Annotated in this window: 456 protein-coding genes, 4 tRNA genes, 2 pseudogenes and 1 riboswitch (2 of these 463 cut by a window edge); of the genes and pseudogenes, 286 read left to right on the forward strand and 176 right to left on the reverse strand. The window is 68.9% G+C overall.

The window, feature by feature from the left end; translation table 11 throughout:
- Window positions 1-48, forward strand: partial view of a nucleotide sugar dehydrogenase gene (locus tag OH802_RS08240; RefSeq protein WP_406029253.1) — the 3' portion only. Its footprint begins 1,083 nt before the window's first position; the window shows 48 of its 1,131 coding nt (coding positions 1,084-1,131); the start codon falls outside the window, past its left edge; the stop codon is at window positions 46-48.
- Between the two features lie 141 nt (window positions 49-189).
- Window positions 190-561, forward strand: coding sequence for a phosphomannose isomerase type II C-terminal cupin domain (locus OH802_RS08245; RefSeq protein ID WP_406026869.1), 372 nt, complete (start codon window positions 190-192; stop codon window positions 559-561).
- 6 nt (window positions 562-567) lie between these two features.
- Here the strand turns inward: OH802_RS08245 and rfbA are convergent, their stop codons facing one another.
- A complete protein-coding gene (gene rfbA, locus OH802_RS08250; RefSeq protein ID WP_355021518.1) occupies window positions 568-1,440 on the reverse strand; it encodes a glucose-1-phosphate thymidylyltransferase RfbA in 873 nt (290 codons plus the stop codon).
- A gap of 94 nt (window positions 1,441-1,534) precedes the next feature.
- Between rfbA and rfbB the strand changes: the two genes are divergently transcribed.
- Entirely contained in the window at window positions 1,535-2,533 is a 999-nt protein-coding gene (rfbB, locus tag OH802_RS08255) for a dTDP-glucose 4,6-dehydratase (RefSeq protein WP_406026872.1), read from the forward strand.
- A 6-nt stretch (window positions 2,534-2,539) separates the two neighbouring features.
- Window positions 2,540-3,922, forward strand: coding sequence for a sugar nucleotide-binding protein (locus OH802_RS08260; RefSeq protein ID WP_406026874.1), 1,383 nt, complete (start codon window positions 2,540-2,542; stop codon window positions 3,920-3,922).
- A gap of 40 nt (window positions 3,923-3,962) precedes the next feature.
- Here the strand turns inward: OH802_RS08260 and OH802_RS08265 are convergent, their stop codons facing one another.
- Window positions 3,963-4,898: a sulfite exporter TauE/SafE family protein gene (locus OH802_RS08265; RefSeq protein WP_406026876.1), complete on the reverse strand. Its 936-nt coding sequence runs from the start codon at window positions 4,896-4,898 to the stop codon at window positions 3,963-3,965.
- Window positions 4,899-4,926: 28 nt separating this feature from the next.
- Here OH802_RS08265 and OH802_RS08270 point away from each other — a divergent pair, with 28 nt between their 5' ends.
- The 3 genes from OH802_RS08270 to OH802_RS08280 all read left to right on the forward strand — a co-directional run bounded on the left by OH802_RS08270 (window position 4,927) and on the right by OH802_RS08280 (window position 6,988).
- Window positions 4,927-5,883: an asparaginase gene (locus OH802_RS08270; protein WP_406026878.1), complete on the forward strand. Its 957-nt coding sequence runs from the start codon at window positions 4,927-4,929 to the stop codon at window positions 5,881-5,883.
- Between the two features lie 141 nt (window positions 5,884-6,024).
- Window positions 6,025-6,465, forward strand: coding sequence for a helix-turn-helix transcriptional regulator (locus tag OH802_RS08275; protein ID WP_160026788.1), 441 nt, complete (start codon window positions 6,025-6,027; stop codon window positions 6,463-6,465).
- Entirely contained in the window at window positions 6,443-6,988 is a 546-nt protein-coding gene (locus OH802_RS08280) for a hypothetical protein (protein WP_406026881.1), read from the forward strand. Before OH802_RS08275 ends, OH802_RS08280 begins: the two co-directional genes overlap by 23 nt.
- A 129-nt stretch (window positions 6,989-7,117) precedes the next feature.
- On the opposite strand, the gene galE is transcribed toward OH802_RS08280, so the two are convergent.
- The gene (gene galE / locus OH802_RS08285) at window positions 7,118-8,095 is read right to left on the reverse strand and encodes a UDP-glucose 4-epimerase GalE (protein ID WP_406026883.1); all 978 of its coding nucleotides are present in this window, start codon (window positions 8,093-8,095) and stop codon (window positions 7,118-7,120) included.
- A gap of 43 nt (window positions 8,096-8,138) precedes the next feature.
- Here galE and OH802_RS08290 point away from each other — a divergent pair, with 43 nt between their 5' ends.
- The 6 genes from OH802_RS08290 to OH802_RS08315 all read left to right on the forward strand — a co-directional run bounded on the left by OH802_RS08290 (window position 8,139) and on the right by OH802_RS08315 (window position 13,764).
- Window positions 8,139-8,807, forward strand: a complete 669-nt coding sequence (locus OH802_RS08290; protein ID WP_406026885.1) for a dihydrofolate reductase family protein — start codon at window positions 8,139-8,141, stop codon at window positions 8,805-8,807.
- Between the two features lie 133 nt (window positions 8,808-8,940).
- A complete protein-coding gene (locus tag OH802_RS08295; RefSeq protein ID WP_355224512.1) occupies window positions 8,941-9,855 on the forward strand; it encodes a sugar ABC transporter permease in 915 nt (304 codons plus the stop codon).
- Window positions 9,852-10,736, forward strand: a complete 885-nt coding sequence (locus tag OH802_RS08300; protein WP_406026888.1) for a carbohydrate ABC transporter permease — start codon at window positions 9,852-9,854, stop codon at window positions 10,734-10,736. Before OH802_RS08295 ends, OH802_RS08300 begins: the two co-directional genes overlap by 4 nt.
- A 42-nt stretch (window positions 10,737-10,778) precedes the next feature.
- Window positions 10,779-12,155 carry an ABC transporter substrate-binding protein gene (locus tag OH802_RS08305; RefSeq protein WP_406026890.1) on the forward strand — a complete coding sequence of 459 codons (1,377 nt, stop codon included), beginning with the start codon at window positions 10,779-10,781 and terminating at the stop codon, window positions 12,153-12,155.
- Window positions 12,156-12,202: 47 nt separating this feature from the next.
- Window positions 12,203-12,961, forward strand: a complete 759-nt coding sequence (locus OH802_RS08310; protein ID WP_406026892.1) for an enoyl-CoA hydratase-related protein — start codon at window positions 12,203-12,205, stop codon at window positions 12,959-12,961.
- A gap of 47 nt (window positions 12,962-13,008) precedes the next feature.
- The gene (locus OH802_RS08315) at window positions 13,009-13,764 is read left to right on the forward strand and encodes a DinB family protein (RefSeq protein ID WP_406026894.1); all 756 of its coding nucleotides are present in this window, start codon (window positions 13,009-13,011) and stop codon (window positions 13,762-13,764) included.
- Here the strand turns inward: OH802_RS08315 and OH802_RS08320 are convergent.
- The gene (locus OH802_RS08320; protein ID WP_406026896.1) at window positions 13,751-14,590 is read right to left on the reverse strand and encodes a helix-turn-helix domain-containing protein; all 840 of its coding nucleotides are present in this window, start codon (window positions 14,588-14,590) and stop codon (window positions 13,751-13,753) included. The genes OH802_RS08315 and OH802_RS08320 overlap by 14 nt on opposite strands.
- Before the next feature lie 138 nt (window positions 14,591-14,728).
- Between OH802_RS08320 and OH802_RS08325 the strand changes: the two genes are divergently transcribed.
- Window positions 14,729-15,592, forward strand: coding sequence for an oxidoreductase (locus OH802_RS08325; protein WP_406026898.1), 864 nt, complete (start codon window positions 14,729-14,731; stop codon window positions 15,590-15,592).
- A 92-nt stretch (window positions 15,593-15,684) separates the two neighbouring features.
- Window positions 15,685-16,056 carry a YrdB family protein gene (locus tag OH802_RS08330; protein ID WP_406026900.1) on the forward strand — a complete coding sequence of 124 codons (372 nt, stop codon included), beginning with the start codon at window positions 15,685-15,687 and terminating at the stop codon, window positions 16,054-16,056.
- Here the strand turns inward: OH802_RS08330 and OH802_RS08335 are convergent.
- The 15 genes from OH802_RS08335 to typA form a co-directional block, all read right to left on the reverse strand.
- Window positions 16,004-16,768: a helical backbone metal receptor gene (locus OH802_RS08335; RefSeq protein ID WP_406026902.1), complete on the reverse strand. Its 765-nt coding sequence runs from the start codon at window positions 16,766-16,768 to the stop codon at window positions 16,004-16,006. The two genes, OH802_RS08330 and OH802_RS08335, sit on opposite strands and share 53 nt — an antisense overlap.
- A gap of 77 nt (window positions 16,769-16,845) precedes the next feature.
- Window positions 16,846-19,962, reverse strand: a complete 3,117-nt coding sequence (gene icmF, locus OH802_RS08340; protein ID WP_406026904.1) for a fused isobutyryl-CoA mutase/GTPase IcmF — start codon at window positions 19,960-19,962, stop codon at window positions 16,846-16,848.
- Between the two features lie 89 nt (window positions 19,963-20,051).
- Window positions 20,052-20,534: a MarR family winged helix-turn-helix transcriptional regulator gene (locus OH802_RS08345; protein ID WP_406026906.1), complete on the reverse strand. Its 483-nt coding sequence runs from the start codon at window positions 20,532-20,534 to the stop codon at window positions 20,052-20,054.
- A 36-nt stretch (window positions 20,535-20,570) separates the two neighbouring features.
- Window positions 20,571-21,122, reverse strand: a complete 552-nt coding sequence (locus OH802_RS08350) for a hypothetical protein (RefSeq protein ID WP_406026908.1) — start codon at window positions 21,120-21,122, stop codon at window positions 20,571-20,573.
- Window positions 21,123-21,159: 37 nt separating this feature from the next.
- Window positions 21,160-21,507 carry a DUF4333 domain-containing protein gene (locus tag OH802_RS08355; protein WP_406026910.1) on the reverse strand — a complete coding sequence of 116 codons (348 nt, stop codon included), beginning with the start codon at window positions 21,505-21,507 and terminating at the stop codon, window positions 21,160-21,162.
- Window positions 21,508-21,621: 114 nt separating this feature from the next.
- Window positions 21,622-22,521 (reverse strand): ectoine hydroxylase, encoded by a 900-nt coding sequence (thpD, locus tag OH802_RS08360; RefSeq protein WP_406026912.1) that lies wholly within the window; start codon window positions 22,519-22,521, stop codon window positions 21,622-21,624.
- Complete coding sequence (locus OH802_RS08365; protein WP_183550294.1) at window positions 22,518-22,928, reverse strand: ectoine synthase; 411 nt, start codon at window positions 22,926-22,928, stop codon at window positions 22,518-22,520. The genes thpD and OH802_RS08365 overlap by 4 nt, the downstream gene beginning before the upstream one ends.
- Window positions 22,929-22,956: 28 nt before the next feature.
- Window positions 22,957-24,804 carry a diaminobutyrate--2-oxoglutarate transaminase gene (gene ectB, locus OH802_RS08370; RefSeq protein ID WP_406026915.1) on the reverse strand — a complete coding sequence of 616 codons (1,848 nt, stop codon included), beginning with the start codon at window positions 24,802-24,804 and terminating at the stop codon, window positions 22,957-22,959.
- 117 nt (window positions 24,805-24,921) lie between these two features.
- On the reverse strand, window positions 24,922-25,920 hold the full coding sequence (locus OH802_RS08375) for a LacI family DNA-binding transcriptional regulator (RefSeq protein ID WP_378840830.1): 999 nt from the start codon (window positions 25,918-25,920) through the stop codon (window positions 24,922-24,924).
- Window positions 25,921-25,922: 2 nt separating this feature from the next.
- The gene (locus tag OH802_RS08380; protein WP_406026917.1) at window positions 25,923-27,389 is read right to left on the reverse strand and encodes a glycoside hydrolase family 1 protein; all 1,467 of its coding nucleotides are present in this window, start codon (window positions 27,387-27,389) and stop codon (window positions 25,923-25,925) included.
- Window positions 27,386-28,216 (reverse strand): carbohydrate ABC transporter permease, encoded by an 831-nt coding sequence (locus tag OH802_RS08385; RefSeq protein WP_350660925.1) that lies wholly within the window; start codon window positions 28,214-28,216, stop codon window positions 27,386-27,388. Before OH802_RS08385 ends, OH802_RS08380 begins: the two co-directional genes overlap by 4 nt.
- On the reverse strand, window positions 28,213-29,205 hold the full coding sequence (locus OH802_RS08390) for a carbohydrate ABC transporter permease (RefSeq protein WP_406026919.1): 993 nt from the start codon (window positions 29,203-29,205) through the stop codon (window positions 28,213-28,215). Before OH802_RS08390 ends, OH802_RS08385 begins: the two co-directional genes overlap by 4 nt.
- A gap of 3 nt (window positions 29,206-29,208) precedes the next feature.
- Window positions 29,209-30,501, reverse strand: a complete 1,293-nt coding sequence (locus OH802_RS08395; protein WP_406026921.1) for an ABC transporter substrate-binding protein — start codon at window positions 30,499-30,501, stop codon at window positions 29,209-29,211.
- Between the two features lie 160 nt (window positions 30,502-30,661).
- Window positions 30,662-31,495: a ketose-bisphosphate aldolase gene (locus OH802_RS08400; RefSeq protein ID WP_406026923.1), complete on the reverse strand. Its 834-nt coding sequence runs from the start codon at window positions 31,493-31,495 to the stop codon at window positions 30,662-30,664.
- A gap of 76 nt (window positions 31,496-31,571) precedes the next feature.
- Window positions 31,572-33,464 (reverse strand): translational GTPase TypA, encoded by a 1,893-nt coding sequence (gene typA, locus OH802_RS08405; protein ID WP_406026926.1) that lies wholly within the window; start codon window positions 33,462-33,464, stop codon window positions 31,572-31,574.
- Window positions 33,465-33,563: 99 nt separating this feature from the next.
- On the opposite strand from typA, the gene OH802_RS08410 reads away from it, so the two are divergent.
- Window positions 33,564-34,859, forward strand: a complete 1,296-nt coding sequence (locus OH802_RS08410; RefSeq protein WP_406026928.1) for a M4 family metallopeptidase — start codon at window positions 33,564-33,566, stop codon at window positions 34,857-34,859.
- Window positions 34,860-34,862: 3 nt separating this feature from the next.
- On the opposite strand, the gene OH802_RS08415 is transcribed toward OH802_RS08410, so the two are convergent.
- Window positions 34,863-35,552 carry an amino acid racemase gene (locus tag OH802_RS08415; protein ID WP_355020906.1) on the reverse strand — a complete coding sequence of 230 codons (690 nt, stop codon included), beginning with the start codon at window positions 35,550-35,552 and terminating at the stop codon, window positions 34,863-34,865.
- 70 nt (window positions 35,553-35,622) lie between these two features.
- Entirely contained in the window at window positions 35,623-36,366 is a 744-nt protein-coding gene (locus OH802_RS08420) for an SDR family NAD(P)-dependent oxidoreductase (protein WP_406026930.1), read from the reverse strand.
- A gap of 146 nt (window positions 36,367-36,512) precedes the next feature.
- On the opposite strand from OH802_RS08420, the gene mshA reads away from it, so the two are divergent.
- Together mshA and OH802_RS08430 are read left to right on the forward strand one after the other, a co-directional pair.
- Window positions 36,513-37,769, forward strand: a complete 1,257-nt coding sequence (gene mshA / locus OH802_RS08425; RefSeq protein WP_406026933.1) for a D-inositol-3-phosphate glycosyltransferase — start codon at window positions 36,513-36,515, stop codon at window positions 37,767-37,769.
- Window positions 37,766-38,293: a YbjN domain-containing protein gene (locus OH802_RS08430; protein WP_406026935.1), complete on the forward strand. Its 528-nt coding sequence runs from the start codon at window positions 37,766-37,768 to the stop codon at window positions 38,291-38,293. Before mshA ends, OH802_RS08430 begins: the two co-directional genes overlap by 4 nt.
- Here OH802_RS08430 and OH802_RS08435 read toward each other — a convergent pair.
- Both OH802_RS08435 and OH802_RS08440 read right to left on the reverse strand, forming a co-directional pair.
- The gene (locus OH802_RS08435; protein WP_355224473.1) at window positions 38,290-39,192 is read right to left on the reverse strand and encodes a DMT family transporter; all 903 of its coding nucleotides are present in this window, start codon (window positions 39,190-39,192) and stop codon (window positions 38,290-38,292) included. The genes OH802_RS08430 and OH802_RS08435 overlap by 4 nt on opposite strands.
- Window positions 39,193-39,381: 189 nt before the next feature.
- The gene (locus tag OH802_RS08440; RefSeq protein ID WP_406026938.1) at window positions 39,382-40,365 is read right to left on the reverse strand and encodes a GlxA family transcriptional regulator; all 984 of its coding nucleotides are present in this window, start codon (window positions 40,363-40,365) and stop codon (window positions 39,382-39,384) included.
- A gap of 71 nt (window positions 40,366-40,436) precedes the next feature.
- Between OH802_RS08440 and OH802_RS08445 the strand changes: the two genes are divergently transcribed.
- On the forward strand, window positions 40,437-41,774 hold the full coding sequence (locus tag OH802_RS08445; protein ID WP_406026940.1) for an MFS transporter: 1,338 nt from the start codon (window positions 40,437-40,439) through the stop codon (window positions 41,772-41,774).
- Window positions 41,775-41,808: 34 nt separating this feature from the next.
- On the opposite strand, the gene OH802_RS08450 is transcribed toward OH802_RS08445, so the two are convergent.
- Both OH802_RS08450 and OH802_RS08455 read right to left on the reverse strand, forming a co-directional pair.
- Window positions 41,809-42,486, reverse strand: a complete 678-nt coding sequence (locus OH802_RS08450; protein ID WP_008360778.1) for a response regulator transcription factor — start codon at window positions 42,484-42,486, stop codon at window positions 41,809-41,811.
- Window positions 42,483-43,640, reverse strand: coding sequence for an ATP-binding protein (locus tag OH802_RS08455; RefSeq protein ID WP_355224467.1), 1,158 nt, complete (start codon window positions 43,638-43,640; stop codon window positions 42,483-42,485). The genes OH802_RS08450 and OH802_RS08455 overlap by 4 nt, the downstream gene beginning before the upstream one ends.
- A gap of 120 nt (window positions 43,641-43,760) precedes the next feature.
- Here OH802_RS08455 and phoU point away from each other — a divergent pair, with 120 nt between their 5' ends.
- Window positions 43,761-44,411, forward strand: coding sequence for a phosphate signaling complex protein PhoU (phoU, locus tag OH802_RS08460; protein WP_350660896.1), 651 nt, complete (start codon window positions 43,761-43,763; stop codon window positions 44,409-44,411).
- 81 nt (window positions 44,412-44,492) lie between these two features.
- Here the strand turns inward: phoU and OH802_RS08465 are convergent, their stop codons facing one another.
- Genes OH802_RS08465 through OH802_RS08475 form a run of 3 tightly spaced genes read right to left on the reverse strand, consistent with a single transcriptional unit; the run spans window position 44,493 to window position 46,886 of the window.
- Complete coding sequence (locus OH802_RS08465) at window positions 44,493-45,233, reverse strand: phosphoglyceromutase (RefSeq protein WP_406026944.1); 741 nt, start codon at window positions 45,231-45,233, stop codon at window positions 44,493-44,495.
- A complete protein-coding gene (locus tag OH802_RS08470; protein WP_406026946.1) occupies window positions 45,233-45,997 on the reverse strand; it encodes a hypothetical protein in 765 nt (254 codons plus the stop codon). The genes OH802_RS08465 and OH802_RS08470 overlap by 1 nt, the downstream gene beginning before the upstream one ends.
- 43 nt (window positions 45,998-46,040) lie before the next feature.
- A complete protein-coding gene (locus OH802_RS08475; RefSeq protein WP_406026948.1) occupies window positions 46,041-46,886 on the reverse strand; it encodes a UbiA family prenyltransferase in 846 nt (281 codons plus the stop codon).
- Between the two features lie 235 nt (window positions 46,887-47,121).
- On the opposite strand from OH802_RS08475, the gene OH802_RS08480 reads away from it, so the two are divergent.
- Both OH802_RS08480 and OH802_RS08485 read left to right on the forward strand, forming a co-directional pair.
- Complete coding sequence (locus tag OH802_RS08480; protein WP_008360791.1) at window positions 47,122-47,607, forward strand: CarD family transcriptional regulator; 486 nt, start codon at window positions 47,122-47,124, stop codon at window positions 47,605-47,607.
- 103 nt (window positions 47,608-47,710) lie between these two features.
- Window positions 47,711-48,319: a hypothetical protein gene (locus OH802_RS08485; protein WP_406026950.1), complete on the forward strand. Its 609-nt coding sequence runs from the start codon at window positions 47,711-47,713 to the stop codon at window positions 48,317-48,319.
- Here OH802_RS08485 and OH802_RS08490 read toward each other — a convergent pair.
- A complete protein-coding gene (locus OH802_RS08490) occupies window positions 48,312-49,013 on the reverse strand; it encodes a 2-C-methyl-D-erythritol 4-phosphate cytidylyltransferase (protein ID WP_406026952.1) in 702 nt (233 codons plus the stop codon). The two genes, OH802_RS08485 and OH802_RS08490, sit on opposite strands and share 8 nt — an antisense overlap.
- Before the next feature lie 169 nt (window positions 49,014-49,182).
- On the opposite strand from OH802_RS08490, the gene nirD reads away from it, so the two are divergent.
- The 7 genes from nirD (at window position 49,183) to OH802_RS08525 (ending at window position 54,629) form a co-directional block, all read left to right on the forward strand.
- Window positions 49,183-49,545 carry a nitrite reductase small subunit NirD gene (nirD, locus tag OH802_RS08495; RefSeq protein WP_406026954.1) on the forward strand — a complete coding sequence of 121 codons (363 nt, stop codon included), beginning with the start codon at window positions 49,183-49,185 and terminating at the stop codon, window positions 49,543-49,545.
- Window positions 49,546-49,629: 84 nt separating this feature from the next.
- Window positions 49,630-50,049 (forward strand): 2-C-methyl-D-erythritol 2,4-cyclodiphosphate synthase, encoded by a 420-nt coding sequence (gene ispF, locus OH802_RS08500; RefSeq protein WP_406029255.1) that lies wholly within the window; start codon window positions 49,630-49,632, stop codon window positions 50,047-50,049.
- A 64-nt stretch (window positions 50,050-50,113) separates the two neighbouring features.
- Window positions 50,114-51,523, forward strand: a complete 1,410-nt coding sequence (gene cysS / locus OH802_RS08505; protein ID WP_406026956.1) for a cysteine--tRNA ligase — start codon at window positions 50,114-50,116, stop codon at window positions 51,521-51,523.
- Window positions 51,523-52,476 carry a 23S rRNA (guanosine(2251)-2'-O)-methyltransferase RlmB gene (gene rlmB / locus OH802_RS08510; RefSeq protein WP_378818615.1) on the forward strand — a complete coding sequence of 318 codons (954 nt, stop codon included), beginning with the start codon at window positions 51,523-51,525 and terminating at the stop codon, window positions 52,474-52,476. Before cysS ends, rlmB begins: the two co-directional genes overlap by 1 nt.
- 50 nt (window positions 52,477-52,526) lie before the next feature.
- Window positions 52,527-54,044, forward strand: coding sequence for a metallophosphoesterase (locus OH802_RS08515; RefSeq protein WP_406026959.1), 1,518 nt, complete (start codon window positions 52,527-52,529; stop codon window positions 54,042-54,044).
- Window positions 54,045-54,113: 69 nt separating this feature from the next.
- A tRNA-Thr gene (locus OH802_RS08520) sits at window positions 54,114-54,189 on the forward strand.
- Between the two features lie 35 nt (window positions 54,190-54,224).
- The gene (locus OH802_RS08525) at window positions 54,225-54,629 is read left to right on the forward strand and encodes an HNH endonuclease (protein ID WP_355020925.1); all 405 of its coding nucleotides are present in this window, start codon (window positions 54,225-54,227) and stop codon (window positions 54,627-54,629) included.
- Here the strand turns inward: OH802_RS08525 and pdxY are convergent, their stop codons facing one another.
- The 4 genes from pdxY to OH802_RS08545 are packed head-to-tail and all read right to left on the reverse strand — an operon-like array spanning window position 54,630 to window position 57,414.
- On the reverse strand, window positions 54,630-55,478 hold the full coding sequence (gene pdxY / locus OH802_RS08530) for a pyridoxal kinase PdxY (RefSeq protein ID WP_355224452.1): 849 nt from the start codon (window positions 55,476-55,478) through the stop codon (window positions 54,630-54,632).
- A gap of 23 nt (window positions 55,479-55,501) precedes the next feature.
- On the reverse strand, window positions 55,502-56,107 hold the full coding sequence (locus tag OH802_RS08535; RefSeq protein WP_378818626.1) for a rhomboid family intramembrane serine protease: 606 nt from the start codon (window positions 56,105-56,107) through the stop codon (window positions 55,502-55,504).
- Between the two features lie 14 nt (window positions 56,108-56,121).
- A complete protein-coding gene (locus OH802_RS08540; protein ID WP_406026962.1) occupies window positions 56,122-56,682 on the reverse strand; it encodes a hypothetical protein in 561 nt (186 codons plus the stop codon).
- Between the two features lie 42 nt (window positions 56,683-56,724).
- Window positions 56,725-57,414, reverse strand: a complete 690-nt coding sequence (locus OH802_RS08545) for a uracil-DNA glycosylase (RefSeq protein ID WP_406026964.1) — start codon at window positions 57,412-57,414, stop codon at window positions 56,725-56,727.
- Window positions 57,415-57,570: 156 nt separating this feature from the next.
- On the opposite strand from OH802_RS08545, the gene OH802_RS08550 reads away from it, so the two are divergent.
- Both OH802_RS08550 and OH802_RS08555 read left to right on the forward strand, forming a co-directional pair.
- Window positions 57,571-58,569 carry an LLM class F420-dependent oxidoreductase gene (locus OH802_RS08550; RefSeq protein ID WP_406026966.1) on the forward strand — a complete coding sequence of 333 codons (999 nt, stop codon included), beginning with the start codon at window positions 57,571-57,573 and terminating at the stop codon, window positions 58,567-58,569.
- 64 nt (window positions 58,570-58,633) lie between these two features.
- Complete coding sequence (locus tag OH802_RS08555) at window positions 58,634-60,184, forward strand: FMN-binding glutamate synthase family protein (RefSeq protein WP_406026968.1); 1,551 nt, start codon at window positions 58,634-58,636, stop codon at window positions 60,182-60,184.
- Between the two features lie 111 nt (window positions 60,185-60,295).
- Here the strand turns inward: OH802_RS08555 and OH802_RS08560 are convergent, their stop codons facing one another.
- Together OH802_RS08560 and OH802_RS08565 are read right to left on the reverse strand one after the other, a co-directional pair.
- A complete protein-coding gene (locus tag OH802_RS08560) occupies window positions 60,296-61,318 on the reverse strand; it encodes a Gfo/Idh/MocA family protein (RefSeq protein ID WP_406026970.1) in 1,023 nt (340 codons plus the stop codon).
- Between the two features lie 27 nt (window positions 61,319-61,345).
- Window positions 61,346-62,788: a trehalose-6-phosphate synthase gene (locus tag OH802_RS08565; protein ID WP_406029257.1), complete on the reverse strand. Its 1,443-nt coding sequence runs from the start codon at window positions 62,786-62,788 to the stop codon at window positions 61,346-61,348.
- A 157-nt stretch (window positions 62,789-62,945) separates the two neighbouring features.
- Between OH802_RS08565 and OH802_RS08570 the strand changes: the two genes are divergently transcribed.
- The 8 genes from OH802_RS08570 (at window position 62,946) to OH802_RS08605 (ending at window position 71,189) form a co-directional block, all read left to right on the forward strand.
- The gene (locus OH802_RS08570) at window positions 62,946-63,242 is read left to right on the forward strand and encodes a DUF3263 domain-containing protein (RefSeq protein ID WP_091046051.1); all 297 of its coding nucleotides are present in this window, start codon (window positions 62,946-62,948) and stop codon (window positions 63,240-63,242) included.
- Window positions 63,243-63,761, forward strand: a complete 519-nt coding sequence (locus tag OH802_RS08575) for a LytR C-terminal domain-containing protein (protein ID WP_406026973.1) — start codon at window positions 63,243-63,245, stop codon at window positions 63,759-63,761. It abuts the gene before it with no gap.
- Between the two features lie 92 nt (window positions 63,762-63,853).
- Window positions 63,854-64,708, forward strand: a complete 855-nt coding sequence (gene otsB, locus OH802_RS08580) for a trehalose-phosphatase (RefSeq protein WP_406026975.1) — start codon at window positions 63,854-63,856, stop codon at window positions 64,706-64,708.
- 168 nt (window positions 64,709-64,876) lie between these two features.
- Entirely contained in the window at window positions 64,877-67,201 is a 2,325-nt protein-coding gene (lon, locus tag OH802_RS08585; protein ID WP_406026977.1) for an endopeptidase La, read from the forward strand.
- A gap of 68 nt (window positions 67,202-67,269) precedes the next feature.
- Window positions 67,270-67,821: an isochorismatase family protein gene (locus tag OH802_RS08590; protein WP_406026980.1), complete on the forward strand. Its 552-nt coding sequence runs from the start codon at window positions 67,270-67,272 to the stop codon at window positions 67,819-67,821.
- Window positions 67,818-68,729: a GlxA family transcriptional regulator gene (locus OH802_RS08595; RefSeq protein ID WP_406026982.1), complete on the forward strand. Its 912-nt coding sequence runs from the start codon at window positions 67,818-67,820 to the stop codon at window positions 68,727-68,729. The genes OH802_RS08590 and OH802_RS08595 overlap by 4 nt, the downstream gene beginning before the upstream one ends.
- 87 nt (window positions 68,730-68,816) lie before the next feature.
- Window positions 68,817-68,956, forward strand: a riboswitch (SAM riboswitch).
- 11 nt (window positions 68,957-68,967) lie between these two features.
- Window positions 68,968-70,239 (forward strand): threonine synthase, encoded by a 1,272-nt coding sequence (gene thrC, locus OH802_RS08600; protein ID WP_406026984.1) that lies wholly within the window; start codon window positions 68,968-68,970, stop codon window positions 70,237-70,239.
- A gap of 41 nt (window positions 70,240-70,280) precedes the next feature.
- Window positions 70,281-71,189: an SGNH/GDSL hydrolase family protein gene (locus OH802_RS08605; protein ID WP_406026986.1), complete on the forward strand. Its 909-nt coding sequence runs from the start codon at window positions 70,281-70,283 to the stop codon at window positions 71,187-71,189.
- On the opposite strand, the gene OH802_RS08610 is transcribed toward OH802_RS08605, so the two are convergent.
- From OH802_RS08610 to OH802_RS08640, 7 genes are all read right to left on the reverse strand, one after another.
- Window positions 71,139-72,377 (reverse strand): type II toxin-antitoxin system HipA family toxin, encoded by a 1,239-nt coding sequence (locus tag OH802_RS08610; protein WP_406026988.1) that lies wholly within the window; start codon window positions 72,375-72,377, stop codon window positions 71,139-71,141. The two genes, OH802_RS08605 and OH802_RS08610, sit on opposite strands and share 51 nt — an antisense overlap.
- Complete coding sequence (locus OH802_RS08615; RefSeq protein ID WP_406026990.1) at window positions 72,377-72,622, reverse strand: helix-turn-helix domain-containing protein; 246 nt, start codon at window positions 72,620-72,622, stop codon at window positions 72,377-72,379. Before OH802_RS08615 ends, OH802_RS08610 begins: the two co-directional genes overlap by 1 nt.
- Window positions 72,623-72,713: 91 nt before the next feature.
- Window positions 72,714-74,285 (reverse strand): AMP-binding protein, encoded by a 1,572-nt coding sequence (locus OH802_RS08620; RefSeq protein ID WP_406026992.1) that lies wholly within the window; start codon window positions 74,283-74,285, stop codon window positions 72,714-72,716.
- A 125-nt stretch (window positions 74,286-74,410) separates the two neighbouring features.
- The gene (locus OH802_RS08625) at window positions 74,411-75,979 is read right to left on the reverse strand and encodes an AMP-binding protein (RefSeq protein WP_406026994.1); all 1,569 of its coding nucleotides are present in this window, start codon (window positions 75,977-75,979) and stop codon (window positions 74,411-74,413) included.
- Between the two features lie 17 nt (window positions 75,980-75,996).
- Complete coding sequence (locus OH802_RS08630) at window positions 75,997-77,229, reverse strand: RNA polymerase sigma factor (RefSeq protein WP_406026996.1); 1,233 nt, start codon at window positions 77,227-77,229, stop codon at window positions 75,997-75,999.
- Between the two features lie 14 nt (window positions 77,230-77,243).
- A complete protein-coding gene (locus OH802_RS08635; protein WP_406026998.1) occupies window positions 77,244-77,579 on the reverse strand; it encodes a YciI family protein in 336 nt (111 codons plus the stop codon).
- Window positions 77,576-77,941, reverse strand: coding sequence for a YciI family protein (locus OH802_RS08640; RefSeq protein WP_378836718.1), 366 nt, complete (start codon window positions 77,939-77,941; stop codon window positions 77,576-77,578). Before OH802_RS08640 ends, OH802_RS08635 begins: the two co-directional genes overlap by 4 nt.
- Before the next feature lie 128 nt (window positions 77,942-78,069).
- Between OH802_RS08640 and OH802_RS08645 the strand changes: the two genes are divergently transcribed.
- From OH802_RS08645 to OH802_RS08690, 10 genes are all read left to right on the forward strand, one after another.
- Window positions 78,070-81,909 carry a Pls/PosA family non-ribosomal peptide synthetase gene (locus tag OH802_RS08645; protein WP_406027001.1) on the forward strand — a complete coding sequence of 1,280 codons (3,840 nt, stop codon included), beginning with the start codon at window positions 78,070-78,072 and terminating at the stop codon, window positions 81,907-81,909.
- A gap of 15 nt (window positions 81,910-81,924) precedes the next feature.
- Window positions 81,925-83,259: a M1 family metallopeptidase gene (locus OH802_RS08650; RefSeq protein ID WP_406027003.1), complete on the forward strand. Its 1,335-nt coding sequence runs from the start codon at window positions 81,925-81,927 to the stop codon at window positions 83,257-83,259.
- Between the two features lie 166 nt (window positions 83,260-83,425).
- On the forward strand, window positions 83,426-83,947 hold the full coding sequence (locus tag OH802_RS08655) for a GNAT family N-acetyltransferase (protein WP_406027005.1): 522 nt from the start codon (window positions 83,426-83,428) through the stop codon (window positions 83,945-83,947).
- Window positions 83,948-84,159: 212 nt separating this feature from the next.
- Window positions 84,160-85,794, forward strand: a complete 1,635-nt coding sequence (groL, locus tag OH802_RS08660; protein WP_406027007.1) for a chaperonin GroEL — start codon at window positions 84,160-84,162, stop codon at window positions 85,792-85,794.
- Between the two features lie 98 nt (window positions 85,795-85,892).
- Window positions 85,893-86,924, forward strand: coding sequence for an alpha/beta hydrolase family protein (locus tag OH802_RS08665; RefSeq protein WP_406027009.1), 1,032 nt, complete (start codon window positions 85,893-85,895; stop codon window positions 86,922-86,924).
- 287 nt (window positions 86,925-87,211) lie between these two features.
- The gene (locus OH802_RS08670; protein WP_406027011.1) at window positions 87,212-87,787 is read left to right on the forward strand and encodes a hypothetical protein; all 576 of its coding nucleotides are present in this window, start codon (window positions 87,212-87,214) and stop codon (window positions 87,785-87,787) included.
- Window positions 87,788-87,789: 2 nt separating this feature from the next.
- The gene (locus OH802_RS08675; RefSeq protein ID WP_406029259.1) at window positions 87,790-88,332 is read left to right on the forward strand and encodes an NTP transferase domain-containing protein; all 543 of its coding nucleotides are present in this window, start codon (window positions 87,790-87,792) and stop codon (window positions 88,330-88,332) included.
- Between the two features lie 73 nt (window positions 88,333-88,405).
- Window positions 88,406-89,284 (forward strand): AAA family ATPase, encoded by an 879-nt coding sequence (locus OH802_RS08680; RefSeq protein WP_406027013.1) that lies wholly within the window; start codon window positions 88,406-88,408, stop codon window positions 89,282-89,284.
- Between the two features lie 128 nt (window positions 89,285-89,412).
- A complete protein-coding gene (locus OH802_RS08685) occupies window positions 89,413-90,453 on the forward strand; it encodes a vWA domain-containing protein (protein ID WP_406027015.1) in 1,041 nt (346 codons plus the stop codon).
- A complete protein-coding gene (locus OH802_RS08690) occupies window positions 90,446-91,576 on the forward strand; it encodes an XdhC family protein (RefSeq protein ID WP_406027017.1) in 1,131 nt (376 codons plus the stop codon). The genes OH802_RS08685 and OH802_RS08690 overlap by 8 nt, the downstream gene beginning before the upstream one ends.
- 10 nt (window positions 91,577-91,586) lie before the next feature.
- Here OH802_RS08690 and OH802_RS08695 read toward each other — a convergent pair whose 3' ends face one another.
- A complete protein-coding gene (locus OH802_RS08695) occupies window positions 91,587-92,045 on the reverse strand; it encodes a GNAT family N-acetyltransferase (RefSeq protein WP_406027019.1) in 459 nt (152 codons plus the stop codon).
- Between the two features lie 119 nt (window positions 92,046-92,164).
- Here OH802_RS08695 and OH802_RS08700 point away from each other — a divergent pair, with 119 nt between their 5' ends.
- The 7 genes from OH802_RS08700 to OH802_RS08730 all read left to right on the forward strand — a co-directional run bounded on the left by OH802_RS08700 (window position 92,165) and on the right by OH802_RS08730 (window position 100,738).
- On the forward strand, window positions 92,165-93,391 hold the full coding sequence (locus tag OH802_RS08700; RefSeq protein ID WP_406027022.1) for a transcriptional regulator: 1,227 nt from the start codon (window positions 92,165-92,167) through the stop codon (window positions 93,389-93,391).
- Window positions 93,392-93,489: 98 nt separating this feature from the next.
- Window positions 93,490-94,005, forward strand: a complete 516-nt coding sequence (locus OH802_RS08705) for a (2Fe-2S)-binding protein (RefSeq protein WP_350660796.1) — start codon at window positions 93,490-93,492, stop codon at window positions 94,003-94,005.
- The gene (locus OH802_RS08710; protein WP_406027024.1) at window positions 94,002-96,479 is read left to right on the forward strand and encodes a xanthine dehydrogenase family protein molybdopterin-binding subunit; all 2,478 of its coding nucleotides are present in this window, start codon (window positions 94,002-94,004) and stop codon (window positions 96,477-96,479) included. The genes OH802_RS08705 and OH802_RS08710 overlap by 4 nt, the downstream gene beginning before the upstream one ends.
- Window positions 96,476-97,330 (forward strand): FAD binding domain-containing protein, encoded by an 855-nt coding sequence (locus OH802_RS08715; protein WP_406027026.1) that lies wholly within the window; start codon window positions 96,476-96,478, stop codon window positions 97,328-97,330. The genes OH802_RS08710 and OH802_RS08715 overlap by 4 nt, the downstream gene beginning before the upstream one ends.
- 3 nt (window positions 97,331-97,333) lie before the next feature.
- Window positions 97,334-98,020 (forward strand): SRPBCC family protein, encoded by a 687-nt coding sequence (locus tag OH802_RS08720; protein ID WP_406027028.1) that lies wholly within the window; start codon window positions 97,334-97,336, stop codon window positions 98,018-98,020.
- Window positions 98,021-98,127: 107 nt separating this feature from the next.
- Entirely contained in the window at window positions 98,128-99,609 is a 1,482-nt protein-coding gene (locus OH802_RS08725; protein WP_406027029.1) for a flavin-containing monooxygenase, read from the forward strand.
- A gap of 160 nt (window positions 99,610-99,769) precedes the next feature.
- Complete coding sequence (locus OH802_RS08730; protein WP_406027031.1) at window positions 99,770-100,738, forward strand: AraC family transcriptional regulator; 969 nt, start codon at window positions 99,770-99,772, stop codon at window positions 100,736-100,738.
- A gap of 16 nt (window positions 100,739-100,754) precedes the next feature.
- On the opposite strand, the gene OH802_RS08735 is transcribed toward OH802_RS08730, so the two are convergent.
- The 6 genes from OH802_RS08735 to OH802_RS08760 form a co-directional block, all read right to left on the reverse strand.
- Entirely contained in the window at window positions 100,755-101,486 is a 732-nt protein-coding gene (locus OH802_RS08735) for a hypothetical protein (protein WP_406027033.1), read from the reverse strand.
- 76 nt (window positions 101,487-101,562) lie between these two features.
- Window positions 101,563-102,465: a vWA domain-containing protein gene (locus OH802_RS08740; RefSeq protein ID WP_406027035.1), complete on the reverse strand. Its 903-nt coding sequence runs from the start codon at window positions 102,463-102,465 to the stop codon at window positions 101,563-101,565.
- Window positions 102,462-103,541, reverse strand: coding sequence for a VWA domain-containing protein (locus OH802_RS08745; RefSeq protein WP_406027037.1), 1,080 nt, complete (start codon window positions 103,539-103,541; stop codon window positions 102,462-102,464). The genes OH802_RS08740 and OH802_RS08745 overlap by 4 nt, the downstream gene beginning before the upstream one ends.
- On the reverse strand, window positions 103,532-104,035 hold the full coding sequence (locus OH802_RS08750; protein ID WP_406027039.1) for a hypothetical protein: 504 nt from the start codon (window positions 104,033-104,035) through the stop codon (window positions 103,532-103,534). The genes OH802_RS08745 and OH802_RS08750 overlap by 10 nt, the downstream gene beginning before the upstream one ends.
- Window positions 104,022-104,909: a DUF58 domain-containing protein gene (locus OH802_RS08755; protein ID WP_378817360.1), complete on the reverse strand. Its 888-nt coding sequence runs from the start codon at window positions 104,907-104,909 to the stop codon at window positions 104,022-104,024. The genes OH802_RS08750 and OH802_RS08755 overlap by 14 nt, the downstream gene beginning before the upstream one ends.
- An 11-nt stretch (window positions 104,910-104,920) precedes the next feature.
- Window positions 104,921-105,934, reverse strand: coding sequence for an AAA family ATPase (locus tag OH802_RS08760; protein ID WP_406027042.1), 1,014 nt, complete (start codon window positions 105,932-105,934; stop codon window positions 104,921-104,923).
- Window positions 105,935-106,121: 187 nt separating this feature from the next.
- On the opposite strand from OH802_RS08760, the gene OH802_RS08765 reads away from it, so the two are divergent.
- Window positions 106,122-106,559, forward strand: a complete 438-nt coding sequence (locus OH802_RS08765; protein WP_406027044.1) for a hypothetical protein — start codon at window positions 106,122-106,124, stop codon at window positions 106,557-106,559.
- A gap of 9 nt (window positions 106,560-106,568) precedes the next feature.
- Here the strand turns inward: OH802_RS08765 and OH802_RS08770 are convergent, their stop codons facing one another.
- Window positions 106,569-107,180 carry an alpha-ketoglutarate-dependent dioxygenase AlkB gene (locus OH802_RS08770; RefSeq protein WP_406027046.1) on the reverse strand — a complete coding sequence of 204 codons (612 nt, stop codon included), beginning with the start codon at window positions 107,178-107,180 and terminating at the stop codon, window positions 106,569-106,571.
- 125 nt (window positions 107,181-107,305) lie between these two features.
- Here OH802_RS08770 and OH802_RS08775 point away from each other — a divergent pair, with 125 nt between their 5' ends.
- Window positions 107,306-108,040 carry a GntR family transcriptional regulator gene (locus tag OH802_RS08775; protein WP_406027048.1) on the forward strand — a complete coding sequence of 245 codons (735 nt, stop codon included), beginning with the start codon at window positions 107,306-107,308 and terminating at the stop codon, window positions 108,038-108,040.
- Window positions 108,041-108,053: 13 nt separating this feature from the next.
- On the opposite strand, the gene OH802_RS08780 is transcribed toward OH802_RS08775, so the two are convergent.
- Window positions 108,054-108,404 carry a hypothetical protein gene (locus OH802_RS08780; protein WP_406027050.1) on the reverse strand — a complete coding sequence of 117 codons (351 nt, stop codon included), beginning with the start codon at window positions 108,402-108,404 and terminating at the stop codon, window positions 108,054-108,056.
- 77 nt (window positions 108,405-108,481) lie between these two features.
- Between OH802_RS08780 and OH802_RS08785 the strand changes: the two genes are divergently transcribed.
- Window positions 108,482-108,739 (forward strand): DUF4031 domain-containing protein, encoded by a 258-nt coding sequence (locus OH802_RS08785; RefSeq protein WP_355021232.1) that lies wholly within the window; start codon window positions 108,482-108,484, stop codon window positions 108,737-108,739.
- On the opposite strand, the gene OH802_RS08790 is transcribed toward OH802_RS08785, so the two are convergent.
- The 3 genes from OH802_RS08790 to serA are packed head-to-tail and all read right to left on the reverse strand — an operon-like array spanning window position 108,736 to window position 111,840.
- Window positions 108,736-109,968 (reverse strand): MFS transporter, encoded by a 1,233-nt coding sequence (locus OH802_RS08790; RefSeq protein WP_406027053.1) that lies wholly within the window; start codon window positions 109,966-109,968, stop codon window positions 108,736-108,738. The two genes, OH802_RS08785 and OH802_RS08790, sit on opposite strands and share 4 nt — an antisense overlap.
- 40 nt (window positions 109,969-110,008) lie before the next feature.
- A complete protein-coding gene (locus OH802_RS08795; protein ID WP_406027055.1) occupies window positions 110,009-110,626 on the reverse strand; it encodes a hypothetical protein in 618 nt (205 codons plus the stop codon).
- Window positions 110,627-110,643: 17 nt separating this feature from the next.
- Window positions 110,644-111,840 (reverse strand): phosphoglycerate dehydrogenase, encoded by a 1,197-nt coding sequence (gene serA / locus OH802_RS08800; protein WP_355224359.1) that lies wholly within the window; start codon window positions 111,838-111,840, stop codon window positions 110,644-110,646.
- A 204-nt stretch (window positions 111,841-112,044) separates the two neighbouring features.
- Between serA and OH802_RS08805 the strand changes: the two genes are divergently transcribed.
- Window positions 112,045-113,457: a nucleobase:cation symporter-2 family protein gene (locus OH802_RS08805; protein WP_406027057.1), complete on the forward strand. Its 1,413-nt coding sequence runs from the start codon at window positions 112,045-112,047 to the stop codon at window positions 113,455-113,457.
- On the opposite strand, the gene OH802_RS08810 is transcribed toward OH802_RS08805, so the two are convergent.
- The 5 genes from OH802_RS08810 to OH802_RS08830 all read right to left on the reverse strand — a co-directional run bounded on the left by OH802_RS08810 (window position 113,445) and on the right by OH802_RS08830 (window position 116,913).
- A complete protein-coding gene (locus OH802_RS08810) occupies window positions 113,445-114,308 on the reverse strand; it encodes a peptidoglycan-binding protein (RefSeq protein ID WP_406027059.1) in 864 nt (287 codons plus the stop codon). The genes OH802_RS08805 and OH802_RS08810 overlap by 13 nt on opposite strands.
- 132 nt (window positions 114,309-114,440) lie before the next feature.
- Window positions 114,441-115,097 (reverse strand): exonuclease domain-containing protein, encoded by a 657-nt coding sequence (locus OH802_RS08815; RefSeq protein ID WP_406027061.1) that lies wholly within the window; start codon window positions 115,095-115,097, stop codon window positions 114,441-114,443.
- A gap of 57 nt (window positions 115,098-115,154) precedes the next feature.
- Window positions 115,155-115,574 carry a hypothetical protein gene (locus tag OH802_RS08820; protein ID WP_406027063.1) on the reverse strand — a complete coding sequence of 140 codons (420 nt, stop codon included), beginning with the start codon at window positions 115,572-115,574 and terminating at the stop codon, window positions 115,155-115,157.
- Between the two features lie 38 nt (window positions 115,575-115,612).
- Window positions 115,613-115,909: a DUF2087 domain-containing protein gene (locus OH802_RS08825; RefSeq protein ID WP_406027065.1), complete on the reverse strand. Its 297-nt coding sequence runs from the start codon at window positions 115,907-115,909 to the stop codon at window positions 115,613-115,615.
- A gap of 17 nt (window positions 115,910-115,926) precedes the next feature.
- Window positions 115,927-116,913, reverse strand: coding sequence for a TIGR01777 family oxidoreductase (locus OH802_RS08830; RefSeq protein ID WP_406027067.1), 987 nt, complete (start codon window positions 116,911-116,913; stop codon window positions 115,927-115,929).
- 93 nt (window positions 116,914-117,006) lie between these two features.
- On the opposite strand from OH802_RS08830, the gene OH802_RS08835 reads away from it, so the two are divergent.
- Together OH802_RS08835 and OH802_RS08840 are read left to right on the forward strand one after the other, a co-directional pair.
- A complete protein-coding gene (locus OH802_RS08835; RefSeq protein WP_406027069.1) occupies window positions 117,007-117,618 on the forward strand; it encodes a hypothetical protein in 612 nt (203 codons plus the stop codon).
- Window positions 117,615-118,238 carry a TetR/AcrR family transcriptional regulator gene (locus OH802_RS08840; protein WP_406027071.1) on the forward strand — a complete coding sequence of 208 codons (624 nt, stop codon included), beginning with the start codon at window positions 117,615-117,617 and terminating at the stop codon, window positions 118,236-118,238. Before OH802_RS08835 ends, OH802_RS08840 begins: the two co-directional genes overlap by 4 nt.
- A gap of 7 nt (window positions 118,239-118,245) precedes the next feature.
- Here OH802_RS08840 and OH802_RS08845 read toward each other — a convergent pair whose 3' ends face one another.
- From OH802_RS08845 to OH802_RS08855, 3 genes are all read right to left on the reverse strand, one after another.
- Window positions 118,246-119,487, reverse strand: coding sequence for a DUF222 domain-containing protein (locus tag OH802_RS08845; RefSeq protein WP_406027073.1), 1,242 nt, complete (start codon window positions 119,485-119,487; stop codon window positions 118,246-118,248).
- A gap of 406 nt (window positions 119,488-119,893) precedes the next feature.
- Window positions 119,894-120,814 carry an aminoglycoside phosphotransferase family protein gene (locus tag OH802_RS08850; RefSeq protein ID WP_406027075.1) on the reverse strand — a complete coding sequence of 307 codons (921 nt, stop codon included), beginning with the start codon at window positions 120,812-120,814 and terminating at the stop codon, window positions 119,894-119,896.
- 36 nt (window positions 120,815-120,850) lie between these two features.
- Complete coding sequence (locus OH802_RS08855; protein WP_406027077.1) at window positions 120,851-121,147, reverse strand: DUF1905 domain-containing protein; 297 nt, start codon at window positions 121,145-121,147, stop codon at window positions 120,851-120,853.
- 72 nt (window positions 121,148-121,219) lie between these two features.
- Here OH802_RS08855 and OH802_RS08860 point away from each other — a divergent pair, with 72 nt between their 5' ends.
- The 3 genes from OH802_RS08860 to OH802_RS08870 are packed head-to-tail and all read left to right on the forward strand — an operon-like array spanning window position 121,220 to window position 122,627.
- Complete coding sequence (locus OH802_RS08860; protein ID WP_406027079.1) at window positions 121,220-121,684, forward strand: pyridoxamine 5'-phosphate oxidase family protein; 465 nt, start codon at window positions 121,220-121,222, stop codon at window positions 121,682-121,684.
- A complete protein-coding gene (locus tag OH802_RS08865; RefSeq protein WP_406027081.1) occupies window positions 121,674-122,327 on the forward strand; it encodes a hypothetical protein in 654 nt (217 codons plus the stop codon). The genes OH802_RS08860 and OH802_RS08865 overlap by 11 nt, the downstream gene beginning before the upstream one ends.
- A gap of 42 nt (window positions 122,328-122,369) precedes the next feature.
- Window positions 122,370-122,627 (forward strand): hypothetical protein, encoded by a 258-nt coding sequence (locus tag OH802_RS08870; protein ID WP_355224344.1) that lies wholly within the window; start codon window positions 122,370-122,372, stop codon window positions 122,625-122,627.
- A 3-nt stretch (window positions 122,628-122,630) separates the two neighbouring features.
- Here OH802_RS08870 and OH802_RS08875 read toward each other — a convergent pair whose 3' ends face one another.
- From OH802_RS08875 to OH802_RS08885, 3 genes are all read right to left on the reverse strand, one after another.
- The gene (locus tag OH802_RS08875) at window positions 122,631-127,280 is read right to left on the reverse strand and encodes a family 78 glycoside hydrolase catalytic domain (protein WP_406027084.1); all 4,650 of its coding nucleotides are present in this window, start codon (window positions 127,278-127,280) and stop codon (window positions 122,631-122,633) included.
- A gap of 108 nt (window positions 127,281-127,388) precedes the next feature.
- On the reverse strand, window positions 127,389-129,038 hold the full coding sequence (locus OH802_RS08880) for a DNA repair helicase XPB (RefSeq protein WP_406027086.1): 1,650 nt from the start codon (window positions 129,036-129,038) through the stop codon (window positions 127,389-127,391).
- Window positions 129,039-129,047: 9 nt separating this feature from the next.
- Window positions 129,048-131,042 carry a helicase-associated domain-containing protein gene (locus OH802_RS08885; RefSeq protein ID WP_406027088.1) on the reverse strand — a complete coding sequence of 665 codons (1,995 nt, stop codon included), beginning with the start codon at window positions 131,040-131,042 and terminating at the stop codon, window positions 129,048-129,050.
- A 282-nt stretch (window positions 131,043-131,324) separates the two neighbouring features.
- Here OH802_RS08885 and OH802_RS08890 point away from each other — a divergent pair, with 282 nt between their 5' ends.
- From OH802_RS08890 to OH802_RS08900, 3 genes are all read left to right on the forward strand, one after another.
- On the forward strand, window positions 131,325-132,152 hold the full coding sequence (locus OH802_RS08890) for a PP2C family protein-serine/threonine phosphatase (protein WP_406027090.1): 828 nt from the start codon (window positions 131,325-131,327) through the stop codon (window positions 132,150-132,152).
- Window positions 132,149-134,092 (forward strand): FHA domain-containing protein, encoded by a 1,944-nt coding sequence (locus OH802_RS08895; RefSeq protein ID WP_406027092.1) that lies wholly within the window; start codon window positions 132,149-132,151, stop codon window positions 134,090-134,092. The genes OH802_RS08890 and OH802_RS08895 overlap by 4 nt, the downstream gene beginning before the upstream one ends.
- Window positions 134,093-134,298: 206 nt before the next feature.
- Entirely contained in the window at window positions 134,299-135,447 is a 1,149-nt protein-coding gene (locus OH802_RS08900; RefSeq protein ID WP_406027094.1) for an RDD family protein, read from the forward strand.
- 122 nt (window positions 135,448-135,569) lie between these two features.
- Here OH802_RS08900 and lepB read toward each other — a convergent pair whose 3' ends face one another.
- Window positions 135,570-136,334 (reverse strand): signal peptidase I, encoded by a 765-nt coding sequence (gene lepB / locus OH802_RS08905; protein WP_406027096.1) that lies wholly within the window; start codon window positions 136,332-136,334, stop codon window positions 135,570-135,572.
- 124 nt (window positions 136,335-136,458) lie between these two features.
- Here lepB and OH802_RS08910 point away from each other — a divergent pair, with 124 nt between their 5' ends.
- From OH802_RS08910 to OH802_RS08920, 3 genes are all read left to right on the forward strand, one after another.
- Window positions 136,459-136,821, forward strand: coding sequence for a hypothetical protein (locus tag OH802_RS08910; protein ID WP_406027098.1), 363 nt, complete (start codon window positions 136,459-136,461; stop codon window positions 136,819-136,821).
- A 9-nt stretch (window positions 136,822-136,830) separates the two neighbouring features.
- Window positions 136,831-137,676, forward strand: coding sequence for an ATP-dependent sacrificial sulfur transferase LarE (gene larE, locus OH802_RS08915; protein WP_406027100.1), 846 nt, complete (start codon window positions 136,831-136,833; stop codon window positions 137,674-137,676).
- A gap of 79 nt (window positions 137,677-137,755) precedes the next feature.
- Entirely contained in the window at window positions 137,756-138,463 is a 708-nt protein-coding gene (locus tag OH802_RS08920; protein ID WP_406027102.1) for a M50 family metallopeptidase, read from the forward strand.
- Here the strand turns inward: OH802_RS08920 and OH802_RS08925 are convergent.
- Window positions 138,460-138,858: a cold shock domain-containing protein gene (locus OH802_RS08925; protein ID WP_160026974.1), complete on the reverse strand. Its 399-nt coding sequence runs from the start codon at window positions 138,856-138,858 to the stop codon at window positions 138,460-138,462. The two genes, OH802_RS08920 and OH802_RS08925, sit on opposite strands and share 4 nt — an antisense overlap.
- Before the next feature lie 461 nt (window positions 138,859-139,319).
- Here OH802_RS08925 and OH802_RS08930 point away from each other — a divergent pair, with 461 nt between their 5' ends.
- The 5 genes from OH802_RS08930 (at window position 139,320) to OH802_RS08950 (ending at window position 144,980) form a co-directional block, all read left to right on the forward strand.
- Window positions 139,320-142,631 (forward strand): nitrate- and nitrite sensing domain-containing protein, encoded by a 3,312-nt coding sequence (locus OH802_RS08930; protein WP_406027104.1) that lies wholly within the window; start codon window positions 139,320-139,322, stop codon window positions 142,629-142,631.
- On the forward strand, window positions 142,628-143,023 hold the full coding sequence (locus OH802_RS08935) for a roadblock/LC7 domain-containing protein (RefSeq protein ID WP_008360946.1): 396 nt from the start codon (window positions 142,628-142,630) through the stop codon (window positions 143,021-143,023). Before OH802_RS08930 ends, OH802_RS08935 begins: the two co-directional genes overlap by 4 nt.
- Window positions 143,024-143,051: 28 nt before the next feature.
- On the forward strand, window positions 143,052-143,402 hold the full coding sequence (locus tag OH802_RS08940) for a DUF742 domain-containing protein (protein WP_008360948.1): 351 nt from the start codon (window positions 143,052-143,054) through the stop codon (window positions 143,400-143,402).
- A 40-nt stretch (window positions 143,403-143,442) separates the two neighbouring features.
- Window positions 143,443-143,994: an ATP/GTP-binding protein gene (locus tag OH802_RS08945; protein WP_084101379.1), complete on the forward strand. Its 552-nt coding sequence runs from the start codon at window positions 143,443-143,445 to the stop codon at window positions 143,992-143,994.
- Between the two features lie 176 nt (window positions 143,995-144,170).
- Window positions 144,171-144,980, forward strand: a complete 810-nt coding sequence (locus OH802_RS08950) for a DUF3027 domain-containing protein (protein WP_406029261.1) — start codon at window positions 144,171-144,173, stop codon at window positions 144,978-144,980.
- 10 nt (window positions 144,981-144,990) lie between these two features.
- Here OH802_RS08950 and OH802_RS08955 read toward each other — a convergent pair whose 3' ends face one another.
- The gene (locus OH802_RS08955; protein ID WP_406027107.1) at window positions 144,991-145,380 is read right to left on the reverse strand and encodes a DUF2530 domain-containing protein; all 390 of its coding nucleotides are present in this window, start codon (window positions 145,378-145,380) and stop codon (window positions 144,991-144,993) included.
- Between the two features lie 70 nt (window positions 145,381-145,450).
- Here OH802_RS08955 and OH802_RS08960 point away from each other — a divergent pair, with 70 nt between their 5' ends.
- From OH802_RS08960 to OH802_RS09000, 9 genes are all read left to right on the forward strand, one after another.
- A complete protein-coding gene (locus tag OH802_RS08960) occupies window positions 145,451-145,600 on the forward strand; it encodes a DUF1059 domain-containing protein (protein WP_406027109.1) in 150 nt (49 codons plus the stop codon).
- Between the two features lie 77 nt (window positions 145,601-145,677).
- Window positions 145,678-146,139, forward strand: coding sequence for a MarR family transcriptional regulator (locus OH802_RS08965; RefSeq protein ID WP_355224319.1), 462 nt, complete (start codon window positions 145,678-145,680; stop codon window positions 146,137-146,139).
- A complete protein-coding gene (locus OH802_RS08970; RefSeq protein WP_400467337.1) occupies window positions 146,136-147,386 on the forward strand; it encodes an MFS transporter in 1,251 nt (416 codons plus the stop codon). Before OH802_RS08965 ends, OH802_RS08970 begins: the two co-directional genes overlap by 4 nt.
- A 265-nt stretch (window positions 147,387-147,651) precedes the next feature.
- Entirely contained in the window at window positions 147,652-148,023 is a 372-nt protein-coding gene (rpsL, locus tag OH802_RS08975) for a 30S ribosomal protein S12 (RefSeq protein WP_091052356.1), read from the forward strand.
- A 1-nt stretch (window position 148,024) separates the two neighbouring features.
- Window positions 148,025-148,495, forward strand: coding sequence for a 30S ribosomal protein S7 (gene rpsG, locus OH802_RS08980; protein ID WP_292648923.1), 471 nt, complete (start codon window positions 148,025-148,027; stop codon window positions 148,493-148,495).
- A gap of 134 nt (window positions 148,496-148,629) precedes the next feature.
- On the forward strand, window positions 148,630-150,693 hold the full coding sequence (fusA, locus tag OH802_RS08985) for an elongation factor G (protein WP_406029263.1): 2,064 nt from the start codon (window positions 148,630-148,632) through the stop codon (window positions 150,691-150,693).
- A gap of 84 nt (window positions 150,694-150,777) precedes the next feature.
- Window positions 150,778-151,971, forward strand: coding sequence for an elongation factor Tu (gene tuf / locus OH802_RS08990; RefSeq protein ID WP_141806232.1), 1,194 nt, complete (start codon window positions 150,778-150,780; stop codon window positions 151,969-151,971).
- A 176-nt stretch (window positions 151,972-152,147) separates the two neighbouring features.
- On the forward strand, window positions 152,148-152,876 hold the full coding sequence (gene trmB / locus OH802_RS08995) for a tRNA (guanosine(46)-N7)-methyltransferase TrmB (protein WP_406027113.1): 729 nt from the start codon (window positions 152,148-152,150) through the stop codon (window positions 152,874-152,876).
- A 57-nt stretch (window positions 152,877-152,933) separates the two neighbouring features.
- Window positions 152,934-153,551: a hypothetical protein gene (locus OH802_RS09000; protein ID WP_406027115.1), complete on the forward strand. Its 618-nt coding sequence runs from the start codon at window positions 152,934-152,936 to the stop codon at window positions 153,549-153,551.
- Here the strand turns inward: OH802_RS09000 and OH802_RS09005 are convergent.
- Window positions 153,548-154,402 (reverse strand): RDD family protein, encoded by an 855-nt coding sequence (locus tag OH802_RS09005; RefSeq protein WP_406027117.1) that lies wholly within the window; start codon window positions 154,400-154,402, stop codon window positions 153,548-153,550. The two genes, OH802_RS09000 and OH802_RS09005, sit on opposite strands and share 4 nt — an antisense overlap.
- A gap of 23 nt (window positions 154,403-154,425) precedes the next feature.
- Here OH802_RS09005 and OH802_RS09010 point away from each other — a divergent pair, with 23 nt between their 5' ends.
- From OH802_RS09010 to OH802_RS09020, 3 genes are read left to right on the forward strand one after another with little or no spacing between them, the layout of a single operon-like run.
- Window positions 154,426-155,421, forward strand: coding sequence for a stage II sporulation protein M (locus OH802_RS09010; protein ID WP_406027119.1), 996 nt, complete (start codon window positions 154,426-154,428; stop codon window positions 155,419-155,421).
- Between the two features lie 39 nt (window positions 155,422-155,460).
- A complete protein-coding gene (locus OH802_RS09015) occupies window positions 155,461-156,033 on the forward strand; it encodes a helix-turn-helix transcriptional regulator (RefSeq protein WP_406027121.1) in 573 nt (190 codons plus the stop codon).
- A gap of 5 nt (window positions 156,034-156,038) precedes the next feature.
- A complete protein-coding gene (locus OH802_RS09020; protein ID WP_406027123.1) occupies window positions 156,039-156,683 on the forward strand; it encodes a nucleotidyl transferase AbiEii/AbiGii toxin family protein in 645 nt (214 codons plus the stop codon).
- On the opposite strand, the gene OH802_RS09025 is transcribed toward OH802_RS09020, so the two are convergent.
- The 5 genes from OH802_RS09025 to OH802_RS09045 form a co-directional block, all read right to left on the reverse strand.
- A complete protein-coding gene (locus OH802_RS09025) occupies window positions 156,680-157,981 on the reverse strand; it encodes a DUF58 domain-containing protein (protein ID WP_406027125.1) in 1,302 nt (433 codons plus the stop codon). The genes OH802_RS09020 and OH802_RS09025 overlap by 4 nt on opposite strands.
- Before the next feature lie 148 nt (window positions 157,982-158,129).
- Complete coding sequence (locus tag OH802_RS09030; protein ID WP_406027127.1) at window positions 158,130-159,113, reverse strand: AAA family ATPase; 984 nt, start codon at window positions 159,111-159,113, stop codon at window positions 158,130-158,132.
- Window positions 159,110-160,255, reverse strand: a complete 1,146-nt coding sequence (locus OH802_RS09035) for a DUF4350 domain-containing protein (protein ID WP_406027129.1) — start codon at window positions 160,253-160,255, stop codon at window positions 159,110-159,112. Before OH802_RS09035 ends, OH802_RS09030 begins: the two co-directional genes overlap by 4 nt.
- Window positions 160,252-160,863: a DUF4129 domain-containing protein gene (locus OH802_RS09040; protein ID WP_406027131.1), complete on the reverse strand. Its 612-nt coding sequence runs from the start codon at window positions 160,861-160,863 to the stop codon at window positions 160,252-160,254. Before OH802_RS09040 ends, OH802_RS09035 begins: the two co-directional genes overlap by 4 nt.
- Entirely contained in the window at window positions 160,860-161,858 is a 999-nt protein-coding gene (locus OH802_RS09045; RefSeq protein WP_406027133.1) for a hypothetical protein, read from the reverse strand. Before OH802_RS09045 ends, OH802_RS09040 begins: the two co-directional genes overlap by 4 nt.
- A 530-nt stretch (window positions 161,859-162,388) precedes the next feature.
- Between OH802_RS09045 and rpsJ the strand changes: the two genes are divergently transcribed.
- The 39 genes from rpsJ to rplQ all read left to right on the forward strand — a co-directional run bounded on the left by rpsJ (window position 162,389) and on the right by rplQ (window position 186,526).
- Window positions 162,389-162,697, forward strand: coding sequence for a 30S ribosomal protein S10 (gene rpsJ / locus OH802_RS09050; protein WP_008360994.1), 309 nt, complete (start codon window positions 162,389-162,391; stop codon window positions 162,695-162,697).
- A gap of 10 nt (window positions 162,698-162,707) precedes the next feature.
- A complete protein-coding gene (rplC, locus tag OH802_RS09055; RefSeq protein ID WP_378817826.1) occupies window positions 162,708-163,364 on the forward strand; it encodes a 50S ribosomal protein L3 in 657 nt (218 codons plus the stop codon).
- 2 nt (window positions 163,365-163,366) lie between these two features.
- On the forward strand, window positions 163,367-164,266 hold the full coding sequence (rplD, locus tag OH802_RS09060) for a 50S ribosomal protein L4 (protein ID WP_406027138.1): 900 nt from the start codon (window positions 163,367-163,369) through the stop codon (window positions 164,264-164,266).
- A complete protein-coding gene (gene rplW / locus OH802_RS09065; RefSeq protein WP_008360999.1) occupies window positions 164,263-164,559 on the forward strand; it encodes a 50S ribosomal protein L23 in 297 nt (98 codons plus the stop codon). Before rplD ends, rplW begins: the two co-directional genes overlap by 4 nt.
- A gap of 16 nt (window positions 164,560-164,575) precedes the next feature.
- Window positions 164,576-165,412, forward strand: a complete 837-nt coding sequence (rplB, locus tag OH802_RS09070) for a 50S ribosomal protein L2 (protein ID WP_160027008.1) — start codon at window positions 164,576-164,578, stop codon at window positions 165,410-165,412.
- 3 nt (window positions 165,413-165,415) lie between these two features.
- Window positions 165,416-165,697, forward strand: a complete 282-nt coding sequence (rpsS, locus tag OH802_RS09075) for a 30S ribosomal protein S19 (protein WP_008361004.1) — start codon at window positions 165,416-165,418, stop codon at window positions 165,695-165,697.
- Window positions 165,694-166,113 carry a 50S ribosomal protein L22 gene (gene rplV, locus OH802_RS09080; RefSeq protein WP_091052384.1) on the forward strand — a complete coding sequence of 140 codons (420 nt, stop codon included), beginning with the start codon at window positions 165,694-165,696 and terminating at the stop codon, window positions 166,111-166,113. The genes rpsS and rplV overlap by 4 nt, the downstream gene beginning before the upstream one ends.
- Window positions 166,113-166,940, forward strand: a complete 828-nt coding sequence (gene rpsC, locus OH802_RS09085; protein ID WP_008361007.1) for a 30S ribosomal protein S3 — start codon at window positions 166,113-166,115, stop codon at window positions 166,938-166,940. Before rplV ends, rpsC begins: the two co-directional genes overlap by 1 nt.
- A gap of 3 nt (window positions 166,941-166,943) precedes the next feature.
- Window positions 166,944-167,363, forward strand: a complete 420-nt coding sequence (rplP, locus tag OH802_RS09090; RefSeq protein ID WP_141806215.1) for a 50S ribosomal protein L16 — start codon at window positions 166,944-166,946, stop codon at window positions 167,361-167,363.
- Window positions 167,363-167,605, forward strand: a complete 243-nt coding sequence (gene rpmC, locus OH802_RS09095; RefSeq protein ID WP_292648878.1) for a 50S ribosomal protein L29 — start codon at window positions 167,363-167,365, stop codon at window positions 167,603-167,605. The genes rplP and rpmC overlap by 1 nt, the downstream gene beginning before the upstream one ends.
- Window position 167,606: 1 nt before the next feature.
- Complete coding sequence (gene rpsQ / locus OH802_RS09100; RefSeq protein WP_336734596.1) at window positions 167,607-167,888, forward strand: 30S ribosomal protein S17; 282 nt, start codon at window positions 167,607-167,609, stop codon at window positions 167,886-167,888.
- A 172-nt stretch (window positions 167,889-168,060) separates the two neighbouring features.
- Complete coding sequence (gene rplN / locus OH802_RS09105) at window positions 168,061-168,429, forward strand: 50S ribosomal protein L14 (protein ID WP_008361015.1); 369 nt, start codon at window positions 168,061-168,063, stop codon at window positions 168,427-168,429.
- Entirely contained in the window at window positions 168,429-168,788 is a 360-nt protein-coding gene (rplX, locus tag OH802_RS09110; protein WP_091052390.1) for a 50S ribosomal protein L24, read from the forward strand. The genes rplN and rplX overlap by 1 nt, the downstream gene beginning before the upstream one ends.
- Window positions 168,789-168,790: 2 nt before the next feature.
- Complete coding sequence (rplE, locus tag OH802_RS09115; protein ID WP_091052391.1) at window positions 168,791-169,351, forward strand: 50S ribosomal protein L5; 561 nt, start codon at window positions 168,791-168,793, stop codon at window positions 169,349-169,351.
- Between the two features lies 1 nt (window position 169,352).
- Window positions 169,353-169,538, forward strand: a complete 186-nt coding sequence (locus OH802_RS09120; RefSeq protein ID WP_017932844.1) for a type Z 30S ribosomal protein S14 — start codon at window positions 169,353-169,355, stop codon at window positions 169,536-169,538.
- Window positions 169,539-169,624: 86 nt separating this feature from the next.
- Entirely contained in the window at window positions 169,625-170,032 is a 408-nt protein-coding gene (gene rpsH, locus OH802_RS09125; protein ID WP_040755997.1) for a 30S ribosomal protein S8, read from the forward strand.
- Between the two features lie 22 nt (window positions 170,033-170,054).
- Window positions 170,055-170,609, forward strand: a complete 555-nt coding sequence (gene rplF / locus OH802_RS09130) for a 50S ribosomal protein L6 (protein ID WP_406027146.1) — start codon at window positions 170,055-170,057, stop codon at window positions 170,607-170,609.
- Window positions 170,609-170,992, forward strand: coding sequence for a 50S ribosomal protein L18 (gene rplR / locus OH802_RS09135; protein ID WP_008361025.1), 384 nt, complete (start codon window positions 170,609-170,611; stop codon window positions 170,990-170,992). The genes rplF and rplR overlap by 1 nt, the downstream gene beginning before the upstream one ends.
- A gap of 34 nt (window positions 170,993-171,026) precedes the next feature.
- On the forward strand, window positions 171,027-171,638 hold the full coding sequence (gene rpsE, locus OH802_RS09140; protein WP_160027014.1) for a 30S ribosomal protein S5: 612 nt from the start codon (window positions 171,027-171,029) through the stop codon (window positions 171,636-171,638).
- Complete coding sequence (gene rpmD / locus OH802_RS09145; RefSeq protein WP_008361029.1) at window positions 171,638-171,820, forward strand: 50S ribosomal protein L30; 183 nt, start codon at window positions 171,638-171,640, stop codon at window positions 171,818-171,820. The genes rpsE and rpmD overlap by 1 nt, the downstream gene beginning before the upstream one ends.
- Window position 171,821: 1 nt before the next feature.
- On the forward strand, window positions 171,822-172,262 hold the full coding sequence (gene rplO / locus OH802_RS09150) for a 50S ribosomal protein L15 (protein ID WP_091052397.1): 441 nt from the start codon (window positions 171,822-171,824) through the stop codon (window positions 172,260-172,262).
- A gap of 183 nt (window positions 172,263-172,445) precedes the next feature.
- Window positions 172,446-173,756 (forward strand): preprotein translocase subunit SecY, encoded by a 1,311-nt coding sequence (gene secY / locus OH802_RS09155; RefSeq protein ID WP_406027149.1) that lies wholly within the window; start codon window positions 172,446-172,448, stop codon window positions 173,754-173,756.
- Window positions 173,753-174,328 carry an adenylate kinase gene (locus tag OH802_RS09160; RefSeq protein WP_406027151.1) on the forward strand — a complete coding sequence of 192 codons (576 nt, stop codon included), beginning with the start codon at window positions 173,753-173,755 and terminating at the stop codon, window positions 174,326-174,328. Before secY ends, OH802_RS09160 begins: the two co-directional genes overlap by 4 nt.
- An 81-nt stretch (window positions 174,329-174,409) precedes the next feature.
- Window positions 174,410-175,174 carry a type I methionyl aminopeptidase gene (map, locus tag OH802_RS09165; RefSeq protein ID WP_406029265.1) on the forward strand — a complete coding sequence of 255 codons (765 nt, stop codon included), beginning with the start codon at window positions 174,410-174,412 and terminating at the stop codon, window positions 175,172-175,174.
- A 7-nt stretch (window positions 175,175-175,181) separates the two neighbouring features.
- Complete coding sequence (locus OH802_RS09170; RefSeq protein ID WP_406027153.1) at window positions 175,182-175,793, forward strand: 4'-phosphopantetheinyl transferase family protein; 612 nt, start codon at window positions 175,182-175,184, stop codon at window positions 175,791-175,793.
- A 171-nt stretch (window positions 175,794-175,964) separates the two neighbouring features.
- A complete protein-coding gene (locus OH802_RS09175; RefSeq protein ID WP_406027155.1) occupies window positions 175,965-177,149 on the forward strand; it encodes an enterochelin esterase domain-containing protein in 1,185 nt (394 codons plus the stop codon).
- Window positions 177,150-177,179: 30 nt separating this feature from the next.
- Window positions 177,180-178,217 (forward strand): LLM class flavin-dependent oxidoreductase, encoded by a 1,038-nt coding sequence (locus tag OH802_RS09180; RefSeq protein ID WP_406027157.1) that lies wholly within the window; start codon window positions 177,180-177,182, stop codon window positions 178,215-178,217.
- Between the two features lie 326 nt (window positions 178,218-178,543).
- On the forward strand, window positions 178,544-179,818 hold the full coding sequence (locus tag OH802_RS09185) for an ATP-binding protein (RefSeq protein WP_406027159.1): 1,275 nt from the start codon (window positions 178,544-178,546) through the stop codon (window positions 179,816-179,818).
- Window positions 179,819-179,847: 29 nt separating this feature from the next.
- Complete coding sequence (locus tag OH802_RS09190; RefSeq protein WP_091052410.1) at window positions 179,848-180,297, forward strand: roadblock/LC7 domain-containing protein; 450 nt, start codon at window positions 179,848-179,850, stop codon at window positions 180,295-180,297.
- Window positions 180,294-180,638: a DUF742 domain-containing protein gene (locus OH802_RS09195; RefSeq protein WP_406027162.1), complete on the forward strand. Its 345-nt coding sequence runs from the start codon at window positions 180,294-180,296 to the stop codon at window positions 180,636-180,638. The genes OH802_RS09190 and OH802_RS09195 overlap by 4 nt, the downstream gene beginning before the upstream one ends.
- A 34-nt stretch (window positions 180,639-180,672) precedes the next feature.
- On the forward strand, window positions 180,673-181,206 hold the full coding sequence (locus OH802_RS09200) for a GTP-binding protein (protein ID WP_406029267.1): 534 nt from the start codon (window positions 180,673-180,675) through the stop codon (window positions 181,204-181,206).
- Window positions 181,207-181,239: 33 nt separating this feature from the next.
- Window positions 181,240-182,493, forward strand: coding sequence for a styrene monooxygenase/indole monooxygenase family protein (locus OH802_RS09205; protein WP_406027164.1), 1,254 nt, complete (start codon window positions 181,240-181,242; stop codon window positions 182,491-182,493).
- A 233-nt stretch (window positions 182,494-182,726) separates the two neighbouring features.
- Window positions 182,727-182,948: a translation initiation factor IF-1 gene (gene infA, locus OH802_RS09210; RefSeq protein WP_011757309.1), complete on the forward strand. Its 222-nt coding sequence runs from the start codon at window positions 182,727-182,729 to the stop codon at window positions 182,946-182,948.
- Between the two features lie 27 nt (window positions 182,949-182,975).
- Complete coding sequence (gene rpmJ / locus OH802_RS09215; protein WP_008361054.1) at window positions 182,976-183,089, forward strand: 50S ribosomal protein L36; 114 nt, start codon at window positions 182,976-182,978, stop codon at window positions 183,087-183,089.
- A 161-nt stretch (window positions 183,090-183,250) separates the two neighbouring features.
- Complete coding sequence (gene rpsM / locus OH802_RS09220) at window positions 183,251-183,628, forward strand: 30S ribosomal protein S13 (protein WP_008361056.1); 378 nt, start codon at window positions 183,251-183,253, stop codon at window positions 183,626-183,628.
- An 86-nt stretch (window positions 183,629-183,714) separates the two neighbouring features.
- Window positions 183,715-184,116: a 30S ribosomal protein S11 gene (gene rpsK, locus OH802_RS09225; RefSeq protein ID WP_091052417.1), complete on the forward strand. Its 402-nt coding sequence runs from the start codon at window positions 183,715-183,717 to the stop codon at window positions 184,114-184,116.
- A 34-nt stretch (window positions 184,117-184,150) separates the two neighbouring features.
- Window positions 184,151-184,759, forward strand: a complete 609-nt coding sequence (rpsD, locus tag OH802_RS09230) for a 30S ribosomal protein S4 (protein WP_355224272.1) — start codon at window positions 184,151-184,153, stop codon at window positions 184,757-184,759.
- A 149-nt stretch (window positions 184,760-184,908) separates the two neighbouring features.
- A complete protein-coding gene (locus OH802_RS09235; protein WP_008361061.1) occupies window positions 184,909-185,925 on the forward strand; it encodes a DNA-directed RNA polymerase subunit alpha in 1,017 nt (338 codons plus the stop codon).
- Between the two features lie 73 nt (window positions 185,926-185,998).
- Window positions 185,999-186,526, forward strand: a complete 528-nt coding sequence (gene rplQ / locus OH802_RS09240; protein WP_357354735.1) for a 50S ribosomal protein L17 — start codon at window positions 185,999-186,001, stop codon at window positions 186,524-186,526.
- Window positions 186,527-186,574: 48 nt separating this feature from the next.
- On the opposite strand, the gene OH802_RS09245 is transcribed toward rplQ, so the two are convergent.
- A complete protein-coding gene (locus tag OH802_RS09245) occupies window positions 186,575-187,159 on the reverse strand; it encodes a hypothetical protein (RefSeq protein WP_406027170.1) in 585 nt (194 codons plus the stop codon).
- Here OH802_RS09245 and OH802_RS09250 point away from each other — a divergent pair.
- Window positions 187,158-187,280, forward strand: a complete 123-nt coding sequence (locus OH802_RS09250) for a hypothetical protein (protein WP_406027172.1) — start codon at window positions 187,158-187,160, stop codon at window positions 187,278-187,280. The two genes, OH802_RS09245 and OH802_RS09250, sit on opposite strands and share 2 nt — an antisense overlap.
- A gap of 37 nt (window positions 187,281-187,317) precedes the next feature.
- Here the strand turns inward: OH802_RS09250 and OH802_RS09255 are convergent, their stop codons facing one another.
- Window positions 187,318-188,265, reverse strand: a complete 948-nt coding sequence (locus tag OH802_RS09255) for a ketopantoate reductase family protein (RefSeq protein WP_406027174.1) — start codon at window positions 188,263-188,265, stop codon at window positions 187,318-187,320.
- A gap of 44 nt (window positions 188,266-188,309) precedes the next feature.
- On the opposite strand from OH802_RS09255, the gene truA reads away from it, so the two are divergent.
- From truA to OH802_RS09275, 4 genes are all read left to right on the forward strand, one after another.
- A complete protein-coding gene (gene truA, locus OH802_RS09260; RefSeq protein WP_406027176.1) occupies window positions 188,310-189,176 on the forward strand; it encodes a tRNA pseudouridine(38-40) synthase TruA in 867 nt (288 codons plus the stop codon).
- Complete coding sequence (locus OH802_RS09265; protein ID WP_406027178.1) at window positions 189,160-189,777, forward strand: class I SAM-dependent methyltransferase; 618 nt, start codon at window positions 189,160-189,162, stop codon at window positions 189,775-189,777. Before truA ends, OH802_RS09265 begins: the two co-directional genes overlap by 17 nt.
- A gap of 76 nt (window positions 189,778-189,853) precedes the next feature.
- Window positions 189,854-190,225 carry a hypothetical protein gene (locus tag OH802_RS09270; protein ID WP_406027180.1) on the forward strand — a complete coding sequence of 124 codons (372 nt, stop codon included), beginning with the start codon at window positions 189,854-189,856 and terminating at the stop codon, window positions 190,223-190,225.
- Between the two features lie 67 nt (window positions 190,226-190,292).
- Window positions 190,293-190,727: a hypothetical protein gene (locus OH802_RS09275; RefSeq protein WP_406027182.1), complete on the forward strand. Its 435-nt coding sequence runs from the start codon at window positions 190,293-190,295 to the stop codon at window positions 190,725-190,727.
- A gap of 15 nt (window positions 190,728-190,742) precedes the next feature.
- Here OH802_RS09275 and OH802_RS09280 read toward each other — a convergent pair whose 3' ends face one another.
- A complete protein-coding gene (locus OH802_RS09280; protein ID WP_406027184.1) occupies window positions 190,743-190,916 on the reverse strand; it encodes a hypothetical protein in 174 nt (57 codons plus the stop codon).
- Between the two features lie 188 nt (window positions 190,917-191,104).
- Between OH802_RS09280 and OH802_RS09285 the strand changes: the two genes are divergently transcribed.
- Window positions 191,105-191,479, forward strand: coding sequence for a hypothetical protein (locus OH802_RS09285; protein ID WP_350660611.1), 375 nt, complete (start codon window positions 191,105-191,107; stop codon window positions 191,477-191,479).
- A gap of 19 nt (window positions 191,480-191,498) precedes the next feature.
- Here the strand turns inward: OH802_RS09285 and OH802_RS09290 are convergent, their stop codons facing one another.
- Both OH802_RS09290 and OH802_RS09295 read right to left on the reverse strand, forming a co-directional pair.
- Window positions 191,499-192,839: a cytochrome P450 gene (locus OH802_RS09290; RefSeq protein WP_406027186.1), complete on the reverse strand. Its 1,341-nt coding sequence runs from the start codon at window positions 192,837-192,839 to the stop codon at window positions 191,499-191,501.
- Between the two features lie 93 nt (window positions 192,840-192,932).
- Window positions 192,933-193,847: an alpha/beta hydrolase gene (locus tag OH802_RS09295; RefSeq protein ID WP_406027188.1), complete on the reverse strand. Its 915-nt coding sequence runs from the start codon at window positions 193,845-193,847 to the stop codon at window positions 192,933-192,935.
- A 118-nt stretch (window positions 193,848-193,965) separates the two neighbouring features.
- On the opposite strand from OH802_RS09295, the gene OH802_RS09300 reads away from it, so the two are divergent.
- Window positions 193,966-195,663 (forward strand): ABC-F family ATP-binding cassette domain-containing protein, encoded by a 1,698-nt coding sequence (locus OH802_RS09300; protein WP_406027190.1) that lies wholly within the window; start codon window positions 193,966-193,968, stop codon window positions 195,661-195,663.
- Window positions 195,660-196,682, forward strand: a complete 1,023-nt coding sequence (locus OH802_RS09305; protein ID WP_406027192.1) for a GNAT family N-acetyltransferase — start codon at window positions 195,660-195,662, stop codon at window positions 196,680-196,682. The genes OH802_RS09300 and OH802_RS09305 overlap by 4 nt, the downstream gene beginning before the upstream one ends.
- A 103-nt stretch (window positions 196,683-196,785) precedes the next feature.
- On the opposite strand, the gene OH802_RS09310 is transcribed toward OH802_RS09305, so the two are convergent.
- The 3 genes from OH802_RS09310 to OH802_RS09320 form a co-directional block, all read right to left on the reverse strand.
- The gene (locus tag OH802_RS09310) at window positions 196,786-198,072 is read right to left on the reverse strand and encodes a S1C family serine protease (protein WP_406027194.1); all 1,287 of its coding nucleotides are present in this window, start codon (window positions 198,070-198,072) and stop codon (window positions 196,786-196,788) included.
- Between the two features lie 68 nt (window positions 198,073-198,140).
- Window positions 198,141-199,046 (reverse strand): TIGR03621 family F420-dependent LLM class oxidoreductase, encoded by a 906-nt coding sequence (locus tag OH802_RS09315; RefSeq protein WP_406027196.1) that lies wholly within the window; start codon window positions 199,044-199,046, stop codon window positions 198,141-198,143.
- A 76-nt stretch (window positions 199,047-199,122) separates the two neighbouring features.
- The gene (locus OH802_RS09320) at window positions 199,123-199,662 is read right to left on the reverse strand and encodes a MarR family winged helix-turn-helix transcriptional regulator (RefSeq protein WP_406027198.1); all 540 of its coding nucleotides are present in this window, start codon (window positions 199,660-199,662) and stop codon (window positions 199,123-199,125) included.
- A 70-nt stretch (window positions 199,663-199,732) separates the two neighbouring features.
- On the opposite strand from OH802_RS09320, the gene OH802_RS09325 reads away from it, so the two are divergent.
- Window positions 199,733-200,980: an MFS transporter gene (locus tag OH802_RS09325; RefSeq protein WP_406027200.1), complete on the forward strand. Its 1,248-nt coding sequence runs from the start codon at window positions 199,733-199,735 to the stop codon at window positions 200,978-200,980.
- On the opposite strand, the gene OH802_RS09330 is transcribed toward OH802_RS09325, so the two are convergent.
- The 5 genes from OH802_RS09330 to OH802_RS09350 all read right to left on the reverse strand — a co-directional run bounded on the left by OH802_RS09330 (window position 200,977) and on the right by OH802_RS09350 (window position 205,297).
- Window positions 200,977-201,615 (reverse strand): HAD-IA family hydrolase, encoded by a 639-nt coding sequence (locus OH802_RS09330; RefSeq protein WP_406027202.1) that lies wholly within the window; start codon window positions 201,613-201,615, stop codon window positions 200,977-200,979. The two genes, OH802_RS09325 and OH802_RS09330, sit on opposite strands and share 4 nt — an antisense overlap.
- Complete coding sequence (locus OH802_RS09335; protein ID WP_355224241.1) at window positions 201,612-202,916, reverse strand: citrate synthase; 1,305 nt, start codon at window positions 202,914-202,916, stop codon at window positions 201,612-201,614. Before OH802_RS09335 ends, OH802_RS09330 begins: the two co-directional genes overlap by 4 nt.
- Window positions 202,917-202,985: 69 nt before the next feature.
- Window positions 202,986-203,177: a hypothetical protein gene (locus OH802_RS09340; protein ID WP_091052443.1), complete on the reverse strand. Its 192-nt coding sequence runs from the start codon at window positions 203,175-203,177 to the stop codon at window positions 202,986-202,988.
- Between the two features lie 35 nt (window positions 203,178-203,212).
- Window positions 203,213-204,241: a helix-turn-helix domain-containing protein gene (locus OH802_RS09345; RefSeq protein ID WP_406027205.1), complete on the reverse strand. Its 1,029-nt coding sequence runs from the start codon at window positions 204,239-204,241 to the stop codon at window positions 203,213-203,215.
- A 51-nt stretch (window positions 204,242-204,292) separates the two neighbouring features.
- The gene (locus tag OH802_RS09350) at window positions 204,293-205,297 is read right to left on the reverse strand and encodes an alpha/beta hydrolase (protein ID WP_406027207.1); all 1,005 of its coding nucleotides are present in this window, start codon (window positions 205,295-205,297) and stop codon (window positions 204,293-204,295) included.
- Window positions 205,298-205,459: 162 nt separating this feature from the next.
- On the opposite strand from OH802_RS09350, the gene hrpA reads away from it, so the two are divergent.
- The 4 genes from hrpA (at window position 205,460) to OH802_RS09370 (ending at window position 212,178) form a co-directional block, all read left to right on the forward strand.
- Window positions 205,460-209,362 carry an ATP-dependent RNA helicase HrpA gene (gene hrpA / locus OH802_RS09355; protein ID WP_406027209.1) on the forward strand — a complete coding sequence of 1,301 codons (3,903 nt, stop codon included), beginning with the start codon at window positions 205,460-205,462 and terminating at the stop codon, window positions 209,360-209,362.
- Window positions 209,363-209,409: 47 nt separating this feature from the next.
- Entirely contained in the window at window positions 209,410-210,006 is a 597-nt protein-coding gene (locus OH802_RS09360) for a hypothetical protein (protein WP_378834414.1), read from the forward strand.
- 276 nt (window positions 210,007-210,282) lie between these two features.
- Window positions 210,283-210,693: a type II toxin-antitoxin system PemK/MazF family toxin gene (locus OH802_RS09365; protein ID WP_406027212.1), complete on the forward strand. Its 411-nt coding sequence runs from the start codon at window positions 210,283-210,285 to the stop codon at window positions 210,691-210,693.
- Between the two features lie 153 nt (window positions 210,694-210,846).
- Window positions 210,847-212,178, forward strand: a complete 1,332-nt coding sequence (locus OH802_RS09370; RefSeq protein ID WP_406027214.1) for an ABC transporter substrate-binding protein — start codon at window positions 210,847-210,849, stop codon at window positions 212,176-212,178.
- 247 nt (window positions 212,179-212,425) lie between these two features.
- Here OH802_RS09370 and OH802_RS09375 read toward each other — a convergent pair whose 3' ends face one another.
- Together OH802_RS09375 and OH802_RS09380 are read right to left on the reverse strand one after the other, a co-directional pair.
- Complete coding sequence (locus OH802_RS09375) at window positions 212,426-213,691, reverse strand: HRDC domain-containing protein (RefSeq protein WP_406027216.1); 1,266 nt, start codon at window positions 213,689-213,691, stop codon at window positions 212,426-212,428.
- Window positions 213,688-214,326 carry a DUF3000 domain-containing protein gene (locus OH802_RS09380; RefSeq protein WP_350660578.1) on the reverse strand — a complete coding sequence of 213 codons (639 nt, stop codon included), beginning with the start codon at window positions 214,324-214,326 and terminating at the stop codon, window positions 213,688-213,690. The genes OH802_RS09375 and OH802_RS09380 overlap by 4 nt, the downstream gene beginning before the upstream one ends.
- A gap of 70 nt (window positions 214,327-214,396) precedes the next feature.
- Between OH802_RS09380 and hemE the strand changes: the two genes are divergently transcribed.
- Window positions 214,397-215,479, forward strand: a complete 1,083-nt coding sequence (gene hemE / locus OH802_RS09385; RefSeq protein ID WP_406027219.1) for a uroporphyrinogen decarboxylase — start codon at window positions 214,397-214,399, stop codon at window positions 215,477-215,479.
- On the opposite strand, the gene OH802_RS09390 is transcribed toward hemE, so the two are convergent.
- Window positions 215,458-216,387 carry a LysR family transcriptional regulator gene (locus tag OH802_RS09390; protein WP_406027221.1) on the reverse strand — a complete coding sequence of 310 codons (930 nt, stop codon included), beginning with the start codon at window positions 216,385-216,387 and terminating at the stop codon, window positions 215,458-215,460. The genes hemE and OH802_RS09390 overlap by 22 nt on opposite strands.
- A gap of 145 nt (window positions 216,388-216,532) precedes the next feature.
- Between OH802_RS09390 and OH802_RS09395 the strand changes: the two genes are divergently transcribed.
- From OH802_RS09395 to hemG, 8 genes are all read left to right on the forward strand, one after another.
- The gene (locus OH802_RS09395) at window positions 216,533-217,774 is read left to right on the forward strand and encodes an acyl-CoA dehydrogenase family protein (protein WP_406027223.1); all 1,242 of its coding nucleotides are present in this window, start codon (window positions 216,533-216,535) and stop codon (window positions 217,772-217,774) included.
- A gap of 161 nt (window positions 217,775-217,935) precedes the next feature.
- Entirely contained in the window at window positions 217,936-219,042 is a 1,107-nt protein-coding gene (gene sfnG / locus OH802_RS09400) for a dimethylsulfone monooxygenase SfnG (protein WP_406027225.1), read from the forward strand.
- Complete coding sequence (locus OH802_RS09405) at window positions 219,039-220,247, forward strand: SfnB family sulfur acquisition oxidoreductase (protein ID WP_406027227.1); 1,209 nt, start codon at window positions 219,039-219,041, stop codon at window positions 220,245-220,247. The genes sfnG and OH802_RS09405 overlap by 4 nt, the downstream gene beginning before the upstream one ends.
- A gap of 32 nt (window positions 220,248-220,279) precedes the next feature.
- The gene (locus OH802_RS09410) at window positions 220,280-221,428 is read left to right on the forward strand and encodes an LLM class flavin-dependent oxidoreductase (protein WP_406027229.1); all 1,149 of its coding nucleotides are present in this window, start codon (window positions 220,280-220,282) and stop codon (window positions 221,426-221,428) included.
- Window positions 221,429-221,436: 8 nt separating this feature from the next.
- A complete protein-coding gene (locus OH802_RS09415; RefSeq protein WP_406027231.1) occupies window positions 221,437-222,780 on the forward strand; it encodes an MFS transporter in 1,344 nt (447 codons plus the stop codon).
- Window positions 222,780-223,277, forward strand: a complete 498-nt coding sequence (locus OH802_RS09420) for a flavin reductase family protein (RefSeq protein ID WP_406027233.1) — start codon at window positions 222,780-222,782, stop codon at window positions 223,275-223,277. The genes OH802_RS09415 and OH802_RS09420 overlap by 1 nt, the downstream gene beginning before the upstream one ends.
- Window positions 223,278-223,314: 37 nt before the next feature.
- Entirely contained in the window at window positions 223,315-223,605 is a 291-nt protein-coding gene (locus OH802_RS09425) for a ribosomal protein L7/L12 (RefSeq protein WP_406027235.1), read from the forward strand.
- 33 nt (window positions 223,606-223,638) lie between these two features.
- Window positions 223,639-224,943 carry a protoporphyrinogen oxidase gene (gene hemG / locus OH802_RS09430; RefSeq protein WP_406027237.1) on the forward strand — a complete coding sequence of 435 codons (1,305 nt, stop codon included), beginning with the start codon at window positions 223,639-223,641 and terminating at the stop codon, window positions 224,941-224,943.
- A 3-nt stretch (window positions 224,944-224,946) separates the two neighbouring features.
- Here hemG and OH802_RS09435 read toward each other — a convergent pair whose 3' ends face one another.
- The 5 genes from OH802_RS09435 to OH802_RS09455 form a co-directional block, all read right to left on the reverse strand.
- The gene (locus OH802_RS09435) at window positions 224,947-225,582 is read right to left on the reverse strand and encodes a protein TPRXL (protein WP_406027239.1); all 636 of its coding nucleotides are present in this window, start codon (window positions 225,580-225,582) and stop codon (window positions 224,947-224,949) included.
- On the reverse strand, window positions 225,575-226,216 hold the full coding sequence (locus OH802_RS09440; RefSeq protein WP_406027241.1) for a hypothetical protein: 642 nt from the start codon (window positions 226,214-226,216) through the stop codon (window positions 225,575-225,577). Before OH802_RS09440 ends, OH802_RS09435 begins: the two co-directional genes overlap by 8 nt.
- A complete protein-coding gene (locus OH802_RS09445; RefSeq protein WP_406027243.1) occupies window positions 226,216-227,424 on the reverse strand; it encodes a hypothetical protein in 1,209 nt (402 codons plus the stop codon). The genes OH802_RS09440 and OH802_RS09445 overlap by 1 nt, the downstream gene beginning before the upstream one ends.
- 16 nt (window positions 227,425-227,440) lie before the next feature.
- Complete coding sequence (locus OH802_RS09450) at window positions 227,441-227,737, reverse strand: flagellar protein FlgN (RefSeq protein ID WP_406027245.1); 297 nt, start codon at window positions 227,735-227,737, stop codon at window positions 227,441-227,443.
- 197 nt (window positions 227,738-227,934) lie between these two features.
- Window positions 227,935-228,855, reverse strand: a complete 921-nt coding sequence (locus OH802_RS09455) for an alpha/beta hydrolase (RefSeq protein WP_406027247.1) — start codon at window positions 228,853-228,855, stop codon at window positions 227,935-227,937.
- Window positions 228,856-228,927: 72 nt separating this feature from the next.
- On the opposite strand from OH802_RS09455, the gene hemQ reads away from it, so the two are divergent.
- From hemQ to OH802_RS09470, 3 genes are all read left to right on the forward strand, one after another.
- Complete coding sequence (gene hemQ, locus OH802_RS09460) at window positions 228,928-229,647, forward strand: hydrogen peroxide-dependent heme synthase (protein WP_350660553.1); 720 nt, start codon at window positions 228,928-228,930, stop codon at window positions 229,645-229,647.
- A gap of 160 nt (window positions 229,648-229,807) precedes the next feature.
- Window positions 229,808-230,515: a hypothetical protein gene (locus OH802_RS09465; RefSeq protein WP_406027250.1), complete on the forward strand. Its 708-nt coding sequence runs from the start codon at window positions 229,808-229,810 to the stop codon at window positions 230,513-230,515.
- A gap of 9 nt (window positions 230,516-230,524) precedes the next feature.
- Window positions 230,525-230,953, forward strand: coding sequence for a hypothetical protein (locus OH802_RS09470; RefSeq protein ID WP_406027252.1), 429 nt, complete (start codon window positions 230,525-230,527; stop codon window positions 230,951-230,953).
- Window positions 230,954-230,956: 3 nt separating this feature from the next.
- On the opposite strand, the gene OH802_RS09475 is transcribed toward OH802_RS09470, so the two are convergent.
- Window positions 230,957-231,133: a hypothetical protein gene (locus OH802_RS09475; RefSeq protein WP_406027254.1), complete on the reverse strand. Its 177-nt coding sequence runs from the start codon at window positions 231,131-231,133 to the stop codon at window positions 230,957-230,959.
- A gap of 69 nt (window positions 231,134-231,202) precedes the next feature.
- On the opposite strand from OH802_RS09475, the gene OH802_RS09480 reads away from it, so the two are divergent.
- Window positions 231,203-231,898, forward strand: coding sequence for an Imm52 family immunity protein (locus OH802_RS09480; protein WP_406027256.1), 696 nt, complete (start codon window positions 231,203-231,205; stop codon window positions 231,896-231,898).
- 17 nt (window positions 231,899-231,915) lie between these two features.
- On the opposite strand, the gene OH802_RS09485 is transcribed toward OH802_RS09480, so the two are convergent.
- Complete coding sequence (locus OH802_RS09485) at window positions 231,916-233,202, reverse strand: uracil-xanthine permease family protein (RefSeq protein WP_406027258.1); 1,287 nt, start codon at window positions 233,200-233,202, stop codon at window positions 231,916-231,918.
- 103 nt (window positions 233,203-233,305) lie between these two features.
- Between OH802_RS09485 and OH802_RS09490 the strand changes: the two genes are divergently transcribed.
- A complete protein-coding gene (locus OH802_RS09490; RefSeq protein ID WP_406027260.1) occupies window positions 233,306-234,070 on the forward strand; it encodes an LLM class F420-dependent oxidoreductase in 765 nt (254 codons plus the stop codon).
- A gap of 90 nt (window positions 234,071-234,160) precedes the next feature.
- Here OH802_RS09490 and OH802_RS09495 read toward each other — a convergent pair whose 3' ends face one another.
- Both OH802_RS09495 and OH802_RS09500 read right to left on the reverse strand, forming a co-directional pair.
- Entirely contained in the window at window positions 234,161-235,054 is an 894-nt protein-coding gene (locus OH802_RS09495; protein WP_355224192.1) for an aminotransferase class IV, read from the reverse strand.
- Window positions 235,054-235,728 carry an HAD family hydrolase gene (locus tag OH802_RS09500; protein ID WP_406027263.1) on the reverse strand — a complete coding sequence of 225 codons (675 nt, stop codon included), beginning with the start codon at window positions 235,726-235,728 and terminating at the stop codon, window positions 235,054-235,056. The genes OH802_RS09495 and OH802_RS09500 overlap by 1 nt, the downstream gene beginning before the upstream one ends.
- A 119-nt stretch (window positions 235,729-235,847) precedes the next feature.
- Between OH802_RS09500 and OH802_RS09505 the strand changes: the two genes are divergently transcribed.
- The gene (locus OH802_RS09505; protein WP_406027265.1) at window positions 235,848-236,474 is read left to right on the forward strand and encodes a nitroreductase family protein; all 627 of its coding nucleotides are present in this window, start codon (window positions 235,848-235,850) and stop codon (window positions 236,472-236,474) included.
- Between the two features lie 9 nt (window positions 236,475-236,483).
- Here the strand turns inward: OH802_RS09505 and msrB are convergent, their stop codons facing one another.
- Window positions 236,484-236,888 (reverse strand): peptide-methionine (R)-S-oxide reductase MsrB, encoded by a 405-nt coding sequence (gene msrB, locus OH802_RS09510; protein ID WP_406027267.1) that lies wholly within the window; start codon window positions 236,886-236,888, stop codon window positions 236,484-236,486.
- A gap of 97 nt (window positions 236,889-236,985) precedes the next feature.
- On the opposite strand from msrB, the gene OH802_RS09515 reads away from it, so the two are divergent.
- A complete protein-coding gene (locus tag OH802_RS09515; protein WP_406027270.1) occupies window positions 236,986-237,426 on the forward strand; it encodes a cysteine dioxygenase in 441 nt (146 codons plus the stop codon).
- 3 nt (window positions 237,427-237,429) lie between these two features.
- Here the strand turns inward: OH802_RS09515 and OH802_RS09520 are convergent, their stop codons facing one another.
- The 3 genes from OH802_RS09520 to OH802_RS09530 all read right to left on the reverse strand — a co-directional run bounded on the left by OH802_RS09520 (window position 237,430) and on the right by OH802_RS09530 (window position 241,040).
- On the reverse strand, window positions 237,430-238,725 hold the full coding sequence (locus OH802_RS09520; protein WP_406027272.1) for a GNAT family N-acetyltransferase: 1,296 nt from the start codon (window positions 238,723-238,725) through the stop codon (window positions 237,430-237,432).
- Window positions 238,726-238,765: 40 nt separating this feature from the next.
- Window positions 238,766-239,650: a DUF4349 domain-containing protein gene (locus tag OH802_RS09525; RefSeq protein WP_406027274.1), complete on the reverse strand. Its 885-nt coding sequence runs from the start codon at window positions 239,648-239,650 to the stop codon at window positions 238,766-238,768.
- A gap of 124 nt (window positions 239,651-239,774) precedes the next feature.
- Window positions 239,775-241,040 (reverse strand): hypothetical protein, encoded by a 1,266-nt coding sequence (locus OH802_RS09530; RefSeq protein WP_406027276.1) that lies wholly within the window; start codon window positions 241,038-241,040, stop codon window positions 239,775-239,777.
- A 140-nt stretch (window positions 241,041-241,180) separates the two neighbouring features.
- Here OH802_RS09530 and OH802_RS09535 point away from each other — a divergent pair, with 140 nt between their 5' ends.
- The 4 genes from OH802_RS09535 to OH802_RS09550 all read left to right on the forward strand — a co-directional run bounded on the left by OH802_RS09535 (window position 241,181) and on the right by OH802_RS09550 (window position 245,572).
- Window positions 241,181-242,260, forward strand: a complete 1,080-nt coding sequence (locus tag OH802_RS09535; protein ID WP_406027278.1) for a DNA polymerase domain-containing protein — start codon at window positions 241,181-241,183, stop codon at window positions 242,258-242,260.
- Window positions 242,261-242,376: 116 nt separating this feature from the next.
- Complete coding sequence (locus OH802_RS09540; RefSeq protein ID WP_406027280.1) at window positions 242,377-243,258, forward strand: polyphosphate polymerase domain-containing protein; 882 nt, start codon at window positions 242,377-242,379, stop codon at window positions 243,256-243,258.
- Between the two features lie 32 nt (window positions 243,259-243,290).
- Entirely contained in the window at window positions 243,291-243,968 is a 678-nt protein-coding gene (locus OH802_RS09545) for a DUF4956 domain-containing protein (RefSeq protein WP_406027282.1), read from the forward strand.
- Window positions 243,968-245,572 (forward strand): CotH kinase family protein, encoded by a 1,605-nt coding sequence (locus OH802_RS09550; protein ID WP_406027284.1) that lies wholly within the window; start codon window positions 243,968-243,970, stop codon window positions 245,570-245,572. The genes OH802_RS09545 and OH802_RS09550 overlap by 1 nt, the downstream gene beginning before the upstream one ends.
- A 208-nt stretch (window positions 245,573-245,780) precedes the next feature.
- Here OH802_RS09550 and OH802_RS09555 read toward each other — a convergent pair whose 3' ends face one another.
- The 5 genes from OH802_RS09555 to OH802_RS09575 all read right to left on the reverse strand — a co-directional run bounded on the left by OH802_RS09555 (window position 245,781) and on the right by OH802_RS09575 (window position 250,776).
- Window positions 245,781-246,305, reverse strand: a complete 525-nt coding sequence (locus OH802_RS09555) for a hypothetical protein (protein WP_406027286.1) — start codon at window positions 246,303-246,305, stop codon at window positions 245,781-245,783.
- A 10-nt stretch (window positions 246,306-246,315) separates the two neighbouring features.
- Window positions 246,316-247,422 carry an ATP-dependent DNA ligase gene (locus tag OH802_RS09560; protein WP_406027288.1) on the reverse strand — a complete coding sequence of 369 codons (1,107 nt, stop codon included), beginning with the start codon at window positions 247,420-247,422 and terminating at the stop codon, window positions 246,316-246,318.
- Between the two features lie 79 nt (window positions 247,423-247,501).
- Window positions 247,502-248,848, reverse strand: coding sequence for a dipeptidase (locus OH802_RS09565; RefSeq protein ID WP_406027290.1), 1,347 nt, complete (start codon window positions 248,846-248,848; stop codon window positions 247,502-247,504).
- A 3-nt stretch (window positions 248,849-248,851) separates the two neighbouring features.
- Window positions 248,852-249,298 (reverse strand): hypothetical protein, encoded by a 447-nt coding sequence (locus OH802_RS09570; RefSeq protein WP_406027292.1) that lies wholly within the window; start codon window positions 249,296-249,298, stop codon window positions 248,852-248,854.
- Window positions 249,295-250,776, reverse strand: a complete 1,482-nt coding sequence (locus OH802_RS09575) for an APC family permease (protein WP_406027294.1) — start codon at window positions 250,774-250,776, stop codon at window positions 249,295-249,297. The genes OH802_RS09570 and OH802_RS09575 overlap by 4 nt, the downstream gene beginning before the upstream one ends.
- A 144-nt stretch (window positions 250,777-250,920) precedes the next feature.
- On the opposite strand from OH802_RS09575, the gene OH802_RS09580 reads away from it, so the two are divergent.
- On the forward strand, window positions 250,921-252,051 hold the full coding sequence (locus OH802_RS09580; protein ID WP_406027297.1) for an aminopeptidase P family protein: 1,131 nt from the start codon (window positions 250,921-250,923) through the stop codon (window positions 252,049-252,051).
- A 26-nt stretch (window positions 252,052-252,077) separates the two neighbouring features.
- Here OH802_RS09580 and OH802_RS09585 read toward each other — a convergent pair whose 3' ends face one another.
- Window positions 252,078-252,599: a helix-turn-helix domain-containing protein gene (locus tag OH802_RS09585; protein ID WP_406027299.1), complete on the reverse strand. Its 522-nt coding sequence runs from the start codon at window positions 252,597-252,599 to the stop codon at window positions 252,078-252,080.
- Between the two features lie 61 nt (window positions 252,600-252,660).
- Between OH802_RS09585 and OH802_RS09590 the strand changes: the two genes are divergently transcribed.
- The 3 genes from OH802_RS09590 to OH802_RS09600 are packed head-to-tail and all read left to right on the forward strand — an operon-like array spanning window position 252,661 to window position 254,590.
- Complete coding sequence (locus OH802_RS09590; RefSeq protein WP_406027301.1) at window positions 252,661-253,026, forward strand: hypothetical protein; 366 nt, start codon at window positions 252,661-252,663, stop codon at window positions 253,024-253,026.
- Entirely contained in the window at window positions 253,023-253,796 is a 774-nt protein-coding gene (locus OH802_RS09595) for an ABC transporter ATP-binding protein (RefSeq protein ID WP_406027303.1), read from the forward strand. The genes OH802_RS09590 and OH802_RS09595 overlap by 4 nt, the downstream gene beginning before the upstream one ends.
- Complete coding sequence (locus OH802_RS09600) at window positions 253,784-254,590, forward strand: ABC transporter permease (protein ID WP_406027305.1); 807 nt, start codon at window positions 253,784-253,786, stop codon at window positions 254,588-254,590. Before OH802_RS09595 ends, OH802_RS09600 begins: the two co-directional genes overlap by 13 nt.
- A 35-nt stretch (window positions 254,591-254,625) precedes the next feature.
- Here the strand turns inward: OH802_RS09600 and OH802_RS09605 are convergent, their stop codons facing one another.
- Window positions 254,626-255,189 carry a DUF1269 domain-containing protein gene (locus tag OH802_RS09605; RefSeq protein ID WP_406027308.1) on the reverse strand — a complete coding sequence of 188 codons (564 nt, stop codon included), beginning with the start codon at window positions 255,187-255,189 and terminating at the stop codon, window positions 254,626-254,628.
- Between the two features lie 104 nt (window positions 255,190-255,293).
- On the reverse strand, window positions 255,294-255,557 hold the full coding sequence (locus OH802_RS09610; protein ID WP_406027310.1) for a GlsB/YeaQ/YmgE family stress response membrane protein: 264 nt from the start codon (window positions 255,555-255,557) through the stop codon (window positions 255,294-255,296).
- A gap of 478 nt (window positions 255,558-256,035) precedes the next feature.
- Between OH802_RS09610 and OH802_RS09615 the strand changes: the two genes are divergently transcribed.
- Window positions 256,036-257,331 carry a DUF222 domain-containing protein gene (locus OH802_RS09615; RefSeq protein ID WP_406027312.1) on the forward strand — a complete coding sequence of 432 codons (1,296 nt, stop codon included), beginning with the start codon at window positions 256,036-256,038 and terminating at the stop codon, window positions 257,329-257,331.
- Window positions 257,332-257,560: 229 nt separating this feature from the next.
- Window positions 257,561-257,640 (forward strand) — tRNA-Gln (locus OH802_RS09620).
- A gap of 33 nt (window positions 257,641-257,673) precedes the next feature.
- Here the strand turns inward: OH802_RS09620 and OH802_RS09625 are convergent.
- The 22 genes and pseudogenes from OH802_RS09625 to OH802_RS09730 form a co-directional block, all read right to left on the reverse strand.
- A complete protein-coding gene (locus OH802_RS09625) occupies window positions 257,674-259,578 on the reverse strand; it encodes an AAA family ATPase (protein WP_406027314.1) in 1,905 nt (634 codons plus the stop codon).
- 317 nt (window positions 259,579-259,895) lie between these two features.
- Entirely contained in the window at window positions 259,896-261,026 is a 1,131-nt protein-coding gene (xerC, locus tag OH802_RS09630) for a tyrosine recombinase XerC (protein ID WP_406027316.1), read from the reverse strand.
- Between the two features lie 264 nt (window positions 261,027-261,290).
- Window positions 261,291-261,605, reverse strand: a complete 315-nt coding sequence (locus tag OH802_RS09635) for a hypothetical protein (protein ID WP_406027318.1) — start codon at window positions 261,603-261,605, stop codon at window positions 261,291-261,293.
- Between the two features lie 205 nt (window positions 261,606-261,810).
- Window positions 261,811-263,580: a hypothetical protein gene (locus tag OH802_RS09640; protein WP_406027320.1), complete on the reverse strand. Its 1,770-nt coding sequence runs from the start codon at window positions 263,578-263,580 to the stop codon at window positions 261,811-261,813.
- Window positions 263,581-263,610: 30 nt separating this feature from the next.
- Window positions 263,611-265,308: a DNA cytosine methyltransferase gene (locus OH802_RS09645; RefSeq protein ID WP_406027322.1), complete on the reverse strand. Its 1,698-nt coding sequence runs from the start codon at window positions 265,306-265,308 to the stop codon at window positions 263,611-263,613.
- Window positions 265,308-266,333 (reverse strand): bifunctional DNA primase/polymerase, encoded by a 1,026-nt coding sequence (locus tag OH802_RS09650; RefSeq protein WP_406027323.1) that lies wholly within the window; start codon window positions 266,331-266,333, stop codon window positions 265,308-265,310. Before OH802_RS09650 ends, OH802_RS09645 begins: the two co-directional genes overlap by 1 nt.
- Window positions 266,330-266,545 carry a hypothetical protein gene (locus OH802_RS09655; RefSeq protein ID WP_406027325.1) on the reverse strand — a complete coding sequence of 72 codons (216 nt, stop codon included), beginning with the start codon at window positions 266,543-266,545 and terminating at the stop codon, window positions 266,330-266,332. The genes OH802_RS09650 and OH802_RS09655 overlap by 4 nt, the downstream gene beginning before the upstream one ends.
- 155 nt (window positions 266,546-266,700) lie before the next feature.
- Window positions 266,701-266,940: pseudogene (locus tag OH802_RS09660) on the reverse strand (WhiB family transcriptional regulator); the annotation flags it as partial.
- Window positions 266,927-267,958, reverse strand: a complete 1,032-nt coding sequence (locus OH802_RS09665; RefSeq protein WP_406027327.1) for a helix-turn-helix domain-containing protein — start codon at window positions 267,956-267,958, stop codon at window positions 266,927-266,929. The gene OH802_RS09665 and the pseudogene OH802_RS09660, both read right to left, overlap by 14 nt.
- 289 nt (window positions 267,959-268,247) lie before the next feature.
- The gene (locus OH802_RS09670) at window positions 268,248-268,412 is read right to left on the reverse strand and encodes a hypothetical protein (RefSeq protein ID WP_406027329.1); all 165 of its coding nucleotides are present in this window, start codon (window positions 268,410-268,412) and stop codon (window positions 268,248-268,250) included.
- A 46-nt stretch (window positions 268,413-268,458) separates the two neighbouring features.
- The gene (locus OH802_RS09675; RefSeq protein WP_406027331.1) at window positions 268,459-268,854 is read right to left on the reverse strand and encodes a DUF3307 domain-containing protein; all 396 of its coding nucleotides are present in this window, start codon (window positions 268,852-268,854) and stop codon (window positions 268,459-268,461) included.
- A 24-nt stretch (window positions 268,855-268,878) separates the two neighbouring features.
- A complete protein-coding gene (locus OH802_RS09680) occupies window positions 268,879-271,137 on the reverse strand; it encodes a cell division protein FtsK (RefSeq protein WP_406027333.1) in 2,259 nt (752 codons plus the stop codon).
- Complete coding sequence (locus OH802_RS09685; protein WP_406027335.1) at window positions 271,134-271,937, reverse strand: NUDIX domain-containing protein; 804 nt, start codon at window positions 271,935-271,937, stop codon at window positions 271,134-271,136. Before OH802_RS09685 ends, OH802_RS09680 begins: the two co-directional genes overlap by 4 nt.
- 9 nt (window positions 271,938-271,946) lie before the next feature.
- Window positions 271,947-272,204 (reverse strand): hypothetical protein, encoded by a 258-nt coding sequence (locus OH802_RS09690; protein WP_406027337.1) that lies wholly within the window; start codon window positions 272,202-272,204, stop codon window positions 271,947-271,949.
- Window positions 272,205-272,297: 93 nt separating this feature from the next.
- A complete protein-coding gene (locus OH802_RS09695) occupies window positions 272,298-272,480 on the reverse strand; it encodes a hypothetical protein (protein WP_406027339.1) in 183 nt (60 codons plus the stop codon).
- The gene (locus OH802_RS09700) at window positions 272,480-272,695 is read right to left on the reverse strand and encodes a hypothetical protein (protein ID WP_406027341.1); all 216 of its coding nucleotides are present in this window, start codon (window positions 272,693-272,695) and stop codon (window positions 272,480-272,482) included. Before OH802_RS09700 ends, OH802_RS09695 begins: the two co-directional genes overlap by 1 nt.
- 3 nt (window positions 272,696-272,698) lie before the next feature.
- Entirely contained in the window at window positions 272,699-272,881 is a 183-nt protein-coding gene (locus OH802_RS09705) for a hypothetical protein (protein WP_406027343.1), read from the reverse strand.
- Window positions 272,882-273,000: 119 nt separating this feature from the next.
- Complete coding sequence (locus OH802_RS09710; protein ID WP_406027345.1) at window positions 273,001-273,177, reverse strand: hypothetical protein; 177 nt, start codon at window positions 273,175-273,177, stop codon at window positions 273,001-273,003.
- Entirely contained in the window at window positions 273,170-273,571 is a 402-nt protein-coding gene (locus tag OH802_RS09715; protein WP_406027347.1) for a hypothetical protein, read from the reverse strand. The genes OH802_RS09710 and OH802_RS09715 overlap by 8 nt, the downstream gene beginning before the upstream one ends.
- A gap of 8 nt (window positions 273,572-273,579) precedes the next feature.
- Window positions 273,580-273,942, reverse strand: a complete 363-nt coding sequence (locus OH802_RS09720; protein ID WP_406027349.1) for a hypothetical protein — start codon at window positions 273,940-273,942, stop codon at window positions 273,580-273,582.
- Window positions 273,939-274,151, reverse strand: coding sequence for a hypothetical protein (locus tag OH802_RS09725; RefSeq protein WP_406027351.1), 213 nt, complete (start codon window positions 274,149-274,151; stop codon window positions 273,939-273,941). Before OH802_RS09725 ends, OH802_RS09720 begins: the two co-directional genes overlap by 4 nt.
- A gap of 20 nt (window positions 274,152-274,171) precedes the next feature.
- A complete protein-coding gene (locus tag OH802_RS09730) occupies window positions 274,172-274,435 on the reverse strand; it encodes a DUF6284 family protein (RefSeq protein ID WP_406027353.1) in 264 nt (87 codons plus the stop codon).
- A gap of 120 nt (window positions 274,436-274,555) precedes the next feature.
- On the opposite strand from OH802_RS09730, the gene OH802_RS09735 reads away from it, so the two are divergent.
- The 4 genes from OH802_RS09735 to OH802_RS09750 all read left to right on the forward strand — a co-directional run bounded on the left by OH802_RS09735 (window position 274,556) and on the right by OH802_RS09750 (window position 278,507).
- Window positions 274,556-274,903 carry a GntR family transcriptional regulator gene (locus tag OH802_RS09735; RefSeq protein WP_406027355.1) on the forward strand — a complete coding sequence of 116 codons (348 nt, stop codon included), beginning with the start codon at window positions 274,556-274,558 and terminating at the stop codon, window positions 274,901-274,903.
- Window positions 274,904-275,005: 102 nt separating this feature from the next.
- Window positions 275,006-276,547, forward strand: coding sequence for a helix-turn-helix domain-containing protein (locus tag OH802_RS09740; RefSeq protein WP_406027357.1), 1,542 nt, complete (start codon window positions 275,006-275,008; stop codon window positions 276,545-276,547).
- Window positions 276,544-276,894 carry a signal peptidase I gene (locus tag OH802_RS09745; protein WP_406027359.1) on the forward strand — a complete coding sequence of 117 codons (351 nt, stop codon included), beginning with the start codon at window positions 276,544-276,546 and terminating at the stop codon, window positions 276,892-276,894. The genes OH802_RS09740 and OH802_RS09745 overlap by 4 nt, the downstream gene beginning before the upstream one ends.
- 83 nt (window positions 276,895-276,977) lie before the next feature.
- Window positions 276,978-278,507: a hypothetical protein gene (locus OH802_RS09750; RefSeq protein WP_406027361.1), complete on the forward strand. Its 1,530-nt coding sequence runs from the start codon at window positions 276,978-276,980 to the stop codon at window positions 278,505-278,507.
- Between the two features lie 259 nt (window positions 278,508-278,766).
- Here OH802_RS09750 and OH802_RS09755 read toward each other — a convergent pair whose 3' ends face one another.
- Both OH802_RS09755 and OH802_RS09760 read right to left on the reverse strand, forming a co-directional pair.
- Window positions 278,767-279,009, reverse strand: coding sequence for a hypothetical protein (locus OH802_RS09755; RefSeq protein ID WP_406027363.1), 243 nt, complete (start codon window positions 279,007-279,009; stop codon window positions 278,767-278,769).
- Window positions 279,010-279,355: 346 nt separating this feature from the next.
- Window positions 279,356-280,285, reverse strand: coding sequence for a DUF1254 domain-containing protein (locus OH802_RS09760; RefSeq protein WP_406027366.1), 930 nt, complete (start codon window positions 280,283-280,285; stop codon window positions 279,356-279,358).
- Window positions 280,286-280,516: 231 nt separating this feature from the next.
- On the opposite strand from OH802_RS09760, the gene OH802_RS09765 reads away from it, so the two are divergent.
- Window positions 280,517-281,464: an alpha/beta fold hydrolase gene (locus OH802_RS09765; protein ID WP_406027368.1), complete on the forward strand. Its 948-nt coding sequence runs from the start codon at window positions 280,517-280,519 to the stop codon at window positions 281,462-281,464.
- A gap of 7 nt (window positions 281,465-281,471) precedes the next feature.
- Here the strand turns inward: OH802_RS09765 and OH802_RS09770 are convergent, their stop codons facing one another.
- The gene (locus OH802_RS09770) at window positions 281,472-282,254 is read right to left on the reverse strand and encodes an alpha/beta fold hydrolase (protein WP_406027370.1); all 783 of its coding nucleotides are present in this window, start codon (window positions 282,252-282,254) and stop codon (window positions 281,472-281,474) included.
- A gap of 80 nt (window positions 282,255-282,334) precedes the next feature.
- Between OH802_RS09770 and OH802_RS09775 the strand changes: the two genes are divergently transcribed.
- From OH802_RS09775 to OH802_RS09790, 4 genes are all read left to right on the forward strand, one after another.
- Complete coding sequence (locus OH802_RS09775) at window positions 282,335-282,934, forward strand: hypothetical protein (protein ID WP_406027372.1); 600 nt, start codon at window positions 282,335-282,337, stop codon at window positions 282,932-282,934.
- A gap of 199 nt (window positions 282,935-283,133) precedes the next feature.
- Complete coding sequence (locus tag OH802_RS09780) at window positions 283,134-283,565, forward strand: adenylyltransferase/cytidyltransferase family protein (protein ID WP_141806140.1); 432 nt, start codon at window positions 283,134-283,136, stop codon at window positions 283,563-283,565.
- Window positions 283,562-285,160, forward strand: coding sequence for a class I SAM-dependent methyltransferase (locus OH802_RS09785; RefSeq protein WP_406027375.1), 1,599 nt, complete (start codon window positions 283,562-283,564; stop codon window positions 285,158-285,160). Before OH802_RS09780 ends, OH802_RS09785 begins: the two co-directional genes overlap by 4 nt.
- Window position 285,161: 1 nt before the next feature.
- Window positions 285,162-285,398: a DUF6752 domain-containing protein gene (locus OH802_RS09790; RefSeq protein ID WP_406027377.1), complete on the forward strand. Its 237-nt coding sequence runs from the start codon at window positions 285,162-285,164 to the stop codon at window positions 285,396-285,398.
- A 15-nt stretch (window positions 285,399-285,413) separates the two neighbouring features.
- Here the strand turns inward: OH802_RS09790 and OH802_RS09795 are convergent, their stop codons facing one another.
- Window positions 285,414-286,049 carry a two-component system response regulator gene (locus OH802_RS09795; protein WP_406027379.1) on the reverse strand — a complete coding sequence of 212 codons (636 nt, stop codon included), beginning with the start codon at window positions 286,047-286,049 and terminating at the stop codon, window positions 285,414-285,416.
- The gene (locus tag OH802_RS09800; protein ID WP_406027382.1) at window positions 286,046-291,364 is read right to left on the reverse strand and encodes a HAMP domain-containing protein; all 5,319 of its coding nucleotides are present in this window, start codon (window positions 291,362-291,364) and stop codon (window positions 286,046-286,048) included. The genes OH802_RS09795 and OH802_RS09800 overlap by 4 nt, the downstream gene beginning before the upstream one ends.
- A gap of 176 nt (window positions 291,365-291,540) precedes the next feature.
- Between OH802_RS09800 and OH802_RS09805 the strand changes: the two genes are divergently transcribed.
- Entirely contained in the window at window positions 291,541-293,664 is a 2,124-nt protein-coding gene (locus OH802_RS09805) for a SpoIIE family protein phosphatase (protein WP_406027384.1), read from the forward strand.
- Here OH802_RS09805 and OH802_RS09810 read toward each other — a convergent pair.
- Window positions 293,661-294,503: a helix-turn-helix transcriptional regulator gene (locus tag OH802_RS09810; RefSeq protein WP_406027386.1), complete on the reverse strand. Its 843-nt coding sequence runs from the start codon at window positions 294,501-294,503 to the stop codon at window positions 293,661-293,663. The two genes, OH802_RS09805 and OH802_RS09810, sit on opposite strands and share 4 nt — an antisense overlap.
- Window positions 294,504-294,605: 102 nt before the next feature.
- Here OH802_RS09810 and OH802_RS09815 point away from each other — a divergent pair, with 102 nt between their 5' ends.
- The 4 genes from OH802_RS09815 to OH802_RS09830 all read left to right on the forward strand — a co-directional run bounded on the left by OH802_RS09815 (window position 294,606) and on the right by OH802_RS09830 (window position 298,443).
- The gene (locus OH802_RS09815; RefSeq protein ID WP_406027388.1) at window positions 294,606-295,364 is read left to right on the forward strand and encodes an SDR family oxidoreductase; all 759 of its coding nucleotides are present in this window, start codon (window positions 294,606-294,608) and stop codon (window positions 295,362-295,364) included.
- A 43-nt stretch (window positions 295,365-295,407) separates the two neighbouring features.
- A complete protein-coding gene (gene glmU, locus OH802_RS09820; protein WP_406027390.1) occupies window positions 295,408-296,862 on the forward strand; it encodes a bifunctional UDP-N-acetylglucosamine diphosphorylase/glucosamine-1-phosphate N-acetyltransferase GlmU in 1,455 nt (484 codons plus the stop codon).
- Between the two features lie 74 nt (window positions 296,863-296,936).
- Complete coding sequence (locus tag OH802_RS09825) at window positions 296,937-297,911, forward strand: ribose-phosphate diphosphokinase (protein WP_091052555.1); 975 nt, start codon at window positions 296,937-296,939, stop codon at window positions 297,909-297,911.
- 10 nt (window positions 297,912-297,921) lie between these two features.
- Window positions 297,922-298,443 (forward strand): putative immunity protein, encoded by a 522-nt coding sequence (locus OH802_RS09830; protein ID WP_406027392.1) that lies wholly within the window; start codon window positions 297,922-297,924, stop codon window positions 298,441-298,443.
- A 10-nt stretch (window positions 298,444-298,453) separates the two neighbouring features.
- Here the strand turns inward: OH802_RS09830 and OH802_RS09835 are convergent, their stop codons facing one another.
- Window positions 298,454-298,924, reverse strand: a complete 471-nt coding sequence (locus OH802_RS09835) for an NUDIX hydrolase (protein ID WP_406027394.1) — start codon at window positions 298,922-298,924, stop codon at window positions 298,454-298,456.
- Between the two features lie 389 nt (window positions 298,925-299,313).
- Between OH802_RS09835 and OH802_RS09840 the strand changes: the two genes are divergently transcribed.
- A complete protein-coding gene (locus OH802_RS09840) occupies window positions 299,314-300,576 on the forward strand; it encodes a DUF222 domain-containing protein (protein WP_406027396.1) in 1,263 nt (420 codons plus the stop codon).
- A gap of 272 nt (window positions 300,577-300,848) precedes the next feature.
- On the opposite strand, the gene OH802_RS09845 is transcribed toward OH802_RS09840, so the two are convergent.
- Window positions 300,849-301,862, reverse strand: coding sequence for an LCP family protein (locus tag OH802_RS09845; RefSeq protein WP_406027398.1), 1,014 nt, complete (start codon window positions 301,860-301,862; stop codon window positions 300,849-300,851).
- Between the two features lie 48 nt (window positions 301,863-301,910).
- Window positions 301,911-304,367: an aminopeptidase N gene (pepN, locus tag OH802_RS09850; RefSeq protein ID WP_406027400.1), complete on the reverse strand. Its 2,457-nt coding sequence runs from the start codon at window positions 304,365-304,367 to the stop codon at window positions 301,911-301,913.
- Between the two features lie 222 nt (window positions 304,368-304,589).
- Here pepN and OH802_RS09855 point away from each other — a divergent pair, with 222 nt between their 5' ends.
- Window positions 304,590-305,213: a 50S ribosomal protein L25/general stress protein Ctc gene (locus OH802_RS09855; RefSeq protein WP_406027402.1), complete on the forward strand. Its 624-nt coding sequence runs from the start codon at window positions 304,590-304,592 to the stop codon at window positions 305,211-305,213.
- A 7-nt stretch (window positions 305,214-305,220) separates the two neighbouring features.
- A complete protein-coding gene (gene pth / locus OH802_RS09860) occupies window positions 305,221-305,829 on the forward strand; it encodes an aminoacyl-tRNA hydrolase (RefSeq protein WP_406027404.1) in 609 nt (202 codons plus the stop codon).
- Between the two features lie 3 nt (window positions 305,830-305,832).
- Here the strand turns inward: pth and OH802_RS09865 are convergent, their stop codons facing one another.
- On the reverse strand, window positions 305,833-306,495 hold the full coding sequence (locus tag OH802_RS09865; RefSeq protein WP_406027406.1) for a LuxR C-terminal-related transcriptional regulator: 663 nt from the start codon (window positions 306,493-306,495) through the stop codon (window positions 305,833-305,835).
- A 365-nt stretch (window positions 306,496-306,860) separates the two neighbouring features.
- On the opposite strand from OH802_RS09865, the gene OH802_RS09870 reads away from it, so the two are divergent.
- From OH802_RS09870 to OH802_RS09890, 5 genes are all read left to right on the forward strand, one after another.
- Window positions 306,861-307,853: a sensor histidine kinase gene (locus OH802_RS09870; RefSeq protein ID WP_406027411.1), complete on the forward strand. Its 993-nt coding sequence runs from the start codon at window positions 306,861-306,863 to the stop codon at window positions 307,851-307,853.
- Entirely contained in the window at window positions 307,834-308,526 is a 693-nt protein-coding gene (locus tag OH802_RS09875) for a response regulator transcription factor (protein ID WP_091052720.1), read from the forward strand. The genes OH802_RS09870 and OH802_RS09875 overlap by 20 nt, the downstream gene beginning before the upstream one ends.
- A 140-nt stretch (window positions 308,527-308,666) precedes the next feature.
- Window positions 308,667-310,013 carry an exopolysaccharide biosynthesis polyprenyl glycosylphosphotransferase gene (locus OH802_RS09880; protein ID WP_406027414.1) on the forward strand — a complete coding sequence of 449 codons (1,347 nt, stop codon included), beginning with the start codon at window positions 308,667-308,669 and terminating at the stop codon, window positions 310,011-310,013.
- A gap of 82 nt (window positions 310,014-310,095) precedes the next feature.
- The gene (locus OH802_RS09885) at window positions 310,096-312,168 is read left to right on the forward strand and encodes a protein kinase domain-containing protein (RefSeq protein ID WP_406027416.1); all 2,073 of its coding nucleotides are present in this window, start codon (window positions 310,096-310,098) and stop codon (window positions 312,166-312,168) included.
- A gap of 58 nt (window positions 312,169-312,226) precedes the next feature.
- A complete protein-coding gene (locus tag OH802_RS09890) occupies window positions 312,227-313,015 on the forward strand; it encodes a 3'(2'),5'-bisphosphate nucleotidase CysQ (protein WP_406027418.1) in 789 nt (262 codons plus the stop codon).
- A gap of 479 nt (window positions 313,016-313,494) precedes the next feature.
- Here the strand turns inward: OH802_RS09890 and OH802_RS09895 are convergent, their stop codons facing one another.
- Complete coding sequence (locus OH802_RS09895) at window positions 313,495-313,980, reverse strand: SRPBCC family protein (RefSeq protein ID WP_406027420.1); 486 nt, start codon at window positions 313,978-313,980, stop codon at window positions 313,495-313,497.
- Window positions 313,981-314,023: 43 nt separating this feature from the next.
- Between OH802_RS09895 and OH802_RS09900 the strand changes: the two genes are divergently transcribed.
- A complete protein-coding gene (locus OH802_RS09900) occupies window positions 314,024-314,764 on the forward strand; it encodes a dienelactone hydrolase family protein (protein WP_406027422.1) in 741 nt (246 codons plus the stop codon).
- Window positions 314,764-315,261 carry a gluconokinase gene (locus tag OH802_RS09905; RefSeq protein ID WP_406027424.1) on the forward strand — a complete coding sequence of 166 codons (498 nt, stop codon included), beginning with the start codon at window positions 314,764-314,766 and terminating at the stop codon, window positions 315,259-315,261. The genes OH802_RS09900 and OH802_RS09905 overlap by 1 nt, the downstream gene beginning before the upstream one ends.
- Before the next feature lie 156 nt (window positions 315,262-315,417).
- On the opposite strand, the gene OH802_RS09910 is transcribed toward OH802_RS09905, so the two are convergent.
- On the reverse strand, window positions 315,418-316,317 hold the full coding sequence (locus OH802_RS09910) for a crotonase/enoyl-CoA hydratase family protein (RefSeq protein ID WP_406027426.1): 900 nt from the start codon (window positions 316,315-316,317) through the stop codon (window positions 315,418-315,420).
- A gap of 137 nt (window positions 316,318-316,454) precedes the next feature.
- Between OH802_RS09910 and OH802_RS09915 the strand changes: the two genes are divergently transcribed.
- Both OH802_RS09915 and OH802_RS09920 read left to right on the forward strand, forming a co-directional pair.
- Window positions 316,455-317,597 carry a sensor histidine kinase gene (locus OH802_RS09915; protein ID WP_406027428.1) on the forward strand — a complete coding sequence of 381 codons (1,143 nt, stop codon included), beginning with the start codon at window positions 316,455-316,457 and terminating at the stop codon, window positions 317,595-317,597.
- Window positions 317,594-318,262 carry a response regulator gene (locus OH802_RS09920; RefSeq protein WP_406027430.1) on the forward strand — a complete coding sequence of 223 codons (669 nt, stop codon included), beginning with the start codon at window positions 317,594-317,596 and terminating at the stop codon, window positions 318,260-318,262. Before OH802_RS09915 ends, OH802_RS09920 begins: the two co-directional genes overlap by 4 nt.
- Before the next feature lie 12 nt (window positions 318,263-318,274).
- On the opposite strand, the gene OH802_RS09925 is transcribed toward OH802_RS09920, so the two are convergent.
- From OH802_RS09925 to OH802_RS09935, 3 genes and pseudogenes are all read right to left on the reverse strand, one after another.
- Window positions 318,275-319,051, reverse strand: coding sequence for an ABC transporter permease subunit (locus OH802_RS09925; protein WP_406027432.1), 777 nt, complete (start codon window positions 319,049-319,051; stop codon window positions 318,275-318,277).
- Between the two features lie 74 nt (window positions 319,052-319,125).
- Window positions 319,126-319,776, reverse strand: a pseudogene (locus OH802_RS09930) (ABC transporter ATP-binding protein); the annotation flags it as partial.
- A gap of 98 nt (window positions 319,777-319,874) precedes the next feature.
- Window positions 319,875-321,218 carry an LCP family protein gene (locus OH802_RS09935; protein WP_406027434.1) on the reverse strand — a complete coding sequence of 448 codons (1,344 nt, stop codon included), beginning with the start codon at window positions 321,216-321,218 and terminating at the stop codon, window positions 319,875-319,877.
- Window positions 321,219-321,331: 113 nt separating this feature from the next.
- Here OH802_RS09935 and OH802_RS09940 point away from each other — a divergent pair, with 113 nt between their 5' ends.
- The 8 genes from OH802_RS09940 to OH802_RS09975 all read left to right on the forward strand — a co-directional run bounded on the left by OH802_RS09940 (window position 321,332) and on the right by OH802_RS09975 (window position 331,943).
- Window positions 321,332-322,846: an LCP family protein gene (locus OH802_RS09940; protein WP_406027436.1), complete on the forward strand. Its 1,515-nt coding sequence runs from the start codon at window positions 321,332-321,334 to the stop codon at window positions 322,844-322,846.
- 74 nt (window positions 322,847-322,920) lie between these two features.
- Entirely contained in the window at window positions 322,921-323,856 is a 936-nt protein-coding gene (locus tag OH802_RS09945; protein WP_406027438.1) for a glycosyltransferase family 2 protein, read from the forward strand.
- The gene (locus tag OH802_RS09950; RefSeq protein ID WP_406027440.1) at window positions 323,853-324,752 is read left to right on the forward strand and encodes a glycosyltransferase; all 900 of its coding nucleotides are present in this window, start codon (window positions 323,853-323,855) and stop codon (window positions 324,750-324,752) included. The genes OH802_RS09945 and OH802_RS09950 overlap by 4 nt, the downstream gene beginning before the upstream one ends.
- Window positions 324,753-324,816: 64 nt before the next feature.
- Window positions 324,817-326,010 carry a UDP-galactopyranose mutase gene (gene glf / locus OH802_RS09955; protein ID WP_406027442.1) on the forward strand — a complete coding sequence of 398 codons (1,194 nt, stop codon included), beginning with the start codon at window positions 324,817-324,819 and terminating at the stop codon, window positions 326,008-326,010.
- On the forward strand, window positions 326,007-328,022 hold the full coding sequence (locus OH802_RS09960; RefSeq protein WP_406027444.1) for a glycosyltransferase: 2,016 nt from the start codon (window positions 326,007-326,009) through the stop codon (window positions 328,020-328,022). The genes glf and OH802_RS09960 overlap by 4 nt, the downstream gene beginning before the upstream one ends.
- A complete protein-coding gene (locus tag OH802_RS09965; RefSeq protein ID WP_355017873.1) occupies window positions 328,006-328,905 on the forward strand; it encodes an ABC transporter permease in 900 nt (299 codons plus the stop codon). The genes OH802_RS09960 and OH802_RS09965 overlap by 17 nt, the downstream gene beginning before the upstream one ends.
- Entirely contained in the window at window positions 328,902-329,699 is a 798-nt protein-coding gene (locus OH802_RS09970) for an ABC transporter ATP-binding protein (protein WP_406027447.1), read from the forward strand. The genes OH802_RS09965 and OH802_RS09970 overlap by 4 nt, the downstream gene beginning before the upstream one ends.
- A 123-nt stretch (window positions 329,700-329,822) precedes the next feature.
- The gene (locus OH802_RS09975; protein WP_406027449.1) at window positions 329,823-331,943 is read left to right on the forward strand and encodes an N-acetylmuramoyl-L-alanine amidase; all 2,121 of its coding nucleotides are present in this window, start codon (window positions 329,823-329,825) and stop codon (window positions 331,941-331,943) included.
- Here the strand turns inward: OH802_RS09975 and OH802_RS09980 are convergent.
- Window positions 331,925-332,641 (reverse strand): TIGR03089 family protein, encoded by a 717-nt coding sequence (locus OH802_RS09980; RefSeq protein WP_406027451.1) that lies wholly within the window; start codon window positions 332,639-332,641, stop codon window positions 331,925-331,927. The genes OH802_RS09975 and OH802_RS09980 overlap by 19 nt on opposite strands.
- 23 nt (window positions 332,642-332,664) lie before the next feature.
- Here OH802_RS09980 and OH802_RS09985 point away from each other — a divergent pair, with 23 nt between their 5' ends.
- Window positions 332,665-333,741: a mannose-1-phosphate guanylyltransferase gene (locus OH802_RS09985; RefSeq protein WP_406027453.1), complete on the forward strand. Its 1,077-nt coding sequence runs from the start codon at window positions 332,665-332,667 to the stop codon at window positions 333,739-333,741.
- A 75-nt stretch (window positions 333,742-333,816) separates the two neighbouring features.
- Here OH802_RS09985 and OH802_RS09990 read toward each other — a convergent pair whose 3' ends face one another.
- From OH802_RS09990 to cofD, 3 genes are read right to left on the reverse strand one after another with little or no spacing between them, the layout of a single operon-like run.
- Window positions 333,817-334,599, reverse strand: coding sequence for a DUF3105 domain-containing protein (locus tag OH802_RS09990; protein WP_406027455.1), 783 nt, complete (start codon window positions 334,597-334,599; stop codon window positions 333,817-333,819).
- Between the two features lie 41 nt (window positions 334,600-334,640).
- Window positions 334,641-335,606: a coenzyme F420-0:L-glutamate ligase gene (locus OH802_RS09995; protein ID WP_406027457.1), complete on the reverse strand. Its 966-nt coding sequence runs from the start codon at window positions 335,604-335,606 to the stop codon at window positions 334,641-334,643.
- Between the two features lie 20 nt (window positions 335,607-335,626).
- Window positions 335,627-336,640 carry a 2-phospho-L-lactate transferase gene (cofD, locus tag OH802_RS10000; RefSeq protein ID WP_406027459.1) on the reverse strand — a complete coding sequence of 338 codons (1,014 nt, stop codon included), beginning with the start codon at window positions 336,638-336,640 and terminating at the stop codon, window positions 335,627-335,629.
- Between the two features lie 353 nt (window positions 336,641-336,993).
- On the opposite strand from cofD, the gene OH802_RS10005 reads away from it, so the two are divergent.
- The 3 genes from OH802_RS10005 (at window position 336,994) to OH802_RS10015 (ending at window position 342,232) form a co-directional block, all read left to right on the forward strand.
- The gene (locus OH802_RS10005; protein ID WP_008361238.1) at window positions 336,994-337,248 is read left to right on the forward strand and encodes a WhiB family transcriptional regulator; all 255 of its coding nucleotides are present in this window, start codon (window positions 336,994-336,996) and stop codon (window positions 337,246-337,248) included.
- A 248-nt stretch (window positions 337,249-337,496) separates the two neighbouring features.
- The gene (locus tag OH802_RS10010; protein ID WP_406027462.1) at window positions 337,497-340,403 is read left to right on the forward strand and encodes a glycosyltransferase; all 2,907 of its coding nucleotides are present in this window, start codon (window positions 337,497-337,499) and stop codon (window positions 340,401-340,403) included.
- Complete coding sequence (locus OH802_RS10015) at window positions 340,400-342,232, forward strand: DUF5719 family protein (protein ID WP_406027464.1); 1,833 nt, start codon at window positions 340,400-340,402, stop codon at window positions 342,230-342,232. Before OH802_RS10010 ends, OH802_RS10015 begins: the two co-directional genes overlap by 4 nt.
- A 418-nt stretch (window positions 342,233-342,650) precedes the next feature.
- On the opposite strand, the gene OH802_RS10020 is transcribed toward OH802_RS10015, so the two are convergent.
- Complete coding sequence (locus tag OH802_RS10020) at window positions 342,651-343,022, reverse strand: metallopeptidase family protein (protein ID WP_406027466.1); 372 nt, start codon at window positions 343,020-343,022, stop codon at window positions 342,651-342,653.
- A gap of 43 nt (window positions 343,023-343,065) precedes the next feature.
- Here OH802_RS10020 and OH802_RS10025 point away from each other — a divergent pair, with 43 nt between their 5' ends.
- From OH802_RS10025 to OH802_RS10060, 8 genes are all read left to right on the forward strand, one after another.
- Window positions 343,066-343,518, forward strand: a complete 453-nt coding sequence (locus OH802_RS10025) for a DUF3499 domain-containing protein (RefSeq protein WP_091052677.1) — start codon at window positions 343,066-343,068, stop codon at window positions 343,516-343,518.
- Between the two features lie 19 nt (window positions 343,519-343,537).
- Window positions 343,538-344,926 carry a phosphomannomutase/phosphoglucomutase gene (locus tag OH802_RS10030; RefSeq protein WP_406027468.1) on the forward strand — a complete coding sequence of 463 codons (1,389 nt, stop codon included), beginning with the start codon at window positions 343,538-343,540 and terminating at the stop codon, window positions 344,924-344,926.
- Window positions 344,927-344,943: 17 nt separating this feature from the next.
- The gene (locus OH802_RS10035) at window positions 344,944-345,135 is read left to right on the forward strand and encodes a Trm112 family protein (RefSeq protein ID WP_406029270.1); all 192 of its coding nucleotides are present in this window, start codon (window positions 344,944-344,946) and stop codon (window positions 345,133-345,135) included.
- 7 nt (window positions 345,136-345,142) lie between these two features.
- Window positions 345,143-346,174, forward strand: a complete 1,032-nt coding sequence (locus OH802_RS10040) for an SIS domain-containing protein (RefSeq protein ID WP_355017886.1) — start codon at window positions 345,143-345,145, stop codon at window positions 346,172-346,174.
- A 176-nt stretch (window positions 346,175-346,350) separates the two neighbouring features.
- Entirely contained in the window at window positions 346,351-347,163 is an 813-nt protein-coding gene (locus OH802_RS10045; protein WP_406027470.1) for a substrate-binding periplasmic protein, read from the forward strand.
- A 264-nt stretch (window positions 347,164-347,427) separates the two neighbouring features.
- Window positions 347,428-348,240 (forward strand): substrate-binding periplasmic protein, encoded by an 813-nt coding sequence (locus OH802_RS10050; protein ID WP_406027472.1) that lies wholly within the window; start codon window positions 347,428-347,430, stop codon window positions 348,238-348,240.
- Between the two features lie 120 nt (window positions 348,241-348,360).
- Window positions 348,361-349,179 (forward strand): substrate-binding periplasmic protein, encoded by an 819-nt coding sequence (locus OH802_RS10055; RefSeq protein WP_406027474.1) that lies wholly within the window; start codon window positions 348,361-348,363, stop codon window positions 349,177-349,179.
- Window positions 349,180-349,206: 27 nt separating this feature from the next.
- Window positions 349,207-350,166 (forward strand): DUF808 domain-containing protein, encoded by a 960-nt coding sequence (locus OH802_RS10060; RefSeq protein WP_378820482.1) that lies wholly within the window; start codon window positions 349,207-349,209, stop codon window positions 350,164-350,166.
- A gap of 11 nt (window positions 350,167-350,177) precedes the next feature.
- Here the strand turns inward: OH802_RS10060 and OH802_RS10065 are convergent, their stop codons facing one another.
- Complete coding sequence (locus tag OH802_RS10065) at window positions 350,178-351,503, reverse strand: flavin-containing monooxygenase (protein ID WP_406027476.1); 1,326 nt, start codon at window positions 351,501-351,503, stop codon at window positions 350,178-350,180.
- Entirely contained in the window at window positions 351,500-352,669 is a 1,170-nt protein-coding gene (locus OH802_RS10070) for a serine hydrolase domain-containing protein (protein WP_406027478.1), read from the reverse strand. Before OH802_RS10070 ends, OH802_RS10065 begins: the two co-directional genes overlap by 4 nt.
- Window positions 352,670-352,839: 170 nt before the next feature.
- On the opposite strand from OH802_RS10070, the gene ahcY reads away from it, so the two are divergent.
- The 10 genes from ahcY (at window position 352,840) to secA (ending at window position 366,006) form a co-directional block, all read left to right on the forward strand.
- Window positions 352,840-354,285 (forward strand): adenosylhomocysteinase, encoded by a 1,446-nt coding sequence (gene ahcY, locus OH802_RS10075; protein WP_406027480.1) that lies wholly within the window; start codon window positions 352,840-352,842, stop codon window positions 354,283-354,285.
- Window positions 354,286-354,503: 218 nt separating this feature from the next.
- Entirely contained in the window at window positions 354,504-355,211 is a 708-nt protein-coding gene (gene mtrA, locus OH802_RS10080) for an MtrAB system response regulator MtrA (RefSeq protein WP_160027305.1), read from the forward strand.
- Complete coding sequence (gene mtrB, locus OH802_RS10085; protein ID WP_406027483.1) at window positions 355,208-356,824, forward strand: MtrAB system histidine kinase MtrB; 1,617 nt, start codon at window positions 355,208-355,210, stop codon at window positions 356,822-356,824. Before mtrA ends, mtrB begins: the two co-directional genes overlap by 4 nt.
- Entirely contained in the window at window positions 356,821-358,539 is a 1,719-nt protein-coding gene (locus OH802_RS10090; protein ID WP_406027485.1) for an LpqB family beta-propeller domain-containing protein, read from the forward strand. Before mtrB ends, OH802_RS10090 begins: the two co-directional genes overlap by 4 nt.
- 72 nt (window positions 358,540-358,611) lie before the next feature.
- On the forward strand, window positions 358,612-359,316 hold the full coding sequence (locus OH802_RS10095) for a ComF family protein (RefSeq protein ID WP_406027487.1): 705 nt from the start codon (window positions 358,612-358,614) through the stop codon (window positions 359,314-359,316).
- 391 nt (window positions 359,317-359,707) lie between these two features.
- Entirely contained in the window at window positions 359,708-360,349 is a 642-nt protein-coding gene (gene hpf / locus OH802_RS10100) for a ribosome hibernation-promoting factor, HPF/YfiA family (protein WP_355230548.1), read from the forward strand.
- A 114-nt stretch (window positions 360,350-360,463) separates the two neighbouring features.
- Complete coding sequence (locus OH802_RS10105; RefSeq protein WP_045547972.1) at window positions 360,464-361,144, forward strand: response regulator transcription factor; 681 nt, start codon at window positions 360,464-360,466, stop codon at window positions 361,142-361,144.
- Between the two features lie 99 nt (window positions 361,145-361,243).
- Complete coding sequence (locus OH802_RS10110; RefSeq protein ID WP_406027490.1) at window positions 361,244-361,714, forward strand: hemerythrin domain-containing protein; 471 nt, start codon at window positions 361,244-361,246, stop codon at window positions 361,712-361,714.
- A 95-nt stretch (window positions 361,715-361,809) separates the two neighbouring features.
- Complete coding sequence (locus tag OH802_RS10115) at window positions 361,810-363,021, forward strand: winged helix-turn-helix domain-containing protein (protein WP_406027492.1); 1,212 nt, start codon at window positions 361,810-361,812, stop codon at window positions 363,019-363,021.
- A gap of 66 nt (window positions 363,022-363,087) precedes the next feature.
- Complete coding sequence (secA, locus tag OH802_RS10120) at window positions 363,088-366,006, forward strand: preprotein translocase subunit SecA (RefSeq protein WP_406027494.1); 2,919 nt, start codon at window positions 363,088-363,090, stop codon at window positions 366,004-366,006.
- Between the two features lie 63 nt (window positions 366,007-366,069).
- Here secA and OH802_RS10125 read toward each other — a convergent pair whose 3' ends face one another.
- The 5 genes from OH802_RS10125 to OH802_RS10145 form a co-directional block, all read right to left on the reverse strand.
- A complete protein-coding gene (locus OH802_RS10125; protein WP_406027496.1) occupies window positions 366,070-366,612 on the reverse strand; it encodes an Rv3235 family protein in 543 nt (180 codons plus the stop codon).
- 110 nt (window positions 366,613-366,722) lie between these two features.
- Window positions 366,723-367,052, reverse strand: a complete 330-nt coding sequence (locus OH802_RS10130) for a sec-independent translocase (RefSeq protein WP_355021999.1) — start codon at window positions 367,050-367,052, stop codon at window positions 366,723-366,725.
- 18 nt (window positions 367,053-367,070) lie between these two features.
- Window positions 367,071-368,216 (reverse strand): P-loop NTPase, encoded by a 1,146-nt coding sequence (locus OH802_RS10135; protein ID WP_355022000.1) that lies wholly within the window; start codon window positions 368,214-368,216, stop codon window positions 367,071-367,073.
- An 11-nt stretch (window positions 368,217-368,227) separates the two neighbouring features.
- Entirely contained in the window at window positions 368,228-368,776 is a 549-nt protein-coding gene (locus OH802_RS10140) for a DUF1003 domain-containing protein (protein ID WP_406027498.1), read from the reverse strand.
- Window positions 368,769-370,097: a magnesium transporter MgtE N-terminal domain-containing protein gene (locus OH802_RS10145; RefSeq protein WP_160027339.1), complete on the reverse strand. Its 1,329-nt coding sequence runs from the start codon at window positions 370,095-370,097 to the stop codon at window positions 368,769-368,771. Before OH802_RS10145 ends, OH802_RS10140 begins: the two co-directional genes overlap by 8 nt.
- Before the next feature lie 189 nt (window positions 370,098-370,286).
- Between OH802_RS10145 and OH802_RS10150 the strand changes: the two genes are divergently transcribed.
- Together OH802_RS10150 and OH802_RS10155 are read left to right on the forward strand one after the other, a co-directional pair.
- A complete protein-coding gene (locus tag OH802_RS10150) occupies window positions 370,287-371,684 on the forward strand; it encodes an endonuclease/exonuclease/phosphatase family protein (protein ID WP_406027501.1) in 1,398 nt (465 codons plus the stop codon).
- Between the two features lie 135 nt (window positions 371,685-371,819).
- Window positions 371,820-373,013, forward strand: coding sequence for an acyl-CoA dehydrogenase family protein (locus OH802_RS10155; protein ID WP_406027503.1), 1,194 nt, complete (start codon window positions 371,820-371,822; stop codon window positions 373,011-373,013).
- A gap of 88 nt (window positions 373,014-373,101) precedes the next feature.
- Here the strand turns inward: OH802_RS10155 and OH802_RS10160 are convergent, their stop codons facing one another.
- The gene (locus OH802_RS10160) at window positions 373,102-373,479 is read right to left on the reverse strand and encodes a MerR family transcriptional regulator (protein ID WP_406027505.1); all 378 of its coding nucleotides are present in this window, start codon (window positions 373,477-373,479) and stop codon (window positions 373,102-373,104) included.
- Between the two features lie 103 nt (window positions 373,480-373,582).
- Here OH802_RS10160 and OH802_RS10165 point away from each other — a divergent pair, with 103 nt between their 5' ends.
- The 10 genes from OH802_RS10165 to OH802_RS10210 all read left to right on the forward strand — a co-directional run bounded on the left by OH802_RS10165 (window position 373,583) and on the right by OH802_RS10210 (window position 381,903).
- Complete coding sequence (locus OH802_RS10165; protein ID WP_406027507.1) at window positions 373,583-374,677, forward strand: alkene reductase; 1,095 nt, start codon at window positions 373,583-373,585, stop codon at window positions 374,675-374,677.
- Between the two features lie 179 nt (window positions 374,678-374,856).
- The gene (locus tag OH802_RS10170; protein WP_160027349.1) at window positions 374,857-375,027 is read left to right on the forward strand and encodes a DUF5302 domain-containing protein; all 171 of its coding nucleotides are present in this window, start codon (window positions 374,857-374,859) and stop codon (window positions 375,025-375,027) included.
- Between the two features lie 55 nt (window positions 375,028-375,082).
- Window positions 375,083-376,234 (forward strand): hypothetical protein, encoded by a 1,152-nt coding sequence (locus OH802_RS10175; RefSeq protein WP_406027509.1) that lies wholly within the window; start codon window positions 375,083-375,085, stop codon window positions 376,232-376,234.
- A gap of 32 nt (window positions 376,235-376,266) precedes the next feature.
- A complete protein-coding gene (locus OH802_RS10180; RefSeq protein WP_406027511.1) occupies window positions 376,267-377,196 on the forward strand; it encodes a glycosyltransferase family 2 protein in 930 nt (309 codons plus the stop codon).
- A 57-nt stretch (window positions 377,197-377,253) separates the two neighbouring features.
- On the forward strand, window positions 377,254-378,288 hold the full coding sequence (locus OH802_RS10185) for a MaoC family dehydratase (RefSeq protein WP_406027513.1): 1,035 nt from the start codon (window positions 377,254-377,256) through the stop codon (window positions 378,286-378,288).
- A gap of 10 nt (window positions 378,289-378,298) precedes the next feature.
- Window positions 378,299-379,123: an SDR family oxidoreductase gene (locus OH802_RS10190; RefSeq protein WP_406027515.1), complete on the forward strand. Its 825-nt coding sequence runs from the start codon at window positions 378,299-378,301 to the stop codon at window positions 379,121-379,123.
- A 36-nt stretch (window positions 379,124-379,159) separates the two neighbouring features.
- Window positions 379,160-379,714, forward strand: a complete 555-nt coding sequence (locus OH802_RS10195; protein ID WP_406027517.1) for a histidine phosphatase family protein — start codon at window positions 379,160-379,162, stop codon at window positions 379,712-379,714.
- Between the two features lie 87 nt (window positions 379,715-379,801).
- The gene (locus tag OH802_RS10200; protein WP_406027519.1) at window positions 379,802-380,422 is read left to right on the forward strand and encodes a DUF6758 family protein; all 621 of its coding nucleotides are present in this window, start codon (window positions 379,802-379,804) and stop codon (window positions 380,420-380,422) included.
- A gap of 9 nt (window positions 380,423-380,431) precedes the next feature.
- Window positions 380,432-381,307 carry a PHP domain-containing protein gene (locus tag OH802_RS10205; protein WP_406027521.1) on the forward strand — a complete coding sequence of 292 codons (876 nt, stop codon included), beginning with the start codon at window positions 380,432-380,434 and terminating at the stop codon, window positions 381,305-381,307.
- On the forward strand, window positions 381,304-381,903 hold the full coding sequence (locus OH802_RS10210; protein WP_406027523.1) for a MarC family protein: 600 nt from the start codon (window positions 381,304-381,306) through the stop codon (window positions 381,901-381,903). The genes OH802_RS10205 and OH802_RS10210 overlap by 4 nt, the downstream gene beginning before the upstream one ends.
- 11 nt (window positions 381,904-381,914) lie before the next feature.
- On the opposite strand, the gene OH802_RS10215 is transcribed toward OH802_RS10210, so the two are convergent.
- A complete protein-coding gene (locus OH802_RS10215; RefSeq protein WP_406027525.1) occupies window positions 381,915-382,679 on the reverse strand; it encodes an SDR family NAD(P)-dependent oxidoreductase in 765 nt (254 codons plus the stop codon).
- Between the two features lie 190 nt (window positions 382,680-382,869).
- On the opposite strand from OH802_RS10215, the gene OH802_RS10220 reads away from it, so the two are divergent.
- Window positions 382,870-383,520 carry a L,D-transpeptidase gene (locus OH802_RS10220; protein ID WP_406027527.1) on the forward strand — a complete coding sequence of 217 codons (651 nt, stop codon included), beginning with the start codon at window positions 382,870-382,872 and terminating at the stop codon, window positions 383,518-383,520.
- Between the two features lie 6 nt (window positions 383,521-383,526).
- Here the strand turns inward: OH802_RS10220 and OH802_RS10225 are convergent, their stop codons facing one another.
- On the reverse strand, window positions 383,527-384,993 hold the full coding sequence (locus tag OH802_RS10225; protein ID WP_406027529.1) for a DEAD/DEAH box helicase: 1,467 nt from the start codon (window positions 384,991-384,993) through the stop codon (window positions 383,527-383,529).
- Window positions 384,994-385,162: 169 nt separating this feature from the next.
- On the opposite strand from OH802_RS10225, the gene OH802_RS10230 reads away from it, so the two are divergent.
- Window positions 385,163-385,864: a ferritin-like fold-containing protein gene (locus OH802_RS10230; RefSeq protein ID WP_406027531.1), complete on the forward strand. Its 702-nt coding sequence runs from the start codon at window positions 385,163-385,165 to the stop codon at window positions 385,862-385,864.
- A complete protein-coding gene (locus OH802_RS10235; RefSeq protein ID WP_406027533.1) occupies window positions 385,854-386,915 on the forward strand; it encodes a C39 family peptidase in 1,062 nt (353 codons plus the stop codon). The genes OH802_RS10230 and OH802_RS10235 overlap by 11 nt, the downstream gene beginning before the upstream one ends.
- A 71-nt stretch (window positions 386,916-386,986) precedes the next feature.
- Here OH802_RS10235 and OH802_RS10240 read toward each other — a convergent pair whose 3' ends face one another.
- The 3 genes from OH802_RS10240 to OH802_RS10250 form a co-directional block, all read right to left on the reverse strand.
- Window positions 386,987-387,298, reverse strand: a complete 312-nt coding sequence (locus OH802_RS10240) for a hypothetical protein (RefSeq protein WP_406027535.1) — start codon at window positions 387,296-387,298, stop codon at window positions 386,987-386,989.
- Window positions 387,299-387,452: 154 nt separating this feature from the next.
- Window positions 387,453-387,674 carry a DUF3107 domain-containing protein gene (locus tag OH802_RS10245; RefSeq protein WP_091052608.1) on the reverse strand — a complete coding sequence of 74 codons (222 nt, stop codon included), beginning with the start codon at window positions 387,672-387,674 and terminating at the stop codon, window positions 387,453-387,455.
- A gap of 98 nt (window positions 387,675-387,772) precedes the next feature.
- A complete protein-coding gene (locus OH802_RS10250; RefSeq protein ID WP_328529078.1) occupies window positions 387,773-388,405 on the reverse strand; it encodes a TetR/AcrR family transcriptional regulator in 633 nt (210 codons plus the stop codon).
- A 127-nt stretch (window positions 388,406-388,532) separates the two neighbouring features.
- On the opposite strand from OH802_RS10250, the gene moeZ reads away from it, so the two are divergent.
- The 11 genes from moeZ to OH802_RS10305 all read left to right on the forward strand — a co-directional run bounded on the left by moeZ (window position 388,533) and on the right by OH802_RS10305 (window position 400,865).
- The gene (gene moeZ / locus OH802_RS10255; protein ID WP_406027538.1) at window positions 388,533-389,747 is read left to right on the forward strand and encodes an adenylyltransferase/sulfurtransferase MoeZ; all 1,215 of its coding nucleotides are present in this window, start codon (window positions 388,533-388,535) and stop codon (window positions 389,745-389,747) included.
- Window positions 389,748-389,902: 155 nt separating this feature from the next.
- Complete coding sequence (locus tag OH802_RS10260) at window positions 389,903-390,193, forward strand: hypothetical protein (RefSeq protein WP_378838835.1); 291 nt, start codon at window positions 389,903-389,905, stop codon at window positions 390,191-390,193.
- A 77-nt stretch (window positions 390,194-390,270) separates the two neighbouring features.
- Entirely contained in the window at window positions 390,271-390,849 is a 579-nt protein-coding gene (locus tag OH802_RS10265; protein WP_406027540.1) for a class F sortase, read from the forward strand.
- 60 nt (window positions 390,850-390,909) lie between these two features.
- Window positions 390,910-391,779, forward strand: a complete 870-nt coding sequence (locus OH802_RS10270; RefSeq protein ID WP_406027542.1) for a hypothetical protein — start codon at window positions 390,910-390,912, stop codon at window positions 391,777-391,779.
- A 21-nt stretch (window positions 391,780-391,800) separates the two neighbouring features.
- Complete coding sequence (locus tag OH802_RS10275) at window positions 391,801-392,121, forward strand: MGMT family protein (RefSeq protein ID WP_160027391.1); 321 nt, start codon at window positions 391,801-391,803, stop codon at window positions 392,119-392,121.
- A complete protein-coding gene (locus OH802_RS10280; RefSeq protein ID WP_406029272.1) occupies window positions 392,121-392,786 on the forward strand; it encodes a lysophospholipid acyltransferase family protein in 666 nt (221 codons plus the stop codon). The genes OH802_RS10275 and OH802_RS10280 overlap by 1 nt, the downstream gene beginning before the upstream one ends.
- Before the next feature lie 78 nt (window positions 392,787-392,864).
- On the forward strand, window positions 392,865-393,563 hold the full coding sequence (locus tag OH802_RS10285) for a hypothetical protein (protein WP_406027545.1): 699 nt from the start codon (window positions 392,865-392,867) through the stop codon (window positions 393,561-393,563).
- Window positions 393,544-393,987, forward strand: a complete 444-nt coding sequence (locus OH802_RS10290) for a cupin domain-containing protein (protein WP_406027547.1) — start codon at window positions 393,544-393,546, stop codon at window positions 393,985-393,987. The genes OH802_RS10285 and OH802_RS10290 overlap by 20 nt, the downstream gene beginning before the upstream one ends.
- 3 nt (window positions 393,988-393,990) lie before the next feature.
- Window positions 393,991-394,281: a DUF1905 domain-containing protein gene (locus OH802_RS10295; RefSeq protein ID WP_406027549.1), complete on the forward strand. Its 291-nt coding sequence runs from the start codon at window positions 393,991-393,993 to the stop codon at window positions 394,279-394,281.
- Window positions 394,282-394,311: 30 nt separating this feature from the next.
- The gene (locus OH802_RS10300; protein ID WP_406027551.1) at window positions 394,312-397,644 is read left to right on the forward strand and encodes an ATP-dependent helicase; all 3,333 of its coding nucleotides are present in this window, start codon (window positions 394,312-394,314) and stop codon (window positions 397,642-397,644) included.
- A complete protein-coding gene (locus tag OH802_RS10305) occupies window positions 397,590-400,865 on the forward strand; it encodes a UvrD-helicase domain-containing protein (protein WP_406027552.1) in 3,276 nt (1,091 codons plus the stop codon). Before OH802_RS10300 ends, OH802_RS10305 begins: the two co-directional genes overlap by 55 nt.
- A 653-nt stretch (window positions 400,866-401,518) precedes the next feature.
- Here OH802_RS10305 and OH802_RS10310 read toward each other — a convergent pair.
- Window positions 401,519-403,312 carry a hypothetical protein gene (locus tag OH802_RS10310; RefSeq protein WP_406027554.1) on the reverse strand — a complete coding sequence of 598 codons (1,794 nt, stop codon included), beginning with the start codon at window positions 403,310-403,312 and terminating at the stop codon, window positions 401,519-401,521.
- Window positions 403,313-403,349: 37 nt separating this feature from the next.
- Here OH802_RS10310 and nudC point away from each other — a divergent pair, with 37 nt between their 5' ends.
- The gene (gene nudC, locus OH802_RS10315) at window positions 403,350-404,261 is read left to right on the forward strand and encodes an NAD(+) diphosphatase (RefSeq protein ID WP_406027556.1); all 912 of its coding nucleotides are present in this window, start codon (window positions 403,350-403,352) and stop codon (window positions 404,259-404,261) included.
- Between the two features lie 6 nt (window positions 404,262-404,267).
- On the opposite strand, the gene OH802_RS10320 is transcribed toward nudC, so the two are convergent.
- Window positions 404,268-404,513, reverse strand: a complete 246-nt coding sequence (locus OH802_RS10320; protein ID WP_406027558.1) for a mycoredoxin — start codon at window positions 404,511-404,513, stop codon at window positions 404,268-404,270.
- A gap of 91 nt (window positions 404,514-404,604) precedes the next feature.
- Between OH802_RS10320 and OH802_RS10325 the strand changes: the two genes are divergently transcribed.
- The 4 genes from OH802_RS10325 (at window position 404,605) to OH802_RS10340 (ending at window position 407,725) form a co-directional block, all read left to right on the forward strand.
- Window positions 404,605-406,656, forward strand: coding sequence for an ATP-dependent DNA helicase UvrD2 (locus OH802_RS10325; RefSeq protein WP_406027560.1), 2,052 nt, complete (start codon window positions 404,605-404,607; stop codon window positions 406,654-406,656).
- Window positions 406,657-406,794: 138 nt separating this feature from the next.
- On the forward strand, window positions 406,795-407,010 hold the full coding sequence (locus tag OH802_RS10330) for a hypothetical protein (protein WP_406027562.1): 216 nt from the start codon (window positions 406,795-406,797) through the stop codon (window positions 407,008-407,010).
- 104 nt (window positions 407,011-407,114) lie between these two features.
- Window positions 407,115-407,414: a WhiB family transcriptional regulator gene (locus tag OH802_RS10335; protein WP_141802912.1), complete on the forward strand. Its 300-nt coding sequence runs from the start codon at window positions 407,115-407,117 to the stop codon at window positions 407,412-407,414.
- 146 nt (window positions 407,415-407,560) lie between these two features.
- Entirely contained in the window at window positions 407,561-407,725 is a 165-nt protein-coding gene (locus OH802_RS10340; protein ID WP_229788002.1) for a hypothetical protein, read from the forward strand.
- A 108-nt stretch (window positions 407,726-407,833) separates the two neighbouring features.
- On the opposite strand, the gene OH802_RS10345 is transcribed toward OH802_RS10340, so the two are convergent.
- The gene (locus OH802_RS10345; RefSeq protein WP_406027565.1) at window positions 407,834-409,480 is read right to left on the reverse strand and encodes a GMC oxidoreductase; all 1,647 of its coding nucleotides are present in this window, start codon (window positions 409,478-409,480) and stop codon (window positions 407,834-407,836) included.
- A gap of 127 nt (window positions 409,481-409,607) precedes the next feature.
- On the opposite strand from OH802_RS10345, the gene OH802_RS10350 reads away from it, so the two are divergent.
- Window positions 409,608-410,708 (forward strand): dihydrodipicolinate reductase, encoded by a 1,101-nt coding sequence (locus OH802_RS10350; RefSeq protein ID WP_406027567.1) that lies wholly within the window; start codon window positions 409,608-409,610, stop codon window positions 410,706-410,708.
- Complete coding sequence (locus OH802_RS10355) at window positions 410,705-411,187, forward strand: carboxymuconolactone decarboxylase family protein (protein WP_406027569.1); 483 nt, start codon at window positions 410,705-410,707, stop codon at window positions 411,185-411,187. The genes OH802_RS10350 and OH802_RS10355 overlap by 4 nt, the downstream gene beginning before the upstream one ends.
- Window positions 411,188-411,440: 253 nt before the next feature.
- On the opposite strand, the gene argS is transcribed toward OH802_RS10355, so the two are convergent.
- From argS to OH802_RS10370, 3 genes are all read right to left on the reverse strand, one after another.
- Entirely contained in the window at window positions 411,441-413,138 is a 1,698-nt protein-coding gene (argS, locus tag OH802_RS10360) for an arginine--tRNA ligase (protein ID WP_406029274.1), read from the reverse strand.
- 158 nt (window positions 413,139-413,296) lie between these two features.
- Entirely contained in the window at window positions 413,297-414,070 is a 774-nt protein-coding gene (locus tag OH802_RS10365) for a hypothetical protein (RefSeq protein WP_406027571.1), read from the reverse strand.
- A gap of 205 nt (window positions 414,071-414,275) precedes the next feature.
- Window positions 414,276-414,434, reverse strand: coding sequence for a DUF5679 domain-containing protein (locus tag OH802_RS10370; RefSeq protein ID WP_091051197.1), 159 nt, complete (start codon window positions 414,432-414,434; stop codon window positions 414,276-414,278).
- Window positions 414,435-414,988: 554 nt separating this feature from the next.
- Between OH802_RS10370 and OH802_RS10375 the strand changes: the two genes are divergently transcribed.
- Both OH802_RS10375 and OH802_RS10380 read left to right on the forward strand, forming a co-directional pair.
- Window positions 414,989-416,014 (forward strand): PHP domain-containing protein, encoded by a 1,026-nt coding sequence (locus tag OH802_RS10375; RefSeq protein WP_406027574.1) that lies wholly within the window; start codon window positions 414,989-414,991, stop codon window positions 416,012-416,014.
- Between the two features lie 11 nt (window positions 416,015-416,025).
- On the forward strand, window positions 416,026-416,580 hold the full coding sequence (locus tag OH802_RS10380; protein ID WP_406027576.1) for a M48 family metallopeptidase: 555 nt from the start codon (window positions 416,026-416,028) through the stop codon (window positions 416,578-416,580).
- Here the strand turns inward: OH802_RS10380 and OH802_RS10385 are convergent.
- Entirely contained in the window at window positions 416,490-417,140 is a 651-nt protein-coding gene (locus OH802_RS10385; RefSeq protein ID WP_406027578.1) for a dihydrofolate reductase family protein, read from the reverse strand. The two genes, OH802_RS10380 and OH802_RS10385, sit on opposite strands and share 91 nt — an antisense overlap.
- A gap of 83 nt (window positions 417,141-417,223) precedes the next feature.
- Between OH802_RS10385 and OH802_RS10390 the strand changes: the two genes are divergently transcribed.
- Window positions 417,224-418,087 carry a helix-turn-helix domain-containing protein gene (locus tag OH802_RS10390; RefSeq protein WP_406027580.1) on the forward strand — a complete coding sequence of 288 codons (864 nt, stop codon included), beginning with the start codon at window positions 417,224-417,226 and terminating at the stop codon, window positions 418,085-418,087.
- Here the strand turns inward: OH802_RS10390 and OH802_RS10395 are convergent.
- Together OH802_RS10395 and OH802_RS10400 are read right to left on the reverse strand one after the other, a co-directional pair.
- Window positions 418,084-418,623 carry an NUDIX hydrolase gene (locus OH802_RS10395; RefSeq protein ID WP_406027582.1) on the reverse strand — a complete coding sequence of 180 codons (540 nt, stop codon included), beginning with the start codon at window positions 418,621-418,623 and terminating at the stop codon, window positions 418,084-418,086. The two genes, OH802_RS10390 and OH802_RS10395, sit on opposite strands and share 4 nt — an antisense overlap.
- A gap of 79 nt (window positions 418,624-418,702) precedes the next feature.
- Window positions 418,703-420,037: a zinc-dependent metalloprotease gene (locus tag OH802_RS10400; protein ID WP_406027584.1), complete on the reverse strand. Its 1,335-nt coding sequence runs from the start codon at window positions 420,035-420,037 to the stop codon at window positions 418,703-418,705.
- Between the two features lie 56 nt (window positions 420,038-420,093).
- On the opposite strand from OH802_RS10400, the gene OH802_RS10405 reads away from it, so the two are divergent.
- The 20 genes from OH802_RS10405 to OH802_RS10500 all read left to right on the forward strand — a co-directional run bounded on the left by OH802_RS10405 (window position 420,094) and on the right by OH802_RS10500 (window position 440,050).
- Window positions 420,094-420,531 carry a molybdenum cofactor biosynthesis protein MoaE gene (locus OH802_RS10405; protein WP_406027586.1) on the forward strand — a complete coding sequence of 146 codons (438 nt, stop codon included), beginning with the start codon at window positions 420,094-420,096 and terminating at the stop codon, window positions 420,529-420,531.
- A gap of 35 nt (window positions 420,532-420,566) precedes the next feature.
- The gene (locus OH802_RS10410) at window positions 420,567-420,803 is read left to right on the forward strand and encodes a hypothetical protein (RefSeq protein ID WP_160027430.1); all 237 of its coding nucleotides are present in this window, start codon (window positions 420,567-420,569) and stop codon (window positions 420,801-420,803) included.
- Window positions 420,804-420,836: 33 nt separating this feature from the next.
- A complete protein-coding gene (locus OH802_RS10415) occupies window positions 420,837-421,883 on the forward strand; it encodes a PDZ domain-containing protein (RefSeq protein ID WP_406027588.1) in 1,047 nt (348 codons plus the stop codon).
- Window positions 421,880-422,476 carry a PPA1309 family protein gene (locus OH802_RS10420; RefSeq protein ID WP_406027590.1) on the forward strand — a complete coding sequence of 199 codons (597 nt, stop codon included), beginning with the start codon at window positions 421,880-421,882 and terminating at the stop codon, window positions 422,474-422,476. The genes OH802_RS10415 and OH802_RS10420 overlap by 4 nt, the downstream gene beginning before the upstream one ends.
- Window positions 422,473-425,373: a UPF0182 family protein gene (locus OH802_RS10425; protein ID WP_406027592.1), complete on the forward strand. Its 2,901-nt coding sequence runs from the start codon at window positions 422,473-422,475 to the stop codon at window positions 425,371-425,373. The genes OH802_RS10420 and OH802_RS10425 overlap by 4 nt, the downstream gene beginning before the upstream one ends.
- Window positions 425,374-425,428: 55 nt before the next feature.
- A tRNA-Met gene (locus OH802_RS10430) sits at window positions 425,429-425,502 on the forward strand.
- A gap of 155 nt (window positions 425,503-425,657) precedes the next feature.
- A tRNA-Met gene (locus OH802_RS10435) sits at window positions 425,658-425,731 on the forward strand.
- Between the two features lie 255 nt (window positions 425,732-425,986).
- Complete coding sequence (locus OH802_RS10440; RefSeq protein ID WP_406027594.1) at window positions 425,987-426,640, forward strand: hypothetical protein; 654 nt, start codon at window positions 425,987-425,989, stop codon at window positions 426,638-426,640.
- Window positions 426,637-428,490: a YhgE/Pip family protein gene (locus OH802_RS10445; RefSeq protein WP_406027596.1), complete on the forward strand. Its 1,854-nt coding sequence runs from the start codon at window positions 426,637-426,639 to the stop codon at window positions 428,488-428,490. Before OH802_RS10440 ends, OH802_RS10445 begins: the two co-directional genes overlap by 4 nt.
- 139 nt (window positions 428,491-428,629) lie before the next feature.
- A complete protein-coding gene (locus OH802_RS10450; protein ID WP_406027598.1) occupies window positions 428,630-429,808 on the forward strand; it encodes a mandelate racemase/muconate lactonizing enzyme family protein in 1,179 nt (392 codons plus the stop codon).
- Between the two features lie 27 nt (window positions 429,809-429,835).
- Complete coding sequence (locus OH802_RS10455) at window positions 429,836-430,594, forward strand: SDR family NAD(P)-dependent oxidoreductase (protein ID WP_406027600.1); 759 nt, start codon at window positions 429,836-429,838, stop codon at window positions 430,592-430,594.
- A complete protein-coding gene (locus tag OH802_RS10460) occupies window positions 430,591-431,727 on the forward strand; it encodes an aldose 1-epimerase family protein (protein WP_406027602.1) in 1,137 nt (378 codons plus the stop codon). The genes OH802_RS10455 and OH802_RS10460 overlap by 4 nt, the downstream gene beginning before the upstream one ends.
- 36 nt (window positions 431,728-431,763) lie before the next feature.
- Window positions 431,764-432,984: a CaiB/BaiF CoA transferase family protein gene (locus OH802_RS10465; RefSeq protein ID WP_406027604.1), complete on the forward strand. Its 1,221-nt coding sequence runs from the start codon at window positions 431,764-431,766 to the stop codon at window positions 432,982-432,984.
- Window positions 432,981-434,120 (forward strand): hypothetical protein, encoded by a 1,140-nt coding sequence (locus OH802_RS10470; protein ID WP_406027606.1) that lies wholly within the window; start codon window positions 432,981-432,983, stop codon window positions 434,118-434,120. Before OH802_RS10465 ends, OH802_RS10470 begins: the two co-directional genes overlap by 4 nt.
- Window positions 434,117-434,905: an enoyl-CoA hydratase/isomerase family protein gene (locus OH802_RS10475; RefSeq protein WP_406027608.1), complete on the forward strand. Its 789-nt coding sequence runs from the start codon at window positions 434,117-434,119 to the stop codon at window positions 434,903-434,905. The genes OH802_RS10470 and OH802_RS10475 overlap by 4 nt, the downstream gene beginning before the upstream one ends.
- Before the next feature lie 14 nt (window positions 434,906-434,919).
- Window positions 434,920-436,107, forward strand: coding sequence for a fumarylacetoacetate hydrolase family protein (locus OH802_RS10480; RefSeq protein WP_406027610.1), 1,188 nt, complete (start codon window positions 434,920-434,922; stop codon window positions 436,105-436,107).
- On the forward strand, window positions 436,104-437,282 hold the full coding sequence (locus OH802_RS10485; protein WP_406027612.1) for an aldehyde dehydrogenase family protein: 1,179 nt from the start codon (window positions 436,104-436,106) through the stop codon (window positions 437,280-437,282). The genes OH802_RS10480 and OH802_RS10485 overlap by 4 nt, the downstream gene beginning before the upstream one ends.
- The gene (locus OH802_RS10490) at window positions 437,283-437,606 is read left to right on the forward strand and encodes a hypothetical protein (protein ID WP_406027614.1); all 324 of its coding nucleotides are present in this window, start codon (window positions 437,283-437,285) and stop codon (window positions 437,604-437,606) included.
- Window positions 437,607-437,775: 169 nt separating this feature from the next.
- On the forward strand, window positions 437,776-438,954 hold the full coding sequence (locus tag OH802_RS10495; protein WP_406027616.1) for a CaiB/BaiF CoA transferase family protein: 1,179 nt from the start codon (window positions 437,776-437,778) through the stop codon (window positions 438,952-438,954).
- A 76-nt stretch (window positions 438,955-439,030) separates the two neighbouring features.
- Window positions 439,031-440,050, forward strand: a complete 1,020-nt coding sequence (locus OH802_RS10500) for a LacI family DNA-binding transcriptional regulator (RefSeq protein WP_406027618.1) — start codon at window positions 439,031-439,033, stop codon at window positions 440,048-440,050.
- A 41-nt stretch (window positions 440,051-440,091) separates the two neighbouring features.
- Here OH802_RS10500 and OH802_RS10505 read toward each other — a convergent pair whose 3' ends face one another.
- Window positions 440,092-442,857, reverse strand: coding sequence for a glycosyl hydrolase family 95 catalytic domain-containing protein (locus tag OH802_RS10505; RefSeq protein WP_406027620.1), 2,766 nt, complete (start codon window positions 442,855-442,857; stop codon window positions 440,092-440,094).
- Between the two features lie 246 nt (window positions 442,858-443,103).
- Between OH802_RS10505 and OH802_RS10510 the strand changes: the two genes are divergently transcribed.
- The 8 genes from OH802_RS10510 to OH802_RS10545 all read left to right on the forward strand — a co-directional run.
- A complete protein-coding gene (locus tag OH802_RS10510) occupies window positions 443,104-444,438 on the forward strand; it encodes an ABC transporter substrate-binding protein (protein WP_406027622.1) in 1,335 nt (444 codons plus the stop codon).
- A gap of 108 nt (window positions 444,439-444,546) precedes the next feature.
- Window positions 444,547-445,518: a carbohydrate ABC transporter permease gene (locus OH802_RS10515; RefSeq protein ID WP_406027624.1), complete on the forward strand. Its 972-nt coding sequence runs from the start codon at window positions 444,547-444,549 to the stop codon at window positions 445,516-445,518.
- On the forward strand, window positions 445,515-446,465 hold the full coding sequence (locus tag OH802_RS10520; RefSeq protein ID WP_406027626.1) for a carbohydrate ABC transporter permease: 951 nt from the start codon (window positions 445,515-445,517) through the stop codon (window positions 446,463-446,465). The genes OH802_RS10515 and OH802_RS10520 overlap by 4 nt, the downstream gene beginning before the upstream one ends.
- Complete coding sequence (locus tag OH802_RS10525; RefSeq protein WP_406027628.1) at window positions 446,465-447,565, forward strand: Gfo/Idh/MocA family protein; 1,101 nt, start codon at window positions 446,465-446,467, stop codon at window positions 447,563-447,565. The genes OH802_RS10520 and OH802_RS10525 overlap by 1 nt, the downstream gene beginning before the upstream one ends.
- 58 nt (window positions 447,566-447,623) lie before the next feature.
- The gene (locus OH802_RS10530) at window positions 447,624-448,778 is read left to right on the forward strand and encodes a CaiB/BaiF CoA transferase family protein (protein ID WP_406027630.1); all 1,155 of its coding nucleotides are present in this window, start codon (window positions 447,624-447,626) and stop codon (window positions 448,776-448,778) included.
- On the forward strand, window positions 448,775-449,944 hold the full coding sequence (locus tag OH802_RS10535) for an extracellular solute-binding protein (RefSeq protein WP_406027632.1): 1,170 nt from the start codon (window positions 448,775-448,777) through the stop codon (window positions 449,942-449,944). The genes OH802_RS10530 and OH802_RS10535 overlap by 4 nt, the downstream gene beginning before the upstream one ends.
- The gene (locus tag OH802_RS10540; protein ID WP_406027634.1) at window positions 449,941-450,414 is read left to right on the forward strand and encodes a MaoC family dehydratase; all 474 of its coding nucleotides are present in this window, start codon (window positions 449,941-449,943) and stop codon (window positions 450,412-450,414) included. Before OH802_RS10535 ends, OH802_RS10540 begins: the two co-directional genes overlap by 4 nt.
- Window positions 450,411-450,659, forward strand: partial view of an L-fuconate dehydratase gene (locus tag OH802_RS10545; RefSeq protein ID WP_406027636.1) — the 5' portion only. The gene runs 1,050 nt beyond the window's last position; only the first 249 of its 1,299 coding nucleotides appear in the window; the start codon lies at window positions 450,411-450,413; its stop codon lies off the right edge, out of view. Before OH802_RS10540 ends, OH802_RS10545 begins: the two co-directional genes overlap by 4 nt.

Raw genomic sequence — 450,659 nt, forward strand, 5'->3', positions numbered from 1 at the left:
GATGTCGCCGACAAGGTCTACACGCGCGACATCTACGGCCGCGACTGACGCCCTCCGGCAGAAGAGTTCTGCTCCCGTGGGCGACCTGCGGGTAACGGACCGGTGAACATCGGTTCGCAATGAACCGTGCGCGGATGCGTACAGTTATGGTCGCGTCTTCTGTTCAGTGTCTAGGAATGAGGCAACATCATGGCTGGTGACTCCGAGACCCGCCCCTGGGGTTCGTGGCACGTCATCGACATCGGTCCTGGCTACAAGGTCAAGCGGATCGAGGTGTTGCCCAACAGCCGCCTCTCCTACCAGACCCACACCCACCGCTCCGAGCACTGGGTGGTCATCTACGGCAAGGCCACCTGCATCATCGACGGCGTGACCACCATCGCCGGCCCGGGTGAGTCCGTCGACGTCGCCGTCGGCCAGGCCCACCGGATCTGCAACGAGACCGACGAGCCGCTCTCGATCATCGAGGTCCAGCGCGGTGGCTACACCGGCGAGGACGACATCGTCCGCCTGGAAGACGACTTCGGTCGCGCCGAGCAGAAGATCGCGGCCGAGGCCTGATCCGGCCTAGGCCAGCAGCCCGAGCAGGTACTTCCCGTAGCCGCTCTTCAGCAGCGGCTGGGCGAGCTCGGAGAGCTCCTCGTCGGAGAGCCAGCCCTGGCGCCAGGCGACCTCTTCGGGGGCGCCGATCTTGGTGCCCTGGCGGTGCTCGATGGCGCGGATGAAGTTGGCGGCCTCGTTGAGGTCCTCGAGGGTGCCGGTGTCGAGCCAGGCGGTGCCGCGCGGCAGCACCTCGACCGAGAGGGTGCCGGCCTCGAGGTAGATCCGGTTGAGGTCGGTGATCTCGAGCTCGCCGCGCGCGGACGGCTGGAGGTTGCGGGCGTGCCCGATGACCGAGCTGTCGTAGAAGTAGAGGCCGGGGACGGCGTACGGGCTCTTGGGCTTCTCGGGCTTCTCCTCCAAGGAGATGGCCTTGCGGTTCTCGTCGAACTCGACGACGCCGTAGGCGCGCGGGTCGGCGACGCGGTAGCCGAAGACGGCGCCGCCGGTGATCGTCTTGAAGCGGGCCAGCTGGGTGCCGAGGCCGGGGCCGTAGAAGATGTTGTCGCCCAGGACGAGGCCGACACCGTCCTCGGACTCATCGAGGAAGCCGACGTCGGCGCCGATCGTGAACGCCTGGGCGAGGCCGTCGGGGGAGGGTTGCTCGGCGTAGCTGATGTTGACGCCGAGATGGCTGCCGTCTCCGAGGAGCCGGTGGAAGCCGGAGGCCTCGTGGGGCGTCGTGATCACCAGGATGTCCCGGATCCCGGCCAGCATCAGCGTGGTCAGCGGGTAGTAGATCATCGGCTTGTCGTAGATCGGCATCAGCTGCTTGCTGATCGCGAGAGTGATCGGGTGCAGACGTGAGCCGGTGCCTCCGGCAAGGATGATCCCCTTCATGGTCTGTTGATCCTACGGATGTTCACCCCACGTTCTAGGGAACCCACCGAGGCGAGGCGACCACTGGGTGGTTAATTCTGCCTACGATGAACCGGTGAGACGGATTCTTGTGACAGGCGGGGCCGGGTTCATCGGCTCCAACTTCGTGCACCACCTCGTGGCCAACACCGATGCGTACGTGACGGTGCTCGACAAGCTGACCTATGCCTCCTCGGAGGCATCGCTGGCGGGGCTCCCCGAGGATCGGGTGAAGCTCGTGGTCGGTGACATCGCGGACGCCGCGGTGGTCGAGCCGCTGGTGGCGGAGTCGGATGCCGTGGTGCACTACGCGGCCGAGTCGCACAACGACAACTCGCTCTCCGACCCGGCTCCGTTCGTCCAGACCAACATCGTCGGCACCTTCGTGCTCCTCGAGGCGGTCCGGCGTCATGACGTACGTTTCCACCACGTCTCCACCGACGAGGTCTACGGCGACCTCGACCTCGATGACCCGAAGCGGTTCACCGAGGACACCCCCTACCAGCCGTCCTCGCCCTACTCGGCCTCCAAGGCCGGCTCCGACCACCTCGTCCGCGCCTGGGTGCGCTCCTTCGGCGTACGCGCGACGATCTCCAACTGCTCCAACAACTACGGCCCCTGGCAGCACGTCGAGAAGTTCATCCCGCGTCAGATCACCGAGGTGATCGAGGGGCGCCGGCCGCGCGTCTACGGCGACGGGCTCAACGTGCGCGACTGGATCCACACCGATGACCACTCCTCGGCGGTCTGGACGATCCTGGAGAAGGGCCGGATCGGGGAGACGTACCTGATCGGTGCCGACGGCGAGAAGTCCAACGTCGACGTCGTCCGCGCGATCCTGCGTCACTTCGGGCGTCCCGAGGACGACATCGAGTGGGTCACCGACCGCGCCGGCCACGACCGTCGCTACGCCATCGAGTCCGGCAAGCTGCGCAACGAGCTCGGCTGGGAGCCGAAGTACCAGGACTTCGACAAGGGCCTGGCCGCGACGATCGCCTGGTATCAGGAGAACGAGGCCTGGTGGTCGCCGCTGAAGCACGAGACCGAAGCCAAGTACGCCGCGAAGGGGCAGTGATTCTCGGTGGCTGAGCTTCGCGTCGATGAGACGCCCATTCCGGGTCTGCTGGTAGCCCACCTGCCCGTGCACGGCGACGCCCGCGGCTGGTTCAAGGAGAACTGGCAGCGCGCGAAGATGGTGGAGCTGGGGCTCCCCGACTTCGGGCCGGTGCAGAACAACATGTCCTTCAACGCCGCCCGTGGCGCGACCCGAGGCATCCACACCGAGCCGTGGGACAAGTTCGTCTCCGTGGCGTGCGGGCGGGTGTTCGCGGCGTGGGCCGACATGCGTGAGGGGTCGTCCTTCGGGACGACCTTCTCGATCGAGATCGGCCCGGAGATCGCGGTCTTCGTGCCGCGCGGGGTCGGCAACTCCTACCAGGCGCTGGAGGACCGCACCGTCTACTCCTACCTGGTCAACGACCACTGGCGTCCCGGGTTCGCCTACCCGGCGCTCAATCTCGCCGACGAGACCGCCGCGATCGCCTGGCCGATCCCGCTGGACTCCGCCGAGATCTCCGAGAAGGACAGGGCCAACCCACGCCTGGCCGAGATCACCCCGATGAAGCCGAAGAAGACGCTGATCATCGGCGCCAACGGCCAGCTCGGCCGGGCCCTCGTGTCGGTCTTCCCGGACGCGGACGCGGTCGACCTCGACGAGCTCGACATCTCCGACGAGAAGGCGGTCGCGGCCTGGCCGTGGCCCGACTACCAGCTCATCCTCAACGCCGCCGCTTACACCGCCGTCGACGTCGCCGAGACCGCCGACGGCCGGCGCACCGCCTGGGCCGCCAACGCGACGGCTCCGGCGCTGCTCGCCAGGGTCGCGACCGAGCACCGGCTGACTCTGGTGCACTACTCGACCGAGTACGTCTTCGACGGCACCGCCACCGAGCACACCGAGGACGAGCCGGTCTCGCCCCTCGGCGTCTACGCGCAGTCCAAGGCCGCCGGCGACATCGCGGTCGCGGGCACCTCGCGTCACTACATCCTGCGCACCTCCTGGGTCGTCGGAGACGGCAAGAACTTCGTACGCACCATGGCGGCCCTCGCCGAGAAGGGCGTCTCGCCCACCGTGGTCGACGACCAGATCGGCCGGCTCACCTTCACTGACACTCTCGCCGCGGCCACCGCTCACCTGCTGCGGTCCGGGGCTGCGTACGGGGTCTACAACTGCACCAACGCCGGCAACCCGTGCTCGTGGCGGGACATCGCCGCCGAGGTGTTCTCGCTGTCGGGGCGTGACCGGGCCGATGTGGGCGCCACCTCGACCGAGGCCTACTTCGCCGGCAAGGAGGGCGTCGCGCCGCGACCGCTCAACTCGGTGATGGCCCTCGACAAGCTCACCGCCACCGGCTTCGAGCCCGAGGACCACCTCGACGGGCTGCGCCGCTACCTGAAGGTCTGACTGCCGAGTCGGCTCGTCATGACGAGCCGACTCGGCGGGGCTACTTGTCCGAACGCTCCGGCAGCCGCCAGGCGGCTGCGTTGTTGTCGAAGGCCTCCAGGCCGCGCGACTGGCGGATGAAGCCCCACAGGAGCGGGCCGAGGAGCAGCATCGCGCCGCCGAGGAGCAGCAGGAAGGTGGCGTCGGCGCCGAGCATCTTGGCGCCCGAGAGGGTCAGCATGATGACGATGCCGCGCCGGATGACCGACTGGGAAACCCAGCGCGCCATCCGGGAGCCGAGGAACGTGCCGGGGGTGCCGCCGAGGATGAGCGGGATCAGCACCGCCCACTCGACGCCGTGGTTGAGCACCTGGCCGATCGCGGCGGCCAGGACGAGCGGCACCGCCTGGAGCAGGTCCGTACCGACCAGCTTCACCGCGGAGAGGGTCGGGTAGACCAGCAGCAGCGCGATCATGATGACCGAGCCGGAGCCGACCGAGGTGATACCGACCAGCAGACCGCCGAGCGCGCCGATGACGACGGTGAGCAACGGCTTCAGGCGGGGATCTTCCTCGGGAGCCTCGTTGCCGGCGGTGACCAGACGCAGCTGCAGGTACATCCGGAACATGTAGGACGCCGCCGCGAACAGCAGGGCCCCGCCGAGGACGAGCTTGAGGAAGTGGTCGGTGTTGCCCGGCGCCAGCTTGTGGACGAAGGTGCCCAGGAACGCGCACGGCACCGAGCCGATGATCAGGTACGTCGCCAGCTTGATGTTGGGCGAGCCGTGGCGCCAGTGCACCGCGGCCCCGACCGACTTGTTGACCGAGGCGGCGACGAGGTCGTTGGCGACCGCGGTCGTCGGCGGCACCCCGAGGAAGATCAGCGCCGGCGTCATCAGGGCGCCACCGCCCATGCCGGTCAGCCCGACGACGATGCCGATGCCGAAGCTGACCACGAGCACGCTGAACGCGTCTTGGGTGAGGAGGTCGGCGAACACGGGGCAACTCTCACATAGTCTCGCCCCCATGCCAGCACCAGTGCCTTTCGCCGAGATCATCCGCTCCGACTTCGTCGAGGGACACCATTACGGATCCGCCGTCTCCCTGGCGGCCGACGGAACCGTGAGCTGGTCGCTCGGTGACGTCGACTCGCCGATCCTGCCGCGCTCCTCGAACAAGCCGGTCCAGGCGCTCGCGATGGTGATCCTCGGCCTCGACCTGCCGCCCGACCTGCTCGCTCTCGCCTGCGCCTCCCACTCGGGAGAGGCGTTCCACCAGGAAGGCGTACGCCGCATCCTCGCCACCGTCGGCCTGGACGAGTCCGCGCTCGGCAACATCGAGGACTACCCGTTCGGTGTCGAGGCGCGAGAGGAGGCGCTCCGTCGCGGCGAGCCGAAGACCCGGCTCGCGATGAACTGCTCCGGCAAGCACGCCGCGATGCTCGCCACCTGCGTCGCCGCAGGCTGGCCGCTGGAGGACTATCTGGACCCGAAGCACCCGCTCCAGGAGGGGATCCAGGAGGTGCTCGAGGCGTGCACCGGCGAGGCCGCGTACGCCACCGTCGACGGCTGCGGGGCGCCGGCCCTCTCCGCGTCGCTGACCGGGCTGGCGCGGGCGTTCTCGACGATCGGCTCGGCGGTCGACGGTCCTGCCGCGCGGGTCGCCGCGGCGATCCGGTCCCACCCCGAGTACGTCTCGGGCACGACCCGCGACGAGGTGGCGCTGCACCGGGCCGTACCCGGGCTGATCGGCAAGCTGGGTGCCGAGGCGGTCTACGCCGTCGCGCTTCCCGACGGCCGCGCGTGGGCGCTGAAGGCCGACGACGGCGGTGACCGGGCGCGGGCGGCGGTGATGGCCGCCGCGCTGCTGCGGGACGGGGTCGGCGACCTGGTCGGGGTCGACGCCGACGCACTGCGGGCGACCGGGGACGCGCCGATCCTCGGCGGTGGGCGTCGGGTGGGGGAGATCCGTGCGCTTCTGTGAGGTGCTAGCGGCTGGCTAGCGAGTCGCGGCTGCCTCTTCTTCGCGCGTTTTCGCCGGTTGATGAGGCAACTAGTGGGTGATGTGTGTCACTTCGGTTGCTCAGGCCTTGTGTTTGCTAGCAATTGTTAGCACACTGGAGCCATGGTCAAGAGCAAGGTCACGAGTGCGGTTGGCACGCTCGGCGAGTATCTGAAGGAACAGAGGATCTCGGCTGAGATGTCTCTGCGTCAGCTCGCCGACCAAGCAGGTGTGTCCAACCCCTACCTCAGCCAGATCGAACGCGGTCTGCGCAAGCCATCGGCTGAGGTCCTCCAGCAGATCGCCAAGGCGCTGCGTATCTCGGCGGAGCAGGTCTATGTCCGTGCCGGGATCCTCAGCCCCGACTCCAACGTCGGGGGGTCCGTGGAGCTCGCCGTGCTCGCCGACCCGAGCCTGACCGAGCGGCAGAAGCACTCGCTGCTCGACGTCTATCACTCGTTCCTTGCTCTCAACAGTCGTGTCACCGACGATGCGCCGGCCGCCGATGAAACCGCTGAACCCCATCACGAGGAGAACCCAGATGCCCACCCTGCCCAAGATTGAGACCACCAAGCCCCTCAACGCCGTCGCCGGCGTCGCCGACCTCGCCTACGAGACCGTCAAGAGCTACGCCACCGACCTGCAGAAGAAGGTCGACGACTACCGCTCCGAGGCGACCACCAAGCTGACCGACGCTCGCTCCAAGGCGACCGAGAAGGCCACCGCCTACCGCACCCAGGCGACCGAGAAGGCGACTGCTGCCAAGTCCACCGTGACCGGCTTCGACCCGAAGTCGCTCCCGGCCCTGGCCAAGGAGCAGTACACCGTTCTCCCCGAGAAGCTGAAGACCACCGTCAAGGCCAAGCTCGACGAGACCACCGACTCCGCCACCGGCACCTACGACAAGCTCGCCACCCGCGGTGAGACCTTCGTCGCGAAGTTCAAGAAGGCCGAGACCGAGGCCCCCGCCGAGACCCCGGCTGAGGCTCCCAAGGCTGAGGCACCCAAGGCCGAGGCCGCTCCGGCCGAGAAGCCGGCCCCCGCCAAGAAGGCCCCGGCCAAGAAGACCGCTGCCAAGAAGGCCTGATCTGCGTCATTCCTTCGTCAAGTTATGCCGACGAAGGCACACATCCCTCGCGGAGTTCCGCGAGGGATGTGTTCGTTTTGCCGCATACCTTGACCAACGAACAGCCCGCGCTCGCGCGGGACGGAGGGGTCAGCTGGGGTAGTCGGCGCCTGCGGCCTGGCGGGCCTCCCAGGCGGTGGCGACCATGGAGCGCAGGTCGTGGCGCATCTCCCAGTCGAGGTCGCGCCGGGCGAGCTCGCCGGTGGCGACGATGCGGGCGGGGTCGCCGGGACGACGCGGCTTGATGACCGGCTCGAAGTCGATGCCGGTGACCTCGCGGATGGCGTCCATGATCTGCCGCACGGAGGAGCCGTCGCCCGAGCCGAGGTTGTAGACCGGCTCGAGGTCCTTGCCCTCGGCGAGCCGCTTGGCGGCGACGACGTGGGAGTGGGCGAGGTCGGCGACGTGCACGTAGTCGCGTACGCAGGTGCCGTCGGGGGTCGGGTAGTCGTCACCGTTGATCTGCGGCGTCTTGCCCTTGGCCAGCGCGTCGAAGACGAGGGGGAAGAGGTTGTGGGGGCTGGTGTCGTAGAGGTCCTTGCTGCCGGACCCGACGACGTTGAAGTAGCGCAGGCTGGTGTGCGAGAGCCCCTCGGAGCGCGCCACGTCGGCGATCAGCCACTCGCCGATCAGCTTCGACTCGCCGTAGGGGCTCTCCGGGTTGGTCGGCGTGGTCTCGGTGACCAGGTCGACGTCGGGGGTGCCGAAGGTGGCGGCGGAGGAGGAGAAGACCAGCGCGTCGACACCGGTGGCCGTCATCGCCTCGAGGAGGTTGGCGGTGCCGGTGACGTTCTGTGCGTACGTGTGCAGCGGCCGCTGCACCGACACGCCCGCGTACTTGAAGCCGGCGAGGTGGATGACTCCCTCGACGCCGTGGTTGGAGATCGCCTGCTCGATCGCGGACTTGTCCAGCAGCGTCGCCTCGACGAACGTGACGTTGTCGGGCACGAACTTCGCGAATCCCGAGGACAGGTCGTCGATGACGACCGGCTCCATGCCCGCGTCGAGCAGTGCCTGCACGACGTGCGATCCGATGTAGCCCGCGCCTCCGGTAACCAACCAACTCATGCGATGAAGATAGCGGGGTGTCCTGAGCGGTTAGGTTTGCGGGGTGAGGCTCCTGCACGGTGACGGCGACCCGACGACCCCCGAAGGCCTGCGTGCCATCTACGCCCCGCCTCGCCTGCCGTGGTTGCGGGCCAACATGGTCAGCTCCCTGGACGGTGCGGCGACCGGCTCCGACGGCCGCTCCGGCACGGTCAACAACGCCGTCGACGTCGACGTCTTCCACGTCCTGCGCGACCTCGCCGACGCCGTCCTGGTCGGCGCCGGGACCGCCATCGCAGAGACGTACAAAGCCAAGGGGGCGCCGATCGTCGTCGTCTCCCGCCGCGGCCGGATCCCCGACGATCTCCGCGGCTGCCAGCCGGGCGCGGTCCGGCTCGCCACGGTGGCCGAAGCGCCCGGCCTGGACGCCGCGCGCGACGAGATCGGCGAGGAGAACGTCTACGTCGCCGGCACCTCCGAGGTCGACCTGTCGGCACTCCTCGACCGGCTGCACGAGGAGGGCATGCAGCACGTGCTCTGCGAGGGCGGCCCGACCCTTCTCGGCTCGCTGCTCGAGGCCGGCGTGGTCGACGAGCTCTGCCACACGATCACGCCCAAGCTCCTCGCGGGCGAAGGCCGGCGGATCGTGACCGGGCCGCCCAGGGACGTACCGGTGTCGTTGGGGTCCCTCATCGAGCACGACGGCACGCTGCTCGGACGTTGGCTCCTTTGATTGCTTCGGGCTCCGCTTCAGCTGGTAAACAGATGACGTTCACGGTCAGTTTCCGGTAACGAAATCTTGAGACCGAGAGTTTTACTCTTGACGGGGTCCGGCCCAGCCGCTTGACTCACCGATCGTGCCAGGTATGACGGCCGTCACGACCAAGCGACCACGTCAGGCACTCTCGGGAAGACGCTTACGGGAGTGGCTGATCTTTGTCGCGTTCGTCGCGCCCAATGTCGCTCTGATCGCGGTCTTCACCTACCGACCGCTCTTCCAGAACATCTACTACTCCACGCTCAACTGGACGCTGGGCTCGAAGTTCGCGACCCCGGTCGGGCTGGGCAACTACCGCGACTTCTTCACCTCCGGCGAGGCGAGCAAGGTGCTCACCACGACGGCGATCTTCACCGTCGCGACCGTCGGTCTCACCCTCGCCCTGGGCCTGGGTGTCGCGCTGGCGCTGAACCGCAAGCTGCCGGGCGCCGGCTTCGCGCAGGCGACGGTCTTCGCGCCGTACATCCTCTCCGGCTACGGCGTCGGGCTCGCCTGGCTCTACATCTTCGACCCCAACATCGGCGCGCTCTCCGCGATCCTGCGCGACATCGGCCTGAACAGCCCGGAGTGGATCAACTCGCCTCCGTGGACGCTGACGATGGTGATCATCGTCTACGTCTGGAAGAACCTCGGCTATGCCGCGGTCATCTACCTCGCCGGCCTGCAGGCGGTGCCGGGCGACGTGCTGGAGGCGGCCGATCTCGACGGCGCCGGCCCGGTGAGACGGTTCTTCACGGTGACCCTGCCGCTGCTGTCGCCGACCACGTTCTTCCTGTTGGTCACCACGATCCTCAACAGCCTGCAGGCCTTCGACCTGCTGATCGCGATGGACAAGCTCGGCCGGGGCGCCCGCACCCTGATCTTCGACGCCTACCTGACCGGCTTCAAGGAGCAGAGCCAGGCGGGCTACTCCGCGATGCTGTCCACGGTGCTCTTCGCGATCCTCGTGGTGATCACGCTCGTCCAGCTGATCGTCGTGGAGAGGCGGGTCCACTACAGATGAGCACGAGTGCTCCCTCGCGCCGGGTGCGGCTGAAGCGAAGCCCGAAGCAATTCAGATCGCTGTCGCCGCTGACCGTGCGCGACTACCTCGTGCTCCTGCTCGCCGTGCTCGTCGTCGTGCTGCCGCTCGGCTACATGTTCCTGGCCTCCTTCAAGGGCCCCGGCGACCTAGCGACCACCGACCTGGTCGTCTTCCCCGAGGTCTGGCAGCCGGAGAACTACGCCGAGGCCGCGCAGAAGGTCCCCTTCGGGCGGCTCTTCCTCAACTCCACCATCGTCACGGTCGTCGGCTCCGGGCTGAAGGTGCTGCTGGCGATCCTGACGGCGTACGGCCTGGTCTTCTGCGAGTTCCCCGGCAGGAAGTACATCTTCTGGGGCGTGCTCGCCACGATGATGGTGCCGCCGCAGGTCACCGCGCTGCCCAACTACGTCTTCATCAGCAGCCTCGGCGGCGAGAACACCTACTGGGGCCTCATCCTGCCTGGCCTCGGCACCGGCTTCGGTACGTTCCTGCTGCGCCAGGCCTTCATGCAGCTGCCCTACGAGGTGATCGAGGCGGCTCACCTCGACGGCGCCGGCCACTGGCGGAGGCTGTGGCACTGCGTGGTGCCGATGTCGTTGCCGTCGATCGCGACCGTGGCCCTGGTCAACGTGGTCTACGAGTGGAACGACTACCTGTGGCCGCTGATCATCATCACCGATCCCGAGATGATGACGCTGCCACGCGGTCTGACGCTGCTGCAGAACAGCGAGTCCGCGGCCAGCTCGTTCGGGGTCCTGATGGCCGGCACCGTGATGGTGCTGCTGCCGATCCTCGTCGTCTTCGCGTTCCTACAGCGCCACATCGTCAACGGCTTCACCCAAGGCGGCGTCAAAGGCTGACGTTCTCAGCCCACAGTTGGCACAACAGGGAAAGGATGCTTCATGAACACCTCGTCCAACCTGCATCGCTCGGGTCTGATCCTGGACCGACGACGTTTCCTCGGCCTCAGCGCCCTGGGCATCTCCGCGGCGGCGCTCTCCGCCTGCGGCGGTGGCCCTTCGACCAGCGGTGGTGGCGGTGGCGCCAGCGCCGTCGAGCAGATCGACTTCAGTGGTGTGAAGCCGGCCAAGGAGATCACCTTCTGGACCTCCAACCCGGGTGACTCGATCAAGGTCAGCACCGAGATCGTCAACGCCTTCAACGCCTCCCAGTCCGACATCACCGTCAAGCTGGTCACGGCCGGGGCCGACTACGAGGAGATCGCGCAGAAGTTCCAGACCGCGCAGACCGGCGGCGACCTGCCCGACATCATCAACCTGTCGGACGTGTGGTGGTTCCGCTACAAGATGAACGACCAGATCATCCCGCTCGACTCGCTCTTCGAGGCGCTCGAGTTCGACACCGACGACTACGTCGACTCGCTGCTGGGCGACTACCTCTACGACGACGCCCACTGGGCGGTCCCGTGGGCACGCTCGACGCCGCTCTTCTACTACAACAAGGACCACTGGAAGAAGGCCGGGCTCTCCGATCAGGGCCCGCAGACCTGGGAGGAGTTCGGCGAGTGGAAGACCGAGCTCGCCGCGACCAGCGGCGCGAAGTTCGCCTTCCAGTTCCCCGCCCTGGCGGGCTACGCCGGCTGGACCCTGCAGAACAACCTGTGGGGCTGGGGCGGAGGCTGGTCGAAGGAGGAGTCCTTCGACATCACCTGCAACTCGGCCATGTCGGTCGAGGCGCTCTCCTTCCTCAAGGACTGGGTCTACAAGGACAAGGTCGCCGGGGTTGCCGGCGTCGACCAGATCCAGGACTTCGCCGCGGGCGTCGCCAGCGCCACCGTGGGCTCGACCGGTGACCTGATCAACGCGATCACCTCGGCGAAGTTCGACGTCGGCGTCGCGCCGCTGCCGGCCGGGCCGGAGGAGGCCGAGCGGATCTGCCCGACCGGCGGCTCGGGCGTCGGCATCCCGAAGGACATCAGCCCCGAGCGGCAGCTCGCGGCCGGCACCTTCATCAAGTTCCTCACCGAGCCCGAGCAGGCGATCAAGTTCTCGGAGGCGACCGGCTACGTGCCGATCCGCAAGTCTGCCGACCCCGCCGCGATCCTGAAGAAGACCCCGCAGGCCCAGGTCGCCATCGACCAGCTCGCCAACACCCGCTCGCAGGACTACGCCCGTGTCTTCCTGCCCGGTGGCGACCTGGAGATGGCCAACCACATGGCCTCGATCCTCACCGAGAACAAGGACGTCCAGACCGAGATGGACAGCCTGAAGGCGGCGCTGGAGAAGATCTACACCGACCAGGTGAAGCCGCACATCTGATGAGCACCGCGTAGGGCACCCCGCGGGGTGCCCTACGCTCGGTTCTCGTGAGCGAGGACTTGGTAGTGGAGCGGCGCCCGGGCGTCGTACAGGTGACCTTCAACCGGCCGCAGAAGCACAACGCCTTCACCGCGGAGATGTACGGCGCGCTGCACGAGCTGTGCGACGAGCTGGCCACCGACGAGTCGGTGAAGGTGCTGGTGCTGACCGGCACCGGCGGCCGGGCGTTCGCCGCCGGCAACGAGATCTCCGACTTCCTCTCCCGCGACGCGGTGGACTACGAGGACTGGATCCGCGCGCTGCTCGAGAAGCTGTTCGCGCTCCCGCAGGTCACCATCGCCGCGGTCGACGGCGTCTGTGTCGGCGGCGGGCTCGCGGTCGCGACCCACTGCGACCTGCGGGTCGCGACGCCGCACTCGCGTTTCGGCTACCCGATCGCGAAGACGCTCGGCAACGCGCTCGCGGCCTCCATCGTCTACCGCGCGGCCGCCGTCTTCGGTGAGCCGGTCGTGCGGGAGATGCTGCTCGCGGCGCGGCTGGTCGGCGCGGACCGCGCCTATGCCACCGGCGCGCTGACCGCCGTCACCGACTCGCTGGCCGACGAGGTCGACGCGCTGGTCGAGGGCATCCTGCCGCTCTCCGGCGTCACGGTCCGGGCCACCAAGAGCCAGCTCGCCGCGTACGCCGCCCGGGCGGAGGCCTCGCCGGAGGGCGATGAGGACCTGCTGCGCGAGGTCTACACGGGCGCCGACTTCAAGGAGGGCGTACGCGCGTTCCTGGCCAAGGAGAAGCCCGCCTTCCGCTAGACCCGTAAGTCCGTTGACGGGTGCGCCGGGTGGGCTGACCATGTTGTATGCCCACCGAGCAGAAGACGTACGTCAACAGCGACCTCTTCCGGGGCGCGCTGATCCGGCAGAGCGACGTCAGCGACCTGGAGATCCGGGACTGCTGGTTCGAGGAGCGGCTGAAGATCGTCGACTGCTACGGCCGCGACGTCTATGTCGCCGGCGCCTTCGGGCGGATCGTGGTCAACGACGTCGACGTGACGGCGTACGTCGAGGCCGAGCTCGACCGGGCCGAGCCCAACCGGGTGCTGGCCCGTGAGGCGAAGACAGCCGACGAGATCCGCGCGGCCTGGGCGGCGATCGAGGAGACCTGGGCAGCCACGTTCGAGCGCGCCCGGGCGCTGCCGGAGGAGCTGCTCCATCAACGGGTGGACGACGAGTGGTCGTTCATCGAGACCCAGCGCCATCTGCTCTATGCCAGCGACAAGTGGCTCGGCAACCCGGTCCTCGAGGAGGACGAGCCCTACCACCCGCTCGGCTATGGGCCCGCGGGGGCGGATGAGACCGGCACAGGACTCACCGTCGACGCCGACCCGTCGCTGGAGCAGATCCTGGAGCCCCGCCTCGCCCGGATGGGCACGATGCGCGCGTTCGTCTCGGGGGTCACCGATGCAGACCTCGACCGGCTCTGCGCCCGCAAGCCGATCGGCAACGACCCCGACGCCGACTACTACGTACGCCGATGCCTCAAGGTCGTGCTCGCCGAAGAGGCCGAGCACCACCGCTATGCCGTACGCGATCTCGCTGTCCTCAGCGCTGGTTGAGGCGCGCCGCCTCGTCGGACCCGAGCGACCCGAGGAGCGCCAGCTTCTCGGCGCTCTCCGAGCCGGGTTCGGCGTGGTAGGTGCCCAGGATCAGACCGCTCCCGTCGCTGAGCGTGAACTTCTGGCGGTGCAACGTCAGCGGCCCGACCTGCGGGTGGTCGAGCAGCATGGTGCCACCGGCGAGGGCCTTGACGTCGTGCCGCGCCCAGAGCTGCCGGAACCGCTCGCTGGCCAAGGAGAGCTCGCCGACCAGCTCGACGAAGCGAGGGTCGTCGGTGTCGCTCCCGACCGAGGTGCGGAACGCGGCCACCAGGGAGCCGCAGATCGACTCCCACTCCGTATGCAGCGCCTGCACCGCCTGATCGAGGAAGACCGAACGGAGACGGTTCTCGCCAACGACGAGGGCGGGGTCGAGAAGCCGCGCAAGCGCGTTGCTGGCGAGGATGTCGAGATATCGGTCCTCGATGACCGCGGGAACGCCGACGACCTCCAGGAGCTGGGCGAGCGAAGGTGGCACCTGCGCCCGCCTGCGGCGACGTGTACGTCGTGCGCGAGGAGCGACCAGGCCCAGCAGATAGCTCGTGCCGGCCTCGTCGAGCTGCAGCACCCGGGCGATCGACTCCAGCACCTGCGGTGACGGGTTGCGGTCGCGGCCCTGTTCCAGTCGCAGGTAGTAGTCAGCGCTCACGCCGGCGAGCAGGGCGACCTCCTCGCGGCGCAGGCCAGGGACCCGGCGTACGCCTGTGGTCGGCAGACCCACTGCGTCGGGGCGTACGAGCTCTCGTCTGGCTCGGAGATAGACGCCCAGCCGGTTGTCGTCGCTCACGGTCTCCACGATAGTTGCGCGCCGGCCCGGGGATCGAGCTCCAGGCTGGTCCCCGCACTACCAGGATCAGCGGCCCTCTCCCTCGTCCGTGCCTGGCGAGGGACGCTGGAGGCGCCGAGAAGCACGAGAGGACCACCAATGACCTACACAGACACACACACGTACGGCACCTACGCGCTGGGCGACCTCACGGTTCGCCGGATGGGCTACGGCGCCATGCAGCTCGCGGGGCCGCATGCGTTCGGCCCACCGGCCGACCGGGACGCCGCGATCGCGGTGCTCCGTGAGGCGGTCGCCCTGGGCGTCGACCACATCGACACCAGCGACTTCTACGGGCCGTACGTCACCAACCAGATCATCAAGGAGGCGCTGCATCCCTACCCCGAGAGCCTGCGCATCGTCACGAAGGTCGGAGCGCGGCGTGACGCCGAGGGAGCCTGGCTCCCGGCAGACTCTGCCGACGAGCTGCGCGCTGCCGTCCACTCCAACCTGGAGCATCTCGGCCTCGAGGCGCTCGACGTCGTCAACCTGCGGGTGATGGGCGGTACGGACGTCGCCGGCACCGCCCGCGCCTACGCCGTCCTGGCCGAACTGCGGGAGCAGGGGCTGATCCGCCACCTCGGGATCAGCGAGGCCACCGCCGAGCAGGTCGCCGCGGCACAGGACATCGCGCCGGTCGTCAGCGTCCAGAACCTCTACAACCTGGCCAACCGCAATGACGACGACCTGATCGACTCGCTGGCCGAGCAGGGCATCGCGTACGTCCCGTACTTCCCGCTCGGCGGCTTCACGCCGCTGCAGTCCGATGCCCTCGACGTCGTCGCCGAGCGGCTGGGTGCAGGCCGGATGGCGGTCGCGCTCTCCTGGCTGCTGCAGCGCTCGCCCAACATCCTGCTCATCCCGGGCACCTCGTCGGTCGACCACCTGCGCGAGAACGTCGCCGGTGCCGCGCTCGAGCTCAGCGCGGACGACGTGGCGGAGCTGGACACGATCGGTCGCTAGGCGAATCCGTTGACCTGCGCCTCCACTGGGCGAGGACTCTGCCCACGGGATATTCACGGGACCGACGCGTTGGCTGACCCTACGATGTCGCCGTGGCGGTCTTCGGCTGGTTCGTGCTGACTCTGGTGTTCGTCGATGAGCTGTTGGCGATGGCTGCCTTCGGCGTCTGGGGCTGGCAGCACGAGCCGCGGTGGCTGCTGGTCTGGCTGCTGCCGGCGGCGGCCATGTTCGTCTGGTGGTTGTTCGCCTCGCCCAAGGCGACTCATGGCGGGCCGGTGGTCCGGCCGGTCGTGAAGGTGATCGTCTTCGGGCTCGCCTCGCTGGCCCTCCTGGACGCCGGTCACCCCGGATGGGCGCTCGCCCTGCTGGTCTTCTCGGTCGTCGTCAACGGCCTGGCTCAGCTGCCGGCGATCAGCCGGCTGCCCACCGATGCGCTTCGAGAAGACTCGGCCCGTACCACGTGATCAGCCGGCCGCTGACCAGCTCGGTCGGCGTCCGCGCGAACGCCTCCGGGCCGTCCTCGGCGGTGAAGACGTACGGCTCGTCGGGCAGCAGCACCACGTCGGCCCCGGCGTCGTCGATCTCGGCCAGCTCGACGTGCGGATAGCGGTCCGCGTGTTCGCCGAAGACGTTCTCCCAGCCCAGTCGCCGCAGCAGATCCCCGGTGAAGGTCCGTGAGCCGACCACCATCCACGGGTCGCGCCAGATCGGCACCGCGACCCGGCGAGTGACCCGGGGGAGCGGCCCGCACCAGAGCCGGCGGGCATCGACGAGCCAGTCCGGGCGGTCCCAGCCGATCCCGTCGAGAAGGTTCTCCATGGACGCGATCGCCTGGGGGACCGTCTCGATGTCCGTGACCCAGACCCGGATGCCCCGCTCCCGAAGCCGACGTACGTCCAGCTCCCGGTTCTCCTCCTTGTTGGCCACCACGAGGTTCGGCGCCAGTGCGGCGATCGCGGCCAGATCCGGGTTCTTGGTGCCGCGCACGCGGGGCACGTCGAGGTCCGCCGGATGTGTGCACCAGTCCGTCGCCCCGACGACCCGGTCCGCCGCGACCGAGACGAGCGCCTCGGTCAGCGACGGGACCAGCGAGACCACCCGCGTCGCCGGACGTGGGCCGTCGTACGTGGTGCCCAGGTCGTCGGTTGGCGCCGGATGCTCACCGAGGTAACTCACTCAACGCTCGCTTCCTTCGTGGAACTCCACGAGGACAGTGGCTGTTCACCGAGTTACCTCGGTGAACAGCCACCCCCTCACACGTTGCGCCGGTACTGGCCCCCGACCTCGAAGAACGCCTCGGTGACCTGGCCGAGCGAGCAGACGCGAGCCGCGTCCATGAGCGCGGCGAAGACGTTCTCGTCGGAGGTGGCGGCCTGCTTGAGGCGTACGATCGCGGCTTCCGCCTCGGCCGAGTGGGCGGCCTGGAAGGCGTGGACGCGGTCGAGCTGGGACTTCTTCTCGGTCTCGGTCGCACGGGCGAGCTCGACGGGGCCGGCGGGGGCTCCGTTGGTGTCGCGTACGAACGTGTTGACGCCGACGATCGGCAGCGTGCCGTCGTGCTTGCGGTGCTCGTAGAGCATCGACTCGTCCTGGATCTTGCCGCGCTGGTAGCCGGTCTCCATCGCGCCGAGCACGCCGCCGCGCTCGGAGATCCGGTCGAACTCCTTCAGTACGGCCTCCTCGACGAGGTCGGTGAGCTCGTCGATGATGAAGGAGCCCTGGAGCGGGTTCTCGTTGAACGCCAGGCCCCACTCGCGGTTGATGATCAGCTGGATCGCCAGCGCGCGCCGCACCGACTCCTCGGACGGAGTCGTCACGGCCTCGTCGAAGGCGTTGGTGTGCAGCGACTGGGCGTTGTCGTAGATCGCGATGAGCGCCTGCAGCGTGGTGCGGATGTCGTTGAAGTCCATCTCCTGCGCGTGCAGGGACCGGCCCGAGGTCTGGACGTGGTACTTCAGCTTCTGCGAGCGCTCCGAGGCGCCGTAGCGCTCCCGCATCGCGATCGCCCAGATCCGGCGGGCGACGCGGCCGATCACCGAGTACTCCGGGTCCATCCCGTTGGAGAAGAAGAAGGACAAGTTCGGTGCGAAGTCGTCGATCGACATCCCGCGGGCGAGGTAGGACTCCACGTAGGTGAAGCCGTTGGCGAGCGTGAAGGCGAGCTGGGAGATGGGGTTCGCGCCGGCCTCGGCGATGTGATAGCCGGAGATGCTCACCGAGTAGAAGTTGCGCACCCCGTTCTCGATGAACCACTCCTGGATGTCGGCCATGCAGCGCAGCGAGAACTCCGTGGAGAACAGGCAGGTGTTCTGCCCCTGGTCCTCCTTGAGGATGTCGGCCTGCACGGTCCCGCGGACCGTCTGCAGCGCCTTCGCCGGGTCGATCCCGCGCTCGCGCGCCTGGTCGATCACGGTGTTGAGGAAGAACGCCAGGATCGTCGGCGCCGGCCCGTTGATCGTCATCGACACCGAGGTCGTCGGGGCGAGCAGGTCGAAGCCGTCATAGAGCGCCTTCATGTCCTCCAGCGTCGCCACCGAGACGCCGGAGGTGCCGACCTTGCCGTAGATGTCGGGGCGTACGTCGGGGTCGCGGCCGTAGAGGGTGACCGAGTCGAACGCGGTCGAGAGCCGGGTCGCCGGCTGGCCCTCGGAGAGCAGCTTGAAGCGGCGGTTGGTGCGGAACGGGTCGCCCTCGCCGGCGAACATGCGCGCCGGGTCCTCGTTGGCCCGCTTGTAGGGGAAGACGCCCGCGGTGAACGGGAAGAACCCGGGCAGGTTCTCGTTGCGCAGGAACCGGGTCAGCTCGCCGCGGTCGGTGTAGCGAGGGGTCGCCACTCGGGGGATGTAGTTGCCGGCCAGCGACGTGCGGCCGCTGTCGTCGGCGGCGTACGTCTCCTTGGTCTCCTCCCAGGAGGAGAGCTGTTCGCGCAGGTCGTCGGGGATATCGCTGGCGGGAGCCTCGAGCTCGGGGTGGTCCGCGGCCACGATCTCGTAGGCCTGCTCCTTCCGCGCCGCGGCGACGAGCTCCACGGTGCGGTCGTGGTAGTCGCGTACGTCGCCCGCGATGTCGGCGAGGTAGCGGACCCGCCTCTCGGGGATGATCGGGTGAATGCCCGTCGAGTGGCGGGTCGAGACCCGGGGCAGGACGCCCTCGCTGACCGCGAGCCCCGCCTCGGCGATGAGCCCGCGCAGGTGCTGGTAGAGCGCGGTGACGCCGTCGTCGTCGAAGGCGGCGGCCGAGGTGCCGAAGACCGGCATGTCGTCGGGGGAGGAGGTGAACGCCTCCCGGTTGCGGACGAGCTGGCGGGACACGTCGCGCAGTGCGTCCTCGGCCCCGCGCCGCTCGAACTTGTTGATCGCCACGACGTCGGCGAAGTCGAGCATGTCGATCTTCTCCAGCTGCGAAGCGGCGCCGAACTCGGGCGTCATCACGTAGAGCGAGACGTCGACGAAGTCGCTGATCCCGGTGTCGCCCTGGCCGATGCCGGGGGTCTCGACGATGACGAGGTCGACGGCGGCCTTCATCACGGTGAGCACGTCAGCGAAGTGCTCGGGCACCTCGTGACCGCCGCGGGTGGCCAGCGAGCGGTAGTAGGTGGTCGAGCCGCCGTCGGTGATCGCGGCGAGGGAGTTCATCCGGATCCGGTCGCCCAGCAGCGCACCGCCGCCGCGCCGCCGGGTCGGGTCGATGGCGAGTACGCCGATGCGGATCTTGTCCTCCTGGTCGACCCGCAGCCGCCGGACCAGCTCGTCGGTGAGCGAGGACTTGCCGGAGCCGCCGGTGCCGGTGACGCCGAGCACGACGGCCTGGTCGGCCTCGCGCAGACGCGTCAGGAAGTCCTCGGGGAGCCGGCCCTGCTCGGCGCCGGTGATCGCGCGTCCGATGGAGAGCCCGTAGCCGGCGATCACGCCGTTGGGGGTGATGGGGAAGGTGGGCCACAGGTCACGGTCGATGTCGCGCACGACCGTGTTGATCATCCCCGGGAGCCCCAGTCGCTGGCCGTCCTCGGGGGAGAAGATCTTGACGCCGGAGTTGGCCAGTCGCTCGATCTCGTAGGGAACGATCACGCCGCCGCCACCGCCCACGACCTTGACGTGGCCGGCGCCGCGCTCCTTGAGGGCGCACACCAGATACTCGAAGAACTCCACGTGTCCGCCCTGGTAGGAGGAGACCGCGACGCAGTGGGCATCCTCCTGGACGGCGGCGTCGGCGATCTCGGTCACCGAGCGGTTGTGGCCGAGGTGGATCACCTCGCATCCCTGTGCCTGGAAGATCCGGCGCATGATGTTGATCGCCGCGTCGTGACCGTCGAACAGGCTGCTCGCGGTCACGATCCGTACGTGGTTCTGGGGGATGTGGAGGTCGGACATGGGCGGGCTCCCAGGGAAATAGTTGGACGTCCAAGTAATTCCAGCATAGGTCGTCCCTCGCGTACTTGCCAGTACGCGACGTCGCCGTCTCAGCCGACGGCATCCCCCGAGGCCGCGCGGAGCTGGGTGAGCAGGGCGGTCAGACCGGGTACGTCATCGATGTCGGGCTTCTCGAAGACCTCGCTGTTGAGCGAGATCGTGGCCGCCTCGACCGCCTCGCGCCCCGCGTCGGAGATGGCGGCGAGGACCACGCGCCCGTCGTCGGCGGAGCGGCTGCGGCGTACGAAGCCCTGCTTCTCCAGGCGAGCGACGGCGCTGGTCACCGAGGCGGGGTGGACCTGGAGGCGGGAGCCGAGCTTGGCCATGGGGAGCTGGCCGTCCTGGGTGAAGGAGAGGAGGCGAAGCACCTCGTAGCGGGCGAAGGAGAGGTCGTGGGGGCGCAGTGCGGCGTCGACGCGCTCCATCACGAGCTGGTGCACGCGCACGAGCGAGGTCACCAGCGCCATCCCGTCGGCGGCATCGGCCCAGCCGTGCGCGATCCACTGCCGTTTCGCCTCGCCGATCGGATCCATGCGGGCCAGCATCACACAGATGGCTTTACGAACTGATTACGACGGCGCGCCGAAGGTCCCGAGCAGGTTGAGAATCACCGCGACGCCGATGACGGTCGCGATCACCGAGAGCGTCACTACGAGGCCGACGGCGACGGAGAAGCCCGCCCCCTCGTGCCGCGCGCCGCGCTGCTGCAGCGCGTAGAGCCGGGCGACGCTGGTGATCAGCGTGCGCCCCTCCTCGGCGTCGAAACGGTACTGGTCCGTGTCGGGGACCGCCTCGGGGTCGTGCACGGTCCACACGCCCTGGTCGGTCTGCTCGTCATCGGCCTCGATGCGGCGTACGCCGGTCCTCTGCGTGTGGGGCACGTCGCCGAACCAGACGAGGCTGCGGGTGTCCTCGATGATCGCGTACGAGCTCCGGGTCGGCATCGAGACGTGGTAGGTGAAGACCCAGTGCAGCTTGGCTGCCAGCAGCGTGGAGTGCCAGCGTTCGTCGGCCAGGTCGAGCTCCACGTCGAAACCGCGCGCCGTCTCGGTCGCCTTGTAGGGAGTTCCGTCGCACACGCGCGCGACATGTTCGAAGAAGGGCCTCGCATGAGGGGACACGACTCAACAGGCTATCTGTTCCGGGGACTCTGTGGGCTCACTCCGTGGCGTTGGGCGGCACGTCGATCTTGAAGCGGACCCGGCCGCCGTCGACGTCGTCGACGGTGATGATCGCGTCGTACTTCTCGCCCTCAGAGGTGAGGACGCAGGTCATCTCCGTGCCGACCTTGCCCTCGAGATCGCCGGGGCAGTCGAGCCCCTCGGGGGTGACGCCGATGGCGTTGGTGAGCTGCTCGGTCGCGATCCGCTCGACCGTCTTCTCCTGCACGTAGTCCTTGCTCGAGCCGCCGCAGGCCGTCAGGGACAGGCTCAGGAACAGGCCCAGCGGCAGCACGAGCAGTGCCGCGCCGGTCGTGGCGCCCGAGAAGGCGCGGATGCGTGTCATGCGCTCAGCCTAGGGGTAGGCAAAGATCAGGCAGACGTACGCCGCACCAGCACGCGCCCAACGACGCCAAAGGCCGCCGACCCCGAAGGGGCCGGCGGCCGGGCGGCGGAGCGGTCAGCCCACCGGAGTGAAGTCGCGCGCCCCGATGAACGTGGGCCGTGGCTTCGGGGCCGAGAACGGCTCGACCGCGGCGTTCTCCACGCTGTTGAACACCAGGAACACGTTCGAGCGCGGGTACGGCGTGATGTTGCCGTTGGAGCCGTGCATGCAGTTGCAGTCGAACATGACCGCGCTGCCGGCGGCGCCGGCGAGCACGTCGATCCCGTAGGTGTCCGCCATCTTCGTGACCGTCTCCTGGTCCGGGGTGCCGGCGCCCTGCATCACCAGCGAGGACTTGTAGTTGTCCTCCGGAGTGGCGCCGCCGCACGAGACGTACGTCCGGTGCGTGCCGGGCATGATCATCAGCGGTCCGTTGTAGGAGTGGTTGTCGGTCAGCGAGATGGAGATGCTGGCGGTCCGCATCCGGGGCAGGCCGTCCTCGGCGTGCCAGGTCTCGAAGTCGGAGTGCCAGTAGAAGTCACCGCCGCCGAAGCCGGGTTTGAAGTTGATCCGGCTCTGGTGGATGTAGACGTCCGAGCCCAGGACCTGCCGGGCCCGGCCGACCACGCGCGGGTCGGCCGCGAGCCGGGCGATGAGGTCGCTGGTCCTGTGCACCTCGAAGATCGAGCGCACCTCCTGCGAGGCGGGTTCGATGATGGTGCGCTCGTCGGCGCGGGTCTCGGGGTCGTTGCTGAGCCGGTGCAGCTCGGCGCGCAGCTCCGCGACCTCCTCGGGCGTGACGAGATCGGGGACGGTCAGGTAGCCGCGCTCGTCGTAGGAGTCGAGCGTCTGCTGGTCCATCGGCCCGTCGGCCGCGGTGCCCCAGACGACCTTGTCCTGGCGGGGGAGCGTGCTGAAGCCCTCCTCGAGACGGGTGGGGTACACGTCCTCGACGTGTTCGATTGCAGCGGTCATGCAGTTACCTCCTCGGTCAGGAGCGGGTAGACGCCGTTGTCGTCGTGCACCTCACGGCCGGTGACCGGCGGGTTGAAGGTGCAGATCAGACGCAGGTCGGTCGTGGCGGTGACGGTGTGCTTGTCGTGCTTGTCGAGCAGATAGCACATCCCGTCGCGGATCTCGTACGTCTCTCCGGTCTCGCGGTCGAGGAGCTCGCCCTCACCGCCGACGCAGTAGACGCACTCGATGTGGTTGGCGTACCAGAACTCGTTCGTCGTCCCGGCGGGGATGTTGGTCTCGTGGAAGGAGAAGCCGACGCCCTCGCGGGCCAGCACGATCCGGCGGCTTCGCCAGGTGCCGTGCTCGGACTCGACGCGTACGTCTCGGTCGGTCTCGTCGAGGTCTTCCAGATAGGTGACGCGCATGTTCTCTCGTTTCAGCTGTCGGGGGAGGTCAGGCCGGGACACCGTCACCGAGGACGGACGCGGTGGCCTCCTCGAGGACGGCGAGACCGCGGGCGAGCTCCTCGGAGGTGATGGTCAGCGGGGGCATCGTCTTGAGCACCTCGTCCTCGGGGCCGGAGGTCTCGACCAGCAGGCCCCGCTCGTACGCCGCCGTCGCGATCTTCCCGGCCGCGCTGACGTCCGGGAAGGCGATGCCGGTCAGGAGGCCGCGACCGCGGACGGTCGCACCCTCGTACCGCTCGGCGATCTTCGTCAGCCCCTCACGCAGCTCGGCGGCCTTCGCCTGGACGTCCTTCTGGAAGGAGTCGTCGGCCCAGTACGTCTCCAACGCCGCCCGGCCGGTGACGAAGGCGAGGTTGTGACCGCGGAAGGTGCCGTTGTGCTCGCCGGGCTCGAACTGGTCCAGCTCCGGACGGATCAGGGTCAGCGCCATCGGCAGGCCGAAGCCGGAGATCGACTTCGACAGACAGACGATGTCGGGGGAGAACCCGGCCTCCTCGAAGCTGAAGAAGGTGCCGGTACGCCCGCAGCCGGCCTGCACGTCGTCGACGATCAGGATGATGTCGTACTCGCGGCACAGGTCCGAGAGCGCCTTGAGCCACTCCAGCCGGGCGGCGTTGAGACCGCCCTCGCCCTGGACGGACTCCACGATGATCGCGGCCGGCTTGTCGACGCCGGAGCCGCTGTCCTGGAGCACCCGCTTCAGCCACACGAAGTCGTCGACCGCACCGTTGAAGTAGTCGTCGTACGGGATCTTCGAGCTGTTGGTCAGCGGGATGCCTGCGCCCTTGCGCTTCATCGAGTTGCCGGTCACGGCCAGCGAGCCGAGCGTCATCCCGTGGAACGCGTTGGTGAACGACAGCACGTGCTGGCGTCCGGTCACCTTGCGGGCCAGCTTGAGAGCGGCCTCGACGGAGTTGGTCCCGGTCGGACCGGGGAACATCACCTTGTAGTCGAGGTTGCGCGGCTCGAGGATCAGGTCCGAGAAGGCCTGCAGGAAGTCCCGCTTCGCGCTGGTGTGCATGTCCAGCGAGTGCAGGATCCGACCCTCGCGCAGGTAGTCGAGCAGCGGGTCCAGCAGCGCGGGGTTGTTGTGCCCGTAGTTGAGCGCGCCGGCTCCGGCGAAGAAGTCCAGGTACTCGGTCCCGTCCTCGCTGGTGACGGTGGCGCCCTGGGAGTGGGTCATCACGGCGGGCCAGCTGCGGCAGTAGCTGCGGACCTGCGACTCCAGGGAGTCGAAGATCGCGGTGTCCCCATCGGTCCGGGGAGTCTCGGCAGTGGCGGGTTCGGTGGTCGTCGTCATGGGCATGACACCTCCGTGATCGGGTCGTGCGGGTGGGAACGGGCCGATGCGGAACAACAGTTCCGCGTCGTGCCCGTCGGGGAACATCGCGGCCTCGAAGAGCGGCGTGCGCTCGATCGCGGCTCCGCGTGCGTTCGCGAACGAGGTGAACAGGGCGATGGACGCGCTGTTGTCCGCGGTGATGGTCGTCTCCAGGTGGCGTACGCCCTGGTCGACGCTGACACGGTCGACGAGCTCGTCGAGCATGCGGCGGGCCAGGCCCTGGCCGCGGTGCGGCTCGTCGACGGCGACCTGCCAGATCATCAGGCTCTCCGGCTCGTCCGGACGGAGATAACCGGTGACGAATCCTCCTGGATCGTCATCGACGGTCGCGATGAGCGACGTCTCCGCGAAGTCGCGCGCCCACAGCAGGTAGGCATACGAGGCATTGACGTCGAGTACCCGAGATTTCGTTGCCATCCGCCACAGGTGCTGACCGTCCTCGAGGTCCGGTGAGCGGAAGTCGACTCGGGAAGCCGACTTCGGGCGGGGCACGCTGCCAGTCGAATTGCGATGTGGCATCGCCCCAGGACGCTAACAGCCTTGCGGCAGGCATGCCCGGATCGCGTCCGCACTCCGATATGCGGGCGGATGAGTGGCGCGTCGGTCAGATCACGCAGACGTACGCCGCACCAGCTCGGGCGCGAAGACCACGCGCCGCGGGATGGTGGTGGTGCCGTCGAGCTGGGCGAGGAGGAGCCGGGCGGCCTCCTCGGCCATGTCGCCTATCGGGTTCTTGACCGTGGTGAGCGGGGGAGTGGTGCGCTCGGCGATGCCGAGATCGTCGTAGCCGACGACCGCGATGTCGTCGGGGACGCGACGGCCGGCTCGGCCGAGGGTGCGGAGCGCACCCGCGGCCATCAGGTCGGAGGCGACCATGAGGCCGTCGATGTCCGGATGGCTGCCCAGCAGGATCTCGCAGGCGGCCTCGCCGCCGTCCTCGGTGAAGTCGCCCTCGACGACCGCGTCGGCGGCGAGCCCGGCAGCGTCCAGGGCGGCCCGCCAACCGGCCACGCGGTCGGCGCCCGCGCTCATGTCGGCGGGACCGGTGATGGTGCCGATGCGGCGGCAGCCGCGGTCGATGAGCACCTGGGTGACCTCGCGTGCGCCGGCGAAGTTGTCGGTGTCGGCGTAGGAGACCCGGTGGGCGCCGGTCCACGGGCGGCCGACGAAGGCCGCCGGCAGACCGAGGTCGGCGACGTGGTCGGCGAGCAGGTCGCTGCGGTGCGAGGAGACGACGATGGCGCCGTCGATGTGGCCACCGCGCAGGTAGCGCAGCATGCGGTCCTCCTCCTCGCCCGGACGCGCGATCAGCAGGACCACCTGCAGGTCGCGGGACGAGAGGGCCCGGGTGACGATGCGCAGCGTACGGGCGAAGAACGGGTCGGCGAAGACCCGCTCATCGGCCTCCGGGATGACCATGGCGACCGAGTCGGTACGCCGGGTCACCAGCGACCGCGCCGCCGGGTTGGGGGTGTAGCCGAGGGTGCGGACGGCCTCGGCGACGGCCTCGGCGGCCTTCGCGGAGACGCGCGAGCCGCCGTTGATCGCGCGCGACGCGGTCGCCCGGCTGACACCAGCCAGTCGGGCGACCTCGTCGAGGGTGGGCATGTTCACGCGCGCGCCGGCACCCGGTTGTTCGCCGCCACATCGGCGAACCAGAGGCCGCTGTCCTTCGGCGTACGCACCTGGGTCTCGAAGTCCACGTGCACGATCCCGAACCGGTGCGCGTAGCCGTAGCTCCACTCGAAGTTGTCGAGCATGGACCAGGCGAAGTAGCCGCGTACGTCCGCACCCTGCTCCATCGCGTCGAGGGTCGCGCGCAGGTGCGTGTCGATGTAGTCGAGTCGGGCGGTGTCGTGCACGGCGCCATCCTCCACCACATCATCGTAGTAGGCCCCGTTCTCGGTGATGTAGATGGGCGGGGCGCCGTACTCGCCGCTGAGCCGGGTCAGCAGCCGGGTCAGCCAGACCGGGTCGATCTCCCAGTCGCGGGCGGTCGTGGCGCGGCCCGTGCGCGGGGTGACGAACTCGGCGCCGGGGTAGGGGTTCCCCCGCGGCAGGTCGGAGTGCACGAGCCGGCTGCCCAGCACCTGGTCGGGGTCGATCTCGAACGGCTCCGCCGCGATGGCGTTGCCGAAGTAGAAGTTGACCCCGAGCACGTCGAGCGGCGCGGAGATGACCTCCAGGTCGCCCTCGAGCACCCAGTCCTGCCACGGACGGCCCTGGAAGGTCAGGCCCTCGGTGTCCGCGGCGAGGTCGTCGGCGTACTTGCCCCGGAACAGCGGGTCGAGGAAGACCCGGTTGTGCAGACCGTCGATCCGCCGGGTCATGTCGACGTCCTCGGGACGGTCGGCGTCGTAGGGGTCGACGACCGTCGGGTTGAGGGTGATGCCGAGGGACTTGCCGTTCTCCGGCGTCGCGCCGCGGCTGCGCAGCTCGTTGATCACGAGGCCGTGCCCGAGCATGAGGTGGTGAGCCGCGACGATGCCGGCCACACCCTCCTGGCGACCCGGCGCGTGCTGGCCACCGGAGTAGCCGAGGAACGCCGAGCACCACGGCTCGTTCAGCGTCGTCCAGTTGTCGACGCGGTCGGAGAGCGCGTCGTAGACGGTCGTGGAGTACTCCACGAACCGGTAGGCGGTGTCACGGCTGGTCCAGCCGCCCTGGTCCTCCAGCGCCTGCGGCAGGTCCCAGTGGTAGAGCGTGATCCACGGCGCGATCTCGGCCTCGAGCAGCTCGTCGACGAGACGGCTGTAGAAGTCGAGCCCCGCCTGGTTGACCTTCCCGCCATCGGGACGGATCCGCGGCCAGGCCGTCGAGAACCGGTACGAAGCCAGGTTGAGGCGCTTCATCAGCGCGACGTCCTCGGGCACCCGGTGGTAGTGGTCGCAGGCCACCTCGCCGGTGTCGCCGTTGAGGATCGCCCCCGGCACCTTGGTGAAGGTGTCCCAGTTGCTGGGCGTACGTCCGTCCTCGTCGATGGCTCCCTCGATCTGGTAGGAAGCCGTCGCCGCACCCCAGAGGAAGTCCTGGGGAAACGTACGCTCGGCGCGGGCTGGGTTTGTCGAGAGATTCATCCCTTGACGGCTCCTTGCATGATGCCGGACACCAGGTGGCGGCCGGTGGCGATGAACAACAGAAGTAGGGGCACGGTCGCGAGGATCGTTCCGGCCTGGACCAGCGCCATGTCGGCATGTCCCTGTCCGGGCGCGACCTTGAGTGCGTCCAGCGCGGTCTGCAGGGTCTGTACGTCGGACCCCTGCAGCACGATCAGCGGCCACATGAAGTCGGTCCACACCTGCATGAAGGTGAACAGGCCGAGGATCGCCATCGCGGGTCTCGCTGCCGGGATGGCGACGGTCCAGAACGTACGGATCATGGACGCGCCGTCGACGCGGGCCGCGTCGATGAGCTCGTCGGGGATCGCGTCGACGAGGTACTGCCTCATGAAGAAGACACCGAACGCGGTCACCACCCACGGCAGGATCACGGCGGCGTGGGTGCCGGTCAGACCGAGGTTGGAGAACTGCTTGAGCATCGGCACCAGCGCCAGCTGGGTCGGCACCGCCAGGGTGGCGACGACGAAGATCATCCCCGCGTTGGAACCGCGGAAGCGGAGCTTGGCGAAGGAGTAGCCGGCCAGGGTCGAGAAGAGCACGACCGAGGCTGCCGAGATCCCGGAGATGATGATCGAGTTGAGCAGCGCCGACCAGAAGTCGATCCGGTCGAAGACCCGGGCGGCGTTCTCGAAGAAGTGCCCTCCCGGGACCAACGGCGGAGGCGACTGGATCGCCCGGTGCCGGGTGACCGAGCCGATGACGAACGACCAGTACAGCGGGAACGCCGAGCCCAGCAGGAATGCCGTGAGCAGGCCGTAAACGAGGAATCCGGGACGTCTACTCATCTGAGGTTCCTCCGTTGTACGGCCCGGGTGACCAGGAAGTTGACCAGGGCGATCCCCACGATGATCAGGAACAGCACCCAGGCGGCGGCGGCCGCACGTGGATAGGGGTTGGTCGTGGTCTGGGCGGTGTTGAAGACGTACATCGTCAAGGTCGTGTACTGGAAGTCGGATCCACCCTGGAAGCGCAGGTTGGTGTCGAAGATCCGGGGCTCGGTGAAGATCTGCAGGCCACCGATGGTCGAGGTGACGATGACGAAGATCATCGTCGGCCGGATCGAGGGCAGGGTGACGTGGAAGAACTGCTTCACCTTGGAGGCGCCGTCGATCTCGGCCGCCTCGTAGAGATCCCGCGGGATCGCCTGCATGGCGGCGAGGATGATCAGCGCGTTGTAGCCCGTCCAGCGCCAGTTGACCATGGTCGCGATCGCGGTCCAGCTCGCGAACCGGTCGGCGTGCCACGGCACCTTGTCGAAGCCGAAGCCGTCGAGCGTCTGGTTGATCAGGCCCGTGCCGTCGGCGAAGATCGCGCCGAAGATCATCGCGGACGCCGCAGGAGCGACCACGAAGGGCAGCAGGATGCTCATCCGCCACAGGGTGCGGCCCCGGAGCCGGGTGTCGAGCAGAGCGGCGAGGATCGTCGCCACGATGATCTGTGGCACCGAGGAGAGCAGGAAGATCCCGATGGTGTTCCAGAAGGCCTTGCGGAAGACCGAGTCACCGAGGACGTGGGCGTAGTTGTCCCAGCCGACCCACGGGCCGACCTCGGAGCCGTAGGCGGGCCAGGAGAAGAAGGACAGGTAGCCGGTGTAGAGCATCGGGTAGAGCCCGATGAGCAGGAACACCAGGAAGAACGGCGCGACGTACAGGTAGGGCGAGAACTTGAAGTCCCACCGGGAGAGCCGGTTACGCCACGCCTGGCGGCGGGGTGCTGCCCCGGTCGAGGGCGCCGGGGTGGCGTTCTCGACCGGGGCAGAGGTGGTGGTCGGCATGGATCAGGACATTCCTTCGACGCCCTCGACGAAGGTCGCCCACGACTTCTCGGGGTCGGTGCCCTCGTCCACACGTCGGATCGCCTGCTGGAAGAGGCCCAGGATGTCGGAGTACTTGTCACCCTTGAACGGGACACCCGCCGGCACGGCCTCCGCGCGGCTGGCGAGGATCTGCGAGGTGGGGGCGTTGTTGAAGTACGGGTCGGTGGCGTTCTCGTCGGCCAGGACCGTCTGCGCCTCCAGGTTGGCCGGGAAGTTGCCGGCCACCTTCGCCGCGGCCACCTGGGACTCGGCGGTGGTCAGGTAGTTGGCGAACTCCTTGGCCTCGTCCTGGTGCTCCGACTGCGCCGGGACGGCGAGGTAGGAGCCACCCCAGTTGCCGCCGCCGCCCGGGAAGGCGTCGACGATGTCCCAGCCCTTCACCTCGGGCGCGGAGTCCTTGATGTTGGCGAACATCCAGCCCGGGCACGGGATGGTGGCGAACCCGTCGTTGGTGAAGTTGGCCGTCCAGTCCTCGCCCCACTGCTCGACCTTCGTCGACTGGGTGGGGGCGTACTGCGCGACCGTGTCGTAGACCTCCCGGAGCTCCGGGTTGTCGACGTCGACCTTCTGGTCCTTGGTCTGGAAGGGGTACTCGACCTGGTTGAGCATCGCCTGGGCGATCGCGCCGCTGGAGTCGTACCAAGCCGTCTTCGGCATCTTCTTCTTGAACTGCTCGCCGGTGGCGAAGTAGGTGTCCCAGTCCTTGAAAAGCTCCTTCACGGCCTCGCGGTCGCTCGGGAGGCCGGCCTTCTCGAAGAGGTCGGCGCGGTAGCAGAACGCCTCGGGACCGGCGTCGGTCGGATAGCCGATCTGCTTGCCGTCGGCGGTCTGGCCCTCGAGGTACTTCGACTCCATCCAGCGGCTGTCGAGCTCCTTGTCGGTGAGATCGACGAACTGCTCGGAGGCGCCCTCGGCGACGAGCGCGGGCATCATGTCGCCCTCGATGCCGACGATGTCGGTGAGACCCTCGCCCGACTGCAGGCCGGTGGTGAGGCTCTGCTTCCAGGTGTCCCACTCGGCAACGACGGTCTGCTTGACCTTGAAGGGGCGATCGGGGTCGGCGTTCCACTTGTCGATGAGGTCGCCGTAGCCGAACTCGCTGAACGTCGTGATGGTCAGGGTGTCGTCCTTGCCGAGCTTGGCCTGCTCGCCGGTGTCGTCGCTGCCGCCGCAGGCCCCGACGAGGCCAGCGACGAGAGTGGCGACCGCGCCAGCGGCTAGACCGCGGCGCCAGGACTTGGAGATCTTGGACACGGGGTGCTCCTGCACGTCTGTGTGGGGAGTGAGAGCGCTTCCACTCTCGGGACTACGGAGAGTGTGAGTGCGCTCACACGGCTGTGTCAAGAGGCGCGGTGGTAACGATTTCGTGTGGTGTGGGAGCGCTTCCACCAAACTGGGGAAACGGAAGCGCCGGTCAGGCCGAGATGACGGTGAGCAGCCGGGCGGTCTCGGCGGCCATCGCGTCGCGGCCGGCACCGAGGTAGCGGCGCTGGTCGACCAGGTTCGGGTCGGCTTCGAGGGTCTCGCGGACCGCGGCCGTGAAGGCCTTGTTGAGCTGGGTGGCGACGTTGATCTTCGTCATCCCGGCGGCGATGGCGGCCCGGAGGCCGTCGTCGCTCACGCCTGAGGAGCCGTGCAGGACCAGCGGGACGTCGACGGCGCGGCGGATCTCCGCGATCAGCGCCTCGTCCAGGGCCGCGTCGCGGGTGGTCATCTTGTGGCTCGAGCCGACCGCGACGGCGAGGGCGTCGACGCCGGTGCTGGCGACGAACGCGGCCGCCTCGGCCGGGTCCGTGCGTACGCCGGGAGCGTGGACGCCCTCCTTGCCGCCGACCTCGCCGAGCTCGGCCTCGACGTGGGCGCCGCGGTCGTGGCAGCGGCGGACGACGGCGGCGGTGCGGGTGAGGTTGTCCTCGTAGGGGAGCTGGGAGGCGTCGTACATCACCGACGAGAAGCCGAGGTCGACCGCGATCCCGGCCAGGCGCTCGTCGGTCGCGTGGTCCAGGTGGAGCGAGATCGGCATCGTCGAGCCGGACGCGACCGCGATCGCGGCATGGGCCAGCGGCGCCAGACCGCCGTGGTAGCGCACCGCGTTCTCGCTGATCTGCACGATGACCGGCCGGTTCGCGGTCTCGGCTCCGGTGGCTATCGCCTCGACGGTCTCCAGGTTGATCGCGTTGAAGGCGGCGACACCGCGGCCTTCCTCATAGGCCGAGCTGATCAGCGAGGCGGTGGTCGTGAGGGTCATGGTCGAAGTGTCGCAGGCAGCCGACGACGAGAACGGCCGCCGACCCAGGAGGGTCGGCGGCCGTCACGAGAGTCGGTCAGGACTTGTTGGCCTTGCGGGCGCGCGAGGCGATCTTGGCCCGGTCGTTCTGGTCGAGGACGACCTTGCGGATGCGGACCATGTCGGGGGTGACCTCGACGCACTCGTCCTCGCGGCAGAACTCCAGGCACTGCTCGAGCGAGAGCTTCTTCGGCGGGATGAGCTTCTCGAAGTTGTCGGAGGTGGCGGAGCGAACGTTGGTCTGCTGCTTCTCCTTGGTGATGTTGACGTCCATGTCGTCGGCGCGGGAGTTCTCGCCGACGATCATGCCCTCGTAGACCTCGGTCGCCGGCTCGACGAACATGACGCCGCGCTCCTGCAGCGAGGTCATCGCGTACGCAGTGGCCGCACCGGACCGGTCGGCGACGAGCGAGCCGTTGTTGCGCGAGCGGATCTCGCCGGCCCAGCGGTCGTAGCCCTCGGAGATGTGGTGGGCGATGCCGGTGCCGCGGGTCTCGGTGAGGAACTCGGTGCGGAAACCGATCAGGCCACGCGCCGGCACGATGAACTCCATGCGCACCCAGCCGGTGCCGTGGTTGGTCATGCCCTCCATGCGGCCCTTGCGGTTCGCGAGCAGCTCGGTGATGGAGCCGAGGTACTCCTCCGGGGCGTCGATGGTCAGGCGCTCGAACGGCTCGTGGATCTTGCCGTCGACCTCCTTGGTGACCACCTGCGGCTTGCCGACGGTCAGCTCGTAGCCCTCGCGGCGCATCTGCTCGACCAGGATCGCCAGCGCCAGCTCGCCACGGCCCTGGACCTCCCAGGCGTCGGGACGCTCGGTGTTGAGGATCTTCAGCGACACGTTGCCGATGAGCTCGGCGTCGAGGCGGTCCTTGACCAGACGCGCGGTCACCTTCGAGCCCTTGACCTTGCCGACCAGCGGCGAGGTGTTGGTGCCGATGGTCATCGAGATGGCCGGCTCGTCGACGTGGATGAGCGGCAGCGCGACCGGGTTCTCCGGGTCGGCGAGGGTCTCGCCGATGGTGATGTCCGGGATGCCGGCGATGGCGACGATGTCGCCGGGGCCGGCGATCTCGCCGGGCTTGCGCTCGAGGCCCTCGGTGATGAGCAGCTCGGTGATGCGTACGTTCTTGACCTCGCCGTCACGGCGCATCCAGGCGACGTTCTGGCCCTTCTTCAGGGTGCCCTGGTGGATGCGGACCAGCGCGAGGCGGCCGAGGAACGGGCTCGCGTCGAGGTTGGTGACGTGGGCCTGGAGGGGCGCGCCATCGACGTACGTCGGAGCCGGGATGGTGTCCATGATCGTCTGGAACAGCGGCTCGAGGTCCTTGGAGTCGGGCAGCTCGCCGTTGCCGGGCTGCTCGAGCGACGCGACGCCGGCCTTGCCCGAGGCGTAGATCACCGGGAAGTCGAGCGCGTCCTGGCTGTGGGAGTCGTCGAGCAGGTCCATGAAGAGCTCGTACGTCTCGTCGACGACCTCCTCGATGCGGGCGTCGGGGCGGTCGACCTTGTTGACCACCAGCACGACCGGCATGTCGGCGTTGAGCGCCTTGCGCAGCACGAACCGGGTCTGGGGGAGCGGGCCCTCGGATGCGTCCACCAGCAGCACGATCCCGTCGACCATCGACAGGCCGCGCTCGACCTCGCCACCGAAGTCGGCGTGGCCGGGGGTGTCGATGATGTTGATCGTCATCCCCTCGGGTGCGCTCGGCCCGGTGTAGTGGATGGCGGTGTTCTTCGCGAGGATGGTGATGCCCTTCTCGCGCTCGAGCTCACCGGAGTCCATGACCCGGTCGGCGACCGATTCGGCCTCGTGCTCGGTGAACGTGCCTGCCTGACGCAGCATGGCGTCGACCAGCGTGGTCTTGCCGTGGTCGACGTGCGCAACGATGGCGACGTTGCGTAGATTGGCCTTGAGGATCTCGGACATGTGCGAAGCGGCTCGATTTCTGGCGCGGGACGGGACGTCTGATCTTATCCGCCGTGACCTCCTTGACCCGCATCCGGAGATGACGGTTGGCTGGGGCCCATGACTTCTCGGAAACACGTCTGCCAGATCGTGCCCCCGTATCTCATGCAGCGGCTCAACGCCGGCCGCCTCGACCAGGACAACGCGTTTCGAGCCGCTCGGGCCGAGCACCTGACCAGGGTTCTCGCCCAGCGCCCCGCCCCAGAAGCCGGCGAGACCACCGCCGAGGCTGGGGACTGGACGGTCTACACCGCCGCCAACGGCACCGACCTGCCCGGGGAGAAGGTCCGCGCCGCGGGTGAGCCGGAGTCGGGCGACGAGAGCGTCGATGAGGCCGCGACCGGCATCACCGGCTCGCTGGCTCTCTTCGAGGAGGTCTACGGCCGCGACTCCTACGACGGCCAAGGCATCGAGGTCGTGATGACGGTCCACTACGACCGCGACTACGCCAACGCCTTCTGGGACGGCAACCAGCTGGTCTTCGGCGACGGCGACGGCGAGATCTTCCAGCGGTTCACCAAGGCCGTCGACGTGATCGGTCACGAGCTCTCCCACGCGGTCACCGAGCACACCGCCGGGCTCGTCTACCAGGGCCAGCCCGGCGCGCTCAACGAGTCGATGTCGGACGTGTTCGGCTCCTGCCTCAAGCAGCGTCTCCTCGGCCAGAGCGCCGACGAGGCCGACTGGATCATCGGCGCGGGCCTCTTCACCGAGTCGGTCCAGGGCGTCGGGCTGCGGCACATGCTCGAGCCCGGGACCGCCTACGACGACCCCACTCTGGGCAAGGATCCGCAGCCGGCCCATATGGACGACATCTACGACGGCACCGACGACAACGGCGGCGTCCACATCAACTCCGGCATCCCCAACCGCGCCTTCGCCCTCGCCGCCAAGGCGATCGGCGGCAACTCCTGGGACGGTGCCGGCAAGATCTGGTACGCCGCGCTGACCAGCGGCGCCGTCACCACCGACACCGACTTCGCCGGGTTCGCCGCGGCCACCATCGCCGAGGCCGGCGACCAGGCCGAGGCAGTCACCACCGCGTGGTCCGAGGTCGGTGTCACCCCGGCGTCCGGGACGCCCGCGCCCGACGGCGAGGGGCCGACCGTGGTGAAGGTACGCCGCAGCGGCGGTTTCCTGGGACGTACCAAGGAGGGGGTCGCGGAGCTCGCGCCGTCGGCCGCCCACGTGGCCGCTTTGCGCAACCTGGTCGCCGGTGGAGCCGCTCCTTCGAAGCCGAAGGGCGCCGACCGCTACATCTACGAGTTCGAGGTCGACGGCCGGACCGTCGTCGTGCACGAGGGCGACATGAGCCCCGAGCTGCGTGCCGTCGCCAACGAGCTTCTGGAGAGCTGAGCCTCAGGGAAGGGCGCGGTCGAGCGCGGCCTCGACGTGCACGGTGATGGCGTCGAGGATGGGTACGTCGACGTCGCTGGGCCGCACCAGGAGGCTGAGCTCGGAGGCGCCGAGGATGACGCCGTCCGCACCCGCGTCCCACAGCTCGTGGACGACCTCGAGGACCCGCTTGCGCGAGCCGGACACGACGTTCCGGTGGATGAGCTCCTCGTAGATGATCGAGTCGAGCATCTCCACGTGGAGGGTGTCGGGCAGGTTCACGTCGACGCCGTGGTCGGAGATCCGCTGGGCGAAGAAGTCGTTCTCCACGGTGTAGCGGGAGGCGAGGAACCCGGCCTTGGTGATGCCGAGCTCCTTGGCCTTCGTGGCGAGCTCGTCGGCCAGGTGCAGCACGGGTACGTCGACGGCGGCCGCGACCTCGTCGTAGACCTTGTGGAAGGTGGTGGTGCACAGCAGGATGAAGTCGGCGCCGCCGGCCACCACGCTGCGGGCAGCGGCGATCAGGATCTCGGCGACCTGGTCCCAGGACTCCTTCTCCTGCAGTGCCGTCAGCTCGGCCAGGTCGACGGAGGCCAGCACGATCTTGGCGGAGTGGAGACCGCCGAGCCGCTCCTGGACACCCTTGTTGAGTCCCTCGTAGTAAGCGGCGGTGCTTTCCCAGCTCATGCCGCCGATGAGTCCGATCGTCTGCACGTCATCGAGTGTGACACCGTCGGGGGCTGCGTATGGAATCCTCGGCGCCCCTGACCAGGGCAGATATCGGTCAGCCCTCGCGGTGCACCTTGTGCGGGGCGGCCTGGGCGCGCGGCTTGATGATCAGCTCGTCGATGTTGACGTGAGCCGGACGGGTCGCCATCCACACGATGGCGTCGGCGATGTCGTCGGCCACCAGCGGCTCGGCGACGCCCTGGTAGACCGCGTCGGCTGCTGCCTGGTCGCCCCCGAGACGTACGAGCGAGAACTCCTCGGTCTGGACCATGCCCGGGGCGATCTCCATGATCCGCACCGGCTTGTCGACGATCTCCAGGCGCAGCGCCTCGGTGACCGCGCGGGTGCCGAACTTGGCCGCGTTGTAGCCCGCGCCGCCCTCGTAGGCGCGCCGGCCGGCGATCGAGCCGACGTTGATGACCGCGCCCGCTCCCGAGGCGACCAGCGCAGGCAGCAGCGCTTTGGTCACGCGGGTCAGGCCGATCACGTTGACCTCGAACATCGCCTGCCACTTGGTCAGGTCGGCCTCGGCCACCTTGTCCACCCCGAAGGCGCCGCCGGCGTTGTTGACCAGCAGGTCGAGACGGTCGCCGACCGCCTCGACGAGGGCGGCGACGGAGTCGTCGGAGGTGACGTCGGTCGCGATCGCGGTGCCACCGATCTCCTCGGCCAGGGCCTCGATCCGGTCGGCCCGGCGAGCGGCGAGGAAGACGTGGTAGCCCTCCTTGGCGAGCTGGCGGGCGGTGGCCGCGCCGATCCCGCTCGAGGCGCCGGTGACGACAGCATTCTTGGACGACATGGAGCCATTCTCTCGTCGCTCGCTCGACTTTGCCCACCGGGTCCCACGATCGAAGACGATTCACGCTGGTTCACGCGGCCGGGAATGATGAACGAGATCCGCGTGTTGAGAGACGGGACCACAGGCGTATACACAAAGGGGCAGGAATGATCCACCGCGTAGCGATGGTCAGTCTGCACACCTCTCCGCTCGACCAGCCCGGCACCGGCGACGCCGGCGGCATGAACGTCTACGTGCTCGAGCTCTCCCGGCGGCTGGCCACCCAGGGCATCGCGGTCGACATCTTCACGCGCGCGACATCCTCGCGCCTGCCGCAGGTCGTGGAGGCGTACGACGGGGTCGCTGTCCACCACGTTCACGCCGGTCCGTTCGAGGGGCTGGCCAAGGGTGACCTTCCGGGGCAGCTGTGCACGTTCGCGCGTGAGGTGCTCCGCGCGGAGGCTTCCAACCCGCCGGGCTACTTCGACGCCGTGCACTCCCACTACTGGCTCTCGGGCCAGGTCGGGGCGCTCTCCCGCGACCGCTGGGGCGTGCCGCTGGTCCACTCGATGCACACGATGGCCAAGGTCAAGAACGAGGCGCTCGCCGAGGGCGACTGTCCCGAGCCCGAGGCCCGCGTGATCGGGGAGGAGCAGGTCGTCGGCGCCGCCGACATGCTGATCGCCAACACCGACCTCGAGGCCAAGCAGCTGATCAACATGTACGACGCGGAGCCGGGCCGTGTCGCCGTCGTCCATCCCGGGGTCGACCTGCGGGTCTTCCGTCCGCGCGGGCGGGCGGCGGCGCGTGCAGCGCTCGGGCTCCCGGCCCGGGCTCACGTGCTCCTCTTCGCCGGTCGCATCCAGCCGCTCAAGGCTCCCGACGTACTCCTGCGGGCGGCCGCGGTCATGCTCGCGCGTGACCCGTCGCTGCGCCGCAACCTCGTCGTACCGATCGTCGGCGGTCCCTCCGGCTCCGGCCTGGAGCACCCGACCGGGCTGGCCGATCTCGCCGCTGAGCTCGGGATATCCGACGTGGTCCGGTTCGTCCCGCCGGTGCGCCAGGACCAGCTCGCGCTCTGGTACTCGGCCGCCTCCGTCGTCGCCGTCCCCTCCTACAACGAGTCGTTCGGCCTGGTCGCCGTCGAGGCCCAGGCCTGCGGCACGCCCGTCGTCGCGGCCGCGGTCGGCGGCCTGACCACCGCCGTGCACCACGGTCGCAGCGGTCTCCTGGTCGACGGGCACGACCCGGCGCAGTGGGCCGACGCGCTCACCAACGCCATCGCCTCCTACTCGCGCTGGTCGGCTCTGGCCGACGGCGCCCGCGAACACGCCCAGGACTTCTCCTGGGATCTCACCGCACGCAATACGCTCGAGGTCTATGAAGAGGCCAAGATGCTGATGCGTGAGGAGCTGACAGCATGACTGCAGATTCGCGGACCGACCATGAAGAGGTCGTACGCGGCTGGCTGAAGTCCAACGACCTGACCTGGGACGAGACGTCCCAGCCGGGTGGCGAGGTGGTCTTCTCGTTCTCGCTCCCGGGCGAGCGGAAGCTGCAGACGCCGGTCCGGCTCGACCTGGGGCAGCACGCCCTCGGCGTACATGCCTTCGTCTGCCGCCGTCCCGACGAGAACCACGAGACCGTCTACCGCTGGCTGCTCGAGCGCAACCTGCGGCTCTACGGGGTCTCGTTCGGGCTCGACCGGCTCGGCGACATCTACCTCGACGGCCGGCTGCCGCTGGCGATGGTCGAACCGGGCGAGCTCGACCGGCTGCTCGGCTCGGTCCTGACGTACGCGGACGAGTCCTTCAACACCATCCTCGAGCTCGGCTTCGCCTCCTCGATCCGCAAGGAGTGGGAGTGGCGCAAGCTGCGCGGTGAGTCGACCGCCAACCTCGAAGCCTTCCGGGGCTGGCTCGAGAGGGACGAAGACCCGAAGGACTAACGCGGCTGGCGCCGGGTGATCAGCACACCTGCGATGCACATCGCGCCGCCGATGAAGGCGAGCGCCGGCGGCACCTCGTCGAGCACCAGCCACGCCATCAGCGCGGTGATGAACGGCACCAGGAACGTCGACTGCGCGAACTTGCCCGCATCGGAGTGGGAGAGGGCATAAGCCCAGGTCACAAAGGCCAGAGCGCTCGGGAAGAGGCCGAGGTAGACGATCCAGCCGATGTTGCCGACGCTGATGTCGGGGAGCGTGGTGGCCAGCTCGAACGACCAGGGCAGGCAGATGACGAGGCCGGCGATGGCGTACCAGAACGTCAGCAGCAGCGCGCTCATCGTCGGCAGCAGCTTCTTCTGGGTGAGGACACCGACCGCGAAGGTGAGCGCGGCGACGACCGAGAGGGCGACGCCGATCCAGTCGCCGGTGTCACCGTTGGCCGAGGCGCGGCCGATGACGACCACCCCTGCGAAGCCGACGCCGGTGCCGATCAGGATCCACCGGTGGATCGTCTCCTTGAGCACGAGGCCCGCCAGCAGCGCCACCACGATCGGGCCGACCTGCACGATCAGCGCCGCTGTCGCCGCGTCGATCCGGCGCTCGGACTCGTTGAGCGCCAGGTTGTAGACGCCCAGCCAGGACGCACCGCCCAGCGCGATCAGCGGCCATTCCTTCCGGGTCGGCAGCCGGAACCCGCCCTTCAGCGCGAGGTACGCGCCGAGCGCCGCCACCATCACCACCAGCCGGCCCAGCGACAGGCTCCCCGGCGGGACGGTGTCGCCCAGGTGACGGATCCCGACGAACGCCGATGCCCACAGAACCAGCGTGATCCCGCAAGCGATCAGTGGCTTCCAGATCGGCGTGGTCTCAGCAGGCGCGGGGCTAATCGTCGTCGTCACGATAAAAGGGTAAAGATCCGCGCCCCGGAGCGCGAGCGGATATCAGCCATCGATGTTCGACATCCCGCCATCTCGCCCCAGCCGAATCTGTAGTTCTGTCGCGCGAGTCTGTAGTTGTGGGCGACGAGTCCCTACTTTCGTCGCCCACAACTACGGACTCGGCCGCCAAAGGTGCGGATTCGGCTGGGGTCAGCCGCGGAAGGTGCGGCGGTACGCGGTGGGGGTGATGCCGAGGGCGGCGTGGAAGTGGAGGCGGAGGGACTGGGCGGTGTTGAGGCCGCAACGGGCGGCGACCTGCTCCATCGAGAGGTCGGTGGTCTCCAGCAGGGTGCGGGCGAGCTCGATGCGCTGGCGCTGCAGCCAGCGGCCGGGGGAGTCGCCGGTCTCGTCGCGGAACCGCCTGGTGAAGGTGCGTACGGACATCGAGACCCGGGCCGCCATCGCCTCCAGGCTGAGCGGCTGGTCGAGATGGGCGAGGGCCCACGCGGTCGCCGCGGAGATGCCGGTATCGCCGGGGGCGGGTGCGTGGTGCCGGATGAACTGCGCCTGCCCGCCGTCGCGGTGAGGAGGTACGACCGTCACGCGGGCGACGCGGTTGGCGACCGCGGCGCCGTGGTCGCTGCGTACGACATGCAGGCAGAGGTCCAGGCCGGAGGCCACGCCGGCGGACGTGAGGATGTCGCCGTCGTCGACGAAGAGTACGTCAGGGTCCAGCTTGACCTGCGGAAACAGGGCCCGGAAGTCGTCGGTGTGCGACCAGTGGGTGGTCGCCGGGCGGCCGTCGAGGAGCCCCGCGGCGGCGAGCGCGAAGGCGCCGGTGCAGATCGACATGATCCGGGTGCCGGGGCGGATGAGGTCGAGCGCCTCCTTCAGCGGCGCCGACAGGACCCCGTCCGAGACCGTCGGGTAGTCGAGGCCGAACTTCGGGATCACCACGGTGTCCGCGTCCGCGAGCGCCTCGGGGCCGTGCGGCGCGAGGACGACCACGTCCGAGTCCGACTCCACCGGTCCGGGGCCGCCGGTGGTGCAGGTGACGACCTCGTAGAGCAGTCGGTCCTCGCTGTCGCGGGCCCTGCCGAAGATCCGGTGCGGGATGCCGATCTCGAACGGGATGAACCCGTCCTGGATCAGCACCGCGACCCGATGCGGGGAAGCCACCCATACGTCGCTCATGGCTGGATCTTACCGATAGATGTCAATCAGGCCACTGTCCGGCGCGGTGCGAACCCGGAAGGATCATCCCCATGACCCAGACGACGACCCCGCCGCCTGCCGGCAGCGCCGCCGCGCGCCGCCCCCGCATCCACCCGGCCTGGTGGGTGGCCGCCATCGCCTTCGTGACCATCGTCGGCGCCGCAGCCTTCACCGCGGCACCGGGCCTCCTGGTCGGTCCGCTGCACGAGGAGTTCGGCTGGTCGCGCGGCACGATCGGCGTCGGGATCACGCTGCAGCTCGCGCTCTACGGCCTGACCGCGCCGTTCGCCGCCGCTCTGATGGACCGCTTCGGGATCCGTCCGGTGGTCGCCGTTGCGCTCACCATGATCACCCTCGGCTCGCTCGGCACCGTTTGGATGAGCCAGTCGTGGCAGTTCGTCCTGGGCTGGGGCGTCCTCGTCGGCGGTGGCAGCGGCTGCATGGCGCTCGCCTTCGGCGCGACGATCACCACCCGCTGGTTCGACAAGCGACAGGGCCTGGTCAGCGGCCTGCTGACCGCCGGCGGCGCCTCGGGACAGCTGATCTTCCTGCCGGTGCTGGCCGTGCTGATCGGGGAGCTCGGCTGGCGGGCCGCCTCGGTCACGATCGCCCTGGTCGCCGCAGCGGTGATCCCGTTCGTGTTGCTGCTGCTCCGTGACTACCCGGCGGATATCGGTCTGGCGCCCTACGGTGCCTCGAAGATCGTGCCGCGCCCCGCGCCCGCGACCGGCGCCGCGCTACGGACCGTGCGCGTGCTCGGGATGGCGATGCGTACCAAGGCCTTCTGGCTCCTCGCCGGTGCCTTCGCGATCTGCGGGATCACCACGAACGGCCTGATCAGGACCCACTTCGTGCCCGCCGCGCACGACCACGGGATGGCCACGGTCGCGGCCGCCTCGCTGCTCGCCGTGATCGGGATCTTCGACGTCGCCGGGACGATCTTCTCCGGCTGGCTCACCGACCGCTTCAACCCGGTCGTGCTGCTCGGCGTCTACTACTCGCTGCGGGGGATCTCGCTGATCTTCCTGCCGATGCTGCTCTCGTCCGAGGTCCACCTGCCGATGGTGTTCTTCATCGTCTTCTATGGCCTCGACTGGGTCGCCACCGTGCCCCCGACGCTCGCACTGTGCCGCGAGGTCTGGCCCGAGGACGCCCCGATCGTCTTCGGCTGGGTCCTCGCCTCCCACCAGGTCGGAGCCGGCCTGGTCGCCTGGGTCGGCGGCGCCGTACGCGATGTCACCGGGTCCTACGACCTGGTCTGGTACGCAGCCGGCGCCCTGTGCGCCGCCGCCGCGTTGATGTCGCTCGTCATGCCACGCGGTGCGGTCCTTCAGCAAGGCATGCAGGCCGAGGAACACATCCCCAGCGGAGCTCCGCTGGGGGAGTGAGTCTTCGGCTGCATACCTTGACGAAGGAACAGCCTCAGAGGTCGAGCTTGTAACCCAGCCCGCGAACCGTGACCAGGAACTTCGGCTCGGACGGGTCCGGCTCGAGCTTGGCGCGCAGGCGCTTGACGTGTACGTCGAGGGTCTTGGTGTCGCCGACGTAGTCGGAGCCCCAGACGCGGTCGATGAGCTGGCCGCGGGTGAGGACGCGGCCAGGGTTTCGCAGGAACATCTCCAGGAGCTCGAACTCCTTGAGCGGGAGGCGCTGCTCGTTGCCGTCCACGGTCACGACGTGGCGCTCCACGTCCATCCGCACAGGCCCGGCCTCGAGCGTCGCAGGGGCCGCGTCGGGCTCGGTGCCTCGGCGGAGGACGGCGCGGATCCGGGCGACGAGCTCGCGCGGGGAGTAGGGCTTGGTCACGTAGTCGTCGGCGCCGAGCTCGAGACCGACGACCTTGTCGACCTCGTCGTCCTTGGCGGTCACCATGATGACCGGGACCGACGAGGTGGCCCTGATCTGCCGGCACACCTCGGTGCCGGAGAGGCCGGGAAGCATCAGATCGAGCAGCACGATGTCTGCCCCGTTGCGGTCGAACTCCTTCAGAGCGTCGGTGCCGTCCTCGGCGACGGCGACCTCGAAGCCCTCCTTGCGGAGCATGTAGGACAGTGCCTCGCTGTAGCTGGCTTCATCTTCGACGACGAGTACCCGGGTCACGGGCGTTCCTCCTTGCTTGTGCCGGACTTCCCGGCAGTTGGTAGGTGCTGGGGCAGGGTGAGGGTGAAGGTGGAACCCTGACCCTCCTGCGACCAGACCTTGACCTCGCCACCATGCGTAGCGGCGACGTGCTTGACGATCGACAGGCCGAGCCCGGTGCCGCCGGTGGAGCGGTGGCGGGCCGGGTCGACGCGATAGAAGCGCTCGAAGATCCGGTCGATCTCCGTGGACGGGATCCCGATGCCCTGGTCGACCACGGAGATCTCGACGGAGCCGTCGGTCGCGCGGGTCGAGACGGTCACGGTCGAGCCGGGTTCGGAGTAGGCGACCGCGTTGGAGACCAGGTTGGTGACCGCGGTGGAGACCTGCTCGTCGTTGCCGAAGACGTGCAGCCCGGCGGTGCCGGCGCTGACCACGTTGATGCCCTTCGCGTCGGCATCGACCGTCGAGGCGTCGACGGCGGCCGCGATGACCTTGTCGACGTCGACCGCGATCGGAGCCTCCAGGGGCTCGTCGCCCTGGAGCCGGGAGAGCTCGATGATCTGCTGGACGAGCTCGGTCAGGCGCTCGGACTCGGTGATCATCCGGTTGGAGAAGCGGCGTACGGCCTCGGGGTCGTCGGAGGCCTCGGTGACCGCGTCGGCGAGCACTCTTATCGCGCCGACCGGCGTCTTGAGCTCGTGGCTGACGTTGGCGACGAAATCGCGGCGTACGGCCTCGACGCGGCGCTCGCGGGTGCGGTCCTCGACCAGAGCGAGCGCCAGGCGGGTGCCGAGCGGGGCGACCCGGGCGGTGACGTGCCGCGAGGCCCCGTTGGCGCGCGAGATCACCAGCTCGGTCTCCCGGATCTGGCCGTCACGGCGCACACCGTGGACGAGCTCGGAGAGCTCGGGAGAGACCAGCGAGGTGCCGCGCACCAGACCCAGGGCGTACGCCGGAGCGCTGGCCTTGAGCACCGTGTCGTGCTCGTCGACGACGACCGCGCTGCTGCGCAGGACCGAGAGGACCGCGGCCACCTCGGAGGGAACCTTCGGGGGCTCGACCTCGGGGATCCGGCGGCGGGAACGTTCGCTCATCGCCCACGCAAGCACCGCCGCTCCGGCGACGACAGCGCCGAGGAGCGCAGCAAGAAAGGCCTGCGTCGTCGAGTCCACACGATCAGGGTAAGCCCATCAAACACCCTTTCTTCACCTCTGGACGTCTCCGCGCCGAACGTTCACCGTCGGTTCACTCGGGATGAAGATCAGTACATGTCGAGTGTCTAGGATCGGCCCATGCGCGCTGCTTTCCATGAGGACCTCGATGCCATCTTCACCGATCTCACCAGTGTTTGTGAGCTGGTGTCGGTGGCCGTACGCGACGCCACCACCGCTCTCCTCGAGGCCCGCAACGACCTCGCCGAGCAGGTGATCGACAAGGATGTCGAGATCGACGACGCCCGCGAGCGCATCGAGGAGAACGCCCTCGAGCTGCTCGGCCTCCAGTCGCCGGTCGCCGGCGATCTCCGCGTCGTCGTCGCCGCGCTGCGGATGATCTCCGACCTCGAGCGGATGGGCGACCTCTCCGTCCACGTCGCCAAGATCGCCAGGCTGCGTACGCCGAACAAGGCCGTCCCCGAGCTGGCTCAGCCGACCATCGCCAAGATGGCCGAGATCGCCCAGCAGATGGTCGAGCGCACCTGCGAGATCCTCCGCACCCGCGATGTCTCCGCCGCTCAGGACCTGGTCGCCGACGACGACGAGATGGACCAGTTGCGACGCAAGTCCTTCGCCGAGCTGTTGGGCCAGGACTGGACCCACGGCGTCGAGCCCGCCGTCGACGTGGCTCTCCTGGGCCGCTACTACGAGCGCATCGCCGACCACGCGGTCACGGTGGCCAACCGGGTCGTCTTCGTCGTGACCGGCGAGACCCCCGCCGACTCCTGACCCGCCGAGTCGGCTCGTACTGACCGAAAATCCCGCCGAGTCGGCTCGTCAGGACGAGCCGACTCGGCGGGATTGTCCGTTTTACTGCTTGCCTTGGTTGGCGACTGCCTCAGCGGCTGCGGCCGCGGCCTCGGGGTCGAGGTAGGTGCCGCCGGCGGCGACCGGCTTCAGCGACTCGTCGAGCTCGTAGACCAGCGGCTGGGCCGTGGGGATGTTGAGCTTGGCGATCTCGGTGTCGGAGATGTTGTCGAGGTGCTTGACCAGCGCACGCAGGCTGTTGCCGTGGGCGGTGACCAGGACGGTCTTGCCCGCCTGGAGGTCGGGCACGATCTCGGACTCCCAGTAGGGGATCATCCGGGCGACGACGTCCTTGAGGCACTCGGTGGCGGGCACCTCGATGTCGGCGTAGCGCGGGTCACCGGCCTGGGAGTACTCCGAGTCGGCCTCGATCGGCGGAGGCGGTACGTCGTAGGAGCGACGCCACAGCTGGAACTGCTCCTCGCCGAACTTCTTCAGCGTCTCGGACTTGTTCTTGCCCTGGAGCGCGCCGTAGTGGCGCTCGTTGAGACGCCAGTCGCGGCGCACCGGGATCCAGTGGCGATCGGCGGTGTCGAGCGCGATGTTGGCGGTGTTGATCGCACGCCGCAGCAGGCTCGTGTGGACCAGGTCGGGAAGGATCCCGGCCTCGGCCAGCAGCTTGCCGCCGTTGACGGCCTCGGCCCGGCCCTTGTCGGTGAGGTCGACGTCGACCCAGCCGGTGGACAGGTTGAGCGCGTTCCACTCGCTCTCGCCGTGACGCAGAAGGACGAGCTTGTAGGTCATCAGTGAGCTTCCTCGGCGCCGGGCAGAGCGGCCGGGGGGAACTCGCAGGAGTAGGGGTCCTCGGAGATGGTGCCCGCGGACTCGTCGTGCGCCTCGCCCTCGGTCGCGTGCTCGCTCTCGGCAGGCTCGTCGGCCGGCAGGGTCGAAGCCTCCTCGGTGCCCTCGGCAGCTCCCTCGGCGGCAGCGTCCTCGGACGCCTGGGCCTCGGCGTTCTTGCCCTTCTTCGCGGGCTTCGTGGTCTCGTCGACGGCGGCGACGACCTCGGCGTACGGACCACACTGGGTGACCACCGGGACGGAGATGGTCTTCTCCTCACCCTCGGAGAAGGTGAAGGTCATCGGGATGCTGTCGCCCGGCTTGAAGTCGCCGGTGACCGCGATGCCACCGGTGGCCGGGTCGGCCAGGTTGATGATGCCGGACTTCGGCAGCTCGATCGGGGTGAACGACTCGGGCGTGACGGTCTCCTCGGCCTCGGTCGCCGTGGCGATCGAGGTGACCGACGGCAGCGCCTTGCCGGCGACCGCCGGGTTGATCGCCGGGTCGAGCGAGAAGGTGCCGACCAGGACGCCGGAGCCTTCCTGCGCGGTCACGATGCGAGCGGCGTTGATCCGGATGGCACCGTCGAGCGTCGACCCGCCGTGGCTGATCTCGTTGGGCCGGTCCGTCGCGTAGTCGAAGCTGCTGCAGGCGGTGAGCGCCGGAAGGGCGAGAGCCACGAGTGCGCCCGTCACTGCGAGCCGCTTCTGCATAACCTTGGTCGTCACGCGCGACACTCTATCCGCCCGATCCTGCGATATCGGAAAAGGGTCAGGCACGCAGTCCGACGGCGCTCGCGGCGTACAGCATCCCGGCGATCACCAGGGCGATGTAGACGAGCGTGACGAGGAGGAGCTTGCCGGCCCCGAGCTTCAGTCCGGCCTTGAGCGGCAGGTACGTCCACTTGTCCTCGTTGTCGGCGACCAGGCCCCACAGCGCGGTCAGGAAATGCACGCCGACACCGAGCGCAGCCGCGAGCGCGACCATGACCCAGTGGGGCGGTTCGCCCGCGGACTCACCGGCCAAGCCGGCGTACGAGAGGTATCCGGGGTAGCAGGCGAAGGCCGCCGCCCACAGCACCCAGGAGAAGAGGCCCTTGCGCAGCGGTACGTTGGCGAGCATCCCGAGCACCAGCGAGCCGAGGTAGAACAGTCCCGCGACGGTGCCCGAGGTGACCGAGAGCGGGATGACGAGCAGTACGCCGCAGCACAGCACGAACCAGACGCTGCCCGGTTCGAGACGGCCGTCCGAGATCGGCTTGCCCTCGCGCTCGTGGCGACGGTCGACGGCCTGGTCGACGAGGTCGTTGTGCCAGCCGAGAACGGCCTGGCCGACGAGCACGGTGACCGCGATCAGCGTCACCTCGCGCGTCGTCAGCCCGGCGAGGACGGCCGCCACCGACAGACCGATGGCGGTCAGCACCGCCTGACGGGGGTGGGCGGAGCGGATGAGGAGGAACGGGGCCCAGTTGCCCACCTTGTCCATGACGCTTGCTCTGCCCGCCGGGGCATTAGGAACGGCCGACGCGCTGGCCTGCGTCTCTTCCGGGTCCTGATCCTGGGCGTGCGACGACACGGTGAAGATGGTCTTGGGGGCGCTCTGCGATGCATTCGCCATGGCGGCAGTATCGGGCACGCGGCCGAGCCGCGCAGGACAACAGGCTGGCTACGACGAGATTTCGGAGCCGTTTCGAAATCAGCCATGCTGCCACGTTCGACGGGCCTGCGCGCGCGGAACCACACAAGTTGTCGATCTGTCAACCCCAGATTGAGCCCCTGACCTGCGCAAACACGGAATCCGAATTCTAAGATCCGTGGTAGACTTATAGCCCTAGGAAGGGGTACCTAAAAATATGACTTTCACCGTCGGCGAGACCGTCGTATACCCGAACCATGGCGCGGCCGTCATCGAAGACATCGAGATGCGCACCATCAAGGGCGAGGAGCGGCAGTATCTGGTCCTCCGCATCATCGCTCAGCAGGACCTCGTGGTGCGTGTTCCGGCCAACAACCTCGAGCTCGTCGGAGTTCGAGACGTCGTAGACAAGGACGGGCTTGATCGAGTCTTCGAGGTGCTTCGTGCGGAGCACGTCGAAGAGCCGACCAACTGGTCGCGTCGTTACAAGGCAAACCTGGAGAAGCTGCACAGCGGCGATGTCATGAAGGTCGCCGAGGTCGTGCGTGACCTGTGGCGTCGTGAGCGTGACCGTGGCCTCTCCGCCGGGGAGAAGCGCATGCTCGCCAAGGCACGCCAGATCCTCGTCTCGGAGCTCGCGCTGTGCGAGCACACCAACGAAGACAAGGCTGAAGTCCTCCTCGACGAGGTGCTGGCCAGCTGACGCTGGTTTCGGTCTGCGTTACAGGCTCCGGGGAAACCCGGGGCCTGTTTCGCGCTTTGGGGGGCTCAGCGGCGCACTCAGCGCGGCCGATACGGTGGCTCCCATGGAGGACCCCTACGCCGACTACGACGAGATCGATGAGTCCGCCGAGGTTCCACCGGCCCTCGGGTTCGTCGCCGAGGACGACCGAGGCTCGCTGCCGTTCACGTTGATCCACGGTGAGGCGCTGGTCGCCGCGGCGACCTGGTCCCTCGGGGAGTCCGGAGTGACCCCCGTCGACTTCACCACCTCGTGGGAGGGGATGGTCGCGGCCGAGGAGCCGCTCGTCCTGCACGACTCGCTGTGCCCGATGACCCCGCCGGCCTTCATCGCTCACTGTGTCTCGACTGCGCTCGCGCGCGAGGCGGTCGTGGTCGGCGTGCGCCCGGTCACGGACACGGTCAAGACCCTGGGCATCGAGGACGGGGTGCCGGTCCTCGGCGCGACCATCGACCGCACCTCGCTGGTCTCGGTCGCGTCGCCGATCGTGCTGCCCCCGGCCGTCGTCGCCGCCCTGGACGACTGGCCCGCCGGCGACTTCGCCGAGATCGCGGGCTCGCTGGCCCGCCGGTTCCCGGTCGTCTCGGTCGAGGCGCCGCCGGTCGGTCGCCGCGTCGCGTCGGAGGATGACGTACGCCTGCTCGAGGCGCTGTCGGCCAGCGCCGTCAGTTGAGCAGCGTCGTGACCGCGCCGAGGTCGTCGGCGAAGGTCACCTTGAGGTTCAGCGACGAGCTGGGCACCGCGACGATGCGTACGCCCGAGGCGTAGCGCTCCAGGGTGGCGCCAGTGTCGGTGCCGTCGAAGCCGTCGGCCGCTGCCTGGGCGTAGGCGGCCAGGAGGTCGGCGGCGCGGAACGCCTGCGGTGTCTGTACGCCGACGAGCGCACCTGCCACGGGCTGCAGGTCACGCGTCGAGAGGTGGCTGAGCGGGGCGGCGGGGATGGCGCCACCGTGCTTGCGGGCGACGCCGATGACCACGGAGAAGAGTTCGGGCGAGACCAGCGGCCGGGCGGTGTCGTGGATCGCGACCACGTCGATGCCGTCCTCCCCGGCGGCCTCGATGTCGGCCCGGAGCACGGCCAGTGCGGCCTGTTCCGAGGCGTGCCGGGTGTCGCCACCGGCGACCATCACGACCTCACGATCGCCGAGCAGGGGCTGGGCGACGGCCGCGACCGCCTCCTCGTCGCCGCTGCGTACGACCAGGACGAGGCGGCGCACGTCGGGCACCTCGAGAGCGGTCCGGAGCGAGAGGCCGAGGGCTGAGGAGGCCGGATCGTCGGACCCGTCGAGCGGGAGCAGCACCTTGTTGGTGGCGGCTCCGACGCGGGTGCCGGATCCGGCGGCCAGGAGGACGAGAGCGGCAGGCACCCCTGGAGGCTATCCGTTCGGCGGCGAAGACGGCCGGTGGGATGGGCGCTGGTGTTTACGTACGCGTAACAGAGCGAAACAGGAGGTGTCCCTCACGCGTCCTACGGTTCAAATCCACCGAAGGGAGGACCCGACGAATGTCGACGAAGCGGCTCGGGCCGGCGACGTCATGAGTGCGTATGCCCAGCGGGACGACCAGGGTGACTGGCAGTCCGTCTGCCCGGTCGACGCGCTCGAGGTGAAGCGCGGCGCCACGGCACTGGTCCACGGGCAGGCCATCGCCATCTTCCGGATGCCCGACGACATCGTCTACGCCCTGGGAAACCACGACCCGTTCGCCAAGGCGTCGGTGATCGCCAAGGGCATCGTCGGGGTACGCGACGGGGTGCCGTTCGTGGCCTCGCCGGCTCACCGGCACGGGTTCGACCTGCGTACCGGACAGTGCCTGGACGACCCGCACGTGACCATCCCCGCCTACGAGGTCCGGGTCGTCGACGGGCTCATCCACGTCGGCCACCGGAAGGTTGCCTGAGTCCTGTCTGGGAGACTGCGGAGCGTGCAGCTTCCTCTGATCGGCATCGGGACCGACGTACACAGCCTTGCCGACGGTGTCCCGATGCATGTGGCCGGCCTCGCCTTCCCCGACGAGCCGCAGGGCCTCGCCGGGCACTCCGACGGGGACGTGGCCGCCCACGCCTGCTGCGACGCGCTCTTCTCCGCGGCGGGGCTCGGCGACCTGGGGTCCAACTTCGGCACCTCCGAGCCCGAGTGGGCAGGGGCCGCCGGAGTCGTCCTGCTCGCGGAGGCCGCGCGCCGGGTCCGTGAGGCCGGTTTCGAGATCGGGAACGTCGCGGTGCAGGTGATCGGCAACCGGCCCAAGATCGGTCCGCGCCGCGACGAGGCCAACCAGGCGCTCACCGCGGCAGCCGGCGCGAGCGTCACCGTGACCGCCACGACCACCGACGGTCTCGGGCTCACCGGGCGAGGCGAGGGCGTCGCCGCGGTCGCAACCGCGCTCATCGTGCCACGCTCGTAGCGCAAGCGCGCTCACCGTGCGTCGCGATAGGTAGGGAACACGCGTACGTCCCTAGACTTGGGGTATGGCACTCAGGCTCTACGACTCGGCGACCCGTGAAGTACGTGACTTCACCCCCTTGCAGCCCGGCAAGGCGTCGCTCTATGTCTGTGGCCTGACCGTGCAGAGCGAGCCGCATGTGGGGCACGTGCGGAGCGGGGTGAACTTCGACGTGCTGCAGCGGTGGCTGCGGGCGTCGGGCTACGAGACCACGTTCATCCGCAACGTGACCGACATCGACGACAAGATCCTGGCGAAGTCGGCCGAGCAGGGACGTCCCTGGTACAACCTCGGCTACACCATGCACCGCGAGCTGGACGCCGCCTACGCCTCGCTCAACGTCGCCCGGCCGACATACGAGCCGCTGGCCACCGGTCACATCCCCGAGATCATCGCGCTGATCGAGGAGCTGATCGCGAAGGGGCACGCCTACGCTGCCGAGGACGGCTCCGCGGACGTCTACTTCGACGTGCGCTCCTGGCCCTCCTACGGCGAGCTGTCGGGGCAGAAGGTCGACGACATGGAGGCCGCCGCCGACGCCGACCCGCGCGGCAAGCGCGACCCACGTGACTTCGCGCTGTGGAAGGGCCGGAAGGTCTCCGAGCCGGAGACCGCCTCCTGGCCCTCGCCCTGGGGTCTGGGTCGGCCCGGGTGGCACATCGAGTGCTCGGCGATGGCCGGGAAGTACCTCGGTCCCGCCTTCGACTTCCACGGCGGCGGCCTCGACCTGCGCTTCCCGCACCACGAGAACGAGCAGGCCCAGTCGCGCGCTGCCGGCCGGCCCTTCGCCAGCTACTGGCTGCACAACGCCTGGATCACGACCTCCGGCGAGAAGATGTCGAAGTCGCTGGGCAACTCGCTGGTCATCCCCGAAGTCTTGAAGAAGGTACGCGGCATCGAGCTGCGCTACTACCTGGTCGCGGCGCACTACCGGTCCCACGTCGAGTTCTCCTTCGAGGCGCTCGAGGAGGCGGCCGCCGGCTTCCAGCGGATCGAAGGCTTCCTGGAGCGCGCGACGTCAGTGATCGGCGAGATCGCGGCCGACGGCGTGCCCTGCGCCGACTTCGTCAACGCGATGGACGACGACCTCGGCACCCCGGCCGCCGTGGCCGCCCTGCACGAGGTCGTACGCGAGGGCAACAAGCTGCTCGCCGACGGCGACAGCCCGGCGCTGCGCGGGGTTGCCGCGAGCGTCCGCGCGATGCTGGACGTGCTCGGTCTGGACCCCGCCGACCCGGCGTGGGGTCCGGCGAGCGGTGATGACGAGAAGCTGACCGGCGCGCTCGACGTACTTGTTCGCGGGGTCCTGGACGAGCGTGCCGAGGCGCGCGCCGCCAAGGACTGGGCCCGCGCCGATGCCATGCGAGACCGGCTCAAGGACGCCGGGATCGAGATCGAGGACACCCCTGAGGGTCCGAAATGGAGCGTTAACTGATGGCAGGCAACTCCCAGCGTCGCGGAGCGATCGCGAAGGGACGTAAGAAGGGTGCCCAGGTCGGCACCGGCGGCAACCGGCGCAAGGGTCTGGAGGGCAAGGGCCCGACGCCGAAGGCGAAGGACCGGCCCTACCACAAGGCCCACAAGGCGGCTCAGGCCGCGGAGCAGCGCAACAAGGGTCCGCGCAAGCGGGCCGCCGGCGACGCCGAGTGGATCATCGGACGCAACTCCGTGGTCGAGGCACTGCGCGAGGACGTACCGGTCAACGGGCTCTACGTCGCCGAGGGTGCCGAGCGCGACGGGCGGCTGCGCGAGGCGTTCATGCTCGCCTCCGAGAAGGGCATCTCGCTGCTCGAGGTGACCAAGGTCGAGCTCGACCGGCTGACCGGCTTCAACGGCCACCAGGGGCTCGCGGCGCGGATCCCCGCCTACGAGTACGCCCACGCCGACGACCTGCTCGACCGCGCTGCCGAGGTCAGGGAGAAGGCGCTGATCGTCGCGCTCGACCAGGTCACCGACCCGCGCAACCTGGGCGCCATCGTGCGCTCGGCCGCGGCCTTCGGCGCCCACGGCGTGGTGATCCCGGAGCGGCGTGCGGCCGGGATGACCGCCGCCGCGTGGAAGACGAGCGCCGGCGCCGCGGCGCGGATCCCGGTCGCGCAGACAGTCAACCTGACCCGGCAGCTGAAGGCCTACCAGGAGGCCGGCTGCATGGTCGTCGGGCTGGACATGGAGGGGGACATCACGCTGCCCGAGCTGGGTGCCCCCGAGGGCCTCGCCGACGGTCCGCTGGTGATCGTCGTCGGTGCCGAGGGCGGCGGGCTCTCCCGCTTGGTCCAGGAGACCTGCGACCAGATAGTGTCGATCCCGATGGTCAACTCCGTAGAGTCCCTCAATGCCGGCGTCGCCGCGTCGGTCGTGCTCTACGCGGTCGCGGAGGCGCGTCGCTGATCTCTCGCCGCACTCTGTTTCGGGGCCTCGCCGTCTGGGCGGGGCTCGGAGTGCTGTGGCTCGTGCTCGCCGTGGCGCTGAGCGCGTGGCTCTTCCTGTCCAGCGAACGCCAGGTGGTCCTGGCCGGCCACGACTCGGTCCTGCGCCCGACGCTCTCGGGGAAAGCGGTCATCCACACCGGACCGGTGCTGCCTGACGTACGCCTGGACGTCGGTGGCCCGATCGGTGTCGACGTGACCCTCGGGAAGACCGAGCTGCGGTCGATGGACGAGCTCTTCGAGCGCTACGCAGTCCTCGGGTCAGCCCCCGACGGCCAGCGCGCGGTCGTGGTGGAGCAGGTCGAGTCGATGCTCGTCGCCGCCGTACTCCGCGGCGCCGCGATCTCCTTGGCGATCGTCGCCGGGGGAATCCTGCTGTGGCGGCTGCCCGGCTCCCAACGCCGCGCCGACCTGCGCAGACGTATCAAGGAATCGGCCCGTACGCGGCACGGCCTCACCAGGGTGGGCATCGGCGTGGTCACGGTGGCCGTGCTCGCGGTCGCGGTCTGGCAGCCCTGGGGTGAGTCCGGAGCGCCCGGGGCGGACCAGGAGGCCGGACCGGTCGCCGGTGAATGGACTCCGCTGGCCGACTTCCTCGGCGCGGCAATCCCTGTGCCCGAGGAGCTGGCCGATGTGGAGGTCCGCGGCGACGCCTACGCCAACCAGACCCGCCGGCTCGTGGCCAGCGCCGTCGACACCTACAACTCCAGCCGGACCTTCTACGAGAAGGTCGTGGAAAAGGTGCCGGACCTGGCGCTGCGCGAGCCGGGCGAGGACGAGACCGTGTCGGTCCTCGTCTCCGACCGCCACGACAACGTCGGCATGGACGCCGTCGTGCGCGCGATCGCCGACGAGGGCGGCGCGACCGGCATCCTCGACGCCGGCGACGACACCTCGACCGGGTCCGACTGGGAGACCTTCTCCCTCGACTCGCTCACCGATGCCAGCGACGGCCTGGACAAGTGGGCGATCACCGGCAACCACGACCACGGCCCGACGGTCGGCAACTACCTGGCCAAGAAGGGCTGGACCGTGCTCGACGGCGAGGTCGTCGACGGCCCCGGCGGCTCGACGCTCCTGGGCGTACCCGACCCGCGCACCAGCGGCCTCGGCAACTGGATCGACGAGAAGGGCGTCACCCTCGAGGAGGCCGGCGAGAAGCTGGCCGACATCGCCTGTGCCTCGAAGGAGGAGGGCAAGCCCGTCGCGACCCTCCTCGTCCACGACCCGTCGCTGGGCCGCGAGACCCTGCGACGCGGCTGCGCGACCCTCGTCGTCGGCGGCCACCGCCACGTCCACCAGGGACCGAGCGAGGTGATCGGCGAGAACGGTGAGATCGGCTGGACCTACACCAACGGCACCACGGGCGGCGCCGCGTACGCCTTCGCGATGGGGAAGATCCGCCGCACCGCCGAGGTCACCCTGATCACCTACGCCGACGGGCTCCCCGTCGGCGTCCAGTCCGTCGAGCTGGAGACCAACGGCGCCCTCACCGCCCACGAGTACGTCCCGCTAGATCCCGCGCGCTAGCCGCGTCGGCTGCGTACATCGGCCCACGACTGGCTACGATTGTCCCGCCGTCACGGAGACGTACGGCACGCCGGTGTAGCTCAGTTGGTAGAGCGTTCGCCTTGTAAGCGAAATGTCGCGGGTTCGACTCCTGTCACCGGCTCCACAAAACTGTCGGAGGTCGGCCGTACAGTCATTGCCATGACCCGATGCTTGGGGTGCGGCCGGGAGCTGACCCAGCGACACCAGAAGATCTACTGCAGCAATGCCTGTCAGATGCAGGTGAAGCAGACGCGCATGGTCGAGGAGTGGCTTTCCACCGGGATCGGGAAGGCGCAGAGCAAGCGCCGCCACTACATTCGCGACTACGTCCTTCAGCAGCAGGGTGGCCTCTGTGCGGTCTGCGCGATCCCGTCTGAGTGGAACGGCCTCGAACTCGCCTTCGTGCTCGACCACATCGACGGCGACGCCACCAACAACAGACGCGAGAATCTGAGGCTGGTCTGTCCGAACTGCGACAGCCAGCTGCCGACGTACAAGGCCAAGAACCGGGGAAGCGGCAGGGCCTGGCGGCGGCAGCGTTACGCCGATGGCAAGTCCTACTGATCAGCGGAGCTGAGTGACCTCGTACGTCGTCGGCGGGTTGGCGATGTCGTCCTGGGAAGCGACGAGCTCGAGCTCGCGGCGGCCGGACTTCAGGGTGCGGTCGAGGATGGCGAAGAGGGTGTTCGCGGTGCGGCCGAGAGCGGCCGGCGTCGAGCCGGTCGAGAGCAGGTGGGAGAGGTAGACCGCCGCGGTGACGTCGCCGCCGCCGTTGGGGGAGATCGGGAGCAGGGGAGTGGTGACCGACCAGGCGCCCTCGTCGGAGACGGCGACCAGGTCGAGGTGAGTGGGGTCCTTGGTGATCACCGAGGTCACCAGCACGTTGGACGGGCCGGACTCACGCACGATGTCGACGGCGGCGAGCACCTCCTGCAGCGTGTCGGTCGACTCGAGGCCGGCGAGGAAGTTGAGCTCGAAGTGGTTGGGGGTGATCACGTCGGCGGCGGGGACGACCTCGTCGCGCATGAACTCCGGGATGCCCTCACGGACGAACATGCCGCGCCCTACGTCGCCCATCACCGGGTCGCAGCAGTAGAGGGCCCGCGGGTTGAGCGCCTTCACGCGGCGTACGGAATCCAGGATGATCGCGCCGACGGCCGGGTCGCCCTGGTAGCCGGACAGGACCGCGGAGACGGTGGAGAGACCGTCGCGTTCGGAGATGCCCTCGATGACCTCGGCGACCTGGTCGGCGGCCACGACCGGTCCACGCCACGCGCCGTAGCCGGTGTGGTTGGAGAAGTTGACCGTGAGCACGGGCCAGACCTCGTGACCGAGGCGCTGGATCGGGAAGACTGCCGCCGAGTTGCCGACGTAGCCGAAGGCCACGTGCGACTGGATGGAGAGGATCTGCATGGCAGTATTCTGCGACTGCAGCTTCAGACGGACTGCTTCTGGGCCTGTTTCTTGGGCGGGTCGTTGAGCAGCCAGGCCGCCAGCGCGCCACCGATCGCACCGAAGAGGTGGCCCTGCCAGGAAACACCGGTCTGCCCGGGGAGTACGCCGAGGAGGAGGCTGCCCCAGGCCAGGAAGATGAGCACGCCGATGACGATCTGGCCGACGCGGTGGCTGAACAGGCCGCGCAGGATCAGGTAGACGAGCCAGCCGAAGATCAGCATCGAGGTGCCGGCGGTGATGCTGCCCGGGGGTGACATCAGCCAGACGCCGACGCCTCCGACCACCCAGATGATGAGCGTCGCCACGATCCCGCGGCCGACGCCCGAGGCGAGCACCAGGAAGCCGAGGACCAGCGCGAACAGGGTGTTGCCGTAGAGGTGGGCCCAGCCGAAGTGGAGCACCGGAGCGAACACGATGCCGAGCAGGCCGGCGTCGGTGCGTGGCTGGATGCCGAGCGTGTCGAGCTGGTGCCCGCTGATGTAGTCGGTGGCCTCGAGCACCCAGAGCAGGGCGACGAAGCCGAGCGACCAAATGCCGGCCCGAAGCCAGTTGGCGCGTTGGGGCCGCGTGGGGGAGTCCTGGCTCACGCTTGAAATCTTACCTACCGCTCCACAGCGGCGAGTCTTTGCTCGAGACTCTCATAGAGGTAGGGGACGGCGGCCGGGTACGGACCGGTCTCGTAGAGCTCGGTGGCGAGGCCCCGGGGCGACTCCCCGGCGTGGTCGGCCGCCCAGGTCTGGCCGCCCCCGGTGATCCGTCCGCCGTCGAGGGGGAGCACCGCCTCGGCCGCCAGCGCCACCCAGCGTCCGCCGCCGCCCTCGAGCCAGGCCACCGGCACGGCGTACGCCTCGCCCTCGGTCATGTCGGCGTCGAGGTTGATCCCGCGGCCGATGGGATGGGCTCCCTGCCGGCTCCACAGGACGGTCGTGACCTCGAGCCGGTCTGTGTCGGCAGGGCCGGCGGTGCCGAGGACGAGGTGGTCGGAGAAGGTCGCCCAGTCGCGTACGTCGGTCGCGGGGAACTCCGGAGGACCGGCCCGTTCCAGGAGGGCCCGTCCTCCGAGCACCGCGGCCCAGACCGCCATCAGGACGACGACGATGGTCCCGCCGATCTTGAGCCGCCGTGACACCGACAGCGTCGGTCCGGTCGTGTTCTCGCCCACGTGACCCCCGTTCACCGCGCCGATGGGCCGATGGGGCCGATCCTAATCCGGAAGGGACCAGTCGACCGGGGAACCGCCCTGCTCGACCAGGAGGGCGTTGGCGCGGGAGAACGGCTGGGACCCGAAGAAGCCCCGGCGTGCGGAGAGCGGCGAGGGGTGCACGGACTTGATCGCGGGCACCCCGTTGAGCCGTGGCTCGAGATTCTGCGCGTGCCGGCCCCACAGGATCGCCACCAGCGGTCCGCCGCGACGGCCGAGGACGTCGATCGCCCGCCCGGTGACCTCCTCCCAGCCCTTCTTCGAGTGGGATGCGGGAGCACCCGGCCGCACCGTCAGCGACGTGTTGAGCAGCATCACGCCGCGGTCGGCCCAGGTCGACAGATCGCCGTGCTCGGGCATCTTCAGGTCGAGGTCGGTGGCCAGCTCGGCATAGATGTTCCGCAGCGACGCCGGCAGGGGACGTACGTCCTTCTCGACCGCGAAGCTGAGCCCGATCGGGTGCCCGATGGTCGGGTAGGGATCCTGGCCGACGATCAGGACGCGTACGTCTCGCAGTGGGCGCCGGAAGGCGTTGAAGATGCGGTCGCCGTCGGGAAGGTAGGGACGCCTGGCCGCCAGCTCGTCGCGCAGGAAGCGGCCCATCTGCTCGATCTGCGGCTCGGCCGGCGCCAGCGCCTCGGCCCAGTCGGCAGCCATCAGGCCTTTGTCCACGAGTCCGGCGAGTGCGCTCATGCCGCCACCTCCGTAGGGCAAGGCGAAGAGTACGGAAGTGGCGGCCTGAGGCCGATCGTCGCTCGCTGTCGCTCGCTCATAAATCATGAGGGTATCGGCTGGCACCGACGGCTAAGTTGTCCGTGGTAACTCAGGTGGACTCATCAAGGAGTAGACATGAAGTTCGGTTTCTTCGTCCCGCAGGGATGGCGCTTCGACCTCGTCGGGATCGACCCGGCGGACCAGTGGACGACGATGAAGGACCTGGCTCTGCACGCCGATGCCGGGAACTGGGAGTCGATCTGGGTCTACGACCACTTCCACACCACCCCGGAGCCCTCCGACCAGGCGACCCACGAGGCCTGGTCGCTGATGGCGGGCCTGGGCGCGGTGACGTCGCGGGTGCGCCTCGGGCAGATGTGCTCGTGCATGTCCTACCGCAACCCGGCCTACCTGGCGAAGGTCGCCGCGACCGCCGACCACATCAGTGGCGGCCGGGTCGAGATGGGCATCGGTGCGGGCTGGTACGAGCACGAGTGGCGGGCCTACGGCTACGGCTTCCCGGAGGCGCGCGACCGTCTCGGCATGCTCCGCGAGGGCGTCCAGATCTTCCAGCAGGCCTGGACCAAGGGCATCTCGTCGCTGGACGGGAAGTACTACCAGGTCGACGGCGCCATCTGTCAGCCGCTGCCTCTTCAGCAGGGCCGTTCCGGCATCCCGCTGTGGATCGCCGGCGGCGGCGAGAAGGTGACCCTCAAGATCGCGGCGCAGTACGCCGACTACACCAACTTCCTCGGTGACCCGGAGACCTTCAAGGCGAAGTCCGACATCCTGCGCGGCCACTGCGAGACCCTCGGGCGCGACTTCGCGGAGATCACCCGCTCGTCGAACTACAACGTGCTGCTCGGGGAGAACGAGGCCGAGGTCGCCGAGAAGGTCAAGGCCTGGGAGGCCCGGCTGGTGCCGCACCTGGGCGCAGCCAAGGCGGCTGAGGTCGTCAACGGCGCCGTCGACGGTCCGACCTCGCTGGTCGGCACCCCGGACCAGGCCGTGGAGAAGCTGAAGGCCGTCGAGGAGCTGGGGATGACGTACGCCATCGGCTACTTCGCCGACGCCGCCTACGACCGCGCCTCCATCGAGCTCTTCGAGTCGAAGGTCATTCCCGAGTTCGCCTGAGCGACGCCCGGCGACACCGACCCCGACGTTTACAACCAGGTGGCCGCCGGGTAGGAAGACGTACATGAAGATGACGACCCTCCTCGGGGGAGTGGCAGTTGCCGCCGGCGTGGTCGCCGCGCGCGACCTGACCCAGCGCAAGCACGCAATCCTGCGGAACTTCCCGGTGATCGGGCACGCGCGGTACCTGATGGAGAAGATCGGGCCGGAGCTGCGGCAGTACATCGTCGCCGACAACGACGAGGAGCGGCCCTTCAGCCGTGACCAGCGGCGCTGGGTCTACGCCTCGGCCAAGGAGCAGAACAACTACTTCGGCTTCGGCACCGACAACGACATCGAGCACGTCCAGGGCCACATCCACATCAAGCACCGTACGTTCGCCGACTCCCTGCCCGACGACCACGACCGGGCCGCCAAGCTCCCGTCGGCGAAGGTGCTCGGAGGTCCGCGCGGGCGCGCGAAGGCGTTCCGGCCGGAGTCGGTCGTCAACATCTCGGCGATGTCGTTCGGGTCGCTGTCCGGGCCGGCGATCAAGGCGCTCAACCTGGGCGCACGCCGGGCCGGGGCGATGCACAACACCGGTGAGGGCGGCATCTCGCCCTACCACCTCGAAGGTGGTGCGGATCTGGTGATGCAGATCGGCACCGCCTACTTCGGGTGCCGGAACGCCGACGGCACCTTCTCGATCGACCGGCTCAAGGAGCGGGTCGCCACTGCGCCGGTCAAGGCGATCGAGATCAAGCTCTCCCAGGGCGCCAAGCCGGGCCTCGGTGGACTGCTGCCGGCGGCCAAGGTGACCCCGGAGATCGCCGAGATCCGTGGCATCGAGCTCGGCAAGGACTGCGTGTCGCCGTCTCGCCACTCCGCCTTCCACGACGTCGACTCGATGCTCGACTTCGTCGAGATGATCGCCGCCGAGACCGGGCTGCCGGTCGGCATCAAGTCGGCGGTCGGTGAGATGGAGTTCTGGCAGGAGCTCGCCGGCAAGATGCGGTCGGGCGAGCGGGGCGTCGACTTCATCACCGTCGACGGCGGCGAGGGTGGCACCGGCGCCGCGCCGCTGATCTTCTCCGACGCGGTCGCGATGCCGTACCGGATCGGCTTCTCGCGGGTCTACGGCACCTTCGCCGAGCTCGGCCTGACCGATTCGGTCACCTTCATCGGTTCGGCCAAGGTCGGCCTGCCGGAGAACGCCGCCGTCGCCTTCGCGCTCGGTGCGGACATGGTCAACGTCGGCCGCGAGGCGATGATGTCGATCGGCTGCATCCAGGCTCAGAAGTGCCACGACGACACCTGTCCGACCGGTGTCGCGACGCAGAGCAAGTGGCTCTCCGGCGGCCTCGACCCGCAGGACAAGGGCGATCGCTGCGCCAGCTACCTCAGGACCCTGCGCCGGGAGCTGACGAAGGTCTCCGCCGCCGTCGGCGTCGCCCACCCCGGCCTGATCACACCCCACGACATCGAGGTCATGAACGGCGACTACGAGTCACGCACTCTCGCCGGTGTCTACGGCTACAAGGACCACTGGGGCGCCCTCGGCCCCGATCTCGCCCGCGAGCTCCTCGCCGTCGTGCAGCCGCACCATACGTTCAACGAGAAGCCGAACACCGCCTGAGAGCCGAGGCGTCAGGTACGTCGGCCGAGACGTCACTCGCGTCGGTCGAGTCGGCACCTGGATGCCAACTCGACCGACGCAGCTGACGTCTCGGCCGGCGGGGGTGACTCGTCAGGACTCGGTGGCGTAGCGGGCGCCGATGGACTCGCGGATCATGTCCATCTGACGCATCAGGCTGAGCGTCTGGCTGTGGGGCACCAGCGGGGACTCCAGGAGGCCTTCGCGCAGGCAGCGCTGCACCTCGGCGATCTCGTTGCCGTACGCGGCGCCGATGACGGGCTCGTCGCCGACGATCTCGACGGGCTCGTCGCCGTTGGCGGGCTTGAAGACCGCCGAGGACGGGTGGTGGAAGTCGGTCAGCTCGATGCGGCCCTGGTCGGTGGCGATGGCCGCCGAGCGCGAGGAGTAGGAGGTGACCGAGGAGACCATGGTGGAGAGCTCGTTGCCGGCGTACTTCCCGGTCATCACCAGGTCGAGGTCGAAAGTGCCGCCGTCCTCACCCTTCCCGAGGTTGGCCTGAGCGGTCAGCGCGCGTGCCTCGCCGAAGAGCAGGTGGGCGAAGGTGAGCGGGTAGATGCCCATGTCGAGCAGCGCGCTGGCGCCGAGCGCGGGGTCGAGGAGGCGCTGGTGCTGGTCGGGGTCGGCGACGAAGCCGAGCTCGGCGTGTACGTGACGGGGGACGCCGAAGCGGCCCGACTTCACGTCGGTGACGAGGCGCCGGATGATCGGGTTGGTCGCCATCCACATGGCTTCCATGAGGAAGAGCTTCTTGGAGGTGGCCAGGTCGACCATCTTCTGGGAGTCGGCGGCGTTGAGCGTCAGGGCCTTCTCGCACAGCACGTGCTTGCCGGCTTCGAGCATGAGGGTGGCGTGCTCGAGGTGGTGGGAGTGGGGGGAGGCGACATAGACGACGTCGACGTCCTCGTCGGCGGCCAGCTCCTCATAGGAGCCGTACGCGCGGACCGGGCCGTCGGCGGCGTACTCCTTCGCGAACGTCTCCGCGGACTCCTTGCTCCGGGAGCCGACGGCCGCGAGCCGGCCGTCGGGGACGAGCATCAGATCGGTGGCGAGGGAGTGGGCGATCCGGCCGGTGCCGAGAATTCCCCACCTGATCGGGTCAGAGTTGGTGGTCACGCGTCGACTCTAGCCACCTGGCCGGTCCTAGTGGGCGTTGGGCGGAAGCACGTTCTTGGTGTGGCTGCCCTGTACCGCCGCGAGCTCCTCGAGGAACGAGTCGGCCCAGTAACGTACGTCCTTGGAGGCGACCTGCTTGCGCATGGCCCGCATCCGGCGGGTGAGCTCCTTCGGCTCGGCCTTGTACGCCTCGAGCAGCGCGGCCTTCATCCCGTTGATGTCGTAGGGGTTCACGAGCCAGGCCTGGCGCAGCTCCTCGGCCGCGCCGGCGAACTCGGAGAGCACGAGGGCGCCGTCGTTGTCGTAGCGGCAGGCGACGTACTCCTTCGCGACCAGGTTCATGCCGTCGCGGTAGGGGGTGACGACCATGATGTCGGCGGCGCGGTAGAGCGCGGCCATCTCCGCGCGGGGGAGCGAGGTGTGGAGGTAGGAGATCGCGGGACGGCCGATGCGGCCGAGGTCGCCGTTGAGCCGGCCGACGAGGCGGTCGATGTCGTCGCGCAGCTTGCGGTACTGCTCGACGCGCTCCCGCGACGGCACCGCCACCTGGACGAAGATCGCGTCCTCGACGTCGAGCTCGGTGTCGCGGAGCATCTCGCCGTAGGCGCGCAGCCTGGCGTAGATGCCCTTGGTGTAGTCGAGCCGGTCGACGCCGAGCAGAATCTTCCTCGGGTCGCCGAGCTGCTGGCGGATCTCCTTGGCGCGCTGGTTGACGCCCTCGTCGTGGGCCATCTCGTCGAAGCCGATGAAGTCGATCGAGATCGGGAAGGCGGCCGCGTGCACGGTGCGCCCGTCGGGGAGATAGACCAGGTCACGGTGGGTCTTGTGGCCGACGCGCTGGCGCACCAGGCGGACGAAGTTCTGGGCCGCCTGGGGCAGCTGGAAGCCGACCAGGTCGGCGCCGAGGAGGCCCTCGAGGAGCTGGCGGCGCCAGGGGACCTGCTGGAAGAGCTCGGCCGGCGGGAACGGGATGTGCAGGTAGAAGCCGATGCGCAGGTCGGGGCGGAGCTCGCGCAGCATCTGCGGGACCAGCTGGAGCTGGTAGTCCTGCACCCAGACGGTCGCGCCCTTCGCGGCGACCTCCGCGCACTTCTCGGCGAACCTCCGGTTGACGCGCTGGTAGCCGTCCCACCACTCGCGGTGGAACTCCGGCTTGGCCACGACATCGTGGTAGAGCGGCCACAGGGTGCCGTTGGAGAAGCCCTCGTAGTGCTCCTCGATGTCCTCGGCGGTCATCGTCATCGGCAGCAGGTGGAGCCCGTCGTCCTCGAACGGCTCGAGGTCCTCGTCGATGCCCCCGGGCCAGCCGATCCAGACACCGTCGTTGGCCCGCAGGACCGGCTCGAGGGCGCTGACCAGGCCTCCTGGAGAGCGTCGCCACGCCTTCGTTCCGTCCGGCATCTCCACACGATCCACGGGGAGCCGATTGGCCACGATTACCAGGTCAGCCTGCACATCTCCGACTGTAATGGACCGGGGCCAGGTTCGGCGCCGAGTCGTTCCACCCGTGACTTCCGGTCCCCCGATCCGAATACCTGTCGAGTAACACGCCGGGAGGGTGAACCACAGCGGTGTAGTTCGGCGCGTTAGGGTGTGGTCAGATGCAGACGACACCGGGGGACGAGGAATGAGCGCTGTCAACGTGCAGGTCACAGGCCCAGGCGAGGACCCCGCGAGCCTCAGCGAGCGCGACAAGCAGATCCTCGACTTCGAGCGTCAGTGGTGGAAGTACGCCGGAGCCAAGGAAGCCGCTGTGCGCGAGGCGTTCAACATGTCCGCCACCCGTTACTACCAGGTGCTCAACGCTCTCATCGACAAGCCGGAGGCCCTCGAGGCCGACCCCCTGCTGGTACGCCGCCTGCGACGGCTCCGCGCGGCCCGGCAGCGTCAGCGCTCGGCGAGACGGCTCGGTTTCGAGGTCTGAATGACCGGCTGCGTACGTCCTTCGAAGGGTGAGCGTGGCGTCGCGCTCCCCACACCCGTCATCGCGCTGAGCGTGGTGGCCGTCGTCGCCGCGGTGATCATCTTCTGGATCACCGGTGGCGATGGAGACGAGGGCAAGGAGATCGCCCAGGCCGGCGGCAGCCCCTCGGCTTCGGCGTCGGCCTCACCGAAGGCGGCCAAGGCCGAGGAGAAGAAGCCGCCTAAGGCCGAGCCTTCGCCGGTCGACCGCGCCAAGGTCAGCGTCGAGGTCTACAACCAGTCGAATATCGTCGGCTTGGCCGGCGACGTCGCGGCGAAGGCGACCACGGTCGGCTGGAACGTCGTCGGCGAGGACAACTGGATGGGCTCCATCCCGGAGAACACCGTCTACTACCCGGGCGAGATGAAGCGCGAGGGTCAGCAGCTCGCGGATGACCTCGGCATCAAACGTACCCACGTGTCGGTCGAGGGCTCGATGAAGGGCGACCGGTTGACAGTGGTTCTGACCGGGGCACTCTGAACCTTTCCGGCCGTTGTCGAGGGTGTGTGATCTACCGCACGGCGGTGCCCTCGCGGTCGGCCCCGAGGTGGTTGCCGTGTCACAGTTGAGGCATGGCCGAACTCCAGCCTGATGGCACCACAGGAGAGCAGAAGTACGCCGCGATCGCGGCTGCTGCCGCCGAGACCCTCGTCGGTCTCGACTTCGACGGCACGCTCTCCCCGATCGTCGAGGACCCGGCTTCGGCTCGGATCCATCCGGACGCGGCCACGGTCCTGATCGCGCTCGCATCCCGGGTGAAGGCACTGGCCATCGTCACCGGCCGTCCGGCCGGACAGGTCGTCGAGCTCGGCGGGCTGGCCGCGATCGCCGACGCGCTCGCGGAGGAGGGCAAGGAGCTGTACGTCTTCGGGCAGTACGGCAACGAGCGCTGGAGCGGTGCCGACAGGGTCGTCGTCGGCCCGCCGCCGCCCGAGGGGCTGGCCGCCTTCGAGGCGGCGCTGCCGGAGGTGCTCGCCGCTCACGGGGCGCAGGACGCCTACATCGAAGAGAAGGGGCTCGCCGTCGGGGTGCACACCCGCCGATTCCCCGACCCTGACGGCCTCGCCGCGCGTCTGCTTCCGCCGCTGACCGAGCTGGCCGGCGAGCACGGGCTCGTGATCGAGCCCGGCAAGCAGGTCATCGAGGTGCGTGCTCCTGGCATGCACAAGGGTCATGCGATCGACACGCTGATCTCCGAGGTCTCGCCCGGCGCGATCCTCTTCGGCGGTGACGATCTGGGTGACATCGAGGCGTTCGAGGCGGTCAGGGCCTGGGGAAAGACCACTGGGTCGGCGACGCTGCTCGTCTACTCCCACGCCGGCCCCGACCGGGGCCCGCTCGCTGATCTCGCCGATCTCGAGGTGTCGGGGCCGGAGGGTGTGCTGGAGCTGCTGCGGCGGCTGACCGACGAGGCGCGCCAGGGGTAACACGGTGTTACAACGGGTAGCAGCGGGCTGCAGCACGCTGCTACCCGAGTGGACACCGTGTTACCCCGCCGCGGCGTCCGCTGACAGCGAACACGATAACCGGAGGGAACATCCGGTTGCCCTCGCAAGTTGAGCGAGTATCACTCAACTTTTCTAGGAGGGTCCGCAATGGACAAGCTTCCTGTGCTGTTCGTCTCGGATGCCGTGGTCCTGCCGGGGATGGTCGTACCCATCGAGCTCGACGAGGCCGCGCAGGCTGCGATCGACGCCGCCCGGGCCGGGTCGGAGAGCCGGCTGCTGGTCGCGCCGCGGCTGGGGGACCGGTATGCGACGTACGGCGCTGTCGCCACGATCGAGCGCGTCGGCCGGTTCCGGGGCGGTGAGCCCGCGGCGGTGCTGAGGGCCGTCGACCGCGCGAAGATCGGCTCCGGCGTGACCGGCCCCGGTGCTGCGCTGTGGGTCGAGGTCGAGACCGCCGCCGAGACCACGACGGAGCACGCGAAGGAGCTGGCCGAGGAGTACAAGCGGCTGGTCGTCGCCGTGCTCCAGCGTCGCGAGGCATGGCCGGTCATCGACCAGGTCAACCGGCTCACCGAGCCGTCGGAGATCGCTGACACCGCCGGCTACGCGCCCTATCTCGACGACGATGCCAAGCGCGAGCTGCTGGAGACGCCGGACGTCACCGAGCGTCTCGAGAAGGTGATCGCCTGGGCGAAGGACTACATCGCGGAGTCGGAGGTCAGCGACAAGATCGCCGAGGACGTACGCGAGGGCATGGAGAAGACGCAGCGGGAGTTCCTGCTGCGCCAGCAGCTCGCCGCGATCCGCAAGGAGCTCGGTGAGGGCGAGCCCGAGGGGTCCGACGACTACCGGGCCCGCGTCGAGGCCGCCGACCTTCCCGAGGCCGTACGCGAGGCCGCGCTGCGCGAGGTCGACAAGCTCGAGCGTGGTTCCGAGCAGAACCCCGAGACCGCCTGGATCCGCACCTGGCTGGACACGGTGCTTGAGCTGCCGTGGTCGGTCCGGACCGAGGACTCGACCGACGTGGTCGCGGCTCGTGAGGTGCTCGACGCCGACCACCACGGCCTCGAGGAGGTCAAGGACCGGATCGTGGAGTACCTGGCGGTGCGGACCCGACGTGCCGAGCGTGGCCTGCAGGTCATCGGTGGCCGCGGCTCCGGTGCCGTGGTGCTGCTCGCCGGCCCGCCAGGGGTCGGCAAGACCTCGCTGGGTGAGTCGGTCGCGCGTTCGCTCGGACGGAAGTTCGTCCGGGTCGCGCTGGGCGGCGTCCGCGACGAGGCCGAGATCCGGGGTCACCGGCGCACCTACGTCGGCGCGCTGCCGGGCCGGATCGTGCGGGCCATCAAGGAGGCCGGCTCGATGAACCCGGTCGTGCTCCTGGACGAGGTCGACAAGGTCGGCTCCGACTATCGGGGTGACCCTGCCGCCGCGCTGCTGGAGGTGCTCGACCCGGCGCAGAACCACACCTTCCGCGACCACTACCTCGAGCTCGACCTGGACCTCTCCGACGTCCTGTTCATCGCCACCGCCAACGTGGTCGAGCAGATCCCGTCGGCGCTGCTGGACCGGATGGAGCTGGTCACGATCGACGGCTACACCGAGGACGACAAGGTCGCCATCGCCCGTGACTTCCTGCTGCCCAGGCAGCTCGAGCGCGCCGCGGTGACCTCGGAGGAGGCCACGGTGACTGACGACGCCCTGCGTGAGCTGGCCGCGAACTACACCCGCGAGGCGGGCGTACGCCAGCTCGAGCGGCTCATCGCCAAGGCGCTGCGCAAGGTGGCGACGAAGCTGGCGACCGGTGCGGAGCACGTCGAGATCGGTCTGGACAACCTCAAGGAGCTGGTCGGACGGCCGCGGTTCACGCCGGAGTCGGCGGAGCGTACCTCTGTCCCGGGGGTCGCGACCGGACTGGCTGTCACCGGGCTCGGTGGGGACGTGCTCTTCATCGAGGCGTCCTCGGCAGACGGGCAGGCTGGACTGAACATCACCGGCCAGCTCGGCGAGGTGATGAAGGAGTCCGCGCAGATCGCGCTCTCCTTCGTCCGCTCGCACGCCGCCGAGCTGGGCGTCGACCCGGCCGTGCTCGACCGCTCGCTCCACGTCCACGTGCCCGCGGGTGCGGTCCCCAAGGACGGCCCGAGCGCCGGCATCACGATGGTCACGGCGCTCACCTCTCTCGCGACCGGTCGCCCGGTGCGCAGCGAGGTCGGCATGACCGGTGAGGTCTCGCTCTCCGGGCGGGTGCTGCCCATCGGCGGCCTCAAGCAGAAGCTGCTCGCCGCCCAGCGAGCCGGCCTGACCGAGGTCTTCGTGCCCCAGCGCAACGAGCCCGACCTGGACGAGGTCCCCGACGAGGTGAAGCAGGCCCTGAAGATCAACCTGGTGAGCGATGTCAGGGATGTCGTACGCGGCGCCCTCGCGCCTGCCGAGGGAGCGGCCACCACACAGAACACGGTTGCCGCTGCCTGACCGGATCGTTCCGGATGCTGCCCGCTTGATGCCTCGTGCGTCGAGCGGGCAGCTCGCACACTGGAGACATGAGCAACCGAGCCCTTCTCGTCATCGACATCCAGGAGTCCTTTCGGCAGCGGGAGGCCTGGCAGAAGACCCTCCACCCCGACATCGCCGACCGCGCCGACCGGCTGGTGAGCCTCGCGCGGGCCGCGGGCGACCTGGTGGTCTGGGTGCTCCACACCGAGCCCGGCAGCGGCGGCGTCTTCGACCCGGAGTCGGGTCACGTTCGCTACCTCGACGGGCTCAGCGGCCCCATGCCGGGCGATGTCGAGCTGCGGAAGACCGCCCACAACGCCTTCACCACGACCAACCTGCAGCAGGTGCTGACCGAGCGCGGGATCACCGAGCTCGTGGTGTGCGGGATCCGCGCCGAGCAGTGCGTCGAGACCACCGCGCGGGTCGGGTCCGACCTCGGCTACCGGGTCACCTACGTCGCCGACGCGGTCACCACCGAGCCGCTGGGCGGGCTGTCGGCCGAGGAGGTCGTGGAGCGTACGAAACTCGTGCTCAGCGGCCGGTTCGCCGAGATCGCGACGATCGACGATCTGGAGGCTGTGGCAGCATCTGCGGCATGAGCGCCGTCGTGTTCGTGCTGCTGCCCGGCGTACATCTGCTCGACCTCGCCGGGCCGGCACAGGCGTTCCACACCGCGGGCAGCCTGGGACACCCCTACGACCTCGCGTACGTCGCGGGCGCCGAGCCGGGGGAGGTGCTCTCCGCGCAGGGACTGCCGCTGGCCGTCACCGGGGAATGGCCCGATCTCGATCCCGGTGATCTGCTCGTCGTGCCGGGCTGGCGAGCGGCGTACGACCTCGTCGCCGGCCCTCGGCTCACCCGCGAGACCGCCGAGCGGCTGCGTGCCCATCATGCGGCCGGGGGCGAGGTGGCCAGCGTCTGCGCCGGCGCCGACGCCCTCGGGCAGGCGGGCCTCCTCGACGGGCGTCGCTGCACCACCCATCACGATCTCCAGGACGCGCTGTCCCGGCGCTACCCGAAAGCCCGGGTGGTGCGCGACGTGCTCTTCACCAGCGATGACCGGATCGTGACGTCAGCAGGCATCGCCAGCGGCATCGACCTGAGCCTGCACCTGCTCGCGGTGCGCCACGGACCGGCGCTGGCGGCTCGAGTGGCCCGCGACATGGTCGTCTACGCGCGGCGCAACGGCGACCAGCCGCAGGAGAGCGTCCTGCTGCGCCATCGGAACCATCTCGACGACACCGTCCACCACGTGCAGGACGTCATCGACGCCCGGTTCGCCGAGCCGCTTCCGCTCTCCGCGCTGGCGGACGGCGCGGGGGTGAGTGAACGCACCCTGACCCGCGCCTTCGTAGGTGCGACCGGCCTCACCCCGCTCCGCTACCAACAGGCTCTTCGCCGCGAGCGGGCCGACCATCTGCTGGCCGCGGGCACCACCATGGAGTCGGCCGCCCGTGCGGTGGGCTTCGACGACGCCCGGATGTTGCGCCGCCTCCGCGCTCGCTGAACCCCGATTGTCCAAATAGTGGACGACTGGTCCGCGGAATGGAACCCGGGTGTGTTTGGCAGCGGATACCTGCCGTACGATCGCTACTGCTCATCGAGAGGGACTGAGGGAACGGCCCAGTGAAGTCCCGGCAACCGACCACGAGCCTCCTCCCGGCCATCGGGTAGGGCGTGGAGCAGGTGCTAATTCCGGCCCGGCGCGAGAGACGTGATCGGGGAAGATGAGGAGGAGGTTTCTCATGAGCGCTGCGACCACGGAGACGAAGGGCCTGCGCGAGGGCGCGTTCGGCAACGCCTCGGCGCTGTCGTGCCGGGAGTGTGGGCACCAGATCGAGCTCGGACCGCATTACGCCTGTCCGGAGTGTTTCGGGCCACTCGAGGTGGCCTATGACTTCCCGGCCGTGACCCGCGAGGAGATCGAGGCCGGACCCCGCAACATCTGGCGCTACAAGGCGCTGCTGCCGGTGCCCGACGACATCGAGCAGAGCCCCAACACCGAGCCCGGCTTCACCCGGCTCCTGGAGGCGAAGAACCTCGCCAAGGAGCTCGGCATCGAGAAGATCTGGGTGAAGGACGACTCGACCAACCCGACCAACTCCTTCAAGGACCGCGTGGTCGCCTGTGCTCTGAGCGCCGCTCGCGAGCTCGACGCCAAGGTCTTCGCCTGCCCGAGCACCGGCAACCTGGCCAACGCGGTGGCGGCGGCTGGCGCACGCGCCGGGATCCCGACCGCGGTCTTCATCCCGAGCAACCTCGAGCAGCCCAAGCAGGTCAACTCCGCCGTCTTCACCGACAACCTGATCGCCGTCGACGGCAACTACGACGACGTCAACAAGCTCGCTCAGGAGATCGCCGCCGAGGAGGAGGGCTGGGCGTTCGTGAACGTCAACGTACGTCCCTTCTACGCCGAGGGCTCCAAGACGCTCGGCTTCGAGATCGCCGAGCAGCTCGGCTGGCGCCTGCCCGACCAGATCGTCATCCCGGTGGCCTCCGGATCCCAGCTGACCAAGGTCGACAAGGCGTTCAAGGAGCTGATCAAGCTCGGTCTGGTCGAGGAGAAGCCCTACCGGATCTTCGGTGCCCAGGCCACCGGCTGCAACCCGGTCGCGACCGCGTTCAAGGCCGGTGTCGACGCCATCCGTCCGGTCAAGCCCGACACGATCGCCAAGTCGCTGGCCATCGGCAACCCGGCCGACGGCATCTACGTCCTCGACGCCACCCGCTCCTCCGGTGGTGCTGTCGAGGAGGTCACCGACGACGAGATCCGCGCCGCGATCGTGCTCCTGGCCCGCACCGAGGGCATCTTCACCGAGACCGCCGGCGGCACCACGCTCGCGGTCACCAAGAAGCTCGTCGACAACGGTCTCCTCGACCCGAGCCTGGAGACGGTGATCATCAACACCGGCCACGGTCTCAAGACGCTCGACGCGGTCAGCGGCATCGTCGGCCCCCGCGCCACCATCGCCCCCAACTACGACGCCTTCGAGGAAGCCGGGCTCTCTCAGGCGTAGGTTAATTTCGCGTTCACATCCGTGGGGTACACCTAAGGAATGTGAACACCACGAAGACGAGTGAAGAGGCCAAGTGGCTCGGCATGGTCGCCGCCACCGCCGGGGTCGCCGGCGCAGTCGGTGTGGTGGGGGCGGCGGCCGGTGCCGGGTTCGTGACGTTGCTGAAGAGACAGGCGGCGCACGCGCGTGACGTGATCGGCAAGCCCCTCGGTGAAGAGGCGATCGACGCCGACAAGGTCTACAAGAAGACCTACGGAGGTACGCCGGTCGAGCTCCTCATCCTCGGCGACTCGATCGCCGCCGGGCTGGGCGCGGAGACCCGGAGCGGCACCCTCGGCGCACGGCTGGCCAAGGGCACGGCCAAGGCTCTGCTGAGGCCGGTGCGGTTGCGTACCGCTGCCGTGGTCGGGGCCGAGACGTCGATGCTCCCCGCGCAGCTCGAGTCGCTGCCGAAGGGCTACCGGCCCGATGTGGCCGTGGTCATCGTGGGCGGCAACGACGTCACCCACCGGGTGCCGCAGAAGGACTCCACCCGAGTGCTGGGGGAGGTCATCGACGCGCTGCGTGAGCGTGGTGCCGAGGTCGTGGTCGGGACCTGCCCGGACGTGGGTGCGGTCCGCCCCCTGCCGCAGCCGCTGCGCTCGCTCGGGCGCCGGATCGCCAAGCAGCTGGCCGACGGGCAGCGGGAGATCGCACTGGCCCGGGGCGCCCACGTCGTCTCGCTCTCCGACGTCGTCGGCCCGTTCTTCATCACCAACCCCGACGAGATGTTCGCCATCGACCACTTCCACCCCAGCGCGATGGGCTACAAGCGCACCGCCAAGGCGATGCTGCCCTCCTTCCTCGCCGCCCTCGGGCAGGTCCAGCAGGTCCCCTTCGGACACCACCTGCCCGAGTCCTTAGGAAGCAGCGGCGACTCGCTCGTCGACGATGGCCCAAGCCTCGGGTGAGACGCCGGGGTGGGCGCTGCGGTCGATGCCGCCAAGTGCCTTGGCGAGGTCGGCGACGGTCGTATCGACAACGCGCCGAGCGCGTCGTTCGGGCAGCCCCCAGGATCGACCCTCCGCGACCAGGTCATCGATGGTGACCTCGCTGACCAGGAACTTCCCGTTGACGTCCAGCGCGAACCGCCGGTTGTCCCTGCGGTGGTGGAGATGCATGGAGATGTCGTACGCCGGGCTCAGGGTCACGCTCCCGTCGGCCCGACGGATGAACGAGATGTTCTTCGCGTGCATGTCGGTGTTGCCGACGAGGTGGGAGAACGTGACCAGCCGCAGGAGGTCGTCCGGGTTGCCGCCGTCGAGGCGGAGTGTGTCGGCGGCGTGTCGCAGGGACGGCATCTTCGAACCCCACTGGAACTTCCGGTTGGGATCCAGGGTGTTCAGCCCGATCGCCTGAGCTAGATCCTCCTGATGGATCCGAGAATGCGGCCCATCGAGATCTCTGTCGTAGCGGGAGACCGCGATGGCACGTACGTCCTCGAACTCCAGGATCTTCGCGTCGACGCTGGTCAGGCCGACCATGCGGGCCAGCGTCAGAGAGGCGACCTCGGTGTCGACGACATCAGCGATGCCGGACTCCGCCGAGCCGCCTCGCTTGATGATCCAGGTCGACGGCGCTCCGTCCTTGCAGGCGAACCAGCCGCCGTCCTCGTGGTGAACGGCGATCTTCGGGACCATTCCCGGAAGGCTGATCGACTCCGCCGTCGTCCCGAAGGCGCTCGCCGGCGAGTGTTCGTCCGCGTGTCGAATTCGTTCGGCGAGCTGGTCCTGCGTCAGTGGCACGTATCGCCCTTTGGCGGTGGGGTCATCCGCCCCTTCGGTGACGAAGATGGCCGCGCCGGTCGTGTCGCGACCGTACGACCGGATCATCGCGAACGAGTCGTCCGGCGGGACGCCCGCGCTCATCGCATGGTTGGTCCTGGCGTTTCCCTCTGGGAGAAGTCCGTCGAGATAGTTCTTGACCAGTGCGGGAACCGGCACGTCACCGATCGTCAGCTTTGCCGACAGTAGGCGCGTCCCTTCGGGCCAACATTCCTGCGACTCATCGGTCCAGGACAGGGTGAGCCGGCCGTCGTACGCCTCGGACAGGGTGGCGATCCGTGTGCCATAGACCCAGATGTCGAGCGGATCGCGCATCAGTGCTGGCCCTCGTCGTCGACCCGGGCATGGATCTCGATGTGCGCACCGAGCTCTCGGAGCAGTTCGAAGATGCGCGTGGCGTACAGGTTCGGCTTCCCGGACTCGAGCTCATAGATGTATCGCCGGGAGATGCCGAGTGCCTCTGCGAGCTCGTCCTGGGTCACGCCGCGCTTCGTCCGAAGGCGTGCGAGGGCTTGGCCGAGTGCTTCGGGTGACCGTGCAGTGAGCAGATAGTCCGCCACGGTGCCTCCTATGGGCTGATATCGACTCGTTCGATGAATGTGAGGATATCAGCCCATAGGAGCTGCGGGCGGATATCAGCCCATGCGGCGCCTAATTGTCGGCGTCGGTGCCCGTCTCGTCCGGGTTCTTGCCACCGGTGCTGAGCATGTCGGCGGTGAGGCCGGTTGCGGCGCGGTAGTCGACGGTGCCCGCAGGCGTACGCGGCACCGACTCGACCAGCAGGACGAGCTTGGGCTCGTGCGACTCCCCGAGCCGGTCGCGGGCGTGCTTGCGCAGGTCGGCAGCGGTCGTCTCGGTCGACGGGGCCAGCTGCACCAGCGCCGCGACCTGCTGGCCCCAGCGCGGGTGAGGCATGCCGAAGACGGCGGCGTCGACGACGTCCTCGTGGGCGAGGAGCACGCCCTCGATGGTCTCGGGGTGGATCTCGAGGTCACCGGTGCGTACGAGCGTGGCGGCCCTGCCGAGCAGGGTGATCGAACCGTCCTGCTCGCGGCGGGCGAGGTCGCCGGGGAAGGTCCAGCGACGGTTGTCGATCAGCTTGATCGCGGTGGCCGAGCGGGCGTTGTCCTTGTAGTAGCCGAGAGCCGAGGGGCCGGAGCGGGCCAGCAGGCCCTCGACCCCGGGAGCCGCCGGGGTGAGGTCGGGGTTGAAGACCTCCACCTCGGGGCCCACCATGAACCGCGCCTCGCCGGGCACGAGCGGGGATCCGTCGTCGGCGCGGGAGCCGGTGACGCCGGTCTCGAGGGTGCCGTAGGAGTCGACGATGACCCGGCGCGCGAAGGCGTTGCGCAGGATTCCGAGGACGCCTTCGGAAAGCGGCGCCGCGGTGTTGGAGACCCCCGCGAGCGAGCGCAGCGGCCAGCGCTTCTTGCCGGTCAGCCGGGCGTTGGCCACCGGCCGCGCCTGGGCGTCGCCCAGCAGCGTGATCGCGGTCGCGCCGGCCTGCTCGGCGAGGTCGAGGAAGGCCTCGGCGGAGAACGTGGGAGAGGTGTCGAGCACCGCGGTGCCACCGGCGACCAGGGCCCGCAGGAGCAGCAGCTGGCTCTGCCCGTGCAGCAGCGGACCGCCGGCGAGCAGCACGACACCCGAGTCACGAGCGGCCGCCTCCGCGGCGAGACCCTCGACCGACGGGATCGGCGCGTTGCGGCGGACCGTGTTCAGCGCGGCCCAGATCAGGTCCTCCTGGCGCCAGACCGCGCCCTTCGGGGTGCCCGTGGTGCCGGTGGTGAAGATGATGTGCCAGTCGCCGGGCGTACGTCCGACCGTCGGCCGCTCCTTGGACGCCGCGGCGACCTTGGCGTCGTAGTCGGGGCCCAGGACGACCCGGTGGTCGAGCCTCAGGCCGAGCTCGTCGAGGTCATCGGTGAACTCGGGGGAGACGATGGCCGCGCCGCAGTCGGTGGCGGCGTACGTCCTCGCGAGCTCGTCGCGCCGGTAGGCGTGGTTGATGTTGACCGGGATGGTGCGGGCCTTGAGGCACCCGTAGAGGGCGTCGACCCACTCGATCCGGTTGGTCGCGTGGACGGCGACCTGGGCACCCGGCTCGAGGCCGACGCTCAGCAGGTGGTTGGCCAGGCGCGTGGCACGCTCGTCGATCTCGGCGTACGAGTAGGCGCGGTCGGAGGTGACGACGGCCGTGCGATCGGGGATCGCATCGGCCATCGCTTCCAAGATGTCGGGCAGTGTGAGGGGGATCACGGCGGACACAGAGACGTACGTGCCTTCCAATTCGTAGAGCCAGGGGTAGGGCCGTACGGCACCGAACCGTACGTCGGATCAGCCGGTCGTCACGTGCGCGCCTCGAGCAGCTCGGCGGCGACCGTAGCGCTCGCACGATAGTCCACCTTGCTCACGGGCGTGCGGGGGACTCGCTCCACGAGCAGGATGTCCTTGGGCACCTTGTAGGCGGAGATGAGGCTGCGGCAGTGCTCGCGGAGTGCATCGGTCGAGGTCGCGGCGCCCTCGCGGAGCTGCACGAGAGCGGTGACCTGCTGGCCCCAGCGCTCGTGCGGGGTGCCGACGACCGCGGTGTCGAAGACGTCGGCATGACGCAGCAGGACCGACTCGACCTCCTCGGGGAAGACCTTCTCGCCGCCGGTGTTGATGCAACCCGACCCGCGGCCGAGGACGGTGATCGAGCCGTCCTCCTCGCGCCGCGCGAAGTCGCCCGGGATCGACCAGCGCTGCCCGTCGACCTCCTTGAACGTCGCCGCGGACTTGACCGGGTCGTTGTAGTAGCCCAGCGGGATCGACCCGGTGCGCGCGAGCATGCCGGTCTCACCCGGCGCGCACGGCTTCATGTCGGTGTCGAAGACCTGTACGTCCATCCCGACCTGGAACTTCGGCGCGGCCTGCGTGCCCTCGTTGCCGTCGTCGACCTGCATGCCGGCCGCTCCGGACTCCGAGGCGCCGTAGGAGTCGAGGATGTAGCGGCCCGGCAGCGCCTCCCGGAGCTGGGTGCGGACCCCCGCGGAGAGCGGGGCGGCGCCGTTGGAGACGGCGAACAGGCTGCTCAGGTCCCAGCGCTCCGGCTCGCGCAGGATCGCCTCGGCGACCGGGCGGCCCATCGCGTCGCCCAGGAAGGTGAGCGAGTTGACCCCGGCGGCCTGGACCAGGTCGAGGATGGTCTCGGGCGACCAGGTCGGCTCGGTGTAGAGCGAGACCGTGCAGCCGGCGACATGGCCGTTGCCCATGATCCACTGGCTGCCGCCGTGCATCATCGGACCGCAGGCCAGCAGCACCATCGGCGACTCCTGTGCCGCCGCCTCCTGGGCGAGATGCTCGACGGTGTCGAAGGGAGCGCCGAACCGGCTCGCGTTCATCGCGGCGCGGATGATGTCCTCCTGGCGCCACATGACGCCCTTCGGCATCCCGGTGGTGCCGCCGGTGTAGATGACGTAGCGGTCGCCGGGGCTGCGCTCGATGTCGGGGCGCTCCTTGGACGCCGCGGCGACCGCGGCGTCGTACTCCTCGCCCAACACCAGCGTCGGGATGCCCAGGCCGAGCGCGGCGACCGCCTCGACGTGCTCCGGTCCGATGATCGCGGCGACCGCGTCGGAGTTGCGGTAGAGGTGGTCGAGCTCGTCGTGGAGGTACTTGTGGTTGATGTTGATCGGCACCGCCCGCGCCTTCATGCACCCGTAGAAGGCGTCGACCCACTCGATCCGGTTGCGGGAGTGGACGGCGACGTGGTCGCCCGGTTTGATGCCCTGCCCGAGGAGGTGGTTGGCCAGCCTGGTCGCGCGCTCGTCGACCTCGGCGAAGCTGTAGGCGTGTTCCATCGTGAACACGGCGGTGCGGTCGGGGATGGCGTCGGCCATCGCCTCGAGGATGTCGGGGAGAGTGATCGGGGTCACATCACCGAGTGTGGCAACTAGAACGTGTTCTCGTCTAGCGATTGGGGTGGAAAACCCTCCAGGGCCCTTTGCCGCCGGGTGAGGTCGGCCCGCTCCGGCTCGTGCGTGCAGAGCGCGATGGCCTCCGCGTACGCCTCGATCGCGTCGTCGTGACGCCCCGACCGCTCCAGCAGCTGGGCGCGTACGGCAGGCAGCCGGTGCCCCGGGAGAGCGACCGAGTCCAGCGCCTCGAGCCCGGCCTCGGCGCCGTTCGCCTCGGCCACCGCGACGGCCCGGTTGAGACGTACGACCGGGGTGTCCTGGAGCGCCAGCAGCTCGTCGTAGCGCTCGACGATGCGCTTCCAGGCGGTCGTCTCGGAGCTGGGCGCGAGGGCGTGCTCCGCGGCGATCAGCGCCTGGAGGAGATAAGGGGCCGGGGCTGCGTGGGCGAGCGGGGTGAGGAGCGCGAGGGCCTCGGCGATCTCGTCGGTCCGCCAGTGGGTGCGGTCCTGGTCCGGGAGCAGCACGAGAGCGCCGTCCGGCCCGATCCGGGCCGCTCGGCGCGAGTGCTGCAGGAGCATCAGCGCGAGGAGGGCGTCGATCTCCGGGTCCGGCTCGGGAAGCACCGACCGAAGGACGCGGACCAGCCGGATCGCCTCGCCCGCCAGGTCGCTGCGTACGACATCCGGACCGGTGCCGGGGGCGTAGCCCGCCGTGAACGCGAGATAGGCGACCTCGGCGACGATCCCGACCCGGCCGGCGAGATCCGCGGGTACCTCGAAGGAGGCGCCCGCCAGCCGCTTCCGGGCACGGGTCAGCCGCGCCGCCATCGTCGCCTTCGACTGCAGGAACAACCGCCCGATGTCCTCGGTGGAGACGCCGAGGACCAGACGCAGGGTGAGCGCCGCGGCGGCTTCGCGGGACAGGGTCGGGTGGGCGCAGAGCAGTACCAGGCGCAGCCGCTCGTCGGTGACCTCACCAGAATCGACCATCACCCGCTGTGCCTCCTGGGTCACCGCCGCATCCACGGCGAGCAGCGGCATCTTGCGAGCCAGCACCTCCTCAGAACGCATCCGGTCCACGATCCGCCGCCGCGCCGTGGTGAGCAGCCACGCCGGTCCGTTGTCGGGCTCGCCGTCGACGGGCCAGCGCCGGGCGGCCGCCTCGAACGCGTCGGCCAGACCGTCCTCGGCCAGGTCCAGACGCCGGAACTGCGCGACGAGCAGGGCCAGCAAACGGCCCCACTCGTCGCGCAGCAGCGTCTCCAGCATCGCCGTGGGTCGCCCTAGTCCGCCGCGCGGATCTCGATCGCCGACTCGACCGTGGCGAGCAGCTTGCAGCACTCGGCCAGGTCGTCGCGGTCCTCGGACTCCACGACGTAGAGCCCGGCGAGGTGCTCGGCCGCCTCGGTGTAGGGGCCGTCGGTGACGCCGGAGGTACGCACGGTCACCGCCGTCGACGGCAGGGCGAGCGCCGCGCCGTACCCCTTCAAGATCGTGTGGCCGCGCTCGGCGAGGAGAGCCGCGAACTTCTCGTGCACGGCGAACAACGCGTTCCGGTCCTCCTCCGACTTCGCCTGCCACTCGGCCTCGACGTTGGGGATGAGCAGGTAGTACCTCATGCGGACATCCCCTCGTGCTCGACGATCTCGCGGACCTCGAGCGCCGTCTCGAGCTCGGCGAGCACCTTGCAGCACTCGAGCATGTCGTCGGCGTCGTCGGTCTCGATCGTGTAGAAGCCGGTCACGTGCTCGACGGTCTCGGCGAACGGGCCGTCGGTGATCACCACCCCGTCACCGGTCTTGCGCAGCGTCTTGGCCTTGCTGGAGTGGTGGAGCTCGGCGCCGCCGGTGACCTTGTGGCCGCGTTCGGCCAGCAGCTTGGCGAACCTGCCGTGCACCTCGTATCCGGCTGCCTTCTCCTCCGGCGTCGACTCGGCCCAGAAGGCCTCGTTCGTCGGCAGCAGCACCATGTATCTGGTCATGGTGGTTTCCCTTCTCGTCTCGGAATGAGTCTGTCACCGGGGATGACGGGTGGGACAAGGCCAAATCGACAGCGAGAAAGAAGGAAGATGTATGTCATGCGTTCAACTGAGCCCGGAAGGCTCCGGGTGTGACCGACCCCCTGCTGCGAGGCGACCTCGCGCCCGAGCCCCGGACCCTCGTCGACATCTTCCGGGCCACCGCGGCCCAGGTGCCCGACGAGCCGGCCGTCGACGCGGGCAACGGACTGCTGACGTACGCCGAGCTCGAGGAGGCCGCCGATGGGCTGGCCGCCGAGCTCAACGCCGCCGGGATCGGGCCGGGGGACAAGGTCGGGCTGCGGATCGCGAGCGGCACCACCGACCTGTACGTCGCGATCCTCGGGATCCTCTGCGCGGGTGCTGCCTACGTGCCGGTCGACGCCGACGACCCCGAGGAGCGGGCGCGGCTGGTCTTCGGTGAGGCGCAGGTCGCCGCGGTCGTGACCAACGACCTGCGGGTCACCACGACGAGCGAGCCCGGCGAGGAACGCGAGCCGGAGGAGCCGTCGATCGACGACGACGCCTGGGTGATCTTCACCTCCGGGTCGACCGGCACCCCGAAGGGCGTCGCGGTCACCCACCGCAACGCCGCGGCGTTCGTCGACGCCGAGTCGCGACTCTTCCTCCAGGACGCCCCGATCGGGGTCGGCGACCGGGTGATGGCGGGACTCTCGGTGGCCTTCGACGCGAGCTGCGAGGAGATCTGGCTGGCGTGGCGCTACGGCGCCTGCCTGGTCCCGGCGCCGCGGGCGCTGGTGCGCTCCGGGGTCGACGTCGGTCCATGGCTGGTCGCCAACCAGATCACCATCGTCTCGACGGTGCCCACGCTGGTCGCGCTGTGGCCGCCGTCCTCGCTCGACCGGGTCCGGCTGCTGATCACCGGCGGCGAGGCGATCCCGCCCGAGCTCGCGGCCCGACTGGTCACGTCCGGCCGCGAGGTGTGGAACACCTACGGTCCGACCGAGGCGACGGTGGTGGCCTGCGGTGCCCAGCTGACCGCAGAAGGGCCGGTGAGGATCGGCCTCCCGCTCGATGGCTGGGACCTCGCCGTCGTCGACCCTGCCACGGGGGTTCCGGTCCCCGAGGGCGAGGCCGGCGAGCTGATCATCGGTGGCGTCGGCCTGGCGCGCTATCTGGACGCGGCCAAGGACGCCGAGAAGTACGCCCCCATGCCCACCCTCGGCTGGGAGCGCGCCTACCGCTCCGGCGATCTGGTCGTCAACGACCCCGCCGGGCTGCTCTTCGGCGGGCGCGCCGATGACCAGATCAAGCTGGGTGGCCGGCGCATCGAGCTTGGCGAGATCGACAGCGCGCTGCTGCAGCTGGACGGGGTCGTCGGGGCCGCGGCGGCCGTGCGGAGGAGCGCCGCGGGCAACAGCCTGCTGGTCGGCTACGTCACCGTCGACGACACCTTCGACCAGGCCACCTCCGTCGCCCGGCTCCGGGCCGACATGCCGGCCGCCCTGGTGCCACGGCTGGCCGTGGTCGACAGCCTCCCGACGCGTACGAGCGGGAAGGTCGATCGCGACGCACTGCCGTGGCCGCTCGCCTCGGCCGCGGGTTCGGGCGAGGGGCTCAGCGACACCGAGGCCTGGCTGGCCGGGCTGTGGAACGACGTCCTCGGCGCCGAGGTCACCGGGCCGGCGGCGGACTTCTTCGACCTCGGCGGCGGCAGCCTGACCGCGGCCCAGATGGTCAGCCTGATCCGCGAGCGCTTCCCCGAGGTCGCGCTCGGCGACATCTACGACCAGCCGAAGCTCGGCGCGCTGGCCACCTACATCGACGAGATGGGCAGCTCTGCCGCGCTCTCCGAGCACGAGGTGCCGGCCGTACGCCTCAAGACCCAGGTCGCGCAGGTGGTCGCGACGATCTTGCTGCGCTGTCTCGCGGCGCCGCGCTGGCTGACCTGGATCGGGCTCGGGACGACGCTCGCCCAGCCGTGGGCGCCCTGGCTGCCGTCGCTCAGCTGGTGGATCCTCGTGCCGGCCGTCCTCGCCTTCCTGACCCCACCGGGCCGGATGCTGCTCGCCGCGGGTGCGGCGCGACTCATCCTGCGCGGCGTACGTCCAGGGGAGCACCCCCGCGGCGGCAAGGTCCATCTCCGGCTCTGGCTGGCGACGCACGCCGTCGACGAGCTCGGCGCGCACGGCCTCGCCGGGGCACCGTGGATGCTCTGGTACGCCCGGCTGCTCGGCGTGCGGATGGGCAAGAACGTCGACCTGCACAGCCTCCCGCCGGTCACGGGCATGCTCACCCTCGGCAAGGGCTGCTCGATCGAGCAGGAGGTCGACCTCTCCGGTCACTGGATCGAGGGTGACGTGCTCCATCTCGGCGAGGTCGAGGTGGGCGAACGGGCCCGCGTCGGGGCACGGTCGACTCTGCTGCCCGGCGCCCGGGTCGGCGACGACGCCGAGGTCGGACCCGGTTCGGCGGTCTTCGGAGTGGTGCCGACGGGCGAGTTCTGGTCGGGTTCGCCGGCCGTACGCGCCGCCAGAGAGGCCCGCGGACCATGGCAGCCGCCCGAGGCGCGAGCTCAGGTCTGGATGCTCCTCTACGGCATCGCGGCCGCCGTTCTCGCGCTTCTTCCCGCGGTCGCCATCGGCGTCGGGGTGCTCGTCGCCGTCGCCCTCGCCGGCGTGCCCACCTCCTACACCGACATCGGGGCGCTGCTGGCCTGGAGCCCGGTCGCGGTGGCTGCCGGCTTCGCCACCCTCGCCGCGCTCATCTGGGCGGTGGTGCGGCTCGCCGGTCTGGCGATCACCCCCGGCGTACATCCCGTACGCAGCCTGGCCGGTGTCGCGGTCTGGTCGACGATGCAGGTGCTCGACGAGGCCCGCACCTGGCTCTTCCCGCTCTACTCCTCGACGCTGACGCCGCTGTGGCTGCGGGCGCTGGGCGCGAAGATCGGCAAGCACGTCGAGGCCTCGACGGTCCTGATGATCCCCGGGCTGACGCAGGTCAACGACCAGAGCTTCCTGGCCGACGACACCCTGATCGGCGGCTACGAGCTGGGCGGCGGCTGGATGCGGGTCGAGCGGGTGAAGATCGGCAAGCGCGCCTTCGTCGGCAACTCCGGCATGGCGGCGCCCGGCCGCAAGGTGCCGAAGGCGTCCCTGGTCGCCGTGCTCAGCGCGGCCCCGCGGCGCAAACGCGCGCAGAAGGGGGAGAGCTGGCTCGGCTCGCCGCCGGCACCGCTGCGCCGGGCGGCCGGCGAGACCGACTCGGGGCGCACCTACGATCCACCGACACGCCTCAAGATCGCTCGGGCGCTCGTCGAGCTGGCCCGGCTGGTGCCGCAGACGCTCGCGGTGCTGCTCTACACAGGGGTCGGCTACGTGCTCGTGCGGGTGTGGGAGGCGACCGACCTCCTCGTCGCGATCCTGGTCGCCGGTCCGATGCTCGCGGCCGCCGGTGCGGTCGCCGCCGGGATCACGGTGGCGGCGAAGTGGCTGCTCGTGGGCCGCATCCGGGCCGGGTCGCACCCGCTGTGGAGCTGGTTCGTGTGGGCCAACGAGCTGGCCGACACCTTCGTGGAGGTGCTCGCCGCGCCCTGGTTCACCGGTGCCGTGTCCGGGACCCCGGTGCTCAACCTCTGGTTCCGAGCGCTCGGCGCGAAGATCGGCCGCGGCGTGTGGATCGAGACCCGCTGGCTCCCCGAGACCGACCTCGTCGAGCTCGGCGACGGCGCCACGGTCAACGCCGGCACGGTCGTGCAGACCCACCTGTTCCACGACCGCGTCCTGGCCCTCGACGAGGTCGTCCTCCGGCGCGGTGCCACGCTCGGGCCCAACTCGGTGATCCTGCCCGCCGCGGCCATCGGCCGGCATGCGGTCGTCGGCCCGGTCTCGCTGGTCATGCGCGGGGAGAGCCTGCCGGACAAGACCCTCTGGATCGGCAACCCGATCGGTCCCTGGGACCAGGCCGGCTGAGCGGATGCCTCTAACATGACCGCCGTGCCGAAGCTCCCCACAGCAGACCCCTACCTCTCAGGTCACGGGGACCTGTCGTGGAGCGCGACCCACTACGACCTCGAGCTCACCTACGACCTGGTCGGCAACCGGCTCGCGGGCACGGCGACGATCCGTGCGGTCGCCGTCGAGGACCTCAGCCGCGTCGTCCTCGACCTCGCGCACCTGCGGGTGCAGAAGGTCGCGATCGACGGCCGCCCACCGGCCAAGTGGTCCCACCACGACCACCGCCTGGTGCTGAACCTCCGCTCGCGGATCGCGGCCGGCGAGGAGTTCGTGGTCACGGTCAGATACTCCGGCAAGCCCCGGCCGGTGGTGCTCTCGCACCACGGCGACGCCGGCTGGGAGGAGCTCGATGACGGCGTCATCGTCGCAGGTCAGCCGCATGGTGCGCCGACCTGGTTCCCGTGCAACGACCGCCCCTCCGACAAGGCTCGCTACGCGATCAGCGTGACCACCGCGCCGGGCTATGCGGTCGTCTCCAACGGCGAGCTGACCTCCCGCGTACGCCGCGGCAGCGGGGAGACCTGGCGCTACTGGCAGGCCGAGCCGATGGCGACCTACCTGGCCACCGTGCAGATCGGGCGCTACCGGGTCGTCGACATCGCGCCGGCCGAAGGGCCGGGCGGCCGGGTGCCGATCCGGGCCGCGTACCCGGTCGACGCCACCGCCGGGTTCGAGGCCTCCTTCGGGCGCCAGCGGGAGATGATGGCCTACTTCACCTCGGTCTTCGGGCCCTACCCCTTCGCCTCCTACTCCGTCGTGGTCACCGACGACGAGCTCGAGATCCCGCTCGAGTCGCAGTCACTGTCGACCTTCGGGCGCAACCACCTGACCGGCGAGTGGTCGGAGGTACGCCTCGTCGCCCATGAGCTCGCCCACCAGTGGTTCGGCAACGCGGTGACCCTGCGCGAGTGGCGCGACATCTGGTTGCACGAGGGTTTCGCCTGCTACAGCGAGTGGCTGTGGTCCGACGCCTCCGGTGGCCGCTCGTGCGGCGAGCACGCCCGTCACCATCACCGCCGGCTGAAGGCGCTGGCGCAGGACCTGGTCCTCGCCGACCCCGGTCCCGCGGACATGTTCGACGACCGCGTCTACAAGCGCGGAGCGCTCGCCCTGCACGCACTGCGGCGCACCGTCGGGGACGGGGCCTTCTTCAAGATCCTGCGCACGTGGGTCGCCCGGCACAGCGGGGGATCGGTCACCACCGCCGACTTCGAGGCCCTCGCGGCCGAGGTCTGCGGCCGCGACCTCACCGCGCTCTTCGATGCCTGGCTGCGCCGGCCGGCGCTGCCCGACCTGCCCGCCTGAATCGCGCCGCTGGTCGAGCCGGATTCGTGAGGAACGAGCGAATCCGTGTCGAGACCAACACAGTCCCCTCGGCGCACAGCAGGACCCGTGTTGGTCTCGACACGCTCGGCCGCAGGCGGCCTCGCGGCTCGACCAGCGGGTGCTGACTCCGGCTACCCTCGGCGACGTGCCTGAGCTGACCTTCCGTGACGCCAACTTCTCCGACGTCGAAGCCCTGGTCGGGCTGATCGAGTCGGCCTATCGCGGCGACGCCTCCCGTGCCGGGTGGACCACCGAGGCCGACCTGCTCGCCGGGCAGCGCACCGACCCCGAGGGCGTACGTGAGGTGATCACCGCTCCGGGATCCCGGCTCCTCGTCGCTGAGCGGCCGGGCGAGATCGTCGCCTGCTGCCAGTTGCAGAAGCGAGAGGCGTACGTCTATTTCGGCATGTTCTCCGTCTCGCCGCAGCTGCAGGGAGCCGGCGTCGGCAAGGCCGTCATGGCCGAGGCCGAGCGGATCGCGCGCGAGTGGGGCGCGGAGGAGATCCGGATGACCGTGATCCGCCAGCGCGAGGACCTGATCGCGTTCTACGAGCGGCGCGGATTCGGGCGTACGGGACGCTTCGAGCCGTTCCCCTACGGCGACGAGCGCTTCGGCCGCCCGCTGCGTGACGACCTCGAGTTCGCCGAGCTCGCGAAGCCTCTCTGACCGTCGCCATCCTGGGATTTTCTTGCACTCGCAGGGGTCGAGTGCTAAACATGAGGCTGGCACTCTTACCATGAGAGTGACAACAACCGGACCGGTGACGTTGAGGCGTCGCGAGCGGCAGGGAAGGGTTCTGCCGGGAGTGGCGTCGTCCGTCGCGGGCAACCCATCGGACCGGATCCAACGAACTTCCCAAGTGAAGGATCGCAGGAGCAATGCCGAAGCTCATCGCTTTCAACGAGGAGGCCCGTCGGGGTCTGGAGAAGGGTCTCAACACCCTCGCCGACGCCGTCAAGGTCACCCTCGGTCCCAAGGGCCGCAACGTCGTGCTCGAGAAGAAGTGGGGTGCCCCCACGATCACCAACGATGGTGTTTCCATCGCCAAGGAGATCGAGCTCGAGGACCCCTACGAGAAGATCGGTGCCGAGCTGGTCAAGGAGGTCGCGAAGAAGACCGACGACGTCGCCGGTGACGGCACGACGACCGCGACCGTTCTCGCCCAGGCGCTGGTCCGCGAGGGCCTGCGCAACGTCGCCGCGGGTGCCAACCCGGCCGGCCTGAAGCGCGGCATCGAGGCGGCCGTCGACGCCGTCACCGAGCAGCTGCTCGCCCAGGCCAAGGACATCGAGACCAAGGAGCAGATCGCTGCTACCGCCTCGATCTCCGCTGCTGACACCACCGTCGGCGAGATCATCGCCGAGGCGATGGACAAGGTCGGCAAGGAAGGCGTCATCACCGTCGAGGAGTCGAACACCTTCGGGCTCGACCTCGAGCTGACCGAGGGTATGCGCTTCGACAAGGGCTACATCTCGGCCTACTTCGTGACCGACCCGGAGCGTATGGAGACCGTCCTCGACGACCCGTACATCCTGATCGTCAACTCGAAGATCTCCAGCGTCAAGGACCTGATCCCGGTCCTGGAGAAGGTCATGCAGACCGGCAAGCCGCTGGTCATCCTGGCCGAGGACGTCGACGGCGAGGCTCTCTCGACGCTGGTCGTCAACAAGATCAAGGGCACCTTCAAGTCCGTCGCCGTCAAGGCTCCGGGCTTCGGTGACCGCCGCAAGGCCATGCTGCAGGACATCGCGATCCTCACCGGTGGCCAGGTCATCTCCGAGGAGGTCGGCCTCTCCCTGGACACCGCCGGCATCGAGCTGCTCGGCCAGGCCCGCAAGGTCGTCATCACCAAGGACGAGACCACCATCGTCGAGGGTTCGGGCGACCAGGGTCAGATCGAGGGCCGGGTCAACCAGATCCGCGCCGAGATCGAGAAGTCGGACTCCGACTACGACCGCGAGAAGCTCCAGGAGCGCCTCGCCAAGCTGGCCGGCGGCGTGGCCGTCATCAAGGTCGGCGCGGCCACCGAGGTCGAGCTCAAGGAGCGCAAGCACCGCATCGAGGACGCTGTCCGCAACGCCAAGGCTGCTGTCGAGGAGGGCATCCTCGCCGGTGGTGGTGTCGCGCTGATCCAGGCCGCCGCCGCTGCCTTCGAGAAGCTCGAGCTCGACGGCGACGAGGCCACCGGTGCCTCGATCGTCAAGGCCGCCATCTCGGCGCCGCTGAAGCAGATCGCCATCAACGCCGGCCTCGAGGGCGGCGTCGTGGCGGAGAAGGTCGCCGGCCTCCCGCAGGGCCACGGCCTCAACGCCGCCACGGGTGAGTACGTCGACCTGCTGGCCGCGGGCATCATCGACCCGGCCAAGGTGACCCGCTCGGCGCTGCAGAACGCCGCGTCGATCGCCGCGCTGTTCCTCACCACCGAGGCCGTCGTGGCCGACAAGCCGGAGAAGGCCGCCGCTGGTGGCGACCCGACCGGTGGCATGGGTGACATGGGCGGCATGGGCTTCTGAGTCCGTCTCGCTAGAGCACACGCAGGTGCCCCCGCCGGTCGGTGGGGGCACTTGTCGTTTTCCCTGGTGCCGCGGGTGCGAGGGCTACGCTCGACGGCATGGGCCCGAAGGCGATGTCGGCGCTGGCGATCTCGGCCGTGCTTCTCGCTGGATGCGGCGGTGAGCCGGCCGCTGCGCCGTCGTCTCGCGCAGCGTCACCGTCGACCTCGGTCACGCCCTCCTCACCCTCCCCGAGTCCGTCGGAGACGCTGCCACCGGTGACCGACAAGGTCTCGCTGCCGCAGCTGATGCGGGAGGACTTCCCGGGCGGCGAGGTGAAGGTGCTGCGGGAGTCGGGGAGCACGGATGCGTACCGCCGCTTCGAGGTCAGCTACCCGAGCGGTCCGCTGACGATCACCGGGGTGCTCTTCCGGCCGCGGGGCGCCGGGCCGTTCCCCGGGGTGGTCTTCGCGCACGGCCACATCGACACCGACATCTACGTCACCGGTCAAGGGCTGAAGCGGGAGCAGGACCGGCTGGCCCGGGAGGGCTACGTCGTCCTGCACACCGACTACCGCGGTCACGCCGGATCGTCTCCCATCCCGGAGGGCACGGAGGAGGACGAGAGCCGACTCGGCTACACCCGCGACACCATCAACGCCGTCCAGGCGATGAAGCGACTTCCGTACGTCGACCCCGACCGCACCGCGCTGCTCGGCCGCTCCATGGGTGGGGGAGTGGTGATGAACGCGCTCGTCGCCCAGCCGGGGCTGGTGCGGGCAGGGGTGACGTACGCGTCGGTCTCCTCCGACATCGTCGACAACATCAACCGGTGGGCGGTGCCGTCGCGGCCCGACGAGGTGGCCCGGCTCTATCGGCAGTACGGCGATCCCGAGACGGAGCCGGAGTTCTGGGAGGGGCTGTCGGCGCGGACGTACTTCGACCGCATCGAGGTCCCGCTCCAGATGCACCACGGGACCAACGACGAGTCCTGCCCGATCAGGTGGGCCTACACCACCCGGGACCTGATGGAGACCGCGGGCGTGCGCCAGCGGCTGTGGGTCTACCCCGGGGAGCAGCACGCCTTCGGGCCGCAGTGGGATCTCTCGATCCGGCGGGTCATCGGGTTCCTCGATCGTCATCTGGCATGACCTGACCGGGCGATGAGGAGGGGCCCAGCAGTCCCATCCTTTTGGGGACTTTCGACACTGTCTCGACAACAGCTCGGTAACGCAACATTGGTGCTCCACACAGTGGCCGACTGCGGGGAAGCGTCTGGATCTGGGGGGCTTTGAAGCCCAAGGGAATATCCGGGTGAAGTTCTGCAGCGGCGGGCGGGGTCAGGGTTCTTCGAAGCCAGGGCCCCGCCTGCGTGTGTCAACCTGCGGACCTCCAGCGGGTCCCCGGATGGCACCCAGTGATGAGGCATGATGTTGGCATGAGTGTCGACCTCGGACCGAAGACCGGGATGCAGCCGCCGCGGTCACCGTGGCGATGGGTCGCAGCCGTGATCGCCGCCGCGGTCGTGCTCGTCGCGATCGTCGCCTCCTTCGGCCTTCTCAGCTCCGACGACACTGCTGAGGACCCCGATGCCGCACCCCCGTCGCCGACCGCGACGGTCACCGAGACCGCGCCGGTCCCATCGTCGTCCGCTCCGGCCGGAGGCGGCGGCACGACCGAGCTGACCGTCGTCGCGGACGCCGCCCGATGCATCCCGCCGACCTCGAAGTGGCTCTCCCAGAACGCCGCGCTCGCCTTCGAGGGCACCGCGGAGAGTGTGACCGAGAGCGAGGCCGTGCTGCGGGTGAAGACGTGGATGTACGCCGACGGCGTCGGTGGCACCGACACCGTCCGGATCACGCTGCCCGCGCCGAGCACGATCCCGATGCCCGAGTTCGAGAAGGGCAAGAACTACCTGGTCGCGGCCAAGGGTGATACCAAGGTCATCGGCTGTGGCTACAGCGACGTCAAGAGCGCGAAGCTGCAGAAGCTCTACACCTCCGCGTTCAAGTGACGATGGTCGCCGGCCTGCTCCTGGCCGCCGGCGCGGGTCGGCGGATGGGCATGCCCAAGGCGCTGGTCGACGACTGGCTGGTGCGGTCGATCGAGGTGCTGCGCGAGGGTGGCTGTGACGACGTACTCGTCGTGCTCGGCGCCGCCGCCGACGAGGCGCGGGCGCTGCTCCCGGCCGATCAGCGGGTCGTCGTCGCCGAGGACTGGGACGAGGGGATGGGAGCCTCGCTGCGGGTCGGTCTGGCGGCTCTCGGCTCGGGTGCCGAGGCTGCCGTGGTTCATCTCGTAGACCTGCCGGACGTGGGGCCTGATGTGGTCGCTCGGGTGGTCTCGACAGGCTCCACCGCGGGCTCGACCACTGGGCTGGCCCGGGCGGCGTACGCCGGCGTTCCGGGCCATCCGGTGCTGATCGGGCGCGACCACTGGGCGGGGGTCATCGAGGCAGCCGTCGGTGACCAGGGCGCCCGGGGTTACCTGAAGACCCATGACGTACGTCTGGTGGAGTGCGGCGACCTGGCGTGCGGGAACGACGTCGACCGGCGCTGAACGAAAATTCGTTCGTCCCCTCGTTAGAGGTTGTCCAACCCTGAGCCAACGCTTCGCGTTCTAGGCTCAGACCATGGACCTGACGCCCCGGGAGATCGCTGACCGCCTGGCGGCGACCGGATACCGGGCCGACCCGGAGCTGGCGACGGTGACGTTCCTCGCGCTGCGGATGCAGCGGCCGCTGCTGCTCGAGGGTGAGCCCGGGACCGGGAAGACCGCACTCGCCGAGGCCGTCGCCGAGGCGCTCGACCTGCCGCTGGTGAGGCTGCAGTGCTACGAGGGGATCGACGCCACCCAGGCGCTCTACGACTGGGACTTCGCCCGCCAGATCCTCCACCTGCGTGCCCTCGAGGCGGCCGGTGGCGCGGGAGAGGTGGAGGAGGCCGAGAAGTCCCTCTACGACGAGCGGTTCCTGCTCGCCCGCCCGGTGCTGGCCGCGCTGCGTCAGGCACCGTCGGTGCTGCTCGTCGACGAGGTCGACCGGGCCGACGACGAGTTCGAGGCGTTCCTGCTCGAGGTGCTGTCCACCTACCAGGTGACGATCCCGGAGTTCGGGACCGTCGCCGCGACGGTCCCACCGGTCGTCGTGCTCACCTCCAACCGCACCCGGGAGCTCCACGACGCCCTGAAGCGCCGCTGCCTCTACCACTGGATCGACCACCCGGGCCTGGCCCGCGAGATCGAGATCGTACGCAGCCGGGCCCCTGAGGTCGCCGACGAGCTCGCTCGCCAGGTGGTCACCGTGGTCCAGCAGCTGCGTGGCGCCGAGGGCGCGAACGCCCTGCTCAAGCCCCCGGGCGTCGCCGAGACCCTCGACTGGGCCCGCGCCCTGCACCACCTCGGAGTGTCCGAGATGGACCTGGAGAGCGCCGCCGCGACGCTCGGCGCGCTCGTCAAGCACCGCGAGGACGCCGACCGCGTCCGTGCTGCACTGGATCGGCTCCTGACGTGACCGACTTCTCTGGCAAAACTGGCACTTCTCAGGCAATGCAACGCCAGAGAAGTGCAGGGATACCCGGTGAACCGGGTATTCCGACAGCGATCTTCCTCGGCTTCACCCGGGCCCTCAGAGCGGCCGGGGTGCAGGTGACCCAGGACCGCGCCCACGGCTTCCTGCAGGCGACCGCGATCGTCGGCGCAGGGGACCCGACCGCCACCTACACGGCCGGACGGGCGACGCTGTGCGCCGGCCCCGACGACCTGCGCCGATACGACCAGGTCTTCGAGGCCTGGTTCGGGTCGACCGCGTCGCTGCCGGGGCCGCAGGGGCCGCCGAGTATGGTCTCGGTCACCTCGACCCTGCCCGAGACCGAGCCGCAGGAAGGCGAGGGGGAGGGCGAGGAGACCGACGACCTGATCAGGGCTCGCGCCAGCGAGATCGAGACCCTGCGGCACCGCGACGTCGCCGAGCTCGACCCTGCCGAGCAGGAGCGCCTGGCGGCCCTGATCGCCCGGCTCCGCCCCCGGGCGCCACGACGGAGGACGCCGCGGCAGGACCCCTGGCGGCGAGGGCGCGTCGACGCCCATCGAACCCTGCGGGCCAGCCTGCGGCACCTCGGCGAGCCGGCCGGGATCCACTACCGCAGGCGTGGCGAGCGGCCGCGCCGCGTGGTGTGGCTGATCGACGTGTCCGGCTCGATGAGCTCCTATGCCGACGTGCTGCTGCGGGTCGCCCACCGGGTGAGCTCGACGACCGGGAGCGGCGCGGTGTTCACCATGGGCACCAGGCTCACCAACGTCACCCGCGCGATGCGCCACCGTGACCCCGACCGTGCGCTCGTCGCGGCCGGCGAGACGGTGCCCGACTGGTCGGGCGGGACCCGGCTCGGTGACAACCTGCAGGCGTTCCTGCGGCGACACCAGGGGCTGGCCAGAGGCGCGGTGGTGGTCATCGCGAGCGACGGTTGGGAGCGCGGCGACACCGCGCTCCTCGAGGAGCAGGCGGCGAGGCTGCACCGCCTCGCACACCGCGTGGTGTGGGCCAACCCACACCGTGGCAAGGTTGGATATGAACCACTGCAGCGAGGCATCATCGCGGTGCTGCCGCACGTGGACGACTTCGTCGCCGGACATTCACTGGCGACGTACGAGGATCTGGTGGAGGTGATCGCGCGTGCGTGACGTACTCGACGATCTGATGAAGTGGTGGGAATCCGGCGAGACCGTGGCGGTGGCCACCGTGGTGGCGACCTTCCAGTCAGCCCCCAGGCCGCCGGGCGCCTCGATGCTCGTCGGCCCCGACGAGAGCGCGGTCGGCTCGGTCTCCGGCGGCTGTGTCGAAGGCGCCGTCTACGAGGTCGCCCGCGAGGTCGCGGAGACCGGCGTGCCGGAGCTCAACCGCTACGGCGTCTCCGACGACGACGCCTTCGCCGTCGGGCTGACCTGCGGCGGCATCCTCGACGTCTTCGTCGAGAAGGTGTCCCAGGAGACCTTCCCGGAGCTCGGCGAGCTCGCCGAGGACGTACGCAGCGGCAGCCCGGTCGCCCTGGCGACCGTCATCGAGCACCCCGATCCCGAGATCCTCGGGCGCCGCGTCCTCATCCGACCCGAAGGGGTCAAGGGGTCGCTGGGCAGCGCCCGGATGGACGACGCCGTCCACGACGACGCGCTGGGGCTCTTGGCCCACGGCACCAACCAGACACTGTCCTATGGGATCGACGGCGAGCGCCGCGGCGAAGGCATGCGGGTCTTCGTCTGGTCCTTTGCCCCCAAGCCCAGGATGCTCGTCTTCGGCGCGATCGACTTCGCCGCCGCCGTCGCCCGCGTCGGTGCGTTCCTCGGCTATCACGTCACCGTCTGCGACGCCCGCCCGGTCTTCGCCACCAACTCGCGCTTCCCCGAGGCCGACGAGGTCGTGGTCGACTGGCCCCACCGCTTCCTGAACCAGGAGGTCGACGCCGGCCGCATCGACCAGCGCACCGTGATCGCCGTCCTGACCCACGACCCGAAGTTCGACGTACCTCTCCTCGAGGTCGCCCTCCGCCTCCCCGACATCGCCTACGTCGGCGCGATGGGCTCGCGCCGCACCCACGACGACCGCCTCGCCCGCCTGGTAGACGCCGGCCTCACCGACGAGGAGATCGCCCGGCTGAGCAGCCCCATCGGCCTCGACCTGGGCGCCCGTACGCCGGAGGAGACCGCCATCTCCATCGCCGCCGAGATCATCGCCGGCCGCTGGGGCGGCTCCGGCGAGCGTCTGGCCAGCACGAGCGGCCGGATCCACCAGGACGTGGAGTACCGCTGACGCGGGTGCGCTACAGCTCCTTCTCGTAGTAGAGCCCCCGGGGCCCGGAGCCGCGGCCCTCGTGGTTGTCGAAGCCGAACTTCTCGTACAGCGCGCGGGCCGAGGTGTCGTCCTCGCTCGTCCCCAGGTCCATGTACGTCGCGCCGCGGGCCTTCGCCTCGTCGATGATCGCCTGCAGCAGGATGGTGCCGAGGCCGTGCCCACGGCGGTCGGGCGCGATGTAGAGCTCGGCGAGGTAGGCCTCGAGCTCCTCGGCCGTGGTCTGCAGGCGGAAGCGGGTGATGCCGTGGCCGACCGCGGGGTCGCCGATCAGCATCACGGTCGTGTCCCCACCCTCGACGAGCCGGCTGAGGTGCCGGGCGAGCTCGTCGACGGGCGGGGCGGGGTAGGCGTACTCGGTGTTGAAGTCGACCTGCAGCTTGGCCGCGGTCTCGAAGTCGGCCCAGGTCGTGGCGGTGCGCGTCTCCATGCATCCACTGTGGCACCGGAACCGGATCCCGAACACCTCTGAGGGGATCGTGAGGCACGTCACAGGGTGCTACCTTGGCAGAACCGAGCCTCAATGGGCCGAGCTCCAAAGGGGGAGTGATGGTTCGTAGCGATCTGCAGGAGCGCCGCATCAGTGCGGCGCGGGCGTGGACCGCCTTCGTGGAGAGCGGCGATGCCGCTGAGGACTTCGTCAGGCCGGAGATCCTGACCAGCTGGACGCGGTCGGCGACGGCCGTCAGACCCGACGTGCGCGAGGCGCCGCTGGCGGACGAGGACGAGACGCGCGAGATGTGGCGTGGCTCGCCGCTCCAGGTGGCGGTCGAGCGGGTCGAGGAGGAGCTGCGGTGCACGGCCGACGACGGTGACCTGGTCATCGCGGTGACCGACCCCGACACCCGGGTGCTGTGGACGTACGGCGGGCGGGTGATGCGGCGGAAGGCAGAGTCGGTCAACTTCGTGCCGGGCGGCCGCTGGGACGACGAGAGCGCCGGCACCAACGCGCTCGACCTCGCCAACCGGACCAACTCCCCGACGATGGTCTTCGGGCCTGAGCACTATGCCGAGGTCGTGCACAACTGGGTCTGCTGGGCCGCGCCGCTCCACGACCCGGTCACCGGCAAGCACCTCGGCGTCCTCGACCTCTCCACGACCTGGGACCGCACCCACCCGATCGGGCTGGCCACCGCCCGCGTGATGGCGCGGCTCATCGAAAGCGCACTCCCGAAGCTGCCGACCCAGCGTGACAGCGAGGAGGCGATCGAGCAGCCCGGGCTGGTGCTGACGCTGCTCGGCACCGCCGAGACCTGGCTCGACGGTCAGCGGCTGCTGCTCAACCGTCGCCAGACCGAGATCCTCGCCCTGCTCGCGCTCCACCCCGAGGGCCTCTCGCTGGAGCGGCTGCACGCGATGGTCTACGGCGACCAGGCGGTCACCTTCTCGACCCTCAAGGCGGAGGTCTCCCACCTGCGCCATGCCCTCGGCGGCCAGGTCGCCTCCCGTCCTTACCGCCTGCTGATGCCGGTCGTGACCGACGTCGAGCAGGTCCTCGCCCTGGTCCGCCACGGCCGGGTGGCCGCTGCCGTCGAGGCGTACGGCGGTGATCTTCTGCCCGGCACCAACAGCCCGGCGCTGGCCGAGATGGCCGAGTACGTCGCGGTCGCGCTGCGCGAGGCGCTGATCGCCGACCCGCAGCCCGATGCGGTGCTGAGCTACAGCGAGCTGGCTCCGTACGACACCGAGGTCGTCGACGTCTGTCTGCGCCGCCTGGGCGGCAGCGCCCACCCCGCGTTGCCCCTGCTCAGGGCGCGGCTGGCTGCCAGCCGCTGACCAAGAAGGGGTACGCCGCCCGAGCAGCCAACCGGGGCCCAACCCTGCGCGTCCTACTGTGATCTGGCCCACACAGTGACGTCTGGCAGGGAGACAACATGGCCCGGATCAGCATGCGCGTCGACGGTATGAAAGTCACCGACGACGTCGAACCGCGAACGCTGCTCGTGCAGTACCTTCGCGAAGGACTCGGCAAGACCGGCACGGTGATCGGTTGCGACACCAGCAACTGCGGCGCCTGCACGGTCCATCTCGACGGCGACTCGGTGAAGTCGTGCAACGTGCTCGCGGTGCAGGCCGACGGGTGCGAGGTGACCACGATCGAGGGCCTCGCCGACACGGTCGAGAGCGACCTCCACCCGGTCCAGGAGGCGTTCCGGGAGTGTCATGGCCTGCAGTGCGGATTCTGTACGCCGGGCATGATCATGCAGTCCGTCGACCTGCTCAAGCGCAACCCTCAGCCCAGCGAGGAAGAGATCCGTGAGGGCATCGAGGGAAACCTGTGTCGCTGCACGGGCTACCACAACATCGTCCGCGCGGTGCAGTACGCCAGCGGCCACCTGGCCACGGCCGCCAGCCCCAAGGGCGCGACCGAGGAGGTGGACGCGCTGTGACCGCCGTAGAAGCTCGTCCGGAGCAGACCAACGAGATCGGCCGCGACCGCCGCCGCAAGGAGGACGCGCGCCTGATCACGGGACGGACCCGCTGGACCGACAACATCAACCTGCCCGGGATGCTGCACCTGGCGATGGTGCGCAGCCCGTTCGCCCACGCCCGGATCACCGGCATCGACACCAGCGCCGCGGAGGAGTCCGAGGGCGTGGTGACCGTGCTGGCCGCCAAGGACTTCGACGAGAGCCTCGGCGTCTGCATCAACGCCTGGCCGATCACGCCCGACCAGAAGACGCCGGCCCACCCGCCGGTGGCCTCCGACCGGGTCACCTTCGCCGGTGAGATCGTCGCGATCGTGGCCGCCCGGTCGGCGGCCGCCGCACGCGACGCCGCCGAGATGGTCGAGGTCGACTACGAGGAGCTCCCCGCCGTCGTCTCCCTCGAGGAGGCGGTCAAGGACGAGGTGCTCGCGCACCCCGACCTCGGCACCAACAAGTCCGCCCTGTGGGTCTTCGACAGCGCCCAGGCCGGCACCGGCGGCAACGTCGACGAGGCGATCTCCTCCGCGAAGAGCGACGGGATCGTCATCGAGCGCACCTACCGCCAGCAGCGCCTGATCCCGGCGTTCATGGAGCCGCGCAGCGTGGTGTGCGACCCGACCGGCGAGCAGATCACCGTGTGGAGCGCCACCCAGATCCCGCACATCCTGCGATTCGCGTTCGCCGCGACCACGGGCGTGCCCGAGTCGAAGATCCGGGTGATCGCGCCCGACGTCGGCGGCGGCTTCGGCGGCAAGCTCCAGCAGACGCCGGAGGAGATGATCGTCTTCGCGATCGCCCGCCGGCTCGGCAAGCCGGTGAAGTACACCGAGACCCGCTCCGAGTCGCTGCTCTCCGCTCACCACGGGAGGGACCAGATCCAGAAGCTGACCCTCTCGGCCACGAAGGACGGCCAGGTCACCGGCCTCAAGGTCGAGCTCGACGCCAACCTGGGGGCGTACGTCGCCATCGTCGGCGGCGGTGTCCCGGTGCTCGGCGCCTTCATGTTCAACGCGATCTACAAGTTCCCGGCCTACCAGTTCAACTGCCAGACGGTGTTCACCAACACCACCTGGACCGACGCCTACCGCGGCGCGGGGCGGCCGGAGGCGACGTACGCCATCGAGCGGCTGATGGACGAGCTGGCCGCCGAGGTCGGGGTCGACCCGCTCGAGATCCGGGAGAAGAACTGGATCAAGCACGAGGAGTTCCCGTTCACGACCATCGCCGGTCTGACCTATGACTCCGGGAACTATGAGGCGGCGACCGCCAGGGCGAAGGAGATGTTCGGCTATGACGCGCTCAGGGCGGAGCAGGCCGAGCGTCGCGCCAACAACGACCCGGTCCAGCTCGGCATCGGCATCTCCACCTTCACCGAGATGTGCGGCCTGGCACCGTCCAGGGTCCTCGGCAGCCTCGACTACGGCGCCGGCGGCTGGGAGCACGCCCAGGTGCGACTGACGCCGACCGGCAAGGTCGAGGTCATCACCGGGGCCAGCGCGCACGGTCAGGGGCACGAGACCGCGTTCAGCCAGATCGTGGCGGACCGTCTCGGCGTAGCCTTCGAGGACGTCGAGGTGCTCCACGGCGACACCCAGATCGCCGCCAAGGGCTACGACACCTACGGGTCCAGGTCGCTGGTCGTGGGTGGCGAGGCGCTGGTGCGGGCTGCCGACAAGGTGCTCGAGAAGGCCAAGCCGATCGCGGCCCACCTGCTCGAGGCGAGCGTCGACGACATGGAGTTCACCGGCGGCAGGTGGACGGTGCGCGGCACCGACCAGGGCATGTCCATCGGCGAGCTGTCCACGGCGGTCTTCGCCGCGCACAACCTGCCTGACGGCGTCGAGGCCAACCTCGACTCCGAGGCCACCTTCGACCCGGAGGCCTTCAACTTCCCGCACGGAACCCACCTGTGCGCGATGGAGGTCGACACCGAGACCGGGCAGGTGAAGATGCGGAAGTACGTCTGCTGCGACGACATCGGCAACATCATCAACCCGCTCATCGTCGCAGGTCAGGTGCACGGTGGCCTAGTGCAGGGCATCGCTCAGGCGCTGTGGGAGGACGCGGTCTACGACGACGCCGGGACCCTGGTGTCGGGCTCGTTCGTGGACTACCTGCTGCCGACCGCGGCCGACACGATCAGCTTCGACATCGACCACACCACCTCGCCTTCGACCACCAACACCCTCGGCACCAAGGGCGTCGGCGAGGCCGGCACGATCGCCTCCACGCCAGCGGTGGTCAACGCGGTCGTCGACGCGCTGCGCCCGCTGGGCGTACACGACGTCACCATGCCCTGCACGCCGGAACGGGTGTGGCGGGCGATCAACGAGGGCTCCTCCGGTGGCGAGACCACCGGTGCGGCCGCAGCACACTTCGATCCGTCGACGGGCATGTCCGGGAACGTCGACCGCACGGAAGGAGACGTCCAGTGATTCCCGCATCGTTCGACTACGTCGCCCCGACCACGGTCGAGGAGGCGCTGGCCGCCCTCGCCCAATACGGCGACGAGGCCAAGATCATCGCCGGCGGACAGAGCCTGCTGCCGGTGCTGAGGATGCGCCTCAACGCCCCGGAGTGGGTCATCGACCTCGGTCGCATCGACTCGCTCCGCGGCGTACGCGACGAGGGTGAGTCGATCTTCGTCGGCGCCATGACGCGCCACTGTGACGTCGCGGCCGATCCTCTGGTCGCCGAGCACGCGGCACTGGTCACGCGTGCCACGGCGACGGTCGCCGACGAGCAGGTACGCCACCGCGGCACGTTCGGTGGCGCGCTCGCCCACGCCGACCCGGCGGGCGACCTCGGAGCCCCGGCCCTTGCCCTGGACGCCGAGTTCGTCATCGCCGGGCCGGCCGGGGAGCGGGTCGTCCCGGGTGCGGAGTTCTTCCTGGGGCTCTTCGAGACGGCCGTCTCCGAGGACGAGCTGCTCATCGGCGTACGCATCCCGAAGCACACCGGATGGACGGCCCACTACGAGAAGTTCGTCCGGGTCGCACACCAGTGGCCGATCTGCGCGGTCGGCGCGACCCTCAAGGTCTCCGGCGGCGTGATCGAGGGCGCGGCGATCGGTCTCACCAACATGGGCTCGACCCCGTTGCGGGCCGCCGGCGTCGAGCAGGCGCTGGTCGGCCAGCAGGCCACCGAGGAGGTCGTACGCAACGCCGCGGCCCTGGCCGCGGACGGCGCCGAGCCGCCCTCCGACCTCAACGGCGACGCCGACTACCGGCGTCATCTGGTCACGGTGCTGACCCGCCGCGCCATCACGAAGGCCCTCGGGGGCTGAGGCGTGGACCTGACGCACGAGTTCACGGTTCCGACCTCGGTCGAGGAGACCTGGAACAGCTTCCTGGACATCGGCTCGATGGCCGAATGCTTCCCGGGAGCACAGGTCACCTCGGCCGAGGGCGACACCTTCACCGGCACGGTGAAGGTCAAGCTCGGCCCGATCGCCATGGTCTACGCCGGCTCCGGCACCTTCGTCGAGAAGGACGAGGCGGCCCGTCGCCTGGTCGTCGAGGCCAAGGGACGGGACAAGCGCGGCAACGGCACCGCCGGCGCCAACGCGACCCTGACGATGGCCCCGGAGGGCACCGGTACGAAGGTCGAGATCGTCACCGATCTCGCGGTCACCGGAAAGCCTGCCCAGTTCGGGCGCGGGGTCATGCAGGACGTCTCCGACAAGCTTCTCGGGCAGTTCGTCGCGTGCCTGGAGTCCAAGTCGGCCCCCGCCGAGGAGCCGCCCGCTGCTGAGGAGCCGTCGGGTGAAGCAAGCCCCGAACCTTCGGAGGCTGCCACCCCGGTGGGGTCACTCGCTCCGCGGGCCGCGGCGCCGAAGCACGCCCAGCAGCCCGAGGCGCTCGACCTCGGCGCCACGGTCGTACCGGTGCTGATCAAGAACTACGGGAAGAAGATCGCCGTCGGGGTAGCCGTCGTCGCGGCGGTGGTGATCGTCTACAAGCTCCTGCGAGGCTGAACCCGTCGCGCAAACCGGATACCACCCGCGCAACGTGGATAGCGAGGGCCGTTCGACCTCTCTAGCGTTTCCATGACGCAGACCCCGCTGCGAGAGGAAACAGAAAAGTGAAGATCGCGGTCATCGGTGCCGGGTTCGCAGGCGTTGCCTCGGCCAAGGTGCTCAGCGAGCTCGGTCACGACGTCACCGTCTACGAGAAGGCCCCGGATGTCGGCGGCGTCTGGAGCCGGACCCGTCGTTACCCGGGCCTGACGACGCAGAACAACAAGGACTCCTACACGCTCTCGGACCTGAGGATGCCCAAGGTGTTCCCGGAGTGGCTAAGCGGCGAGCAGGTGCAGAGCTACCTCGAGATGTACGTCGAGAAGTTCGAGCTCGCCCCGATGATCAGGCTCTCCACCGAGGTGCGGAGTGCCCAGCCGGCTGGAGGGGGCGGCTGGGACATCGCCGTGGCAGGTGAGGACGGCGAGACGACCGAGCACCACGATCATCTGATCGTGGCCAGCGGCGTCTTCTCGGAGCCGTTCGCCCCTGCGTACGACGGGGTCGACGAGCTGGAGGCCGCCGGCGGCCGGATCCTCGCAGCGAGCGAGCTGCATGACCTGGAGACGGTCAAGGGCAAGGACGTCGTGGTCGTCGGCTACGGGAAGTCGGCCTGCGACGTGGCGGTCGAGATCGCGAAGGAGGCGGCCTCGACCACCGTGGTCGCACGGCAGCTTTTGTGGAAGATGCCCCGCAAGATCAAGGGCGTCCTCAACTACAAGATGCTGCTGCTCACGCGCCTGGGTGAGGGACTTTTCCCCTACCAGAGCATCCGCGGGGCCGAGAAGGCCCTGCACGCGGGCGGCTCGAAGATGGCCGGCTCGATGGTCGGCAGCGTCGAGTCGGTCACCAGCAGCCAGCTCAAGCTGAAGAAGCTCGGGCTGCTGCCCAAGGGCCAGTTCACCGACATCGCCCGCTCGACGGTCTCGCTGGCCACCGAAGGCTTCTTCGAGGGCGTCGAGGCCGGTGACATCGCGGTCGAGCGAGACACCGAGATCGCCGCCTTCGTGACGAAGGAGGGCAAGCCGTACGCAGAGCTCGCCAACGGGCGCGCGGTGCCCGCCGACGTCGTGGTGACCGCGACCGGCTTCAAGCAGGAGCTCCCGTTCTTCTCCGAGGAGATCCAGGACCAGCTCACCGACGACAATGGCGACTACCAGCTCTACCGCCAGATCCTGCCGCTGAGCGTGAAGGACCTGACCTTCGCCGGCTACAACTCCTCGTTCTTCTCGCCGCTCTCGGCCGAGATGAGCGCCGTCTGGATCGGCTCGCACCTCGGTGGCGGCCACGAGGTCCCGCTGGTGGAGGAGATGGAGGCCCATGTCACCGCGCGGCTGGCCTGGATGCGGGAGCGCACCGACGGCCACCACGCCCGCGGCACCAACATCATCCCGTTCTCGATGCACAACATCGACGAGGTTCTCGGTGACGTCGGCATCGACGTCAGCAAGCGGGTCAAGGCAGTGCAGTGGCTGCTGCCGATCGACCCGAAGGCGTACGCCTCCATCACTCCCAGACTCGTGGAGAAGCTGGCAGCGAGGAGCTAGTACGGCGAGATGTCGGTGCTGGGTGGGGCCGGCATCTCGTTTCGGGACTGGATCAGGACCTGGGCTGGGACCTTAGACAGTGATTGCGTTGTGTTCGCGTTGACGCGGCGCTGGCTCCGCTACGCTCTTCGGTCAATCGAGCACGCTCCAGGAGCCTCCCTTGCCCCGTCCTCTGTTGGGTCGTCACACCGTTGTCGCCACCACTGACGTGGACCAGGCCAGAGAAGCCGTAGCCGAACGATTCTGTGCCCATTACCTGGCGCTGACCAAGGCCGGCTCCCACCTCGACATGGTGCACAACGCCGCGCCGCTGGGCGAGGACGTGATGCTCAATTACATGCGCTACGGCGACGAGGTGCGGATCACTCCCGGCACCTTCGACGACTTCTACCTGATCCAGCTCCCGCTGGCCGGCACCGCCAAGGTCAAGGTGGGGGACCACGTCGTCCTCGCCGACCGCACCCGCGCCTCGATCGGCTCGCCGACCGAACCGGTCGACATGCTCTGGTCCGACGGCTGCGAGAAGCTGCAGGTCTACATCCGGCGCAGCGCCGTCGAGGAGGCGGCCGCGGGCATCGGCGGCTCCGGGCCGGTGGTCTTCGATCCCAGCCTCGACCTCGGCCGGCCCGAGGTGCGCGACTGGCTGAAGATGGTGCGGCTGGCCTACGACAATGTCGAAGCCGGTGGCTCACTGCTGAGCTCTCCGCTGGTGGCCGCGCCCTACGAGCAGGCGCTCATCGGGGGACTGCTGACGATCCAGGCCAACACCTCCCTCGAGATCGTCTCCGAGACCGGATCTCCCACCATCTCCCGGGCCGTTCGCATGGCCGTGGACCTCCTCGAGGCCCACCCCGAGCGCCCCTGGAAGGTCGCCGAGCTGGCCCGATCAGTCGGCGTCTCCACCCGCACGCTGCAGGAGGCGTTCCAGCGCGACCTCGACACCACCCCGCTGGAGTACTGGCGGCGTACGCGGCTCGACCGGGCCTACACCGACCTGCTCGCCGCCGACGCCACCGCCACCTCGGTCACCGAGATCGCCGCCCAGTGGGGATTCTTCCACCTCGGCCGGTTCTCCCAGGCGTACCGGGCTCAGTTCCAGGAGCTCCCGTCTCAGACGCTCATGCGCTGAGTATTACCGCTGAAGCTCACCACTGGGGCTCGTCGCTGAACCCGCCGTAGTCGTCGAGGTCGGCGTCGTCGCGGCGGTAGTCCTCGCCGTCGCCGTTGCGCCGGTCGAGCTTGTCCTCCTTCTCGTCCTGGTTCTGCGGCTCCTCGGGCGGGTCTTCCTGCTCCTCGGGCTTGATCCGCACCTTCGGGGTCAGCTTCTCCTTCAGGCGCTCCTCGACGGACTCGCCCTGCTGGGACTGCTCGGGGCCCTGGCCGGCGTCGGTGGGGCAGTCGCCCTCCTTCAGCGTGGCCAGCGCCTCCTCGTACGCCGCCTTCGCGCCGGCCTGGTCGCCGGCGTCCCGGGCGCGGTCGCCGATCGCCTCCTGGGTCAGCGACATGTTGATGCGTACGGTGCACTCGTGGTCCTCGGGCACGCGCTCCAGCGCCTCGCCGTAGTAGGCGACCGCGCGGGCGTTCTCGCCGAGCAGGAAGGCGGCGTTGCCGGCGTCGAAGTGGGCGATCCAGGCCTGCAGGAAGTTGAGGTCGCGGTTGGCCGAGTAGTGCTCCATCGCGGTCGCGGCGTCGCGTACGTCCCAGGCGTCCCGGCCGCCGCGGTCGTGGTGATCCATCAGGATCACCTTCCCCAGGAAGGCCAGGCCGATCACCACCGGCACGATTCCGGCGAGCAGCAGCGCGCGCCGCACCTGCTCGCGAGGAGTGCGTAGCGGTTGCGGCTCGGTCGAGTCGACAGGCGTCTCGGTGAGGGTCATGCCACCGCCTCCGTAGCGCAAGCGCGAGAACACGGAGGCGCTGGCATGACATCTGTTGCCGCTCGCTGACGCTCGCTCATGACAGCACCTCCTCGGCCTCGTGTGCACGGCGGCGATGGCCCCACAGCTCCCACAGCAAGAGTGCCAGGAGCGGGAAGCCGAAGAGCCAGGCCCGGGACGTCTCGCCGCCGGCGGAGGTCTCCTCGGTGAGCATCTCGGAGTCCCAGGTCGAGGCCTCCGTGGTGATCTCCTTGGTCTCCTTCGTCGTGCGGTGAAGGGTCTGAAGACCCATCTGGCCTGCGATCTCGCGCAGGTTGGCGAGGTCGATCCGGGACCGGGCGTCCTGGCCGTCGCCGTCCTTGAGGTAGCCGTCCTGGGGACGTTCGTCGTCCCAGGGCATCCGGCCGCCCTCCTCGGTGCCGTAGCCCAGCACCATGCCGCCGGCCGAGAGGTCGTCGACCTCGGCGAACGACTGCTGGTCGACGCCATCGCGGGTGTTCTCGCCGTCGGATGCGAACACCACGATCCGGCGCCGCTCGGGGAAGCGCTCCTGGTCACGCTCCAGGGCCTCGATCATCTCGTCGCGCGGAGCGTCGACCATCGAGCCGGACCCGTCGAAGGCCCGCTCGGCGTAGAGCCCGTCGACCCAGGCGTTGAAGGCGGTGGTGTCGTAGGTGAACGGCATCTCGGTGCGGACGACCTCGCCGCCGAAGGTGATCGCGCCGAACCGCACCGAGGGCAGCGCTGCCGAGAGCGCCTTGAGGTCCTTCTTGAGCTGCGTCATCCGGGCCTCGCCGCCGGGTGCGTCCTCGGCGACCATCGACCGTGTCCGGTCGACCACGACGAGGACATCGAGATCGGCCGTACGCATCTCCGCCGGCGCCGCGCCCCAGCTCGGCCGCACCAGCACGACGACGGTGAGCAGGACGATCAGCACGCGGCGTACGAGCGTGAGGATCTGCCACCCACGGGCGCTCATCGGGCCACCTCGCTCGGTGGCCGGGTCTGCGGGGGCAACGAGCCTCCGGGCGGCGTCGGCGCGGGCGACGGGCCGGGGGACAGCCGACCGGAGCGGACCAGGGCATAGACCCACCCGGCGATCAGCATGAGGACCCCGAGGACGATCGTCGCGATCGGCCAGCCGGGAGCGTCGCGGATCTGGTACTTCGGCGGCTCGATGACCTCGTCGGCCGAGAGCCGGTCGATGCCGGCCAGGATCGAGTCGATCGAGCCGTCGTCACCGAGCAGCGAGAAGGTGCCGCCGGTGTCGGTCACCGCCTTGTCGAAGGTGGCGCGCTTGTCCTCCTGGAAGCTGAGGTCAGCGGAGCCGATGCCGTAGAGCCGGACGTCGCGCTCCTTGGCGAACTCGGTGGCCTCGGGCAGCGTGTAGACCGGAGGGCCGCCCTGCGGGTCGTTGTCGGAGGCGACGATGACCGCCCGGCCGCGCTCGGAGTTGGACAGGTCGAAGCGCTTGACGCAGGAGACGATCCCGTCGCTGATCAGGCTCGCCCGCTCCTTGCCGAGGTAGGTGCCGGCGACGTACTCCTGGTCGCCGAGGGCGAAGGCCCGGCCGGCCCGCGCCAGCTCGTCCTGCACCCAGCCGTAGTCGTCGGTGAGCGGGAAGACGGTGACCGCGGCGTCGCTCCACAGCACGAGGCTGACCCGCTCGCCGTTGAGGCCGGCGACGAGCTGGGAGTAGGCCTGGGTGACCTGGGTGTCCTCGTCGAACATCGAGGTCGAGGCGTCCAGGCAGAGCACGATGTCGCGGGTGGAGTAGCGGTTCTGGGTGATGTCGGTGGCCTGCGGCCGGGCGATCAGCCAGATGCAGCCGATCGCCGCGAGCGCGATCCCCGCGGTCTGCCACCAGGACAGCCACCGCTGCTGGGTCGCGAGCTCACGGAACCGGGGGAGACGCTTGAGCCGCGCGGTGTGGGCGACGAGCACCGCGTCGGCCGGGCGGCGATGCACCCGGGCGGCGAACACGACGATCGCGGCGATCGCGATGATGGTGAGGACCAGCACGATCGCGCCGAGAACGGGCCATCTCAGGTCCATGTCGTCACCACCTGACGAGCCCGGCTCAGCGCCTCGGGGAAGCGCTCGGCAGCCTTGCCCTCCTCCTCGGAGGCGAAGGCGGGCGGGTACATCACCTCGACGGCCATCGCCAGCGGGCGAGTGCGGGGGTCGCTGCGTACAGTCGCCTTCAGGTCGGCGAGGACCATCTTGTCGGCCGGGATCTGACTGACCTCGGCGACGTAGTCGCGCACGGTGCGGCTCAGGTGCTGGTGGCCGACCCGCGCCGGGACGTCGCCACGGTGCACCGCCCGCTCGATCCGGTCGATCTCGGCGAGGTGCTCGGCACGGAGGTCACGAGGCTCGGGCACCCAGGGGGTCTCGACCTCGACGACCGGCCGGCGCTTGCGGGTCAGCAGGATGACCGCGAGGTAGTAGAGCGCCACCGCGGCGAGCAGCGCGAGCGCGAGCACCAGCCACCAGCCCGAGTGGGCCAGTGGCTGCTGGAACTCCTCGGGGACGCTACCGGCGCGCATGGCGGTGCCTCTCCAGGAGATGGAAGACCGCGCCGATGGCGGTGGCGTCGTCCTGGACGCGCTGGTAGGCGATGCCCAGGCGGTCCAGGGTGCCGCGCAGGCCGTGCTCCTCGGCGGCGGCCAGCTCGGCGTACTGGGCCTGGAGGACCGCGTCGCCGGTGAGCCATCCGGGCAGGGCGGAGACGGTGTCGATGTCGACCGTCGGGGCGCCACCGGCCACGGCAGTGGTGGGGTCGAGGTCGTCGATGCCGGCGACCAGGACCTCGTGCTGAACGGTGAGGCGGCGCAGGACCGCGGCCATCTCGTCACTGACCGAGTGCTCGTCGGTGACGACGAGCAGGATCGCCCGGCGGCGTACGTTGGTGGCGATGTGGCGCAGGACCGCGACGATGTCGGCCTCGGCGGAATCGGGGGTGATCGCCTCGTGGGCCTGCCCGAGCGCCCGCTCGAGCGCGACCTCGGTGTCGGCGGGCTTGGTGAGCTTCTGGGTCTCCGAGTCGCCGTAGGCGACCGCGACCTTGTCGCCGTGGCGTACGCCCAGCCAGCCGACCAGGCCGGCGGTGAAGATCGCCAGCTCGCGCTTGGTCGTGGTGCCGGTGGCCTGGGCCGCCATGCTCCGGCCGGTGGAGATCGCCAGCAGCACCAGATGCTGGCGCTCGGCGGTGAACCGCTTGACCAGCAGGCTCCGGGACCGGGCCGTCGCCTTCCAGTCGATGTCCTTGACGTCGTCGCCGGGGACGTACTCCCTCAGATCGTGGAAATCCATGCTGCGCCCGGTCTGGACGCTGGCGTACTCCCCGTCGAGCAGGCCCAGGACCTTGCGGTGGGCATGGATCATCAACCGCGTGCGGATCCGGGGAAGGTACGTCGCCATGGCTACGCCACTCAGGGGCTCGGGACAGCGCGGACCAGCGCGTCGACCAGCATCTCGGGCTGGACCTTCTCGGCCAGCGCCTCGAAGCTGAGGTGGAGCCGGTGGCGCAGGATGCTGTGGCGCAGCTCGCGCACGTCCTCGGGAGTCACGTAGGAGCGGCCGAGCAGCAGCGCCGCCGCGCGCGACGCCTGCAGGAACGCGATCGAGGCACGCGGGGACGCGCCGATCTCGACGTAGGAACCCGTCTCCGGCCCGAGGAGCTGGCGGGCGTTGCGGGTGGCCTGGACGAGGGCGACGATGTAGCGCTTGATCGCCGGGTCGACGTAGACGCGCTTGGTCAGCTCCTGGAGCCAGATCACGTCGTCGGGGTCGGCGACCGGACGGGTCACCTCGTGGTCGGGCCCGAGCGTGCCGGCCTCGATGCGCTCCAGGACGACGAGTTCCTCGGCGTCGCTGGGATAGTTGACGATCTCCTTGAGCAGGAACCGGTCCATCTGTGCGTGCGGGAGGACGTAGGTGCCCTCCTCCTCGATCGGGTTCTGCGTGGCGAGCACCATGAACGGGCGCGGCAGCGGGTGGATGTGGCCCGCGATGCTCGTCTGGCGCTCCTGCATCGCCTCGAGCATGGCGCTCTGCGTCTTGGCGGAGCTTCGGTTGATCTCGTCCAGCAGCACGAAGTTGGCGTGCACCGGGCCGAGCTGGGTCTCGAACTCGTGGTTGCGCTGGTCGTAGACCTGGGTGCCGATGATGTCGCTCGGCAGCAGGTCGGGGGTGCACTGGATCCTGGAGAACTGCGCCTTGACCGTCTGCGACAGCGTCGAGGCGGCCAGCGTCTTGGCCAGCCCGGGCACGCTCTCGAGCAGCACGTGACCCTCGGAGAGGAGCGCGATCAGCAGCGCCGTCCTGAGCCGCTCCTGGCCGACCACACGGCTGCTGAAGGCGGTGCTGACCCGCCCGACGATCTCCTTCGCCCTGGCGATCTCCTCAGCGGACGGCGGGGCGAGGGGTGGTGCGGTGGTGGTCAAGGCGGCTCCAGGGGCGTCGGCTGTCAGTCCCATCCTTTCCTACCAGCGTACGGAACGCATCTGGGACCCACCTCGGGACGGTTGAGATCGGCGCTGGGCGGGCTTCTCGGTACGGGAACGGTACGGGTTCGAGGCGAGCGCGGGACCGACCACGATGGGCCGCAAGATCCGCTCAGAAAGGTTCACCGTGCCCCACCTCTCCACCCGGCTACGAGTCCTGCTCGTCGCCTTCGCCCTTGTTGCCGGCCTGGCGCCGATCGGCGTCGCCGTCGCAACGAAGCCGGTCCCTGCCGAAGCAGGCTCGATCCGGATCGACATCGCGGCGATCCAGTCGGCCACCGCCTCCTTGAGGAACCAGCGCAACTACCTCGCCGCCCATCGCACGTGGAGGGCGTGGTCGCCGCGGCTCTCGAGCGTGAGCAGCCAGTTCGACTCGATCGAGGGCCAGTTGATGGGTCAGGCGAGGACCGCCGTGGCGACGTACGAGGCGGCCTTCCTGACTCGCGCGAGAAATCGCAGCTACGTCAGTGCGGTCAGGGTCCTCGACACGTTCATCGGCAGGATGAATGCCGCGATCGACAGCTACTACCGCGGCGAAGGGCTCAGCATGCGTCCCTTCGGCTGATCCCGAACCTCAGAAGACGTTGCGGGGGCGGAACTGGACCGAGATCCGGGGGCCGGCGGAGGCGACCTTGGGGATGGCGTGCTCCCAGGTGCGCTGGCAGGAGCCGCCCATGACGACGAGGTCGCCGTGGCCCATCTGGATGCTCATCCCCTTGCCCCCGCCGTGGGGGCGGAGCGCGAGGCGGCGGGGGTCGCCGACGGAGATGATCGCGACCATCGTGTCGTCGGTGCGGCCCCGGCCGATCTTGTCGCCGTGCCAGGCGACCGAGTCGTGGCCGTTGCGGTAGTAGCAGCAGCCCGCGGTCACGAACGGCTCACCCAGCTCGGGCAGGTAGTGGGCGGTGAGGCGGCCGCGGGCCTCGGCGAGACGGGGATGGGGGAGCGGGTCGCCCTGCAGATAGGTGTGCAGGAGCCGAGGTACGTCGACGACGCGGTCGTACATCTGCCGGCGCTCCTCGTGCCAGGGGACGTCGCTGACCAGCGCGGCGAAGACGTCGTCGGGATCGGGCAGCCAGCCGCGGGCGATGTCCACCCAGGCTCCGCGGTCCAGCTGGATCCGCTCGTAGGTCGTCTCGGTGGTCTCGTCGTCTGTGGGGGCGAAGAGTGTTCCCTGGAAGTCCACCCCTTCACCATACCTCGTGATCGAACATGTGTTCTAGTGAAATCGGCCATCGTTGTTTCGTTGCAGCCGATCTGCCTCATCTCGTTGCAATGTCACAACTTGACCAAACTCGGGACGTACGCGAGGTGTACACCTACGCTCTGGTCATGGTCCGGTCGGTCGAGGGAGAGCGGTCGCTCAAGCACGTCCAGATCCGTGAGTACGTCAGGGAACTGGTCATCGGCGAAAGCCCTGGTGCCTCCGCGCCCTCCGAGCGGGAGCTGGTCCAGAAGTTCAGCGTCGCCCGAGCCACCGTGCGGCAGGCGCTCGACGCGCTCGTCGCCGACGGTCTGCTGGTCCGGATCCCGGGCCGGGGCACCTTCGTGGCGCGTCCGCCGCGGGCCGCGAGTCCGGTGCTCGGGTTCAGCGAGGAGATGGCGCGCCGGGGGATGCAGGCGTCCTCCGAGACGCTGTTGCTCGGCCGCGAGAAGGCCGGGCCCACCATCGCCCGCTCGCTGGGCATCAGGGAGGGTGCGGCCGTCATCCACTGGCGGCGACTACGCCGCGGTGACGGGGTGCCGATCTGCATCGAGGACGTCTACCTCGACGAGGCGATCGTGCCCGGGATGCTCGAGCGGACCGCGCCGACCAGCCTCTACGCCGAGCTGGCCACTCGCCAGATGCGGCCGTCGTGGGTCGACGACACGTTCCGTGCGGATGTGGCCAACATCGAGGAGGCCACCCTGCTCGGCCTCTCGGTCGGTGTCCCGGTGCTTCGCAGGCAGCGGAAGTCGGTTTCGGGTGACCGCTACGTCGAGGTGTGCCGCTCGGTCTACCGTGCCGACCGGTATGCGCTGCACCTGCAGCTCGGCCCGTCCTGACCTTCTGAGCTGGTCAGAGGTCGCCGAGCGGCGCGACCACGTCGCCGCTCTCCTCGCAGACCCAGATCGGGTCCGGACCTCCCAGGTCGGGGGTGATGTGGAGCGAGTGCACCGGCGACTCGGGCGGGCACGAGGTGCACACCGGCCAGCGCGCGGAGGCCTCGCCGTCGAAGAGCAGGTCCTGCACGTCCTGGGCGACCAGGCCGGCGACGTACGCCTTGCCCTCCGGCCACTGCTCCACCCACCAGCCGCGCTCGGTCATCGCGTCCTCGAGAGCGGAGACGGCTGCCGCACCGGCGAGTCCGCGGGCATCGAGGTCATGGAGCACCCTCGCCCGAGCCTCGAACAGCACTGTCGTGTTCATCAGGAACCATTCTTGCCGACCGGTCAAGGCTGTGGGCTCAGGGTGGCACCCAAGGATGGACGCTGTAACAATGGCCCGTGATCCTCATCGACCCGCCGAACGTACCCAGTCGCGGCCGGATGTGGTCGCACCTCGCCAGCGACACCTCCTACGAGGAGCTGCACGCCTTCGCGAGCCGGATGGGCATCCCGGCCCGAGGCTTCGACCGGGACCACTACGACGTACCCGCCGAGGTCTACGACGACATGGTCGCCGCGGGTGCCGTCGAGGTCACCTCTCGGGTTCTGGTCTCCGCTCTCCTCGCCGCCGGCCTGCGCCGCCGCAAACCCCGTTAAGCGGGTGACTTCTCGCCCGGCGGGAGTGACGCCTCAGCTGGGGTGGACATCCGTCGGGTGGTGAGCCAGATGGCCGCCGCGATGAGCAGGCCGAGGCCGCCGCCGAGGAGGAAGCCGCCCTGCCAGCCGATCAGGTCGATGGCGAAGCCGGCGGTAGGGGCGCCGACGGCGCTGCCGAGGGTGATGGCCGAGCCGTGCCAGCCCATGACCTCGCCGCGTACGGTCGAGGGGACGCTGCTGGTGATCGCCTCGAGCGCGGCGGTCAGGGTCGGCGCGCAGAAGAAGCCGCTGAGCAGGAGCAGGACGGCGAAGGAGATCGGGTCCCAGGCGAACGCGGTCAGCACCGTCGTCGCACCCAGCAGGACGAGCATCACCGCGGTGGAGGGGTGGCTGTTGAGGGCGCCGTAGATGAGTGCGCCGAGCAGCGAGCCGAGCGCCCAGATCGCCATGACGATCCCGAGCAGGGCGGTGCGGTCGAAGTCGCGCATCGCGGCGACGGTGCCGAGGTCCTCGGCGATCAGGATGAGCGAGGCGGTGAAGGTGCCGGCGAGCAGGAGCGTGACGCCCGGGTTCACCCACGAGGGGAGCCCGAATCGGCGCTTCGGGACGGCGTCACTCGGGACGGCGTCGCTCGGGACGGTCGGCTCGCCCTCGGTGATCATCGGGTTGAACAGCCACAGCACGACCGCCGCGGCGATCCCGAGCCACTGGATCAGCAGCATCGCCCAGGCGGTGCCGAAGTAGCTGGCGCCGAGCACGCCGATCACCGGTCCGACCATGAAGCCCAGCTCGGTCATCATCGCGTCGGCGCTCAGCGCCGCGGTGCGCTGCCCGGGACCGACCGAGCGGATCATCACCTGGCGCACGACCGAGAAGGACGGGACCGTGAAGAGCCCGGCGACGGCGACCAGCGCGAGCAGCGGGAGGTAGCCGACCCAGGGAGCGATCGACCAGGCGATCGGGAGGACGGCCAGCGGGAGCAGGAGCGTACGCCGCAGGCCGAGGCGGTCGAGGAGCCGACCGAGCCAGGGCGCGGAGATCGCCATCGCGATCGCGAGCATCGTCGAGACCAGGCCGGCCTCGGCGTAGGAGCGGTCCAGCGGGCCGACCACGTGAAGGGTCACGATGACAGAGGACGCCGGCATCGGGATCCGCAGGAACAGACCCAGCACGAGGATGCGGCGAACGTCGGGGATCCGCCACAGGTCGGCGTACGTCTGGAAGCTCACCGATAGATTCTGTCACCGGTGAGCGGTTCTTTACGAATCGTTATCGGTCGGGTGACAGGTATGTGTTCAGGGTCTCCATCTCGGCCGAGATGTTGGCCCGTGCGGCGGCCTCCCAGCTGATCCTCGCGAAGGGTGTCGAGAAGAGCGACTCCTTCTCCAGCAGCCGCTCCAGGACCTGGGCACGACCGACGCGGAACTCCTCGTCGGACAGGTGCTGGTACTCCTCTCGGACGGTCGCGGCGTACTCCGCATAGCGCTCCGTCGACGCCGCCAGGATCGCCAGGTCGGCATCGGAGAGCACCCGGCCGCTGTGATCGTCGGGAGCGGGGTCGTGGGTCTCGGTCAGCCGCACCAGCCGGGCGACCTCGGCCACGGCGTCGGCATCCAGGTAGGCGCCCAGCGCGTCCTCGGCCCAGGTGGCCGAACGCTCCTCGGCGTCCCGCTCCCCGTCGTAGACGGAGTCGTGGAAGAACGCCGCCAAGGTGACCGTGAGCGGGTCGAAGCGCTCTCCCTCCGCCCGCAGTTCCTCGATCCGGTCCAGCACCTCGGTGAGGTGCCGGCGGTCGTGATAGCGGCGGGTCGGTTCGTCGTACGCTGCCAGGACGTCATCGAGAAGGTCGGTCGCCTCTGGCAGCGGCCAATGTTGCGGGAGTTCCATGAGCCAGAACGCTAGCGTCAGGCGTGGTAGGCGCGCACCCACCTGGTGTGCGGGTTGGCTGTGATCTTCTCCAGCGTCGTCGCAGGTACGTCGGTCACGTCGGTGACCACGAAGCCGGTCTCACCGGCGGTGGCGAGGTATTGACCGGTCACGTTGACACCCTCGGCGGCGAGCAGCGCGTTGAGCTCGGCGAGCACGCCCGGGACGCTGTCGTGCAGCAGCGCGAGGCGCGCACCGGCGGCCAGCGGCGGCGGCTGGACGGCCGGCAGGTTGACGCTCAGCGCGGTCGAGCCGGAGCGGATGAAGTCGCGCAGCTTGCCGGAGACGAACCAGCCGATCTCCTCCTGGGCCTCCTGCGTCGAGCCGCCGACGTGCGGGGTCAGGATGACGTTGTCGAGACCCTGCAGCGGGCTCTCGAAGGCGTCGCCCTGGGCCTTGGGCTCGATCGGGAAGACGTCGAGCGCGGCGCCGGCGATGTGGCCGGACTCGATGTGCTTGCGCAGCGCGTCGTTGTCGACCAGGAAGCCGCGCGCGGCGTTGATGAACAGCGAACGCGGCTTCATCTTCGCGAACTGCTCCTCGCCGAACATGCCCAGGTTGCCCGGGCGTCCGTCGATGTGGATGGAGACCACGTCGGCCTCCTCCAGGAGCGCGTCGAGGGACTTCATCCGGCGCGCGTTGCCGTGGGCCAGCCGGTCGGCGATGTCGTAGAAGATGACGTACATCCCCAGCGCCTCGGCGATGTTGGAGAGCTGGGTGCCGATGTTGCCGTAGCCCACGATGCCCAACGTGCGGCCGCGGATCTCGTGGGAGCCCTTCGCGGACTTGTCCCAGACGCCGGCGTGCATCTTCTCGGTCTTCTCCGGCAGCCGTCGCGCCAGGGAGATGATGTAGCCGATGACCAGCTCGACGACCGAGCGGGTGTTGGAGTAGGGGGCGTTGAAGACGGCCACGCCGCGCTCGGCGGCTCCGGCCAGGTCGACCTGGTTGGTGCCGATGCAGAAGCAGCCGATCGCCTTGAGGTCGGTGGCCGCGTCCAGCACGCGCGGGGTGATGTGGGTGTTGGACCGGATGCCGAGCAGCGTCACGCCCGGAAGGTCGGCCACCAGCTCGTCCTCGGAGAGAGACTTGCTGCGCAGCTCGACCTCGAAGCCGGCCTTCTCGAGGTTCTCGACAGCGACGGGATGGATGTTCTCCAGGAGCAGCGCCTTCATGGTTCAAGCGTAGGCCCGTTGGAAGGGGTGCCCGGAATCGTCGCCACGGGTCGGACTGTGCGGCCAGGACAGGACGGCCTGAAACATCCGTTGCAGCCTTGAAACAGTCGTGCAATCCAGGTGACGGAGCCCCGAAACCGATGACAGCCATCCTGATGGTTCCCCCATGAGCCGGCGCCGGTGCCGGCAGCCCAAGGAGGCGACATGTCCCTCATCGATACGTTCCGGACCGGCCGGAAGGGCACGCATCCGGTCGACGACGTACCTCCGCTGGCGCAGCTGGTGCCCCTCGGCCTCCAGCACGTGCTGGCGATGTACGCCGGCGCGGTTGCGGTGCCTCTGATCGTCGGTGGTGCGATGGTCGGTGCTGGGCAGCTCGAGCGCGGCGACATCGTGCACCTGATCATGGCCGACCTCCTGGTCGCCGGCATCGCGACGATCCTGCAGGCCGTGGGTGTGGGCCCCTTCGGCGTACGCCTCCCGCTGATGCAGGGAGTCACCTTCGCCGCAGTGGGGCCGATGATCTCGATCGGGACCGCGCACGGGATCACCGCGATCTACGGCTCGGTGATCGCCTCCGGCGTCTTCATGATCCTGGCCGCGCCGTTCTTCGGGAGGCTGATCAGGTTCTTCCCGCCGCTGGTGACCGGCACGATCATCCTCATCATCGGTGTCTCCCTGATGCGGGTCGCGGCCGGCTGGTTCGGCGGCGGCACCGCGCTGGGTCCCGACTTCGGGGCGCCCAGGGCGATCGCGATGGCGTTCGGGACGCTGCTGATCGTGGTGCTGCTGGAGCGGTTCGCGCCGCCGTCGATCCGGCGGATCTCGGTGCTGTGCGCGCTGATCCTCGGCACCCTGATCGCCATCCCGCTCGGGATGACCGACTGGTCCGGCGTCGGCGAGGCCGACTGGGTCGGTGTCGTCACGCCGTTCCAGTTCGGGATGCCCACCTTCGAGATCTCCGCGGTGATCGCGATGATCATCGTCGCCATCGTGGTGATGACCGAGACCACCGGCGACATGATCGCGGTCGGCGAGATCGTGGACCGGCCGGTGACCCCGCGCGGCCTCGCGGACGGGCTCCGCGCCGACGGCGCCGGCACGCTCCTCGGCGGGATCATGAACACCTTCCCCTACACCGCGTTCGCGCAGAACGTGGGGCTCGTCGCCATGAGCGGGGTGCGCTCTCGACACGTCGCAACCTGTGCCGGGGTGATCCTCGTCGGACTGGGCCTGGTGCCGAAGCTCGCCGCGGTCGTCGAGGGCGTACCTCAGCCGGTGCTCGGTGGCGCCGGGATCGCGCTGTTCGGCATGGTCGCGGCCACCGGCATCCGCACCCTGTCGAAGGCGAGGCTCGACAACGGCAACATCCTGGTCGTCGCGATCTCCCTCGGTGTCGCGATGCTCACCGAGGCGAAGATCTCCTATTCAGCCGATGGGACCAACGTCGTCCTCGACCTCTACGCACGCTTCCCCGACTGGTTCCAGACGATCTTCCACTCGGGCATCTCCGCCGGGGCGATCACCGCGATCGCGCTGAACCTGCTCCTCAACGGCCGGCGAGAGCCTCGGGAGCAGGCTCAGGACGAGCCTCAGGACCAGCCTCAGGACCAGTAGATGACGACCCCGTCGCCGATGTCGACCTGGTCGTAGAGCGAGGTGATCGCGCCGTAGTCGCGCACGTTCACGCAGCCGTGGGAGGCGCCGTTGTAGCCGTTGGCGGCGAAGTCGGGGGAGTAGTGGACCGCCTGGCCGCCGGAGAAGAACATCGCGAACGGCATCGGGGTCTTGTAGATGGAGGAGACGTGGTCGCGGCTCTTGGCGAAGACCGAGAACTGGCCCTCGCGGGTGGGCAGCTCCTGCGAGCCGAACCGCACCTCGACGCTCAGCTGTACGGTCCCGCCGACGACCCAGCGCAGCACCGAGGTGGACTTGTCGATGCACATCACCCGGCCGGTCAGGCAGCGCGGGTCGAGCTTGCCGGAGGGCACTGGCGGCGGCGCGTTGGTCAGCTCGGCCTCGGTCGGCTCGCGGGTCATCGCGTGCAGCCGGTCGAGCGTGGTCTGGTCCACGAAGCCGGTGACCGCGATGCCGCGCTTGCCCTGGAAACCGGAGACGGCCTCGGTGGTGACGTTGCCGTAGAACCCGGTCACGCCTGCGTTGAACCAGCCGATCTGCTTCAGGCGCGCCTGCAGGTCACGTACGTCGTCACCGCTGTCGCCCTTGCCGAAGAGCCGCGGACCCGAGGTCGGGGACGGCTTCGGGTCGGGCTTCGGCTTCGCGCTGGGCGACGGTGTCGGCGTGGCGCTCGGCGATGCCGAGGGGCTGGCGGAGGAGGAGCCCGCGGCCGGTGAGGCAGTCGCCTCGGGCGCAGGCGCGGCGGCCGGCTCCACGGCGCAGGCCGCGAACGTCGTTGCCAACAGGGCGGCGAGCGCCCCGGCGATCAATCCCCGGATGACCATCTTCATCGCCTCACTTCGGACCAGGGCCCTCAAGGTGCTGTTACTTCAAGTAACGCGGGGCCGACGACATGGTGATGTCCGAACCGGGTTCTCCGGTTGCATTTCTGCGGGAAATGTCCCGGATGTTGGGACGATCGCTCAGTGAAGCGGTCGCCGGATGCGGCTGAACCAGCGGCGTAAGGTCCGTTTCAGTCGGTGTCGCGAGGTGTTGCACTCCACCAGCGGCAGGGTGAGACCGACCCGGTCGGCGTCGGCCAGCTCGCGCAGCAGGATCTCCGCGGCCACCCGGGTGTCGTCACCCGCGTCGTGGGCTTTCAGCTGCTCGACCGCGTAGTAGGCCGCGATGGTGGCCAGCGACTTGTCCGGCACCTCCAGGGCGAGCGCCTTCGCGAACCGCATCGTGCACAGCCACTCCAGGACCTCGAGACGTACGCCGGCACGGTCCGACTCCACGGCCACGAACGTCCAGTCGAACGCGGCGTTGTGGGCCACGAAGACCCGGCCGGCGAGGCGCTGGGCGATCGTGGCGGCGACGTCCCGGAAGAGCGGGGCGCCGGCGAGGTCGGCGCTGGTCAGGCCGTGGACCTCGACCGGTCCGGGGTCGACGCCGGCGCCGGGGTTGACCAGCGTCTCCCACTCCGACTCGGAGGTGCCGTCGGCGGCGATCTGGCGGATCGCCACCTGGATCACGCGGTCGCGGTAGGGGTCGAGCCCGGTCGTCTCGACGTCGAGGACCGCATAGCCCTGGCCATGGCGCCGGGCTTCGCTTCGGCCGCGTGATTCGGTGGTGGTCACAAGGCTGACGGTATCGGTGAGCACCGACAGTCCCGCCCCGTGTCCCTGCGGGCGGAGCTAGCCCGACACCACGCCCAGGGCGACGATGCCGACGATGAAGACCAGCAGGACGACCATCATGAGGACGAATCCGAGAACTCCGGGCTTGCGCTGCTTCTCGTGGCCGATCGCACCCTTGCTGAACCCGGTCAGCGGCGTGGCGTAGAAGACCGGAACGGTCTGGCCCTCGGCGACGTCGAAGCTGAGCGACGCCTTGCCGAACTTCCAGGTCCACTGGGCGTACATGTCGACGTTCCAGCGCCCCGGCGGAACCGGGAAGACGTTCCGGCCGTACTGCGTCGGCATCTGGTGGCCGTTGAGCAGCACCGTCGGCACGATCATGTTCGAGGTCATGTGGCTGCCCTGGATGGTCAGGTCGATCCACCCCACGGGCGGCTGTCCGGGCACTGGCTGGCCCGACTGGTCCGGCATCGTCATGGGGCGAATCATGCCCGATCCCGCTGCGCCGCCGTCGCTCAGATGTCGACGCTCCCGCCGTCGCGCCAGTAGTAGCCGTCCTCGCGCATCATGAACCCCTCTTCGAAGAGGTAGCGGCGCAGCGCGGCGACGTCCTCGTGGAACCGTCCCAGGATCTCGTTGACCTCCCGCTCGGGGTAGACCTTCCCCGGCTCGAAGGCCTGCGCGAGCTGGTTGAGCACCACCAGCTTCTTGACGTGCTTCGAGGGGATCGTCAGCAGCCGCCCGTCCTTGCCGAAGAACCGTCTCAGGGTCTCGGCGTCGTCGGGTCGGGGCTGCCAGGTCGCGCGAGTCACGATTTCATCGTGGCCGATCAGGCTGGGCGATGCGAGTGGTTTCTCTGCCGCGTCCGCCGCCGTGCCCGGCTGACGAGGTCGTGGGCGGCGGAGGCCCAGGCGGCGTACTCGAACTCGAAGCCCGCTTCTCGCAGTCTTCCCGGGACGACGCGACGGCTCTTGAGGAGCAGCTCGGTGTCCGTACGCAGCGCCCAGGCCCCGATCTCAGCCATCCAGCGAGTGGCGGGCAACCCGATCGGCATCGCCGCCTCCTTCCGCAGGACGCGCATCAGGTCGCGCTGAGGAAGCGGCTCCGGGGCTGCCAGGTTCACCGGTCCGGCGATGTCATCGCGCTCGATGAGCAGATCGCAGGCGCGTACGAAGTCGGTCTCATGGATCCAGGAGACGAACTGGTCGCCGCCCGCGACGGGCCCGCCGAGGCCGAGGCGCGCCATGGTGAGGAGTACGTCGAAGACGCCGCCCTTGTCGGGACTCATCACCATCGCCGAGCGGAGCGCCACCTTGCGGGTGTGCGGTGTTGCCGCCGCGGCCTGCTCGGCCTCCCAGCTCTTGGCGATCCTCGTGGAGAACTCCCAGTAGGCGGGCGCGTCGGGTTCGCTGCCGCCGATGATCCCGGTCGCCTCGTCGTTGGGTGCGTCGAAGCGGTGGGCGTAGATCGTCGCGGTGCTCATCTGCAGCCACGTGTGCGGCGGAGCCGATGCCTTCGCGATCGCCTCGCCGACGACCCTGGTCGACTCGACGCGCGAGTCCATCATCTGCTTCAGGTTGGCGTCGGTGTAGCGGCAGCTGACCGTCCGGCCCGCGAGGTTGACCACCACGTCCGCGCCGTCGATCTCCTCGGCCCACGGACCGATCGTCCGGCCGTCCCAGACCTGATGACGTACGCCTTCCTCCAGCTGTTCGGGGTGGCGGGAGAGCACCACGACCTCATGTCCTCGCGTGCTCCAGGCACGCCGCAGGATGCCTCCGACCTGGCCGGTTCCGCCGGGGATCACGATCTTCATGCATGCGACCATACGGCCTATTTGAGCGATCGCTCAAGAGGTGCGCTACCTTGAATTTGAGCAATCGCTCAAGTGGTTGTCAGGGAGGCGTACGTGGCTGAACGAATGTGGTCTGTGTTCTGGGCGTTCTGTCGATGGTGGTTCTTCGGTGCCGTGCTCGGTGTCGTCGTCGGAGGATGCGTGGGGAACGCGGTGATGCCGATCGGCGGGGCGCTCGCTGGGGCTTGGTATGGCGGCATCGTCGGTGCCGTCATCGGGCTGGTAGAGGCGCCACTGGTCGCCCCCGCGGCACTGTTCCCGTCGTCGGCGGTCGTCGACCGCATCTGGCCCGGCCTGGTGGGCTTTGGGATGACCACTGCGTTGGGCTACTCGAGGATCTTCGCGGGCCGGGCGTCCGAGGCCGGCTGGGAGGAGATTGGGTCGCTGCTGGGTATCGCGGCGGTGTCCGGAGCGGTGTCGTCCTGGTTCGGAGTGGCAGTGACGCGGCGCGTACGGATCCCGCTGCGGGTCGTGGTGCTCTCGACCCCTGCACTAGGCCTGATCTGCGCCGTCGTGGGCGTCCTGTCCTGCCTTTCTCACGACGGGGCGTCTGAGCCGGACATCATCGCGATGTCCGTGCTGGCGGGGCTCGCCAGTGGGGGCATACTCGGCGGAGTGCTGATCGTCTTCAACCAGCTCATTGCCGAGGAGCCCTCCGCGACATGAACCCCACCAAGGCCAAGCTGATGCTGGCGGTGACCGACCTGCTCAAGCAGGAGGGGATCGCCGGTCTCTCGGCGCGGGCGGTCGCCGACCGGGCTGGGGTCAACCAGGCACTGGTCTTCTACCACTTCGGAACCGTCATGGATCTCGTCGACCAAGCGTGCCGGGCGGCGACGGACGAGGCGGCGGCGTCCTACCGCGACGAGTTCGCGGAGGTGACCTCGCTGAGCGAGCTGCTGGAGCTCGGGCGGGGGCTCCATGAGCGGGAGCGAGCTGCCGGCAACATCACGGTGATGGCCCAGCTCCTGGCCGGTGCGCAGCGGGACAAGACGCTGGCCGAGACCGCGCGCTACGCGCTGGGCCGGTGGAACGAGGAGATCGAGGCCGCGGTCGCTCGTGCCTTGAAGGGAAGCCCCGTCGAGGGTGTGGTGGACGCGCCTGGGCTGTCGCGCGCGATCAGCTCGGCGTTCATCGGCCTGCTCATGTACGACGGCGTCGACCGCCCTGGCGCCGATTCGGCCTTCTCGTGCCTCGAGCAGCTCGGCACGCTCGTCGAGGTCATCGAGGATCTCGGACCGGCGGCCCGGCTCGTCCTTCGCTCCCGGCTCAAGGGCCGCGGCTAACGCCACTCTATGTACGTCTGGTGAAGCGGATATCGCCGCTGGGTAGGCGTTCGTGGAGGTACGCGGTGTCGTGGGCGCGGTGGTGGTGATGGGAGCAGAGCAGGGCGGCGTTGTCGAGATCGGTGGCACCGCCTTGGGCCCATTCGATCCAGTGGTGGGCTTCGGCCCAGGTGCCGGGGATGTCGCAGCCCTCGGCCTCGCAGGTCGCTGACCTGAGGAGCAGTGCGCGGCGTTGGGCGGCGGTGAAGAAGCGTTCCTTGCGCCCGAGATCGAGCACCTCGGAATCACCCCCGAGGACCGCGGGAATGATGTTCGCGGTGCAGGCCAGGCGTCGAGCTTCGGCGGCGGTGATCGGCGTTCCGCCAACGATGTCGCCGACGCCGGCCTCTTTGCGGAGCTGGTCGATGTCGATCGTGACGATCACCGTGGTGGCGTCCCCGCCATGGATCGGGAGCCGGGTCGGGTCGAGGGTTTCGAGCATTTGGCACAACGCCCGCCCCAGGCGCCGGGCGTAGGGCAGGTACTCGCCGGTCTCAGTGCGGGTGCCGTCATCGCGCCGCGGTGAGGCAAAGGCCTCCAGGTTGGTCGCCAGCCGGTCCGCAGCCGCATCCGGAATGACAGCGGAGATGCGGGTGGTGCCGTCCCCGAGGCGCCGCATGGCCAGCCGGGTCTTCGCCCTCGCGTGGGCCTCCTCCGCGGCGAGCCGTCGGGCTTCTTCGGCCTCGGCGACCTCGGGGGCGATGACATCGAGGATCCGGCGGCCCAGGCGGCGCAGCTGGGTGGGGTCGAACTGGGTCGCGTAGGCCACCAGCGCTTCTTCGGCCTTCGTCTTGATCTCCGGATCAAGGTCGGCGGGCAGGTCGTCGAGGGCGTTCACGATGACGTGGGCCTGGGCCGGGTTGCAGTCCCCGCGGCGCATAGCTTCGGCGACCTGGTGATAGGTCCGGTCCAAGGCCTCGGCCAGCCGGAGGTCGGCGCGCAGGGTCTCGGGGCGCTGGTGGGTGTGGTGATGCAGCCACGCCGCCACATCCCGCGCCGCGGACTCGGCCGCCACATCATCAGCAACGGCGAGCACCCGCAGCTCGAGCTCAGCCAACTGCGCCTTCGCCCGAGCGATCTCGACCAGGGTGGCGGCCTTCTGGTCGGTGGCCATGAACGAGGGGTTCGCCTCCGCGACCCCATCAAGGGCGTCGGTAACCGCGACCACCGCCCCCAGCACAGGGTGCTGTGGCTGTTGCAGTGTGGTCATCACGGTCACCTCCCGACGTACGAACTCAAGGGTTTCTGCCTGTGCAGAATCCCGGTTGGTTCGCTGGTCTCGGAGGCCCGGCAGTACGGGCTATTACTTACCCTCGCAGGTCAGCGTTCACGCCCCTGGTTCCCCTGGATTACCCCACACCCGTTGTGTCCCGGATGAATAGAGCACGCCTCTTTCGAGATGGTCGGCCTTCACGTTTACGCCTGCGCCGAGCCTACCACACAACGCAAAACAATCGAACCCAATCAGGGACAGGTATCCCCACCAAAACCCAGACCGCTGCTGGAAGCCCGCAAGACAGCCAAATGGCACCCAACCCAGACACCCTGTCTTGAAATCTCCCAACCCAATCCCGGTATTGGCCCCACCCACGCTGGAACTCAGGCACAAGCCGTGCTCAACCCGCCAACGCAGCCCGGGCCATGACGAGACGGTCGGCGCAGCGTACGGGCATGGTCTGCCAGTAGTAGGGAAAGGTCATGAGGGCGATGAAGAGGGCCCAGCCGCGGCTGCGGAGCCAGGTGGCGTCGTCGAGGTCGAGGATCCTGCGGAACTCGTCGCGGCCCGCGGCGTCGAGGAGCTCCCAGGCGCAGATCAGATCGACGGTGGGGTCGCCGACGGAGAGGGCGCCGAAGTCGAGCACGGCGGTGAGGCGGCCGTCGCGGGCGAGGAGGTTCTCGGCGAGCAGGTCGCCGTGGAGCCAGTGCGGCCCGGCCTCCGCCAGGGGTAGGGCCATCACCTGGTCCCAGACGGTCTCGACCGCGTCCAGGTCCAGCTCGAGATCGGCGAGCTCGCGACACTCCTTGAGGCGGAACCGGACGTCGGCGTCGAAGCCGGCGATCGGCTCGCCGCGATACCAGCGCAGCTCGGGGTCATCGAGGGCCTCCTGGGGCACCTCGGTCCGGCGGAGCCCGGTCACGACCGAGGCCAGGTCCGCGGCGGTGACGTCACCCGCGCCGGGGGCAGGCTTCCCGCCATCGAGCCAGCGCACCACGCTCCAGCGCTCGGGGTAGCCGAAGCCCGGCTCGCCGACCGTCACCACCTCGGGCGTCGCCACCGCGAGGCTGGTCGCGAAGCCGGGCAGCCAGCGCGCCTCCTGCGTGATCGTCGCGGATCCACGGGGCTGGCGGGGGAGGCGTACGAGATGCTCGTCGCCCAGCCGGAAGAGCCGGTTGGTCGACCCGGTGGAGTCCAGCGGGCGGAGGGGAAGCTCTGCGTACGCGGCGTGGTCCCGCCTCAGCAGGGACCGCACCAGGTCCGCGTCGATCATCAGCTCGTCGTCGTGCATCCGGGCGCTCATCGTGGTCGAGCCAACCATGCCGATGGCCGGCTCCGCGCGGGATTTTCGCGAAGTTCAGACGAGGGTGATCGAGACGAGCGCACGGTCGCCGACCTGGAGGTCCTCGCGGCGGCGTACGTCCTTCTTGATCGGCAGCGCATAGCCCTCCTGACCAGGGAAGACCGATGTTCTCCAGGTGGTCGTGCCGATCCGCACCTCGACCCTCACCGACCCGAAGCCCCGGGGCGGACCGGTCGCGATCGACGCCTCCCGGATGTCCTCGGTGACCTCGGGCGGAGCGGTCACGAAGATCCAGGCGTCGGTATCGCCCTTCCAGGGCCACAGCTCGGCCTCGAACTCCCAGGTCTCCACGCGTTCATCCTCCCAGGTCGGCGTCTGGAAAATCAGGGTTCGACCTGCATGGTCGGCGGTTAGGGTGCGGCCATGGTTGCTGCCCCTCGATCCCTCGCCCAGAGACTCTCCGACACCCGCGCCCGTCTGGAGAACGACATCGACCTGTGGATCGCCTCCGCGCACGACGACCAGCCTTGGCTGGTGCCGATCTCGTTCGTGTGGTGGGAGGGCGAGATCTGGATCGCGAGCATGGGCGGGGCGCGCACCCAGCGCAACCTCACCAATTCCCCGGTCGTACGCCTGGCGCTCGGCGAGCTGCGCGACGTCGTGATCATCGACGGTCGCGCCGAGGTCGAGCCGATGGAGCGTACGCCGAAGCAGGTCCTGGAGATCTACGCCGAGAAGCAGGGCGGCGACCCGAGCAGCTGGGCGGACAGCCTGATCCGCATCCGGCCGACGAAGATCCAGGCCTGGCGCGAGTCGAACGAGCTCGAAGGACGACACCTGATGCGGGACGGCCGTTGGCTGGATGAGGGTGGGTCCGATGGAAGCTGAGGTGCCGCTGACCGAGGACACCTTCCGGGCGCTCGCCCGATCCTCGCCGTGGCGCTTCTCCGCGCTGCACTTCACCTGGCGGACGCGGGACGAAGGCGACGTCGAATGCTGGTTGCGCAGACCCGGCTGGCTCCGCGTGCGCGATGCCGACGGGGACCGCGTCGAAAGGGGTGAGGCTCCGGTGTTCGATCCCGCGCCGGTCCTGCGCGCCGACGGTCTTGTGGAGAGCCGCTCGCGGGCCTACACCCACGACATCGACGACCCGATGTGGAACAACTACGTCTTCGTGTCGATGCTCGATCCCGAAGAGCTCTCCGCCGACGTCGTGCTGGGCGACCTGCGTTCGGAGGAGCGAGCGGGTCGGGAGACCTGGTGGGCGAGGGCGGTGCCCGGGGACGGGTACGAGCCGCGGTGCGGTTGCTGTCCGCTGCTGTGGTCCTGGGTCTCCGACCGCTACGAGTACGGCGACGGCGACGCGGGTTGGGAGCCGTCCGCGGGGACGGTCTACCCCGAGGCGTACGACGTCGCGCTGGACGTGGCGACCGGGGTCGTCGTGCAGCTGACCCCGGTCGGAGGCTCACGGCCCGGTCTCGGCTTCGAGACCACGATCCATGAGGCAGAACTGTCGGTGGTCTCTGCTTAGGTGGTGGTGAGGACGACATCCGATCCAGACGGAGGAGATGTCATGACCATCAGCACGACCATCGATGAGGAGATCGAGCGGCTCGAGGAGGAGCTCGGCGAGCGGCCTGCCTGTGAGTGCAGCTGTGGCAGCCCGGACAGCGACGCGGAGCCTTGTGGCGAGGTGGCGGCGTACGCGGTGACCGTGCTCTGTCCCGACGACCGGTGCACCCACACCTACCTGTTGTGCCGGGAGTGCAGGGACCAATGGGTGCAGAACTGTCCACCACCTCACCAGCTGCGCGTCGTTGCGCTCGGGTGAGGCTCATGCCACCGGCACCGCCCAGACGTCGGCGACCGACGGGTCGTAGTCGGCGCCGGTGTCCCGGAACCGGATCCGCACCGAGCCGTCCGCGGTCTGCGCCGAGGGCTCCACCAGGAACTGGTGGGTCATCGTGCCCTGCCCGCCGCTGGTGCGGGTCAGGTCGACGCTGTGCGCGACCTGACCGTCGAGCTCGACGTCGTAGGTCTTGCGTCGTGCGCCGTCGAACGTCTCCACGATGCGGACCACGAACGATCCATCCGTCGGCACCGTGGCGTCGAACTCGAACCAGCCGCCCGGGTAGGAGGAGTGCGTGTAGCGGCGGGTCAGCCCTGCCTCCTGATTGGTCCCCGACCGCTCGGAGGCGGTCAGCCCGTGCGCCGTCTCCGAGGTGGCCTCGCCGAGGTCGATGTGATCGGTCGACTCCGACGGTGGCGTCGCGAGTCCGACGGTCACGGTGGCCGCCGCCTGCTCCGCCGGCGTCGCTCCGGTCGCCACGGTCAGGGAGACCGGGCCGGCCACGACCGTCTGCGGCACGACCACCTCGACGTCTACATCGGCGTCCTGACCGGCCGGGATCTCGTAGCCCACCGGCTCCGCCGACCAGCCGGCGGCACCGGTCAGTGACAGCTCGCCTCGCTGGGTGACGTCGCTGCGGTTGTGCAGGGTGGCGGTGATGGTCGCGGTCTGTCCGCTGTCGACCGACGCCGGGGCGCTCGACGTCGCGGTGATCTGCACTCCGGGTCCGACCATCAGGGTCCCTCCCACCGGGAGCCTGGCGGTGCCACCCGAGCGGCTGTAGGACAGCTCACCGCTGAGCTCCACGGGACCCACGGCGGCATCCTCCGGCACCGTGACCTCATAGGCGTGCTCGACCTGTCCACCGGCGGGCACGGTGCCGGAGGGCGCACCGACCGGCTCGGCGGTCCATCCGTCCGGCACCTCGAGCGACGAGGTCACCTCCTGCAGCGACTGCTTGCCCGAGTTGTCGACCCGCACAGACACCTCGACCACATCGCCGGGGAGGGCCTCCTCGTCGGGCACCTGCAGGACGGCGACGGCTCCGACCAGCCGGGCCGAAGCGCGCGAGAGACTCTTCTCGATCGCCGTCAGCCGATCGCGCAGACCTGCCGCGGTCGCTTCGGTGAGCATGCCGTTCTCGGCGTACATCTGGACGGCGCGGTCGAGGTTCGCGGCCGCCGCGAGGGCACGATGGACCGCCTCGGCGACCCGCTCCTCCTCGGCTTCACCAGCGGCGAGGTCCCATGCCCCGTCGATCTGGCCGCGCAGCAGCGCGGTCCGCTTCGCGAGGTCGCGCTTGGCGGCACTGCCCGCCGGGCCGGCGAGGCTCAGGGAGGAGACCTGCGCAGCTGTCGCGGCAGCCTCCGCCCGAGCGGCGCCGAGGTCCCCGAGGGCGGGGGCGACCGCGAAGCTGTAGTCGCCGGATCCGACCTCGAGGACGACCACGTCCTCGTCCTCACGCACGAACTCGACGTGCTCCGAGTCCTCGATCGGCGAGCCGCCCTCGGTCACCGCCCACCGGTTGGCAGCGGGGATCCGCACCTCGGCGGTCGTGTTGGCCGGGACGGTCACGTCGAGGGTCATCGGCCCGCCGTCGGTCGCCCACGCGCTGCGTACGGTGCCGTACGGGGTCTGCAGGCTGTAGTCGACGTCGTCGACACCGTCTCCGGGCTCGGGCGCGATCGTGATCTTGCGGTAGCCGGGCTCGGCGGCCGAGACGCCGGCCATGGTGCGATACATCCACTCGCCGACGGCGCCGTAGGCGTAGTGGTTGAAGGAGTTCATGCCCACGTCGTTGAACGTGCCGTCCGGGTTGATCGAGTTCCAGCGCTCCCAGATCGTGGTGGCACCCTTGCCGATCTCATAACCCCACGACGGGTAGTCCTCGTGCTGCAGCAGCCGGTAGGCGATGTCGGTGCGTCCGGCCTTGGTCAGCGCGGGCAGCAGCCCATCGACGCCGAGGAATCCGGTCGAGAGGTGGTAGTCACGCCGCTCGAGCGTCTGCACGAACTGGTCGTAGACCGCATCGCGCCGGTCCTCGGGCTCGAGGTCGTTGGTCAGGGTGAGGATGTACGCCGTCTGGCTGTCGCCCTTGACGGACCCGTCGGCCGCGATGAACGCCTGCTGGTACGCCGCCCGGATGGCCTCGTAGCGCGCCTGGTAGGCAGCGGCGTCGGCGTCCCTGCCGATGGCCTTCGCCATCTGCGCGAACTCCCGGGTGCTCTTCGCGACGAAGGCGGTGTCCAGAACGTCCGCGGGTGTCGGGTCGTCGAGGTTGAGCCAGTCCAGGTAGCCGCCGGCGGAGCGGATGTGTCCGGTCGAGTCGGCGTCGAGGAAGTCGACGTAGCGCTTCATCATGTCGTAGTTCTCGGTGATGACGCCGGTGTCACCGTAGGCCTGCCACAGCGTCCAGGGCACGTGCACGCCCGCGTCCATCCAGCCGGCCGACTCGTAGCCGCCGTCGAAGCGGCCCGGGACGATTGGGGCTACGCCGGGCAGCGATCCGTTCGGCCGCTGGGTGTCGCGCAGGTCCTGCAGCCACTTGGTCAGGAACGACTCGGAGTCCATGTTGTAGACCGCGGTCCGGGCGAACACGTTGATGTCGCCGGTCCACCCCATCCGCTCGTCGCGAGCCGGGGTGTCGGTCGGGATGGAGAGGAAGTTGCCGCGCATGCCCCACACGATGTTGCTCTGCAGCTGGTCGACCAGGTCCGAGCTGGTGTCCAGCGTGCTGGCCAGGTCGCCGTCGGTGCCGACCACGACGCCCACGATGTCGGAGGCATCGGGCGCCTCGTCCAGCCCGGAGATCTCGACGTAGCGGAAGCCGTGGAAGGTGAAGGACGGCTCGTACGTCTCGGGCTCGTCCGACCCGAAGGTGTAGGTGTCGGTGGCCTTCGCGCTGCGGAGGTTGGCGGTGTAGAGGGTGCCGTCCGGGTTGAGCACCTCGCCGTGGCGGATCGTGACCGTCTGGCCCTTCTCGCCCTGCAGGGTGAGACGGATGTGGCCGACCATGTTCTGGCCGAGGTCGTAGAGGTAGACACCGTCGGTGGGCGAGTCGATCCGCTTTGCGGTCTCGAGCTCCTCGGTGACGCGTACGTCGACGGCCGTCTGCGGCTCGAGCACGTCGGTCGGCTCGTCCCTGACTGCGACGGCGGCCCAGTCCTGGTCGTCATATCCGGCCCGGTCCCAGCCTTCGACCTCTGCCGCGCGGCGGGCGTCGTACCACTCGCCGTCGAGGAGATCGGCCTCGCGGGTCGGCCCGCCGGTGGTGCGCCAGGTGTCGTCGGTGCGTACGACCTCGCTGGTGCCGTCGGAGTAGTCGACGACGAGCTCGGCGATCACGGAGTTGTCGGTGCCGTAGACGTCGGTGCCGAACATCGCGACCTTGCCGGAGTACCAGCCGGGCGCGACCTCGGCCCCGAAGACGTTCGATCCAGAGCGCACCAGCTCGGTCACGTCGTAGGTCTGGTAGTCGATGCGCTTGTCGTACGCCGTCCAGCCGGGTGCCAGCTCGGCGCCGCCCACCCGCTTGCCGTTGAGGCGCAGCTCGTAGACGCCGCGCGCCGAGGCGTAGACGCGGGCACGGGTGATGCTCTTCTCGCCCAGGTCGACCTCCTTGCGCAGCAGCGGCACCGCGTCGTCGCCGCGCAGCCATGCCTCGCCGCCGGCGTTGTCGACCCGGAGCCCGTCGGCGGTGACGGTGCCGGCGGTGAAGGTGCGGTCGCCGGTCGGGAAGTCGGTGTCCACGAGGGCGGTGCCGCCGGCGCTGGTGACGGTCACGTCGTGGACCAGCCCGTGCTCGGCTCCGTTGGTGCGGAAGCCCATGACCCCGGGCCCGGCGAAGGTGGCATCGGTGCGCTGGTCGAGCTGCTGGCCGTCGATCGTGGTCGTGATCGTGTCGCCCGCGACGGTGATCGCGTAGTCGTGCTCGGCGGCGAAGTCGAAGCCGCTCGGGACCGGCTTCGCGGGCAGCACGGAGTAGCCACCGTTGCGCTTCACGTGCGGACGAAGCGCGTCGTCGGACTCGCTGAACTGCCACATGTAGGCGTTCTCGGTGTTCTCGCCACGGAAGTAGACGCCGAGGGCTCCGCCGATGTCGGAGGCGGTGAACTCGATCGTGTAGTCGGTCCACTCCGCGCCCAGCTCGGGAGTCTCCGCGCCGATCCAGTCCGCGGTCCACGCCTCCTTGCCGAGACCGGTCGCGAAGGTCGCCGGCTCGCTCCACGCGGAGGCGACGCCGTCGTCGTCCCAGACCCGTACCGACCACACGTAGTCCGTGCGAGGCTTCAGCGCGGGCCCGGCGTAACGGACGTCGACGGACTGCCCCGACTTCACCTTCCGGCTGTCCCACACGTCGGGCGAGTTGAGCCGTCGCTCCGAGGACGCGACCCGGATCTGGTACGCCTTCTGGGTCACCCCGCGGCGGTCGGAGTCGAGCTGCCACCCCAGCGTGGGGGCGGTCGTCGGGATGCCGAGCGGGTCGACCAGCGCATTCGTACGCAGCTCGCTGACGACGGGGACGGAGCCCACGCTCTCGGTCGATGGGACGGCGCTGGCGGCGAGTGGGGGCAGTGCAGGGGAGAGGACGACGGCGAGGGTGGCCGTGACCAGCCCGGCGATGTGTCGGCGCACGCGGACTCCTGGGGTCGAGGAATTGAAACGCTTCACCGAGTATGGCGTGCGTCACATTCCACGTGCAGCGACTTGGCCGCATCCGGCCACGGCCAACGATTCGACCGGTCAGGACGTGAGGTCGTCCAAGGAGTCGGCGTCGACGATCCGGTACGCATAGCCCTGCTCGGCCAGGAAGCGCTGGCGGTTCTGGGCGAAGTCGGCGTCGACGGTGTCGCGGGAGACGATCGTGTAGAAGTGCGCGGTCTTGTTGCCGTCGCCGGGACGCAGCAGCCGGCCGAGCCGCTGGGCCTCCTCCTGGCGGGAGCCGTAGGCCCCGGAGACCTGGATCGCGACCTCGGCCGAGGGCAGGTCGATGGAGAAGTTGGCGACCTTGGAGACGACCAGCAGGTCGATCTCGCCGGAGCGGAAGGCGTTGAAGAGCCGCTGTCGCTCCTTGACCGACGTCTTGCCCTCGATCACCGGGGCGTCGAGCGAGGCGGCGATCTCGTCGAGCTGCTCGAGATACTGCCCGATCACGAGCGTCGGCTTGCCGGCGTGGGAGGCGACGATCTCCTTGACCACGTCGATCTTGTGGTGGGTGCACGAGGCGATCCGGTAGCGCTCGTCGGGCTCCGCGGTGGCGTAGACGAGCCGCTCGTCGGCAGGCAGCGTCACCCGCACCTCGACACAGTCGGCCGGGGCGATCCATCCCTGCGCCTCGATGTCCTTCCACGGAGCGTCGTAGCGCTTGGGGCCGATCAGGGAGAACACGTCGCCCTCGCGCCCGTCCTCGCGCACCAGCGTGGCGGTCAGGCCGAGCCGGCGACGGGCCTGCAGGTCGGCGGTCATCCGGAAGATCGGCGCGGGAAGGAGATGCACCTCGTCGTAGACGACCAGCCCCCAGTCGCGTGCGTCGAGCAGCTCCAGATGGGGATAGGCGCCCTTCCGGCGCATGGTCAGCACCTGATAGGTGGCGATCGTGACCGGCCGGATCTCCTTGACCGACCCCGAGTACTCGCCGATCTCGTCCGGGGTCAGTGAGGTGCGGCGTACGAGCTCGTCCTTCCACTGCCGCGCGGAGACGGTGTTGGTGACGAGGATCAGCGTGGTCGCCTGGGCGTGCGCCATGGCGGCGGCGCCGACCAGCGTCTTGCCGGCGCCGCAGGGGAGCACGACGACCCCGGAGCCGCCGTGCCAGAACGACTCGGCCGCCTCCGACTGGTAGGGGCGCAGCGTCCAGTCGGTGTTGTCCAGCGCGATCGAGTGCGCCTCGCCGTCGACGTAGCCCGCGTAGTCCTCGGCCGGCCACCCGAGCTTGAGCAGCGCCTGCTTGAGATTGCCGCGCTCGGAGGGGTGGACGACGACGGTGTCCTCGTCGAGCCGTCCGCCCAGCATGCCGGCGACCTTCTTAGCCCGGATGACCTCCTCCAGCACCGCCCGGTCGGAGGAGACCAGCACCAGCCCGTTGACCGGGTTCTTCTCCAGACGGAGCCGGCCGTAGCGGGCCATCGTCTCGGCGACATCGACCAGCAGCGAGTGCGGAACGGGATAGCGGGAGAACTCGAGCAGCGTGTCCACCACCTGCTCGGCGTCGTGCCCGGCCGCGCGCGCGTTCCACAGCCCCAACGGCGTCAGCCGGTAGGTGTGGATGTGCTCCGGCGAACGCTCCAGCTCGGCGAACGGCGCGATCGCCTTGCGGCACTCACCTGCCCGGGCATGGTCGACCTCGAGCAGCAGCGTCTTGTCCGACTGGACGATCAGGGGGCCGTCGTTCACCGCACCAGCCTACGGCGGCGCCGGGCGCACGCTCCTGATCCGGGACAGCGCGAAGGAACGTACGTCGTCCTCGACCCGGGCCGCGAGAGAGCCACCGTCGATCGCCAGCGGCTCGACGCGCGCCTCGCCGGCGACTCCGCGGCCGTCGACGTAGGAGATCACGACCTGTTCCCGGGCATCGATGGCCTCGTGGAGGATCACCATGGTGGAGGCCGGCTCGGCAGGGGCCGGGCGGGAGGCGGCGGTCTCGTCGCCCGCCTTGATCCTGGCGGCCACCGCGGTCGCACGCGCGGCGAGGTGGGCCTCCTGGGCGCCGGCCGGACGCGCGCCGTTGCGGGCCTTGGCGCGCTTGGCGTCGGGGCGCGCGACGTGGACGGATCCGTCGGGTGCCTCGACGACCGGGGCCAGACCCAGCTCCCGCAGCCGGGGGAGGAGCGAGTCGAGCGCGACGGTGCTGACGACCACCGTCGGCGCCAGCCGCCGCAGCCCCAGGGACTCGGCCGCCGGGTGGGCCAGCAGCTCGGCCAGCGCCGCCTCGTCGTCACTGCGCAGGTAGGCGGCGGCGAACCCGACCCGGACCGTCCCGAACGTACGCGCCGTGTCGTCGACCAGGTAGGTCAGCGCCTGCGGGACGGGGGTGCGGGAGGCGGCGACGAGGAACGCGTGGATCTCGGTGGCGGTCCAGCCGCGGTCCATGGCCCGGCGCACCGACTCCTTGGTGAACCGGTAGACCGTCGCCCCGCCGTGCGACTCCACCGTGGCCACCACGGCCAGCGTGCGGGCCAGCGCGGGCTCCAGCGGCCCCGGCGCGACCGCGGTCAGGTCGCCCTGGAGCAGCACGTGGTCGACCGGCTCCGGCAGCAGCCCGGTCAGGGTCGGGACCGGATCCTCGCCCGCCACCAGCAGCCGACCGTACGCAGCCAGCCCCCCGAACGCGGCGAGCCCGAGGGTCTCCGCCTCGGTGAGCGTCCAGTCCACCAGGGCCTCGCGGGACTCGGTGCGGGTGCGTGGCCGGCGCGGCCGCTCCCAGCCGAGGCGGGTGACGACCGCGGCCGGGCCGGTGCCGGCGGCGAGCACCTCGCCGTCCGGCAGGGCGGCGAGCAGGCCCAGGGTCTGCCGCCGCGTCGCCACGGCCGAGGCCCCGGCCAGATCGGGGGCCAGCGCGTTCCAGGTCTTCCCGGCGGGGTCGCGCTGGCCGACGAGCCCGGGTAGGCGCGGCGAGGCCAGCCAGGCGCCGGCGACGTGCGACCAGCGGGCCGCCAGGGGCTGCTGGAGCCACTGGTCGAAGAGCTCGGTCGGCATCCAGGACGGATCGCCCTCCTCGTCGGTGCCCAGTGCGAGCAGCCCCGAGGCCCAGGCGACCTCGATCAGCAACGCCGCGGCCGGTTCGGCGACATGGAGCCGCTCGGCGGTCGTCTTCAGGTCCCGCACCGTCAGCCCCGCCCCGCCGCGCAGCGACCGCGGTGGCGTGGCGCTCCAGGCGTCGAGGAGCAGCTCGAGGTTGCGTACGAGCTCGAAGGCGGCGCCCGCGGCCGCCCGGTCGACCAGCGTGGACGCCCGCGACGAGGTCGGCAGGGGCGGCGGGACGTCGACGGGGGCGAGCGTCGTCCGCCCGCCCCGCAGCGCGAGCCCGACCTCGCCGGGCAGGGTCAGCATGCCGTCGCCCGAGGACACCAGCAGCCCGTGGGCGATGAGCTCCTCGGCCGGTCCGGCCGCCTCGGCCACGGATATGCCCGGGCGCGCGCGTGAGGAGGAGGCCTGCCCGCCGCCGGCGTCGACGGCCTCCAGCATCGCGCGTGCCTCGGCGGACACAGCCGGCAGGCTGCGTACGACTTCTTCCTGGTCAGCGGCGAACGGCTGCAGCCCGGAGGTGCCGGGCGAGCCCCGCAGCAGGGCCGCGACACCGGTCACCGCGCGAAGGCCGTCGAGGGAGTGCCACACCAGGCAGGTGTCCTCCAGATGAGAAAGTGCCCGTGTCGCGGCGTCCACTTCAGCGTTCAGCATGGAAGATAAGTGGGCTTTGGTGGTTTGATTCGCGAGGACAACGGCATCAAGCACGATCAGCTCGAGATGGTTAAGGTCATCCATCGCGTAGTGCAAGGATGTGCGAGTGGCTGCTCGGGCGGCGAGTTGGCCGGAGTCATGAGGGGACGGCGTGGCGAGATCAGGACGAGCAAGAAGCAGGCGAGAGATGCGCTCTGTGGGCCAAGAGCGCAACTGGTCTGCGAGTGAGCGGAAGCCTGTGTCCATCGGCATCACGCTATCCCGGCGGGCCTAGGGGGCGAGATGTCCAGGAAAGTAGTGATCGCGCACGGGGCCGCGACAGATGTCGGCCAGGTGCGGAAGGTCAACGAGGACTCCCATGTGGCCGAGCCACCGGTCTTCGTCGTCGCGGACGGTATGGGCGGCCACGACGGTGGTGACATCGCCAGCGAGATGGTGATCCAGGAGTTCGCCAAGCTCGGCGGCACCCATTACGCGTCCGAGTCCGGCAGCCAGGCGATGGTCGAGGCCCTCCAGGCGGCGCAGGACCGGATCGTGGCCTTCGCGCTCGAGCAGCGCTCGCGCGGGGCCTCGGACTACCAGTCCGGCACCACCTGCGCCGCGGCTCTGATCGCCGACGGCGGAAGCAGCCCGTTGTGGATCCTGCTCAACGTCGGCGACTCGCGGATCTACCGATACTTCGACGGCACGCTGAGCCAGCTCAGCCGCGACCACAGCCTGGTCCAGGAGCTCGTCGACTCGGGGCAGATCACGCGCGAGCAGGCCGAGCACCACCCGGAGCGCAACGTGGTGACCAGGGCGCTGGGCGGGATGGCCCCGGCGGTCCCGGACATCTTCCAGGTGACTCTGCCTGTGGGCGCCCGGCTGATGCTGTGCTCCGACGGCGTGAGCGGGATGATCTCGGATGCTGAGATCGCCGACATCCTCGCGGCAGAGGACACCGACGCCCGCGACACGGCCGAGAAGCTCGTCGCCGCCGCGGTCGAGGCGGGTGGCCGGGACAACGCCACCGCGATCGTGGTCGATGTGATGGGATTGACCGAGGAGAACCCGTATGACTCGGAGCAACAAAGGGTGAGTATGGAGCAGAAGCTAGGAGTGCTGCCATGAGTGAGCCAGCAACCATCGCAAGCACGTCCTACATGCCGGGCACGTGGTTCGGCATCATCGGTGAGAGCGCCACGGTGCTGCTCCCGCCCTCGGAGAAGAGCCGCGCGGGCGCGCTGTGGGCGCTCGTCGACGACGGTGCCGGGTTCGACGAGGTGCTCGACGCGCTCGTCGCGACCGGGCTGAGCTCGTTGCCGGGCTTCGTCCTCATCTCCGGGGACGTGACGCCTGACGGCGGCAGCGTACGCACGGTCGTGCGCGGCCCCTCCGTGGTCTCGTTCGAGGCCGGCGAGGGCACCGTCGAGGTCGACGGCTCGTCGTCGAAGACATGGGTCGAGCGCACCCTCGAGGGTGTCACCAGGATGTCCGTCTCGCTCGGCGAGGAGGGCGCGACCGGTGAGCCGATGACGGCGCTCGGTGGCCTGCTGCGGGTCTCGGGTCTCGAGGTTCCGCCGCCGGTCCCGGAGTCCGCCCAGGACGACTCGCCGGAGAGCCGCGCCGGTTTCGTCGCTGCCCCGGTGGCCGTCGAGGAGGGACCCGACGAGAGCGTCGACGAGAGCGTCGACGAGAGCGTCGACGAGCCGGCCCCGGGTGACCCGCTCACCGATCCTCTTCCCGAGGACAGCTACGCCGACTCCGCCGACGACCTGGACTCCGCCGAGGAGCAGGGTCTCGACGAGGACGAGCCGGTAGCGGCTCCGCCCTCCCTCTCGGTCGTGCCGCCGATCCCGATCTCGGGTGACCTCCCCGGTCTCGGGGCGGACGCTGAGTCGGACTCCGACTCGGAGGCAGACCTCGGTCCGGACTCCGACTTCGACGCGGACTCCGAGGCGGACGAGCCGATCTCGGTCAACCGTGGCGACGAGTCCGGCGATGCGTCGGCGCCGCGTCACGACGACCTGACCGAGCCGACCGAGGCGTTCGAGATGCCGGCCGCCTCCCAGGACGCCGACGACGAGGACTTCCCGGAGCCCGCTACCGGCGGCTACGAGGACGACTACGCCAGCGACGAGCACGCCGCTGCCGTAGCGTCCTCCTTCGGTCCCTCCGCGGTCTCCCCGGAGCCCGTGTCCGACATGGACGTCGCCTCCGACGCCGAGACCGAGGTCCTTCCGGCCGTCGACGATCAGCCCTACGACGGGCCCGAGTCCTACGACGAGCCCGAGTCCGCCCCGGCGCCCGGCTTCGGCCCGCCGTCGATGCCGCCTCCGCCGCCGCTGACGACGCCTCCGCCGCCTCCGGTGGACGCGCCGCCTGCTCCCTTCGACGAGGCGCCGGCCGAGGGTCTGATCGACTCCGCGCCGAGCGAGGCACCGATCGAGGCCCCGGCGTTCGACGGCCCGTCTGTCGACGCTCCGGTGACCGACATCCCTCCGGCGCCCCCGGCCCCTCCGGCGTTCCCGGCCCCGCCCGCGCCGCCGGCTCCGCCCGTGGCGCCGATCCCCGAGACCCACGACGAGCCGGTCTGGGAGGAGCCCAACCCCGATGAGGACGACCACGACGGTCTGACCCGCATCGGCGTCGGCGAGGACCTCAACGCCGGTCTCGCCGGGATCCCCGGCCAGCCCGAGGCCCCGAAGGTGACCGCCTACCCGGTCGCACGCCTGGAGTTCTCCAGCGGCGACCGCGTCGAGGTCGACCGGGTCGTCCTGGTCGGCCGCGCCCCCGAGGCGAGCCGGTTCACGCCCACCGAGCAGCCGATGCTGGTGACCGTGCCGAGCCCGCACCAGGAGATCTCCTCGACCCACTGCGAGATCCGTCCCGGTGCCGGTGTCGACCACGGCGCAGCGGTGGTCACCGACCTCGGCTCGACCAACGGCACCGTGCTGGTCCAGCCCGGCCTCGGCCCGGAGGACCTGCGCCCCGGCGTACCCGTTCAGCTCATGCCTGGCGCTGTCATCGACCTCGGTGACAGTCTGACGATCCGGGTGACCAACCCATGATCGAGCGGCTCTCGCTCATGTCGCCGGCCTCTGTGGAGGCGGCGGCATGAGCGAGCGCCAGCGAGCGACGATCGGCCTCAGGCCGGCGCGTCCGTATTCTTTGCTCCTTCATACGGAGGCGGCGGCATGAGCGAGCGCCAGCGAGCGACGATCGGCCTCAGGCCGGCGCGTCCGTATTCTTTGCTCCTTCATACGGAGGCGGCGGCATGAGCGTGGCCGGCCTGCCGGCTCCAACCGTCGAAGCTGCGATCGCGGAGCCGGACCGTCGGTTCTACGCCTTCGCCATCGACCGGGTGATCGCCTGGGCGATCTTCGCCGCGGCCGGGTTCGCCGCCTGGCTGATCTTCTTCCGCAACGACAACCCGCTTCCCGGGGTCGGCCTGATCGTCAGTGTGGTTCTGGGGGTCTGGCTGGTCGGCACCGTACTCACCGGCTCCGGGGGCAAGACCCCCGGGAAGATGGCCCTCGGGCTCCGCGTGGTCAGCGATGACTCCGGAGCCGCGGGCCGTCCCATCGGCGTCGGCAAGGCGTTCGTACGCCAGGCCCTGCTCGGTCTTTGCACGATCCCGACGCTCGGCATCGGCACCGCCACGTTCGCCTGGGTCGCCGCGATGGACGACCGCGGCCGGCGCCAGGGGTGGCATGACCGCCGTGCGGGCTCGGTCGTGGTCGACGTACGTCCTCCGGCGGTCGTCGAGGCCGAGGAAGAGGCCCCGGCGCCGCGCCGCATCGTCAACCTGACCACCATGCGCCTGAAGCAGGCCGAGGCGACCCCGGAGCCGGCCGAGCGTCCGCAGACTCCTGCTGCCCCGACCCAGAGCGCCGCTCAGGCCGCGGCCGAGGCTCAGGCGGCCCCGACCCTGGTCCCGGCACCGATCGCCCGTCAGGCGCCGCCGGCCCCCGTGCCGCCGACGCCGACGCCGCCTGCTCCGCCCGCCCCGCCTGTCCCTTCGGCAGCGCAAGCGGCGGCTCAGCCCGCCCCTCCGCCGCCTCCCGTGCCTGCTCCGCAGCCCGCGGCGACGGCTCGCTGGCGGGTCACCTTCGACACCGGCCAGAGCTTCGTGGTCGAGGGTCTCGCCATCGTCGGCCGCGGCCCCGAGCCGCGTCCGGGCGAGGAGGTCGCCCACCGGGTAGCCCTCTCCTCGAGCGACATGTCTCTGTCCAAGACCCACGCTCAGTTCCAGATCGCGGCCGACGGCACCCTCGTGGTCATGGACCGCGGCTCCACCAACGGCACCACCCTGATCCGCCAGAGCGCCGCACGGGCCCTCGGCGCCCGCCGCCCTGCGGCTCTCGTCGACGGCGACAAGGTCAAGTTCGGCGACCGCACCATGGATGTGGTTCGCGAGGCCTGACCCCTCCCGCCGAATCTGTAGTTGTGGCGGGTCGAATCTGTAGTTGTGGGCGACGAAACTCTGGTTTCGTCGCCCACAACTGCATTCTCGGCCGCCACAACGACCGACTCGGCCGGACGTTCTCAGTCAACGGAGTCGAAGGTCTCCGGGCGGTGCTCGACGCCGAAGCGGTCGGTGGGCCAGAAGACGACGGCGACGCGGCCGACGACGTCGGAGACGGGTACGAAGGCGTTCGAGCAGGCCTCGTCTCCCGACTCCTGGCGTTCGGGGCTGCACAGATGGAATGACGAGTCGGCGGAGTTGGCGCGGTTGTCGCCCATCACGAAGATCCGGCCCTCGGGGACGACGGCCTTCCACCCGCGGCAGCCGCCCTTGACGTACGACCCGTTGTCCTGCGCCATCGGGCCGTCGCAGGTGTCGGTGGGAGCGATGAAGGAGGACGCGTCCAAGGGCGTGCCGTTGACGACGACGCGGCCCGACTCGCAGCATTCCACGGTGTCGCCCGCGACTCCGATGACTCGCTTCACCAGGTGGTCGCCGGTCGGGTAGAGCCCGATCTTGGCGAGCACGGCCCTGAAGCCGGTCGGGGAAGGTGCGATCTGGTTGGCGGAGAGCCAGCCGCCGGGATCGGTGAAGACGACGACGTCGCCGCGCTCGGGCGTGCCGCCCATCCAGTAGGACGGCTTCTCCACCAGTACGCGGTCGTTGACCTCCAGCCCGGGCTGCATCGACTCGGAGGGGATGTAGAACGCCTGGGCGAGGAACGTCTTGATGACGACGGCGAGCAGGATCGCCGTCACCGCGATGATCAGGATCTCGACGAGCGACCCCAGAACTCCCCTCTGCCGTCGGCCTGACCCCACCGACGCCTCCCGCTCTGCCCCCATGCTGAGACCCTATCCAGACGACGGGTCGGGCCCGGACGCTATCCAGAATTCACGGGCGCGCGGCGCCGCTCCGGTCCTAGGGTTCCTCACTCATCCGGAACTCATCCGGACCCGAGAGGGCGTCATGACCAACACACTGGAATCCCCGACCCATGAGCGCGCGGAGGGTGCCACCGGCGTGCCGGCCCACCAGGCCGTCAATGAGGTCATCGCCGGTGGCGGCACCACACTGACCCTGGGGTCGTACGTCGCGTCCAGCACCGACTTCATGCGCGGCCTACAGGAGGTGCTCACCGCCTCCGCCCAGGAGATCGTCGAGGAGGTGCGGGCCGGCCGCGACGATGCGACCCGCACCGCGCTCGTCGCGGTCGTCCTCACGTTCGCGGTCGTGAGCGTCCTCGTCGTCATCGTGATCGTGCTCGTGGTCCTGCTGGTGGTCCTGGTCTCCCGGCGCCGATCCACGAACACGCGTGGAGCACGTGGATAGGGTCGGAGCGTGTCCGACCTCGACCAACGGCTCAACGCTCTCGAAGCGGATCTCAAGACTCGGGGAAGCGTGCTGGTCGCCTTCTCCGGCGGCGCCGACAGCGCCTTCCTCCTGGCGGCCGCGGCCAGAGCTCTGGGCAGCGACAACGTCGCCGCCGCGACCGGCTATTCGCACAGTCTTCCGATCGCCGAGAGGGATCCGGCAGCCGAGTTCGCGAAGAGCCTCGGCGTACGCCTCGTCACCCCGCAGACCCACGAGATGGAGCGGGAGGGCTACCGGGCCAACGGCACCGACCGATGCTTCTTCTGCAAGGCGGAGCTGCTCGACACCCTCGTGCCGCTGGCCCGTGAGCTGGGCCTGGCCCACGTGGCCACCGGCACCAACGCCGACGACGCGATCGAGGGTCTCAACGGCCTCCGGCCCGGCATCCGAGCGGCCACCGAGCGTGGTGCGATCACGCCGCTCAAGGACGCCGGGCTGACCAAGGCGCAGATCCGCGAGGCCTCGCGCCGCTGGGAGCTGCCGACCTGGGACAAGCCGGCCGCGGCCTGCCTCTCCAGCCGGATCGCCTATGGCCTCGAGGTCACCCCGAGGCGCCTCGCGCGCGTAGAGAGAGCAGAGCAGGGCGTACGCAGCGTCCTGGCCGCCCGCGGCCACGACGCCGCCAGGGTGGACCTGCGCGTGCGTGACCATGGGGAGAAGGCCACCGTGGAGCTGTCCGCTACCCTCCTGCCTCTCGACCCCCACCATGCCGACGAGGTGCTCAAGACAGTGACCGACGCAGGATTCCCCGCCGCGGAGATCGACCCACGGGGCTTCCGCTCCGGATCGATGAACCAGAAGGCAGCCAAGTGAGCGAGCGTCAGCGAGTGAACCACGAGCACAACACGCCGTCGACTTCGTATTCTGGCGTTTGCGCTACGGAGGCGCCGGCGTGAGGGAGTTCTGGGACACGATCACCGCGACCCAGACCGTCCCCGAAGCGCCGTGGCTGATCGGCGCCGGACTCGTCGCGCTGGTGCTGGTCGTGTGGCATGGGAGCTGGCGCACCGTACGCCTCGGCGTCACCGTCGTCCACGAGGCCGGGCACGCAGTGGTCGCGGTGCTGGTGGGAAGGCGCCTGGCCGGGATCAAGCTCCACTCCGACACCTCCGGCGTGACCCTCTCGCGTGGCAAGCCGTCCGGGCCGGGGATGGTGGCGATGCTCGCTGCCGGCTATCTCGCCCCGGCGCTCCTCGGCCTGCTCAGCGCGACCATGCTCGCCGCGGGTCACGCCCTGGGGCTGCTGTGGCTCCTGGTGGCGGCGATGCTCGTGCTGCTGCTGTGGGTACGCAACGGCTACGGCCTCGTCGTCCTGCTGGCGCTGGGCGCAGCCCTGGGCGCGATCAGCTGGTACGCCGACGGCCGCATCCAGACCATCGCCGCCACGCTGGTCACCTGGCTGCTCCTGCTCGCCTCCCCGAGGCCGCTCCTGGAACTCCTCGGCCGCGGCGAGCGAGGCCGCCGCGGCTCCGATCCCGACCAGCTCGCCGGCCTGACCGGCATCCCGTCGGTGCTCTGGATCCTCGTCCTCCTGGCGGTGAACGTCGCCGGCCTCGTGGTCGGCGTGCAGACCCTGATCCCCGACCTGAGCTGGATCTAGAGCTCGAACTCGTCGGCGATCTGGCGCAGCGCGGGGGAGACCTTCTTGGCCAGCTCGCGCGTGGGCGGGCGGCCCTGGGCGTAGCCGTCGCGGATGTCGTCGAGGAGCTTGATCACGTTCTCGACGATCAGCTCCATCTCCTCGGGCTTGCGGCGCTTGGCGGCACGCTGGCGCCCGGCAACGGACGGGGAGCGCTCCAGAATGGTCACCGAGAGCGCCTGCTCACCGCGGCGTCCCTGGGCGATGCCGAACTCCACCCGGGTGCCGGCCTTCAAGGTCTTGGCAGCGCCCTCGGGGAGCGCGTCGGCGTGGACGTACACGTCCGGACCGTCGTCCTGCGACAGAAACCCGAAGCCCTTGGTGGCGTCGAACCACTTGACCTTGCCAGTAGGCACGGCAGCTTGCCCCTTCCTCGCGCATCAGCGCTACGAACGTACGTCGCCCGGCGACTGTGACGGCCGACGCGGGAGAGCCTAGTCCTCAGCGCCCAGGGACGCGTGAGGTATTCCCCTCTCCGGCGTCGACGGCATCCACGGATGGCTCGCCATGTCGTCCCTCGTGCGGGTGGGGCCTATACTCCGCCTACCCCTCCATAGATTTGCAAATGATTTCGTACACCATTGGTAATCGAGACCACTTATGACGTAAGTTTGCGTCGCCAAAGACTGCAGACAGGTACGCCCGGGTGCCAGCAGACTTCGCGGCGGGGGACTGGGGTATGCGCCACAGACGGTGCATGCCTCTCGGGAATGATGTGACATGGCCACGAGAGGGAGTAATGGCCGAGCCATACGCAAGCACAACCCACCGTCCGGAACGTAAGCCCTGGCAGGGAATTCGAGCGCGCCTCATCTTCGTGCTGCTCATCCCGACCATCGCGGCGATGGTGTTCGGCGGGTTGAGCATTTCGCGCGCCCTCTCAGCCCAGGCGGAAGCACGCCAGGCCGAGACTGTCGCCCAGGCACTGCCTGACACCTACCAACTCGCGATCAACATCCTGTTCGAGCGTGACGGTGCGCTCGCGGGTGTTCCCGAGGTCGTCATGCGGCCTCTGCAGCAGAAGACCGACGAGTCGATCGAGGCCTGGAGCGCCAAGGCGAAGGAGATCGACGCCGGCGACGACAAGGACCTCGAGAACAGCATCGTCGAGATCCAGCAGGCGCTGAACGGCATCGACGACCTGCGTGCGCAGATCCAGGAGAAGGACACCGCGGTCGAGGCCCAGCTGGCCTACACGACCGTGATGAACAACCTCTTCGGGATCTCGGCGCAGATGCCGACCCTGGAGAACGACGAGGTCTTCTCCAAGATCTCGGCGATCAGCAACGTACGTCCCGCCTCGGAGGCCATGGGCGTCGAGCGCATGATCATGATGAAGGCGCTGAGCAAGAAGGCGGTCGCCGAGGGCAAGGGTGAGGTGAACCCCGACGTCCTCACCGACGACGAGTTCGCAGAGCTCGCCCGCGCCGAGGCCAAGTGGCGCCTGTCGACGGCGGACTACTACGCGAAGACGTCCGACGAGATCCGCCAGCAGCTCGACGAGCTGACCAACGACACCACCGACCAGGGTTCTGTGGGAGCCCCGGCCCACCGGGTGGTCAACCAGGTGATCTCCAGCGGCAGCACGGACCGGGTCAAGATGACCCCGGACCAGTACACCCAGGCCAGCACGGAGTTCATCCGTGGTCTGCAGAAGATGATCGTCCAGACCGCGCAGGAGATCAGCGACGACGTCGAGCAGATCAAGAGCGACGCGACCCGCGACGCCATCGTCATCGGTCTCCTCGTTCTCGGTGTTCTGATCTTCGCCCTCGCCGTCGGTCTGGTCGCCGCCCGCTCGATCCTGTCGCCGCTGAGCCAGCTGCGTCGCCTGGCCTACAACCTGGCCAACCACGACCTGCCTGAGCGAGTCGCCTACATGAACCAGGCCGAAGGCCCGGTGGATACACATGTGGAGCCTCTGGACATCGCGCGTCGAGACGAGATCGGTGACGTCGCGGACGCGTTCGACGCGGTCCACGTCGAGGCGATCCGGCTGGCGGGCGAGCAGGCCGAGCTGCGTACGAACGTCGACAAGATGTTCATGAACCTCTCCCGCCGTTCGCAGAGCCTCGTCGAACGTCAGCTCCAGCTCATCGACCAGCTCGAGGCCAACGAGCAGGACCCCGACGACCTCGCGAACCTGTTCCGCCTGGACCACCTCGCCACCCGAATGCGCCGCAACGACGAGTCCCTCCTGGTCCTCGCCGGTGGCGAGATCGGCCACGCGGCTCGTGGTCCGGTCCCGGTCCTCGACGTGCTCCGTGCCGCCGCCTCCGAGATCGAGCAGTTCGCCCGGGTCGACATCGACTCCGACGAGAACGCCGAGTTCGAGGGTGCGATCGCGGGTGACCTCGTGCACCTGCTCGCGGAGCTGATCGAGAACGCCACCAACTTCTCCCCGCCCGACACCGCGGTCACGATCCGCACCTTCCGCGCCGGCCCTGCCGCGCCGCTGCTGGTCGAGATCGAGGACCTCGGTATCGGCATGACGCCGGAGGAGCTCGACGCGGCCAACATGAAGCTGCGCCGTGCGACCGGCCTCGACGCCGACGTCGCCCGGATGATGGGTCTGGTCGTGGTCGCGCGCCTGGCGGCGCGTCACGGTCTCTACATCGAGCTCGTTCCCAACCGCCCCCGCGGTGTGGTCGCGCGCGTCGAGATGCCGGTCACCACGATCGTCGGCGCTCACGCCGAGGCCCCGTCGGGCCAGCAGCAGGGCTTCGACGCGTACGCCTTCCAGCAGGGCGGCTACGGCCAGCAGGCCGGCGCCTACCCGGGCACCGGCGAGCTTCCCTACGAGATGCAGTACGGGATGCCCGCCTACGACGCCCAGCCGTACGCAGGTGGCAACCCCTACGACGTGCCTGTCGGTGCTCTTCCGGCGCCCGAGGCGCCCGCGGCCTCCGCCGCGGCGCCCCCGGCCCTGCCGAGCCGTACACCCGGTGCGTCCAACCACCCCAACCTCTCCAACGGCGGTGCGTCGGCCTTCCAGCAGCAGGGTGCCAACGGCCACTCGGGCCAGCACAACGGCTTCGGTCAGAGCGGACCGCAGACGGGCCAGCAGCCCGCATACGGTGGTGTCCCGCCGATGCCGGGCGACCCGGGCTTCGAGGGTCCGGGCGCGCGCACGGGCAGCTTCCCGGCGCAGCCGCAGCAGTTCAGCGGTGGTCAGCCGCAGTACGGGGGAGACCCGTTCGGCGGCGACCCGTTCGGCGCCAACCAGCCGCCGGCCCCGCAGCAGAGCCCCAGCGGCCAGCAGCAGAACTTCCTGTCCAACATGCTGCCGGTTCGCAAGGCCGAGGACCTGGCCGCGCGCTTCCCCGACGGTCGTTTCGACCCGAGCACCGAGACCGGCGAGCTGCCGCGTCGCGACCCGGGCGGCCAGGGTGGCAGCCCGTTCGGCACCGACACCGGCGCGTTCCGCACCTTCGAGCGCCCCAACGAGCGCACCACGCCGCGTACGCCGCCGCCGGGCTTCGGTCCCGACGACGACCCGTTCGGTCCGGCCGGTGACGCGATCGCCCCGGGCCCGATGGGCCCGATGGCTCCGGAGCCGACCAACTCGCCGAACCCGCTCGACTCGACCACCGAGGTTCCGATCCTCGATGACGAGGGCAGCTCGATCTTCGACGACCTGCAGTCCGAGTGGTTCACCCGTCGTCGCCCGCTCGGCGCGCGCCGAGCGATGGAGTCCAAGGGCGACCCGCTCAGCGACCCGATCGCCCCGGCCGCCAAGGCCGGTCCAGGACCCAAGCCCGACGTGGCCCGTCCGGCGGCCGCCCCCGCGGGCGAGCCGGTCGACGAGCCGGTCGCGCAGGACGACGAGCCGACCACGCCGATGAGCTGGTCCTCGCCGGGCGACGAGGGCTGGCGCCGGGCGCAGGAGCTGGAGCAACTGCAGGAGCAGGAGCCGGCGACGATCACCCAGGGTGGCCTCCCCGTACGTGTCCCGGGTCAGAACCTGATCCCAGGCGCGGCGCCAGCGGTCACACCACCGTCATCAGGTCCGCGTAACATGGACGCGCGCCGCACCCGTGGCATGTCCAGCTTCCAAAAGGGCGTCAGCCGCGCCCGCAACAACCCCGCTGATGCGGAAAGCAACCCCGAAGGTGAGGAGCAGCAGTGACAACGGCCCCCGCAGGACTGGACTGGCTTGTCGACAGCCTGACCCAGCGCACCCCTGACATCGCTCACGCGATCTTGGTGTCGGCTGATGGCATGCCGATGGCCAGCTCCGTCGACTTCCCCCCGGACCGGGCCGACCAGCTCTCGGCGATCGCCTCCGGTCTCACCAGTCTTACCCAAGGAGCAGCTCGGTGCTTCGCGGCGGGTAATGTCCAGCAGATGGTCATCGAGATGGACGGTGGCTATCTGGTCCTCATGGCGGTTGGTGAGGGCTCCAGCCTTGCTGCCCTCGCCGCCCCCGACTGCGATCTGGGACAGGTTGGCTACCAGATGCAGCTGTTGATCTCGCGTGTTGCCACCGCCCTCACCCCCGATACCAGAACCGGCGCCTGATCAGTGCCCCGACCCTAGGACCGAGATCGTGAGCAACCACGCATCCGAACCGCCGCCGCTGGTCAGGCCTTATGCCCTGACTCGTGGCCGCACGCAACCCAAGCGCGTCTTCCCGATGGAAGCACTGGTGATCACTGACCGTTACGTGATCGACGGCTACGTCCGGTCGCCCGAGGAGCGGACGATCGCAGAGCTCTGCCGCGAGAGCCGTTCCGTCGCTGAGGTCGCGGCGCTCATCCGGGTGCCCCTGGGTGTCGCCCGAGTCCTGATCGGTGACCTTGCGGAGCGCGGCGTGGTGCAGGTGCACGCCAGCAAGGTCCCGGACGCCCCGGACACCGCTCTCCTCGAGCGCGTGCTGTCCGGCCTGAGGAAGCTTTGACAGGAGTAATGCAGTGACCACCGACTCCAAGCAGGCGACGATGTCTGCGAAGATCGTCATCGCCGGCGGGTTCGGCGTTGGTAAGACGACCTTCGTGGGCTCCGTCTCGGAGATCGTCCCCCTGACGACCGAGGCCGTGATGACGCAGGCGACCGCCGGCGTCGACGACCTCTCCGCAGTGCCCAACAAGAAGACGACCACGGTCGCCATGGACTTCGGTCGAGTCTCCCTCGACTCCGACCTGATCCTCTACCTGTTCGGTACCCCCGGTCAGAACCGCTTCTGGTTCATGTGGGACGACCTGACCCAGGGCGCCATCGGCGCCGTGGTGCTCATCGACACTCGTCGCCTCGCCGACTCCTTCGGCGCGATCGACTACTTCGAGTCCCGCAACGTGCCGTTCGTCGTGGCCCACAACGTCTTCGGCGCCAACCAGGCCTACAAGCCGGAGCAGATCCGCGAGGCCCTGGCTCTGCGCCCGGACATCCCGATCGTCACCTGTGACGCTCGTGACCGTCAGTCGACCAAGGCGACGCTGATCTCGCTCGTCGAGTACGTCCTCTCCATGGTCTCCACGCGCGCTCTTCAGTAGCCGAGCGTCACCAACACCCGCCGTAGCCACGCTCCGGCGGGTGTTGGCCGTTTCAAGGGCTGTCGTGACTGTGCAGTAGAGGCGTACGTCTGGGAGGATCACGCGTTGTGCGGAAGTTCAGGTTGTGGTGGCGCAAGGTGACCCCGAAGTGGCACCTGAGGCGCATGTGGGTGAAGATGTGGTCCGTGATCACGACCCCGTACGCCGATGCGACGGCCGTCGCTGCCGTCGACGAGGCCCGCGCCGCGCTCCTGTCCGACGTGCCAGCCGGTGACGTCGGAGAACATCTCGGCCATGTGGTCGAGAAGGGTGCCGGCCCGGGCGTAGTGACCCACCTGTTCGCCTGCACCCGCAAGGGCTACGTCGGGTGGCACTGGTCGGTCACGCTCGTCACCGTGCCCTCGCTCGACGGCCCGGGATTCGGTGTCGATGCTCCGGTGACCATCAACGAGGTCGTCCTCGTCCCCGGTGACGCGGCGATCGTCGCGCCGGCCTGGGTGCCCTACCGCGAACGGATCAAGCCGGGCGACCTCTCGCCCGGTGATCTGCTCCCGGTCGAGGACGACGACGCGCGGCTGGTCCCGACGTACGCCTTCGGTGACGACCCCCTCGACGCCGACGAGAAGGCTCAGGTGCGCGAGGTCGCCAAGGACCTCGGCCTCGGCCGTGTCCGGACCCTGTCCGTCTCCGGCTTCGACGCCGCCGCCGAGCGGTGGTACGCCGGTGACGGCGGCCCCGAGGCGCCGCTCGCGCAGGCAGCCCCCGACCAGTGCCACAGCTGTGGCTTCCTGGTCCGGTTGACCGGCCACCTGGCCACGAGCTTCGGTGTCTGCGCCAACGGCGATGCCAACGACGACGGCAAGGTGGTCAGCCTCAATCACGGGTGCGGTGCGCACTCGGAGGTGCGGCTGGCGAAGAAGCACGAGCCGCAGCCGCTGCCGGACCCGGTCTTCGACACGATCAGCGACGACGCCGAGGCCTTCTAGCCGAGCGGTTCTAGGCGAGGCCCTCGGCGCGCAGCCGGCGGGCCTTGCGACGCCGGGTCAGCTCGATGCCGATCGCGCCGATGCCGAAGGCGGCCAGGCAGGTCCAGATCCACCAGGTCCAACCGCGGTCGTTGAGCAGGCCCCAGAAGGGGAGCAGGGCGACGAACCCGACCAGCCAACCGAGGGTGGCGAGCTCGAAGGCGCGGATGCCGTCCTGGTCGACGAGCTCGATCTTCGGCTCGGGTGCGGCCTGTGCAGGCTCCTCGACAGGCGGCTCGTCGTAGCCGTAGTCCTGGGGGTGGTAGCCGCCGTCCTCGGTGTAGTAGTCGCCGTCGTACCCCTCGTACTGCTGCTCCGGGTAGCTGCCGGAATAGTCGTCGTCGCGGTACTGGTCGCTCATGGAGTCCAATCTAGTAGGTCACCACGAGCCGGTAGGGTTGGGTGGAACGCTGACGACTTGGAGGTCCCTGATGGCTTCGCTCCGCTGCCCCTGTGGCACCAACTTCCGCACGGAGACCGACGACGAGCTGGTCGACAAGGTGCAGGAGCACCTCGCGGAGGCTCACCCCGGCCGCACCTACAGCCGCGACGACATCCTGATGCTCGCCGCGATGTCCTGACTCTGTGACGGCGCCCTCACCTGGGCGCTGTCTCTTCGCGGAATAGTTAGCGCCGGTAAGCAGTTATGCTTGCCGACATGCCTACCGCACAGCCAGCCTCCGCGCCCGACGCGGCCTCCGACATCCCCGAGGTCGCCTCGGTGCTGCGCACCTCCGTCATGCGGATGCGCCGCCGCCTGGCCAACGAGCGCCACCCCGACAACGACCTCTCCCTGGGGTCGATGGCGGTGCTCGGGGCGTTGTACGCCAACGACGAGATGACCCTCGGCGCTCTCGCCGGGCGCGAGCGCGTCCAGCCGCCGAGCATGACCAGGATGGTCAACTTCCTCGAGGAGGGCGGCTACGTCGTCCGCCGCCAGGGTGAGACCGACCGCCGCCAGGTGCTGGTCTCGATCACCGACAAGGGCCGCCGGACCGTACGCAAGGACCGGCTCAGCCGGGACGCCTGGCTCGCCCAGCAGCTCGTCGACCTCGATGCGGACGAGCTCGCCGCCCTCCGCACAGCCGCTTCGATCATGGAGAGAATAGCCACCAGTTGAGTCCCACGTTCCGTTCCCTGCGCAGCCACAACTACCGCCTCTACCTAGCCGGCAGTGTCGTCTCCAACGTCGGCACCTGGATGCAACGCATCGCCCAGGACTGGTTGGTCCTGAGCCTCGGCGGCGGGGGAGCGGCACTCGGTATCACCACCGGCCTGCAGTTCCTGCCCATCCTCCTGCTCAGCCCCTACGCCGGGGTCATCGCCGACCGCTTCCCGAAGCGCCGCCTGCTGCAGGCCGCCCAGGGCTGGATGGCCCTGATGTCGCTGCTCCTCGGTGTGCTGGCGGTGAGCGGCCACGCCGAGGTGTGGATGGTCTACGTGATCGCGTTCCTCTTCGGCACCGGCGCCGCCTTCGACGGCCCGGGCCGGCAGTCGTTCGTCTCGGAGATGGTCCACCCCGACGACCTCACCAACGCCGTCGGCCTCAACTCGGCCTCGTTCAACCTCGCCCGCCTGATCGGACCGGCGCTGGCCGGGCTCCTCATCGGCTCGCTGGGAAGCGGCCCCGAGGCGACCGGCTGGGTGATCCTCATCAACGCCGTCTCCTACCTCGCCGTGATCGGCCAGCTGCAGCGGATGAACACCGCCGAGCTGCACTCGCCCGACCCCGTCGCCCGGCGGAGCGGGATGCTGCGCGAGGGCATCGGCTACATCCGTACGCAGCCCAAGATGCTGATGGTCCTGGTGATCATCTTCTTCGTCGGCACCTTCGGGGCGAACTTCCCGATCACCTCGGCGCTGATGGCGACCGAGGAGTTCGGCAAGGGCGCCAGCGAGTACGGCCTGCTCGGCACCGTCCTGGCCATCGGCTCGCTCTCCGGCGCCCTGCTCGGCGCCCGCCGTACCCGGATCCCGCTCAAGCTGATCGTGCTGGCGGCGACCGGGTTCGGCCTCACCGTCATCGTGTCCGGGCTGATGCCGACGTACGCCCTCTTCGCCCTGATCTCGCCCGTGCTCGGCTTCTTCACGATCACGACCCTCAACGCCTGCAACGCCACGATGCAGACCGAGGCGGCCCCGGAGTTCCGCGGCCGGGTGATGGCGATCTATATGACCGTCCTGATGGGTGGCACCCCGCTGGGTGCCCCGCTCATCGGCTTCGTCGGCGAGCACTTCGGCGCCCGCACGACCCTGTACGCGAGTGGCGCTCTGGTGCTGTTGGGTACGCTTGCGGGGGTGCTGGTCCTCGCCGCACTCAGAGGTGGTATCCGGGCCGTTTTGACCCCCTCTCAAGCCGCCGGGTAGCCTCTGAAGCGTGTCTGGGACAACCAGGCCGTCGCGCGTGCCCGGAACAAGCTCGAGAGATAGGTCTCGGACCCGGGTTCGGCGCCCTCAGTACGGGGATTCGGTTCGAAAGATCCGCCAACGTGTGAGTTGAGGTAAGGGCGACACGCCCGACCTCGGGGGCGAGGCGGGACCAGTTGGTATCGCACCACCTGGACGCACAACATTGGATCCTTCGCGGCAGAGCGCCGCGTAGTGAGAGCAGAAAAGAAGGGGAACCACCGAGGTGCCCACAATCAACCAGCTGGTCCGCAAGGGCCGCGAGGACAAGGCGACGAAGTCGAAGACGCCTGCCCTCAAGGGATCGCCGCAGCGCCGTGGCGTCTGCACGCGCGTCTACACCACCACCCCGAAGAAGCCGAACTCCGCCCTCCGGAAGGTCGCCCGTGTGCGCCTCTCCTCCGGCGTCGAGGTCACCGCTTACATCCCGGGTGTGGGTCACAACCTTCAGGAGCACTCCATCGTGCTCGTCCGTGGCGGTCGTGTGAAGGACCTCCCCGGCGTGCGTTACAAGATCATCCGCGGCACGCTCGACACCCAGGGTGTCAAGAACCGCAAGCAGGCCCGTTCGCGCTACGGCGCGAAGAAGGAGAAGTGACATGCCTCGTAAGGGTCCCGCTCCCAAGCGCGCGCTCGTCGTCGACCCCGTCTACGGCTCGCAGCTCGTAACCCAGCTCGTCAGCAAGGTTCTCCAGGACGGCAAGAAGCAGGTCGCTCAGCGCATCGTCTACACCGCGCTCGAGGGCTGCCGCGAGAAGACCGGCACCGACCCCGTGGTCACGCTCAAGCGCGCCATGGACAACGTGAAGCCGGCCATCGAGGTCAAGTCCCGCCGTGTCGGTGGCGCGACCTACCAGGTTCCGATCGAGGTCAAGGGCACGCGTGGCACCACGCTCGCGCTGCGCTGGCTCGTCGGTTACGCCCAGGACCGTCGTGAGAAGACGATGGCCGAGCGCCTCATGAACGAGATCCTCGACGCGAGCAACGGCCTCGGTGCCGCTGTGAAGAAGCGTGAGGACACCCACAAGATGGCCGAGTCCAACAAGGCCTTCGCGCACTACCGCTGGTGACGTACGGCGGGGTGCCTGCCGCACAATGTGGGCACCCCGCCCATCCAGACCGAAGACAATCTCTTTAAGGAACGCTGAAGACAGTGGCCGTCGACATCACCACGGACCTCAATGTGGTCCGCAACATCGGCATCATGGCGCACATCGATGCCGGTAAGACCACCACCACCGAGCGCATCCTGTTCTACACCGGTATCTCCTACAAGATCGGTGAGGTCCACGACGGCGCAGCCACGATGGACTGGATGGAGCAGGAGCAGGAGCGCGGCATCACGATCACGTCCGCCGCGACGACCTGCTGGTGGAAGGACCACCAGATCAACATCATCGACACCCCCGGGCACGTCGACTTCACCGTTGAGGTCGAGCGCTCGCTGCGCGTCCTCGACGGCGCCGTCGCCGTCTTCGACGGTGTCGCCGGTGTCGAGCCGCAGTCGCAGACCGTGTGGCGTCAGGCGAACAAGTACGCCGTCCCGCGGATGTGCTTCGTCAACAAGCTCGACCGCACCGGTGCCGACTTCTACATGGTCGTCGACTCCATCGTCGACAAGCTGCACGCCACCCCGCTGGTGCTGCAGCTGCCGATCGGCGCCGAGTCCGACTTCATCGGCGTCGTCGACCTGGTCGAGATGCACGCCAAGGTCTGGCGCGGCGAGACCGCGATGGGCGAGGACTACGTGATCGAGGAGATCCCGGCCGACCTCGCCGACAAGGCTGCGGAGTACCGCGAGAAGCTGGTCGAGACCCTTGCCGAGGCCGACGACGACATCATGGAGGTCTACCTCGAGGAGGGCGACGTCTTCGACGTGCCCACCCTGAAGGCTGCCATCCGTCGCGCGACCCTGGCCGACAAGCTCAACCCGATCCTCACCGGCACCGCGTTCAAGAACAAGGGCGTCCAGCCCCTGCTCGACGCGGTCGTCGACTACCTGCCCTCCCCGCTCGACGTCGAGTCGATCATCGGCCACGACGTCAAGGACGAGGAGGTCGAGGTCTCCCGGAAGCCTTCCGACGACGAGCCGTTCTCCGGCCTGGTCTTCAAGATCGCCTCCGACCCGCACCTGGGCAAGCTCTTCTACCTGCGCGTCTACTCCGGCAAGGTCGAGGCGGGTGCGACCGTGGTCAACCCGATCAACGGCCGCAAGGAGCGCATCGGCAAGATCTACCAGATGCACGCGAACAAGCGTGAGGAGATCAACTCGGTGGGCGCCGGCCAGATCGTCGCGGTCATGGGTCTGAAGGAGTCGAAGACCGGTCACACGCTGTGCGACCCGACCCACCCGGTGGTGCTCGAGTCGATGAGCTTCCCGGCCCCGGTGATCGAGGTCGCCATCGAGCCGAAGACCAAGAGCGACCAGCAGAAGCTCGGCACCGCGATCCAGCGCCTCACCGAGGAGGACCCGACCTTCACGGTCAAGTCCGACGAGCAGACCGGCCAGACGATCATCGCCGGTATGGGCGAGCTCCACCTGGAGGTCTTCGTCGACCGGATGAAGCGCGAGTTCAAGGTCGAGGCCACCGTCGGCAAGCCGCAGGTCGCCTACCGCGAGACGCTTCGCAAGAAGGTCCAGAACCACAGCTACACCCACAAGAAGCAGACCGGTGGTTCGGGTCAGTTCGCGAAGGTCGTCATCTCCGTCGAGCCCAACATCGACGAGGAGACCGGCCTCGGTGCGGGCTACGAGTTCGTCAACAACGTCACCGGTGGTCGCGTGCCGAAGGAGTACATCCCTTCGGTCGACCAGGGTGCTCAGGACGCCATGGAGTTCGGCATCCTCGCCGGCTTCCCCATGGTCGATGTGAAGGTCTCGCTCGAGGACGGCGCCTACCACGACGTCGACTCCTCCGAGCTCGCCTTCAAGATCGCCGGCAACCAGGCCTTCAAGGAGGCCGCGCGGATGGCGAAGGCCGTCCTGCTGGAGCCGATGTTCGCGGTAGAGGTGACGACCCCCGACACCTACCTCGGCACCGTCATCGGCGACATCAACTCCCGCCGCGGCCAGGTGTCTTCGCAGGAGGAGCGCCACGGCGACATGGTCGTCCAGGCTCTCGTCCCGCTCTCAGAGATGTTCGGGTACGTCGGTGACCTGCGGTCCAAGACCAGCGGTCAGGCGTCGTACTCGATGGAGTTCGACTCGTACGCCGAGGTTCCCACGAACGTCGCCGACGAGATCATCAAGAAGGCCCGTGGCGAGTGACCTTCGGGTCGCCCGTCCAGGGACTTCGGCAGCAACACCACTCAGTACGAGTCAGTAAGAAAATCACACCAGGAGGAGCCCACAGTGGCTAAGGCGAAGTTCGAGCGGAACAAGCCGCACGTCAACATCGGCACCATCGGTCACATCGACCACGGTAAGACGACCCTTACCGCGGCGATCTCGAAGGTGCTGCACGCGAAGTACCCGGACCTGAACCCGGAGTTCGCGTTCGAGGACATCGACAAGGCCCCCGAGGAGCGCCAGCGCGGGATCACGATCTCGATCGCGCACATCGAGTACCAGACCGAGTCGCGTCACTACGCTCACGTCGACTGCCCGGGTCACGCGGACTACATCAAGAACATGATCACCGGTGCCGCGCAGATGGACGGCGCGATCCTCGTGGTCGCCGCCACCGACGGCCCGATGCCGCAGACCAAGGAGCACGTGCTCCTGGCCCGCCAGGTCGGCGTGCCGTCGATCGTCGTCGCGCTCAACAAGTGCGACATGGTCGACGACGAGGAGCTCATCGAGCTCGTCGAGATGGAGGTGCGCGAGCTCCTCAGCGAGTACGAGTTCCCGGGTGACGACCTCCCGGTCGTGCGCGTTGCCGCTTACCCCGCCCTGCAGGGCGAGCAGAAGTGGATGGACTCGGTTGCCGAGCTCATGCAGGCCGTCGACGACTACATCCCGACCCCGGCTCGTGAGACCGACAAGCCGTTCCTGATGCCCGTTGAGGACGTCTTCACGATCACCGGTCGTGGCACCGTCATCACCGGTCGTATCGAGCGCGGCATCGTCAAGGTCGGCGAAGAGGTCGAGATCGTCGGCATCCGCGAGACCTCGCAGAAGTCGACCGTCACCGGCGTCGAGATGTTCCGCAAGCTGCTCGACGAGGGCCAGGCCGGCGAGAACGTCGGGCTGCTGCTCCGCGGCACCAAGCGCGAGGACGTCGAGCGCGGCATGGTTGTCATCAAGCCGGGCACCACGACCCCCCACACCAACTTCGAGGGCTCTGTCTACATCCTCTCGAAGGAGGAGGGTGGCCGTCACACCCCGTTCTTCAACAACTACCGTCCGCAGTTCTACTTCCGGACCACGGACGTGACCGGCGTTGTGACCCTCCCCGAGGGCACCGAGATGGTCATGCCGGGTGACAACACCGAGATGTCGGTCGAGCTCATCCAGCCCATCGCGATGGACGAGGGTCTGAAGTTCGCTATCCGTGAGGGCGGTCGCACCGTCGGCGCGGGTCGGGTTACGAAGATCATCAAGTAAGTGATCGTCTGATCCAACGTGGAAGGTCCCCGGAGCCGCAAGGCGAAGGGGGCCTTTCGCGTTGGACCAGATGCTCCTTGTTGCTTAGTAAGCGCTGACTCGGCGCAAACGGACCGCAGCGAAGCGAGGACCGGATTGCGCCGCGTCGGCGCGCCACGAGACCAAGGCAAGAAAAGATGACAGACCCAAACCCCCAGATCCGCCCCGCAAGACCCCACCAGAAGCTGCTCGATGACGGCCGCACGGTAAGAGAGGTCCTCACCTACACCCGCCGCGGCAGCCGCCTGGACGCCAAGCAGCAGAAGGCGTGGGACGCGTACGCAGCCGAGTGGGTGATCCCCGACGAGGCGGTCGACGAGCCCGGTTTCTCCCTGGAGAGCTGGTTCGGTCGCAAGGGTCCGCTGATCGTCGACATCGGCGGTGGCGTGGGAGAGGCGACCGCGGTGCTGGCGGCCAACCGTCCCGAGGCCAACATCCTGGCGCTGGAGGTATGGCGCCCCGGCGTCGCGGAGAGCCTCGCCCGGGTGGGCGCCGCGGGCGCGACGAACGTACGTTTCTGCAGCGTCGACGCGCTCTGGACGCTCGAGAACCTGGTCGAGCCGGTTTCGGTCAGCGAGGTCTGGACGTTCTTTCCTGACCCGTGGCACAAGACCCGCCACCACAAGCGGCGCCTGGTGACGCCCACCAACGCGCGGATGATCGCGGAGCGGCTGGCGCCCGGCGGGATCTGGCGGCTGGCGACAGATTGGGTCGAGTACGCCGAGCAGATGGTGGAGGTTCTCGACGCCGAGCCGCTGCTGAGCGGTGGTGTCGTCGAGCGTTGGGACGAGCGCCCGGTGACCAAGTTCGAGCGCAAGGGACTGGCCAAGGACCGGGTCATCACCGACCTGCTCTACCGGCGTTGACCCGAACTACCCGTGTCGTGACTGATCTGTAGGCGCGGAACCGCGAAGATCAGCGGCATGAAGTTGTACGCCGACAGGCCCCCACGCCTCGCCGCCCAGTTGCTCGCCGACCTGCTGACGGTGGTGTGGATCGCCGGATGGGTCCTTCTCGGAAGATTCGTCCACGAGATGGTCTCGGCGCTCGCCGTGCCCGGCGAGAAGATGGACGACGCCGGCACCTCGCTCTCCGTGAAGATGCTCGAGGCGGCCGGGAAGGTCGATGACCTGCCGCTGGTCAAGGACGGCATCGCGGTCCCGTTCGAGGGTGCCGCGAAGGCCGCCGACCAGCTCCGCGCGGCGGGGGAGGCGCAGGTCGAGGCTGTCTCCAGCATCGCGACCGGGCTGGCGATCGCGGTCGTGCTCATCCCGGTGCTGATGTGGCTGATGGTCTACGTGCCGCTGCGGTGGCGGTTCATCCGCAACGCGACCTCGACCCAGCGGTTCCTGGAGGCCGGCACCGGCGCCGATCTGGTGGCGCTGCGCGCGATGGCGACCCAGCCGCTGCACAAGCTGGTCAAGATCAGCGACGATCCGGTCAGGGCCTGGCGGGACGGCGATGCCGACGTGGTGGCGAGGCTGGCCGAGCTGGAGCTGAAGGCGGTCGGGCTCAGCGCCAAGCGCCTAAAGACGTCCTAGCGCGCGGTGAGCCGCGACCGGAGCTCCTCGTCGCGGGCGAGCCGGGCCGCGTCCCGATCGCGGCGGGTGGCGAGCACGGCAGCCAGGTAGGCCTCGGGCGGGGTGCCCGGAGGTGGGCCCGGGGCGACGTACGTCTGCATGTGGGTCGCGAGGCGCTCGGCGAGGGCGTGGCGGCGGACCGGGTCGGTGTAGGTGCCGACCTCGCCGGAGAGGAACCGTCGCACCGCCAGGGACAGGCCGACCGGGATGGTGGCGACGTCCGCGCGGGAGGCCCAGGCGGCGAGCCCCGGGGGCATCTGGATCGGTGCCGGGGGACGCAGCGGCACCCGTACGCGAATCACGTACGTCCCGGCCGCGATGTCGCCCAGCCGCTTGCCGCGCGGGTGGATCATCGCGGAGAGGAAGGCGACGGCGCCGCTGGTGGCGTAGATCTCGACGACGCCGATCAGGGCACGCACGAACGCATGGTGGAAGCTGATCGCCCCGCCGTCGTCGCGCACCGTACGGAGACCGAGCGCGAGCTTGCCGAGCGAGCGACCGCGGGTGAGCGTCTCGATGGCTGTCGGGAAGACCACGAGAACCGAGGCAGTGGCCGTGATGTAGGCGGCCCAGGCCAGGGCCTCGTCGGTCGCGGGAGCGGCGGTCATGAAGACGAACAGCGTCACGATCAGCAGCGCCATCACCACGATCACGTCGATGAGGCCCGACAGCAGCCGCATCCCCAGCCCGGCGGCCGGCAGGTCGAGGGCGACTGCGTCTCCGGTGATCAGGTCGTCGTCGGTGAGCAGTTCCCGTTCTTGGGGGCGCTGGTCCTGGGGGCGTCGCTCGGGCGATTGCGGCGCGGAGGTCATGGCGGTCAGCGTACGCTGCGGGCGTGGATCTCGACGCGTATCTGGCCGCTACCGCCGCCGACCGGACCAGGCTCGAGCAGCTGCTGGCCGAGCGTCGGCTGAACGGCGCCCAGGCCGACGAGCTGGTCGAGCTCTATCAGCGGGTGAGCACCCAGCTCTCGGTCGTACGCAGCAACGCCCCCGACCCGACGGCCGTCCAGCATCTCTCGGTGCTGCTGGCCGCCGCCCGCAACCGCACCACCGGCACCCGGACGAGCACCTGGTCGGGTTTCCTGCGGTTCTTCACGCATCGGTTCCCGGCCGCGCTCTACCGGCTGCGCTGGTGGTGGCTGGGGATGATGGTGGCCAACGTCGTGGTCACCGCGGTGATGATCTGGTGGCTGCTGCGCCACCCGGAGGTCGAGCAGTCGTTGCTCGGCCCGGAGCAGGTCAAGCAGCTGGTCGAGCACGACATCGAGGGCTACTACAGCGAGCACGCGGCCTCGTCGTTCGCCACCCAGGTCTGGGTCAACAACGTCTGGGTCTCGTTCATCTGCATCGCCCTCGGTGTGCTCGGGCTGCCGGTGATCTACTCGATGTTCCAGAACATCTCCAACCTGGCCATCCTCGGCACCCTGATGCACCGACACGACCGCGGTGGCCTCTTCTGGGGCCTGATCCTTCCCCACGGTCTGCTGGAGCTGACCGCGGTCTTCGTCGCCGGCGCCGTCGGGCTGAGGATCTTCTGGTCCTGGATCGACCCAGGCTCGCTGACCCGCGGGCAGTCGATGGCCCGTGAGGGCCGCACCGCCGCCGGCATCGCCCTCGGCCTCATCGTCGTGCTCCTGATCTCAGGCATCATCGAAGCCTTCGTCACCCCCTCGCCGCTACCCACCTGGGCCCGCGTCGGCATCGGCGTCCTCGCCGAGCTCGCCTTCTTCGCGTACGTCTTCATCGTCGGCCGCGCCGCCGCCTCCCAGGGCGAGACGGGCGACATCGACGACCGCCTGCTCGAGGACCGCGTCGCCACCCAGTCCTGAATGTTCCCAGTCGGGAACATTTGAGCGTACGCTGGAGGCATGGCAACGATGTCCCCAGGCGAGATCGGCGAGCTCGTGCGCAGCGTGCGCAAGACGCTCGGCCTGACTCAGGCCGAGCTCGCCGAGCTCGCGGGCGTCGGTCGCCGGTTCGTCATCGAGCTCGAGGCCGGCCACGGCCGCGCCGAGCTCCGCAAGGTCGCCGACGTGATGCGGGCCGTTGGACTCGAGGTCTCCGACGAGCCGGATCCGATCGAGATGGTGCGTACGCCGAGCGGGCTCGTCTCTTTCCGGACCGTGATCCGACGCACGGGACGACCTTTGTCCGTTCCCGGCCGGCTGTGGGTTCTGGAGCCCGAGCGTGCAACGGCGTCAGTCGAGCTTCCTCGCAGCGTCTATTGGTCCGGACGAGATAAGGCCTTCGATCTCTCTGACGCGCAGACGCGTGAGTACGCCTACCAGATCCTGATGGAGGAGGCGCCGCCGGCAGTCATGGTCGAGTTCCTGGACGGTGAGCTGCTCAGCGAGATGTGGGAGCACATGTTCATGGCGCCGGATGTCCGGTCCGCGTGGGAGCCGGCGGTCGATGCGTACGTGCGCGGGAAGGCGGCGTAGGGCAGATGTCAGGAATTGATCTGATCACGCCATTCCAGCGGGAGGTCGCCAACGCATTCTTCGGGATGCCCGAGTCGAAGGGGTTCATCCTTGCTGGCGGCGCCGCGCTGATTGCCTCCGACACAGTCGAGCGGGTGACAGAAGATCTCGACTTCTTCGCTGCTAGAGGCGAGGCGCACGTGCCGACTACGAAAGCGGCATTCCTCGAAATGTGTGACGTCAGGAACTGGTCGACCGAGATCGTCTACGACAACGACGAGTTCGTGAGGTTGGAAGTCTTCGGGCCAGACGACTCCGTGCCAGTCGACTTCGGAATCGACGCCGCCTTGCAATTTCCGCCGATTGTGACGTTCCTTGGTCCGACGGTCGCCCCGGAGGAGAACGCGGGCAGAAAGACGCTCGCGCTGTTCGGTAGGTGGCGTCCGCGAGACTTTGTCGACGTCTACTTCCTGGCGCGGATGTTCGGTAAGCAGCGGCTCCTCGATCTCGCAGCTGAGCGCGATCTCGGCTTCGATCTGGGTTTCTTCACGCAGGCTCTTCGACGTGTGAACTTCCGCCACGACGAGGACTATCCAATCAGCAACGACCAGTTCGATGACATGGTCGCTTTCTTCAACGAGTGGGCTGAGGAGATTCTCGAGCAGCCTTAGAGCTGACCGGTGGCCTTGAGCTGCAGGTAGTGGTCGGCGAGAGCGGGCGGGAGGGACTCGGCGTCGGCGTCGACGATGTCGACGCCGAGGGTGCGGAGCATGGCGGCGGTGTGGTCGCGGCGGCGGAGGGTCTGTTCGGCGGCGGCCGCGGCGTACACGTTCTCGAGGGTGTCGCGGGATGCGGCGGTGGCCTCGAGTTCGGGGTCGCGGACGGAGGCGATGACGACGCGGTGGTGCTGGGTCAGGACCGGGAGGACGGGGAGGAGCGACTCTTCGATCGCGTGCGGGTCGAGGGGAGTCAGCAGCACCACGAGCGCGCGGTGGCGGCCGAGGCCGGCGACCGCGCCGGCGAGGTTGGACCAGTCGGCTTCGGCGATGACCGGCTCGAGGTCGGCCATCGTCTCCTGAAGCCGCTGGGTGACGTCGCGCTGGCCGGCGAGCCGGACCCGGGAACGTACGCGCAGGTCGCCGGCGATGAAGTCGATCCGGTCGCCTGCCCGCGAGGCGATGGCGGCGAGCAGGAGCCCGGCATCCATCGCGGAGTCGAGCCGTGGCACTCCGCCACCGGCGCCCTCGATCCGGCCGGCCGAGGTGCGGGAGGTGTCGAGCACCAGCACCACGCGGCGGTCCCGCTCCGGCTGCCAGGTGCGGACCACGACGGTGCGGGAGCGGGCGGTGGTGCGCCAGTCGATGGAGCGTACGTCGTCGCCACGGACGTACTCCCGCAGCGAGTCGAACTCCGTCCCCTGCCCGCGCACCCGGACCGCGGCCCGGCCGTCGAGCTCGCGCAGACGCTGAAGCCGCGAGGGCAGGTGCTTGCGCGACTCGAAGGCGGGCAGCACCCGCACCGAGCCCTCCACCGGGATCGTGCGCTGCCGGGCGCCCAGACCCAAGGGCCCGTACGCCCTCACCGTCACGTCCAACGCCCGCAGATCTCCGCGGCGCCGCGGCTGCAGCGGCGTACGCAGCCTGGTGCTGTCGCCGCGACCGAGCCGGATCCGATGCCGGTTGTGACCGGCGCCGGCGGTGGGCTGCCAGGCATCGCGCACCAGCGCCCGGAAGCCGCGGGCGGGGGAGCGGACCATCAGCTCCGACGTCGTCGACTCGCCCAGCCTGATGCCGCCGAGCGGGACCCTGCTGATCTCCAGGGTCGCCGGTTTGGGCGCCAGGAACACGTCGAGGAGCGCCAGGACCACCACGAGCAGGATCCATACCGCCGCCGTGCTCGCGGCCGGGCGTAGGACGACGGGGACGATGCCGGCCAGCATGAGCAGTGGGACGCGCCAGGTGATCGCCATCAGCACGACCTCGAGCCGACGCCATCGCTGACGTCTCGATCTGCAGAACTGACGTCTCGGCGCTGCGCGCGGTCACTCCCTCGCTCGGTGCGAGCGGACGAGCAAGCTCGCCGCTCGACCTCGCTCCGGTCGTCTCGGCTGGGGGTGGTCATCGGGGGACGGGGACGGCGCCGATGGCGGAGGAGAGGACCTGGGAGACCTGGACGCCCTCGAGCTCGGCCTCGGGGCGCAGGGCCAGACGGTGGGCGAGGGTGGCCTGGGCGAGCGACTTCACGTCGTCGGGGGTCACGAAGTCGCGGCCCGCGAGCCAGGCCCAGGCGCGCGCGGAGCGGAGCAGCGCGGTGGCGCCTCGCGGGGACACCCCGGCCGACAGCGACGGGGACTCGCGCGTCGCCCGGGCGATGTCGACGATGTAGCCGGTGACCTCGGGGGACACCTGGACCGTCGAGACGTGCTGCCGGGCGGCCTCGATGTCGGCGCCCGATGCGACCGCGGTGACCCCGGCACCGGCGACGTCGCGCGGGTCGAAGCCGGAGGCGTGCCGGTTGAGGATCTGCACCTCGTCGGAGCGCGAGGGCACCGGGAGGACGACCTTCAGCAGGAACCGGTCCAGCTGCGCCTCGGGGAGCGGGTAGACGCCCTCGTACTCGATCGGGTTCTGGGTCGCGGCCACCAGGAACGGGCGCGGCAGCGGGCGGGTGACGCCGTCGACCGAGACCTGGCCCTCCTCCATCGCCTCGAGCAGCGCCGACTGGGTCTTCGGCGGGGTGCGGTTGATCTCGTCGGCGAGGAGCAGGTTGGTGAAGACCGGCCCCTCCCGGAAGGTGAGCTCGCCGTGGGACGACTCGACCACCATCGACCCGGTGATGTCACCGGGCATCAGGTCGGGAGTGAACTGCACCCGGCGGGTCTCCACCGAGAGCGCCGCCGACAGCGACCGGACCAGCAGGGTCTTGGCGGTGCCGGGTACGCCCTCCATGAGCACGTGCCCGCCGCACACCAGCGCGACCAGCAGCCCGGAGACCGCGGCGTCCTGCCCGACGACCGCTTTGGCGACCTCGGCCCGGACCGCGGTGAGCCGCTCCCGCGCGCCGTCGGGCGACACGTTGGCGATGGTCTCGGATTGGGTCATGGGTGTCGTACCTCTTCCTCAAGGGCCGCCAGCGCGTTGGCCAGCGTGATCAGGTCTTGGTCGTTCTGGATCGGGGCATCGTTGAGCAGCGCGGAGACCTCGAGATCGGCTCGTCCGGTGCGCTGGACGACGGCGCGTACGACGGCCTCCGGGGTGGCATCGCGCCCCAGCCGCAGTCGCTGGGCGAGGCCGGTGCGGGCGGCCTGCCGCAGCGTCGTCGCGGCGTGCGTGCGGTCGCCGGAGCGGCGGTAGAGCCGGCCCAGGCTGCGCGTCGTCTCCCCGGCCCGGACGTGGACCGGCAGCGGCTCGACCGCCAGCGGGCCCAGCCGCCGGCCGCGGGCGATGGCGAAGGCGACGGCCGCGAGCAGCAGGAGCCACAGGGCCGGATTGATCCAGCGCGGCAGCAACGAGCTGGGGGAGTGGGTCTCGTCGGGGGCGAGGTCGTCGAAGGAGGGGACGTACCAGACCAGGTGGTCGTTCTCGCCCAGCAGCCGCAGCGCCACCGCCGCGTTGTCCGCCCGCAGGATCTGGTCGTTGGTCAGCACCTGCGGCGCACCCCAGACGGTGAGCCCCTCCGCGGGCGCCAGCACCGCGCCGCCCTCGTGCGGGAAGCAGGAGCCGGCGTCGTACGCAGTGACCGCATCGGCCTGGATGCTGAGCCCTTCCCAGCGCGGGTCGTCGCAGCCCGCCTCGACCTTCTCGGGCGTCTGGGCGACTGCGTAGGGGATGCCGAGCATCGCCGACACATAGGGGGCGGGCTCGGCCAGGATCAGCCCGGCGGCGTCGTCGGTGCGGTCGCGCAGCCGGGAGGCGGTGTCCTCGCCGAGCGCGTCGGTGCCGGTCACGAAGACCGTCGTGTCCCGCCCGATCTCGGTGCTCTCCAGGCGCTTCGACGAGCGGACGATCTCGACCTCGACGCCATGGTCCTCGAGCACCTGGACCAGCGCCCGGGTGCCGTCGGGGTCGGGGCTCTCGGGGTCGTACGCGGCAAAGGACTCCCCGCCCTTCGGCGTCGCGATGTACGCCAGCACGACCGCGATCATGAAGGCCAGCGCGACGATCAGAAGCGGCCGGTTCCGTCGGAACCAGCCCAATCGTCCGACGGTCGAGTCCGCCGGGCTCGCCGGGGCCTGCGTGCTCATCGCGCCACCGCCAGCTCCTGCTCGAGAGCGAGTACGCCCTCGGCCTGCTCACGCGTGGCGGGGTGGTCGCCGTAGAGCACCTCGTTGAACAGCTCCGCTGCCTGCCCGGCGCGGCCCTCGAGCGACATCTCCCGCTCCAGGCTCGCCGCGACCTCGGCGGCGGTCAGCCCGGGATCCTCCGCGAGCCGGCCGCGTTCGACCTGTCGTCTGGCCAGGGCTCGGAACCCGTCGATCACCGCGGCGCCGTGATTCCCCGAGGCGTACGCAGCCTCGGCCCGCGCCCGGAGCGCGGCCGCGGAGAGCGACTCGTCGGTGAGGACGTCCCCGTTGCGGTCGCGGGCGACCCGGGGGCTGCGCCGGGCCCGCGAGACCAGCAGGCCGATCCCGACCAGGAGCACCGCGAAGACGACCATCGCGGCGACGGTCTGGGCCCAGGGCACGTCGCCGACCGACGGCAGGCCGTCGGACAGGGTGCGCTCGATCCAGCGCAGGATCCGCTCGATGAGGTCGAGGTCGTGGTACTCCGGCCCGGCCAGCTCGCGCCGAAGCCAGGAGCGACCCTCCTCGGGCGTCGGCGTCAGAGGAGGAGTCTGTTGGAGGAGGATCATCTGCTCAGCAGCCCGGCCTGCTCCATCAGCTCGACCTCGTAGGACTCCTTGCGGATGCGCTGGTCGAGATACTGCAGGTTGGTCACCGCGCCGCTGAACGGGGTCACGATCGCAGCGGAGACCACGGTGGAGACGGCGCTGCCGGCGATGGTCGCGAGGAAGTAGAGGTCCGGCTGGACGATGCCCACGACGCTGGCGACCAGGCTGATCGGGAAGGCGATGATCTGGGAGGCGAAGCCGACGATGATGGCGGCCAGCAGCCAGATCCCGAAGAGCCGCCAGAACTGTCTCGCCGACAGCTGCCAGGCCCGCCCGATGGCGCCGAAGACACCGGTGCGCTCGAGCATCAGTGCCGGCACCGCGAGCAGGTAGAGCCGCACCGTCATGAAGAGGGTGGCCACGATCAGGAGCAGGAACATCAGGATGCCGACCAGGATGGCCGGGACGGGGCTGTCGACGACGAGCGCGAGCACCACCACGGGAGTCGCCGCGACCGCCAGGACCAGGGTGAAGACCACCCCGCTCAGCAGCGCCAGCCCGATCAGCCGCCAGCGCTTGCCGCGGGTCGCCGCCCACGCCTGGCCGAGAGTGAGCTTGCGGCCGATCGCGGCGGCATGGGCGACGTGGGAGATCATCCCGGCCACCAGGATCGCGCCGATCGCCTGCAGGGCCGAGCCGAGGAAGAAGGAGCCGAAGGCCACCAGCATGCTGATGACCTCGGAGCCGCCGGGCGAGTAGTCGGGGTCCTCGATGCTGGTCCCGAACCACTCCAGGCTGTCGCCGGTGAAGGTCATCGCCGCGGTCACGCCCAGCGGGATGGCCATCGCGACCGCCGCCACGAGGACCGAGGCGCCGACCGTGGCGCCGGGGTTGAAGCGTACGAGCCGGAAGGCGCCGTCGAGCATGTCGCCGAGCCCCAGCGGGCGCAGCGGGATCGCTCCCGGCTTGTGGGCCGGTGGCAGCGGCTGGGTCCACGCAGGCTGCACAGACTGCACCGGCTGGGAGTGCACCGGCTGGCCCGGCGGGGGTGGGGTCGACGGGTTCGCCGCGCCCTGTTGAGGTTGCTCACCCGGTGGGGGTGGCCACACTCCTGACATCTGGATGCTCCTCGTCGCGACGACCGGCGAACTCGCTCGGTTGGGGGCATCCTCTCAGAGCGACCCAGACGACATCGTTGATTTGGAGCCACCTGCGTACGCGTGACAAGATTCTCTGGTTGCTCCAGTGAACTGTTCGCTGGGGTGCGCACACCTTGACTACTGAATCGCGTCACCTGAGCAGGCTGATCAGCCTGTCCGGATGTGGTCTGTGGTCGCCGTGTGCCCATCCCGAAGGCGTGGTTCCAGTGAAGCTGATGGTGAAAGTCCCGACGTGAAGTCGGCGTTGCCTGCGACGGTGTTGTTTTAACAACGTACGCGACACGCCCGACCGCGGGGGTCGGAGCCAGAGGTGAGCAACCGGGCCGACTCAGCCGGAGGAAGCCTGTAGCACGCGGCACGCTGACCAAGAAGGACGAGAGAGACAGATGGCGGGACAGAAGATCCGCATCAGGCTCAAGGCCTATGACCACGAGGTGATCGACACCTCGGCGCGAAAGATCGTGGACACGGTCACCCGTACGGGTGCCAAGGTCGCCGGCCCGGTGCCGCTGCCGACCGAGAAGAACGTGTACTGCGTCATCCGCTCGCCCCACAAGTACAAGGACTCGCGCGAGCACTTCGAGATGCGCACCCACAAGCGCCTCATCGACATCATCGACCCGACCCCGAAGACTGTTGACTCCCTCATGCGGCTCGACCTGCCTGCTGGTGTCGACATCGAGATCAAGCTCTGAGGTTGACGACATGACGATCGAACGCAACGTGAAGGGTCTCCTGGGCACCAAGCTCGGCATGACCCAGCTGTGGGACGAGAACAACGTCGTCGTCCCCGTGACCGTCATCGCGGCGAACACCAACGTCGTGACCCAGGTCCGCACCCCCGAGGCTGACGGCTACAACGCCGTGCAGATCGGCTACGGCGAGATCGACGGCCGCAAGGTGAACAAGCCGGGCGCCGGCCAGTTCGAGAAGGCCGGCACCACGCCGCGCCGCCACCTGGCCGAGATCCGCACCGCCGACGCCGCGTCGTACTCCGCCGGCCAGGAGCTCCCCGTCGACACCTTCGCCATCGGCGAGGAGATCGACGTGACGGGCACCTCGAAGGGCAAGGGTTTCGCTGGTGTCATGAAGCGTCACGGCTTCCACGGTGTCGGTGCCTCCCACGGTGCTCACCGCAACCACCGCAAGCCGGGATCGATCGGCGCTTGCGCCACCCCGGGTCGCGTCTTCAAGGGCGTCCGCATGGCCGGTCACATGGGTACTGACACCGTCACCACCCAGAACCTGACCGTGCACGCCGTCGACACCGAGAAGGGCCTCATCCTGGTCAAGGGCGCCATTCCTGGCCCCAAGGGTGGCCTCGTGGTCCTCCGCTCGGCTGCTAAGAAGCTGGAGGCCTGATCATGGCTATCAAGACTGTCAAGGTCGACTTCCCGGCTGAGATCTTCGATGTTGAGGTCAACATCCCGCTGATCCACCAGGTCGTCGTCGCGCAGCAGGCCGCTGCGCGCCAGGGCACGCACTCCACCAAGACCCGCGGCGAGGTCCGCGGCGGTGGACGCAAGCCCTACAAGCAGAAGGGCACCGGTCGCGCCCGTCAGGGTTCGACCCGCGCGCCGCAGTTCGCCGGTGGTGGCACCGTCCACGGCCCGCAGCCGCGTGACTACAGCCAGCGCACCCCCAAGAAGATGAAGGCTGCCGCCCTCCGCGGTGCCCTCTCCGACCGGGCTCGTGCAGGCCAGATCCACGTGGCCGAGTTCACCCTCGAGGCGCCCTCGACCAAGACCGCGCTGACCGCCCTCAAGGCGATCTCGGACGTCAAGCGTTACCTCGTCGTCCTGGACCGCTCCGAGTCCGTCGCCGCGCTGAGCCTGCGCAACGCCCCTGAGGTGCACCTGCTCTGGGCCGACCAGCTCAACACCTACGACGTCCTCGTCTCCGACGACGTTGTCTTCTCCAAGCCGGCCTTCGAGGTCTTCATCTCGGGCAAGCCGGTCGTCGCCGCCAAGGAGACCGTCACCATCGGTGAGGTCGAGAAGGACGCGATCAAGGAGGCTGCCGTCGAGCCCGCCAAGGAGATCGACCTCCCCGAGGGCGCTGTCGCGCCGCTCGAGGACGGCTCGGCCCCCGAGGGCTTCGACATCAAGGGCAACGTCAAGGGCAAGGACAAGAAGTTCCACGCCCCGGGCGGCCGTTGGTACGAGTCCACCAAGGCGGAGTTCTACTTCAAGTCCGCCGAGGACGCCATCGCCGCAGGCTTCGTCGAGGCCGGCAAGAAGAAGGCTGAGGAGGCTGACAAGTGAGCACGCTGCACTACGACCCCCGCGACATCCTGATCGCGCCGGTGGTCTCCGAGAAGAGCTACGGCCTCCTCGACCAGAACAAGTACACCTTCATCGTTCGCCCCGACGCGAACAAGACCGAGATCAAGATCGCGGTCGAGAAGGTGTTCGACGTCAAGGTGACCTCGGTCAACACGATCAACCGCAAGGGCAAGGCCCGTCGTACGCGTTACGGCCTGGGTAAGCGCCCCGACACCAAGCGCGCGATCGTCTCCCTGGCTGAGGGCGACCGCATCGACATCTTCGGCGCGTGAGAAGGACTGACTGAACATGGCTATTCGTAAGTACAAGCCGACCACCCCGGGCCGTCGTGGCTCGTCGGTGGCCGACTTCGCCGAGATCACTCGGACCACGCCGGAGAAGTCGCTGACGGTGCCCCTTCCCAAGAAGGGCGGCCGCAACAACCAGGGCCGTATCACCACCCGCCACAAGGGTGGTGGCCACAAGCGGGCCTACCGGATCATCGACTTCCGTCGCTACGACAAGGACGGCGTGCCGGCCAAGGTCGCTCACATCGAGTACGACCCGAACCGCACCGCCCGTATCGCCCTGCTGCACTACTTCGACGGCGAGAAGCGCTACATCCTCGCGCCCGTCGGCGTGAGCCAGGGCACCGTCGTGGAGTCCGGTCCCACCGCCGACATCAAGCCCGGCAACAACCTCCCGCTGCGCAACATCCCGGTTGGTACCACCATCCACGCTGTTGAGCTGCGTCCGGGTGGCGGCGCGAAGATCGCCCGCTCCGCCGGCATGAGCGCCCAGCTGGTCGCTCGTGAGGGCTCCAAGGCCACGCTGCGTATGCCTTCGGGTGAGATGCGCTTCGTCGACGTGCGCTGCCGCGCCACCGTCGGTGAGGTCGGCAACGCCGAGCAGTCCAACATCAACTGGGGTAAGGCCGGCCGTATGCGGTGGAAGGGCGTTCGCCCGACCGTCCGCGGTGTCGTCATGAACCCGGTCGACCACCCGCACGGTGGTGGTGAGGGTAAGACCTCTGGTGGCCGTCACCCGGTCAGCCCCTGGGGTAAGCCCGAGGGCCGTACGCGTAAGCGCAAGGCCTCTGACTCGCAGATCATCCGCCGCCGTAAGAGCGGGAAGGGTAGGAAGTAAGCAATGCCTCGCAGCCTGAAGAAGGGCCCCTTCATCGACGACCACCTTCAGAAGAAGGTGGACGCCGAGAACGAGAAGGGCACCCACAACGTGATCAAGACCTGGTCGCGCCGCTCGATGATCGTGCCCGAGATGATCGGTCACACCATCGCGGTGCACGACGGTCGCAAGCACGTCCCGGTCTTCGTGTCCGACTCGATGGTCGGTCACAAGCTGGGCGAGTTCGCCCCGACCCGCACGTTCAAGGGTCACATCAAGGACGACCGGAAGGGACGCCGTCGATGACCACCACCGAACGGCAGCGCATCAGCGCCCGCCGCGACTCCCTGCTCGGCGACCAGCCGGGTGCCTTCGCGAGTGCCCGCTTCGTGCGGATCACCCCGCTGAAGGCACGCCGCGTCGTCGACCTGGTCCGCGGCCTGCCCGTCGACGAGGCTCTGTCCCTGCTGCAGTTCGCGCCGCAGGCAGCCTCCGAGACTGTTTACAAGGTTCTCGAGAGCGCCATCGCCAACGCGGTGTCGACCGAGGGTCTGGACCGTGACGACCTCGTCGTCTCGGTCGCCATGGTCGACGAAGGTCCGACCATGAAGCGCTGGCGCCCCCGCGCCCAGGGTCGTGCGACCCGCATCAACAAGCGGACCTCGCACATCACCCTGGTCGTGCAGCCGGCCGACGTCGTCGAGAAGGGCGGTAAGAAGTAATGGGTCAGAAGATCAACCCGAACGGCTTCCGCCTGGGCATCTCGACCGACCACAAGTCGCGTTGGTACGCCGACAAGCAGTACAAGGAGTACGTCGGCGAGGACGTCAAGATCCGCAAGCTGCTCAGCAAGGGCATGGAGCGGGCCGGCATCGCCAAGGTCGAGATCGAGCGCACCCGTGACCGCGTCCGTGTGGATATCCACACCGCGCGTCCCGGCATCGTCATCGGTCGCCGCGGCGCCGAGGCCGACCGCCTCCGCACCGAGCTGGAGAAGCTCACCGGCAAGCAGGTTCAGCTGAACATCCTCGAGGTCAAGAACCCCGAGGTCGACGCTCAGCTGGTCGCCCAGGGTGTCGCCGAGCAGCTCAGCGGTCGCGTGCAGTTCCGTCGCGCGATGCGTAAGGCCATGCAGACCACCATGCGCTCCGGTGCCAAGGGCATCCGGATCCAGTGCTCGGGTCGTCTGAACGGCGCGGAGATGTCGCGTACCGAGTTCTACCGCGAGGGTCGCGTGCCGCTGCACACCCTTCGCGCGGACATCGACTACGGCTTCTACGAGGCCCGCACGACCTTCGGCCGCATCGGCGTGAAGGTCTGGATCTACAAGGGCGAGGTCTCCGGATCGCGCGCCGAGCGTCAGGCCGCCCAGGCCGCCCGTGCGGGCGTCCCGGGTCGCGGTGGCAACGACCGTCGCGGTGGCCGCGGCGACCGTCCGTCGCGTGGCTCCCGTGGTGACCGCCCGAACCGCGCTGACCGCGCGGCGAAGACTGAGGCGCCGGCTGCCGCTGAGGCTCCCGCCGCCGAGACCACGTCCCAGGAGGGCTGACCAATGCTGATGCCCCGTCGAGTCAAGCACCGCAAGCAGCACCACCCGAAGCGCACAGGCGTGGCCAAGGGTGGCACGAAGCTCGCGTTTGGTGAGTACGGCATCCAGGCGATCGAGGGTCACTACGTGACCAACCGCCAGATCGAGGCAGCGCGTATCGCGATGACTCGTCACATCAAGCGAGGCGGCAAGGTGTGGATCAACATCTACCCCGACGTCCCGCTGACCAAGAAGCCTGCCGAGACCCGCATGGGTTCCGGTAAGGGTTCGCCCGAGTGGTGGGTTGCCAACGTCAAGCCGGGCCGCGTCATGTTCGAGCTCTCCGGTGTCGACGAGACCACGGCCCGCGAGGCGATGCGCCGCGCGATCCACAAGCTGCCCATGAAGTGCCGTTTCATCACGCGAGAGGCTGGTGAGTTCTGATGGCTAACTCCCTGCAGGCGTTCGAGCTGGACGAGCTCACCGACGTCGACCTCGAGGCGAAGCTGCGCGAGGCGAAGGAGGAGCTGTTCAACCTCCGGTTCCAGGCGGCCACCGGCCAGCTGGAGAGCCACGGTCGGCTCCGCACCGTCAAGAAGGACATCGCCCGGATCTACACCGTGGTGCGTGAGCGCGAGCTCGGCATCCGCGTGGCCCCGGGTGCCGAGACCACTGAGGAGGCCTGAGATGGCTACCGAGTCCACCCAGGACACCACCGAGCGCAACACGCGCAAGGTGCGCGAGGGCCTCGTCGTCAGCGACAAGATGGACAAGACCATCGTCGTCGAGGTCGAGGACCGCGTGAAGCACCCGCTCTACGGCAAGGTCATGCGCCGTAGCAGCAAGCTCAAGGCTCACGACGAGCAGAACACCGCCGGCATCGGCGACCGCGTCCTGGTCATGGAGACCCGGCCGCTGTCCGCCACCAAGCGGTGGCGCCTCGTCGAGGTCGTCGAGCGCGCCAAGTGATCCTCGTCTCGTAAGAGACGGATCCGGCTGGCGACAAACGCCGCCAAATTGACCAAAGGGCGCAGGTCCAGCGACCATTGTTCGCTGGGCCTGTGCCCATCAAATCCCATTACGTTCGGCAAGGCTCGACCGCCCTGGATGCGGTTGAGAACCAGCTCGACAAGGAGAAGTAATGATCCAGCAGGAGTCGCGACTCAAGGTCGCCGACAACACTGGTGCGAAGGAGATCCTTTGCATTCGTGTGCTCGGTGGTTCCGGTCGTCGCTACGCCGGCATCGGCGACACCATCGTCGCCACCGTCAAGGACGCTATCCCCGGTGGCAACGTGAAGAAGGGTGACGTCGTCAAGGCCGTCATCGTGCGCACCGTCAAGGAGCGCCGCCGCGCTGACGGCTCGTACATCCGCTTCGACGAGAACGCCGCCGTCATTCTCAAGAACGACGGCGAGCCGCGAGGCACCCGCATCTTCGGCCCGGTCGGCCGCGAGCTGCGCGACAAGAAGTTCATGAAGATCATCTCGCTTGCGCCGGAGGTGCTGTGATGGGTCGCTCGCACATCAAGAAGGGCGACACCGTCAAGGTGATCGCTGGTAAGGACAAGGGCGGCTCCGGCAAGGTGATCGCTGTCCTCACCCAGGAGGACCGTGTGATCGTCGAGGGCATCAACCTCGTCAAGAAGCACACCAAGGTCCAGGACCAGGGCGGCCGCGCCGGCACCACCGGCGGCATCGTGAACACCGAGGCCCCGATCCACGTTTCCAACGTCCAGCTGCTCGAGGGTGGCGAGCCGGTTCGCGTCGGCTACCGCCGTGAGACGGTCCAGAAGCGTCGCCCCGACGGGTCGACGTACGCCGCCGAGCGCAGCGTTCGCATCTCGCGCAAGACCGGTAAGGACATCTGATCATGACCGACACCGCTGTGGCCCCGCGCCTCAAGACGAAGTACCGCGAGGAGATCGCCCCGGCCCTGCAGGCCGAGTTCGAGATCCCGAATGTCATGCAGATCCCCGGTCTGACCAAGATCGTCGTCAACATGGGTGTGGGCGAGGCTGCTCGCGACTCCAAGCTGATCGAGGGCGCTGTCAACGACCTGACCGCGATCACCGGCCAGAAGCCGCTGATCAACAAGGCGAAGAAGTCCATCGCGCAGTTCAAGCTGCGTGAGGGCATGCCGATCGGTGCGCACGTCACGCTGCGCGGCGACCGCATGTGGGAGTTCCTCGACCGCCTGCTCTCGCTCGCGCTGCCCCGCATCAGGGACTTCCGCGGTCTCAACGGCAAGCAGTTCGACGGCAACGGCAACTACACCTTCGGTCTCACCGAGCAGGTCATGTTCCACGAGATCAACCAGGACAAGATCGACCGCTCGCGGGGCATGGACATCACCCTCGTGACGACTGCCACCAACGACGACCAGGGTCGCGCGCTGCTCAAGGCGCTCGGCTTCCCGTTCAAGGAGAACTGAGATGGCGAAGACCGCTCTCAAGGTGAAGGCCGCCCGCAAGCCGAAGTTTGCGGTTCGCGGTTACACCCGCTGCCAGCGCTGCGGCCGCCCGAAGGCTGTGTTCCGCAAGTTCGGCCTGTGCCGTATCTGCCTGCGCGAGATGGCCCACCGGGGCGAGCTGCCCGGCGTCACCAAGTCCTCCTGGTGAGCGATCACCGTTCCAACCACTGACGTTGAAGGTCCTCATGACTTTGTGTCGTGAGGAAACCACTACGAGAAAGGGCCGTTCGGCCAATGACGATGACTGACCCGATCGCAGACATGCTCACTCGTCTGCGTAACGCCAACCAGGCGTACCACGATGCGGTTTCGATGCCGTACAGCAAGCTGAAGCAGGGCGTCGCTGAGATCCTCCAGCAGGAGGGCTACATCACCAAGTACGAGGTGCTGGAGCCCACCGAGGGCCAGGTCGGCAAGACCCTGTCGATCACCCTCAAGTACGGCCGCAACCGTGAGCGCTCGATTGCCGGCGTACGCCGCATCAGCAAGCCCGGTCTGCGTGTCTACGCGAAGCACACCGGTCTCCCGAAGGTGCTCGGCGGCCTCGGCGTCGCGATCATCTCGACGAGCCAGGGTCTGCTGACCGACCGCCAGGCGAACAAGAAGGGCGTAGGTGGGGAAGTCCTCGCCTACGTCTGGTAACCAGGGAAGGGAGAGAAGAGAAATGTCGCGTATTGGCAAGCTCCCCGTCCCGGTTCCGGCCGGCGTGGACGTCACCATCGACGGCCAGGTCGTGAGCGTCAAGGGCCCCAAGGGCTCCCTGGCGCACACCGTGGCCGAGCCGATCACCGTCGAGAAGGGCCAGGACGATGAGGGCCATGGCGTCCTCGACGTCAAGCGCCCCGACGACAGCCGGGACAACAAGGCCCTCCACGGCCTGTCCCGCACGCTGATCAACAACATGGTCCTGGGTGTCACCGAGGGCTACGAGAAGAAGCTCGAGATCGTCGGCGTGGGTTACCGCGTGCTGTCGAAGGGCCCGACCAAGCTGGAGTTCCAGCTGGGTTACTCCCACTCGATCGTCTTCGACGCGCCCGAGGGCATCACCTTCACCACCGACGGTCCGACCAAGCTCGGTGTCGTCGGCATCGACAAGCAGCTCGTCGGTGAGGTTGCGGCCAACATTCGCAAGCTGCGCAAGCCGGAGCCCTACAAGGGCAAGGGCGTTCGTTACGCCGGCGAGAACATCCGCCGCAAGGTCGGAAAGGCTGGTAAGTGATGGCCATCTCGCTGTCGAACAACAAGCACACCGCTTCCCGTGTCCGCTCGCGCCTGCGTCGTCAGGCCCGCGGTCGCAAGAAGATCGAGGGTACGCCGGAGCGCCCGCGCCTCGTCGTGACCCGGTCGGCCAAGCACATCACCGCCCAGGTCGTCGACGACCTGGCCGGCAAGACGCTTGCCTCGGCTTCGACCATCGAGGGCGACCTGCGGTCGGCCTCCGGTGACAAGACCGCCAAGGCCAAGCAGGTCGGCGAGCTGGTTGCGTCGCGTGCCAAGGCCGCTGGGGTGGAGACCGTCGTCTTCGACCGTGCCGGCAACAAGTACCACGGCCGTGTCGCCGCGCTCGCCGATGGCGCGCGCGAGGCCGGTCTGACCTTCTGATCGCAACGATCGAACGAGAGAAGAGGAAAGTCTGATGAGCGGAGCCCAGCGCGGACAGCGTGGTGGCGAGCGCCGAGGTCGCGACGACCGTCGCAACCAGAGCGCCGACAAGACCGCCTACATCGAGAAGGTCGTCGCGATCAACCGAGTTGCCAAGGTCGTGAAGGGTGGTCGTCGCTTCAGCTTCACCGCCCTTGTGATCGTCGGTGACGGTGAAGGTCTGGTCGGCGTCGGCTACGGTAAGGCGAAGGAAGTTCCCGCGGCGATCGCCAAGGGTGTCGAGGAAGCGAAGAAGCACTTCTTCCGCGTTCCCCGCATCCAGGGCACGATCCCGCACCCGGTGCAGGGTGAGAAGGCCGCTGGTGTGGTCCTTCTTCGTCCGGCCGCCCCTGGTACCGGTGTCATCGCCGGTGGTCCGGTGCGCGCCGTCCTGGAGTGCGCCGGCATCCACGACGTGCTGAGCAAGTCGCTCGGTTCGTCCAACCAGATCAACATCGTCCACGCGACGGTGGAGGCCCTCAGGATGCTCGAGACGCCTGAGGCTGTCGCCGCCCGCCGTGGTCTCCCCGTTGAGGACGTCGCCCCCGACGCGCTGCTCAAGGCGCAGGCCGAGGCTACGGCTCCCGCCGTGGAGGTGTCGGCCTGATGGCGCAGCTGAAGGTCCAGCAGAAGAAGGGCCTCGTTGGTCTCAAGCAGAACCAGCGAGACACCCTGCGTACGCTCGGTCTCAAGCGGATCGGCGACGTGGTCGTCAAGGAGGACCGCCCGGAGATCCGCGGCATGGTCCAGACCGTCCGTCACCTGGTGACGGTCGAGGAGGTCGACTGATATGGCACTCAAGGTGCACAACCTGGCGCCGGCTCCCGGTGCCAAGAAGGCCAAGACCCGTGTGGGTCGTGGTGAGGCGTCCAAGGGTAAGACGGCCGGCCGTGGTACCAAGGGCACGAAGGCCCGTTACCAGGTCCCCGCTTACTTCGAGGGTGGCCAGACCCCGATGCACATGCGACTCCCCAAGCTGAAGGGTTTCAAGAACCCCTTCAAGGTGGAGTTCCAGGTCGTCAACCTCGACAAGCTCAACGAGCTTTTCCCCGAGGGTGGCGTCGTCACCCCCGAGACCCTGATCGAGAAGGGTGCCGTCCGCAAGGGCCACCCGGTCAAGGTCCTGGGCCAGGGTGACCTGACCGTCAAGGTCGAGATCAGCGCCAACGCCTTCTCCGGCACTGCCAAGGAGAAGATCGAGGCCGCTGGCGGAACTGTCACGGTTCTCTGACAGTTCTACTAACGTAGAGCCTGTCACGTGGGAGCGCGGCCGGGTCGCCCCTTCGGGGTCCCGACCGCGCTCCCGCTGTTTCAGCCCTACGTGCAAGAACTGCCGTGGGGGCTGTTAGGCTGCCACGGGTTTTCGCATCGGCGCAGGCCCTGCGACCCCTGATTGTCGAAAGAGGAACCATTCGTGCTTGGCGCGTTCGCATCAGCGTTCCGTACTCCGGACCTGCGCAAGAAGCTGCTCTTCGTTCTCTTCATCGTCGTGATCTTCAGGGCTGGGTCCCAGATCCCGGCTCCTGGCGTTCACGTCGCGAACGTCCAGCAGTGTCTTGACGCGGCTCAGACCGGTGACAGCGCCGGCCTCTACAACCTGGTCAATCTCTTCTCCGGTGGCGCACTGCTGCAGTTGACGATCTTCGCGCTCGGCATCATGCCGTACATCACCGCGAGCATCATCCTGCAGCTTCTCGTCGTGGTGATCCCTCGCCTCGAGCGCCTCAAGAAGGAGGGCCAGGCGGGGCAGACGAAGATCACGCAGTACACCCGTTACCTGACCCTCGGTCTCGCGGTCCTGCAGGCCACCGGCATCGTCGCGCTGGCCCGTTCCGGCGACCTGCTCCAGGGCTGCACCCAGCCGCTGCTGCACGACGACGGCACCGCCACCTTCCTGGTCATGGTCATCACCATGACCGCCGGCACCGCGGTCATCATGTGGCTCGGTGAGCTCATCACCGAGCGCGGCATCGGCAACGGTATGTCGATCCTCATCTTCACCCAGGTCGTCGCCACCTTCCCGGCCACCATGTGGGCGGTCAAGAACGACAAGGGCTGGTGGACGTTCGCGATCGTGATCGTCATCGGTCTGGCGATCATGGCGGCGGTCATCTTCATCGAGCAGGCCCAGCGCCGGATCCCGGTCCAGTACGCGCGCCGCATGGTCGGTCGCAAGATGTTCGGCGGCTCCTCGACCTACATCCCGCTCAAGGTGAACCAGGCCGGTGTCATCCCGGTCATCTTCGCCTCGTCGCTGCTCTACCTGCCGGCGATGGCGGCGCAGTTCAACCAGAACGCGCAGAACCCGCCGGTGTGGGTCGACTGGATCAACAACTACTTCGTCCGGGGCGACCACCCGATCTACATGGCGACGTACTTCGCGCTGATCATCTTCTTCACCTACTTCTACGTGTCGATCACCTTCAACCCGCCGGAGGTCGCCGACAACATGAAGAAGTACGGCGGCTTCATTCCAGGAATTCGGGCCGGGAAGCCGACCGAGGACTACCTGTCCTACGTTCTGTCCCGTATCACACTGCCGGGCTCGCTCTACCTCGGTCTGGTTGCGCTCATCCCGCTGATCGCGTTGGCGCTCATCGGCGCCAACCAGAACTTCCCGTTCGGCGGCACCTCGATCCTCATCATGGTCGGCGTCGCCCTCGACACGGTGAAGCAGATCGAGAGCCAGCTCCAGCAGCGCAACTATGAGGGGTTCCTCCGATGAGACTGATCATCATGGGCCCGCCGGGAGCCGGCAAGGGCACTCAGGCGAAGTTCATTGCCGAGCACTTCGGGATCCCGGCGATCTCGACCGGCGACATCTTCCGCGCCAACATGAGCGAGGGCACGCCCCTCGGCATCGAGGCGAAGTCCTACGTAGACAAGGGAGAGTACGTCCCGGACTCGGTCACGAACCTGATGGTGCGCGACCGCATCGACCAGGACGACGCCGCCGACGGGTTCCTTCTCGACGGCTACCCGCGCACGCTCGCGCAGGTGGAGGAGCTCGACGGGATGATCAAGTACACCGGTCACGCGCTCGACGCGGTGGTCGTGCTGACGGTCGACAAGGACGAGATCGTGCAGCGTCTGCTGCAGCGTGCCGAGCTCGAGGGTCGCGCCGACGACACCGCTGAGGTGATCCGTCGTCGCCAGGAGGTCTACCTCGAGGAGACCGCGCCGCTGATCGAGGTCTACAAGGGTCGCGGCCTGGTCCACGAGATCGACGGCTTGGGTGAGGTCGCGGACGTCACCAAGCGGATCTTCGACGAGCTCGACATCGTCCCTGAGTCCTGAGACAAACATCTTGTACGCAACGGGGGAGCAGTGGGCTTCTTGAGCAAGGTCCAGATCAAGACCCCTGAGCAGATCGAGAAGATGCGTAAGGCCGGCCTCGTGGTCGGCGAGACGCTCGAGGTGCTCCGGGCCGCCGCGCGGCCCGGAGTCACCCTTCTCGAGCTCGACGCCATCGCCGAGGACTCCATCCGGTCCCGGGGTGGCGTCCCGTCGTTCAAGGGCTACCACGGCTTCCCGGGCTCGATCTGTGCCTCGGTCGACGAGGTCGTGGTCCACGGCATCCCCGGCTCACGGGTGCTCGCCGAGGGCGACATCATCTCCATCGACTGCGGCGCCATCGTCGATGGCTGGCACGGCGACGCCGCGATCACGGTGCCCATGGGCTCGGTGCCTGAGAAGGTCTCCGAGCTGATGCGCGTCACCGAGGAGTCCATGTGGCACGGCATCGCCGCTGCCCGCCTCGGCGGACGCGTCACCGACATCTCGCACGCCATCGAGACCTACGTCGACTCCCAGGGCGACTACGGCATCCTCGAGGACTTCAGCGGTCACGGCATCGGCACCGAGATGCACATGGAGCCGTCGGTGTTCAACTACGGCAAGCCCGGCAAGGGGCCGAAGCTGCAGCGCGGCATCGCGCTCGCCGTCGAGCCGATGCTCACCCTCGGTGGCCCCGAGGTCACCACCCTGGAGGACGACTGGACCGTCGTGACCGACGACGGCTCCTGGGCGGCCCACTTCGAGCACACCTTCGCGCTCACCTCCGACGGCGCCTGGGTGCTCACCGCGCTCGACGGCGGCGAGGAGATGCTCGGCAAGCTCGGAGTGCCCTGGGGCGGTCACTGAGCCTCGCATGACCGAGATCGTGCGCTTCGCGGCAGTGGCCGAGATCGACGTCGATCTCGGGCTGCTCTCCACCGCGGAGCGGGCGCGTCACGAGCGGCTGGTCGCCGATGCCGACAAGCAGGCGTACGCCGCCGCGCACGTCCTCGTCCGCGAGTGCGCCGCTGATCTGCTGGGCACCGCGCGCGAGGAGATCGTGATCGAGCAGCGCTGCGCTCGCTGCGACAGCACCGAGCACGGAGCCCCGTCGGTGGCCGGTGCGGCAGCGGTCCGGGTGAGCCTCAGCCACACCCGTGGCCAGGTCGCCGCGGTTGCGGCCGGCCGACGCTGCGGCATCGACGTGGAGAAGGTCTCGCGCGGGCCCGACCGGGCGCTCTCGCCGCGTGAGGCGGCCTGGGTGGCGGGGCAGGAGGACGCTGCGTACGCATTCACCCGGTTGTGGGTGCGCAAGGAGGCGTTGGTCAAGGCGGGCCACGGAAGCATGGCTGCGGCGCAGCGCCTCGACGTCCTCGCCGGCGACGTCCCGGCGGGCCAGGTCGGGGAGGTCCGGCTCACCCAGTGGGAGGGCTCCGGATTCCTCGGCGCGGTCGCGATCTGTGCCGACATGTGGACCGAAAACTGATAGGAAACTGAACGATTCCCGCTCACCGACGCGTTTGACTAGCGGATATGCGACATCACCTATCAGTTGACAGAGAAAGGGACCTCGGCATCTCGCGTGAGGCCCCGACTGTGAGTAACTTGGTCAGCCCGCGGGGACAGAGAGAGCCCCGTACTCGGGAGGAAGAACCGGATGAGTACGCAGTTGCGACCACCCACGGCGGCGCGACCCAATCCATCAGCACGGACGCGGAGCGCGATCATCGACCGCCTCAGTCCTGAGGACATCGACATGTTCTGGGACCAGATCGCCACCTCGCTCCCGCTTGTCGAGGAGACGGGCGCCGGCGCCGCGGACCATGAGGTGATCGTCACCTTCTGCTGGCGCGATGACGAGGCCGAGGAGGTGCTTCTCTTCGCCAATCGGCTGACCGACGAGCGTCATCTCGCCGAGACGATGCTCGAGCGGAAGGCAGGCACCGACCTGTGGCACGCCTCGTTCCTGATGAAGGGCGACTGGCGGGCCTCGTACTCCTTCCTGTGCAAGCACCCCGGCGAGCCGGCCCCGTGGGAGAGCGAGGGTCAGGTCGAGCTGCGTGCCGTGCTGCACCGCGGCTACCTCGACCCGCTCAACCCCGACTGGTGCCACAACCGGCAGGGCGTCAAGCAGTCGGTCGTCTCCCTGCCCGATGCTCCGCTGCAGCCGTGGCTGTTCCGCCGCGACGACGTCGTCGCCGGCACGGTGACGCTGGAAGTGGGCCCCGACGGCCGCGACGTGTGGCTCTACGACCCCGCCGGCGCCGGTCTCAACGTCGACCTGCCGCTCGTGGTCGCCCTCGACGGTGAGATCTGGACCGACCACCACTCGCTGCCGACCACGCTCGACAACCTGATCGCCGACGGCCACCTCCGCCACGTACGCTGCGTCCTGCCCGCCTCCGGCGGCCGCGACAAGCGGTGGGAGGAGCTCGCCGGCGGCGAGGGTGCCGACTACATCGTCAACCAGCTGCTGCCGTGGGTGCGCGAGCGTCGCGCGGTCTCCGAGGAGACGTACGTCGTGGGCCAGAGCCTCGGCGGCGTCACCGCGCTGCGCGCCGGCCTGACCTATCCCGAGCACATCCACGGGGTCGCCAGCCAGTCGGCCTCGCTGTGGCTCGACGACCTCGCGGACGCTGTCACGGCGGAGGCGAAGACGCGTGTGCACCTGGCGCACGGCACCCAGGAGTGGGTCCTCGACGAGCTCCACCACGACCTCGTCGACCGTCTCCGTGCTGCTGGGATCGACGTCACGTCCGCCGAGCACAACGGTGGCCACGACTACGCCTGGTGGCGCTCGGCCATCGCCGACGGCCTGCGTGCGCTGCTGCCGCCGGAATAAGGGACGCCCCGGGGCGGGTTGAGACTTCACGTGAAGCTGAGCGTTCTCGACCTCGTCCCGGTCCGCAAGGACCAGTCCTCCGCAGATGCCCTGGCCGCGACGCTGTCGTTGGCGAAGGTGGCCGACGAGCTCGGGTACGAGCGTTACTGGCTCGCCGAGCACCACAACATGCCCGCGGTCGGGTCGACCAACCCGCCGGTGCTGATCTCACTCGTGGCAGGTGCGACCGAGCGGATCCGGGTCGGGTCCGGGGGAGTGATGCTGCCCAACCACGCTCCGCTGGTGGTGGCCGAGCAGTTCTCGCTGCTCGAGGCGGCGTTCCCGGGGCGGATCGACCTCGGCATCGGCCGCGCGCCGGGGACCGACCCGGTGACCTCCTGGGCACTGCGTCACGGCGCCGGTGGGGTGAGCGACGACGCGGTCAACCGCTTCCCGGAGTACCTCGACAACATCGTCGCGATGATGGCGCCTGAGGGCGTCGGGCTGATGGCCGGCGGCCGCCAGCACGTCCTGCACGCGACCCCGTCGGCCGCGTCGGTCGCCGAGCTCTGGCTGCTCGGCTCCTCCGACTACTCCGCGCGTCTGGCCGCCGAGAAGGGCCTGCCCTACGTCTTCGCCCACCACTTCGCGGGCAACGGCACCGACACCAAGGCGATGATCGAGCTCTACCGCTCGACCTTCCAGCCCTCCGAGCTCCTCAGCGAGCCGAAGACGTTCCTGACCGTCAACGCGAGCGTGGCCGAGACCTCCGAGGAGGCCGACCGCCGGGCGCTGCCCCAGCTGCTGACCATGCTGAAGCTGCGCACCGGCCAGCCACTGACCGCGCAGCCCAGCATCGACGAGGCCGAGAAGACGGAGATCCCCGAAGCCCACCAGGGGCTGGTCGACACCATGCGTGGCCGTTGGATCATCGGCTCCGCTGCGTACGCGAAGGCGCGCCTGGCCGGGATGGCCGAGGAGTACGGCGTGGACGAGGTCATGGTGAACCCGGTCGGATCGGCGTACGAGGGGACGGACCCGCGCACCGCGCCGGCCCGTGAGGAGACCCTGCGCCTGCTGGCCAGCTGAGTTGGGCGGCCGCGTAGGATCGGGCCACCTCGTCGGGAGGCGACGGCGCGCCTGAGCCACTTGGGACGAGGGACCTAGGACACTGTCTGCTTCTGGGTGCGTAACTCTGCGCTCGCGCACCGGTTGTGCCAGTCTGATCACCGCTCTGTTTCCTTCTCCACATTTGAAAGTGCCGCCTCATGACACGCTGGAGCCTGCGCTGGTTGAAGCGCCGGGGGCCCCAGACTGCGACGCTCGCTGAGCAGTCAGATCCGGGTCTTGCTCGCTCATTCCCTCCGACCGGGGGTCAGGCCGTGCCCTTTCCTCCGGTGCCACAGAACCCCGCCATGCCACAGATCTCCTCCACGCCACCACCCCTACAGGTGGAAGAGGACGAGGCCTGGCCCGAGATCATGGAGCAGTTCGGGCTCCACCTGATCAGCCTGGCCGAGCAGATGCGGATCTCGCTCGACGGCCTCGAGGCCGACGAGGACGACCCCGACCGTCTGAAGCAGCTCTATGAGGTCGACCACGCCGTCACCCGCATGCGGCGCGCGAGCCGCGACATGCGTACGCTCGCCGGCCGTGCCGAGGACGAGATGGGCGGCATCGACACCTCGCTGCTGGACATCATCCGGATGGCGCTGTCGGGCATCGAGCGCTACAACCAGGTCACGATCGGCCGGGTGAGCGACCTCGCCGTCATCGGCTACGCCGCCGACGATGTCTCCTGCCTGATCGCCGCACTGCTGGACAACGCGACCAAGTACTCCCCGGGTGCGGTGACGGTCAACGTCCACCTGGCCGACGCCGGCGACGTGCTGTTCCGCATCGAGGACACCGGCATCGGCATCCCGGAGCGGTCGGTGGGCCGCCTGAACGCGCTGCTCGCGGGCCCGATCGTGGAGCTGGTCAGCAAGTCCGGGAGCCACACCGGCTTCCCGGTGGTGCACCGGATCGCCCGCAAGTACGACATCGACGTACGCCTCGCCACCCGCCCCGCGCCCGGCAACGGGATGATCGCGATGGTGACGGTGCCGGCCCAGCTCCTGTGCGAGGTGCCGGTCACCCCGCTCGAGCCGGCCGAGCTGCCGAGGGCCTCGAGCGCGAGCAGCGTCGCGGTGCTGCCTCCCGCCCCGCGGCGGCGAGGACCTCAGTCCGTGCCGCCGCCGGCCGCCCAGCCCATGCGGCGGGAGACGCGACCGTCCTCGCTCGAGCCGTTGCGCCGGCCGACGCCGCCGGCCGCGCAACAGGTTGCGCCACAGACCGGGCAACAGCCCGTGGTGCAACAGCCTGTGCAGCAGCCGGCGGCCCAGTTCGCGCCGCCGCCCATCGAGCAGCCGTCGCCGGATATCTCCGCCGACACCATGAAGACGCCGCTCCCGCTTCCCGCTGAGACGGATGGGACGGATGAGACGAACGAGGCCTCCGTGCCCGCTGAGCAGAGTGGCCCAGTAGAGTCAGGCGCGCTCCCGCGCCGGGAGCCGGTCAGCCTGCGCAGCAAGCAGACCGTGCCCGAAGCAGCCGTTGGACCGCAGACCGAAGAGTCCTCGCCCGAGGATCAGTCGGCGGCCCGGCACTCCTTCGCCGACGATCTCGACGCGTTCTCCCTTGGTAGCTAAGACCCAGCAGTGAAAGGAACCCTTTCGTAATGGAAAGCCCGGTCGTCCCCCGCGACCCCAAGGAATTCAGCTGGCTGATCGACAACTTCGCCAGCTCCACCCCCGGTGTGACCCATGCGCTCATCGTCTCCTCCGACGGACTCCCGCTGATCGGTGCCGGCGGCATGTCCGCCAATGTCGCCGACCCGCTCGCCGCGATGACGGCCGGAGTGATCAGTCTCGGCAACAACATCGCGCGCGAGGTCGGCGAGCCCGGCTGTGACCAGGTGATGCTGAAGTTCCACACCGGACACTTCCTCTTCATGGGCATCGGTGACCTCGCGGGCTTCGCCGTCCTCGTCGGCGCCGGTGCCAACCTGGGCGTCGTCGCCCACAAGATGGCCCAGATGGTCGACGCCGTCGGCCACGTACTCACCCCCCAGATGCGCGACGAGCTGCGCCAGATGACGGTCAGCTCGATGGCAGGAGAGCGGGCGTGAGTCAGAACCCGTGGGTACGTCCTTACGTACTGACGGGAGGCCGCACCAAGACCAACCACCAGTTGTACGTGCACACGCTGGTCTCGGCGGCGCACTTCGACGCGCGCGCGGCCGCCAAGCTGACGCCCGAGTCGCGCCGGCTCTACGACCGCGTACGCCTCGGGCCACAGTCGGTCGCGGAGCTGTCCGCACACTGCGGGATCTCGCTCGGGGTGACGCGCGTGCTGCTCGAGGACCTTGCCTCGACCGAGCACCTGCAGATCAATGAGGGGGCTTACGACTCCCCGTTCGACCACCGTCTGTTGAAGAGAGTTATCGATGGCCTTTCCGAGCTCGGCTGACCGCCCGGCACTGACCGTCACCTCTGCAAAGCTCGTGATCGCGGGCGGGTTCGGCGTCGGGAAGTCGACCCTGGTCGCCTCGGTCTCAGAGATCCCGCCGGTCAACACCGAGGCGTGGATGACGCAGGCCGGTGAGTCGGTGGACCCGCTCTCGGACTCGAGCGCCAAGACGACCACCACGGTCGCGATGGACTTCGGCCGGGTCACCCTCGCCCCCGACCTGCTGCTCTACCTGTTCGGCACCCCGGGCCAGCCCCGGTTCTGGCCGATGTGGGACGACCTGTGCCGCGGTGCCAGCGGTGCCGTCGTGCTCGTCGACACCCGCCAGCTCGACGCGTCCTTCCCGGCGGTCAACTACTTCGAGAACGACACCGACGTCCCGTTCATCGTGGCGGTCAACCTGTTCGACGGGAAGCTGACCCACTCCCTGGAGAAGGTGCGCGACGCGCTCTGCCTCGACGAGCGGACGCCACTGGTGACCGTGGACGCCCGCGACCGCAGGTCGACGTCCAAGACGTTGGTCGCCTGCCTGTCGCACACGATGAAAACCACCCCCACACGCGCCTGAGCCCGGAGGCGTCCCAACTCCGAAGGAGTTTCATTGCGCAAGATCCTGATCGTCGGCGCCGGACAGGCGGGCATGCAGCTCGCTCTCAGCCTCCAGGCCGAGGGCTACGAGGTGACGGTCATGTCCGCGCGTACGCCCGATGAGCTGCGCGACGGCTGGCCGATGTCGACGCAGGTCATGTTCGACCCTGCGCTGCAGTACGAGCGCGTCTACGACCTCAACCTGTGGGAGGACGAGGCGCCCCGCATCCCCGCGGTCGGCATCTCGGTCAGCCCGGAGCCCGGGGTCCGCGCGCTCAAGTTCGACGGCCCCTGGGAGCCGTACGCCATGTCCATCGACCAGCGCCTGAAGATGTCCTCCTGGCTGGAGCTGTTCGAGGACCGGGGCGGCCGGATCATCTACCACCCGGTGATGACCTCCGACCTGGCCGGTCTGGCCTCGATGTACGAGCTGACCCTGATCGCGGCAGGCAAGGGCGAGATCGTCGAGCTGTTCGACCGCGACCCGGTCCGCTCCAAGTACGACACCCCCGGCCGCGCCCTCTCGGCGATCTACCTCCACGGCATGGTCGAGCCCGACGACTTCCCGGCCGGGAGCATGCGGATCAACGTCGCGCCCGGGGTGGGGGAGCTGTTCGTGATCAGCGCCCTGACCCAGTTCGGGCCGAGCCGGGTCGCGTTCGTCGAGGCGATCCCCGACGGTCCGTTCGACTGCTTCTGGGACCGCCCCCGCCCCGACGAGCACCTGCGCCGGCTGCAGCACGTGATGCTGGAGCACATGCCGTGGGAGGGCGAGCTGATGCTGGACTGCGAGCCCACCGACGCCCGCGCCTCGCTCTCGGGCGCCTTCACCGGCACGATCCGCAAGCCGTACGCCGAGGTCGCGGACGGCACCTTCGTCTTCGGCATGGGCGATGTCGTCGTGGTCAACGACCCGATCGCGGGGCAGGGCTCCAACAACGCCGCCCACTGTGCTGGGATCTACACCCAGGCGATCCTGGATCGCGGTGACCGGCCCTTCGACCCCGAATGGATGCAGGCGACCTTCGAGACCTTCTGGGAGACCCGTGCCCAGCACTCGACCGGCCTGACCGACGCGCTGCTCAACCCGCTTCCCGACCACGTGCAGCAGGTGCTCGGCGCGGCCACGCAGCACCAGGCCGTGGCGGACCGGTTCACCCGGCTGTTCCCGCACCCCGAGGACCTCGGACCGTTCCTCGGCGACCCGGAGGCGGCGCTCGCGTACGTAGCTGAGGCCGCTCAGGCGGACGCGGCCACCCGGGCTTGACGATTAGGGCATTGCTGTTCTAGGGGGCTAGGCTTGGTAGTCGGTCCAACGTGGGTCTGTCTCGTCGTGCCTCGCGGCTGCCCGGTCAGCGCGCTTCTGTGCGCTCGCGGGTGAGACATGCAGATGGCTTCACGAGGTCCACTCCGAGTTTTCGGAGAGGTTCCCGGACCGCCCGCGGGTCATCCGATCCGTGGTTTGAACGGTAGATGACCGACCAACAGATTGCAGAGGGCATGCCGAAGAAAGAAGGCGTGATCGAGATCGAGGGCACCGTAGTGGAGGCCCTCCCCAACGCCATGTTCCGTGTGGAGCTGAGCAACGGACACAAGGTTCTCGCCCACATCAGCGGCAAGATGCGACAGCACTACATCCGGATCCTTCCTGAGGACCGCGTGGTGGTGGAGCTGTCTCCCTACGACCTGACGCGCGGTCGGATCGTCTACCGGTACAAGTAACCAGCCGACGATCAAGAAAGGGCTGACATGAAGGTCAACCCGAGCGTGAAGAAGATCTGTGACAAGTGCAAGGTGATCCGTCGCCACGGCCGCGTCATGGTGATCTGCGAGAACCCGCGCCACAAGCAGCGCCAGGGCTGAGCCCAGCTCGCAGCAACAACTGAATACTTCATCGAGTCGCTAGGACCCTGTGCCAGATCTTTCTGGGTCCGAACTCACCTCCGGAGCAGAGGCCGGAGCCCGAGGGTGCCACCCCGGGACGCGACCCGACCGACACCTCTGACGCAACCAGAAGGATCACAATGGCACGCCTCCAAGGTGTTGACCTTCCGCGCGACAAGCGCGTGGAGATCGCTCTCACCTACATCTACGGCATCGGCCGTACCACCTCGCAGAAGCTCCTCGAGGCCACCGGCGTCAACCCGAACACCCGGGTGCACGCTCTGGCTGAGGACGAGCTGGTCAAGCTCCGTGACGAGATCGAAGCCCAGGGCATCCAGACCGAGGGTGACCTCCGTCGTGAGGTCCAGGCTGACATCCGTCGCAAGATCGAGATCGGCAGCTACCAGGGTCGCCGCCACCGTCAGGGCCTTCCGGTCCGCGGTCAGCGCACCAAGACCAACGCGCGCACCCGCAAGGGCCCGAAGCGCACCGTCGCCGGCAAGAAGAAGGCCAAGTGATCCGACGCCTGTACCGGATTTTTCCGGGCAGCGTTGATCCGGCTTTCGCCTCGATCTCACAGACCAGCCAACACAGGAGTTAATGCATGCCTCCGAAGACCCGACAGGGTGCGACGAAGGTTCGTCGCAAGGAGAAGAAGAACGTCGCTCAGGGCGAGGCCCACATCAAGAGCACGTTCAACAACACGATCGTCACGATCACCGACCCGACCGGTGCGGTGATCTCGTGGGCCTCGGCCGGCACCGTCGGCTTCAAGGGCTCGCGTAAGTCCACCCCGTTCGCCGCTCAGATGGCCGCCGAGGCCGCTGGCCGTCGCGCGATGGACCACGGCATGAAGAAGATCGACGTCTTCGTGAAGGGCCCGGGCTCGGGCCGCGAGACCGCGATCCGTTCCCTGGGTGCGATCGGCCTCGAGGTCGGCACCATCCAGGACGTCACGCCGGCCCCGCACAACGGTTGCCGTCCGCCCAAGCGCCGCCGCGTTTGATCCCCACCGAGACATAGAAGGAGACTGAAGAGTAATGGCCCGTTACACCGGACCCATGACCCGCAAGTCGCGCCGTCTCGGTGTCGACCTTGTCGGCAACGACGCGGCGTTCGAGAAGCGCCCCTACCCTCCCGGCCAGCACGGCCGCGGCCGCATCAAGGAGAGCGAGTACCTCCTCCAGCTTCGTGAGAAGCAGAAGGCTCGCTTCACCTACGGCGTGATGGAGAAGCAGTTCGCTTCCTACTACGCCGAGGCCCACCGTCGCGGTGGCAAGACCGGTGACAACCTGCTCCAGCTGCTCGAGGGCCGCCTGGACAACGTCGTCTACCGTGCCGGCTTCGCCCGCACCCGCCGCCAGGCCCGCCAGCTGGTCGTTCACGGCCACTTCCTGGTCAACGGCAAGAAGGTCAACGTGCCTTCGTTCCAGGTCTCGGCTCACGACGTCATCGACGTTCGCGAGAAGTCGCTGGAGATGACCCCGTTCATCGTGGCTCGCGAGACCCACGGCGAGCGCGTCGTCCCGGCCTGGCTCGAGGCTGTCCCGAACCGGATGCGCATCCTGGTTCACCAGCTCCCCGTCCGGGCTCAGATCGACGTCCCGGTCCAGGAGCAGCTGATCGTCGAGTACTACTCGAAGCTCTGATCAGACCCACGCAGTAACCACGGTGAGTCCCCGGCGTTCAAACTTCACAGAAGACGTACGCCGGGGCCTTGCCGCCCCCACAGCCTTCCGTCATCACCCCTTGAAGTTCGGGTCCGTCAAATAGCGGTCGGCCCGGAAAGGACAAATCAGTGCTTATCGCACAGCGCCCCACCCTGTCGGAAGAGTCCGTCGAGGAGTTCCGCTCCCGCTTCGTGATCGAGCCCCTCGAGCCGGGCTTCGGTTACACGCTGGGCAACTCTCTTCGCCGCACCCTGCTCTCCTCGATCCCCGGTGCTTCGGTCACCTCGATCAAGATCGACGGCGTCCTCCACGAGTTCTCGACCATCGAGGGCGTCAAGGAAGATGTCACCGAGATCATCCTCAACCTCAAGGGTCTGGTCGTCTCCTCGGAGCACGACGAGCCCGTCACCATGTACCTGCGCAAGTCCGGTGCCGGTGACGTCACCGCCGCCGACATCGCGCCGCCGGCCGGTGTCGAGGTGCACAACCCCGACCTGAAGATCGCGACGCTGTCCGACAAGGGCAAGATCGAGCTCGAACTCGTCGTCGAGCGTGGCCGTGGCTACGTCTCCGCCGTCCAGAACAAGGGCGCCGAGAACGAGATCGGCCGCATCCCGGTCGACTCGATCTACTCGCCGGTCCTCAAGGTCAGCTACAAGGTCGAGGCCACCCGTGTCGAGCAGCGCACGGACTTCGACAAGCTCGTCATCGACGTCGAGACCAAGCCGTCGATCGCTCCCCGCGACGCGATCGCCTCGGCCGGTAAGACCCTGGTCGAGCTCTTCGGCCTGGCCCGCGAGCTGAACGTCGACGCCGAGGGCATCGACATCGGCCCGTCGCCGGTCGACGAGCAGCTCGCCGCCGACCTCGCCCTCCCGGTCGAGGACCTGCAGCTGACCGTTCGTTCCTACAACTGCCTCAAGCGTGAGGGCATCCACACCGTGGGTGAGCTCATCTCGCGCTCGGAGCAGGACCTGCTCGACATCCGCAACTTCGGCGCCAAGTCGATCGACGAGGTCAAGCTGAAGCTGCACGAGATGGGCCTGTCCCTCAAGGACAGCGCTCCGGGCTTCGACCCGTCCGCCGCCCTCGCCGCCTACGGCGACGATGACGACGACGCGTTCGTCGAGGACGAGCAGTACTGAGTTTCCACCAAACCGCCCCGTGAGGGGCGTCTACCCCGGTACCTGATACGGCCGGAGAGAAGGAGCAGGCACGATGCCTACCCCGAAGAAGGGTGCCCGTTTCGGCGGTTCGCCCGCGCACCAGAAGCTGATCCTCTCGAACCTCGCCACCGCGCTGTTCGAGAACGGCCGCATCACCACCACCGAGGCCAAGGCTCGGCACCTCCGCCCCGTCGCGGAGAAGCTGATCACCAAGGCCAAGAAGGGTGACCTGCACAACCGTCGCGAGGTCCTCAAGACCATCCGCGACAAGTCCGTCGTGCACACCCTCTTCACCGAGATCGCCGAGCAGTTCGCGGAGCGTCCGGGTGGCTACACCCGGATCACCAAGATCGGTCCCCGCAAGGGCGACAACGCTCCGATGGCTGTGATCGAGCTCGTCAACGAGGCCTACGAGCCGAAGACCAAGGCTGCTCCGGCTGCCGCGGCTCCGGTCGAGGCCCCCGTCGAGGAGGCCCCGGTCGAGGAGACCGCCGCCGACGAGACCGAGGTCGTCGAGACCGAGGCTGCTGCCGAGGAGGCTCCCGCCGAGGAGACCACCACGGACGAGGCCAAGGCCTGATCTGGTTCTGAACTGTGGCCCGTCACCCGCGAGGGTGACGGGCCACTGTCATTTCCCGGCGACCTGCTCGGATCGGGCCAGCAGCCAACAGATGACTCCGCCGACCACCATGACCACGGTCGTCGCGACGGTCGAGAGGGCCGAGAGCAGTTGCGCGGCGGCGATGTTGTCGAGCGACATGGCCGGCGCCAGCGCGAGCGACAGCGGCAGCTGCACCACGATGAGCAGCACGTAGGTGATGGGCAGTCCGAACAGCCAACGGTGACCGGCCCAGGCAGCACACCCCCAGCCGGCCAGCACCAGCATGAGGAAGAGCGGTGCGAGAAAGCCGATGACGGCTGGGTTGTAGAAGTCCAGCAGGCGGATGAGGCCGTACCAGAACACCGTGCTCAACAGCCAGGAGAGCATCGGCAGCACGATGCCGAGGAGCCGGCCTGTCGGGGTGCGGGCGATGTACGCTGCGCCACCTGCCACGACGGCGTACAGCAGCGCGTTGAGCACGATGGTCACGATGTTGGAGATGGACATGCTGGCGATCGTGCCGCCGAGGAAGTACGTCAGGGCGAACCCGATCAGGGCGATCGCGATCTGCAGGATCAGCACCGCGACGATCACAGCGATGGTGGCGCCCATGGTCGATCGAGGGGCGGACCCGGTGGTGTGGGTCGGTGGCAGCGGCGTCGGGGGCGGCGGGGGAGGAGGCGGCGCGGCGTGGCTCATGGCAGGCAGCCTGCCTGACTCGGTGCGCGCCTGACCACCCCATTCAGAGACGGGGTTTCACCGGTGGGCCGTCAGAGGCTGGCGAGGAAGGTGACGCCGTCGATGCTGCCGGGCTCGGCGCCGGTGCGGGCGATGTCGTGGACCGCGCGCTGGATGGCCTCGTTGACCGGGGTCGGGACGCCGTGGAGGCGACCGAGCAGCACGATCTCGCCGGAGAGGTAGTCGATCTCGACGCCGGTCCCGCGGGTGAGGCTCTGCCAGGTCGAGCTGTTGTTGGCACGGCCGCGTCCGGTGATGTGGCCGGCTCGCCGCGTACGGTCCTGGTCGGCGGTCACGACGCTGATGCCGGCGGCAGCGAGGGCGGCCTCCGCCTCGGCCAGGCAGCGGGCGTAGATCTCCTCGTCGCTGGGGCCGGGGGCGATCGCGGCGTTGATGCCGTTGCCGAGGTTGTTGAGGAGCTTGCGGTGCTTCCAGGCCATGATGTCGGCGCGCGGCTCGCTCAGGAACCCCGCCTTGATCAGGTCGTTCGCGATCGCGGTGGCGGTCTCGTCGACGCCGGTGGGGTAGCGGCCGATGTCGAGGATGCCGGGCTTGTCGCCGGAGTCCTGGACGACCGCGCCCGGGGTCAGGAAGGTGGCCGGGAGGATGACATGGATGGCGTACGTCCGGGCGAAGCGCCGCAGGATCCGCGGCTCGTTCGCGACGCCGTTCTGCATCGCTACGATCGGCGTGTCCGGCGGAGCGTATGCGGCCAGGTCCTCGAGCGCGGCCTCGGTCTGCTGGCCCTTGACGCTGAGGAGGACGACGGTGTCCTCGGTCCAGGCGACCTGGCTCGCGTCCTCGACGGCGGGTACGTCCAGGGTGAGCACGCCGTCGGGGCTGTCGAGGGTGAGGCCGTGCTCGCGGATCACCCGGAGGTGCTCGCCGCGGGCCACGAGAGTGACGTCGACACCTGCACGGTGCAGCAGCCCGCCGGTTACCCCACCGACAGCCCCGGCACCGAAGATCACATAGCGCATGCGCCGAGTCTGGCAAACGACGTGGTCGCTGCGAGAATGGGCCCGTGCGAATCAGGATCGACCTCGCCTACGACGGCACCATGTTCCACGGCTGGGCGACCCAGCCGGGGCTGCGTACGGTCCAGGGAGAGCTCCAGAACGCGCTGGCGACCGCGCTGCGGGTGCCTGCGACGGGGGAGCGGTCTCAGGTGTGGGTGACGGTCGCCGGGCGTACCGACTCGGGTGTGCACGCCCGCGGACAGGTCGCCCACTTCGACATCGACGCTGACGTGCTCGAGTCCTCGCGGGGACGGTCGGAACAGTCGCCGCTCGACTCGCTGGTGCGCCGTTTGAACGGGATCCTCCCCGCCGACCTGCGCGTTCGTGCCGCCGTCGAGGCGCCGGTGGGCTTCAACGCCCGGTTCTCGGCTTTGTGGCGACGCTACGTCTACCGGATCGTGGACGACCCGGCGTACGTCGACCCGCTGCAGCGCGGGCACGTGCTCTACCGGACACGGCCGCTCGACCTGTCGCTGATGAACGTCGCCTCCGCCGACCTCGTCGGGCTCAACGACTTCGCCTCCTTCTGCAAGCCGCGCGAGGGCGCGACCACGATCCGCGATCTGCGCCAGCTCAGCTGGGAGCGGCGCCCCGACGGGATCATCGAGGCGACCGTCCTCGCCGACGCCTTCTGCCACTCCATGGTGCGCTCGCTGGTCGGGTGCCTGATGGTGATCGGGGAAGGCCGCAAGGACGTCAGCTGGGCCAAGGAGTCGCTGGCCTCGCGCTCGCGGTCCTCGTCGATCCCGATCGCGCCGGCCAACGGTCTGACCCTCGAAGAGGTCGCCTACCCGCCCGACGAGCTGCTGGCGGCCCAGCACGAACGCACCATGAATCGCAGAGAGGCGAGCGAGCTTGACCGGGACCGATGACGAGCACTACTTCTCCGCCGACCCGTCGGTGCCCTTCGAGCGGATCCCCGTCTCGACGACCGTGTGGGACATGGACCTGTCGTTGGTCTCCGGGTCGGGCGTCTTCGCCAAGGGGCGGCTCGACATCGGCACCTCTGTGCTGTTCAAGGAGACCGAGCCGCCCTCGCTGAAGCCCGGCGCGCGGCTCCTGGACCTCGGCTGCGGCTACGGCATGATCGGGCTCGCGCTGGGTCTCGCGGTGCCGGAGGCGTACGTCACCGGGGTCGACGTCAACGAGCGTGCGGTCCTGCTGGCCAACGAGAACGCGGCGAAGCTGGGTCTGGGCGATCGTTATCGCGCCGCAGTGCCCGCCGAGATCGACCCGGAGACGACGTACGACGAGATCTGGAGCAATCCGCCGATCCGGATCGGCAAGCCGGCCCTCCACGAGCTGCTCCTCACCTGGCTCCCGCGCCTCGCTCCTGACGGCCGAGCGGTCATGGTCGTCGGCAAGAACCTCGGCGGCGACTCGCTGCAGCGCTGGATCACCGACCAGGGCTACCCCACCACCCGTATCGGCAGCGCCAAGGGCTTCCGCGTCCTCGAGACCCGCCGCGCCTGAACGGTCCAGATGCCGGTTTCCGCCGTCTCGCGCGTCTCGCGGCCGGTCGCGTCGGGTGCGCTGCCAGACTCCGTCCATGACCAGTCCCGCGATGACTACCCCTGCGCTGACGAACCTCCAGCGCCTGGCCCGCTCCTACAAGGCCTGGGGCGTCGCCGCGCTGTTGAGCCTGGTGACGGTGCTGCCTGTCTACCTTGCCGTCACGAGCTCCGGGATCGAGCTGTCGCGGCTGATGAGCGTGCCGGTGATGGTCGTCGTGGGGCTGATCGGGCCGGTGGTCGGGGCGTACCTGAGCATGCGCTCCGGGCTCGGTCGGTTCTGCACCGGGGCCGCGTTCGTGATCATCGCGACCCCGATGACGAGCCTGCCGCTGCTGGCGATCCCGGCGTACGTCCTGGCGCCCTGGATCGCCGTGGCGATCAGTGAGGAGCCCGCGCCTCAGCGCTGACTTCGGGTCAGCCCAATTGAGTATCCGTGCGGATGTACCTGCCGCATTGTTCGGCCAGGCTCGATAGGTGAGCAGACCGGACCCCACCTGGTATGGCAACGTCATCCGTTCGTACGTCGCGTGGCTGGTCGCCGGGGCGTTGGCCCTAGCGGCAGCGTGGCCTCTGTGGCACTACTCGCAGAACCACTCGGGATCATTCGCCTTCGGTGCCTTCGGATGGTCGATCCTCGTGCTCGTCGCCGTTGGCGTCGTGGCGGGTGTGTCGTTGACTCGTGCCGTCGCGCTGCCGTGCGCGAGCGGCCTGGTCACGTTGGGCGTCCTGGGGCTGGCGTACGTGGCTGTGCTGGTCGATGTGCATCTGGCGTGGGCCCTGCTCGTCCTTGCGCCCGTCGCCGGCGCAGCGGTGGCCGCGATCCCCGCGGCATCGCGCGCCACTTGTGAGTGGATCTGCGTGGGGATCTACGCGGGTGTGCTGATGTGGGTCATGGTCGGCCTCACCTGAGGCCAGGCCGCCTGATCAGGCGGGGACGGGGTCCTTGGCCAGGCGGACGGGGAGGCGGTCGAGGTTGTAGACGACCGAGAGGTCGCGCCAGCCGAGGTCGCCGGGGTCGTCGGTGGCCATGGCCAGGTCGGGGAAGCGGCGGGCTAGGCCGGCGAGGGCGGCGCGGAGCTCCCCCGCCGAGATCGCCATGGACCTGGAACCCCGGAGCCCCCGACGAACTTGCTCGGGCCAACTGTTGGGCGTGCCCTGGGTAGTCGGGATCAATCGGTCGGTTACTCGCAGGTAGACCGACCGTTTGGTCCCCGACTATCGGCTGCCGGGGGAACTGAGTACTTGTGCTCATGCGCGGATTCACGCCGGTCGGCCACGCTCTGCGCATGAGCAGATCAGACCCCACCTGGTATGGCGCCATCCTCCTTTCGTACGCAGCCTGGATTGTCGCGGTGGCTCTGGCCGTGGCTGCGTGGCCAATGTGGCGATGGGTGTTGAACCTCGAGGGCTGGGGCGACCCGTTCGACAGGTTTGGGTGGGTGATCGTCGCCTTTGTGACGGTCGTGGCTGGCGGCGGTCTCGTGCTGACGAGATTGTTCGGGCTGCCCGGGCTGAGCGGATTGGTGACGCTGGGATGCCTTGCTCTCTCGTACCCGGCTGCTGCCATCGACCCGACCCTCACCGTGATTCTTCTGGCCTTCGCACCAGGGGCCGGTGCCGCCGTCGCCGGGACGCCTGAGGGACAAGATCCGGACAGCTGATGGATCCGGGCGGTGGGCCTCAGGCGGGGACGGGGTCCTTGGCGAGCCGGACGGGGAGGCGGTCGAGGCTGTAGACGACGGAGAGGTCGCGCCAGCCGAGGTCGCCGGGGTCGTCGGTGGCCATGGCCAGGTCGGGGAAGCGGCGGGCCAGGCCGGTGAGGGCGGCGCGGAGCTCCATGCGGGCCAGCTCGGCGCCGACGCAGCGGTGCATGCCGTGGCCGAAGGCGAAGTGCATGGTGTCGGCGTTGCGGAGGTCGAACTGCTCGGGCTTCGGCACCACCGCGGGGTCGCGGTTGGCGCCGGTGAGGCTGACCAGGACGACGGCGCCCTTCTTGATCGGTACGCCGAAGAGGTCGTGGTCCTCGCGGGCGAACCGCGGGAACGCGAGCTGCACGGGGCACAGGTAGCGGAGCAGCTCCTCGACGACCTTGTCGACCTCGGCCCTGTCGCCGGAGCGGAGGATCTCGTACGCCTCGGGGTTCTGCATCAGGACGTAGGCGCCCATGGAGAGCATCGAGGCGGAGGTCTCGTAGCCGCCGAGGAAGACGCCGTCGGCGAGACCGCCGAGCTCGACGTCGTCGTACTCCGAGCCCTTGTTGCGGATGATCTCGCCGATCATGCCGTCACCGGGGTTGGCGCGCTGCTGGCGGACCTGCTCGATGAGGAACGTCCTGGTCTCGGTGGCGGCGCCGAATGCGCCCGCACCGCCCTCGGACAGGTCGAAGCGGGCCATGCCGAGCTTGTGGAACTCGTCGCGTACGTCCTCGGGCATGCCCAGCAGCTCACAGATCACCCGGAACGGGATCTCGAAGCCGAAGTGGTGGACCAGGTCGACCTCGGGGCCGTGGGCCTCCATGCCGTCGAGGGCGTCGGTGACGATCCGGTCGATCATCTCGTTGAGGCGGCCGAGGCGGCGCATGGTGAACTCGGGGGTCAGCAGCCCGCGGAGCTTGGTGTGGTCGGGCGGGTCGGTCATGCCGAGGCCACCGATGCCCTCGGCGTCGGTGCGCTTGCGGGTGCCGAGCAGGTGGCGCATGTCGTTGGAGTAGGCGTTCTTGTCGGCCAGGACGTGCTTGGACTCGGCGTGCCCGGTGACCAGCACGATGTCGAGGCCGAGCACCGAGCCCAGCTTGGTGACCGGCGCCTGCTCGCGGCTCTCGGCCAGCAGCGGCACCGGGTCGACGCCATCACGGCGCAGCGGGAAGGTCAGGTGCTCGGGGATCTTGCGCAGCGTGGTGATGTCGGGGATCGGCGACTCCTTGCCCCGCATCGCGAACTGCAGGGCAAGCTTGCGGACACGCTCGGTCAGCGGTCGCGTCATCGCCCGTAGAAAGGAGGGCACCTGGGCAGCAATCTGCATGCGGCCAGTCTGGACCATCGTCAAACCAGGGTCATCAGGAATACCCCTGGTTTGACGATGTGTCTTGGATCACCTCTCGGGATCGCCCCGGGATCATCCGTGGAGAACGGTCCTGAACAGCGCACACGTCTCCTCGATCGCCAGCTGTGCCGCCTGGGAGTGATGGCCCATCGCGAAGAAGCCGTGGATGAGGCCGTCGCAGTGGTGGTAGGTCATCGGGACCCCCGAGCTCTCCAGCGCCTTGGCGTACGCGATGCCCTCGTCGCGCAGCGGGTCGAACTCCGCGGTCACCACGACCGCCGGTGCCAGGCCCTCCAGGTTGCCCTTGATCGGGCTCAGCCGCGGGTCGGCGCGATCGGCGTCGCCCACGTAGTGGTCGGAGAACCACTTCATCGTCGGCAGCTCGAGGAAGTAGCCGTGGCCGTTCTCTGCGTAGGACGGGTAGCCGCTCGTCATGTCGGTCCCCGGGTAGATCAGCAGCTGGCCGGCGAGCTCGCGTCCCTCGTCGCGGAAGGCCTGGGCGACCACGGCCGACAGGTTGCCGCCGGCGCTGTCGCCGGCTACTGCGACCCGGCCGTCACCGCCGAGCGTCGCGGCGTTGTCGCTGACGCAGCGGGCGGCGGCCACCGCGTCGTGGTAGGCGGCGGGGAAAGGGTGCTCGGGAGCGAGCCGGTAGTCGACCGCGACGACCACGGCGTCGCAGATGGTGGCGAGGTTGCGGGCCTGGTCCTCGTGGGTGTCGAGGTCGCCGACCACCCAGCCGCCGCCGTGGAACATCACGATCGTGGGCAGCGGCCCCTGCGTCGTGGGCCGGTAGATGCGTACGTCCAGGTCGCCGGCCGGTCCTGGGATCACCGAGCTCTCCACCGATCCGACTGGTGGAAGTGGGATGCCCTCGCCCAACGCACGGTAGAGCGCTCGTGCCGTCGGCGGGTCGAAGGACTCCAGGGGCTGGCCCTTCGCGAAGAGGGTGAGCAGGTCAGCGATCTGGCTGTCGAGCGGAGGCATGGCGACAGTCATATCGCTAATAGCCAAAATGTGTCGAGCGTCACGTTCTACTGATGGGACCGCTTCGCGAATCCGAATGCGGAATAACCATTCGACACGGGTGCCAGACTGGACGGCTGTGGGACATGTGGACGTTGCTGGAGTGAGATTCCAGCTGCCTGACGGACGAGTGCTGCTCGACGACGTCTCCTTCCGGGTGGGTGAGGGCGCGAAGGTCGCTCTGGTCGGCGCAAACGGCGCCGGGAAGACGACGCTGCTGCGGATCGTCACCGGTGAGCTGACCCCGACGGCGGGATCCGTCGTGCGCTCGGGCGGCCTCGGGGTGATGCGGCAGATGGTCGGCAAGGGCTCCTCGACCGTCGGCGAGCTGCTGCTCTCGGTGGCGCCCGCGCGGGTGCGCGAGGCGACTGCCGCCGTGGATGCGTGCGAGCTGGAGCTGATGTCGTCGGAGGACGAGCGGCTGCAGATGCGCTACGCGACCGCGCTGGCCGAGTACGCCGACGCCGGCGGCTACGACATCGAGGTCGTCTGGGACGTGTGCACCATGGCCGGGCTCGGCGTGCCCTACGACCGCGCCCGCTACCGCTCCCTGGACACCCTGTCCGGCGGCGAGCAGAAGCGGCTGGTGCTCGAATATCTGCTGCGCGGCCCCGACGAGGTGCTGTTGCTCGACGAGCCGGACAACTTCCTCGACGTGCCAGGCAAGATCTGGCTGGAGCAGCGTATCCGGGAGTCCCCGAAGACGATCCTCTACGTCAGTCACGACCGTGAGCTGCTGGACAACACCGCGACCAGGGTGGTCACGGTCGAGCTCGGCGCATCCGGCGCCGGCAACAGCACGTGGACGCATCCTGGTGGGTTCGCCTCCTACCACGAGGCCCGCAAAGACCGGTTCCTACGGTTCGAAGAGCTGCGCCGTCGCTGGGACGAGGAGCACGCCAAGATCAAGGCGCTGGTCCTGCGGCTGAAGGTCAAGTCGGAGTACAACGACGGGATGTCCAGCCAGTACAAGGCGGCCCAGACCCGGCTCCGGAAGTTCGAGGAGGCCGGGCCGCCCGTCGAGCAGCCACGAGAGCAGGCGGTGCAGATGCGGCTGCGCGGCGGGCGCACCGGCAAGCGGGCGGTGGTCTGCGAGGCGCTCGAGCTCACCGGGCTGATGAGCCCGTTCGACCTGGAGGTCTGGTACGGCGAGCGGGTTGCTGTGCTCGGCTCCAACGGCTCAGGTAAGTCCCACTTTCTGCGGCTGCTCGCCCGCGGCGGCACCGACCCGGACGTGGAGCACCGCCCGGTCGAGGACACTCCCATCGAGCCGGTCCGCCACCGTGGGAAGGCCAAGCTCGGCGCCCGCGTGCGGCCGGGCTGGTTCGTGCAGACCCATGCCCATCCGGAGTTGGTGGGACGTACGTTGCTCGACATCCTGCACCGCGGTGAGGCCACGCCTGACGGGCGGGGGCGCGCGGGGATGGGGCGTGAGGCCGCCTCGCGGGTGCTCGACCGCTACGAGCTCGCGCACGCCGCGGAGCAGGCCTTCGACTCGCTCTCGGGCGGGCAGCAGGCGCGCTTCCAGATCCTTCTGCTCGAGCTGAGCGGCGCCACCCTGTTGCTGCTCGACGAGCCGACCGACAACCTCGACGTCCAGTCCGCCGAGGCCCTCGAAGCCGGGCTGGAGTCGTTCGAGGGCACCGTCGTCGCGGTCACGCACGACCGCTGGTTCGCCCGTGGCTTCGACCGCTTCCTGGTCTACGGCGCCAACGGTGATGTCTACGAGTCCCCGGAGCCGGTCTGGGACGAGACGAGAGTGGAGAGGTCCCGATGAGTGAGCTGGTGATCGAGCGCGTCGACCCGTTCGACGACGACGCCTTCGATGCGTGGTACGACGTGATGACCGCGTCGTGGCTCGACGTACGCGGCCCCGACGCGGATCTGTGGGCGCGTGAGGAGCAGCGCGTCGAGCTGCAGCAGCAGACCGGGAAGACCGACCGCAGGGCGTACGTCGGTCGTGTCGGTGGGGAGGCGGTCGCTGCTGCCTGGATGGCCATGCCGCTGCTCGACAACCTCCACCGGGCGACCTTGGTGGTGGCGGTGCTGCCGGACCACCGCAGGCAGGGCCACGGCACCGGTCTGCTCGACCATGTCGAGGCGGAGGCCCGCGCGCAGGGGCGTACGTCGTTCACGGGTGAGATCTGGTGGCCCTGGTCGCTCGGGTCCGGCGGTGAGGGATCCCCGGGGCGGGACTTCGGCATCGCGCGGGGCTATGCGCCCGCCCTGGTCGAGGTACGCCGCCTGCTGCGGCTCCCGGTGCCGGACCACGTCCTCGACCGGCTGGCGGCGGAGGCCGCCGAGAAGCACGGCGACTACACGCTGCGGTCCTGGGTCGGCCGGGTGCCCGACGACATCGTGGAGAGCTGGGCGGTGCTCGACGCCAGCCTGGAGACCGAGGCGCCGACCGGAGACCTGGACATCGAGGCGCTCGAGCCCGACGTGGCGAAGGTGCGCGAGACCGAGGAGCTGGTCGCGGCGCAGAAGCGGACCCTCTATCACTCGGTGGCGCTGGACGTCGATGGCCGGGTGGTGGCCTACACGGTGATCGGCTACTCGAGCCTGGACGGCAACAGCTATCAGTGGGGCACTCTGGTCGAGGGGGCTCACCGGGGCCACCGGCTCGGGCTGGCGGTCAAGGTCGCCAACCTGAGGCTGCTCCAGGCCGAGCGGCCGGAGGTGCCGACCCTGGCGACGTACAACGCCGAGGTCAACGCCCACATGATCCAGGTCAACGAGGCCATGGGCTTCGAGCCGGTCGAGTGGCTGTGCAGCATCCAGAAGCAGGTCTCCTGAACGCGAGAGCGCCTCATCCCCAGTCAGTGACGGGCATGAGGCGCTCGGATGTTGGCACCCCGCGACGCTGAGGCCCTGCGGGCCCCAGCGTCGTGCGGGGAGATCAGGAGGCGTCGGAGTCCAGGGTGACCTTCGCGGTCTGCTGCTCGCCGTTGCGTGAGTAGGTGACGTCGACCTTGTCGTCCGGGCGGTAGGAGCGGACGGTCGCCACCAGGGAGTCCGATCCGGTGATGACGTGGTCGTCGACCTTGGTGATGATGTCGCCCTTCTCGAGGCCCGCCTTCTGGGCGGTGCTGCCGTCGCTGACCTCCTGGACCTGGGCCCCGGTGACTGAGGTCTTGCCGTTCTGGGCCTGCGGGGCGTCCGAGACCGAGATGCCGAACTGGGCGTGGGTGGCCTTCTCGCCCTTCTCGAGCTGCTCGACGATCGGATTGATCTCGTCGATCGGGATGGCGAACCCGATGCCGATCGAGCCGGCGTCCTCGCCGTTCGCACCCGAGTTGGAGCGGATCGAGGCGTTGATGCCGACGAGGTTGCCGTTGAGGTCGACGAGCGCGCCGCCGGAGTTGCCCGGGTTGATCGCCGCGTCGGTCTGCACCGCGGGGTAGACGGTCGCGGCGCCGCTCTGGTCGACGCCGACGTTGACCGGGCGGTCGAGTGCGCTGACGATGCCGGTGGTCACCGTCGAGTCGAGGCCGAACGGGGAGCCGATCGCCACGACGCTCTGGCCGACGGTGAGGTTGGAGGACTTGCCGATCGTGATCGGTGTCAGGCCGGAGACGCCGCTCGCCTTGATCACGGCGGTGTCGGTGAGCGGGTCGGTCCCGAGGACCTCGGCGGAGGCCGACGTACCGTCGTTGAAGTCGACGGTCACCGTGCCACCGTTGGCCGCGAGCTCGACCACGTGGTTGTTGGTCAGGATCGTGCCGTCGGAGGAGATGACGACCCCGGAGCCCGAGCCGGAGCCCTGCTGGGAGGTGACCTCGATCTTCACGACGGAGGGGAGCACCTTGGCCGAGACCTTCTCGATGCTGCCTTCGGGGGCCTTCGCGTCGACGACCTGCGAGGTGGCCGGGGTGTTCGCCCCGCCGCCGATGCCGTCATCGTTGAGGGCGCCGTAGACCGCCGCGCCGCCGACGCCCGCGGCGCCACCGGCGACCAGGGCACCCGCGAGGACCGCGGCGACGAGCCCGGTGCGGCCGGCACGCTTCTTGTTGGGGGCACCGGGTGCGCCGGGCGCACCAAGCGCGCCGGGCACTGCGGGCATGACGGAGGTCTGCGCCGGCGGGGGCGCGAACGGGCCGGCGGGAGGCTGAGTGGAGCCGGACGGGGCCGGGGGAGTCCACTGCGGCGGAGTCCCACTCGGCTGTTGCGGAGGGAGTTCGGTCATGTCTTCGAGTGTGGCCAGCGTCCCTGTGAACCGGCTGAGACGGGGCTATGCGGTCTCGAAGAGATGCCTCAGGACCCGGCGAGGAGGCCGACGACCGGCGCGAACGCCTCCATGAGCTCGTCGCCGATCAGAAGGTAGGAGATGCCCAGCCGTTCCCGGCGCTCGCGGAGCTGGTCGGCCATCTCGGCGGGAGAACCGCTGACGACCCCGACGGCGCCCTTCGCGGCGAGCGCGGCGGGGTCGAGCCGTCCTGCCAAATAGCGCGGAACGGCGTCGCCTACGGCCATCAGGTTCATGTTGAGCTCGACCGGGCCGCCATCGGGGCGGTCGGCGGAGCGTACGTGATCGACGGCCGCGCGCACGGCCGACTCCTCGGCGTCGAAGGGGATCCCGAGAGCGGCGACGTCGGCATGCTCGCCCGCGACCCGCAGCATCCGCGGACCGCCGCCGGCGACCAGGATCGGCACCTGCTGGGGTTCGGTCCCGTAGGGGAGCACCGACGCCTCGACCGCCCGGTGTTGGGGTCCGTCGACGGTGACGGTCTCGCCGGCCAGGAGCCGCTTGATCACGCCGATCGACTCGACGAGCCGGTCGACGCGTACGCCTGGCCGGTCGAAGTCCAGCCCCAGCATCGCGTTCTCCCGGCCCGAGTCGGGGCGACCGGCGCCGAGGCCCAGCTCGAAGCGGCCGCCCGAGAGCACGGAGAGCGTCGCCGACTCCTTGGCGACCTGGACAGGGTGGCGGAAGTCGTTGGCCAGGACGTACGTCCCCACCCGGAGCCTCGTGGTCACCGCCGCGGCGGCCGCCAGAGCGGGGAAGACGGCATGGCCGAAGGACACGTTGTCCGGCATGACGAGCGTGTCGTAGCCCGCGCTCTCGACGCGGCGGGCGAGGTCGCTCCAGGCGGCGCCCGTGGGCGCCTGAGCCGCGACGACGCCGAAGCGGAAGGGTCTGGTCTCAGGTGTGGTGGTCATGCCTCCAGGCTGTTCCTGGAGCGGCGTGAGCGGATCCGCTCACCGGCGACCGTGGCGTACGCAGATCCGCGCAGCCCTATTCGGCCTCGATCCGCAGGGTCACCTGCTTGAGCAGCGCCGCCAGCTCCGTACGCCGCTCCGGGGTCAGCGTCTCCAGCAGCTTGGTCTCGGCCTCGCCGCGCAGGTCCATCGCCCGTCGCCAGATCTCGATCCCGGCCTTGGTCGCCTCGACGCTGATCTTGCGGCGGTCCTCGACCGATGCCGTACGCCGCAACCACCCGGCCTTCTCCATGCTGTCCAGCCGGCCGGTCATCCCGGCCGGACTGATGTCGAGATCCTTCGCGAGGGCCGTGGGCGAGGCGTGCCCGGGGGTGTCGCGGATCATCAGCATGTGGAGCGTCTTGTACTCGAAGTCGGCCAGACCGACCTCGCTGGCCGCCGCCGCGCGAGCATCGTTGAAGAACTTCGAGATGGACCCGATCCGTACCGTGATCGCCTCGATCTCGTCGTCGAAGTCGATGTCGAGCCAGTGGTCGCGCCACCGCGCGACGTGACGGTCGGCACCGTCCTCCGTGAGGTCGTCGCCGGACGTCTCAGAGGGTCGCAACTCGGGCATGATCCGATCCTACCTTTCGCCGGCTGATAATTCGCTGGCGAATAGTTCGCCAGCGAAGTAACTTGAGGATATGACCGTCACGACCGAGCCACCGACCGAACCGCCGACCGAGCGCCGTTCACCGTTGAGGCATCGCAACTTCCGCCGGCTCGTGACCGGGACGGCGGCATCGTCGCTGGGCAACGCGATCACCCCGGTCGCGCTGGCGTTCGCGGTGCTCGACCTGGGCGGCTCGGCGGTCCAGCTCGGCCTGGTAGAGGCGGTGTTCGCGGCCTGCCAGGTGGCGACCACGCTGGCCGGGGGAGTGCTCGGCGACCGGGTCTCGCGCAAGGTGATGATGGAGGGCACGGCGGCGATCAGCGCCGTCGTGGCCGGCGCGCTGGCCGCGACGGTGATCCTCGGGATCGCGACGATCCCGTCGATCGCGGTGATGGGCGGTCTCGCGGGCATCGTCGCGGCGCTCAACCAGCCCTCGGCGATGGCGATGACCAAGATGGTCGTGCCCGCCGAGGACCTGGGTGCCGCCGTCTCGCTCCGGTCGCTCCTCCAGACCACCGCGTCGACCATCGGCTACGCCCTCGGCGGCGTCCTCGTCGCGGCGGTCGGCTCCGGCTGGGCGATCACCGTCGACGCGCTCACCTTCGTCGTCGCCGCCGTCGCCTACGCCGGCATGAGGGTGCCCCACGAGCGCCCGCCCCACAAGGCGTCGATGCTCGGCGATCTCGCCGAGGGATTCCGCGAGGTGATGCGGCACTCGTGGCTGTGGTTCCTCATCCTGCAGGCGCTGCTCTACCACCTGTTCTGGTCGGGGGCGCACAGCGTGCTCGGCCCGATCGTGGTCGGCGAGGGCATCGGCCGCGCGTCCTGGGGCTTCGCGCTCGCTGCCCTGATGGCCGGCTTCTTCGTCGGCGGCCTGTTCTGCCTGAGGTTCCGCCCGCGCCGGCTGCTCTCCGTCGGCGTGCTCTTCCTCGCGATGACCGGCCTCTTCCCGATCTCGATGGCCCTCTCGGACACGTTGTGGCCGATCGTTCTCGGCGCGTTCCTGCACGGGTTCGGGTTGCAGGTCTTCGACATCTTCTGGCAGATCGCGATCCAGCAGGAGATCCCCGAGGAAAAGCTCTCCCGGGTCTACTCCTTCGACATCGTCGGCTCGTTCATCGCCCGCCCCGTCGGCCTCGCACTCGTCGGCCCGGTCGCCGTCGCGGTGGGCTTCGACACCTGGCTGTTCGTGGTCGCCGCGGTGATCTCCGGCACCGCCCTGATGTCGATCTCCTTCGCGGGCGTACGTCGTCTCGAGCGGGCGCCCGAGCAGGTCTAGAGCGGGAGGCCGAGCGCGACCAGGTCCTTGCGGAGCTGCTCGGCCCCGGTGAACTGGATCGCGTGCATGCCCAGCGCCGCGGCGGCGGCCACGTTGGCGACGCTGTCGTCGATGAACACCAGCCGGTCCAACGGCATCCCGGCGCGCTCGGCGACGAGCCGGTAGATCGCCGGATCGGGCTTGGCCAGCCGCACCTCACCGGAGACGACGACGTCGCCGAGCAGCTCGATCACGTCGTACGTCGCCGGAGCATGCGGATAGAGCTCGGCCGACCAGTTGGTCAGTCCGAGTTGGGGGAAGCCGGCCGCGGCGAGCTCGCGGACCATCTCATGGGTGCCGGGGACCGGGCCCAGCAGGGAGAGCGGGAAGTTGTCGACGTACGCCGCTCCGGCCGCGAGCCACTCGGGCGCCGCCTCCTCGAGCACCGTGAGCGCCTGGGCCCAGGTGCGGCCGGCGTCCTGGACGTGGTTCCACGACCCGAAGTCGAAGGACTCCATGAACCTGCGGGCGTCGGCGTCCCCGACTCCGGCCGCGATCGCCGGGAGCGGGTCCCAGCGGATGAGGACGTTCCCGAAATCCCAGACGACCCCATCCACCACGGGGGTGGACGGGGTCTGCGTGCCGGGGACCGTCACGCCCAGCGAACGTCGCGCGGGACGAAGGTGAGTCCGCGCTCGCCGGTGTAGATCTGCTTCGGACGGGCGATCTTCTGCTCCTTGTCCTGGACGAGCTCCAGCCACTGGGAGAGCCAGCCCGGCGTACGCCCGATGGCGAACAGCACGGTGAACATCTCCGGCGGGAACTCCAGGGCCTCGTAGATCAGGCCGGAGTAGAAGTCGACGTTCGGGTAGAGCTTGCGCTTGACGAAGTACTCGTCCTCGAGCGCGATCTTCTCCAGCTCCATCGCGATGTTGAGCAGCGGGTTGGTGCCCGTGACCTCGAAGACGTTGAGCGCCTGCTGCTTGATGATCGTCGCGCGCGGGTCGTAGTTCTTGTAGACCCGGTGGCCGAAGCCCATCAGCCGCTCGTTGCCGGCCTTGACGCCCTCGATGAAGGCGGGGATGTTCTCCACCTTGCCGATGCGGCGCAGCATCCGGAGCACGGCCTCGTTGGCGCCGCCGTGGAGCGGGCCGAAGAGGGCGCCGACGCCGGCGGCCACCGAGGAGTAGGGGTCGACCTGGGTCGAGCCCACGCTGCGGACGGCGTTGGCCGAGGCGTTCTGCTCGTGGTCGGCGTGCAGGATGAAGAGCGTGTCGAGCGCCTTCTCGATGCGATCGTCCGAGGCGTACTTGCTCTCGCTCATCTTGAAGAGCATCGAGAGGAAGTTGCCGGTGTAGGACAGGTCGTTGTCCGGGTAGACGTACGGCTTGCCCTGCGCGTGCCGGAACGCCCACGCGCCCAGGGTCGGCATCTTGGCGATCAGTCGGATGATCTGCAGGCGACGGTTGTCGGGGTCGGAGATGTTCGCGGCGTCCGGGTAGAACGTCGACATCGCACCGACCGACGCCATGAGCATGCCCATCGGGTGGGCGTCATAGCGGAAGCCCTGCATGAACTCCTTGATGTTCTCGTGCACGAACGTGTGGAAGGTGATCTCGTGCACCCACGCGTCGTACTCCTCCTTGGTCGGCAGCGCGCCGTGGACCAGGAGATAGGAGACCTCCAGGAAGCTCGACTTCTCGGCGAGCTGCTCGATGGGATAGCCCCGATACTCGAGCACGCCCTTGTCACCGTCGATATAGGTGACGGAAGATCGGCAGGAAGCGGTGTTGACGAAGCCGGGGTCATAGACGGCCAGGCCAGGACCTTCTTCGTGGGTGGCCGGGTCAGCGGCCTTGATCTTCCCCAGGTCGGCGGCGCGGATGGTGCCGTCGGTGATCGGGATGTCGTACTCCACCCCGGTGCGGTTGTCACGCACTGTTAGAGATTCGGTCACGATCAGCAACGGTAACCCTCTTGAAATCCCCTACGTAACTCGGCGTCCCACCCATTGGCCGATTTCGAGTCAGAGTCGGAACCTGTCACGCGCCGGTTTGGTGTCGCCGGACGGCTCGTCGTCGCCGAACCGGGTCAGCGCGTCGCGCAGCCGATGGAGGTCGAGAGCGGTCTGCACCGACCGCTCGTTGAGGGTGTCGTCCTCTCCTCGGAGCGCACGCAGCGCATCCTGGACCTCGGTCTCGCTCGGCTCCCCGGTCATGGGGACATAATCTAGGTGCCCGGACCAAGACCCGCCTAGTGCGGATCGCCCGCGACCTGCTGTTCGGTGCCGTGGGCCACACGCCACAGCAGCAGCGTGACCGCCGCGCGTTGCCGGCCACGCCCCTTGGTGGGCGCGTAGCCGAGCTGACCACTCAGCCAGGTCAGCCGCTCCTGCAGCGTCGAATGGTGCACATGGAGCATCGCGGCCGACTGCCTCAGACTCGGCTGGTCGAGCACCGCGTGGAGCGTGTCCACGACCCACGGGTGCCCGGCGAGCAGCTCATCCAGACGTCGTACGTCACCCACCCCCGCCGCCTCGTCGGCGCTGATCCGCTCGGCGATGACGGCAAGTGCCCCGAGGTCGTCGTAGCGGACCATCGCGGGCGCGAGGCCGCCGACGTCGGCGGCCAGCCGGAGGGCCGTACGTGCCTGCTCCAGCGCGGTCGGAAGCTGCAGCGGGTCGGGGGCGACGGCGGCGCCCGCGCGGACGCCCTCCGGGATGGTGGGCGTGCCGGGAAGCAGCGCGACCACCAGGGCGCCGACCGTGCTGATCAGCGTCGCTCGCAGGTGGGCCGAGGTGCTCAGCACGACCGTGACCGGGCCGCTCAGGCCGAGCCGGGCGACCGCGTCTCGCCGGTCGGCGTCGGTCGCATCGGGGTCGCACGCGATCCTGACCAGCCCGCTCGTCGAGGGATCGGACAAGCCCGTGCTGAGCGCCTGCAGGGCGCGGGCGGCGCGCTCGAGGATGAGCGCGTCGAGCGGGCCGTCGTTTCCGGTGCGCTCGAGCCAGAGCCAGGAGCCGGGCTGCCCGGGGATCGGCTCGTGGCGCCAGCCGCCCTCGGCCTCGCCGGTCAACGCGCGGCCGTCGGCCGCGAACCGCTTGACGAGGCCGCGCGCGGCGTCGTGGAGGCCCGCGGGGGAGCCGGCCAGCGCCGCCGCGGCGCGCACGACCGCGGCCGTCGACGTCCGCTCGTCCACGAGCCGGTCGAAGTGGTCGATGACGCGCAGCGCACTGGCCGTGTCGTCGTCGACCACCTCGAGCTTGCCGATCAGATCTCGCACCTGGAACCTCCCCCGCCACTATCGCCCACGGGACGCGAGCGGGCCAGGGGATCAGGCCTCGAGTGCCCTGCGGATGAACTCGTCACGGGTCGCGATCGAGGCACGGGAGACCGCGGCGTGCCCGGCCATCATGTCGAACCCGTGGAACCCGCCGCCCCACATGTGGAGGTCGACGCTGACGCCGGCCTCCGAGAGCCGGCGCGCATAGGCCAGCGTCTCGTCGCGGAACGTCTCCGCCGCGCCCGTGTCGATGTATGTGCGAGGGAGGTTGGTGAGATCCTCGGCGCGCGCGGGCGCTGCGTACGGGGAGACGTCGGGGCCACCCCGGCGTTCGCCGAGCAGTGCCGTCCAGCCGAACAGGTTGGCCTCGCGGTCCCAGACTCCCTCGTCGTCGAGCATCCGGCTGCTGTGGGTCTCGAAGCGGTCGTCGAGCATCGGGCAGATGAGGATCTGGTGGCTCAGCTTCGGGAAGGACCGGTCGCGGGCGAGCAGCGCCGTGCCCGCGGCGAGGCCGCCGCCGGCGCTGGCTCCCGCGATCATGAGGTGCTCGGGGTCGATGCCGAGCTCGGCGGCGTTCTTCGCGGTCCAGACCAGGCCGGCGTAGCAGTCCTCCACGGGCGCGGGGTCGGGATGCTCCGGGGCGAGGCGGTACTCCACCGACACGACCACGGCGGTGCCGTCTGCGACGTGCGGGAGGAAGGCCTCCACGCCGAACACCCGATTTCCGATCACCATGCCGCCGCCGTGGATGTGGTAGATCACCGGGCGCGGCGGCCCGTCGACGGTCGGGCTCAGGATCAGCAGCGTGATGTCGGGGGCGCCCTCCGGGCCGGGAACCTGCCGCTCGTCGACCCTGACCGCGCCGCCGACGGTCAGATCCGCCGGCTCCATGCCGGGGAACCCGTCGGCGCTCTGCTGCCGTATCAGCGGGAGGATCTCCGCCGAGAAGGGCGGGATGCCCTGGCGTACCGCCTCGAGGACCGGCACGAGCTCGGGATCGAACGGCGGTCGGACGGGGGTGTCGGGGAAGATCTGGTCGGCGGTCTGCTCGGTCATGGGGGGTGCTCCTTCGGTGAACGGGGGTGGATCCAGCCTCCTCCCGGCGCCGCCGGTCACGGTACCCGGCCTGTGGCGGGAATCACATCGGCTGCCCCCGCCATCCGGCGGGCCGGGCTCTGCGAGAAACCGATGTGCGGTCGAGGGGTACGCCGGGGGAGAATGGGTGACCTCATGTCCGAGTCCGACCAGCCCGCCGCCACCTCCGTCGCGATCACCTACCCTGCCGAGCTCCCGGTCACCCAACGCCGCGAGGACATCGCCGCGGCCATCCGTGACCACCAGGTCGTGATCGTCGCCGGTGAGACCGGGTCGGGAAAGACGACCCAGCTGCCGAAGATCTGCCTGGAGCTCGGGCGCGGGTCCGCCGGGCTGATCGGGCACACCCAGCCGCGCCGGATCGCGGCCCGGTCGGTGGCCGAGCGGATCGCCTCCGAGCTCGGCACCTCGCTCGGCGACCTGGTCGGCTACCAGGTGCGGTTCATGGACAAGTCCTCGGCCGCCTCCCGGATCAAGCTGATGACCGACGGCATCCTGCTCGCCGAGCTGCAGCGCGACCGCGACCTGCGCCGCTACGACACGATCATCATCGACGAGGCCCACGAGCGGTCGCTGAACATCGACTTCCTGCTGGGCTACCTGCGCCGGCTGCTGCCGCGGCGACCCGACCTGAAGCTGATCATCACCTCCGCGACGATCGACCCGGAGCGGTTCGCCGCTCACTTCGCCGACCCGCGAACCGGGGATCCGGCGCCGATCATCGAGGTCTCCGGCCGCACCTATCCGGTCGAGGTCCGCTACCGGCCGCTGATGGAGCTCTCCGAGGAGGACGAAGAGGGCGAGGTCGTCGTCCGCGACCAGACCGAGGCCATCGTCGACGCGGTCAAGGAGCTCTCGGCCGAAGGCCCGGGTGACGTCCTCGTCTTCCTGCCGGGGGAGCGGGAGATCCGGGATGCCGCCGACGCGTTGTCGGATGCGCTCGGGCTGAACAAAGGGCGCTCCGGGACTGGTCTCGTCGAGATCATCCCGCTGTTCTCGCGGTTGTCCGCCGCCGACCAGCATCGCGTCTTCTCGCCCCACACCGGCCGCCGGATCGTGCTCGCCACCAACGTCGCCGAGACCTCGCTGACGGTCCCCGGGATCAAGTACGTCGTCGACACCGGTGTCGCCCGGATCTCGCGCTACTCCGCCCGCACCAAGGTGCAGCGGCTCCCTATCGAGCCGATCTCGCAGGCCTCGGCCAACCAGCGGTCGGGACGTACGGGGCGGGTCGAGGCGGGCATCGCGATCCGGCTCTTCTCCGAGGAGGACTATCTCGGACGGCCGGAGTTCACCGACCCGGAGATCCTGCGCACCAACCTGGCCTCGGTCATCCTGCAGATGGCCTCCCTCGGGCTGGGGGACATCGCCCGGTTCCCGTTCGTGGAGGCGCCGGACCGGCGCAACATCACCGCCGGCGTACAGCTTCTCGAGGAGCTCGGCGCGATGCGGGGGCAGCGGCTGACCAAGCTGGGCCGCCGGCTGGCCAGGCTGCCCATCGACCCGCGGCTGGCCCGGATGGTGCTCGAGGCCGAGCGGCTCGGGTGCGTACGCGACGTCATCGTCGTCGCCGCCGCGCTCTCGCTCCAGGACCCGCGCGAGCGGCCGGGGCAGGACCATCCCAAGGAACAGGCGCAGGCCGACCAGCTGCACGCGCGGTTCAAGGACGAGACCTCCGACTTCCTCACCTGGCTCAACCTGTGGCGCTACCTCAAGCAGCAGCAGCACGAGCTCTCCTCCAGCGCGTTCCGGCGGCTGTGCAAGCGGGAGTTCCTGCACTACGTACGCGTCCGGGAGTGGCAGGACCTGGAGTCTCAGCTGCGTCAGGTGTGCCGGGAGATGAAGATCGACCTCGGCAAGGGACACCGCGACGTCATCGAAGCCGGCGAGGACGCGGGCGAGACTGGACTGAATACTGCGGGGGCGGCTTACGACGCCGACGGGATCCATCAGGCGCTGCTCTCCGGGCTGCTCTCGCACATCGGTGCGCTCGAGGTGCGGGACTCGAAGGCCGACGCGGCGCGAGCGCGGGAGAAGCGGCGGCCCGGTCCGCGGGAGTACGAGGGTGCCCGAGGCGCGAAGTTCGCGATCTTCCCCGGGTCGGCGCTGCACCGGAAGAACCCGCAGTTCGTGATGTCCGCCGAGCTCGTCGAGACCTCCCGGCTCTGGGCCCGGCAGAACGCCTCGATCAAGACCGAGTGGGCCGAGAGCCTCGGCCGCGACCTGGTCAAACGCACCTACTCCGAGCCCCACTGGTCGCAGAAGCGAGCCTCGGTGATGGCGCGGGAGAAGGTGACCCTCTACGGGGTGCCGTTGGTCGCCGACCGTCCCGTCGCCTTCGGCAAGATCGATCCCGAGCTCTCGCGCGAGCTCTTCATCAGGCATGCCCTGGTCTACGGCGAGTGGCGTACGAATCACCGCTTCCTCCGCGACAACGCGAAGCTCGTCGAGGAGGCCGAGGAGCTCGAGCACCGCGCCAGGCGCCGCGACATCGTGGTCGACGAGCACGCGCTCTTCGACTTCTACGACCGCCGGCTGCCGGCCTCGATCGTCTCCGGCGCCCACTTCGACCAGTGGTGGAAGCAGGCCCGGCGGGAGACGCCCGACTTGCTCACCTTCGAGCTGTCGATGCTCACCAACGACGCCGCGGGGGAGGTGACCGAGAGCGACTTCCCGGCCGAGTGGGACGCAGGGCCGCTCACGTTCTCGCTGAGCTACCACTTCGAGCCGGGCGCGTCCGATGACGGACTGACGATCGACGTACCCGTCGCCACGCTCAACCGCGTCGGCGCCGACGACTTCTCCTGGCTGGTGCCGGGGCTGCGCGAGGAGCTGGTGACCGCGCTGATCCGGTCGCTTCCCAAGCCGCTGCGGGTCAGCTTCGTGCCTGCTCCCGACAAGGCGCGCGCCTTCCTGAAGGAGACGCCGCCGGGGGAGGAGCCGCTGCTGACCGCGCTGGAGCGCTGGGCGCGCTCGACCGCGGGCGTACACATCCCTCGCGAGGCCTGGGACTGGACCAAGGTGCCCGAGCACCTGCGGCCGACCTACCGGGTCGTCGGCGAGGACGGCAAGGAGACCGCGAAGGGCAAGGACCTCGACGCGCTCAAGGCGCCGCTCGAGGGCGAGTTCAAGGCGGCCATCGCCGAGGTCGCGGCGTCGGCCGGTCACACTCGCACCGGCGAGACGAGCTGGGTCTTCGGTGACATCGCCACCACGGTTACCGAGAAGCGTGCCGGTCATGAGGTCACGGTCTTCCCGTGCCTCTCCGACGAGGGGACGACGGTCGGTCTCGTCGTCGCCGGATCCGCTGAGGAGGCCGAGGCGCGTCATCGTCTCGGCGTCGTACGCCTGCTGCTCCTGGCGCTGCCCGACGTCACCAAGCAGGTCGTCGACGGGCTCTCCACCATGGAGAAGCTCGCGCTGGCCGGGTCCCCCTACCCGAGCGCCGCCGAGCTCGTCGAGGACTGCCGCGCCGCCGTGGTTCGCCAGCTCGTCGATGCCCGTCCGCTGCCGCGGACGCAGGAGGCGTACGCCGCCGTCCTGGCCGCCGCCGGCACCCCGGCCGACCTGGTCGCGGCCGTCCGCGCGGTCCTGGCCGACGTGATGCGGGCGCTCGAGGCCTATCGCGAGACCGACAAGGCGCTCTCCGGGCGGGCCGACATGTTCCAGCTCCCCGCGCTGACCGACATGAAGGACCAGCTCGCGCGGCTGGTGCATCGTGGGTTCGTCGCGGAGGCGGGTGCCCAGCAGATCAGGCGGTATCCGACCTATCTGAAGGCCATCGTCGAACGCCGCCGCAAGCTCGACGCCGACTTGCGCGCCGACCGGACGACCCACGACCGGATCGCGTCGCTCCAGGACGCCTATCTGCACCAGGTCGAGGCGCTGGCCGAGGGCCGGCCGCCCGGTCCGCGGCTGCGGCAGGTGCGGTGGATGCTCGAGGAGTACCGCGTCCAGCTCTGGGCCCAGCATCTCGGCACCGCCGAGAAGGTCTCCGACGCGCGGATCCGCAAGCTGCTGGGGTAGAGCCGCAAGGCTGTTACATGCGGGCGGCGGCCGCTACGCTCGATCCGATGTCCAGAGAGTTTCATTCGCCGATGCGTCCCGGGGACGGCTTCTTCGACTCCCTCCTCGGGGGCGACGACCCTGCCCTGGTGCAGGAGGCGGCCGACGCGGCGGCGACGGCGCTCGTGCGTGGGGCGCGGGACAGCGACGACCCGGCGGTCGCCGAGCGGATCCTCCATCTGGCCGAGTCCGAGGGCATCGAGACGATCGCTGAGGTCTGGTCGAGCTCGCCGGCGGAGTCGCTGGCCGGCTGCCTGTGGCGGCTCTACCTCCTCCGCAGCTGGGTCTACGCCGACCCGGTCGGCGCCGCGCGCGAGTTCGACGCCGGCCGGGCGAAGGCCCAGGTCGCGCAGGTCGTGGCCGGTGTCGCGGAGCCTCCCGGCCCTGAGGAGCTCAAGGCGATGGTCGACGAGGTCCTGCGCGGCATCGCCGGCAGCGACTTCGCCGTGGTGCTCCTCCGGGCCGCGGCGTTCTCCCGCGTCATCGCCGCCGGGCGGGCGGCCCTGGACCCGGACGCGGCCGCGAAGGACGTACGCAACATGCTGCAGTTGTCCGAGCAGCTCGAGGCGGCGGGTCATGCGGAGCTCGAGCAGCGGTTGATCTGAGTTCCTGCTGAAGCGGAGCCCGAAGCGATGAGTGCTGCTGAAGCGGAGCCCGAAGCCAGGGGTGCTGTAGCCTCCTGTTCGCTTTGATGCGGAGGAGGTTGGGGGCACCGTTACACTGGTGCCGAACACGTCGGGCTGCGGCAGCCCCGGGTCCCAACTTCAGCCGCTTCGAGCGGCCTTGCGCCGTGAGGCGCTCCCGGTCCGGCGTGTTCATCATCTTTTTCGGTGCACCTCGGCTGGGCGGCCATGACGCCAGCCACCGACCGAGGAGCCGAAGTGACCGACACCCAGCCCGCACCGCGCGAGGGCGCCATCTCCTACGAGCCCGAGATCGGTGACGGCAACGCCGACCCGGGCGAGGTCGTGTGGGGCTGGGTTCCCTACGAGGACGACGAGACCCAGGGCAAGGACCGGCCGGTGCTCGTGATCGGCCAGAAGGCCGGCGTACTCCTGTGTCTGATGCTGACCAGCAAGGACCACGACCGCGACGAGGCGCAGGAGGCGCGCAACGGGCGCCACTGGATGGATGTCGGCACCGGCGGCTGGGACCGCCAGGGGCGGCCCTCCGAGGTGCGCCTGGACCGGCTGATCCGGATGGATCCCGCAGACGTACGCCGTGAGGGCGATGTGCTGGCCAAGGAAATCTTCGATGATGTGATCAGGGCCGCACGCGATCACCTCGCCTGAGGCGGTCCTGGAGCAGCCTTCTCAGGAAGTGTCCAGGTACGTATCGTAAAGTGAATCGCTGGTAAACCGGGTCTGTGGTTGCATCACAGACCCGGTCCTGGTGTTGAGATGGAGGAAATGGTGCGGCGCACGCGGCTGGCAACGGCGCTTCTGGTGACGGTTCTCTCGGCGTCCCTCGCCGCCTGCGGTGGTGGTGACCCGGCCTCGAAGCCCTCGCCGAGCACCACGACGAAGGCGCCGACCAAGGTGAAGCTCGTCTTCGGGGTCTCCGGCCACAAGACGCTGGTCGACACCTACAAGCAGCTGGCCGCCGAATACACCCAAGAGGTCCCCAACGTCACCGTCGAGGTGAAGTCCTGGCCGACCGCCGACCAGCTCACCGCGGCGGTCAACAGCGGCGAGAAGGTCGACGTGGTGCTCACCCCGCGCGCCGACGTCGCCATGTTCGCCGAAGACAAGCGGATCCAGCCCGTCGACACCCTGCTCGAGGCCCGCAACGTCGACTTCGGCGACAAGTACTCCCGCGAGGCGATGGAGGACTTCTCCGTCGAACGCCGCCTGGAGTGCATGCCCTACTCGGTCTCGCCGCAGGTCGTCTACGTCAACACCGGGCTGCTCGACTTCGACGCCATGAAGGAGGAGGGCCTGCCCACCCCCAGCGTCCGGGCCGACGGCTCCCTGCGTGGCTGGACCCTCGAGCAGTTCAGCTCGGCGATGACCTACGCCGCCGAGCACCACAAGGGTGTCCGGGGCACCTACGTCGAGCAGAACCTCACCGCGCTGATGCCCTGGCTCGCCGGTGCCGGCGCGACCCTCTTCGACGACCCGCTGGCTCCGACGTCCACCGCGCTGGAGGACTCGGCCGGGGCCTACGAGGACCTGGTCGAGGCGATGACCCAGCCCAACGTACTGGCCACCGCGAAGGACCTCAACGGCCGCACTCCGTTCCAGGCCTTCAAGCAGGGCCGCCTGGTGGCGCTGGTCGGTGACCGTTCGCTGGTCTCGGACCTTCGGGCGACCGACGCGATGGAGTGGGACGTGATGCCGATGCCAGGTGGCAACGGCACCACCGGCGACTACGCCGGCCTGTGCATGGGCTCGGAGGCCGCCGACCCCGACGCCACCGCCGACTTCCTCACCTACCTCATCTCGACCGAGTCGGTCGTGAAGATGGTCCGCACCGGCCACTTCGTGCCGGTCAACTCCGAGGTCGGCTACGCCCCGGTCTTCACCCAGCCCGAGCGCAACCCCAAGAACGCCCGCATCTTCACCGACACCGTGCGCGACATGCAGGTCCTCCCCGAGGCCACCCAGCTCGCGCAGCTCCAGAAGGTCGCCGCCGTCGCCGTACGAGGCTCCTTCGCGGTCACCGAGCCCGAGCAGGTCGAGGACTACGCGGTCCAGATCGACGAGCTCTCCAAGACCGTCTTCCCCCAGCCGACGCCGCCGGCCTCCCCGTCGCCCTCCATCTCGCCCAGCTCCTAGCTGCCGAGGCGTCACCCCCGTCGCCCGAGGCGGCACGTACGTCGGCCGAGAGGTCGGCTAGGTCAATCGAGCCGTCACGACGATGCCGACTCGGCCGTCCTACGTGACGCTTCGGCCAGCGCGCGTGACGCTTCGGCCGACGGGCCTGACCTCTCGGCAGGCTCGCTCAGAGCTCGATGTCCGCGCTTCGCGCGGTCACTCCCTCGCTCGGCGCGAGCGGACGAGCAAGCTCGCCGCTCGACCTCGCTCAGTTCGTCTCGGCGTGGAGGACGGCGTCGGTGAGCAGCGGGGCGGTGAGGGCGATCTGCCAGCCGCGGGCGCCGAAGCCGGAGAGGATCTCGATGATGCCGTCGAGCAGGGCACCGGGGTCGCGGGTCTTCGGGGGCGTCCACATGGCGCGGCGCAGGAAGTCGGGGGTGAGCAGGTTCTCGGCGGGGAGGTTGCGGGCCTCGGCGAGGGCGTTGACGGACTCCCGCGCCAGCGTGAGGCGGCGGGCGGCGACGGGGTCCTTGTCGGCCCACGCGCGCGGCGGGGGAGGACCGTCGGAGCGCGGCGAGCGCACCGGGAGTTCGTCCTCGTCCATCGTGACCGCGCGGTTGAGCGCCTTCACCCAGGAGGTCGAGTAGCGCTCGGCGCCACGACCGTGGAAGCCCTTCAGACCGAGCAGCGCGGCCTTGTCCTGCGGGAGATCCTGCGCGGCGGCGACGATCGCGGCGTCGGGAATGATCCGGCTCGGGGTGACGTCACGCTGCTGCGCGATCCGGTCGCGCTCGGTCCACAGCTCACGCACCGCGGCGAGGCCACGGCGGCCGCGGACGCGGTGCATGCCGGAGGTGCGCCGCCAGGCATCGGTACGCACCGGCGCCTCGAATCCGCGAAGCCAGTCGAACTCCTGGCGGGCCCAGGCCTCCTTGCCCTGCGCGACGAGCTCGTCAGCCAGCGCGTCGCGCAGCTCGACGAGCACCTCGACGTCGAGCGCGGCGTACTCCAGCCAGGCGTCCGGCAGCGGTCGGGTCGACCAGTCGGCCGCGGAGTGCTCCTTGAGCATGGTGAAGCCCAGCACCGTCTCGACCAGGGTGCCGAGCCCGACGCGCGGATAGCCCAGCAGCCGCCCCGCGAGCTCGGTGTCGAACAGGGCGGAGGGGTGCAGGCCGAGGTCGCTGAGACAGGGGAGGTCCTGGGTGGCGGCGTGCAGGATCCACTCGGTGCCCTCGAGCGCGTCGACCAGCGGCTGCATCGTGGACAGCTCGATCGGGTCGATCAGCCAGATCCCGGAGCCTTCGCGACGCAGCTGGATCAGGTAGGCGCGGTTGGAGTAGCGGTAGCCGGAGGCACGCTCGGCATCGATCCCGACCGGACCCGAGCCGGCGGCGATGGCCGCGGCGGCCTTCACCAGGCCTTCGTCGGTGTCGGTCACCGGAGGCAACCCGTCGCGCAGGGTCAGCAGCGGCGCCGGAGCAGCATCTTCTGGTGTGTCCGGCCCCGTCTCGGCCTCGGTGTTGTCTGAGATCACGCGCCTCGCTGCCCTCGCCGGCTCGGTATGACGGTGACGCCCTCCGGCACCGGAGGAAGTCCCGCGGCCGTGCAGAGCAGTTCGCCCCATGCCTCGGTGTGTGGTCGCAGGTCCAGGTCGCCCGAGGCCGTCCCCACCGGCGTCCAGGAGGCGCGGATCTCGATCTGCGCGGTGCCGTCCTCGTCGGCCATCCCGCCGTAGGACTCGGTGGCGACGCGGGTCACGGTGCCCGCGGCGGCGACGTGCTCAGCGCCGTGACCGGAGAGCGCGTCCAGGAGCCAGGACCAGCCGACCTCACCCAGCAGCGGGTCGCTGATGTGCTCGACGTCGATGTCGGCCCGTGCGTAGGCCACCAGCCGGAAGGTGCCGGGCAGTCCGTGCACCGTGCCCCAGGCGTCGTTGCCGTCGGGGTCGTGCAGCAGGATCAGGCGTCCGGTCGCCACGTCGACGTCGTCGACGGTCACCTCGGCGGACAGCGCCGCGGCGTACGGAGCGATCCGCTGGGGCGCCGGCATCTCCTCGGCCAGCACCTCGGGTCTGAAGGTCGCGGCGCGCATCCCTTCCGCGGCGGACCGGAACACGGCAGGACCGGTCTCCGGTCCCGCGGCGGGACGCGACTCTCCACGGACGACCATGTGAACAGGGTATGTCTTCTGCGCGATTCGCGATGTGCGTACACGCCGCACCGGATGGGACCATTGCCAGGTGGCCGCTGAACACACCTCTGGGAAGACCCCCGACCCGCTCGCATCTTCCCCGTTCCTGCAGGCACTCGCAGGGCAGAAGCCGAGCCGTACGCCGGTGTGGTTCATGCGCCAGGCCGGCCGGTCGCTGCCTGAATATCTCAAGGTCCGCGAGGGCATCGGCATGCTCGAGTCCTGCCAGGACGCCGACCTGATCACCGAGATCACCCTGCAGCCCGTACGCCGCTACGGGGTCGACGCGGCCATCTTCTTCTCCGACATCGTGCTGCCGCTGAAGGCGGTCGGGGTCGACCTCGACATCAAGCCCGGAGTGGGCCCGGTGATCGCGAACCCGGTGCGCACGCTGGCCGACGTCGAGGCGATCCCGGACCTGACCCCGGAGCACGTCACCTACATCACCGAGGCCGTCCAGAACCTGACCGGTGAGCTGGCCGGCATCAACGGCGGCACCCCGCTGATCGGCTTCGCCGGCGCCCCGTTCACCGTGGCCTCCTACCTGGTCGAGGGCGGCCCCTCGAAGGAGTACGCCAAGACCAAGGCGCTCATGTTCGGCGCCCCCGACGTGTGGGACGCCCTGATGCGCAAGATCGCCGGGATCTCCGGCGCGTTCCTGGAGGTCCAGGTCCGCGCGGGTGCCTCCGCGGTGCAGCTCTTCGACTCCTGGGCCGGCGCCTGCACGCCCGCCGACTACGAGCGCCACGTGCTGCCCTACTCCACCCAGGTGATGACCCGGATCGGCGAGCTCGGTGTCCCGCGGATCCACTTCGGCGTCAACTCCGCCATGCTCCTTCCGCTGATGGGCAGCGCCGGTGCCGAGGTCGTCGGTGTCGACTGGCGTACGCCGCTGGACTGGGCGATCACCCAGCTCGGCGACGACTTCGGTGTCCAGGGCAACCTCGACCCCGCCCTCGTCTTCGCGCCCACCGAGGTGATGCTCGAGCAGGCCGGGAAGATCATCGAGACCGGGCGGCGAGCCAAGGGTCACATCTTCAACCTCGGCCACGGCGTCATCCCGACCACCGACCCCGACCAGCTCGCCCGGCTCACCGAGTTCGTGCAGAGCTACGAGCCGGCCGAGGGCTGAGCCCGAGAGCGCTGAGATCGGGCAGCCGTCTCGGCAAGCAGGTCGAGGAGGCTGCGCGCCCCCGAGGTCGTACGTGCGTTGTGCCGTCGCGCCGCGACCATCGTCACCCGGGAGCGGTCCCCGGCGAGGGGACGTACGGTGATGTGCCCGCCCGTCTCGCGCGGGTCGCCGACGACGCTGTAGTCGGGCAGCAGGGTCAGTCCGAGGCCCTCGCCGACCATCATCTTGCCCATCTCGGCGCCGTCGGTGGCGTGCCAGTGGTGCGGGAGGTCGCGGCCGAAGACGCGGTGGGCGAAGCGATACATCAGGTAGCCCGAGCGCATGCCGACGAACGGCTCCTCGCGGAGCTCCTCGACGGTGATCTCGTCGCGGGAGGTGAGCGGGTGGCCCGCGGGCAGCACCACGATCGGCCGTCCGTGGAGAAGCACGGTGCCCTCGACCGTCGGCGGTAGGTCGTCGCCGTCGAGCAGGTTGACCAGGCCGATGTCGATGGTGCCCTCGGCGAGGGCGAGGTAGATGTCCTCCTGCACCATGGTGCGCACCTCGACGCTCGTCCGCGGATGCTCGTCGGCGAATCTCCGCAGCGTCGGTAGCAGCACGGTCGAGGTGCCGGCGTGGACCGTGCCGACCCGCACCGAGCTGACCCCGGCGCTCTGGTCGCCGGCGGCCAGGCGGAGGCGGTCGACGGCCTCCAGGACGTCGGACATGGAGTGCAGCAGCTCCTGGCCCTCGCGGCTGATCCGGGCCCCGGCGCGGCGCCGGTCGAGCAGGGTCACACCGAGCTCGCGCTCGAGCTTGGTGATCGCCTCGCTCAGGGCGGGCTGGGAGATGTGGAGCTGCTCGCTCGCGCGGCGCAGCGAGCCGTACTGGGTCACGGCTGCGATGTACTCCAGCTGCTCGATCCTCACGCTGTCCTCTCGTCGGTCGGTGATCGGTCATCCCGAGCGGGTGATCGGTGATCGCTGGCGTCCAGCCTGTCTCACGCTGTCCATTCTCAAGTAACTTGGTCGATTAAAGACAGAAACATCCACGACGCAAGACTGAGAGGGCGCGATGACAACCGAAGCTGTACGCAACGCCGCGGAGTTCGGCGCGGCACCCACGACTCCGGAGGGCTGGGTCGACCGCGCCCGCGAGGTGGCCACCAGGCTCTCCGTGGACGCGGTCGCCCGCGACCGGGCCAACCAGGTACCGACGTACGAGGTGAACCTGCTCAAGGAGAGCGGCCTGGTCACCCTGCTCGGCCCCGCCGAGCACGGCGGTGCCGGTCAGGACTGGACGACCGCGCTGCGCGTGGTCCGGGCGGTCGCCGCGGGCGACGGCTCGATCGGGCAGCTGCTCGGCTACCACTACCTGTGGGCCTGGGCGGCGCGGCTGGTCGGCACCCCGGAGCAGATCGCCGCCGTCGAGCAGCTCTACACCGAGAACAACTTCTTCTTCGGCGGCGCGGTCAACCCGCGCGACGACGACCTGGTGATCAGGGTCGAGGGCGACGAGCTCGTCTTCACCGGCCGCAAGTCGTTCTCGACCGGCGGGCGGATCTCCGACCTGACCGTTCTCGAGGGAGTCATCGAAGGCACCGAGAAGCATGTCTTCGCGATCGTCCCGACCCAGCAGGAGGCCATCGTCTTCGCCGGCGACTGGGACAACCTCGGCCAGAGGCTCACCGAGTCCGGCGCCGTCGAGATCAACGGCGTGCGCGTCCCCTGGGAGTCCGCGGCCGGCTATGTGAAGCAGGGGGACGGGACGTACGAGTTCCTCCCGCGGGTCTACAACACGCTCAACGTGCCGATCATCCAGCTCATCTTCACCAACTTCTACCTCGGGATCGCGGAGGGCGCACTGACGACCGCCGCGACGTACACCCGCGACACGACGCGTGCCTGGCCCTACGCCGGAGACGTCAAGGAGAAGGGGAGCGAGGAGTTCTACATCCAGGAGACGTACGGCGACCTGAGCTCGAAGCTGTGGGCGGCCCAGGCGCTGGCCGAGCGCGCGGCCGGCCTGATCGAGGCCATCAACTCGCACGCCGACGAGGTCACCGAGCAGGAGCGCGGCGAGGCGGCGGTCGTGATCGCCGCGGCCAAGCAGGTCGCGATCGACGCCGGCCTGGAGATCGGCACCAAGGTCTACGACCTCACCGGCGCCCGGGCGACCTCCAACAAGGTCGGCCTGGACATCTTCTGGCGCAACATCCGCACCCACTCGCTGCACGACCCGGTCGCGCACAAGCGGGCCGAGGTGGGCCGCTACGCGCTGCTCGGCGAGATCCCCGCGCCGACCTGGTACACGTGAGCCGCCTTCGGTGATCAGTAGGGCCTCTCGCCCCGTCGCCGCCTGATAGGCGGCACCTATCACGGGATCGGGTCTTCCGGTGGTCCACATCGGAAGATCCGGTCCCGTCGCCTGTTTAATCAGATAAGTTTAGTAGACATTCGCGATCCAAGGAGACCAGCATGACTTCACCGGCAACCGAGCCCCTGAAGTTCGCCTACTGGGTGCCCAACGTCAGTGGCGGCCTGGTGGTGAGCAAGATCGAGCAGCGCACCGACTGGAGCTACGACTACAACAAGAAGCTCGCGCAGCTGGCCGAGAACAACGGCTTCGAGTACGCCCTGTCCCAGGTGCGCTACATGGCCTCCTACGGTGCGGCCTACCAGCACGAGTCCACCTCGTTCTCCCTCGCGCTGCTGCTGGCCACCGAGCGGCTCAAGGTGATCGCCGCCGTCCACCCGGGGCTGTGGCAGCCCGGCGTACTCGCCAAGTTCCTGGCCACCGCCGACCACCTCTCCGGCGGCCGCGCGGCCGTCAACGTGGTCAGCGGCTGGTTCAAGGACGAGTTCACCCAGCTCGGCGAGCCGTGGCTCGAGCACGGCGAGCGCTACCGCCGCTCGGAGGAGTTCATCCGCTACCTCCGCGAGATCTGGACGAGTGAGGCCGCCGAGCTCAACGGCGACTTCTACCGGCTGCACGACTTCGATCTGAAGCCGAAGCCGCTGGCCAGCGAGGGCCGGCCGCACCCGGAGATCTTCCAGGGCGGCAACTCCTCCGACGCCAAGGCGATGGCCGGCCGCGTCTCGGACTGGTACTTCGCCAACGGCAACACCCCCGAGGGCCTCGCCGCGCAGATCGCCGACGTCAACGCGGTCGCCGGACCGCTGGGACGTCGGGTCCGCTTCGGGATCAACGGCTTCATCGTCGCCCGCGACACCGAGAAGGAGGCGCGCGACACCCTCCGGGAGATCATCGACAAGGCCGACCGTGAGGCCGTCGAGGGCTTCGGCTCCGCGGTCAAGCAGGCCGGGCAGTCGACGGGCGACAAGACCGGGATGTGGCAGGACTCCAGCTTCGAGGACCTGGTGCAGTACAACGACGGCTTCCGGACCGGACTGATCGGCACGCCCGAGCAGGTCGCCGAGCGGATCGTCGAGCTCAAGAGGGCCGGCGCCGACCTGATCCTCGGCGGCTTCCTGCACTACCTCGAGGACGTGGAGTACTTCGGTCAGCGCGTCCTTCCGATCGTGCGCGAGCTCGAGGCGCAGCAGCTGGAGCCCGTGGCTTGAGCACGACGGAGATCGCCCGACTCGACGCCGAGACCGCGCCGCTGATGGCGCGGCGGCTGGCCGACGAGCTCGCGCTCGGCGACGGCGGACGCGACCGGGTCAGGGCGCTGCCCTACGACCAGGTCAAGGCGTACGCCGCCGCCGGGCTCGGCGCGCTCACCGTCCCCCTCGAGTTCGGCGGTCCGGCGCTTCCGGCCACGACCGTGGCGGAGGTGTTCCGGCTGGTCTCGTGGGGTGATCCCAACGTCGGCCAGGTCCCGCACAGCCACTTCGTCTTCCTCAACCAGCTCCGGCTGAACGGCACCCGCGAGCAGCAGCAGCGGATCTACAGCGAGGTGCGGGCCGGGGCACTGGTCGCCAACGCGCAGTCGGAGTTCGGCACCAAGCACGTGCGCGACATCCGGACGACCCTCACGCCTGCCCGGGAGGAGGGGGAGTGGCTGCTGAACGGCGACAAGTTCTACTGCACCGGCTCGCTCTTCGCCGACTATCTCGCCGTGCTCGCGCGGCGCGACGTCGACGGGCCGCTGCAGGTGGCCTGGGTCCGCACGGAGACTCCCGGCGTCGAGATCATCGACGACTGGGACGCCGTCGGGCAGCGTACGACCGGATCCGGCACGGTGCGCCTGACCGACGTCACCGTGGCCGAGGAGTGGGTGACGCCGTTCGCGGTCACCTTCGACGTACCGACGACCTACGGCGCCTTCGCCCAGCTGCTGCACGCGGCCATCGACGCCGGGATCGCCCGGCGCGCGCTGGACGAGGCGTCCGAGTTCGTACGCACGAAGTCCCGCCCCTACGCCGACGCCGTCGCGCTCGCGGGGGTCGAGACGGCCGCACAGGACCCGCTGGTGGTCCAGGCCTTCGGCGAGATGGAGCTGGCCGTACGCAGCGCCGAGGCGCTCCTCGCCGAGTCGGCGCGACGCGTGGACGCGGCCGACGCGGACCTCACCGAGGCATCGGCCGCGGAGGCGAGCCTGGCCGTGGCGGCTGCCCGCGCGTCGACCGCGAAGGTGTCGGTCGACGTCACCAGCCGGCTGCTCGAGGTCTCTGGCGCCCGGGCGGCTCTGACATCGACCAACCTCGACCGCCACTGGCGCAACGCGCGCACCCACACCCTCCACGACCCGGCCGCCTGGAAGGTGCAGCACCTCGGGCGGTGGGCGGTCGACGGCACCCCGCCACCTCGCCACGGCCAGATCTGACATCCCTACATCCCACTCGAAAGGCAGCACCGATGAGCACCCTCAAGTTCCACTGGTTCCTCCCGACCAACGGCGGCGACGGCCGTCACGTGATCGGCGGCGGTCACGGCGTCAGCGCGCTGGCGTCGGGCCGTCCGGCGACGGTGCCCTACCTCGGCCAGATCGCCCGCAGCGCCGAGCAGCTCGGTTTCGAGGCGGCGCTGACGCCGACAGGCGCGTGGTGCGAGGACGCTTGGGTGACGACCGCGATGCTCAGCTCCCTCTCGGAACGGCTGAAGTTCCTGGTCGCCTTCCGGCCCGACTCGGTCTCGCCCTACCTGGCCGCGCAGATGGCGGGCACCTTCCAGAACCTTTCCGGGCAGCGGCTGCTCCTCAACGTCGTCACCGGAGGTGAGGACCACGAGCAGCGGATGTACGGCGACTTCCTGGCCAAGGACGAGCGGTACGAGCGGTGCGGGGAGTTCCTGCACATCGTCCGCCGGCTGTGGGCGGGGGAGACCGTGACCTTCTCCGGCAAGCACCTCTCCGTCGAGAACGCGCGCCTCGAGCAGCGGCCGACGCCGGTGCCCGACGTCTACTTCGGCGGCTCCTCGCCTGCCGCTCTGGACGTCGCCGCCGACTACGCCGACGTCTACCTGACCTGGGGCGAGCCGCCGGCCGCGGTCGCGGAGAAGATCGCGAAGGTGCAGAAGCTGGCCGCCGACCGCGGCCGCGAGCTCCGCTTCGGGATCCGGCTGCACTCGATCGCCCGCGAGACCTCGTCTGCCGCGTGGGCCGAGGCCGACCGGCTGCTGGAGAACATCTCGGACGAGGACATCGCGCGGGTCCAGGCGGGGCTCTCCCGCAGCGTCTCGGAGGGTCAGAGGCGGATGCTGGAGCTCAACCAGGGCTCGCGCGACGGGCTCGAGGTCTACCCCAACCTGTGGGCGGGCGTCGGGCTGGTCCGCGGTGGTGCCGGGACCGCGCTGGTCGGCTCCTACACCGAGATCGCCGACCTGATCGAGGCCTACCACTCCGTCGGGATCTCCGAGTTCGTGCTCTCCGGCTACCCGCACCTGGAGGAGTCCTACTGGTTCGGCGAGGGCGTCCTGCCCGAGCTCGCGCGTCGCGGCCTGTGGTCCCACCCCGCCCCTGTCGCCGGCCGAGGGGCAGCGGTGCCCTTCGGCGCCGCGGCCCAGTAGGAGGATCCGTGTCTGTCCCCCACAAGGCCACCGCCAATCCGAAGCGGGTCGCACTCGCGGCCTCGGTCGGCGCCACCATCGAGTGGTACGACTTCTTCCTCTACGGCACCGCCGCCGGCCTCGTCTTCGACAAGCTCTACTTCAACGGGCTCAGCGGCACCGCGGCGACCTTCGCCTCCTTCGGCACCTTCGCCGTGGGGTTCCTGGCCCGCCCCGTCGGAGGCCTGATCTTCGGCCACTTCGGCGACCGGATCGGTCGCAAGACCATGCTGATCTGGACGCTCGTGATCATGGGAGTGGGCACCTCGCTGGTCGGGCTGCTCCCGACGTACGACTCCATCGGGGTGCTCGCCCCGATCGCGCTCGTGGTGCTCCGGATCCTGCAGGGGATCGGTGTGGGAGGTGAGTACGGCGGCGCGGTGCTGCTGGCCACCGAGTACGCACCGGCCGGGCGCCGCGGGCTCTACGGCAGTTTCGCGCACATCGGTGTCCCGGGCGGGCTGGTGCTCGCCTCCGGGGCGTTCGCGGTGGCGTCGCAGCTGCCCGACGCGGCCTTCCTGGCGTGGGGATGGCGGGTCTGCTTCCTGATCTCGATCGTGCTGCTCGCCATCGGCGCCTGGATCCGGCTCTCGATCATGGAGACGCCTTCGTTTCAAGAGGTGCAGGCCGAGAAGAAGGTCTCCAAGCTGCCGGTCGGCGAGCTCTTCCGGCGTCAGCCGCGCACGCTGCTGCTCGGGATGGGGACCCGGTTCGTGGAGGGGTTCACCTACAACCTCTACTCGGTCTTCCTGCTCTCCTACGCGGTGGCGGACGCGGGCCTGAGCCGGTCGGTGGTGCTCAACGCGATCATGGCCGGCGCGCTGCTGGGTGTGGTCATGACCGTCGTATCCGGGGCGCTGAGCGACCGGTTCGGACGGCGGCCGGTCTACACGGTCGGGGCCGTGCTGGGGCTGGTGATCGCCTTCCCGGTCGCGGCCGCGGTGCAGTCCGGTGCGGTGGTGCCGTCGGTGGCGGCCTTCGTCGGTGGGCTGGGGCTGGTCTACGGCACCGTCTACGGGCCATTGGCGGCGTTCTGGAGCGAGCTGTTCGACACCCGCTACCGGTTCTCCGCGCTCAACGCGCTCTACCAGATCTCAGGAGTGGTGGCCTCCGGGCTGACGCCGCTGATCGCGGCCGGCCTGGTGGCGCTCTCCGATGACCGCTCGCTGTGGTGGGTGGCCGGCTACAACGTCGTGGTCGCCGTGATCAGTCTGACCTGCATGTGGCTGCTGCCGGAGACCCGTGGCGAGAGGCTGCGGGACACGGCGGTGGACGAGGCGCGGGCAGTGCCCGCGAGAGAGGTGGTGGCGTGATGACCGGTCCGCTGCGTACGAATCAGGATCTCGACCCGGCCGCGCTGCGGCAGGCATTCGGGGTCTTCCCCAGCGGGGTGGTGGCGGTCGCCGCGGTGGTCGACGGCCGTCCCGTCGGTCTGGCCGCGTCGTCGTTCACCTCGGTGTCCCTGGACCCGCCGCTGGTCTCCTTCTCCGTGGCCAGGACCTCGAAGACGTGGCCCGACCTGCGGCGCTCCTCGCACCTGGGCGTCACCGTGCTCGCCGAGCACCACGGCGAGGTCTGCCGCCAGCTCGCCGGCCCCGTCGACTCCCGCTTCGACGGCCTCGTGGTCAGCTCGTCCCTCGACGGAGCCCTCACTCTCGACGAGGGCCTCGCGCAGTTCGACTGCACCGTCTACCGCGAGGTCGAGGCCGGTGACCACGTCGTCGTGCTCCTGCAGCTCCACGCCGCCGACCACGGCGCCGGCCAGCCCCTCGTCTTCCACCGCTCCAACTTCGGAAAGCTGGCCAGCTGACCCCTCCCCGCCGAGGCCTCGGCACTAGGGTTCGGCTGTGGATACCTTCGGAGTCGTAGCCCTCGTCGGTCTGATCCTGCTCTACTTCGTGATCGAGTCGTCGGCGAGCAGAACTCGAGCGGAACTCACCCGCCGGCTGAACAGGCTCGAGGACAAGGTCGACCTGCTGCTGAAGCACGCTGGGGTGGAGGAGCCGCCGGTGCCGCGGCAGGACGAGGTCGTCGCGCTGGCTCGCGCGGGCAAGAAGATCGAGGCGATCAAGGTCTATCGGGAGGCGACCGGCGCCGGGCTGGCCGAGGCCAAGGTAGCGGTCGAGCGGCTCACCTGATCCAGGCGATCAGGGGGATGCGAGACTTCTCCCGTGCGTGTCATCGTCGTCGGAGCAGGGATCGCCGGACTGACCGCGGCCCGCGATCTGTCGCTGAAGGGCCACCGGGTCACGGTGCTTGAGGCCTCCGACCGGATCGGGGGAAAGATCCGCGGGGAGTCTGTCGCCGGGCAGACGGTCGACGTCGGCGCCGAGGCGATGCTCAACCGGCGGCCGGAGGGCGTATCCCTGGCACGTGATCTCGGCCTCGACGTGGTCCACCCGACCGACGCGAAGTCGTCGATCTGGTCCCGCGGCGCGCTGCGGCCGATCCCGCGGTCGATCATGGGCGTGCCCCTCGACCTGGCCGCGCTCGAGTCCTCGGGTCTGCTCTCGGAGGAGACCCTGGAGGTCGTACGCCGCGAACCCACGCTCCCACCTGCGAAGACGGACGAGGACATCTCGGTCGGTGACTTCATCGCGTCCCGTTTCGGGGACGAGACGGCCGACCGGCTGGCGGAGCCGTTGCTCGCGGGGGTCTACGCCGGTCACGCCCGTGCGATCTCGGTGAAGGCGGCTGCCCCGCAGCTGTTCATGCTGGCCGAGAAGGGGTCGCTGCTGGAGGCCGCGGCCGCGCTCCCGAGCTCGACGGTCCCGGTCTTCGCCGGGGTCGACGGTGGCATGTCCCGGTTGCCCGCGACCCTCGCCGGGGGCCTCGACATCCGGCTCAACACCCAGGTCGACACCGTCACCCGTACGCCGCAGGGCTTCCTGATCGAGATCGGCGGCGACGTCGAGGCAGCCGACGCCGTGGTGATCGCGACCCCCGCTCCGGTGGCCGCGAAGCTGCTCCGCTCGACCGCCCCGGCGGTCGCGCGCGAGCTCTCCGGGATCGAGACCGCGAGCGTCGCCGTCATCACCTTCGCCTTCCCCGAGCTCCCCGCGGAGCTGGCCGGAAGGTCCGGATTCCTCGTGCCGCCCGTCGAGGACTGCGGGATCAAGGCCTCCACCTTCTCCTTCGCCAAGTGGGCCTGGGTGGGGGAGCGAGGCAACTACCTGCGTACCTCCATCGGGCGCCACGGCGAGCCACCCTCGGACGACGACGACCGGCTCGTCGCCGACTCCCTGGCTGCCCTGGCCGAGATCGCCGGCATCACCGCGAAGCCGTCCGACGTGCACGTCCAGCGCTGGACCGACGCACTCCCGCAGTATCCCGTCGGCCACCTCGACCGCGTCGCCCGGATCCGGCAAGGACTCCGCGGTGTCCCCGGACTCGCCCTCGCCGGGGCCTCCTACGACGGCGTCGGGATCCCCGCGACGATCGCCTCTGCCCACCGAGCCGCTGCGGACATCAGCTGAACCTCAGGCCGGCATCCACCGCAGCGTCGAGACACAGACGTCCAGAGCCAGCTTCCACGCCAGGAACTTCTCGTCGGTCGCGGCCATGTCCAACGGTCGGGCGATCGTCGCGGTCAGCTGGAGCCCCCGACGTCGCTTCGAGCCGGGGACGGGGGTCATGTAGACGATGGTCGTCGCGACCACGGGCTCGTCGCCCTGGGCGGTCTTGGTCGACTCGCGCTCGTACCGGATGAACCGCTTGTCGCCGAACAACGGCTTGGCGCCGTGGTCACGGATGATCGCGGCGACGTGGGTGTCGAGGGTCCCGCCGCCGTCGGCGTGGAACGTCGTCGCGACGATCGCGCCGGGAATGATGGCGAGGCTGTCGGTCTCGGCGGTGGCGGCGAAGTAGGCCTTGACCTGCTGCTGCTTCATGAGCGCGTACGCCTGATCGAGCTGCGTGCGCATGGAGGCATGCAGCTCGGGCCGGTTGATGCTCATGAAGCGCTTCTTCAACGCCGCGTCCATCGCGGCCCGGTCTGCCTCGTCCGGGGAGTGTCTTTCCCAGCCGGGGAGGAGCCTCAGCTCGAACTCCGGCTCCTTGGTGCCACCGAGCAGCTCACGTAGCGAAGACTGCGGGGCGGGTGCTGCCTCAGACAAAGGACGAGTCCTCCCATACATCGAACGGGTCGCTCGGCATGCCGGGGATCGGCTCTGCCGAGAACGGGGTGCCATCGGGGCGTTCGACCTCGAGCTCGGCGAGGAAGAGCGGCATGTCCGCGATGGTGAGACCGAAGATCTCGGGTGCGCCTGCCTCGACCACGACCATCACGCTGATCTCCTGCGTCGAGAAGACGAAGATGCCGGTGAGGAACTCGACGGTCTCACCGTCGACCTCTCCGGTCCTGGACGCGAGACATCTCAGTCCGGGACCGAGAGCGGCCCCAGCGTACTCATCGACGTCGAAGCCCTGCTGCCGCCACTCCTCGGGCGAGGTCGGCTCGCCGCCCCCGAGCACGACCCGCACCCGGCTGACGACGGGCGCGGGCAGCGGCCAGTGGAGCATCGAGGCCAGCGTCCCGGGGTGGAGGTCGCCGGCGAGGTGGTGCGCGAGCAGGGCACGCGCGTCGGGGTCGACCTCGTCGGTCCACTCGCCGTTCCAGGTGTCGCGGAGCGTGGCGAGCACGTCCTCGACCCACCTCTCCGCATCCGCGGCGTCGAACTCGCCCGCGTTCGGGACCCAGATCCATCGCTCCGACGGTTGGGCGATCTCAGCTTGCCATGTCTCCGGCATCATCCCTCCGAGGGCTGTGCGCTCTGCTGGTCATGGGTGCGCCGCTCGTTCAGCGCCTGGCTCGTCGAGGTGGTGCCGTACCACTCGCCTGCCCACTTCCCCAGGCCGCTGAGCCCGTCGAAGCCAGCCCCGACCTTCTGGCCCCAGGTCCCCGTGCGTATCCCCCCGTAGATGGCCATCCCGGTAGCGATGTCGGAGCCGCTCATGATGCCCACGGGAATGTCCTTGGGGGGCTTGAACGGGTTGGCCATCCAAGCGGCCCTGGTCCGGGGGACCTCCCTGAAGCCGGTGGAGATGGAGAGTGCGGTCTTGAACTTGGCGCCGAACGTGACGTTCTCGGGAGGCGGGTTCAGCGGCGCCGCTCGTTTCAGAGCAAAGTTTCCGTAGCCTCGTCCGGCCGCGCCGGCGGTCTTCCCGCCGGAGGCGGCACCCTTCCCCATCGCTGTCCAAGCCTTCCCGATCTGGCCGAGCTTTCCGAAGGGGAGCACCGCGAGAACCGCTAAGAGCACGTCTGTCACCTCGCATTTGCCGGCTGACGCATGGACGATCTTGCCGATCAGCACCAAGGCGCCGAGGGCGAATCCGATGACGGCGACGATGCCACCGAGGAAGAGCCCGGCGATCATGAAGACCATCGCGATGGCCTCGAGGATGTTGATCAGGAAGCCGAAGATCTCCCAGAAGCCGTCCTTGATGCTGCCGGCCATCTCGTTGCCGATGCCGTTGACCGCGAGGTCGTAGGCGTCTTCCCAGGTGTCGTACTGGGCATCCCAGCTCTCGGCGTCGTCGTGCCACTCGTTGAAAGCGGTCTCCTTGGCCTGGCCTTCCTCGTCGTCGGCCTCGCGGTCTCCCGGTAGCGCCTCGTAGGCGGCCCACTTGTCCGTGCACGAGTCGACCAACGGTCCCATCTTGGCTTGGAGCTCCCCGAGACTCGTACCGTACGCAGCGATCAGGGGCCCGACGGGCGTGTAGAGCTCGCTGGCCTCCCGCAACGTCTCGTAGGAGGACCCGATCTTGTCCTGGAGCTCAGCGACGGCCTTCCCCTGCATCTGGCCGTCGGCCAGCTCGCCGGTGGCGATCTGCTCGAGGACGTCGGCCGCCTCGGACATCTGCACGCCGAGCTCTTCGATCTTGTTCCCACGATCGACGATCACCGCCGAGTCGCCGGTGAGGGGTTGGATCTCCCGACCCTTGGGTGACTGATCCATGACTCACTCCATCCGTCTATTTCTGCTGGAACAGGAGAGCCGTCTCGCTGTCCCAGTTCTGGAATCCCTCGACGACGCCTTTGATGTGGTCTCGCACGTCGGAGAGCTCGTCCTTGAGATCCTTGCGCTTCATGTCCCAGCGCTGTTCGAAGTCGTCGGCCTGGCTGCGCAGCTCGCCGCGGCGGAACGGGTTCCCGATGGCACCTTCGAGCGCGTCGGAGTTGCCGACGGCGTGGTCGAACTCGTCGATGATCGAATCCAGCTTCTTGACCGTCTGATCAAGGGTCTCGATCTTGACGGAGACGTCTGCCATGTCACTACGCCTTTCCGGTGTGCACAGGGCTCGCCGAGGAGACGCGAAAGCGCTCTCAGCCGCAGGCGAATTGGGGGATCGAGGTGGCGCACAACCCGAGACAACCTGGCGATGGACACCCACGTGGAACGTTACAACACGGCCGGTCGAGGAGGGTTAACAGACTCCCAATCGAATGTAGAGAACGGCTGATGATTTCAGCGCAGGAACGCGACGATCCCGTCGAGGGCCTCCCGAGCTGCCGGCGCGACGCCGGGAAGCGACATGAACCCGTGGAACGCGGTGTCGTAGTCCACGAGCGAGACCGGCGTTCCGGCGGCACGGAGGACCTCCGCATACCGAGTGCCGTGGTCGCGGATCGGGTCGTGCAGCGCCGTGATGATGTGGGCCGGCGGCAGGTCGGCGTGCGACACGGCACGCAGGGGAGAGGCCTGCCAGGACTCGTCCCCGTAGCGCTCGCCCATGTAGAGGTGGCCGAAGGTGCTCATCTGCGTCGAGGTGAGCACCGGCCCGTTGGCGTTGGCCGCCTCGGAGGGGAACTTCTCGTACATCTCCACCGCCGGATAGATCAGCACCTGCGCGCCGATGGTGGGACCGCCCGCGTCACGTGCCATCAGCGAGACCACGGCCGCCAGGTTGCCGCCGGCGCTGTCGCCCATCACCGCGATCCGTGACGGGTCTCCGCCCAGGTCAGCCGCATTCTTCGCGACCCACTCCAATGCGGACCAGGCGTCCTCGACGGCGGCTGGGAACGGATGCTCCGGCGCCAGCCGGTAGGACGGCGCGATCACGATCGACCCGGTCCCCGCGGCCACGTGCGAGGAGACCCACGCGCTCTGCTCCGGCGTCCCGAGACACCAGCCGCCGCCGTGGAAGTTGATGACGACCGGCGCGGCCTCACCGACGCCAGGAGGCGTGTAGATCGCGTAGCGGCGCCCGTCGACGTACGTCTCCTTGATCTCGACGTCCGCGGGACGGCCGAAGAGGAACGCGGTGACCGGCCCGGTGCGGAGCCCCTCGCGCTGGGCGCGCAGGGCGATCATCTCCTCGGCGTTCAGCGGCGTCTTGACCAGGCGCTCCTGGAGGAAGGCGAAGATGCGGGTACGCAGCGGCAGCATGCCCACACCATAGAGGCCGGAGGATTGAGCCCGGCGCGGATCGGCGACCGGCGGTAGCGCAAAATAGGGGGCATGACCGACCCGCAGGCCGACATCAAGTCCAACGCAGCCAAGATCAACGAGCTCAACGACACCATCCGCTACACGATGTGGTCGGTCTTCTCCCTCGAGGAGACCCTCGGCGACGCCGACCGCAAGGCCGAGGCGGTCGAGGTCGAGGAGCTCTTCGCCGCCTTCGCGGGCGAGGACATCGTGGTGCGTGGCACCTACGACGTGGCCGGCCTGCGCGCCGACGCCGACGTGATGTTCTGGCTGCACGCGGAGTCCTCCGACAAGCTCCAGTCGGCCTACCACCGCCTGCGCCGCACCGCCTTCGGCGGCCGGCTCGTGCCGGTCTGGTCGCAGATGGCGCTGCACCGCCCCGCCGAGTTCAACCGGAGCCATCTGCCTGCGTTCCTCGCCGACGAGCGCACCCACGACTACGTCGCGGTCTACCCGTTCATCCGCTCCTACGAGTGGTACCTCCTCGACGACAAGGAGCGCCGCCGCCTGCTCGCCGAGCACGGCCAGATGGCGCGTGACTACCCCGACGTGCGGGCCAACACCGTCCCGTCCTTCGCCCTCGGTGACTACGAGTGGATGCTGGCCTTCGAGGCCGACGACCTCTCCCGCATCGTCGACCTGATGCGCCACCTCCGCGGCTCCGAGACCCGCCGTCACGTACGCGAGGAGGTGCCGTTCTACACCGGTGCCCGCGTCGAGATCGGCGACCTCCTGGAGCGCCTTCCCTGACGCATGCCTGACCGGTCGGAACGGTCTCGGAAATTCGCTGTCCGGCCCCGTACGACTCCACTAGCCTTTCCCGTCGCGGTGGCCGTGCTCGGGTTCGTGTGCCGATCCCGTCACGTCTGCTGAGACATCCACGTGACCTTGGGAGGGCAGAGACGTGGGGATGACCATCCCTGGGGAGTTGGACTTCGTTCTCGACCTGCTCGGCTATGAATGGCCGAACGTCGACGAAGATGCGGTCCGCGACGCCGCGCAGCTGCTGCGCGGACTGGAGTCGGACCTGCGTAGCACGCTCGACGAGCTGGAGATCCGGGTCAACGAGCTCGGTGACGGCGCCATGGCACAGTCGGTGAATGCGCTGATCAGGGCATGGACAGAGAACCGTACGGCCAACATGGACGGGTTGCTCGACGCGCTGCCTGAGGTCGCGAACGGGATCGATCTGCTCGCCGATGCGATCGTCGGCCTGAAGGTCAAGGTGATCGCAGAGCTGACGATCACCGCGGCGCAGATCGCGGCGGCAGCGGCGACCGCGGTGGTCACTGGTGGCCTCAGCGTGCTCGGCAACGCAGCGATCATCGCCGCTCGGAAGAAGGCGCTCGACATCGCCACCGACATCGCGATGGACGAGGTGATCGGCCAGGTCGCGAGCATGGTGATCGAGCCGCTGACCGGAACGATCACCGAGCTCGCCATGTCGATCGCCGAGGCTCCGATCGTGACCGACGGAGAGGCGACCGCGTCGACCAAGCTCAGCTACGACCTGATGGAGCAGATCGCCACGGCGCTCAGTGACTGCGGCGCCGACCAGTACGACCTGTGCGCGACCTTCGCCGCCGACGTGTCCGCCCTTCCCCTCTTCGCCTCTTAGGAGACAGCTATGGCCAAGCAGATCGGCGACGTCGCCAAGGAGGCCTTCGAGAAGGCGGGCGAGGTCCTCACCGAGGTCGGGGACTCGCTCAAGAAGAACGCTGACGACGTCGCCGAGGACATCCGGAAGCAGGCGGAGGCTCGTCGTCAGCTGGACGGCAGGTTGGGCCCCGGCGAATGGAAGCCCGTCAATCGGAACCACAAGTTTCTCCAGCAGAAGCTCGGCGCCGAGTTCGAGCGCCAGGTGACCGGCAAGGACGACGGGCTGGAATTCTCTCTTCGTGGATCGATGGACAATGAGGTCAAGTTCGACGGAATTCTCGACGGCAAGTTGATCGAGACAAAGCACGGTTACGGAAAGATGATCGACTCGTGGGGATATCCCAACGGTGCCAAGGAGAAGGAATGGCTCGATCAAGCCCTGCGCCAGGTGATATGAGACTCATCCATTGCTCTTCGGCGCATTCCAGCCGTCCCAATCACTGGGCGGATTGACGAAGTCCTGGTGCCTGACCGAAATAGGCAGATCGAAGTCTTCAAAGAGGGTCCGCGCCGCTTCCATTGCCTCTTTGTTCGAGAAGACCCACTCAACCGGAGTGTCGCCCGCCGCATCCGTCACGATGGCGGAGTGGGCGGCCGTCGAGGGTGACGGCCGATACGAAGAGGGAGCGGTGATACGGTCATGACCGTGGATGAAGAACTGATCGCGCGCGGATTCTGGGGCCCGCGGCAGGAGACTGCTGAGCAGGTCACAGACGAACTGGTCGCATTCATCGCAGGCCTCGACGAGGTCCTGGGCGAGAAGATCTCGTGGTCCTCACCCGCGCTGCCCGGAAAGCCCCTTGAAGAGCGGGATAACGCGCTGAAAGCGATCTCCGACGCGTTTCGTGAGAATACGGACGCTCCGAATCTGGGAATCAGCCAGGCTTATCGGGGGCGCGGAAATGGAATCACGGTGGCTATCACCTTGATAGTCGGCGGATATACCGAGTCTGCAAAGGTGCGCAACAGCATCGTGGTGAAGTGGCGTGGTGCCGATGTCGCGAAATTCGCCGGCCCGGTCCTTCGGCAGCTCGCCTCTGCCTGGGACCCGGACTGGGCCGCGGTGACCTCGAGGTCGCTCAACGAGGCTCTCGCGCAGGTGCAGCCTGCCGGAAAGCCGGGGCCGAAGCTCGGATACCTGAACTACCTCTCCGAGGGGAGGGCGAAGGCCCTTCCTGGTGGCATGGACAAGCACCTCGACAAGCTCGACAACGGTGGCGTCGTCATCGGTTCGGGCGAGGGCGACGGCTTCCTGTCCGTGGAGAAGGTCACCGAGTTCGCCAAGGTGCTCCGGCTCAGCGCGGCCTTCTCTCCGACGCCGACCGATCGCAGCAAGCTCTGAGCAAACCCTGAGCCGGCTCAGCGGCGGCCCCGCAGGCGCGCCAGGGCGCTCATCCCGTGGTAGATCACGACCGCGGCGATGGTGCCCAGTGCGATGCCGGTGAAGGTCAGGTCGCCGAAGGTCAGGGTCAGGTTGCCGATCCCGATGACCAGGGCGACGGCGGCGGTGAACTGGTTGACCGGGTCGGCGAAGTCGACCCGGTTGTCCAGCCAGATCCGGATGCCGATCAGGCCGATCAGGCCGTAGAGCGCGACGGTGATCCCACCGAGCACACCGGCAGGGATGGTGTTCAGGAGCGCCCCGAACTTCGGAGACAGCGACAGCAGGATCGCCACCACGCCGGCGACCCAGTAGGCGGCGGTCGAGAAGACCCGGGTCGCGGTCATGACGCCGATGTTCTCGCCGTACGTCGTGGTCGCCGAGCCGCCGAAGCCACCGGCGATGGTGGTGGCGAGGCCGTCGGCGAAGAGGGCCCGGCCGGTCTCGCGGTTGATGGTGTCGTCGCCGGCGAGGTGGGCGACGCTGCGTACGTGGCCGACGTTCTCGGCGACGAGGACGAGCACGACCGGCAGGAACATGGGCACCACCGACCAGGACACGGTCGGGGTGGAGAAGTCGGGGAGCCCGAACCAGGCGGCCTCCTGGAACGCCGAGGTGTCGATCTGGCCCATGACCAGCGCGGCGAGGTAGCCGACGACGACGCCGACCAGGATGGAGAGCCTGGCGATCAGGCCGCGGAAGGCGACGGCGACGACGAGCACGGTGGCCAGCGTGATCGCGGCGACCAGAACGGCACCGTTGTCGGGGTTGGCCGGGTCGCCGCCGACGACGTTGTTGGTCGCGGCCGAGGCCAGGTTGAGACCGATCAGCGCGACGATCGCACCGGTTACCACCGGCGGCATCAGCGCCTCGATCCATCCGGTGCCGGTGACCATCACGATCACGCCGACCAGCGCGAGCAGAGCACCGGTGACCAGGATGCCGAAGAGCGCAGCCCCCATCCCGCCGCCGCCCATCGCGGCACCGATCGGCGCGATGAAGGCGAACGAGGAGCCGAGGTAGCTGGGCAGCCGGTTGCGCGTGATGAGCAGGAACAGCAGCGTGCCGATGCCGGAGAAGAACAGCGTCGTGGTCGGCGGGAAGCCGGTCAGCAACGGCACCAGGAACGTGGCGCCGAACATCGCGACCACGTGCTGGCCGCCGAAGCCGATCGTCCGGGGCCAGCTCAACCGCTCCCCGGGCTTGACGATCGCCCCTTCGCGTACGTTCTTGCCGTCATCGTGCAGATCCCAGCCGAGTCGCATCTCGCACCCTCTTCAGCTCTCGTACGGCGCGATTCGCCGCCTGCCGAACGATAGGGCCGATTCGCGCGGGGACGGAAGCCAGGCACTCCGTAGGGTTGGACACATGACGATCCGTATCGGAGTCCAGATCCAGCCCCAGCACGCCGACTACGCCCAGATCCGCGATGCCGCCCGCCGCGCGGAGGAGATCGGCGTCGACATCCTCTTCAACTGGGACCACTTCTATCCGCTCTACGGCGAGCCCGACGGCAAGCACTTCGAGGCCTGGACCATGCTCGCGGCCTGGGCCGAGCAGACCAGCCGCGCCGAGATCGGCTGCCTGGTGACCTGCAACTCCTACCGCAACCCCGAGCTGCTCGCCGACATGGCCCGCACCGTCGACCACATCTCCGATGGCCGGCTGGTCTTCGGGATCGGGTCCGGCTGGTTCGAGCGGGACTACACCGAGTACGGCTACGACTTCGGCACCGCCGGCTCGCGCCTCGACGCGCTCGGCGAGGCGCTCCCGCGCATCGAGAAGCGCTGGTCCGAGCTCAACCCCGCACCCGTCCGGAAGATCCCGGTCATGATCGGTGGCGGCGGGGAGAAGAAGACCCTGAAGTACGTCGCGAAGCACGCCGACATCTGGCACTCCTTCTCCGACGTGGAGACTCTGGAGCGCAAGCGCGGCGTGCTCGCCGGCCACTGCGAGGCGATCGGCCGCGACGTGAACGAGATCGAGATCTCGACCGCAGCAGACAGCGCGGAGGCCGCCAAGCCGCTCTACGACGCCGGTGCCCGGCTGTTCACCTACGGGGTCGGCGGTCCCGACTACGACCTCAAGCCGCTGGAGGACCTCGTCGCCTGGCGTGACTCGGTCGGCGCCTGACCGTTCAACGAGGTAACTCGGTCAGCTGCCGCTTCCCGCGTGGAACTCCACGAAGGAAGCGCGCGCTCACCGAGTTACCTCGGTCTGCATTCAGCCCGCGACGACCGTCCCCGTTGTCGCCTGCAGGTCCGCGTACGCCTTCGAGAGCTGCTGCGTCATCGGCCCGCGCTCGATCGGCCGGCCGTCGAGGGAGACCACCGGGGTGAGCCCGCCCATCGTGCCGGTGACGAAGGCCTCGTCGGCCGTGTGGGCGTCTGTGAGCGAGAAGTCGCCGACGTCCACCGGCAGGCCCAGGTCGGCGGCGAGGTCGAGGACGGTGGCGCGGGTGATCCCCTCGGGGCACGCACGGGTCGTCGAGGTGCGCAGCACCCCGTCACGTACGTGGAAGAAGTGGGTGGCGTTGGTCTCGGCGATGAAGCCGGCGTCGTCGAGCATCAGCGCGTCGTCGGCGCCCGCGTTGTTGGCCTCGACCTTGGCCAGGATCGAGGGGATCAGGTTGTTGTGATGGATCTTCGGGTCGAGCATGTCAGCGCGCGGGCGGCGCTGGGCCGCGGTGATCAGCGTGATCCCGGAGTCGTCGTAGACCGGTGACTTGAACTCGGCCAGCACGATCAGGGTCGGACCCGACTGGTTGAGCCGCGGGTCCATGCCGGAGGTGACCTTCACGCCGCGCGAGAGCGTGAGCCGGATGTGGACGTCGTCGCGCATCTCGTTGGCGGCCAGGCACTCCCGGATCGCCTCGGTCATGAACGCGTCGGAGGGGATGTCCGAGAAGGCGAGAGCCCGCGCCGAGCGCCGCAGCCGCTGCAGGTGCTCGTCGAGCTTGAAGATGCGTCCCTGGGTGAGCCGCAGCCCCTCCCAGACGCCGTCGCCGCCCTGGGCGAGCGAGTCGAACGGCGAGATCCGCGCCTCCAGGCGGTGGCTGAGCTCACCGTTGATCCAGACCTGGAGGTGGTCGTTGCGGGGGTCGTATGTCTGCAGCATCAGTCACCCTTCTTGATATTGGGGGCCATGACATAGGGGGCGAGGCGATCGTAGTAGGGCAGGCAGCGCTCCAGCAGCGGCGCCAGGCGCGCGGGTAGTGGGTCGGCGGCGCCGGGGGAGGAGGCGGCGAACCCGGTCGAGGCCCACACCCCGGAGTACCAGTGCGGGGCCCACACCCCGTCGGAGTCGCGCCGGCCGGCGGGCCACGACAGCATCGCCTCGTCGAAGCCGATCCCCAAGGCGTCGCACAGCCCGGCGAGAGCCGCCCGCGGCGAGGCCAGGATCGAGGCGGCATCGACCACCGGCCCGCCGAACTCCTCGAAGAGCGCCACCTGCTGCGGCAGCCCGAGGTCCTCCAGCGTCGGCTCGTCGCGGACCTTGGCGTACGAGGTCAGCACCCGCTCCGGGTCCCGGACCAGGAACGCGTGCGAGAGCCCGGCGAAGGCGCCGTGGTCCATCTCTGGAAGCAGGTGATGGGTCATGTGCTTCTGATACTGCACCGCCGAGCCGACCGGCCCGGACGTGATCTCCTTGGCCACGACCCGCCAGTCGTTCGGCTGGGAGGCGAGCACGTCGTCACGGCCCGGATGATCGAGGCCCGTGGCCGCGAGGTAGGCGGCGTACAGCGGCTCGTCGAGGACCGTGCAGTCTGGCCGGTTCTCGAACGAGCGCATCAACGCCGTGGATAGGTTCCTCGGGCCTGACCACATCGCGATCCGCACTGTCACGGCGCCACGCTATCCGGATTCGGCAAACCGAGGAATATCGCTCGAGTCACTGGTGTCAATCCATCATGACTGAACTCCTGCCGCTCGACCCCGACCAGCTGCTCACCACGACCCGAGCCGTACGCAAGCGCCTCGACCTCGATCGCGACGTGCCCCTCGACGTCGTCCGGGAGGCGATCGAGATCGCCGTCCAGGCGCCCTCGGGCAGCAACAACCAGCGTTGGCACTGGCTCGTCATCACCGACCCTGCGCTCAAGCAGCAGGTCGGCGACCTCTACGCACGCGCGCACACCGAGGCGTACGCCGGGCGGGAGGAGCCCACCGATCCGACCGCGGCGAGGGTGAACGCCAGCTCGCTCCACCTGCGTGAGGTGATGGCGACGGTGCCGGTGCAGGTCATCGCCGCGATCGAGACGGACGGACCCGAGCTGCCGGCGAGCAACCAGGCCGGCCTGTGGGGCTCGCTGCTCCCGGCCGCGTGGAGCCTGGCGCTGGCGCTGCGGGCCCGCGGGCTCGGCACGACATGGACGACGCTGCATCTGAAGTACGAGCGGGAGGCGGCGGCCGCCCTGGGCCTGCCCGAGAACGTGCACCAGGGCGTGCTGCTCCCGGTCGCCTACACCGTGGGGACCGACTTCAAGCCGGGGCCGCGGCGCGACCTCGACCGGATCATCCACGTCAACGGATGGTGATGCCCAGGATCAGGCCTGGTCGGCCGGCTCCAGCGCGATCGAGATCGAGTTGATGCAGAACCGGTCGCCGGTCGGGGTGCCGTAGCCGTCGGGGAAGACGTGGCCGAGGTGGGAGCCGCAGTTGGCGCAGCGGACCTCCACCCGGTCCATCCCGTGCGTCTTGTCCTCGATGTACTCGATCGTGTCGCTGATCGGCTGGTAGAACGACGGCCAGCCGCAGCCGGAGTGGAACTTGGTGTCGGACTCGAACAGCTTGGCCTTGCAGGCCTTGCACGAGTAGACGCCCTTGGTCTCGGTGTCGGTGTATTCACCCGTGAACGCCCGCTCGGTGCCTGCCTGGCGCAGCACCGCGTACTCCTCGGGCGACAGCTCTGCGCGCCACTCCTCGTCGGACTTCTCCACGTTGTAACCCATGGCTCAAATGGTACGTCTGGGGTGGGAGCACAACTCCATTGCCAAAGTCGAGTCATCTACTATACTTAAACCCACGACGCTTCTGGAGGAGGCCACCTTGACCGCACTTGCCATGCAGCCCCTGCTGGACGCCATCCGCACCTACGCCGACGACGACCTGCTCGCGCGGGTGCAGGTGCCCGAGACCGGGCGCGAGTTCCACCTGCTCCACCGCGACGACGAGGTCGAGGTCTGGCTGATCGCGTGGTCGCCGGGCGCCAGCACCGGCTTCCACGACCACGGCACCGCGACCACCGCCTTCACCGTGCTCACCGGCAGCCTGGTCGAGCACAACTGGCTCGGTGGCCTGCAGATCGCCGACGTCGGCCCCGGCGACGCCCGGGCGCATGACGCCGGCCATGTCCATGACGTACGCAACGTCGGCTCGCGCCCGGCGATCAGCCTGCACGCGTACGCACCGAGGTTGGACGCGATGCACCACTACCACTTTCGCGGCGACCGGATCAGCCTGATCGGCGCCGAGCCCGGACGCCCCTGACCCTCAGAAGCCGGTGATGCAGTAGGGCAGCGGGCCGCCGTCGGCCATCGCCGCCCAAGTCTCGATCGCCTCGGGTGAGCCGGTGATCCGGCCGGCGGCCGCCAGGGTGCGTACGTCGACGCCGCCGAGATAGAGGGCGCCAAGGGTGTCCGCGGCGAGCTCCACGGTCGGGGCTGCGTCGGTCGGGGTGACCTCCGCGACGCCGTCCCTCACCGCGACCCGCCAGGCACCGGCAGCGTGTCCGAGCGTGTCGTCGACGCCGAGGACGACCTCGCCGGTGGCGTACCAGGGTCGTGCCTGAAGGGCGGCCGGCACATCGAGCACACGCATCCACAGCATGTCGTCGAGCTCGGCGCTCTTGACCGCGAACGGCTCGGCGAGCGCCCAGTAGAGCGGGTCGTGCACCGGTGCCCGGTGCCAGCTGACCCGCTCGACGAGGTCGATGTCGGCGAGGAAACGCCACAGCCGCCGGTAGGCCGCCGGGGTCAGCGCGACCAGGTCGACGACCCGCGCCATCCGCAGACCAGCGTCGTTGCGCTCGTCGGCGGTCTTGTAGATCGCGTAGCCGTCGGGCGTGCCGGAAGCATCCAGGTGCAGCACGGCGCGCTGCTTCGACTCGCCCTTCGAGTCGCCACCGAAGTCGTAGGCGCTGGAGAGCCAGGGCTCGTAGAACTGGGGCCGGGTGACCGATCCGCGGGTGCGCTCCTGGAAGGTGCCGTAGATCTCGGCGACCGTCTTCCAAGCGTCGGCCGGCTCGACCAGGGTCACCGAACCGTCGTCCTCAGGGATCTCGGGGCGGTAGCGGAACTTCGCGGTCACATCGACCTCGACCTGGCGCAGATGCGTGGCCGTGCCGAACCCGAAGCGGCCGTAGATCGACCCCTCGGAGACGGTCAGCGCGGCCAGCGGCACGCCGGCGGCGACCGCGTCGGCCAGCGAGACCGTCATGAGCTTGCGCAGCAGGCCCTGGCGCCGGTGGGTCGGGGAGACGGTCACGTCGCTGATCAGCAGCGTCGGCAGGGTGACGCCGCCGCCCACGTTGACCGGCGAGGTCCAGGACGAGAACGTCGCGACCGGGATCGTGGCCGAGGAGAACTCCGAGTTCTCCGTCCACGCCCCCAACAGCGTCACCGAGTCGGAGCGGGTGTGGTCGCGCCAGACCTCGATGCCGTCGTCGTTGCCTCGGGACTGGTGGAAGCCACGACGCGTGCCTTCGTACCACCCCTTCAACAGGGCCTCGTCCCCGTCGAAGGGGTCGAGGCTGCGGAAGACGAGGCCGGGGTGCTCGAGCGCGCTCATGTTCAGAACGTACGCCGCCGAGCACCCCGATCTCGACTGGTTATTCCTCCGCCGGGCCGGTGGCCGGCACCGGCCCAGCGATTGGCGCAGCCACCTGCCTCCGGCGTCGGGACAGGAGCCAGACGGGCGCGAGGAGGAGCAGGATGACCGGCGTCCAGGGGATGATGGCGCCGAGAGCGACCGCGAGGACGCGGGCCGAATCCCCTAGGGCATCCCAGCCGGCGCTCAGCCCGGCCAGGAAGCCGGGGTCGTCCTCGGAGGAGCCGCCGGGGCCGGCACGGTCGATGTTGACCGTGATGGTCGACAGTGAGGTCTGGTCCTCGAGAGCCGCCTGCTGGGCGAGCAGCGAGTTGAGGTCGGCCTCGCGCCGGGCGAGCTCGGACTCGATCGCGATGACATCACCGATCGCCTCCGCGCGGGAGAGGAGCGTACGGATCCGCTCGATGCTCGTCCGGGCGTTCTTCACCCGCACCTCGGTGTCGACGACCTCGGTGGTGACGTCGGTGGTCGTGGTGTTGGAGTCGACCAGGGTGGCGGTGTCCTCGAGGTCGGCCATCGCATCGTCGAACGACTTCGACGGGATCCGGAGGACCATCCGGGCGTGGCTGGGTCCGTCGTCGTCGCTGTCGCTGGTCTCCTGCTCGGTGACCTGGCCGGCGTACCTGTCGGAGATCTGCTGCACCTGCGTACGGGTCTTTCCGACGTCCTTCGCGTCGAGCGAGACCGAGCCGGTGGAGATGATCGACGCCTTCGTTACGGCCTGCTTCGGGGCGGCCGCGTCTGCGTCCTCCGCGGCCATCTCCGGGCCTGCCGCCTTCCCGGCCGATTGGTCGGCGAGCGACTCGACCGAGCCGGAGTCGGCGGAGGATCCGCTCGATCCGTCCGACCCGCCGCACGCGCCGAGAGCGAAGATGCTGACAATCACAAGGGCCGCACCCGAGATAGGCCTGACCTTTGCTGTTTTCATGCCCCTAGTACGCCGGGGGGCATGAAAACGGTGCAGGAGACGGCTAGTTCCTTCGGGCCATATCCTTCGGGCCATCTCCGGATCAGCTCGTCGCCGCAGCCGCCACGAGATCGAGAGTCTGGGCCACGATGTCTGCCCGCATGTCGGCCAGCGGTTCGCCGCTGGCGTCCCCGTCGAGGACCGGTACGTGGATGTGACCCTGCTTGGTGTCGGCCTGGAGCGCGTCGCGGAGGGCGGTGGTGCGGTAGGCCGACTCGTTGGACAGGTAGTCACCGCCGCCACCGGCGACCGCCGTGGAGCCCGGCGTCGGGTCCTCCCGGGTGACCGGCGCGGTCGATCCGGCCGGGATCTCGGTGATGATCCGGTTGACGTTCACCGGGAAGGTGCCGGGCACGGCCGCCTTCATCGCCTCGACCGGCAGCGTGGTCCGGGTCCACCGCGGCTGCGGGTCGGCATGAGGTACGTCCTCGGGAATCGGGATCGTCTCGTTGACGCTGACGCGGTCGTTGTCGGGGAAGGTGCCGCGATGGGCGCCGTTCCAGACCTCCAGGTCGAAACGGCCCGCGCGGCCCTGGCTGATGGTGATGGCGGTGTCCACGTCGCGCTTGCCGGGGACCAGGTGTGGCAGGAACGCGCGCTCGACGATGCCCTGCGCGAACGGCGCCCACAGCACCGGGAACACCACGGTCTGGATCTCGACGGGACCCTTCGCCGTCTGGACGACGCGCCCGTCCATCGCCAGCGCCGTCGCTCCGGACGGGTTCGACTGGCGGATGTTGCGATCGAGGGTGAACGGGTCGAAGCCGGAGGCCAGCACCTGCCGTGACCGGCCGGACTCGCCGCGGGCGAAGGCGGTCGACTCGATCCCGCGCGAGCTCCGGTCGAAGGCCGCCAGCACCTTCGCCCGGGCGTCCTCGGACCAGGTCCGGTACGCAGGCGCGACCCGCGCGATCTCCAGCTCGCCCGCGAGCCGGGCCCAGTAGAGCGGCCGGTCGTCGCTGCGCGGCAGGTCGCCACCGGCGTCGCCGCGGCCCTGCACGCGGTCGACCGCGCGCCGCCACAGCGCCTGGCCGGCGAGCCGTGCCGCAGCGGTGGCGGCCCTGCTGCTGCCGGCGTCGCAGACGGCCGTCCTCACCGCGCCGGCGACGTCGTCGAACCCGGAGCGGGCCAGGATGTCGGTCACCGCCGGGTCGGTGAGCCGGGTGTGCTCCACCCGGGTGTCGGGCGAGGCGACGGTCCCGCAGGCCGGGTCGGCGCTCGCGGTCGAGGGAGCGCCGGTGAGGCCGAGGGTGATGGCGGCGGCCAGGGCCGCCGTGGCGGCGGTCAGTGCCGTGGTTCGAGTCGACATGTGGGGGTCCTCCGAGATCGTGGCGGTCGCCTACGTTGGAGCGGATCATGCCGGTCTCGAGACGTACTGGCCAGTGAGTTGCGGATGTCGTCCGGGCGATTTCGCTGGGGGAGGGGCTTGGCGCGGGCTAGGTTGGCGCCATGGCGAAGACACCGGCGGCACACGTGCAGGCAGGCGAGCGCGAGGTGCGGATCTCCAGCCCCGACCGGGTGATCTACGAGGCGACCGACCGCACCCCCGAGGTCACCAAGCTGATGGTCGCGGAGTTCTTCGCGACCGTCGGCGACCCGCTGATGCGGGCGCTGCGGGATCGCCCGACTGCTCTCGAGCGCTGGCCCGACGGCTGGCGCGAGGGCATGAAGCTGGCCACCGGCCCCACCGACAAAGAGGGTGACGGCTTCTACCAGAAGCGCACGCCCAAGGGTGCCCCCGACTACCTCGAGGAGGTCGAGATCACCTTCCCGAGCGGGCGTAAGGCGCGAGAGATCTGCCCCACCGAGCCGGCGATCCCGGTCTGGTGCGCCCAGATGGGCGCGCTCACCTTCCACCCCTGGCCCGTCCGCCGCGCTGATGTCGATCACCCCGACGAGCTGCGCATCGACCTCGACCCGCAGCCGGGCACCGACTTCGCCGACGTGTTGCGGGTCGCCGGCGTCGCCCGGGAGACCCTCGAGGAGCTCGGCCTGCGCGGTTTCGCGAAGACCAGCGGCAACCGCGGCGTACACATCTACGTACGCATCCGGCCTGAGTGGACCTTCGAGGAACTGCGTCACGCCGCGATCGGGTTCGGCCGCGAGCTGGAGCGTCGCGACGGGGGAGTGACCACCGCGTGGTGGAAGGAGGAGCGCGGGGAGCGCATCTTCGTCGACTTCAACCAGAACAACCGAGACCGAACCATCGCGAGCGCCTACTCGCTGCGTCCCAAGCCCGGCGCCCCGGTCTCCACGCCGCTCACCTGGGACGAGCTGGCCGACCTGAAGGACCCGCGCGAGCTCAACCTCTTCACCGTCCCCGACCTCCTCGCCGACGGCGACCGCTGGGCGCAGATCGACGACGAGGCGTACGACCTCACGCCCCTGCTCGAGCTGTGGGAGAAGCTGCCCGGAGGCGAGCTCAACTTCCCGCCCGACTACCCGAAGATGCCGGGGGAGCCGCCGCGGGTGCAGCCGAGCAAGAAGGTCGCGTCCCACTGGGACGAGGAAGGCAACCGCATCGAGTGATCGGCCTCCCGCCGGCTCGCTGACAGGCTCATCACAGGTTCGGCACAGCCCGAAGACATGAACGACCGGTGAACTCCCGGAGTCGCATGAGTGACTCTCCCGGGAGGAAGAACTGAATGGGTTGGTTGAGTCGACGCCGAGGCGTCAACCACGATGAGATGGAAGCCGAGGATGCTCCGACGCAGCCCACCGGCTATGCGGAGACCGCGAGCCGGTTGCACGCCTTCAACCGCTACGAGATCAAGTATCTGATCGACGAGCTGAAGGTCGCCCGGCTGCGCGAGGAGCTCGAGGCCCGGATGGAGGCCGACCCGTACTCGCCGCTGGGCGGCTATCCGGTGACGTCGGTCTACTACGACACCCCGGATCTGCGGTTCTACTGGGAGAAGATCGAGGGGCTCCGGTTCCGCCGCAAGCTCCGGATGCGGCTCTACGGCAAGCCGGCGAGCTGCGCCGAGGACACCCCGGTCCACGTCGAGATCAAGCAGCGCGTGAACCGGGTGACCCAGAAGCGCCGCCTCTCGCTTCCGTACCAGCAGGCGCGGCGCTGGCTCGATGAGCGCGAGGAGCTCGATCTCGACGTCAGCGGCACCTCGCGAGGCTTCGTCAACGAGGTGACCTCGCTGGTCGGCAATCTCGAACTGCGTCCCATCGTCACCACCGGCTACCAGCGTGAGGCGTTCATCGGGCGCGAGGCCGACCTCGGCCTGCGCGTCACCATCGACCACCGCGTGCACGGCCGCGACCGCGACTTCCACTTCGCCTCGAGCGCGGAGAACCGGTTCCTGATCCCGCCGAAGCTGGCGATCGTCGAGCTCAAGGCCAACGAGCGGGTGCCCTACTGGGCGACCGACCTGACCGCGCGGCTCGACATGTCGGTGGTCCGGATCTCGAAGTACTGCCAGTCCGTCGAGGCCTTCTCGCTCGCCCCGAGCTCACGCTACGGCGCGGCCGAGAACGTCCTCGCCCCGTCCACCGACCTCATCACCTCTCGCTGATCCTCTCAGCGATCACTGCACAGGAAGCTCTCATGAATCTCGATTTCCAAGATCTCAGCTCCACGTTCACCGTCTTCGACATCGTGGCGTCGCTGACGCTGTCGTTCGTGCTGTCGGCGATCATCGGCTACGTCTACCGGGCCACCCACAAGAACGTCTCCTACAGCCAGTCGTACGTCCAGACGCTGGTGCTCGCGGGCATGGTCGTCTCGCTCATCATGCTCGTCGTCGGCTCCAACATCGCCCGAGCGTTCGCGCTGGTGGGTGCGCTGTCGGTGATCCGGTTCCGCAACGCCGTGAAGGAGACCCGCGACGTCGGCTTCATCTTCTTGGTGATGGCGATCGGGATGACGACCGGCACCCGGTTCTACCTGCTCGCGATCGCGGCCACGGTGATGATCTGCCTCGTGCTCGTCCTGATGAACAAGTTCAACTGGTTCAAGCTCGACGTACAGCGTCAGGTGGTCAAGGTCCAGGTGCCGCCGGAGCCGGAGTACACCTCGGTCGTCGAGGACCTGATGATCCAGCACTGCTCCGACTTCGAGCTGGTCTCGACCGAGTCCATACGCTCCGGGGCACTGATCGAGCTCTACTACACCGCGCAGCTGAAGAAGGGCAGCAGCTCGCGTGAGCTGCTGCAGGCACTCTCCGCGGTCAACAGCGGCCAGCGCGTCACCGTGCTGACGGGCTACGACCAGACCGACCTGTGATGGCCGACCCCGACGACGTCGCGCCGCAGCCGGTGCCGCGCAAGCGCCTCCGGCACCGGCTGCCGCGGTCCTGGCGCCAGCACTGGAAGCTCGTAGCCCTCCTGGGCGTCTTCTCCCTCGCGCTGCTGGTCACGCTCAAAGACGTGGGCATCAAGCCCTACATCACCGGCGAGGTCGAGATCGCCGCCGCCGACATCACCGAGGACCTCGCCGGCACCGTCGACCTGTTCGACCCCTCGGTCGACCACGAGGTCTCCATCGACATCACCGACGTCGAGTACGACGACATGGTCGAGAGCTACCAGAAGGACGGCGAGAAGAAGTGGGTCACCGCCACGGTGACCATCGACGGGACCGTCATCAACGACGTCGCGGTGCGGCTCAAGGGAAACTCGACCTTGATGGGCCTGCGCGGCACCGGTGGCGAGGGTGGTCCCGGCCGGGGCGGCATGCAGCCCCCAGAGGGCATGGAGCTCCCCGAAGGGATGGAGATCCCCGAGGGCATGGAGCCTCCTGAGGGCATGGAGATGCCCGAAGGCGGGATGACGGGCGGACCGGGCGGTGGCGGGATGGGCGCGATGTCCCAGGCCTCCGCCGACGACCCGACCTCGCTCCCGCTGCTGCTCAGCTTCAACGAGAACGTCGAGGGCCGTGCCTACCAGGGCATGACCGAGATCTCCGTACGCCCCGGCAGCCCGGTCATCAATGAGGCGATGGCCCTCTCGCTGACCAAGGCGGCCGACCTGCCGACTCAGGACTACGGGTATGCCGTCTACTCGGTCAACGGCAGCGACACGACGACCCGTCTGCTGCTCGCCCACCCGGACGAGAACATGGCGAACAACCTGTTCGACTCGCCCGGCTACCTCTACAAGGCCGACGCCTCCTCTCAGCTGGCCTACGTCGACGAAGACCAGTCGTCCTACAGCGACCAGTTCAAGCAGATCAACGCCAGTGACGACGGCACGCTGCAGCCGATCATCGACTTCCTCGAGTGGATGGACGAGGCCGACGACGAGGAGTTCGCCGCCGACCTCGACGAGTGGGTCGACGTGGACTCGCTGGCGAGCTATCTGGCGATGCAGAACCTGATCGTCAACGGCGACGACATGAGCGGTCCGGGCCAGAACTACTACCTCTGGTACGACCTGGAGTCCGAGAAGCTCTCGGTGATCTCCTGGGACCTCAACCTCGCCATGCAGGGTGACGCCACGCTCGGTCCCGACGACGAGACCGGCATGGGCGCTGGCATGGGTGGCGGCATGTTCGGGGGCGGGAATCGTGCGGCCGAGGACCAGGGCGGTGCGCAGGTAGGCGTGGCCCCGGAACGTACGCAGCAGGCCGGTGGCATCCGCGGTGGGAACGCGCTCAAGGAACGGTTCCTGGCGTCCGAGGACCTGAAGGGCGTCTACACCGAGGCGTACTGGGAGCTGTTCGACAAGGTGTACGCCGACGGTACGGCCGCCGACACCCTCGACGGGCTCGCCGAGTCGGTGCCGACCAGCGACTTGCTGAGCGCCGAGGACCTGAAGACAGCGATCGACACGATGTCGGACTGGGTGAACCAGCGCACCAGCGCCTTGAAGAAGGCGCGGAAGGAGTGAGCGGATAGCAGAAGTGCCCGCTCAGCGCGGATCCCCCGATCGCACGAGCAGGCACTTCCTCGTCGCTGGATCCCCCCGGAACAGCGAACCCCAAGATACTAGGGGAATGCGAGCCACAACTGCCACGTGAGGCCGGTAACAGAGCGGTAACCTTTGATGTGTTGCCTGTCACGTCTGCGGCTTTCAGCGGTCATGGGGACGAAACACCTCACATTCCGCTGATTCCTTCGCCCTCGCCGGCCTGCTCGTCGAAGTTCTCGTGCTCGATCAGGTGCAGCACAGGCACGTGGAGATGGCGTCGGGCCTGGTGGGTCCAGTCGACGTGGAAGAACTCGGCGACCACGTGCGATCGGGTCATGATGATCGCCTCCCGGCCGTCGACGGCCGCGACCTTGGCGCGGAGCGCCTTGACCGGGTCCTGGACGAGCTCGCCGTGGGCGGAGGCGCCGGAGGTCTTCAGGACCTTCAGGGTCTGCTCGAGCGCCTTCTCGGCCTCGTCCTTGGCCTCCTCGCGCACCGCGTCGAGGTCGATCTCGTTCATCATCATCGCCGAGCCGAGGTATTCGGCCGCGCTGAGCGTGCCCATCGCCGACTCGATCCGTGCGGCGGCGTCCTCCAGGGGCAGCAGCACGTGGTAGACCGGGTCCTCGACTCCCTCGTGGAGGGAGTGGACCCGGGTCGCGTCGTCGAGGGTGATTGCCTGCTCGACAAGGAGAACGACGTCGTAGCTCATGGCTCCGACCCTAGCCGGATTTAGACGCACCTCCGAGCACTTCGGACAGCTCGTACGCCACGGGTTCCTCGAGCTGCTCGTAGCCGCACGACTCCGGGTCGCGGTCGGGGCGCCAGCGCTTGAACTGGGCGGTGTGCCGGAACCGGCGTCCCTCCATGTGGTCGTAGCCGACCTCGAGCACACGCTCCGGGCGCAGCGGGGTGAAGGACAGGTCCTTCCCCTGCGACCAGCGGCTCTGGGTGCCCGGGACACGGTCGGGATTGGCGGTCAGCCACTCGCTCCAGCGTCCCCACGGGTGGTCCTCGATCGGGACGACCAGCTCCTGCAACTCCTGCCACAGCTCGGCGCGTCGCGCGGCGGTGAAGGACGCCGAGACCCCGATGTGCTGCAGCTCCGGCCGACCGTCCTCCCCGGGGGCGTACAGGCCCAGCAGCAGGCTCCCGAGCAGCGGGTTCTCCGGCGTGGAGGTCTTGTGCTCGCGGTAGCCGGCCACGACCACGTCAGCCGTACGCGAGTGCTTGATCTTCAGCATGGTCCGCTTGTCGGGGACGTACGGGGCGTCCAGCGGCTTCGCCATCACCCCGTCCAGCCCGGCGCCCTCGAACCGGGTGAACCAGTCCTGGGCGACCTCGGGGTCGGTCGTCGTCGTGCACAGATGGACGTTGTCCGAGGCCACCGCCGCGAAGACGTCCTCCAGTGCCGCCCGTCGCTCCGTCAGCGGTTCGTCGAGGAACGACTTCTCGCCCAGCGCGAGCAGATCGAAGGCCGCGTACGCAGCAGGCGTCTCCTCCGCCAACAGGCTGATCCGCGACGCCGCCGGGTGGATCCGCTGCTGCAGCACCTCGAACTCCAGCCGGTCGCCGATCGCCACGAAGATCTCCCCGTCGAGCACGATCTTCTCCGGCAGCGCCTTCCGCAGCGCCTCGGCCACCTCGGGGAAGTAGCGCGTCAGTGGCTTGGTGTTCCGCGACGCCAGCTCCACCTCGTCCCCGTCCTTGAACACGATGCACCGGAACCCGTCCCACTTCGGCTCGAACGCATAGCCGCCGTCGGTCGGTACGCCCTTCGCGGGCTTCGCGAGCATCGGCAGGATCGGCGGCATCACAGGAAGGTCCACGTCGCTCAGCCTAAGGGCGCCGCGCGAGTTTCGGATGAGACACAAGATGTTGCCGACCCCGCCGACGGAAGCGGGTCGGTCAGGTCGTCACGGCGGCGTAGCGCTGCAGGAACAGCGCCTCGGTCAGTGCCATGGACGAGATCTCGCGAGGATCCACGCTCTCGTTCGGCGCATGGATCAACGCCTGCGGCTCCTCCACGCCCATCAGGATGATCTCGGCGTCGGGGTAGGTGTCGGTGAACACGTTGCACAACGGGATCGAGCCGCCCTGGCCGAGGCTCGCCATCGGCTTCTCGTAGGCCTCGAGCATCGCCTTGCCCATTGCCTGGTAGGCCGGTCCGTCGATGGTGGCCCGGAACGGCGAGCCGGTGGCTTCCACCTCCATGGTGACGTGGACACCCCAGGGCGCGGTCAGGCGGAGGTGCGCTTCGAGCGCCTTCTGTGCCACGTCCGGCGCGAGCCCGGGTGGGATGCGGAGGTTCAGCCGGGCTGCGGCCTTCGGCACGATCGCCGCCGCCGAGCCGACCACGGGTGGGCAGTCGATGCCGAGCACCGTGACCGCCGGTCGGGCCCACAACATGTCCGACACCGAGCCGTTACCGAGCAGCTGCACCCCGTCAAGCAGTCCGGCGTCGCTGCGGAACTGCTCGGGCGGGTACGGCTGGCCCTCCCAGCGTCGGGTGTTGTCGAGCCCCTCGACGGTGGTGTTGCCGGCTGCGTCCCGCAGGCTGGCCAGCATCGCGATCAGGGCGGCGAGGGCGTCCGGAGCCGCACCGCCGAACATGCCGGAGTGCACCTCCGAGGCCAGCGCCTCGACAGTTACGACCACGTTGACCATGCCGCGCAGGCTGACGGTTGCCGCCGGCTGGCCGACGGCCGCGTTTCCGGTGTCGCAGACCAGGATCGTGTCGGCGCGGAGCAGATCCGCGTTGTCGACCACGAACGCCTCCAGCCCCCCGGTGCCCTGCTCCTCGGACCCTTCCACCACCAGCTTGAGGTTCACCGGTACGTCCTGTCCCAAGGCCCGGAGCGCCAGGAGGTGCATGAGGATGTTGCCCTTGCAGTCCGCCGTCCCGCGGCCGTACCAGCGCCCGTCCTTCTCGACCAGCTCGAACGGCGGTGTCTGCCAGGCGGCGTCGTCGAGCGGTGGTTGCACGTCGTAATGGGCGTACAGCAGCACCGTGGGCGCATCGGGTCGTGTGCACTGTCGAGAGCCCACGACGGCGTTGCTGCCGTCCGCGGTCTCCGCCAGCCGGGCATCGTCGAATCCGAGAGCTGCGAAGTGGTCGAGCACCCACTGCGCGGCACGGTGGCACTCCTCGGGCGGGAACTGGCGCGGGTCGGCGACCGACTTGATGGCGACCAGCTCGGCCAGCTCCTCCCGCGCCTGGGGCATGAGCTCGGTGATGCGGCTCCTCAGATCCATGTCCTACTCACCCGCCACGTCATCGGTCTCGAGGCCGTCGACGAACTCGTTGAAGTCGTCCAGCTCGTCGGGGCAGTAGATCTCGATGATCAGCTTCTGGCCCTGGAAGACCCGGCTGTCGGCGACCACCGGACGCGCCCCGGGGCCGGTCGCCCCGTTCGAGAGCTGCGACAGCAGGATGGCGCGACTCAGCGCGTCGTTCGGGTTCTCGCAGGTCGCTCCGCCGTCCTCTCCCAGGACCCGCACGATCTGGTCCCTGTCCGGGGTACGAGCGCCTGCGTCCTCGAGGGCCGCGATCAGCTCGTCGGCCTTCTCCTCGGCGTTGCGGGTCTCCCGGGCCGAGTTGAAGGCGATCAGCCCGGCGACGACGAGGACGCCGAGGACGACCAAGGCGGTGATGTAGATCCAGCTGCGTTCGCGCTTGCTCTCTGTCTCCGTCGGGGTGCTCATGACGGGGTCACCTCCTGCGGGTCAGGCTGCTTCCACGACGGCTTGCGGAACCGGTAGAACAGGAACGGCACGAGGAGTCCGAGTCCGAGTGCGCCGCCGCCGACGATGGCGAAGTAGAGACCGGAGTTTCCGGCCGAGAACTGCGATGGCGGGATGAAGCCGACGAGCAGGGCGGCGAGGGAGGCCGCGAAGCCGATGCCGCACATCCCGACCAGCATCGGTGCGCGATACCCGCGCGGGTGGTCTGGGTGTTTGCGGCGTAGCTGGATCGCGGCCACGAACATCAGCAGGTACATGATCAGGTAGACCTGGGTGGTGATGACGGAGAAGACCCAGTACGCGCTGGACACGTCCGGGATCAGTGCGTAGGCCAGGCCGATCACGGTGGTGATCAGACCCTGGACGACCAGGATGTTCTGCTGGACGCCGTTCTTGTTGAGCTTCTGCAGGAAGGGCGGGAGGTAACCCTCCTGGCGGGAGATCAGCAGCAGGCCCTTCGAGGGCCCAGCCAGCCAGGTCAGCATGCCGCCGAGGGAGGCGGTGACCAGCATGATGCCCACGACCGGGGTCAGCCACTGCCAGCCGAAGTTCGCGAAGACCGCGTCGAAGGCCTGCATCACGCCGGCAGTGAGGGACAGCTCCTCAGCAGGCACGATCCAGCTGATCGCCAGGGCGGGGAGGATGAAGATCGCAAGGACCAGGCCCATGGCCAGGAACATCGACTTCGGGAACTCCTTGCCCGGGTTCTTCAGCGAGGACACGTGAACCGCGTTCATCTCCATGCCCGAGTAGGAGAGGAAGTTGTTGACGATGAGCACGAGGCTCGAGAGCCCGGCCCACACCGGGAAGATGTTCTCGGAAGTCATCGGTGCTGCGGACTCGTTGCCCTGCCCGAGGAAGACGATGCCGAGAAGGATCAGCACGACGCCGGGGATCAGAGTTCCGATGATCAGGCCGCCGCTGGCGAGACCCGCGACTCCCTTGGTGCCACGTGAGGAGATCCAGACACCGGACCAGTACACGACGATGATCACGCACGCGGTCCACACCCCACTGCTGGCCAGCTCCGGATTGAACACGTACGCGAGGGTGCTCGCCACGAACCCCAGCAGACTCGGGTAGTAGAAGATCGTCATGGCGAACTGGCACCACACCGCCAGGAAGCCCATCGGCTTGGAGATCCCCTCCGAGACCCACTTGTAGATGCCGCCTTCCCACCCCGATGCGAGCTCCGCGGAGACCAGTGAGGTCGGCAGCAGGAAGACGATGGCCGGGAGCAGGTACAAGAACACGCAGGCCAGGCCGTAGACCGCCATCGTCGGCGCCGCCCGCAGGCTGGCGACCGAGCTCGTGGTCATCATCGCCAGCGCCACCCACGAGATCCAGGCGGTAGGCGGAATCTTGGCTCGCGTCGCCAGGTCCGCTGCTGCGTCCCCTGCGCTCATGGTGACCACCGCAGCGGGGCGGGGATCCTGCATGATCTGGACATCCTCATCACTCCTTGCGAAAAGCGACGGCAGCTGATGGCTCAGATTAGGAACGACACTCGCGCGGCTGGATCATCCTCAACGGATGATTCGTGCCTGAGCCTCTGCGGTTATCGTCCGTACCAGGAGGACACGATGACCACGACGCAGTCACCAGTGCCGATCACGTACGAGGACTACGCGGCCCGGATGAGCCGTGCGGTGGCCGACGCGGCTGACGCGGGGCTGGACGGGCTCCTCGTGACGCCCGGTCCTGACCTGGTATGGCTCACCGGCTACCAGCCCACGGCCATCACCGAGAGGTTGACGGTGCTCGTCCTCGCACCCGGCCAGCAGCCGACGCTGCTGGTGCCGACCCTGGAGCGGCCGGACGCCGAGAGTGCCATGGGCGCACCGGGCCTCTCGATCGTCGACTGGGTGGACGGTGAGGATCCGTTCGCGCGCGCCAGCACCTTGATCCCCGCCCACGCGACGATGGGAATCGCCGACTCCGCCTGGGCGATGCACCTGCTCGGACTGCAGGACGCGCTGCCCGAGTCCTCCTACCGGTCGCTGACGCAGGCCCTCCCCATGCTGCGAGCGGTGAAGGATGCCAAAGAGCTCGCCCGGCTCGCAGCTGCCGGAGCCGCCGCGGACGCAACCTACGAGGAGATCCTCGGAGTCCGGTTCGCCGGCCGGAAGGAGACGGACGTGGCCGCCGACCTGGCCCGCCTGCTTCGGGAGTTCGGGCACGAGCAGGTCGACTTCACGGTGGTCGGCTCGGGCCCCAACGGCGCCAACCCTCACCACGAGGCCGGCGACCGCACCATCGAGGTCGGCGATGCGATCGTCCTCGACTTCGGCGGGCTGATGCACGGCTACGGCTCGGACACCAGCCGCACGGTCTGTGTGGGCGAACCGTCCGCTCTGGTCCGCGAGGTCCACGAGGTCGTCCGCGCGGCGCAGCAGGCAGGAGTCGAAGCGGTACGCCCAGGTGTTGCCTGCCAGGAGATCGACCGGGCCGCTCGCGAGGTGATCACGGACGCGGGGTACGGCGAGCGGTTCATCCACCGCACCGGGCACGGCATCGGCACCACGACGCACGAACCGCCGTACATGATCGAGGGCGAGGAGCAGCCGTTGGTGCCCGGGATGTGCTTCTCCGTCGAGCCCGGGATCTACCTCCCCGGGGAGTTCGGAGTCAGGATCGAGGACATCGTCACGGTCACCGAGGAGGGCGGCAGACGTCTGAACAACACCGAGCGCGACCTGAAGGTCGTCAGCTGAGGCCCGGTGTCACTGGGACACCAGCACTACTCGGTGGGCAGGAGCGCGGTGGACAGCATCACCCGCTGCTTGCCGGCCGCCTCGCCGGCGTACGGGGCGATGAGCTCGTTGAATCCTTGCTGGATCCGCGCGAGGTCCTCCTCGTCGACGTACAGCGCGCCCGTGCCGAACCCGAGGTGGCTGCGGGTCACCTCGCCGAGCGCGAGTGAACCCTCGAACGTACGAAGCAGCTCGCCGATGAAGGCAAGGAAGCCGGCTCGGATCTGCTCGTCTGAGAGTGTCGCCAGCTCGGCCTGCTCGACGTGAGCCATCCGCTCACCCAGCGTGTAGGTGCGCTCGACAGTGCCTCGTACCCGCCGCTCCGACGCTACGGCGAGGAAGCCGGCTTCGACGAGTGTGGCGATGTGTCGGTACAGCGTTGCCTGGGGGACATCTGTCAGCAGCTCCCGGAGCTGGGCGGTGGTCAGGTCGCGACCACCCACCGCCTGCAGGATCCGAAGTCGTACGGGGTGCGCTACGACCTCGGAGATATTGCCTTGCGACGGCATGTGACCTCCATTATTATCATTCTTAGAATGTTCCTGATCTGGTTATATTCTAGGAGATGAGATGACCATCCTCAATGTCCAGGACCGCGTGCTGACGCTCACCTTTCCTGGTTGGGAGCGGCTGGTGGCGGGCCGCGCGAGCTACTCCATCGCCATCAGCGCCATCGACTCGGTGGAGGTGCTGCCGGGCTGGAGCTCTGAGATCTTGGGCTGGCGTTCTGGCCTGGTGATATCCGGGTTTCGCAAGCTGGGCACCTTTCGGCATCCCGATGGCACCCGCAGGCTGGTCTCGATGACGCGTGGGCTGCCCCTGCTGCGGATCCGGTTGCGCGACCGGGAGGTCGGTGCTGGCTTCGACGAGCTGCTGGTCGGCGCTCCGGAGGCTGTCGAGCTGGCGGCGGAGCTCGACGCTCTGGTTCGGCCATGAGTGCTGCTGTGGCGGCGGGTGAGGCGGCGGAGGGGAGTGGGGTGCTCTCCGGCCCGACCTTGCGGGCCGAGGGGCTGGCCAAGTCCTTCGGGTCGGTGTCGGCGCTGACCCGGGTCGATCTGGTCGCCCGGCCTGGGCGGGTGACCGGCTTCATCGGGCCGAACGGCGCGGGCAAGAGCACGACCTTGCGCATCCTCACCGGACTTGCCCGTGCGGATCAGGGGACGGCGACGATCGATGAGGTGCCCTACACCGCGTTGAGCTGTCCGTCCCGAGTGCTGGGCGTCGTCGGCGACCTGGCCGGCGCCCATCCGGGGATGACCGCCCGCGGGCACCTGCAGACTCAGGCCGCCCTGATCGGTGTGCCCGGCGATCGGGTCGAGCAAGTGCTCGAGGAGACCGGCCTGCGCTCCGTGTCGCGTCGCCGAGTCCGCGGGTTCTCGACCGGGATGCGCCAGCGGCTGGCGTTGGCGACGGCCCTGTTGGGGCGGCCATCCGGGCTGATCCTCGACGAGCCGACCAACGGGCTGGACCCCTCGGGCATCGTCTGGCTGCGCCGTCTGCTGCGAGCCTTCGCCGATGCCGGCGGGACGGTGCTGGTGTCCAGTCATGTGCTGACCGAGCTGCAGCAGGTCATCGACGACCTGGTGCTCGTCGAGGGTGGTCGCACGCTCTGGTCCGGTTCCCTGAGCGACTTCACCGGTGAACACGCCTCACTCGAGGAGGCCTACCTGAGCATGATCGAGGAGGAGATGGCATGCGACAGCTGAAGGACGCGATCCGAGGTGAGGTCGTGCGGCTGACCAGGACCCGGCTGCCCCTGTGGACGCTGGTGGCCGCGGTGGCGTGCGGTGGCCTGCTCACCGGTCTCGTCGCATTGACCGGGCCGGAGAACGCCACTCCGCCGATGCCTGGGTTGGACACTGTCGCGGGCGTGTCCGGAGTCTTGAGCCTCCTCGGCGTCGCCCTCTTCGTGCCTGCCCTGATCGGCACTGTGGCGATCACCGGCGAATACCGGCATCGGACCGTAGCCACCACCTTCCTCGCGGTGCCGAAGCGCGGTCGGGTGCTGGTGGCCAAGCTGATCGCCTACGGGGGTCTTGGCCTGGCGTACGGGGTGGTCCTGACGCTCTCCGCGGTAGCCGGGATCTATGCAGGGACCTCCGCGCACGGGATCGAGCCGGGGCTCGGGCTCGAGGCCATTCTCGGTACCACGGCGAGGTACGGCGTGGCCGCAGCCATCTACATACTGCTGGGCGTCGGCATCGGAGCCGTCGCGCGGCACCAGCTGCTCGCGATCGGGATCACGCTGGGTTACTTCTACTTCATGGAGAACCTGATGATGATTCTCCCCGGAGCCAACATCGTCTATCCCTTCCTTCCGGGTGGAGCCACCGCGGCGCTCACCGGGTCGACCGCGCTGCTGGAGATGATCGCGGCCGAGGCGGGCGTGAGTGGCCCCGTCGTCCAGGCGCCGCTGGTAGGCGCGCTCGTGCTCCTCGGCTACGCCCTGGCCTCCTCGGCCCTGGCCGCTGCCGTATCCCTGCGCCGCGACGTCGTCTGAGCCTGATCGACGGAGGGACGCTCGCCGTCAGGGGCTCAGGCGTGGGCGCCCTGGACTTCCTTGGCGGCCGCCTTGATGTCCTCTGCCTCGACCTGCTCGAGGGTGGACTCGACGATGGTCTCCGCCCGTTCGAGGGCCTTGCGGATCTTGATCTCGCCGGGGTCGGAAACCAGGGCGAGCAGGCCGGAGTGTCCTGGTGTGATCGCATTCTCGAGCTTCTGCTCGAGCTCGTGGTTGTGGTGGCGCTGCCGCAGCTTTCCGACGAAGGCTCCGGCCCCGCCGGCCACTGCGGCGCTGCCGAGGATCGACGGCGGGAAGATCACGCCGAGCGCGATGCCGCCGACGACGCCCCACTTGAGTCCTGACTTCGTGCTGTGGTCGGTTGCCTTCTGGATCTCCAGCTTGCCCTCGGCCGAGCGCCTGACCACGATGACGCCCTCGATCTCGACGCTGCGGCCGTTCTCGGCCGACTTGAGCGCCTCGTACGCATCCCATGCCATGTCCGTGTCACTGAAGTCCGCGATGATGAGGGTGTAGGCGCCGTCGGACACGGAGGCCGCGCTCACCTCGACGTCTGGGGTGTTGGTCTCGTCTGTCATGACATCCGCTCCTTGGTGGTTGAGATTCCACTCTCGAACGGTCATGGCTCGGCGGCATCACCCGTAGCGGGTGGGGTGGGCGTGCCGCTCGGAGGATCCGATGATCACTGGCTCTGACGCGACCGGCGCCAGAACCCCCACGCCCACGTGAGAAGCAGGGCGCCCAGGATCGAACCGATCAACCCGGTCGGGTGGAGATCGAGGCCGTTGCCGGTCGCGAGGCTGAGCCCCAGGCCACCGACGAAGGAGCCCAGGACGCCCGTCACCGCCGCGGTGGTCCAATCGATCTCCTTCATCGAACGACCGAGAACGAGTTGTGCCACGCCGCCTGCCACGATGCCGAACAGGATGATCGCGATGATGAGCATATTGGCAACTTACCGCATCCAAACGCTCTCTATCCGGCGTTGAACGACACTGCTCGACGGGTCAGGCGCTGCTGACTGACAACTGCTGGTCGAGCCGCCTTGCTTCGCTGGTCGAGCCGCCTTGCTCGCTGGTCGAGCCGCCGGAGCCGCTAGGCGGAGGCGTGTCGAGACCAACACGGTCCTCTTCTCGGGGAAACCTCGCATATGGACTGTTTCTTCGTTTCAGGGTTCGCCGCCGACCCTTGCTTTGATTGTTTCTCGATCGCGCGCCGCGTCAAGGACGCCCTTCGGGCGCCGCTTCGCGGTGGCCTTCGGCCATCCTTGACTCGACACCCGATCGAGAAAGATCTCGCCTATAACGGGGCGGCGGCGAGAGAGTGGCGCAGCACTCACGTTTCCTGTTCGCTGACCGCTAAATATGGGTCTGACCTGCTTAAATGAGTCGCGACATGGTGCCCGATCGCATATAATAAGGCCTATGTACGAGACCATCGACCACCTCCTCGCTGGGCCGCCTCCGGGTGCGTCCGAGAGTGAGCTCGTCGACTGGATCGCTGGTCTCGAAGCGGTCAAGTGCACCGCCGAGGCGGTACAGGCGCAAGCGGCGGTACGCCTCGACGAAGCCGTCCGCGCCCGCCAGGCCGATGCTGGGGTCCCTGCCCGGAGGCTTGGCGAGGGCGTGGCTTCGCAGGTCGCGCTCGCGCGGCGGGTATCACCCGAAAAGGGTGCCAAGCTGCTCGGGCTGGCGAAGATCCTGATCGGGGAGATGCCGCACACCTTCGCGTTGATGAAGGCCGGCTTGTTCTCCCAATGGCAGGCCACCATCCTCGCGCGCGAAACCGCGTGCCTCACCCTCGATGACCGCAGGGTCATCGACCAGGAGCTCTGCGCCATCGGTCCGGGCGGCGATCCGGCTCGAGCGGTGTCGATGGGGCTACGCCAGCTCGAGAACGCAGCCAAGAAGCTCGCCATCACCCTCGACCAAGCATCCGTCGTCGCCCGCGCCGCCAACGCCGAGAAGGACCGCCGCGTCACCCTCCGGCCGGCACCCGACACGATGACCTGGCTCGGCGCACTGCTCCCGGTCAAGGACGGGGTCGCCGTCTTCGCCGCACTGGACCAAGCGGCCAAGACCGCTGCGGCTGCCGGCGACGCGCGGACCCGGGGCCAGGTCATGGCCGACACCCTGGTCGACCGGATCACCGGCCGCAGCACCACCGGCACGAAGCCTCGGATCGAGGTCAAGATCGTGATGACCGCAGACTCCCTTGCCAACACCAACGATCAGCCGGCCATGGTCGAGGGCTACGGCCCCGCCCCCGCCGCTTGGGCCCGCGAAGCACTCGCCGACGCGGAGATCTTCGTCCGGCGGCTGTTCACCGACCCCGCCGGGCAATTGGTCGCGATGGAATCCCGCTCCAGGAAGGCACCCGACGGGCTGGCCGAGTTCATCACCACCCGTGACGGCGGGATCTGCCGCACCAACGGCTGTGACGCCCCGGTCCGCAACATCGACCACGTCGAGCGCTACGCAGATGGGGGTGCGACCAGTGTGGAGAACCTGCAGGGTCTCTGTGAACGCTGCAATCAAGCCAAGGAAGCTCTCGGTTGGCGGGCCAGACCAGGACCCGACGGCAGCATCATCACGATCACACCCACGGGCCATATCTACACGAACCCACCACCCGACACCTGGGCACAACCCCCACCAACCTGGTCCCGAGCCGAGTTCATCCTGCGCAACGTACTTCTCGACCACGATCTCGCCGCATGACGCCTTGCCAGCCTCGACCGGCATGCAGTGTCAGTGCGCGCGGTGGGGGCGCTGCCGTCTACAGTTATCCCGTGCGTTTCGGCGTACGTTCCCCGGTTGGTCTGCCGGCAGGGCCCGCCTGACTTTGAATCACGCTCTCGTGTGCCAGATTCAGGCGTGAACTCCGTACCGGCCACCTGGGGATGGCACACAGCGGAACCGAAACGGTCCCGCGACAACTCCACATCGATCCCCGGTTGGTCTGCCGGCAGGGCCCGCTTGGCTTTGAACCAAGATTTAGCGACGCAGGTTCGACTCCTGCCCGGGGAGCAGGCAAGGGCCCGAGGTCATCCGACCTCGGGCCTACTTGCCCGACGGCGTCGCGTTGAGCGCCTTCAATATGTCGACGTGGAGCGCTGCGAGCGTCTCTTTGGCCCCGTCGGCGAGTTCAAGGGACCCTGGCTCAGTGATCAATTGTGTGGCGATGACGGTCTTGCCAGGAGGCTTGATCTTGTGCGTCTTGCACCATGCTTCGACTGCCTTGCTGATCGAGACGTCCTTGTCGAGTTCCTCGAAGCGGAGCTCGGCCTTCTTGTTGCCTGTGCTGAGGAAGAAGGCATTGACCACGGCGAGGTAGCGGTCGGGATGAACAAAATCCTCGATTGCCTTGGGCGCTGGAAGCTGCTTGATCCGGTCTTCAGGAATTTCCATCTCGCGCAGTCGTTGTAAATGCTTATTCCCGCCCTCGTCGCCATCGACGAGGTAGACGACGCGTGCGGCGACCTCTTCGAGTTCGAGCCCGGTTCCGTGGTAGTTCGCGATACCGGGAGCCACCTGATAGTCGAGGTCGTCCGAGTCTGTGGCACGCCGCATGAGGCTGGGAAGCAGAATCATGTCTCCAGCGCCTTCGGTCAGGACGGCTCTACGGAAGGCGGAGAAGGCTGCTGCGCCTGCACCCATAGCGAAGAGCAGGGGAGTGAAGCCGGGGCTATCGTCGATGGTCCAGAAGTCGTTGCGGAGACGACTCGCATCCGAGCGGTCCTCGATTGGCTGGACCAGTCGGATGCCGGTACCGAGATCTCGCGGCAGGCAGCCGGGAGAATGGGTGGTGTAGAAAACCTGTGTCGCCTCGACGCCGGAGGTTAGTACCTCAATCAGGTCGGCTTGAGCGTCGTAGTGCAGATGAGTCTCGATCTCATCAACTAGGAGCACCGGCGGCACGTCGAAGTTGTGACGGGCCAGAAACGCGACGAGGGCGATGAAGGTGCGGAGACCGTCGCTGCGCTCCTCAACTGGCGTAGTCGCGCCGTCGGAGGCGTGCTCGCTGACGTTGATCTCGAGCTCGGTACCGCTCACGTTGAACTCGACGTCGAGGCCCTTCTGTCGCCAGCGCTGTCCGAGGCGCTCCTCCAGCGCCTCGTTCGCTCGTCGTTCCGCCGTCCGCGCTTTCCGTTTCTGGTCTGTCTCCATGGCCTCCCATAGATCGGCGAGGTCGAGGTCGGCGACCCACGCGAGGTTCGCTAGGGCGTGGGGAGGGGCGTTGCGGAGAGTCTCGTCGGCGAGGTCGTAGGACGATCTGAGGCCGCGGTCCTCCTCCCCAAACAAGACGAACGCCGGGGCGCGGTTCCTTAGGATGCGGCGTGCTGTCTCGTTCGGATGTTCGGCAGAGAGCATCGTGCGTATCTGGTTCAGGGACACGATGGCGTCCATTGCGCCGATACCTTCGAGGCGATCGAGTGCGCCAGCCCAGTCTTCGTCCCATTCTTCGTCCCAGCCGCCGTCGGGGTTTGCCAAGACGTCGTGGACTGTAGCGGCGTAGTTTGCGAGGTGTGGCTCGGACTCGTCTTCGTCGAACGGACCTTCAGCGTCGAATGCGATCTGAAAGAGTTCGAGAGCCTCCTCGAAAGGGGCCGTGTTTCGACGCCCTGAAGGTACGAGACCGTTTTCGTACACTCCATCGACACGACGACCACGAGAAAAAAAGGTTGGAGGATCGGCCAGATTGAGGTCTTCGATGGCTTTCAGGTCCTCCGGGTCCAACCAGTAGGTGACGTTGACAACCGGGACCCCCTCGACCGGCGGGGTCTTGTTGTTACGCGCGGTGAAGGGTAGTGCACCCTCGCCGTTGCTGAACCAGTCCAGCGCCCGCAGCACGGTCGTCTTACCCGCCTCGTTGGGACCGAGGAACGCAATCATTTTGCCGCTGGTGTTGCAGGCCGTTTCTGCGAGCCGCTGGTAACCCTTGAAGTCGATCTTTGAGACACGCACCGCATCCTGCTTTCATCCCGATGACTGCGACTACGGCCGAGCATCCGACCCAGATCACTGACCGGATCATCACACTATGGGTGACCACCCTCAGGACCGGATCGTTCGGCCTAGCTGCTCGTCGACCTACCCCAATCTGGGTATGCGTGTTGAGATCCACGGAGACGGGTCGGCTGACCAACGAGATCGACAGACGGGAGCACGAACGGGCCCCCGATGCGATACGCGGATCTGTTGCGAGTGGAACGCTCGTCCGGGCCGGGCCGGGCCGGGCCGGGCCGGGCCGGACGATCCGTCCAACAGTCCCATCCGCGCCGCTAGACGGCGTCCTTGAACAGGTCACGCAGTCTGGCCTCGGCTCCTCTCACGTACTCGTCCCCCGTTGGCAGGTAGTGCTGCAAGTGCGTCGCCAGCGAGTGCCCAAGCAGGGACGCTCCTTCGATCGGCTTGAAGTTCGCTTCGTGCAACGCGCGGGCCAGGCTATGGCGGATGTGGTGGATCTCGGTCAGATGCGGGAGGCCGGCGGCGGCGACCAGTTTGTCGAAGCGTGCGCTGAACGCGTCCGGATGTACCAGGTCGCCCAACGCGTCACGGATGACCAGCGAGTCATCTGCGGAGCGACCTTGGAGCATCCAGAGCGCGCGGAGCGCGGCGACGGTCCCCGGCGCGATCACCTCGACGGGCACCCATCGCACTGAGTTGTTGGCCTTCGCCTTTCCGCGCTCGGTGAGCTTCTTCCGACCGGTCTTCACCCTCGATGCGTGGACGTGAACCTGACCGTTGTCGAGGTCGACCGCTTCCCAGGCCAGACCGAGCACCTCGGAGCGTCGCAGCCCCGAGAGGCTAAGCCGATAGCCGACGTTCAGCCATGGATCGACGGCCAGCACTTCGGCGGAGAGGTCCGCGAGGTATCGGCGGAACGTCACCAGCTGGTCACGGTCCCAGGTGGTGATTTGCTCGGGCTCGTCCTCGACGGGCTTCTTGGGCGTCTTCACCGCGTCGGCAGGGTTCTTCTGGATCAGCCCAGATTCGACGGCGTAGTCGAGCACCAGCCGTAGGCTCGTCAGGGCGTACACCACCGATCGATGCGAGAGCGGTCTGCGCTGTACGCCGCCATCGGTCGCCAACGTGACCAGTAGGTGACGGACATCGGTCGTTGTGAGCTTCTGAACTGGCACTGCGCCTATGTGCAGCGCGACGCCGGTCAGCGCGCTTCGATAGCCCTCGACAGAGACGGTGCGGAGGGTGCCGGCCTTGACGTCGCGTTCTCGCGTTTCGAGCCACTTCTCCGCGACGTCGGCGACGGTGTCTTTCGCTGGTTTGACGTAGGTCGACAGCGCCATCTCATCGCGGGTGTCAGACAACCATGTTCGTGCTTCGGTGAGCTTCGCGAATGACTTCTGCACCTGGTCGCGAGGCTGATCGATTGTCGCAGGGATGTTGAGCACCGCTCGGTAGGGCTTCTTGCCCCTCGGCTGTCCTGCCTTGGGGTGTGACCTCGGCCAGCGGATGAGCCGGATCGGCTCATCTGGGCGTGGCTCAGGAAACCGGGCCATGGTTGTTGTCTCCTGTCGGTGTTCGTCGTGTCGGAGTCTGTGGGTGTTCGATCGGCGCGCGGCCTGAGTCGACCTCAGGCGGATTCACGCTCAGTTCGGGCGTTCCTGTGTGCCGCCCAGCGGGGACGGCACACAGGAACGCCGCTTTCGGGAGCCTCACGCGGCGCGTACCGCATCGGCTTCGAGGGCCGTGAGGTAGTCGGCGATCTGCTCTCGTGAGAACGCGACGCGGCGGCCCAGGCGCGTAGGTCGGGCGAGTCCTCGGCGTACGTCGTTGCGGATCTTGGCGGGTGCCAGCGTGAGGCCGGTGGCGACCTCGGCCAGGGTGGCGAGCGCGCGGCCCTCGCCAACGATGTGGTTGGCCAGGCTTAGCGTGTGGTTGTTGGTCACCGCGGTGCCTCCGTGGCGCTTGTGTTGGGAGTCGACGACGGTCAGGGGAGCGGACTCGCTAGCGGATCGGTTCCGAGACATCGGGGATCAGTTCTCCTGCGGTTGATGGTTGGGCGAGTGTTGGACTGATTTGCTGGACCAATGGGGTGGGATGTGATGCCGCAAACCCCGCAAATACCGCAAATGGGGTCTGACCTGGGGAAACAGGTGCGGTATTTAGAATCGGCGGTTGGTTCTAAACCCCGCAAACTCCGCAGATTTGCGGGGTTTGCGGTATTTGCGGGTTCTAGCCCGGTTCTAAATGCCGCATGCTGTTTTCCCTGGTCAGGTGGTGGTTCTGCGGTGTTTGCGGTATTTGCGGGTTTGATTCGGGGTTCGGGAACAGACCGTCGTTGACTGGTGCCGTCGCTCCCTCTGGTCCAGCCGGTCTTGCGGTGCTCGGCTGGGTCTTCTCGGGGCGGCGCTCGACGTAGTAGGCGCGGGCCTTGGTGTGGCTGTCGGTCTCGGCACGGAGGACGACGGTTCCGCGCCAGCGGCCGATCTGGCCGGTGAGGATGCGACCGAGGCTCTTGGGTGAGAGCAGGCGGCCGTTGGTGGTGGTCGGGAAGGTGCCTTCCCAGCGGTCGGGCAAGCCACCCATGTCGGGTTCGGCGCTGGAGCGCAGCTCGGCGGCGGTGAGGCGACGGTCGCCGGTGAGGTGGTGCCAGCGCAGCAGGAAGGCGCGCCATTCGGCGTAGTCGTCGTCCAGGTCGCGGGACTCGGCGTGGTTGGCCAGGAACGCGGGCACCTGGTGGTGTTCGAGGAGGCCGCCGAGGTAGCGCGCCCAGCGGGAGAACTGCCGCATCTGCGGCACGTTCTTCGACACCGGTGCGCCGGCACGGGTCCAGTCCAGGATGAGGACCAGCAGGTGCCGCAGCACGATGGCTTGGTTGACGGGGTCGAGGATCCAGGTGTCGAGGTTCGGGATGGAGAACCCGGTCCGTTCCTCGGGGTGGGGGCAGTCGGGGTCGAGGCGAACCCACACGGCACGGGAGGCCATGTCGCCACCGGTGCGCAGATTGTTGCCGGTGGCCAACCAGAGCCGGTCGTTGGCGAACGAACTAGCGGCGTTGGTGCCGAGGCGACGGTCGGTCCAGACCCGTTCGGTGACCAGGCGGGCCAGGACGGCGGAGTCGATGACGCAGCCTTCGATGAGGTTGTCGAACACGATCACGCCGACCTGGTCGGCGAGCACGGTCGTGATCGACTTGCGCAGTTCCTCCTCGGAGTCGGTCCAGGTCAGGACCCGCTGTCCGACCAGCAGCCCGACGCAGCTGGTGAGGATGGTCTTGCCGGAGCCGGGCATGGTGGCGTCCACGACCCCGAACGGGTTTATCGCTCGCGTGAAGGGGTGCAGGATCGGGGTAGCGAGCAGCGCCAGGTAGTTGGCCTTGTCTGCTGGCGTACGCCAGGGGAAGTCACGCAGGAACGTCCCCAGCAGAAACTCCCGTGCCTCGGCGACCTGCTCTGGTGTGGGGTCCTCGGGGATGGGGTCGGTGGTGATCCGGCCGGCGAGGTAGTAGCCGGTGGCTTCGTCGTAGCCCGGGGTCTGGAGCAGGGTCCCGTCGGGTCGCAGGACGGGCGTGGTGATGACCTTGTGGAGCACCGGGAGTCCGGGCCAGGACGAACGGGACAGCACGGACTCGAGGACATGGCGGGGCGGGGTGATCTCCTCGTCGTAGGTCGCGCCGCCGTTGGCGCGCTGGCGGGCGCGGTAGACCTCGGCCTGCTCAGCCAGCAGCCGTGCCAGCAGTGCCGGGCGGAGCTCGGTGGAGCGCAGCGGCGGGGGCGCGTCCTCGTCGCCGGCCACCAGTTCGGCCGCGCCGGAGACCTCCTCCAGGACGACGGGGGCTCCGTCGCGGACGTAGGTGTCGGAGAGCAACCGTTGGTCCAGCGCCTCGGAGAGCGCCTTGATCGAGGCCGGGTCGGAGCCGACCTTGACGCGCGGGCGACCGTCCTCGGACAGCGACCGCAGGGCGGGCCGGTTGGCGCGGTGCTCGTGGGTGTTCTCAGTCATCTGGTTGACCTCTCGATCTCGTGGTCGTGTTCAGGCGGCTGTCTGGTGGGTGCGGCGGGTGGTGCCCCAGCCGAGGGCGTCACCGGCCCTGCGGCCCAGCCAGGCGGCGACGTTGACCGCGACGGCATTGCCGGCCTGCATCTGCTGCTCGCCCTGGTTGCCGGTGATGACGTAATCCCGGGCGAAACGCTGGGCGTTGGCCGCCTCGCGCGGTTTGAGCATCCGGAAGTAGCAGTCCTCGACCTCGATCGCGGCCTGGAGCAGGGCGTGCTGTTCGCGGGTGGCCAGCGTGGAGAGAGCGTCGGCGGTGGCCGGGTAGGGCTTGGCGCCCTTGCGGTACGGGATCACCAGCGACTTGTTGAGCTGGGCGGTCTGGGTGCGCAGCGGCTCGGTGACCGGCTTGTTCATCGACGGGTCGGCGGTGGCGTAACCGCCGTGGTGGGCCGAGATGAACGCTCCCGGCGGGATGGTCAGACCGTGGTGGAATCCACCGGCGCTGAACGTCGGGACGGGGCCGCCGGTGACGGGGTGGTTGCGGCCGTGGTTGCGCAGCATGGAGACGAACGGCTCGGTCATCACCAGTGCCTCGCCGCGCTTGTTGGTGTTGGTGGGCATCGGCCGGGTCTCGGGGTCGAACCAGCGGCCACCGGTCCCGTCGGCGGGGCCGCCGTGGTTGACGTTGAACACGAACTTGCGCATCTCCTCACTCATCGCGATCCCGTTCTGGATCGCCGTCACCTGCGCAGGCGTCGGGGACTCCAGCAGCGGCCACGCACGCAGATAGGAGTTCCTCGCCCCGGAAGCGGAGTCCCAGGTGTTGCCACCGGCGCCGATGAGGACGGGGTCGGCGATCGTGGTGAGGCCGAGCTTGATGCGGGCCATGGTCTTGGGGCCGAGGTCGCGCATCCCGTGTGCCTCGCGGTCGCCGATGCGGACGCCGAGGTCGGTCCAGTCGATCACCGAGGCGGCCGGAGCGACGTAGGGCTCGACGGTTCCGTGGTCGCCTTCGGGGCACACGTAGAGGTACTGCGGCCCGTACTTGCCCACCGGCATCCCGTTGATCCGCTTGGTCTTCGGCTTCCACCACTGCCGAGCCTCGACGTCGTGGCCGCACTTCTCACACCAGGCCAGTGGGCGGGGCTCCAGGTCGAGCAGGGGCACGTCCTTGCGGGTGATGCCGAAGTAGATCCGTCCACGCCACTGCGCGGCCGGGTCGTTGTCCTCGCCGCCGACGTGGGCGGCGTCGACGCAGACGCTCTGGACGTCGTATCCGAGACTGGCCCAGCCGTGCAGCCAGGTCGGCATCAGGTGCCAGTCGGCGGCCTCGACCACGTTCTCGACCAAGATCACCGCGGGGTTGTGGACCTCGGCGTAGCGCAGCACCTCCCAGAACGTCACGCGGGTGCGTTCGAACGCTTCGGCGGGGACGTGGCCGTGCTCCTCCCACAGGCCGGGCTGGTCGTGGTCGCGGGGCTTCTTGCGGCCGCCGGCCTGGGACAGCTCGGTGCAGATCGGCGAGGCCCACAGCAGGTCGGCCTTGGGCAGGTACCGGACGTCGACCTGTTGGATGTCGGCGCATAGGTGCTCGGTGCCGGGGTGGTTCGCGGAGTGGGTCTCGATCGCCCGGGTCCAGTGGTTGGCGGCGACCTTGACCTCGAACCCGGCCTCGACCAGTCCCGAGGAGGAGCCGCCCATGCCACAGAAGTAGTCGACAGCGGTGAGGGTCATCAGGCGGCCTTCCTCGAGTTGTTGCGGGAGTTGGTGCGGGAGTTGTCGCGCGGGTTGGGGGTGCGGGGGTTGCGGGATCCGGCGTGGAAGCCGGATCGGATGGTGCTGTCGATCTCGCGGGGGTTGCAGTCGCAGCCGGGGCCGATCAGGGAGTGGGCCGCGTCGCTGAGGGCGTCGTAGGCGGTGTGCTCGGCCAGCACGCCGCCGGCGATGAGCTGCCCGAGGGCCTTCGCGGCGACGTAGAGGCGCGCGTTGTGCTTCTTGGCCGGTGCGGTTGCGACGTTGTGGGCTTCCTGGTCGACCGCGCTCTTGACGTAGGCGGGCATGTGGTCGACCTCGGTCCGGATCGGCCTCGGCCCGGCGGCCGGCGCGGGCCGGTGCTGTCGACCGAGGAGGTCGATCAGGAACCACGGAAGCGGCGCGGGTGCGCGGTCGTCGGTCACCACGTAGGAGCTCGTCCCGATGGTGGTGGGGGCGGCGACGACGTAGCCGCCGTGGGCGCGGGTGTCGACCAGCCAGCCGATGGTCCCGGCGGTGTTGCCGTACCGGACACCCTCGGGGGCGGTGTAGTAGAGGTGGGTGCCGCCCGAGGGCGTACGCACGGTGAAGGTCGGGGTGATGGTGCCGCCGTGGGCGCCGGCGAGGTGGTCGAGGACGTCCTCCCCGGTCCGGATCCCGAACCGGTTCCACGGCTCGGGGATCTCGGTGCCGGGCTTGTGGGTGTCGAGGTCGACCACGACCAGGCCGGACGGGCCGCAGGCGATCCCGAGACCGTAGGCGGGGCTCTCGCCGGACCAGGCGCGTCGGATCCGGGTGGCGTCGGTGGTCGCGCGGGCATCCCACCCGGTGTGACCGTCGCGGCAACGGGGATCGGTGCCGGTGCAGTCGCGCTCGCGGTGGTTGGGGCGTGCGGGGCGCTTGGTGCCGGACAGCAGCGGGAAGACGTGCCAGCCACGGGCGGCAGCGGCGAGCGCTCCGGTGAGCATGTCGGGCGCATTCGTCGCGGTGATCATCGGCGTGGTCATCGGTCGTTCTCCTCGTCCTCGTCGTTGAACTGGATCCCGTGCTTGGTGGCGTAGGCGTTGAACTCCTCGCCCAGCTCGGCGGCGCGGTGCCACCAGTGCTCGGCCCTCTCAGGGGTGGTGGAGTCCTCGAGGCGCTCGGCGTTCATCTCGGCTGTGAGGCGCTCGTGCTCGATCTCGGCCAAGGTCTCCCAGAGCTCTGCGGACGGCCTCATGCGGCTTCCCCTTGTCGGCGGGCCTGTGAGGCGGCCTTGGTGGCGCGGCGGGCCTTGTGGCGGCACAGGTCGCCGCAGTAGATGGCGTGGGGCGTGGGCCGGGTGAACTCCTCACCGCAGCCCGGGCAGGTGCGGCGGGCCGGTGCCGGGGTCCGGGCAGCGCGCTTGAGGCTCGTGCGCTCGCGCTCGGTCATGCCTCCCCACACGCCCATGACGGGACCGAGGGAGAGCGCCAGGGCGAGGCAGTCGGACCTGACGTCGCAGGCGGCGCAGACCTTCTTGGCGGCCGCGGGGCTGCCACCGGGCTCGGGGAAGAAGACCTCCGGGTCGGTCTGCGGGCACAACGCGCCGGGCAGGTCACCGGGGTGCAGGGCAGGGGTGTCAGGCGACGTCATCGCGGTTCGCCTCCTTGGTCCAGCGGTAGACGGTTCGCTCGGTGACGCCGAGCAGCTCGGCGACCTCGGGCACGCTCATGACTCGGCGCAGCTCGAGGGCGGCACAGGCGGGGTGTACGTGGTTGCCGTCTTCCTCGCCCAGGTCGGTGGCGCAGATGGCGCACAGACCGTCGTCGGCGTCGTCGTCCTCGATGTCGTGCGTGTCAGGGATGACGATCAGCGCCGGCGCGGCACTGACATCCGGGGTGACGGCGTCGGCCGGGGCGATGATCGCGTGGGATTGGTTGTCAGGGTCGGTGTCACCCTCGGTGTCAGCCCCGTTGTCAGGGTTGGTGTCGGGGCCAGCGTTCGACTGGCGACCGAGCAGCTCGCGGTAGGCGATCGCGCCGGCGGCGTGCTTCTCGGCCGAGGTAGTAAGGCGCCTGGCGGCCTTGTTCTCGGCGCGCTCGACGGTCACCTTGATCTCGGCCAGGGCGTGGGTGCGGGCGGCGAGCCGGGCTGATTCCCGGTAGCCGGTGATGGTCTCCATGTGGGCTTCGTGTCGGGCCTCGATCGTCGCCAGGGCGCGCTGGTCGCGGATCTCGGCGGTGCGGGCCCGGATGATCGCGGCGGTCTCGGCCGAAACGGTCACCTGGTCGCGGATCCCATCGGCGACCAGGAGCAGCGCGGCAAGCGCTGGGATCGCGGACCAGGGGCCCATGTGCCCGACAGCGGCCAGTAGGACCGTGGAGACGGCCACAGCGACCGCCGTAGCGGCACCGAAGCCGTAGGCGGCGGCGCGTTGGCCGGACTTATAGGCCTGGATCGTGGTGTGGCCCAGGGCAGCCCACACGACGTCAGCGGCCAAGGCGACGGCCACCCCGACAGCAGGCGCGGCGCTGCCAGCGGCGGGGATCATCTGGGCGACCTGCGGGGCGATGGTCACGGCGACCTGGACGAACCCGACGGCGGTCATGCCGTAGCCGACGGCGGCGAGGCCGGAGGGGCGGCCGGAGCGGGGTGCGGATGCGGTTCTCATGGCGTTCTCTTTCCGTGTGGCGTGGTGTTCGGACGGGGTGTTTCGGGCATGGGTGAGGTAGGGACTTGGGCCAGCGAGCGCGTTCCGGAGGCTTTCTCCGCGGCCTCGGTGAGATCGGGTAGCGGTAGCGGGGTGCGGGAGGGGTCGGATCGGCCCGGATCCGGGTTCGAACAGGCGTGCGAGCAGGGGTTCTACGGTGCTACGCCGCAGGTCAGGTAGCAGTTTCGGTAGTAGCAGGGGTGCTACGGGTAGCAGCCGCTACGGCTACCGGATCCGGCCAATGCGCGGGTCACTTCTCTGCGGGGAGAGGCTCGTTGATGAGCCGGTCCATGCGCCGGACCAAGTCGGCGCGACCCTCTGAGCCGGGCTTGCTGGGTGACTTCTTGAGGAGGTCCTTGGCGACCCCGATACGGCGGTTCAGTTCGCGCTGCTGGGCTGGGGTGTGCTTGGCCATGGTGGTGGTTCTCCTTGTGGGTGAAGGTGTTGGGATCCGGGTCGACCTAGGCCGCGGTGAGCGTCAATGCGGCGAGGGTGAGGGCTAGGACGTGGGCGGTTTGGTCGACGTGCGCGGCCCCGCCGTGTTTGGCGAACTGGGTCTGTCCGGCGTGGGCCATCCAGGCGAGCACGCCGCGGCGGCGGTCGATGACGGAGTGGGAAACGCCGACCCACGCCAGCGCAGCTGCGAGGGCCGGGATGGTCACCTCAAGGTCGAGCACCAGGGAGCCGGCGCCGAGGGTGATCGCAGAGACGAGCACGTGCGTTGCGGCGTGGGAGAGGTTGGCGACCCAGCCGGTGGCCGACTTGTCGGCCTTGTGGGCGGCCTGGTGGTCGGTCTGGAGCGGGTAGTCGGCCAGCAGGTGGGCGACGTAGAGCAGGACGAATACAGTGGCGAACATGGCGGGCTCCTTCTTGCTGGTAGGTCAGGCGGGGTCGGTCGGGCCGGTATCGGTGTCGGTGTGGCCGAGGGTGTCGGTGATGTCGCGTCGGACCAGGCCGCGTTTGTTGGTCTGCTCGCCGTCGAGGTTCTTCTTGACCTGGACGGTGCGGATCCCGTGGGGTTTGACCGCTGCTGTGACCTGGGCGCCGGTCCATCCGGCGTAGAGCGATCCCTTGTGCTCGGCGAGCCGGTTGGCGAGTTCGTCGCACCAGACCTTCCCGTTGGGCCACTCGGGGTCGTGCTCGGGCCACACGGCGAGGAGGTGGTCGAGGATGGAGCCGGTCTCGTCGTCGGGCAGGACCTCGCCTGCGGCCATGCCGGTCAGGCGTCCGGCAGCGATGCGGGCGGCGCGGGCGCGGGCGCAGATGACTTCGGCGGTGGGTGAGTCGACGTAGCTCGAGCGGACGATGAGCGGGTCGTCGCCCTCGCCGACGAGGTAGGCGATGCCGAGGTCCTTGCGGCCGAAGGTGGTTGCGCGGATGCCGGACTTGTACATCGAGGTACCGAGGACCATGTCGTTCTCGACCTGGCCCATCACCTTCAGGCACAGCCGCAGGACGGCGTTGGCGGAGATGCCGGTGGGGATGGACTTGGCGTCGGGGCGCTGGGTGGCGCACCAGACCATGATCCCGACGGCGGGGCCGCGCTTGACCAGGTCGGTGACGATCTCGGCGATCTCGGCGCCGTAGGTGGGGTGCTCGAACATCACCTGGGTCTCGTCGAAGGCCCAGAAGATCGGGTGCAGCTTGAGGGACTTGTCCGAGGCGAGAGCGTCGGTGACCTTGGACTCCGGGCACACCTCACGGGGCAGGGTCTTGATGACCTTGTAGCGGCGCCGCATCTCGATCGCACCCGCCCGCAGGTCGCGGATGAGGTAGTCCATGTCTTCGGGGTCGTCCCCGGCCCGGTTGGCGTGGGCGACGGCGTCGAGCATGCCGAGGTCGGAGCCGCCCTTGAGGTTGTAGGTGTGCAGCTCGACGCGGGGATCCAGGCCAGCGGCCAGGCACAGCAGCCGCAGGGTGAAGGTCTTCCCCATCCGGGGCAGCGCACCGATCAGACCGGCCGCGAACATCAGCGTGACGGTGACGGGGCGGCCGCGCTGGTCGACACCGATCGGGATCGGCTCGAACACGTTGACCTTCCCGGCCTTGGCCAGCGGCCAGGGTGCGGGCTTGGACTGCGCCAGCGACTTGTCCGCGACGTAGAGGACCAGGCGGCCGACGTGGACCTCCGGGTCGGTCTCGGGCCACACCTTCCCCAGCGAGCGACGCAGACCCGAGGCGAGGCGGTCACGCTGCTCGATCACCTCCGAGGCCGTGACACCGGGAGGGAGGTCGAGTTCGGCCCGGAACCCGGCGCCGTCACGCATGATCGGCGAGACGAACGCGATCGCCTTAGAACCCTCCTTAGCCAGGGCCTGGTTCAGCCGGGCCAGACCCAGCGAACCGAGCGCGTTGAGGATCAGGTCCGAGGTCAGCCGAGGCTCCTTAGCGGTGTCCACGGCGCGCCCGGTGATCGGCTTGTCCGGGTTGCGGCCGAGAACCCCCAGCCCGAGCGCAGCAGCAGCGATGAGGGATGCCTGGATCACGAAGGACTCGATCCCGAAGGCGACATATGTGGCGATGAGGAACACGCCCACGAGCGCGATGACGCCCAGGAAGAGGCGGAGCCGGACCTGGCGGCGGTGCTCCTCCTTCAACCGAAGGTAGGCGAACGCGTCGGTGGTGTTCCCCCGGACCGCCAGCCGGTTGTCCTTGTCCTCGGCGTCAACGATCCAGCCCCAGAACGCAGCCAGGACACGACCCAGACCCAGCGGGGAGCGGGCGGCCAACTTGCCGTAGTACAGCGGCAGGCGCACACCGTGGTAGCCGGTGGTGTGGCCGTAGTGCTTCACCGCCCACGCAGCAGCAGACTTCGCCGACTCCCGGTCCTTGGCCCAGGCGGGCAGGATCTCCCGACGGGGAGCAGCCGTGACCGACTTGGAGCGCTCGTCGCGTACGGCGAGCACCTGCCCGTCAACGACTTGCGGAGCGGGGTCCGTGTCGTCGTCGGTGTCGTCGGCCTCAGCGTCGGCCGGGTTCGCCTCGTGAGCGTCCTGAGAGCGCTCAGAGACAGCCTGAGAGGCAACGCCGGCGGCGTCGGCCGTGGCGGTGCTCTCAGCGGCCTCAGGAGCCGTCTCGCGGGCGCGGCGGGCCGCGTCGAGGTCGTAGACCTCCTCGGCCTCGTTCAGGTTGGTGCTCATCGGTCGTTCTCCTCTGCGTCCAGGACCTCGCGGAGGAGGTCGACGTGTGCGGGGAAGATTCGGCCACCTCGCTCGTGAAGGGCGTCATCGAGACCGTCGAAGGACTCGGCCGGGATCCACGCCGCATTGGTGGCGTCGTCCTGCCCGGTCACGGTCGGGAACGGACCGGGCGGGAGGTAGATGACGCCGGGAAAGGTGACCATCCATGCGTGCTGACCGGCGCGGGGGTCGTCCACGACCCGGGGCGGGAGCATGTAGGAGACGTCCTCGAGATCGAGGTCTAGGCCGGTTTCCTCGGACAGTTCGCGGACGCAGCCTTCGTAGGAGACCTCGCCGGCGTCCAGGCCGCCGCCGGGCAGTGCCCAGCCGTGTCCGTCGCCACGCTCGATCAGGAGCAGGTGACGCACTCCGCCGGTGTCGGGGTGGGTGGCGAAGACGATCGCGTCGGAGCAGACCGCTTCGCCCCAGTGCTTCAGGTCGCCGCGGCCAGGCTTCAGGTTGGCGTGGGGACGCGGGTGGAACGGCAGGACGTCATAGACCGTGAACCAGACCACCGCGTGGGACTGGCGTCGGGCCCAGTCGATGGCGCGCGGGTCATCGCCGCGCAGCTCGGGATCGGACTTGACGTTGTAGCCCTCCATCCGGGGGGCCTGTTCGAACGTGACCTTGTCGTCGTTGCTGTTGATCACGACCGTTCCTTCCGTGATGTGCGGGGCCTGGATCCCGACCACGCCGTGGTTGATGTTGATCACGCGGCTGACGTTGGTCGGGTCCTGCTCGTCGCTGGTCGGCTTCGTCATCTCTGGGCCTCACTTGCCGTAGCGCTTGCCGTCAACGACGACGTGGCTGTAGCGCTTCTTGGTCTTGCCGTCCTTGATCCACTCGGCGATGACCTCGGGGTCGTCCTCGGTGAAGCGGGTGACCTTGCCGGAGGTGTAGTGGATCTCGATCTTGACCGGCTTGTGCACGGTGACCTTCCGGCCGTTGACCGTGACGGTGCCGCCGGTGATGTTCGTGGCCTGATAGCCGACGACGGAGCCCTTGGCGTTGAAGTTGAACGTGCCCATTGCTGTCTCCTTGGCTGGTGTTGCAGTTGGTGTGAGTCCTGATCGACTCCCGACCGGCCCCGACGCGGTGGCCGGGGCTGGCCGGTGTCCCGATCAGGTGCGCTTCTCGGCGATGCCGGCGGCCTTGGTCAGGTTCTTGGCCAGGGCCCGGGCTGCGGCGGGTGTGATGGCGTGGGCGCCGACCTGGACGTACGGGGTCCTGGCGGAGGGGTCTACGACGATGTCCGGGGTGTTGTGCCCCGACCTGATGACGGTGACCTTGGGGTGCTTGGCCATCAGAACCAGCCCTTCTGCACAGGGTTGGTGCGCTTGACCGGCTTCTTCTTCCGGTACGGATCGGAGGCCTTGCCGACCTTGGCCTTCTTCGCGGCGTACGGGTCCGCGCGGCCGGGGAGCTTCTTGGCGACCTTCGCTCCGTTGGTCTTGGCGACGTGCTTCGCGGTGTCCTTCAACGTGCCGTGGCCGAACAGGCCGGTGTACTGGACAGCCATGACTCAGGCACCCGCCTTCTCAGACGAGGCCCGGTCGAGGACGGTGTCGATGTCGGCCTCGGCGTACTTGCGGTAGAGCCGGGCTCCACGGCGCTGGCCGTAGACGGCGAGTGCGATCGTGGCGGCGGCCAGGGTCGGTACCCCGACCAGGCCGGCGGCGACGATGACGTCGTTAAGGTGCCCCATGACAGGTGCTCTCTTCCTTGGTTGGTTGGGTGCTTCTGTGTTGGAGGTCCGGTCGCACTTGCTTTGGACGGCTGGGTGCGACCGGACCGGCACTTGGGTGCTGCGCTTGCGGGGCGTCGTCACCTGCCCCAGCCCCGGTGCTTGCGCACGCTCTTGATGGACGCGGCAACGTCGTCGAACTCGCGCGCCCGCTGCTGGTCGCCTCGTGCACGGGCTGCCTTCGCGGCGCGCTGCATACGCGCGAGGTCCTTGTCGGACTGCTTGCGGGTGTAGTTCGGGGTATCGCCCTTAGCCATGACGTGACTCCTCGTTCGCGGCGACGCGGCAGGCGATGTGTGCGTACGCGGTGAGGACCAGGGCGAGGGTGTTGCGGTCGAGGTCGAGGAGCTTGTTGACCGGTACGCCCGGGAAGTGGATCGACGTCACCGACGCGGCGACCTGCAGGACGATCGCGTCACGCTCGGACAGCCCAGATCGCTCCCGGCCGTGGGTGTCGTAGTCCTCAGGGCCAGGACGGAACCGGTAGCGGCGAAACACCGGCGTGCGCACGATCCAGGGCCCATCGAGCAGACGCCCATCCTCGTAGCCGATCAGCAGCTCGACCGCGGCCTCGCCCTCGAGGCAGTCACGAACCGACCTCCGCAGGCCATCGGCGACCAGGCCAGACGGCGACCCAGACGGTGACGTCATCGTGCCCATCAGGCCACCGCCTCGGACCAGACCCGCTGGGTCGTGGTGATCTCGACCCACACATCAACCTCGGAGGAGGCGGCGACCTCCCAGCCGGCCCAGGTGTGGCGCACGAGCAGCCCGAGACCGTCCTCGGTGTCGGCGGTCATGTGCTCAGACAGGTGCAGAAACTCGGCGAGCTTGGCCGCGGCCTCGTAGCCGGCCGGGCGGATCGCCAGCCGCACCACCGGCCGCCGGCCAGAGGTGCCGACCACCTTGGCCACGGCCAGGCGCGGCTCGACGTCGACGGAGAACCCGTGGAGCTCGACGTTCGGGAGACCCTCGAGCAGGGTCGCGGCCCAGGTCAGGTCCCAGGACTGTGCGGCGCTCATCGGGCACCACCCGCGAGGTTGGTGGCGGCCGAGAGGGCCGCTGACATGCCGGACTCGATGCCGTCCAGGATCGGGCCACCGAACGCGGTCGAAGCCAGCGAGAGCCCGAGCACAACACCGAAGGCGATGATGCCGGGGTGGGTGCCGCCCCACTTGACCATGCCAAGCGCGACGAGCAGGAAGATGACGAACAAAGGTGCGGTAACCATGACGGGGTTCCTTCCGAGAATCAGGCAGCCTCGGCCGGGTCGGCCGAGCTCAGGTGGGTGAGGGTGTAGACAGGCGCGACCGCCAGGGCCGCGTCGTGGTTGGCCTGCTGAACCAGCAGGAGCAACAGGGCACTCATCGCCCTGCGGTGCGCCCGCTTCGCAAGCACATCGGCGGGGTTGGTCAGTACGCGGCACTCCGCGTCGACCAGGTCGACGCCAGCGGCGATCAGAGGCATCTCGGCCTCGATCTCGGCCAGGTCGGAGTGCGTTGGGTCGGTTTCCATCGTGTGGTGCCTTCCGTAGAGGGAAACAACATTGCCCTGATGTGCACTAGCGTGCACTAGGGCAATCAAGGATGTCAATGCCTCTACGCACACCAGGGCATTTGTGGTTACCTTGGAGGCATGATCAGCAGAGACAACGCGACCCCTCTTCACGAGCAGGTCGCCGAGGACATCCGGCAGCGAGTGCGGGACGGTGAGTACGAGGTCGGCGCGAAGCTGCCCCCGCTCCGTGAGCTTCGGGAGACGTACGGCGTCGCCGAGGTCACGGTTCACAACGCCATCCGCGAGTTGCAGCGCGAAGGCGTCCTCGTGTCGAGCACCGGACGTGGCACGTACGTCAACGCGCTCCCTGAGAGCCAAGAGAACGTCGAAGACGTCGACCGGCTCCGACGCGACGTCGCAAGCCTGTCGAGCCGCGTTGAGAGGCTGGAGAAGCTCGTTGGTGGCGCCGATTCGGCTGGTGCTTGACATGCCTCTAGTCAGCCCTGAGCAGGCGTTTCTCACCATGAAGCGGTTGTGCAATCGCAGTGCAATCCGCTGGCTTCTCACCGAGGATGGGACGGTGTTTCGATGACGAGCATCGTCGAGTGGAGTGCGCGAGAGGCCGATGCTCTGCGGGCTGCTCTGCGACTCACCAACGAGGAGTTCGCCGAGCAACTTGGCGTGTCCGTGCGCTCTGTCGCGCTGTGGCGAAAGGGCGACGCCGGAGCGATCTCCCTACAGATCCAGCGGATCTTTGACACGGTCCTAGAGGGTGCGACCGACTCACAGCGTGAGCGGTTCGCGCAGCTGATCGGTTTGGGCAGAGGGGCTGGCGCTGGAGTTGAGCTGCGGAGCCGCCTCGATGCAGCGGCGAACCTCCACAGTGCGCTCGGGTGGCTGCAGAGCGGCCGTGACGACGACGTGGCCGCGGGTGTGCTTGCGGCAGCGGCTCGGATGGACGCGGCCGCCGGGCCGCGGTGGCGTATGGCTGAGACCGACCGATCGGCTGTGGCCCATCGGCTGCACCAGTACTACGCAGACGGGTTCGGCGATCACCTGCCGGTATGCGTCGGGCTCGGCGATGCGAACATCGAGCTCACGATCCTTAGCGCAGCGGAGTGGGTCAGTAACCCCGTCGATCTACAGGCGGACGTGGCCGCGAAGCGATTCGCGTACGACCATGCTGCCTCTGTTGTTCCTAAGCCCGACTCGGACACCTGGCGCCGCGCGGCCGAAACCAGACTCGCTGAGTGTCTGGTCCAGGAGACCCGCTTCGTCGACGGCCAGCTCTACCGGATGACCGGGTGGGAAACGCAGTCAGACGGCGTACGTACGTCCTTCACTACCGGATCGTTTGCGCAGTACGCGCTCACGGTGGACCTCCTCGAAGCCGAGACGCTCGCGGCCGCGCAGGGTGGGGGAGAGGCGCTCCCGCTGCGCGATCTGATGATGCCGACAGTCGAGTCGGTGCTCACGCCTGGCTCGCGCAACTGTATGGGCGGAGCGCTCGCGCTGACCGCGTTCGCCCGGCCGGCGCAAGGTGCACGCCCAGCCGATTTCGCCTTGCTAATCCAGGAGCGCGGGGCGAAAGTCCTCAACGCCTCCGGGCGACTCGCGGTGATTCCGAAGTGCTTCCACGAGCCGACCTCAGAGCCGAGTTGGGAAGTCAGCGTCGGAACCTCGCTCGCGAGAGAACTCGAGGAGGAACTCTTCGGCAAGGCGGAGGTCGACACCACCCTCGACACACGCCGCACGATCGACCCGATGCACCCGGACCTCCTCACCGGTCCGATGCGCTACCTGACCGAAGCTGGCCCGGACGCCTGGTCAATGGAGTGCACCGGATTCGGCTTCAACCTCTTAACCGGAAACTATGAATTTCCATGTCTTGTCGCCGTGCACGACGAGGGTTTCTGGCAACGTTGCGGAGGTGACGTCGAGAGCAACTGGGAGTCCGAGCGGATCACCCTCGTCTCGTCCCAGGACGAGGCTGGCCTACGGGCTCTCGCGCACAACCCCGCTTGGTCAGACGAGGGTCTCTTCGCCTTCGTCCTCGGCCTGCGACGTCTCCACGAGCTGCACCCCGAGCGCGTAGCGCTGCCCCACTTCGAGATTGGATTCACCCAGTGACGACCGCCACCGGCAATGCGTACGACGACGGCGGAGAGCGCCGCGGCTGGCTCATCGGCCACTTCATCGACCCTGAGACGAGCCCGCTCCATTCGACTGACGTCGAGATCAAGTGGGGCACCCACACGGCTGGGGAAGAGCGCCACGGGTGGACCGTTGCCGAGGAGGAGGTCCGTACGACCATGGTCATGCTTCTCCGCGGCCACTTCGCCGTGCGGCTCCCTGACGGTGACCAAGAGATGAAGCGTGAAGGCGATTTCGTCGTGTTCGGCCCTGGAACCTCTCATTCCTGGCAGGCTTTCGATGACTCGATCGTCCTCACGGTCCGTTGGCCGTCGGTGGTGTAGTTCGTGCTTCGCCGATTCGCTGCGACCAAGGTCGCGGCGCGTGCCGCTGCCTTCGGTGATGCGCTAGAAAGTGGGTTGCGCGGATGAAATTCCGACGCAGAGTAAGAACGACTCGCGATCTTTTTGGCCTGAGTATTGCGACGCATGTTTTCTTATGGATCTTCGCGGGTCTGGCGGTAGTTGCGATTACGCTGCTCCTCTTTTGGATTTCGTTTGATAAGCCACATCTGCAGAGCCAGGCGGCGAAAGGAGTCGGTCCCGCAGCACTCTTCAACGCGGCAAAGTTGGCCTTGGCGGTCGTTGCTGGTATCGGCGGGGTGGTCGCCTTGGTCGTCGCGTTTCGACGCCAACGTTTGGGTGAGGCTGATCATGAGCGACAGGATCGAGCGACCGCTCGTGACGAGACTCGACTATTCACGGAGAGATTCTCACGGGCAACCGAGCAGTTGGGCTCGGACCAAGCGGCCGTGCGGATAGCGGGGGTTTACGCGCTCGCTGGTCTCGCCGACGACTGGCCTAGCGGCCGCCAGACTTGCGTCGATGTGCTTTGCGCCTACCTCCGAATGCCTTTTCAACTGCGTTCGCCGCTTCCCGACTATGAACCTGAAGGGCAGGAAGATAAGCAGAGGATCGCCGATCTACGGGCGAGCATGGAGAATCCGGTTGGTGGTCGAATGGCCTACCCGGCAAATGAGGAACATCAAGTTCGTTCTACGATCCTTAGGGCGATTTGGGACCGCATGAGCCAGCATTCAGAGGTTCAATGGTCTGGTCTGAACTTGGACTTCACAGGCGCGGTGTTTGATGAAGCAAAGTTCGACGAATTCATCTTCGTGAACTGTTCGGTCAAATTTGGCGATTGCCTCTTCGTGGGGGAAACGACCTTCGCGGAGGCGAGGATTGTCGACAATTCGTCGTTGTGGTTCACCGGCTCCGTTTTCCTAGATGATCTCAGTTTCGAATCCACTTATATTGACGACTCTCGGGTGACGCTCTTGGGCGCGTATGGTGGCGAAGTCACTTTCGAGAAGTGTTGGTTGCGAAGCGGCGAAATCGAACTGCTTGGTCCAAAAGACGAGCATGGAAGCATAAGTTTCGTCGAATCGACGCTTGAAGTCGGAGAGGTAACCATTCATCTCGCGAATATGACTGGCGAAAGCTCAATCGATTTCAGCAGGTCGACCATCACGGGAGCAGAGATCGCGATTCATGGTGGGACCTTTTACGGTGGAACAATCGTGTTCAACGGAGTCAAGGTCAACGGCGGTCTCATCTCATTCAAGCCGCATGAGTACTTCGATCGGGACAAGATGAGGTTCTCCGGCACCGAGATTTCCTTTGATGGATTCGCTCTCCGGCGTGGCAGCATTCGGTTCGACTCCATCGACGCTGAAGGAAGTTCGATTCACTTCGACGATTTGGAGATGACTGGTGGCGAAATCCGATTCGTTGATGTCGATCTGAAGTCGGATTCCTTCAGGATGGATCGGCCCGGCGTTACTGGCGGCTCGATCGATCTTGGCGAGATCGCACGAACAAAGTCGGGTCAGGTCATCGCTTCGGAGATCGGTGAGTTCGTTCGTCCAGTGGCCCCGTTGGAGGACGTCGGTTGAGTGTCGGCTGTTGTCTAGCCAGAGACTGCGGGACCCGTGGTTGGGGCTCGGCGAGTGTTCAGTTCGCACACGGGGCGACGAGCCAGGTGAACTCTGGATGGTAGCCAAAGCAGAGCAGGTGTATTAGATCGAGCTCGTAGATTTCAGCAGGCGTGATGTCCATGTGTCCCTCATACCCCGTGCTGACGGATTCAAATATCTTGATGTGCTTCCGCGGTCTCCCGCGGGTAGCGGCCCTAACGAACCGACCTCGCGAGCCCTACCTCATCGGTTCGATCGAGTCACCGTGCATCCAGCTCTGGCGCACGTCCCACGCCCCTGTGGCAGGGGTGTGGCTTGCGTAAATGACCAGCCCTTCCCACTTGGACACGCCGCCGCGATCCTGCTTCGGCCGCCACTCAAGCAGGATCGCGGGGCATCGGAAGTCGCCGAATCGGACAAAACAGTGCCTAGGCGGCCGGTGACGCCAGTTGTTGGCCGCCAATTCGGGGATGACGCTCACCCGTCCAGGATAGAACACGTGTTCGAGTGCCGGAGGGCGCCCTGGTCGGGTGCCGGTCACTGGTGCGAACCATTGACGGCACACAGGCGGCACACCAAACCAGGCGGTATCGGCTCCACTCAGTAGCACTCGTTCACGCTCAGGTGCCGGAGAGGGCGTGCCTTTGAATCAGGACTAGCGACGTAGGTTCGACTCCTACCCGGGGAGCAGAAACCCCGCCCTGACCTGCACTTTTGGCAGATCGTAGCGGGGTTCGTCCCGTCGGACGGCACACGAGGATGGCACACGGCGGTCGGAAACGGTCCCCGATCCCTGGTTGCTCGGCGTGGGTCGCCCGGTACGGCTACTAGCCCAGGCCGGGGAACGTCCAGGTGCCGTCGAGGACGGCGGCGTGCGGGCGGTAGAGGCGGACGATGTAGTTCCAGCCGTCCATGACGCCGAGGGTGTTCGGGCCTGCCGCGGTGCCGAACCGAACGGTGATCGAGCCGTCGTTGTCCCGCTGTGCGGTGACGCTGTTCAGACTGACCTCTGCGTCCCCGACCTGCTCGAAGTACCCGGCCGCGTTGTAGATCGAGATCGACCAGAACGCGTCGACCGGAACCTCACCTATGCGCAGTTCGTAGTTGCCGATGGGAAGGCCGGGCTCGACGTTGAGGTAGAACGCTTCCTGTTCGGGCAGGCCGCCCCAGCCTGCCGCGGTGCCGAGCAGGTGTCGGACGGGGTCGACATCCTCCTTGCGGCCGAATGCCCGGTCGTAGCGGGGCAGGCCGCGGGCAAGGTCCAGCAGCGCCGAGCGGGTCGAGTCGAGCGAGGCCTTGTCGAAGTCGGTTGCGACGAATGCTCGGTCGGAGGTGGCTTTGAGCTGTATCTCGTCCTGGAGGGCGTTGACCGCGGCGATGTCGGCGGGGTCGTTTGGGTCGACCAGCGTCCGCACGACGATCAGGACATAGTCCGTGTCGTAGTCAGCCACCGAGAGCTCGTGGGTGCCAGGCTCGTGAAGGATCCGGTTGATGTAGTGGTCCTCGTTGACGACCATCACCGACATGTAGCGCCCGCGGCTGTCGGGAAGCGTCAGGGCGGCACCCCTGGAGATGTCCACGATCGCGCTGGAGTAGAGCGTGTCTCGGTTTTGCCTGATTACGGGCTGCTCATCGAGTGACTCGGGGGCGCGGACATGCACCAGCTCGTTGGTCGCACCCCGGGTCTGCAGGGCAGCGAACATCCTGTGCGTCTCAGCGCGGGCAAAGTTGTCGACGTTCACTGTCTCGGAGCTCATGGTCCGAAATCTGCTCGCCCCTGGTGACTGCCGGTTCACCCGCCAAGGGTGAACCGGGAACGTGATCTGGCGCGGGTCCGACGTCGCGGCGCACCGTCCGCTCGGTGGGGTCGGCCGACATGTTCTCAATCTGCCGGGCATTGAGGACGGTTCCTGTCCGCGATGGCTTCTACGGTCACATCAACCGATCGTCACACCGCGCGCATCGGCATGTCGCTGGAAGGACAACGCATGTCAGAACCCATCGCCTTTCCCGAGCCGAGCATGATCGCCGTCAACGGCATCGAGCTCGAAGTCTTCGAGGCGGGACAGGAGAACGCCGGCAATCCCATCGTCCTCTGCCACGGCTGGCCGGAGCTGGCCTTCTCGTGGCGACACCAGATGGAGGCGCTCGCCGCCGCCGGCTACCACGTCATCGCCCCCAACCAGCGCGGCTACGGCAACTCGTCCCGCCCCGCCGAGGTCTCCGACTACGACATCGTGCATCTCTCCGGCGACCTCGTCGGTCTCCTGGACCACTTCGGGTACGAGGACGCCACGTTCGTGGGCCATGACTGGGGTGCGAACGTGGTGTGGAGCGCTGCCGTGCTGCATCCCACTCGGGTGAACAAGGTGATCGCGCTCAGCGTGCCGTACATGGAACGCGGTGAGGTGCCGCCCGTCGCGTTCATCGAGTCGATCGTCGGCAGCGACTCGTACTTCGTCCACTTCAACCGCCAGCCCGGGGTGGCCGATGCTGTGTTCGACGCGAACACCAGCCGGTTCCTGCGCAATCTGTACCGCAAGAACGAGCCCGCGGCCGAGCCGGAGCCGGGCATGCCGCTCCTCAACCTCGCCCACGCCGAGACTCCACGCGGAGAGCCCGTGATGAGCGCCGGGGAGCTGGCGGTGTTCATCGACGCATTCGAGGCATCGGGCTTCACCTCGAGCGTGAACTGGTACCGCAACGTGGATCGCAACTGGGAGCTGATGGAGGAAGTCGACCCGATCGTCCACCAGCAGGCACTGATGATCTACGGCTCACATGACACGGTCATGAGGGCGCCGCACCTCGAGAAGTTCGTACCGCGCGTCGAGGTCGTGGAGCTGAGCTGCGGCCACTGGATCCAGCAGGAGCTGCCGGAGGAGACCACCCGGCTGATTCTCGAATGGCTCCAGCGAAAAGCATCTCGAGTGTGAGTGCGGCTCACGCAGCGTGACGGCGGAGGAACTCGCGGAGGATGTCGTTGAACGCCTGCGGATCCTCGAGGTTGCTGACGTGGCCGCAGTCGGGGATGACGGCGAGGGTGGCGCCTTGGATCTGGCGCTCGAACTCGTGGGCAACCGACAGGGGTGAACGCGCGTCGAGGGCACCCCAGATGAGCTGGGTGGGCACCTGGATCGTGCCGAGTACGTCGGTCAGATCGGCGTGGGTCATCGCGGTCAGGGCGGTCAGCATGCTGTGGCGGCGTGCGTCGGCTGCCATCGCCTCCAGCAGGGGCACGAACTTCGCCGGCGGAGGGCCGGCGAAGAGGCCTGGGAGGGTCGGGTCGAAGCTGCCCTCCGGCTGGTTGCGCAGGCCTGCGAGGCGGGCGTCGGCCTCGTCGGGGCCGAGGGAGCCCCGCCAGCCGGCGTAGCCGTCGGCGAGCACCAGGCTTCGCGCCACTGAAGGGTGGCGGCGGTAGAGCTCGAGGATGACCGTCACTCCCCAGGAGAGCCCGACGAGGGTGCACGGAGAGATGGCCAGGGCGCGGATCAGCCCGGCAAGGTGGTCTGCGTAGTCGCTCAGCGCGAAACCTGCGGGCACGTCGCCGGAGCCGCCGGCGCCTGGTTCGTCCCACGCGATGACGGTGAACTCGTCCGAGAGGGCGTCGAGCTGTGGTGTCCAGGCGCGACCGTCCTCGGCGCCGCCGTGGACGAACACGACCGCCGGACCGTTCCCGGCTCGCCGGAAGGCGAGGCGCAACCCGTCGATCTCGACGACATCCATGAACCGAAGGTAGCGCGCTCCGGGTTCGGGCAGGGGATCCCCCGATGTCTCGCCGCGCCGAGGTCCGTAGCGTCGAGAGCATGACGACTCTCGCGAGCCAGAAGGGCCCGGTGGCGCCCACGGCGCGGGCCGCAAGCCCTGCCGTCATTGCAATCGCCGTGCTGATGGCGTTGGGCTGCCTGGCGTTCGCCGGGGCGAACGTCGCCTTCGAGGCCACCGACCGATTCGCCGAGGGCCGCTACGCCGAGTACGCCGCCGGGCTCTCGGTCATGAACTGGACCGTCACGGGCCTGAAGCTGCTGGGCGCCGCGGTGGCTCTGCTGTCGGTGGCCGCGCGCCCGGTCCGGTTCGTCACGCCATGGGTCATGTCGGTGCTTCTCTGGGGTGCCTTCGCGACCCTCGCGCTCGACGCGGTCGGCAGCATCGTGGAGGCCGGCGCGATCCTCGTGGGAGCGAGCGGCGACCCGGCCGACCTCGGCCTACGCTCGGTGGCGTACCTCCTCGGATCGGTCGTCTCGGCCGCGGGATTCGGGGTGCTCGCCGTGTCCTACCTGCGGCGGTACGCCGTCTCGAAGGTCACCGTTGTCCTGGGCGCGCTCGGTGGCCCGGTTCTCCTCGGAATACTGTTCCTCGGCCTTCCCGGACTGCTCGTCGTTCTCGGCGTCATGCCGCCCAGCTGACCCCGGCCTTCGTCATTGATGGCCACGCGCCGTTCATCTTCGTGTAAGGTCACCGGGCTTCCTGTGGACGTCCGCGTGTCGCGCTGGTGATTCCGGAGATGCACAGGGAGACATGGATACTGGCCTGTATCAAGGTCGTGGGGGAGCAGGGTGTAAAGTCGCCCAAACTAATCGACAAACACTTGGAGGAAGCGTGGGCATGGGACCGGTCATCGGTTACGTACCTGGCGTGTTCGATCTCTTCCACATCGGTCACCTCAACATGCTGCGCCAGGCGCGAGAGCGCTGCGACACGTTGATCGCGGGTGTGGTCTCCGACGAGGTCTGCGAGACGACCAAGGGGATCATCCCGACCGTCCCGCTCGTCGAGAGGCTGGAGATCGTCGAGGCGATCGGGATCGTGGACGCGGTCTACGCCGAGCGCACCACCGACAAGGTCGACTCCTGGCGCGAGGTCGGGTTCACCCACCTCTTCAAGGGCGATGACTGGAAGGGCACCGAGAAGGGCGACGCGCTCGAGAAGAAGATGGCGTCGGTCGGTGTCGAGGTTGTCTACTTCCCCTACACGCTCCAGACCAGCAGCACCGCTCTGCGGAAGGCCATCGCGCGAGAGGATGCCCAGGTCTCGTGACCGGCAGTGCCCCCACTCCTGGCGGACAGTTCGAGATCTCCGACGAGGGGGTCCTCGTCCGGGACTCCTCGACGCCGGTCCTGATTCTCTCCGTCGACGGCCAGTACGTCTGGTCCCTCACGCCCGAGCGCGACGGCCACCCGGTCGACGGGGGCACCATGGTGCCGTGGCCCACCGTGCTCACCCGGTTCCTGGACGGCGCCGCGACGATCACCATCGCCGACTACGAGGGCGAGGTGCTCTTCGAGGACAAGGTCGTGCTCGGCTCCGGTGAGGGCAACATCTCGATCGTCGACGGCGGCGGCAACCCGCTCAGCGTCGACAAGGTCGGCCACCTGACCCGCTCCTTCGAGGCCACCGACGAGAAGATCCGCGAGGAGATCCTCGACGGCACCCAGCGTGTCCTCGCCGACCTCCGCGACGTGGTCGGCGTCGAGGCCTACCTCAACTACGGCGCGCTCCTCGGCGCGATCCGCGAGGGCCGGATGCTCGGCCACGACTCCGACACCGACGTCTGCTACCTCTCCAAGCACACCGTCCCCGCCGAGATCATCTCCGAGTCGTACGCCATCGAGCGCACCATGCGCGAGCGAGGCTGGAGCGTCCTGCGGATGTCGGGCGGCGACATCAAGGTGCTGCACCAGGTCTCGGACGGCCGCAAGGTGCACATCGACATCTTCGTGGCGTTCTACGTGCCCGACAAGGACGGCGAGCCGGTCTTCTACCAGCTCGGCAACCGCTCCGGCCGGCTGCGCCGCGAGGCGATCGTGCCGGTCTCGACGATCAACCTGCACGGCTACGACTTCCCGGCTCCCGCCGAGCCCGAGGAGATGCTGGCCTTCATCTACGGCCCGAAGTGGCGCACCCCGGACCCGTCGTTCAAGTACGCGGACCCGCCGGCCGGCGTACGTCGTCTGGACGGCTGGCTGCGCGGATTCCGCACCGACATGGGGTTCTGGACCGAGTTCCACAACACCCACGGGAGCGAGCTCGAGAGCAAGCAGTCGGCCTTCGGTGCGTGGGTCCAGCGGCAGCTGCCCGAGGACGCGAAGGTGGTCGACATCGGCTCCGGCGCGATCGGGCGTGACGGTCGCTTCTTCGCCCGCAAGGGACACCAGGTGCACTCGGTGGACTTCTCCCGCGCCGCGGTGGCAGCCGTACGCCGTAGGGCCGAGCGCCACAAGCTCCCGCTGGTCTCCGAGCAGCTCATCCTCGGCGAGCTGCGTTCGACGCTGACTCTGGGTGCGCGGCTGGCTCGCGACCCCCACCATCTCTACGCCCGAGACCTGATCGGCTGCCTCGACAGTGCGGCGCGGAGCCAGCTCTGGACCCTGGCGAAGATGGCGCTGCGCCCCAGCGGCGGCAAGCTCTACCTCGAGTTCGCGGTCACCGGTGAGAACCTTCCCGAGCCGCAGCCCGAAGGCCTCGTACGCCGCGTCGACCCCGCCCTCGTCCAGGCCGAGATCGAGGCGGCCGGCGGTGTGGTCGAGCACCTCGGGATCAACGAAGGCCAGGACATGCTCGGCAACCCGTTGCCCGGCGTCGCGCGGCTGCGCGCCTCCTGGCCACCCCTCAACCGTGCAGAAGGAAACTGACATGTCCGACGAATCCGGCATCAAGAACATCGCTCGCGGTGCCCGCGACGCGGCCCGTACGCGTGCCTCGCTGGTGCGCCGCATCGAGGCGCTCGAGGCCGAGGTGCAGGAGCAGCGTCAGCTCAACCGGCGCGTCGCCGAGCTGACCGACGTGGTCGCCGAACTGCTCATCCCGCTGCAGGACGCCGACAAGGAGAAGGCGGAGCAGGTCCTCGCGGCCTACCGCGCACGGATCTGACCCCTTCTGGTCTGATCACCCCAGCGCGTCGAGCGCTTGCCTGAGATCCTCGAGCCGCTTTCCGAGGCGGCGGCGGGCATCGCCGCCGAGGCCGATGTCACCACCGGTGTCGAGCTCGGCCACGGCCTCCTCCACCCCCGCGAGCCGGGAGCGGAGGTCGGTGACGACGTCGACATCGACCCGGCCGGGCTGGGCGGCCCGCTGATCCAGGGACCGGCGCAGCAGGTCGGCCTGGGTGCTGAGCTTGCGGCTGGCGTGCCACAGGTCGACGAAGACCTGCACCTTCGCGCGCAGCAGCCACGGGTCGAACGGCTTGGCCAGGAAGTCGGCGGCGCCGGTCGCGTAGCCGCGATAGGCGAGGTGGGTGTCGAAGTCGTTGGCGGTCAGGAAGATGATCGGGACGTCCTTGGTGCGTTCGCGCGCCTTGATGCGCGTAGCCGTCTCGAAGCCGTCCATCCCCGGCATCTGAGCGTCGAGCAGGATCAGCGCGAAGTCGTCGTGGAGCAGGGCGCGTAGGGCGTCCTCGCCTGACCCCGCGCGGACGAGGGTCTCGTTGAGCGAGCCGAGGATCGCCTCGAGCGCGACCAGGTTGGCGGCACGGTCGTCGACGAGCAGGATCTTCGCCGTCCCCGGCTGATGGCGATCACTCATGAGAGCCACAACCGGAACAGCGAGAGCAGGTCGGCGACGTCGACCGGTTTGGTGATGTACTCCGAGGCGCCGGCGGCGAGGCTGTCCTCGCGGTCGCCGGTCATCGCCTTCGCGGTCAGCGCGATCATCGGCAGGCTCTTGAACTGCGGGATGTCGCGGATCAGGCGCATCGCGGTCAGACCGTCCATGCCCGGCATCATGATGTCCATCAGCACCAGGTCGACGCCCGGCTCCCGCTGGAGTGCCTCGATCCCGGCCTCCCCGGACTCCGCGTAGATGACGTCGATGCCGTGCTGCTCGAGCGCGCTGGTGAGCGCGAAGACGTTGCGTACGTCGTCGTCGACGATCAGGATCCTCCGACCGACGAACTGTCCGTTCGGATCGGCCGCCTCGGGGACGTACGTCCCGCGGGGCTGCACCCCGGGGCGGCCCAGCAGCACGCTCACGTCGTCGATCGTCTCCTCGGTGGTTGCCGGCGTCTTGAGGGTCATCGCCTGGGCGTACCTGTCCAGCCGGCTCTGCTGGGCCTTGGTCACCTCGCCGACCCTACTCAGCACGACGGGGATGTTCTTGGTGCGCTTGTGGGTGCGCATCCAGCGGAGCACGTCGAAGCCGCCGTCCGCCAGCGGAAGGTCCAGGACCACACAGTCGACGTCGCGGTCGGCCAGGACCGTCTGAGCCTCCTCCGGCGATGTGCCGAAGACAGTCTCGACCTCGTCGACCGAGCCGAACAGGGCCTCCACGACGGCGCTGGTGCCGGGGCCGGACTCGTCGCTGTCGCTGCTGAGGACCAGCAGGAGCTGGTCGGCTCCGGTGGCGGTCGCACCCTCGTCCGCGGCGGGCGTCGGAGGCTGGGCGTCGATCGTCCCGGAGCTGATCCTGGGGACGTACAGGGTGAAGGAGCTGCCGTGTCCGGGGTCGCTCTTGACCTGGATCTCGCCGCCGATGAGGTGGGCGACCTCGCGGCTGATCGACAGGCCGAGGCCGGTGCCGCCGAACTTGCGGCTGATCGTGCCGTCGGCCTGCTGGAACGCCTCGAAGATGACCTTCAGCTTCTCCGGCGGGATGCCGATGCCGGTGTCGACCACCGAGAACGCCAGCACCGCGTCGGCCTGCTGCAGGCTGGATGTCGAGAAGCGCTCGCCGGAGGCGTTGCGGATCAGCAGCCGGACGCCGCCGCCGTCGGTGAACTTCACCGCGTTGGAGAGCAGGTTGCGCAGCACCTGCTGCAGACGGTGCTGGTCCGAGCGGAGCACCCGGGGTACGTCGGGGTCGACGCTGACGATGAAGTCGAGGTCCTTCTCGGCGGTCAGCGGCCGGAAGGTCGCCTCGACGTACTCGACGACCGAGGTGACCGCGACGTCGGTGACGTGGACGTCCATCTTCCCCGCCTCGACCTTGGACAGGTCGAGGATGTCGTTGATCAGCTGGAGGAGATCGGTGCCGGCACCGTGGATGGTGCGGGAGTACTCGACCTGGCGGGAGTTGAGGTTGCCGTCGACGTTGTCGGAGAGCAGTCGGGCCAGGATGAGCAGCGAGTTGAGCGGTGTACGCAGCTCGTGCGACATGTTGGCCAGGAACTCGGACTTGTAGCGGGACGAGAGGGCGAGTTGCTCGGCGCGCTCCTCCAGGCCACGCCGGGCGTCCTCGATCTCGAGGTTCTTGATCTCGATCGCCTGGTTCTGGTCGGCGAGCTGGCGCGCCTTCTCCTCGAGGGCGGCGTTGGTCTGCTGCAGCTCGACCTGCTGACGCTCGCCCTCGTCCTGCTTGTCCTGCAGCTCGGCGGCGAGGCGCTGCGACTCGACCAGCAGCTCCTCGGTGCGGGAGCTGGCCATGATCGCGTTGAGCGAGACCCCGATCGACTCCGCGAGCTGCTCGAGGAACTGCATGTGGACGGCGCTGAACGGCCGGAAGGAGGCCAGCTCGACGACACCGATCACCTTCTCCTCGAACGCCACCGGGAGCACCACGATCGAGGTCGGCGCGGCCGACCCGTGTCCCGAGGAGATCCGCAGGAAGTCGGCCGGTACATCGCGCACGATGATCGGCTGACGGTCGTACGCCGCCTGCCCGACCAGCCCCTCGCCGAGGGCGAAGACGTCGGGCACGTCGGGGCCGGGCTGGTAGCCGTAGGAGGCGATCCGTCGCAGGACCTTGGGGCCGCCGTGCTCGGAGGTCTGGTCGGTGAGGAAGATCGAGCCCTGCTGGGCGCCGACAAGCGGGGTGAGCTCGGAGACGATCAGCCGGGCGACCTCGAGCAGGTCGCGACCGCCCTGCATGTGGCCGGTGAACCGGGCCAGGTTGGTCTTGAGCCAGTCCTGGTCCTCGTTGGCCCTGGTGGTCTCCCGCAGCGAGTCGATCATCTCGTTGAGGTTGTCCTTCAGGTCGGCCACCTCGCCGGCGGCCCCGACCGTGATCTGTCGACTCAGGTCGCCCTGGGTCACCGCAGCGGAGACCTCGGCGATCGCGCGGAGCTGCGTGGTCAGCGTCGACGCGAGCTGGTTGACGTTCTCGGTGAGCCCTCGCCAGGTGCCGGAGACGTCGGCGACCTCGGCCTGGCCGCCGAGCTTGCCCTCGGTGCCGACCTCGCGGGCGACGCGGGTGACCTCGTCGGCGAAGGAGGAGAGCTGGTCGACCATGGTGTTGACCGTGGACTTGAGCTCGAGGATCTCGCCTCGGGCGTCGACGGTGATCTTCTGGGTCAGGTCGCCACGGGCCACCGCGGTGGTGACCTGGGCGATGTTGCGGACCTGGGAGGTAAGGTTGGAGGCCATCGAGTTGACCGAGTCGGTGAGGTCCTTCCAGGTGCCGGCCACGCCGCGTACGTGGGCCTGACCGCCCAGCGATCCCTCGGTGCCGACCTCGCGGGCGACGCGGGTGACCTCGTCGGCGAAGGTACGCAGCGTGTCGACCATCGCGTTGAGGGTGCCGGCCAGGGCGGCGACCTCACCGCGGGCCTCGATGGAGATCTTCTGCGACAGGTCGCCCTGCGAGACCGCCTTGGAGACCTGGGCGATGCTGCGGACCTGGTTGGTCAGGTTGGAGGCCATCGAGTTGACCGAGACGGTCAGGTCGCGCCAGGTGCCGGCGACACCAGGCACCTGGGCCTGGCCGCCGAGCGCGCCCTCGGTGCCGACCTCGCGGGCGACGCGGGTGACCTCGTCGGCGAACGAGCCGAGCTGGTCGACCATGGTGTTGATGGTCGACTTGAGCTCGAGGATCTCGCCTCGGGCGTCGACGGTGATCTTCTGGGTCAGGTCGCCTCGGGCCACCGCGGTGGTGACCTGGGCGATGTTGCGGACCTGGGAGGTCAGGTTGGAGGCCATCGAGTTCACCGAGTCGGTGAGGTCCTTCCAGGTGCCCGAGACGTCGTGCACGTCGGCCTGGCCGCCGAGCTTGCCCTCGGTGCCGACCTCGCGGGCGACGCGGGTGACCTCGGCGGCGAAGGAGGAGAGCTGGTCGACCATGGTGTTGATGGTCGACTTGAGCTCGAGGATCTCGCCGCGGGCGTCGACGGTGATCTGCCGGCTCAGGTCGCCCCGCGCCACCGCTGTCGTCACCTGGGCGATGTTTCGCACCTGGGCGGTCAGCGTGCCGGCCATGAAGTTCACCGAGTCGGTCAGGTCGCGCCAGGTGCCGGAGACGCCGGGCACCGCGGCCTGGCCACCGAGCTGACCCTCGCCACCGACCTCGCGGGCGACACGGGTTACCTCGTCGGCGAAGGCGGAGAGCTGGTCGACCATGGTGTTGACGGTGGTCTTGAGCTCGGCGAGCTCGCCGCGTACGTCGACGGTGATCTTCTGCGACAGGTCGCCGCCGGCCACGGCGGTGGTGACCTGGGCGATGTTGCGGACCTGGTTGGTCAGGTTGGTCGCCATCGAGTTGACGGAGTCGGTGAGGTCCTTCCATCGGCCGCCGACGCCCGGCACCTCGGCCTGGCCGCCGAGCATGCCCTCGGTGCCGACCTCGCGGGCGACACGCGTCACCTCGTCGGCGAAGGCGGAGAGCTGGTCGACCATCGTGTTGACGGTGGTCTTGAGCTCGGCGAGCTCGCCGCGTACGTCGACGGTGATCTTCTGGGACAGGTCGCCGCCGGCCACCGCGGTGGTGACTTGGGCGATGTCACGGACCTGGTTGGTCAGGTTGCTCGCCATCGAGTTCACCGAGTCGGTGAGGTCCTTCCACCGGCCGGCGACGCCGGGCACCTCGGCCTGACCGCCGAGGATGCCCTCGGTGCCGACCTCACGGGCGACGCGGGTGACCTCGTCGGCGAAGGTCTGCAGGGTGGCGGTCATCGAGTTGAGCGTCTCGGCGAGCTCGGCGACCTCACCGCGCGCGGTGACCGTGATCTGCTGCGACAGGTCGCCGCGGGCGACGGCCTTGGCGACCGAGGAGATGCCTCGCACCTGGGAGGTCAGGTTGGAGGCCATCGTGTTGACCGAGTCGGTCAGGTCGCGCCAGGTCCCGGAGACGCCGCGCACGTCGGCCTGGCCGCCGAGGCGGCCCTCGGTGCCGACCTCACGGGCGACACGGGTGACCTCGGCGGCGAACGACGACAGCTGGCCGACCATCCGGTCGACGGTGTCCTTGAGCTGCGCCATCTCGCCGGAGACCTCGATGGTGACCGTGCGGGACAGGTCGCCGTTGGCGACGGCGGTGGTGACCTCGGCGATGTCGCGGACCTGGGCGGTCAGCCGCGAGGACATCGTGTTGACCGCGTCGACGAGGTCGCGCCAGGTGCCGGAGGCGTTCCGCACCCGCGCGCGACCACCGAGCTTGCCCTCGGTGCCGACCTCGCGGGTGACCCGGGCGATCTCCTCGGTGATCGTGGCGAGCTGGGCGACCAGGCCGTTCACGCTCTTCGCGACCAGCAGCGGGTCGCCCTTGAGGGCGCGGCTGCCGTGGCGTACGTCCATCGTCTGGGTGAGGTCGCCCGCGGAGACGGCGGCGACGACCCGGGCGACATCGGCGGTGGGGCGTGCCAGGTCGGCGACCAGCTTGTTGGCGTCCTCGACCGCGCCGGCCCAGGCACCGCCGCCGATGCTCGGCCGGAGCCGTTCGTCGTGGTGGCCGTCGCGGCCCGCCTCTTGGCGCACGCGCGCGATCTCGCCGGTCAGGTGGTTCAGCCGTTCGGCGATCTCGTTGTGGATGGACGCGAGGTCACCGAGCGGCCCGTCGACAGGCTCGAGCCGGCCGGTGAAGATGCCGTCGCGCATCGCGGTCATCGCGTCCTTGAGCTGGCGCAGCGTGACCTGGTCGACCGTCACCTGCTCGGGCAGCGTGGTCGACCTCGATGAGTCCGCCGATGAGGACATCCCTGCCTCCTCTCGCGCTGAGACACGCGTCTGCTGAAGTGTCGCACCCCGCAGCTCGCTGTGGCTCACAAATGCTCGTTCACCACCGATTCTGGTAATTCCTTGACCTACCTGCCGGTACCTTGCCGTGATCACTGCCATACCGGCGCCAAAGGGGTGCACAATCGGCGGTGGTCATGAGTATCGGAGCCAAGACACTCTCGCGCACCTTCGAGCCGGCACCGACGTCGGTCTCCGAAGCACGCCGTTTCGCGCGCGAGGTGCTTGCCGACTGGGGCCTCGACGACCTCCTCGACGACGTCGTCCTGCTGACCAGCGAGCTGGTGACCAACGCCGTGACCCACGCCGGCACGCCCATGACGGTTGCGGTCGTACGCGAGGAGGACCGGCTCCGCATCGACGTCTTCGACCAGCACCCGACCCGGGTGCTCCCGGTCGGCGTGAACGCCCGGCCCGGGGCCGGCGAGCACGGTCGCGGGCTGCTGATCACCTCGGCGCTGGCGACGGCCTGGGGGGTGGAGTACCGCCGGGACCACAAGCGGGTGTGGGCCGCGTTCGCGCTCGTGGAGACGACCCTCGACGCTGAGGCGCCCAACGGGGGAGTCCCCGAGGGCCAGGACGTACGCCGCCGGGAGAGCGTGGCTGCGACCGGGCCGGATCCGCTGGGGCTGAGCGGGCTCGCCCTCAACCAGCTAGCCCTCGGGGACATCCTCGACCTCGTGGTGGAGCAGACCCGGGAGCGTTTCGATGCTGACGCTGCGTACCTTCTGCTCGAGGACGAGATGGAGGACCGGTTCGTGGTGGCCGCGACCAGCGGAGCGGCGACGGCGATCAAGGGACGCAGCGTGCGCCGTGGTCAGGCCGGTGCGCCGAGCCTCAAGGCGTCGTTCCGGCCGCTGGCCATCAGCGACCTGCGGGCGACGCCCGTCGAGCTGCTCAGTGGGCTGGAGCTGCGCTCGCTGACGACGGCGCCGGTGGCCTTCGAGGGCCGGGTGATCGGCACCTTGGCGGTCGCGAAACACGAGCCGGGCAGCTTCGCGACCGAGGACGGCGCCGAGCTGCAACGGGTCGCGGACTGGGCCGCGCCGAGCGTCGACCGGGCGTCCACGCGGGCTGCCGACAGCGAGCGCCGCGCATGGCTGACGTTCCAGAGCGAGGCAAGCGTGATGCTGGCCTCGTCGCTGGACCTGGAGACGACGACTGCGATGACCGGGCAGATCGTGGTGCCGCGGCTGGCGACGTGGTGCGGCATCTACCTCAACGACGCCCGCGACCATCCTCGGCTCCAGTTCGCCTGGCACGCCGACGAGCACCAGCTCGACGCGGTGCAGGACGCGTTGGAGGAGGCGGAGCCGGAAGGCCCCGAGGCTCCAGCCCAGCCTGATGTCGAGGGTGAGGTCGCGATCCTCCCGCTGGAGGCACGCAACCGGATCATCGGCTGGCTCACCCTCGGGCGGCCGGCCGGTGAGCCGCTGCGTCGCGAGCGCCTGATGGTGGCGGAGGCGGTGGCCCGCCGGGCGGCCCTGGCCATCGACAACGCCCGCGCCCACACCGAGCTCCAGGAGATCGGCCGGTCCCTGCAGCGCAGCCTGCTGCCGGCGGTGCTGCCGGACATCCCGGGTGTCGACATCGGGGTGGGCTACGAGCCGACGGGGGAGTTCAACGACGCCGGCGGCGACTTCTACGACATCTTCGCGCTCGGCGCCGGGCGCTGGGGCTTCATGGTGGGCGACGTGTGCGGCGTCGGGCCGGAGGCGGCCGCGGTCGCCGGGATGTCGCGACACACGGTGCGGGCGCTGATGCGGGCCGGCATCCCGATCGCGCCGACCTTGGAGCGGCTCAACTCCGCTATCAGCGACGAGGGCCTGCGGGGCCGGTTCATCACGCTGGTGTGCGGCACACTCGAGGTCACCTCCGCGTCCCGGTTCCGGGTGCGGCTCGTCTGTGCGGGGCACCCGCCGCCGTTCCTGGTCACCCGTGCCCGGCCCGGCGTCTCCGCCCGACGGGTCGGCCGGTCGCAGGCGCTCCTCGGGGTGCTCGACGCGGTCGACTACATCGAGGAGGAGGTGACGGTGGAGCGGGGCGATCGGCTCGTCGTCGTCACCGACGGTGTCCTCGAGCGGCGTGCCGGGGACACGATGTTCGAGGAGGCGGGGGTCGAGGCCGTCCTCGCCACGGGCATCGACGTGGGAGCGCAGGTCGTCGCCGACCGGCTGCTGCGGGCGGTCACCGACTTCTCCCCGGTGCCGCCCTCCGACGACATGGCCGTCCTCGTCCTCGACCTGGGCAGAGGCTCCTAGGGAGCGCTGAACTCCTCGTGGCCGAGCACCGCGAGCAGCCGGATCTTCTCCTCCGCCTCGCTGCCGGGCACCGGCGTCAGCACCAGCAGGGCCTGGCCCTGGTCCTGGGTGGACAGCACCTGGCAGTCGACGTCGATGCGGCCGACCTGCGGATGCAGCAGCGTCTTGTGGTCCTCGTATCGATGTGTCACCTCGTGCCGCTCCCACAGCTCGCGGAACTCCTCGGACCTGGCGAGCAGGAGGCGTACGAGCTCGCCGGCGCGCCCGCGCTCGCCGAGTGCTCCGTAGGCCATCCGCAGGCTCGCCACCAGGCCACGGCCGTGCGTGACGTGGTAGTCCGGCGGGTAGACGCTCCGCGTCGAGGGATCGGTGAACCAGCGGTAGGCCTCGAAGCGGTCCCAGCCGGTCAGCGCCGGCCGGTCCCCGAAGATCGTGGTCGCCAGCCGGTTGGAGACCAGCGTCTCGCCGAGCGCGGACATGATCATCGCCGGAGTGTCCTCGAGTCGGTCCAGCACACGCAGCAGCGCCGGGGCGACGTGGCCGTCCTCGAACGTACGCCGCGGGGCGTTGTGTCCGGCCAGCCGGTAGAGGTGGTCGCGCTCGTCGACGGTCAGGCGCAGTGCCCGGGCGAGCGCGGAGAGCATCTGCTCGGAGGGCTGCGGGCCGCGCTGCTGCTCGAGGCGTACGTAGTAGTCGGTCGACATCCCGGTCAGTGCGGCGACCTCCTCGCGGCGCAGGCCGGGCGTACGCCGCCGCGGTCCGGTGACCAGGCCGACGTCCTGCGGGCGGAGCGCCTCACGGCGGCGTCGGAGGAAGTCGGCGAGGGAGGCGCGGTCCATGGCATCCATGATGCGGGTTGGGATCGTACGCAGCCAGGGACCGCCGATCCCACGATCGCCAGGTCTCTCCCGCAGACGGAGCCGCCGCCGCAAGGTGGAGGCATGAACATCACCGGAAACACCATCTTCATCCCCGGAGCGACCTCCGGGATCGGCCTCGCTCTCGCCCTGCGCCTGAAGGAACGCGGCAACACCGTCATCATCGGTGGTCGGCGTACGTCGCTGCTCTCCGAGCTGGCCCAGGTGCACGGCTTCGAGACCGTCCGCATCGACACCGCCGACGCCGCCTCGATCGCGGAGGCGACCGCCGACGTGGTCAGCCGCTTCCCGGACCTGAACGTGCTCGTCGCGATGGCCGGGATCATGCGCCCCGAGGACTGGACCACGCGGGGCTTCCTCGCCGATGCCGAGGAGACCGTGGTGACCAACCTGCTCGGTCCGATCCGGCTCATCGACGCGCTGGTGCCGCAGCTGCGTGAGCGTCCCGGCGCCACCATCGTCACCGTCTCCTCGGGGCTGGCCCACACGCCGCTGCGGTTCACGCCCACCTACAACGCGACCAAGGCGGCGATCCACCAGCTCTCCGAGTCGGTCCGGATGCAGCTGGAGCCGATCGGGATCCAGGTCACCGAGCTCGTCCCGCCGGCGGTCCGGACGGCCCTGATGCCGGGCCACGAGACCTCCCAGCACGCCATGCCGCTCGAGGCGTACGTCGACGAGGTGATGGCGCTGCTCGAGGCCGATCCGGACGCCCACGAGGTGCTCGTGGAGCAGGTCAAGCTGCTGCGCTACGCCGAGGTCCGCGGCGACTACGACCAGATCATCGGGGTCCTCAACGCGGCCGAGGAACGGGTCCGCTGACCCCGGATCGGCGGCCGGGCCCGGCGGCCTAGACTGAGCCAACATGAGCGAGCTCACCGTGATCGTGCTGGCCGCCGGTGGCGGCACCCGGATGAAGTCCAAGACTCCCAAGATGCTCCACCAGATCGCGGGCCGGAGTCTCGTGGGCCATGTCCTGGCCGCGGTCTCGGAGACCGGGGCGTCCCGTGTCGTCGCGGTCGTGGGACACCAGCGCGAGCTGGTCGAGCCCCACATCGCCGAGATCCTGCCCGAGGCCGTGATCGCGGTCCAGACCGAGCAGCTCGGCACGGCACACGCCGTGCGGGTGGCGGTCGAGGCCGGCGCGGTCGCCGCCGGGACGGTCCTGGTGACGTACGGCGACACGCCCCTGCTGCGCGGTGAGTCGCTGCGCGCGCTGGTGGCCGACCACGAGGCCGCCGGCCGGGCCGCGACGATCCTGAGCGGGATCGTCCCGGAGCCCTTCGGCTACGGCCGGATCCTGCGTGGAGGCGCCGGGGTCACCGGGATCGTCGAGGAGAAGGACGCGACCGACGAGGAGCGGGCGATCAACGAGATCAACTCGGGGATCATCGCCTTCGACGGCGGCTTCCTGGCCGGGGTGCTTCCGCGGATCGGCAACGACAACGCCAAGAAGGAGTTCTACCTCACCGACGCGATCGCGCTGGCGGTCTCGGACGGGCTGGGGGTGGATGCGTTCGTCCTCGACGACGTCAGTGAGGCCGAGGGCGCCAACGACCGGGCCCAGCTCGCCGCGCTCGGGAAGATCCTCAACGACCGGATCGTGACCCGGTGGATGAAGGACGGGGTCACCGTGATGGACCCGGCCACGACCTGGATCGACGCCGACGTCGAGCTCGCGCCCGACGTCACCATCCTGCCCGGCACCCAGCTCATCGGTGCCACCCGGATCGACGAGGACGCGGTGGTCGGTCCCGACTGCACGCTGAAGGACACCGAGGTCGGCCACGGCGCCCGGGTGGTGCGTACGCAGGCAGAGCTCGCCGTCGTCGGACCCGGTGCCAACGTCGGGCCGTTCTCATACCTGCGCCCGGGCACTGTGCTCGGCGAGGAGGGCAAGATCGGCGGCTTCGTCGAGGTCAAGAACTCGACCATCGGGCCCGGCGCCAAGGTGCCGCACCTGTCCTACGTCGGCGACGCGACGATCGGCGAGGGCTCCAACATCGGGGCCGGCACGATCTTCGCCAACTACGACGGGGTCAACAAGCACCGGACCCGGATCGGGCGGCACGTGAAGTCGGGGTCAGGTGTGACGTTTGTCGCCCCGGTGGTCGTCGGTGACGGCGCTGCGACCGGTGGCGAGTCCCTGATCCGGGAGGACGTCCCGCCCGGTGCGCTGGCCGTCTCCGCAGGTCAGCAGCGGATCATCGAGGGGTGGGCACTGACGAAGAGGGCAGGCACAGCGCAGGCGGCCGCGGCCGAGGAGGCACTCGAAGCGGGCGTACCCATCCTCGGTGAACCCCCGGCGACAGGCGAGTGACCCCCGGGGTTGGGTCCGGCAGCGAAGTTGATGGAGAATCCAAGTGCAGTGACCCCGGGGGTAGGAGCCAGCAGATGACCAAGCGCACCACCGAGAAGCAGATGATGCTCTTCAGCGGCCGGGCTCACCCGGTCCTCGCCGAGGAGGTCGCCGACCTTCTGGGAACGAAGCTGACGCCGACCTCGGCCTACGACTTCGCCAACTCCGAGATCTACGTACGCTACGAGGAGTCGGTGCGCGGTTCGGACGCGTTCGTCATCCAGTCGCACACGGCGCCGATCAACCAGTGGCTCATGGAGCACCTGATCATGGTCGACGCGCTGAAGCGCGCCTCGGCCAAGCGGATCACCGTCGTGATGCCGTTCTGGGGCTACTCCCGCCAGGACAAGAAGCACCGCGGTCGCGAGCCGATCTCGGCCCGTCTGGTCGCCGACATGTTCAAGACCGCGGGTGCCGACCGGATCATCTCCGTCGACCTCCACGCCGACCAGCTCCAGGGCTACTTCGACGGTCCCGTCGACCACCTGATGGCGCTGCCGCTGCTGACCGACTACATCAAGGACAAGTACGGCAACCAGCCCCTCGCCGTCGTCTCTCCCGACGCCGGCCGGATCAAGGTCGCCGAGCGCTGGGCCGCGCGGCTCGGTGGGGCGCCGCTGGCGTTCATCCACAAGACCCGCGACATCAACCGGCCCAACGAGACCGTCGCCAACCGCGTCGTGGGTGAGGTCAAGGACCGCATCTGCATCCTCACCGACGACATGATCGACACCGGTGGCACGATCGTGAAGGCCGCCGACGCGCTCATGGCCGACGGTGCCGCCGGCGTGATCATCTGCGCGACTCACGCGATCCTCTCCGACCCGGCCGTCGACCGGCTGAAGAACTCCACCGCCACCGAGGTCGTCATCACCAACACCCTCCCGGTGCCGGAGGAGAAGCAGTTCGACAAGCTCACGACGCTCTCCATCGCCCCCATGCTCGCCCGCGCGATCCGCGAGGTCTTCGAGGACGGCTCGGTGACCTCGATGTTCGACGGTCACGCCTGATACTTGCTTCGTGGCGGGTGACTTCGAGCTGACGACCGACGAGCTCCGGGTCGTCGCCCGGTACGTCGCGGAGTCTGCTGCCGAGGTGCTGCCCCTGTTCGAGACGGCCTGCCCCGACGATCCTCGACCGCGGCTGGCGCTGGATGCGGCGCGGGAGTTCGTCGGTGGTGGGCGACGTACGAAGCTCCAGCGGGTCACCTCCTTGGACGCCCATCGGGCGGCCAAGGAGGCTCCTTCTGAGGCGGCTCGGCTGGCCGCCCGAAGCGCCGGTGACGCAGCCTCGGCCGCCTATCTCCATCCGCTCGCCGATGCCGCTCAGGTCGGGCACATCCTGCGTGCCGCAGCCAGCGTCGCTCGGATCGCGGAGCTCTCCGAGCCTGGGGCTGCCGTGGCCTCCCTGGACCGTGCAGTCGAGCGTGCGAGCCCGGTGCTGCTGGACGTTCTCGCGCGCTATCCGGTCGTACCGGCCGGCAAGAACCGTGTCGCAGAGCTCATGAGTACCCTCGACAGCCGACTGAGAGCGTCTGGCTGACGACTGGTTGTCAGGGGCCGATGAATCGGGCGGCGACCTCGCCGGAGAGCGCGGCGTCGATCCGCGCCCGGAGCTCGGACGGCATCTCCGGGAGCTCGTCCACGCGGAACCAGCCGACATCCGCGGACTCGTCATCAGCGACGTACGCCTCGCCCGAGCGCCATGTGCAGCTGAACGTGAGGTCCATGTAGACCGCACGATCCCCGTTGGGGTAGACCATCGGACTCGTCGCGCCTACCGACGCCAGCCGGTCGACCGAGATGTCCACCCCGGTCTCCTCCTTCGCCTCGCGTACTGCTGCCGTCGCGGGCTGCTCGCCGGGGTCGACGATCCCGGTGATCGGTGTCCATCTCAGGTTGTCCGCGCGCTGGACCAGGAGGATCTCGTCTTCTCTGCGCACTACCGCTGTTACGCCCGGGAGCCAGAGCAGCTCGGTGCCTATCTTGTGGCGGAGGTCGACGATGAAGTCTGGGATCGGCATGGTGTTCACGGTAGCTGGGTGTTCTTCGGGGTTGGGGTGGGCCGCCGACCCGTTCTTTGAGGGTCTTCTCGACAGTCCCCGGAGTAAAGGACGGCCTTCGGCCGCCGGCTTCGCCGGCCGCTTCGCGGTCCTTGACACCGGGGCCCGTCGAGAAAGATTTGGCTGGCTATCGGGGCGGCGGCCCGGGTGTGGCGCGGAGAGATTCGTACGCGCTTGGGCTGGCGTTGAGGGGCGTGAGGGTGGCCCTTCGGGCCACTTACCATCCACAGATGCTAGGTCGTTCGCTCACCGCGAAAACGATGGTTGACCTGGGAAAATAGATGGCCAAGGACGGGCTGGAAGCGTAGAATCAGACTCATCACAGCACACCTCTGAAGGGGAAGATGGCGATGAGTCTCGGCCGCTCGATCGACCACTGGGGCACCAACCCCGGCGACGCGATCGACGCCGCCTTGGAGGCCATCGAGACCGCCCTCCAAGACCTCCTGGCCACCGATCCCACCTACTGGCGCACTGGGCAGAAGAAGGACCTGCTGGAACGGTTGGAGAAGCTCCAGGCCCAACAAGCCGCCCTGAAACTCCGAGTCCTCGCCGCTGCTGGTGACATCGCTGAGGAGACCGGCGCCAAGGACGCCTCCGGGTGGATGCGGACCGAACTGCTGGTCGACAAGGCAGTTGCCCGCTCCCAGATCAAGCTCGCCGCAGGTGTCGCGAAGTACGAGCAGGTCGCTGCCGGCCTCGCTGAGGGTGGCGTGTCCCAGGACAAGGCACGGGTGATCACCCAAGCCCTCGACCAGATCGAGAACGACCCCGCCGCCAGCTCTGAGGACCTGGTCCTGGCCGAGAAGCTCCTGGTCGACTACGCCACCAGCCTCACCGCGAACGAGTTGAAGATCGTCGGGCGACGAATCCTGACCGAGATCGACCCCGAACGATTCGAGCAGGCTGAGGCCAAAGCCCTCCAACGAGAAGAAGAGCACGCCCAACGGCGCACCTTCTTCTCCTCCCGCGACAACGGCGACGGCACCATCGACATCCACGCCCGCGTATCCCGGGCGGTCGGGATGAGGCTCCGCACCCAGTTGGATTCGCTGGCGCAGCCGAGGAAGCTGTCGGCCGAGGACAAGGGCCGCAAGGCCCCGTATGACCGGCTGCTGGGTCAGGCGTTCGCCCGGGTGGTCGAGACCTACGACGTCGACCAGCTCCCCAGGCACGGTGGCCACGGCACCACGGTGTTCATCACGATGAGCGTGGACGACCTCCGCAAGGACCTCGGCACCGCCGCCCTGGGTTTCGACGGGGAGCAGATCACCGCTGCCGAAGCCCGACGGATGGCCTGCAACGCGGATCTGGTTCCGGTGGTGTTGGGCACCGACTCCGAGATCCTCGACTTCGGCCGCACGGCCAGGTTGGCGTATCCGATCCAACACAAGGCGCTCCGGCTACGAGACAAGTGTTGCCAGGCCGAAGACTGCGACGCCCCCGCAGCCTGGACCGAGGCTCATCACCTGAAACCGTGGTCGGAAGGCGGACTCACGAATCTGGCGAACATGGTCTTGTTGTGTGCGAGCGATCATCGCCGGATCCACGATCCGAACTACGCGTATGAGCGACTTCCGGATGGTCGGATCCGGTTCACTCGTCGTACCTGAGCGAGCTGCTCCCAGCTGGCCGGCGCTGCCGCGCCCGTGTCATCAGAGCCCATCCGCGATGATCGCTGATCTGTGTCCGCGCTCCGTCGCGTCATGCCATCGCAGCAGTCGGCGTGCGCGCCGCCATTGGATGGCCTTGCTTGTGAACCCTTCACAAGGTGTCATCGTCTTGTAAAAGCACGAGGACGCCGTCGGCCCCCAGGAAACACCGGCCCGAGATCCCAAGCCCGTACGCAACCCATGGAATCCGGGCCCCAGCGTAAGAAGAAACCTCAGCTCACAGTCCCGCCGGTCACGAGCTCCGGGTTCTCAGCCAGCCACGCATCCATCTCGTCCTCACGCATAGCCGCCCACAGACGGCGGCCCTCGCGCTTGTCGAGACGGACGACGCTCTGCGCGCCTTCCTTGCCCAACCCCGCCACGGGGGCGGTGAAGAAGGTCAGGTCCGAAGAGGGCATTCGGGCGAGATCGAGGGCCAACCCACGAAGGTCGCGGCCGGAGAAGCCGGAGTCGACGGTGAGGTGGCGGGTGATGATGTCGAGAAGGTCGTAGGCCTTCTTGGGGTTCTTCGGGTCGACGCTCTGCCTCAGGCCGCGGAGGATGGAGCGCAGGACGTACTGCTGGCGCTTCACCCGGTCCAGGTCGCCGCCGGGGAGGCCGTAGCGCTGGCGTACGTAGAGAAGGGCCTCTTCACCGCTGAGCAGGTGGGTGCCCTTGGTCCAGGTGCGGTGGCGGGCGGAGTCGTGGACGGTCTCGGGGATGTAGACCTCGACGCCGCCGAGGAGGTCGCCGATCTCCTCGAAGCCGGCCCAGTCGACCCAGGCGACGTGGTCGATGCGTACGCCGGTGAGCTTCTCGACCGTCTGCACGCTGAGCCTCGGTCCACCCTGGGAGAAGGCGGCGTTGACCTTGGCCTTGCCGTGGCCGGGGATCCGTACCCAGGAGTCCCGGGGGATGGAGACGACCGAGGCCGAGCGGCGGTCGGCGCTGAGGTGGAGCAGCATCATCGTGTCGGCCCGCTGCTCGCCGGGGGTCCACGACGCCGTGGCCTCGCTGCCGGTGGTGGCTTTGCCGCCGGTGCGCCCGTCCGTGCCGAGGAGCAGGATGTTCAGGGCGCCCGCGGCTTCGCCGGCCGCCTCGGGACGCTCCTCGAGCCCGGCGAAGACATCGACGGTCCGGACCTGGCGGTCGAGGCGGTGGGCGAGGTACCAGCCGGTGCCGGTGATGGCGCCGACGAGTACGACGAACGCGATCCCGACGCCGAGCCAGATGCGCGTCTTCTTCATGGCCGTCCTCAGTGGTGGGGGTCGAGGGCGGATAGAGGCTAGTGGTCGCTACTCGCGGTCGTCGAAGTGGTCCTCCCAGGACCGCCGCAGGATCGTCGGTACGTCGCCGGCCAGGGCCGCGCGAAGCGCGTCGAGCTGACCCTCATCGAGAGCGATCCGCGGGAAGGCGCGGCCGACCTCGATGGCGAAGGCCTGGCCACGGGTGGCCAGGGCCGGCGCCTCGGCGAGATAGGCCGTGACGTAGGGACGCAGCAGATGCGCCTGCTCGGCGATCCACATCCCCGATGCCAGCGCCCCGAAGCGACGGTTGTCGACACCGGGGGCGAGCATCGCCTCCCAGGCGGCGTCCTTCGCGGTGGTCGAGGGGCGAGCGGCGAGGGCCCGAAGCGCGCCGAGGTCTCCCTCGGCGGTGCCGTCCCGGTCGCGCTCGGTCGCGATGAAGCGCGCGTCGGCCTCACCGAGCGAGGCGAGACGTACGATCGCCGCCCAGCGCGTGGTCGGCAGCAGCGGGATGCTGCCCCCGACCTTGTCGGCGTCCAGCCAGCCGCGCAGCAGGTCGGCGTCCGCGCTGGTCGCGGCCAGGGCGGCGGCCCAGGCCAGGGCCCGCTGCTCGTCGTCCGCGGAAGCCGCCAGGCCTGCGGCGGACGCGGCGGCGACCCGCGCGACCGCTCCGGCCGCGCGCGAGGCCGGCACCCGCTGCGGGATCACCACGGAGCGGGTCTCGGCGAGCACCCCCTCGATGATGTCGGCGCGGGTCTCGGCGGGCAGGTGGGTCTCGACCAGATCGAGGTAGTCGTCGGCCGACAGGTCACGCGATCGCACCCGGAGGGCGGTGGCGGACCAGAGCACGGCACGTACGAGCGGGTCCTCGAGTCGGGAGAGCCCGCCGGAGAGCGGCTCCCACGACCCCGGGTCGAGGCGGAGCGCGGCGAAGGTCTCGCCGCCGGCGTTGGGGACCACGACGAGCCCGGTGAACTCCGGCAGCGGCACTGGCTCGGCCCCCAGCTCGACCCGCTTGCGTTCCACGAGCCGGAGCGAGGAGTCGTAGCCGGCGACGGTGAACGCATGCGGCCGGCTTCCCTCGCGCTCCAGGACCGGGATGTCCCCGTCGCGCCGCACCGACACCGTGTCGAACCCCGGGCGCCGCAGCCAGGCGTCCACCCACCCGCGTACGTCCTTCGGCGAGCTCGCCGCGAGCGACTCGACGAAGTCGGCCAGGGTCGCGTTGGCGAACCGGAAACGGGTCAGGTGGCGGTTGACCCCGGCCATGAACTCCTCGTCACCGAGCCAGAAGGCGAGTTGCACCAGGCAGGCCCCGCCCTTGGCGTAGGAGATGCCGTCGAAGATGGTGGCGGCGGTGTCCACGTCGGGTACGTCCACCGCCAGCGGAGCGACCGGATGGGTCGAGCGGCGTGCGTCGGAGCGGTAGCCCCACGGCTTGCTCCCGATCTCCACCTCGACCCGCAGGTCCGAGAAGCCGGCGCCCGCCTCCGCGACCCGGTAGCCCATGTAGTCGGCGAACGACTCCTGCAGCCAGGTGTCCTCCCACCAGGTCATCGTCATCGAGTCGCCGAACCACATGTGCGACATCTCGTGGGCGATGATCACCGCGCGGATCGCCCGCTGGGTGTCGGTGATCGCGCCGCGCGGCAACAGCTCGTCGCGGTAGGTCACGCACCCCGGCATCTCCTGCGCACCCCAGTTGAGCCCGGGCACGAAGACCTGGTCGTAGGAGTCGAAGGGATAGGGCTCGTCGATGAGGTCGGCGTAGTGGGCGAAGCACGCCTCGGACGTACGCCGCAGCTCGTCCGCGTCCCGGTCCAGCTCGGCTGCCAGCGACCGCCGGGCATGCCAGCCGAAGTCGAGGCTCTCCCCGGAATCGAGCGCGTACGTCCACCGCACCGAGTGCCACGGCCCGGCGGCGACGACCAGCAGAGCCGGCGGGATCGGGGGAGTGGTGGCGAAGACCCAGCGGCCGCCGTCGTGCGAGACGACGGCGCCGTTGGCGAGGACGGTGTCGGCCGGATCTGCGGTGACCGCGACCGCGAACGACGCCTTGAGATCGTTCTGGTCGAAGCAGGCGTAGACCTTCGAGGCGTTGTCCATGCCCAGGTAGGCGGACACATAGCGCGACCCGTCGACGGGGTCGGTGAACGTGTGCATCCCGTCGCCGTCGGTCGTATAGGGCAGGGTCGCGGTCACCTCCACCTCGTTGACCGCCCCGTCGGTCAGCCCGGTCGACAGCCCGGTCGACAGCCCGGTCGAGAGGCCGGTCAGGCCCACCCGCACACCGTCGTACGCGGCCTCGACCGCCTCCCCGTTGACGACCAACGACACCGCGAGGGCGCCCTTCAGATCCAGGAACGTCTCGGCGACCGTGGAACGGAACCGGACCCGGGTGTGGCTCCGGAAGGTCTCGGGACCGGTGAGGTCGAGATCGAGCGAGTAGGAGACGGAGCTGAGCACGCCGGCCCGTGTGCGGGCCTCGTCGAGTGTGAGGGACACGACCTCCAACGTACGTCCTCGCAGGTCAGCACGCGCGCGCATTTCGCTGTGAGCGTGACCCGGGGATAGTCTGTGGCAGTTGCCTCGGCGAGGGAGCGTATCGCGCTCCGTGATCGACAAGGTGGACGTCTCTTCGGGAGACGCCGTGCCTTCGTCGCACGGCCTTCGTTGGACCAGCCGGGCGCCATTGACGTCAGCACCACTCATCGAGGAGTTCAACGCATGTCCAGCGAGAAGATCGTCGCCGAGAAGCGCACCGAGTTCGGCAAGGGTGCCGCTCGCCGCATCCGCCGTGAGAACAAGATTCCGGCGGTCGTCTACGGCCACGGCGCCGACCCGATCCACCTGAGCCTGCCGGGCCACGCCACCATGATGGCGCTCAAGAACCACGGTGCGAACGCTCTCCTCGAGCTCGACATCGAGGGCAAGATCCAGCTCGCCATGACCAAGCAGGTCCAGGTCGACGACGTCCGCCGCGTCATCGAGCACGTCGACTTCGTCGCCGTCCGGGCCGGCGAGAAGGTCACCGTCGACATCACCGTCCACGTCGTGGGCGACGCGATCTCCGGCACCATGGTCGTCACCGACGCCAACACCCTGACCGTCGAGACCGAGGCCACCCACGTGCCCGAGAGCATCGAGATCAGCGTCGAGGGCCTCGAGGCCGGCACCCAGATCCTCGCCGGTGCCGTCGAGCTGCCGAAGGGCACCACCCTGGTCACCGACCCGGAGGCCCTGGTCGTCAACATCACCGAGGCCAAGACCATCGAGGAGCCCGCCTCCGACGAGGCCGCCGAGGGCGAGACCGCTGAGTCCGCCGAGGCCGAGGCCACCAACGGCGAGTGACCGGCCGGTGACCGATTCGGTGACCGACGGCGTCTGGCTGGTCGTCGGCCTGGGCAACCCCGGGCCGACGTACGCCGGGCACCGTCACAACATCGGCTATCTCGTCACCGACGAGCTGGCCAACCGGCTGGACGGCAAGTGGCGTGCCCACAAGTCCGGCCGTGCTGACGTCGTGGAAGGGCGGCTCCCGGGGGCGACTCCGGGGCTGCCCGGCCCACGCGTCGTGCTCGCCCGTTCCCGGACCTACATGAACGAGTCCGGCGGGCCGGTCAAGGCGCTCGCGACCTTCTACAAGGTCCCGCCCGACCATGTCATCGCCATCCATGACGAGCTCGACATCGCCTTCGACACGATGCGGGTCAAGCTGGGCGGTGGCGACAACGGCCACAACGGCCTCAAGTCGATGCGGTCCTCCCTGGGCACCGGTGACTTCTACCGGGTGCGCGTCGGCATCGGCCGCCCGCCCGGTCGCCAGGAGGTGCACGACTTCGTGCTCTCCAACTTCTCCACCACCGAGCGCAAGGTGCTTCCGTTCGTGGTCGACACCGCCGCCGACGCGATCGAGACGCTGATCAACGAGGGCCTGGAGAAGACCCAGCAACGGTTCAACTCCTAGGGGTCAACTCCTAGGCGGCCGCAGATACCGGTCGTACGCTGCGACCGCGGCCAGCTGGGAGCCGACCTCGAACTTCCGCAGGATCGACTTCACCTGGGTCCGCACCGTCGTCTGGGCGACGCCGAAGCGCGCCGCGATCTCGGCGACGGTGGCCCCGTCGTAGAGCAGCTCGAGCACCTCGTGCTCGCGCACGGTCAGCGAACGGACCAGGCGGTGCATGCGCTCGCGACCGTCCCGCAGCAGGTGCCATTGCGCGATGAGCCCCTCGGCCTCGCTCGGAGTGTGCCCGCGCCGTCCGTCTGCCGCGTCGCGCAGCGTGTCCTCGATCGTGTCCGAGTCGGTGTCGGCGGAGAGCACCGCGACCGCACCGGCCTCGAGCAGGGCACCCCAGAGGCCGCCGCGCGGGGCGGGGGTCAGCACGACCCCGGGCAGGCGTACGCCGCGGACCAGGTCACACACCTCGCCGAGATGGGTCCAGCCGTCCAGGTCGGTGACCACCAGCCAGGCGGAGGGATCTCCGCCGAGCAGCTCGTCGGGTTCTGCGATGGTAGGCGCAGCCGCCGTGACCGTGATGCCGCGCTCGTCCAGCGCAACCGTCACGGCATCGAGGGTCATCGTCTCGTCGGCTGAGACAGCAACCCTGAGTCGTACGGTCGAGCCTGCCATGTCTGCCGCGCCGTTCGGTCGTCTCGGGCCCCGCCAGATCTCCCTGGGGGTATGGCTATTCTGGGGAGTCGCAGGCGGAGATCGGAAACCTGTTCTACAGTGCCCCAAGTTTGGGGATGACCTGGGACAACGTGTCCCGCAATGTAGTTTGTGGACGACTTCGAAATTCTATGACTCCTCAATTCTCGGTATTGGCCCGGAATGCGGTCACGTGGCGATACGGTGCTGATTACGTTGCCTTGTAAAGGTTTCGGTCACATCATTCAAATTGGGACGGCCCGACAAGCTCGGGCTGGGGGAGCAGGGCCTGGACACGGCCCTATTCGGGACTCATACCTCCTGGCCGACCCGACCTGGGGAGCAGTATGTCTACGTCCATTTTCCAGCGGATCAACTCGGGTTGGTTAACCACCGCCTACGCCACGACCACCGCCGTCTTCATCGGTATCCAGAGCTTTCTGATCGCCGTCCTTCAGGGACCTTGGGTCTCTTTCCGCGCCCACGGAGCAGTCCTCTGGCTGCTCCTCACGGCCATCGTCGTCACCACCTCGCTCGTCGCCGCCGCAGCGCTGCTGTTCGGTGGCGTGCGCATCTACCGGCGCGTGTGCGCGGCGGAGGCGAAGGCAGCCGACGAGATCTACCACGACCTGCTCAGTGCGCGTGAGACCCAGCGTCTCCACCGGGCCCGGATGCACGAGGTGACCTCTACTCTCGCCGGTGTCCGCTCGGCCAGTGAGCTGCTGTGCAACTCCGACACGCTCGACCCGGAGCGTCGCGTCGCGATGATGACCATGATGGGCAGCGAGCTCAGGCGCCTGGAGCGTCTCGTGCGTGCCCAGCGTGGCGGCGCGGACACGATGCCGATCGACGTCGGCGTGATCGATGTCGACGCCGTGATCCACAACCTCGCCCTGGCTCATGAGGCCAGCGGCACCACGGTCGTCCACGAACCCAGCAACGCGCTCGCCTCCGGCAGCTCGGACGCGGCGGCGGAGATCGTCAACATTCTTCTCGACAACGCGGCCAAGCACGGCTCCGGCGTTGTCGACGTCACGGTCCGGCACGAGCCTGGCGAGTCGAGTCAGATGGTCGTGATCGAGGTCTCCGACGACGGCCCCGGGGTCGCCCCCGAGGTGCGCGAGCGGATCTTCGAGTGGGGCGTCCGTGGGCCGGACTCGGCCGGCCAGGGCATCGGGCTCAACGAGGCCCACACCGTCGCCGAACGGATGGGCGGCTCGCTCCGCCTCGCCGCCGCGGACCGTACGACCTTCGTGGTCACCCTTCCCAGCGCCGTGATCCAGCGCCCCACCGCCGAAGCAGACAAGGAAGGCGCCTCCGATGACGTTGTCGCCGCGTAGCCAGTATCGAGTCGTCATCGTCGAGGACCATGTCCTCTTCGCCGAGTCGCTCGAACTCGCCGTCTCGATGGAGGGATACGACGTACGCCGCATCCCGATGCCCAGCGAGCCCGTCTCCACCGCCACGATGGTCTCCGTCGTGCTCCGCAACAAGCCGAAGGTCGTGCTCCTCGACCTCGACCTGGGGCGCTACGGCGACGGCGTACGCCTCATCGAGCCGTTGGCCAAGGCCGGCGTCGACGTGGTCGTGGTGACCGGTGCGATCGAGGAGGCGCGCTGGGGCCAGGCGCTGCGCAACGGCGCCCGCACGGTGCTGTCCAAGTCCCGCCCGCTCGGCGAGATCCTCGGCACCGTCAGGCGGCTCTACCAGGGCGCCTGCGTGCTCGCGGTGAGCGACCGCGAGCGGCTGATCCGGGTCTGGTTCGAGCGCCAGCACGAGGTCTCCGAGCTGAGCCGCCGCATCGAGCTGCTCACCAAGCGCGAGTCGCAGGTCCTCGGCCACCTGATGCTCGGTCGCACCGTTCACGAGATCGCCGTGATCGGCGTGGTCTCCGAGGCGACCGTGCGCACCCAGGTGAAGTCCATCCTCGCCAAGCTCCAGGTCACCTCCCAGATCGCCGCCGTCGGGCTGGCCCACCGCCTCGGCTGGCGGTCCCCGCAGTCGCTCGAGTGACCCCACTGGTCTGGACCAGCGGGTTCCGGTTCCCTCATTTGGTCTAACCGGACCCCCATCGGCCCCCAACGACCGCTTTCTTCCCGCATTGTTCTGGCATGAAGTAGCGTTCGGGCGCCCAGCAGCTATGGGGGAGATTGATGACGATAGAGCTGGCGTCGGTGGAGACAGTAGTCCCGCTCGACATCAACCGCCGGAGGGTGTCCGCCAAGGCACCCTCCCTTCGGTTGCAGGCCTCGATGGTCGACGGGCTCGCGCTGATGATCCTCGCGCCGCTGATCGTGGGACAGGAGATCGTCCACGCGCTCGCGTGGGGTCTGGTCTGGGGACTGGCCACCAGGATCACCGCGCCGAAGATCCTGCCCGGCGCCGAGCGCCTGCGGGCGACGGTCTCGGGGGTCTTCAAGGCGTTCATGGCGATGAGCATGGCGACCTGGTTGCTGGGTGCTGTGGTCGAGCTGCCGCAGGCGCAGCTGGTCGTGCAGACCATCCTCGGGCTGGTGACCGCGCTCGCGTTCCGGATCGTGGGCTACATCTTCAGCTCCCGGCCGCGCACCCCGCTGCGCGTCGTCGTGGTGGAGGCGGCTCATGACCACGGTGTGATCCCGGAGTGGACCCACCGGCTCAGCGGCGGCCTGATGGAGGCGGCGGCGGTCTGCCGAGCCGACGGGCTCTCCGGCGCGATCGCCTCGGTCGCTCCCGACGCCGTGCTGGTCGTCCCTGGGCCCGACCTGGCCGGCCGCGAGATCCAGCGGCTGGCCTGGACGAGCGAGTCCTTCGGCCTGCCGCTCCTGGTCAGCACCCGGATGCAGGACGTGACCCCGCAGCGTACGTCCTCGATGCGGCTGGGCTCGATGACCCTTCTCTACGTCGACGAGGCCCTGCGGGCGCGGCTGACCCGGGTGGCCAAGTACGTGTGGGAGTGGCTGGCCGCGGCGGCCGCCGTCGCCGTGCTCCTCCCGGTCTTCGCCGTGATGGCGGCCGTGATCAAGCTCGACTCCCCGGGTCCGGTCTTCTTCCGGCAGGTGCGCGTCGGCCGAGGCGGCAAGCAGTTCCGGATCTGGAAGTTCCGCACCATGGTCGTCGACGCCGAGTCGCTGCTGCGCACGCTCGACCACCGGCCGGGCCACGTCCTCTTCAAGCTCCGCGCCGACCCCCGGGTGACCCGGGTGGGACGGGTGCTGCGGAAGTACTCCATCGACGAGCTGCCGCAGCTGTTCAACATCGTGCTGGGCCAGATGTCGCTGGTCGGGCCCCGGCCGGGCCTGCCGAGCGAGGTGGCGATGTACGATCGGGACTCTCATCGCCGACTTGCGGTTGCACCCGGTCTGACCGGGCTGTGGCAGGTCTCGGGGCGTTCGGACCTCTCCTGGGAGGACACGGTCCGCCTGGACCTGGACTATGTGGACAACTGGACGCTGTTGCGGGACTTCGGAATCGTCGTTCGTACAGTCAAAGCTGTTGTGCGTGGCTCTGGCGCCTACTAGTGAGTGTCGCCTAAACTCCCAGGCCGTTGTGTGAGCAACCCAACACGTACGAACAACTGGATCCTCGACGGGAACGTCCCCCATGCAAACCTCCCCCCACCCCATGATTGCCGGCCGTTATGAGCTGCACCGCCTGATCGGGCGAGGCGGCATGGGCGAGGTATGGCAGGCCATGGACCTCACCCTGCAACGCTGGGTCGCGGTCAAGGTCGTGAGGACGTCGGCCGACCCGACGATGATCGAGCGGTTCCGGCGTGAGTCGCTCTCCACCGCGGCCGCCAGCCACCCCGGCACCGTGCAGGTCCACGACGCCGGGATCGAACGCACCGGCAACGGCCCGATGGCCTTCCTCGTGATGGAGCTCCTGACCGGCCCCGACCTCGGCGAACGCCTGCGCTCGCACGGCCCGCTGATCGCCCGGGAGGCCGGTGAGGTCATCGTCCAGGCCGCGCGTACGCTCGCCGCGGTCCACGCCCAGGGGATCGTCCACCGCGACATCAAGCCGTCCAACCTCGTCTACGACAGCGACCGCAGGATCAGGATCGTCGACTTCGGGATCGCCCAGCTCGCCCGGCTGGGCGACCAGCGGCTGACCTCCACCCACGACGTGGTCGGAAGCCTCGGCTACCTCTCGCCCGAGCGTGGCTCGGGTGGCGAGGTCGGTCCGCCGAGCGACATCTACTCCCTGGGCTGCGTCTTCTACGAGATGCTCACCGGCCACACCCCCTACTCCGGCGGCGCGCCGGCGACGATGGTCTACCAGCACGCCACCGCGCCCATCCCGAGGGTCAGCGGTGCGGTCCAGGTGCCGAAGATCATCGACGACCTGGTCGCGATGATGATGGCCAAGGACCCCGAGCAGCGGCCGAGAGCTCACGACGTCGTCGCGGTGCTCACCGGCTCGGGCCCGCTGCCGGTCTTCGACGCGCAGGTGCCCAGGCAGCGTCCGATGCACGCGTCGGGTCCGATCAGCACCTCCGGTGCCTACGAGGCTTTCGGCGGGAGCGGCTCGTTCCCCGCAGCCGGGACCGGGTCGACCGGTGCGACCGGCTCGTCGGGGGCGTTTGCGAAGATCGGGGCCAGCGGGTCGTTCCCGACCGGCGGGTCCCGGGTGGCGAAGCGCTCCGGCGCCAACCGGACGTTGAGCATCCTGCTGGCGGTGGCCCTGGTCGGTGTCGCTGTCGGCGGCCTGGCGACCTTCGCCTCCTTCCGGAGCGCATCGGAGACCGGCCGGGCGGCCGCGCTCAGCGAGGCGCTCCCGGAGACCATCGAGCTCGCAGTCGACGTGATCTTCGAACGGGACGCGCTGCAGCCCGTCGCGCAGGCACCGGTCAACGTACGCTCCACCTACCTGCACACGACCGACCTCGCGGTCGAGGAGTGGCGGACGGCGGCGGCCGAGATCGACGTCGACGGTGACGCCGAGCTGCGGAAGCTCGACCACGACATCACCGAGGTGCTCGACGACTTCGAGCTCTACCGGGTCGAGATGCAGGAAGGCGACCGGGCCAGCCAGGACGCCGCGCGCGAGGTCTACACCGCTCTGGCCAGCAACCTGCTGATGCTCGCGGGACAGGTGCCGGAGCTGGAGGACAACCAGACCGGCGACCAGGTCCGCAACCTCAGCAAGCTGACACAGGCGGCGGAGGCGTTCAGCATCGAGCGGGAGCTCATGGTCGTCGCGCTGTCCGAGAACGAGATCGGTACGAAGTCGGTCAAGGAGCTCACCGACGCGGAGGCCGCCTGGGTGAAGGCGTCCTCGGCGTTCTACTCGGGCGCCTCGCCCGAGCTGCAGGCGGAGCTCGACCGGGTCTCCGACGGCACCTTCGACAAGGGCTCGGGCGCGATGATGGTGCAGCGTACGGTCCGCGATGTCGCCGCCAAGGGCAGCATCGAAGGCGTCGCCACCGAGCTGAGAGCGGCGTCGAAGGGCGAGCCGATCGTCCGCACCTGGTCCGACGGCGCCGTCGAATACATCCAGAGCCTTCTCCAGGTGATCCTGAAGTCGGCCGAGACCATGGCCAACGACGTCACCGACGTGCATGAGCGCGCCAAGACCGGGCTGATCCTGCGCGCGGTGCTGACCGGGGTGGCGCTGGTCGCCGCGATCGGGCTCGGGCTGGGCCTTTATCGGACTCGGCGGTCGGCTGGATAGAGTTCCGCGGGTGACTTTCGAAGCGGAGCCAGAGAAGATTAAGCAGAGCGTGCCTGGTGTGCCTACGACCGAGATCCTCGCCTCCGACCACCTGCTGGCCGCCTGGCTGGCCGAGACCGCCGGCCGCCGGCTGCTCGAGGTGCGTGCCACCTCCGGCCTGGAGGGCAAGGAGCTCAAGGACGCCGGTGACCTGGCGGCCCACGAGCTGCTGATGGAGCTCGTCGCCGAGTACCGCCCGCAGGACGCCGTCCTCTCGGAGGAGGGCAAGGACTCCAAGGAGCGGCTCACCAAGGACCGGGTGTGGATCATCGATCCGCTCGACGGGACCCGCGAGTTCTCCGAGCCGCCGCGCGACGACTGGGCGGTGCACGTGGCGCTGTGGGCCTCGTCCAACGACGGCGAGCTGATCGCCGGTGCCGTCGCGCAGCCGGCGCTTGCCGACGCGTCCGTGCAGAGCACCTTCCACACCGGTGCCGCTCCGGTCGTGCCGCCCTCGACCTCGGCCCGTCCCCGGATCGCCGTCTCCCGCAGCCGCCCGCCGGCGTTCGTGGAGGCGCTGGCCGAGGAGCTCGGCGCCGAGCTGGTGCCGATGGGATCGGCCGGCGTGAAGATGATGTCGGTCGTGCGCGACATCTCAGACGCGTACGTCCACGCGGGCGGGCAGTACGAGTGGGACTCCGCCGCCCCCGTCGCGGTCGCCGCCGCTGCCGGGCTGTTCACCTCCCGCATCGACGGCTCGCCGCTGCGCTACAACCAGGACGACGTCTACCTGCCCGACGTGATCGTGTGCCGCCCCGAGCTCTCCGAGCAGATCCTCTCTTTCATCAAGCGTCACGGGGTGGAGTAGACCCTCTCGTTCGCGGCTGTCTTTTCGTGCGGCTGTGGGCCGCCGACCCTTTCTCTGAGGGTCTTCTCGACCTGCCCCGGAGTCAAGGACGGCCTGCGGCCGCCGGCTACGCCGGTCGCCTCCGGCGATCCTTGACACCGGACCATGTCGAGAAAAGATTTGGCTGGCTATCGGGGCGGCGGCCCGGGTGTGGCCACGGAACACTCACCCACGGTCGGTGACCGCTCCACACCTACATCAGCAATGGGGTCTCCGCGTGAAAGAAAAATTTCTTCCACCCCACCAACCCCCTCCCCAGCCGGGCCAGCATCTGGAGGCGAACGAAAATTCGTTCGCCTCCCACCCCTGCCCGGCTGACCGGGACGAAACCCCAACCAGAATCCCAAGCCCGTGCCCAACCCAAACCCCCGCGCCAAGCCCCTGCCGCCGACCCGATAGCCAGCCAAAAATTCTCGGCGGCCACCAGCCTTCAAGAAAGCTCAGCCGTCGACCAACAGCTCCTCGAGCGACTCCAGGCTCTGCCGGGCGTAGCCCTTCCACATCCAGCCGAAGACGGGCATCGCGAACGACGCCGCCCGGGACGTGGGTGTGACGTCCCAGGACCAGGTGACCCGGGTGCCGGTGCCGGCCGGGGCGAAGGACCAGCGTCCGGCCACGTGGCCGACCAGCAGCTTGAGCGGGCCGGAGAGCGGCGTGATCTCGTAGGAGAACGTCGAGGGGCTGTCGATGCCGGTCAGGGTCTCGCGCATCGTCGCACCGTCGGCGAGGACGATCGTGCGGGTCTCGCCGGCGGCATCCCAGCCGCCAGCTTGGTCACGGACCTCGGCGATCGGGCCGATCGCGGCGTACCGGCGACCGAAGATCTGCGGCAGCGGCGCCGGGAGGACGCGGGCGAGGGCGGTCTCATAAGCGACCGGGATCGCTCGGGAGGATTCGAGGTGCAGTGCCTCTGGGTGCTGGGTCATGGGGACGAGCATGGCACCAAGGTGCTGCCGGTAGCGTGAGGGCGTGGTCGAGCAGATCGAGATCGAGACACCTGACGGCACCGCCGAGGCCTATCTGGCCCGGCCCGAGAGCACGCCGAAGGGTGGTGTGCTCGTCTACATGGATGCCATCGGCCTCCGGCCGCGGCTGGCCGAGATGGTCGAGCGGGTCGCCTCCTGGGGCTACGTCGTGCTCGCACCCAACACGTTCTACCGCGACGGCAGCGTGGCTGAGCTGGCGCCGACCGGCGACCTCCGCGACCCCGCCGCCAGGGACGCATTCTTCGCCGGCGGCGCGATGAACCGGGTCCGTGGCCTCACCGTGGACCGGCTGGCGATCGACATCCCGGCGTACGTCGAAGCCCTCCAGACGTACGTCACCGGCCCGTTGGCCACCCACGGCTACTGCATGGGCGCGCGGCTGGCGGTGCGGACCGCGGGGCGGTTCCCCGACGAGTTCGTCGCGGTCGGCGGCTTCCACGGCGGCGGGCTGGTCACCGCGGACGCCGCCTCGCCGCACACCTGCATCGCCGGGACGAGGGCGGAGTACTACTTCGGGCATGCCGACCACGACCGCTCCATGACGCCGGAGAACGTCGACGACCTCGGCAGGGCGCTCGACGACGCCGGGGTGATCTACACCAACCTCATCTACCCCGACGCTCCGCACGGCTACACGATGGCGGACACCTCCTCCTACAAGGAGGCGGGGGCTCATCGGCACTTCACCGATCTCGAGGCGCTCTACGCCCGTACGATGGCGTGATGGCGAAACCGGTACTTGTCGTGATGGGAGTCTCGGGCTCGGGGAAGTCGACCATCGGGGCGGCGATCGCGGGGCGGCTGCGGGTGCCGTTCGAGGATGCCGACGACCTGCATCCGCAGGCGAACATCGAGAAGATGACCGCTGGGATCGCGCTCGACGACGATGACCGCTACCCCTGGCTCGAGGCGGTCGGGGAGTGGCTCGCCCGGCACGCCGAGCGCGGTGGCGTGATGGGCTGCTCGGCGCTGAAGCGGAAGTACCGAGACCAGCTCCGCCGGCACTGCCCGGAGGTGACCTTCGTCCATCTGGAGGGCACCCGCGAGGTGATCGCGAGGCGCCAGGCGAGCCGCCCCGGCCACTTCATGCCGGCCGCGCTCTTGGACAGCCAGTTCAAGACGCTCGAGCCGCTCGAGTCGGACGAGGCCGGAATGGCCATCGCCGTCGACCAGCCGGTCGACGCGATCGTCGAGGAGTACGCAGGCCTGATCGGCGCCTGATCGGCACCGAGATGCGGCCGACACGCGCCCATCTCGGGTTGGGCACTGCGTGCCGGCCGCGGCCACACCCGGGTGAGGGACCAGCGGGCGGGCCCACTTTCGACCGTAGCCCAGGATGCGGCCCCACAACAGGGGGTCAACGGCTATCGCTGCAGGTCAGCCCGTAAAAATCTGTCCGTGAAAGACGTCCGGGACCTCGGACGCCTTCGAAGTGAACTCGGGGGTCCGCTTCTCCAGGAACGCGGCGACTCCCTCCTTGCCGTCGCCGATCGAGGCGTAGAACATCGCCAGCGAGTCGGACAGGTGGGCCTCGAGCGGGTGGCGTGCGGAGGCGTTGCGGGTGATCAGCTGGCGGACGAGCGCGGTGCCGACCGGCGACCGGTTCTGGGTGAACCTCCGGGCCAGCTCGAAGGCTGCGGGCAGCAGCTCGTCGGGCAGGTGGATGCTGCGGACGAGACCGCCGTCGAGGGCCTGGTCGGGGTCGAGGATCTCGGCGGTGTAGAGCCACTCCAGGGCCCGGGGGACACCCACGACGCGCGGCAGGAAGTAGGACGAGCAGGCCTCGGGGACGATGCCGAGCTTGCCGAAGACGAAGCCGATCTTCGCCTTCGAGGAGGCAAGCCGCGCGTCCATCGCGCACAGCATCGTGGCGCCGATGCCGACCGCCGGGCCGTTGATCGCCGCGATCACCGGCTTGGGGAGTGCGTGGATCGCGAGGGTGACCTTGCCGCCCGTGTCGCGTACGCCCTCGGCGTACTCGGGGTGGTTGGCCGGGTCGGCGAGGTGCTCGGCGAGCCTCTCGGGCGTCGGGTGCAGGGACTCGTCGAGGCCGAACACGTTTCCGGAGGCGGAGAGGTCCATCCCGGCGCAGAACGCCCGTCCGGCGCCGGTCACGATGACCGCGCGCACCTCGTCGGCCATCGCGTCGGTGGTGAAGACCTCCTCCAGCTCGCGCGCCATCGTCACCGTGAACGAGTTGAGCGCGTCGGGGCGGTTGAGGGTCAGGAGCGCGATGCCATCGGCGTCCACGTCGAAGGTCAGGGTCTCGTAAGCCATGGGTCACAGTCTGCACCGGTGGTCGAGCTTGTCGAGACCCCTCTCGCGTAATGGGTCCGTTCAGTCGCGGATGGGCGGGTCCAAGTACTGTCGAAAGTCGGTACGTCCGGAGCGATGCCGCAACTACCGTGGTGGGCGTGAGTCTGCTGCGACGGCCCCGCCTGTCGGCTCGGTCATTTCCCGCCACGCCGATCCTGTCGGGCCTCCTGGTCGTGGCGGTCGCCGGCGAGCACCTCTACATGAGCGACGCCGGCCACCCGCAGTGGTCGGGCTGGTCGGCGCTGGTGGGAGTCCTCGGCGTCACGCTCGCGATGTGGGTCCGGCAGAGGCAGCCTGCCGTCGCGGTGGCGATCGTGTGCGCGCTGGTCGGCGGCACGGTGGTGGCCAACGACGGGTGGGTCCTGATCAGCTACATCGCCCTCGCGGCCCTGGTGAGCTTCCTCGTCGGCAGATGGGCCGACCAGGTGTGGCCGTCGGCGGTCGTGGCGGGCGTGGCCGTGGTGGCGCTGACCGTGCTGGACGCCGTCGTCAACGGTGGCGGAGTGCAGGTCGCGATGGCCGGCAACATGATCATCTTCATGGCGCTGCCGTGGCTCAGCGGCCGCTACCTGCGCCAGGTCGCCCGCAACCATTCGACCGAGATCGAGCAGGCCCAGCTCGCCGAACGCGCCCGGATCGCCCAGGAGATGCACGACTCGCTGGGCCACGAGCTCAGCCTGATCGCGCTGCGCGCCGGTGCGCTCGAGGTGGCACCGGGGCTCACGGACGCCCACCAGAAGGCGGCCGGCGCCATCCGCGCGGCCGCAGCCGGGGCCACCGAGCGGCTCGGCGAGATCGTCGGCGTGCTCCGCCCCGCCGCCGAGGAGGCGCCGCTGACCCCGGCCGCGACCGGGATCGACGGCCTGGTCGAGCGCGCGCGTGAGTCGGGGATGGACGTACGCCTGGCGGGCTCGCTCGACGACGGCGAAGGGGTGCGGGACGTCGCCGCCCATCGCATCGTGCAGGAGGCGCTGACCAACGCGGCCCGGCACGCTCCCGGGGCGTCGGTGACGGTCTCGGTCGAGACGGGAGCCGACGGCGTACGCCTCTCGGTGACGAACGGCCGCGCGACCCTCCCTCCGCGCGTCGGGCCCACCACCGGCCTCGGCCTGGCCGGGCTGGAGGAGGCGGCGCGCGCCGCCGGAGGCACGCTCCGCCACGGCCCCGCCGCCGGCGGCGGGTTCGAGGTGGTCGCCGATCTGCCGGCCCGCGAGGACCAGCGGCGCGGGGTGCGCCTGTGATCCGGGTGCTGCTGGCCGACGACGAGGCGATGGTGCGGGCCGGCGTACGCGCGATCCTGGAGACCGACGAGGCGATCGAGGTGGTGGCCGAGGCCGCCGACGGGCGCGAGGCGGTCGAGGCGGCACAGCGCCACCGGCCCGACGTCGCGCTGCTCGACGTCAGGATGCCGCGGATGGACGGCTTGGCGGCCGGGGCGGAGATCGCCCGGACCGCCCCGGAGACCGCGCGAGTCATGCTGACCACCTTCTCCGAGGACGCCTACATCGCCCGGGCCCTCGGCGACGGGGCGAGCGGGTTCCTGCTGAAGTCCGGCGATCCCCGCGAGCTGCTCGCGGGCGTGCACGCGGTCGCCGACGGCGCCGCCTTCCTCTCGCCACGGGTCGCCCAGCGCGTCATCGCCGAGCTCGGCGCCGGGGCCGGTGACCGGATGTCGCGGGCCGCCGACGCGCGGGCCAAGGTCGCCGCACTCACCGACCGCGAGCGCGACGTGATGGCGCTGGTCGGTGCCGGGCTCTCCAACGCCGAGATCGGTCGCCGTCTCCACCTCGTGGAGGGGACCGTGAAGGCCTATCTGAGCAGCGCGTTCGGTCGTCTCGGCGTACGCAACCGGGTGCAGGCAGCGGTCCTCGCCCACGAGGCAGGGCTCGTGAGCGAGGACCGCTAGCAGGCGGAAGCCTCAGGCGTCGCGCCGGCGGAACACCAGGTAGCCGGCCAGCAGGGTGGCCACGGACCAGGCGGCGAAGAGCCCGAGCCCGCCGTTGCGGCCGTAGGGGAGCCCGTCGGAGAGCCCGAAGAGGGTCGCGATCCCGATGCCGAGGTATTCCGTGCCCGCCGTCCCCGGCAGGTAGTAGGACACATCGGTCATCAGGTCCATCCCGCTCATCATCAGCACCATCGGCAGCAGGAAGAGCACCAGGAACGCCACGACCAGCGCCCCGGCGGTGCTGCGCAGACCGACGGCGAGCCCGATGGCCAGCGCGACGACAACGCCCATGTAGACGCTGATCTTCCCGGCCACCGTGGCCACCGAGGAGACGTCGAAGACCCCGTAGTCGCCCGCCGTCAGGTAGCCGAGGCCGGCACCCAGGACGGCGAGGAGCGCTCCGGCGACCAGCGCGACGGCCTCCACGACGACCAGCTTCGCGACCAGTACCCGGCCGCGCCGGGGCTCGCACTGCAGGGTCGTACGCATGCTGCCGGAGGCGTACTCCGAGGTCACCGTCAGCAGAGCCAGCGCGATCAGCGCGAACTGGGTGAACAGCAGCCCCGCGGTGGCGACCTCCTCGACATGCAGCAACTGGTCGGCGTGGGACAGGTCCGGGTTCGGCTCGGCGGCGTCGAAGCCCAGCGGGACCGAGTAGAGCGCCATCAGCGCGGCCGCGCCGATCAGGCACCACCAGGTCGAGCGGACCGACCAGAGCTTGGTCCATTCGGACGAGATCGCAGCAAGCATCAGGCCACCTCCGTCCCGGTGTACTCGACGCTCCCGCCGGTGAGCCGGAAGTAGGCTTCCTCCAAGGACCCGTACCCGGCGACGAAAGACTCCAGCGAGGAGTCCGCGAGCAGCCGCCCGCGGCCCAGCACGACCAGATGATCGGCGGTCTGCTGCATCTCGCTCATCAGATGGCTGGAGACGAGGACCGTACGCCCCTCCGCCGCGAGCGACCTCAGCAGCTTCCGGATCCACATCACCCCGTCGGGATCGAGCCCGTTGACCGGCTCGTCGAAGAGCATCACCCGCGGATCGCCGAGCAGCACCCCCGCGATCCCGAGCCGCTGGCTCATCCCGAGCGACAGGCTCCCGGCCCGCCGCCGGGCGACCCCGGCGAGACCGACGCGCTCGAGCACGTCATCGACCCGGGCCACCGGGATCGAGTTGCTCCGTGCCATCGCCACCAGATGCGTACGCACCCGGCGACCGGGATGCACCGCCTTGGCGTCCAGCAGCGCACCGACCTCGCGCAGCGGGCGCCGCAGCGAGGCGTACGGACGGCCGTCGATCGTCGCCGTCCCCGACGTCGGCCGGTCCAGGCCGAGGATCATCCGCATGGTCGTGGACTTCCCGGCGCCGTTGGGGCCGAGGAAGCCGGTGACCCGGCCGGGCTCTATCTGCAGGGTGAGATCGTCGACCGCGGTGGTCGCGCCGTATCTCTTGGTCAGGTGGTCCAGAGTGATCATGCCTCGAACCTAGGGACGTACGCGGCCGGGCACAGTGGACGAAAAGCAGCCGTCCCTACCGACGAAAGTCAGTAGGGACGGCTGTGATGAGGCGGGAGTTATCCGGTCACGCTCTTCGGCAGGCCGGTCGGCGTGCAGAGGTCGGCGGGGATGTCGTCGACCGTGTCCTCCTTGATGTGACCGAACATCGTCAGCGCACGTTCCCGATCCCACTGGGTGCTCATGCCCACGATCGGGACACCGCAGGTCATCGCGGAGCCGCCGGCGAGAGCCTTGAAGGCCCAGGCGAACTTCGCGCCGCCGATGACGCTCATACCCTTGCCGACCTTGAGGCCCTCGGCGCCCTTGCCCATCTCGGCGAGCTTGAACGGGTTGAGCACGGTGGCCGGGTTGGTCATCTTCTTCCCGATGCCGGAGATGACCTCGGTCTGGTTGACGCCTCGCGCCAGGTCTCCGGTGCTCTCCACGTGACGTGAACGCGCGTAGGCCAGTGCGGTCGCGCCGTCGGCCTCCTGGCAGCCCTTCTCGATGTCCAACCCGGCAAGCGGGTCCTTCATGTCCTGCTTCGGGCAGATCTCGACGCCGCCGACACCGTCGACCAGCCGGGCGAGGCCGCCCATGCCGATCTCGACGTAGCCGTCGATGCGTACGCCGGTGTTCTGCTCGATCGTCTGGGTCAGCAGCTCGGGACCGCCGTAGGCGAAGGCCGCGTTGATCTTGGTCGTGCCGTGACCGGGGACGTCCACCGGCGAGTCCCGCGGGATGGTGACCACGATCGTCTTGCCGGCACCGGTGTGCAGCAGCTTGATGGTGTCCGTGCGGCTGCCGGCCGCATCGCCGGTGTGCAGCTTCTTCTTCTCCTCGGCGGTCAGGCCCTCGCGCGAGTCGCTGGCGACGATGAGGTACGTCGTGCCGGGCTGGTCCGCGGGCCGCTCGCCCGCGGTCGGCTCATAGGGGACCTTGTCGACCTTGTTCCAGGCGCTGATGCCGATCCAGGCGACCGCGCCGACCAGGATCAGTACCGGGATCATCACGATGGCGACGAACCGGCGGAACGGGTGGCGCTTCTTGGGCTTGGGCTGGCGGCCCCCGCGACCACCGTAGCCATCGCCCGGACCCCCATAGCCACCGTTGCCACCGTTGCCGCCGTACTCGCTCGGCTGGCTCCAGTCCTGGTTGTAGCCCTGGTTGTAGCCCTGGTTGCCATACCCGCCCTGTTGCCCAGGGGTCGGCGCGATCTGCCCCGGCTGGGGCAGCGGCCGGTCATAGCCGCCACGCGGCGGCGCCGGAGGCGGCGCGCCGCCGGACGGGCGCCGGACGGTGGGCATGACGTTGGTGGGCTCGGGCCCCGAAGGCTGAGCATGCTGGCCATTGCCGTACGCCCAGCCGTACTGCTGCGACCGGGGATCGTTGGGGCTGCCAGGGTTGCGGGGGTTTGGCATGCGCTCAAACGTACCGTGCCAGGCCGCTAAAGTTAGTCGGCGCGTCGCACCACCGTGTTACTCGTGTGACTGGTGATACTGGCGGTGCAAACTCATCACTCGAGGGACCCCAGATGGCTGAGCAGAACTACCGGCCCCAGCGTACGGCCGCCGAGCGCGCCTCCCGCGTGCGGTTCCGTCGCGCCATGGCGCTGCTGCTGATCACGCTGCTGCTGCCGGGGTCCGCCCAGCTCGTCGCCGGCAACCGCCGCGTCGGCCGGATCGCGATCTGGACCGTCATCGGTCTCGCGGTCACCACCGGGCTCGTCTTCGCGATCTCCCTGCTGTGGCACGGCCTGATCTTCCGGCTCGGCACGACGCCGTGGCTGCTGGGCCTGTTCCGCCTCGCGCTCATCGCCGGCGCCATCGCCTGGGCAGCGCTCTTCATCGACGCCTGGCGCCTGGGCCGCCCGCTCGAGCTCGACCTCAAACAGCGCCGCATCGTGGTCGCGATCAACGGCGCACTGGCCTTCTCCGTGGCCGCGACACTGATCTTCGGCGCCCACCTGGTCGGCGTCCACAAGGGCATGGTCGAGGCGATCTTCGCCGGCGCCGAGGCTGCGGAGGCCCACAACGGCCGCTTCAACGTGCTGCTCGCCGGCGCCGACTCCGACGGTGGGAAGACCCGCTGGGGCCTGCGTCCCGACTCGCTCACGGTCGCCTCCATCGACGCCGTGACCGGACGTACGGTGCTCATCGGCCTGCCCCGCAACATGCAGAACTTCACCTTCGACGACGGTTCGCCGATGGACGAGGAGTTCCCGCGCGGCTTCGACTGCGACGGCTGCTACCTCAACGGCGTGAGCACCTGGGCCGGTGAGCACAAGGAGCTCTACAAGGGCGAGAAGGATCCCGGGATGGCCGCCACCGTGGACGCCGTCGAGGGCATCACCGACCTGCAGATCAGCTACTACGCGATCGTCGACCTCAACGGCTTCGAGGAGATCGTGGACGCCATCGGGGGAGTCACCCTGAAGGTTCGCCAGCCGATCCCGGTCGGCCTCCCCTCCGACAGCTTCTACACCCACATCCAGCCCGGCACGAAGAAGCTCGACGGCTGGGAGACCCTCTGGTACGCACGGGCCCGCCACGACTCCGACGACTACTCCCGGATGGCTCGCCAGAAGTGCGTCCTGAACGCGATCCTGCAGCAGACCAGCCCCGCCGACGTCGTACGCCACTACCAGGACGTCGCGAAGGCGACCGGCTCCACCATCACCACCTCGGTCCCGCCGAGCGAGATCGAGCGGTTCTCGGCGCTGGCGCTGAAGGCGAAGTCGCAGAAGATCTCGACGCTGTCGCTGGTGCCTCCGCTGGTCAACACCGCCGACCCGGACATGTCCGACATCCACGCCGAGGTGCGCAAGGCGGTGAAGAAGGCCACCCCGAAGAAGGAGGAGGTCTTCGAGTCGCCCGGCACCGGCGACGACGGGGAGACCAAGGCGCCCACGCAGAAGGCCGAGGGCAAGCCCAAGGCCGGCGCCTCCGAGGCCGACGACAAGGGCGGTCCCGTCACCGGCGGTTCCCTGGGCTCGCGCAACAAGGGTTACCAGGCCAACGAGACCGACGACCTCGCCTCAGCCTGTTGAACAACGGGTTAAGCGCAGGTCACAGCGACTCGCTGATTCCCGGGATACCCCGCGGTCGCGGCTAGTCTGGATCCGTGCCAGGGAGCAATCGTGTCGCCGCGGTCGTGGTGACCTTCAACCGTCTCGAGCTGCTGCAGCGACTGCTGGAGCGGCTCGACGTGGTCGACGGCCTCGACGAGGTGATCGTCATCGACAACGCTTCCACCGACGGTACGTCGCAGTGGCTCGCTGAGCTCAACGGTGCCGAGGAGCCGGGTCAGCGCCAGGTGCCGGTGATCGCCCGCACCCTTCAGCGCAACAGCGGCGGCGCCGGCGGTTTCCACGACGGCCTCGAGATGGCGATCGAACGTGGCGCCGACCTGGTCTGGCTGATGGACGACGACGGCCTGCCCGACGCCGACTGCCTGGCGCTGCTGCTCAAGCAGACCGACCTCGACTTCTGGGGGCCGCTCGTCGTCGACGAGGGCGACCCCGGCCGCCTGGTGTTCCCGATCCGGCTCCCGGGCCGCTCCAAGGTCGTGCACCAGCTCGCCGACGTCGAGGCAGCCGCCACCGACGGTCTGATCAAGGACATCGTGATCCCGTTCAACGGGGTCCTGGTCACCCGCGACCTGGTGGAGCGGATCGGTTACCCCCGAGCGGAGTACTTCATCTGGGGCGACGACCACGAATACCGTCTCCGGGCCGAGAAGGCCGGGGCGCGGATCGCGACCGTCGTCGGCGCTCAGGTGCGCCACCCCTCCGTCGGCGATCTCGGCACCCCGATGGCGTGGGGGAGGGCGACGTACAACCACACGCCGAGCGACCTGAAGCATTACTGCATGGCGCGCAACAACCTGCTCAACCTGCGCGACTACCGAGGATGGCCCTTCGCTTTGGCTTTCGTGGCGAAGACTCTATGGTTCTACCTGCTCACCAAGCCGCAGCCGAAGCGGATCCGGCTCTCTGCGCAGGCGTGGTGGGCTGCCATCCGGGGGGACTTCAGTGGACACGAGAGGTTCCTTCGTTGAGCACCACCCGTGAGACGGTCGCGATCGTCGTCGTCACCTACAACCGCGCCGACATGCTGCGCGGGCTGCTCGACGGGCTCACCAAGCTCGACCAGCCCGCCGACGCGGTGATCGTCGTCAACAACGCCTCCACCGACCACACCGCGCAGGTCCTCGCCGAGGCGATCACCCCCAACCTGCAGGTGATCGACAGCCCGGAGAACCTCGGCGGCGCCGGTGGCTTCCACCTCGGCACCAAGGCCGCGGTCGAGCAGGGGTGGGACCGTCTCTACCTGATCGACGACGACGTCGTCCCGGCCCACGACTGCCTCGAGGTTCTGCTCGCCCAGGACGAGGACTGCCTCTTCTCCGTGCGTGAGGACAAGAACGGCAACCTGATCGAGCTCGCTGCGCTGAAGTTCGACCTGCGCAACCCGCTCGCGATCAAGCCCAAGACCTCCTCGGTCATGGACACCTACCCGACCCGCGACGCGCTTCCGGAGCGGGTCGCCGTGGAGAACGTCGCCTTCGAGGGCTTCATGATCCGCCGCACCGTCCTGGAGGAGATCGGGCTTCCCGATCCCACCTACTTCATCTTCTACGACGACGTGGATCTCGCGATCCGCGCCCGCCGCGCCGGCCGCACGATCTGGGCCGTACGCGACGCGGTGCTCGTGCGACAGCTCGACTTCAGCCAGCAGCACGACCTGGCCGGCTGGAAGGGCTTCTACATGTACCGCAACCTCTTCGTCGTCCACTTCCGCTACGGCGAGAACGTCCTCGTACGTCTCAAGCCCTGGCTCATCACCGCGGCTGTGGTTCTCCTCAGCCCGCTGCGAGGCGGCAAGCACGAGGCCGTCAACGTGATCAAGGCCCTGCGCGCCGCGCGAGGCATGCGAACCCTGCCCACTTCTTGAACCGTCCCATCCGCCTGACCTCCCTGACCGACCCCTTACCCACAGAGACCTAGACTGAGCGATCGTGTCCTCCCCTGAAACCACTCCTGACCTCGTCGTCGTCGGCTCCGGCCTCTTCGGCCTCACCATCGCCGAGCGCGCCGCCACCGAGCTGGACAAGAAGGTGCTCATCATCGAGCGCCGTCCGCACATCGGTGGAAACGCCTACTCCGAGTTCGACGAGGAGACCGGCATCGAGGTGCACAAGTACGGCACCCACCTCTTCCACACCTCCAACGAGAAGGTGTGGGACTACGTGCGGAAGTTCACCGAGTTCACCGACTACAAGCACAAGGTGTTCGGGAAGTACAAGGGGCAGGTCTACTCCCTGCCGATGAACCTCGCGCTGATCAACTCCTTCTTCGGGAAGTCGCACACCCCCGACGAGGCGCGCGCGCTGATCGCGGAGCAGGCCTCCGAGTTCAACACCGAGGACGCCAAGAACCTCGAGGAGAAGGCGATCTCGCTGATCGGCCGCCCGCTCTACGAGGCCTTCATCAAGGGCTACACCGCCAAGCAGTGGGAGAAGGACCCGACGGAGCTGTCGCCCGACATCATCACGCGCCTCCCGGTCCGCTACACCTTCGACAACCGTTACTTCAACGACAAGTACGAGGGCCTCCCGGTCGACGGCTACACCGCGTGGCTGGAGCGGATGGCCGACCACCCGAACATCACGGTCATGCTCGACACCGACTTCTTCACCGTGGTCGACGACTTCAAGGGCAAGGTCCCGATCGTCTACACCGGTCCGGTCGACGAGTACTTCGACTTCTCCGCGGGCAAGCTCTCCTGGCGCACCGTGGACCTCGAGTCCGAGACCCTCGACGTGGACGACTACCAGGGCACCGGCGTGGTGAACGCCAACGACCCCGAGGTCCCGTTCACCCGTGAGCTGGAGTTCAAGCACCTCCACCCCGAGCGCGCCGACCGCTACAAGCCCGGCAAGACGATCGTGGTGAAGGAGTACAGCCGCTTCGCCCAGGAGGGCGACGAGCCGTACTACCCGATCAACACCGCCGACAACCGCGAGAAGATCCTGGTCTACCGCGACCTGGCCAAGAAGGAGCCGATGGTGCTCTTCGGTGGCCGCCTCGGCACCTACAAGTACCTCGACATGCACATGGCGATCGCGTCCGCGCTCACCATGTTCGAGAACAAGCTCCGTCCCCACTTCGAGGACGGCACCCCGCTCACCTCCGGAGGCGTTGACGAATGAGCGTGACCCGACTGCTCCAGCGGCAGATCCTGCCCCTGGACCGTGACTCCGACGTACTACCGCTCTACGTCGACAACCAGGCTGCCATCCTCGACGCCGACAAGTACGAGGTCGGCTCCGACAAGACGGCCCAGGCGCTGAACAACGCCCAGATCCGCCAGTCGATCAACGACGGGACCCAGATCCACCCCGACCAGATCGAGTCGCGTACGGCGCTGCGGATCCTGAAGAGTGAGCGGCTCTCGCTCGGCACCTACTTCAACGCGTTCCCGGCCAGCTACTGGCGCCGGCACACCGTGGTCGAGAGCGTGAAGCTGACCGTCGCGCTCCAGGGTCGCGGCGCGAGCGTCATCGTCTACAAGTCGATGGCCAACGGCCGCTCCCAGCGCGTCGACGCCGCCGACACCGGCACCAACCCCGAGGGCACCTTCACCTTCGACCTGCCGCTGAAGCCGTTCGTCGACGGTGGCTGGTACTGGTACGACGTTGTCGCCTCCGACGAGGACGCCGTCATCACCTCGGCCGAGTGGACCGCGGAGGTCCCCGACGACCGTGCCGAGCACGGCACCGTCGACATCTGTGTCACCACCATGAACAAGCCCGACTTCTGCGCCAAGCTGCTCGCGCAGATGGGCGAGGACGAAGCGCTGCGCCCCTACCTCGACACCGTCTTCGTGATGGAGCAGGGCACCAAGAAGGTCGCCGACGACGTCGAGTTCCCCGCGGCCGAGAAGGCCCTGGGCGACCTGCTGCACATCATCGAGCAGGGCAACCTGGGTGGCTCCGGCGGCTACGCGCGTGGTCAGCTCGAGTCGCTGCGCAAGGGCACCGCGACGTACGCCCTGATGATGGACGACGACGTCGTCTGCGAGCCCGAGGGCATCATCCGCGCGATCACCTTCGGTGACCTCGCCAAGCGGCCGACCATCGTCGGTGGCCACATGTTCTCGCTCTACGCCAAGTCCCGCCTGCACTCCTACGGCGAGATCGTCCAGCCGTGGCGCTTCTGGTGGCAGTCGGCTCCCGGCGTCTACGGCGACTGGGACTTCGGCGCCCGCAACCTGCGCTCGACGCGCTGGCTGCACAAGCGCGTCGACGTGGACTTCAACGGCTGGTTCATGTGCCTGATCCCGCGCAAGGTGATCGAGGAGATCGGGCTCTCGCTGCCGGTCTTCATCAAGTGGGACGACTCCGAGTACGGCCTGCGCGCCAAGGCGGCCGGCTTCCCGACCGTGTCGTTCCCGGGTGCGGCCGTGTGGCACGTCCCGTGGACCGACAAGAACGACGCCCTCGACTGGCAGTCCTACTTCCACCAGCGCAACCGCTTCGTGGCCGCGCTGCTGCACTCGATCTACGACGACGGCGGCCGCATGGTCACCGAGTCGTTCTCTCACCAGATCAAGCACCTGGTCTCGATGCAGTATTCGACGGTCATGCTGCGCCACCAGGCGCTGCTCGACGTGCTCGCCGGCCCTGAGAAGCTGCACGAGACCCTCGCGACCCAGCTTCCCGCCGTACGCGAGATGGTCAAGGACTACCCGGACGCGCAGCTCAAGGCCGACCGTGACGAGTTCCCGCCCGTGCGCCGCCACAAGCCGCCGCGCAAGGGCAAGGAGGACACCGAGGTCCCGACCAGCCGCGAGGTCAAGCTGGCCGCGCTCAAGGCGCCGATCCGGCAGATCATGAAGCCGCGCAAGCTCTCCACGGAGTTCCCCGAGGCCGAGCTCGCCGCGATGGACAACCAGTGGTACCGGATCACCAAGTACGACAGCGCCATCGTGTCGATGAACGACCAGCAGGGCGCTGCCTTCTACCGCCGCGACAAGAAGCGCTTCAACCAGATGCTGAAGGACACCATCAAGGTGCACCGCCGGCTCAAGCGCCAGTGGCCGAAGCTGGCCGAGGAGTACCGCTCCAAGCTGAGCGAGTTCACCTCGCCGGAGGCCTGGGAGAAGACGTTCGAGCCGTGGAAGGTCGCTGAGGAGAAGGGGTCCGATGGCAACCGGAGTTGATGAACGCCCCGTACGGATCGTCGACGCGCCGCTGGCACCCCCGGCGGAGAACCTCGGTCTGCTCTCCGTCTTCAAGAGCCGCTACCTCCTCAAGCTGCTTGTGCAGCGGGAGATCAGCGGTCGCTACTCCAACTCGATCCTCGGCGTCTTCTGGTCCTACATCAACCCGTTGACGCAGTTCCTCGTCTACTGGATCTTCATGGGCAAGATCATGGGCGCGGACAAGGGGATGGACAACTACCCGGTCCACCTGTTCGCCGGGCTGGTCATCGTCCACTTCTTCACCGAGACCTTCGGGGCAGGGACGCGGTCCCTGCTCGGCAACAAGGGGCTGCTGAAGAAGATGGCGATGCCGAAGGAGATGTTCCCGGTCGCCTCGATGCTGGTCTCGCTCTACCACCTCGTGCCGGCGACTCTGATCCTCATCGTCGTCTGTCTGTTCAGCGGATGGACGCCGACCTGGGAGACGGTTCCCTCCTTCCTGCTCGCGCTCGGCATCGTGATGGCGCTGGGCACCGCTCTGGCCCTGGTCTTCAGCTTGGCCAACGTCTTCTTCCGGGACTTCGGCAGCGCGGTCAACATCCTGACCAACTACATCCGTTTCGGCGTCCCGATGATGTACCCGTTCTCGATGATCGAGAGCGCCCTCGGGGACAAGGCCTGGATCTACCTGCTCAACCCGATCGCGGACGCCGTGCTGCTCTTCCAGCAGGCTTTCTGGGTCGGGGTGACCCCGAATCCCGAGGAGACCGCCGCCAAGCACCTGCCCGAGAATCTGTGGATGTGGGGTCTGGGTGCGTTCGGTGTCTCGCTGGTCCTGCTGGTGATCGCCCAGGTGGTCTTCAGCAAGTACGAGAACAAGATTCCGGAGCGTCTGACATGACCGCCGACTCGATCGTGGTGGACGGAGTCACCAAGAACTTCACGCTCCGCTACCACCGCAGCATCAAGGACATCACCGTCGCCAAGATGAAGGGACGGGCCGTCTCCAACACCTTCAAGGCGCTGGACGACGTCACCTTCACGATCAAGCAGGGCGAGTCGGTCGGCCTGATGGGCCTGAACGGCTCGGGCAAGTCGACCCTGCTGAAGCTGATCAGCGGAGTGATGCGCCCCGACCAGGGTGTCGTGAAGACGCGTGGCCAGATCGCGGGCCTGATCGCGACGGGTGCGGGCTTCCACCCGCAGCTGTCCGGCCGGGAGAACATCTTCCTCAACGCCGCGATCTACGGGCTCTCCGCCGAGGAGACCGCCGAGATCTACGACGACGTGGTGAACTTCGCCGAGCTCGGCGACCACCTCAACTCGCCGGTCGGCAACTACTCCTCGGGACAGTACTCACGCCTGGGGTTCTCGGTCGCCGTCCACATCGACTCCGACATCTTCCTCGCCGACGAGGTCCTCGCCGTCGGTGACAAGCCCTTCAAGAAGAAGTGCATGGAGAAGATGGAGGAGATCCGCGACAGCGGCCGCACCGTGGTCTACGTCAGCCACGCCGCCGGCTCGGTCAAGCGGATGTGCGACCGTGTCATCTGCCTGGAGAAGGGCCGTCTGGTCTTCGACGGCGACGTCGACGAGGGCATCGAGTACCTCCACTACGGTGAGGACGACGCCAAGGGCTCGGTGGCGCAGAAGAGGCTCGACGCTGCCGACAGCGCGCTCGGAGCGGAAGTCTGAGCTGAGCTCAGGGGCGAGAGCCTGCGGGGAATTACAGATCTGTAGTTCCCCGCAGGCTCTTCCCACGTCTGTGGCTGATGTGAAAGATGTTCCCTGGTGTTACGGAACCAGGGGGATCCATACGTGCATTCGCAGGCCGGAGAAGAGCAGTCGAGCGACGTCGAGCGCGCCCGGTCGCGCTATGTCGCCTCGACCCAGCAGCTGCTCGTGCTCGGGTTCGTCCTGGCCGCGCTGGTCCCGGCGAGCACCGTCGTCGACCTGAAGGTGGTCCGACCCGGCGAGGTTCCCGTCTCCGGGAACCAGGTGGCGGTGCCGTCAGCGGCACAGGTGCCCTCCGACCCGGTCGACGCCCACCTCGAGGAGATCTCGCTGACCGCCCCGTCCGGGCACGGCGTGGCCGGACGGATCACCGCTGAGGCCAAGAAGGCCACTTCTGAGGGCGACGCGGCGACCGTCATCAGCCTGCCGCAGCCGGTGGACGGCTTCGGGACCGTCGGGCTCACCTGGGCGCCCGGCGCGGTCGTCCCGGAGGAGGCGGTTGGGGCCGACGTACGCACGCTGGAGGACGGGACGTGGAGCGCCTGGCAGGCGTTGGACGTCCACGTCGACGACCATGCTCCTGACCCGGACTCCGCTGAGGCGGACGGGTCGAGGCCGGGCACCATGGAGGCGGTCGTCGGCGAGGTCGACCAGGTCCAGACCCGGCTGCGGCTGACCGGTGCCGAGGTGCCGGCCGACCTCAGACTGGCGGTGATCACGCCCGGCGAGGCGGCCGCGAGCCGCAGCGAGTCGCCCGAGATCGAGACCGGGGCCGATGATGCCCCGGAGCCGGCCGAGGCGACCGAGGGCACCCAGAGCGCCGAGGAGGGGGAGGCGGCGACGCTGTCGGCGGCCGCGTACACCTCCAAGCCCAGCATCTACAGCCGTCGCCAGTGGGGTGCCGACGAGAGCGTGCGCGAGGCCGGCCCGCCCGACTACCACGAGGTCCGCGGTGGGTTCGTGCACCACACCGTCAACACCAACTCCTACACCAGGGACCAGGTGCCGGGGATCATCCGGAGCATCTACGCCTACCACGTGCAGAGCCGGGGCTGGCGCGACATCGGCTACAACTTCCTGGTCGACAAGTTCGGCCGGATCTGGGAGGGCCGCTACGGCGGCGTCGACCGTCCCGTCGTGGGTGCTCACACCTCGGGTCACAACAGCTACGGCTTCGGCGCCTCCGCGATCGGCAACTTCGACAACGTCGCACCTCCGACCGCGCTGGTGAACGCCTTCGGGACGCTGTTCGCGTGGAAGCTGTCGCTGCACGGTGTCCGCGGCAACAAGGGCTCCACCCGGATGGGCGACCGCACCTTCTCGCACGCGATCATGGGCCATCGCGACGCTGGCTCCACCGCATGCCCGGGCCGCTACCTCTACGCCAAGCTGAGCACGATCCGCTCGCAGGCGGGCTCGAAGCAGGCGAGCTGGGCGGCGCGCGAGCTGCAGTCACAGATCAGCGGCCGTGGCTACCCGGACCTGGTCGCCCGGCGGTCCAGCGACCGGCGGATCGTCGTGATCCGCACCGACGGCAACGCCCGCCTCGGTACGCCCCGGGCAACCAACCTCGTTGGCGGCACCTCGGCCACCTTGATGAACGCCGGTGACTGGGACCGCGATGGCGACGGCGACATCCTGATCCGCCACACCGACGGCACGATCCGGGTCAACCGCGGCAACGGCACCGAGACGTTCGCCACCGGCGTCATCATCGGGCGCGGCTTCGGGTCCGTCTCGGTCATCGACGTGGTCAGCGACATCACCGGCGACGGCTGGCCCGACCTCGTGGGCAAGCACTCCTCCGGCGAGATCCGGGTCTGGCCCGGGCGCGGCACCAGCGCGCTGGGCGCCCCTTACAGGATGCGCAGCGCGGTCAGCGGCTCGACCCAGGTCATCGGGGCCGGCCGCTTCTACGCCGACGACGGCTCTCCCGAGGTGGTCGTCAGGGTCTCGAGCAAGCTGCTGATCTTCCGCACCAACGGCCCCGGTGGCCTGACCACCTACTCCGACCCCGGGATCGACACCAGCGTCTTCGACTTCATCCTCGCGACCAAGGACCTGCGCGGCGCCTCCACCGGCGGCGACCTGCTGCTGCGTCGCAAGTCCGACGGCATGTGGTTCGCCTACGAGCACAACCAGAGCGGCGGCTGGGACCGGAAGTCCCAGATGGGCGCCCTACGGGGTTACGACCAGTTCGGCTGAGCGCGTTCGGACTCGGCGAGAGCTGCCAGTCGATCCTCGGTCGCGTTGGTGACCAGCACCAGCGAGCCGCCGCCGGCGAGCAGCGAGGCCAGGAGCTCGGCACCGGCCGGCGAGGCCGAGGGGACGGTCGAGAGCAGCCGTACGGCCTTCCCGTCGCCTCCGAACAGGTCAGCGTGGCTGGTCTCGACGCCGGCCCACGAGGTGGCTGCGTCGTCCGCGGCGGGCGGGTCCCAGGGGGTGAAGGCGTCCGGCTGTCCCCAGACCTCGATGCCGACGTCGTGCACGCCCTGGGGGAGCGGATCGGCGAAACGTACGCCGAACGGAAGCAGCGAGCACGCCAGCGTCGGCCGCTTCCCGGCCTCATCCGCCCAGGCGGGCAGCGTCTCGGGGCCGCAGACGACGGCATCAGGGCCAGAGGAATCGGAACCGTCGGAGTCGGTCACGACGAGCCCGGTGTTCCAGGCGGCGCCGAGGAAGACGGTGGCCAGCCAGTGGGTGGGCAGGTCGATCCGGATGCTGTCCCCGCGCTCGAGGCCGTGCTCGTCGAGGAGGAGGCCGGAGGCCTTGGCCACCCAGTTGGCGTACGTCGTGGTCGACAGCTCCTGGCGCTCGCCGCTCGCTTCGTCGTAGAAGGTCACGAACGGACCGCCCGGGTCTGTCCGCAGTGCTTGGGCGAGGGTCTCGGGATAGGTCTGCACATCGAAACCCTAAGGTGTGCCGCATGACCTTCTGGGCAGTGATCCCCGCTGGTGGTGCCGGCACGCGGCTGTGGCCGCTCTCACGGTCCTCGGAGCCGAAGTTCCTGCGCGACCTCACCGGCCACGGACGTACCCTCCTGCAGGAGACCTACGACCGCCTCGAGCCCGTCTCCGACGGCATCATGGTGGTGACCGGCGCGGTCCACGAGCGGGCTGTGTGCGAGCAGCTGCCCGAGGTGCCGCACGACGCCATCCTGGCCGAGCCGAGCGGGCGCGACTCGATGGCCGCGATCGGCCTGGCCGCGGCCTTCCTGGAGCGGCGCGACCCGGAGGCCGTGATGGGCTCCTTCGCGGCTGACCACGTGATCCGCAACGTCGACAACTTCCACGAGACCGTACGCAGCGCCGCGGCGATCGCCGCGGACGGCTGGCTGGTGACGATCGGGATCTCGCCGACCTTCGCCTCGACCGCGTTCGGCTACATCGCCGAGGGCAAGCCGTTGGACGGCCACCCGGGGGCGTACCTGGTCGACGAGTTCGTCGAGAAGCCGTCGGCCGAGGTCGCGGCCGGCTATCTCGCGACCGGCCGCCACCGCTGGAACGCCGGGATGTTCGTCGTCCGTCCCACCGTCCTACTCGAACTGCTCGCGGAGTCGGACCCCGGCTTCACCGACCGGCTGCGGGCCATCGCCGCCGAGCCGTCGCGGCTCGAGGAGCTGTGGGAGACGCTGCCGAAGATCGCGGTCGACCACGCGGTCGCCGAGCCCGCTGCCGCCGCCGGCAAGGTCGCCACGGTGCCCGCCGACCTCGGCTGGGACGACATCGGCGACTTCGACTCGCTCGCGACGCTGCTCCAGGCCGCCGCCACCGCCTCGCCCGAGGGCCCCACGATCCTCGGCGACGCCTCGCTCGTCCACGCCCTCGACTCCACCGGCCTGGTCGTGCCCCACTCGGGCCGCATGGTCGCCCTCATCGGCCTCGAGGACATCGTCGTCGTCGACACCAACGACGCCGTCCTGGTCACCACTCGTACGCATGCCCAGCAGGTCAAGAAGATCGTCGCCGCCCTCAAGGACTCCGACCGCACCGACCTCACCTGAGCTGGTTCGCTCGAAACGAGAGACGGCCGCCTCCCCGAAGGGAGACGGCCGTTTCGTACGTCCTGAGGGCCAGAATCACATGGCCTGGGCCTCAGGGCTGTTGGTGTAGGGGTACTTCTCCATGAAGTCCTTGATCGCCTCGCCGGAGACACCCTCGCAGTACTGGAAGACGCCCTTCTGGGTGGACGCCTCGGTCGGGTTGGCGGCGTCGGCGTACCAGTGCGTCATCGCGATGTGGGTGCCCGAGGGGAACTCGGTCTTCTTGTCGCCGGCGACCGCCGTCTCCTTGGCGTCGGCAGCGGTCCACGGAGCCGCGATGAACTTGTAGCGGAAGTTCGAGGTGCCGGCGAACTTGTCACCGACCGCCCGGAGCACGTTCAGCTCGTCCTCGGAGACGGTCTCGTCGTACCACACGATCGTGTAACCGTGCTCGAGGTTGTGCACCAGCGCCTCGAGGTCAGGGCGGTCGTCCGCGGTGTAGAACTTGCGCGACATGTCGGCCGGCGCGACGTTGGCCTCGTTCCAGTGCGGACCGAAGGCCGGGGGAGCAGTCGTGTAGGTCTGCTCGGTGCCGGTGGCGATGTGGTTCTGGTTGCCGTCGGCCGCCATCTCCGTCACCTTCTGGCAGCCGGCGGCCTTGGTGCTCTTGCCGATGTCCTGGAGCGCGACGTCGTTGAACTCGCGGTCCTTGAAGTAGCCGGTGATCGGGCCCCACGCGGCGGCACCCACGATCACAAGGGCGATGGCGATGCAGACACCGACGATTGCCGCACCACGGACGCGCTCTGCGCGGCCCTGCTTCTTGCGGATGTCGTTGATGACCGCCTTGCGGTCTTTGCTGAGCGACTTGTTGGCCACGGTTCGGCGTACCTCGGGTCTTTTGTCGGGACGCGCAGATTCTAGGTGGTCAGTGGTAGCAGAAGGGAAGTTGCCCCGTGATTGTTCTCCTCGCGCTCGCATCGCCAGCCGTGGGCGAACGCCAGCGCGGCGATCACCGCTGGCTCGGCTCCGGCCACCCGAAGCCCGTACCCGTGCGGGACCGGGGCGGTCCCGGTCACCTCCGTGACGGCCGCGGAGAGCTCCTCGACGCTCGCCGGCGCACCGAACGGAGCCTGGTCCTCGGCGGCACCCTTCAGAGCGCGTACGACGGCCTCCCTGGCCCCGAAGCCGAAGAAGTCCGACCCCTCGGGGCGGATGAGCGCGCTCGCTCCCGGTCCGTCGTCACCGGGCTCGCGGACGAGGTCCGCCCGGCCGCGCAGGACCGCGAACGGACGCGCGCCCAGCTTGCCCTGAGAGATCTCGGCCGCCGAGGCGATCTCGTCGACGACGGCGGGGGCGGTGACGACGAGATCGTTGCCGTAGGCGTCGACCTGGCCGGCGAAGCTCTCCAGCACCTCGAGGCCGGCGGCGCCGATGGCGATGTCGGTCTGCCCGTCGCGCCAGGCGCGTCCGGCGGTGTCGGTGATGATCACCCCGACGTTCGCGCCGGTGCGGTCGCGGAATGTGGCGCGCAGGGCACGCGCGGAGGCGTCGGGGTCCAGGGGGAGCAGCACGATGTAACCGGCCTCGACGTTGGAGGCGTCGATCCCGGCGGCAGCCATCGTCAGCCCGAGGCGGCTGCGCACGATCTGGGTCGGCCCGCGTCGGGCCACCACCCGAGTCGTCTCCCCGGGGAGCGCGTCGTCCCGGTTGCCCTCCCGCACCTGACCCTCGGCCTTGGAGACGACCTTCGAGGTGACCACGACGATGTCGCCGTCGACCAGAGGGGACTCCAGGGCGTCGAGGAGCAGGGCGGCGAGGTCGTCGCCCTTACGCACCTCGGGTACGCCGTCGGGGGCGGTGACGGTGATGCCCAGTCCGCTCATCGGCCCGCTCGTGGACCGCGTCATCGGGTGACCAGCTCAACCGCGGCGGCGGCGATGTCGGCGGTCGCGTCCTCGGAGGACATCCACAGCGGTACGGCGGCAGCCTTCAGCCCCGACTCGGTGAGCGAGGGGACCGCGGCGGCGTCGGCGGTGTCGACGAGCCAGCCGTCGAGGACCCCGCCCGAGCCGCGCGTCCCATGATGCAGACCGACTCCGGCGGCGGTCGCGTCGACGCCGATGGCGGCGAGCATCTGCTCGGCCATGCCGCGTACGTGATGACCGCTGATGATCGGCGAGATCCCCACCACGGGGGCCGAGGTGGCGACCAGGCCCTCCCGGATCCCGGGTACGCCGAGGATGGTCCCGATCGAGACGACCGGGTTGGACGGGGGCACGATCACCAGGTCGGACTTCAGCAGCGCGTCCATCACCCCGGGTCCCGGCTTCGACTCGTCCTGCCCCACGAAGATCAGCTTCTCGACGGGAACGCCGGCCCGGAGGCGTACCCAGTATTCCTGGAAGTGAACGACCGAGAGTCCACTGGGTGAATTCTCGTCCTTGATCGCCACATGGGTCTCTACGCGGTCGTCGGTCATCGGCAGCAGCTGCACGCGGTCGCCCCATACAGGCTTCAGCCAGCGTTCGCACAACGCGGCGGTGACCTGCGACAACGGAAAGCCGGCCTCGAGCATCTGGGTGCGTACGAGATGCGTGGCGATATCGCGGTCGCCGAGCCCGAACCAGGTGCCGGGGACGTCGTAGGCCTCGAGCTCCTCCTTGATCGACCACGTCTCGGCCTTGCGGCCCCAGCCGCGCTCATGGTCGAATCCGTTGCCGAGGGTGTACATCACCGTGTCGAGGTCGGGGCAGACCTTGACGCCGTGCATCCACAGATCGTCGGCGGTATTGGCGATCACGGTGACCCGGGCATCTTCCTCAATGCCCGGGACACGGCCGGCAGAGATGCCGTGGAGGAGCCCGGAGATGAACTTCGAACCACCATGGCCGCCGGAGAGAACGGTGATGTCACGCATGGCCCTAGCCTCTCAGACGGGGGCCAGCAACCCTGCTCCAGCCGGTGCGGAAAGCCTGTGTTAAAGCGGCCCTAGCAGATTTGAGGGTTGACTTGTGGCACCGACAGGCATGTAATTTCATCAGTGTGATTCGAAATTGAAACGGGGACCGATAGCGGTGGCGACAGCGCTTGAAAATCTCGGGAAGATTTCGGCAGGGAACTGCATCAAAGTCATGGCCTAGGCCGTAACAAGAGGCAGTACCCGCAAAAAACGGGGGGATCGGTTACCTGCCGATGGCGTGAGGTGACTGGCCCAAGATGGGGTCACGGTCCCAAAAACAAGCTGAATAGGGTCGAAAGGTCGGAAAGACGATGAGAGAGCTGTTTCTCCTCGAGCCGGACACCGACGAAGGGGGCTGGCAGGAGCGCGCCCTGTGCGCGCAGACGGATCCGGAGGCGTTCTTCCCTGAAAAGGGTGGATCGACTCGGGAGGCCAAGAAGGTCTGCCAGACCTGCGAGGTGCGCCAGGACTGCCTTGAGTCTGCTCTGGGCAACGACGAGCGCTTCGGAATCTGGGGTGGACTCTCCGAGCGAGAGCGCCGCAAGCTGAAGAAGCGCGCAGTTTGAGCCTGTGACCTCGCGACGAAGGAGCGAGGTCACAACGCGAAAGGATCGAGCGAGCGCAACGCCTGAGCTTGCGAAGGCGTGAAGCGGGTCGAGATCTACGAAGGCCGCAACCAAGCACGAGCCAGCAAGGCCCGGACCTCACGGTCCGGGCCTGCTGATCTTTTCCGGACAAATACCTGCGGGGGCGTGGCCGATCGCTCGACAGGTCCATTCGGTCTATCACCAGATGGGCACTAGGGTTGCCGATCGTGCATGCGTCGGTCGCCCTCGTCCTCGTCTCTCATAACGGCGCCGGCTGGCTTCCGACCGTCATCGACGGGATCAGGAACCAGCAGGCTCCGGTGAGCTTTGCCGTCACGATCGACACCGGCTCGACCGACAGGTCGGTCGAGATCCTGGAGGAGACCTTCGCCCAGGTGGTCAAGCTCCCGGCGTCGACGACGTTCGCGGACGCGGCCAACGAGGCGCTCGCCATCCTCCACCAGGCGGCGCAGCCGCCGGAGTGGATCTGGTTCCTCCATGACGACTCCACCCCCGACCCGCACGCGCTCTCGACCCTGCTCAACGCCGCCGCCGAATACCCGGAGGCCGACATCCTCGGCCCCAAGATCCGGGAGTGGCCCTCGCTGCGCCGGATGCTCGAGCTCGGTGTCTCGATCTCGGTCACCGGAGCCCGGGAGACCGGCCTGGAGCGGGGCGAGTACGACCAGGGCCAGCACGACGAGGTACGCCGCGTCCTGGCCGTCAACACCGCCGGCATGCTGATCCGCCGCGAGGTCCTCGAATACCTGGGCGGCTTCGACAAGCACCTCCCGGTGCTCGGCACCGACATGGACCTCGGCTGGCGGGCCGCCAACGCCGGCTTCACGACCATCGCCGTCCCGGATGCGGTCGTCTTCCACGTTGAGGCGGCCCACCGCGGCGTACGCAAGACGCAGCTGACCGGTCGCCGGATCCATTACCAGGAGCGACGGGCCGCGCTCTACACCCTGCTGGTCAACAGTCGGCCGGGGACGCTGGCGCTGTGGATGGTCAGGTTCTTCTTCCAGACCCTGTGGCGGATGCTCGGCTTCATCCTGGTGCGCGATCCCGGGACCGCGCTCGACGACCTGGCCGCGCTGGGCTGGATCTACGGCCACACCGGCCAGATCATGCTCGCCAAGCGGCGTCGCCGGAAGCAGGCGCACGCCGACAAGGACGTGGTCAAGGCGCTGCTGCCCCCGCCGTGGCTGCCCTACCGCCACGGCCTCGACTTCGTCTCCGACGTCGCCACCGCGGTCACCCTGCAGGCCTCCGACATCGCCGAGCGGCGCCAGATGGCGCAGGCCGAGGCCGACCCGGCCTCCTTCGCCGCCAAGCGGCAGGCCGACCGGGCCCAGCTGGAGGAGGACGAGATCCCCGCCGAGACCGGATGGCTGGTGCGCCTGTTCACCAACCCGGTCGCGGTGCTCCTGGTCGTCGTCGGCATCCTCGGCGTCATCGGGGCACGTGCCGCGCTCGGCGGCGTGGCCGGCAGTGGCCTCGGGCCGACACCCCAGAACGTGGGCGACTGGTGGCAGCTGCAGTTCGAGTCGTGGCACGCGATCTCGCAGGGCACCGGCGTGCCCGCGCCGCCGCACGTCTTCCCGCTCGCAGTGCTCGCCACGTTCCTCGGCGGCAACCCGAGCCTGGCGGTCACCGCCGTCATGCTGCTCAGCTTCCCGATCGCGCTCGGCGGTGCGTGGCGGCTGCTGCGGGTCGCGGGCCGGCTGATCAGCCACCTCGGCGCCCCGCGCTGGCTGCTGCTGTGGGGCGCGACGGCGTACGCCCTGGTTCCCTATGTCAGCGGTGCCTTCGGTGACGGCCGGATCGGTGCGGTCGTGGTCGGCGCGCTGCTGCCGTGGCTCGCCCACGCCGCGCTCGGGTTCAGCGACCCCGTGGCCGACCGCCGCTGGCGTGCCGGGTGGCGGACCGGCCTGCTGCTGACTGTCATCACCGCCTTCGCGCCGATGGCCTTCCTGGTCGCGGCAGTCTTCGCGGCGGTCATCTTCATCGTCGCCCGCCGGCTGATGCCCGCCGTGCTCAGCGACCGCGACCAGTGGGGTCCGCCCACCGCGGCCATCGCGACGCCGGTCGGGCTGCTGCTTCCGTGGTGGCTGCCGGCGCTCTTCTCCGGCGGCTGGGCCGCCCTGCTGCTCGACCCGGGCCGGCTACCGGCCCCGGCCGCCGGCGGGTTCGACCTGCTCGTGGGCCGCCTGACCGGCCTCGACGGTGCCGATCTCGGCGCCCCGTGGTGGCTGGGCCTGGCGCTGCCGCTGCTCGCCGTGCTCGCGCTGATCCCGAGCCGCACCCGGATCCCGGTCATGGTCTGCTGGATCGGCGCGGTCGCGACGGCGGCCGTCACGATGCTGCTGTCCTGGATCCCGATCCCGCTCGACGCCGGCATCGCCCGGGTCGGCTGGGGCTTCCCGCTGGTCGCCATCCAGGGCTTCGCGGTGGTCGCGGCGGTGCTGGGTGCCCAGGGCGCCATCCTCGACGGCCTCAGCGGGCTGCGGAAGGTCATGGTCGGCGCGGCCGCTGCGGTCGCGGCGGTCGGCGTCGTCGGCAGCCTCGGCTGGTTCGTCTACGCCGGCACCGGCGACCTCACCGACAACACCCGGGCCCTCGGCCACACCGGGGTGCCCTCCTACATGCTCGACCCGACCTCGACCACCCTCGGCCCGGAGGACGGCGTCCTCGTGCTCCGCGGTTCGGTCGACGACGGCATCCGCTACGCCGTCCTGCGCAACGACGGGATCACCCTCGGTGAGGACGAGATCGCGCAGGTCGCCGGTGGCTCCGAGGAGCTCACCGGAGTCGTACGCCGCCTGGCCGCCGACCCCGACGACGCGGTGATCGGTGATCTGGCCGCCCAGGGCGTGGCCTACATCGTGATGCCCGGGCCGGCCGACTCCTCGGTCGCCGAGGGGATCGACGCCTCCGGGTCGGTGACCCAGGCGAGCACCGTCGAGCGCTCGACGCGTGCCTGGCTGCTCGACTCCGAGCCGAGCGACCCGGGCGTGACCAAGTCACAGTCCATCATCCGTACGATCCTGTTGGTCCTGGCCGGGATCGGGCTGTTCGTGGTCCTGGTCCTGTGCCTGCCGACGCTGATCCAGAGGAGGGAGTCGGCATGAGTCACTCACGAGACCCCTACGACCGCTCGCAGGAGCCGCAGACCGACGACGTCTACGGCCAGGAGCCGTGGATGCTGGACCCGTTCGCCGACCCATACACGGGGCAGACGGCCCAGACGCCGCCGGAGGGCTACACCCCGGAGCAGCTCTACGCCCAGGAGCCGTACGTGCCTGGCCCGGAGACGGGACAGATGCTCGCCCAGACTGGCTACCCGCCGCCGTACGAAGGCGATTATCAGACCGGCGACCATCGGACCGGCGAGTTCCAGGGTGGCTTCGAGCCGGAGTTCGAGGCCTGGCCGACCGCCGACGAGATGCGGGCGGAGGAGCCGGAGGCCGAGGAGGAGCGGGCCAAGGGCGGACGAATGGCCGCTGCCGCCGCGGCAGCGGCTGCTGCGCGACCCCGGCTGCGCCGCGTACGCAGGCAGCGCGGCCGCCGCCTCGACAACACCGTGCTGGTGGCGCTGGGTCTGGTCGGCGCGATGGCCGTCGCACTGCTGCTCAACCGGCCCCACCAGTGGGAGCAGCCGAAGCTGGCCGCCGACAGCAGCGCGCCGACGGCGGCCACCGTGGTCTGCCCAGGTAAGCCGAAGTCCGGCGCCGACCAGGTCGCCGTCACCAACGCTGCCGAGGGATCCGGCAAGGTCACGCTGAGCGGCCCGGGCGCGGGCGACGGCGCGGAGACCACCGTGGGGTCCGGCAAGGTCACCAGCGCGTCGGTCAAGCCCGGCTCGGTCGTGGTCAAGGCCGGCAAGGAGGTCGCGCCCGGGCTGGTCGCCGGACGTTCGACGACCAAGCCGCTCGCGGCGACGGGCTGCCTGCCTCCGCAGGCGGAGGCCTGGTTCCCGGGCGTCGGTGCGGGCGCCACCCACAACTCGATCCTCGAGCTCACCAACCCCAACAGCGGTGCGGCCACGGTCGACATCTCGCTCTACGACGAGAAGGGCGTGGTGGCGGTCCCCGAGGACCTCCGCGGCGTCGCGATCCCCGGCAACACCACCCGCACCTTCGACCTGCTGCACGTGATCCCGCGCAAGGGCGAGCTCTCCCTGAAGACCACGGTCGTACGCGGCCAGGCCGGGGTGATGGTCCGCGACCGTGCGATCGCGCTCGAGACGGAGAAGGGCACCGAGGACTACTTCCCGGGTCAGTCGACGCCGGCCGAGACCAACCTGCTGGTCGGCTATCCCAACAAGTCCGCGAGCCGCACGCTCACCGTCACCAACCCGGGCGATGCCCAGGTGAGCGCCGAGCTGCGCCTGCTCACCCCGAAGAACGTACTCACCCCGGAGGGCGCTCCGGAGATCAGCGTGCCGCCCAACGGGCAGGCGCAGGTCGACCTGACCAAGCTGCTCGGCAAGGACAGCGCCGGTGACGCGTACGGCGTCGAGATCGTCGCCACCGGCCCGGTCGCCACCGCGATGCGCTCGGTCGACGGCGGCGACGTCGCGATCACCACGGCCACCGAGACGATCTCGGAGCCGACCGCGGTGGTCGTCCCGGCCGGCGGTGGCGTCGGCAAGAAGCGGGTCCTGATCTCCGGCCCGGTCGCCAAGACCGGGACCAGCGGCACCGTCAAGGTGGTCCCGATGACCGCGAAGGGCAAGGCGCTCAAGGCCAAGTCCGTCGAGGTCGGCCCGGGGCTGGGTGCCGAGGTCGAGGTGCCCGCGGAGGCAGCGCTGATCCAGCTCGTGCCTGCGGGCGTGGAGATCAACGCGGCCGTGGTGATGAGTGGCGACGGCGACGCTGTCGTTCCGTTCCGCCCGCTGCGCTCGGAGGTACGCACCGCCGGGGTTGCTCCTGGGCTTCCCTTGCCGTTGGAACCCTGAGCATCGCGCTTCGGTTTCCGTGTTTTGTGGTTGGGGTTTGCCGCCGACCCGTTCTTGAAGGGTGTTCTCGGGTCGGCAGCAGGGGTTTGGTGCGGAGATTTGGGTTGGGCGGGGGATTGGGAGCTCGGGCGGTCGGGTCGACCAGTGGAAAGAATTTTCTTTCCGCCCGGGGACCAGCTCGGCAGACGGGTCGGGGAGGCGAACGAACTTTCGTTCGCCTCAGAGATGGCTAGACCGGGGTGGGGTTGGCGGATGGAAGAAATTTTTCTTCCACGCGGAGACCCCATGTCTGGCGTAGGCGTGGAACGGTCACCTTCCGTGGGTGAGTGTGCCGTGGCTACGAACGGGTCGGCGGCCCAAGACCAGCCCCAAAATCTCGGTACCCAAGAGCACCGACGAAAGACGACTCACCCAAGCCTCAGGGCTGATAGCGCGGATCGACATCCTCGGCGGCGATCCCGAGCAGATCAGCGATCTGCTCCACCACGACCATCAGAACCATCGCCTCGACCTCGGACCGGGTGTGGCAGCGGTGCTCGATCGGCCGCCGGTAGATCACCAGCCGAGCGGGTTTCGCGCCCGAGCCACGCTCGAGCGACCCGAGCGGGATGTGGTCCTCGACGGTCCACTCCTTGGGGATGTCCGGAGACTCCTCGACGGCGTACTCGATCAGGCCCAGCCGTGACTGCCAGCGACCGTCGATCTCGGTGACGATGGCGAGCGCGATGTCGTCGAAGCGCTCCCGGCGGGTGCGCAGGACCGGCACCTTCGGGTCGGTCGGGACGGCCATCGGGCCGCGCCTCCCACGGCCGTGCCGATCCCTGTGCCTGGTCATGTACGCGAGCCTAACTGCGCGGCTGGCCTCAGGGGAGTACGGTTCACCCGTGACTGCTCGTCGTTGTTCGCGTACCGCCTGCCAGCGTCAAGCCGTCTGCACGCTCACCTATGTGTACGCCGACCAGACGGCCGTTCTCGGCCCGCTGGCGACCTATGCCGAGCCGCATGCCTATGACCTGTGCGAGGAGCATGCCGAGCGGCTCTCCGCGCCCAGGGGCTGGGAGGTCGTCAGGCTGGCCCGTGAGCCCGTCGACCCGCAGCCCAAGGGCGATGACCTGCTGGCTCTGGCCGATGCCGTCCGTGAGGCCGCGAGGCCGCCGGCTCCGTCCCCGCGAGGACCCGTCGGGGCCCCCGGGCAGGACGACGCCGACGAGCCGGGGGCGAACGACGGCCAGCCCCGCCCCGGCGGCACCCGCCGCGGGCACCTCCGCGTGCTGACGTCGGAGTAGGACGACTAGAGTTCCGGACATGCCGGAGAGAGTCGACCCCGACATCGCCAACGCCGTCTTCAAGGCGTACGACGTCCGTGGCACCGTCCCTGACCAGATCGACGAGAACCTCGCCCGACTCGCCGGGCGGGCCTTCGTGCACGTCGTCGGCGCCCGAGGTGGCGAGATCGTCGTCGGCCACGACATGCGCCCCAGCTCCCCGGCACTCTCGGGAGCCTTCGCCGACGGTGCGACTGAGGCGGGCGCCGACGTGACGATGATCGGGCTGGCCTCGACCGACGAGCTCTACTTCGCCTCCGGTCACCTCGGCCTGCCCGGCGCGATGTTCACCGCAAGCCACAACCCGGCGCAGTACAACGGCATCAAGCTGTGCCGGGCCAACGCGGTCCCGGTCGGCGCCGAGACCGGGCTCGATGAGATCCGCGACCTGGTCATCTCCGGTGCGGCTCCGATCGCCGCGGTCTCCGGCGACATCAGCGAGAACGATGTGCTGGAGGCGTACGCCGCGCACCTGCTCGGTCTGGCCCCGGTCAAGGGTCGCCGGCTCACCATCGTCGCCGACGCCGGCAACGGCATGGCCGGCCACACCGCACCCGCGGTCTTCGGCCGCCTGGGCGCCGAGGCCGTCGAGCTGATCCCGATGTACTTCGAGCTCGACGGCACCTTCCCCAACCACGAGGCCAACCCGCTCGACTCGACGACGCTGGTCGATCTGCAGGCCAAGGTGCGCGAGACCGGCGCCGACGCCGGCCTGGCCTTCGACGGCGACGCCGACCGCTGCTTCCTGGTCGACGAGAAGGGCGAGGTGGTCAGCCCGAGCGCGATCACCGCGCTGATCGCCGAGCGTGCTCTGGCCCAGGAGCCGGGCGCGACGATCATCCACAACCTGATCACCTCCCGCGCGGTGCCGGAGATCGTGAGCGAGCTCGGCGGCACCCCGGTACGCACACGCGTCGGCCACTCCTACATCAAGGCCGTGATGGCCGAGTCCGAGGCGGCCTTCGGCGGGGAGCACAGCGGCCACTTCTACTTCCGCGACTTCTGGCGCGCCGACTCCGGCATGCTCGCCGCGCTGCACGTCCTCGGTGCCCTCGCCGAGACCGACAAGCCGCTGAGCGAGCTGCTGGCTGCCTACGCCCGCTACCCGATGAGCGGCGAGATCAACTCCACCGTCCCCGACCAGGCCGCCACCGTGGCCGAGATCGAGAAGGCGTACGCCGGGCGCGACGGTGTCACCGTCGACAAGCTCGACGGCCTGACCCTCTCCCACGCCGACTGGTCGTTCAACGTACGCGCCTCCAACACCGAGCCGCTGCTGCGGCTCAACGCGGAGGGCAAGGACACACTCACCATGGAGCGCGTGCGCGACGAGGCGCTCGCGATCATCCGAAAGGACAACGCAACATGACTGGCGCAACGACCCCCCTGGGCCTGAGCGAGAAGCTGCTCGAGATCATCGTCTGCCCGCAGTGCCACGGGGACCTCCTTCCCGTCGAGGCGGACAGCGAGCTGGTCTGCCAGGGGGAGTGCGGCCTGGCCTACCCCGTGCGCGACGGCATCCCGGTCCTGCTGATCGATGAGGCCCGGCCGACCAAGGCCCCGCAGAGCGAGCAGTGATCCGGCGATGACCTGGTTCGACGAGTCCAGGCTGGACGACGAGCGAGCGCTGGCCGGTATCGACCTGCTGCTGCGTTCGCTGGCCGAGTCCGGAGCCCGGGTCCGCCGGGAGGCTGCGGGTGCCGCAGAGCCCCTGCAGGAGGCCGTACGCCGCGCCGCAGAGACCGGCCGACCCCGCGCCGTCGTCGCGGCGGGTCCCGACTCGCGCCTGCTGCGCGCCGTCCTCGAGCCGTTCTGCCCGGTGCCGTTCGTCGCCTGGCCGGCCCCGGGCCTGCCGGGCTGGGCCGGAAGCCTCGACCTCGTGGTCGTGCTGGCCCCGACCGGCTCCGACCCGGGTGAGGCCTCGGCCGCCGCCGAGGCCGTCCGTCGTGGCGCCCAGCTGGTCGTGGCCGCTCCGGAGAAGTCGCTGGTCGCCCAGCACGCCGAGGGACGCGACAGCACCCTGCTCCCGGTCGAGGGCGGCGACACGCTCGCGATGGCGATCCTGATGCTCACCTACCTCAACTCGGTCGGTCTCGGCCCGGAGGCCGACGCGGACAAGGTGGCCGACGCGCTGGACGACGTCGCCACCGCCTGCTCGCCGCATCGCGACATCTCGGTCAACCCGGGCAAGATCCTGGCGATCTCGCTGGCCGACTCGCTCCCGGTCGTGTGGGGTGGCTCCGTCCTGGCCGCCCGCGCGGCCCGTCGTGTCGCCGAGAACCTGCGCCGGGCGAGCGGCCGCGGTGCCATCGCCGGTGACGCCGACGACCTGCTCCCGGTCCTCGAGGCGGCGCGGCCGCGCAACGTCTTCGACGACCCCTTCGCCGAGGAGGAGGCGTCCGTACGTCCGGTCCTGGTCATCCTCGATGACGGCGCGACCGATCCGATCATGGTCGAGCAGCGACGCCTGCTCACCGAGGCCGCGGACACGCGCGGCGTACGGGTGGAGGTCGTCGAGGCGAACGCGACCACAGAGGTCGCCCGCTACGCGTCCCTGCTGCTCCAGGGCACATACTCCGCGGAGTATCTTCGTTTGGGTCTGGTTAACGACGGTTAATTCCGAATGACGGACAGAACCGTGTGATCTGGCTCATATCGCACGGTCAGGGTCGTCGGCGCCATCTCGCTATGAGTTGAAGACCCTGGACGTCAGGGAGTGGCCGGCTGTTGGATTTGGCAACAATTCAGCCACATCGAAGGCTGGCCCCCTCCCTGGAACAGGATCCCCCTCCCATGAGCCAGACCAAGTTCGTCGTCGTCGGTGCCCTTGCCCTCCTGGGCGCGATCGTCTTCAGTGGACGACTCTCCGACCCCGCCCCGCCCGCGACCGACGAGGCGAGTGCCGCGGCCGGCGGCACCCTCCGGATCGGCGTCGACAGCGCGGAGCCGGCGTACTACAAGGTCGACGGCGTCACCAAGGGCTTCGACTACCAGATGGCGCGCAGCGTCGCCGAGGGCATGGGTGCGGAGCCGGAGTTCGTGGAGATGGAGTTCAACGAGCTCTTCCCGGCCCTCGAGGCGGGCAAGATCGACATGATCGGCGCCCAGGTCACCAAGACCGAGGCGGCGGAGCGGAAGTACGACTTCAGCGCTCCGTACTTCGTGACGTACGTGTCCTTCCTCGCCCCGAAGGGCTCGACCATCAAGAGCCGCGACGACATCGACGGCAAGAAGGTCGCCGTCGTCGAGGGTACCGTCCAGGAGCGCTACCTCGAAGAGCAGTACGAGGACGTCACCGTCATCAAGACTCCGAACGCGGACGCCGCGGTCAGGTCGATGGGGCGGGGTGAAGCGGACGCGTTCTTCTACGGCGCTCCCTACTCCCGGTCGGTCATCAAGGGCGCGCCGATCCCGCTGACCGAGCCGATCGTCTACCAGGCCGAGGACGCCCCGATCGGGTTCGTGGTTCGGGAGGGTGATCAGCGCAAGGAGCAGATCGACGAGGTCATCGAGGACATGGTCCTCGACGGCGAGTGGGTGAAGATCAAGACGGACTACTTCGAGGCGGTCCCGCTCTCCGAGGTCTTCAGGGAAAAGGGCGCCTGAGGCGCGGGTGTCTGTGTTTGGTTCAGTTCACCTGAGCCAGCGTCTCGAAGGTGAACGATGCGCGTGATCTGTGTCACGCGGTGCGGTGAAGGTTGGGTCACGGATCGTGACAGATCGTGACGACGATGGACGAAAACCTGGACGCGGGGGAGCAGACAGGTGTTTGATGCAACATCGTCCGGCCACTCTTGGCCAGCACGTCTCGGATTCTCGGCGCCGACGTGACGGGCATGCCCCACCATCCCGAAAACACAGGACTTCCGCATGAATCACATCAAGTTTGTCGTCGCCGGCGCCCTGGCCCTCCTAGGGGTCCTGGTCATCGGCGGCTACTTCGCCGATCCAGCCCCCAAAGCGACCGACGAGAAGAGTGCCGCCGCAGGAGGCACGCTGCGGATCGGTGTCGACGGCACCGAGCCGGCCTTCTACAAGGTCGACGGCGTGACCAAAGGATTCGACTACGAGATGGCGCTCGGCGTCGCCGAGGGTCTGGGCGCCAAGCCGGAGTTCGTGGTGATGGACTTCAGTGACCTCTTCACCGCGCTCGAGGCCGGCGAGATCGACATGATCGGCGCCCAGGTCACCGAGACCGCGGAGCGGAAGCAGGACTTCGACTTCACCGCGCCCTACTTCGTCACCTACCTGTCCTTCCTCACCCCGGAGAACTCGCCCATCAAGAAGCGCGAGGACATCAACGGCAAGAACATCGCGGTCGTCGAGGGCACCATCCACGAGCGCTACCTCGACGAGCAGTACGAGAACGTCAACGTCATCAAGGCCAAGGACGAGGACTCCGCGGTCAAGGCGATCGAGACCGGCGAGGCCGACGCGTTCTTCTACGACGCGCCCTACACCGCGCCGATCATCAGCCGGGCGCCGATCGCCCTGAAGGAGGCGATCGTCTACCCGGCGGACGATGCTCCGATCGGGTTCGTCATGCAGAAGGGTGACGAGCGCAAGGCGACGATCGACGGGGTCCTCGAGGAGATGATCCTCGATGGGAAGTGGTTGAAGATCAAGAAGGAGTACTTCAAGGAGTACCCGCTCTCGGAGGTCTTCAAGGACAAGGGCGCCTGAGCCTGACGCGGCTCGCCCCACTTTGGGGCGCCTGAAGTCCAGTAGCCTACGATGCCCGCTGGCCTGGCTCAGCCAGGTCACAGTGTCTCGGCGCACCCCTCCCCCCAACCAGGACGTCGTATGAAATCCCTGAAGTTCATCCTTGCGGGCGCGGTCACCCTTCTGGTGATCCTGATCGTGGTCTCCAACACGGTTGAGACGACCGGCCCCTCCTCCGCCAGGCGCAGCAGCGCCGCCGATGACGGCCAGCTCAAGATCGGCGTGCTCGACAGCGCGCCGGTCTACTACACCGAAGGTTCCACCGCGAAGGGATTCGACTACGAGGTTGCCCTCGGTGTCACCGAGTCGCTCGGCATCAAGCCGTCGTTCATCCCGATGGACTTCGCCGACCTGTTCACCGCGCTCGACGAAGGCGAGATCGACATGATCGCCTCGCAGGTGAGCGTGACCGAGGAGCGCGAGAAGGCCTACGACTTCTCACACCCCTACTTCGTCACCTACCTGTCCTTCACGACCCCGAAGAACTCCCCGATCAAGAAGCTCAAGGACGTCAACGGCACCAGGGTCGCCATCGTGGACGGCACCGCGCAGGAGAGCATCCTCAAGGCACGCTTCCCCAAGGCCGAGATCGTGAAGCGGAAGAACGAGGCGGCCGCGCTCGAGGCGGTCGCCGCGGGCAAGGCGGACTCGTTCTTCTACGACGCGCCCTTCACCGAGGGGCTGATCAAGAGCGCCCCGATCCCGATGGAGGAGCGGATCGTGTTTCCGTCCGACAAGGCCCCCATCGCCTTCGTCTTCCGCAAGGGCGACGGACTCAGGGACCAGGCAGACGACGCGATCGACGAGATGATCGTCAACGGGGACTGGCTGCGGATCAAGACCGACTACTTCAGGGAGTACCCGCTCTCGGAGCGGTTCCGGGAGCAGGGCGTCGAGTAGGAAGTTCTACCCGCTAAAGTTCCGGTCATGAGCGCCGGACTCTTCGCACTCCTCGACGACGTAGCCGCCATCGCCAAGCTGGCGGCTGCGTCCGTCGATGACGTCGGCGCTGCCGCTGGCAAGGCCTCGGCCAAGGCCGCCGGTGTCGTCATCGACGACACCGCGGTGACGCCGCAGTACGTCCACGGCATCGCCGCCGAGCGCGAGGTGCCGATCATCAAGAAGATCGCGCTCGGCTCGCTGCGCAACAAGCTGCTGATCATCCTGCCGGTGGCGCTGATCCTGGCGCAGTGGGCGCCCTGGGCGATCACCCCGATCCTGATGCTCGGTGGCGCCTTCCTCGCCTACGAGGGCGTCGAGAAGGTCCTGGAATGGGTCCGGCCGCACGAGGAGGCCCACGAGACGCCGGTCGCCCTGGAAGGGCCCGAGGCCGAGAAGACGATGATCGCGGGTGCCGTACGCACCGACCTGATCCTCTCCACCGAGATCATGGTGATCGCGCTCAACGAGGTCATCGACCAGGGTTTCTGGATGCGGCTCGGCGCCCTGGTGGCGGTCGCCTTCCTGATCACGATCGTGGTCTACGGCGTGGTCGCCCTGATCGTGAAGATGGACGACGCCGGCCTGTCGCTCTCCCAGCGCCCCGGCGCCTTCGCCCAGCGGCTCGGCCTGGGCATGGTCTCGGCGATGCCGAAGGTGCTCACCGTGATCTCGATCGTCGGCACCATCGCGATGCTCTGGGTCGGTGGCCACCTGATCCTGGTCGGTGTCCACGACGTCAACGGCCTTGCCGCCGGCCACCCCGGCTGGGCGTGGCCCTACGACACCGTGCACCACCTCGAGGAGGAGGTCCACCACGCCCTCGGTGCCGTCGGCGCGGCCGCCGCCTGGCTGGTCAACACCTTCTTCTCCGCCCTCGTCGGGCTCATCGTCGGCGCGATCGTGGTCGGCGTACTCCACCTGCTGCCGTTCAAGAAGAAGCACTGACGCACCTGCGCCTACCCGGCCCCGGCCGCTCGCGCCTCCCCGGCCTCGATCTCGGCCATCAGGTCGATGACGTAGCGGGCGAAGTCGATCTGGATGGTGTGGCGTGGGGCGGCGTAGTACTGCTCCAGGTGAGCCTCCTCGTCGGCCTTCAGGATGCGCTCCTGATCCTCGACAGATGGAAGCGCATAGCTCCCGGTGAGCAGGCGGGCCAGGAGCTTGGACTGCTGCTCGGCGAGGTTGACGATGGTGGGGGAGGACTGGGCGAGCCCCATGAAGTAGAGGTGGTCGGCGCCCGGCTTGATCATCCGCTTGAACAGTGGATAGCGGTGGTCGGCGTCGGGATGCAGCGAGACCTCGGCGGGGTCGAAGAACGGGAACGACATGTCGTAGCCGGTTGCCGCGATCACCACGTCCGCCTCGACCGACGAGCCGTCGACGAGATGCACCGTCGATCCCTCGAACCGAGCGATCTCGGGAAGCATGTGGATGTCGCCCGAGCCGGCTTTGGTCAGGAAGTCGGCGCTGACCGACGGATGCGCGGACAGCGGCTCGTGGTCGGGCTCCGGGAGCCCGTACGTCGACATCGACCCGACCAGCCCGCGGATCAGCTCGCGGGAGGCCGCCAACGCCTGTTCCTTGGGGATGTCGGGCGGCGCCATCACCTTGTCGGCAGGCTGCCCGTTGCGATACTTCGGCAGCACCCACACGCCCCGTCGCGCAGAGACGTACAGCTTCGACGCCATCCAGGGCGAGGACAGCTCCGAGGCGATGTCCATCGCCGAGTTGCCCATCCCGACCACGATCACCCGCTTGCCGCGGATCTCGACGGGCTCGAACGGGGAGACGTAGGAATGGCTGTGGACGATCTCGCCGGCGAACTCGCCCTCCCATGCAGGCAGCCGCGGTGACCAGTGGTGGCCGTTGGCGACCACCAGATCGGTGTAGGAGCGGGTCTCCCCGGTCGACAGGGTGACCTCCCAGGAGCCGTCCTCGCGCTGCGTGGCTCGTTCGACCCCGGTGTTGAACGTGATCTGCTCCCGCAGCCGGAAGTGGTCGGTGTAGTCGCGGAAGTACTGGTGGATCAGGGTGTGGTGCGGGAAGTGCGGGAACGACTCCGGCGCGGGGAAGTCCTCGAACTCCAGCCGGCTGGTCGAGGTGTCGATGTGCAACGACTCGTAGACCGAGGAGAGCCCGTTGGGGTTGCGGAAGTACCAGTTCCCGCCGACGTCGTCGGAGAGCTCGAACTGGTCGTAGGCGACCCCGAACTCCTTGAGCCGTTTGGCCGTCGTGATCCCCGAGCAACCGGCGCCGATGATGCAGACCTCGACCTCGCTCATCGGGCCACCTCCATGCCGGCCGCCTCCACGCACTCGAAGGCGGTGCGCACGTAGGCGTCGGTGCGCTCCGAGGAGGTCATGTGCTGGGTCATCCGGTTCATCGCGTACGCCACCGTGACCCGCCGTTCCAGGTCGTTGACCACGATCGCGCCGCCGTAGCCGGTCCACCAGCAGACCCGTCCCTCGGGCACCGCCGGCGCAGCGACCGGCTGCGGCAGGCCGTAGCCGATTCCCCATCGCATCGGCGTCAGCAGCACCTGGTCGACACCGTCGGCCTGCACCTCGAAGATCCGCTCGATGGTGGCCGGTGACAGCAGACGTACGCCGTCGACCTCCCCGCCGTGCGAGGCGGCCGACTGGATCCGGGCGATCGAGCGGGCGTTGCCGTGACCGTTGATCCCCGCCAACGAGACCGTTCGCATCGGAGCCGTGTTGAACTCGGCCGGATCCAGCTTCGGGTTGACCAGGGTCGGGATCATCAGGTTGCCCTCGGGCAGCGCGGCGACGTCGATCCCTCCGGGCGGGGGAGCCTCGAGGTCGGCGCAGCGGCCGAGCTCGCTCTCCGGGACACCCAGGTGGAAGTCGGCCCCTAGCGGTCCCGCGACCAGCTCGGCGAACACCTCCGAGAGCGGCTTCCCGGTGGCGCCACGGACCAGGCCATCGACCAGATGCCCGTAGGAGACCATGTGGTACCCCGACCCCGAGCCCGGCTCGAACCAGGGTTCCTGTCGGGCGAGCATCTCGTTGGCGAGCGGCAGGTCCAGGAGCGCCTCGGTGGAGAGCCGCTCGGTCCATCCGGACATGCCGGAGGTGTGAGAGAGCAGGTGGCGGACGAGAACCCGCTCGTCGGCGAACGAGGGCCAGTAGTCCGCGACCGGAGCGTCCAGGTCCAGGTGGCCACGGTCGGCGAGCACGAGCGCGGTCAGAGAAGCCATCGTCTTGGTCACCGACCAGACCCGGACGATGGTGTCCTCCTGCCACGCCTCGCCCGGCCGGGCCTCACCACCCCACAGATCAGCCACGAGCTCGCCGTCACGGATCACCGCGACGGAGGCACCGAGGTCGGCTCCGGAAGAGAGGTTGCGCGCGAGCCGGTCGCGCAGGGGCTCGTACGCAGGGGCGCAGTCGCCCTGGACCGTGTGCGGGTCGGGTGTGGGTGCCGTCATGCCCGCCAATAATAGGAACTCGTTCTAGTTTTCGACAGGGTTACAGGCGAACTGTTGGCTGCGGATTACCGCTCCCGTCAACCAGCGCTTGTAGTCTGAGAGCAACCTGCGTGGGAGATCCCGCTGATGCGCAGATGCGCGACGCAGGCCCGCATTAACTTCGGTAAGGAATGACCATGGACTACAAGGTTGCCGACCTGAGCCTGGCCGAGTTCGGCCGCAAGGAGCTCTCCCTCGCCGAGCACGAGATGCCGGGCCTGATGGCCATGCGCGAGCGCTATGGCAAGGACCAGCCGCTCAAGGGCGCCCGCATCGCCGGCTCGCTGCACATGACGATCCAGACCGGCGTCCTGATCGAGACGCTGACCGCGCTCGGCGCCGACGTGCGCTGGGCCACCTGCAACATCTTCTCCACCCAGGACCACGCCGCCGCTGCCGTCGTCGTCGGCGACGGCACCGCCGAGGACCCGCAGGGCACCCCGGTCTTCGCCTGGAAGGGCGAGACCCTGGCGGAGTACTGGGACGAGGCCGAGAAGGTCTTCGACTTCACCGACGCCGACGGCAACAAGGTCGGCCCCAACATGCTCCTCGACGACGGTGGCGACATCACGCTGCTCGTCCACAAGGGTGTCGAGTTCGAGAAGGCCGGCGCCGTGCCGGGCCAGGACTCCACCGACAACGAGGAGTTCAAGGAGGTCCTCCGGGTCCTCGACCGCTCGCTGAAGAACGACCCGCAGCGCTGGACCAACATCGCCAACGGCATCAAGGGCGTCACCGAGGAGACCACCACCGGTGTCCTGCGCCTCTACGACCGGTTCAAGGAGGGCTCGCTCCTCTTCCCGGCGATCAACGTCAACGACTCGGTCACCAAGTCCAAGTTCGACAACAAGTACGGCTGCCGCCACTCGCTCATCGACGGCATCAACCGCGCCACCGACGTGATGATCGGCGGCAAGGTCGCGGTCGTGTGCGGCTACGGCGACGTCGGCAAGGGCTCCGCGGAGTCGCTGCGCGGCCAGGGCGCTCGCGTCATCGTCACCGAGATCGACCCGATCTGCGCGCTGCAGGCGGCGATGGACGGCTACGAGGTCCGCCGCCTGGAGTCGGTCGTCGAGACCGCCGACATCTTCATCACCACGACCGGCAACTTCGACATCATCCGGGTCGAGCACTTCGAGAAGATGAAGAACCAGGCCATCGTCGGCAACATCGGCCACTTCGACAACGAGATCGACATGGCCGGCCTCGCGAAGATCCCGGGCGTCGTCAAGGACGAGATCAAGCCGCAGGTCCACCAGTGGATCTTCCCCGATGGCAAGAAGATCATCGTGCTCTCCGAGGGCCGCCTGCTCAACCTGGGCAACGCCACCGGTCACCCGAGCTTCGTGATGTCGAACTCGTTCACCAACCAGACGCTGGCCCAGATCGAGCTCTTCACCAAGACCGACGAGTACCCGATCGGCGTCTACGTCCTGCCCAAGGCGCTCGACGAGGAGGTCGCCCGCCTCCACCTCGGCGCCCTCGGCGTCGAGCTCACCGAGCTCAACAAGGCTCAGGCCGACTACCTCGGCGTCCCGGTCGAGGGTCCCTACAAGTCGGACCACTACCGCTACTGATTCAAGCGACTCGGGCTCCGCGACGAAGGAGCGGAGGCCGAACGGAGACGAGGTTGAGCAAGCGTCGTCGCTGAGCTTGCGAAGCGACGTTCGCGCGTCGAAACTCACCGCCTGAGTCGGCGCATCCGTCCCACGAGGTTGGGGCAGATGCGCCGACTCGCGCGTTGTGGGGTGGCTCATGTGACGCGTCGCACGCACTGGGTGACAGAATCGGACACATGGCCGATCGCAGCGCTCCCGACCAACCCGCCAAGGGAAAGGTCCTCGTCGTCGATGATGATGCCTCGCTGAGCGAGATGCTTGCGATCGTGCTGAGACAAGAGGGGTTCGACTCACAGCTCGTCGCTCGTGGTGACATGGCGCTGCCGGCGTTCCACGACTACAAGCCCGACGTGGTGCTGCTCGACCTGATGCTTCCCGGGATGGACGGCATCGAGGTGTGCAAGCAGATCCGCAAGGAGTCGGGTGTGCCGATCGTCATGCTCACCGCGAAGGGCGACACGGTGGACGTGGTGGTCGGGCTCGAGTCGGGGGCCGACGACTACGTCGTCAAGCCGTTCAAGCCCAAGGAGCTGATCGCGAGGATCCGGGCGCGGGTCCGCAGGCACGGCGACGCCGTGCCCGAGGTGCTGGAGATCGGCGACCTCACCATCGACGTGGCCGGCCACCAGGTGACCCGTGGCGAAGAGCAGATCCAGCTCACGCCGCTGGAGTTCGACCTGCTGGAGTGCCTGGCCCGCAAGCCTCACCAGGTCTTCTCCCGCGAGGTGCTGCTGGAGCAGGTGTGGGGCTACCGTCACGCCGCCGACACCAGGCTGGTCAACGTGCACGTCCAGCGGCTGCGCTCCAAGGTCGAGCACGACCCGGAGAACCCCGAGATCGTCGTCACCGTCCGCGGCGTCGGCTACAAGGCAGGGCCCGTGTGACACTCCAGCAGGTCGTCCGCACAGCATCCCGGACGCCCAAGAAGCTCCTGACCACCTGGCGCCGGTCGATCCAGACCCGCGTCGTGGTCTACACCGTGCTCCTCACCGCGGCCGCCGTCAGCCTGGTCGGGCTGATCCTGCTCGAGCAGATCGGCGACGAGCTGGTCCAGGACCGGGTCGCCGCGGCGAAGGCGGAGGCCTCCGAGGAGCTCTCCGCGGCCCGCTCGAGCATCGCGGAGACCTCGGGCGCCAACGGCGGCACTCCGCTGCAGCGCAACGACCTGGGTGACCCGATCATCCAGCGCAGCGTCTCGCGCGGCTACGGCGTCGTCATGGCCGGTCCGGTGACCTCGACCTCCGGCCGGATCAGCGACGACGGTGTGGAGTGGACGCCCGGTGTGGACGTACGCAGCGTCCCTCGCACCCTCGAGGACCGTTTCCAGACGATCCGCGCCGAGCCGGCCTGGACCTACACCCGGATCTCCTACGACGACGGCGAGCGGTCCTCGACCCCCGGCATCGTGATCGGGTCGCAGCTGGAGCTGCACGACGACACGTACAACATCTACTTCCTCTTCCCGATGGACCAGGAGCAGGAGACGCTCGGCGTCATCACCCGCGGGCTGCTGGCCGCCGGCGCGATCCTGATCCTGTTGATCGGCGTCGGCAGCTGGATCGTGACCCGCCACGTCGTCACACCCATCCGGATCGCCCGCCGGACCGCCGAGCGGCTCGCCGCTGGCCGCCTCGAGGAGCGGATGGTCGTCCACGGCGAGGACGACCTCACCGGCCTGGCTCTCTCGTTCAACCAGATGGCCAGCGGGCTCCAGAACCAGATCCGGCAGCTCGAGCACCTCTCCCGCGTCCAGCGACGGTTCAGCTCCGACGTCTCCCACGAGCTGCGTACGCCGCTCACCACCGTCCGCATGGCCAGCGACGTCCTCTACGAGGCCAGGGACACCTTCGACGCCTCGACGGCCCGGGCGGCCGAGCTGCTGCAGACCGAGCTGGACCGGTTCGAGACGCTCCTGAGCGACCTGCTCGAGATCAGTCGCTTCGACGCCGGCGCGGCCGTGCTCGACCTCTATGACACCGACCTGACCGCTTTGGCCCACGCCGTCGTCGAGGCCTACACGCCGCTCGCCGACAAGCGCGACATCGAGCTGAAGGTCGTCGCTCCGAGCCATCCGTGCATCGCCCAGGTCGACCACCGCCGGGTCGAGCGGATCGTACGCAACCTGGTGGCCAACGCGACCGACCATGCTCTGGTGGGGCAGACCGTCACCATCCGGATCGACAGCGACGAGCACGCTGCCGCGCTGACCGTGCGCGACCACGGTGTCGGGCTGGCCCCGGGGGAGACCGCCCTGGTCTTCAACCGGTTCTGGCGTGCCGACCCCGCCCGGGACCGTTCCAGCGGCGGCACCGGCCTGGGCCTGTCGATCTCTCTCGAGGACGCCCATCTCCACGGAGGCTGGCTGCAGGCCTGGGGCCGCCCGGACCAGGGTGCACAGTTCCGGCTCACGCTTCCGCGCTATGCCGGCGCGGCGCTCAGGCACAGCCCGCTCCCGCTCGTCCCGGCGGACGCCCGCGACACCCTGGAGGCATCGTGAGACCCGTCTTCGCCGTCTTCCTGGCCGCGCTCGCGCTCCTGGTCTCAGCGTGCTCGGGCGTACCCGACGCCGGCCCCGTCCAGAGCGTCGACCTGGCCGCGCCGGACGCGCAGGAGGAGGTCATCCCCTACAACCCCGGCGCTCCGCGCGCGGGGGCGTCCCCGGGCGAGATCGTCGACGGGTTCATCGACGCCATGAAGGCGACCCCGATGAGCACGGCCTACGCCCGCCGCTACCTCACCAAGGACGCTGCGATGAACTGGGCGCCGGCCGGCCGCACCCTGGTCTACGGCGAGCTCGGCAGCCACGTCAGCTCCTCACCGCGGGTGTCGGTGGAGCTCGAGGACGCCGGCTGGCTCGACGAGCGGGGCGTGTGGCGTGGAAAGCTGGCCGCCTCGCAGGCGATCCTCGACTTCGAGCTGACCCGCGCCGAGGGCGAGTGGCGGATCAGCTCGGCGCCCAACGCCCTGGTGGTCGAGGAGGACTGGTTCCTGACCCACTTCGCCCGCAGCAACCTCTACTACGTCGAACCGACCGGGCACACCCTGGTACCGGAGCCGATCTTCGCCCCGAAGGGGACCTCCTACGCCACCACTCTCGTCTCCAGCCTGCTGAGCGGGCCGGGGGAGGAGGCGCAGGGCGTGATCCGCAGCGCGCTCCCGCCCGAGGCGGACGAGCCCCGCTCGGTGGACGTACGCGACGGGGTGGCCGAGGTCGACCTGGCCGGTGACCTGGACGAGCACAGCTCCGAGGACCTCCAGCTCATGGGTGCCCAGCTGGCCTGGACCCTGCGGCAGGACGCCAGCGTGGAACGCATCCGGCTCACGATCGACGGCGAGCCGGTGGTGCTGCCGGGCTACAGCGAGACGTTCAGCGTCGACAGCGGGGGTGGCTACGACCCCAACGGCAACACCGCCAGGGTCGACCTCTACGCGCTCCGTGGCGGAGCGCTGGTGACCAGCACCGGCGATAACGGCGACCCGTGGGTGCCGGTGCTCGGCGCCTGGGCGAAGTCCCACGGCGTCACCGATGTCGCCGTCGACGCCGACGGCTCGACCGCGGCCGCGATCACCGCCGACCGCACCGGCGTCGTCGTCGGCCAGCTGACCAGCGACGGTGAGCTCACCAGGGCTCCGGTGAAGGGCACCCGGCTGCTGAGGCCCTCCTGGGACCTCGCCGGCCGGCTGTGGCTTGTCGACAAGGACTCGACCGGCGCCCGGGTGATGTACGTCGACGGCGACCGCCGCGTCCGCGTCGCGGTGCCCGGCGTGACGGGGGAGAACGTGACCCGGTTCCTGGTCTCTCGCGACGGCACCCGGTTCGTGGCGGTGATCGACGGCGAGTCCTCGGACCGGATCGTGGTCAGCCGCCTGCAGGCCAGCTCGAAGGGCGAGATCACGACCGCGACGTCGGCCGTCCTGCTGCCGCACCCGGACTCCGCGACGATGCGGGTCACCGACATCGCCTGGACCTCGCCGACCACCATCGTCGCGGTCCAGCAGATCAGCTCGACCGCGCTCTTCCAGTCGGTCTCGCTCGACGGTGCCCCCAGCGGCGAGCGCTACACCCTCAGCGACCGGGTCACCGGCGTCGTCGGATCCCCGGTGGCCTCGGCCCGTCTCTATGCCGTCTCCAGCTGGACCCTCCTGGACCCCCTCGACCGGTTCGACCTGGAGTTGCCGTCCGACCTCTCCGACATCACCTATCAGGGCTGACTCTCCACAGCCTTATCCACAGGTACGCAGCCCCTGGTTGCCCCGTGCCACGCACCCTGGTCCACTCGACCCATGGACCTTGCCGACGCCTGGCACGACCTTGTCGTCGGCGGCCGCTGCGTCGGCTGCCGCCGGCCCGGCAGGCTGCTGTGCCACGACTGCCGGGCCGACCTCCCGGACACGGCCCGGCCGAGCCCGCCGAGCCCGGCGCCGCCGGGCATCGCCCCGGTCTTCGCGGCAGGGCCCTACGACGGCACGCTGAAGCAGCTCGTCATCGGTCTCAAGGAACACCAGCTCCTCGGCCTCCGTAGGCCCCTGGCCGGCCTGCTCGCGCTCTCCGTCCTCGAGGCGATGGCGACGACCGGTGCCGGCCCGACCGTCCTCGTCCCGGTCCCGTCACGCCCCGCCTCCGTCCGTGAGCGCGGCCTCGACAGCACCGCGGCGATCACGCGCGGGGCAGCCGCGATGCTGAGACGGCACGGGCTCGGCGTACGCCATCACCAGCTGCTCCGCACCAGACCGGGCGTCGCGGACCAGGCCGGTCTCGACTCCAGGCAGCGACAGGCCAACCTCGACGGTTCGATCACCTGCCCCGCGTCCGGCATCCGGACACTTGCCCGGAAGATCCCGCGAGCAACGCTCATCGTCTGCGACGACGTGATCACCACCGGCGCGACCGCGCGGGAGGCTCAACGAGCGCTGGAATCGGTCGGTCTCGGCGTGAAAGCGATTGCGACCGTAGCGGCCACCCAGCGTCGGTCTCGCGTTCAAATGTAGGAAACCGTCATGTAATTCTGTTGAAGGGCTTTCGTGGGGCAGATCGGCGAACTACCGTCACTACATGGAGTCCGCCTGGGTCCGTGGTTGCGTCGCAGAGAGGTCCGCGTTGCGGGCATCCGAGCGGCAAGCCGATGCCAGTCGCAGGCGAAACGGTCCACGTAACCCTGGAGACAGGGGATCACGGTGCGGCTTAGAGATAAGTCCTGCCCTTGCCCTCCCGTCAGATACGGGAACCAGCAAGGAGAAGGTGGAGTGGCATCAAGCTGCTAAGCCTCAGCAGGCGATTGTGGGGTCGAAAACCAGGTCGGCCGGGCGGACTCCGTACCCCGGAGGTCACATGCGCTGACCGTCCGGGATCCCGCCAACCCCGAAACACCGGGAGGTACCGATGGAAGTTGTCGTCACGGCTCGCAACGCCGAGGTCTCAGACCGCTATCGCGCTCACGTAGCAGAGAAGCTCGCGAAGCTCGAGAAGCACGACCACCGCATCATCAGGATCAACGTGGAGGTCGACAACGAACCCAACCCGCGCCAGCACAAGGGCGCCGTGCACGTCGAGCTCACCGCATACTCGAAGGGTCCGGTCATCCGGGCCGAGGCGTGTGCCGAGGACAAGATGGGGGCGCTGGACCTGGCTGTCGACAAGATGGCTTCCCAGATGCGCCGGGCCGCCGACCGCCGCAGAGTCCACCGTGGCCGTCGGACGCCGGTATCCGTCGGACAGGCACTCGCGGGCATCGAGCCCGACGGCCTGGCCAGGACGTCCGAGTCGGAGCAGCTCGAGGAGGAGACCGTACGGGAGCACCAGGTCGGTCCGATCACGGTGACGGGGGAGGGGCCCTTGGTGGTCCGGGAGAAGACGCACACCGCGGAGCCGATGACGCTCGACCAGGCCCTCTACGAGATGGAGCTGGTCGGACACGACTTCTACCTCTACATCGACAAGGACTCGATGAGGCCGGCGGTCGTCTACCGCCGGAGGGGATACGACTACGGGGTGATCGCGCTCAACCGCGCAGACCTCGTGTGACGGCTGTGGCGAGCGACTGCTCGTAAGCACGTCGGCCGGGACTTTTCCATCCCTCAGATGGATCAGTCCCGGCCATTCTCTTTGCATTCATCAGTTACGTGCCATGATGCTTTCGTGTCATCTACATCTGGTGCCGATCGTGAGCCGGTCCGCGTCCTGGTTGTCGACGACCAGGAGCTCTTCCGAAGGGGCCTGGTCGCGCTGCTCGCGAGCGAACCCGGCATCGAGGTCATCGGAGAGGCGACCAACGGCATCGAAGGCACCGAGCGCGCCGCGGCTTCCGCTCCGGACGTCGTGCTGCTCGACGTACGCATGCCGAAGCAGACCGGTCTGGAGGCCTGCGTCGCCATCAAGGAGGCCGTTCCCTCGGCCAACATCATCATGCTGACCGTCTCCGACGAGGAGGCCGACCTCTACGACGCGGTCAAGGCCGGCGCGATGGGCTACCTCCTCAAGGACTCCTCGATCGACCAGGTCGCCCAGGCGATCCGGGTCGTCGCCGACGGCCAGTCCCTGATCAGCCCCTCCATGGCGGTCAAGCTGATGGAGGAGTTCAAGCAGATGTCCCGGCCGGACCGCTCCCCGGTCCCCGGTCCCAAGCTCACCGACCGCGAGCTCGAGGTCCTCGGCCTGGTCGCCAAGGGCCTCAACAACCGCGAGATCGCCAAGCGGCTGTTCATCTCGGAGAACACGGTCAAGAACCACGTACGCAACATCCTGGAGAAGCTCCAGGCCCACTCGCGCATGGAGGCGGTCATGTACGCCGTGCGCCAGAAGCTCCTCAACGTCGACTAGGCTGACGCCAGCGTCGCGTGCCGGTGGCAGACCGTGTCAGGCATGGAGGCGCCGGATTCGAAGGAGCACGACTGATGTTGTCGTCCCCTTCGCCCTCACGTGACTGAGGGCGAGAAGACCAGGCTGATCGCCTGGAGCAACGAGATGCGCGACGTGCACGAGCGTCTGCGCAAGGCCCTGCGGGTGACGCAGGAGGCCATCGCCGCGGGAGATCCCGCCGAGCCCGCGGCTCGCGACCTGCTGCTGTTCTGTCATGGGTTCTGCGCGGCCCTGACCGGCCATCACGAAGGCGAGGACCGGGAGCTCTTCCCGGCGATCGCCCGGTCACACCCGGAGCTGCGCGAGACGATCCGCTATCTCGAGCAGGACCACTCCATGATCGGCCACCTCCTCGGCGGTCTCCAGGCCGCCGTCGATCGTGCCGCAACCCCCGAAGACCTCGGCAAGCACCTCGAGGGCATCGCCGCGATCATGGAGTCCCACTTCCGCTTCGAGGAGCGCAAGCTGCTGAGTGTGCTCGACACCTTGAGGCTCGACGCGGACGTCGGCGAGGCCTTCGGCCCGCTGTGAAAGAAATTTTTCTTTCATCGGCCGAGCGCTGCAACGGTTCGGCGGGAGCCGGTTCCGGACGAGGCTTGTCCGGAACCGGCTCTAGAGTCGGACTCGTGCCCCGCTCTCAGACACTCAGCCGCTCCCAGGCCCGCCGGATCGCGCTGGCGGCGCAGGGGTTCGCCGACAAGCCCCACACGACCCCGACGATGCGTACGTTCCAGCGCACGCTCGAGCGCACCGGAGTCCTCCAGATCGACTCGGTCAACGTCCTGCAGCGCGCGCACTACATGCCGCTCTACAGCCGGATGGGGGCGTACGACACCGGGCTCCTGCACCGCGCCAGCAAGGGCCTCGAGGACCGCAGGATGGTCGAGTACTGGGCCCACGTGCAGGCGTTCATGCCGGTCGAGCTGTGGCCGCAGATGCAGTGGCGGATGGACCACTACCGCGCCCAGAAGGGCTCGAAGTGGTGGGGGAGCGTGCCGGACGGGATGAAGGAGAAGGTGCTGGCGCTGGTGGCCGAGCAGGGGGCGCTCACCGCGCGCGAGGCGGCCAAGGCGCTCGACGACGCCGGCCCGCAGACCAAGGACCACTGGGGCTGGAACTGGTCCGACTCGCGCAAGACCCTCGACATCCTCTACATGTTCGGCGAGCTGGCGATCTCGCACCGCAACGACCAGTTCGAGGTCGCCTACGACCTGCCCGAGCGTGTCATCCCGCGGATCCACCTCGACACGCCGACTCCGTCGCCGGAGGAGGCCCACCTCGAGCTCGTACGCCGCGCCACCCGGTCCCACGGGGTCGGCACCGCCAAGGACATCGCCGACTACTTCCGGATGCGCGTCGACGACACGACACGCGCACTCAACCAGCTCATCGACGCCGGCGAGGTGGAGCCGGTCGCGGTCGAGGGCATCCGCAAGCAGGCGTACCTCTTCTCGGGGTCCCGCCTCCCGCGGCGCGTCGAGGCCCGTGCGCTGCTGAGCCCGTTCGACCCGCTGGTCTGGGAGCGGGAGCGCACCGAGGCGCTCTTCGACTTCTTCTACCGGATCGAGATCTACACGCCGGCGCCCAAGCGGATCCACGGCTACTACGTGCTGCCGTTCCTCCTCGGCGAGCACATCGTCGGCCGCGTCGACCTGAAGGCCGACCGGAAGAGCGGAACGCTCCAGGTCAAGGGCGCTTATACGGAGGAGGGCGCGCCCGTGGAGACGGCCATCGAGCTGGCGGCCGAGCTCGAGCGGCTTGCCGGATGGCTCGGCCTGAGCTCCATCGAGGTCGATCCCAAGGGCGACCTGGCACCCCTGCTTGCGCCGTTGGTGTGAGTGGGCGACCGGGAGGTGGGTAGAGTGAGCGTGCTATCTGTCTGCCGCTAGTAGGAGCCCGCCACCGTGGCAATTCTCGACAAGATCCTTCGCCTCGGCGAAGGCAAGATCCTTCGCGAGCTCGAGGCCATCTCGAAGGCCGTCAACGCGATCGAGGACGAGTTCGTCGCGATGAGCGATGACGAGCTGCGCGGGATGACCGACGAGTTCAAGCAACGCCTGGAGAACGGCGAGGATCTCGACGACATCATGGCCGAGGCGTTCGCCACGGTCCGCGAGGTCACCAAGCGCGTCCTGGGCCAGCGTCACTACGACGTGCAGATCCAGGGCGGCGCGGCGCTCCACCTCGGCAACATCGCCGAGATGAAGACCGGTGAGGGCAAGACCCAGACCGCGGTGCTCCCGGCCTACCTCAACGCGCTGGCCGGCAAGGGCGTCCACGTCGTCACGGTCAACGACTACCTGGCCAAGTTCCAGGCCGAGATGATGGGTCGCATCTACGGCTTCCTCGGCCTCACCGTCGGCGTGATCCTGCCGCAGATGACCCCGGCGCAGCGCCGCGAGGCCTACAACTGCGACATCACCTACGGCACCAACAACGAGCTCGGCTTCGACTACCTGCGCGACAACATGGCCTCCTCCATGGCCGACCTGGTCCAGCGCAGCCACTTCTTCGCGATCGTCGACGAGGTCGACTCGATCCTCATCGACGAGGCCCGCACCCCGCTGATCATCTCGGGCCCGACCGAGGACGACGTGAAGTGGTACGACGAGTTCGCCACGATCGCCAAGACGCTGACCAAGGACGTCGACTACGAGGTCGACGAGAAGAAGCGCACCATCGCCGTTCTCGAGCGGGGCATCACCCGGGTCGAGGACCACCTCGGCATCGAGAACCTCTACGAGGCGGTCAACACCCCGCTGATCTCGTTCATGAACAACTCGATCAAGGCCAAGGAGCTCTTCCGCCGCGACAAGGAGTACGTCGTCGCCAACGACGAGGTGCTGATCGTCGACGAGCACACCGGCCGCATGCTCGCCGGCCGCCGCTACAACGACGGCCTGCACCAGGCGATCGAGGCCAAGGAGGGTGTGAAGGTCCGCGAGGAGTACCAGACCCTGGCGAGCATCACCCTGCAGAACTACTTCCGTCTCTACGAGAAGCTCTCCGGCATGACCGGTACGGCGATGACCGAGGAGTCGGAGTTCGACAAGATCTACAAGCTCGGCGTGGTCCCGATCCCGACCAACAAGCCGATGATCCGCAAGGACCAGCCCGACCTCGTCTACCGCACCGAAGAGGCGAAGTACGAGGCCGTCGCCGACGACCTGGTCGAGCGCCACAAGAAGGGCCAGCCGGTGCTGGTCGGCACCGTCTCGGTGGAGAAGTCCGAATACCTCGGCAACATCCTCAAGAAGCGCGGCGTCCCGCACACCGTCCTCAACGCGAAGTACCACGCCGACGAGGCCAAGATCGTCGCGCTGGCCGGCCACAAGGGCGCGGTCACGGTCGCCACCAACATGGCCGGTCGAGGCACCGACATCATGCTCGGTGGATCCGTCGACTTCCTGGCCGACCAGGAGCTTCGCAAGCAGGGCCTGGAGCCCACCGGCGAGACCGCCGACGCGTACGAGCAGGCCTGGGCGCCGACAGTCGAGCGGATCAAGGAGCAGGTCGCCGCCGAGCACGATGAGGTCACCAAGCTCGGTGGTCTCTACGTCCTCGGCACCGAGCGCCACGAGTCCCGCCGCATCGACAACCAGCTGCGTGGTCGTTCCGGCCGTCAGGGTGACCCGGGCGAGTCCCGCTTCTACCTGTCGCTGGAGGACGACCTGATGCGCCTGTTCAAGGGCGAGTGGGTCGACCGCATCCTGACCACGCTGAAGATCCCCGACGACGTGCCGATCGAGGCCAAGTCGGTGACCAAGTCGATCGCCAACGCGCAGACCCAGGTCGAGGGCCAGAACTTCGAGTCCCGCAAGAACGTCCTCAAGTACGACGACGTCATGGACCGCCAGCGCAAGGTGATCTATGCCGAGCGCCGCGAGGTGCTCGAGGGCGCCGACCTCGAGGACCAGATCCGCACCTTCATCGACGACGTCGTCACCGGCGTCGTCACCGGCGCGACCCAGGACTACGCCGAGGAGTGGGACCTCGACCAGCTGTGGACCGACCTCAAGCAGATGTGGCCGGTCTCGGTCGAGCCCGAGAAGCTGATCGCCGACGCCGGCGGCAGCAAGGACGACCTCGACCGCAACGAGCTGATCGAGATCCTCAAGAAGGACGCCCAGGAGGCGTACGACCGCCGCGAGGAGGAGATCGGCTCCGAGGGCATGCGCGAGGTCGAGCGCCAGGTCGTCCTCTCGGTGCTGGACCGCAAGTGGCGCGAGCACCTCTACGAGATGGACTACCTGCGCGAGGGCATCGGCCTGCGGGCCTACTCGCAGCGCGACCCGCTGGTGGAGTACCAGCGCGAGGGCTACGACATGTTCACCGCGATGATGGACGGGATCAAGGAGGCCGCGGTCGGCTACCTGTTCAACCTGGAGGTCCAGGTCGAGCAGGCTGCGCCCGATTCTGGGAGCGCAGAGTTCCACTACCACCCCGACGGCACCCGTCACGCCGGTCCGATGCACGAGGGCGCGCTCGCCGAGCCGCCGGTCGGTGTCGGTCAGGCCGGCGGTCTCCAGGACATCTCCGCCGCCCTGAAGGCACAGCCCGCCGCCCCCGCATCCAGCCCCGGCGCGCCGCAGATCCACGCCAAGGGCCTGCAGAAGCCTGCCGCCCCCAAGCACCTGGCCTTCTCCGGCCCGGACGAGCAGGGTCAGGCCGAGGCGCAGGGCAACACCGTCAGCAACGCCGACGACCCCTACGCCAAGATCGGCCGCAACGAGCAGTGCCCCTGCGGCTCGGGCAAGAAGTTCAAGCAGTGCCACGGCCGCCCCGGCGGCCCGACCGGCCTCACCACCCGCGTCAACGGCTGAGGACACTCAGCACACAACCCGTGGAGCGCTGTACGTACCAGGTACGTACAGCGCTCCACGGGTTCACGTGTACGGCCCGAAGTTGAGGACCGTGCAGATCCAGTTCTCGCCGCTCTGCTCGAAGCGGAGGGCCATCGCGCGGTAGCCGTGGCCGTACTTGATCGTGGCGGTGGCCTCGACGATGGTGTCGGTGACCACGTGAAGGTGCCATCGATAGACGCGCGGACGGACCGGCTGGTGGCGGCCCTGGCCGGGCTCGTACGCCCCGCTACGGGCGGTCAGAGCGGCGCGGTAGCGAAGGTCGGCGACGACCTCCTTGGTCGTCCAGCGGACCAGCTGGCTCGCCGGACGGTCCCCGCCGACGACCTCAGCGATCTTCTGGGCGAACTGTGGGATCCACGCGCTCAGATGGCCGCGGGCTGGGACGATCGGAATCGGCTCGGCCAGCAGTGCGTCATCCTGCCCGCTCCGGTCCGGCCGCGGCGGGTCCAGGCGTGGCTGTAGGTCGAAGGCGAGTGTGCCCTGGACATCGGCCAGGGGCACCTCGGCAGGGCGTTGCGGATCCGGCTCCGCAGGATCAGGGTCCCGAGATGGTAGAGCGCTCATGGGCGCAAACTCCTTTCTACGCAGGCAACCTTCTCTTACCCGTTATTCGTGGTTCTAAACCGGCGAGTAACAGAAGGTTCTGCTGTGACAAAGGAGACTGAAGGGACGGGCTACGTTGCCTGGTCGTCGTAGGGCGGCTTCTCGCCGGCCAGAAGAGGCCTGGGCGCCTTGGCGCGCGCCTCTTCCTCCTCGATGTCGGCGAGAGCTTCCTGGATCTGTCTGCTGACGATGCGACGCGGGTCGAGGTCGCGCAGCTCGAGGTCCTGGTAGGCGGGCCCGAGCTCTCCGCGCAAATCGTCTCGCGCGTTGTTGGCCAGGTTGCGCACCTGGTGGAGGAGGCGGGCGATCTGCCGTGCCATGTCGGGGATCTTGTCCGGCCCGAAGACCAGGATGGCGATCACGACGATGACGGCAAGCTCCGCGAAGCCGATGCCGAACACGGAGGTGAACCTACAGGCTCAGAGCTTGGAGGTGGGAGTGAGGCCCAGTTGCATGCCCGCGAGCCCACGGCCGCGGCCCGAGATCGTACGCGCCACCTCGGCCAGCACCTTGGCCGACTCGGCGGTCGGGTCGGACTCGACGATCGGCTTCCCGGCGTCGCCGGCCTCACGCAGGGTCTGCTCCAGCGGGATCTGAGCGAGCAGCGGCACCTTCGAGCCGAAGCGCTGGGAGAGGGTGTCGGCGACCCGCTGGCCACCGCCGGAGCCGAAGACCTCCATCTTGGAGCCGTCGGGAAGGACGAGCCAGGACATGTTCTCCACGACGCCGACGACGCGCTGATGCATCATCTCGGCCATCGTGCCGGCCCGCTCGGCCACCTCGGCGGCGGCCTCCTGCGGAGTGGTGACCACGACGATCTCGGCGTTGGGCAGGTGCTGGCCCAACGAGATCGCCACGTCGCCGGTGCCCGGGGGCAGGTCGAGCAGCAGTGCGTCGAGGTCGCCCCAGTAGACGTCGGAGAGCATCTGGACCAGGGCCCGGTCGAGCATCGGTCCGCGCCAGGCGACGACCTGGTCGCGGCGGGGCTTGAGCATCCCGATCGAGATCACCGAGACGCCCGAGGCGGTCGGGACCGGCATGATCAGGTCGTCGACCTGGGTCGGCCGGGAGTCGGCCACGCCCAGCATCGCGGGCACCGAGTGGCCGTAGATGTCGGCGTCGACGATGCCGACCTTGAGCCCCTGCTGGGCGAGCGCGACGGCCAGGTTGACCGTGACCGACGACTTGCCGACACCGCCCTTGCCCGACGCGATCGCGAAGACCTTGGTCAGCGAGCCCGGCTGGGCGAAGGGGATCTCCCGCTGCGCCTGGCCGCCGGTGAGCCCGTTGCGCATCTCGGTGCGCTGCTCGTTGGTCATCACACCCAGCTCGAGGTCGACGCCGGTGACGCCGTCGACCTTCTCGAGCGCCGCGGTGGTGTCGCGGTTGATGGTGTCCTTGAGCGGGCAGCCGGCGACGGTCAGCAGCACCTTGACGCTGACGAGACCTGCGTCGTCGATCGAGACGGAGTCGACCATCCCCAGCTCGGTGATGGGACGTTTGATCTCCGGGTCCTGAACGGTCGCCAGGGCTGCGTTGACACGGTCGAGAAGCGGGCTACTCACGGTATGCAAGCCTACGTCGTGCGTGGGGAGTCTCCAGCATCGCCCGAGGGCTGGTCTATCGGACCGCGGTGACGGTCGCGCTCGTCGAGCTCCTCGAGGAGCAGCCGGAGCTCGGAGCGGAGGTAGTCGCGGGTGGCGACCTCACCGAGAGCCATCCGCAGCGACGCGGTCTCGCGAGCGAGGAACTCCATGTCGGCCTTGGACTGCGAGGCGATGCGACGGTCCTGCTCGGCGATGGCGCGGTCGCGGTCCTCCTGGCGGTTCTGCGCGAGCAGGATCAGTGGCGCGGCGTACGACGCCTGCAGGCTCAGCGCCAGGGTCAGGAAGATGAACGGGAACTCGTCGAAGCGCCACTCCTTCGGAACGACGAGGTTCCAGGCGACCCAGATGACCACGACCATCGTCATCCAGGCGATGAACCGGGCGGTGCCCATGTAGCGGGCGAAGGCCTCGGCGAAGGAGCCGAAGGCGTCGGCGCGGAAGGTGGGCCGCCGGACCAGCGGGCGGCGCAGCTCGCGCGGGGTGTCGAGGCGGCCGCGGGCGGCGCGGGTGTCAGCCACGGCGCACCATCTCCGGCGTGATCACCTTGTTGGGACGGGTGTCGGGCCTGGTGTCCGGCCGCGGCTCGGTGGCCGACTCCTGGCGGGCGAGGTTCTCGCGCCAGTTCTCCGGGAGCAGGTGGTCGAGCAGGTCGTCGACGGTGACCGCGCCGGCCAGATGGCCGTTCTCGTCGACGACGGGAGCGGCAACCAGGTTGTACGTCGCCAGGTGGGCCGCCACCTGCTCGGTGCTGTCCTCGGGGCGCAGCGGCTCCAGGGACTCGTCGAGCGCGCCCGCGACCAGCGTGGACGGTGGCTCGCGCAGCAGCCGCTGGATATGGGCGATGCCGAGGAACTTGCCGGTCGGCGTCTCCAGCGGGGGACGACAGACGTAGACGAGGGCGGCCTGGGCCGGGGTGAGGTCGGGGTTGCGTACGAGAGCGAGCGCGTCGGCGATGGTCGCGTCGGGGCCGACGATGACCGGCTCGGGGGTCATCATCGAGCCGGCGGTGTCCTCCTCGTAGGACATCAGCCGGAGTACGTCCTTGGCGTCCTCGGGCTGCATCAGCTCGAGCAGCAGGGTGGCGGTCTCCTCGGGCAGCTCGGCGATGAGGTCGGCGGCGTCGTCGGGCGACATCTCCTCGAGCACGTCGGCGGCACGCTCGGAGTCCAGGGCCCGCACGATGGCGACCTGGTCGTCCTCGGGCAGCTCCTCGAGCACCTCGGCGAGGCGCTCGTCGTCGAGGGCGGCGACGACCTGTCGCTGGCGCTCGGGCGGGAGCTCGTGGATCATCGTCGCGGCATCGGCCGGGCGCATGTCGTGGATCGCCTGGACCAGGTGGGTCGCAGCCTGCGTGGGGGAGCGGCTGGCCAGCCCCTCGGCGTCGTTCCACTCGACCACGTGCGTCTGGCCGCGACGGCGCAGTCCCTTGGCGAGCTCCTGCACGGCGACCCGCGAGAGCAACCAGTCGCGGTTGCGGGCCTGCTCCATGCCGACGTCATAGACCGTCCCGACGACGCCGGTGGGGCGGATGGTGACCTGACGGTCGAACATCTGGCCGATCACCAGGGTCTCGGTCGAACGCTGCTGGAAGCGGCGCATGTTGAGCAGGCCGGTCGTGTAGATCTGGCCGGCGTCGATGCTGGTCACCCGGGTCATCGGCACGAAGATGCGCCGGCGCCCGAAGACCTCGACGACCAGGCCCAGCACGCGCGGCTGCCGGGCGTCGGATCTGACCGTGACCACGAGATCTCGCACCTTGCCGACCTGCTCACCGAGCGGGTCGAAGATCGGAAGGCCGACCAGGCGTGCCGCGTAGACGCGGTTGGGCGAGGTGCTCACGGCCCAACGTTATGACATAGGCCCCAGCAGGTCGCTTCGACGCTCACGCGGTGGCACGGAAGGCGAATTCGATGAGCTATCAGAACTGCACCGGAAAGGGAACCGCGATCCAGGTGAGGCTTGTGTTACAAAAGTTATCTATGTGACCAGCGTGATCGGTCGCCGTTGCTGTGAAAGGGGCCTGAACGGATGCGTACGCAATCTCCCGTCCCGTCGCGCGGGGGCCGGGTGGCCAAGGCCCTGCTCTCCGCGGGACTTGTCATCGGCCTCTTCGGCGGGGCTCTCGTCGCCGTGCACGACTCGTCCGCTCCGGTCGCGACAGACCTGGAGACGGTCGCGTACTCGCCACCGCGCTACCGGATGGTCCAGGCCAACATCAGGGCGAGCATGAGCACGGCGAGGTTCAAGAAGGACGTACGCGAGGTGGTCGGCACCTCGCCCGACTTCATCACCTACAACGAGGTGAACGGCCGCCGGAGCGCGAGTCTCGAGCCGGGGCGCTATCGCGTCTGGCGCGAGGGCGGCGACGCGTACAGGTCGGCGACGGCGGTGGCCTGGGACAACGACGAGTGGGCGGCGACCTCGAAGGGCATCCACCAGATCAGCAACAAGCGCGGCAAGTCGGCCGACCAACGGCTGCACTGGGGCATCAGGTTCGCCAACTGGGTCACCCTCGAGAACCGGGCGACCGGCCGGAACGTCTCGGTGGTCGCGGTGCACTTCGCGCCCAAGTCCAAGTACTACGGCGACCTGGTCCGTCCCTCGGCCCGCGCGCTCAACGTGCTCGTCAAGGCGCTGGCCAGACGCGGCCCGGTGATGGTCGGCGGCGACCTGAACGTGCAGTACGAGGGCTCTCGCTACCCGAGCGACATCTTCGCCGCGCAGCACCTGACCCCGAGCTACGACGTCACCCAGCAGGCACCGGTCACGCACGGCCGGGCCTCGACCATCGACTACGTGCTGGCCCGCGGGATCGCGCGGTTCGCCACCGGCAACCAGCGCGCCTTCGGGCTCGAGTCCGACCACCACGCGGTCCGCGTCGACTTCTCGCCGCTGCCGGTCACCTCCACCGAGGGTTCCTCGCGGGTCAGGTTCGGGCCGGGGGTCGTGGTCACCGACCCGGGACTGAGCACCGCCGAGGAGCAGAGCGTGCTGCGTACGGTCCTGAAGTCGATCAACAGCACCAAACGGGGTCAGGTCGTCCACCTGGCCACCCGTGCGTTGAGCAACGCCAAGGTGCTCCGGGCGCTGAAGCGGGCCAAGTCGCGTGGTGCGCGGGTCCAGGTCGTCACCGCGGAACGGACCACGACCGCCGAGATGCGCTCGCTGCAGCGGGTCCTCGGCAAGGACGTGAAGAAGGAGAGCTGGGCCGTGCGGCACCCGAGCGGCTACGAACGCGCCGGCCTGCGAGCGACCGTGCTGCTGATCAGCAGGACCGGTGCCACTCCGGCGTTCGCCTTCAGCTCCAGCACCCAGATGTCCACCTCGGCCGGCACCGGCAAGCGGTCGGGCTACGTGAGCGTCACCAAGGCGTCGTACGACAAGCTCTTCAAGCCGTTCTTCTCGGCAGTCGGACGGCGGGTTTGAGGGACGTAGGATCGCGGTGTGGCGGGTGTCACCTGTCATTGATGGTTACTGATTGGTAACCTGCCGCGGTGACATCAGCGTGGTCTCGACGGGTCGAAACGTTGTGGCCCCGACCACCGAGATTAGGAGTAGAGCATGGGTCGCCTTGCCGAGACCGAAGGTCTCACCGATATTCAGGAAGAGATCCTGAAGACCGTCCGTCAGTTCGTGGACGAGAAGGTCATTCCGGTGGCCCAGGAGCTGGAGCATGCCGATGAGTATCCGACCGAGATCGTGGAGGGTCTCAAGGAGCTGGGCATCTTCGGTCTGATGATCCCGGAGGAGTACGGCGGTCTGGGTGAGTCGCTGCTGACCTACGCGCTGTGCGTGGAGGAGATCGCCCGCGGCTGGATGAGTGTGAGCGGTGTTATCAATACTCACTTCATCGTGGCCTACATGCTGATGCAGCACGGTACCGAGGAGCAGAAGCAGAAGTACCTGCCGCGCATGGCGACCGGTGAGGTCCGTGGCGCGTTCTCGATGTCCGAGCCCGGTCTGGGCTCGGATGTGTCCGCGGTGTCGACCAAGGCGACCAAGCAGGCTGATGGCTCCTATGAGATCACCGGTCAGAAGATGTGGCTGACCAACGGTGGCTCCTCGACCCTGGTCGCGGTGCTGACCAAGACCGATGAGGGCGCCGAGAGCGTCTACAAGAACATGACCACCTTCCTGGTGGAGAAGACCCCCGGCTTCGGTCAGACCGCGCAGGGCATCACGGTGCCGGGCAAGATCGACAAGATGGGCTACAAGGGCATCGACACCACCGAGATGATCTTCGAGGGTCACAAGATCTCGGCCGACCAGATCCTCGGTGGTACCCCGGGCAAGGGCTTCTTCCAGATGATGGACGGTGTCGAGGTCGGCCGGGTCAACGTCGCCGCCCGCGCCTGCGGCCTGGCGATCCGTGGCTTCGAGCTCGGTATCGCCTACTCCCAGCAGCGTCAGACCTTCGGCAAGAAGATCGCCGAGCACCAGGCCATCTTGTTCCGTCTTGCCGAGATGGGCACCAAGGTCGAGGTCTCCCACAACATGATGGTCCGCGCCGCGCGTCTCAAGGACACCGGCAAGCGGATGGACGTGGAGGCCGGGATGGCCAAGATGGTCGCCTCGGAGTACGCCAACGAGGTCGTGGAGGACTCCTTCCGCATCCACGGCGGCTACGGCTACTCCAAGGAGTACGAGATCGAGCGGATCATGCGCGAGGTCAAGTTCATGCTGATCGGTGAGGGCACCAGCGACATCCAGAAGATGATCATCGGCCGCAGCCTCCTCAAGGACTACAAGTCCTGATCCGTCAGCCGTACCTTCCGCCGAATCTGTAGAAGTGGGCGACGAGACAGTGGTTTCGTCGCCCACTTCTGCTGTCTCGGGGGCATGCTCAGCCGCCGGAGCCGGACCGGAGGGTCGCGTTGTGGCGGCGATTCGTTGCGATCAGCTCGTCGAGCATGTCTCGGGTCTGGAGCAGGTCCTCGATGTGCGCGCTGAGCCGGTCGCGCTCGCTGACCATCATCTCGAAGGCCGACTCGGAGGTGTCGGCGCTCGGCCGGTCGACGCAGGGAAGGACCTCGCCGATCGTACGGCTCGAGAGTCCGCCCGCGTAGAGCCGCTGGAGGAGGATCACCCGGTCGACGGCCGCCTCGGGGTAGTGCCGCTGGCCGCTGCCGCTGCGTTCGGACACGAGCAGCCCCTGCTCCTCGTAGTAGCGCAGCGAGCGGACGCTCACGCCTGCCCGACGCGCGAGCTCGCCGATCCGCATCGAACTCCTCCTGGGGTGATCTCCGGCACAAGACTTGCCTCTGACGTCAGTGTCAGGTTCTAGCGTACGTGGCGAACCACTGCCACTCCCAAGGAGCTCACCTGTGACCAGCCTCTTCGACCGCCACCACCTGGGCCCGCTGACATTGCCGAACCGGATCGTGATGGCGCCGATGACCCGCGCCCGAGGCACCGCGGACGGCCTTGCAACGCCGTCGATGGCGACGTACTTCGCTCAGCGGGCGACCGCCGGCCTGCTCATCTCCGACGGGATCGCCCCCAACCATGTCGGCACCTCGAACCCCAACACCGCGGGACTGCGTACGGAGGAAGAGGCCGCCTCCTGGCGGCAGGTCACCGACGCGGTCCATATCAACGGTGGCCGGATCTTCGCCCAGTTGATGCACGGCGGCCGGATCTCGCACGAGTCGATCTCCGGGCGCCGACCGGTGGCCCCGTCAGCTGTCGCCGCGGCGGCCGACGTCTTCACCCCGACCGGGCCCCAGCCCGCGCCGGTGCCACGTGCCCTGGAGACCGCAGAGATCGCGGAGCAGGCCAAGTCCTACGCCGAAGCCGCCCGCCGTGCGGTCGGCGCCGGGTTCGACGGTGTCGAGCTGCACGGGGCCAACGGCTATCTGATCAGCCAGTTCCTCTCGACCAACGCCAACGTGCGCACCGACCGCTACGGCGGCACGGTGACCAACCGGATCCGGTTCGCCGTCGAGGCGGTTGCGGCGACGGTGGACGCCGTCGGCGGGGACCGCGTCGGCATCCGGCTCTCGCCCGGCGCCGGGCTCTGGGACGTCACCGAGCCCGATCATGCCGAGGTCTATGCGGCGCTGCTCACCGAGCTCAACCGGCTCGGGCTGGCGTACGTCCACATCGAGGCCACCACCGACGAGGCCACCATGCTGGACCTGCGCAAGCGCTGGGACGGGACCATGATCGTCAACCCGAGCTCGTGGCTGACCCGCGGCGCGGCGCCGTTCGGGGCCAGGCCGACAGACCTGGCCTCCGCGGACCGCTGGCTGGGCCTGGGTGCCGACCTGGTGAGCTTCGGCCGGGCGTACCTCGCCAATCCGGACCTCGTCGAGCGCCTTCGTCGTCGGCTTCCCCTGGCCGAGGCCGACCCGGCGACCTACTACACCGGTGGTGACGCCGGCTTCCTGGACGTCCCCGCCCATCACCAGGTCGCCTGACTCGCCTCGATCGAGTCCGCACGAACGGACGCCGATTCCGTAGTTGTGGGTGACGAAAGTAGACCTTCGTCGCCCACAACTACGGTCTCGTCCGGAAAACCTGAGGTTTCGTCGTTGTCGTTGTCGTAGGTTGGGGTTTACCCGACCAACGATCCAGCAACGCAGATTTAGGGAGAGCGATGACCAACGACGATCTCAAAGCCAAGATGCGCGAGGCGCTGGAGAAGAAGAACAACCACGACCACGCACGCGCCGAGAGCGCGGGGGCCAAGGAGAAGGCGCACGGGTCCGAGGTAGTCGGTGGCGCACCGAAGATGCATCGCCGGAAGGCGGGCGGCGGCGGGTCCTGACGCTACGATGCCCCCTCGGGGGTGTCGGGTCGGTCTGGTCGAGAGGTATTGAGAGTTGGCGCGCCGCGTAGTGCTCCATGTCGGGGCGATGAAGTCGGGGACGACATATCTGCAGGGTGCCCTGTACAAGAACAAGGCTCTCCTCGCGGAGCGTGGGTTCCTGGTCCCCGGCGCGCGCTGGCGCAACCAGATCGAGGCCGTTCTCGACGTGAAGGGCCGCCGGAAGCACCCACAGGGGAACTCGGTCGCCGGGGCCTGGGATCGCCTGGTCGCCGAGGTCGACGAGTGGGACGGCACTGCGCTGATCTCCGTCGAGCTGCTCGCGCCGGTCGGGCCGGAGACGGTCGAGCGGGTGGCGAGGAGCTTCAAGGGCGTGACCCCCGAGATCGTGCTCTCGCTGCGTGACATCAACCGGCAGATCCCGTCGATGTGGCAGGAGCTCGTCCAGAACGGCGTGGACTGGACCTGGGCGGACTTCCTCACCGCGGTCAACAAGAGCCGTCCGGGATCTCCCGAGCGCCGTCACTCCGGGCCCGGCAAACGGTTCTGGTCCGAGCAGGACATGGTCGCCATCGCCCGGCGGTGGGGTCAGGCCGGGCCTCTGCACCTGGTCACCGTGCCGCCTCCGGGCAGCCCGGCGACCCTGCTGCTGGAGCGTTTCGGTGTGGCGATGGGCTTCGATCCCGAGGGGATGAAGAGCCCGCCTCCGAAGAACACCTCCCTCGGCTCCGCGACCGTCGAGGTGCTGCGCGGCCTCAACGCCGAGCTGGACCGGCGTGGCCTGGCCTACCCGGCGGCGATGGGGCTGCGCAAGCACGTCCTCGGCAAGCGCCTGATGCCGGAGCTGACGGTCGACGACCCGCGTATCGGGCTCCAGGCACCGCGCTGGACCACATCGTTCACCCGCGACCAGGCAGCCGAGCTGAGCGGTCTGGACGCGACCATCCACGGGGATCTCGATGACCTGGCCCCTGTGGACGTACGCGGAATCGACCCGCGCAAGGTCACCGACAAGCAGGTTCGCGACGCCGCGGTGGCTTCCTATGCGGCGCTGCGTACGGACCTCAACAAGAAGCTCGCCGACCCGACCATCCCTGGTGAGGCCATCGACCCGGGGGAGGGCCGCAAGGCCCCGGCGCGCGCCGTCTCCGCCCTGGCCGACCTCGTGGAGTGGTCCGTTCGGCGAGAGGAGCTGGTCCGCACGTAGGGCCTCAACACACACATATTCGGGGGAACTCTTTGTCAAGCAGCTGGAGCCTGCGCCGTCGTCGCAGACTCGCCGAGGAGGCGGGCGGCACGTCGGCCGCGCCGCCACGGATCGCGGTGCTCACGATCGCCCGCGACGAGGGCGAGATGCTCGCCCGCTGGGTCGACCACTACGGACGAGCGGCGGGTCACGAGAACCTGATCGTCTTCGACGACGGTTCGACCGACGGTTCGACCGACGACCTGTCGTGCACGGTCCAGCGCCTGCCGGGCTTCCGGAAGGGTAACTTCGAGGCCGGCCGGATGGGCCTCGCCAGCGGGGTCGCCCACGGTCTCCTGGGGATCTACGACGTGGTCATCTTCACCGACGTGGACGAGTTCCTCGTCCCGGACCCGGCGAGGTACGCCAACCTGTCCGACTACCTGGCCCGACGGCCCGAGCGGGTGATCGCCCCCTTCGCCCTCAACGTCGTCCACCACACCGCGGTCGAGGGACCGCTGGTCAGCGGCAAGCCGATCGTCGGGCAGCGGGCGTACGCCCAGTTCGCGCCGTTGATGTGCAAGCCGTCGGTCAAGCGGGTGCCGGCCGCGTGGACGCTCGCCTCCCACGGGATCAAGGCGCCGTACGTGCCCGATCCCGGGCTGTTCATGCTCCACATGAAGTTCGCCGACCTGGATCTGCTGCGCCGACAGGCCGACCGCCGCAACGAGCTCGCCAAGGCGGTGGGTCGCGGCAAGGGCAGCTCGTGGGGACGCTCAGGTGACGATCTCGCCGGCCTGCTGACCACCGCGACCGCCTCGGTGACCGCCGACGTCGAGGAGTTCGACCCGGCCTCGGTCCTGCCGGCCAGGCTCGTCCGTGAGGAGGAAGGAGTGCACCGCGCCGTCGGCCCGGGCCACATCGACAACCTCCGCAACCAGCCGCTGTTACGCATCCCGGAACGCCTCCACGGGATCGTCTGAACTAGGTTACCGTCCGGTAATCCACGCACCGCCAGACTCACCGACGAGAGGCCGCAGATGAGCAAGACGAACCCCGGCAACTTCTTCGAGGACTTCCAGGTCGGCCAGGTCATCGAGCACGCCACGCCGCGCACGGTGACCGAGGGCGACCGGGCTGCGTACGGGTCGCTCTACCCGACCCGCTTCGCGGTGCCCTCGAGCGCTGCCTTCGCGGCCTCCGTCGGGCTCGAGCAGCACCCTGTCGAGGAGCTGATCGGCTTCCACATCGCCTTCGGCAAGACCGTCCCGGACGTGTCGCTGAACGCGGTCGCCAACCTCGGCTACGCCGAGTGCCGCTTCCACCAGCCGGTGGTGCCGGGCGACACGCTCTCGACGAAGTCCGAGGTCATCGGCCTCAAGCAGAACTCCAACGGCAAGTCCGGTGTCGTCTACGTACGCTCGACCGCCACCAACCAGCGTGGCGAGGTCGCCATCGACTGGGCGCGCTGGGTGATGGTGCACAAGCGGGACCAAGACGCCGCCGCTCCCGAGACCGTGATCCCGGAGCTGGCCGCGGCCGTCGACGCGAAGAACCTGATCGTGCCCAAGGGCCTGGACTTCTCCTCCTACGACTTCACCGCCGCCGGTGAGCCGCACCGGCTGGCCGACTACGAGGTCGGCGAGAAGATCGACCACGTCGACGGGGTCACCCTCACCGAGTCCGAGCACCAGCAGGCCACGCGCCTGTGGCAGAACACCGCGAAGGTGCACTTCAACGTCGAGGCGCGGCCCGACGGCCGCAACCTCGTCTACGGCGGCCACATCATCTCGCTGGCCCGTGCGCTGTCGTTCAACGGCCTCGCCAACGCCCAGCTCGTCGCCGCGATCAACGCCGGTGCCCACACCTCTCCGGCCTTCGCGGGCGACACCGTCTACGCCTGGTCCGAGGTGCTCGACCGGGTGGAGACCGACGCTCCCGGTGTCGGCGCCCTCCGCTTGCGCCTGGTCGCCACCAAGGGCCGCGACGAGTCGATGACCCTGCGCGGCGAGGGCGGCAAGTACGCCCCCGGGGTGCTGCTCGACCTCGACTACTGGGCGCTCATCCCTGCGTAAGGACCACGTCATGACTGCCAACACCGTCTCGGGCTCCGCTTCGACACGTAAGAAGGCTCTCTTCGTCTCCGGCTCGGCCCAGGGGATCGGCAAGGCGATCGTCGAGAAGTTCGCGGCACAGGGCTGGTTCGTCGGGATCTACGACATCGACGCCGACCTGGCCCGCGACGTCGCGGCTCTCCTCGGCTCCGACTCGGCCATCGGCGGCACGCTCGACGTCACCGATCCGGCGTCCTGGAACGCGGCGCTGGAGGAGTTCGCAACCGCCGCCGGCGGTCGCCTCGACCTGCTGGTCAACAACGCCGGCATCCTGCGTGCCGGTCGCCTGGCCGAGGTCGACCTGGCCCAGCACCACCAGACCATCGAGATCAACGTCAACGGCGTGATCAACGGCTGCCACACCGCCTACCCGTATCTCCGCGCCACCCCTGGCTCGGGCGTCATCAACGTCTGCAGCGCGAGCGCGATCTACGGGCAGCCGGAGATCGCCTCCTACAGCGCGTCGAAGTACGCCGTGCGCGGGCTCACCGAGGCGCTGGAGCTGGAGTGGCGCAAGGAGGGCATCCGGGTGCAGGCGGTCTGGCCGCTGTGGGTGAAGACCGCCCTGCTCGAAGGCAACGCCGCCTCCTCCCACGAGACCCTGGGCATCCGGCTGACCGTCGAGGACGTCGCCGACCAGGTCTGGGAGATGGCGCAGCCGCGCAAGGGGCTGCGCGGGCGAGTGCCGAAGGTGCATACGACCGTAGGGTTCCCGGCCAGAGCGCTCTCGACTGCTGCCGATCTGGCGCCCAACCTACTCGTTCGCGAGGTCAATCGGTTCATCACTCGGGCGTGAGACAGCGGCCGGGCCGACGGCTGGTTGGATGGGGGCATGGCCCTCTACCTCGTCAGGCACGGCACCACCGAGTGGTCCCTCAACGGCCGGCACACCTCCCACACCGACCTTCCCCTCCTGCCCGAGGGGGAGGAGGCCGCCAAGGTGCTCGCGTCACGCCTTCAGGACCAGAAGTACGCCGCGGTGCTGACCTCCCCGCGACAGCGGGCGCTGCGTACGGCTGAGCTCGCGGGCTTCCCCGACGCGGTCGTCACCGACGACCTGGTCGAGTGGGACTACGGCGACTACGAGGGCATCACCACCGACGAGATCCACCGCACCGACCCCGGCTGGAGCCTGTGGACCGGAAAGACGCCCGGCGGAGAGCCCGCGGCCGCCGTCCAGGAGAGGCTGGGCCGGGTCGTCTCGGCCGCCCGCGAGCGCGACGGCGACACCCTGGTCTTCTCCCACGGACACGCGCTGTGCGCCCTGGCCGCGGTGTGGCTGGGACTCCCGGTCACCGAGGGCCGTCTCTTCCGGCTCGACACCGCGACCGTCTCGATGCTCGACGCCCACCATGGGCAGCCGGTCGTCAAGCACTGGAACACATAGTCACGTCCGACGCTTGACCAGACGGATGGCACGGGTCACCGTTGTGGGGTGGCTCTTGCGGTTGGCTGTCCACGCTGCGCGACGCCGGTGGCGAGCATCGGTGCCGGCGGCAGCAAGTCGTGTCCCGAGCATGGTGTCGTGACCCCGGTGTGGCGTTCCGATGCGGCCTCCTACGAGGACCTGGTGCAGGTCCTCTCGCTGGCCGGTGAGGTGCCCACCTACGTTCCCTGGCCGGTCGAGTCGGGCTGGTCGGTCGCCGACCTCGCCGTGGTCGGCGACGAGAACAAGGGTGCGGCGACGCTGCTCACGCTGACGGGTGTGACCCCCGACGACGGACCGGTCGAGATGACCGTCGTCACCGAGGAGGCCGGCGTCGGGCTGGGGGCGCGGTGCGCGCGTACGGAAGGACCGGACCCGGGCATCGACGCCTGTGCCGGCCCGCCCACGACGAGGGTCCGGGTCGCCGGGCAGCGGCAGCTGGTGCCGCTGTGGCCGGTCACCCAGTGGACCAACGGCGCCGAGGAGTGGGAACGGTCCGTGGTCGTCGGCGAGGCCGCCGGCCGCTGGCTGTGGCTGGTCTTCCGCCCGGCCACGGCGATGCTGATGCTCCAGGACGGCTGGCACCTGCGCCAGGTCCGGGACCTGGGCGTACAGATGGTCGAGCTGCCCTTCGGTGGGCCCGGTGGATCTTGGTGGAACTCGCCCTAGGATGGGCGGGTGCGCATCGACCTCCATACTCACTCGCGGGTGAGCGACGGGACCGATTCGCCCACCGAGCTGGTCCGGGCGGCGAAGGCCGCGGAGCTCGATGTGGTCGCGATCACCGACCACGACACTGCCGCCAGCTGGGACGAGGCGGCAGCCGCTGCCACCGAGGCCGGGATCGAGCTGGTGCGGGGCATGGAGATCAGCACCGACTACGTCGGCCACAGCGTGCACCTGCTGGCTTACCTGCCCGACCGGACCCACCCGACGCTGGTTGCCGAGCTCGCCCGAATTCTGGCCGGCCGGGACGGACGGCTGCCGCTGATGCTGGCCCGGCTGGCGCGTCTCGGCATCGAGGTGTCGCTCGAGGACGTCGCCGCCGTCTCCGGTGATGCCGCCGCCTCCGGGCGCCCGCACCTGGCCGACGCGCTCGTCGCGAAGGGATACGTACGCAGTCGTGACGAGGCGTTCAACCGCTACCTCGGGGCCGGCAAACCGGCGAACGTCAGCCGTTACGCGGCCCCGCTCGAGCCGATGATCCGCACCGTCGCCGCTGCCGGGGGAGTCACCGTGATCGCCCATCCCTGGGGCCGGTCCGGACGCGAGCAGCCCGACGAGGCAGCCCTCTCCGCACTGGTCGACGCGGGCCTGTCCGGGCTCGAGGTCGACCACCAGGATCACAGCCCGGAAGTGCGCGAGAAGCTGCGGGTGATCGCCCGCAACCTCGACCTCGTGGTGACCGGATCCAGCGATTACCACGGCACCGGGAAGGTGGGTCACCATCTGGGAGTGAACACCACTGCACCCGCTGAGTACGAGCGGCTCCTGGAGCGCGCCGCCGCAGCCGCGGCCGCCTCTGGACGAGCCACGCCCGAGGTCGTACGTTGACCGAGATCTTCGTCTCCACGTTCGTGACGCTCTTCGTGATCATGGACCCGGTCGGAACGATCCCGGTCTTCCTCTCGCTGACCGCCGGTCAGTCACCGGGCAAGCAGCGTCGTGCGGCGGTCCTCGCGGTCGCCGTCTCCTTCCTGGTGATCACGATCTTCGCGCTGTTCGGACAGGCGATCCTGCACTACCTGCACATCTCCCTCGAGGCGCTGCAGTGCGCCGGAGGCCTGCTTCTGCTGCTGGTCGCCCTCGAGCTGCTCACCGACAACTTCGACGACCCGGTGGCCGCGGCCGGCGCCAACGTGGCGATGGTGCCGCTCGGCACCCCGCTTCTCGCCGGCCCGGGTGCGATCGTCGCCACGATGGTCTTCACCCAGGACGTCGACTCCGTCGCGGACGGCTTCGGCCTCGGCCTCGGCCTCGTCGTCGTGCACCTCACCCTGCTCCTCGGGATGATCTTCTCCGTCCCGATCCTCAAGGTCCTCAAGGAGTCCGGCGTCCTGCTCATCACCAGGATCGCCGGTCTGCTCCTCTCGGCGATCGCCGTTCAGATGGTCGCCGACGCGGTCACGACCTTCATCGCGAACGCCTGACCCGCGCCGGCCTACTTGCGGCCCAGCGACTGGAACTTCTGTAGTACGCCGGACGGGACCACCCGCGCCATGGTGGCCAGGACCTTGTAGCGCTTGCTCGGGATCGAGAAGGTCTTGTCGGCGTCGTAGTCGTCGAGAGCCTCGCGGACCAGGTCGTTGACGTCGAGCCACATCCAGGAGGGGGCCGAGTCGTAGCCGGAGCCGAGGCGCTCGTGGAACTCGGTCTTGGTGAACCCCGGCAGCAGGGCCATCACCTTGACGCCCTGGCCGGCGTACTCGTTGTGGGCCCACTCCGTGAAGGAGTTGATCCACGCCTTGGCGGCCGAGTAGGTGCCGCGGGGGAGGTAGGAGGCGACGGAGCCGACGTTGATGATGCCGCCGTGACCACGGGCCACCTGGGCGCCCAGCGCGGCGTGGGAGAGGCGCAGCGGGGCGATGACGAGCACCTCCGCCATCGCGGTCTCCTCGTCGGCGGTGTTGTCGAGGAAGCGGTGCTTGAGGCCGTGACCGGCGTTGTTGACCAGCAGGTCGACCGGGTGGTCGGCGTCGGCCAGGCGGGCCTCGACCTTGGCCAGATCGGCGCCGTCGGTCAGATCGGCGCGGAGCACCTCGACACCGATGCCGTGAGCGTCCGCCAGGTTCTTGGCGACGCCGTTGAGGCGCTCCTCGTCACGGGCGACGAGGACGAGGTCGTGTCCGCGGGCGGCGAGCTGCTGGGCGAAGGCGAGTCCGATGCCGGCGGTTGCGCCGGTGACCAGGGAGGTGGGGTTCGACATGGGGCAATCCTGCCACCACCGGTCGCGGGGGAGATCCAGGCGCCGGGCCGTCGGTTCACACGCGGAATCACGGTTTCTGTCTGTCGTGTGACAGTTGACTTGCGGTGATACGTGTTTGGATGATGTTCGACGTGGATTTCGTAGGGGGACTCGGGCGCGTGATGGAGAAGTGAGCCGCACTGCGCGCCACATGAGATCTCGGCCTCTCCGGCGCACCAAGATGCTCTTCGCCGCGTCCTTGCTGACGTCGGCCGGTCTGTATGTCGGGATGGAGGTCATCGCCGAGCCGGTGGCCAACGGCCGGCCCAGCATGGCCGACAGCGGGATGAAGCTGGGCGCAGACAGCGGCGGGGCCCGCACCCCGGTCTGGCCGCACGACAGCCAGCGTGAGGCCGCGATCGACCGTCACATCGACGCGCGGACCGCCGCCGCGGAGAAGGTGCTTCCGGACGACTCCGGCACCGGTCGCCGGGCGGTCTTCTCGATCAGCCGCCAGCGGGTCTGGATCGTCTCCGCGGCCGACCGGACGCGGCGTACCTATCCGGTCTCAGGCAGCATCTACGACAACCTCGAGCCCGGCAACTACAAGGTCTTCTCCCGCTCCGAGCACGCGAGGGGGATCGACGACTCGGGCCGGATGAAGTGGTTCGTACGCTTCACCAAGGGCCCCCGCGCCGCGATCGGCTTCCACAACATCCCGGTGGACAAGGGCAAGCGCGTGCAGACCCGCGCCCAGCTCGGCACCCCGCTGTCGCACGGGTGCATCCGCCAGGCCGAGCCGGACGCGAAGGCGATGTGGCGCTTCGCGCGGCTCGGCACCAAGGTGGTCGTGATCCCTTAGGCAGGCTCAGGCGTCGGCCTTGGGCGCGGAACCGCCCGACGAACGGCGGCGCCGGCGGCGACGGGGAGCGGAGCCCTCGGACTTGGCCTCGCCGTCGGCGGGCTTCGTCGACTCAGCGGACTCGGCGGCGGCCGGAGCGGCAGACTTGTCGACGACCTGGCCGCCGCGCGAACGGGTGCGCTGACGGTCGCGGTTGCGGGGAGCGCGCTCGCGCTTCTCGCCGTCCTTGTCGGAGTCCTTGTCCTTGGGCTTCGCGGGCGCGGCGGCCTTGATCCGGCCCTTGGTGCCCTTCGGGATGCCCATGTCGTGGAGGAAGTGCTCCGAGGAGGAGTAGGTCTCCTGCGGCTCGTCGAAGGGAAGGTCGAGAGCCTTGTTGATCATCTTCCACTTGTGGAGATCGGCCCAGTCGACGAACGTGACCGCGACACCGGAGGCGCCGGCGCGGCCGGTGCGGCCGATGCGGTGGACGTAGGTCTTCTCGTCGTCGGGGGTCGTGTAGTTGACCACGTGGGAGACGCCGGTGACGTCGATGCCGCGGGCGGCGACGTCGGTGGCCACCAGGACCTCGACCTTGCCGTCACGGAACTTCTGCATCACCCGCTCGCGGGCGGCCTGCTGCATGTCGCCGTGCAGGGGAGAAGCCGGGAAGCCGCGCTCGGCGAGGTCGTCGGCCACGCGCTGTGCCTGCCGCTTGGTGCGGGCGAAGACGACGACCTTGTCGTGGTCCTCGCACTGCAGCAGGCGGCCGATCATCTCGGGCTTGTCGAGGTCGTGGGCCTGGTAGACGAACTGCGCGGTGGCGGGCACGGTCTCGCGCTCGCTCGCGGACTCGGCGCGGATGTTCATCGGGTGGCGCATGTAGGAGCGCGCCAGCGCCACGATCGCACCCGGCATGGTGGCCGAGAAGAGCAGCGTCTGGCGGGTCTCCGGGGTGAGGGTGACGAGCTTCTCCACGTCGGGCAGGAACCCGAGGTCGAGCATCTCGTCGGCCTCGTCGAGGACGAGGGCGTGCACGTGGGAGAGGTCGAGGACCTTCCGGTTGGCCAGGTCGATCAGGCGGCCGGGGGTGCCGACCACGATGTCGACGCCCTTCTCCAGCGCGTCGAGCTGGGGGTCGTAGCCGGCGCCGCCGTAGACGGTCAGCACGCGGAGGCCGCGGTCCTCGGAGATCAGCGAGATCTCGGCCGAGACCTGCATGGCCAGCTCGCGGGTCGGAGCCACGATCAGAGCCTGCGGCTTGCCCTGCGGAAGGTCGATGTAGTCGCGGTCCTTGGGGGACACGCTGCGCTGCACCACCGGGATGCCGAAGGCCAGCGTCTTGCCGGAGCCGGTGCGGGCCTGGCCGATCAGGTCGGTGCCCTGCAGGGCGACCGAGAGGGTCATCTCCTGGATGGCGAAGGGGGTGGTGATGCCTTTGCGCTCGAGGGGAGCGCAGATCTCGGGATGAACCCCGAGCTCCTTGAACGTTGTCATGATTCGTCGCTACTCGCTTGTCTCATCGAATGCGGCGAGCGACTCACGGGTGTCTCGAGCTTGAGCGAGTGCCACGCCGCGCACATACGGGAACCAGACCACCGCGATATGAAGTGCATTACAGCGGCGCTGGGTCGGTCAAAAGGCATTCTATCGGTAGGGTTCTCCCGTGGTTGCATCGTCAGAGTTCACGGGCCCTCAGGATCCGTTCGGTGATCCTGTTTACAAGGCTGCCGTCATCGACCTTCTCGGGGCGGTCGCCTATGGCGAGGTCTCGGCTGTCGAGCGGCTGACCGACGACGCCAAGATGGCGCCCTCATTGGAAGACAAGACGGCTCTGCTCGCGATGGCGGCCGCTCAGCACGCCAAGATCCAGCCGGTCCTCGACCGGCTGGCGGAGCTCGGCACCGACCCGTACGCGGCCATGGAACCGCTGCGTGAGGGGTTCGACGAGTTCCACATCCACACCAAGCCCGCGGACTGGTGGGAGTCGCTGGTCAAGGCGTACGTCGGTGACGGGCTCGCCAACGACTTCTACCGCGAGGTCGCCGGCTTCCTCGACGAGGACACCCACAAGCTCGTGGTCACCACCCTCGAGGACGCCGGGCGGGCCGACTTCATCGTCGACCGGGTGCGGGCCGGCATCGAGGCCGATCACCTCATCGGCGGACGCCTGGCGCTGTGGGGCCGTCGCCTCATGGGCGAGGCGATCACCCAGGCGCAGCAGGTCGCGGCCACCCGTGAGGGGCTCAGCGAGCTGATCGCCGGTGGCCACCTCCCCGGTCTCGACCTCGGCACCATCGGCGAGATGCTCACCCGGCTCACCCAGCGTCACGTCGAGCGAATGGGCAAGCTCGGGCTTGAGCACTGACATCCGCTGGACCGGCTGGGCAGGGACGCAGATCGTCCCCGAAGCCGGTGTGTGGACGTCTCCCGAGGTCAGTCCCGGGTTCTGCTTCGACGAGCTGGTCGCCTCCTGGAACGTGGTGACCCCGCCCGGGACTTGGGTGGAGGTCGCGGCTCAGGTGGTCGCCGAGACGGGGGAGCGGAGCGGCTGGCTGACGCTGGCTCGCTGGTCCTCGGACCCAGCCTTCACATCCACGTCCGTCGCCGGTCAGGACGACCCGGTCGCGGTCGCGTCCGACGACACCATCCTGGGGCGGGGCGGGCGCAGGTTCACGGAGTTCTCGTTGCGGCTGAGCCTGCACGGCCCCGCCGGGAGCCTGCCGCAGGCGAGCCTGCTCGGGGCGATGGTCTCGGCCGATGCCCGGGGCTCAGCGCCGGCCCCGGGGGCCGTGCCTCGCGGGGCGGTGGTGGGTGGCGTACCCGCCTATTCGCAGCAGCTCCACCGCGACCGCTATCCGCACTGGGACGGTGGCGGGCAGTCCTGGTGCAGTGCTGCCTCGACCGCGATGATCGCCGACTTCTGGGGCGCCGGGCCGACGCCTGCCGAGACGGCCTGGGTGGACTACGAGACTCCCGACCCGCAGGTGCCCTTCACCGTCCGGGAGGTCTACGACGAGTCCTTCGGTGGCGCAGGCAACTGGGCCTTCAACACCGCCTATGCGGGCGCCCGGGGGCTGGTCGCGTACGTCACCAGGCTCCGCTCCTTCGCCGAGGCCGCCCGGTTCCTCGAGGCCGGGATCCCGCTCGTGCTGGCCGTCTCGCACCAGGCCGGCGAGCTGACCGGCGCCGGGTACGTCACCAACGGTCATCTGCTCGTGCTGACCGGCTTCGACGAGGCTGGCGACCCAGTCGTCCACGACCCCGCCTCCCACAGGATCGTCAGCGACGCGGAGGTGCGGGCGACGTACGACATCGGCGAGCTCGACCGTGCCTGGGCACGCTCCGGGCGGATCGTCTACGTCATCCGGCCCTCGGACGTGGTCCCGCCGGAGCCGCCGGCGCAGCCCAACTGGTGAAGCCGGCTGCAACAACAGAAGCGGTCCCACCCCACAGGGGCGGGACCGCTTCGAAGTGACCTGGACGAGACTCAGGCCTTGGACTTTCCGGTGACACCGGAGGCGATGACCACCAGAACGGCAGCGATCACGACCTGCCAGATGTGACGCCACCAGTCAATGCCGTTGGTTGCGTTGTCCCACGTAGCCGCATGGCCGTCGAACGGCCCGTTGTTCTGGCCGAAGACGAACCAGTAGACGAAACTGCCGATCAGCATGCCGCCGATACCGCAGACAATCGTCAGCCAGAACGGAATGTTGTCCTTATCGCCCGGCGCGAAGAACTTGCCGAGGGCACCAATGATGACGCCGCCGATGAGGGTGACGAGGATCGTAGAGATCATGCCTTTTCCCTTCAGGTTGTGAGTGGCGCCATGAATGCGCCCATCGTTTGATATTGCACCTGTTGGGACTGGAATGCACGGACAACATGGCTCAAACTCGGAAGTTCGTCACCGGAATCAGGGCCATCCCTGAGTAGTGCAGCCCGGAGTGGGTTCAGCCGGCGAATCCGACCTTGCCGACCTTGGCCGGGCCGATCTCGATATAGGCGAGCTTCTCGGTCGGGACGATGACCTTGCGGCCCTTGCTGTCGGTCAAAGCGAGCACAGCGCCGCCGCCGAGGGCGTCGGCGATGAGCTTCTCCACCGATTCGCTGGACTCCTCGGTCTCTACGACGAGCTCACGGGCGGCCTGCTGGACGCCGATCTTGACCTCCACGGGTCCTCCTTGCGATGGGTCGATCAATGCTCCGGAATCCTCTCACACGGACCGTGAGGAACCCCGCTGTTGCGCTACGAGCGGAACTTCGAGTGGATTCAGTCGGTCTTGGGATAGCCGCCGATGCCGCGCCAGGCGAGCCCGGCGACGAGACGCGCCGCGTCGGCCTGGGAGAGCTCGCCGTTGTTGTGGAGCCAGTAGCGAGCGCTGACCTGGATCTGTCCGACCAGACCCACGGCGAGCAGGTGGGAGGCGGTGGGAGCGAAGCCGGTGTCCTCGGCGATCACCTCGGCGATGACCTCGGCGCACTCGTTGGTGACCCGGTCGACCTGCTCGCGTACGGCGGGGTCGTTGGTCAGGTCGGACTCGAAGACGAGCCGGAAGGCGCCGGACTCGGAGGCCACGTAGTCGTAGAAGACCTCGACGGTGCGGGCCACGCGTTCCTTGTTCTCGTCGGTCGACGCCAGGGCCTCCCGGCAGCGGTCGATGATCTCGTTCGCGGACTTCTCCAGCAAGGCGAGATAGAGATCGAGCTTGCCTGGGAAGTGCTGGTAGAGAACGGGCTTCGAGACCCCTGCCCTCTCGGCGATGTCGTCCATCGCGGCGGCGTGGAAGCCGTAGGCGACGAAGACCTCGAGAGCGGAGTCGAGAAGCTGGGCTCGTCGTTCCGTCCGGGGCAGTCGGGCCCCTCGCGGTCGAGTGGGGTCGAGCTCGGATTGGTGCGTGGTCACCCCAGCAGCCTACCCGCTGGTACTCGGATCGCGGGACGCGTCGTTGTCTCGTCCACGGATGAGGGAACATGGAGATGTGCCTGCGGTGTTCAAGTAGGCATACGTACGCCCGAACTGAGGAGCAGTTGTGTCCCTAGCCCCGCTCGTGGAGCCCGCTGACGAGCTGACGATCGACGAGGTGCGCCGTTACAGCCGCCACCTCATCATCCCCGACGTCGGCATGGCCGGGCAGAAGCGCCTGAAGAACGCCAAGGTGCTGGTCATCGGCGCCGGCGGTCTCGGCTCGCCCGCCCTGCTCTACCTGGCCGCGGCCGGCGTCGGCACCCTCGGCATCGTCGAGTTCGACGAGGTCGACGAGTCCAACCTGCAGCGCCAGATCATCCACAAGCAGTCGACGGTGGGCCAGCCGAAGGCCGAATCCGCCGCCGCGGCGATCAAGGAGGTCAACCCGTACGTCAACATCGTGCTGCACGACGTGCGGCTCGACAACGACAACGTGCGCGAGATCTTCACCGGCTACGACCTGATCGTCGACGGCACCGACAACTTCGCGACCCGCTACATGGTCAACGACGCGGCGTACTTCCTGGGCATCCCGTACGTCTGGGGCTCGATCTACCGCTTCGACGGACAGGCTTCGGTGTTCGCGCCGACCCTGACCGACGACGCCCCGTGCTACCGCTGCCTCTACCCGGAGCCCCCGCCCCCGGGCATGGTCCCCTCCTGCGCCGAGGGCGGCGTGCTGGGCGTCCTCTGCGCCTCGATCGGCTCGATCCAGGTCAACGAGGCCATCAAGATGCTGACCGGCATCGGTGAGCCGCTGGTCGGCAAGCTGATGATCTATGACGCACTCGAGATGGAGTACCGCAAGCTGAAGGTCCGCAAGGACCCCAACTGCGCGCTGTGCGGCGAGAACCCGACGGTCACCGACCTCATCGACTACGACGCCTTCTGCGGTGCGATCTCCACCGAGGCGGCCGACGCCGCTGCCGGCTCGACCATCTCGGTCAACCAGCTCTCCGAGATGATCAAGGAGCGCGAGGAGGGCAGCCGCGACTTCGTCCTCGTCGACGTGCGCGAGCCGAACGAGTACGAGATCAACAAGATCCCCGGCGCCGTCCTGATCCCCAAGGGCGAGTTCCTCAACGGCAACGCGATCCCGCAGGTCGCCGAGCTCACCGGCGATGGTGCCAAGCCGCTCGTGTTCCACTGCAAGAGCGGCGTACGCAGCGCCGAGGTGCTCGCGATCGCCAAGGGCGCCGGCTACTCGGACGCGGTCCACGTCGGCGGTGGCGTGGTGGCATGGGTCAACCAGATCGACCCGTCGCAGCCCTCGTACTGAATCAACACAGTCTGAGCATTACTGAACTGTTGGCCAGCGGTGGCTCCTCTGGGGCCGCCGCTGGCTTTATCTGTACGTGGAGATACCGATAGTTTTGCGATCGCAGCTGCGGGGGGCGGAGTTGCATCAATGCCCGAACCTCGGAGGATTCGACGTTGTCCACACGCGCTCGTCTCAGCGCGACGCTCGCCGGTGCCACCCTGGCCGGCGGACTGTTTCTCGGTGCCCCTGCCAACGCGAGCGACCAGGCCCCGGAGCCGGCCTCCGGCGCGGCCGTAGGCTCTGCGATCGACCCGGAGAGGCTGGAGTCGAACGTCGCGGACCCGACCCGCGGCGTACCTCCGTCCTATGTCTTCGCCGGGGTCGGTGCGCTGCTGATGGGGGCAGGGGCCGGAATGGCCATCCGTCGCAGACGAGCTGAGGCTGTGGCACGCTCGGCAGAGTGAGCAACGGCTATCACCCCCACGAGCCTCCCCGACGACCCAGGCAACCCAACCTGAGGACTTTCCTCGGGGAGATCTTCGTGGTCGTCCTCGTGGTCGCCGTGGCCGTGCTCGGCTATGCCGCCTACGACTACTACACCAAGCTCGACGACGCGAAGAAGAGCAACGCGACCCCGCCTGGGACGACCTCCTCGATCCCGGCCGAGGCGCTGGCGAAGGTGCCGAAGAAGAAGGGCAAGGTACGCGGCGTCTCGATCGAGTCGCTCAACGTGCACGCCGACGTGGTGCCGCTGGCCATGGAGGACGGCACGCTCACCCCGCCCGCCGACGCCTCGCTCATGGGCTGGTGGAAGGGCGGCGCGAAGCCGGGGGCGGATGACGGCACGGTGCTGATCGTCGGCCACACCCTGCACAACGGCGGCGGCATCCTCGACCGGCTGGGCGAGGTGAACGAGGGCGACGAGATCGTCGTGCGGACCAAGAACGACGAGTTCAACTACACCGTCCGGTCGGTGCGGGACCTCTCCAAGGAGCAGGTCGCCAAGCGCAGCAAGAGGCTCTTCGACACCGACGGCGAGCCGAAGCTTGTCGTGGTGACGTGCGACGACTGGGACGGCACCTCGTTCCAGGGCAACACCGTGGTGGTGGCCGTCCCGTAACCCAGGGCCGTCGAGGCTCGTTACTTGTGAGTCACATCACCTACAGACCGAGGCCCCCACATGCTCCGCACACGCCGTTCCGTACGCCGCGCCGCAGCCGTCGCCGCCGGCACCCTGACCGCCGCGCTCGTCCCGGCCCTGATCCCGTCCCCGGCCCACGCCTGGGCCCCTGCCGACACGGCCACCATCACCCCGGGCGTGATGATGTACACCGATGGTGCCCAGTGCACCGCCAACTTCGTCTTCGCCGACTCCGCCTCGAACGTCTACGTCGGCTACGCCGCCCACTGTGCGGGTCTCGGTGAGGCCACCGACACCAACGGCTGCGCCGCCAAGTCGCTCCCGCTGGGCACCGAGGTGACCTTCAACGAGGGCGGCTCGCTGCTGAGCGAGGGCACCGTCCTGGGGAAGGGGAAGCTGGCGTATTCCTCCTGGCAGACCATGCAGAAGTCGGGCACCAAGGACGAGAACACCTGCGCCTACAACGACTTCGCCCTGGTCAAGGTCAACGCCGCCGACGCCGGCAAGGTCAACCCGAGCGTGCCGATCTGGGGCGGTCCGACGGGCATCGACACCGACGGCACCGTGGCCGGCGACAAGGTCTACTCCTACGGCAACTCCTCGCTGCGCGCCGACGTCGACCTGCTCTCGCCGAAGATCGGCCTCTCGCTCGGTGACAGCGTCAACGGCACCCGCTGGTCGCACCCGCTCTACAACCTCACCCCCGGCATCCCCGGAGACTCCGGCTCCGGCTTCCTGAACGCAGACGGCAAGGCGGTCGGGGCTCTGTCGACCCTGGGCCTGCTGCCGCTCGCCGGGTCCAACAACATCGGTGACATGGACCTCGAGCTGAAGTACGCCCAGGCGAACTCGGGCATCTCCGGTCTGCGTCTGGTCCAGGGCACGGAGCCGTTCAGCCCCATCCTGTGACACCGCGCTAATGTGCCCGGCATGACGGACCGGGAGGCGTACGTAGAAGCCGTTCTGCGTCTTGTCGAGCAGATCCCACGCGGGCAGGTGACGACGTACGGCGCGATCGCCGATGCCCTCTTCGACGAGTTCGGAGGCGGGCCTCGGCAGGTCGGCTCGGTGATGGCGCGCGAGGGCGCGGGGATGCCGTGGTGGCGGGTGGTGCGGGCCGATGGCTCGCTCCCCGCCTCCCACGGTGAGGAGGCGCGGCAGGCCTATCTCGAGGAGGGCACCCCGCGCCGCGTCTCGGGGGCGGTGGACCTGCGCGCGGCGATGTGGCTGCCGCCTACGATGAGCACGTGATGTATCGCGTCCTCCACGCCGTCGTGCCACCCCTTCTACGGGCCGTCTGGCGCCCCACGGTGACGGGGGCAGAGAACGTCCCGCGCACCGGTGGCGTGCTCCTGGCCAGCAACCACCTCAGCTTCGCCGACTCGATCGTGATCCCGTCGGTCACGCCCCGGCCGGTGCACTTCCTGGCCAAGTCGGACTACTTCACCGGCACCGGGCTCAAGGGCGCTGCCCAGAGGGCGTGGTTCGAGGGCATGGGGATGCTGCCCGTGGACCGCGACGACCCGCAGGCCGCGCTCGGCTCGCTGGAGGTGGCCCTGGAGGTCCTCAACAAGGGTGAGGCGTTCGGGATCTACCCGGAGGGCACCCGGTCGCGCGACGGCCGGCTCTACCGCGGACGCACCGGGGTGGCCCACCTGGCGCTGACCGCCGGCGTGCCCGTGGTGCCGGTGGGCCTGCGGGGGACCGCGGAGCTCCAGCCGGTGGGGTCGAGCCTGCCGCGGCTGGCGAAGGTCACGGTCGAGTTCGGGCAGCCGATCCAGGTGGCCGGCCGCTTCGACGGCGTACCTCTCGGCAAGGCCCGCCGAGCCCTCACCGACGAGGTCATGGAGGCGATCGCCGCGCTGAGCGGCCAGGACGTGGCCGGGATCTACAACGAGCGGCCCGCCGACGTCTGATCGCCCGTTTGCCTGTTGCGCGGGGGCGAGAACGGGCGCATTCTGGAGGGTGGATCCCTATCAGCCGAGGTGAGGCAGATGGCCACCACGACCGTGTTGCAGGACGAGCTGCGACGCAAGCACGACGAGCTCGCTGGGCGCCTGGCCCACGCTCGGAGCATCATCGCCAGGCCGGAGCAGACCCGCCGGGGCTGCCCGCCGATCGACCAGTTCAACGCCGGTACGTCCCGCCACCTGCACGCGGTGGACGAGGCGCTGCTGCCGGCGGTCTCCGCTCACTGCGAAGGCGGAGCAGGTCTGGTCCATGACTACCTCCCCATGGCGCGGCATCTGGAGGTGCTGCTCTTCCACGTGAAGGCGCACGAGTACGGCTCCACCTGGGAGACCACCCACGGGTGGCCGACGCTGTGGGGCGAGGTCGAGGAGGCGCTCATCGACCAGGAGGAGAGGGAGGGCGAGCTGGTCTCGCGCCTCGCCGAGGAAGCCTCCGACGACGAGCTTCTCCTGATCGCGGAGCGGATGGCCGCGGCCGAGCGGAGGGCACCTTCGCGTCCGCATCCCCACCTGCCGCACACGGGTCTGCCCGGCAAGGTCGTGCGCCGCTTGGCCCGCCCCGTCGACGCCGTCTGGGACGCGGTCGAGAGCCGCTCGGTCGGTGGTCCCAAGCCGGTGCCGCACAAGAAGCCGGGACTGATCTGGCAGTACCTGCTCGGCGACCCGCGCTTCCCCGACGACCCGGCCAACGAGACCCGGCACAATGAGCCGGGTGACCGCTGACTCCATCACCTCCGCTCTTGACCTCGCGCCGCATCCGGAAGGCGGGGCGTTCCGGCAGACCTGGGCTGCTGCCGAGACCGTCACCCTGCCCGACGGGCGGGTGCGTCCGACCGCGACCTTGATCTACTTCCGGCTCCTGGCCGGGGAGTCGTCCGCGTGGCACCGCGTCACCTCGGACGAGATCTGGCTGGCGCACACCGGCGTCGTGTCGCTCCAGTTCGGCGGCGCCGGTTCGGCGCCGGTCGAGGGGGAGACCGTGCTCGTCGGGGTGGACGTCGCCGCCGGCCAGGTGCCGCAGGCGGTCGTGCCGGCGGGGGTGTGGCAGCGTACGGTCCCCTCGGCCGAGGACGCGCTCGTCTCCTGCGTGGTCTCACCAGGGTTCGACTTCGACGACTTCGAGCTTGCCCCGGGCATTGCGGAGTAGGAGATGGAGTACGCGTTCGAAGGAGCCGTCATCGAGTGGCGCGGGCCGGCGCCGTTCTACTACGTGCCCATGCCCGTCCAGGACGCCGAGGACCTCAAGGAGGACGCCCGGGGTCTGGAGTACTGGGGCCAGGTCGCCGTCACCGCCACCATCGGCGCGACCACGTTCACCACCGCGCTCTTCCCCAAGGACGGCACCTATCTGCTGCCGTTGAAGGTAGTCGTCCGGAAGGCGGAGGGGATAGATCTCGACGACGTCGTGGCTGTCCGGATGCGACTGGGGCATGACGCCTGAGTGTCGGTGCTCTCTGGTTGGGTGGGACCTGTGAGCGTCGCCTACCGCCTTGCCCCGCCGCCGAGTGCTGCCGCTGTGCCGGTGCTCGACGAGCACCAGCGGTCGGTCGTGGAGCATCCGGGCGGACCGCTGCTCGTGCTGGCCGGACCAGGGACCGGCAAGACGACCACGCTGGTGGAGGCGGTGGTCGACCGGATCGAGAACCGCGGCGTACGTCCTGACCAGCTGCTGGCGCTGACCTTCTCCCGCAAGGCCGCCGAGCAGCTGCGCGACCGGGTGACCGCGCGGTTGGGCCGGACGCTGTCCGGGGCGGTCTCCTCGACCTTCCACTCCTTCGCCTACGGGCTGGTGCGCCGCTACGCACCGGCCGAGCTCTACGCCGCCCCGCTGACGCTGCTCTCCGCGCCGGAGGCCGACGTGGTGCTGCAGGAACTGCTGGCCGACCACCCCGAGTCGGTGAGGTGGCCGGAACGGTTCCGGATGGCGATCGGCACCCGCGGGTTCGCGCGTGAGGTGCAGACCGTGATCGCGCGGGCGCGCGAACGCGGGCTCGACCCCGACCAGCTGGTGGCGCTCGGCCGGGAGGAGGGCATCGAGGAGTTCGTCGCGGCCGGGTGGTTCCTGGAGCAGTATCTCGACGTGCTCGGTGCGCAGTCGGCCATCGACTACCCCGATCTGATCATGCGCGGCGTGATCGAGGCCGAGCGGCATGCGGCCGAGCTCCGGGCCGAGTTCGCCTGCGTGTTCGTGGACGAGTACCAGGACACCGACCCGAGTCAGGTCGCGCTGCTGCAGGCGCTGGCCGGTGACGGACGCGACCTGATCGTGGTGGGCGACCCCGACCAGTCGATCTACGGGTTCCGGGGCGCGGACGTCAACGGGATCCTCGACTTCCCCTCGCAGTTCCTGACCCGGGAGCGCCGGCACGCGCCGGTGGTGGCGCTGGGGACGACCCGTCGGTTCGGGTCGCGGCTGCTGCGGGCGTCGCGGTCGATCGCGGCGGGGATCTCGGTGCGCGGCTCGATCCCGGCCGCGGCCTACGACACCTTCCGCAACCCGCATCCACTGGCCCAGGACCCCGGCCGGGCCGAGGTGCTCACCTTCGACACCGACCGCGCCGAGACCGAGCACATCGCCGACCTGCTCCGGCGCGCGCATCTCGAGGACGGCATCGACTGGTCCGAAATGGCCGTCCTGGTGCGCTCGGGCCGCACCTCGATCCCGCAGCTGCGCCGGTCGCTGACCGCCGCCGGCGTACCGGTCGAGGTCGCCGCCGACGAGACCCCGCTGGTCCGCGAGCCCGCTGCCGCGGTCCTCCTCGACGCGCTCGGGATCGTCGTCGACGCCGATGTCGAGTCGGACCTCGACGAGCGCTACGTACGCCCCGATCGCTGCGAGGAGCTGCTCACCGGTCCTCTCGGCGGCCTCGACGCCACCGACGTCCGCGCCCTCACCCGCACCCTGCGGGCACGGTTTCCCGACGTCGCCGCACACGATCTCGTACGTCGCGCCGTGCTCGATCCGTCGCTGCTGGTCGCCGCCGCTGGTCGAGCCGCGAGCGCCAGCGAGCGTGTCGAGACCAACACGGTCCCATCGAGCGCCGAAGCGGAGCGTGTTGGTCTCGACACGGATTCGTTCGTACCTCACGAATCCGGCTCGACCAGCGGGGGCGAGGAAAGGGTGCTGGGGCGGGTACGCCGGCTCGCGGCCCTTCTCGCCGAAGCTCGGGCCGCGCTCAAGGAGGGCGCCGGCGCGGAGCAGGTGCTGTGGACGCTGTGGGACGGTGCCGAGTGGGGGCAGCGGCTGCGGGCGCAGGTCGAGTCGGGGGGTGCGGCGGCCCGGCTGGCCCACCGTGACCTGGACGCCGTCGTGGCGCTCTTCGACACCGCCGCCAAGATCGAGGGCCGCCAGGAGTTCACCTCGGTGGAGACGTTCCTGGCCACGCTCCGCGCCCAGGAGATCCCGGCCGACACCCTGGCCGACAAGGGGGTGCGCGGCTCGGCGGTGCGGCTGCTCACCGCCCACCGCTCCAAGGGGCTGGAGTGGGGTCTCGTGGTCGTCGCCCACGTCCAGGAGGGCGCCTGGCCCGACCTACGCCGGCGCGACTCGCTCCTCGGCCCCGACCGGATCGCCCCGGCGCTGCCGGACGGCCGTCACGGCGGGCTGCTGCCGCCACTGACCCGCTCGGCGATGCTCGCCGAGGAGCGCAGGCTCTTCTACGTCGCCGCCACCCGCGCCCGGTCCCGGCTGGTCGTGACCGCGGTGAAGTCGCCCGACGACGACGGTGACCAGCCCTCGCGGTTCATCAACGAGCTCGGCCTGCGCGAGGACCAGATCCGTCACCGCGTCGGCCGGCCGACGCGACCGCTGTCGCTGGCCGGTCTGGTCGCCGAGCTGCGCCGCACCGCCGCGGATCCGGCCCAGCCCGACGCGCTGCGCGAGGCGGCCGCGAGAAGGCTGCAGAAGCTGGCCGCCACCGAGGTGCGCGGCAAGCGGATCGCGCTCGCGGCCGACCCGTCGACCTGGTGGGGGCTGCGGGCCCCGACGTACGCCTCGGCCGCGGTGCGTCCCGAAGACCGTCCGATCACGCTGAGCGCGTCGGCGCTGGAAGCGATCCTGACCTGCCCCGCGCAGTGGTTCCTGGCCCGCGAAGCGGGCGGGGCCGTCACCGACTCCTCGAGCCAGGGGTTCGGCAAGGTCGTGCACGCGATCGCCGAGCAGCTCGCCCGCGGCGACCTCGACGCCGCCACCGTCGAGGACCTGATGCCGTTCGTGGACGAGGTCTGGGGCCGCCTCGAGTTCCGTACGCCCTGGTCCGCTGCCCGCGAGCGCGAGGCGGTCCAGGACGTGCTGGCGCGGTTCCTGACCTGGCACCGTCGCCCCGGTGCGCGGACCGTGATCGGGTTCGAGGAGCAGCTGACCGCGAAGGTCTCGCTGCCCAGCGGGGAGACGGTGCGCCTGAACGGGTATGCCGACCGCCTGGAGCTCGACGAGAGCGGCCGGATCGTCGTCGTCGACCTGAAGACCGGGAAGTATCCGCCCACCGCGCAGGAGGTCAAGGAGCACGGCCAGCTCGGCCTCTACCAGTTGGCCGTCGAGCACGGCGCCGCGTCCGAGCTCGCGCCTGGGGCGACCTCCGGGGGAGCGGAGCTGATCCAGCTGCGCCATCCCGCGGGTTCGGGGAGCGAGCTGCCGAAGGTGCAGGTGCAGGCACCCGAGCCGCCCGAGATCATCACCCAGCTGGAGAAGGCGGTGGCGACGGTGCGCGCAGAGGAGTTCGTGGCCAGGCCAGGCAAGCAGTGCGACCGGTGCCAGTTCGTCGCGCTCTGCCCGGCGCAGACCTCGGGATCGGTGCTGTCATGAACCCGGCGATGAAGGTCGAGACCCCCGAAGAGCTCGCCAAGCTGATGGGCCACGACTGGCTCTACAGCGAGGAGCAGTTCCGCGCGATCACGGCTCCGCTGGAGCCGGCCGTGGTGATCGCCGGCGCCGGATCCGGCAAGACCGCGGTGATGGCCGCTCGAGTCGTCTGGCTGGTCGCCACCGGCCGCGTACTTCCTGGGGAGGTTCTCGGTCTGACCTTCACCACGAAGGCGACCGCCGAGCTGGCCACCAGGATCCGGGAGTCGCTGCAGAAGGCGGGGCTGTGGCCCGAGCGGCGCGAGGGTCCGCCGCGGCCCGGTGAGGAGGATGACGAGCCCACCGAGCCGACGGTCGCGACCTACCACTCCTACGCTTCCGGCCTGCTCTCCGAGCACGGGCTGCGGATCGGCCACGAGCCCGACACCCGGCTGATCGCCGACGCGACCCGCTACCAGCTCGCGGCTCGAGCCGTGGCCCGGCACACCCACCCCGTGGAGAAACTGACCGACTATCCGAAGCTGGCCGTCCAGCAGCTGCTCGCGCTCGACTCCGAGCTCTCCGAGCACCTCGTCGACCCCGCCACGCTGCGGGCCTACGACCGCAACGAGCGGTCGCTGTTCGCGCTGGAGGTGGCCGACCTCAACGCCCAGCTGGCCGACGGGAAACGGGTCAAGACCAAGCTGACCAAGGTCGAGAAGGCGATCGACGCGATCGACAAGCGCTATGAGCTGCTCGACCTGGTCGACGGCTACCGGCGGCTCAAGGACCGGCTCGGGCTGATGGACTTCTCCGACCAGATCGCGCTGGCCGCCCGACTGGCCATGGAGACGCCCGAGGTCGGTGAGATCGAGCGCGGGAAGTTCAAGGTCGTGCTGCTCGACGAATACCAGGACACCTCGGTCGCCCAGGCACAGATGCTCGCCCGCCTCTTCGGCGACGGACATCCCGTCACCGCCGTCGGCGACCCCAACCAGGCGATCTACGGCTGGCGCGGCGCCTCGGTGAGCAACATCCTCGAGTTCGGCCGCGACTTCCCGACGAAGGACGGACGCCGCCCCGCCTACTCCCTGACCGTCAACCGCCGCTCCGACGCGCGCATCCTCGACACCGCCAACCATCTGGCCGCCCAGCTCTACGAGGGCCGCGAGAAGGAGCGCCTGGTCGCCGCCGATGGCGCGCGCGTCGGTGAGGTTCAGGTGCATGTCCACGAGACGTACGACGATGAGCTGCTCTGGCTCGCCGACAAGGTGATCGAGGCCCATGAGGCGGTCGGGGAGTGGAAGGAGATCGGCGTCCTGACCAGGGACAACTCGCAGGCGGCAGCGGTCTTCGACGCCCTTACCGCTCGCGAGATCCCGGTCGAGATCGTCGGCCTGAAGGGGCTTCTCCGGCTGCCCGAGGTGGCCGAGGTCGTGGCCACCATGGAGTTGCTCCACGACGTCACCGCCAACGCTGCGCTGCTCACGCTGCTCGCCGGTCCGCGCTGGGCAATCGGGCCGCGCGACCTGGCCATCCTGGGCCGGCGCTCCCGCGACCTGGCCGGCGTCATCGGCGGCGCGGAGGAGTTCGCCGACATCGAGCGGCAGCTGGAGGCGGCGGTCGAGGGCACCGACCCCACCGAGATCCCCTCGCTCAACGACGCCCTGGAGGATCCCGGCGACCCCTCCGACTACGACTACTCGCTGCAGGCCAGGGAGCGGTTCAAGCTCCTCGCCGATGAGCTCCGCGGGCTGCGCCGCGCGGTCAACGAGCCACTCCTCGACCTGGTCCGGCGGATCATCGACGTCACCGGCATCGACGTCGAGCTGGCCGCCTCGGTCTCGCCGGCAGCCTCGGCCAGGCGCGACAACCTCGACCTCTTCGTCCAGGCGGTCGCCGACTTCGAGGGTCTCGACGGCCAGGTCACCCTCGCGGCGCTGCTGGCCTACCTGGAGGCGGAGGACGAATACGGCCAGGGTCTCGATGTCGCCACGCCCTCGGAGGCCGACTCGGTCAAGCTGCTCACCGTCCACCGAGCCAAGGGGCTGGAGTGGGACGTCGTCTTCCTGGTCGGAGTCACCCACAAGAAGTTCCCCACCGGCCAGACGCGCTCGTCGTGGCTGACCGTCCCCTCGGTCATGCCCGCCGCGCTCCGCGGCGACCGCGCCGATCTGCCGCAGCTCCAGGGCCATGACGCCGACTCGATCGACGAGCTCCTCGCAGAGCGCAAGGAGCACGAGCGCGTCGAGGAGCTCCGGCTGGCGTACGTCGCCTGGACCCGCGCCCGCCACATCCAGTTCGTCTCGTGCTGGCGCTGGTCACCATCGCTGAAGGAGGGGCGTGGGCCGTCGGTCTATGTGGAGAAGACCCGCGAGGCGCTGCTCCAGTGGGGAGCCAAGCCCGACCGGTGGGCCGAGGTCGTCGTGAAGGGCGAGGAGGAGAGTCCCTACGCCGCGCAGGAGGTCGACCTGCCCTGGCCGATCAACCACCACACCCCCGAGGTGGAGCGCCGTCTGGAGGCGGCGAGGCTGGTCCGGGAGGTGGGCCCGGGGCCCGACGATCTCGATGACCTCACCCTGCTCGAGACGGTGAACCAGTGGGACGAGGAGATCGAGCGGCTGCTCACCGAGGCGGAGCGCGAGCGCGCTCCAGAGGTGGTCGTACCGCTGCCCTCGTCGCTGTCGGCCACCGCCATGTCGAAGCTGCGCGACGACCCGCTCGGCTTCGCCGCCGACCTGGTCCGCCCGATGCCCCGCAAGCCGTCCTCTCAGGCCCGCTTCGGCACCCGGTTCCACGCCTGGGTCGAGGCCCGCTTCGGCCAGCAGGACCTCTTCGACCCCGACGACCTGCCCGGTCGCGCCGACCACGGCATCGAGGACGAGTCCGGTCTCGAGGAGGTCATCGCCGCCTTCGAACAGGGCCCGTTCGCCGACCGTCCGCCGTACCGGGTCGAGGCAGCCTTCGCGATCGTCCTGGCAGGCCAAGTCGTACGCGGCCGGATCGACGCCGTCTATCAGGAGCCCGACGGGAGCTTCCTGATCATCGACTGGAAGACCAACCAGACCCAGAACGCCGACCCGCTCCAGCTGGCCCTCTATCGGCTTGGGTGGGCTGAGCTGATGGGGGTGCCGTTGTCGCGGGTTCGGGCTGCGTTCTATTACGTACGGTCTGGTCGGCTTGTCGAGCCTTCTGCTCTTCCTGGTCGGGAGGAGTTGGAGCGGATCGTGGGCGGGGATCGGTAGCGCCTTCTTTTCGGTGCGCGTTTGGGTGCCGTTATTTGTGGTTGGGGTTTGCCGCCGACCCTTTCGGGGAGGGTGTTCTCGGCGTCGCCCGGAGTAAAGGACGGCCTTCGGCCGCCGGCTGCGCCGGTCGCCTGCGGCGATCCTTGACACCGGTCGTCGCCGAGAATTTTGGCTGGCTATCGGGTCGGCGGCAGGGGTTTGGCGCGGGGGTTTGGGTTGGGCACGGGCTTGGGGATTCTGGTTGGTGTTTCGTCCCGGTCAGCCGGGCAGGGGTGGGAGGCGAACGAATTTTCGTTCGCCTCCAGATGCTGTCTCGGCTGGGGAGGGGTTGGCGGGGTGAAAGAAATTTTTCTTTCACCCCGGAGACCCCATGCCTGGCGCAGGCGTGGAGCGGTCACCTTCCGTGGGTGAGTGTGCCGTGGCCACACCCGGGCCGCCGCCCCGATAGCCAGCCAAATCTTTTCTCGATCTGGTCCGGAGTCCAGGACCGCGAAGCGGCCGGCGAAGCCGGCGCCCGAAGGGCGTCCTTGACGCCGGTCCAGATCGAGAAGACCCTCCAAGAACGGGTCGGCGGCCCAGCCCAGCCACAGAAATCGGTCCCATCCAAACGCCAGACCGAGACCAACTGAACCGACCAGGCGAGCAGCCCGAAGCTACTTCACCGTCCGCGCAACCTCCGGCAACTCACCCGACTCACGCAACGAGTCGAGCAGATCGCCAGGAAGGATCCAGACGGTGGCATACGGGAACGGGCGCTCGCGCAGCATCACCGCGCCGGTGACGAACGCCGGCTCGCCGGAGGGGCAGGAGAAGACGATGTCGTCGCCCCACTCCCACTCGCGCTCGACGATGGTGGGCAGCATCCACCACATCAGCCAGTTGCGCTCGGAGTTCATGGCCGAGGGGCGGCGGGGGCAGTTGTCGTCGTAGGCGACGACCGCGTCGGGGTGCTCGGCGAGGATCGAGCGCAGGTCGTCGACGACCGGGGTGGCGTGGTCGAAGCGGTCGTGGAACTTGTCGGAGGCCACGTCGGCGACGGCAGATCCGGCGGTGCCCACGACGAGGACGAGCGCGGTGACGACGACCGAGCGCACCCGAACAGAGATCCGAGGGCTGAGCCGGGAGAGCACGGCTAGGAGCGTCCAGATCGCCAGCGGCACCAGGGCGCACAGGGTCGCGATCAGCCAGAAGCGGTTGTCGTTGGTGAACGACGGAATCGGCCCCGGCTGCGGGAACTCTCCGTCCGGAAGCGCCCACCACCACGGGATCGCGCCGGGGATGTGCGCCGGAGTGGTGTAGGCCCAGGTGGGTGCGTCGGGGGCGACCACGAGGATGGTCACCAGCGAGATCCCGGCGACGATCACCCAGGTCCAGACGAGGACCGCCCGGGAGCGTACGGCCTGGATCGCCGCGCACACCCCGGCCAGCACGAGCACCGCGAAGACCGGGTCGATGTAGCGGCCGTAGATCCAGTAGTCGAAGCGGCGCCACTCCATGGTGAACAGCGAGTACTCGTTGCCCCAGTTCAAGCAACTGAGGACGTACATCGACCCGGCCGCGATCAGCACGAACCCGGCCTGCCCCACCTGGCGCGAGCGGAGTTCCTTCCAGAACAGCGCGGTCACCACGACTAGGCCGACGACCACGAGGCCGAAGCTGCCGATCATCTGCGTCCAGGCCTCGCCGGCGAAGGTGTCGACCCAGTACCGCGGGTTGGCCTGGGTGACCTTCTCGAAGAAGCCCTGCGCCTGGATGAACTTCCACGGCACCAGCTGCGCGTGGAACCAGAGCGCGGCCTTGTTGGCGACGACTGCGAGCACGCCGGTGGCGACCAGTCCGACGAGGGCGATCTGCCACCTGCGTACAAGAAAGAAGATCAACCACAGCGCGACCGCCGCGACGAAGACCTGCATCCGGGCATGGGAGAAGAGCGCGAGCCCGGTGAGCAGGCTGAGCAGGAGTACGCCGCGGTAGGTCGGTTTCTCCCAGAGTTGGAACGCGACCAGGGTCGCCAGGACGACGAGCAGCGTGACCAGCCGCTCGGAGAGGATGTAGTCGGCCTGGATCGCGCGCGGCGGCAGGGCCATCACGATGGCGCCGGCGACCACACCCTGCGCCGGTGTGACCCCGCTGAGCCGCACCGCGACCCGAGCCAGCGGCCAGATCGTGACCATGCTGATCACCAGACCGACGACGATCGCCAGCTGGTAGAACGTGAAGACGTTGGACGTGACCAGCCACAACGGCGCCAGCAGCACGCCCCACCCGGGGTAGTAGCCGGGGGTGTTCAGCTGCGGCGAGTCGAGCCCGAGGACGGTCCGTCCATGGATGACGGTGCCGATCTCGTCGTACATGAACGAGAGGCTGGAACCCCAGGCGATGTAGACGTTGATCGCCAGAGCGACCACGACGGAGACGACAGCGGCGATACGCCAGAACCGATCCACGCCGCGGAACTTATACCCACCTCATAGGCTCTGACGGGTGGACTCCCCGAAGCTGCCCATCCATCTGCGAATCATTCAGGATCCCCACGACCGCTCCGGCCACCTGCGCGCCGACGACGGCTGGGTCGACAAGGCTTGGTCGGACGAGACCACGAGGGTCCTCGTGGTCGCCGGCAACAGGGTCGAGCCGTCAGGCAGGACCGGGGTGAGGTGGCGTACGCCGGCGGATTCGCCGGAGGGCATCCGGCTGCTCCTCGGCGACACCGCCGAAGGTGCCCGGTTCGCGGTGCTCACCGGTCGCGAGGAGGCCGGCGAGACGTGGCGTGATCTGCGCGGGCTCTTCCCCGCGCTGCTCGCCGACACGACCGAGGCGAGCTTCCTGATGCACGCGATCGGACTGGCCGAGTGGCACCGGGCGACCCGGTTCTGCTCCCGGTGCGGCCGCGCCCTCGAACCGCGCGCGGCCGGTCACGAGCTGGCCTGCGCGGAGGGACACGTGACCTTCCCGCGTACCGACCCGGCGGTGATCATGCTGGTGACGTCGGGGGAGCCCGGGAGCGACGAGGAGCGTTGCCTGCTCGGCAACCACACTCGCTGGCCGGCGCCCAACTTCTCCACCCTCGCCGGCTTCGTCGAGCCGGGGGAGTCGCTCGAGGACGCGGTCCGTCGCGAGGTTGCCGAGGAGGTCGGCGTACGTGTCGGGCAGGTCGACTACTTCGGCAACCAGCCCTGGCCGCTGCCGGCCAGCCTGATGCTCGGCTTCTTCGCGCGTGCCTCGTCGACCGAGATCACGGTCGACGAGGACGAGATCCGCGAGGCGCGCTGGTTCACCCGCGCGGAGCTCGCAGCGGTCGCGGAGAGCGGTGAGATCAAGCTGCCCAGCGGCATCTCGATCAGCCGCTCGCTGGTCGAGGAGTGGTACGGCGGGGAGCTGCCCGGCTCGTGGTGACCGGCGTCAGACCAGCTCGGCGAGCTTCGCCTTGACCTGGGCGATCGACGGGTTGGTCATCGCGGTGCCGTCAGGGTAGACGAGGGTCGGGACGGTCTGGTTGCCGCCGTTGACCTGCTCGACGATCTGCGCGGCCTCCGGGACCTGCTCGATGTCGACCTCGTCGAAGGTGATGTCTTCACGGCCGAGCTGACCCTTGAGTCGCTGGCAGTATCCACACCAGGGTGTGGTGTACATCGTGAAGCTGCTCATCGGGGGCTCTCCTCATCAGAACTGTCGGTGCGAGCCAATAGTCTTGGCCTGCAAGGCATAACGTTCCCACCCCGAGGAGTTCTTCCCGCCCATGACCCCCGAGTCCCTCCTCGCCGCCCTCGACCCTGAGCAACGCCGGGTGGCGGAGGCACTGCGGGGTCCGGTCCGGGTTCTGGCGGGTGCGGGGACCGGCAAGACCCGGGCGATCACCCACCGGATCGCCTACGGCGTCGCCACCGGCGTCTACGCGCCCCCCGAGGTCCTCGCGGTCACCTTCACCACCCGGGCGGCGGGGGAGATGCGGCAGCGGCTGAGGGCGATGGGCGCCGGCGCGGTCCAGGCGCGCACCTTCCACTCCGCGGCCCTGCGCCAGCTGCGGTTCTTCTGGCCGAAGGTCTACGGCACCGAGCTGCCCAACCTGACCGAGTCGAAGATCCCACTCATCCGCGCGGCCGCCCAGCGCCAGCGGATCAACGTCGACCAGGCCCAGGCGCGCGACCTGGCCTCGGAGATCGAGTGGTCGAAGGTCTCCAACGTCCACCCCGACGACTACCCCAAGTCGGCCGAGGCCCGGGGCCGGGAGGTCGGCGGGCTGACGCCGGCGATGGTCGGACACATCTATGCGGCCTACGAGGACGTCAAGCGCACCCAGGCGCGCATGGACATGGAGGACGTACTGCTCCTGACCGCCGGCCTCCTGGAGCACGACGAGCGTGTCGCGGCGCAGGTCAGGCGGCAGTACAAGTGGTTCACCGTCGACGAGTTCCAGGACGTCTCGCCGCTGCAGTCGGCGCTGCTCGACCTGTGGCTGGGCGGGCGCAGCGAGCTCTGCGTCGTCGGCGACCCGGCGCAGACGATCTACACCTTCGCCGGCGCCGACGCCGCCTACCTGCGTGACTTCCCCAAGAAGCACCCCGGCGCCACCTCGGTCGAGCTGGTCCGCAACTACCGCTCCTCGCCGCAGGTCGTGAAGGCCGCCAACAAGATCCTGGAAGGTACGCCGAGCGCCGGTGTCCAGCTGCAGGCGCAGCGCGACTCCGGGCCGGCCGTCGAGCACGTCGAGCAGCCCGACGAGGTCGCCGAGGCGGAGGGCGTCGCCGCCGAGATCCTGCGTCTGCACCAGTCCGGCAAGCCCTACAACGAGATGGCGATCCTGTTCCGGATCAACGCCCAGTCGGAGGCCTACGAGGACGCGCTCACCGCGCGCCGGATCCCGTACGTCCTGCGCGGCGCCGCCAGATTCTTCGACCGGCCCGAGGTCCGCGAGGCGGTGACCCGGATCCGCGGTGCGGCGCGAGGCGGCCAGGGTGCGGTGATCGGTGACGAGCTGCTGGAGTCGGTCCACGGGATCCTGGCCGGGATGGGCTGGACCTCCGAGCCGCCCGAGGGGCGGGGACAGACCCGCGACCGCTGGGAGTCGTGGCAGGCGCTGATCGACCAGGCGCGCACCTTCTCCGCCGCCGGCGGCGACCTGGCCGGACTCGTCGCCGAGCTCGACCGCCGTGCGGCCGAACAGCACGCACCGGTCCCGTCGGGAGTGACCTTGGCGACCTTCCACGCCGCCAAGGGCCTGGAGTGGGACTCGGTGTTCCTGGTCGGCCTCCAGGACGGCACGATGCCGTTCATCCTCCGTGGCGAGGAGCCGACCCCGGCCGAGATCGAGGAGGAGCGGCGGCTGCTCTACGTCGGCCTCACCCGGGCGCGGGTGGACCTGACCCTGTCCTGGTCGCTGGCGCGCCAGCCGGGCCAGGCCGCGCGGCGCAGGCCGTCGCGGTTCCTCGACCCGTTGCGGCCGACTCGGTCCGCGGTGCCGACGCGGCGCCCCGGCTCCGGGAAGGCGCGGATGTGCAACGCCTGCGGCGGGCCGCTCGGCTCGGCGGCCGAGAAGCGGACGGGGCGTCACGAGGGCTGCGACGCGCCTTACGACGAGGAGCTCTACGGCCGGCTGAAGCAGTGGCGCAAGGAGACCGCCGAGGCGATCCGCAAGCCGGCGTTCGTGGTCTTCACCGACGCGACCCTGGAGCAGATCGCCGAGCAGAAGCCGGGCACCCTCCAGGATCTGCAGCGCATCGCCGGCATCGGCCGCAGCAAGGTGGAGACGTACGGCTCGGAAGTCCTTGATGTGATCGCCGCGGACGCCTGAAAACCCTTCAAAGAAATTCCTCGAAATCAACCGGTTTAATCGTTTGCGGCAGACCTGCCCGGCCGGTTACTGTTCTTTCATCAAGTAAAGCCGCGCGCCGTTGAGGCGTGCCCGACAGCCCCGAAGGAGGTGGCCCCGATGAAGCTCAACATGATTCAGACGCCGATCAATGGCATCGCCATGTCCGCGTGCGGCCACCCCGAGCTGTCCAGCCCGACCTGGGCCACCCCGGCTGCCGGTGCCTTTATGGGCGCCGGTTACGGCACGCGCGTCGAGGGACTCGTGTCCCCGCAGGCGGATGCCATCAAGGTCAAGTCCCACGGGATTCGAGCCTGGAGCTGTCCGACTACGTAGAACCACGTAGTCACAGCAGCCTCCAGGCCGCGGAACCCGAAACCCGGGATCCGCGGCCTTTCTGTTTCTCAAAACCCGCGATCAGTCACAAAGGAGGTGTACATATGACCAGCATTCTCGAGCCCGAGGTCACTCTCGGCGTTCTCCATGACCGCGCCAACCGCTACGACGAGGACCAGCTGCCCTGCCGGGTCAACAACCCGGAGCTGTGGTTCGCCGAGTCTCCTGCCGACGTCGAGTTCGCCAAGGCACTCTGCGCGACCTGCCCCGTGCAGCCGCTCTGCCTCGCCAGCGCCCTCGACCGGCGTGAGCCCTGGGGCGTCTGGGGCGGCCAGCTGCTCCTGCAGGGGAAGGTGATCCCCCGCAAGCGGCCCCGTGGCCGGCCCCGCAAGGACGCCGCCTGATCAACCCGAACATCATCAACACCTAGCCGTTTCAACGACGAAGGGCGACAGCTATGAACACGATCGTGATGACCATGGGCGCCGGAGCCCGCTGACCAGCAGGAGAACAAACAGACATGAACACCAACCGAGTACGGAGCACTCAGATGAACTTGCTTTACGAAGACCTGGCGCGCGCGCAAATGTCCGCGCGCCTGGGAGAGGCGCGTGAACTGCGGCGAGGCCATGCCCTCGTCAAGGCCGCTCGCCTGGGCCGCAAGGCCGAGCGAGCCGCCGTCCAGGCGAAGCTGGCTCTTGCCCGCGCGCTGTAAGTCCCCGATGGGACCCCAGACCTCACCCCTCTGATCGCGGGTGTGGAAGATGACCGGCCAGTCCGAGAAACCCTCGGACTGGCCGGTCCTATGTTCGCCCCGATCCGATCAGAGGTCGGTGGCGATGATCCTCTCGATGTTCCGCTCCGCGAGGGCGGTGATCGTGACGAACGGGTTGACGCTCGTGTTGCCCGGAATGAGCGAACCGTCGATGACGTAGAGACCGTTGTAACCGTGCAGCCGGCCGTAGTTGTCGGTCGCCTTGTTCAGGACGGCGCCGCCCAGGGGGTGGTAGGTCAGGTGGTCGCCCCAGATCTTGTTCGTGCCGAACAGGTCGGTCCGGTAGATCGTCCCTTCCGTTCTGTTGATCTTGTCGAAGATGGTCTTCGCCATCGTGATGGAGTCCTGCTTCCACGCGGTCTGCCACGACAGGTCGACCTTGCCAGTGGCCGAGTTGTAGCTGAACGCCGCCCGGCGCTGGGTCTTGGTGATCGCGAGATAGAAGGACGCGAACGTCTCGAGACCGGCAGGCAGTGGCGCAACCTCTGCGAAGGCGCCGCCGGCGTCCCAGTTGTCGATGCCTGAGCACGGGATCGTCGACTGCACGTCACCGGTCGCGTCCCACATGTGGTTGGCCCGCCCGACCATCACGTTGCCGTTGTCGCCCCATCCCTGGCCGACGTCGCCGTTGAGCGCGGGCAGCGCGCCGGTCGCCTTGAGCTTCACCAGCAGCTTGCTCGTGCCGACGCTGCCGGCCGCGAAGAACACCTTGCCCGCGTTGATCGTCTTCGTCGCCACCACATCGCCGGCGGTGTTGATCTGCTCCAGGACGACGTCGTACCCACCCGCTGCCGCGGGCCGGACCGAGGTGGCCCGGTGCAGAGAGGAGATGGTGACCTTCCCGGTGGCGGCCGCCTGAGCGAGGTACGTCTTCGGCAGCGTCTTCTTGCCGTAGTTGTTCCCGTAGATGACCTCCTGGGCCAGCGCCGACTTCGGCACGCTGCCGTTGTCCTCGGCCATCATGTAGTTCCAGTCGTACACGTCCGAGACGAACGTCCACGCGAAGCCCGAGCGCTGAGCATGCTTCCGGCCGACGCGTGAGTATTGGTAGTAGGAGGTCCGTTCGAACCAGTCGGGGTCGACGGAGCCGACGCCGAGGGCGGCGTTGGCGCGCGGGTAGTAGGTGGAGTACATCTCCGCGGCATCCACCGAGGGCAGGATGGCTCCGAAGTTCTCGCGCTTCGGGGTGACGGCCATGCCTCCGTTGACGAGCGAGCCGCCACCGACGCCGCGTCCCTGGTAGACGGAGATCCCGGCGAAGTCCTCGGCGTCCAGGATGCCGGCATGCTTGGTGATGTCCTTGTCGATGGGGAACCCGAGGAAGTTGCTGAGCGGCTGCTTGGTTCGGGTGCGCATCCAGAAGGCGCGGTGATCTGGGCTGGTGATCTTCGGATGGATCTTGCCGTCGGACCCGGGGGCCACCGTGGCCCAGTCCTGGCCCATCTCGACCATGTGGACGTTGATGCCGGCCTGAGCCAGCCTCAGGGCCGCGACGGAGCCGCCGTAGCCGGTGCCGATGACCAGCACCGGGACCTGCGCGCCGTTGCCGATCGACGACGCCGCAGCTGATGCCCATGTCGGGCTGGCTCCGAATGCTCCTCCCAGCATCCCGACACCAGCCAGTGAACCCGCGCCGAGCACGAACCCTCGGCGTGACAGGCCCCGCGACCTGTCCTCTCGTGGTGTGTTGCTCAAGATGACCTCCCTTTTCATCACTGATTGCTAGAACATGTTCTAGTATGCCGGTGGGGGTGTCACAGGTTCGCAACATTCACGCAATCCGGCAAGGCAAACCAACAGGGCAACCGGCAAGGGAGATCGCATGGTCAGCGCATGCGTTTGGGGCACGGGAAACATCGGTCGACTCGCCATCCGCGCGGTCGACGCACATCCACGACTCGAGCTGACGAGCGTGCTCGTCCACGACCCCGACAAGGTCGGCCGGGACGCGGGCGACCTCGCGGAGCTCGGCCGTGATCTCGGCGTCGCCGCCACCGACGACATCGAGTCGGTGCTCGCGACGCGTCCGCAGGCGGTGGTGTACGCAGCATCGGGCGACATCCGTCCGGACGAGGCTCTCGCCGACATCGTGCGAGCTCTCGGAACCGGGGCCGTGGTGGTCACGCCAGCCCTCTACGCGCTCTACGACCAGCGCAACGCTCCGCCGGAGATGCGCGAGCCGGTGCTGGCCGCGATCGCCGAGGGCGGCGGGTCCCTCTTCGTCTCCGGTGTCGACCCCGGGTGGGGCAACGACGTCCTGCCGCTGCTGGTCAGCGGCCTGGGCAGCACCGTGGACGTCGTCCGGTGCCAGGAGATCTTCGACTACTCCACCTACGACCAGCCGGACTCCGTCCGCTATCTCGTCGGGATGGGTCAGCCGATGGACTACGACGCCCCGATGCTGGCGGAGACCGTCCCGACGATGGTGTGGGGCGGCCAGGTCCGGCTCCTGGCCCGGGGCCTCGAGGTCGAGCTCGACGAGATCCGGGAGACCGTCGAGCGGCTGCCGCTGGACGAGACCGTGACCACCGCGTCGATGGGCGAGTTCGAGAAGGGCACTCAGGGCGCGGTGCGCTTCGAGGTCCAGGGGATCGTCGCCGGGGAGCCGCTCATCGTCGTCGAGCACGTCACCCGCATCCATCCCTCCTGTGCCCCGCACTGGCCGACGCCACCCGACGGCGACGGCGCCCACCGGGTGATCATCGAGGGCGACCCGAGGATCGAGGTGACGGTCGAGGCGACCGACAAGTCCGGCAACCGGGCGGCGGGCGGCAACGCCACCGCGGTCGGACGGCTCGTCGGCGCGATCGAATGGCTCGTCGACTCCGCCCCCGGCCTCTACGACGCGCTCGACGTACCGCTGCGTCCGGCGACCGGCAAGCTCGGCGCGGCCAAGGCCGCCCAGGAAGGTGTGACCGCATGATCGTCGACGTCCCCGACGGGCGGGATCCGATCGAGTACGTCTGGGGCGAGATGGTCCCCGGTATCGGTCCGGCGGCCGCCGGCCTCTCGCTCGCGGTCTACGAGCACACCACGCTCGGGCTCCGCGAGTTCGAGGCCGCCCGGTTGCGGATCGCGCAGATCAACGGCTGCGTCTTCTGCCTCGACTGGCGCACCGAACGAGACGGGGAGAAGGTCGAGGAGTCGTTCGCCGAGGCGGTCGAGCAGTGGCGTACGACCGACGCGTTCGACGACCGCACCCGGCTCGCGGCCGAGTTCGCCGAACGCTACGCGATCGACCATCACGGCATCGACCAGGACTTCTGGGATCGGATGTCGACCCACTACACCGATGCCGAGATCGTCGAGCTGAGCATGTGCCTCGGCTCGTGGCTGGCGTTCGGCCGTCTCAACCACGTTCTGGGCCTCGACACCGCCTGTGTCCTGCCATCCCGGAGGTAACACGGCGCTGACATTCAGGTGATGCAGAATTTCGGTGTTGCACCCTCTGAACCGCAGGATTTCGACCTATCGTTGAGACATGAAGACCTGCGATTTCTGCGGATGCTACGAGGCCGACCCCAACCGCCTCCTCGCGTGGACCACCGCGGTTGAGCGTGGGCGTTCGAAGTCGTTCTGCGAGGCCTGCTCGCGACGTCACGTGCGCTCCATGGAAGCCAAGCTCGACTCCGACTGGTGGGCCTGAGCACCACGCTCACATCCTCTGCGGCGCCTCGATCCCGAGGAGCCTGAGTCCCTCTGACAGCACTCGCCGGGTCGCCTCGCACAATGCGAGCCGGGTCTGCCTGACCTCACCCTCCGCCTTGAGCACCGGACAGTTCTCGTAGAACGCCGTCATGGCGGTCGCCAGGCCATAGAGGTACGCGGTCAGGTGATGCGGCTCCAAGGTGTCGGCGACCTTGGCGACCACCGGGGCGAAGCCGGTCAGATCCAGCGCCAGCCGCTGCTCTGCCGGGTGGGACGGGGTGCCGATGGCGTACGTCTGTTGCGGAGCCTGCGCGAGGATGCTGCACACCCGGGCATGGGCGTACTGCAGATACGGGCCGGTCTCGCCGGTGGTGGCCGACGTCCGGGCGAGGTCGAAGACGTAGTCGCGGGCGAGGTTGTTGGAGAGGTCGGCGTACTTCACCGCGGCGTTGGCCACGGCGCGTACGACCTCGGGGCCGGCGTAGCTGGCCGCGGCGGCCTCCTCGGCGGCGTCCAGCAGCGCGGTCAGCGAGACCGTCTCGCCCGAGCGGGTCTTGAACGGCCGGCCGTCGGGGCCGAGCACGGTGCCGAAGCCGATGTGCTGGACCTCCACCGAGTCGGGCAGCCAGCCGGCGGCGCGGGCGACGGCGAAGACCATCTCGAAGTGCTGGCTCTGCCGGTGGTCGACGATGTAGACGATCCGGTCCACGGCCAGGTCGTCGACCCGGTGCCGGATCGTGGCGAGGTCGGTGGCGGCGTACCCGAACCCACCGTCGGCCTTCCGCACGATCAGCGGCAGCGGCGCGCCGTCGCGGCCGGTGAAGCCGTCGGGGTAGACGACCTGGGCGCCGGCCGACTCGGTCAGCAGACCCGATGCCCGAAGGTCGTCGACGACGCCCGGAAGCTGCGGGTTGTAGCGGCTCTCGCCGTCGAAGTCGTCATCGGTCAGGAGTACGCCGAGCCGGCTGTAGGTGGCCTCGAACTCGGCCATCGAGGCGTCGACGAGCGCCTGCCAGAGCGCGAGGGTGGTCGGCTCGCCGGACTGGAGCGCGACCACCCGCTGCCGGGCGGTGCCGGCGAAACCCGGATTGTCGTCGAAGCGAGCCTTGGCCCGCTGGTAGAGCGCGAGCAGCTCGGTCATGTCCAGGTCGGCGACGGTCGCCGGGTCGGTGAGACCCTCGCCGAGCAGTTCCTCGACCAGCATGCCGAACTGAGTGCCCCAGTCGCCGAGGTGGTTCTGCCGTACGACCTCGTGGCCGGCGTAGGCCAGCACCCTGGCCAGGGAGTCGCCGATGACCGTGGAGCGCAGGTGGCCGACATGCATCGGCTTGGCGACGTTGGGGGAGGAGTAGTCGACGACGACCCGCTTCGGGCTCTCCGGGGCGGGTACGCCCAGGTGGGGGTGGGTCAGGAGGTCGCCGACGACCGCGCCGAGGACGTCGGCGGACCAGGCGAGGTTGAGGAACCCGGCGCCGGCCAGCTCGAGGGTGCCGAGCTGGCCGAGGCGATGTATCGAGCTTGTCGAGATGTCGACGGCGTCGATGAGGCGGGCGCCGATCTCCCGCGGCGGCAGGCCGAGCGGACCGGCCAGCCGCAGCGGAAGGTTGGACTGGAGGTGGCCGAACTCGGGCCGGGTGGCCGGCCGCAGCTCGGGATCGATATCGGCGTAGGCGTCGCCGAAGCAGGCGACGACGGCGTCCTGCAGGTATGCGGACAGGGCAAGAGTGTGCTCGTGCACGAGAGTGGTCCTAGGAGGTGAAGCGGGCGGGCTGACGCGAGGGCGGGGTCAGAGACCCATGCCTCGTCGTCGCAGCGCGCTCTTCGTGACCATGTCCGCAAGGGTGCCGGAGGCGTCGGCGCAGGTCAAGCCGGTTCGCCCGCCCCCGTCCCAGCCGAGGCGATCAGGTCCCAGGCGCAGCCGCAGTAGGGATGACGCAGCCAAGAGCGGACGGTGGGCGCGTCGTCACGGGTGAGGACCACCGACGCCGACCACGAAGCGGGGGTGCGTCCGGCGAGGTATGTGCGGGCGTCGCGTACGGCCCAGGAGAGCGCGAGCGACTGCAGCAGCGCGTCGCTCGGCACCTCGTTGCCGACGAGCTGGCTCACGACCACGGCCCTCCGCTCGTCCTCCTCGGCGAGCGTCGCGTCGACGCAGCGTAGGCATGCGGTGACGCCGGGTACGACCAGCGGGCCCACCGTCCAGGTGTCGGGACCGCTCTCGACGACGAGGTGTGCCCGGCCCTCGCGCACCAGCTCGTCTGCTCGTTCGCGGTCCAGCGGTCCCTCGGAGAGGAGCACGACGATGTCCGGGATGCTCGGCGTTGCCTGGGCCGGTCCGATCAGCGCCCGTGCCGCCGAGAGCAGGGCAGGCGGACCGTCGAAGCCCATCCGTGGTGACGGCTCGCCGCCGTCCGCGTCCATCAGCAGGCCCGCGTTGCCCAGTTGCTGCATCGCGTGCCGCCCGGGCAGGTGGTCGGGCTCGACCGCCCGGCCGGCGGCGAGGTCGGTCAGCAGGCGGCGTACCTCCACGCCGTCCTGCACGATCGCCCGCCGCGGCGGGTCGATGCCGATCTGGAGTCGGGTCTCATCACGTCGTACGGCCACATACCCCGGCCGAATCCGGTAGCGCGTGCTCATGCCGGGGAGTCTCACATCGCCCCAGGATTCCTGCAGCAACAATCCACAGGGCCTGTGGATAACTTGCCGAGACGTCACGCGCGTCGGCCGAATTGGCACTCGGATGACGCTTCGGCCGACGGGGCTGACGCCTCGGCAAAACGTGGCAGCGGCGCCGCCGGACATGCCGGGGACGCCGCCGCGTGAACTCAGGATGAGCTGAGCGTCAGGCCTTACCGAGGATGCGGTTGAGGTTGGTGCTGCAGACGGGGCAGACGGCCTTGGCCATCTTGGTGCCCTTGTCGTTCACCCGGATCTCACCGGTTGCCTCGCGCTTCTCCTTGCACTTCACGCAGTAGAACTCGCCGCTCCAGGTCTCCGCCATGACGGCCTCCTTGCCTATATGTAACTGGTCGTCGCGACGGGGTTGTCAGGGAAGCCCGTCGGAAGCTCGTCATGACGAGCCAACTCGACCCTACGACACGCGGCGCTTCCTGCGGCAACACGGGCTATCAAGCGAGTGTCGGCGTGTTGGCGTCATACCGGGGGATTCGGGGCTTTCGAGGACGCATCGAAGGTCTGTCGAAGGCGCTCGCCGGGGTCGCGGAGGCCACCCAGAACTGGAGGGACCCCCGGTGCCTGGATCGTCCTTCGCCTTCCCCTTGCGAAGGCCGTCCGGCGGCGCCGGGGGTCCCACTGACATCGAACTTAAAGAGGATGTGGGAGCGCGTCAACGTCCCACTCCGCGTTGCTTGTGGACAAGATGTGGACAACCCCGCTTTGCTTGGGGACAGCCGGTGGAAGACACGCGCTTTTCTGTGAGTAACCAAATGACCGGAAGGAGAATATTCGGTTGAATCAGGACCTTGACCTGGGAAAAGCATTCTCCACCGGTTGTGGAGGCAAAAATAGTTGGAGGAAGATTTGGTAGGCGAGCCGTTGTCCCCCGTCGCAGCGCTGCGTCGGATCGCATTCCTGCTCGAGCGCGGGCGCGAGGACACCTACAAGGTGAAGGCGTTCCGCGCCGCGGCAGCAGCGATCCTGCCCCTCTCCGAGGAGGACGTACGCCGCCGGGCGGCCGAGGGCACCCTGACCGAGCTGAGCGGGGTCGGGGCGAGCACGGCCAAGGTCATCACCGAGGCCGCGCGCGGCGAGATTCCGCAGCGGCTGCTGGAGACCGAGCGCGTCCACGGCGGTCCGCTGACCGCTGCCGGAGCGGGGGAGAGGCTGCGGAGCAGGCTCCGCGGCGACCTGCACAGCCACTCCGACTGGTCCGACGGCGGGTCGCCGATCGAGGAGATGGCCTTCACCGCGATCGAGCTGGGCCATGAGTACCTCGTGCTCACCGACCACAGCCCGCGGCTGACGATCGCCAACGGTCTCAGCGCCGCCCGCCTGGAGCGCCAGCTCGGCGTCGTCGACGCGGTCAACGACCACCTCGCCGGACACGGTTTCACCCTGCTGAAGGGGATCGAGGTCGACATCCTCGACGACGGCAGCCTCGACCAGAGTGACGAGATGCTCGCCAAGCTCCAGCTGCGGGTCGCCAGCGTCCACTCCAAGCTCAAGATGGAGAAGGAGCAGATGACGAAGCGGATGGTCACGGCGGTCTCGACGACACGGATGAACGTGCTCGGTCACTGCACCGGCCGGCTGGTCACCGGAAACCGCGGCACCCGGCCCGGCAGCCAGTTCGACGCCCGCAAGGTCTTCGAGGCCTGCGCCGAGCACGAGGTCGCGGTCGAGATCAACTCCCGGCCCGAGCGGAGAGACCCGCCGACCAAGCTCCTCGAGCTCGCCCGCGACGCCGGTTGCCTCTTCTCGATCGACTCGGACGCACACGCTCCGGGGCAGCTCGACTTCCTCGTCCTAGGGTGCGAACGAGCCGAAACGGCGGGTATCGAAGAGGAACGGATCATCAACACCTGGCCTCGGGATCGCCTGCTGGCCTGGGCGAACAGGTAGTTTCTTGACCTATGGACGGCCCGGAGATCGAGGTGCGACGCAGCAAGCGGCGTCGGCGTACGGTCTCTGCCTACCGTGACGGCGACCGCATCATCGTGATGATCCCGGCCGCGATGTCCCAGCGCGAGGAGGCCGAGTGGGTCGAGCAGATGGTCGCCCGCCTGGAGAAGGCCGAACGGCGTCGCAAGCCCAGCGACGATGATCTGATGCGGCGATCGGCCGCGCTGAGCGACCAGTACTTCGGCGGCCTGGCCAAGCCCGACTCCGTGCGCTGGGTCGACAACCAGAACAGCCGCTGGGGCTCGTGCACCCCCGGCGACCGCTCGATCCGGCTCAGCGACCGGCTCCGCGGCATGCCGAGCTGGGTCGTCGACTACGTCCTCGTCCACGAGCTCGCCCACCTCTTCGAGGCAAAACACAACGAGGCGTTCTGGGCGTGGGTCGACCGCTATCCCCAGGCCGAGCGTGCCAAGGGCTACCTGGCGGGCTGGTCCGCAGCCGCCAAGCTCCCCGCCCCTCCGGGCGAGGAGGACGACGATGTCGAAGGGGTCGAAGAGATCGACTGACCCACGGCGTAGGTGAGCGCGACCGTGCCGAGACTCGTCGAGGCGATGTCCTCGAGCCGGAGCGAGCACGGAAGCGGCAGTTCGCCGAAGAGTCGCTTGCCGGTGCCGAGCAGCAACGGATGCACGAACAGCCGCAGCTCGTCGACGAGCCCGGCGCTCATCAGCTGACGGACGAGATCACCGCTGCCGAGCGCGACGATGGTCCCCTGCCCCTCGGTCTTGAGAGCGGCGACCGCCTCGACGACGTCTCCCTCGAGCACGCTCGCACCCCTCCAGGCCAGGTCGTCGAGCGTGCGGGTCGCGACGTGCTTCGGGGCGGAGTTGAGGCTCGCCGCCATCGGGTTGGTGTCGGGCTGGGTCGGCCAGAACTCCGCCATCTTCTGGTAGGTCCGCCGTCCCATGACGTACGCCGAGGTCTGCGCGCCGATGTCGGGGGAGAGGACCTCCCCGAGCGCGGCGCCGTACGGCGCGCCCCACCCGCCGTGCTCGAATCCACCGTCTCGGTCCTCGTCGGGGGAGCCCAGTCCCTGCATCACTCCGTCGACGCTCAAGAACTCCACGATCGCCAGTTTTCGCATGACAACAGCCTGCGCCCTGCTCGAATCGGCTGGCTTGAACGAAATCGACCGGCGATCATCGATACATGACGGGCGTGACCCGCGAGGTCGTACGACTGCCCACCCACCCTGGGCTGCAGGGTCTGGTGGCGGGCATCGTGGGCTTCCGCGAGCAGTCGGCAGTGCCGCTCGAGCGGCGCCAGCCCGCAGGCACCCTGCTGCCGCTGGTCCTCTCCTTCGGGGACCCGTTCGAGATCGTCGAGGTCGCCGCGGGGGAGGGCGCCGGGACGTACGGCTCGTTCCTCTCCGGCTTCATGCCCGGGCCGGTCTCGACCAGGTCCGGGCGTAGCCATGCGTGCGTGCAGGTCTATCTGACGCCGCTCGGCGTCTCCCGGCTGCTCGGTGTCCCGGGCCAGGAGGTGGCCGGCAGGGTGATCGCGGCCGAGGACCTGATCCCCCAGTTCGGGGCGTCCTTCACGGAGCGGCTCGCAGCGGCCGGCACCTGGCGACCGAGGCTCGACCTGGTCGAGTCCGCGCTGCTGGCACGGGCCGGTGGTTCGGCCGGCGATCCGGCCGACCCGCTGGTGTCGTGGCTGTGGGACCGGATCACCGAGTCCGGAGGTCAGGTGCGTATCCGGGACCTCGTGGCCGAGACCGGATGGAGCCACCGGTACGTCACGACCTGCTTCCAACGCGCCGTCGGGCTCACCCCGAAGGCAGCTGCCGGCGTCGTACGTTTCGAGCGCGCCGCCGCCGACATCTCGACAAGCTCGATACATCGCCTCGGCACGCTGCCCGTCGCCGAGGTTGCCGCCCGTCACGGCTACGCAGACCAGAGCCATCTGACCCGCGACGTCGTCAGGTACGCCGGTGAACCGCCCGCCGCGCTCGCCGCCAGCCGCCGTCCGACCGCCCACACGGCGCTCGGCACGCGCCCGGGCCGGCGCTAGAAGCGAGCCTGGGCGAGCTTGATGAGCTCGATCATCTCCGGCTCGGGATCGGGGATTCCGTCGACCGGCCACCAACGTACGTCCAGCGACTCCTCGCTCACCTCCGGTACCGCACCGGAGGGAGCGACGGCCATGAAGCGTACGTCGAGGTGGTGGACATCCCCGGACGGAGCGCAGAAGGGCACCGGGTGCTCGGAGAGCTGCACCAGCCCGGGCAGCGGCACCAGGTCAGGCACCCCGGACTCCTCACGCAGCTCGCGGGCGGCAGCCGCCCACAGGGTCGGGTCGTCCTGTTCGAGATGGCCACCGAACTGGAACCAGCGCCGTGCCTTGCGGTGGTGGGTCAGCAGCACCGCGGAGCCGTCGTCGGAGAGCACCACGCACGAGGCCGTCAGGTGGTCCGGGACACACGACTTGAAGACCCCGGTGGGCTCGGCCTCGAGATGGGAGACATAGCGCTGCCGCAGGGCCTCCTGGGAAGAAGACGGCGCCTCCCACGCCCGCAGAGCCGCGAGCGCGTCAACGTGCAGGCTCACGCCGCCACATCCGTTGCGCAAGCGCCAGGGTACGGACGCGGCGGCGTGTTGTTTTCGTGGTTCGCTCGCTGGCGCTCGCTCACTCGTCAGCGTCTCCGCCGAGCAGCTTCTTGAGCTCGGCGTCGAAGTCGATCGAGTCGACATCGGGAGCGTCGGCGCCCTCGCGGAAGCCGAGCGGGTCGTCGAGGTCGGCCGAGGTGGGCAGCAGCGCCGGGGACATCCAGACGCCGTCGCGGGCCTCGATGCCCTGCCGGGTGCGCAGCGAGCCCCACAGCGCGGCCGCGTCCCGCAGCCGTCGTGGCCGGAGGTCGAGGCCGACCAGGGTCGCGAAGGTCTGCTCGGCCGGACCGCCGGCAGCCCGGCGGCGGCGTACGGCCTCCTGCAGCTGCGCCGCGACCGGCATCCTCTCGGCGGTGGCGAGGGCGACGACCTCGTCGACCCAGCCCTCCACGAGCGCCAGCACGATCTCGAGCCGCTCCAGCGCAGCCTTCTGCGCGGGCGAGTCGGGCACCTCGAACATGCCTTCCTCGAACATGTTCTGCAGCTGGGAGGGGTCCTGCATGGCGGAGAGGTCCAGGCCACGCATCTGCTCCTCGATGCGCTGCTGCATGGCCTCCATGTTGAGCTCGACGCCGCGCGCGTAGTCGGTCACGGCCGTGACCACGTGGTCACGCAGCCACGGCACGCCGGCGAAGAGCCGCTGGTGGGCGGCCTCGCGCAGGGCCAGGAAGAGCAGCACGTCGTCGGTGCTGACGCCCAGGCCCTCGGCGAAGGGCTCGACGTTGACCGGCAGCAGCGCGGCCTGACCGGGCTCGGTCAGCGGGATGCCGATGTCGGAGACGGAGATGACCTCGCCGGCGAGGTGACCGAGGCCGGTGCCGGCCTGGTTCGCGTACAACGCGCCCATCGCCTTGCCGACGAACCCGATCATCGGACCCATCTGGGCCTTCATGTCCTCGGGGAGCTGGCCGCTCATGGCGGCCGCGGTCGAGGCCGCGACCGGCTCGATCAGCGGCTTCCACGCGTCCAGGGTGTTGACCAACCACTCGGCCTTCGACCAGGCCGTGGCGGACTTCACGCCGGAGGGGAACGACGTGGTCTCCTCCAACCAGTGGTCGGCCAGCTGGATCGCGTCGGCGACCGCGTCCTTCTGCTTCTGCGAAGGCGTCGGGTCGGGCGTGGACGCGGCGACCTTGCGGGCGAGGTCCATCGCGACGTCCCAGTTCAGCGGGCCGTCATAGGGCTGTAGCAGCGACTGGATCTGACCGAAGATCTGGCTCAGGTCAGGCATGCCGCCGGGGCCTCCGCCGACGCCGCCGATGGGAAAACCACCGAAGAACGCTTCAAAGGGCGTGCCCTTGAAGGGGTTCTCCGGCTCCTCCGGCTCGTCGGGGCCACCTGGGGTCTGACTCATGCGTCCAGCCTACGCGGTTACGGAAGCCCGCTGTCAGCAAGCACTACGCTGTTCCCATGGCTGAACCGAAGAATGGCGCCGTCAAGCTTCTCGACATCCGGGAGACCCCACTCGATGTCACCGAGGTGCTGGCCGCACTCGACGACGACGCTTCCGGCGGGGTGACGCTCTTCGTCGGCCGCGTACGTGACCACGACGGGGGCAAGGGTGTGATCGGCCTCGACTACCAGGCCCATCCGACCGCCCTCGCCCGCCTCGCGGATGTCGCCGAGAAGGTGGCCGCCGACCACGGCGTCGCGGGTGTCGCCGCCGTCCACCGCACCGGTCACCTCGACATCGGCGACATCGCCGTCATCGTGGCCACCGCCTCCGGCCACCGTGGCGAGGCCTTCGCCGCCTCCCGCGATCTCATCGACACCCTCAAGGCCGAGGTGCCGATCTGGAAGCACCAGGTCTTCACCGACGGCACAGACGAGTGGGTCGGCGCGCCCTGATGCGCAGCATTGGCGCCACCAAATAGGCTGCGTACGTGGACATCCTGCTCTGGCTCGTACCGTCTGCGGTCATCACCGTGCTGGCGATGGCCTGGGTCGCGTTCCTCGGACGTGAGGGACGCGAGCAGGACCGCGAAGAGGTCGTACGCCGCCTCGGGATCGCGCTCGAGAAGGAGAAGACGCGCGAGCGCTCGAGAAGGTACGCAGCGCCTCAGCCGCCGCCCGACAGGTCGACCGGAGTCGCGGTCCGTGTCAACCGCGATGCCTCTTAGGGTGCACTTGGTCTTGAATGAGAAGGTGACGCTATGACACAGCGCACCCTGGCCGGTCTTGTCGCCCTGCCGCTCGTGGTTGCCCTGATCGTGATCGCCTGGGTCGTTCCGCTGCCTTTCACGATCTACAGCCCCGGGCCGACGGTGAACGTCCTGGGCGAGTTCGACGGCAAGGACATCGTCCAGGTCGAGGGCCACAAGAGCTACCGCGACAAGGGGCAGCTGCGGATGACCACGGTCTCCGAGACCACCCGCGAGGCAAGGCTCGGGCTCTGGACCCTGCTCGGCGCATGGATGAGCGACACCGAGGCGGTCTACCCGCGCGAGGTCGCCTACCCCGACCAGGGCACCGTCGAGGACGACCGTGAGGCCGGGCAGGTGCAGATGGCCAGCGCCCAGGACGCGGCGATCGCCGCGGCGTTCACCAAGCTCGGTGAGGACGTCGACGAGGTCTCGGTCGCCGAGGTGACCAAGGACGCGCCGGCTGCCGGCAAGCTGAAGGCCGACGACGTGGTCACCAAGGTCGGCGACAAGGCGGTCGACACCCCCGAAGAGGTCGTCGCCGAGGTGCAGAAGGTCGAGCCCGGTGACCCGGTCGAGCTGACCGTCGAGCGCAAGGGCAAGACGCTCACCGAGACCATCAAGACCGGCGAGAAGGACGGCAAGGCCTTCATCGGCGTCTCGCTGGGAGCGACCTACGAGTTCCCCTACGACGTCAAGATCACCCTCGACCCGGCCATCGGCGGACCGAGCGCCGGGCTGATGATGGCGCTCTCGGTCTACGACACCCTCACCGAGGGGCCGCTGACCGGCGAGAAGAAGATCGCCGGCACCGGCACGATCGACGGTGACGGCAACGTCGGCCCGATCGGCGGGATCCAGCAGAAGATCCCGGGTGCGGCCTCGGACGGGGCCGAGCTCTTCCTGGTGCCCGCCGGCAACTGCCAAGACGTCGAGGGCGCCGAGAACGGTGACATGCGCCTGACCCGTGTGGAGACTCTCGACGACGCCGTCAAGGCGATCGAAACCTGGACCGAGGACCCGAATGCCAAGCTGCCGACCTGTGGGAGCACGAAGTGAACGACACCCCTGAGCCCACGCCTGAGCTCAGCCGCGGTCTCGACCTGGAGACCGACCCCGCCCTGGCCGCGGCCGTCCTCGAGATCGAGGCCCACGTCGCCGGCGAGGGCTGGGACGGACCGGCGAGGCTCTTCGCGCTGGTCGACACCGCCGCGCTCGTCGAGGCCGAGCCCGCGCTCGCCACGATGATGGGCCTGGACGCTCCCGATCAGGACGGGTCGCTGACCCCGATCGAGCAGGACCAGGTGCCGGTGACGACCCAGCTGGAGGAGGTCCTCCAGACGACCGCCTGGCCCGCCGGGGTCACCGGCTGCGCGGCGGTCGTCGAGCGCCTCGTGCTGCCGCCCGACGCCGACGGCAAGATCCCCGATGACGCCGAGGCGGCCGCGGAGTTCGCCAAGGCGCACCCCGACCGGCAAGAGGTACGCATCGTCGCCGGCGCGACACGTGCTGGTGCTACGTACTGTGCTCTCCGGTTGAAGGCGCACGACGACGATCAGTCGGTCATCGGCGGCGTCGACCTGGTCCCCGAGCTCCTCGAACTGCTGCGTGTCACTCTTGAGGAGAACCCAGACAGCGAGGCTGACGCATGAGTCTGTTCGACGACGACGATCCGGCGCAGGCACCGGCGCGCACCCAGAGCACCGGCCGCAACCGATGGCTGGCGATCTCGGCCGTCTCGGTCATCGTGCTCTTCTTCGGCGTCAGTGCCTTCGCGGCGATCTACACCGACGCGCTGTGGTACGACGCGATCGACTTCAGCAGCGTCTTCGGCACGGTCTTCTGGACGCGGACGGCACTCTTCGTCATCTTCTTCGTGCTGATGGCGATCATGATCGGGCTGCCCGCGGCGCTCGCCTACCGCACCCGTCCCTACTTCCACCCGGCCGACGACATCGGTGGCCTGGACCGCTACCGCGACGCGATCGCCCCGATCCGCACCTGGCTCTTGGTCGGCGTCGCTGGTGTATCCGGGATCTTCGCCGGCTTCTCCGGCGCCGGCCAGTGGCGTACGTATCTGATGTGGCGCCACGGGCGCGACTTCGACAAGACCGATGAGTTCTTCGGCAAGGACATCGGCTTCTACGTCTTCGACCTGCCGTGGTGGCACTACCTGGTCAACTTCGCGCTGACCGGGCTGATCCTCGGCACCATCGGCGCGATGATCGTGCACTACGTCTACGGCGGCATCCGGCTCACCGCGCAGCGCGACCGGTTCACCCGCTCGGCGCAGATCCAGCTCAGCGCCATGCTCGGGCTGATCCTGCTGGTCAAGGGGCTCGACTACTGGGTCGACCGCTACGACCTGGTCAACGGCTCCGGGCCCCGACTGGACGGGATGACCTACACCGACGAGCACGCGGTGCTCCCGGCCAACCAGATCCTGCTCGGGATCGCGGTGATCTGCGGCGTGCTGTTCATCCTCAACATGTGGCGGCGCAGCTGGCAGCTGCCCTCGATCGCGATCTCGCTGTTCGCGATCTCGGTGCTGCTGATCGGGATGATCTGGCCCGCGGTCGTGCAGGGCTTCCAGGTCCGGCCTAGCGAGCAGGACAAGGAGAAGCCCTACCTGGCGGCCAACATCAAGGCCACCCAGGACGCCTACGGCATCGCCAAGGACGACCTCGAGGTGACCGAGTACACCTCGCAGGCCGAGGCCGACGGAGCCTCGCCCGAGCAGCTCGACGAGACCGCTTCCTCGCTGCCGATCGTCGACCCCGCGGTCGTCCACCGCGAGTTCGAGCAGGTCCAGCAGGGTCGCTCCTACTACTCGGTGCACGAGCCGCTGGACATCTCCACCTATGAGGTCGGCGGCAAGGAGCGGGCGGTCGTGCTCGGCGTACGCGAGCTCAACCAGGCCGGCATCTCCGACTCCGACCGCACCTGGACCAACCTGCACACGGTCTACACCCACTCCAACGGAGTGATCGCCTCCTACGCCAACATGCGCGGCGCCGACGACAAGACCGAGTCGAACCAGATGCAGTGGGCAGAGGGCGACCGCACCGGCCAGCACGACCTGACCTCGGGCCAGGGCAAGTTCCAGGACAAGGTCTACTTCGGCGAGGACTCGCCGGAGTACTCGATCGTCGGCAAGGCCGGCAAGGGCAACCCGGTCGAGCTCGACTACAACTCCGAGGACGGCGAGACCAGGACGACGTACGAGGGCGCCGGCGGTGTCCCGATCGGCTCCAACTTCCGCCAGCTGATGTACGCCATCCAGTTCGGCTCCACGAACTTCCTGCTCTCCTCGCGCGTGAACGAGAACTCCGAGATCCTCTACGACCGCTCTCCGAAGGAGCGGGTGCAGAAGGTGGCGCCGTGGCTGACCCTCGACGACGACGTCTACCCGGTCGTCGTCGGTGGGCGGATCCAGTGGGTGGTCGACGGCTACACGACCACCGACCGCTACCCGCAGGCCGCGCGTGACTCGTTCGCCTCGATGACCGACGACGCCACCCAGACCTCGACCGGGGTGCAGACGCTGCCGACCGACGAGATCAACTACATGCGCAACGCGGTGAAGGCGACCGTGGATGCGTACGACGGCACGGTCACCCTCTACGAGTGGGACGAGTCGGACCCGATCCTGCAGACGTGGGAGGCGGCCTTCCCCGGCACCGTGATGCCGAAGTCGTCGGTCCCGAAGGAGCTGATGGAGCACCTTCGCTACCCCGAGGACCTCTACAAGGTGCAGCGCTACCAGCTGGCGCGCTACCACGTCTCCGACCCGGATGTCTTCTTCTCCGGCAACGAGCGCTGGGCCGTACCCGAGGACCCGAACGACGACAACCACCAGCAGACGCCCTACCGGATGTTCCTCGACGACGGCTCCGGCACCGCACGCTGGTCGCTGACGTCCGCCTTCGTGCCCTACAACCGTCCCAACCTGGCGGCGATGATGTCCGTGGACTCGGACGCCACCTCGGAGAACTACGGGAAGATCCGGATCACCACCGGCTTCCCCGACGACACCCAGGGTCCGGGCATGGTCTCCAACGAGTTCCGTACGGACAAGGCGATCGCCGACGAGGTCGCCTCGTTCAACCGTTCCGGCTCGGCGCCGGTGTGGGGCCAGGTCGTCACCTACCCGACGGCGAAGAACGGCATCCTGTACGTCGAGCCGATCTACGCCCGCCGGGCGACCGCCTCGACCTCGGGCTATGCCCAGCTGGCCTTTGTGCTGGTCTCCTACGACGGACGGGTCGGCTACGGCTCCACGCTGAGCGATGCCCTCGAGGTCGCGCTGACCGGGGCCGCGCCGACGCCTCCGACGGCATCCGACCCCGACGAGGAGCCAGCCGAGACCACACCGCCTCCCTCCGGTGACTCACCGGGCGAGGTCGGCCAGCTCCTCGAGGACGCACGTGCCCTGTTCGCCCAGGCCGACGAGGCCGGCAAGTCCGGCGACTACGCCGAGCGCGAGCGCCTCATCGCCGAGGCTCAGGACAAGGTCGACCAGGCCGCCGAGCTCATCTCCGGAGGCTGAGGGACACCTCCGATTAGGGGTTCGTTTCCCCTCGCGTGTAATGTTCTTCTTGCGACGCGGGGTGGAGCAGCTCGGTAGCTCGCTGGGCTCATAACCCAGAGGTCACAGGTTCAAATCCTGTCCCCGCTACTCCAAGACGAAGGCCCGGACCGAAAGGTCCGGGCCTTCGTGATTTCAGCTCCGACCTGCGTCCGCTCATCCGTAGCGCCGGCGTCGGGCTGGACGAGACCCAGGCGCCGCAGATTGGGGTTCGGGTCAGTTCGCGGGTAATGTTGTTCTTGCGACGCGGGGTGGAGCAGCTCGGTAGCTCGCTGGGCTCATAACCCAGAGGTCACAGGTTCAAATCCTGTCCCCGCTACTCCAAAGAAGAAGCCCGGACCATCAGGTCCGGGCTTCTTCGATTTCAAGGCTGCGTGGTTCGGCGGCTACGAGCAACGGCCGCTGATCTCGTAGGTGATGTCGCCGCTGGAAGAGCCGCTCGTGCCTCGCTGGGAGGAGAAGTACCTCCGTTCGCGTCGTACGGCTGAAATCACGGTACGACGTTCTCGGTGCGGCTGCGACGGGATCGTTGTGCCTGACGTTCTTTGCCGACATTTGGTGACAGGGTTTGGCCATGAGCGAGGACGCGGTCGAAGAGGAGAAGACGAGGCTGCGAGCCCTCGGCGTACGTGTTCGGCAGGGGGCTCGGGACCTGCTCCCGACGACGTCGTTGACGCTGCGCGGGGGAGAGGTCGCGGTGGCTGTCGGCCCGCCGGGAGGTGGGCACACATCGCTGGCTCTGGCGCTCGCCGGGCGGCTCCGGCTCGACGCGGGCAGGGTGGAGTTGGACGGTGACGCGTCGCCTCGGGTCCTGCAGGCCGCGGTGGCGCTGGTCGACGTGCCGGGGGTCTCCGAGCCGGACGAGATGGTGCCGTTCCGCACGATCCTCGGCGAGGAGCTCGCCATGGCGAAGCACAAGCCGAGCGCGGCGGCCATCGACGGCTGGCTGGGGGAGTACGACCTTGCGACCGGCACCACCACGGAGGCGGTCCCGCCGGTCCCGCGCCTGGAGATCCTGGCGCGGATGGCGCTGCTGCGGCCAGGCACCCGCTTCCTCGTCCTCACCTACCCCGAACGCCTCGGCCTGCCGGTCGCACAGTGGCTGGACATCGCCAACGACCTCGCCGACTCCGAGAGTCGGCCCGGCGTCCTGGTCACCGCGAGTCGTGCCGTCACCATCCCCGCCGGCGTGCGTACGTTCACCATCGGTCCGACGGAGGAAGCATGAACTCGCTGCGTATCGCCCTGACCGAGCTGCGCCGGATCACGGCCGGGCGGCTGGCGAAGCTCGTCATCGTGGCGCTCGTCCTCGTCCCCACGCTCTACGCCGGGCTCTACCTCTACGCCAACCACGATCCGTACGCTCACTTCGATGAGCTCCCGGCGGCACTCATCGTGGAGGACACCGGGGCCACCACGACCGACGGTACGAAGATCGACGCCGGGCGCGATGTCGCCGACAAGCTCCTGAAGTCGGGCGACTTCGACTGGTCGGAGGTCTCCGCGGCCACGGCGGAGAAGGACATCCGGCAGGGCGACTATTACTTCGCCCTGCGGATCCCAGAGGGGTTCTCCCGGACGCTGACCGGCGCGGAGCGGCTCGACCCGAAGCAGGCGCAGATCCAGGTCATCACCAACGACGCCAACTCCTACCTGTCCACCACGATCGCGACCAACGTCACCGACAAGGTCCGCGACGCCATCGCCAGCGAGGTCTCCGAGCAGGCCGCGGCCAACTTCCTGCTCGGCATCTCCGACCTCCGTTCGGGTCTGGTGAAGGCCGCCGACGGCGCCGCGAAGCTGGAGAAGGGTGCGGGCACGCTGCGCGACGGAGCCGGGAAGCTGGCCACCGGAGCCGGCGACCTCGAGAACGGCCTGAACACCATCGAGGGCAAGGTCACCGACCTGCCCAGCAAGACGCGCGAGCTCGCCACCGGCGCCCGCAAGGTCGCCGACGGGAACGGCGAGATCGCCGCCACCGGACAGCGGGCCGCGACCGCAGTCGACGACGCCGTCGCCGCCTACGAGTCGAACCGGGACGACCTCGACGCCCGGCTCCAGGCGCAGGGGCTCGACGAGCAGCAGCGAGCCGAGGTGCTGGCGATCTACGACCGCGGCTCCGCCCCTCTCGACCGCGTCGACCAGCGCGTCGGCGACGTCTCCGGCCAGCTCGACCAGCTCGCCACCGGTGCGGACCAGGTGGCAGACGGCAACGAGCAGCTGGCTGACGCGATGCCCGATCTCGTCGCCGGGATCTCCTCGGCTGCTGATGGTGCGGGCGAGCTCAGCACCGGAGCGACCAAGCTGCGTGACGGTGCCGCTCAGCTCGCCACCGGCGCCGGCGACCTGAAGAAGGGGCTGCAGGACGGCGCCGCGCAGGCACCCGCCACCAACGAGGAGCTGCGCGACCAGATCGCCTCGACCATCGCCGACCCGGTCGCCATCGACTCGGTCTCCGAGGCGAAGGCGTCCTCCTACGGTGCCGGGCTGGCGCCGTTCTTCCTCGCTCTGGGCGCGTGGATCGGCGGGTACGTCCTCTTCCTGCTCGTCCGGCCGATCTCGACCCGCGCGCTGGCCGCCAACCAGACCCCGCTGCGGGTGGCCCTGGGAGGCTGGCTCACCCCGGCGCTCATCGGTGCCGCACAGATGGCCGTCGTGCTCGTGGTCGTCGGACTCGCCGTCGACATCACCCCGGTGAACTGGTTGGGTACGTTCGGATTCCTGCTGCTCACCTCCGCGACCTTCATCGCGATCGTGCACATGCTCAACGCGCTCCTCGGGGCCCCGGGCCAGTTCCTCGGCCTGGTCCTGATGGTCGTCCAGCTCGTCACTGCGGGCGGAACGTTCCCCTGGCAGACCATTCCCGAGCCGCTGCACTGGCTCCACCACGTACTGCCGATGAGCTACGCGGTCGACGGGCTTCGCCAGCTGATGTACGGCGGGCTCTCCGGGCGGGTCGTCGCCGACGCCCTCGTCCTGGCCGCCTTCCTCGTCGGCGCACTGCTGCTGACCAGCTACGGTGCCCGCCGGCAACGGGTCTGGACGCCCAAGCGGGTGCGTCCGGAGATCGCCATCTGACCGTCAGTGCCCATCGATCACCGGTGCTCCCTGAGCACCGGTGATCACTTCTGCCTGCAGACAGCATACAGTTGACAACAGACAAATGATGTCTGATGATTCACGGACTCCATGAAAGAGTTAAAGGGGCCGCCGAACCATGCGCATCACGGGCTATCGCACGCTGACGACCGTGCACGACTGGGGTCGTCCCATCGGCGACGTCAACGGCGCCGTCGGATCGGGCAAGACGGCCGTTCCGATCGTCGTGCTCACCACCGACTCGGGACTCGAGGGCATCGGCCTCGGCCACCACCAGGGCCTCGACGTCGTCTTCCCCGCACTCGAGGGCGAGGACCCGATTGCCGTGCAGGCGCTCTACGACCGGATGCTGTCGTGGGTCTTCAAGTCCGGGCACGGCGGTGCGGTGTTCGGGGCGATCGGCGCACTCGACATGGCGCTGTGGGATCTCAAGGCCAAGGCGGCCGGCCAACCGCTGTGGCGCCTGCTCGGCGGGCGCGACCGGGTCGTGCCGGCGTACGCCTCCGGCTTGGACGGGCCGCTGACCGACGACGAGCTGGCCGCCCTCCAGACCCGGTTCGCCGACCGTGGCTTCACGGCCGTCAAGATCAAGGGCGGGCTCGACGTCGAAGCCGACCTGCGGCGCCTCCACCTGGTCAGCGACGTCTTCCACGACCGGACGGGTGCCGCGCCGGCGCTGATGCTCGACGCCAACGAGTCCTGGTCGCGCAAGGAGGCGGTACGCCACATCGGCCGCCTCGAGGAGTCGGTCGACCTCGCCTGGGTCGAGGAGCCGGTGCGCCGGTGGGACGTCGACGGCCTGACTCGCGTCTCCCAGTCGGTGCGTGCGGCCGTCGCGACCGGGGAGAACCTCACCGGGCTCGAGCAGTTCCGGCCGCTGCTGCAGGCCAACGCGGTCGACGTCGTGCAGACCGGCAGCGTCTGGGGGATCAGCCACTTCCTGCGCGTGGCCGCCCTCGCGCTGGCCTTCGACCTGCCGGTGAGCCCGGTCGGCTACAACGCCAATCCGATCGCCCACGCGGCCACGGTCGTCCCCAACCACCTCTCCCTGGAGGTGCAGGACCTGCAGCTGCCCTTCGGCATCGAGTCCGACCAGGAGATCGAGGACGGGCACCTGGTGCTCGGCGACCTCCCCGGCCTCGGCCTGGTCGTCGACGAGGCGGCGATCGAGCACATGAACGAGGCCGCCGACTGGGGACGCCACGGCGGACCCCACGTACGTCCGGAGCGGGCCGGTCGCAGGCTCGTACGCAAACCCTCACTTCACCCGCGCCCCCAGGGCCCCGCCGCACGCTGACCTGCCCCACACGAAAGGACCAGCCAGATGACGTCCCAGACCCCGACCCGCGGTTGTGCCGTGGTGACCGGAGCTGGTGGCTCCCTCGGCCGCGCCAGCGCCGTACGCCTCGGGCAGGAGGGCTTCTCGCTCGCCCTGCTCGACCTGGCGGGTGACGCGCTGACCACCACGGCGGCCGAGGTCGAGGCGACGGGAGTCCGGCAGGTCACCCTGCCCGTGGACGTCCGCGACGCCGATGCCCTGGTCGCCGCCCTGGAGGAGGCCGAGCGCGAGCTGGGGCCGCTCGAGGTGCTGCTCAACAACGCGGCGATCTATCCGGCCACGCCGTTCCTGGACATCCCGGTCAGCGAGTACGACGACGTGGTGGCGGTCAACCAGCGGGCCTACTTCGTCGCCGCCCAGTCAGCGGCCCGGCTGATGGCGCCGCGGGGGAGCGGCTCGATCGTCAACATCGGCTCGATCACCTTCTCCGGCGGCTGGGACAAGCTCGCCAGCTATGTCTCGACCAAGGGAGCGGCGGTGGCGCTGACCCGTGCGCTCGCGCGCGAGCTCGGCCCGCAGGGCATCCGCGTCAACGCGGTGGCCCCGGGTGCCTTCCCGACCAAGGCCGAGGAGATCCACGAGGACCCCGAGGCCTACACGGCCCACGTGCTGGACCACCAGTCCCTCAAACGGCGCGGCTGCCCCGCCGAGCTGGCGGCGGTGGTCGCCTTCCTGGTCGGGCCCGACGCGTCCTTCATGACCGGGCAGACCCTGAACGTCGACGGCGGATGGAACATGCAATGAGCGATCTCGACAAGCTGGACATCTTCGGACACCGACTCACGCCGCGGGAGCTGCGCGAGCGCACCGGCGACACCGAGTCCGTCGCAGGAGTGCGCCAGGTCGTCCTCGACAACGGTTCCGAGCGCGGCGTACGCGCGGTGCAGCTGCGCACCTCGGCCGGGCTCGAGCTCGAGGTGCTGGTCGACCGGGCACTCGACCTCGGCGCGGCCAGGCTGCGGGGCGTCCCCTTCGGCTGGCGCAGCGGCAACGGCTTCCGCCATCCGGGCTTGCACGAGCACCACGACGAGGGCGGTCTGTCCTGGCTGCGCGCCCTCGACGGCCTGCTGGTCTCCGGCGGCCTCGACCACACCCTCTTCGGCGGCGATGTCGACGCGACGGCGTACAACTATCCGCCGAAGCAGACGGTCAACCACGGCCTGCACGGCAGGCTCACCGCGATCCCCGGCCGCCTGCTCGAAGCCCGCGAGGTGTGGGACGGCGAGCGTTGTGTGCTGCTGGTGCGAGGCGAGGTCGTCCAGGCGACGTCCTTCGGTGAGCACCTGCGCCTGACCCGCACGATCGAGGCCGACTTCGACGGGCTCGAGATCCGCCTCCACGACGTCGTCGACAACCTCGGCTTCGACCCGACGCCGCACATGTTCCTCTACCACCTCAACTTCGGCTGGCCACTGGTCGATGGGGGCACCGAGTTCGTCGCGGCGATCAGCGAGACGCCGTGGTGCTCCGACTCGGTCGCCGAGCAGGGCGTCTCCTACCGCACCCTCCCCGAGCCGCAGCCGCGGTTCGTCGAGCAGGTCCACGAGCACACCCTCGTCGCCGAGGGCGACGGCCGGCACCGGGTCGCACTGGTCCGCGGCGACGAGACGCTCGGCGTGGAGGTCTCCTGGGACTCCGCCACGATGCCCCACTTCTTCGAGTGGCAGAACCTCCGCAGCGGCCAGTACGCCATCGGGCTGGAGCCGTCGACGCATGCGGTCGCCGGCGACGCCGCCGCCCGTGAGGACGGGTCGATGACCTGGCTCGAGCACGGCGACACCCGCAGCTACACCACCACGATCCGCGTGCTCGACGGCGCGGAGGACGTCCGGGCGGCCCGCGCCGCGATCCGCGCACTCGGCGACCAGCCCGACTGACCCGCCAACCCACCCAGGCAAGGAAGAGCCGAACCGATGACCACCACACCCCGCATCCTCGAGGGCTACCGCGTCCTCGACTGCTCGATCGCCATGGCCGGCCCGTTCGCCGCTCAGCGGCTGGGTGACCTGGGCGCCGACGTCGTCAAGGTCGAGCCGGTCACAGGCGAGTGGCAGCGCCACGCCGCGGCCGGCGGCGCCCAGGGCAACCAGATCAACGTCTCCTTCCTCTCCCTCAACCGCAACAAGCGCTCGCTGGCGGTCGACCTCAAGGCCGACGCCGGCAAGCAGGTGCTGCTGCGGATGGTCGAGACGGCCGACGTCTTTCTCCAGAACTACCGCCCAGGCGTGGCCGAACGGCTCGGCGTCGACTACGCGACGCTCTCGGCGATCAACCCGCGCCTGGTCTATGTCTCGATGTCCGGCTACGGCGAGGACGGCCCCGACGTCGACCAACCCGGGCAGGACCTGCTGCTGCAGGCCCGCAGCGGCGCGATGCTCTCGACCGGTCGCCACGGCGAGCCGCCCCAGCCGGCGGGGCAGTACCTCGTCGACGCGGTCACCGCCTCCACCGCGTTCGAGGCGGTCCTGGCGGCGCTGCTCCACCGCGAGCGTACGGGCGAGGGGCAGCTGGTGAAGGTGAACATGCTGGACGCGATCACCACCCTCCAGATGCAGGAGCTGTCGGTGTTCGTGGCCGGCAAGGTGCCCCAGCAGCGCAGCGCGGAGCCGCACGCGCACGTCTACATCCGGGCGCCCTACGGCACGTTCAAGACGGCGGACGGCTTCCTCGCCCTCGCCATGCCCGACCTGCCGACGCTGGGCAAGGTCATCGACGAGCCCGCGTTCGCCGAGATGAGCTCGGAGGTGCACGGCTGGACCCACCGAGACGAGGTCCATCGCCGCACTGCGGACCGGCTGGTGCTGCGTACGACGGCCGAGTGGCTCGACGCCCTCGGTGCGGCCGGCATCTGGTGCGGCCCGGTCCAGGATTACGCGGCCCTGGTCGAGGACCCGCAGATCAAGCACAACGGGACCTTTGTCGAGTACGACCACCCCACCGAGGGCCGGGTCACGACCCCAGGATTCCCGTACGCCTTCTCCCGCACGCCGGCCTCGATCGAGCGGGGCGCTCCCCTGGTCGGGGAGCACACCGGCGAGCTGCTCGCAGAGGCCGGCTTCACCGGCGAGGAGATCGCGGTGCTGACGGCCGACGGCGTGGTCGCCGAGACCCGTCCTGAGCAGCCGGTCCGATGACCCTGCCGACCTTTCGCGGCCTGACCTGGGATCACCCGCGCGGCCGGGACGCCTTGGTCGCGGCGGCCGAGGCGAGCGACCTGGACCTGACCTGGGACGTCCACCCGCTCAGCGGCTTCGAGTCCACCCCGATCGAGGAGATCGCCGCCGACTACGACCTCGTCGTCCTCGACCATCCCCACCTCGGCGACGCCCTCGCACACGGCTGCCTGCAGTCGTTCGACGACCTCGTCGGTCGCGAGCAGGTGGCGGCGTGGGCGGACGCGGCCGTGGGTCCCAGCCTGGCGTCGTACGTCATGGACGGACGGCTGTGGGCGGTGCCTCTCGACGCGGCGACGCAGGTCGCCGCGACGCGCGTGGACCTCGTGGATGTCGTGCCGCGGCTGTGGGCGGAGGTCGCCGCGCTGTCCCGGCGGGCGCCGGTCGCGCTGTCGGTCGCGGGCCCGCACGCGCTCCTGACCTTCACCTCTGTCTGCGTCGCACTGGGAGAGGAGCCAGGTGGCACCCAGCACTTCGTCTCCGATGAGGTCGGACGTCAGGCCCTCGATCTGATGGCCGACCTGGCTGCGCGGGCGCCGCGCCACACCCGGGACCTCGACCCGATCGGCCTGCTCGCCGAGATGACCGAGGGCGACACGATCGCCCACGTGCCGCTCGTCTACGGCTACGTCACCTACGCCGACACCACGCTCGACCGGCCGGTGCGCTTCACCGACGCGCCCACGCTGGCACCCGGTACGCGGCCCGGTTCGACCCTCGGCGGGACCGGCCTGGCGCTCACGACACGGTGCGAGGTCACGCCCGAGCTGCTCGACCACGTACGCCACCTCATGTCAGCGCCGGTGCAGCAGGACTTCATCCCGGCGCACGCCGGCCAGCCGTCCGCACGCGCCGCGTGGACCTCGCCGGCGGTGAACGAGCCGGTGGGCGACTTCTACCGCGGCACCCTGGAGACGGTCGAGCGGGCGTGGGTCCGGCCCCGTCATCCGGGCTACGTGACGTTCCAGACCGAGGCCGCCGAGGTCGTGCGCGAGGCCCTGTCCGGCTCGATCAGCACCGCCGCGGCCCTGTCTCGGATCGACGACTGCCATCTGGCCGCCCTCGGCCGTGCGAACCCGGAAGGAGCTGTCCGATGACCGCACCTGAGTCGACCTGCCCGGAGGTGCTGTTCGAGCAGCGCGGCCATGTCGGGGTGATCACCCTCAACCGGCCCGACAAGCTCAACGCCGTCACCCAGGAGATGTCGGATGCGCTCGTCGCGCTGGCGCGCTGGTGCAACGACGCCGACGAGATCCGGGTCGTGGTGCTCACCGGCGCCGGCGACCGCGCCTTCTGCGCGGGCTCGGACATCGCCGAGCTCGACAAGTACGCCAGCCCGTGGGCCTTCCGCAACCGGGAGGACTACTGCGACTCCCTCAAGGTGCTGCGCAAGCCGATCATCGCTGCGATCAACGGGTACGCCCTCGGCGGCGGCCTGGAGACCGCGCTGATCTGCGACATCCGGCTGGCGTCGACCACCGCGAAGCTCGCCGCCGCCGAGGTGAAGCTCGGCTGGATCGGTGGTGGAGGGATGTCGGCGTTGCTGGCCCGCTCGATCGGCCCCAGCAACGCGGCGGTGATGCTGATGACCGGCGATCCGATCGACGCGCAGCAGGCGCTCGCCTGGGGCCTGGTCAGCGAGGTGCTCGAGCCCGACGCCCTCCTGCCGCGAGCCCTCGAGCTCGCCGAGACCATCGCGAGCCGCGCGCCCATCGCCGTCGAGACCGCCAAGGCCAACCTGGCCGCCGCCGCCAACATGCCACTGGAGCAGGCGGTCACCTACGAGCGCGACATCCAGACCGTCTGCTTCGCGACCGCCGACGCCGCCGAGGGCCGCGCGGCGTTCGCCGAGAAGCGCGCACCCCGATTCGTCCGAGCCTGACCGGAGGACCACCGATGACCCTCACCACCGACTGGGCGCCCGACCTGGCCGCCACACTGCCCACCGATGGCGCCGCCCCGACGCTCGTGGGGCGTGTCTGGGACCCGCAGGCAGGAGGACCGAGCGTTGTCGTGGTGCGTGATGGCACGGCGTACGACGTGAGCGGGACGTTCCCGACGGTGCGCGACCTCTGCGAGCAGACCGACCCCGTCGCCGCGCTGGCCGGTGTGCTCGGCGAGCCGCTGGCCACGGTGGCCGACCTGCTCGCCAACACGCCGCCGGAGGGCCGCGACGCCGCCCGTCCCTGGCTGCTCGCGCCGGTCGACCTGCAGGCGGTCAAGGCCGCCGGGGTGACCTTCGTGGTCTCGATGCTGGAGCGGCTCATCGAGGAACGCGCTCGGGGTGAGGCCGACGCCGCGGCCACGGTGCGTGCCGAGATCACCGCGGCGATCGGCGGCGGGCTCGACGAGCTGGTCCCCGGCTCGCCGGAGGCGCAGCGGCTCAAGGAGGTGCTGCGCGAGCGCGGCATGTGGAGCCAGTACCTCGAGGTCGGCATCGGACCCGACGCCGAGATCTTCACCAAGGCCCAGCCACTGTCCGCGGTCGGTACCGCCACCGAGGTCGGGGTGCTGGCCGCGTCGCGCTGGAACAACCCCGAGCCGGAGGTGGCGCTGGTCGTCGCCTCCGACGGCCGGATCGTCGGCGCCACCCTCGGCAACGACGTCAACCTGCGTGACGTCGAGGGCCGCTCGGCGCTCCTGCTGCCCAAGGCCAAGGACAACAACGCCGCCTGTGCCATCGGCCCGTTCGTACGGCTCTTCGACGACGGCTTCACCCTCGACCACGTGCGCGCGATGACCGTCTCGCTCGAGGTGCGCGGCGAGGACGACTTCGAGATGGTGGGCACCTCGTCGATGCGCGCGATCAGCCGCGACCCCGCGGATCTGGTGCGCCAGCTGGTCGGCCCACACCACCAGTACCCCGACGGGGCCGTGCTGCTGCTCGGCACCATGTTCGCGCCCTCCGACGACCGGGACGAGCCCGGCATGGGGTTCACCCACCACTCGGGTGACGTCGTCCGGATCTCCGCGCCCGAGCTCGGCACCCTCGTCAACCGTGTCAGGGCGAGCGAGGAGTGCGCGTCGTGGGACTTCGGCGTCGCCGACCTGATGCGCAACCTCGCCGGAAGGAACCTGCTGTGACCGTCCTGTCGTCCCGAAACCCCGCCACCGGCGAGGAGACCCCGACCGGTCTGCGAGCCACCAGCACCGAGGAGGTCGACCGGGTCGTCACGGAGGCGCAGGCCGCTGTGGCGGCCCTGGCAGCGCTGGGTCGCGAGGGCCGTGCCCGCCTGCTCGAAGCGATGGCCGACCGGCTCGAGGAGAGCCGCGCCCGGCTCGTCGAGACCGCGATGTCGGAGACCGGGCTGCCCAGACCTCGCCTCGAGGGCGAGGTCGGCCGCACCACCTTCCAGCTGCGCCTCTTCGCCGAGGCCGTCAGGGAGGGCAGCTTCCTCGAGGCCGCGATCGACCACGCCGCCCAGACGCCGCTCGGGCCGGCCCCCGACGTACGCCGCATGCTCGTGCCGCTCGGCCCGGTCGCCGTCTTCGGGGCCAGCAACTTCCCGCTCGCCTTCTCGGTGCCGGGCGGCGACACCGCGTCCGCGGTCGCGGCCGGGTGTCCGGTCGTGGTCAAGGCGCACGAGTCGCACCCGCTGACCTCCCAGCTCGCCTTCGACGCGCTGCGTGCCGGGGTCGAGGACCTCGGGCTGCCGCCCGGCACGGTCGGCCTGGTCCACGGTCGAGAGGCCGGGGCCGACCTGGTCGTCCACCCGCTCATCAAGGCGGTCGGCTTCACGGGCTCGCCCGCCGGCGGCCGGGCGTTGCTCGACCAGGTCAACGCCCGCCCCGAGCCGATCCCGTTCTACGGCGAGCTCGGCAGCCTCAACCCGCTCGTGGTCACCCCCGGCGGCGCGTCGGCTCGCGGGGCAGCCATCGCCGAGGGTCTCGCCGCGTCGATCACCGGGTCGGCCGGGCAGCTGTGCACCAAGCCGGGACTGGTGTTCGTGCCGGCCGGGGACGCTGGTGACGAGCTGGTCGACGAACTGGCGGCGATCCTGGCCGAGTCGGTCGCGCAGCCGCTGCTCAACGTCGGCATCGCCAGCTCCTACCGCGAGATCCTCGGCCGGCTCGGGTCGGCGCCCGGCGTCACCGCCGCCGTGACGGCGAGGCGGCAGAGCGAGCCCGCATGGGCCGCCGCGGGACTCCTGGTGACCAGCTCGACGGGACTCCCGGAGATCCTCGAGGAGTGCTTCGGCCCCGCCGCCGTCGTGGTGAGGTACGCCGACGAGGCCGACCTCGTCACCGCGTTGAGGTAGGTGCCCGGATCGCTCACCGCGTCCATCCACTCCGAGCCCGACGAGTCCGTGCTGACCCGGCGACTGGTCGAGGCGGTCGCCCCGATCGCCGGCCGTCTGGTCTTCAACGGCTTCCCCACCGGCGTACGTGTCTCGTGGGCGCAGCATCACGGCGGACCGTGGCCGTCCACCAACACCCTGCACACCTCGGTCGGCGTCACCGCCGTGCGCCGGTTCCTGCGCCCGATGGTGTGGCAGGACGCGCCGCAGGAGCTGTTGCCCGAGGAGCTGCGCGACGGACACACCGGCACGCCGCGTCGCGTGGACGGCACGCTGCGCCCCTGACCCCAGCCGAGGCGTCAGCCGCGTCGGCCGAGAGGTCAGCCGCGTCGGCCGAGTCGGCAGCGCCCTGCCAGCTCGGCCGACGCAGGCGACGCCTCGGCACTTCTTGCTCTCCATGCGGGCGGAGCCGTACTATTGCGCAAACGATTGATCGCGCGATGGGGGAGTGGCGATGCAACCGGAGGATCTGCCTCTCGCCGGGACCGTGGTCCTGGACTTCAGCCAGTTCCTGGCGGGTCCGGTCGCAGCGCTTCGGCTGGCGGATCTGGGCGCGCGGGTGATCAAGGTCGAGCGGCCCCACACCGGCGAGATCGGTCGGACGCTCGCGTTCGCAGGTCGCTCGGCGGCGGGGGACACGCTCTCGTTCCATGCGATGAACCGCAACAAGGAGGCGGTCGTCGCCGACCTCAAGGACCCGGCGGACCTGGTTCGGGTGAAGGACCTCGTCGCTCGCGCCGACGTCCTCATCGAGAACTTCCGGCCCGGGGTCATGGAGCGCATCGGCCTCGACTACGCGAGCGTGCGCGAGCTCAACCCGGGGCTCGTCTATGCGAGCGCCTCGGGCTACGGCGACACCGGACCCTGGGTGAGCCGACCCGGTCAGGACCTCCTGGCTCAAGCGGTGTCCGGGGTGACTTGGCTGGCAGGTGCGGACCGCCCGATGACGGTCGGGCTCTCCCTCGCGGACCACCTGATGAGCTGCCACCTCGCCGAAGGCGTGACCGCACTGCTCGTACGCCGGGCCAGGACCGGCCGGGGCGGGCTCGTGGAGACCAGCCTGCTCGAGGGCATGCTGGACCTGCAGGCGACGCTTCTGACGCGACCCGAGGGCGAGGATCTGGCGGGCTCGCCTCGTCCGATGTCCGCCTGGACCCCGACCGGGATCTTCGCCACCAAGGACGGCTACGTCGCGCTGTCCGGAGCGCCCCTCGACCGGCTCGCGACCACGCTGGGCGACGCCGAGCTGACCCAGCTCGCGGCCACCGGAGCCTGGGAGAAGCACTCCGACCGGGTGAACGACCTGATCGCCGCAGCTCTGGGACGTGACACCACGGCCGCCTGGCTGGACGCGCTGCCTGCGCAGGACGGGTCGAACGGGTGGCTGGCTCCGGTGCTCACTCTCGAGGAGCTGCTCGCCTCACCGGAGTTCGCCGCGCTCGAGATGACCCAGGAGGTCGAGCGCTCGGCCCTGGAGCCGGGCGGCACACCGGTGACCCTGAAGACCACGCGCAGCCCCATCCGCGTCGACGGCGAGATCCTCCGCCATCGTCGGGGCGCACCCCGGCTCGGCGAGCACGGCATCCTGCGCCACGGAGCCGACCCGCTCGGGGGTGAACCGCATGGCCGGTGACGGCCAATCGGCTCCTGCCACGCCGGAGTCGCCGAGTCCCAAGCCGCCGCTGCCGGGCAGAGCTAGGCTGCGGCCCATGGCCACCCTCGGCGATGTCGCAGCCCTTGCCGGTGTCTCGATCTCCGCTGTCTCGCGGGTGCTCAGCGACGCGCCGTCGGCTCGGGTGAGCGAGGCGACCCGTGAGCGGATCGTGCAGGCGGCCAAGGACCTGCACTACCGCCCCAACTTCGCCGGTCGTGCCCTGAAGTCGGCGCGAACCCAGGTGGTCGGTCTGGTGGTGCCCGACCTGACCAACGCCCTGTTCACCGAGCTCATGCACGGCGCCGAGGACGAGGCCGCCGCGAGGGGCTACACCCTGCTGCTCGGCCGCGCCGACGACGTACGTCCCGGCGGCGAGATGATCGCCCGACTCATCGGCGAGGGACGTGTGGACGGCATGGTCATCCAGGTGGGCGACGGTGTCGCGCCGGCGGGGATGGGGGAGCTGTTGGCCTCGGGCGCTCCGATCGTGCTGATCAACTCCACCTACCCGGGACACGTCGGCTCGGTCGCTCTCGACGACCGCACCGGTGCCCGGATCGCCACCCAGCACCTGATCGACCTCGGCCACGAGAGGATCGCCTTCGCCAACGGCCTTCCCCGGTCGTTCACGGCGAAGCGACGCCGGGTGGGCTACAAGGAGGCCCTCCTCGGCGCCGGGCTGCCGGTCCGTCAGGACTACGAGACCCGGGTCGGCTACACCGCCGACAACGGCCGCACCGCCCTGCGGCGGCTGATGGAGCGGGATCCTAGGCCCACCGGGATCGTGGTCGCCAACGTCAACGCCGCCATCGGTCTCCTCGCGGCCGCCCGAGCCGACGGGATCCGCGTCCCCGAGGACCTGTCCGTGGCCACCGTGCACGACTCCTGGACCGCTGAGAACACCTGGCCACCGCTGACCGCGGTCAAGATGCAGTTCTACGACATGGGCCGTGCGGCCGTACGCAGCGTTGTCCGCCGCATCGAGACCGGTGAGATGGCTGACGAGATGATCACCGACCCCGCCCCCGAGCTCATCGTGCGGGAGTCCACCGCGCCACCGCGCCGGGCCGTCTGAGAACTCGGGCGCCCAGTCTCAGACGGCCCAGCCGCGGGGGCTCAGGGCTCCCGTACGAACGTGACGTAGCTGGATCCGCCCTGTCCAGAGACCCCCGAGTTGCTGCCGAGCGTGAGCGTGCCGGCCGCCACCTCCTTCCGGAAGAGCACCAGCTGCCGATCGGTGGTGCCCACCGTCGCCGACGTGCGGGTCCAACGGCCGTGGGTGAGCCACCGCGGCCACCACACGTTCTCGCCACGGTCGTCGAACGCGACCCACACCGTGGTGGGCTCGGAGATCTCCAGGGTTAGGTACTCGTCGGAGACGACCTTGGAGTCGTCGTTGGCGCCCCTCACCATGATCGTCCCGGCGAGCTCGTCCGGCAGGTCGCTGAGCACGTACGCGCGATCCACGTAGATCGGCGCACCTTCCTGCGCGCGCAACATGGCCCGGAGTTTGCTCGGGGCGAGCACGCTCACGGTGTCGCTGACGACCTGGGGCGTGCTCGTCGCGACCCCGTACGTCCTGGAGCCCAGCTCCAGCGGGGCCTGGGCGGCAGAGCCGCCGAGGGGGACGAAGCGATAGCTCGCGCCGGCCGGCGCGATCCGGTAGGACGCGCCCTCTGTGGATGCGAACCGAAGGACGCCTCCTGAGCCGTGCTCGACGAGCCGGCCGCGAGCGTCCCGCACCTCGACCCGCTGGCCGGGCCACGGGTTCGCCACCTCGATCCGGTCCTGGCTTCCGGCCTCGATGCCGACGAGCGTGGGTCCACCGTTCCGGATCTCGACGTCGACCCGGTGCCCGCCCGGGATCTGGACGGCGCCGGTCACGCTCCAGTCATCCGGGATCGCGGGCGCGATCCGTACCGTGCCGTGGTCATCCTGCACGAGGGCGTCCTGGACGGTGGAGGCCACGACCGCGTTCCAGGTGTCGTAGAAGCCGCCTCCGCGCAGCGGGTCATGGTTCTTGCTGTGTGCGGCGAAGCCGTTGTCGAAGACCTGGAAGTCGCTCGTGCCCTGCTCGAGCAGGTCGACCATGTCGTCGGCGCGGTGCAGCCATGCGGCCTGCTGGGCGTCCGAGGCCCACTCCCGGGTCTGGTCGAACACGCGCGTCGCGAAGGTGTCGTGGGCGATCTGGTCCTCTGCGCCGACCAGTCGCCACGGCCAGATCGCCTCGAGGTCGGGGTTCTGGGTGTTGTGGTCCTCCTCGTCGGTCGCGGACCAGGCGATCACCTCCTTGCCGTCGCGGACCGTCGTCGGCAGCTCGGGCAGCCGGGGGATCGCCGCCTCGATCTGCTCGGCGAGGCGCAGGTTCCCGTGCTCCTTCGTGACCTCGGCCAGGAACGGGAAGATCGTGCGCATGCCCGCCACGTCGGGCGTCGGGTCGGTCGTGTCCCACTGCGTCTCCAGTGCGTTGACGTGGTGCAGGTGCAGCCGCCCGTCGTCGCCCTCCTCCAGGACCGAGAGGTAGAACTCGGCGACGCCCTCGAGCAGCGGATAGGCACGGTCCAGGAGCTTGCGGTCGCCGGTGTAGTCAGACTGGAGACGGACGTTCTCGACCAGCTCGGCCCCGGTCGAGAGGATGCGGTTGAGCCATGACGGCTCCATCGCGCTCACGCATGCTTCGGCGGTGCCGTCGTACACCAGGAACTCGGGGACGCAGATCCCGTCGGCCTCCGGCCAGTTCGTCTTCGTCCACGCCTTCATCTCCTCGATCCTGTCGAGGTAGAGGTCGAAGTACGGGGCGTTCTGGTCGGCGGTGTCGGCGCCCAGATTCGCCCACACCGGCTGCCTGAGGTTGAAGTGCCACCATGCGTCCGAGGACCAGTGGATGTCGTCGCGGTACGACGACCAGAGGCTGGTCACCCCGCCGTGGCTGGCCGGCACCGCGCCGCCGCTGGAGGCCTTCGCGACGTAGAGCTGCATCGCCCGGAGTGCCTCGAAGTAGCGGGCGGACCCGTCGGGGTTGTCCAGGCGCATCGGTGCCGCGCCCTCCCAGTAGCGGTGCCACTCATCCAGGTGGTCCTGCTGCGGGTGCGACGGAAGCCGGGTGGCGGTCGCGGCCGCGCGGGCCACGTCCTCGCCGGCCCAGGATGGGACGCCAAGCACGATGCGGAAGCTCCCGTCAGCACCCGGGCGGAAGCTCAGCCGTACGCCGAGCTCGTCGACGACCTCGGCCTGCACATCGCGTGCCTGGGCGGTCAGTGCGGCCAGCTGTCCGGTGGAGCGGGCATTCGACTCGTCGGTGAACGTCTCCGCGACGACGGCCGTGTCACCGTGGGCCCATACGGTCGGCGTACGGCCCTCCCACAGGCCGAGCTCGGCGGTCTGCTGCTTATCGGGGTCGGCACCGTCCACCTCGACGATGAGCTGGTCGGAGTCGGCGCGCACGTAGCTGCGCACCGTCATGCCGTTGCCGCGCTGGGTGAGCGTCGCGTCGTGCAACGAGAGGCGACCGCGATAGTCCTCGGCGGAGGAGAGGCCGTAGAGGCCGGGCAGCACCAGCTGGCCGGCCGACTTCAGCTCCGGAAAGGTGTCGCCACGATTCAGCTGAGCGGTCCAGCCGTTGGCTGCCCAGACGCCGGCGCCGAGCTCGCCGTTGGCGAGCGGCACTGCCTGATCGGCGCGCCAGGGTGCCGTGGCAAGGACGAGGTCGGAGCGCGACAGCAGGTCGGCGGTGTCGACTCGGAGGGCGTCGTGGAGCCAGGCGGAGGTGGTTCGCGACGCCGCGGGCATCCCGTCGGCCGCATTCGCGGGGGACGCGGCGAACAGGGTCGCCAGCATCGTCAGCAGTGTCGTCAAGGTGACCAGGGAACGAGTGGTACGCATGGTCCTTCTTCCCGAGCCGGCTCGCCGTCGGGTGGGTGTCGGCTCGCAGTGAGATCAATCGTTTGACTTGCTCAATCGTTTGAGTGACGTCGATCACTTTGACGTCGTCGGCCACGGATCGTCAAGGCCCGGAAGGAAGATCCACTCAAACGATTGACCACTCGCAGGGATCTGCTCTAACGTTTGAGCAGTGGTCTGCGTCACACTCCACCCCGCTCGGGACACATCGTCGAAGGAGCCATGTCCATGAAGCGAAATCCACTCGGTTCACGTCACCGGGCGGCCCTGGTGGCCGCCGTGACCCTGCTGACAGCCGCGGTGCTGAGTGCCTGCGGCTCCGGCGGAGGAGATGATGCCGCGGGCGAGAAGACGGACTCCGGTGGCGCGATCACCGTCTGGGTCGACCCGCCGCGAGTGCCTGCCGCGAATGCCTTCAAGAAGGCGTACCCCGACATCGACATCAAGATCAACCAGATCGACGGGACCGTCGGAGGCAAGTCTCTCCAGCAGCAGTTCGCCCAGTTCAACGAGGCGGGGCAGGGCTGGCCGGACGCCATCTTCTTCCCCTCCAACGACGACATCGCCTGGGCCTCCGGTGCGCAGATCGACTACACGCTCGACCTGAGCGACCACCTGCCCGACGTGCTCGACGGCTACGAGGGTTCGATCAACGCCGCCTGCGAGATCGACGGCCAGGTCCGGTGCCTGCGCAACGACGCGGCTCCCGACGTGTTCTGGTACAACAAGGCCTTCTTCGACGCCAACGGCTACGAGGCGCCGACGACCTGGGAGGAGTACGGCGACCTGGCCGTCCAGATCGCCAAGGAGCACCCGGGCAAGATCAGCGGCTTCACCGGCGACGCGTACGCCCCGGACCGCTATCTGTGGGGGTCGGGCTGTCCCACCAACGACCGAAAGTCCGAGACCGTGGTCCACATCGACACCTCGGACGCCAAGTGCACCCGAGCGGTGGACCTGATCGGCACGATGCTGGAGGGCAAGGCACTCTCGACCGTCGGCATCTTCGATCCGGACGCGGCCAAGGTCGGCAAGGACCTGGTCATGAGCCCCGGTGCCGCGTGGTGGGGGGACTACCTCTTCAACCAGACCTGGAAGATCCCGGCCGGTGAGATGACCGCCGTGGAACCTCTCGCGTGGGACGGTGAGAGCGAGCCCTCCACCGGCAACGAGGGCGGTGGCCTCTGGGGCGTCTCGAACCACATCACGGGCAAGCAGCTCGAGAACACGCTGACCTTCGCCGAGTTCGTCGCCACCGACCCGAGGTGGCAGGTCGAGCTCTCCACGGGCCTGCCGGCGTACGGTCCCGTGCAGGACGCGTGGGCGGAGAAGCAGGCCAAGGCCAACTACTTCGCGGACAACGAGACCACGTTCGAGGCGATGAAGAAGGCCAACGACTACGTCGTCGACGGCCACGCCTACATGCTCTACAACACCGGAGCGGTGTGGACCGAGACCGTGGCCGCCGCCCTTGCCTCGGGAGGCGACGTCGACAAGGCCTGGACGTCCTTCGGAGACGAGCTGGTCAGCCAGGCGAAGGCGATGGGCTACACGGTCGAGTAACCCGGCCACCCACGAGCTCCTTCGGCCCGGGACGCCCGGGCCGAAGGGTGCCATCCCAGTCACATCGGGCCTCACGGTGGCCCGGACACATCGGAGGAGCAACCGTCTATGTCGACCGCCTTGATGGAGGACATCGCCACCTCGCTGCCTGCGGCGGGACCGAGGCGCCGTCCCCGGCGACGCGTCGCGCGGCCCAGCGAGACGCGTGGCGCCTGGGTGCTGATGGCGCCCTACCTCGTCCTGCTGATGATCGCGGGCATCATCCCCGTCGCGTACGCGATCAAGACGTCCTTGGAGAAGGCGCCGACGCCGCTGGATCCCAGTGGAGGCTTCGGGGGCGTGGACAGCTTCAGGACCGTCGTCACCGACTACCGGTTCGTCGACACGTTCGTGAACATCTTCGCGACCCTGGTGGTCTGGCTTCCGATCATGACGATCGGCATCGTCGGGCTGGCTCTGCTGGTCCATGCCAGCCCCGGATGGTTCGGGTCGTCGATGCGGTTCATCTACTACATTCCGGGAGCTCTGGCGGGCGTCGCCAACCTCGTCCTCTGGGTTTACCTGCTCAACCCGAGCCAGTCCCCGATCGAGGGGTTCTGGCAGGCGCTGGGCGTCGACACCATCAAGCAGGCGGTCGCCGGCCCCGGGAATCTGCCGTTCATCCTGGCCGCGATGATGTTCTTCCAGGGCGTCGGGCAGTGGGTCATCGTGGTCAACGGCGGCCTCAACGGCATCTCGGAGGAGACGCTCGAGGCGGCACGGCTCGACGGTGCCAACGAATGGCAGCTGGCCTGGCACGTCAAGCTCCCGATCATCCGGCCGTGGATCGGGTACGCCGTGCTGATGAACCTCGCCTACGGGTTCCAGCTGTTCCTCGAGCCACAGCTGCTCGACCAGGTCGCCAGCAACGCGCTGGACGATCATTGGACGCCCACCCAGCTGGGCTACGCCTTCGCCTTCAGCAACTACAACTTCCCCGCAGCCGCCGCGATGTCGCTGATCCTGCTCGTGATCACGCTGGGCATCGGACTGCTGGTCGTCTTCCGAACCGGGCTGTTCGGCGAGGAGGAGCACCGATGAGCCAGACCACCGTGGCCGAGCGCAGGGCGGCCGGGACGAAGCGAGGCATGTTCGACTGGAGCGTCGGCAAGACCGCGCGCGTCGTCACGATGCTCTTCGTCGCGTGCATGTTCATCCTGCCGATCACCGGCTTCATCGCGATGGCGTTCCGCTCCAACGAGGGCGTCGCATCCGGGGCCGGCGGGCCGTTCGGCTTCGGCGACATGTCGTGGGACAACGCGCAGTACAGCTGGTCGCAGGTCAACGGTTTCGGCCCCGGCGGCGGCGGCCTGTACACCCGCTGGCTGCTCAACACGCTCGCCGTGGCCGGCGGGGGCGCGCTGCTGGCGGTCGTCGCCGCTCTACCGGCGGGATACGCGCTGGCCCGACTCCGGTTCCGCGCCCGCCGGCCCGTCCTGCTGATCACCCTGATCACGATGGTGATGCCGAACACCGTGCTGGTCATCCCGATCTTCCTCGAGGTGAACGCCATCGGCGCGGTCGGCCAGCTGTGGCCGGTGGGGCTGATCATGGGCTTCTTCCCGTTCGGGGTCTACCTGGCCTACATCCACTTCATGACCACCATGCCCCAGGAGCTCGTCGAGGCAGCCCGGATCGACGGTCTCGGCGAGGTGTCGATCTTCTGGCGGGTCGCGCTCCCGATCTCGCGTCAGGCCGCGGTGCTGGTCGGCTTCTTCGCCTTCGTCGCCAACTGGATCAACTTCTTCCTGCCGCTGGCGCTGCTCTCCTCCAACCAGAACAACCAGACCCTCCCCGTCGGGTTGCAGCAGCTGATCGGCGCCAGCCCCCTCTTCAATCCGACCGTCGCCGCTGGGCTGGACGTGAAGCTCTACATGCCGCAGCTGGCGCTGGCGACCTTCATCTCGATGCTGCCGCTGCTGATCGTCTTCCTCGGCGCGCAGAAGTTCCTGATGCGGGGCGAGACGATGGGGGCGGTGAAGGGCTGATGGCCCCGCATCCACCACCGGAGTTCGACCCGCACCCTGGCTATTCGGCCGAGCTGCCGAAGACCCCGCGTCCGATCGTGCTCGTGGGCGCGGGCGGGATCGTCCGTGACGCTCACCTGCCGGCGTACGCAAAAGCGGGGTTCGAGGTCGCCAGCATCACCGACCTCGTCCCCGAGCGGGCCCGGGCTCTAGCTGAACGGTATGGCATCCACGCCGTGCACGAGAGCGTCGCGGACGCGGTCCGGTCGGCTCCGGCGGACGCGGTCTACGACGTCGCCCTTCCGCCCGAGGCTCACGTCGAGGTCCTCGAGCAGCTGCCCGACGGGGCTGCCGTCCTGCTGCAGAAGCCCTTGGGAAACCACCTGGCCGAGGGCATCCGCACCCGCGAGGTGTGCCGGCGCAAGGGGCTGGTGGCTGCGGTCAACACGCAGCTCCGGTTCGCGCCGTACGTCGTCGCTGCCCGCGAGCTCATCGCTGCCGGCACGATCGGGGAGCTCTACGACCTGGAGGTCCGGGTCTCGGTGCGGACCCCGTGGGAGATGTTCCCGTACGTGCTCGATCTGGACCGGCTCGAGATCAACATGCACAGCGTCCACTACCTGGATCTGGTGCGTTCCTTCCTGGGGGACCCGACCGGGGTCCACGCCGTCACCGTGCGCCACCCCGAGAAGTCCCACGCCAACAGCCGCTCCGACATCGCGCTGAGCTATGGGGAGCGACCGATCAGGGTGGTCGTCTCCACCAACCACGACCACCACTACGGACCCCGGCACGAAGAGTCCTTCGTCAAGTGGGAGGGCACCCGCGGCGCCATCCGAGCGCAGCTCGGCCTGCTGCTGGACTACCCGCGCGGCGGCGAGGACTCGCTCGAGCTGGTCACTGACGACCGGCTCGACGCCGGCTGGCGACCGGTGCCGTTCGAGGGGTCCTGGTTCCCCGACGCCTTCATCGGCTCGATGGCCGTCGTCCAACGCTTTCTCGAGGGGTCGATCCCGTCTCTGCCCACGGGAGTCGAGGACGTCTTCCGCACCATGGCGGTCGTCGAGGCGGCGTACACGGACGCAGCCCGCGGCGGAGAGCCGCCGGCATATGACCAGTGACCACCCCTTCCCGCACCGGTCCGCCTCGCCGACCCGCGACCATCTGAAAGGAACGCCGATGAGTGGCACCCGCCTCCGCGCCTCCGACCTGCCTCTGGAGGGCGTCACGGTCCTGGACTTCAGCCAGTTCCTGGCCGGTCCCGTGGCGGCGCTGAGGCTCGCCGACCTGGGCGCCCGGGTCATCAAGATCGAGCGACCCGCCGGGGGAGACGCGGGCCGGAGCCTGGCCTTCGCCGGGCGGACGGTGAACGGCGACAGCCTCTCCTTCCACGCCATGAACCGGAACAAGGAGAGCGTGGCAGCCGATCTGAAGGATCCCGCCGACCTCGAGCGTGTACGCGGTCTGGTCGCGGAGGCCGACGTGATCGTCCAGAACTTCCGACCGGGAGTGATGGAGCGGATCGGTCTCGACTACGACTCCGTCCGGGCGCTCAACCCGAGCATCGTCTACGGCAGCGTGACCGGGTACGGCGGCGTCGGCCCGTTCCAGGACCGCCCGGGACAGGACCTGCTCGCCCAGGCGATCGCCGGCCTGCCCTGGCTCAACGGGTCGGCCGATGACCCGCCGGTCCCCGTCGGGCTGGCGGTGGCCGACCACCTCGCCAGCTGTCACCTGGCCCAGGGCATCACCGCCCTGCTGGTCCGGCGATTCCGGACCGGGAAGGGCGGGCTGACGGAGACCAGCCTGATGGAGTCCCTGCTGGACCTGGAGTTCGAGCTGCTGACCACGCGGCTCAACGACCCGTCGGTCGAGGTCCGCCGCAAGGGACCTCGGTCGGCCCACGCCTTCCTCTCGGCTCCCTACGGCATCTACCCGACGAGCGACGGCTACCTCGCCATCGCGATGAACCCCGTGCCCACCGTCGGACGGCTGCTCGGGCTCCCCGAGCTGGAGGCGATGACCGACCCGCAGACCTGGTGGGACCGGCAGTCCGAGATCGAGGAGGCGATCGGTGACCGTCTCCGGAGCGACACCCGGGACGCATGGCTGGCCGTCCTGGACGCCGAGGACGTGTGGTGCGCCCCGGTGCTCACGCTCTCCGAGCTCGTGGAGCACAAGGGCTTCGAGGCCATCGCGATGACCCAGCAGATCCGTCGTGACGGCCTCACCCTCACGACCACTCGCAGCCCGATCCGCATCGACGGCGAGCGGCTGACCAATCCGCGTCCTGCTCCACGTCTGGGTGAGCACGACCTCGAGGGGGACCGATGACGGTCCTGCGCGGCATGACCTGGGAGCACCCGCGTGGCTACGACTGCCAGGTGGCGGCTTCCCAGGAGTACGCACGCCGGACCGGCGTCGAGGTGCGCTGGGAGTATCGCTCTCTGCAGGCGTTCGCCGACGCGCCGCTGGCTGAGCTGGCGGAGCGCTTCGACCTGATGGTCATCGACCACCCCCACGTGCCCGTGGCCGTCGCCGAAGGGGTGCTGGCGCCCCTGGACGGTGCGGGGTACGACGTCGAGCTGGCCGCCCTGGCCGCCGATGCCGTGGGCAGCAGCCACGCGTCGTACCGCCATGGCGGGCGCCAGTACGGCCTGGCCACCGACGCCGCCGCCCAGGTCGCTGCGTACCGCCCGGACCGCCTGCCGGCTCCACCCGGTACGTGGGAGGAGGTGCTCGACCTGGCTGCCGGGGGCGGGGTGCTCTGGCCGTGCAAGCCCATCGACGCCTACTCGACCCTGTGCACCCTGGCAGCCAATCGGGGGACGCCGGTCAACGCTGAGCCCGGGACCTTCCTGCCCGAGGAGGATGCGCTGAGCGTGCTCGACCTCATGCATCGGCTCTGCGAGCAGGTGCCGTCGTGGTGCCTGGACGCGAACCCGATCGAGGTCGCCGAGGCGCTGGCCGCCGACGCCGCCGGGCCGTGGGCGTACGCGCCGCTGATGTACGGGTACAGCAACTACTCCCGAGCCGGGTTCCGGCCACATCGCCTCAAGTACGTCGACATGCCCTCGGGCCCCCGAGGGGTGGCCGGCTCGCAGCTAGGAGGCGCCGGCGTGGCGGTCTCGGCGCGGTCGCGAGATCTGGACGCGGCCCGAGCGTACGCACTGTGGGTCGCCTCGTCGGAGGTTCAGTCGGGCATCTACTACGACGCCGGTGGCCAGCCCGGCTACGCGTCGTCGTGGGACGACGACCGGCTCAACGAAGACTCCTGGGACTTCTTCCGCGGCACCCGGGCGACCCTCGAGGGCGCGTGGGTGCGGCCGCGTACGGCCGGCTATCTGGAGTTCCAGGACACCGTCTCCCCGTGGGTGACGGAGGCGCTGGCCGGCCGGATGACCGACGCCGAGCTGGTCCGCCGGGCCGGTGAGATCGCCGAGCGCCTGCTCGTCATGGAAGCCGACGGCTACGCCGTCGAGGAAGGAGCATCCCGGTGAGAGTCGAGGAACGTTGGTTCGAGGACTACGCGGTCGGTGAGTCCCGGACCACCCTGGGGCGCACGATCACCGAGGCCGACATCGTCCTGCACGCCGGCCAGACGGGCGACTTCTTCCCGCATCACATGGATGCGGAGTGGATGGCCACCCAGCCGGCCGGACAGCGGATTGCCCACGGGACGCTGATCCTCGCGGTGGCGGTCGGGATGACCGCCACCGACATCAACCCACAGTCGATGTCCTACGGCTACGACCGGATCCGGTTCATCGGCCCGGTGTTCATCGGCGACACCATCACCGTCACCGCCGAGATCACCGAGACGTCGGAGCACAGGAAGAAGCCGGACGAGCTCGGCTACGTCCATGAGCTCGTCACGGTGACCAACCAGCGTGGCGAGACGGTGCTGGTCCTGACCCACCTCTACCTCGTGAACAAGCGCCACCCATCCCCACAGGAGGATCCCTCGTGACCCGTATCACCGCCGTCGATGTCACCGATGTCCGCTTTCCGACCTCTGTGTCGATGGACGGATCCGACGCCATGAACAAGGACGGTGACTACTCGGCCACGTACGTCGTGGTGAGCACCGACGACCCGGAGCTGTCCGGCTTCGGCTTCACCTTCACCATCGGGCGCGGCAACGACATCTGCACCCTGGCGGCGCAGCGCCGCGGCGAGCCGTTGGTCGGGCGCGAGGTGAGCGATGTGGTGGGT

Source organism: Nocardioides sp. NBC_00850, from assembly GCF_045207335.1.
Taxonomy (GTDB): Bacteria; Actinomycetota; Actinomycetes; order Propionibacteriales; family Nocardioidaceae; genus Nocardioides.

Bases quoted from the DNA above. Each gene is read 5' to 3' on its own strand.
- OH802_RS08480 (WP_008360791.1), top strand. From the start codon at position 47,122: ATGACTTTCACCGTCGGCGAGACCGTCGTATACCCGAACCATGGCGCG.
- OH802_RS09190 (WP_091052410.1), top strand. From the start codon at position 179,848: ATGGAAAGCCCGGTCGTCCCCCGCGACCCCAAGGAATTCAGCTGGCTG.
- OH802_RS10325 (WP_406027560.1), top strand. From the start codon at position 404,605: ATGACCCCCGAGTCCCTCCTCGCCGCCCTCGACCCTGAGCAACGCCGG.
- OH802_RS10475 (WP_406027608.1), top strand. From the start codon at position 434,117: ATGACCGCACCTGAGTCGACCTGCCCGGAGGTGCTGTTCGAGCAGCGC.
- OH802_RS09020 (WP_406027123.1), top strand. From the start codon at position 156,039: ATGTCAGGAATTGATCTGATCACGCCATTCCAGCGGGAGGTCGCCAAC.
- OH802_RS09875 (WP_091052720.1), top strand. From the start codon at position 307,834: ATGACGTTGTCGCCGCGTAGCCAGTATCGAGTCGTCATCGTCGAGGAC.
- OH802_RS10525 (WP_406027628.1), top strand. From the start codon at position 446,465: ATGGCCCCGCATCCACCACCGGAGTTCGACCCGCACCCTGGCTATTCG.
- OH802_RS08850 (WP_406027075.1), bottom strand. From the start codon at position 120,814: ATGGTTGGCTCGACCACGATGAGCGCCCGGATGCACGACGACGAGCTG.
- OH802_RS08950 (WP_406029261.1), top strand. From the start codon at position 144,171: ATGTGGTCCGTGATCACGACCCCGTACGCCGATGCGACGGCCGTCGCT.
- OH802_RS09025 (WP_406027125.1), bottom strand. From the start codon at position 157,981: ATGGCGATCACCTGGCGCGTCCCACTGCTCATGCTGGCCGGCATCGTC.
- OH802_RS08795 (WP_406027055.1), bottom strand. From the start codon at position 110,626: ATGGAACTCCCGCAACATTGGCCGCTGCCAGAGGCGACCGACCTTCTC.
- rplV (WP_091052384.1), top strand. From the start codon at position 165,694: ATGACCACCACCGAACGGCAGCGCATCAGCGCCCGCCGCGACTCCCTG.
- OH802_RS10225 (WP_406027529.1), bottom strand. From the start codon at position 384,993: ATGACAACGTTCAAGGAGCTCGGGGTTCATCCCGAGATCTGCGCTCCC.
- rplD (WP_406027138.1), top strand. From the start codon at position 163,367: ATGGCTATCAAGACTGTCAAGGTCGACTTCCCGGCTGAGATCTTCGAT.
- OH802_RS10040 (WP_355017886.1), top strand. From the start codon at position 345,143: ATGACCTGGTTCGACGAGTCCAGGCTGGACGACGAGCGAGCGCTGGCC.
- OH802_RS09925 (WP_406027432.1), bottom strand. From the start codon at position 319,051: ATGCTTGCTGCGATCTCGTCCGAATGGACCAAGCTCTGGTCGGTCCGC.
- OH802_RS09740 (WP_406027357.1), top strand. From the start codon at position 275,006: ATGACGAGCATCGTCGAGTGGAGTGCGCGAGAGGCCGATGCTCTGCGG.
- OH802_RS08375 (WP_378840830.1), bottom strand. From the start codon at position 25,920: ATGCCCACCCTCGACGAGGTCGCCCGACTGGCTGGTGTCAGCCGGGCG.
- OH802_RS08640 (WP_378836718.1), bottom strand. From the start codon at position 77,941: ATGACCAGATACATGGTGCTGCTGCCGACGAACGAGGCCTTCTGGGCC.
- OH802_RS09015 (WP_406027121.1), top strand. From the start codon at position 155,461: ATGGCAACGATGTCCCCAGGCGAGATCGGCGAGCTCGTGCGCAGCGTG.
- OH802_RS08485 (WP_406026950.1), top strand. From the start codon at position 47,711: ATGGAGGACCCCTACGCCGACTACGACGAGATCGATGAGTCCGCCGAG.
- OH802_RS08275 (WP_160026788.1), top strand. From the start codon at position 6,025: ATGGTCAAGAGCAAGGTCACGAGTGCGGTTGGCACGCTCGGCGAGTAT.
- OH802_RS09565 (WP_406027290.1), bottom strand. From the start codon at position 248,848: ATGGATCTGAGGAGCCGCATCACCGAGCTCATGCCCCAGGCGCGGGAG.
- OH802_RS08820 (WP_406027063.1), bottom strand. From the start codon at position 115,574: ATGACGATGCCGGACCAGTCGGGCCAGCCAGTGCCCGGACAGCCGCCC.
- rpsJ (WP_008360994.1), top strand. From the start codon at position 162,389: ATGGCGGGACAGAAGATCCGCATCAGGCTCAAGGCCTATGACCACGAG.
- OH802_RS10365 (WP_406027571.1), bottom strand. From the start codon at position 414,070: ATGAGCACGCGCTACCGGATTCGGCCGGGGTATGTGGCCGTACGACGT.
- OH802_RS09585 (WP_406027299.1), bottom strand. From the start codon at position 252,599: ATGCCGTCGCAAGGCAATATCTCCGAGGTCGTAGCGCACCCCGTACGA.
- OH802_RS08910 (WP_406027098.1), top strand. From the start codon at position 136,459: ATGACCAACACACTGGAATCCCCGACCCATGAGCGCGCGGAGGGTGCC.
- OH802_RS09675 (WP_406027331.1), bottom strand. From the start codon at position 268,854: ATGTTCGCCACTGTATTCGTCCTGCTCTACGTCGCCCACCTGCTGGCC.
- OH802_RS08780 (WP_406027050.1), bottom strand. From the start codon at position 108,404: ATGAACACGACAGTGCTGTTCGAGGCTCGGGCGAGGGTGCTCCATGAC.
- mtrA (WP_160027305.1), top strand. From the start codon at position 354,504: ATGGCCGATCGCAGCGCTCCCGACCAACCCGCCAAGGGAAAGGTCCTC.
- OH802_RS08365 (WP_183550294.1), bottom strand. From the start codon at position 22,928: ATGCGCGTCACCTATCTGGAAGACCTCGACGAGACCGACCGAGACGTA.
- OH802_RS08295 (WP_355224512.1), top strand. From the start codon at position 8,941: ATGACGGCCGTCACGACCAAGCGACCACGTCAGGCACTCTCGGGAAGA.
- groL (WP_406027007.1), top strand. From the start codon at position 84,160: ATGCCGAAGCTCATCGCTTTCAACGAGGAGGCCCGTCGGGGTCTGGAG.
- OH802_RS09600 (WP_406027305.1), top strand. From the start codon at position 253,784: ATGCGACAGCTGAAGGACGCGATCCGAGGTGAGGTCGTGCGGCTGACC.
- OH802_RS09360 (WP_378834414.1), top strand. From the start codon at position 209,410: ATGTCCAGAGAGTTTCATTCGCCGATGCGTCCCGGGGACGGCTTCTTC.
- OH802_RS08750 (WP_406027039.1), bottom strand. From the start codon at position 104,035: ATGCGCGCCGGTAGCGTCCCCGAGGAGTTCCAGCAGCCACTGGCCCAC.
- OH802_RS08245 (WP_406026869.1), top strand. From the start codon at position 190: ATGGCTGGTGACTCCGAGACCCGCCCCTGGGGTTCGTGGCACGTCATC.
- OH802_RS09795 (WP_406027379.1), bottom strand. From the start codon at position 286,049: ATGAGTGATCGCCATCAGCCGGGGACGGCGAAGATCCTGCTCGTCGAC.
- OH802_RS09810 (WP_406027386.1), bottom strand. From the start codon at position 294,503: ATGGACCGCGCCTCCCTCGCCGACTTCCTCCGACGCCGCCGTGAGGCG.
- OH802_RS09035 (WP_406027129.1), bottom strand. From the start codon at position 160,255: ATGAGCACGCAGGCCCCGGCGAGCCCGGCGGACTCGACCGTCGGACGA.
- OH802_RS10095 (WP_406027487.1), top strand. From the start codon at position 358,612: ATGGACCTTGCCGACGCCTGGCACGACCTTGTCGTCGGCGGCCGCTGC.
- rpsC (WP_008361007.1), top strand. From the start codon at position 166,113: ATGGGTCAGAAGATCAACCCGAACGGCTTCCGCCTGGGCATCTCGACC.
- rplP (WP_141806215.1), top strand. From the start codon at position 166,944: ATGCTGATGCCCCGTCGAGTCAAGCACCGCAAGCAGCACCACCCGAAG.
- OH802_RS10510 (WP_406027622.1), top strand. From the start codon at position 443,104: ATGAAGCGAAATCCACTCGGTTCACGTCACCGGGCGGCCCTGGTGGCC.
- OH802_RS09940 (WP_406027436.1), top strand. From the start codon at position 321,332: ATGGCTGAGCAGAACTACCGGCCCCAGCGTACGGCCGCCGAGCGCGCC.
- OH802_RS09040 (WP_406027131.1), bottom strand. From the start codon at position 160,863: ATGATCCTCCTCCAACAGACTCCTCCTCTGACGCCGACGCCCGAGGAG.
- OH802_RS10005 (WP_008361238.1), top strand. From the start codon at position 336,994: ATGAGAGAGCTGTTTCTCCTCGAGCCGGACACCGACGAAGGGGGCTGG.
- OH802_RS10015 (WP_406027464.1), top strand. From the start codon at position 340,400: ATGAGTCACTCACGAGACCCCTACGACCGCTCGCAGGAGCCGCAGACC.
- OH802_RS09615 (WP_406027312.1), top strand. From the start codon at position 256,036: ATGTACGAGACCATCGACCACCTCCTCGCTGGGCCGCCTCCGGGTGCG.
- OH802_RS08885 (WP_406027088.1), bottom strand. From the start codon at position 131,042: ATGCTGAACGCTGAAGTGGACGCCGCGACACGGGCACTTTCTCATCTG.
- map (WP_406029265.1), top strand. From the start codon at position 174,410: ATGCGTAAGGCCGGCCTCGTGGTCGGCGAGACGCTCGAGGTGCTCCGG.
- OH802_RS09540 (WP_406027280.1), top strand. From the start codon at position 242,377: ATGGGTTGGTTGAGTCGACGCCGAGGCGTCAACCACGATGAGATGGAA.
- OH802_RS10445 (WP_406027596.1), top strand. From the start codon at position 426,637: ATGAACTCGCTGCGTATCGCCCTGACCGAGCTGCGCCGGATCACGGCC.
- OH802_RS09030 (WP_406027127.1), bottom strand. From the start codon at position 159,113: ATGACCCAATCCGAGACCATCGCCAACGTGTCGCCCGACGGCGCGCGG.
- OH802_RS09250 (WP_406027172.1), top strand. From the start codon at position 187,158: ATGGTCGATCGAGGGGCGGACCCGGTGGTGTGGGTCGGTGGCAGCGGC.
- OH802_RS09175 (WP_406027155.1), top strand. From the start codon at position 175,965: ATGAGTACGCAGTTGCGACCACCCACGGCGGCGCGACCCAATCCATCA.
- OH802_RS08735 (WP_406027033.1), bottom strand. From the start codon at position 101,486: ATGACCCTCACCGAGACGCCTGTCGACTCGACCGAGCCGCAACCGCTA.
- OH802_RS10215 (WP_406027525.1), bottom strand. From the start codon at position 382,679: ATGTCGAACCCCACCTCCCTGGTCACCGGCGCAACCGCCGGCATCGGA.
- OH802_RS10530 (WP_406027630.1), top strand. From the start codon at position 447,624: ATGAGTGGCACCCGCCTCCGCGCCTCCGACCTGCCTCTGGAGGGCGTC.
- OH802_RS10160 (WP_406027505.1), bottom strand. From the start codon at position 373,479: ATGCGGATCGGCGAGCTCGCGCGTCGGGCAGGCGTGAGCGTCCGCTCG.
- OH802_RS09770 (WP_406027370.1), bottom strand. From the start codon at position 282,254: ATGGATGTCGTCGAGATCGACGGGTTGCGCCTCGCCTTCCGGCGAGCC.
- OH802_RS10405 (WP_406027586.1), top strand. From the start codon at position 420,094: ATGGCTGAACCGAAGAATGGCGCCGTCAAGCTTCTCGACATCCGGGAG.
- OH802_RS09650 (WP_406027323.1), bottom strand. From the start codon at position 266,333: ATGACCACGCCGATGATCACCGCGACGAATGCGCCCGACATGCTCACC.
- OH802_RS09170 (WP_406027153.1), top strand. From the start codon at position 175,182: ATGACCGAGATCGTGCGCTTCGCGGCAGTGGCCGAGATCGACGTCGAT.
- OH802_RS09465 (WP_406027250.1), top strand. From the start codon at position 229,808: ATGACCATCCCTGGGGAGTTGGACTTCGTTCTCGACCTGCTCGGCTAT.
- OH802_RS09440 (WP_406027241.1), bottom strand. From the start codon at position 226,216: ATGCCGGAGACATGGCAAGCTGAGATCGCCCAACCGTCGGAGCGATGG.
- OH802_RS10480 (WP_406027610.1), top strand. From the start codon at position 434,920: ATGACCCTCACCACCGACTGGGCGCCCGACCTGGCCGCCACACTGCCC.
- ahcY (WP_406027480.1), top strand. From the start codon at position 352,840: ATGACCATGGACTACAAGGTTGCCGACCTGAGCCTGGCCGAGTTCGGC.
- OH802_RS08650 (WP_406027003.1), top strand. From the start codon at position 81,925: ATGACCGCCGTGCCGAAGCTCCCCACAGCAGACCCCTACCTCTCAGGT.
- OH802_RS10270 (WP_406027542.1), top strand. From the start codon at position 390,910: ATGCTCCGCACACGCCGTTCCGTACGCCGCGCCGCAGCCGTCGCCGCC.
- OH802_RS09935 (WP_406027434.1), bottom strand. From the start codon at position 321,218: ATGCCAAACCCCCGCAACCCTGGCAGCCCCAACGATCCCCGGTCGCAG.
- OH802_RS08445 (WP_406026940.1), top strand. From the start codon at position 40,437: ATGACCCAGACGACGACCCCGCCGCCTGCCGGCAGCGCCGCCGCGCGC.
- OH802_RS08955 (WP_406027107.1), bottom strand. From the start codon at position 145,380: ATGAGCGACCAGTACCGCGACGACGACTATTCCGGCAGCTACCCGGAG.
- OH802_RS08610 (WP_406026988.1), bottom strand. From the start codon at position 72,377: ATGCGCGATCCGCTCGACATCTGGGTCTATGGCACACGGATCGCCACC.
- OH802_RS09790 (WP_406027377.1), top strand. From the start codon at position 285,162: ATGTCCGACGAATCCGGCATCAAGAACATCGCTCGCGGTGCCCGCGAC.
- OH802_RS08550 (WP_406026966.1), top strand. From the start codon at position 57,571: ATGAAGTTCGGTTTCTTCGTCCCGCAGGGATGGCGCTTCGACCTCGTC.
- OH802_RS10515 (WP_406027624.1), top strand. From the start codon at position 444,547: ATGTCGACCGCCTTGATGGAGGACATCGCCACCTCGCTGCCTGCGGCG.
- trmB (WP_406027113.1), top strand. From the start codon at position 152,148: ATGACAGACCCAAACCCCCAGATCCGCCCCGCAAGACCCCACCAGAAG.
- OH802_RS08840 (WP_406027071.1), top strand. From the start codon at position 117,615: ATGAACCCCACCAAGGCCAAGCTGATGCTGGCGGTGACCGACCTGCTC.
- rpsS (WP_008361004.1), top strand. From the start codon at position 165,416: ATGCCTCGCAGCCTGAAGAAGGGCCCCTTCATCGACGACCACCTTCAG.
- OH802_RS08575 (WP_406026973.1), top strand. From the start codon at position 63,243: ATGACCGGCTGCGTACGTCCTTCGAAGGGTGAGCGTGGCGTCGCGCTC.
- OH802_RS08870 (WP_355224344.1), top strand. From the start codon at position 122,370: ATGACCATCAGCACGACCATCGATGAGGAGATCGAGCGGCTCGAGGAG.
- cofD (WP_406027459.1), bottom strand. From the start codon at position 336,640: ATGCGTGACATCACCGTTCTCTCCGGCGGCCATGGTGGTTCGAAGTTC.
- OH802_RS09395 (WP_406027223.1), top strand. From the start codon at position 216,533: ATGACAACCGAAGCTGTACGCAACGCCGCGGAGTTCGGCGCGGCACCC.
- OH802_RS09575 (WP_406027294.1), bottom strand. From the start codon at position 250,776: ATGCAGGATCCCCGCCCCGCTGCGGTGGTCACCATGAGCGCAGGGGAC.
- rpsH (WP_040755997.1), top strand. From the start codon at position 169,625: ATGACGATGACTGACCCGATCGCAGACATGCTCACTCGTCTGCGTAAC.
- OH802_RS10150 (WP_406027501.1), top strand. From the start codon at position 370,287: ATGCGTACGCAATCTCCCGTCCCGTCGCGCGGGGGCCGGGTGGCCAAG.
- OH802_RS10060 (WP_378820482.1), top strand. From the start codon at position 349,207: ATGAGCGCCGGACTCTTCGCACTCCTCGACGACGTAGCCGCCATCGCC.
- OH802_RS08810 (WP_406027059.1), bottom strand. From the start codon at position 114,308: ATGAAGATGGTCATCCGGGGATTGATCGCCGGGGCGCTCGCCGCCCTG.
- thrC (WP_406026984.1), top strand. From the start codon at position 68,968: ATGAGCGCTGCGACCACGGAGACGAAGGGCCTGCGCGAGGGCGCGTTC.
- OH802_RS10415 (WP_406027588.1), top strand. From the start codon at position 420,837: ATGACACAGCGCACCCTGGCCGGTCTTGTCGCCCTGCCGCTCGTGGTT.
- OH802_RS08865 (WP_406027081.1), top strand. From the start codon at position 121,674: ATGGAAGCTGAGGTGCCGCTGACCGAGGACACCTTCCGGGCGCTCGCC.
- OH802_RS09905 (WP_406027424.1), top strand. From the start codon at position 314,764: ATGGCGAAACCGGTACTTGTCGTGATGGGAGTCTCGGGCTCGGGGAAG.
- otsB (WP_406026975.1), top strand. From the start codon at position 63,854: ATGGCCGAACTCCAGCCTGATGGCACCACAGGAGAGCAGAAGTACGCC.
- OH802_RS08960 (WP_406027109.1), top strand. From the start codon at position 145,451: ATGGCTTCGCTCCGCTGCCCCTGTGGCACCAACTTCCGCACGGAGACC.
- OH802_RS08305 (WP_406026890.1), top strand. From the start codon at position 10,779: ATGAACACCTCGTCCAACCTGCATCGCTCGGGTCTGATCCTGGACCGA.
- OH802_RS09700 (WP_406027341.1), bottom strand. From the start codon at position 272,695: ATGGCTGTCCAGTACACCGGCCTGTTCGGCCACGGCACGTTGAAGGAC.
- OH802_RS08705 (WP_350660796.1), top strand. From the start codon at position 93,490: ATGGCCCGGATCAGCATGCGCGTCGACGGTATGAAAGTCACCGACGAC.
- OH802_RS09590 (WP_406027301.1), top strand. From the start codon at position 252,661: ATGACCATCCTCAATGTCCAGGACCGCGTGCTGACGCTCACCTTTCCT.
- OH802_RS09120 (WP_017932844.1), top strand. From the start codon at position 169,353: ATGGCGAAGACCGCTCTCAAGGTGAAGGCCGCCCGCAAGCCGAAGTTT.
- OH802_RS08390 (WP_406026919.1), bottom strand. From the start codon at position 29,205: ATGCCGACCACCACCTCTGCCCCGGTCGAGAACGCCACCCCGGCGCCC.
- OH802_RS09965 (WP_355017873.1), top strand. From the start codon at position 328,006: ATGGCAACCGGAGTTGATGAACGCCCCGTACGGATCGTCGACGCGCCG.
- OH802_RS10170 (WP_160027349.1), top strand. From the start codon at position 374,857: ATGACCAACGACGATCTCAAAGCCAAGATGCGCGAGGCGCTGGAGAAG.
- OH802_RS08945 (WP_084101379.1), top strand. From the start codon at position 143,443: ATGTCTGCGAAGATCGTCATCGCCGGCGGGTTCGGCGTTGGTAAGACG.
- ispF (WP_406029255.1), top strand. From the start codon at position 49,630: ATGCATGTGGCCGGCCTCGCCTTCCCCGACGAGCCGCAGGGCCTCGCC.
- OH802_RS10355 (WP_406027569.1), top strand. From the start codon at position 410,705: ATGATCGTCGACGTCCCCGACGGGCGGGATCCGATCGAGTACGTCTGG.
- OH802_RS09350 (WP_406027207.1), bottom strand. From the start codon at position 205,297: ATGACCGAGCAGACCGCCGACCAGATCTTCCCCGACACCCCCGTCCGA.
- rplR (WP_008361025.1), top strand. From the start codon at position 170,609: ATGGCCATCTCGCTGTCGAACAACAAGCACACCGCTTCCCGTGTCCGC.
- OH802_RS10025 (WP_091052677.1), top strand. From the start codon at position 343,066: ATGTACGCGAGCCTAACTGCGCGGCTGGCCTCAGGGGAGTACGGTTCA.
- OH802_RS09505 (WP_406027265.1), top strand. From the start codon at position 235,848: ATGACTGAACTCCTGCCGCTCGACCCCGACCAGCTGCTCACCACGACC.
- OH802_RS08385 (WP_350660925.1), bottom strand. From the start codon at position 28,216: ATGAGTAGACGTCCCGGATTCCTCGTTTACGGCCTGCTCACGGCATTC.
- OH802_RS08965 (WP_355224319.1), top strand. From the start codon at position 145,678: ATGCCTACCGCACAGCCAGCCTCCGCGCCCGACGCGGCCTCCGACATC.
- OH802_RS09780 (WP_141806140.1), top strand. From the start codon at position 283,134: ATGGGACCGGTCATCGGTTACGTACCTGGCGTGTTCGATCTCTTCCAC.
- OH802_RS09295 (WP_406027188.1), bottom strand. From the start codon at position 193,847: ATGCCTCCGCTCGACAGCCAGATCGCTGACCTGCTCACCCTCTTCGCG.
- OH802_RS08525 (WP_355020925.1), top strand. From the start codon at position 54,225: ATGACCCGATGCTTGGGGTGCGGCCGGGAGCTGACCCAGCGACACCAG.
- OH802_RS10495 (WP_406027616.1), top strand. From the start codon at position 437,776: ATGCAACCGGAGGATCTGCCTCTCGCCGGGACCGTGGTCCTGGACTTC.
- OH802_RS09775 (WP_406027372.1), top strand. From the start codon at position 282,335: ATGACGACTCTCGCGAGCCAGAAGGGCCCGGTGGCGCCCACGGCGCGG.
- OH802_RS10020 (WP_406027466.1), bottom strand. From the start codon at position 343,022: ATGGCCGTCCCGACCGACCCGAAGGTGCCGGTCCTGCGCACCCGCCGG.
- msrB (WP_406027267.1), bottom strand. From the start codon at position 236,888: ATGGGTTACAACGTGGAGAAGTCCGACGAGGAGTGGCGCGCAGAGCTG.
- rplB (WP_160027008.1), top strand. From the start codon at position 164,576: ATGGCTATTCGTAAGTACAAGCCGACCACCCCGGGCCGTCGTGGCTCG.
- OH802_RS10390 (WP_406027580.1), top strand. From the start codon at position 417,224: ATGACGGGCGTGACCCGCGAGGTCGTACGACTGCCCACCCACCCTGGG.
- OH802_RS10535 (WP_406027632.1), top strand. From the start codon at position 448,775: ATGACGGTCCTGCGCGGCATGACCTGGGAGCACCCGCGTGGCTACGAC.
- OH802_RS09605 (WP_406027308.1), bottom strand. From the start codon at position 255,189: ATGACAGACGAGACCAACACCCCAGACGTCGAGGTGAGCGCGGCCTCC.
- sfnG (WP_406027225.1), top strand. From the start codon at position 217,936: ATGACTTCACCGGCAACCGAGCCCCTGAAGTTCGCCTACTGGGTGCCC.
- OH802_RS09535 (WP_406027278.1), top strand. From the start codon at position 241,181: ATGGCGAAGACACCGGCGGCACACGTGCAGGCAGGCGAGCGCGAGGTG.
- OH802_RS08895 (WP_406027092.1), top strand. From the start codon at position 132,149: ATGAGTGAGCCAGCAACCATCGCAAGCACGTCCTACATGCCGGGCACG.
- OH802_RS10505 (WP_406027620.1), bottom strand. From the start codon at position 442,857: ATGCGTACCACTCGTTCCCTGGTCACCTTGACGACACTGCTGACGATG.
- hpf (WP_355230548.1), top strand. From the start codon at position 359,708: ATGGAAGTTGTCGTCACGGCTCGCAACGCCGAGGTCTCAGACCGCTAT.
- OH802_RS09760 (WP_406027366.1), bottom strand. From the start codon at position 280,285: ATGAGCTCCGAGACAGTGAACGTCGACAACTTTGCCCGCGCTGAGACG.
- OH802_RS10335 (WP_141802912.1), top strand. From the start codon at position 407,115: ATGACCAGCATTCTCGAGCCCGAGGTCACTCTCGGCGTTCTCCATGAC.
- OH802_RS08675 (WP_406029259.1), top strand. From the start codon at position 87,790: ATGGTCGCCGGCCTGCTCCTGGCCGCCGGCGCGGGTCGGCGGATGGGC.
- OH802_RS09315 (WP_406027196.1), bottom strand. From the start codon at position 199,046: ATGACCACCACACCTGAGACCAGACCCTTCCGCTTCGGCGTCGTCGCG.
- OH802_RS10425 (WP_406027592.1), top strand. From the start codon at position 422,473: ATGAGTCTGTTCGACGACGACGATCCGGCGCAGGCACCGGCGCGCACC.
- OH802_RS08860 (WP_406027079.1), top strand. From the start codon at position 121,220: ATGGTTGCTGCCCCTCGATCCCTCGCCCAGAGACTCTCCGACACCCGC.
- OH802_RS10455 (WP_406027600.1), top strand. From the start codon at position 429,836: ATGACGTCCCAGACCCCGACCCGCGGTTGTGCCGTGGTGACCGGAGCT.
- rlmB (WP_378818615.1), top strand. From the start codon at position 51,523: ATGGCAGGCAACTCCCAGCGTCGCGGAGCGATCGCGAAGGGACGTAAG.
- OH802_RS10340 (WP_229788002.1), top strand. From the start codon at position 407,561: ATGAACTTGCTTTACGAAGACCTGGCGCGCGCGCAAATGTCCGCGCGC.
- OH802_RS09450 (WP_406027245.1), bottom strand. From the start codon at position 227,737: ATGGCAGACGTCTCCGTCAAGATCGAGACCCTTGATCAGACGGTCAAG.
- OH802_RS10330 (WP_406027562.1), top strand. From the start codon at position 406,795: ATGAAGCTCAACATGATTCAGACGCCGATCAATGGCATCGCCATGTCC.
- OH802_RS08300 (WP_406026888.1), top strand. From the start codon at position 9,852: ATGAGCACGAGTGCTCCCTCGCGCCGGGTGCGGCTGAAGCGAAGCCCG.
- rpmC (WP_292648878.1), top strand. From the start codon at position 167,363: ATGGCTAACTCCCTGCAGGCGTTCGAGCTGGACGAGCTCACCGACGTC.
- OH802_RS08695 (WP_406027019.1), bottom strand. From the start codon at position 92,045: ATGGAGACGCGCACCGCCACGACCTGGGCCGACTTCGAGACCGCGGCC.
- OH802_RS09910 (WP_406027426.1), bottom strand. From the start codon at position 316,317: ATGGCTTACGAGACCCTGACCTTCGACGTGGACGCCGATGGCATCGCG.
- OH802_RS08665 (WP_406027009.1), top strand. From the start codon at position 85,893: ATGGGCCCGAAGGCGATGTCGGCGCTGGCGATCTCGGCCGTGCTTCTC.
- OH802_RS09725 (WP_406027351.1), bottom strand. From the start codon at position 274,151: ATGGTTACCGCACCTTTGTTCGTCATCTTCCTGCTCGTCGCGCTTGGC.
- OH802_RS09720 (WP_406027349.1), bottom strand. From the start codon at position 273,942: ATGAGCGCCGCACAGTCCTGGGACCTGACCTGGGCCGCGACCCTGCTC.
- OH802_RS09550 (WP_406027284.1), top strand. From the start codon at position 243,968: ATGGCCGACCCCGACGACGTCGCGCCGCAGCCGGTGCCGCGCAAGCGC.
- pdxY (WP_355224452.1), bottom strand. From the start codon at position 55,478: ATGCAGATCCTCTCCATCCAGTCGCACGTGGCCTTCGGCTACGTCGGC.
- OH802_RS08315 (WP_406026894.1), top strand. From the start codon at position 13,009: ATGCCCACCGAGCAGAAGACGTACGTCAACAGCGACCTCTTCCGGGGC.
- OH802_RS09580 (WP_406027297.1), top strand. From the start codon at position 250,921: ATGACCACGACGCAGTCACCAGTGCCGATCACGTACGAGGACTACGCG.
- rpsQ (WP_336734596.1), top strand. From the start codon at position 167,607: ATGGCTACCGAGTCCACCCAGGACACCACCGAGCGCAACACGCGCAAG.
- cysS (WP_406026956.1), top strand. From the start codon at position 50,114: ATGGCACTCAGGCTCTACGACTCGGCGACCCGTGAAGTACGTGACTTC.
- OH802_RS08410 (WP_406026928.1), top strand. From the start codon at position 33,564: ATGACTTCTCGGAAACACGTCTGCCAGATCGTGCCCCCGTATCTCATG.
- OH802_RS08740 (WP_406027035.1), bottom strand. From the start codon at position 102,465: ATGAGCGCCCGTGGGTGGCAGATCCTCACGCTCGTACGCCGCGTGCTG.
- OH802_RS10290 (WP_406027547.1), top strand. From the start codon at position 393,544: ATGAGCCGGGTGACCGCTGACTCCATCACCTCCGCTCTTGACCTCGCG.
- OH802_RS08475 (WP_406026948.1), bottom strand. From the start codon at position 46,886: ATGGCGAATGCATCGCAGAGCGCCCCCAAGACCATCTTCACCGTGTCG.
- rpmD (WP_008361029.1), top strand. From the start codon at position 171,638: ATGGCGCAGCTGAAGGTCCAGCAGAAGAAGGGCCTCGTTGGTCTCAAG.
- OH802_RS09825 (WP_091052555.1), top strand. From the start codon at position 296,937: ATGACCAAGCGCACCACCGAGAAGCAGATGATGCTCTTCAGCGGCCGG.
- OH802_RS09255 (WP_406027174.1), bottom strand. From the start codon at position 188,265: ATGCGCTATGTGATCTTCGGTGCCGGGGCTGTCGGTGGGGTAACCGGC.
- OH802_RS08900 (WP_406027094.1), top strand. From the start codon at position 134,299: ATGAGCGTGGCCGGCCTGCCGGCTCCAACCGTCGAAGCTGCGATCGCG.
- OH802_RS10520 (WP_406027626.1), top strand. From the start codon at position 445,515: ATGAGCCAGACCACCGTGGCCGAGCGCAGGGCGGCCGGGACGAAGCGA.
- hrpA (WP_406027209.1), top strand. From the start codon at position 205,460: ATGGGTGACCTCATGTCCGAGTCCGACCAGCCCGCCGCCACCTCCGTC.
- OH802_RS09670 (WP_406027329.1), bottom strand. From the start codon at position 268,412: ATGGCCAAGCACACCCCAGCCCAGCAGCGCGAACTGAACCGCCGTATC.
- OH802_RS10050 (WP_406027472.1), top strand. From the start codon at position 347,428: ATGAATCACATCAAGTTTGTCGTCGCCGGCGCCCTGGCCCTCCTAGGG.
- OH802_RS10460 (WP_406027602.1), top strand. From the start codon at position 430,591: ATGAGCGATCTCGACAAGCTGGACATCTTCGGACACCGACTCACGCCG.
- OH802_RS08400 (WP_406026923.1), bottom strand. From the start codon at position 31,495: ATGACCCTCACGACCACCGCCTCGCTGATCAGCTCGGCCTATGAGGAA.
- OH802_RS08700 (WP_406027022.1), top strand. From the start codon at position 92,165: ATGGTTCGTAGCGATCTGCAGGAGCGCCGCATCAGTGCGGCGCGGGCG.
- rplF (WP_406027146.1), top strand. From the start codon at position 170,055: ATGTCGCGTATTGGCAAGCTCCCCGTCCCGGTTCCGGCCGGCGTGGAC.
- OH802_RS09545 (WP_406027282.1), top strand. From the start codon at position 243,291: ATGAATCTCGATTTCCAAGATCTCAGCTCCACGTTCACCGTCTTCGAC.
- OH802_RS09340 (WP_091052443.1), bottom strand. From the start codon at position 203,177: ATGACCGGGGAGCCGAGCGAGACCGAGGTCCAGGATGCGCTGCGTGCG.
- OH802_RS09690 (WP_406027337.1), bottom strand. From the start codon at position 272,204: ATGGGCACGTTCAACTTCAACGCCAAGGGCTCCGTCGTCGGCTATCAG.
- lon (WP_406026977.1), top strand. From the start codon at position 64,877: ATGGACAAGCTTCCTGTGCTGTTCGTCTCGGATGCCGTGGTCCTGCCG.
- galE (WP_406026883.1), bottom strand. From the start codon at position 8,095: ATGAGTTGGTTGGTTACCGGAGGCGCGGGCTACATCGGATCGCACGTC.
- OH802_RS09750 (WP_406027361.1), top strand. From the start codon at position 276,978: ATGAAATTCCGACGCAGAGTAAGAACGACTCGCGATCTTTTTGGCCTG.
- rpmJ (WP_008361054.1), top strand. From the start codon at position 182,976: ATGAAGGTCAACCCGAGCGTGAAGAAGATCTGTGACAAGTGCAAGGTG.
- OH802_RS09895 (WP_406027420.1), bottom strand. From the start codon at position 313,980: ATGACCCAGCACCCAGAGGCACTGCACCTCGAATCCTCCCGAGCGATC.
- rplN (WP_008361015.1), top strand. From the start codon at position 168,061: ATGATCCAGCAGGAGTCGCGACTCAAGGTCGCCGACAACACTGGTGCG.
- rpsK (WP_091052417.1), top strand. From the start codon at position 183,715: ATGCCTCCGAAGACCCGACAGGGTGCGACGAAGGTTCGTCGCAAGGAG.
- OH802_RS09000 (WP_406027115.1), top strand. From the start codon at position 152,934: ATGAAGTTGTACGCCGACAGGCCCCCACGCCTCGCCGCCCAGTTGCTC.
- OH802_RS10380 (WP_406027576.1), top strand. From the start codon at position 416,026: ATGGACGGCCCGGAGATCGAGGTGCGACGCAGCAAGCGGCGTCGGCGT.
- OH802_RS10195 (WP_406027517.1), top strand. From the start codon at position 379,160: ATGGCCCTCTACCTCGTCAGGCACGGCACCACCGAGTGGTCCCTCAAC.
- OH802_RS08420 (WP_406026930.1), bottom strand. From the start codon at position 36,366: ATGTCGTCCAAGAATGCTGTCGTCACCGGCGCCTCGAGCGGGATCGGC.
- OH802_RS10030 (WP_406027468.1), top strand. From the start codon at position 343,538: ATGCCGGAGAGAGTCGACCCCGACATCGCCAACGCCGTCTTCAAGGCG.
- OH802_RS09305 (WP_406027192.1), top strand. From the start codon at position 195,660: ATGAGTGAGCTGGTGATCGAGCGCGTCGACCCGTTCGACGACGACGCC.
- OH802_RS08345 (WP_406026906.1), bottom strand. From the start codon at position 20,534: ATGGATCCGATCGGCGAGGCGAAACGGCAGTGGATCGCGCACGGCTGG.
- OH802_RS08635 (WP_406026998.1), bottom strand. From the start codon at position 77,579: ATGAGGTACTACCTGCTCATCCCCAACGTCGAGGCCGAGTGGCAGGCG.
- OH802_RS10065 (WP_406027476.1), bottom strand. From the start codon at position 351,503: ATGAGCGAGGTCGAGGTCTGCATCATCGGCGCCGGTTGCTCGGGGATC.
- OH802_RS09715 (WP_406027347.1), bottom strand. From the start codon at position 273,571: ATGACGTCACCGTCTGGGTCGCCGTCTGGCCTGGTCGCCGATGGCCTG.
- OH802_RS10220 (WP_406027527.1), top strand. From the start codon at position 382,870: ATGAGATCTCGGCCTCTCCGGCGCACCAAGATGCTCTTCGCCGCGTCC.
- nirD (WP_406026954.1), top strand. From the start codon at position 49,183: ATGAGTGCGTATGCCCAGCGGGACGACCAGGGTGACTGGCAGTCCGTC.
- OH802_RS09985 (WP_406027453.1), top strand. From the start codon at position 332,665: ATGACCTTCTGGGCAGTGATCCCCGCTGGTGGTGCCGGCACGCGGCTG.
- OH802_RS09610 (WP_406027310.1), bottom strand. From the start codon at position 255,557: ATGCTCATCATCGCGATCATCCTGTTCGGCATCGTGGCAGGCGGCGTG.
- OH802_RS08890 (WP_406027090.1), top strand. From the start codon at position 131,325: ATGTCCAGGAAAGTAGTGATCGCGCACGGGGCCGCGACAGATGTCGGC.
- OH802_RS08270 (WP_406026878.1), top strand. From the start codon at position 4,927: ATGCCAGCACCAGTGCCTTTCGCCGAGATCATCCGCTCCGACTTCGTC.
- rplO (WP_091052397.1), top strand. From the start codon at position 171,822: ATGGCACTCAAGGTGCACAACCTGGCGCCGGCTCCCGGTGCCAAGAAG.
- OH802_RS10155 (WP_406027503.1), top strand. From the start codon at position 371,820: ATGGGTCGCCTTGCCGAGACCGAAGGTCTCACCGATATTCAGGAAGAG.
- OH802_RS08280 (WP_406026881.1), top strand. From the start codon at position 6,443: ATGCCCACCCTGCCCAAGATTGAGACCACCAAGCCCCTCAACGCCGTC.
- rpsE (WP_160027014.1), top strand. From the start codon at position 171,027: ATGAGCGGAGCCCAGCGCGGACAGCGTGGTGGCGAGCGCCGAGGTCGC.
- OH802_RS08465 (WP_406026944.1), bottom strand. From the start codon at position 45,233: ATGACCTACAAGCTCGTCCTTCTGCGTCACGGCGAGAGCGAGTGGAAC.
- OH802_RS08570 (WP_091046051.1), top strand. From the start codon at position 62,946: ATGAGCGCTGTCAACGTGCAGGTCACAGGCCCAGGCGAGGACCCCGCG.
- OH802_RS08590 (WP_406026980.1), top strand. From the start codon at position 67,270: ATGAGCAACCGAGCCCTTCTCGTCATCGACATCCAGGAGTCCTTTCGG.
- OH802_RS09420 (WP_406027233.1), top strand. From the start codon at position 222,780: ATGACCGGTCCGCTGCGTACGAATCAGGATCTCGACCCGGCCGCGCTG.
- OH802_RS09685 (WP_406027335.1), bottom strand. From the start codon at position 271,937: ATGACGAAGCCGACCAGCGACGAGCAGGACCCGACCAACGTCAGCCGC.
- OH802_RS10285 (WP_406027545.1), top strand. From the start codon at position 392,865: ATGGCCACCACGACCGTGTTGCAGGACGAGCTGCGACGCAAGCACGAC.
- OH802_RS08745 (WP_406027037.1), bottom strand. From the start codon at position 103,541: ATGGACCTGAGATGGCCCGTTCTCGGCGCGATCGTGCTGGTCCTCACC.
- phoU (WP_350660896.1), top strand. From the start codon at position 43,761: ATGCGCGCTGCTTTCCATGAGGACCTCGATGCCATCTTCACCGATCTC.
- OH802_RS08680 (WP_406027013.1), top strand. From the start codon at position 88,406: ATGGACCTGACGCCCCGGGAGATCGCTGACCGCCTGGCGGCGACCGGA.
- OH802_RS09380 (WP_350660578.1), bottom strand. From the start codon at position 214,326: ATGGTCGTCCGTGGAGAGTCGCGTCCCGCCGCGGGACCGGAGACCGGT.
- OH802_RS10280 (WP_406029272.1), top strand. From the start codon at position 392,121: ATGTATCGCGTCCTCCACGCCGTCGTGCCACCCCTTCTACGGGCCGTC.
- OH802_RS08755 (WP_378817360.1), bottom strand. From the start codon at position 104,909: ATGGCGACGTACCTTCCCCGGATCCGCACGCGGTTGATGATCCATGCC.
- OH802_RS10465 (WP_406027604.1), top strand. From the start codon at position 431,764: ATGACCACCACACCCCGCATCCTCGAGGGCTACCGCGTCCTCGACTGC.
- OH802_RS10125 (WP_406027496.1), bottom strand. From the start codon at position 366,612: ATGAGCGCTCTACCATCTCGGGACCCTGATCCTGCGGAGCCGGATCCG.
- OH802_RS09245 (WP_406027170.1), bottom strand. From the start codon at position 187,159: ATGGGCGCCACCATCGCTGTGATCGTCGCGGTGCTGATCCTGCAGATC.
- rplC (WP_378817826.1), top strand. From the start codon at position 162,708: ATGACGATCGAACGCAACGTGAAGGGTCTCCTGGGCACCAAGCTCGGC.
- OH802_RS09695 (WP_406027339.1), bottom strand. From the start codon at position 272,480: ATGGCCAAGCACCCCAAGGTCACCGTCATCAGGTCGGGGCACAACACC.
- OH802_RS09555 (WP_406027286.1), bottom strand. From the start codon at position 246,305: ATGAGCTACGACGTCGTTCTCCTTGTCGAGCAGGCAATCACCCTCGAC.
- OH802_RS09495 (WP_355224192.1), bottom strand. From the start codon at position 235,054: ATGCTGCAGACATACGACCCCCGCAACGACCACCTCCAGGTCTGGATC.
- OH802_RS09840 (WP_406027396.1), top strand. From the start codon at position 299,314: ATGAGTCTCGGCCGCTCGATCGACCACTGGGGCACCAACCCCGGCGAC.
- rplX (WP_091052390.1), top strand. From the start codon at position 168,429: ATGGGTCGCTCGCACATCAAGAAGGGCGACACCGTCAAGGTGATCGCT.
- OH802_RS09530 (WP_406027276.1), bottom strand. From the start codon at position 241,040: ATGTCGACTCGAACCACGGCACTGACCGCCGCCACGGCGGCCCTGGCC.
- OH802_RS09800 (WP_406027382.1), bottom strand. From the start codon at position 291,364: ATGTCCTCATCGGCGGACTCATCGAGGTCGACCACGCTGCCCGAGCAG.
- OH802_RS08430 (WP_406026935.1), top strand. From the start codon at position 37,766: ATGACTGCAGATTCGCGGACCGACCATGAAGAGGTCGTACGCGGCTGG.
- OH802_RS09845 (WP_406027398.1), bottom strand. From the start codon at position 301,862: ATGAAGAAGACGCGCATCTGGCTCGGCGTCGGGATCGCGTTCGTCGTA.
- OH802_RS09680 (WP_406027333.1), bottom strand. From the start codon at position 271,137: ATGAGCACCAACCTGAACGAGGCCGAGGAGGTCTACGACCTCGACGCG.
- OH802_RS09410 (WP_406027229.1), top strand. From the start codon at position 220,280: ATGAGCACCCTCAAGTTCCACTGGTTCCTCCCGACCAACGGCGGCGAC.
- OH802_RS08440 (WP_406026938.1), bottom strand. From the start codon at position 40,365: ATGAGCGACGTATGGGTGGCTTCCCCGCATCGGGTCGCGGTGCTGATC.
- OH802_RS08845 (WP_406027073.1), bottom strand. From the start codon at position 119,487: ATGACCACACTGCAACAGCCACAGCACCCTGTGCTGGGGGCGGTGGTC.
- OH802_RS09185 (WP_406027159.1), top strand. From the start codon at position 178,544: ATGCCACAGATCTCCTCCACGCCACCACCCCTACAGGTGGAAGAGGAC.
- OH802_RS10500 (WP_406027618.1), top strand. From the start codon at position 439,031: ATGGCCACCCTCGGCGATGTCGCAGCCCTTGCCGGTGTCTCGATCTCC.
- OH802_RS09270 (WP_406027180.1), top strand. From the start codon at position 189,854: ATGACCAGTCCCGCGATGACTACCCCTGCGCTGACGAACCTCCAGCGC.
- OH802_RS10370 (WP_091051197.1), bottom strand. From the start codon at position 414,434: ATGGCGGAGACCTGGAGCGGCGAGTTCTACTGCGTGAAGTGCAAGGAG.
- OH802_RS09595 (WP_406027303.1), top strand. From the start codon at position 253,023: ATGAGTGCTGCTGTGGCGGCGGGTGAGGCGGCGGAGGGGAGTGGGGTG.
- rplQ (WP_357354735.1), top strand. From the start codon at position 185,999: ATGCCTACCCCGAAGAAGGGTGCCCGTTTCGGCGGTTCGCCCGCGCAC.
- OH802_RS09320 (WP_406027198.1), bottom strand. From the start codon at position 199,662: ATGCCCGAGTTGCGACCCTCTGAGACGTCCGGCGACGACCTCACGGAG.
- OH802_RS09885 (WP_406027416.1), top strand. From the start codon at position 310,096: ATGCAAACCTCCCCCCACCCCATGATTGCCGGCCGTTATGAGCTGCAC.
- OH802_RS08595 (WP_406026982.1), top strand. From the start codon at position 67,818: ATGAGCGCCGTCGTGTTCGTGCTGCTGCCCGGCGTACATCTGCTCGAC.
- mshA (WP_406026933.1), top strand. From the start codon at position 36,513: ATGATCCACCGCGTAGCGATGGTCAGTCTGCACACCTCTCCGCTCGAC.
- OH802_RS09645 (WP_406027322.1), bottom strand. From the start codon at position 265,308: ATGACCCTCACCGCTGTCGACTACTTCTGTGGCATGGGCGGCTCCTCC.
- OH802_RS09280 (WP_406027184.1), bottom strand. From the start codon at position 190,916: ATGGCGATCTCGGCGGGGGAGCTCCGCGCCGCCCTCGCCGGCCTAGCC.
- OH802_RS08325 (WP_406026898.1), top strand. From the start codon at position 14,729: ATGACCTACACAGACACACACACGTACGGCACCTACGCGCTGGGCGAC.
- OH802_RS09815 (WP_406027388.1), top strand. From the start codon at position 294,606: ATGAACATCACCGGAAACACCATCTTCATCCCCGGAGCGACCTCCGGG.
- OH802_RS08670 (WP_406027011.1), top strand. From the start codon at position 87,212: ATGAGTGTCGACCTCGGACCGAAGACCGGGATGCAGCCGCCGCGGTCA.
- OH802_RS10055 (WP_406027474.1), top strand. From the start codon at position 348,361: ATGAAATCCCTGAAGTTCATCCTTGCGGGCGCGGTCACCCTTCTGGTG.
- OH802_RS09445 (WP_406027243.1), bottom strand. From the start codon at position 227,424: ATGGATCAGTCACCCAAGGGTCGGGAGATCCAACCCCTCACCGGCGAC.
- glmU (WP_406027390.1), top strand. From the start codon at position 295,408: ATGAGCGAGCTCACCGTGATCGTGCTGGCCGCCGGTGGCGGCACCCGG.
- OH802_RS09455 (WP_406027247.1), bottom strand. From the start codon at position 228,855: ATGCTGCCGCTGCGTACCCGCATCTTCGCCTTCCTCCAGGAGCGCCTG.
- OH802_RS09655 (WP_406027325.1), bottom strand. From the start codon at position 266,545: ATGAGGCCGTCCGCAGAGCTCTGGGAGACCTTGGCCGAGATCGAGCAC.
- OH802_RS10295 (WP_406027549.1), top strand. From the start codon at position 393,991: ATGGAGTACGCGTTCGAAGGAGCCGTCATCGAGTGGCGCGGGCCGGCG.
- OH802_RS10450 (WP_406027598.1), top strand. From the start codon at position 428,630: ATGCGCATCACGGGCTATCGCACGCTGACGACCGTGCACGACTGGGGT.
- OH802_RS09160 (WP_406027151.1), top strand. From the start codon at position 173,753: ATGAGACTGATCATCATGGGCCCGCCGGGAGCCGGCAAGGGCACTCAG.
- OH802_RS08355 (WP_406026910.1), bottom strand. From the start codon at position 21,507: ATGACACGCATCCGCGCCTTCTCGGGCGCCACGACCGGCGCGGCACTG.
- OH802_RS09880 (WP_406027414.1), top strand. From the start codon at position 308,667: ATGACGATAGAGCTGGCGTCGGTGGAGACAGTAGTCCCGCTCGACATC.
- OH802_RS09995 (WP_406027457.1), bottom strand. From the start codon at position 335,606: ATGAGCGGACTGGGCATCACCGTCACCGCCCCCGACGGCGTACCCGAG.
- OH802_RS10440 (WP_406027594.1), top strand. From the start codon at position 425,987: ATGAGCGAGGACGCGGTCGAAGAGGAGAAGACGAGGCTGCGAGCCCTC.
- OH802_RS08630 (WP_406026996.1), bottom strand. From the start codon at position 77,229: ATGCTGGAGACGCTGCTGCGCGACGAGTGGGGCCGTTTGCTGGCCCTG.
- OH802_RS09835 (WP_406027394.1), bottom strand. From the start codon at position 298,924: ATGCCGATCCCAGACTTCATCGTCGACCTCCGCCACAAGATAGGCACC.
- rpsM (WP_008361056.1), top strand. From the start codon at position 183,251: ATGGCACGCCTCCAAGGTGTTGACCTTCCGCGCGACAAGCGCGTGGAG.
- icmF (WP_406026904.1), bottom strand. From the start codon at position 19,962: ATGTCCGACCTCCACATCCCCCAGAACCACGTACGGATCGTGACCGCG.
- OH802_RS10470 (WP_406027606.1), top strand. From the start codon at position 432,981: ATGACCCTGCCGACCTTTCGCGGCCTGACCTGGGATCACCCGCGCGGC.
- lepB (WP_406027096.1), bottom strand. From the start codon at position 136,334: ATGGGGGCAGAGCGGGAGGCGTCGGTGGGGTCAGGCCGACGGCAGAGG.
- OH802_RS09005 (WP_406027117.1), bottom strand. From the start codon at position 154,402: ATGACCTCCGCGCCGCAATCGCCCGAGCGACGCCCCCAGGACCAGCGC.
- OH802_RS09570 (WP_406027292.1), bottom strand. From the start codon at position 249,298: ATGAGCACCCCGACGGAGACAGAGAGCAAGCGCGAACGCAGCTGGATC.
- thpD (WP_406026912.1), bottom strand. From the start codon at position 22,521: ATGACCGCTGCAATCGAACACGTCGAGGACGTGTACCCCACCCGTCTC.
- OH802_RS09765 (WP_406027368.1), top strand. From the start codon at position 280,517: ATGTCAGAACCCATCGCCTTTCCCGAGCCGAGCATGATCGCCGTCAAC.
- OH802_RS09470 (WP_406027252.1), top strand. From the start codon at position 230,525: ATGGCCAAGCAGATCGGCGACGTCGCCAAGGAGGCCTTCGAGAAGGCG.
- serA (WP_355224359.1), bottom strand. From the start codon at position 111,840: ATGAAGGCGCTGCTCCTGGAGAACATCCATCCCGTCGCTGTCGAGAAC.
- OH802_RS09490 (WP_406027260.1), top strand. From the start codon at position 233,306: ATGACGATCCGTATCGGAGTCCAGATCCAGCCCCAGCACGCCGACTAC.
- OH802_RS09640 (WP_406027320.1), bottom strand. From the start codon at position 263,580: ATGACTGAGAACACCCACGAGCACCGCGCCAACCGGCCCGCCCTGCGG.
- typA (WP_406026926.1), bottom strand. From the start codon at position 33,464: ATGTCCGAGATCCTCAAGGCCAATCTACGCAACGTCGCCATCGTTGCG.
- OH802_RS09665 (WP_406027327.1), bottom strand. From the start codon at position 267,958: ATGAGAACCGCATCCGCACCCCGCTCCGGCCGCCCCTCCGGCCTCGCC.
- OH802_RS08545 (WP_406026964.1), bottom strand. From the start codon at position 57,414: ATGAGCGCACTCGCCGGACTCGTGGACAAAGGCCTGATGGCTGCCGAC.
- hemQ (WP_350660553.1), top strand. From the start codon at position 228,928: ATGACCGACCCGCAGGCCGACATCAAGTCCAACGCAGCCAAGATCAAC.
- OH802_RS09290 (WP_406027186.1), bottom strand. From the start codon at position 192,839: ATGCAGATTGCTGCCCAGGTGCCCTCCTTTCTACGGGCGATGACGCGA.
- OH802_RS09635 (WP_406027318.1), bottom strand. From the start codon at position 261,605: ATGTCTCGGAACCGATCCGCTAGCGAGTCCGCTCCCCTGACCGTCGTC.
- rpsG (WP_292648923.1), top strand. From the start codon at position 148,025: ATGCCTCGTAAGGGTCCCGCTCCCAAGCGCGCGCTCGTCGTCGACCCC.
- OH802_RS08805 (WP_406027057.1), top strand. From the start codon at position 112,045: ATGTCCCTCATCGATACGTTCCGGACCGGCCGGAAGGGCACGCATCCG.
- OH802_RS08380 (WP_406026917.1), bottom strand. From the start codon at position 27,389: ATGAATCTCTCGACAAACCCAGCCCGCGCCGAGCGTACGTTTCCCCAG.
- OH802_RS10190 (WP_406027515.1), top strand. From the start codon at position 378,299: ATGACTGCCAACACCGTCTCGGGCTCCGCTTCGACACGTAAGAAGGCT.
- OH802_RS09520 (WP_406027272.1), bottom strand. From the start codon at position 238,725: ATGAGCGCGCTCGAGCACCCCGGCCTCGTCTTCCGCAGCCTCGACCCC.
- OH802_RS10045 (WP_406027470.1), top strand. From the start codon at position 346,351: ATGAGCCAGACCAAGTTCGTCGTCGTCGGTGCCCTTGCCCTCCTGGGC.
- OH802_RS10400 (WP_406027584.1), bottom strand. From the start codon at position 420,037: ATGAGTCAGACCCCAGGTGGCCCCGACGAGCCGGAGGAGCCGGAGAAC.
- OH802_RS10275 (WP_160027391.1), top strand. From the start codon at position 391,801: ATGACGGACCGGGAGGCGTACGTAGAAGCCGTTCTGCGTCTTGTCGAG.
- OH802_RS10185 (WP_406027513.1), top strand. From the start codon at position 377,254: ATGAGCAAGACGAACCCCGGCAACTTCTTCGAGGACTTCCAGGTCGGC.
- OH802_RS10070 (WP_406027478.1), bottom strand. From the start codon at position 352,669: ATGACGGCACCCACACCCGACCCGCACACGGTCCAGGGCGACTGCGCC.
- rplE (WP_091052391.1), top strand. From the start codon at position 168,791: ATGACCGACACCGCTGTGGCCCCGCGCCTCAAGACGAAGTACCGCGAG.
- OH802_RS09960 (WP_406027444.1), top strand. From the start codon at position 326,007: ATGAGCGTGACCCGACTGCTCCAGCGGCAGATCCTGCCCCTGGACCGT.
- OH802_RS09705 (WP_406027343.1), bottom strand. From the start codon at position 272,881: ATGGGGCACCTTAACGACGTCATCGTCGCCGCCGGCCTGGTCGGGGTA.
- rfbA (WP_355021518.1), bottom strand. From the start codon at position 1,440: ATGAAGGGGATCATCCTTGCCGGAGGCACCGGCTCACGTCTGCACCCG.
- OH802_RS09285 (WP_350660611.1), top strand. From the start codon at position 191,105: ATGAGCAGATCAGACCCCACCTGGTATGGCGCCATCCTCCTTTCGTAC.
- OH802_RS09310 (WP_406027194.1), bottom strand. From the start codon at position 198,072: ATGACCGAACTCCCTCCGCAACAGCCGAGTGGGACTCCGCCGCAGTGG.
- OH802_RS09735 (WP_406027355.1), top strand. From the start codon at position 274,556: ATGATCAGCAGAGACAACGCGACCCCTCTTCACGAGCAGGTCGCCGAG.
- OH802_RS10350 (WP_406027567.1), top strand. From the start codon at position 409,608: ATGGTCAGCGCATGCGTTTGGGGCACGGGAAACATCGGTCGACTCGCC.
- OH802_RS09805 (WP_406027384.1), top strand. From the start codon at position 291,541: ATGAGTATCGGAGCCAAGACACTCTCGCGCACCTTCGAGCCGGCACCG.
- OH802_RS09865 (WP_406027406.1), bottom strand. From the start codon at position 306,495: ATGGCAGGCTCGACCGTACGACTCAGGGTTGCTGTCTCAGCCGACGAG.
- rpsD (WP_355224272.1), top strand. From the start codon at position 184,151: ATGGCCCGTTACACCGGACCCATGACCCGCAAGTCGCGCCGTCTCGGT.
- OH802_RS08555 (WP_406026968.1), top strand. From the start codon at position 58,634: ATGAAGATGACGACCCTCCTCGGGGGAGTGGCAGTTGCCGCCGGCGTG.
- OH802_RS09325 (WP_406027200.1), top strand. From the start codon at position 199,733: ATGACCGTCACGACCGAGCCACCGACCGAACCGCCGACCGAGCGCCGT.
- OH802_RS08620 (WP_406026992.1), bottom strand. From the start codon at position 74,285: ATGGCCGATGCGATCCCCGATCGCACGGCCGTCGTCACCTCCGACCGC.
- OH802_RS09730 (WP_406027353.1), bottom strand. From the start codon at position 274,435: ATGGAAACCGACCCAACGCACTCCGACCTGGCCGAGATCGAGGCCGAG.
- OH802_RS10320 (WP_406027558.1), bottom strand. From the start codon at position 404,513: ATGAGCAGCTTCACGATGTACACCACACCCTGGTGTGGATACTGCCAG.
- OH802_RS10240 (WP_406027535.1), bottom strand. From the start codon at position 387,298: ATGATCTCTACGATCCTCGTCACCCTCATCGGCGGCGTCATCATTGGT.
- OH802_RS09485 (WP_406027258.1), bottom strand. From the start codon at position 233,202: ATGCGACTCGGCTGGGATCTGCACGATGACGGCAAGAACGTACGCGAA.
- OH802_RS08830 (WP_406027067.1), bottom strand. From the start codon at position 116,913: ATGAAGATCGTGATCCCCGGCGGAACCGGCCAGGTCGGAGGCATCCTG.
- infA (WP_011757309.1), top strand. From the start codon at position 182,727: ATGCCGAAGAAAGAAGGCGTGATCGAGATCGAGGGCACCGTAGTGGAG.
- OH802_RS09970 (WP_406027447.1), top strand. From the start codon at position 328,902: ATGACCGCCGACTCGATCGTGGTGGACGGAGTCACCAAGAACTTCACG.
- OH802_RS09500 (WP_406027263.1), bottom strand. From the start codon at position 235,728: ATGCGCTCGTTCGAGAACCGGCCAGACTGCACGGTCCTCGACGAGCCG.
- OH802_RS09870 (WP_406027411.1), top strand. From the start codon at position 306,861: ATGTCTACGTCCATTTTCCAGCGGATCAACTCGGGTTGGTTAACCACC.
- OH802_RS09855 (WP_406027402.1), top strand. From the start codon at position 304,590: ATGTCCAGCGAGAAGATCGTCGCCGAGAAGCGCACCGAGTTCGGCAAG.
- OH802_RS09710 (WP_406027345.1), bottom strand. From the start codon at position 273,177: ATGGCTAAGGGCGATACCCCGAACTACACCCGCAAGCAGTCCGACAAG.
- fusA (WP_406029263.1), top strand. From the start codon at position 148,630: ATGGCGCACATCGATGCCGGTAAGACCACCACCACCGAGCGCATCCTG.